The 323,000-nt window shown below is 39.8% G+C and carries 305 protein-coding genes, 7 tRNA genes, 1 other RNA gene and 1 riboswitch; of the genes, 259 read left to right on the top strand and 54 right to left on the bottom strand.

Features of this window, described 5'->3' with window-relative positions:
* Window position 1: 1 nt before the first annotated feature.
* The 24 genes from ACESNQ_RS03915 to rpmH all read left to right on the top strand — a co-directional run bounded on the left by ACESNQ_RS03915 (window position 2) and on the right by rpmH (window position 17,749).
* Window positions 2-74, top strand: a tRNA-Phe gene (locus ACESNQ_RS03915).
* A 15-nt stretch (window positions 75-89) separates the two neighbouring features.
* A tRNA-Tyr gene (locus ACESNQ_RS03910) sits at window positions 90-170 on the top strand.
* Window positions 171-176: 6 nt separating this feature from the next.
* Window positions 177-247, top strand: a tRNA-Trp gene (locus tag ACESNQ_RS03905).
* Window positions 248-259: 12 nt separating this feature from the next.
* A tRNA-His gene (locus tag ACESNQ_RS03900) sits at window positions 260-332 on the top strand.
* Between the two features lie 13 nt (window positions 333-345).
* Window positions 346-417: transfer RNA gene (locus ACESNQ_RS03895), tRNA-Gln, on the top strand.
* A 9-nt stretch (window positions 418-426) separates the two neighbouring features.
* Window positions 427-510, top strand: a tRNA-Leu gene (locus ACESNQ_RS03890).
* 268 nt (window positions 511-778) lie between these two features.
* Window positions 779-1,930, top strand: a complete 1,152-nt coding sequence (gene nagA / locus ACESNQ_RS03885; RefSeq protein ID WP_373075164.1) for an N-acetylglucosamine-6-phosphate deacetylase — start codon at window positions 779-781, stop codon at window positions 1,928-1,930.
* 140 nt (window positions 1,931-2,070) lie between these two features.
* The gene (locus tag ACESNQ_RS03880) at window positions 2,071-3,129 is read left to right on the top strand and encodes a zinc-dependent alcohol dehydrogenase family protein (RefSeq protein ID WP_004251543.1); all 1,059 of its coding nucleotides are present in this window, start codon (window positions 2,071-2,073) and stop codon (window positions 3,127-3,129) included.
* Window positions 3,130-3,265: 136 nt separating this feature from the next.
* Window positions 3,266-3,643 carry a DUF1033 family protein gene (locus tag ACESNQ_RS03875; protein WP_373075161.1) on the top strand — a complete coding sequence of 126 codons (378 nt, stop codon included), beginning with the start codon at window positions 3,266-3,268 and terminating at the stop codon, window positions 3,641-3,643.
* 52 nt (window positions 3,644-3,695) lie between these two features.
* Entirely contained in the window at window positions 3,696-4,637 is a 942-nt protein-coding gene (gene comGA / locus ACESNQ_RS03870) for a competence type IV pilus ATPase ComGA (protein WP_049494535.1), read from the top strand.
* Complete coding sequence (gene comGB, locus ACESNQ_RS03865) at window positions 4,585-5,601, top strand: competence type IV pilus assembly protein ComGB (protein ID WP_373075178.1); 1,017 nt, start codon at window positions 4,585-4,587, stop codon at window positions 5,599-5,601. The genes comGA and comGB overlap by 53 nt, the downstream gene beginning before the upstream one ends.
* Window positions 5,602-5,925 carry a competence type IV pilus major pilin ComGC gene (gene comGC / locus ACESNQ_RS03860; RefSeq protein WP_373075159.1) on the top strand — a complete coding sequence of 108 codons (324 nt, stop codon included), beginning with the start codon at window positions 5,602-5,604 and terminating at the stop codon, window positions 5,923-5,925.
* Window positions 5,888-6,322: a competence type IV pilus minor pilin ComGD gene (comGD, locus tag ACESNQ_RS03855; protein WP_373075157.1), complete on the top strand. Its 435-nt coding sequence runs from the start codon at window positions 5,888-5,890 to the stop codon at window positions 6,320-6,322. Before comGC ends, comGD begins: the two co-directional genes overlap by 38 nt.
* Window positions 6,285-6,587: a competence type IV pilus minor pilin ComGE gene (gene comGE / locus ACESNQ_RS03850; protein ID WP_314944890.1), complete on the top strand. Its 303-nt coding sequence runs from the start codon at window positions 6,285-6,287 to the stop codon at window positions 6,585-6,587. Before comGD ends, comGE begins: the two co-directional genes overlap by 38 nt.
* Window positions 6,550-7,011 carry a competence type IV pilus minor pilin ComGF gene (comGF, locus tag ACESNQ_RS03845; protein WP_314944888.1) on the top strand — a complete coding sequence of 154 codons (462 nt, stop codon included), beginning with the start codon at window positions 6,550-6,552 and terminating at the stop codon, window positions 7,009-7,011. Before comGE ends, comGF begins: the two co-directional genes overlap by 38 nt.
* The gene (comGG, locus tag ACESNQ_RS03840) at window positions 6,989-7,426 is read left to right on the top strand and encodes a competence type IV pilus minor pilin ComGG (protein ID WP_314944886.1); all 438 of its coding nucleotides are present in this window, start codon (window positions 6,989-6,991) and stop codon (window positions 7,424-7,426) included. The genes comGF and comGG overlap by 23 nt, the downstream gene beginning before the upstream one ends.
* A 58-nt stretch (window positions 7,427-7,484) precedes the next feature.
* Window positions 7,485-8,186, top strand: coding sequence for a histidine phosphatase family protein (locus tag ACESNQ_RS03835; protein WP_303407210.1), 702 nt, complete (start codon window positions 7,485-7,487; stop codon window positions 8,184-8,186).
* Window positions 8,187-8,375: 189 nt separating this feature from the next.
* Entirely contained in the window at window positions 8,376-10,082 is a 1,707-nt protein-coding gene (locus ACESNQ_RS03830; RefSeq protein WP_373075153.1) for an ABC transporter ATP-binding protein, read from the top strand.
* 1 nt (window position 10,083) lies between these two features.
* Window positions 10,084-11,850, top strand: a complete 1,767-nt coding sequence (locus tag ACESNQ_RS03825; protein ID WP_373075151.1) for an ABC transporter ATP-binding protein — start codon at window positions 10,084-10,086, stop codon at window positions 11,848-11,850.
* A gap of 135 nt (window positions 11,851-11,985) precedes the next feature.
* Window positions 11,986-12,675: a gamma-glutamyl-gamma-aminobutyrate hydrolase family protein gene (locus ACESNQ_RS03820; RefSeq protein ID WP_004251575.1), complete on the top strand. Its 690-nt coding sequence runs from the start codon at window positions 11,986-11,988 to the stop codon at window positions 12,673-12,675.
* 169 nt (window positions 12,676-12,844) lie between these two features.
* Window positions 12,845-14,194 (top strand): glucose-6-phosphate isomerase, encoded by a 1,350-nt coding sequence (locus tag ACESNQ_RS03815; RefSeq protein ID WP_006155372.1) that lies wholly within the window; start codon window positions 12,845-12,847, stop codon window positions 14,192-14,194.
* 129 nt (window positions 14,195-14,323) lie between these two features.
* A complete protein-coding gene (gene gltX, locus ACESNQ_RS03810) occupies window positions 14,324-15,784 on the top strand; it encodes a glutamate--tRNA ligase (RefSeq protein WP_373075149.1) in 1,461 nt (486 codons plus the stop codon).
* A 471-nt stretch (window positions 15,785-16,255) separates the two neighbouring features.
* Window positions 16,256-17,470: a pyridoxal phosphate-dependent aminotransferase gene (locus tag ACESNQ_RS03805; protein ID WP_373075147.1), complete on the top strand. Its 1,215-nt coding sequence runs from the start codon at window positions 16,256-16,258 to the stop codon at window positions 17,468-17,470.
* A 144-nt stretch (window positions 17,471-17,614) separates the two neighbouring features.
* The gene (gene rpmH, locus ACESNQ_RS03800; RefSeq protein WP_000831905.1) at window positions 17,615-17,749 is read left to right on the top strand and encodes a 50S ribosomal protein L34; all 135 of its coding nucleotides are present in this window, start codon (window positions 17,615-17,617) and stop codon (window positions 17,747-17,749) included.
* A gap of 182 nt (window positions 17,750-17,931) precedes the next feature.
* On the opposite strand, the gene kimA is transcribed toward rpmH, so the two are convergent.
* Window positions 17,932-19,776: a potassium transporter KimA gene (gene kimA / locus ACESNQ_RS03795; protein WP_373075135.1), complete on the bottom strand. Its 1,845-nt coding sequence runs from the start codon at window positions 19,774-19,776 to the stop codon at window positions 17,932-17,934.
* Between the two features lie 155 nt (window positions 19,777-19,931).
* On the opposite strand from kimA, the gene ACESNQ_RS03790 reads away from it, so the two are divergent.
* The 17 genes from ACESNQ_RS03790 to ACESNQ_RS03710 all read left to right on the top strand — a co-directional run bounded on the left by ACESNQ_RS03790 (window position 19,932) and on the right by ACESNQ_RS03710 (window position 35,497).
* Window positions 19,932-20,708, top strand: coding sequence for a TatD family hydrolase (locus ACESNQ_RS03790; RefSeq protein ID WP_373075134.1), 777 nt, complete (start codon window positions 19,932-19,934; stop codon window positions 20,706-20,708).
* The gene (gene rnmV / locus ACESNQ_RS03785) at window positions 20,705-21,268 is read left to right on the top strand and encodes a ribonuclease M5 (RefSeq protein ID WP_373075132.1); all 564 of its coding nucleotides are present in this window, start codon (window positions 20,705-20,707) and stop codon (window positions 21,266-21,268) included. Before ACESNQ_RS03790 ends, rnmV begins: the two co-directional genes overlap by 4 nt.
* Before the next feature lie 133 nt (window positions 21,269-21,401).
* Window positions 21,402-22,829 (top strand): SseB family protein, encoded by a 1,428-nt coding sequence (locus tag ACESNQ_RS03780; RefSeq protein WP_373075130.1) that lies wholly within the window; start codon window positions 21,402-21,404, stop codon window positions 22,827-22,829.
* A 30-nt stretch (window positions 22,830-22,859) separates the two neighbouring features.
* Window positions 22,860-23,732 (top strand): 16S rRNA (adenine(1518)-N(6)/adenine(1519)-N(6))-dimethyltransferase RsmA, encoded by an 873-nt coding sequence (gene rsmA, locus ACESNQ_RS03775; protein ID WP_001216838.1) that lies wholly within the window; start codon window positions 22,860-22,862, stop codon window positions 23,730-23,732.
* A gap of 1 nt (window position 23,733) precedes the next feature.
* Window positions 23,734-24,612, top strand: coding sequence for a ribosome small subunit-dependent GTPase A (gene rsgA, locus ACESNQ_RS03770; RefSeq protein WP_373075176.1), 879 nt, complete (start codon window positions 23,734-23,736; stop codon window positions 24,610-24,612).
* A gap of 10 nt (window positions 24,613-24,622) precedes the next feature.
* On the top strand, window positions 24,623-25,279 hold the full coding sequence (gene rpe / locus ACESNQ_RS03765) for a ribulose-phosphate 3-epimerase (protein WP_049529734.1): 657 nt from the start codon (window positions 24,623-24,625) through the stop codon (window positions 25,277-25,279).
* On the top strand, window positions 25,242-25,904 hold the full coding sequence (locus ACESNQ_RS03760) for a thiamine diphosphokinase (RefSeq protein WP_373075128.1): 663 nt from the start codon (window positions 25,242-25,244) through the stop codon (window positions 25,902-25,904). Before rpe ends, ACESNQ_RS03760 begins: the two co-directional genes overlap by 38 nt.
* Before the next feature lies 1 nt (window position 25,905).
* Entirely contained in the window at window positions 25,906-27,162 is a 1,257-nt protein-coding gene (locus tag ACESNQ_RS03755) for a DNA recombination protein RmuC (RefSeq protein WP_373075126.1), read from the top strand.
* A complete protein-coding gene (locus ACESNQ_RS03750) occupies window positions 27,152-28,093 on the top strand; it encodes a 3'-5' exoribonuclease YhaM family protein (RefSeq protein ID WP_368909431.1) in 942 nt (313 codons plus the stop codon). The genes ACESNQ_RS03755 and ACESNQ_RS03750 overlap by 11 nt, the downstream gene beginning before the upstream one ends.
* 102 nt (window positions 28,094-28,195) lie before the next feature.
* Window positions 28,196-29,020, top strand: a complete 825-nt coding sequence (gene purR / locus ACESNQ_RS03745; RefSeq protein WP_006147832.1) for a pur operon repressor — start codon at window positions 28,196-28,198, stop codon at window positions 29,018-29,020.
* Window positions 29,021-29,092: 72 nt separating this feature from the next.
* Complete coding sequence (locus tag ACESNQ_RS03740; RefSeq protein WP_368909432.1) at window positions 29,093-30,346, top strand: diaminopimelate decarboxylase; 1,254 nt, start codon at window positions 29,093-29,095, stop codon at window positions 30,344-30,346.
* A 132-nt stretch (window positions 30,347-30,478) separates the two neighbouring features.
* Window positions 30,479-31,273, top strand: coding sequence for a pyruvate formate-lyase-activating protein (pflA, locus tag ACESNQ_RS03735; protein ID WP_004251620.1), 795 nt, complete (start codon window positions 30,479-30,481; stop codon window positions 31,271-31,273).
* A 195-nt stretch (window positions 31,274-31,468) separates the two neighbouring features.
* Window positions 31,469-32,179, top strand: a complete 711-nt coding sequence (locus tag ACESNQ_RS03730; protein ID WP_373075122.1) for an ABC transporter ATP-binding protein — start codon at window positions 31,469-31,471, stop codon at window positions 32,177-32,179.
* A 1-nt stretch (window position 32,180) separates the two neighbouring features.
* Entirely contained in the window at window positions 32,181-32,966 is a 786-nt protein-coding gene (locus ACESNQ_RS03725; RefSeq protein WP_373075121.1) for an ABC transporter permease, read from the top strand.
* 1 nt (window position 32,967) lies between these two features.
* On the top strand, window positions 32,968-33,687 hold the full coding sequence (locus ACESNQ_RS03720) for an ABC transporter permease (protein ID WP_373075119.1): 720 nt from the start codon (window positions 32,968-32,970) through the stop codon (window positions 33,685-33,687).
* A gap of 62 nt (window positions 33,688-33,749) precedes the next feature.
* Window positions 33,750-34,436, top strand: a complete 687-nt coding sequence (locus ACESNQ_RS03715; RefSeq protein WP_373075117.1) for a response regulator transcription factor — start codon at window positions 33,750-33,752, stop codon at window positions 34,434-34,436.
* Window positions 34,406-35,497, top strand: a complete 1,092-nt coding sequence (locus ACESNQ_RS03710) for a sensor histidine kinase (protein ID WP_373075116.1) — start codon at window positions 34,406-34,408, stop codon at window positions 35,495-35,497. The genes ACESNQ_RS03715 and ACESNQ_RS03710 overlap by 31 nt, the downstream gene beginning before the upstream one ends.
* Window positions 35,498-35,636: 139 nt before the next feature.
* Here the strand turns inward: ACESNQ_RS03710 and yidC are convergent, their stop codons facing one another.
* Window positions 35,637-36,563, bottom strand: a complete 927-nt coding sequence (yidC, locus tag ACESNQ_RS03705; protein WP_006147834.1) for a membrane protein insertase YidC — start codon at window positions 36,561-36,563, stop codon at window positions 35,637-35,639.
* A 76-nt stretch (window positions 36,564-36,639) separates the two neighbouring features.
* Window positions 36,640-36,918, bottom strand: a complete 279-nt coding sequence (locus ACESNQ_RS03700) for an acylphosphatase (protein WP_001174500.1) — start codon at window positions 36,916-36,918, stop codon at window positions 36,640-36,642.
* Window positions 36,919-36,951: 33 nt separating this feature from the next.
* On the opposite strand from ACESNQ_RS03700, the gene ACESNQ_RS03695 reads away from it, so the two are divergent.
* The 12 genes from ACESNQ_RS03695 to ACESNQ_RS03640 all read left to right on the top strand — a co-directional run bounded on the left by ACESNQ_RS03695 (window position 36,952) and on the right by ACESNQ_RS03640 (window position 46,816).
* The gene (locus ACESNQ_RS03695; protein ID WP_006147835.1) at window positions 36,952-37,692 is read left to right on the top strand and encodes a TrmH family RNA methyltransferase; all 741 of its coding nucleotides are present in this window, start codon (window positions 36,952-36,954) and stop codon (window positions 37,690-37,692) included.
* A gap of 53 nt (window positions 37,693-37,745) precedes the next feature.
* On the top strand, window positions 37,746-38,429 hold the full coding sequence (locus ACESNQ_RS03690; protein ID WP_373075113.1) for a Bax inhibitor-1/YccA family protein: 684 nt from the start codon (window positions 37,746-37,748) through the stop codon (window positions 38,427-38,429).
* Between the two features lie 87 nt (window positions 38,430-38,516).
* Window positions 38,517-39,509, top strand: a complete 993-nt coding sequence (gene asnA, locus ACESNQ_RS03685; protein WP_373075111.1) for an aspartate--ammonia ligase — start codon at window positions 38,517-38,519, stop codon at window positions 39,507-39,509.
* 59 nt (window positions 39,510-39,568) lie between these two features.
* On the top strand, window positions 39,569-40,108 hold the full coding sequence (rsmD, locus tag ACESNQ_RS03680) for a 16S rRNA (guanine(966)-N(2))-methyltransferase RsmD (protein WP_373075109.1): 540 nt from the start codon (window positions 39,569-39,571) through the stop codon (window positions 40,106-40,108).
* Complete coding sequence (gene coaD / locus ACESNQ_RS03675) at window positions 40,098-40,586, top strand: pantetheine-phosphate adenylyltransferase (protein WP_373075107.1); 489 nt, start codon at window positions 40,098-40,100, stop codon at window positions 40,584-40,586. Before rsmD ends, coaD begins: the two co-directional genes overlap by 11 nt.
* The gene (locus tag ACESNQ_RS03670; protein WP_006147840.1) at window positions 40,570-41,607 is read left to right on the top strand and encodes a SepM family pheromone-processing serine protease; all 1,038 of its coding nucleotides are present in this window, start codon (window positions 40,570-40,572) and stop codon (window positions 41,605-41,607) included. Before coaD ends, ACESNQ_RS03670 begins: the two co-directional genes overlap by 17 nt.
* 57 nt (window positions 41,608-41,664) lie before the next feature.
* Window positions 41,665-41,895 (top strand): DUF1146 family protein, encoded by a 231-nt coding sequence (locus ACESNQ_RS03665; RefSeq protein ID WP_373075105.1) that lies wholly within the window; start codon window positions 41,665-41,667, stop codon window positions 41,893-41,895.
* A gap of 72 nt (window positions 41,896-41,967) precedes the next feature.
* Complete coding sequence (locus ACESNQ_RS03660; RefSeq protein WP_373075103.1) at window positions 41,968-43,056, top strand: acyltransferase family protein; 1,089 nt, start codon at window positions 41,968-41,970, stop codon at window positions 43,054-43,056.
* Window positions 43,025-44,311, top strand: a complete 1,287-nt coding sequence (murA, locus tag ACESNQ_RS03655; protein ID WP_373075101.1) for a UDP-N-acetylglucosamine 1-carboxyvinyltransferase — start codon at window positions 43,025-43,027, stop codon at window positions 44,309-44,311. The genes ACESNQ_RS03660 and murA overlap by 32 nt, the downstream gene beginning before the upstream one ends.
* On the top strand, window positions 44,298-44,492 hold the full coding sequence (locus ACESNQ_RS03650) for a DNA-directed RNA polymerase subunit beta (protein WP_052689733.1): 195 nt from the start codon (window positions 44,298-44,300) through the stop codon (window positions 44,490-44,492). Before murA ends, ACESNQ_RS03650 begins: the two co-directional genes overlap by 14 nt.
* A gap of 46 nt (window positions 44,493-44,538) precedes the next feature.
* Entirely contained in the window at window positions 44,539-45,366 is an 828-nt protein-coding gene (locus ACESNQ_RS03645; protein ID WP_373075098.1) for a DNA/RNA non-specific endonuclease, read from the top strand.
* Window positions 45,367-45,484: 118 nt separating this feature from the next.
* A complete protein-coding gene (locus ACESNQ_RS03640) occupies window positions 45,485-46,816 on the top strand; it encodes a hemolysin family protein (RefSeq protein ID WP_373075096.1) in 1,332 nt (443 codons plus the stop codon).
* Window positions 46,817-47,120: 304 nt separating this feature from the next.
* Here the strand turns inward: ACESNQ_RS03640 and ACESNQ_RS03635 are convergent.
* Window positions 47,121-47,191, bottom strand: a tRNA-Cys gene (locus tag ACESNQ_RS03635).
* 178 nt (window positions 47,192-47,369) lie between these two features.
* Between ACESNQ_RS03635 and ACESNQ_RS03630 the strand changes: the two genes are divergently transcribed.
* The 6 genes from ACESNQ_RS03630 (at window position 47,370) to ACESNQ_RS03605 (ending at window position 54,219) form a co-directional block, all read left to right on the top strand.
* A complete protein-coding gene (locus ACESNQ_RS03630; protein ID WP_373075094.1) occupies window positions 47,370-49,364 on the top strand; it encodes a peptide ABC transporter substrate-binding protein in 1,995 nt (664 codons plus the stop codon).
* A 65-nt stretch (window positions 49,365-49,429) separates the two neighbouring features.
* Window positions 49,430-50,926: an ABC transporter permease gene (locus ACESNQ_RS03625; protein WP_373075092.1), complete on the top strand. Its 1,497-nt coding sequence runs from the start codon at window positions 49,430-49,432 to the stop codon at window positions 50,924-50,926.
* A complete protein-coding gene (oppC, locus tag ACESNQ_RS03620; RefSeq protein WP_247912850.1) occupies window positions 50,926-51,852 on the top strand; it encodes an oligopeptide ABC transporter permease OppC in 927 nt (308 codons plus the stop codon). The genes ACESNQ_RS03625 and oppC overlap by 1 nt, the downstream gene beginning before the upstream one ends.
* An 8-nt stretch (window positions 51,853-51,860) precedes the next feature.
* The gene (locus tag ACESNQ_RS03615) at window positions 51,861-52,928 is read left to right on the top strand and encodes an ABC transporter ATP-binding protein (RefSeq protein WP_373075090.1); all 1,068 of its coding nucleotides are present in this window, start codon (window positions 51,861-51,863) and stop codon (window positions 52,926-52,928) included.
* A gap of 10 nt (window positions 52,929-52,938) precedes the next feature.
* The gene (locus ACESNQ_RS03610; protein WP_004251696.1) at window positions 52,939-53,865 is read left to right on the top strand and encodes an ATP-binding cassette domain-containing protein; all 927 of its coding nucleotides are present in this window, start codon (window positions 52,939-52,941) and stop codon (window positions 53,863-53,865) included.
* Between the two features lie 153 nt (window positions 53,866-54,018).
* Window positions 54,019-54,219 carry a mechanosensitive ion channel protein MscL gene (locus ACESNQ_RS03605; RefSeq protein WP_373075087.1) on the top strand — a complete coding sequence of 67 codons (201 nt, stop codon included), beginning with the start codon at window positions 54,019-54,021 and terminating at the stop codon, window positions 54,217-54,219.
* 233 nt (window positions 54,220-54,452) lie between these two features.
* Here the strand turns inward: ACESNQ_RS03605 and ACESNQ_RS03600 are convergent, their stop codons facing one another.
* Complete coding sequence (locus ACESNQ_RS03600) at window positions 54,453-59,738, bottom strand: SIALI-17 repeat-containing surface protein (protein WP_373075085.1); 5,286 nt, start codon at window positions 59,736-59,738, stop codon at window positions 54,453-54,455.
* A 315-nt stretch (window positions 59,739-60,053) separates the two neighbouring features.
* Here ACESNQ_RS03600 and ACESNQ_RS03595 point away from each other — a divergent pair, with 315 nt between their 5' ends.
* The 12 genes from ACESNQ_RS03595 (at window position 60,054) to ACESNQ_RS03540 (ending at window position 67,719) form a co-directional block, all read left to right on the top strand.
* The gene (locus tag ACESNQ_RS03595; RefSeq protein ID WP_004251708.1) at window positions 60,054-60,299 is read left to right on the top strand and encodes a YneF family protein; all 246 of its coding nucleotides are present in this window, start codon (window positions 60,054-60,056) and stop codon (window positions 60,297-60,299) included.
* A 207-nt stretch (window positions 60,300-60,506) separates the two neighbouring features.
* Window positions 60,507-61,301 (top strand): glutamate racemase, encoded by a 795-nt coding sequence (racE, locus tag ACESNQ_RS03590; protein ID WP_373075083.1) that lies wholly within the window; start codon window positions 60,507-60,509, stop codon window positions 61,299-61,301.
* The gene (locus tag ACESNQ_RS03585) at window positions 61,259-62,269 is read left to right on the top strand and encodes a nucleoside-triphosphate diphosphatase (protein ID WP_373075081.1); all 1,011 of its coding nucleotides are present in this window, start codon (window positions 61,259-61,261) and stop codon (window positions 62,267-62,269) included. Before racE ends, ACESNQ_RS03585 begins: the two co-directional genes overlap by 43 nt.
* Window positions 62,245-62,766, top strand: coding sequence for a metallophosphoesterase (locus ACESNQ_RS03580; protein WP_373075079.1), 522 nt, complete (start codon window positions 62,245-62,247; stop codon window positions 62,764-62,766). The genes ACESNQ_RS03585 and ACESNQ_RS03580 overlap by 25 nt, the downstream gene beginning before the upstream one ends.
* The gene (gene cbpB / locus ACESNQ_RS03575) at window positions 62,763-63,224 is read left to right on the top strand and encodes a cyclic-di-AMP-binding protein CbpB (RefSeq protein WP_373075077.1); all 462 of its coding nucleotides are present in this window, start codon (window positions 62,763-62,765) and stop codon (window positions 63,222-63,224) included. Before ACESNQ_RS03580 ends, cbpB begins: the two co-directional genes overlap by 4 nt.
* A complete protein-coding gene (gene xerD, locus ACESNQ_RS03570) occupies window positions 63,221-63,955 on the top strand; it encodes a site-specific tyrosine recombinase XerD (protein ID WP_373075075.1) in 735 nt (244 codons plus the stop codon). The genes cbpB and xerD overlap by 4 nt, the downstream gene beginning before the upstream one ends.
* Window positions 63,955-64,689, top strand: coding sequence for a segregation/condensation protein A (locus ACESNQ_RS03565; protein ID WP_373075073.1), 735 nt, complete (start codon window positions 63,955-63,957; stop codon window positions 64,687-64,689). The genes xerD and ACESNQ_RS03565 overlap by 1 nt, the downstream gene beginning before the upstream one ends.
* Window positions 64,690-64,701: 12 nt before the next feature.
* A complete protein-coding gene (gene scpB, locus ACESNQ_RS03560; protein ID WP_049494492.1) occupies window positions 64,702-65,271 on the top strand; it encodes an SMC-Scp complex subunit ScpB in 570 nt (189 codons plus the stop codon).
* Window positions 65,258-65,983, top strand: coding sequence for a pseudouridine synthase (locus ACESNQ_RS03555; RefSeq protein WP_004251725.1), 726 nt, complete (start codon window positions 65,258-65,260; stop codon window positions 65,981-65,983). Before scpB ends, ACESNQ_RS03555 begins: the two co-directional genes overlap by 14 nt.
* Window positions 65,983-66,219: a membrane protein insertion efficiency factor YidD gene (yidD, locus tag ACESNQ_RS03550; protein WP_373075071.1), complete on the top strand. Its 237-nt coding sequence runs from the start codon at window positions 65,983-65,985 to the stop codon at window positions 66,217-66,219. The genes ACESNQ_RS03555 and yidD overlap by 1 nt, the downstream gene beginning before the upstream one ends.
* A gap of 114 nt (window positions 66,220-66,333) precedes the next feature.
* Window positions 66,334-67,398 (top strand): glutamyl aminopeptidase, encoded by a 1,065-nt coding sequence (pepA, locus tag ACESNQ_RS03545; RefSeq protein WP_314945634.1) that lies wholly within the window; start codon window positions 66,334-66,336, stop codon window positions 67,396-67,398.
* Window positions 67,399-67,422: 24 nt separating this feature from the next.
* A complete protein-coding gene (locus tag ACESNQ_RS03540; RefSeq protein WP_373075068.1) occupies window positions 67,423-67,719 on the top strand; it encodes a bacteriocin immunity family protein in 297 nt (98 codons plus the stop codon).
* 29 nt (window positions 67,720-67,748) lie between these two features.
* On the opposite strand, the gene ACESNQ_RS03535 is transcribed toward ACESNQ_RS03540, so the two are convergent.
* Window positions 67,749-69,380: a Na/Pi cotransporter family protein gene (locus ACESNQ_RS03535; protein ID WP_036751907.1), complete on the bottom strand. Its 1,632-nt coding sequence runs from the start codon at window positions 69,378-69,380 to the stop codon at window positions 67,749-67,751.
* A 299-nt stretch (window positions 69,381-69,679) separates the two neighbouring features.
* Here ACESNQ_RS03535 and ACESNQ_RS03530 point away from each other — a divergent pair, with 299 nt between their 5' ends.
* From ACESNQ_RS03530 to folK, 7 genes are all read left to right on the top strand, one after another.
* Window positions 69,680-74,482 (top strand): endo-beta-N-acetylglucosaminidase, encoded by a 4,803-nt coding sequence (locus ACESNQ_RS03530; RefSeq protein WP_373075066.1) that lies wholly within the window; start codon window positions 69,680-69,682, stop codon window positions 74,480-74,482.
* Between the two features lie 240 nt (window positions 74,483-74,722).
* Window positions 74,723-75,259 (top strand): hypothetical protein, encoded by a 537-nt coding sequence (locus ACESNQ_RS03525; RefSeq protein ID WP_373075064.1) that lies wholly within the window; start codon window positions 74,723-74,725, stop codon window positions 75,257-75,259.
* Window positions 75,260-75,630: 371 nt separating this feature from the next.
* Window positions 75,631-76,830, top strand: coding sequence for a phosphoglycerate kinase (locus ACESNQ_RS03520; protein WP_001096773.1), 1,200 nt, complete (start codon window positions 75,631-75,633; stop codon window positions 76,828-76,830).
* Window positions 76,831-77,127: 297 nt separating this feature from the next.
* Window positions 77,128-78,072 carry a dihydropteroate synthase gene (gene folP, locus ACESNQ_RS03515; protein WP_373075062.1) on the top strand — a complete coding sequence of 315 codons (945 nt, stop codon included), beginning with the start codon at window positions 77,128-77,130 and terminating at the stop codon, window positions 78,070-78,072.
* 1 nt (window position 78,073) lies between these two features.
* Complete coding sequence (locus ACESNQ_RS03510) at window positions 78,074-79,372, top strand: bifunctional folylpolyglutamate synthase/dihydrofolate synthase (protein ID WP_373075060.1); 1,299 nt, start codon at window positions 78,074-78,076, stop codon at window positions 79,370-79,372.
* Window positions 79,373-79,375: 3 nt separating this feature from the next.
* The gene (gene folE / locus ACESNQ_RS03505) at window positions 79,376-79,930 is read left to right on the top strand and encodes a GTP cyclohydrolase I FolE (protein WP_373075058.1); all 555 of its coding nucleotides are present in this window, start codon (window positions 79,376-79,378) and stop codon (window positions 79,928-79,930) included.
* A 39-nt stretch (window positions 79,931-79,969) separates the two neighbouring features.
* Entirely contained in the window at window positions 79,970-80,782 is an 813-nt protein-coding gene (folK, locus tag ACESNQ_RS03500; protein WP_373075056.1) for a 2-amino-4-hydroxy-6-hydroxymethyldihydropteridine diphosphokinase, read from the top strand.
* A 28-nt stretch (window positions 80,783-80,810) separates the two neighbouring features.
* On the opposite strand, the gene ACESNQ_RS03495 is transcribed toward folK, so the two are convergent.
* Window positions 80,811-81,128: a DUF960 domain-containing protein gene (locus ACESNQ_RS03495; protein ID WP_373075054.1), complete on the bottom strand. Its 318-nt coding sequence runs from the start codon at window positions 81,126-81,128 to the stop codon at window positions 80,811-80,813.
* Between the two features lie 204 nt (window positions 81,129-81,332).
* Between ACESNQ_RS03495 and ccpA the strand changes: the two genes are divergently transcribed.
* Window positions 81,333-82,340, top strand: a complete 1,008-nt coding sequence (gene ccpA / locus ACESNQ_RS03490) for a catabolite control protein A (protein WP_373075052.1) — start codon at window positions 81,333-81,335, stop codon at window positions 82,338-82,340.
* Window positions 82,341-82,377: 37 nt separating this feature from the next.
* Here the strand turns inward: ccpA and ACESNQ_RS03485 are convergent, their stop codons facing one another.
* Window positions 82,378-83,340, bottom strand: a complete 963-nt coding sequence (locus ACESNQ_RS03485; RefSeq protein ID WP_373075050.1) for an asparaginase — start codon at window positions 83,338-83,340, stop codon at window positions 82,378-82,380.
* A gap of 65 nt (window positions 83,341-83,405) precedes the next feature.
* Here ACESNQ_RS03485 and ACESNQ_RS03480 point away from each other — a divergent pair, with 65 nt between their 5' ends.
* Window positions 83,406-84,797, top strand: a complete 1,392-nt coding sequence (locus ACESNQ_RS03480; protein ID WP_373075048.1) for a Cof-type HAD-IIB family hydrolase — start codon at window positions 83,406-83,408, stop codon at window positions 84,795-84,797.
* Window positions 84,798-84,829: 32 nt separating this feature from the next.
* Here ACESNQ_RS03480 and ACESNQ_RS03475 read toward each other — a convergent pair whose 3' ends face one another.
* On the bottom strand, window positions 84,830-85,282 hold the full coding sequence (locus tag ACESNQ_RS03475) for a universal stress protein (RefSeq protein ID WP_373075046.1): 453 nt from the start codon (window positions 85,280-85,282) through the stop codon (window positions 84,830-84,832).
* 144 nt (window positions 85,283-85,426) lie between these two features.
* Between ACESNQ_RS03475 and ACESNQ_RS03470 the strand changes: the two genes are divergently transcribed.
* Window positions 85,427-86,266 (top strand): metallophosphoesterase family protein, encoded by an 840-nt coding sequence (locus tag ACESNQ_RS03470; protein WP_373075044.1) that lies wholly within the window; start codon window positions 85,427-85,429, stop codon window positions 86,264-86,266.
* A gap of 70 nt (window positions 86,267-86,336) precedes the next feature.
* A complete protein-coding gene (locus tag ACESNQ_RS03465; RefSeq protein WP_373075042.1) occupies window positions 86,337-86,768 on the top strand; it encodes an Rrf2 family transcriptional regulator in 432 nt (143 codons plus the stop codon).
* Window positions 86,769-86,926: 158 nt separating this feature from the next.
* Here ACESNQ_RS03465 and ACESNQ_RS03460 read toward each other — a convergent pair whose 3' ends face one another.
* Entirely contained in the window at window positions 86,927-90,640 is a 3,714-nt protein-coding gene (locus tag ACESNQ_RS03460; protein ID WP_373075040.1) for a pullulanase, read from the bottom strand.
* 190 nt (window positions 90,641-90,830) lie between these two features.
* Complete coding sequence (locus tag ACESNQ_RS03455; protein ID WP_373075038.1) at window positions 90,831-91,433, bottom strand: class I SAM-dependent methyltransferase; 603 nt, start codon at window positions 91,431-91,433, stop codon at window positions 90,831-90,833.
* Between the two features lie 220 nt (window positions 91,434-91,653).
* On the opposite strand from ACESNQ_RS03455, the gene recJ reads away from it, so the two are divergent.
* The 13 genes from recJ (at window position 91,654) to glnA (ending at window position 107,338) form a co-directional block, all read left to right on the top strand.
* Window positions 91,654-93,873 (top strand): single-stranded-DNA-specific exonuclease RecJ, encoded by a 2,220-nt coding sequence (gene recJ / locus ACESNQ_RS03450; protein WP_373075036.1) that lies wholly within the window; start codon window positions 91,654-91,656, stop codon window positions 93,871-93,873.
* Window positions 93,874-94,080: 207 nt separating this feature from the next.
* Entirely contained in the window at window positions 94,081-94,737 is a 657-nt protein-coding gene (locus ACESNQ_RS03445) for a COG3942 and LysM peptidoglycan-binding domain-containing protein (RefSeq protein WP_373075034.1), read from the top strand.
* A gap of 323 nt (window positions 94,738-95,060) precedes the next feature.
* Window positions 95,061-96,722 (top strand): ribonuclease J, encoded by a 1,662-nt coding sequence (locus ACESNQ_RS03440; RefSeq protein WP_373075032.1) that lies wholly within the window; start codon window positions 95,061-95,063, stop codon window positions 96,720-96,722.
* 69 nt (window positions 96,723-96,791) lie between these two features.
* Window positions 96,792-97,571 (top strand): alpha/beta hydrolase, encoded by a 780-nt coding sequence (locus ACESNQ_RS03435; RefSeq protein ID WP_373075030.1) that lies wholly within the window; start codon window positions 96,792-96,794, stop codon window positions 97,569-97,571.
* Window positions 97,572-97,678: 107 nt separating this feature from the next.
* Window positions 97,679-98,380 (top strand): M57 family metalloprotease, encoded by a 702-nt coding sequence (locus ACESNQ_RS03430; protein WP_373075028.1) that lies wholly within the window; start codon window positions 97,679-97,681, stop codon window positions 98,378-98,380.
* Window positions 98,381-98,449: 69 nt separating this feature from the next.
* On the top strand, window positions 98,450-100,276 hold the full coding sequence (gene uvrC / locus ACESNQ_RS03425) for an excinuclease ABC subunit UvrC (RefSeq protein WP_373075026.1): 1,827 nt from the start codon (window positions 98,450-98,452) through the stop codon (window positions 100,274-100,276).
* Between the two features lie 68 nt (window positions 100,277-100,344).
* Window positions 100,345-101,295 carry a 16S rRNA (cytosine(1402)-N(4))-methyltransferase RsmH gene (gene rsmH, locus ACESNQ_RS03420; protein WP_373075024.1) on the top strand — a complete coding sequence of 317 codons (951 nt, stop codon included), beginning with the start codon at window positions 100,345-100,347 and terminating at the stop codon, window positions 101,293-101,295.
* Window positions 101,296-101,304: 9 nt separating this feature from the next.
* Entirely contained in the window at window positions 101,305-101,622 is a 318-nt protein-coding gene (gene ftsL, locus ACESNQ_RS03415) for a cell division protein FtsL (RefSeq protein WP_373075022.1), read from the top strand.
* Between the two features lie 3 nt (window positions 101,623-101,625).
* Window positions 101,626-103,881 carry a penicillin-binding protein PBP2X gene (gene pbp2x, locus ACESNQ_RS03410; RefSeq protein ID WP_373075020.1) on the top strand — a complete coding sequence of 752 codons (2,256 nt, stop codon included), beginning with the start codon at window positions 101,626-101,628 and terminating at the stop codon, window positions 103,879-103,881.
* A gap of 1 nt (window position 103,882) precedes the next feature.
* Window positions 103,883-104,863, top strand: coding sequence for a phospho-N-acetylmuramoyl-pentapeptide-transferase (mraY, locus tag ACESNQ_RS03405; RefSeq protein WP_373075018.1), 981 nt, complete (start codon window positions 103,883-103,885; stop codon window positions 104,861-104,863).
* 132 nt (window positions 104,864-104,995) lie between these two features.
* On the top strand, window positions 104,996-105,517 hold the full coding sequence (locus ACESNQ_RS03400; RefSeq protein WP_373075174.1) for an FUSC family protein: 522 nt from the start codon (window positions 104,996-104,998) through the stop codon (window positions 105,515-105,517).
* An 82-nt stretch (window positions 105,518-105,599) separates the two neighbouring features.
* On the top strand, window positions 105,600-105,956 hold the full coding sequence (glnR, locus tag ACESNQ_RS03395) for a transcriptional repressor GlnR (RefSeq protein ID WP_000659542.1): 357 nt from the start codon (window positions 105,600-105,602) through the stop codon (window positions 105,954-105,956).
* A 35-nt stretch (window positions 105,957-105,991) separates the two neighbouring features.
* A complete protein-coding gene (gene glnA, locus ACESNQ_RS03390) occupies window positions 105,992-107,338 on the top strand; it encodes a type I glutamate--ammonia ligase (protein ID WP_373075016.1) in 1,347 nt (448 codons plus the stop codon).
* A gap of 73 nt (window positions 107,339-107,411) precedes the next feature.
* Here the strand turns inward: glnA and ACESNQ_RS03385 are convergent, their stop codons facing one another.
* Entirely contained in the window at window positions 107,412-107,564 is a 153-nt protein-coding gene (locus ACESNQ_RS03385; protein ID WP_254724614.1) for a glutamine synthetase, read from the bottom strand.
* Here ACESNQ_RS03385 and ACESNQ_RS03380 point away from each other — a divergent pair.
* Entirely contained in the window at window positions 107,511-107,660 is a 150-nt protein-coding gene (locus ACESNQ_RS03380; RefSeq protein ID WP_080555153.1) for a cell envelope, read from the top strand. The genes ACESNQ_RS03385 and ACESNQ_RS03380 overlap by 54 nt on opposite strands.
* A 452-nt stretch (window positions 107,661-108,112) precedes the next feature.
* A complete protein-coding gene (locus ACESNQ_RS03375) occupies window positions 108,113-109,384 on the top strand; it encodes a restriction endonuclease subunit S (protein ID WP_444465315.1) in 1,272 nt (423 codons plus the stop codon).
* On the opposite strand, the gene ACESNQ_RS03370 is transcribed toward ACESNQ_RS03375, so the two are convergent.
* From ACESNQ_RS03370 to hsdR, 5 genes are all read right to left on the bottom strand, one after another.
* Window positions 109,332-109,877, bottom strand: a complete 546-nt coding sequence (locus ACESNQ_RS03370; protein ID WP_373075015.1) for a restriction endonuclease subunit S — start codon at window positions 109,875-109,877, stop codon at window positions 109,332-109,334. The genes ACESNQ_RS03375 and ACESNQ_RS03370 overlap by 53 nt on opposite strands.
* A gap of 70 nt (window positions 109,878-109,947) precedes the next feature.
* Window positions 109,948-110,745: a tyrosine-type DNA invertase PsrA gene (gene psrA, locus ACESNQ_RS03365; RefSeq protein ID WP_000651177.1), complete on the bottom strand. Its 798-nt coding sequence runs from the start codon at window positions 110,743-110,745 to the stop codon at window positions 109,948-109,950.
* Window positions 110,746-110,801: 56 nt separating this feature from the next.
* On the bottom strand, window positions 110,802-112,064 hold the full coding sequence (locus tag ACESNQ_RS03360) for a restriction endonuclease subunit S (protein WP_444465316.1): 1,263 nt from the start codon (window positions 112,062-112,064) through the stop codon (window positions 110,802-110,804).
* Between the two features lie 269 nt (window positions 112,065-112,333).
* A complete protein-coding gene (locus ACESNQ_RS03355) occupies window positions 112,334-113,797 on the bottom strand; it encodes a class I SAM-dependent DNA methyltransferase (RefSeq protein ID WP_000029046.1) in 1,464 nt (487 codons plus the stop codon).
* Window positions 113,798-113,809: 12 nt separating this feature from the next.
* A complete protein-coding gene (hsdR, locus tag ACESNQ_RS03350) occupies window positions 113,810-116,143 on the bottom strand; it encodes an EcoAI/FtnUII family type I restriction enzme subunit R (protein ID WP_373075004.1) in 2,334 nt (777 codons plus the stop codon).
* A gap of 606 nt (window positions 116,144-116,749) precedes the next feature.
* Between hsdR and ACESNQ_RS03345 the strand changes: the two genes are divergently transcribed.
* The 5 genes from ACESNQ_RS03345 (at window position 116,750) to dnaJ (ending at window position 122,598) form a co-directional block, all read left to right on the top strand.
* Window positions 116,750-117,244, top strand: coding sequence for a DUF2812 domain-containing protein (locus ACESNQ_RS03345; protein WP_373075002.1), 495 nt, complete (start codon window positions 116,750-116,752; stop codon window positions 117,242-117,244).
* A 165-nt stretch (window positions 117,245-117,409) separates the two neighbouring features.
* Window positions 117,410-118,444, top strand: a complete 1,035-nt coding sequence (gene hrcA, locus ACESNQ_RS03340) for a heat-inducible transcriptional repressor HrcA (protein ID WP_373075000.1) — start codon at window positions 117,410-117,412, stop codon at window positions 118,442-118,444.
* Window positions 118,445-118,470: 26 nt separating this feature from the next.
* The gene (grpE, locus tag ACESNQ_RS03335) at window positions 118,471-118,986 is read left to right on the top strand and encodes a nucleotide exchange factor GrpE (protein ID WP_373074998.1); all 516 of its coding nucleotides are present in this window, start codon (window positions 118,471-118,473) and stop codon (window positions 118,984-118,986) included.
* 254 nt (window positions 118,987-119,240) lie between these two features.
* Window positions 119,241-121,067: a molecular chaperone DnaK gene (dnaK, locus tag ACESNQ_RS03330; protein WP_373074996.1), complete on the top strand. Its 1,827-nt coding sequence runs from the start codon at window positions 119,241-119,243 to the stop codon at window positions 121,065-121,067.
* Window positions 121,068-121,461: 394 nt separating this feature from the next.
* On the top strand, window positions 121,462-122,598 hold the full coding sequence (gene dnaJ / locus ACESNQ_RS03325) for a molecular chaperone DnaJ (RefSeq protein WP_373074994.1): 1,137 nt from the start codon (window positions 121,462-121,464) through the stop codon (window positions 122,596-122,598).
* 79 nt (window positions 122,599-122,677) lie between these two features.
* Here the strand turns inward: dnaJ and ACESNQ_RS03320 are convergent, their stop codons facing one another.
* The 3 genes from ACESNQ_RS03320 to ACESNQ_RS03310 all read right to left on the bottom strand — a co-directional run bounded on the left by ACESNQ_RS03320 (window position 122,678) and on the right by ACESNQ_RS03310 (window position 124,121).
* Window positions 122,678-123,331 (bottom strand): hypothetical protein, encoded by a 654-nt coding sequence (locus ACESNQ_RS03320; protein ID WP_373074992.1) that lies wholly within the window; start codon window positions 123,329-123,331, stop codon window positions 122,678-122,680.
* 82 nt (window positions 123,332-123,413) lie between these two features.
* Window positions 123,414-123,701: a hypothetical protein gene (locus tag ACESNQ_RS03315; RefSeq protein ID WP_235083773.1), complete on the bottom strand. Its 288-nt coding sequence runs from the start codon at window positions 123,699-123,701 to the stop codon at window positions 123,414-123,416.
* A 9-nt stretch (window positions 123,702-123,710) separates the two neighbouring features.
* Window positions 123,711-124,121, bottom strand: a complete 411-nt coding sequence (locus ACESNQ_RS03310) for an HIT family protein (protein ID WP_373074990.1) — start codon at window positions 124,119-124,121, stop codon at window positions 123,711-123,713.
* Between the two features lie 67 nt (window positions 124,122-124,188).
* On the opposite strand from ACESNQ_RS03310, the gene ACESNQ_RS03305 reads away from it, so the two are divergent.
* The 21 genes from ACESNQ_RS03305 (at window position 124,189) to groL (ending at window position 140,542) form a co-directional block, all read left to right on the top strand.
* The gene (locus ACESNQ_RS03305; protein ID WP_373074988.1) at window positions 124,189-124,920 is read left to right on the top strand and encodes an ABC transporter ATP-binding protein; all 732 of its coding nucleotides are present in this window, start codon (window positions 124,189-124,191) and stop codon (window positions 124,918-124,920) included.
* Window positions 124,917-125,966, top strand: a complete 1,050-nt coding sequence (locus ACESNQ_RS03300) for an ABC transporter permease (protein ID WP_373074986.1) — start codon at window positions 124,917-124,919, stop codon at window positions 125,964-125,966. The genes ACESNQ_RS03305 and ACESNQ_RS03300 overlap by 4 nt, the downstream gene beginning before the upstream one ends.
* 47 nt (window positions 125,967-126,013) lie before the next feature.
* Entirely contained in the window at window positions 126,014-126,808 is a 795-nt protein-coding gene (ccrZ, locus tag ACESNQ_RS03295; protein WP_024053516.1) for a cell cycle regulator CcrZ, read from the top strand.
* Window positions 126,805-127,440 (top strand): tRNA (guanosine(46)-N7)-methyltransferase TrmB, encoded by a 636-nt coding sequence (gene trmB, locus ACESNQ_RS03290; RefSeq protein ID WP_373074984.1) that lies wholly within the window; start codon window positions 126,805-126,807, stop codon window positions 127,438-127,440. The genes ccrZ and trmB overlap by 4 nt, the downstream gene beginning before the upstream one ends.
* Window positions 127,441-127,566: 126 nt before the next feature.
* Window positions 127,567-128,046: a ribosome maturation factor RimP gene (gene rimP / locus ACESNQ_RS03285; protein WP_004251813.1), complete on the top strand. Its 480-nt coding sequence runs from the start codon at window positions 127,567-127,569 to the stop codon at window positions 128,044-128,046.
* A gap of 42 nt (window positions 128,047-128,088) precedes the next feature.
* Window positions 128,089-129,225 carry a transcription termination factor NusA gene (gene nusA / locus ACESNQ_RS03280; protein WP_006144963.1) on the top strand — a complete coding sequence of 379 codons (1,137 nt, stop codon included), beginning with the start codon at window positions 128,089-128,091 and terminating at the stop codon, window positions 129,223-129,225.
* Between the two features lie 21 nt (window positions 129,226-129,246).
* A complete protein-coding gene (rnpM, locus tag ACESNQ_RS03275) occupies window positions 129,247-129,540 on the top strand; it encodes an RNase P modulator RnpM (RefSeq protein WP_006144965.1) in 294 nt (97 codons plus the stop codon).
* Entirely contained in the window at window positions 129,533-129,832 is a 300-nt protein-coding gene (locus ACESNQ_RS03270; RefSeq protein WP_178895425.1) for a YlxQ-related RNA-binding protein, read from the top strand. The genes rnpM and ACESNQ_RS03270 overlap by 8 nt, the downstream gene beginning before the upstream one ends.
* A gap of 16 nt (window positions 129,833-129,848) precedes the next feature.
* Window positions 129,849-132,590: a translation initiation factor IF-2 gene (gene infB, locus ACESNQ_RS03265; protein ID WP_373074980.1), complete on the top strand. Its 2,742-nt coding sequence runs from the start codon at window positions 129,849-129,851 to the stop codon at window positions 132,588-132,590.
* A gap of 250 nt (window positions 132,591-132,840) precedes the next feature.
* Entirely contained in the window at window positions 132,841-133,191 is a 351-nt protein-coding gene (gene rbfA / locus ACESNQ_RS03260; protein ID WP_373074978.1) for a 30S ribosome-binding factor RbfA, read from the top strand.
* 151 nt (window positions 133,192-133,342) lie between these two features.
* Complete coding sequence (locus ACESNQ_RS03255) at window positions 133,343-134,122, top strand: hypothetical protein (RefSeq protein WP_373074976.1); 780 nt, start codon at window positions 133,343-133,345, stop codon at window positions 134,120-134,122.
* A 101-nt stretch (window positions 134,123-134,223) separates the two neighbouring features.
* A complete protein-coding gene (locus ACESNQ_RS03250; protein WP_000368732.1) occupies window positions 134,224-134,457 on the top strand; it encodes a DUF1858 domain-containing protein in 234 nt (77 codons plus the stop codon).
* The gene (locus ACESNQ_RS03245) at window positions 134,457-135,791 is read left to right on the top strand and encodes a DUF438 domain-containing protein (RefSeq protein WP_373074974.1); all 1,335 of its coding nucleotides are present in this window, start codon (window positions 134,457-134,459) and stop codon (window positions 135,789-135,791) included. Before ACESNQ_RS03250 ends, ACESNQ_RS03245 begins: the two co-directional genes overlap by 1 nt.
* A 9-nt stretch (window positions 135,792-135,800) precedes the next feature.
* Window positions 135,801-136,055, top strand: coding sequence for a DUF1912 family protein (locus ACESNQ_RS03240; RefSeq protein WP_004251830.1), 255 nt, complete (start codon window positions 135,801-135,803; stop codon window positions 136,053-136,055).
* Window positions 136,056-136,130: 75 nt separating this feature from the next.
* Window positions 136,131-136,421: a DUF4651 domain-containing protein gene (locus tag ACESNQ_RS03235; RefSeq protein WP_024053819.1), complete on the top strand. Its 291-nt coding sequence runs from the start codon at window positions 136,131-136,133 to the stop codon at window positions 136,419-136,421.
* Window positions 136,418-136,735, top strand: a complete 318-nt coding sequence (locus tag ACESNQ_RS03230; RefSeq protein ID WP_074324362.1) for a thioredoxin family protein — start codon at window positions 136,418-136,420, stop codon at window positions 136,733-136,735. Before ACESNQ_RS03235 ends, ACESNQ_RS03230 begins: the two co-directional genes overlap by 4 nt.
* A 9-nt stretch (window positions 136,736-136,744) precedes the next feature.
* Entirely contained in the window at window positions 136,745-137,371 is a 627-nt protein-coding gene (gene ytpR / locus ACESNQ_RS03225; protein ID WP_373074971.1) for a YtpR family tRNA-binding protein, read from the top strand.
* 41 nt (window positions 137,372-137,412) lie between these two features.
* Window positions 137,413-137,847 (top strand): SDR family NAD(P)-dependent oxidoreductase, encoded by a 435-nt coding sequence (locus tag ACESNQ_RS03220; protein WP_373074969.1) that lies wholly within the window; start codon window positions 137,413-137,415, stop codon window positions 137,845-137,847.
* A gap of 74 nt (window positions 137,848-137,921) precedes the next feature.
* Window positions 137,922-138,317 carry a single-stranded DNA-binding protein gene (locus tag ACESNQ_RS03215; protein WP_373074967.1) on the top strand — a complete coding sequence of 132 codons (396 nt, stop codon included), beginning with the start codon at window positions 137,922-137,924 and terminating at the stop codon, window positions 138,315-138,317.
* Window positions 138,318-138,622: 305 nt separating this feature from the next.
* Window positions 138,623-138,907: a co-chaperone GroES gene (gene groES, locus ACESNQ_RS03210; RefSeq protein WP_373074965.1), complete on the top strand. Its 285-nt coding sequence runs from the start codon at window positions 138,623-138,625 to the stop codon at window positions 138,905-138,907.
* 15 nt (window positions 138,908-138,922) lie between these two features.
* Window positions 138,923-140,542: a chaperonin GroEL gene (gene groL, locus ACESNQ_RS03205; protein WP_223333653.1), complete on the top strand. Its 1,620-nt coding sequence runs from the start codon at window positions 138,923-138,925 to the stop codon at window positions 140,540-140,542.
* Between the two features lie 93 nt (window positions 140,543-140,635).
* Here the strand turns inward: groL and serS are convergent, their stop codons facing one another.
* The 3 genes from serS to ACESNQ_RS03190 form a co-directional block, all read right to left on the bottom strand.
* On the bottom strand, window positions 140,636-141,910 hold the full coding sequence (gene serS / locus ACESNQ_RS03200) for a serine--tRNA ligase (RefSeq protein WP_373074963.1): 1,275 nt from the start codon (window positions 141,908-141,910) through the stop codon (window positions 140,636-140,638).
* 213 nt (window positions 141,911-142,123) lie between these two features.
* Window positions 142,124-142,495 carry a DUF956 family protein gene (locus ACESNQ_RS03195; RefSeq protein ID WP_004251868.1) on the bottom strand — a complete coding sequence of 124 codons (372 nt, stop codon included), beginning with the start codon at window positions 142,493-142,495 and terminating at the stop codon, window positions 142,124-142,126.
* 2 nt (window positions 142,496-142,497) lie between these two features.
* Window positions 142,498-143,862 (bottom strand): aspartate kinase, encoded by a 1,365-nt coding sequence (locus ACESNQ_RS03190; protein ID WP_373074960.1) that lies wholly within the window; start codon window positions 143,860-143,862, stop codon window positions 142,498-142,500.
* 253 nt (window positions 143,863-144,115) lie between these two features.
* Here ACESNQ_RS03190 and ACESNQ_RS03185 point away from each other — a divergent pair, with 253 nt between their 5' ends.
* From ACESNQ_RS03185 to ACESNQ_RS03120, 14 genes are all read left to right on the top strand, one after another.
* The gene (locus ACESNQ_RS03185) at window positions 144,116-144,901 is read left to right on the top strand and encodes an enoyl-CoA hydratase (protein WP_373074958.1); all 786 of its coding nucleotides are present in this window, start codon (window positions 144,116-144,118) and stop codon (window positions 144,899-144,901) included.
* 90 nt (window positions 144,902-144,991) lie between these two features.
* Window positions 144,992-145,426, top strand: coding sequence for a fatty acid biosynthesis transcriptional regulator FabT (gene fabT, locus ACESNQ_RS03180; protein ID WP_004251873.1), 435 nt, complete (start codon window positions 144,992-144,994; stop codon window positions 145,424-145,426).
* On the top strand, window positions 145,426-146,400 hold the full coding sequence (locus ACESNQ_RS03175; RefSeq protein WP_373074956.1) for a beta-ketoacyl-ACP synthase III: 975 nt from the start codon (window positions 145,426-145,428) through the stop codon (window positions 146,398-146,400). The genes fabT and ACESNQ_RS03175 overlap by 1 nt, the downstream gene beginning before the upstream one ends.
* Before the next feature lie 58 nt (window positions 146,401-146,458).
* Complete coding sequence (locus ACESNQ_RS03170; RefSeq protein WP_000257840.1) at window positions 146,459-146,683, top strand: acyl carrier protein; 225 nt, start codon at window positions 146,459-146,461, stop codon at window positions 146,681-146,683.
* 116 nt (window positions 146,684-146,799) lie between these two features.
* Window positions 146,800-147,774, top strand: a complete 975-nt coding sequence (fabK, locus tag ACESNQ_RS03165) for an enoyl-[acyl-carrier-protein] reductase FabK (RefSeq protein WP_373074953.1) — start codon at window positions 146,800-146,802, stop codon at window positions 147,772-147,774.
* The gene (fabD, locus tag ACESNQ_RS03160; protein WP_373074952.1) at window positions 147,767-148,687 is read left to right on the top strand and encodes an ACP S-malonyltransferase; all 921 of its coding nucleotides are present in this window, start codon (window positions 147,767-147,769) and stop codon (window positions 148,685-148,687) included. Before fabK ends, fabD begins: the two co-directional genes overlap by 8 nt.
* A 32-nt stretch (window positions 148,688-148,719) precedes the next feature.
* Window positions 148,720-149,454, top strand: coding sequence for a 3-oxoacyl-[acyl-carrier-protein] reductase (gene fabG, locus ACESNQ_RS03155; protein ID WP_373074950.1), 735 nt, complete (start codon window positions 148,720-148,722; stop codon window positions 149,452-149,454).
* Window positions 149,455-149,476: 22 nt separating this feature from the next.
* The gene (gene fabF / locus ACESNQ_RS03150) at window positions 149,477-150,712 is read left to right on the top strand and encodes a beta-ketoacyl-ACP synthase II (protein ID WP_373075172.1); all 1,236 of its coding nucleotides are present in this window, start codon (window positions 149,477-149,479) and stop codon (window positions 150,710-150,712) included.
* A 2-nt stretch (window positions 150,713-150,714) separates the two neighbouring features.
* On the top strand, window positions 150,715-151,197 hold the full coding sequence (gene accB, locus ACESNQ_RS03145; protein ID WP_373074948.1) for an acetyl-CoA carboxylase biotin carboxyl carrier protein: 483 nt from the start codon (window positions 150,715-150,717) through the stop codon (window positions 151,195-151,197).
* The gene (gene fabZ / locus ACESNQ_RS03140) at window positions 151,194-151,616 is read left to right on the top strand and encodes a 3-hydroxyacyl-ACP dehydratase FabZ (RefSeq protein WP_000565515.1); all 423 of its coding nucleotides are present in this window, start codon (window positions 151,194-151,196) and stop codon (window positions 151,614-151,616) included. Before accB ends, fabZ begins: the two co-directional genes overlap by 4 nt.
* Before the next feature lie 11 nt (window positions 151,617-151,627).
* Window positions 151,628-152,995, top strand: coding sequence for an acetyl-CoA carboxylase biotin carboxylase subunit (gene accC / locus ACESNQ_RS03135; RefSeq protein ID WP_373074942.1), 1,368 nt, complete (start codon window positions 151,628-151,630; stop codon window positions 152,993-152,995).
* A 185-nt stretch (window positions 152,996-153,180) separates the two neighbouring features.
* A complete protein-coding gene (gene accD, locus ACESNQ_RS03130; RefSeq protein ID WP_254724512.1) occupies window positions 153,181-154,044 on the top strand; it encodes an acetyl-CoA carboxylase, carboxyltransferase subunit beta in 864 nt (287 codons plus the stop codon).
* A complete protein-coding gene (locus ACESNQ_RS03125) occupies window positions 154,044-154,811 on the top strand; it encodes an acetyl-CoA carboxylase carboxyl transferase subunit alpha (protein WP_373074940.1) in 768 nt (255 codons plus the stop codon). Before accD ends, ACESNQ_RS03125 begins: the two co-directional genes overlap by 1 nt.
* Window positions 154,812-154,969: 158 nt before the next feature.
* Window positions 154,970-155,695 (top strand): CPBP family intramembrane glutamic endopeptidase, encoded by a 726-nt coding sequence (locus ACESNQ_RS03120; RefSeq protein WP_373074938.1) that lies wholly within the window; start codon window positions 154,970-154,972, stop codon window positions 155,693-155,695.
* A 56-nt stretch (window positions 155,696-155,751) separates the two neighbouring features.
* Here ACESNQ_RS03120 and nusB read toward each other — a convergent pair whose 3' ends face one another.
* The 8 genes from nusB to gatC form a co-directional block, all read right to left on the bottom strand.
* On the bottom strand, window positions 155,752-156,174 hold the full coding sequence (gene nusB, locus ACESNQ_RS03115; RefSeq protein ID WP_004251901.1) for a transcription antitermination factor NusB: 423 nt from the start codon (window positions 156,172-156,174) through the stop codon (window positions 155,752-155,754).
* Window positions 156,167-156,556 (bottom strand): Asp23/Gls24 family envelope stress response protein, encoded by a 390-nt coding sequence (locus ACESNQ_RS03110; RefSeq protein WP_036756919.1) that lies wholly within the window; start codon window positions 156,554-156,556, stop codon window positions 156,167-156,169. Before ACESNQ_RS03110 ends, nusB begins: the two co-directional genes overlap by 8 nt.
* 21 nt (window positions 156,557-156,577) lie before the next feature.
* Window positions 156,578-157,138 (bottom strand): elongation factor P, encoded by a 561-nt coding sequence (gene efp, locus ACESNQ_RS03105; RefSeq protein WP_004251910.1) that lies wholly within the window; start codon window positions 157,136-157,138, stop codon window positions 156,578-156,580.
* A gap of 80 nt (window positions 157,139-157,218) precedes the next feature.
* Complete coding sequence (locus ACESNQ_RS03100) at window positions 157,219-158,568, bottom strand: SPFH domain-containing protein (protein ID WP_314943540.1); 1,350 nt, start codon at window positions 158,566-158,568, stop codon at window positions 157,219-157,221.
* 9 nt (window positions 158,569-158,577) lie between these two features.
* Window positions 158,578-159,558, bottom strand: a complete 981-nt coding sequence (locus ACESNQ_RS03095) for a zinc-ribbon domain-containing transport protein (protein WP_314943539.1) — start codon at window positions 159,556-159,558, stop codon at window positions 158,578-158,580.
* A gap of 87 nt (window positions 159,559-159,645) precedes the next feature.
* Window positions 159,646-161,088 carry an Asp-tRNA(Asn)/Glu-tRNA(Gln) amidotransferase subunit GatB gene (gatB, locus tag ACESNQ_RS03090; RefSeq protein WP_373074934.1) on the bottom strand — a complete coding sequence of 481 codons (1,443 nt, stop codon included), beginning with the start codon at window positions 161,086-161,088 and terminating at the stop codon, window positions 159,646-159,648.
* A complete protein-coding gene (gatA, locus tag ACESNQ_RS03085) occupies window positions 161,088-162,554 on the bottom strand; it encodes an Asp-tRNA(Asn)/Glu-tRNA(Gln) amidotransferase subunit GatA (protein WP_373074932.1) in 1,467 nt (488 codons plus the stop codon). The genes gatB and gatA overlap by 1 nt, the downstream gene beginning before the upstream one ends.
* Window positions 162,554-162,856, bottom strand: a complete 303-nt coding sequence (gene gatC / locus ACESNQ_RS03080; protein WP_036756926.1) for an Asp-tRNA(Asn)/Glu-tRNA(Gln) amidotransferase subunit GatC — start codon at window positions 162,854-162,856, stop codon at window positions 162,554-162,556. Before gatC ends, gatA begins: the two co-directional genes overlap by 1 nt.
* A 212-nt stretch (window positions 162,857-163,068) precedes the next feature.
* Here gatC and ACESNQ_RS03075 point away from each other — a divergent pair, with 212 nt between their 5' ends.
* The 3 genes from ACESNQ_RS03075 (at window position 163,069) to ACESNQ_RS03065 (ending at window position 166,226) form a co-directional block, all read left to right on the top strand.
* Window positions 163,069-163,743 carry a YwaF family protein gene (locus tag ACESNQ_RS03075; RefSeq protein ID WP_373074930.1) on the top strand — a complete coding sequence of 225 codons (675 nt, stop codon included), beginning with the start codon at window positions 163,069-163,071 and terminating at the stop codon, window positions 163,741-163,743.
* A gap of 34 nt (window positions 163,744-163,777) precedes the next feature.
* Entirely contained in the window at window positions 163,778-164,470 is a 693-nt protein-coding gene (locus ACESNQ_RS03070; protein ID WP_373074928.1) for a YwaF family protein, read from the top strand.
* A 211-nt stretch (window positions 164,471-164,681) separates the two neighbouring features.
* Window positions 164,682-166,226 (top strand): peptide chain release factor 3, encoded by a 1,545-nt coding sequence (locus ACESNQ_RS03065; RefSeq protein ID WP_373074926.1) that lies wholly within the window; start codon window positions 164,682-164,684, stop codon window positions 166,224-166,226.
* A gap of 416 nt (window positions 166,227-166,642) precedes the next feature.
* Here ACESNQ_RS03065 and ACESNQ_RS03060 read toward each other — a convergent pair whose 3' ends face one another.
* The 4 genes from ACESNQ_RS03060 to trkA all read right to left on the bottom strand — a co-directional run bounded on the left by ACESNQ_RS03060 (window position 166,643) and on the right by trkA (window position 170,991).
* The gene (locus tag ACESNQ_RS03060; RefSeq protein WP_373074924.1) at window positions 166,643-167,347 is read right to left on the bottom strand and encodes a CPBP family intramembrane glutamic endopeptidase; all 705 of its coding nucleotides are present in this window, start codon (window positions 167,345-167,347) and stop codon (window positions 166,643-166,645) included.
* 60 nt (window positions 167,348-167,407) lie between these two features.
* Complete coding sequence (locus ACESNQ_RS03055) at window positions 167,408-168,034, bottom strand: hypothetical protein (protein WP_373074922.1); 627 nt, start codon at window positions 168,032-168,034, stop codon at window positions 167,408-167,410.
* 164 nt (window positions 168,035-168,198) lie between these two features.
* A complete protein-coding gene (locus ACESNQ_RS03050) occupies window positions 168,199-169,638 on the bottom strand; it encodes a TrkH family potassium uptake protein (RefSeq protein WP_373074920.1) in 1,440 nt (479 codons plus the stop codon).
* A 3-nt stretch (window positions 169,639-169,641) separates the two neighbouring features.
* Window positions 169,642-170,991 (bottom strand): Trk system potassium transporter TrkA, encoded by a 1,350-nt coding sequence (gene trkA, locus ACESNQ_RS03045; protein ID WP_373074918.1) that lies wholly within the window; start codon window positions 170,989-170,991, stop codon window positions 169,642-169,644.
* Between the two features lie 423 nt (window positions 170,992-171,414).
* Between trkA and ACESNQ_RS03040 the strand changes: the two genes are divergently transcribed.
* The 11 genes from ACESNQ_RS03040 (at window position 171,415) to ACESNQ_RS02990 (ending at window position 181,098) form a co-directional block, all read left to right on the top strand.
* Window positions 171,415-171,918, top strand: a complete 504-nt coding sequence (locus ACESNQ_RS03040) for a tRNA (cytidine(34)-2'-O)-methyltransferase (RefSeq protein WP_373074916.1) — start codon at window positions 171,415-171,417, stop codon at window positions 171,916-171,918.
* Between the two features lie 53 nt (window positions 171,919-171,971).
* A riboswitch (FMN riboswitch) is annotated at window positions 171,972-172,207 on the top strand.
* Window positions 172,208-172,357: 150 nt separating this feature from the next.
* Complete coding sequence (locus tag ACESNQ_RS03035; RefSeq protein ID WP_373074914.1) at window positions 172,358-172,921, top strand: ECF transporter S component; 564 nt, start codon at window positions 172,358-172,360, stop codon at window positions 172,919-172,921.
* Window positions 172,911-173,561, top strand: a complete 651-nt coding sequence (locus ACESNQ_RS03030; RefSeq protein WP_373074912.1) for a phosphatase PAP2 family protein — start codon at window positions 172,911-172,913, stop codon at window positions 173,559-173,561. The genes ACESNQ_RS03035 and ACESNQ_RS03030 overlap by 11 nt, the downstream gene beginning before the upstream one ends.
* Window positions 173,562-173,799: 238 nt before the next feature.
* Window positions 173,800-174,225 carry a 50S ribosomal protein L11 gene (gene rplK, locus ACESNQ_RS03025; protein WP_001085808.1) on the top strand — a complete coding sequence of 142 codons (426 nt, stop codon included), beginning with the start codon at window positions 173,800-173,802 and terminating at the stop codon, window positions 174,223-174,225.
* 96 nt (window positions 174,226-174,321) lie between these two features.
* On the top strand, window positions 174,322-175,011 hold the full coding sequence (gene rplA, locus ACESNQ_RS03020; protein ID WP_045614410.1) for a 50S ribosomal protein L1: 690 nt from the start codon (window positions 174,322-174,324) through the stop codon (window positions 175,009-175,011).
* 204 nt (window positions 175,012-175,215) lie between these two features.
* Window positions 175,216-176,916 carry an acetolactate synthase large subunit gene (locus tag ACESNQ_RS03015; protein ID WP_373074909.1) on the top strand — a complete coding sequence of 567 codons (1,701 nt, stop codon included), beginning with the start codon at window positions 175,216-175,218 and terminating at the stop codon, window positions 176,914-176,916.
* The gene (ilvN, locus tag ACESNQ_RS03010) at window positions 176,909-177,385 is read left to right on the top strand and encodes an acetolactate synthase small subunit (RefSeq protein WP_003010242.1); all 477 of its coding nucleotides are present in this window, start codon (window positions 176,909-176,911) and stop codon (window positions 177,383-177,385) included. The genes ACESNQ_RS03015 and ilvN overlap by 8 nt, the downstream gene beginning before the upstream one ends.
* Before the next feature lie 65 nt (window positions 177,386-177,450).
* Entirely contained in the window at window positions 177,451-178,473 is a 1,023-nt protein-coding gene (gene ilvC / locus ACESNQ_RS03005; RefSeq protein ID WP_373074907.1) for a ketol-acid reductoisomerase, read from the top strand.
* A gap of 74 nt (window positions 178,474-178,547) precedes the next feature.
* A complete protein-coding gene (ilvA, locus tag ACESNQ_RS03000; protein ID WP_373074905.1) occupies window positions 178,548-179,798 on the top strand; it encodes a threonine ammonia-lyase IlvA in 1,251 nt (416 codons plus the stop codon).
* Between the two features lie 82 nt (window positions 179,799-179,880).
* Entirely contained in the window at window positions 179,881-180,777 is an 897-nt protein-coding gene (locus ACESNQ_RS02995; RefSeq protein WP_178895385.1) for an SPFH domain-containing protein, read from the top strand.
* A gap of 105 nt (window positions 180,778-180,882) precedes the next feature.
* Window positions 180,883-181,098 (top strand): capsule biosynthesis transcriptional regulator, encoded by a 216-nt coding sequence (locus tag ACESNQ_RS02990; RefSeq protein WP_004251963.1) that lies wholly within the window; start codon window positions 180,883-180,885, stop codon window positions 181,096-181,098.
* An 84-nt stretch (window positions 181,099-181,182) separates the two neighbouring features.
* Here the strand turns inward: ACESNQ_RS02990 and ACESNQ_RS02985 are convergent, their stop codons facing one another.
* On the bottom strand, window positions 181,183-181,923 hold the full coding sequence (locus ACESNQ_RS02985) for an amino acid ABC transporter ATP-binding protein (RefSeq protein ID WP_373074902.1): 741 nt from the start codon (window positions 181,921-181,923) through the stop codon (window positions 181,183-181,185).
* Window positions 181,923-183,488 (bottom strand): ABC transporter substrate-binding protein/permease, encoded by a 1,566-nt coding sequence (locus tag ACESNQ_RS02980; RefSeq protein ID WP_373074900.1) that lies wholly within the window; start codon window positions 183,486-183,488, stop codon window positions 181,923-181,925. The genes ACESNQ_RS02985 and ACESNQ_RS02980 overlap by 1 nt, the downstream gene beginning before the upstream one ends.
* A gap of 130 nt (window positions 183,489-183,618) precedes the next feature.
* On the opposite strand from ACESNQ_RS02980, the gene ACESNQ_RS02975 reads away from it, so the two are divergent.
* Window positions 183,619-185,511 (top strand): DUF2207 family protein, encoded by a 1,893-nt coding sequence (locus ACESNQ_RS02975; protein WP_373074898.1) that lies wholly within the window; start codon window positions 183,619-183,621, stop codon window positions 185,509-185,511.
* A gap of 61 nt (window positions 185,512-185,572) precedes the next feature.
* Entirely contained in the window at window positions 185,573-186,418 is an 846-nt protein-coding gene (locus ACESNQ_RS02970; protein ID WP_373074896.1) for an undecaprenyl-diphosphate phosphatase, read from the top strand.
* 35 nt (window positions 186,419-186,453) lie between these two features.
* Here ACESNQ_RS02970 and dinB read toward each other — a convergent pair whose 3' ends face one another.
* Window positions 186,454-187,515 carry a DNA polymerase IV gene (gene dinB / locus ACESNQ_RS02965; protein ID WP_373074894.1) on the bottom strand — a complete coding sequence of 354 codons (1,062 nt, stop codon included), beginning with the start codon at window positions 187,513-187,515 and terminating at the stop codon, window positions 186,454-186,456.
* 238 nt (window positions 187,516-187,753) lie between these two features.
* Between dinB and pflB the strand changes: the two genes are divergently transcribed.
* Window positions 187,754-190,069 carry a formate C-acetyltransferase gene (gene pflB, locus ACESNQ_RS02960; protein WP_036756974.1) on the top strand — a complete coding sequence of 772 codons (2,316 nt, stop codon included), beginning with the start codon at window positions 187,754-187,756 and terminating at the stop codon, window positions 190,067-190,069.
* A gap of 404 nt (window positions 190,070-190,473) precedes the next feature.
* On the top strand, window positions 190,474-192,576 hold the full coding sequence (locus ACESNQ_RS02955; RefSeq protein ID WP_373074891.1) for an AAA family ATPase: 2,103 nt from the start codon (window positions 190,474-190,476) through the stop codon (window positions 192,574-192,576).
* A 58-nt stretch (window positions 192,577-192,634) separates the two neighbouring features.
* Here ACESNQ_RS02955 and ACESNQ_RS02950 read toward each other — a convergent pair whose 3' ends face one another.
* Entirely contained in the window at window positions 192,635-193,117 is a 483-nt protein-coding gene (locus ACESNQ_RS02950) for an S-ribosylhomocysteine lyase (protein WP_006151868.1), read from the bottom strand.
* A gap of 126 nt (window positions 193,118-193,243) precedes the next feature.
* Window positions 193,244-195,514 (bottom strand): SEC10/PgrA surface exclusion domain-containing protein, encoded by a 2,271-nt coding sequence (locus ACESNQ_RS02945; RefSeq protein ID WP_373074889.1) that lies wholly within the window; start codon window positions 195,512-195,514, stop codon window positions 193,244-193,246.
* A 305-nt stretch (window positions 195,515-195,819) separates the two neighbouring features.
* On the opposite strand from ACESNQ_RS02945, the gene ACESNQ_RS02940 reads away from it, so the two are divergent.
* Entirely contained in the window at window positions 195,820-197,802 is a 1,983-nt protein-coding gene (locus ACESNQ_RS02940; protein ID WP_373074887.1) for a peptide ABC transporter substrate-binding protein, read from the top strand.
* Between the two features lie 79 nt (window positions 197,803-197,881).
* Here ACESNQ_RS02940 and pbp1a read toward each other — a convergent pair whose 3' ends face one another.
* Both pbp1a and recU read right to left on the bottom strand, forming a co-directional pair.
* The gene (gene pbp1a, locus ACESNQ_RS02935; protein ID WP_373074885.1) at window positions 197,882-200,032 is read right to left on the bottom strand and encodes a penicillin-binding protein PBP1A; all 2,151 of its coding nucleotides are present in this window, start codon (window positions 200,030-200,032) and stop codon (window positions 197,882-197,884) included.
* Window positions 200,029-200,625: a Holliday junction resolvase RecU gene (gene recU / locus ACESNQ_RS02930; protein WP_373074883.1), complete on the bottom strand. Its 597-nt coding sequence runs from the start codon at window positions 200,623-200,625 to the stop codon at window positions 200,029-200,031. Before recU ends, pbp1a begins: the two co-directional genes overlap by 4 nt.
* 67 nt (window positions 200,626-200,692) lie before the next feature.
* Between recU and ACESNQ_RS02925 the strand changes: the two genes are divergently transcribed.
* The 16 genes from ACESNQ_RS02925 (at window position 200,693) to tig (ending at window position 215,792) form a co-directional block, all read left to right on the top strand.
* Window positions 200,693-201,220 carry an SLOG family protein gene (locus tag ACESNQ_RS02925; protein ID WP_373074881.1) on the top strand — a complete coding sequence of 176 codons (528 nt, stop codon included), beginning with the start codon at window positions 200,693-200,695 and terminating at the stop codon, window positions 201,218-201,220.
* Between the two features lie 69 nt (window positions 201,221-201,289).
* Entirely contained in the window at window positions 201,290-201,625 is a 336-nt protein-coding gene (gene gpsB, locus ACESNQ_RS02920; protein WP_302851808.1) for a cell division regulator GpsB, read from the top strand.
* Between the two features lie 18 nt (window positions 201,626-201,643).
* Window positions 201,644-202,025, top strand: an RNA gene (gene rnpB / locus ACESNQ_RS02915) — RNase P RNA component class B.
* An 82-nt stretch (window positions 202,026-202,107) separates the two neighbouring features.
* Window positions 202,108-203,286 carry a THUMP domain-containing class I SAM-dependent RNA methyltransferase gene (locus ACESNQ_RS02910; RefSeq protein WP_373074879.1) on the top strand — a complete coding sequence of 393 codons (1,179 nt, stop codon included), beginning with the start codon at window positions 202,108-202,110 and terminating at the stop codon, window positions 203,284-203,286.
* Window positions 203,279-204,730 carry a cell division site-positioning protein MapZ gene (gene mapZ / locus ACESNQ_RS02905; protein ID WP_373075170.1) on the top strand — a complete coding sequence of 484 codons (1,452 nt, stop codon included), beginning with the start codon at window positions 203,279-203,281 and terminating at the stop codon, window positions 204,728-204,730. The genes ACESNQ_RS02910 and mapZ overlap by 8 nt, the downstream gene beginning before the upstream one ends.
* Window positions 204,731-204,806: 76 nt before the next feature.
* Window positions 204,807-206,231 carry an NADP-dependent phosphogluconate dehydrogenase gene (gnd, locus tag ACESNQ_RS02900; RefSeq protein ID WP_373074877.1) on the top strand — a complete coding sequence of 475 codons (1,425 nt, stop codon included), beginning with the start codon at window positions 204,807-204,809 and terminating at the stop codon, window positions 206,229-206,231.
* 11 nt (window positions 206,232-206,242) lie between these two features.
* Complete coding sequence (locus ACESNQ_RS02895) at window positions 206,243-206,932, top strand: response regulator transcription factor (RefSeq protein WP_045614362.1); 690 nt, start codon at window positions 206,243-206,245, stop codon at window positions 206,930-206,932.
* A gap of 95 nt (window positions 206,933-207,027) precedes the next feature.
* On the top strand, window positions 207,028-208,047 hold the full coding sequence (locus ACESNQ_RS02890; RefSeq protein WP_373074875.1) for a cell wall-binding repeat-containing protein: 1,020 nt from the start codon (window positions 207,028-207,030) through the stop codon (window positions 208,045-208,047).
* A 122-nt stretch (window positions 208,048-208,169) separates the two neighbouring features.
* Window positions 208,170-209,048 carry a mevalonate kinase gene (gene mvk, locus ACESNQ_RS02885; protein ID WP_373074873.1) on the top strand — a complete coding sequence of 293 codons (879 nt, stop codon included), beginning with the start codon at window positions 208,170-208,172 and terminating at the stop codon, window positions 209,046-209,048.
* Complete coding sequence (gene mvaD, locus ACESNQ_RS02880; protein WP_373074871.1) at window positions 209,030-209,983, top strand: diphosphomevalonate decarboxylase; 954 nt, start codon at window positions 209,030-209,032, stop codon at window positions 209,981-209,983. The genes mvk and mvaD overlap by 19 nt, the downstream gene beginning before the upstream one ends.
* Window positions 209,970-210,983: a phosphomevalonate kinase gene (locus ACESNQ_RS02875; RefSeq protein WP_373074869.1), complete on the top strand. Its 1,014-nt coding sequence runs from the start codon at window positions 209,970-209,972 to the stop codon at window positions 210,981-210,983. Before mvaD ends, ACESNQ_RS02875 begins: the two co-directional genes overlap by 14 nt.
* Window positions 210,961-211,962 (top strand): type 2 isopentenyl-diphosphate Delta-isomerase, encoded by a 1,002-nt coding sequence (fni, locus tag ACESNQ_RS02870; RefSeq protein ID WP_373074867.1) that lies wholly within the window; start codon window positions 210,961-210,963, stop codon window positions 211,960-211,962. Before ACESNQ_RS02875 ends, fni begins: the two co-directional genes overlap by 23 nt.
* 98 nt (window positions 211,963-212,060) lie before the next feature.
* Window positions 212,061-212,759 (top strand): cell wall-active antibiotics response protein LiaF, encoded by a 699-nt coding sequence (gene liaF, locus ACESNQ_RS02865; RefSeq protein ID WP_281137748.1) that lies wholly within the window; start codon window positions 212,061-212,063, stop codon window positions 212,757-212,759.
* Window positions 212,756-213,745 carry an envelope stress sensor histidine kinase LiaS gene (locus tag ACESNQ_RS02860; protein WP_373074865.1) on the top strand — a complete coding sequence of 330 codons (990 nt, stop codon included), beginning with the start codon at window positions 212,756-212,758 and terminating at the stop codon, window positions 213,743-213,745. The genes liaF and ACESNQ_RS02860 overlap by 4 nt, the downstream gene beginning before the upstream one ends.
* Before the next feature lie 18 nt (window positions 213,746-213,763).
* Window positions 213,764-214,396 (top strand): response regulator, encoded by a 633-nt coding sequence (locus ACESNQ_RS02855; protein ID WP_373074863.1) that lies wholly within the window; start codon window positions 213,764-213,766, stop codon window positions 214,394-214,396.
* Between the two features lie 112 nt (window positions 214,397-214,508).
* The gene (gene tig / locus ACESNQ_RS02850) at window positions 214,509-215,792 is read left to right on the top strand and encodes a trigger factor (RefSeq protein ID WP_006147987.1); all 1,284 of its coding nucleotides are present in this window, start codon (window positions 214,509-214,511) and stop codon (window positions 215,790-215,792) included.
* Window positions 215,793-215,836: 44 nt separating this feature from the next.
* Here the strand turns inward: tig and recD2 are convergent, their stop codons facing one another.
* From recD2 to rnhC, 3 genes are all read right to left on the bottom strand, one after another.
* Window positions 215,837-218,203 carry an SF1B family DNA helicase RecD2 gene (gene recD2 / locus ACESNQ_RS02845; protein WP_373074860.1) on the bottom strand — a complete coding sequence of 789 codons (2,367 nt, stop codon included), beginning with the start codon at window positions 218,201-218,203 and terminating at the stop codon, window positions 215,837-215,839.
* Between the two features lie 89 nt (window positions 218,204-218,292).
* Window positions 218,293-218,907 carry a signal peptidase I gene (lepB, locus tag ACESNQ_RS02840; protein ID WP_223333567.1) on the bottom strand — a complete coding sequence of 205 codons (615 nt, stop codon included), beginning with the start codon at window positions 218,905-218,907 and terminating at the stop codon, window positions 218,293-218,295.
* Window positions 218,908-218,911: 4 nt separating this feature from the next.
* Complete coding sequence (rnhC, locus tag ACESNQ_RS02835; protein ID WP_373074858.1) at window positions 218,912-219,793, bottom strand: ribonuclease HIII; 882 nt, start codon at window positions 219,791-219,793, stop codon at window positions 218,912-218,914.
* A gap of 86 nt (window positions 219,794-219,879) precedes the next feature.
* On the opposite strand from rnhC, the gene zapA reads away from it, so the two are divergent.
* The 5 genes from zapA (at window position 219,880) to ACESNQ_RS02810 (ending at window position 225,203) form a co-directional block, all read left to right on the top strand.
* Window positions 219,880-220,182 (top strand): cell division protein ZapA, encoded by a 303-nt coding sequence (gene zapA, locus ACESNQ_RS02830; RefSeq protein WP_004252047.1) that lies wholly within the window; start codon window positions 219,880-219,882, stop codon window positions 220,180-220,182.
* A complete protein-coding gene (locus ACESNQ_RS02825; protein ID WP_006151592.1) occupies window positions 220,179-220,727 on the top strand; it encodes a CvpA family protein in 549 nt (182 codons plus the stop codon). Before zapA ends, ACESNQ_RS02825 begins: the two co-directional genes overlap by 4 nt.
* A 109-nt stretch (window positions 220,728-220,836) precedes the next feature.
* Window positions 220,837-223,173 (top strand): endonuclease MutS2, encoded by a 2,337-nt coding sequence (locus tag ACESNQ_RS02820; RefSeq protein WP_373074856.1) that lies wholly within the window; start codon window positions 220,837-220,839, stop codon window positions 223,171-223,173.
* A gap of 197 nt (window positions 223,174-223,370) precedes the next feature.
* Window positions 223,371-224,267, top strand: coding sequence for a TDT family transporter (locus tag ACESNQ_RS02815; RefSeq protein ID WP_373074854.1), 897 nt, complete (start codon window positions 223,371-223,373; stop codon window positions 224,265-224,267).
* Window positions 224,268-224,369: 102 nt separating this feature from the next.
* Complete coding sequence (locus tag ACESNQ_RS02810) at window positions 224,370-225,203, top strand: metallophosphoesterase family protein (protein WP_373074852.1); 834 nt, start codon at window positions 224,370-224,372, stop codon at window positions 225,201-225,203.
* A 63-nt stretch (window positions 225,204-225,266) separates the two neighbouring features.
* Here ACESNQ_RS02810 and ACESNQ_RS02805 read toward each other — a convergent pair whose 3' ends face one another.
* Complete coding sequence (locus ACESNQ_RS02805) at window positions 225,267-226,076, bottom strand: amino acid ABC transporter substrate-binding protein (protein WP_373074850.1); 810 nt, start codon at window positions 226,074-226,076, stop codon at window positions 225,267-225,269.
* A 230-nt stretch (window positions 226,077-226,306) separates the two neighbouring features.
* Between ACESNQ_RS02805 and ACESNQ_RS02800 the strand changes: the two genes are divergently transcribed.
* The 5 genes from ACESNQ_RS02800 to brnQ all read left to right on the top strand — a co-directional run bounded on the left by ACESNQ_RS02800 (window position 226,307) and on the right by brnQ (window position 230,731).
* Window positions 226,307-226,912, top strand: coding sequence for a nitroreductase family protein (locus ACESNQ_RS02800; RefSeq protein WP_373074848.1), 606 nt, complete (start codon window positions 226,307-226,309; stop codon window positions 226,910-226,912).
* Between the two features lie 9 nt (window positions 226,913-226,921).
* Complete coding sequence (gene pepV / locus ACESNQ_RS02795; RefSeq protein ID WP_373074846.1) at window positions 226,922-228,322, top strand: dipeptidase PepV; 1,401 nt, start codon at window positions 226,922-226,924, stop codon at window positions 228,320-228,322.
* 50 nt (window positions 228,323-228,372) lie between these two features.
* On the top strand, window positions 228,373-228,963 hold the full coding sequence (locus tag ACESNQ_RS02790; protein ID WP_373074844.1) for a uracil-DNA glycosylase family protein: 591 nt from the start codon (window positions 228,373-228,375) through the stop codon (window positions 228,961-228,963).
* Complete coding sequence (locus ACESNQ_RS02785; RefSeq protein ID WP_373074842.1) at window positions 228,960-229,241, top strand: rhodanese-like domain-containing protein; 282 nt, start codon at window positions 228,960-228,962, stop codon at window positions 229,239-229,241. The genes ACESNQ_RS02790 and ACESNQ_RS02785 overlap by 4 nt, the downstream gene beginning before the upstream one ends.
* Window positions 229,242-229,405: 164 nt before the next feature.
* On the top strand, window positions 229,406-230,731 hold the full coding sequence (gene brnQ, locus ACESNQ_RS02780; RefSeq protein ID WP_373074840.1) for a branched-chain amino acid transport system II carrier protein: 1,326 nt from the start codon (window positions 229,406-229,408) through the stop codon (window positions 230,729-230,731).
* 37 nt (window positions 230,732-230,768) lie between these two features.
* Here the strand turns inward: brnQ and ACESNQ_RS02775 are convergent, their stop codons facing one another.
* The gene (locus tag ACESNQ_RS02775; protein ID WP_373074838.1) at window positions 230,769-231,305 is read right to left on the bottom strand and encodes a DUF1307 domain-containing protein; all 537 of its coding nucleotides are present in this window, start codon (window positions 231,303-231,305) and stop codon (window positions 230,769-230,771) included.
* Between the two features lie 132 nt (window positions 231,306-231,437).
* Between ACESNQ_RS02775 and ACESNQ_RS02770 the strand changes: the two genes are divergently transcribed.
* The 5 genes from ACESNQ_RS02770 (at window position 231,438) to pheT (ending at window position 237,526) form a co-directional block, all read left to right on the top strand.
* Entirely contained in the window at window positions 231,438-232,475 is a 1,038-nt protein-coding gene (locus ACESNQ_RS02770) for a M42 family metallopeptidase (protein ID WP_373074836.1), read from the top strand.
* Between the two features lies 1 nt (window position 232,476).
* Window positions 232,477-232,947 (top strand): HIT family protein, encoded by a 471-nt coding sequence (locus ACESNQ_RS02765; RefSeq protein ID WP_373075168.1) that lies wholly within the window; start codon window positions 232,477-232,479, stop codon window positions 232,945-232,947.
* A 3-nt stretch (window positions 232,948-232,950) separates the two neighbouring features.
* Complete coding sequence (gene ldcB, locus ACESNQ_RS02760; protein ID WP_373074834.1) at window positions 232,951-233,667, top strand: LD-carboxypeptidase LdcB/DacB; 717 nt, start codon at window positions 232,951-232,953, stop codon at window positions 233,665-233,667.
* Between the two features lie 278 nt (window positions 233,668-233,945).
* Window positions 233,946-234,992: a phenylalanine--tRNA ligase subunit alpha gene (gene pheS / locus ACESNQ_RS02755; protein WP_373074832.1), complete on the top strand. Its 1,047-nt coding sequence runs from the start codon at window positions 233,946-233,948 to the stop codon at window positions 234,990-234,992.
* A 128-nt stretch (window positions 234,993-235,120) separates the two neighbouring features.
* Window positions 235,121-237,526, top strand: coding sequence for a phenylalanine--tRNA ligase subunit beta (gene pheT, locus ACESNQ_RS02750; protein ID WP_373074830.1), 2,406 nt, complete (start codon window positions 235,121-235,123; stop codon window positions 237,524-237,526).
* Window positions 237,527-237,645: 119 nt separating this feature from the next.
* On the opposite strand, the gene ACESNQ_RS02745 is transcribed toward pheT, so the two are convergent.
* Window positions 237,646-238,551, bottom strand: coding sequence for an alpha/beta fold hydrolase (locus ACESNQ_RS02745; RefSeq protein ID WP_373074828.1), 906 nt, complete (start codon window positions 238,549-238,551; stop codon window positions 237,646-237,648).
* Between the two features lie 303 nt (window positions 238,552-238,854).
* Between ACESNQ_RS02745 and ACESNQ_RS02740 the strand changes: the two genes are divergently transcribed.
* The 10 genes from ACESNQ_RS02740 to ACESNQ_RS02695 all read left to right on the top strand — a co-directional run bounded on the left by ACESNQ_RS02740 (window position 238,855) and on the right by ACESNQ_RS02695 (window position 249,064).
* Window positions 238,855-239,748 (top strand): ABC transporter ATP-binding protein, encoded by an 894-nt coding sequence (locus ACESNQ_RS02740; RefSeq protein ID WP_373074826.1) that lies wholly within the window; start codon window positions 238,855-238,857, stop codon window positions 239,746-239,748.
* Window positions 239,745-240,944 (top strand): ABC transporter permease, encoded by a 1,200-nt coding sequence (locus ACESNQ_RS02735; RefSeq protein WP_368909555.1) that lies wholly within the window; start codon window positions 239,745-239,747, stop codon window positions 240,942-240,944. Before ACESNQ_RS02740 ends, ACESNQ_RS02735 begins: the two co-directional genes overlap by 4 nt.
* Before the next feature lie 454 nt (window positions 240,945-241,398).
* Window positions 241,399-241,974: a TetR/AcrR family transcriptional regulator gene (locus ACESNQ_RS02730; protein ID WP_368909633.1), complete on the top strand. Its 576-nt coding sequence runs from the start codon at window positions 241,399-241,401 to the stop codon at window positions 241,972-241,974.
* A complete protein-coding gene (locus ACESNQ_RS02725; protein ID WP_373074824.1) occupies window positions 241,971-242,651 on the top strand; it encodes an ABC transporter ATP-binding protein in 681 nt (226 codons plus the stop codon). The genes ACESNQ_RS02730 and ACESNQ_RS02725 overlap by 4 nt, the downstream gene beginning before the upstream one ends.
* 3 nt (window positions 242,652-242,654) lie before the next feature.
* Window positions 242,655-243,800, top strand: a complete 1,146-nt coding sequence (locus tag ACESNQ_RS02720; RefSeq protein WP_373074822.1) for an FtsX-like permease family protein — start codon at window positions 242,655-242,657, stop codon at window positions 243,798-243,800.
* A gap of 207 nt (window positions 243,801-244,007) precedes the next feature.
* Entirely contained in the window at window positions 244,008-244,142 is a 135-nt protein-coding gene (locus tag ACESNQ_RS02715; protein ID WP_368909560.1) for a dTDP-6-deoxy-D-glucose-3,5-epimerase, read from the top strand.
* Window positions 244,143-244,319: 177 nt separating this feature from the next.
* The gene (gene rpoE / locus ACESNQ_RS02710) at window positions 244,320-244,895 is read left to right on the top strand and encodes a DNA-directed RNA polymerase subunit delta (protein ID WP_368909562.1); all 576 of its coding nucleotides are present in this window, start codon (window positions 244,320-244,322) and stop codon (window positions 244,893-244,895) included.
* Between the two features lie 270 nt (window positions 244,896-245,165).
* Window positions 245,166-246,773 carry a CTP synthase gene (gene pyrG, locus ACESNQ_RS02705; RefSeq protein ID WP_373074820.1) on the top strand — a complete coding sequence of 536 codons (1,608 nt, stop codon included), beginning with the start codon at window positions 245,166-245,168 and terminating at the stop codon, window positions 246,771-246,773.
* Window positions 246,774-246,869: 96 nt separating this feature from the next.
* Window positions 246,870-247,823 carry a class I SAM-dependent methyltransferase gene (locus ACESNQ_RS02700; RefSeq protein ID WP_373074818.1) on the top strand — a complete coding sequence of 318 codons (954 nt, stop codon included), beginning with the start codon at window positions 246,870-246,872 and terminating at the stop codon, window positions 247,821-247,823.
* Between the two features lie 50 nt (window positions 247,824-247,873).
* On the top strand, window positions 247,874-249,064 hold the full coding sequence (locus tag ACESNQ_RS02695) for an acetate kinase (protein ID WP_373074816.1): 1,191 nt from the start codon (window positions 247,874-247,876) through the stop codon (window positions 249,062-249,064).
* A 60-nt stretch (window positions 249,065-249,124) separates the two neighbouring features.
* On the opposite strand, the gene birA is transcribed toward ACESNQ_RS02695, so the two are convergent.
* Entirely contained in the window at window positions 249,125-250,060 is a 936-nt protein-coding gene (gene birA / locus ACESNQ_RS02690; RefSeq protein WP_373074814.1) for a bifunctional biotin--[acetyl-CoA-carboxylase] ligase/biotin operon repressor BirA, read from the bottom strand.
* Window positions 250,061-250,271: 211 nt separating this feature from the next.
* Between birA and ACESNQ_RS02685 the strand changes: the two genes are divergently transcribed.
* Window positions 250,272-251,462: an O-antigen ligase family protein gene (locus ACESNQ_RS02685; protein ID WP_281137768.1), complete on the top strand. Its 1,191-nt coding sequence runs from the start codon at window positions 250,272-250,274 to the stop codon at window positions 251,460-251,462.
* Window positions 251,463-251,504: 42 nt separating this feature from the next.
* Here ACESNQ_RS02685 and ACESNQ_RS02680 read toward each other — a convergent pair whose 3' ends face one another.
* On the bottom strand, window positions 251,505-252,053 hold the full coding sequence (locus ACESNQ_RS02680; RefSeq protein WP_373074811.1) for an NADPH-dependent FMN reductase: 549 nt from the start codon (window positions 252,051-252,053) through the stop codon (window positions 251,505-251,507).
* A 268-nt stretch (window positions 252,054-252,321) separates the two neighbouring features.
* Here ACESNQ_RS02680 and ACESNQ_RS02675 point away from each other — a divergent pair, with 268 nt between their 5' ends.
* From ACESNQ_RS02675 to ACESNQ_RS02645, 7 genes are all read left to right on the top strand, one after another.
* Window positions 252,322-252,810 (top strand): cell wall elongation regulator TseB-like domain-containing protein, encoded by a 489-nt coding sequence (locus ACESNQ_RS02675; RefSeq protein ID WP_223333520.1) that lies wholly within the window; start codon window positions 252,322-252,324, stop codon window positions 252,808-252,810.
* Entirely contained in the window at window positions 252,807-253,985 is a 1,179-nt protein-coding gene (locus ACESNQ_RS02670) for a pyridoxal phosphate-dependent aminotransferase (protein WP_373074809.1), read from the top strand. Before ACESNQ_RS02675 ends, ACESNQ_RS02670 begins: the two co-directional genes overlap by 4 nt.
* Before the next feature lie 149 nt (window positions 253,986-254,134).
* Window positions 254,135-255,478: an asparagine--tRNA ligase gene (gene asnS / locus ACESNQ_RS02665; RefSeq protein ID WP_373074807.1), complete on the top strand. Its 1,344-nt coding sequence runs from the start codon at window positions 254,135-254,137 to the stop codon at window positions 255,476-255,478.
* A 269-nt stretch (window positions 255,479-255,747) separates the two neighbouring features.
* Window positions 255,748-256,947 carry an MFS transporter gene (locus ACESNQ_RS02660; protein ID WP_373074805.1) on the top strand — a complete coding sequence of 400 codons (1,200 nt, stop codon included), beginning with the start codon at window positions 255,748-255,750 and terminating at the stop codon, window positions 256,945-256,947.
* Between the two features lie 67 nt (window positions 256,948-257,014).
* Window positions 257,015-257,782: an epoxyqueuosine reductase QueH gene (locus tag ACESNQ_RS02655; RefSeq protein ID WP_006154672.1), complete on the top strand. Its 768-nt coding sequence runs from the start codon at window positions 257,015-257,017 to the stop codon at window positions 257,780-257,782.
* 295 nt (window positions 257,783-258,077) lie between these two features.
* Window positions 258,078-258,851 (top strand): class I SAM-dependent methyltransferase, encoded by a 774-nt coding sequence (locus ACESNQ_RS02650; protein WP_373074803.1) that lies wholly within the window; start codon window positions 258,078-258,080, stop codon window positions 258,849-258,851.
* Between the two features lie 12 nt (window positions 258,852-258,863).
* Entirely contained in the window at window positions 258,864-259,721 is an 858-nt protein-coding gene (locus tag ACESNQ_RS02645; protein WP_373074801.1) for an Rgg/GadR/MutR family transcriptional regulator, read from the top strand.
* A 323-nt stretch (window positions 259,722-260,044) separates the two neighbouring features.
* Here ACESNQ_RS02645 and ntdP read toward each other — a convergent pair whose 3' ends face one another.
* Together ntdP and recX are read right to left on the bottom strand one after the other, a co-directional pair.
* Entirely contained in the window at window positions 260,045-260,578 is a 534-nt protein-coding gene (gene ntdP, locus ACESNQ_RS02640; RefSeq protein WP_000775325.1) for a nucleoside tri-diphosphate phosphatase, read from the bottom strand.
* An 88-nt stretch (window positions 260,579-260,666) separates the two neighbouring features.
* Entirely contained in the window at window positions 260,667-261,443 is a 777-nt protein-coding gene (gene recX, locus ACESNQ_RS02635) for a recombination regulator RecX (protein WP_373074799.1), read from the bottom strand.
* 37 nt (window positions 261,444-261,480) lie between these two features.
* Between recX and rlmD the strand changes: the two genes are divergently transcribed.
* The 13 genes from rlmD to whiA all read left to right on the top strand — a co-directional run bounded on the left by rlmD (window position 261,481) and on the right by whiA (window position 273,923).
* Window positions 261,481-262,848, top strand: a complete 1,368-nt coding sequence (rlmD, locus tag ACESNQ_RS02630) for a 23S rRNA (uracil(1939)-C(5))-methyltransferase RlmD (RefSeq protein ID WP_373074797.1) — start codon at window positions 261,481-261,483, stop codon at window positions 262,846-262,848.
* Window positions 262,849-262,965: 117 nt separating this feature from the next.
* Entirely contained in the window at window positions 262,966-263,724 is a 759-nt protein-coding gene (tpiA, locus tag ACESNQ_RS02625; RefSeq protein ID WP_049548561.1) for a triose-phosphate isomerase, read from the top strand.
* A 124-nt stretch (window positions 263,725-263,848) separates the two neighbouring features.
* Window positions 263,849-265,585, top strand: a complete 1,737-nt coding sequence (locus ACESNQ_RS02620; RefSeq protein WP_373074795.1) for an ABC transporter ATP-binding protein — start codon at window positions 263,849-263,851, stop codon at window positions 265,583-265,585.
* 10 nt (window positions 265,586-265,595) lie between these two features.
* Window positions 265,596-267,377: an ABC transporter ATP-binding protein gene (locus tag ACESNQ_RS02615; protein ID WP_373074793.1), complete on the top strand. Its 1,782-nt coding sequence runs from the start codon at window positions 265,596-265,598 to the stop codon at window positions 267,375-267,377.
* Window positions 267,378-267,526: 149 nt separating this feature from the next.
* Window positions 267,527-268,045: a Dps family protein gene (locus tag ACESNQ_RS02610; protein ID WP_311522703.1), complete on the top strand. Its 519-nt coding sequence runs from the start codon at window positions 267,527-267,529 to the stop codon at window positions 268,043-268,045.
* 127 nt (window positions 268,046-268,172) lie between these two features.
* Window positions 268,173-268,679, top strand: a complete 507-nt coding sequence (locus ACESNQ_RS02605) for a dihydrofolate reductase (protein ID WP_373074791.1) — start codon at window positions 268,173-268,175, stop codon at window positions 268,677-268,679.
* On the top strand, window positions 268,679-268,849 hold the full coding sequence (locus ACESNQ_RS02600; protein WP_000442253.1) for a hypothetical protein: 171 nt from the start codon (window positions 268,679-268,681) through the stop codon (window positions 268,847-268,849). The genes ACESNQ_RS02605 and ACESNQ_RS02600 overlap by 1 nt, the downstream gene beginning before the upstream one ends.
* Window positions 268,850-268,880: 31 nt before the next feature.
* Window positions 268,881-270,113 carry an ATP-dependent Clp protease ATP-binding subunit ClpX gene (clpX, locus tag ACESNQ_RS02595; RefSeq protein ID WP_006145154.1) on the top strand — a complete coding sequence of 411 codons (1,233 nt, stop codon included), beginning with the start codon at window positions 268,881-268,883 and terminating at the stop codon, window positions 270,111-270,113.
* Between the two features lie 8 nt (window positions 270,114-270,121).
* Entirely contained in the window at window positions 270,122-270,709 is a 588-nt protein-coding gene (gene yihA, locus ACESNQ_RS02590; protein WP_373074788.1) for a ribosome biogenesis GTP-binding protein YihA/YsxC, read from the top strand.
* A gap of 9 nt (window positions 270,710-270,718) precedes the next feature.
* Window positions 270,719-271,099 (top strand): RidA family protein, encoded by a 381-nt coding sequence (locus ACESNQ_RS02585; RefSeq protein WP_001140424.1) that lies wholly within the window; start codon window positions 270,719-270,721, stop codon window positions 271,097-271,099.
* A gap of 51 nt (window positions 271,100-271,150) precedes the next feature.
* Window positions 271,151-272,041 (top strand): RNase adapter RapZ, encoded by an 891-nt coding sequence (gene rapZ, locus ACESNQ_RS02580; RefSeq protein WP_373074785.1) that lies wholly within the window; start codon window positions 271,151-271,153, stop codon window positions 272,039-272,041.
* Entirely contained in the window at window positions 272,038-273,015 is a 978-nt protein-coding gene (locus ACESNQ_RS02575; protein WP_373074783.1) for a YvcK family protein, read from the top strand. The genes rapZ and ACESNQ_RS02575 overlap by 4 nt, the downstream gene beginning before the upstream one ends.
* Window positions 273,012-273,923: a DNA-binding protein WhiA gene (gene whiA, locus ACESNQ_RS02570; RefSeq protein ID WP_373074781.1), complete on the top strand. Its 912-nt coding sequence runs from the start codon at window positions 273,012-273,014 to the stop codon at window positions 273,921-273,923. The genes ACESNQ_RS02575 and whiA overlap by 4 nt, the downstream gene beginning before the upstream one ends.
* Before the next feature lie 32 nt (window positions 273,924-273,955).
* On the opposite strand, the gene ACESNQ_RS02565 is transcribed toward whiA, so the two are convergent.
* A complete protein-coding gene (locus ACESNQ_RS02565; protein ID WP_373074779.1) occupies window positions 273,956-274,924 on the bottom strand; it encodes an NAD(P)/FAD-dependent oxidoreductase in 969 nt (322 codons plus the stop codon).
* Between the two features lie 132 nt (window positions 274,925-275,056).
* On the opposite strand from ACESNQ_RS02565, the gene cdaA reads away from it, so the two are divergent.
* From cdaA to ACESNQ_RS02505, 12 genes are all read left to right on the top strand, one after another.
* Complete coding sequence (gene cdaA, locus ACESNQ_RS02560; protein ID WP_247912694.1) at window positions 275,057-275,914, top strand: diadenylate cyclase CdaA; 858 nt, start codon at window positions 275,057-275,059, stop codon at window positions 275,912-275,914.
* Window positions 275,901-276,680, top strand: a complete 780-nt coding sequence (locus ACESNQ_RS02555) for a CdaR family protein (protein ID WP_006151670.1) — start codon at window positions 275,901-275,903, stop codon at window positions 276,678-276,680. Before cdaA ends, ACESNQ_RS02555 begins: the two co-directional genes overlap by 14 nt.
* A gap of 32 nt (window positions 276,681-276,712) precedes the next feature.
* Window positions 276,713-278,062, top strand: coding sequence for a phosphoglucosamine mutase (glmM, locus tag ACESNQ_RS02550; RefSeq protein ID WP_006151894.1), 1,350 nt, complete (start codon window positions 276,713-276,715; stop codon window positions 278,060-278,062).
* A gap of 66 nt (window positions 278,063-278,128) precedes the next feature.
* The gene (locus tag ACESNQ_RS02545) at window positions 278,129-278,503 is read left to right on the top strand and encodes a DUF1149 family protein (RefSeq protein WP_004252208.1); all 375 of its coding nucleotides are present in this window, start codon (window positions 278,129-278,131) and stop codon (window positions 278,501-278,503) included.
* 4 nt (window positions 278,504-278,507) lie between these two features.
* Window positions 278,508-279,356 (top strand): DegV family protein, encoded by an 849-nt coding sequence (fakB, locus tag ACESNQ_RS02540; RefSeq protein ID WP_036757147.1) that lies wholly within the window; start codon window positions 278,508-278,510, stop codon window positions 279,354-279,356.
* A gap of 263 nt (window positions 279,357-279,619) precedes the next feature.
* On the top strand, window positions 279,620-280,387 hold the full coding sequence (dapB, locus tag ACESNQ_RS02535) for a 4-hydroxy-tetrahydrodipicolinate reductase (protein WP_373074775.1): 768 nt from the start codon (window positions 279,620-279,622) through the stop codon (window positions 280,385-280,387).
* On the top strand, window positions 280,384-281,583 hold the full coding sequence (locus ACESNQ_RS02530) for a CCA tRNA nucleotidyltransferase (RefSeq protein WP_373074773.1): 1,200 nt from the start codon (window positions 280,384-280,386) through the stop codon (window positions 281,581-281,583). Before dapB ends, ACESNQ_RS02530 begins: the two co-directional genes overlap by 4 nt.
* Complete coding sequence (locus ACESNQ_RS02525) at window positions 281,580-283,448, top strand: ABC-F family ATP-binding cassette domain-containing protein (RefSeq protein WP_373074771.1); 1,869 nt, start codon at window positions 281,580-281,582, stop codon at window positions 283,446-283,448. The genes ACESNQ_RS02530 and ACESNQ_RS02525 overlap by 4 nt, the downstream gene beginning before the upstream one ends.
* Window positions 283,448-284,041 carry a hypothetical protein gene (locus tag ACESNQ_RS02520; RefSeq protein ID WP_373074769.1) on the top strand — a complete coding sequence of 198 codons (594 nt, stop codon included), beginning with the start codon at window positions 283,448-283,450 and terminating at the stop codon, window positions 284,039-284,041. Before ACESNQ_RS02525 ends, ACESNQ_RS02520 begins: the two co-directional genes overlap by 1 nt.
* A gap of 139 nt (window positions 284,042-284,180) precedes the next feature.
* On the top strand, window positions 284,181-284,693 hold the full coding sequence (locus ACESNQ_RS02515) for an adenine phosphoribosyltransferase (RefSeq protein WP_006154681.1): 513 nt from the start codon (window positions 284,181-284,183) through the stop codon (window positions 284,691-284,693).
* Between the two features lie 191 nt (window positions 284,694-284,884).
* Complete coding sequence (metA, locus tag ACESNQ_RS02510) at window positions 284,885-285,829, top strand: homoserine O-acetyltransferase MetA (protein WP_373074767.1); 945 nt, start codon at window positions 284,885-284,887, stop codon at window positions 285,827-285,829.
* Between the two features lie 8 nt (window positions 285,830-285,837).
* The gene (locus ACESNQ_RS02505; protein WP_004252223.1) at window positions 285,838-286,512 is read left to right on the top strand and encodes a DnaD domain-containing protein; all 675 of its coding nucleotides are present in this window, start codon (window positions 285,838-285,840) and stop codon (window positions 286,510-286,512) included.
* A 46-nt stretch (window positions 286,513-286,558) separates the two neighbouring features.
* Here the strand turns inward: ACESNQ_RS02505 and ACESNQ_RS02500 are convergent, their stop codons facing one another.
* On the bottom strand, window positions 286,559-288,010 hold the full coding sequence (locus ACESNQ_RS02500) for an alpha-amylase (protein ID WP_373074765.1): 1,452 nt from the start codon (window positions 288,008-288,010) through the stop codon (window positions 286,559-286,561).
* A 260-nt stretch (window positions 288,011-288,270) separates the two neighbouring features.
* On the opposite strand from ACESNQ_RS02500, the gene ACESNQ_RS02495 reads away from it, so the two are divergent.
* The 29 genes from ACESNQ_RS02495 to pabB all read left to right on the top strand — a co-directional run bounded on the left by ACESNQ_RS02495 (window position 288,271) and on the right by pabB (window position 322,876).
* Complete coding sequence (locus ACESNQ_RS02495) at window positions 288,271-289,434, top strand: class I SAM-dependent rRNA methyltransferase (RefSeq protein WP_373074763.1); 1,164 nt, start codon at window positions 288,271-288,273, stop codon at window positions 289,432-289,434.
* Window positions 289,431-290,108, top strand: a complete 678-nt coding sequence (aroD, locus tag ACESNQ_RS02490; RefSeq protein WP_004252228.1) for a type I 3-dehydroquinate dehydratase — start codon at window positions 289,431-289,433, stop codon at window positions 290,106-290,108. The genes ACESNQ_RS02495 and aroD overlap by 4 nt, the downstream gene beginning before the upstream one ends.
* Entirely contained in the window at window positions 290,098-290,952 is an 855-nt protein-coding gene (locus ACESNQ_RS02485) for a shikimate dehydrogenase (RefSeq protein ID WP_373074761.1), read from the top strand. The genes aroD and ACESNQ_RS02485 overlap by 11 nt, the downstream gene beginning before the upstream one ends.
* Window positions 290,953-290,970: 18 nt before the next feature.
* Window positions 290,971-292,038, top strand: coding sequence for a 3-dehydroquinate synthase (aroB, locus tag ACESNQ_RS02480; protein WP_373074759.1), 1,068 nt, complete (start codon window positions 290,971-290,973; stop codon window positions 292,036-292,038).
* 9 nt (window positions 292,039-292,047) lie between these two features.
* Window positions 292,048-293,214, top strand: coding sequence for a chorismate synthase (gene aroC / locus ACESNQ_RS02475; protein ID WP_373074757.1), 1,167 nt, complete (start codon window positions 292,048-292,050; stop codon window positions 293,212-293,214).
* 9 nt (window positions 293,215-293,223) lie between these two features.
* Window positions 293,224-294,327, top strand: a complete 1,104-nt coding sequence (locus ACESNQ_RS02470; RefSeq protein WP_373074755.1) for a prephenate dehydrogenase — start codon at window positions 293,224-293,226, stop codon at window positions 294,325-294,327.
* An 11-nt stretch (window positions 294,328-294,338) separates the two neighbouring features.
* Complete coding sequence (locus ACESNQ_RS02465) at window positions 294,339-294,677, top strand: YlbF/YmcA family competence regulator (RefSeq protein WP_036757185.1); 339 nt, start codon at window positions 294,339-294,341, stop codon at window positions 294,675-294,677.
* A gap of 89 nt (window positions 294,678-294,766) precedes the next feature.
* Window positions 294,767-296,050: a 3-phosphoshikimate 1-carboxyvinyltransferase gene (aroA, locus tag ACESNQ_RS02460; RefSeq protein ID WP_373074752.1), complete on the top strand. Its 1,284-nt coding sequence runs from the start codon at window positions 294,767-294,769 to the stop codon at window positions 296,048-296,050.
* Window positions 296,043-296,519, top strand: coding sequence for a shikimate kinase (locus ACESNQ_RS02455; protein ID WP_373074750.1), 477 nt, complete (start codon window positions 296,043-296,045; stop codon window positions 296,517-296,519). Before aroA ends, ACESNQ_RS02455 begins: the two co-directional genes overlap by 8 nt.
* The gene (gene pheA / locus ACESNQ_RS02450) at window positions 296,516-297,364 is read left to right on the top strand and encodes a prephenate dehydratase (protein ID WP_303404268.1); all 849 of its coding nucleotides are present in this window, start codon (window positions 296,516-296,518) and stop codon (window positions 297,362-297,364) included. The genes ACESNQ_RS02455 and pheA overlap by 4 nt, the downstream gene beginning before the upstream one ends.
* Window positions 297,361-298,689 carry an LCP family protein gene (locus ACESNQ_RS02445; RefSeq protein WP_373074748.1) on the top strand — a complete coding sequence of 443 codons (1,329 nt, stop codon included), beginning with the start codon at window positions 297,361-297,363 and terminating at the stop codon, window positions 298,687-298,689. The genes pheA and ACESNQ_RS02445 overlap by 4 nt, the downstream gene beginning before the upstream one ends.
* 142 nt (window positions 298,690-298,831) lie before the next feature.
* Window positions 298,832-299,668 carry a LicD family protein gene (locus ACESNQ_RS02440; RefSeq protein ID WP_373074746.1) on the top strand — a complete coding sequence of 279 codons (837 nt, stop codon included), beginning with the start codon at window positions 298,832-298,834 and terminating at the stop codon, window positions 299,666-299,668.
* Entirely contained in the window at window positions 299,658-300,761 is a 1,104-nt protein-coding gene (locus ACESNQ_RS02435) for a glycosyltransferase (RefSeq protein ID WP_373074744.1), read from the top strand. Before ACESNQ_RS02440 ends, ACESNQ_RS02435 begins: the two co-directional genes overlap by 11 nt.
* Window position 300,762: 1 nt before the next feature.
* Window positions 300,763-301,749 carry a glycosyltransferase family 2 protein gene (locus tag ACESNQ_RS02430; protein ID WP_373074742.1) on the top strand — a complete coding sequence of 329 codons (987 nt, stop codon included), beginning with the start codon at window positions 300,763-300,765 and terminating at the stop codon, window positions 301,747-301,749.
* 15 nt (window positions 301,750-301,764) lie between these two features.
* Window positions 301,765-303,231, top strand: coding sequence for an O-antigen polysaccharide polymerase Wzy family protein (locus tag ACESNQ_RS02425; RefSeq protein ID WP_373074740.1), 1,467 nt, complete (start codon window positions 301,765-301,767; stop codon window positions 303,229-303,231).
* On the top strand, window positions 303,224-304,261 hold the full coding sequence (gene tarQ / locus ACESNQ_RS02420) for a teichoic acid biosynthesis protein TarQ (protein WP_373074738.1): 1,038 nt from the start codon (window positions 303,224-303,226) through the stop codon (window positions 304,259-304,261). The genes ACESNQ_RS02425 and tarQ overlap by 8 nt, the downstream gene beginning before the upstream one ends.
* Window positions 304,262-304,495: 234 nt before the next feature.
* Window positions 304,496-305,983: an oligosaccharide flippase family protein gene (locus ACESNQ_RS02415; RefSeq protein WP_373074736.1), complete on the top strand. Its 1,488-nt coding sequence runs from the start codon at window positions 304,496-304,498 to the stop codon at window positions 305,981-305,983.
* Between the two features lie 9 nt (window positions 305,984-305,992).
* A complete protein-coding gene (locus ACESNQ_RS02410) occupies window positions 305,993-306,796 on the top strand; it encodes a LicD family protein (RefSeq protein ID WP_223333404.1) in 804 nt (267 codons plus the stop codon).
* Window positions 306,797-307,603, top strand: coding sequence for a LicD family protein (locus tag ACESNQ_RS02405; protein WP_223333402.1), 807 nt, complete (start codon window positions 306,797-306,799; stop codon window positions 307,601-307,603).
* Window positions 307,604-307,674: 71 nt separating this feature from the next.
* The gene (locus ACESNQ_RS02400) at window positions 307,675-310,233 is read left to right on the top strand and encodes an MBL fold metallo-hydrolase (protein WP_373074733.1); all 2,559 of its coding nucleotides are present in this window, start codon (window positions 307,675-307,677) and stop codon (window positions 310,231-310,233) included.
* 265 nt (window positions 310,234-310,498) lie between these two features.
* The gene (gene mecA / locus ACESNQ_RS02395; RefSeq protein ID WP_373074731.1) at window positions 310,499-311,236 is read left to right on the top strand and encodes an adaptor protein MecA; all 738 of its coding nucleotides are present in this window, start codon (window positions 310,499-310,501) and stop codon (window positions 311,234-311,236) included.
* 194 nt (window positions 311,237-311,430) lie between these two features.
* Entirely contained in the window at window positions 311,431-311,994 is a 564-nt protein-coding gene (locus ACESNQ_RS02390) for a TIGR01440 family protein (protein ID WP_373074729.1), read from the top strand.
* A gap of 1 nt (window position 311,995) precedes the next feature.
* Window positions 311,996-317,647, top strand: coding sequence for a ZmpA/ZmpB/ZmpC family metallo-endopeptidase (locus tag ACESNQ_RS02385; protein ID WP_373074727.1), 5,652 nt, complete (start codon window positions 311,996-311,998; stop codon window positions 317,645-317,647).
* Between the two features lie 158 nt (window positions 317,648-317,805).
* Window positions 317,806-318,366, top strand: a complete 561-nt coding sequence (locus tag ACESNQ_RS02380) for a redoxin family protein (protein WP_373075166.1) — start codon at window positions 317,806-317,808, stop codon at window positions 318,364-318,366.
* Window positions 318,367-318,375: 9 nt separating this feature from the next.
* Window positions 318,376-319,491, top strand: coding sequence for a peptide-methionine (R)-S-oxide reductase MsrB (msrB, locus tag ACESNQ_RS02375; RefSeq protein WP_373074725.1), 1,116 nt, complete (start codon window positions 318,376-318,378; stop codon window positions 319,489-319,491).
* A gap of 278 nt (window positions 319,492-319,769) precedes the next feature.
* On the top strand, window positions 319,770-320,261 hold the full coding sequence (locus ACESNQ_RS02370) for a hypothetical protein (protein ID WP_373074723.1): 492 nt from the start codon (window positions 319,770-319,772) through the stop codon (window positions 320,259-320,261).
* Window positions 320,262-320,328: 67 nt separating this feature from the next.
* Window positions 320,329-320,805 (top strand): DUF2975 domain-containing protein, encoded by a 477-nt coding sequence (locus tag ACESNQ_RS02365; RefSeq protein ID WP_373074721.1) that lies wholly within the window; start codon window positions 320,329-320,331, stop codon window positions 320,803-320,805.
* 17 nt (window positions 320,806-320,822) lie between these two features.
* Window positions 320,823-321,026 carry a helix-turn-helix domain-containing protein gene (locus ACESNQ_RS02360; protein ID WP_024054000.1) on the top strand — a complete coding sequence of 68 codons (204 nt, stop codon included), beginning with the start codon at window positions 320,823-320,825 and terminating at the stop codon, window positions 321,024-321,026.
* Window positions 321,027-321,163: 137 nt separating this feature from the next.
* Window positions 321,164-322,876, top strand: a complete 1,713-nt coding sequence (gene pabB, locus ACESNQ_RS02355; RefSeq protein ID WP_373074718.1) for an aminodeoxychorismate synthase component I — start codon at window positions 321,164-321,166, stop codon at window positions 322,874-322,876.
* The last annotated feature ends 124 nt before the right edge of the window (window positions 322,877-323,000 follow it).

Genomic DNA, 323,000 nt, shown 5'->3' with positions numbered 1-323,000 from the left:
TGGCTCGGTAGCTCAGTTGGTAGAGCAATGGATTGAAGCTCCATGTGTCGGCGGTTCGATTCCGTCTCGCGCCATTTCTTATATAATACGGAAGGGTAGCGAAGAGGCTAAACGCGGCGGACTGTAAATCCGCTCCTTCGGGTTCGGGGGTTCGAATCCCTCCCCTTCCATCTTATACGGGCATAGTTTAAAGGTAGAACTAAGGTCTCCAAAACCTTCAGTGTGGGTTCAATTCCTACTGCCCGTGTTAAACGTTATGGCGGGTGTGGTGAAGTGGTTAACACATCAGATTGTGGCTCTGACATTCGGGGGTTCGATTCCCCTCACTCGCCTATTTTATATTATTGGGGTATAGCCAAGCGGTAAGGCAAGGGACTTTGACTCCCTCATGCGTTGGTTCGAATCCAGCTACCCCAGTTACTATTTGCCGGCGTGGCGGAATTGGCAGACGCGCTGGACTCAAAATCCAGTGTCCGCAAGGACGTGCCGGTTCGACCCCGGCCGCCGGTATAGTAATAAAGACAAGGTTTTTGGACCTTGTCTTTTTAATTTCTCTTCCATTTTTTCTTTCAGAGTTACTTAAAATTTCTTATTTTTCCTAAATTTTATTGTAAACCTCAATGTTCAATATTACTTTACTATATATTTACTAAATCTTAATTTATTTCTTTATAAATTTAACTATAATAGGTCTATACCATTTACAAATTACTCAGAAAGGTTTATAATGTTATTGACATAATAAATATTAGAAAAATGAATTACGGAGGTTATCATTATGCCTAAATATATTAAAGCGGATCAATTTTTCTATCCTCATGGTGTGCGCCGTGGTGGTTTTCTTGAACTAGTTGATGGAAAATTTGGTAAGCATGTGGATCAAGTATCTGAGGACGCAGAAATTATTGACTATACTGGTTATAGTATTGCTCCTGGTCTTGTTGATACACATATTCACGGATTTGGTGGGGTTGATGTTATGGATAATAACATCGAAGGTACTCTTCACACAATGAGTGAAGGTCTTCTTAGCACAGGTGTTACTAGTTTCCTACCAACTACTCTAACATCATCATATGAACAATTATTAGCTGTTACTGAAAATATTGGTTCGCGTTATCAAGAGGCTTCTGGAGCTAAAATTCGTGGGATTTACTTTGAAGGTCCATACTTTACTGAGGAATTTAAAGGAGCTCAAAACCCTGCTTACATGAAAGATCCTCGCATGGATGAATTTCGTGCTTGGCAGAAGGCTGCTAATGGTCTTCTAAATAAAATTGCCCTTGCACCTGAACGTGAAGGTGTTGAGGACTTTGTACGTACGGTTACTGGTGAAGGTGTTACTGTTGCTTTAGGTCACTCGAATGCAACTTTTGATCAGGCTAAGAAGGCTGTTGACGCTGGTGCAAGTGTTTGGGTTCATGCTTATAATGGTATGCGTGGGTTAACTCACCGTGAGCTTGGTATGGTTGGTGCTATGTATGAATTGCCACATACTTATGCTGAATTGATATGCGATGGGCATCACGTTGATCCTAAGGCCTGTGACATTCTACTTAAACAAAAAGGCACTGAAAATATTGCTCTTATCACTGACTGTATGACAGCGGGTGGTTTGCAGGATGGTGACTACATGCTAGGAGAATTCCCAGTTGTGGTTGCAAATGGTACTGCACGTCTCAAATCTACTGGGAACTTGGCAGGTTCTATTCTCAAACTTAAAGACGGTTTGAAAAATGTTGTTGAATGGGGTATTGCAAATCCACATGAAGCAGTTATGATGGCCAGTCTCAACCCAGCAAAATCAGTTCATATTGATGACGTTTGTGGACAAATCCGTGAAGGCTACGATGCTGACTTTATCGTTCTTGATAAGGATTTGGAATTGGTGGCAACTTACCTTGATGGTGAAAAACGTTATCAAGCATAATCTCTAAAGTAGAAACTAGTTTAGTTTCTACTTTTTTTAATTTAGTTTGTTAACTTCTTCACATATTACTTGATTTTATTTTTGAAAAGGCTTACAATTATGATATAAACAATACAAATTAAAAAACGGAGGTAAGCTTTATGAAAGCCTATACTTATGTTAAACCAGGACTTGCTTCATTTGTTGATGTTGACAAACCAGTTATTCGCAAGCCAACTGACGCTATTGTGCGTATTGTAAAAACTACTATTTGTGGAACAGATCTTCATATTATTAAAGGAGATGTCCCTGCATGTAAGAGTGGAACTATCCTTGGCCATGAAGGAATCGGGATTGTAGAGGAAGTTGGAGCAGGCGTTTCAAACTTCAAAAAAGGCGATAAGGTTTTGATTTCTTGTGTTTGTGCCTGTGGTAAATGCTACTACTGTAAAAAGGGTATCTATGCCCACTGTGAAGATGAAGGCGGTTGGATTTTTGGACATTTGATCGACGGTATGCAAGCAGAATATCTTCGTGTTCCTCATGCTGATAATACTCTCTATCACACTCCAGCTGATTTGTCTGATGAAGCCTTGGTTATGTTATCTGATATCCTACCAACTGGTTATGAAATTGGTGTCTTAAAAGGGAAAGTAGAGCCTGGTTGTAGTGTGGCTATCGTTGGTTCAGGTCCAGTTGGCTTAGCAGCTCTATTGACTGCTCAATTCTATTCACCTGCTAAATTGATCATGGTAGACCTAGACGATAACCGTTTGGATACTGCAGTTTCTTTCGGTGCTACTCATAAGATTAATTCTTCAGACCCTGAAAAAGCAATTCAAGAAATTTATGATTTAACAGATGGTAGAGGTGTGGATGTTGCTATAGAAGCTGTTGGTATTCCTGAAACGTTTGATCTCTGCCAAAAGATTATCGGTGTAGATGGAACAGTAGCCAACTGTGGTGTGCATGGTAAGCCAGTTCAGTTTGATTTGGATACTCTATGGATTCGTAACATTAACGTAACTACCGGTTTGGTTTCTACCAACACAACTCCTCAGCTTTTGAAAGCTTTAGAAAGTCATAAAATTGAACCAGAAAAATTGGTAACTCATTACTTCAAACTAAGTGAAATTGAAAAAGCCTATGAAGTATTTGGTAAGGCTGCAGATCATCATGCGATTAAGGTTATCATTGAAAACGATATTTCAGAAGGTTAATCGAATTTTGAATCCAGTTATTCTTTTTAGAATAGCTGGATTTTTTGAAAATATTAGATAATTCGTGAAAGCAAGCAAATTTCTTTCATTGTTCTTAAAATTTCGCTATAATATACGATACAAAGGAAATGAAACTATGTATCGAGTTATAGAAATGTACGGGGATTTTGAACCTTGGTGGTTCATAGAAGGATGGGAAGAAGACGTCATTAGTAGTAAGAAATTTGAAAATTACTATGATGCCTTGAAGTATTATAAATCTTGCTGGTTTGAACTGGAAAAGAAAATTCCACTATATAAAAGTCGAGGAGACTTAATGACCATATTTTGGAATCCGGAGGATAAGCGTTGGTGTGGGGAATGTGATGAATTTCTGCAGCAATATCATTCCTTGGCTTTACTGGAAGATGGTCAAGTTATACCAGATGAAAAATTCAGACCGGGTTATGAAAAACAAACTGGTTTAGAAATCCACCGGACGTGTCGCATCAAAAATGATGGAACAACTTTTTAATAAAGTTGTTCTTTTTTTGTATTTTCTTCGAATAATTAACTGAGGAGGGAATATGGTACAAGCACTTGCACAAGAATTGATTAGTCTCGCAAAAAAGGATGGAGCTCAGGATATCTATTTTATTCCCAAGGACAAGGTTTATGAGTTGCATATGCGAATAGGTGATGAAAGGCGTTTGATTAATAGCTATGACTTTGAAAAGTTGGGCGCAGTTATTAGTCATTTTAAATTTATTGCAGGGATGAATGTTGGAGAAAAGCGTCGTAGTCAGCTTGGGTCCTGTGATTATCAGCATGATGGCAAGGTTTCTTCACTACGCTTATCGACGGTAGGAGATTATCGTGGTCATGAAAGTTTAGTTATTCGCCTTTTGCATGATGAAGAACAAGAGTTGCGCTTCTGGTTTCAAGACCTTAAGGAACTAGAAAAGGGATTTAGGCAACGCGGCCTTTATCTATTTGCAGGACCTGTAGGAAGTGGTAAAACTACCTTAATGCATGAATTAGCTAAGTCATTGTTTAAGGGACAACAAGTCATGTCCATTGAGGACCCAGTCGAAATTAAGCAAGAAGAGATGTTGCAATTACAACTCAATGAAGCTATTGGACTGAGCTATGAAAACTTGATAAAACTTTCTTTGCGGCACCGCCCGGATCTTTTAATCATTGGGGAAATTCGAGATAGCGAAACAGCCCGTGCTGTTGTAAGAGCGAGCTTAACGGGAGCTACAGTGTTTTCGACCATACATGCAAAGAGTATTCGTGGGGTCTATGAGCGTCTTTTAGAACTTGGTGTCAGTGAGGATGAACTCGCAGTTGTTTTACAAGGTGTTTGCTACCAGAGACTAATCGGGGGAGGAGGAATTATTGATTTTGCAAACCAAAATTATTCAGAACACCAGGCAGAAAAGTGGAATGAGCACATTGATCAGCTTCTTAAAGATGGACATATCACTGCCCTTCAAGCTGAAACGGAGAAAATTAGCTACCAGTAAGCAGAAGAAAATTATCACTCTCTTTAACAATTTGTTTTCTAGTGGTTTTCACTTGGTAGAAATCATTTCCTTTCTTGATAGAAGTCTTTTGTTGGAGAAGGAATATGTTTCACAGATGCGCCTAGGACTATCGAAAGGAAAATCTTTCTCGGAAATGATGGGGAATTTAGGTTTTTCGAGTGCGATTGTCACTCAACTTTCATTGGCTGAAGTTCATGGAAATCTCCATTTGAGTTTGGGGAAAATTGAAGAATATTTGGATAATCTTGCTAAGGTCAAGAAGAAGTTAATTGAAGTTGCGACCTACCCACTTATTTTGCTAGCTTTTTTACTGTTAATTATGCTAGGATTGCGGAATTATCTCTTGCCCCAACTGGATAGTAGTAACATAGCTACCTTAGTGATTAGTAACCTGCCACAGATTTTTCTCGGACTTATTCTGGCACTAAGTCTTGCATCTTTAACAGGACTGATATTCTACAGAAAATCTAAGAAGATACAAGTCTTTTCTTATCTGGCTAGAATCCCCTTTTTAGGTGTGTTTGTTCAGTACTATCTAACTGCTTATTATGCTCGGGAATGGGGAAATATGATTGGACAAGGTTTAGAGTTGGCACAGATTTTCCAGATGATGCAGGAGCAAGGAGATCCTCTTTTTAAGGAAATTGGATACGATTTAGATCAATCTTTGCAAAATGGGCATGAATTTTCTAAGGTTGTTCAGAACTATCCCTTCTTTAGAAAGGAGTTGGGATTAATCATTGAATATGGAGAGGTTAAATCCAAGTTGGGAAGCGAATTGGAAATATATGCGGAAAAAACCTGGGAATCCTTCTTTACCCGAGTCAATCGGACCATGAACCTTGTTCAACCACTGGTCTTTATTTTTGTAGCCCTGCTAATCGTTTTATTGTATGCAGCTATGTTGCTGCCAATGTATCAAAATATGGAGGTAAATTTTTAGATGAAAAAAATGATGATGAAATTAAAAGAAACGAAGGTAAAAGCTTTTACACTGGTAGAAATGTTGGTGGTGTTGCTTATCATTAGCGTCCTACTTTTGCTTTTTGTGCCAAATCTTACTAAGCAAAAGGATGCAGTCAATGATAAGGGGAAAGCAGCTGTCGTCAAGGTGGTAGAAAGCCAAGCAGAACTCTATAGTCTGGATAAAAATGAAGATGCTAGTCTAGGTAAATTACAGGCAGATGGACGCATTACTGCTGAGCAAGCAAAAGCCTATAAAGAGTATCATGCCAAGCAAAATAAGAGTCAGTCAGTTGCAGATTAGGGCCTTTACCATGCTAGAAAGTTTATTGGTCTTAGGAATAGTCAGCCTGTTAGCCTTGGGCTTGTCGAGTTCAGTTCAGTCGACTTTTGCAGCTGTGGAAGAGCAAATTTTCTTTATGGAGTTTGAGGAACTTTATCGAGAAACCCAGAAGAGAAGTCTGGCTAGTCAGCAGAAGATCAACTTAATGCTAGAAGAGAGAAGTATTGGGAATGGCTATCAGAAATTAGCCATCCCTAAAGGCATTCAATTGCAGTCTAATCAGTCAATTACCTTTGATAAGGCTGGAGGGAATTCGTCTCTAGCTAGCGTGAGATTTCAAACAAGGAAAGAAGTGGTTCGCTACCAACTATATCTAGGGAATGGAAAGATTAAACGTATTCAAGAAGCAAAAAATTAAGGCAGTTATTCTACTGGAGGCAGTGATTTCACTCGCTATTTTTGCCAGTATAGCAACCCTCTTGCTGGGACAGATTCAAGAAAGTAGAAAAAGAGATGTAGAACTTCTAAAACAGGAAGAAGTTTTGCGAGTGGCTCGTATGGCGTTGCAGACTGGACAAAAGCAGTTGACTGTCAATGGCCTTACGGTTCATGTTGTCTCGAATGAGCAAGGTTTGGAGGTATACCATGGAACGGAGAAATTACTGGCGATTCAAGACAAGTAGGGTCAGAGCTTTTACACTTTTAGAATCCTTGGTTGCCCTTATCGTTATTAGTGGTAGCTTGCTTCTTTTTCAATCTATGAGCCGACTCTTGATTTCAGAGGTTCGCTACCAGCAGAGAAGTGAGCAAAAAGAATGGCTTTTATTTGTGGATCAGCTAGAAACAGAGCTGAATCGAGCCCAATTTGAAAAAGTGGAGAATGATAGGCTTTACCTCAAACAGGAAGGCAAACCCATTTCCATGGGTAAATCAAAGTCAAATGATTTCCGGAAAACAGACGCTAGTGGACGTGGTTATCAACCCATGGTCTACGGCCTAAAATCAGCTCGAATTCAAGAAAAAGGGCAGGAGTTGCACTTTCACTTTCAGTTTGAAAAGGGACTAGAGAGGGAATTTATCTATCGTGTTGAAAAAGAAAAAAGTTAGAGCAGGAGTTCTCCTATACGCTGTCACTATTGCTGGAATTTTTAGTCTTTTGTTGCAGTTTTATCTAAATCGGCAAGTAGCACATCATCAGGATTATGCCTTAAATAAAGAAAAACTTCTTGCATTTGCTATGGCTAAGAGAACCTATGAAAAAGCTACTTCTGAAAATGGAGAGCAGTCATTTAATGTAGGGAAGTCAACTTATCGAAATGACGAAAAATTCTTCACAACGACTATTGACACAGGAAAAAATCAGTTTGAATTTCACTTTTCTCCTTTAAAAAAGACCGGTCAAAAGTCTGAGAAAACAGAAAACAAGTCCAAAGAAGGAAATGAGGAGAAAACAGAAGAAGAGAGCAAAAAAGAGACTGCTAGGTCTTCAAAATTAGCACCTTCAAAGAAGGGCACAGAGTAGTTTGGACGAGGTTTTTACCTGAAATCATGCTATAATAGATACATATGGAGGACCAAAAATGGCAAGTGTAAAATTGTATCTAGTGCGTCATGGGAAAACAATGTTTAATACGATTGGGCGTGCTCAAGGCTGGAGTGATACTCCTTTAACAGCTGAAGGTGAGCGAGGTATTCACGAATTGGGAATTGGCTTGCGTGAATCAGGCTTAAAGTTTGAGCGTGCTTACTCGAGTGACTCAGGACGTACCATCCAGACTATGGGAATTATCCTTGAGGAACTAGGTCTGACAGGTCAAATTCCTTATCGTATGGACAAGCGAATCCGTGAGTGGTGCTTTGGTAGCTTTGATGGTGCTTATGATGGAGACCTTTTTATGGGGATTATTCCTCGTATCTTTAATGTCGATCATGTGCATCGTTTGTCCTATGCTGAGCTGGCTGAAGGTCTGGTAGAAGTAGACACAGCAGGTTGGGCTGAAGGATGGGAAAAGCTAAGTGGTCGTATCTGGGAAGGCTTTGAAGCCATTGCCAAGGAAATGGAAGCTAATGGTGGAGGAAATGCTCTCGTTGTCAGTCATGGAATGACAATTGGAACCATTGTTTACCTCATTAACGGCATGCATCCACATGGTCTTGATAACGGAAGTGTGACGATTCTTGAGTACGAAGATGGTCAGTTTTCAGTCAAGATTGTTGGGGACTGTAGCTACCGTGAAATTGGACGAGCTCAATTAGACGAGCAAGATAGTTCAGAACAATAAAATTCAGTACTAAATTTAGAAGAATTTTTAAAGGATTGATAGAATGCTAATGTCGTGCTTGCACAAGCTTCTGAGAGCTGAGTGCTTTGACAATAGCATTCTTTTTTGTTAGAATAGTATCAACATGAAAGCATAAGAAGGGACTGACAGAACTGTCGTCCCCTTTTGTCTATCTTATAAGGGGGAAATATGCTGTTTCAGAAAATAAAAGCCTATAAATGGCAGGCCCTGACTTCCTTGGTCATGACAGGTCTAATGGTAACGAGTTCACTCTTGCAACCACGTTATTTGCAGGAGGTTTTAGAGGCACTGTTAACGGGTGATAATGAAGCTATTTATACTATCGGTTTTTGGTTAATTCTTGTTGCCTTGATTGGTTTGGTTGCAGGTGGGATCAATGTAGTGTTAGCAGCTTACATTGCTCAAGGAGTTTCGTCTGACTTACGTGAAGATGCCTTTCGTAAGATTCAAACTTTTTCATACGCCAATATTGAGAAGTTTAATGCAGGGAACCTCGTTGTGCGTATGACCAACGATATCAACCAGATTCAAAACGTCGTTATGATGACCTTCCAAATCCTCTTTCGACTACCGATTTTATTTATCGGTTCCTTTATTCTAGCAGTTGTCACCCTACCTTCTCTGTGGTGGGTGCTAGTTCTCATGGTCGTTCTGATTGTTGCCATAATGGGTTTTATGATGGGAGTTGTGGGACCGCGCTTTGCAAAATTCCAGACCTTACTAGAGCGTATCAATGCCATTGCTAAAGAAAATTTGCGTGGTGTGCGCGTGGTTAAGTCTTTTGTCCGAGAAAAAGATCAGTTTGCTAAGTTTACGCAGGTATCCGATGAATTACTGAGTGAAAACCTTTATATCGGCTACGCCTTTTCTATCGTTCAACCTGTAATGATGATGATTTCATACGGGGCTGTCTTTCTTTCAATCTGGCTTGTAGCAGGTATGGCAGAGTCAGATCCGTCAGTAGTTGGTTCCATTGCTTCCTTTGTAAACTACCTGAGTCAGATTATCTTTACCATCATCATGGTTGGATTTTTGGGGAATTCAGTCACTCGTGCCATGATTTCCCTTCGTCGTATTCGTGAAATCCTTGATACAGAACCAGCTATGACTTTCGATGATGTGGAAGATGAAGAATTGGAGGGAAGTCTCAGTTTTGAAAATGTGACCTTTACCTATCCAAATGATGAAGAACCTATCCTAAAAGATGTATCCTTCGATATCGCAGCTGGTGAAATGGTTGGGGTTGTCGGAGCAACTGGTGCAGGGAAATCAACCTTGGCTCAGTTGATTCCACGATTATTTGACCCTCAGCAAGGTTCGATCAAGATTGGTGGAAAGGACATTAGGACAGTTAGTGAAGGGACGCTTCGTAAGACAGTTTCTATCGTCCTACAAAGAGCCATCCTCTTTAGTGGAACCATCGCAGATAATCTCAGACAAGGTAAGGGAGATGCGACAGTTTCAGAAATGGAACGCGCAGCTCGCATCGCCCAGGCCAGTGAATTTATTAGTCGTATGGACTTGGCCTTTGAAAGTCCGGTTGAGGAACGTGGGACTAACTTTTCTGGTGGACAAAAACAAAGAATGTCTATTGCGCGTGGGATTGTCAGCAATCCTCGTATCTTGATTTTCGATGATTCAACCTCTGCCCTTGATGCCAAATCGGAACGTTTGGTTCAAGAAGCCCTCAACAAGGATTTGAAGGGGACGACTACGATTATCATCGCACAAAAAATTAGCTCTGTTGTGCATGCTGATAAAATTTTAGTGCTTGACCAAGGTCGCTTGATCGGTCAAGGCAAACATGCTGACTTGGTTGCATCAAACCCAGTTTATCGTGAAATTTACGAAACGCAAAAAGGAAAGGAGGAGTAGGATGAAGACATTTCGATTTTTTTGGAACTATTTTAAAGTTTATAAGATATCCTTTATCGCTGTCATTGCTATGATTATCATTGCAACGATTGCACAAGCCCTCTTTCCAGTATTTGCAGGTCAAACAGTCACAGAACTGGCTAATTTGGTTATAGCTTATCAAAATGGAAATCCTGATATGGTTTGGCAAAGTCTATTAGGACTCCTAATCAATCTTGCTTATATTTTGATTGTGCTAGTGGTGTCGAGTCTTATCTATATGGTTTTGATGAGCCGTATTATTGCCGAATCGACAAATGAGATGCGTAAGGGACTTTTTGGCAAGCTTTCTCGCTTGACTGTTTCCTTCTTTGACCGCCATCAAGATGGTGATATCCTGTCACGTTTTACCAGTGATTTGGATAACATCCTACAGGCTTTCAACGAAAGTTTGGTGTCTGTTATGACCAATATTGCCCTTTATATTGGTTTGTTGATTGTCATGTTCGCAAAAAATGTGACCTTGGCTTTGATTACGATTGCTAGCACTCCGATAGCTGTTATCATGTTGATTGTCATTTTGAAATTGGCAAGAAAATATACCAATCTTCAGCAAAAAGAGGTTGGGAAGCTCAACGCCTACATGGATGAGAGTATTTCAGGTCAAAAAGCCGTTATTGTTCAAGGCATTCAAGATGATGTGATCGCAGGTTTTGTTGAGCAAAACGAGCGTGTCCGTAAAGCAACCTTTAAGGGCAGACTGTTTTCTGGAATTCTCTTTCCTGTCATGAACGGAATGAGCTTGGTCAATACAGCTATTGTTATTTTTGTCGGTTCAGCTGTCTTACTGAATGATAAGAACATCGAGACAGCAACTGCTCTGGGTTTGATTGTCATGTTTACCCAGTTTTCTCAGCAATATTACCAACCCATAATCCAATTGGCAGCTAGTTGGGGAAGTTTGCAACTTGCTTTTACAGGTGCTGACCGCATTCAAGAAATGTTTGATGCCGAAGAAGAAGTTCGCCCCCAAAATGCTCCAGCTTTCACAGAATTACGAGAGGGTGTGGAGATTCGAAACGTAGACTTCTCCTATCTTCCAGGGAAACCAATTCTAAAAGATGTCAGCATTTCAGCTCCAAAAGGGAAGATGATTGCAGTGGTTGGACCAACAGGATCAGGAAAAACGACCATCATGAACTTAATCAATCGTTTTTATGATGTGGATGCAGGAAGTATCAGTTTTGATGGTAGAGATATCCGAGAATTTGATTTGGATAGCTTGCGAAGTAAGGTAGGAATTGTCCTACAGGATTCTGTTTTATTTAGCGGAACCATCCGAGATAATATTCGCTTTGGTGTTCCTGATGCTAGTCAAGAGATGGTAGAAGCAGCTGCTAAGGCTACGCATATCCATGAATATATCGAAAGTCTACCAGATAAGTACGATACTCTGATTAATGATGATCAGAGCGTATTCTCAACCGGTCAAAAGCAGTTGATTTCTATTGCTCGAACCCTGATGGCAGATCCCCAGGTCTTAATTTTGGATGAGGCAACATCAAACGTTGATACTGTAACAGAGAGCAAGATTCAAAATGCCATGGAGGCAATTGTAGCAGGAAGAACGAGTTTTGTGATTGCCCATCGCTTGAAGACCATTCTCAATGCCGATCAGATTATCGTTCTCAAAGATGGTCAAGTCATTGAGCAAGGAAATCACCAGAAATTGCTGAAACTTGGTGGATTCTACGCAGAATTGTATCATAATCAATTTGTCTTTGAATAAAGAGAAGGTTGTCCTAGACTAGGGCAACTTTTTCTGATAAAAGAAACCTATCACAGTCTTTTAAAATACATATTAGACAGGAAGGAGTTGGAGTGATAAGATAGATTTATCAAAGGAAATTGAAAGGAAAACAGTATGGCAAGAACGGTTGTTGGAGTAGCTGCGAATCTATGTCCTGTAGACGCAGAAGGAAAAAATATTCATTCATCAGTCTCTTGTAAATTTGCTGAGAGTATTCGTCAGGTTGGCGGACTTCCTTTGGTCATTCCGGTTGGTGATGAGTCGGTGGTCCATGACTATGTAGAAATGATTGATAAGCTCATCTTGACTGGGGGACAAAATGTTCATCCTCAGTTTTATGGTGAGGAAAAAACAATTGATAGCGACGACTATAACCTAACTCGCGACGAGTTTGAGCTAGCTCTTCTACAAGAAGCTTTGCGTCAGAACAAGCCAATCTTGGCCATTTGCCGTGGCGTTCAGCTTGTCAATGTTGCCTTTGGTGGGACACTCAATCAGGATATTGAAGGTCATTGGCAAGGTCTACCTTTTGGGACTTCACATTCTATTGAGACAGTGGATGGCAGTGTCGTGTCTAAATTATTTGGTAAAGAAAGTCAGGTTAATTCAGTGCATCGTCAGAGCATTAAAGATCTGGCACCCAATTTCCGTGTGACGGCTGTGGATCCACGCGATCAAACTGTTGAAGCAATCGAATCTATCGACGAACACCGTATTATTGGTCTCCAGTGGCATCCAGAATTCTTGGTCAATGAAGAAGATGGCAACTTAGAATTATTTGAGTATTTATTGAATGAATTATAACGACTAGAATCTTGGTCGTTTTTTTATTCATTATTTACGAATCTTTATAGAATCGTGTTTTTACGCAAACGTTTGAATTGTGATAAAAATTGGAAATTTTTAGTATAAAAACTTGAAAAAATTGTTAGTAAGCGTTATGATAGAAAAGAAGAAATTTTGGAGGAATACTATGTCACATATTAAATTTGATTATTCAAAAGTATTAGACAAATTTGTTGCACCACATGAAGTGGAATACATGCAAGCACAAGTTACAGCAGCAGACGAATTGATCCGTAAAGGAACTGGTGCTGGGAGCGACTTCTTGGGTTGGTTGGACCTTCCTGAAAACTACGACCGCGAAGAATTTGACCGCATCTTGAAAGCTGCTGAACAAATCAAAGCAGACAGCGATGTTTTGGTGGTTATCGGTATCGGTGGATCTTACCTTGGAGCGAAAGCTGCCATTGACTTCTTGAACCACCACTTTGCAAACTTGCAAACAAAAGAAGAACGCAAAGCACCACAAATCCTATACGCTGGAAACTCCATCTCATCTACTTACCTTGCTGACTTGGTAGAGTATGTTGCAGATAAAGACTTCTCAGTAAACGTGATTTCTAAATCAGGTACAACAACTGAACCAGCTATTGCTTTCCGTGTCTTCAAAGAACTTTTGGTTAAGAAATACGGACAAGAAGAAGCTAACAAACGTATCTACGCAACAACTGACCGCCAAAAAGGTGCTGTTAAGGTTGAAGCAGATGCTAACGGTTGGGAAACATTTGTTGTTCCAGATGATATCGGTGGACGCTTCTCAGTATTGACAGCAGTTGGATTGCTTCCAATCGCTGCGTCAGGTGCAGACATCAAAGCCCTTATGGAAGGTGCTAACGCAGCTCGTAAAGACTACACTTCAGATAAAATCTCTGAAAACGAAGCTTACCAATATGCAGCTGTTCGTAACATCCTTTACCGTAAAGGTTATGCAACTGAAATCTTGGTAAACTACGAGCCATCACTTCAATACTTCTCAGAATGGTGGAAACAATTGGCTGGTGAGTCAGAAGGGAAAGACCAAAAAGGTATTTACCCAACTTCAGCTAACTTCTCAACAGACTTGCACTCATTGGGTCAATTTATCCAAGAAGGAACTCGTATCATGTTTGAAACAGTTGTCCGTGTTGACAAACCTCGTAAGAACGTAATCATCCCTACTTTGGAAGAAGACCTTGACGGACTTGGCTACCTTCAAGGAAAAGATGTTGACTTTGTAAACAAAAAAGCAACTGACGGTGTTCTTCTTGCCCACACTGACGGTGACGTACCAAACATGTACGTGACTCTTCCTGAGCAAGATGCCTTCACTCTTGGTTACACAATCTACTTCTTCGAATTGGCTATCGCCCTTTCAGGTTACTTGAACGCCATCAATCCATTTGACCAACCAGGTGTTGAAGCCTACAAACGTAACATGTTTGCCCTTCTTGGTAAACCAGGATTTGAAGAATTGAGCAAAGAACTTAACGCTCGTCTATAATTGACTAAAAAGAGTGGTTTTACCACTCTTTTTGTTTTTTCTCGAAAAGAGAAATTGGACTCTGGCGAGACTTGTGATATAATATAGAGAGCGAAAAGGCAGATGCCTAGAGACTTTATAGGAGAAGATATGTCAAAAGATATTCGTGTGCGTTATGCACCAAGTCCAACAGGACTATTACACATCGGTAATGCCCGTACAGCATTGTTTAACTACTTGTATGCACGCCACCATGGTGGAACTTTTATCATCCGTATCGAAGATACGGACCGCAAACGTCATGTCGAAGACGGAGAACGTTCACAGCTTGAAAACCTTCGTTGGTTGGGCATGGACTGGGATGAAAGTCCAGAGACTCATGAAAACTACCGCCAGTCTGAGCGTTTGGAACTCTATCAAAAATATATCGACCAACTCTTGGCTGAAGGAAAAGCCTACAAATCTTACGTGACAGAAGAAGAGTTAGCAGCAGAACGTGAACGTCAAGATGCAGCCGGTGAAACACCTCGTTACATTAACGAATACCTTGGCATGAGCGAAGAAGAAAAAGCAGCTTATATCGCTGAACGTGAAGCGGCAGGCATCATCCCAACGGTTCGTTTGGCTGTTAATGAGTCTGGTATTTACAAGTGGCATGATATGGTCAAAGGTAATATCGAATTTGAAGGTGGCAATATCGGTGGGGACTGGGTTATCCAGAAGAAAGATGGCTACCCAACTTACAACTTTGCCGTTGTCATTGATGACCACGACATGCAAATTTCTCACGTTATCCGTGGAGATGACCACATTGCCAATACACCAAAACAGCTCATGGTCTATGAAGCACTTGGATGGGAAGCACCAGAATTCGGTCACATGACCTTGATTATCAACTCTGAAACTGGTAAGAAGTTATCTAAACGGGATACGAACACCCTTCAATTTATCGAAGATTACCGCAAGAAAGGCTACCTTCCAGAAGCAGTCTTTAACTTCATCGCCCTTCTTGGCTGGAACCCTGGCGGGGAAGACGAAATCTTCTCTCGTCAAGAACTCATCAACCTCTTTGATGAAAACCGTCTCAGCAAGTCTCCAGCAGCCTTCGATCAGAAGAAAATGGACTGGATGAGCAATGAGTACATTAAGAATGCGGATCTTGAGACTATCTTTGAAATGGCCAAACCATTCCTCGAAGCAGCGGGACGTTTGACAGACAAGGCTGAGAAATTGGTGGAGCTCTACAAACCACAAATGAAGTCAGTGGACGAAATTGTTCCATTGACAGACCTTTTCTTCTCAGACTTCCCAGAATTGACAGAAGCTGAGCGAGAAGTCATGGCTGGTGAAACGGTTCCGACTGTACTTGAAGCCTTTAAAGCCAAACTCGAAGCCATGTCAGACGATGAGTTTGTGGTAGAAAATATCTTCCCACAAATCAAAGCAGTTCAAAAGGAAACTGGTATCAAAGGGAAAAATCTCTTCATGCCAATCCGTATCGCCGTTTCAGGTGAAATGCATGGTCCTGAATTGCCAGATACCATCTACTTGCTTGGACGTGAAAAATCCATCCAACACATCGAGAAAATGTTGGCAGAAATTGCAAAATAGCATACAAAAAGAGCTCAAATATTGAGTTCTTTTTATATGTATACTTGTTTGAAAATGCAAATATTTTAGTGTATAATATGAATTGACAGGGCAAGGAAATAAGTTAGTGAGATGGTATTGTTACAACTAGACTCGGCTTAGTCTAACATTATTCCTAATGTTGGTCAGTCTACTTATTTTTTCTTTGCGTTTTGCTGAATAGAAGCAGAAATTCTTTTGTTCATGCAGTTACCATCCCTTACAATGACTTTGTTTTCGATCACCAGAGTTTCTCTACAAAGATTTTGGTCCAATTTGTCCAGCTTTTTAGAGAAGTATATCTACTCTTTCTTCTCCAAAAATAGAAAGAAATCGACTTTGCCCTGTTACCTTGCATTGTGCAAGGTTTTTTTGTGGAATAGTACTGGGAAATTTACGATTTCGTTTTGGAGTGGTATAATATTAACTATCCTGATGAATAGAGGAACTCGAATGAAAGAATTTAACAAATCAATAAAATTAGAGCATGTGGCTTATGATATCCGTGGTCCAGTTTTGGAAGAAGCTATGCGCATGCGCGCAAATGGAGAAAAAATTCTTCGTTTGAATACAGGGAACCCAGCTGAGTTTGGCTTTACAGCTCCAGATGAGGTTATCCACGACTTGATTATGAATGCCCGTGATAGTGAAGGCTATTCAGATTCAAAAGGTATCTTTTCAGCTCGTAAGGCCATCATGCAGTATTGCCAACTAAAGAAATTCCCCAATGTGGATATTGATGATATCTACCTTGGAAATGGGGTTAGTGAGCTAATCGTTATGTCTATGCAAGGTCTCTTGGACAATGGCGATGAAGTCTTGGTTCCTATGCCTGACTATCCACTTTGGACTGCGGCAGTCAGCTTGGCTGGGGGAAATGCCGTTCACTACATCTGTGATGAAGAAGCGGAATGGTATCCAGACCTAGATGATATTAAGTCTAAGATTAGTTCAAATACTAAGGCTATTGTTTTGATCAATCCCAATAACCCAACGGGGGCTCTCTATCCTAAAGAACTCTTACTAGATATCATCGAGATTGCTCGTCAAAATGACTTGATTATCTTTGCGGATGAAATTTACGACCGTATGGTTATGGATGGCAATGTCCATACACCCGTAGCAAGTTTGGCTCCAGACCTTTTCTGTGTCAGCATGAATGGTCTGTCTAAATCTCACCGTATCGCTGGTTTCCGTGTAGGTTGGATGGTCTTGTCTGGACCTAAACATCACGTAAAAGGCTACATTGAAGGTCTCAACATGCTTTCAAACATGCGACTTTGTTCGAATGTGCTTGCTCAACAGGTTGTTCAAACTTCACTAGGTGGTCACCAGTCAGTGGATGAGTTGCTTCTTCCTGGTGGTCGTATCTATGAACAAAGAAACTTTATTTATAATGCTATTCAAGATATCCCTGGCTTATCAGCTGTTAAGCCAAAAGCGGGTCTTTATATCTTTCCTAAAATCGACCGCAATATGTACCGTATTGATGACGATGAACAATTTGTCCTTAATTTCTTGAAACAAGAAAAAGTGCTTTTGGTACATGGACGTGGCTTTAACTGGAAAGAACCAGATCACTTCCGTATCGTTTATCTACCACGTGTTGATGAGTTAGCCCAAATACAGGAAAAGATGACTCGCTTCTTGAAGCAGTATAGTAGATAAGGCTTTCATAGCAAAAAAGCTGGAAACATTTGTCAGAGCTATTGACAAATACGTAAGAATCAGATAGAATAGTAAAGTATGTTTAGTAACTGATCACTTTATAGCCGGCTAAACGAATACAAAATCTATGAGGAGGTATTCATCGTGAAACGTACTTATCAACCAAGTAAACTTCGTCGTGCGCGCAAACACGGATTCCGTAACCGTATGTCAACTAAAAACGGTCGTCGCGTATTGGCAGCTCGTCGTCGTAAAGGACGCAAAGTTTTGGCTGCATAATCCAAACAAATGAAACAAAGAAGTCAGTAGGAACTCGAGCCTACTGATTTTTCTTTTATCTAAAAGATAGAATTTTCTAAAGTTATTGATTGAGAATAGACATTTTAGAAGACGTCTTGAAAAAATCACATATAGAAAAAGCTCAAAATCAGGAGGGGATTTCTCTGATTTTGAGCTTTTCTTTATTCTTTCAAATGATAAGAGTAGCTAGCAACGACGACATCTTCGTGCCATCTGAGAGCATATTTTAATTTAAGGCTCATTTGATTGTGGAGAATATTTTGCCAAGGTTTGTTAGGGATAAATTGGGGTACTAGAACTGTAACCGTGTAGTTCTTTTTCTTGGCTTCTTGAGAGATTTTTCGAACATATCGAACTGTAGGTGTGATAATATCGCGATAGCTGGTATTAATGTTTTTAAGAGTAATATTTGGGAAGTAGTCGGCAAATTCTTGGAGGATTTCTTGGTCTTTTTCCTCAGTTTCCTTGGTGGAAATGTGCATGGCCAAAACTTCATCTCCTATGCTTTGAGCGTAGTTAATCGCTCCGACACTGACTCGAGTAACATTTCCTACTAAGACAAGGACGACATTGCCATCGTAGGTTTTCTTTTGAATTCCTTCATAAAGTCGAAGTTGTTTGGCCACTTTTTGGTAATGACTGTGGATGGACAAAAAGAGGAAGGTTAAGACTAGGATAATTGGGAAGAAGGGCCAGATATCTCCAAGTCTGAAGAAGAGTAGGATAAGGACGATAGCGTAACAAATGATAGCGCCGAGGATGTTAGCAAATGCAGATTTTAAGAAATGAGAGCCTTTTTCTTTTTTCCAGTGGCGAATCATACCTGTTTGAGAAAGTGCAAAGGGGACGAAAACTCCGATAGTATAAAGAGGGATCAAGCGTTCTGTATTTCCGTTGAAAATAAGCAGAAGGATTATAGCACCAAAAGCTAAGGTTAAAATACCGTTTGAGTAACCCAGGCGGTCTCCCTTTTCCATAAAGAGATGGGGCATGTACTTGTTCTTAGCCATATTGTAAGCCAACATTGGAAAGGCAGAAAAACCAGTATTTGCAGCAACGGCTAGGATTAGGGCAGTTGAGAATTGGAAGAGATAATAAACAATCTGACCGAGAGTTGAATCCCCTAAAATCCCTTTAGCCATTTGTGAGAGGATTGTTTCTCCGTGTTGAGGTGTAATCCCCATCCAGTAGTTTAAGAAGGTAATCCCTGCAAATAGAAATCCAAGAATCAGAGACATGATTGTCAATGTTTGAGCTGCGTTTTTTTCTTTGGGGGTCTTGAAAAATGGAACGGCATTTGAGATAGCTTCAACCCCTGTTAGTGAAGCTGAACCGCTGGTGAAGGCTCTTAAAATTAGGACAATTGAGAGACTTGGGACAGTTTGACCAATTGCAGAAGTTGCATGATAACTGAGAGAGTCTGTCAATAGTTGGAAGAAACCAAATAATAAGAGGAAGACCGTACTAAAGATAAAGAGATAGACTGGGATCATCAGAGAGCTTGCGGATTCCTTTAGTCCTCGTAGATTTAAAAGCATGAGCAAACATACTAGAAAAATGGAGATGTGGAGGTTGTAAGGATGGAGGGCAGGAAGTGCAGCAGTGATAGCATCAGCTCCTGCTGCCACTGATACGGCTACTGTTAGCATATAGTCAACAAGCAGACTTCCCCCAGCAATCAAACCTAACTCAGGGGAGAGGTTTTCTCGAGTAACCATATAGGCACCTCCACCTTGAGGGTAGGCATGGATGATTTGTCTATAAGAAATGGTCAGGCTAGCTAATAGTAAGAGGACAAAAATGCCAATAGGGAGACTCCACCAGATAGCAAGCGGAGAAAGGCTGGCCAAGACGAGAACGACCTGTTCAGGTCCATAAGCGATAGAAGATAGGGCATCACTTGAAAGCATTGCGAGTGCCTGTGTTTTTCCAAGTAGTCCTCCTTCGCCTTCAGTTAAGGACTTAAGGGGACGACCAATAAAGGTATATTTTAGTTTTGTAAACATTTTCTTTCCTTTTCTGAAAATTTCAACAAGAGTTATTATACTGCTATGAAAAAAAGTCGTCAAGAAAAAATGAATGATTTCAAAATATTTTTTCCTATAAGGATGAGACTAGTTTTTTTGGTATAATAGAAGGTAGAAAAAACGAGGAAATATAAATGATTTTTGATACTCATACACATTTAAATATAGAAGAATTTTTGGGACGCGAAGAAGAAGAACTTGCCTTAGCGGCTGAAATGGGCGTAACTAGGATGAACATTGTTGGTTTTGACAAACCGACTATTGAGCGTGCTCTTGAACTAGTGGACAAGTATGACCAACTCTATGCGACGATTGGCTGGCATCCGACGGAAGCAGGGACATACACAGAGGAAGTGGAGTCTTACTTGCTAGAAAAACTAAAACATCCAAAAGTTGTTGCCTTGGGCGAGATTGGTTTGGACTACCACTGGATGACGGCATCTAAGGAAGTTCAAGAAAAGGTTTTTCGTCGTCAGATTCAGCTATCTAAGGAACTGGACTTACCTTTTGTAGTTCACACCCGTGATGCGCTAGAAGACACCTATGAGATTATTAAGAGCGAGGGAGTTGGTCCTCGTGGCGGGATTATGCACTCATTCTCAGGTTCTTTGGAGTGGGCTGAGAAGTTTGTGGAGCTTGGTATGACTATTTCCTTTTCTGGAGTGGTGACCTTCAAGAAGGCGACAGATATTCAGGAAGTGGCTAAAGAGTTACCTTTGGATAAGATTTTGGTAGAGACAGATGCACCTTATTTAGCCCCAGTACCCAAGCGTGGGCGTGAAAATAAGACAGCTTACACGCGCTATGTAGTAGACTTTATTGCGGACTTGCGTAGTATGACGACAGAAGAATTGGCAGTAGTGACAAGTACCAATGCAGAAGGCATCTTTGGATTGGAACGTAAATCATGAAAGAGAAAATTTCCCAAGTCATCGTAGTTGAAGGACGCGATGATACGGCCAATCTCAAACGTTATTTTGATGTGGAGACCTATGAGACTCGTGGTTCGGCTATCAATGAACAGGACCTTGAACGAATCCAACGTCTACACCAACGTTATGGGGTGATTATCTTTACGGATCCTGATTTTAACGGGGAACGCATTCGTCGGATGATTATGACGGCCATTCCGACAGTTCAGCACGCCTTTCTCAAACGTGATGAGGCAGTGCCAAAATCTAAGACCAAGGGACGTTCTCTAGGAATTGAGCATGCTAGCTACGAGGACTTGAAGACAGCACTAGAACAAGTAACTGAACAGTTTGAAGTAGAAAGCGACTTTGACATTAGCCGTAGTGACTTGATTCGCCTTGGTTTTCTAGCCGGAGCAGATAGCCGAAAACGCAGAGAATATCTAGGAGAAAGTCTTCGTATCGGTTATTCCAATGGGAAACAACTCCTTAAACGTTTAGAATTATTTGGGATCAGTTTAGCTGAAGTTGAAGAAGCTATGAAATCATATGAGAATTGAGAAACTCCCCCAAAATGTGGAGGGAATGTGATACAATAGAAGTAAGCATATACGGTCTAATCAGGCTTGCTTGCAAGCATTAGAAAAGTGACTCCATAGGAATTGTGCTAAGTGGAGATGATGAGGAAAAGTTATGGGAATCTTTGATTTTTTAAAAAAGACAGAAGCAACAAAAACAACTGAAATAACTGAATCCAATAAGGAAGCAGAAGAGGCGAAAGGCAATGCTTGCGTGGGTGTTCTAGATTTGTTCCCGATGAAGGAAACGAATCAATTATTGATTGTTGGGAGTCTAGAAGGTAGTATCAAGGTTGGAGATCAGTTGCAGTTTTGCAATCCCGACCAAGGAATGGAAAGTCTTGGTACTGTAGAGGTTAAAAAACTTAGCAGTCAAAACAAAGATGCAGATAGTCTAACTGATGAAGTTCTTGCCCATCTAGTGGTTGATATGACTCCTTCTTTGGATAAACTGAAAAAGGGAAGTGTGCTCTTTAGCTCAGGTATTGAGGAAGAGCAAAAATTATCTAGCTACTCAGATGCTCTTTATCGTGCTTTTGTAGCCATCCAAGAGGGTCAGTTAACCAATGAGGATTATTTGACAGCTAGCCTTGACGACAGCGTAGAGATTTTACGTCTCTTTTTATGGAAATGCCGTCAAAATCAGGAAACTGAAAGTGAAGAAAGCTATCAAGCCAACACTCGCAAGTTGGAACGTCTAGCGGAAATCGTTAAGGACAAGTTGTTAGTAGCAGATTCTGTTTATGCAGTATATTCGGAAAAAACGGGCGAACCTTACCTCTTTTCAACTACTTATGACAGAGGTGAGGAAGGTTATCTGTGTACTGATCCCATGATTATGCTTTTGACACCATCTTGGTATCGCCAATTCAAGGAAACTATTGACAGTCGACCAAACTCAGTCGTAAAACTGATTGAAAATACGGAAGATAAAAAAGGGATTGAAAATTTCCTTGGGACAGCTTTTTACTTAAATGGTGCCTTGGGAGCAATCTTTAATTCTAAGGAAGTTAGCATCAGTGCCTCTGCCTTGGTTCAAAAACCAGATTTTTCTGATTTACCAGAAATACAAGTTCCTGTCATGAATCCTGACCTGGTAAGATGGATGCTGTTGATGGGGCAGATGGACCAACCGACTACAGAAGAGCAAGAACTAGTTTATGGGCTTTACTACAAGTTCTTCTCTATGGCTATGCCTAAAGCAAAATTCTTGCTTCCATTAGATGCAGCATCAGGATTCCCAGAGGATAATTCAGAAGGAAATTCCTTTGTTTTGGAAAAAGATGCTAACTTTAATATTCCCGTTAGAGAAGGAAAAGATGGGCGAAACTCTGTTCCAGTATTTACAGATTGGAAACGTCTGCGAATGGTTTTTGATGAAAAGTGGAATGGCATGATTGAAAGCGCTGGTAACATGATTGAATTCTTTGACTATGCCATTAACCCAACGGAATACCATGAAGCGGGCGCCTATGTTAGCCTAACAGCTTTTAGAGACATGCAAAAGCTTAGTGAGGGACAAGAAGGAAGAGCTCAAGATTAGAAAGTTCTTTAATATTAGAAAAGAGAATAAATGAGAATTGCAGATTATAGCGTGACCAAGGCAGTGCTGGAGCGTCACGGTTTTACCTTTAAAAAATCCTTCGGGCAAAATTTCTTGACCGATACCAATATCCTCCAAAAAATTGTGGATACGGCTGAGATTGATGATCAGGTCAATGTCATTGAAATTGGTCCAGGAATTGGTGCCTTGACGGAATTTTTGGCTGAGCGTGCAGCTGAAGTCATGGCCTTTGAGATTGATCACCGTTTGGTGCCAATTTTAGCAGATACCCTGCGTGATTTTGACAATGTGACCGTAGTTAACGAGGACATTCTAAAAGTTGACCTAGCGCAACATATCCAAAATTTTAAAAATCCTGACTTACCAATCAAGGTAGTAGCAAACTTGCCTTACTATATCACAACTCCTATTCTCATGCACTTGATTGAAAGTGGCATTCCTTTTAGTGAATTTGTGGTTATGATGCAAAAGGAAGTGGCGGATCGTATTTCTGCTCAACCAAATACCAAGGCATACGGTAGCTTGTCTATTGCTGTGCAGTATTACATGACGGCCAAGGTTGCCTTTATCGTACCTCGTACGGTCTTTGTGCCAGCGCCAAATGTGGACTCAGCTATCTTGAAAATGGTGCGTCGCCCAGAACCGGCTGTAGCAGTGGAAGACGAGAACTTCTTCTTTAAAGTTTCCAAGGCCAGTTTTACTCATCGTCGTAAGACCTTGTGGAATAATCTGACAGGTTACTTTGGGAAGACCGAGGAAGTCAAGGATAAGTTGACCAAGGCTCTGGACCAGGCAGGCTTATCACCAAGTGTACGTGGTGAAGCTCTTAGCTTGGCAGAATTTGCCAGTCTAGCAGATGCGCTTAAAGGACAAGGACTCTAAGATGCAGGGACAAATCATTAAAGCTTTGGCCGGCTTCTACTATGTAGAGAGTGAAGATCAGGTCTATCAAACACGCGCGCGTGGGAATTTTCGTAAAAAAGGCCATACGCCCTATGTTGGAGATTGGGTAGATTTTTCTGCGGAGGAAAATTCCGAAGGTTATATCCTCAAGATTCACGAACGAAAAAATAGTCTGGTTCGCCCACCCATTGTCAATATTGACCAAGCTGTTGTTATTATGTCCGTTAAAGAACCTGACTTTAATAGCAATTTATTGGATCGCTTCTTAGTACTCATAGAACATAAGGGCATTCATCCTATCGTTTATATTTCTAAAATGGACCTCATGTCAGATCGAGGAGAATTGGATTGTTACGAGCAGACCTATCGTGCTATTGGTTACGACTTTGTGACTAGTAAAGAGGAACTCTTGCCCTTGTTGACGGACAAGGTTACGGTCTTCATGGGGCAGACAGGTGTTGGAAAGTCAACCCTCCTTAATAAAATTGCACCTGACCTCAATCTAGAAACGGGAGAAATTTCTGATAGTTTAGGTCGTGGTCGTCATACCACTCGAGCTGTTAGTTTTTACAATCTCAATGGTGGGAAAATCGCAGATACACCAGGTTTTTCGTCGCTAGATTATGAAGTATCAAGTGCTGAAGAGCTGAACCAGGCCTTTCCAGAGATTGCTAGTGTCAGTCGCGACTGTAAGTTCCGTACTTGTACGCATACTCATGAACCATCTTGTGCAGTGAAACCAGCAGTAGAAGAGGGCATCATTGCAAACTTCCGTTTCGACAACTATCTACAATTCCTCAGTGAGATTGAAAATCGTAGAGAAACCTATAAAAAAGTCAGCAAAAAAATTCCAAAATAAGGAGAAACCTATGTCTCAATACAAGATTGCTCCGTCAATTCTGGCAGCAGATTATGCCAACTTTGAACGTGAAATTAAACGCCTAGAAGCAACTGGGGCAGAATACGCCCATATCGATATCATGGATGGTCACTTTGTACCTCAGATCAGCTTTGGTGCAGGTGTAGTCGAAAGTCTTCGACCTCATAGTAAGATGGTCTTTGACTGCCACTTGATGGTCTCTAACCCAGAACATCATTTAGAGGATTTTGCGCGTGCAGGAGCTGACATCATCAGCATCCATGTTGAAGCGACACCTCACATCCATGGAGCTCTTCAAAAGATTCGCTCTCTTGGTGTCAAACCTTCGGTCGTCATCAATCCTGGTACGCCTGTTGAGGCGATTAAACATGTGCTTCATTTGGTTGACCAAGTATTGGTCATGACGGTTAATCCTGGATTTGGCGGGCAAGCTTTTCTGCCTGAAACCATGGATAAGATTCGTGAGTTAGTTGCCCTTCGTGAGGAAAAAGGCTTGAACTTTGAAATCGAAGTCGATGGTGGTATTGATGACCAAACCATTGCTCAAGCCAAAGAAGCTGGCGCTACAGTTTTTGTAGCGGGATCTTATGTCTTTAAGGGAGATGTCAATGAACGAGTGCAAGCTCTCAGAAATCAACTGGACTAAAGCTGCAGTTTTTGCAGGGGGAGACCGCGGTCACTACCGGACAGATTTTGACTGTTTTGTCGGTGTGGATCGTGGCTCACTCTGGGTATTGGAAGAAGAACTTCCTCTTGCTTTAGCAGTTGGGGATTTTGATTCTGTGACTGTAGAAGAACGTCAGTTGATTCAAAAACGTGCCCAGTACTTTGTCCAAGCTCAGCCAGAGAAGGATGATACCGATCTGGAACTAGCACTGTTAACGATTTTTGAAAAAAATCCTCAGGCTCAGGTGACCATTTTTGGTGCCCTAGGGGGTCGCATCGACCATATGCTGGCTAATGTCTTTCTACCCAGCAATCCCAAATTAGCACCTTACATGCGTCAGATAGAGATTGAGGATGGACAAAATTTGATTAGCTATTGTCCAGAAGGTACCAGTCAACTAGAGCCACGTTCGGACTATGATTATCTTGCTTTTATGCCTGTGAGGGATAGCCAGTTGACTATTCTTGGTGCCAAGTATGAACTGACGGAGGCGAATTTTTTCTTTAAGAAAGTTTATGCTTCTAACGAATATATAGATAGGGAAGTTTCGGTGACTTGCCCAGATGGCTATGTGGTCGTACTGCATAGCAAGGACAGGAGATAGGATGGAGATTATATTACTACTGTTACTAATTGCTAACCTAGCCGGCCTCTTTCTTATTTGGCAAAGGCAGGATAGGCAGGAGAAATACCTGACCAAAAGTTTAGAAGACCAGGCAGATAACCTTTCAGATCAGTTAGATTATAGATTTGAGCAAGCCAGACAGTCTAGTCAACTTGACCAAAAAAATCTTGAAGTGGCTGTTAGCGACCGTTTGCAGGAGGTGCGAATCGAATTGCACCAAGGTCTGACCCAGGTTCGACAGGAGATGAATGAAAACCTCCTCCAAACCAGAGATAAGACTGACCAAAGACTACAGGCCTTGCAGGAGTCAAATGAGCAACGTTTAGAGCAGATGCGCCAAACGGTCGAGGAAAAGTTAGAAAAGACCTTGCAGACACGCTTGCAAGCGTCTTTCGAGACAGTTTCAAAACAACTGGAATCTGTCAATCGCGGCCTTGGAGAAATGCAGACGGTTGCCCGTGATGTCGGCGCTCTTAATAAGGTCTTATCTGGTACAAAAACTCGAGGAATTCTAGGAGAATTACAACTGGGACAGATTATTGAAGATATCATGACACCTGCCCAGTATGAACGAGAATTTGTAACGGTTGAAAACTCTAGTGAACGTGTGGAATACGCCATCAAGTTACCTGGACAAGGTGACCAGGAATATGTCTATCTACCGATTGATTCTAAGTTTCCACTGGCAGATTATTACCGTCTGGAAGAAGCCTATGAAGCAGGTGATAAGGAAGAAATCGAAAATTGTCGCAAATCACTCCAAACAAGCGTTAAGCGTTTTGCCAAAGATATCAAGAACAAGTACATTGCACCACCAAGGACGACCAATTTTGGAGTTTTGTTTGTTCCGACAGAAGGTCTTTACTCAGAAATCGTTAGAAATCCGATTTTCTTTGATGGTTTGAGACGGGAAGAGCAGATTATCGTTGCGGGACCAAGTACCTTGTCAGCCCTTCTCAATTCCCTATCTGTTGGCTTCAAAACTCTAAATATCCAAAAGAGTGCCGACCATATTAGCCAAACTCTAGCCAACGTCAAAACCGAATTTGGCAAGTTTGGTGGTATTCTGGTTAAAGCGCAAAAACACCTCCAACATGCCACTGGTAATATTGATGAATTATTAAACCGACGTACTTCAGCTATCGAGCGAACTCTCCGACATATTGAATTGTCAGAAGGTGAGCCTATGCTTGATTTGCTCCAGTTCCAAGAAGATGAGGAAGAATATGAAGATTAGTCACATGAAAAAAGATGAACTGTTCGAGGGCTTTTACCTGATCAAATCAGCCGATCTGAGACAGACGCGTGCTGGGAAAAATTACCTAGCTTTTACCTTCCAAGATGATAGTGGGGAAATTGAAGGGAAACTTTGGGATGCCCAACCTCATAACGTTGAGGCCTTTACCGCAGGAAAAGTTGTCCACATGCAAGGGCGTCGTGAAGTTTACAACAACACTCCACAGGTAAATCAAATCACCCTTCGCTTACCTCAGCCTGGCGAACCTAATGATCCAGCAGACTTCAAGGTCAAATCGCCAGTGGATGTTAGGGAAATCCGTGAGTATATGGCACAGATGATTTTCAAGATTGAAAATCCCATCTGGCAACGAATCGTTCGGGCCCTCTATACCAAATATGATAAAGAATTTTATTCTTATCCAGCTGCTAAGACCAACCACCATGCCTTTGAAACAGGGCTTGCTTATCATACAGCGACTATGGTTCGTTTAGCAGAGGCAATTGCAGATGTCTACCCACAGCTCAATAAGAGCTTGCTCTACGCTGGAATTATGTTGCATGACCTGGCTAAGGTTATTGAGTTAACAGGTCCGGACCAGACAGAGTATACAGTGAGAGGAAATCTTATCGGGCATATCGCCTTGATTGATAGCGAGATTACCAAAGCAGTTATGGAACTTGGTATCGATGACACTCGAGAAGAAGTGGTGCTTCTGCGCCATGTGATTCTCAGTCACCATGGATTACTCGAGTATGGTAGTCCAGTTCGTCCTCGTGTGATGGAAGCTGAAATTATTCATATGATTGATAATTTGGATGCGAGTATGATGATGATGTCAACAGCTCTGGCTCTTGTTGATGAGGGGGAAATGACCAATAAGGTCTTTGCAATGGACAATCGTTCCTTCTACAAGCCAAAATTAGACTAGAAACTAAAAAAATGAGCTTTATTTAGACGATAAAGTTCGTTTTTTTTGCTTTAGTGTGTTATAATGAGAAAAAGACTAATTAAAAAGAATGGTGAATAACTAATGAAATTAAGAAGAAGTGATCGGATGGTTGTTATTTCCAATTATTTGATTAACAATCCATACAAATTAACCAGTCTCAATACCTTCGCGGAAAAGTATGAATCTGCCAAATCTTCTATTTCAGAAGATATTGTCATTATTAAGCGCGCCTTTGAAGAAATTGAAATCGGCCATATTCAAACGGTGACAGGTGCTGGTGGTGGAGTTATTTTCACACCATCTATCTCTACCCTTGAGTCCAAAACAATCATCCAAGAGCTTCGCGATAAACTTTCAGAGAGCGACCGCATTCTGCCAGGAGGCTACATTTATTTGTCTGATCTCCTTAGTACTCCGGCTATTTTAAAAAATATTGGACGCATTATTGCCAAGAGCTTTATGGACCAAAAGATTGATGCTGTTATGACGGTAGCGACCAAAGGGGTTCCGCTTGCAAATGCAGTAGCAAATGTTCTCAACGTACCTTTTGTCATTGTCCGTCGTGACTTGAAAATCACAGAAGGTTCAACTGTGAGTGTCAACTATGTTTCAGGTTCTAGCGACCGTATTGAAAAAATGTTCCTTTCAAAACGTAGCCTTAAAGCAGGAAGCCGTGTCTTGATTGTTGATGACTTCTTGAAAGGCGGAGGAACGATTAACGGTATGATTAGCCTTTTAACAGAGTTTGATTCTGAGTTAGCTGGTGTAGCTGTCTTTGCTGATAATGCGCAGGAAGACCGTGAACAGCAGTTTGACTACAAATCACTCTTAAAAGTTACCAATATTGATGTGAAGAACCAACAAATTGAAGTTGAAGTTGGGAACATCTTCGAAACAGAAAAATAAGAGAGAATAAGATGCTTAAAGGTTGGAACTTTCGTCCCAGCCTTTCTTTGATAATGAACATGAAGGAGCCCTATGAAGACGCCATTTATTAAACGTGAAGACTTAGAAAAGATTGTTGAAGAGTTTCCAACTCCATTCCATCTCTACGATGAAAAAGGTATTCGCGAGAAAGCACGCGCAGTTAATGAAGCTTTCTCTTGGAATAAAGGCTTTAAAGAATACTTCGCAGTTAAGGCAACCCCAACCCCTGCTATCTTAAAAATCCTACAAGAAGAAGGATGTGGAGTGGATTGTTCTAGTTATGTAGAACTCTTAATGAGTCACAAACTAGGATTTGCCGGTTCCGAAATGATGTTCTCATCGAACAATACTCCGGATAGAGAGTATACTTATGCCCGCAAATTAGGGGCGACGATCAACTTGGATGCCTTTGAAGATATTGAGCATTTAGAACGTGCAGCAGGCATCCCTGAGATTATCTCATGCCGTTACAATCCTGGTGGCTTATTTGAACTAGGAACGGATATTATGGATAATCCTGGTGAAGCTAAGTTCGGGATGACTAAGGAACAGCTCTTTGAAGCTTTTGCTATCTTGAAAGAAAAGGGAGCAAGAACTTTTGGGATTCATTCCTTCCTAGCTTCTAATACTGTGACTCATCTCTATTATCCAGAATTGGCGCGCCAGCTTTTCCAGTTAGCCGTTGAAATCAAGGAAAAATTAGGAATTTCCCTTGATTTTATCAATCTTTCTGGAGGAATCGGGGTCAACTATCGTCCGGACCAGGAGCCAAATGATATTGCTTTAATTGGTGAGGGTGTTCGTCAGGTTTATGAAGAAGTTCTTACGCCAGCAGGTCTTGGTCAAGTTAAGATTTTTACAGAACTAGGACGCTTTATGTTAGCGCCTCATGGAACTCTAGTGACTAAAGTAACCCATAAAAAGAAAACCTACCGAACTTATCTCGGAGTAGATGCATCAGCTGTCAATCTTATGAGACCGGCTATGTATGGAGCTTATCACCACATCACCAATATGATGAATCCTGACGGTCAGACGGAAGTCGTTGATGTTGTTGGCTCTCTTTGTGAAAACAACGACAAGTTTGCAGTTAATCGTGAACTACCTCAAACAGAAATTGGTGATTTGTTAGTCATTCATGATACAGGTGCGCATGGCTTCTCTATGGGCTACCAGTACAATGCCAAACTTCGTTCAGCAGAGGTCCTCTATACAGAGGACGGTAGTGCACGACTAATCCGTAGAGCAGAGCGACCTGAGGACTATTTTGCAACTCTCTATGGATTCGACTTTGACAAGGATTAGAAGAATTTTTGAAAATCATGAAAGTTGAAAGTGAAAAACAGTTTGTTTTCTAAAAAATAGACAAAATCTGTGGTTTTTCTTTTCAGGCATGATATAATAAAGCTATAAAACGGTTTCAAGGAAGGTGACGTGATGTCTGAAGAAACAATTGACTATGGACAAGTGACAGGAATGGTGCATTCGACAGAGAGTTTTGGGGCGGTAGATGGCCCTGGGATTCGTTTTATTGTCTTTTTGCAGGGCTGTCAGATGCGTTGCCAATATTGCCATAACCCTGACACGTGGGCGATGGAAACCAATAAATCTCGTGTACGAACAGTAGATGATGTTCTAGAAGAAGCGCTTCGTTATCGTGGTTTCTGGGGAGACAAGGGAGGCATCACAGTCAGTGGAGGAGAAGCTCTCTTGCAGATTGATTTCCTAATTGCTCTCTTTACAAAAGCAAAAGAAAAAGGTATCCACTGTACCTTGGATACTTGTGCCCTTCCATTCCGTAATAAGCCACGTTATTTAGAGAAATTCAACAAACTCATGGCTGTGACAGACTTGGTTCTTCTTGATATCAAGGAAATCAACGAAGCACAACACAAGATTGTAACCAGTCAAACCAATAAAAATATCTTGGCATGTGCTCAGTACTTGTCAGATATTGGGAAACCTGTTTGGATTCGTCACGTTCTTGTGCCTGGATTGACAGACCGTGATGAAGATTTGATTGAACTTGGGAAGTTCGTAAAAACTCTTAAAAACGTTGATAAGTTTGAAATCCTACCCTACCATACTATGGGAGAATTCAAATGGCGTGAACTTGGGATTCCGTATTCACTCGAAGGGGTTAAACCTCCAACAGCAGATCGTGTCAAAAACGCTAAGGAATTGATGGATACAGAAAGCTATCAAGATTACATGAAACGTGTACATGGATAAAAAGAAGCCTGATGGGAACATCGGGCTTTTAAGTTTACACAAATAAATACAAATAAGATTAAATTAAACAAAATTTTTATGATTTATATGACAATACAGATTTTATAAAGATTTAAAATTCTGAAAAAAATCCGAAAATTATTGGTTAATATATACTTGTTTAAATTGATACAACAAATTGAATAGGAGAATATCATGGAACAAAGTATTACCATTAAAAATCTATGTAAGTCATATGGTCAAACTCAAATTTTAAAAGATATTTCTTTTGAAGCAAAAGCAGGTAGAGTGACTGCTTTCCTGGGTCCAAATGGAGCTGGTAAAAGTTCAACCTTACGTATCTTATTAGGATTAGACAAAGCAACATCTGGTCTTACCAAAATTGGAGATCAAACTTATAAGGAATTAAAATTTCCTCTAAAGACTGTAGGAGCTTCATTTGACAGTGTAGGTGCTCCTGATGATCGGACTGTTTATCAACATTTGAAAATTGTTGCTGCTAGTAATGGGATATCCAGCCAGCGAATTGAGCAAGTCTTGGATATGGTGGATATTAGCCATAAGAAAAAATCTAAAATAGGAAAATTATCATTAGGAGAAGGACAACGCTTGGGAATTGCAACAGCTCTATTAGGGAATCCTCAGTATCTGATATTGGATGAACCGATAAATGGGTTGGATCCAAGAGGAATTCGGTGGTTTAGAGAGTTTATAAAAAAACAAGCTCAAGAAGGGAAGACAGTCTTGCTATCATCTCATATATTATCAGAAGTGGAAGCAGTAACAGATGATGTGGTCATCATAAATAAAGGCAAAGTTCTTATAAAAGGGACTTTACAAGAAGTGATGAAAAATCTTTCTTCACTGGAGGAAGTCTTCTTTAGATTAACAGAGGGAGGAAAGTGACATGGTACTTATTTACTCTCTTCATTCTGAAATCTTGAAATTACTTTATAAGAGAGCTACTCATGTTGTACTATTCTTGATACTAGTATTTCAAACGTTTTTAGCAAATATTGGTGCATCTCAAATTGTTTCAGTTGGTATCCATGCTACCCCAGAGACAACCCCAGAGTTAGTAGAAGCTATTCCCCCTATTGAATTTTTAGGTTTTGATGTTACTTTAGTTGGTGTTTTTTTTATGATTATCTTAGGCTCAATCTACGGAGCTGAAGAGTATAAAGACTCTGCTATTCGCACAAGCCTCCTCTATAATACGAGTCGAAGTACTTTCCTAGTTTCAAAAACATTAGTATGGCTGGTATTTTCTTTTGTCATTTCCTTCCTATCAATATTTCTGACGATTAACATGACACATTATGTTTTAGGACAAGATGGTTTATTGATTTTTTCACTAAATGGGACAGTTTGGTTCTATATGTTTTTGGACAGTATAGCTTGGACCTTGTTGGGGCTTTTAGCCTATATTCTGGCTTTAACATTTAAAAAAGCCCTTGTTCCCCTATTGTTTTTGCTTCCTCAAGTCTACAATTTAGGAACATTCTTAGCCAATCATATATCAATTGCGAAATTTCTTCCAATTTCATTGAGCTATGGACTTATTGCTACATCTCCTCAAATGTTAGAACAGAATAGTTTACAAAATATTTTGCTTTTACTATGTTGGAATTTGTCATTCTTGGCTTTGGCAATTTACCGCGTACTTCAGTCAGATATTGGAGGAGGAGAATGAGTTGAAAGAGCAATTTAAAAGTGAGTATCTCAAGTTTATGATGAATCCTTGGCATTGGTTGATTATAGGCGCTCTATTACTTTGTGTTCCGGCGATGGTTATTTTTTTAAATAGTAAACCAGATCAGTTGACCCTACACTTTGTTTTGGAACAGCTACTGCAAAGTCTCTATTTAGGACAGGCGGGTTTTATTAGTCTAGCTGTCCTATTTATAGGTCAGGAATTTACAGGTTCTAGCCTTCGTACAAGTTTTCTTACATGTCCAAATCGTTTAAAATTTATAATATGTAAATTAGCTATTGTGTTATGTGTGGAAATTGTATTATTGCTAGTTGTAATATCAGTATGTATACTACTTACTCAAGGATATTATAATATCAATCTTTTGAGCAATATTAAAAATGTTCTAACAATCCTATTTCCAGTTTGTATTTCTATTTTAACCTTCTCTCTTTTAAGTGGTATTTTTGTATTTATTTTCCGATCTTTTACCTTAATTTTGGGAATAAGTTTATCCCTTTTATTGGGGTTGGGACAAATGCTACTACAATTCAGTTCTTTTTTTAGAAATTTACCATTACTAGCTAGTATGAACTGTTACTATATCCATCCTTTATCACTTTATTATCCAGTTTGGCAAGGTCTGGGGATACAAATAGTTTGGTTATTAATTGTTTTTCTATTAGCTACACTGATAGTTATAGGAAGAAATGTACGCTAAAGACAGGGACTATCCTGTCTTTTTCTCAGTTAATGATATAATATAATTTAGGAGCGTGAGTTATGGCTTATAAAATTTTAGTGGTAGATGATGATCTTGCTATTCTTCGCCTAATAAAAAGGGTACTAGAGTATGAAAAGTATGAAGTAGTCATACGAAATAAGATAGAAGAGATTGATCTTTGTGATTTTACAGGATTTGACTTGATTTTATTAGATATTATGATGCCTGTTAGTGGTTTAGAAGTCTGTCAGATGATTCGCGAGCAGATATCTGTTCCTATCTGTTTTATAACTGCTAAGGATATGGATGAAGATTTGGTGGCTGGAATCAATGCAGGAGCTGATGATTATATTATGAAGCCCTTTAGTATACCAGAGCTTTTAGCACGTGTTAAAATGCACTTACGTCGTGAAGAACGGACTAAAGGAAATGTTCATCAAATAAAGATTGGGAAGCTTATACTATATACGGATAGTAAGGAACTATTTGTAAACGAAGATAAGATCGCCTTGACAAGGAGGGAATTTGATATAGTGAATCTTTTAGCAAGTAACCCAAGTAAAATATATTCTATAGAGGAAATCTATAATTATTTATATCCACAAAGTTCAGAAGCTCTTCTACGTTCGGTTTCAGAGTACATTTATCAAATTCGTCAAAAGCTGAAACCATATCAGTTAAATCCAATTAAAACCTTGTACGGTGGAGGATATCAATGGGTAGAGTCAAAAGTTTTAGACAATTAATTCGAGAAACCTGTTGGAGAATTATTTGGCAGTTTAGTCTTGGCTTATTAATGGCCTATCTTATTCCCTTAGCTTCTGTATCCATACAAATAATGGAGGATGGGAAACCTCTTAAAAATAATGATGTTCAATCAATTTTTTTCAATGTGTCATCATGGATATATATTTGTGTTTTATTGATTATTCTAATAAGTTATCACATTGGTAAATTGTTGAAAAAACTAAGTTATGAAATGAATTTGATTTATGAAAATAGTATGTGGCTTGAAAGCGAATGTACAGAAAGATTAACAGTTAAGGAATTTCGTGAGACTGGTAATCGCATTATTGTGATGCAAGATCGTATTCGACAGCTATTAGATGATGAGAAGCAACAGAAAGAAGATTTGATGTTTCAGGTTTCAGCAGCTTCTCATGATTTGAAGACCCCTCTAACTATCATCAAAGGGAATGCAGAATTTTTGCACACTTCCACTAAAGATGAGCAGACTAAAGAATGTTTAGCAGATATAGTTCATGCTAGTCAACGCTTACTAGATTATTTTAATCAGTTGATTCATTATTCTAAAACTTACTATGATGATGAAACCGACTGGACGGAGTATTCTTCTTCAGATTTTATCAATGAATTAGAGAAAGAAGTCTCCTTTTTGATAAAAAATCAGATTGAGTTTTCTTTTGAACAAAATTTGAAAGGAACTGAAGTTTATTATATAAATCCATCTCTTCTGATTCGTGCAATACAAAATATTTTAACAAATGCTTTGGAGTATGCAGATAAACAGAATCCTAAAATTAAAATTAGAGTAGAGCAAGAGGGGAAGGAATTGAAAATAGGGATATGGAATAATGGCTCTGAATTTCCAGATGAAGTTTTAACTAATTTTGGGAAGCTCTTTTATCGTATGGATAAAGCTAGATCGGTTAAAGAGCAACATTATGGCATTGGCCTTAGTTTTGTATGTAGAGTTGCAGAATTGCACAAAGGCCGAGTTGAGCTTAGAAATAGAGACGAGGGGGCAGAAGTTTTAATGGCTCTTAATTGTATTAAATCAAAGTGATTTACTTACTAATTTGTTGTCATAGGATTTAAATAGATTAAGATGTGAAAGTGGATAATAAAAACGAATGAAGATAAATAGTTAATGAAAACCATTTATCATTCATTCGTTTTTTAATTATTGGATAATATACGTAGCTTTATCTAGAATGTTGTTTTCCAGAATTGCGTTTTTTGTTTTTCTTTTTATTAGAAGTTGAGATAACTGCTACTGATTCAGGAGTTACATCTTTGCGAGTAGCTGAAGTTTTACTTGCTTTTGGTGGGTTCTTAGCCAGTTCTTCACGTACTTTTTTACGAAGTTTTGGACGAATGATGTAGTTGACGATGAATTGTTGAAGGATCATCATGAAACCACCGACAACCCAGTAAAGCGTAACGCTGGCTGGTGAGAAGATTGAGAACATGACAATCATCATTGGACTCATGTAAATCATCTTCTTGAGTTGTTCTCTTTGAGTCTCGTCTTCAACTCCGTGTAGCGAAAGGAGGGATTGGACATAGTAGAGAATACCCGCGAAGGCGATAAGGATCCAACTTGGAGAACCAAGTGCGATTCCTAAGAAGCTAGCTTCAGAAACACCTTCTGTATGTTGAGCTGCAAAGTAGATTGCTGAGAAGAAAGGCATTTGAATGAGGAGAGGGAAACATCCTACTCCGCCAAACATGCTGATACCGTGCTCTTTTTGAGCAGCAAAGAGAGCTTGTTGGGCTTCCAGTTTTTCTTCTTGTGTTTCTGCTTCCTTGAGACGAGTTTGGTGTGGTTCAAGGACATGTTTGAGGGCATTCATCTTTTCAGAATGAAGCGTTGCCTTCCATGATTGGTAGATACCAAGTGGCAAGATAATCAAGCGGACGATAATGGTTACGATAATAATAGCGACCCCGAAGCCTAGTCCTTTATCAGTGGCGAAGTACTTGATAGCTTCTCCCATCGGGGCACCCAAGAAATCCCAAACGGGACCAGTTGGCAGACCTGTCACTTTGTCAACCTGAACGCAGCCTGTCAAGACTAATAGCATAGCCACTCCCATGATAGAGAGGGCGATTCTTTTAATTGATTTCACTGTTTTAATTCCTTCTTAAAAATGATACCTTTCTATTCTACTGTTTTTTTTGAAAATATACAATAGTTCTAGAGGCCTAATTTGCTACTTTGAAATCTGAATAAGATGGAAAGTTACTCATTTGCACATCTAGGTAGGTTACTTTAGAGAATGGGGTAGGGCCTTTTCGAATCTCTTGGATGAACTTAGCCATGATGGCAGAAGACTCAGCCTGAGCTAGAATTTCAACGGTTCCGTCGTCGTTATTCCAGACACGACCCGTAATGCCACCTAGTTCTAGAGCCAGACTATAGACACCCCAGCGAAAGCCCACTCCCTGGACGCGACCTTGGGCGATCATTTTAACCTTTTGCATACCAAACCTCCTTGATTGTGTTATAATATTTCTATGACTATTATAACCTCTAAAGCCAATTCTGTGGTGAAAAATACCAAGAAATTGCATCAAAAAAAATATCGAAAATCTTCTTATTTAATTGAGGGATGGCATTTGTTTGAAGAGGCTGTTCAGGCTGGTGCAAAGATTGAGAAAATTTTTGCTCTAGTAGAGTATGGAGATAAACTCGTAGATTATCCTCAGACAGTCTTTGTGGCTGAAGAAATCTTGCTTGATTTGGCAGATTCACAAACTCCTCAGGGCATTGTAGCCATTGTTCAAAAGGAAGAAGAGCAGTTGCCGGATTTGAGCCAAGGGAAATATCTTTTCTTGGAAGACGTGCAGGATCCTGGAAATGTTGGCACAATAATCCGAACGGCAGATGCAGCAGGTTTTTCTGGAGTCATCGTTTCAAGCAAGTCAGCAGATATATATAGCTTGAAGACTCTCCGATCCATGCAGGGAAGTCATTTTCATTTGCCGATTTATCGGATGCCTGTTGAAACATTTGTTGAAGAGGCTAAAAAGAATCACTTGCCCATTCTAGCCACCACCTTGTCTCAAAATTCTAAAGATTATCGTGAACTGGATCGGTTAGAGGATTTTGCCTTGGTTATGGGAAATGAAGGGCAGGGCATTAGTCCATTCATGACAGATCAGGCAGACCAACTGGTTCACATCAGCATGAAAGGGCAGGCAGAGAGTCTCAACGTCGCCATCGCGGCAGGGATACTCATGTTTTATTTGAGTTAAAATAGTTTATTTTTGTTATAATCAGTAAAAAGATTTCATAAGGAGAAAAAGATATGAATCAAACAATTATTCAAGAACATTCTGGTTTGAATCAATTTTATGCAAAAGTTTATGCTTTTGTAGGAATTGGGATTGCCTTATCTGCAGTTGTTTCAGCCTTGATGTTAACAACCTTCCAAGACCTTCTCGTACAGTTAATGTTAAATGCACGCATATGGCTAATCGTGACAGGAGTAGTTGAAGTTGCTCTTGTAATTGCAGCCAGTAATATGGCTTATAAAAATAGCCCAGCAGCTCTTCCGATGTTTCTCATCTATTCAGTAGTGAACGGTTTTTCGCTGAGTTTCATCGTATCGCTCTATCTTCCAGGAACAGTTTTGACTGCCTTTATTTCCAGTGCAGCCCTCTTCTTTGTCATGGCTATCATAGGAGTCGTCATCAAAAAGGATTTGAGTGGTATCGGACGTGCTTTGATTGGAGCCTTGGTAGGTCTCATCTTGGCTATGATTGTCAATGTATTTTTAAACAGTGGCCTTTTCGATTACATCATCAGTATTGTCATGGTTCTTGTTTTTGCAGGTTTAATCGCTTGGGATAACCAAAAGATTCGCTATGTTTATGAAGAATCAAATGGTCAAGTTGCTACAGGTTGGGCAATTTCTTTGGCACTTAGCCTCTACCTTGACTTTATCAACCTCTTCCTTAGTTTCTTGCGTATCTTTGGAAGTGACGATTAATACTTTTAGAGCTCAAATGAGCTCTTTTTGCTTTCATTTTTACTGGCAAAAGGGTATAATCTTTTTATTATTCAAAAGGAGGGGCATATGAAAAAAAGTTTTATTCACCAGCAGGAAGAGATTTCATTTGTAAAAAATACCTTTACCCAGTATTTAAAAGATAAGTTAGAAGTAGTAGAAGTACAGGGACCGATCTTGAGTAAGGTTGGGGACGGGATGCAGGATAACCTTTCAGGGATTGAACATCCGGTATCTGTTAAGGTTCTGCAAATTCCAAATGAAACCTATGAAGTGGTGCACTCGCTTGCTAAGTGGAAACGTCACACTCTAGCTCGTTTTGGGTTTGGTGAAGGAGAAGGTCTCTTCGTTCACATGAAGGCTCTTCGCCCAGACGAAGATTCACTAGATGCGACTCACTCGGTTTATGTTGACCAGTGGGACTGGGAAAAAGTTATTCCAAACGGACAGCGCAATCTTGCCTATCTTAAAGAAACGGTAGAAAAGATTTATAAGGCTATTCGTTTGACTGAGTTAGCAGTTGAAGCACGTTACGATATTGAGTCAATCTTGCCTAAGCAAATTACCTTTATCCATACTGAAGAGTTGGTTGAACGCTATCCAGACTTGACACCTAAAGAACGTGAAAATGCTATTTGTAAGGAGTTCGGTGCTGTTTTCTTGATTGGTATTGGTGGAGAATTATCAGATGGAAAACCTCATGACGGACGTGCGCCGGACTATGATGACTGGACAACAGAATCTGAAAATGGCTACAAGGGCTTAAACGGAGATATCCTTGTTTGGAATGATAATTTGGGTGCAGCCTTTGAATTATCTTCAATGGGGATTCGTGTCGATGAAGACACTCTACGTCGACAAGTAGCTATTACAGGAGATGAAGACCGCCTTTCTTTGGAATGGCATAAGGCTCTCTTAAACGGCCTCTTCCCATTGACAATCGGTGGAGGGATTGGACAGTCTCGTATGGCCATGTTCTTACTTCGTAAGAAGCACATCGGTGAAGTTCAAACCAGTGTTTGGCCACAAGAAGTCAGAGATACTTACGAGAATATTCTTTAATCAATCGAACCGAGAGGTTCGATTTTCTTATTTCATCAGAATTTGGTATAATATACGGTATGAAAATCGTATCAGGAATCTACGGAGGGCGTCCGTTAAAGACGCTAGACGGGAAAACAACTAGACCGACATCAGATAAGGTCAGGGGCGCTATTTTTAATATGATTGGTCCCTACTTTGAAGGAGGGCGCGTGCTAGATCTCTATGCTGGTAGTGGGGGGTTATCCATTGAAGCAGTTTCAAGAGGGATGTCGAGCGCTGTCCTAGTTGAGAAGGATCGCCGAGCACAGAATATTGTGGCAGAAAACATTCAGATGACCAAGGAAACCTCTAAATTTCAATTATTGAAAATGGAATCCAGTCGTGCATTAGAACAGATTGATGGTGTCTTTGATCTTATTTTTTTAGATCCTCCCTATGCCAAGGAGCAAATCGTGTCGGATATTGAAAAAATGGCGGAGAGAAATCTTTTTTCAGAAGATGTCATGGTGGTCTGCGAGACCGATAAATCAGTAGAACTTCCAGAAGAAATCGCCTGTTTGGGTATCTGGAAGGAAAAAATATATGGGATTAGTAAGGTGACGGTTTATGTCAGATAAAATTGGGCTATTCACAGGTTCGTTTGATCCAATGACAAATGGGCATATGGATCTCATTGAGCGTGCAAGTAAGCTCTTTGATAAATTGTATGTAGGGATTTTTTATAATCCACACAAAAATGGATTCTTACCGATAGAGAGTCGTTTGAAGACGGTTGAAAAAGCAGTAGCACATCTAGAGAGTGTCCAAGTCATCGCCTCTCATGATGAATTGGTCATTGATGTTGCTAGAAAACTGGGTGTCCATGTTCTTGTTCGTGGTTTGCGTAACGCTGCGGACCTTCAGTATGAAGCCAGTTTTGATTTTTACAATCATCAATTAGCAGGAGAGATTGAGACAGTCTATCTCCATAGCCGCCCAGAGCATGTCTACATCAGCTCTTCAGCTGTGAGAGAACTATTGAAGTTTGATCAAGATATTAGCAAGTATGTACCAAATGTAGTCTTGGAGGAGTTAAAGAATGAAGAAAAAAACTAGATGGCCCATATATTTAATCATCGGGCTCATTATCACTTTTATAGCTTTTACGGTACCACTTCCTTATTACATTGAGGTGCCAGGGACTTCAGAAGATATTCGAAAGGTTTTACAAGTCAATAACCAATCTGACCAAGAAGAAGGTTCTTACCAATTTGTGACGGTAGGAGTTAAACACGCCAGAATGGTGGACTTGGTTTATGCTTGGCTAACACCTTTTACAGATATTCGTAGTGCCAAAGAAATGACAGGTGGTTCTTCAGATGCAGAATTTATGCGAATCAACCAGTTTTACATGGAAACTTCGCAGAACATGGCCAAATATCAAGGTCTGAAGGCGGCGGGCAAGGAGATAGAACTCAAATACCTGGGAGTCTATGTTTTGACTGTGACAGATAACTCGACCTTCAAGGGTATCCTCAATATTGCTGACACTGTAACAGCTGTCAATGATAAGACTTTTGAGAGCTCCAAGGAGATGGTCGACTACGTCAACTCTCAAACGCTAGGTGACAAGGTTAAGGTTACTTATCAAGAAGATGGGAAAGTCAAAACTGCTGAAGGAAAAATCATTACTCTGGAAAATGGGAAAAATGGTATCGGAATCGGTTTGATTGACCGCACAGAAGTGTCAAGTGATGTGCCAATCAAGTTTTCAACGGCTGGCATTGGTGGTCCGAGTGCTGGAATGATGTTTAGTTTATCCATCTATACGCAAATTGCAGATCCAACTCTTCGAAATGGACGTATCATTGCTGGTACAGGAAGTATCGACAGAGATGGAAATGTTGGTGATATTGGTGGAATTGACAAAAAGGTTGTGGCTGCTGCAAAAAAAGGAGCTACTGTATTCTTTGCTCCTAACAATCCAGTAACTGAAGAAGCTAAAAAGGCCAATCCTAATGCTAAAAGCAATTATGACACGGCTGTAGAAGCTGCTGAAATGATTAAAACAGACATGAAGATTGTTCCTGTAAAAACACTTCAGGATGCAATTGATTACTTAAAAAACAACCCATAGAATATAGTGCAAGTCCATAGACTAGCGTAGGGAAAGAGAAGATGGTATAATAGGCAGATGATTCAATTGTTTTTTACCCTCAGTAGTCATATGTTTTTTGTCTACCTAGTTTTTCAACTTTTGAAAGATATAGTCAAATGGGATCAAATTTTGAAGGTGACCAAGGACAATGCGAGGAAGGTACGACTTTTGGTAGTATTGTGTAGTATCGGTTTAGGATATCTAATCAGTTCTTTTTTCCTAAATCTCTACCAATTATGGCAAGAAGCTGTACGTGCACTGCTATAATTTATATGTTTCGAAGATTATAATAAGCAGATGTTTAGGTAGTTAACAAAAACATTGGGAGAATTAAATATAATGGATATTGTAATTTTATTGTTAATAACGCTATTAATTTATTTGTTGCCCCAAAATAAGGAATATCTAAGTGTTGAATCTACATCAGGGCTTAGAGGTTTCCTTGCTTTAGGGATCATATTTCATCATTTATCACCATTGGTTAAAACTGGAGAAGAATTTTCTAATTTTTCATATATGGGGACTTATATAGTTTCTATATTTTTCTTTTTATCTGCTTACGGGTTGTATGTTCAAAATGAAAGTAAGGAAAATTACCTAGATAATTTTTTAGAAAAAAGACTTTCCAAAATTATGGTTCCATTTTTTATTATCTCTTTGATTTATATGTTTGCCAGATTCGTAAACGGTCAATTAATGGATTTAAATTTTTTTATTAATTTATTTAAAAAAGGAAGTACAATTATATATAATGGTTGGTTCGTTGATATTATAATTTTAATGTATGTGTTATTTTACATATCGTTTAAGCTTTTTCAAAATAAGTTCTTATCTATTGTTCTCAATACAATATTTATAATCTGCTATATCTGTTTGGCTATAAAATTAGGCTATAGTTTCTGGTGGTATAATAGTGCTTTGGCCTTCGTCGTTGGTCTGATATGGGCTAAAAATCAAAATAAAATTGATAGATTTTTAGATAGGTATTACTTTATAGCAATTATTTTAGTAACTGTGTTACTCTTTTTCTCACATAAATACAATATTTTGTTGAAGTATGTACATTTAGAAGATAGCTATAGTTATGCACTGGCCGCTAATTTAGATAATATTATTTTTACAATCTATTTTATTATGGTTTTTTTGAAAAAAATAAATTTTTCAAATGTCTATTTAACTTTAATAGGTCGTATATCATTTGAATTATATATGATACATGGATTAGTAATCTCTATTCTAGAAAAAATATTTGTGTCATCCAGAGTAAATGATGTGTTATTTACATTTTTTGTATTGATGATAAGTCTGATTTTGGCTTGGATTATTAACAAATTAGTCAATAGGTTTACTCAAAAAGTAAGTCTATTTATAAAATCAACATTAAAGGAAAATATTTATGGAAAAAATTGTAGTTCGAGGTGGGGATAATCGCCTTGTCGGAAGTGTTACAATTGAGGGCGCGAAAAATGCAGTTTTGCCCCTACTTGCGGCGACAATTTTAGCAAGCGAAGGAAAAACAGTTTTAAAAAATGTTCCTATCCTATCGGATGTCTTTACCATGAACCAAGTAGTTCGTGGATTAAATGCGAAAGTTAATTTTGATCAAGATGCAAACATTGTTGAAGTGGATGCGACAGATGATATCACAGAAGAAGCTCCTTATAAGTATGTCAGCAAGATGCGTGCTTCTATTGTAGTCTTGGGTCCAATCCTAGCTAGAGTTGGTCACGCTAAAGTTTCGATGCCAGGTGGATGTACGATTGGTAGTCGTCCTATTGACCTTCACCTTAAAGGTTTGGAAGCAATGGGGGCTAAGATTACCCAAACAGCTGGCTATATCGAAGCTAAGGCAGAACGCTTGCATGGAGCCCATATCTATATGGACTTTCCTAGTGTTGGAGCAACCCAAAACTTGATGATGGCTGCAACGCTAGCTGATGGCGTAACTGTTATCGAAAATGCTGCGCGTGAACCTGAAATTGTAGACTTGGCTGTTCTCTTGAATAAAATGGGAGCTAAAGTCAAAGGTGCAGGAACAGAGAGCATTACCATCACTGGTGTTGAAAACTTGCATGGTGCAACCCATAACGTTGTTCAAGACCGCATCGAAGCAGGGACATTCATGGTTGCTGCTGCAATGACAGGTGGAGATGTCCTGATTCAAGATGCTATCTGGGAACACAACCGTCCCTTGTTAGCGAAATTACAAGAAATGGGTGTTGAAGTCATCGACGAGGATGAAGGTATCCGCATCCGCTCCCAACGAGATAAACTGAAAGCAGTTCATGTCAAGACCTTACCACATCCAGGATTTCCTACGGACATGCAGGCCCAGTTTACTGCTCTTATGACGGTTGCTAAAGGGGAATCGACTATGGTTGAGACAGTCTTTGAGAATCGTTTCCAACATCTAGAGGAAATGCGCCGCATGGGCTTGCATTCTGAAATTATTCGTGACACAGCTCGTATCGTCGGAGGTCAACCCCTCCAAGGGGCAGAAGTGCTGTCTACGGACCTTCGTGCCAGTGCAGCTTTAATCCTGACAGGTTTAGTAGCTGAAGGTGAGACTGTTGTTGGGAAACTTGTCCATTTAGATAGAGGTTATTATCGTTTCCATGAAAAGTTAGCTCAGTTAGGGGCTAATATTGAACGGGTAAGTGTGGAAGCTGATGAAGATGAATAAAGAAGTATCTTATGTGCTACGTCGATTTCTATTGGTCATTATTGTTTTGCTTCTAGGGGTCTTGGCGCTTGGAATTGGCTTGATGATTGGCTACGGTATCTTAGGCAAAGGTCAAGATCCATGGGCAATTTTAGCGCCAGAAAAGTGGCATGAGTTAATTGCGAAATTTACAGGGAAATAGGCTGGGGGACCAGCCTTTTTCTAAGAACAAAAACTAAGGAGAAAAGATGAATAAGAAAACAAGGCAGGCCCTAATTGGCCTCTTGCTCTTTTTGCTCTTGTCAGCAGGAAGCTACTATATTAAACAAATGCAGTTTTCCAACACTGCACCACAAACACAAGCAAAACAAAAATCACAGTCGTCTGATACTCCAAGTCAAGAACTGGCTGAAAGTGTACTGACCGATTCAGTTAAAAAACAAATTAAGGGTTCTCTTGAATGGAATGAAGCAGGTGCCTTTATCGTCAATGGTAATAAGACAAATTTGGATGCAAAGGTTTCAAGCAAACCCTATGCTGATAACAAGACAAAAACTGTAGGTGGGGAGACGGTTCCAACTGTCGCTAATGCCCTTATGTCAAAAGCGACCAGACAATACAAGGATCGTGAAGAGACTGGGAATGGCTCGACTTCTTGGACGCCAGCAGGCTGGCATCAGGTTAAGAATCTAAAGGGAAGTTACAACCATGCGGTCGATAGAGGGCATTTGTTGGGCTATGCCTTGATCGGTGGATTAGATGGCTTTGATGCTTCTACTAGCAATCCTAAAAATATTGCTGTTCAGACAGCTTGGGCCAACCAAGCACGCGCAGAAGATTCCACGGGACAAAACTACTATGAAAGTTTAGTTCGAAAGGCCTTGGATCAAAATAAGCGGGTGCGGTACCGTGTTACATTGCTCTACGCTACAGAAGAAGATTTGGTACCTTCTGCATCTCAGATTGAAGCTAAATCATCTGATGGTGAATTGGAGTTTAACGTCGTAGTTCCTAACGTTCAAAAGGGAATTCGGTTAGATTACCGAACAGGAGAAGTTACGGTTACAAAAGACTAATAAATAGATAATCCCTTATCGTTTTGATAGGGGATTTACTATAGAAATCGAAAATTAATGTGTAGAAATTGAAAAATATGGTATAATAGTCTCAATTATACTTTTTAGGAGAAGGAAAATGGAAGACCCGAGCAGTCAGGATTTGTTACTGCAGTTTGTATTATTAGTTGTTTTGACCTTTTTAAATGCTTTTTTCTCTGCGACAGAGATGGCTATGGTTTCCCTTAGTCGTTCACGTGTTGAACAAAAGGCAGAAGAAGGAGATAAACGCTATATCCGTTTGCTAAAGGTACTTGAAAATCCCAATCACTTTTTATCAACCATTCAAGTTGGGATTACTTTAATTACGATCTTGTCAGGGGCTAGGTTAGCAGATTCTCTTGGCGAATTGATTGCCTCTTGGATGGGGAATAGCGAGACTGCGTATGCAGTAGCTTCTTTCTTATCACTTGCTTTTTTGACCTATATTTCAATCGTTTTTGGTGAACTTTATCCTAAACGCATTGCTCTAAATCTTAAGGATGCCTTGGCAATCCGAACTGTACCATTTATTATTGCTCTCGGTAAGATTGTGAGTCCCTTTGTTTGGATGCTATCTGCATCAACCAATCTTTTGAGCCGTTTGACGCCGATGACATTTGACGATGCAGACGAAAAAATGACTCGTGATGAGATTGAGTATATGCTCACCAATAGTGAAGAAACCTTGGATGCTGATGAAATTGAAATGTTACAGGGTATTTTCTCACTAGACGAACTTATGGCACGTGAAGTCATGGTTCCTCGAACAGATGCCTTCATGGTAGATATCCAAGATGATACTCAGACCATTATCGAAAGTATCTTAAAACAAAACTTTTCTCGAATTCCTGTTTATGACGGCGATAAGGACAATGTCATTGGTTTGATTCATACCAAGAGTCTCCTTAAAGAAGCCTTTGTCAGTGGGTTTGATAATATCGTCTGGAAGCGAATCTTACAAGATCCACTCTTTGTACCTGAAACCATTTTTGTGGACGATTTGTTAAAAGAACTAAGAAATTCACAAAGACAGATGGCTATTCTACTTGATGAATATGGAGGAATGGCTGGTTTGGTAACACTTGAGGATCTCCTTGAAGAGATTGTTGGTGAGATTGATGATGAAACGGACCGTGCTGAAGTCTATGTTCATACTATCGGCGAGGACACTCATATTGTCCAAGGGACAATGAATTTGAATGATTTCAATGACTATTTTGATGTTGTGCTTGAAAGTGACGATGTAGATACGATAGCTGGATACTATTTGACTGGTGTGGGAACTATTCCAACATCAGAAAAACTCAGTTATGAGTTAGATAGTGGCAACAAGCATATCACCTTGACAAATGATAAGGTAAAAAATGGTCGTGTCACCAAGCTTAAGGTTCAAATTCAAGAACTTGAATCAGAAGAAGAAACTGAATAAAACAAAAGCTTTATCAGAGAAAACTGATAAAGCTTTTTTAGCGTTAAAAAGAAAAGACTCCGTTAGGAGTCTGTGTTTGAATAGAGGTGGAGTATTCTTATTCGCTTGATTTTTGTCTGTTTTGTTTATTTCAATATTATACCACTAGCGGCAACTAGTCTTTTTTGTTTGCTCCAAAAACACCCTCGCCCCAAACTCACCCCAAATAATTTTTAAAGTTATCCTTTTTTATCCGAAAATAAAATTAAAAAAGCCCGCAAAATCGAGCTTTTTTCGGATAAATTCCTATAAGATAGTATAAAAAAGGCGGTAGACGGATTTGAACCGACGATCAAGCTTTTGCAGAGCCGTGCCTTACCACTTGGCTATACCGCCTTAACTTTTATTATTATACCTTGAAAATTGTTTCTCGTCAATAGTTTTCTTTTCTGAAAACATAAGATTCAAATGTTTAAAAAAACATGCGACAAAATATTCTGAAAATTCGTTTACTTTTTACGAAAACTGTGGTATAATCTTCAATATCCACTATTTAAAACGAGGAGTTTAAAAAATGAAAAAAAGTCGGATTCTTGCAGTAGCGGGAGTATCCTTGCTTGCAGTCGGAGTACTTGCTGCATGTTCAAATTCAAATGCAGGTTCAAGCAACACAAAATTAGCATCAGATTATAAATACGTTTATTCAGTTGATCCTGAAACATTGGATTATGTTGTTAACAACGTTGACTCTACTTCTTTTGTTACTACAAATGCGGTAGATGGTTTGCTTGCTAATGATAAATATGGAAACCTTGTACCATCGATTGCTGAATCATGGACAGTTTCACAAGATGGTTTGACTTACACTTATAAGATCCGTAAGGATGCTAAGTGGGTTACTGCTGAAGGAGAAGAATATGCTCCAGTTAAAGCCCAAGACTTTGTGACAGGTTTGAAACACGCGGTAGAAGGCAAATCAAAAGGTTTGTCAGTTATTAGTTCATCAATTAAAGGACTCAACGCTTACATTAATGGTGAAACAAACGACTTTTCAACGGTTGGTGTAAAAGCAGTTGACGACAACACTCTTGAATATACATTGAACCAACCAGAAACTTTCTGGAATGACAAAACAACAAACGGCGTGATGATGCCAATTAACGAAGATTTCCTTAAATCAAAAGGGGAAAGCTTTGGTGCACCTACAGATCCATCTTCTATTTTGTACAATGGACCATTTGTTTTGAAATCAATCACAGCTAAATCATCAATTGAAATGGCTAAGAACGACGCTTATTGGGATAAAGATGCTGTTAAAATTCAAAACATCAAATTTACTTACTGGGATGGGAAAGACCAAGATATCGTTGCTAAAGGATTCTCAGAAGGACAATACAGTAAAGCTCGTATCTATCCTACTAGCTCAACATATGAAAAATATGCTTCCGAGTTCAAAGATAATATCTTCTTTAACGAACCAGGATCAGCTATCGCTACTGTAAGTGTGAACTATGGTCGTACAACTTATAACCATACCTCAAAAACAACAGATAGCCAAAAAGAATCTACAAGAAAAGCTTTGCTAAACAAAGAATTCCGTCAAGCCCTTAACTTTGCGGTAGACCGTAATTCTTACTCAGCTCAGACAAATGGTACAGATGGTGCTGCAGTTGCAATCCGTAATACATTCTCACCATATGATCTTCAAGTTGGAGACAAACAGTTTGGTAAACTTGTAGAAGAAAGTCTTGCGAAGACAAACTCAAGCACATGGTCAAACGTATCGCTTGCTGATTCGCAAAATGGTCTCTACAACGAAGAAAAAGCTAAAGCTGCCTTTGCTAAAGCAAAAGAAAGCTTGAAAGCAGAAGGGGTAGAATTCCCAATTCACTTGGATGCTCTAACAATCCAAGAGTCTACAGCAGTTGTAAACCGTGTTCAATCACTTAAACAGTCTATTGAAAACGTACTTGGAGCTGACAATGTTGTCATCGATCTTCAACAAATGACTCAAGCAGAAGCATTACCACTTTCATTTAGTGCTCCAACAGCTAAAGAACAAGACTGGGATATTCATACCTTGACTGGATGGAATCCTGATTACCAAGATCCATCAACTTTCTTAGACCAGTTCACGATTAAAGGTGGTAATACTCGTTTGATTATGGGTATCGATAAAGATACTGATGCATCAGTTATCCAAAAACTTGGTTTGTCTGACTATGAAAAATTACTTGATGAAGCAAACAAAGAAAATCAAGACGTTCAAAAACGTTATGAAAAATATGCCCTTGCACAAGCTTGGTTAACAGACAACGGTTTGACAATTCCTGTAATGGCAGGTCCGAAAGAAACTGCTGTATCATTTGTATCTAAAGTTATTCCATTTACTTCTTCATACTCAGTTGCGGGTCTTAAAGGAGAAACCTCAGGTTACTTGAAGTACACTGAAGTTGGTGAAAAACCTCTTACAAAAGAAGAATACCAAAAAGCTCGTGAAAAATGGCTCAAAGAAAAAGCTGAATCAAATGAAAAAGCTCAAAAAGAATTAGCGAGCCACGTGAAATAAATAATGCTCATCAGAACTTTCTCTCCAAAAGGAGAAGGTTCTTTTGGGATTTTAAAGGAAATAATATGAAAAAATATGTTTTTATGCGTATCTTGCGGTCGTTAGTTTCTATTTTTTTAGTAACGACCTTGATTTACACAATCATCTATACGATGGTTCCACGGAAGTTGATCTTCAAACAAGATACTAACTACAATAAAATTGCAACAACAGCTGATAAACGTGATAACTATGAAAATACCGTTTTTGAGCGTATGGGTTATATCGAATATTACGATACGAAAGAGTTGCAGGAAAAAGCTAGTAGCATTGACCCTTCTGTAACCGTTGATGCAAACGATACAAATAAAGCTATCTACGAAAAATACATCCAACAAATTGGAAACGGTTGGACTTTGGGTGAGTTTACAGAGAGCGGACAATTCTATGCTACTCGTGAAATCCCTATTTTCGAGCGTGTGTTCAAATTCTATGCAAACTTGCTTGATATTGACCATACAAACAAGATTCAAGACCCAGAAAATCCTAACTTAGAGCGTTATTTGCGTTTTGAAAACGATCCAGCTATCGGATGGTCTTTAGTAGGTTCAGGGACTAAACATAAATACCTCTTGTACTTCAACAGTCAGTTCCCATTTGTTCATCAGAACTTTGTGAACTTGAACCTAGGAGATTCTTACCCAACTTATGCCAATACTCCTGTTCTTCAAGTTATCACACAAGGTCAAGGACAAACCAAGACTTCAGAAGTTCAATTCCCAACAGGTAAGAAAACTTCATCAGTCAACATTTACTCAAGAACCTACAAATCTCCAAGTCAAGCAGATGCACGTGAAGTAGCAAACTATGGTAAGGATGATCCTTATACAGCTACTGAAAGCAATTATCAGTATCCTTCAATGATTGCAAGTTCTGCTATCACAGGTTTGATTGGTCTTGCTATTTCATACACGATTGCAATTCCACTTGGTTCTGCAATGGCTCGTTACAAAAATACATGGATTGATAGTTTCTCTACAGGAGCTTTGACCTTCTTGCTTGCCCTTCCAACCATTGCCTTGGTTTATATCATTCGTTTGATTGGTTCATCTATCGGATTCCCTGATTCATTCCCAATTTTGGGTGCTGGAGATTGGCGTTCTTATGTCCTTCCTGCAGTGATTTTGGGCTTGTTGGGTGCACCTGGTATGGCAATTTGGATTCGTCGTTACATGATTGACTTACAATCTCAAGACTTCGTTCGTTTTGCACGTGCAAAAGGTCTATCTGAGAAAGAAATTTCAAACAAACACATCTTTAAGAACGCTATGGTACCACTCGTTTCAGGTATTCCAGGTTCTATTATTGGTGTTATCGGTGGAGCAACTCTTACAGAAACAGTCTTCGCTTTCCCTGGTATGGGTAAAATGCTGATTGACTCTGTAAAAGCATCAAACAACAATATGGTTGTTGGTCTTGTCTTTATCTTTACATGTATTTCTATCTTCTCATTATTTGTAGGGGATATTTGGATGACCATGATTGACCCACGTATTAAGTTGACAGAGAAAGGAGGCAAATAATGTCTACAATTAGTAATGATAAATTTCAATTTGTAAAACGTGATGATTATGCCTCTGAAGCAATTGATACTCCTGCCTATTCATACTGGCGTTCTGTCTTTAGACAGTTTTTGAAGAAAAAATCAACAGTCATCATGCTCGGTATCTTGATTGCTATCGTTTTGATGAGCTTCATCTACCCAATGTTCTCAGATTTTGATTTTAACGATGTAAGTAAGGTAAATGATTTTAGTGCTCGCTATATCAAACCGAATGCCGAACATTGGTTTGGTACAGATAGTAACGGGAAATCTCTCTTTGATGGTGTCTGGTTTGGAGCTCGTAACTCTATCTTGATTTCTGTAATTGCGACCTTTATCAACCTTGTTATCGGTGTGATTGTAGGTGGAATCTGGGGTATTTCAAAATCAGTAGACCGCATCATGATGGAAGTTTACAACGTTATCAATAACATCCCATCTCTTTTGATTGTCATTGTTTTGACTTACTCTATCGGTGCAGGTTTTTGGAATTTGATTTTTGCCATGAGTGTAACTACATGGATTGGTATTGCTTATTCAATCCGTATTCAAATCATGCGTTATCGTGATTTGGAGTATAACCTTGCTTCTCGTACGCTTGGAACACCAACATTTAAGATTGTAGTGAAAAACATTATGCCTCAGTTGGTATCTGTTATCGTGACGACTTTGACACAAATGCTTCCAGCCTTTATCTCATATGAAGCTTTCCTTTCATTCTTTGGGCTTGGTCTACCAATTACGGTTCCTAGTTTGGGACGATTGATTTCAGATTATTCTCAGAACGTAACGACAAATGCTTACCTCTTCTGGATTCCATTGACAACTTTGGTCTTGGTGTCCTTATCACTATTCATTGTTGGACAAAACCTAGCCGATGCTAGTGATCCACGTACACATAGATAGGAGTAGAAATGACTAATAATAAAAATGTAATTTTATCTGCTCAAGATATTGTCGTGGAATTTGATGTTCGTGACAAAGTTTTGACCGCTATTCGCGGAGTTTCTCTTGAGTTGATTGAAGGAGAAGTTCTTGCCTTGGTTGGAGAATCTGGTTCGGGTAAATCAGTTTTGACAAAAACTTTTACAGGAATGTTAGAAGAAAACGGGCGTATCGCTCAGGGGAGCATCGATTACCGTGGACAAGATCTAACAGCACTTTCGTCTCACAAAGATTGGGAACAAATTCGTGGGGCAAAGATTGCAACTATCTTCCAAGATCCTATGACTAGTCTGGACCCAATCAAAACAATCGGAAGCCAAATTACCGAGGTTATCATTAAACACCAAGGTAAAACAGCTAAAGAAGCAAAAGAAATGGCTATCGACTACATGAATAAGGTTGGTATTCCTGATGCTGAAAAGCGTTTTGAGGAGTATCCATTCCAATATTCTGGAGGGATGCGTCAACGTATCGTTATCGCTATCGCTCTTGCCTGTCGTCCGGATGTGCTTATCTGTGATGAGCCAACAACTGCCCTTGACGTAACTATTCAGGCTCAGATTATTGACTTATTGAAGTCTCTACAAAATGAATACCACTTTACAACAATCTTTATCACACACGACCTTGGTGTGGTAGCAAGTATTGCTGACAAAGTTGCGGTTATGTATGCTGGTGAAATTGTTGAGTATGGTACAGTTGAGGAAATCTTCTACGATCCACGTCACCCATACACATGGAGCCTCTTATCAAGTTTGCCACAGTTGGCTGACGATAAAGGGGAATTGTATTCAATTCCGGGAACACCTCCATCACTTTATACAGAATTGAAGGGAGATGCTTTTGCTCTTCGTTCAGATTACGCAATGAAAATTGATTTCGAAGAAAAAGCACCCCAATTTGCTGTTTCAGATACTCATTGGGCTAAAACATGGTTACTTCATGAGCAAGCACCAAAAGTTGCAAAACCAGCAGTAATTGCAGATTTACATGACAAGATTCGTGAGAGAATGGGTCTTGTTCATCTGGAAAACTAGGAGGAAGGAAATGTCTGAAAAATTAGTAGAAATTAAAGACTTAGAGATTTCCTTCGGTGAAGGAAGCAAAAAGTTTGTAGCTGTTAAAAATGCTAACTTCTTTATCAACAAAGGTGAAACATTCTCACTTGTTGGAGAATCTGGTAGTGGTAAAACAACAATTGGTCGTGCAATTATCGGTTTGAATAATACCAGCAAAGGTGATATCATCTTTGATGGTCAAAAAATTAATGGTAAAAAATCACGTACTCAAGCGTCAGAATTAGTCCGCCGAATCCAAATGATTTTCCAAGACCCTGCTGCTAGTTTGAATGAACGTGCAACAGTTGACTATATTATTTCTGAAGGTCTTTATAACTACCACCTATTTAAGGATGAGGAAGAAAGACAAGAAAAAGTTAAAAAGATTATCAGTGAAGTTGGACTTTTATCTGAGCATTTGACACGTTATCCTCATGAGTTTTCAGGTGGACAACGTCAACGTATCGGGATTGCCCGCGCTTTGGTTATGGAACCTGATTTCGTTATCGCGGATGAGCCAATTTCAGCCTTGGACGTTTCTGTTCGTGCCCAAGTTTTGAACTTGCTCAAGAAATTCCAGAAGGAATTGGGCTTGACCTATCTTTTTATCGCCCACGATTTGTCAGTAGTTCGTTTTATCTCTGATCGTATCGCGGTAATTTATAAGGGTGTCATTGTTGAAGTGGCTGAAACTGAAGAATTGTTTAACAATCCAGTTCATCCATACACACAAGCACTTTTATCAGCTGTGCCGATTCCAGACCCAATCTTGGAACGTAAGAAAGTTTTGAAAGTCTATGATCCAGACCAACATGACTACGAAACTGATAAACCGTCTATGGTTGAAATTCGTCCAGGACATTATGTTTGGGCTAACCAAGCAGAATTGGAACGCTATAAAAAAGATATGAACTAATGAAAAGTTTTATAATCTTCCTAGTATTATTCTAGAAAGGTTATGAAACTTTTTTATTTTGCAGATAAAAAGTTGATAATCTATATAAATTTGATATACTGAATACAATAAGAACTAATCTGTTAGAAATGATATGAACTAGGGGAGAATCACATGGACAACCAACCAAATTTTTTTACAGGAATGGCTAGAACGATTGGGATATGCCTCTGGGCAAAAGGAATGGAAGTTTTAACTGAAAAGAAGGAATCCGAGCCAGAAGTGTTAGAGTTGACTAGATTTATTCTAGCTTTAAAACTAAGTTCTTCCTTACCAGGGATTCTTGGACTTCCTAGAAAGGAAGATAAAAAATGAAATTTATTTGGGATATTTTATTTTATATCCTAGTCAAGCCACTGATTACGATTGTAGAATTCATTTGGTATCACATTTGTTTATTTTTTTATGAACTCCTTTTGAATTTGTTATATTCGATTTTTAACTGGATTTATAACTGGCTTTTTAGTTTATTTTAAAAGACTCTGAAAGAAATCAAAAGGATGAGTAATTTACTCATCCTTTTTCTATTTATCTAAATCTTTATAGATTTATTGGGAACACTCTTTTTTACCTTTAAGCAAGAAGGTTGCAGTTAAAGCTAAACTGAGACTTGCCATAAAGAGGAGAGGACTAGACTCTTCTCCTGTGGCAGGAAGCTGCTTGTCAATTGTAGAATTTTCACCATTGAACTGGTTTTTATTTGCTAATGGACTAGCTTCTTCGATTTGACTTGAGCTTGGTTGTTGGACTTCTGTTTCAGTCTTGTAGACGATAGCATAAGTAGTCAAATCAATGGTGAGAAACTCAAGCATGCCATCACGAATTGTGAAATCTTGTTCTTTCAAGTCTTTTTCTGAACTGAAGCGATAGAATCCTTGGACTTTACCAGAAATTGGTAATCGAACCAGTACAGCACCTTTTGCTTGGATTAGTTGACCATTTTCATTCTTGAGTTGAATGTTGTAGGCATCATATTTCTTGCCCAAGAGTTCCTGCTTGTCTACTTTCTGGATTTCAAGATAACTTGCTTCACCTAGCTCTTTTGCTCCACTGATAACTTGAACTCCGGTAGCCTGGTCTTTTAAGACTTTGAGTTTAAACTCAGGAAGAGAGATGATAGGCGCCGCTTGGTCGCTCGCAGTACCGATAGGGCCAGTGTATTCAGGAATATCCACAATAGGCGCCGCTTGGTCGCTCGCAGTAGCGATAGGCTTAGTATATTCAGGAATATCTACGGTAGGCGCTGCTTGTTCCCCTGCAGTACCGATAGGCTTAGTATATTCAGGGATATCTACAATAGGCGCCGCCTGGTCGCTCGCAGTACCGATAGGCTCAGTGTACTCAGGAATGTCCACGATAGGCGCTTCCTGTTCTCCCGCAGTACCGATAGGGCCAGTGTATTCAGGGATATCTACAATAGGCGCCGCTTGGTCGCTCGCAGTAGCGATAGGCTTAGTATATTCAGGAATATCTACAGTAGGCGCCGCTTGGTCGCTCGCAGTACCGATAGGCTCAGTGTACTCAGGAATATCCACAATAGGCGCTTCCTGTTCTCCCGCAGTACCAATTGGGTCAGTATATTCAGGAATGGTTACTACTGGAGCAGGCTCGTCCCCTTTGCTTGTAACAACTGGATTTTCTACAGGTGCAGTTTTTCCTTTTGGAAAGACTGTTACAATAGTACTGCTTCGTGTTTCTCCTAGGATAGCATAAGCTTCTATTGGATTGCCAGTTTTACGTTCCGTAGTTTCAGGAATGTCGATTTCTACCTTGTTATCCTTTATGCTTAATACAGTTTGCTCGCCAGAAGTGACAAGATGATTTTCATCGACTTTTCTTAGGAGTAGGGGATCTGTAACACCAGGGAATGTCACAGCAACAGCATCCCAGTTACCAGTTGGTAAAGTTAGGGTAACTGTCTTATCTTCTACCTTTATAGGTTCGAGGCTTGGTGTATCTAATGATACTGATGGAGCTTTTAGAATATCGAATGAATCAAGGGAGATTTTCTTTCGACCGTCTGGAGAATCTGGGTCCACTTTCAAAGTTAGGACATGGTCGCCATCTGCTAGATTAGTAAACTCTCCAATCAATGCTCCTTTTTCGGTAGCTCCGGCAGTGTAGAAGTCAAGGCTTGGCATTTCTTTTCCATCGAGAGTCACAAGTGCCTTACCAAGGGCAGATGTTTTCAGTCCATAGATACGGATACCTGTACCAGAGAATGGAATTCTTGCAGTTGCTTCAGGAGCGAGACTATCGTCTGCATTAATATCTGCATATTTCTCTGTAGAAGCATAGAGTTCCGCATCAGTCCAGTCTTTAAATGCTGAACCGTATTGGATACGAGAATCACGATCATCTATCTTCTCAACTGTTTCTCCTTGACCTGGGAAGACCTTGAAGTAGTCTAAGGAAATTTTTGAGTGTTCACTTCCACGTCCTTTATGTTCTCGTTTAACAGTGATGGTCATGAGGTGAGGACCTGAAGAAAGATTTGTATAACGACCGATTAGGACACCCTTTTCAGTAGCTCCAGCCGTATAGAAATCAAGCTCACCAACAGATTTGCCATCAATTGTAACCTCAGCAAGTCCTAATTGAGAAGACTTGAGTCCGTAAATTTCAATACCAGGTCCATTGAAAGGAATGGTTGCTGTTGCATCCTTATCGGAATAATTCCCATTTGAGATATCGGCGTATTTTTCTGTTCCGCCAAATAGTTCTGAGTCAGACCAGTCTCCAAAGGCAGCGCCATACTGAATGCGAGAGTCACGATCGTCCATGAGCTCACTAAAGGCGGAAATTGAAGCAACATCAGAAACAGGTGTTGAACGGTCTCCTAGCATAGCCTTAACGGTATAAGTATAGACATGGCTTGAATTAATAGAACGGTCGATAAAGCGAGTTTGGTTTGTTGTAAATTCACGGACAGTAGAAGTTTGACTAGTTTCATCTCTACTTTCCCGATGGATGACATAATGAGTCGCCCCTTCAACTGTATTGAAGTTGAGTTCAGCAGTCGTTGAATCTTTTCGTTGGGCAGTCAGACGAGTAATACGACCAGGGAAGTTTTCAAAGGTAATGACATCGCCCTTTTGAGTAGCAAGCTGGATGCGATTGTCTTTGATGCGGGTAGCTTGTACTTCCTTACCGCTTACCTTGACAAGGCTAGCTTCGATATTTGGATAGTCTACGACTAAATCTCCACCAACATTAGAAATGAAAGATAGCGTTTCAAGATTCTTTTCTTTCCATTTCATACTGACTTCAAAGTTACCACGAGCTACTAGGCCTGAGACTTGACCATCTTTCCATGCATCTGGAAGGGCTGGTAATGGGGCAATGTAGCCGGTGTGAGATTGAAGGAGCATTTCTGCCATTCCACTGGTTGCACCAAAGTTCCCATCAATTTGGAAAGGAGCGTGCGTATCCCAGAGGTTTTCTAGAGTTGAGGATTTGAGTTGTTCTGCCAGCAAACGATGGGCACGATTTCCATCTAGGAGACGAGCCCAGAGGTTGATTTTATTGGCCTTAGACCAACCGGTACCACCATCTCCACGATGGTTTAGGGTTGCGCGTGCTGCTTCCAGATATTCAGGCTGATCTTTGCCAAATAAGGTTCCTGGGAAGAGCCCAACCAGATGAGAAACGTGACGGTGATGATTTTCAATGCCTTCATTAGTGAATTGAGGACTGTCTTCCTCATACCATTCCTTGATACGGCCATCTTGGTTGATATGAAGTGGTTTGAGCTTGTCAAATTTAGCCTTCACTTCTGTCACCAAATCTTGGTCGACCTTCAGGTGATTGGCTGCCTCCATATAGTCGTGGAATAACTGCCAAACTAGAGATTGGTCAAAGGTATTCCCAATCGTGATAGTTCCATGCTCTGGTGAGTAGGATGGAGAAGAAACCCAACGGTCACTAGATTTGTCGTAGTGCAAGAAGGAATTCCAGAACTTGGCTGTTTCCTTGAGCATTGGATAAATCTTTTCTTTGAGATAAGTTTCATCCTTGGTGAATTTGTAGTAGTCATAGACGTTCTGCATCATCCAAGCATTGGCAGCAGGAGACCAACCCCAGTAATAATTCCAACCTGGAGTTGTCCAGCCAAATGGTGTCGCTTGAGTATGAACCAACCAACCGTTTTCTTGGCCTTCTTTGGATTCGATACCTGCATATTCTTTAGCAGCGATACGACCATAGTAGCGCATGTCATCAATATAATTGACCATTGGCCTAGCAGTTTCTGCAAGATTGTTCATGTAGGCAGGCCAGTAGTTCATCTGAAGGTTGACATTGAGGTGGTAATCTGAGTTCCAAGGTGGATTGTCTACAGCATTCCAGACTCCTTGCAAGTTGGCAGGAAGGGCATCTGTCCGGTCACGAGAAGAACTAATGAGTAGATACCGTCCGTATTGGAAGAAGAGCTCTTCTAGTTTTTGCCCTTTTTCTGGGTTGTAGGTATGCAGAGCTTCTTTTGTAGTTTGGTTAGACTTGTTGCCACCAAGATTTAGTTGAACACGATTGAAGAGACTTTGATAATCCTTGATGTGGTTATTTTTAAGGGTTTCATAATCTTTTGCCTTGGCAGCTTCTACGATAGACTTAACAGTATTTTCTAGGTCAATATCCTTGCGATAATTGGTTTTTGGATTTTGAGCAAAGTTGGTCTTGGCACTGAGTAAAAGGGTCGCATAGCTGGCTCCGGTGACAGTCAAATAGCCATCTTGTGCAGTGACTTGTCCGTCTGTCTTGATTCCAAGATAGGAGGCAAATTTCAGACCATTGTCTTTGACAGTTCCTTTGAGCAAAATACCATTAGAATCAGTCGTAACTGCCCCTTGTTTATAATTCGAATATTCCCAGGAGTAGTCGCCATTCGCAATCAAATCTTCAGTCAAACTATTCCAGAGTGTAAAATCAAGGGTCTTATCCCCTTTTTTACTCAAGTGGGTCACAGTAACATCGTCAGGATAGCTAGAGAAGGTTTCGCGTTTAAAGTTTGTACCGTCTTGGGTATAAGAAGTGGTCGAGATGGCCTCAGAAATATCTAAGCCACGATGATAGTCGGTAACATTCTCCAAGCCTTTCTTTTGGTTGTTAAAGACCATAAAGATATCACCAAAAGATAAGTAACGGCCATACTGAGCATTGTTTGGTCCAACTAGGTTGCGCTCCGCTAATTGTTTTGCTTTTTGGCGGTTTCCTTCTTCTAATGCCTTACGAATTTCTGCTAAGACCTTATAGCGGTCTTGATAGTTCCCCCCATTGTAATCGGTGCTATCCGGTTGCGGTCCACCAGACCAGAGAGTTTTTTCATTGTATTGGATTCTTTCTTCACCGATGAGCCCAAAAACTTTTGCCCCCATTTCTCCATTTCCGACTGGCAGGGCTTGTTTTTCCCAGCCGTCATAAGAAGGAGCAGTTGGTTGGTCGTAATGAAGTTGATAGTTTTCTTGCTTAGTCATAGGAAGTTCTGGTTTTTCACTCTCCTTATTTTCAGAAGATTCAACTACAGCGTTAGTCTCTGATTGATTATGTATTTGAGGTGTTTCCTTTTCAGGTTTTACCTCTTTGTCAGCTAATTCAGTAGAAGTTTGATTTTCTGTGCTTGGTTGATTTTCCTCATCCTCTTGAGTAGGTTCCTCTACTTTTGTATTCACTTGAACCGTAGTCTCACTGACACTTGCTTGATTTTCTTTCACTTCGATGCCATCGGCAGCTACATTCTGTGTCGCTAGAAAAACAGCTCCCAGTAAAACAGAAGCAGTTCCAACGGTCAATTTTCGTATGCTATACTTACAGGATTTTTCCCAATAGCTCTTCTCCATAAAAACTCCTTTCTCAAATCTGTAAGCGCATACATTTTCTTGTAAAAAAAAATAAGCCTTGCAGAAAGATGTTTCCTTTGTTTTGTATAATCTTAATATAGCAAATAAATCGATTCAATGCAAGGTTTTTTAGGAAAAACTGAATTATTTTACCAAATTTTAGTTCTTTTTTTTAATTTTATTGAATTAAAAAAGATTAGAGCTGAGAAAGAATCTGAGTAATGCCCTACCCTTTTGAAAGCGTAAATCAAACTAGTCAGGCGTGGGACTTTATGGTATAATATAGAAGATTCAAAAAGAAACAGGAGAAATATTATGGACCTTATTTTAGCAATTGTCTTGATTGTTTTAGCTTTTCTAGGTGGAGCTCTTGGAGGAATGTACTTGGTGCGCAAGCAAATTGAAAAAGAATTTGCTGATAACCCACGTTTGAATGCAGAAGCAGTTCGTACTCTGTTGAGTGCAAATGGTCAAAAACCAAGCGAAGCTAAGGTACAACAAGTGTACCACCAAATCATTCGCCAACAAAAAGCAGCCCTTGCTAACAATAAAAAGAAATAAATAGGAAAAGTCTGGGATGAAAATTCCAGACTTCTCACTATGTTCAACTGATATTTAAGGATAAGACTTTTTCCTTGCATTCTATTGATATTTGATTATGATTAAGAGGGAGATAGTCTGGAGTTTACCATTCTGTCAGAAATTTCAGCGAGAAATGTAATGATAATGAACTATCAATCAGAAAAATAAGACTAGAAAGAAGACTGTATGGATAATCGACCAATTGGTTTTTTGGATTCGGGCGTTGGAGGCTTGACCGTTGTACGTGAGCTCATGCGCCAGCTTCCTCATGAAGAAATCGTCTATATTGGAGATTCGGCAAGGGCACCTTACGGGCCTCGTCCTGCTGAGCAAATTCATGAATATACTTGGCAGTTGGTCAACTTTCTTTTGACTAAGGATGTCAAGATGATTGTCATCGCTTGTAATACTGCAACAGCAGTTGTTTGGGAAGAAGTCAAGGCTAGGTTGGATATCCCTGTCCTGGGTGTCATCTTACCGGGTGCGTCAGCGGCTATCAAATCCAGCCAAGGTGGTAAAATTGGTGTAATCGGAACACCTATGACTGTATCATCTGACATCTATCGTCAGAAAATCCATGATCTGGATCCGGATTTACAGGTGGAAAGCTTGGCCTGTCCCAAATTTGCTCCCTTGGTTGAGTCTGGTGCCCTTTCAACCAGTGTGACAAAGAAAGTAGTTTATGAAACCCTGCGTCCATTAGTGGGCAAGGTAGACAGCTTGATTCTGGGCTGTACCCACTATCCGCTTCTCAGACCCATTATCCAAAATGTGATGGGCCCGGAAGTGAAACTGATTGATAGTGGAGCAGAGTGTGTACGGGATATTTCTGTATTACTTAATTATTTCGAGATTAATCGTGGCCGCGATGCAGGGCCTCTACAACATCGTTTTTATACGACGGCAAATAGCCATAGTTTTGCTCAGATTGGAGCGGAATGGCTAGAAAAAGAGATTCATGTGGAGCATGTAACATTATGACAAACAAAATTTATGAATACAAGGATGACCAGGACTGGTATGTAAGTGTCTGGGACGTCTACGGTGGAATCTATAGCCTCATAAAAGATCCTCTTGATCTCGATTTTATGGATTTGGCTCGCATTTTCCGTGATGAGGAAAATGGTTTTCCAATCACGATTACGGTAATGCGCTGGTCTTCCAACTTCCGCTTGCTATCTTTTATCGTTGAGATTTTAAATGCAGAAGCCGGTCGAAACTTGGAAGTCATTCAACGCCAAGGTGCCTTGCTCTTAGTTGAAAATGGACAACTCTTGCATGTGGAGTTACCTAAAGAAGGAGTAGATGTTGAAGCCTTCTTTGAAACTAGCAAAGTCAGAGAAACCTTGTTGATAGCGACTCGTAATGAAGGGAAGACCAAGGAATTTCGTGCTATCTTTGACAAACTTGGATATGATGTGGAGAATCTCAATGATTACCCAGATCTGCCTGAAGTTGCTGAAACCGGTATGACCTTTGAAGAAAATGCTCGCCTTAAGGCTGAAACCATCTCAAAATTGACAGGCAAGATGGTTCTAGCAGATGATTCTGGTCTTAAAGTCGATGTCCTCGGTGGATTGCCAGGCGTTTGGTCAGCTCGATTTGCAGGAGTGGGAGCCACTGACCAGGAAAACAATGCTAAACTCTTGCACGAATTAGCCATGGTCTTTGAACTCAAGGACCGTTCGGCACAATTCCACACCACTTTGGTTGTGGCTAGCCCAGGTAAGGAAAGCTTGGTGGTCGAAGCTGATTGGCCAGGCTACATTAACTTTGAACCTAAGGGTGAAAATGGTTTTGGCTATGACCCTCTTTTCCTAGTAGGAGAAACAGGCAAGTCATCAGCTGAATTAACCCTTGAAGAAAAAAATAGTCAATCTCACCGTGCCTTAGCCGTTAAGAAACTTTTGGAGGTATTTCCATCATGGCAAAGCAAACCATCATTGTAATGAGCGACTCCCATGGAGATAGCTTGATTGTAGAAGAAATACGTGTTCGCTATCTTGGAAAAGTTGATGCCATTTTTCACGATGGTGACTCGGAGCTTCGCCCAGATTCACCAATCTGGGAAGGGATTCGGGTAGTTAGAGGAAACATGGATTTCTATTCAGATTATCCAGAACGCTTAGTGACTCAACTGGGTCCTACCAAGATTATCCAGACTCACGGACACTTGTTTGACATTAACTTCAATTTCCAAAAACTAGATTTCTGGGCTCAAGAGGAAGATGCTGATATCTGTCTCTATGGTCACTTGCATGTGCCAAATGCTTGGATGGAAGGGAATACCCTCTTTCTAAATCCAGGTTCTATCAGTCAACCACGTGGAACCGTCAGAGAATGTCTCTACGCTCGTGTGGAAATTGATGACAGCTATTTCAAAGTGGACTTTTTGACACGTAATCATGTGGTTTATCCTGGCTTATCCAAGGAGTTTGCTAGATGATTGCCAAAGAATTTGAACTCTTTTTGCTGGAACAAGAGAAAACCTTTTTGACTTCTGCTGAAAATTTGGCTGTACTCATTGATACTCACAATGCAGATCATGCAATTCTCCTCCTTAGCCAGATGACTTATACACGAGTTCCAGTAGTGACTGCTGAGAAAAAATTTGTTGGGACCATAGGGCTTAGAGATATTTTTGCATATCAAATGGAGCAGGGTTTGAGTCAGGAAGTCATGGCGGATATGGATATTGTTCACATGACAAAGAAGGATGTCGCGGTAGTTAATCCAGACTATACATTGACGGATGTTTTACATAAGCTAGTGGATGAGTCTTTCCTGCCAGTCGTTGATAAGGATGGTATTTTCCAAGGGATTATCACGCGGAAGTCAATTCTCAAGGCTGTCAATGCCCTCCTGCATGATTTTAGTAAGGAATATGAGATTCGAAGCAAATGAGAGAATGGATTTTAACATTTTTAGAAGAAAAGCAAAATCTATCTAGTAATTCTAAACAGTCTTATAAATATGACTTGGAGCAGTTTTTAGATCTTATTGGAGAACGAATTTCTGAGACAAGTTTAAAAATCTACCAAGCCCAGCTATCAAATTTTAAAATTAGTGCCCAAAAGCGTAAAGTTTCTGCTTGCAATCAATTTCTTTACTTTTTATACCAGAAAGGAAAGATTGACACCTTTTATCGTTTAGAATTGCCGAAACAGGCTGAGAAAAAACAAGTTAAGTCAGAGCTTTTAGACTTGAGTTCTTTCTGGCAAGAAAGTACCTATCCAGAAGGGCGTTTAATAGCCTTATTGATAGTTGAATTGGGCCTCTTGCCTAGTGAAATTCTAGCCATAAAAATAAGTGATGTGAATCTAGATTTTCAGGTGTTGAGAATCAATAAAGCCTCTCAGCAAAGAATCTTGAGTCTTCCCACAAAATTACTTGCAGAGTTAGAACCCTTGATGGGACAGACCTACCTCTTTGAAAAAACTGGTAAGCCATACTCTCGTCAATGGGCCTTTCGTCAGTTAGAAGCCTTTCTAAAGGAAAAAGGTTTTGCAGATTTATCGGCTCAAGGATTGAGAGAACAGTTTATACTGAGACAAATTGAAGAGAAGGTTGACTTGTATGAAATCGCCAAAAAATTGGGATTAAAAACAGTTATGACCTTAGAAAAATATAGATAATGGATATTAAATTAAAAGATTTTGAAGGACCTTTGGACTTGCTCTTACACTTGGTTTCAAAGTATCAGATGGATATCTATGATGTACCGATTACAGAAGTTATTGAGCAGTATCTAGCCTACATATCAACCTTACAAGCCATGCGTTTAGAAGTGGCAGGTGAATATATGGTGATGGCTAGCCAACTGATGCTGATCAAAAGTCGTAAGCTCTTGCCAAAGGTTGCGGAAGTGTCTGATTTAGAGGATGACCTAGAGCAAGATCTCCTTTCTCAGATTGAAGAATACCGCAAGTTTAAACTTTTGGGAGAGCAGTTGGAAGTGAAGCACCAAGAACGAGCTCAATATTACTCAAAAGCACCGACAGAGTTGATTTACGAGGATGCAGAACTCGTGCATGATAAGACCACGATTGATCTTTTCTTAGCCTTTTCAACCTTACTGACCAAGAAAAAGGAAGAATTCTCGAAAAATCATACAACTATTTTACGGGATGAGTATAAAATTGAGGATATGATGCTCATCGTTCGGGAAGCCTTGGTAGAAGGGCAACAGCTATGTTTGCAGGATTTGTTTAAAGAAACCAAGGATTTACAAGAGGTCATTACACTCTTTTTGGCGACCCTGGAGTTGGTTAAAACCCAAGAAATTCTCTTGATTCAAAAAGAGAGTTTTGGAGATATCTATCTCATGAAAAAGAATGAGGAAAATCAAGTAGAGCAAAGTCAGGCTTGATAGAGAGGAAGTATGAGTACTTTAGCAAAAATAGAAGCACTCCTGTTTGTGTCGGGTGAAGATGGAATTAGGGCTCGCCAGTTAGCAGAGCTCTTATCGTTACCACCAACAGGAATTCAGCAAAGCTTAGAAAAATTAGCCAAAAAGTATGAGAAAGACCAGGATTCTAGTTTGGCCCTGATTGAGACAGGAGGTGCCTACAGATTGGTAACCAAGCCTCAATTTGCTGATGTTTTGAAGGAATATTCTAAGGCGCCAATCAACCAGAGTCTATCTCGGGCTGCGCTTGAAACTTTGTCCATTATTGCTTATAAGCAACCTATCACACGTATAGAAATCGATGCTATTCGTGGGGTTAATTCGAGTGGAGCTTTGGCAAAGTTACAGGCCTTTGACTTAATACGAGAAGATGGAAAGAAAGAAGTTCTTGGTCGCCCTAATCTCTATGTAACTACGGATTATTTTCTAGATTACATGGGTATTAACCATTTGGAAGAATTGCCTGTGATTGACGAGCTTGAAATTCAAGCACAAGAAAGCCAATTATTTGGTGAAAGGATAGAAGAAGATGAGAATCAATAAATATATTGCCCACGCAGGTGTGGCCAGTAGGAGAAAAGCAGAAGAGTTGATCAAACAAGGCTTGGTGACTGTTAACGGTCAGGTAGTGCGTGAACTAGCGACAACTATCAAGTCTGGTGATAAGGTTGAGGTTGAGGGCCAACCCATCTATAACGAAGAAAAGGTTTACTATCTGCTCAATAAACCACGTGGAGTGATTTCCAGTGTAACAGATGATAAGGGACGTAAGACGGTTGTCGATCTTTTGCCGAATGTTAAAGAGCGTATCTACCCTGTAGGTCGTTTGGACTGGGATACATCAGGTGTCTTGATTTTGACCAATGATGGTGACTTTACTGATGAGATGATTCACCCTCGTAATGAGATTGACAAGGTCTATGTGGCGCGTGTAAAAGGGATTGCTAATAAGGAAAATCTCCGCCCCTTAACTCGTGGTCTTGAGATTGATGGCAAGAAGACTAAGCCGGCCGTCTACGAAATTCTCAAAGTAGATCCTGTTAAAAACCGTTCTGTTGTACAGTTGACCATCCATGAAGGACGTAACCATCAGGTTAAAAAGATGTTTGAAGCTGTGGGTCTCCAAGTGGATAAGTTATCACGGACACGTTTTGGACACCTAGATTTGACGGGTCTTCGTCCAGGAGAATCACGCCGTCTTAACAAAAAAGAAATCAGCCAACTACATACCATGGCTGTAACAACTAATAAATAATGAAAAAAAATTTAATTGCGCCTGTGCGCTTTTACCAACGCTTTATATCCCCTGCATTCCCACCTTCTTGTAGATTTGAGCCTACTTGTTCAAACTACATGATTCAGGCTATTGAAAAGCATGGATTTAAGGGGGTTCTGATGGGATTGGCACGGATTTTACGATGTCATCCTTGGTCTGAAATAGGTAAGGACCCCGTACCAGATCACTTTTCTTTAAAGAGAAATTCAAAATAAAAAGAATCACAGTCGTGATTCTTTTTTGGTGTAGATAGATCTAAAGATTGATGATTTTCACTACCCTTCTCCTATAAAAAGTGGTAAAATGGTTGAAAGAAAGAAGGGATAGAAATGACAACATTATTTTCTAAAATCAAAGAAGTAACAGAACTTTCTGCTATCTCAGGTCATGAAGCACCTGTACGCGCTTATCTTCGTGAGAAGATAACTCCTCACGTGGATGAAGTAGTGACTGATGGCCTAGGTGGTATTTTTGGTATCAAACATTCAGAAGCAGTCGATGCACCTCGTGTTTTGGTAGCATCTCACATGGATGAAGTTGGTTTTATGGTAAGTGAAATCAAACCAGATGGAACCTTCCGAGTAGTTGAAATTGGTGGTTGGAACCCGATGGTTGTCAGCAGCCAACGATTTAAACTCTTTACGCGCCAAGGACGTGAAATTCCAGTCATCTCAGGTTCAGTACCTCCACATTTGACTCGTGGAACAGGTGGGCCAACCATGCCAGCTGTTTCAGATATCGTCTTTGATGGTGGTTTTGCGGATAAGGCTGAGGCTGAAAGTTTTGGTATCCGCCCAGGAGATACCATCGTTCCAGATAGTAGTGCAATCCTAACAGCTAACGAAAAAAACATCATCTCCAAAGCTTGGGATAACCGTTACGGAGTTCTCATGGTTAGCGAGTTGGCAGAAAACTTGTCAGGTCAAAAACTAGGCAATGAACTTTATCTTGGGGCTAATGTCCAAGAAGAAGTCGGACTTCGTGGTGCACATACATCAACAACCAAATTTGATCCAGAAGTATTTCTTGCAGTTGACTGCTCACCAGCTGGTGACGTTTATGGTGGTCAAGGTAAGATTGGTGACGGAACCTTGATTCGTTTTTATGATCCAGGTCACTTGCTTCTCCCAGGCATGAAGGATTTCCTTTTGACAACTGCTGAAGAAGCAGGAATCAAGTACCAATACTACTGTGGAAAAGGTGGAACTGACGCAGGTGCAGCTCATCTGAAAAATGGTGGTGTCCCATCAACAACAATCGGTGTTTGTGCCCGTTATATCCACTCTCACCAAACACTCTATGCTATGGACGATTTCCTTGAAGCACAAGCATTCTTACAAGCCTTGGTTAAAAAATTAGATCGCTCTACTGTAGATTTGATTAAAAACTATTAAACAGAAAAGATGGAGGTGATAGGTATGGAAGAACCAAACCTAGAAACCTTGATACGGGGTCTTTACAATCATGCCCGTCAAAACCTGAGTGAAGATCTAGTGGTTGCACTCCTAGAAACTGCTAAGCAATTGCCCAGCACCAATGAGCGCTTGCTAGCAGTGCGACTTTCAGGGCTAGTCACACTTGAACTACTCAAGAATCCCAAGACCCCAGCGCCAGAGTTAGTCAATCTGGCCCGCTTTATCAAAAGAGAAGAAGCCAAGTACAGAGGTTCTGCTGCATCTGCCTTTATGATTGGAGAACTATTTAAAATGCTTTGATTCGAAAGAATCAAAGCATTTTTTTCGTTTTAAATTTGTTCTGCCAAAACCTTTTCAGCAAGGTTCATAGCGTGGTCAGATACACGGGTGTAGTGTGAAATAATATCAATAAAGTTGACACCTGCTTGGGTAGAACATTCTCCGTTATTAAGACGTTTGATGTGAGTCTTACGAAGGACACGTTCCATGTTGTTGATGTCTTCGTGTCGCTCGATAAGAGCTTGAGCTTTCTCGAGGTCGTTGTTTTCCACACTCTCAAGAGCATCTTTGACGAAATCACTAGTTTTAAGATAAATCTCTGCTAGTTCTTCTAAGGCAGCCTCAGAGAATTGAACATTCTTGCGTTGCAAGTAATCGTTAAGATTGAGCAGGGCTTCTGCGTGGTCTCCGATACGTTCCAAGTCTCGTGAAGAGTCAAGGATATTTGTTAAGACTTCACTCTCTTTTTGGCTCAAAGCTTCACCAGATAAACTAATGAGGTAACGAGTCAATTTTTCATCAATGGTATTGATAGCTTCTTCAGTCTTATGTCCCTTTTCTGCAACTTTTTCATTAGAGTTGATAATATAATCATAAGAGAGGTCAAAGGCTTTCGCAGCATAATTACCTAGGTGTAGAAGTTCTTTTTTAGCATTTCCAAGAGCGATAGATGGAGCTTGTTTGATCAGTTGCTCATCAAGGTAAAGTGGCTCGTATTTGACAACTTCGTCTTCTCCAGGGATAAGTTTGGTTACCATGAAGGCAAGAGCTCCGATGAATGGAAACTGAATGATTGTATTGGTAATGTTGAAGGTTCCGTGGGCGAAGGCAATGGTCATTTCTGGAGCTAGATTTAAGAAGCTCTCAAACCATTGGATTAAGCCTGTAAATGGAACGAGGAAGATAATACAGATAACAGTCCCGATAACGTTAAAGGCCACATGAGCTGCTGCCACACGTTTGGCTGCAATATTAGCACCCAAAGAAGCGATAATAGCAGTGATGGTTGTTCCAATGTTATCTCCAAAGAGAACTGGTAGTGCACCCTGAAGGTCAATCAGATTGCTAGCGTAGAGATTTTGTAGAATCCCGATGGTCGCTGAGGAGGCTTGAATCAGAAGGGTTAAACCTGTTCCGACAAGAACACCCAAGATTGGATTTTTACTAAGTTCTACCATATAGTCTTTAAAGACTTGTAAATCCTTAAGGGGTTCCATAGCGCCACTCATAAGATTGAGGGCAAAGAAGATACCACCGACACCAAAGACAATTCGTCCGATGTTATTGATGGTTCTATTTTTTGTGAAGAAGAGACAGACTGCTCCGAGAAAGAGCATAGGTAATGCGTAGTCTCCCAATTTAAAACCAATGATAAAGGATGTGACGGTTGTTCCAATATTGGCTCCCATAACAATCCCAATAGCCTGACGCAGGGTCAATAGTCCGGCACTAACCAGACCAACTGTAATAACCGTAACACCTGAACTCGATTGAATCAGGGCAGTCATCCCAATTCCAACTAAAATTCCAAAGAAAGGATTGCTAGTATATTTGTCAATGTAATATCGAAGACGATCTCCAGCTGCTTGTTGCAAACCGTCCCCCATGGTTTTGATACTATATAAGAATAGTCCCAGGCCACCTAAAAAGTGAAATGCAATTTCCTGCCAATTAATGGACATTTTATTTTCCCTCCGAAAACTAATCGCGGAATTTCTCCCATTCTATTTTAAAGGATTAAGAGCAATCTAACAAGTAGTAAACACATTTTTTTAGAAAAATATCATGAAAATGTAAAAAAAGTAATTGATTGTCTAATTTATATTATTTATTCACCCCTTTATAGATATTTTAGGATGACTGTTGACTCTACTTATAAATATCGTAAAATAAAAATGAACAGTTCTGCTATTTTGAGGGCAGTTACTTTTTTAAAATAAAAATAAAGCGCTTACTTTTTTTGGAAGTGAAAGGAGAAAAAATGAAGAATCCATTTTTTGAGAAACGTTGTCGCTATAGTATTCGAAAATTATCAGTGGGTGCCTGCTCTTTGATGATTGGTTCGGTTTTATTTGCCAACCAAGCTCTAGCAGAAGAAGTTGCAATCCCAGCGAATGAAACAAGGACTACTGCTGTGGCTACAGAGCAAGCATCGCCTGCCCCATCAGAGCAACCAACTACAGCTTCACCTGAGGTATTAAAGCAGTTGGAAGAGACAGAAAACAAGGTTAGTGAACAACCTATTTCAGAAGAAAAACCAACCTTGGACCAATTGACTGCAGCTGATAAGGAAGTAGCTAGTCCGGTTGCTGAAGCGCCTAAGGCTGAAGAAGCACCTGTAGCTGCAGAAAATAAGGCTGAAGAAACTCCTGTAGCTACAGAAAATAAGGCTGAAGAAGCACCTGTAGCTACAGAAAATAAGGCTGAAGAGAAAGCAACTGTTTCAGATGTTCCTAAGAAAGAAGAAAAAAGTCTTCGACCAAAAGAAATTAAATTTGACACTTGGGAAGATTTGTTGAAATGGGAACCGGGTGCCCGTGAAGACGACGCTATTAATCGTTCTTCAGTTGAATTGGCTAAACGTTACCGTGGGCATGTAGTCAACGAAAAAGCCAATAAAGATGCCAAGGTTGAAGCTCTTGCCAATACCAACTCTAAGGCTAAAGACCACGCTTCTGTAGGTGGTGAAGAGTTTAAAGCCTATGCTTTTGACTACTGGCAATACTTGAATTCAATGGTCTTCTGGGAAGGGCTCGTTCCAACTCCGGACGTGATTGATGCTGGTCACCGTAATGGTGTTCCAGTATTGGGTACTCTTTTCTTTAACTGGTCTAATAGTATTGCAGACCAAGAAAAATTTGCCGAAGCTCTTCAACAAGACGAAGACGGTACTTTCCCTATCGCTCGCAAGTTGGTTGATTTGGCTAAATACTATGGATTTGACGGCTATTTTATCAACCAAGAAACAACAGGAGATATCGTAACGCCTCTCGGTAAGAAAATGCGTGACTTCATGCTCTATACCAAGGAATATGCGGCTCAAGTCAATCATCCAGTGAAATATTCTTGGTACGATGCCATGACTTATGAATACGGCCGTTATCATGCAGATGGTTTGGGTGAATACAATTACCAATTCATGGAAAAAGAAGGCGATAAAGTACCTGCAGATCACTTCTTTGCAAATTTTAACTGGACTAAAGAGAAAAATGATTACTCTGTAACAATGGCGCAATGGCTAGGACGCAGTCAGTATGATGTTTTTGCAGGTTTGGAATTGCAACAAGGTGGTTCTTACAAGACAAAAGTGAAATGGGATGCTCTTTTTGATGAAAAAGGCAAGCTCCGCTTATCACTTGGTCTCTTTGCGCCTGATACTATCACTAGTCTTGGTAAGACTGGAGAAGACTATCACAAGAATGAAAATATCTTCTTTACAGGTTACCAAGGAGATCCAACTGGACAAAAACCAGAAGATAAGGACTGGTACGGAATTGCCAACCTTGTAGCTGACCGTACACCAGCAGTAGGCCGTACCTTTACAACATCCTTTAACACAGGACATGGTAAAAAATGGTTTGTAGACGGCAAAGTTTCTAAGGATTCTGAATGGAACTATCGTTCTGTATCAGGTATCTTGCCTACATGGCGCTGGTGGCAAACTTCATCAGGTGCTAAACTTCAAGCTGATTATGACTTTGAAGATGCCTACAATGGAGGGAATTCACTCAAATTTGCGGGTGATTTAGCTGAAAATACCAACCAAGATGTTCGTCTTTACTCTACAAAACTGGAAGTAACAGATAAAACAAAACTTCGTGTTGCCCATAAAGGTGGTAAGGGAAGCAAGGTCTATGTAGAGTTTGCGACTCAGAAAAACTATACCTATGGTGGCGAGAATGCTCGTAAAGAGCTGACTCTATCTGACGACTGGACAAAAGATGAATTTGATTTGAGTGCCTTGGCAGGTCAGACTATTTACGGCATCAAGCTCACTTTTGAAAATACTGCTGCCCTTAAGGGTTATCAATTTAACTTGGGTGAGTTGACTGTTACAGATAATCAAGAGGCTCCTCAAGTACCAACAGCTCTTAAAGTAGCTAAACAATCTCTGAAAAATGCTCAAGAAGCAGAAGCCATTGTCCAATTTACTGGAAATAAAGATGCTGATTTCTATGAAGTTTATGAGAAGGATGGCGATGCTTGGCGCCTATTGACAGGCTCATCTGCCACTACTATCTACCTACCAAAAGTTAGCCGTTCAGCTAGTGCAACTGGAACTAGTCAAGAGTTGAAGGTTGTCGCAGTTGGTAAGAATGGTCTTCGTTCTGAAGCAGCAACTACAAACTTTGAGTGGGGAATGACTGTCCAAGATACAAGCCTTCCAAGACCACTAGCAGAAAACATCGTTCCAGGAGCGACTGTTATCGGAAGTACCTTCCCAGACACAGAAGGCGGAGAAGGTATCGAAGGAATGTTGAATGGAACTATCACTAGCTTATCTGACAAATGGTCTTCTGCTCAGTTGAGTGGTAGCGTTGATATCCGTTTGACACAACCACGCCGTGTCGTTAGATGGGTCATGGACCATGCCGGTGCTGGTGGAGAATCTGTCAACGATGGTTTGATGAATACTAAGGACTTTGACCTCTACTACAAGGATGAAGCTGGAGAATGGAAACTAGCCAAGGCTGTTCGTGGCAACAGAGCCCATGTTTCAGATATTACCCTTGATAGTCCAATCACTGCGCAAGAATGGCGTTTGCATGTCATCACGTCTGACAATGGAACACCATGGAAAGCCATTCGTATCTACAACTGGAAGATGTATGAAACTCTTGATACGGAGAGTCAAAACATCCCAATGGCTAAAGTTGCAGCGCGTGTTCTGACAGACAATAAGATTCAACTTGGATTCTCAGAAGTTCCTGCTGGAGCAACCCTTACAGTCTATGACAAGGCAGATTCACAAACTCCAATCGCTACTTTAAACACAGTAGTTGGAGGGGATTTAGCAACAGAACCATTGAGTTTTGAAAAACGTCCAAGCCTTCTTTACTATCGTACACAATTGCCAGGGAAAGAAATCAGTAATACTCTTGCTGTGACGATTCCTCAGGATGATAGAAAGATTAAGGCTATCAGTCTAGAAGCAACACCTAAAAAGACGACTTACCAAGATGGCGAGGAATTGAATCTCAAAGGTGGTCTTCTCCGTGTCAAATATGAGGGAGAAGAAGCAGATGAAGTCATCAACCTCAGTCATGCAGGTGTAGTTGTTAACGGCTATGATGCTCACCATCATGGTGAACAAGAGTTAACAGTAACCTATCTTGGTCTTCCAGTTGCAGGAAGCGTCAAGGTTCAAGTGACTGGTGAAGAAGCTGGTCCAAAAGAAGTCGCAGCCCTGTATATTAGTAAACAACCGAAGATTGATTACTTTGTAGGCGATGCTCTTGATTTATCAGAAGGACGCTTCAAGGTCTTGTATGACGATGAAACTGAGACAGAACATAGCTTTACAGACCAAGGAGTCGAAATTACAGGCTATGATCCTCAAAAGACAGGCCGTCAAAAACTTGAGTTGCACTATCAAGGACAAACTGTCGAATTTGATGTTCTAGTATCACCTAAGGCAGCCATTAACGACGAATATCTGAAACAAGAAATCACATCTGCTCAAGGACGCAAAGAAACATTAGCTTATACATTTGCGGATGCAGCAAAACAAGCAGCTCTAGTTGAGAAGCTTGCTGCAGCAAAAGCCATCTTAGAAAACCATAATGCTAGTCAAGAAACAGTCAACCAAGCCTTGAATGACTTGAAACAAGCTGGTGCAGACTTGGATGGTGTACAGCTTTATCAAACAGCTAAGGAAGAGCTTGAAACTCTTCTAGGAAAAGTTCGTGAGAAAAATGCAGACGATCCAATCATCGCTCAAGCAGAAACTCTTATTGGCTCAACAAATCCAAGTCCAGAAGCCTTTGCGGACATGAAAGAAAAGCTGAGCAAGAAACTAGCTCCTGCAGAAGAAAGCCACCATGTGGGTAGCTTAGAAGAAGGTGAAACTGCTCCAACAGTTGAAGCTCTACCTGAGCTAGTGGTTGAAACAGAAACTCAAGCCTTCGAACGCCAAGAACGTCCGTCAGGCGACCTCTTGGTGGGTGAACGTAGAATCGTTCAGGCAGGTGTGGAAGGTCAAACTCGTCGTCTGATTGAAGTAGATACAGAAGGTAACCGCACTCTTCTTAAGACAGAAGTAGTCAAGGAAGCAGTGGCTGAGATTACTGAAGTTGGTACCAAGGTAGAAAGTCGTGTTCAACCGCTAGACGGAGTCAAAGATTTGACTATCAGCAATCCAGCATTGGTGATTGAAGAAGAAAAAGTTGCATACGACCATGAAGAACGAGTAAATCCTAGCCTTCAAGCAGGAGAGCGTCGCTTGGTTCAAGCAGGAGTTGAAGGACTTCGTCGAAATCTTGTAGAAGTTGATACAGAAGGCAACCGCAGCCTTAAGGGAACAGAGCTTATCAAAGAAACTGTTACTGAGATTGTTGAGATTGGGCCAAAAGTGGATGTCCAAGATGACAAACCTCTTGCACCTGCTCCAGTAGCACAAGCAGCTAAGCAGGAACCAGCAAAAGCAGAAGCACAAGCTGAAAAACCTGAAGGAAAACAACTCCCAAGTACAGGTGAAGGAACAGATGCAAATCTTCTGGCTCTTGGATTGGTTGGAGTCCTAGGTGGCTTTGGACTTCTAGCGCAAAAGAAAAAAGAAGATTAAGTTGAACTTCTAAATTACTGTCTGACAAGATAATAGTATTAAAAGGCAAGAGCTATTTTTGGCTCCTGCCTTTTTGCATTCTTAGAATGTTTATGTTAAGATTTTTATTATTTCATAAGAATTGTTGTAGTGAGATATCTGCATGTTTTGCTTTGAAGATTGATTATATATTGAGTTCTAAAAGATATTTATCGATACTCCCATCAAGAATTGGTTTGGGAATAGGAAAGGAAAAAGAAGATGAAATTATTAAAAGTAGTAATTGCTGTAATCATTGTAGTAGTGAGTATTGGCTTAGTAGTATTTATAGGAGCGAGTATGTATGCTGTTACTACGATTAATTTGCTATCTAACTCAGTCTATTATGCACAACGGATGCCTCATAAGGAGGGAACAGAACCCGACTTAGTCATGTTGATTGAAAACATGGGGGAGATTTATACTCCGAAAATTGAAGGTATTCGCTATGATGATGATGGAGCGAATTTTATCGAAAATTCTATTGATTCAAGTGGTCATCCTACCAGTTTTAGTGAGTTTGATGAAGGTTATCACTACAGTGATAAAAACGATGTGTCCTATAAGTTTGATAAGAATTTTGAGCTTGAGTGGGCTCTCGACAAAGATTATAAAAAAATTGATATTGCAACAATTGATGAAACAAAGATAAAAGGAGAGATTCGAGAAACCGTTCAACCGGTACTTGATGTACAGAGTAAACCCCTCATCAATCTTCAGTGGTTGTTTAACATGAAGTATCAGGACAGGTTTAATTAGAGATGCGGATAAGTCTTTAATTTGAAATTAAACTGAACAAAAGTGATTCAACCTTTAGAAACAGGTTAACCTTTCGATGGCATTTTCTATTTCAATATAAAACTTTCAAAATAGATTTTGAAAATTGAGCAGTTTCTGAAGAGCTAGTTAAGAAAAAATAAAGACACAACTCCAGACAATAGCTCTTCCTTTATAAATGAGCAGCATACCATAGATGAAGATAAAAACAGTGATGGATTTCCTTAGAAAGTAAAGATTGAGTTTAATTTACTAGAGAGAGCCGTTTCAGGGAAAAGTTTAAGGTTTTGCTATCTCTTTTATTGATTTTGTGATATAATTAACACGTAAAAAAAAAGAAGGAGTCATATCTAATGGCAAAATTGACTGTTAAAGACGTTGACTTGAAAGGGAAAAAAGTTCTCGTTCGTGTTGACTTCAACGTACCTGTAAAAGATGGCGTGATTACTAACGACAACCGTATCACTGCAGCTCTTCCAACTATCAAGTACATCCTTGAACAAGGTGGACGTGCAATCCTCTTCTCTCACCTTGGACGTGTAAAAGAAGAAGCAGATAAAGAAGGTAAATCACTTGCTCCTGTAGCTGCTGACTTGGCTGCTAAATTGGGTCAAGAAGTTAAATTTATCCCAGGTGTTACTCGTGGTGCTGAATTGGAAGCAGCTGTTAACGCTCTTGAAGATGGACAAGTTCTCTTGGTTGAAAACACTCGTTACGAAGATGTTGACGGCAAGAAAGAATCTAAAAACGATCCTGAACTTGGTAAATACTGGGCATCACTTGGAGATGGTATCTTCGTAAATGATGCATTTGGTACAGCTCACCGTGCACACGCATCTAACGTTGGTATCTCAGCAAACGTTGAAAAAGCTGTTGCTGGTTTCCTTCTTGAAAACGAAATTGCTTACATCCAAGAAGCGGTTGAAGCTCCAGAACGTCCATTCGTAGCCATCCTTGGTGGTTCAAAAGTTTCAGACAAGATCGGTGTTATCGAAAACTTGCTTGAAAAAGCTGATAAAGTTCTTATCGGTGGTGGTATGACTTACACATTCTACAAAGCACAAGGTATCGAAATCGGTAACTCACTTGTAGAAGAAGACAAATTGGATGTCGCTAAAGCTCTTCTTGAAAAAGCAAACGGCAAATTGATCTTGCCAGTTGACTCAAAAGAAGCGAACGCATTTGCTGACTACACTGAAGTGAAAGACACTGAAGGTGAAGCAGTAGACCCAGGATTCCTTGGTTTGGATATCGGTCCTAAATCTATTGCTAAATTTGACGAAGCTTTGACTGGTGCGAAAACAGTTGTATGGAACGGACCAATGGGTGTATTTGAAAACCCTGACTTCCAAGCTGGTACAATCGGTGTGATGGACGCTATCGTGAAACAACCAGGCGTTAAATCAATCATCGGTGGTGGTGACTCAGCTGCTGCAGCGATCAACCTTGGACGTGCAGACAAATTCTCATGGATCTCTACTGGTGGTGGTGCTTCAATGGAACTCCTTGAAGGTAAAGTTCTTCCAGGACTTGCAGCTTTGACTGAAAAATAAGATTATAAAAAAGGAGGCTGGGACAAAGTTCTAGCCTCTCAATTGTCTTTGGATTGTCGAGCAGGACGCAGTGGTTGAGTGGGCTCTACTACGCTGATTTCATCAGCTTTTACAACCCTACTCAACTGTGCGGAGGTGGGACGACGAAATCGAATTCTAACGAATTACCGATTTCTGTCCCACTTTCTTTTTTTGCGCTCTTTTAAAGTTTGAGAGTACCGAGGGATAATTGGACAGAATCCAAAAAAAACAGTAAAATAGAGGAATACCAATCTAAATGAAATTTGAGTGATAATCGTGGAAAAAAGAGACAATCAGACAAAAACAGCTATTTGTGGTATTATCAATGTCACCCCAGATTCTTTTTCTGATGGGGGCCAATTTTTTGCTATTGAAGAAGCCTTAAAACAGGCTCGAAAATTGATAGCTGAAGGTGCTACTATCTTAGATATCGGTGGTGAATCTACTCGACCTGGAAGTAGTTACGTTGAGATAGAAGAGGAAATCCAACGTGTCGTTCCGGTCATTCAGGCTATCCGTCAAGAAAGTGATGTTCTGATTTCGGTCGACACTTGGAAGAGTCAAGTTGCAGAAGCAGCTTTACAGGCTGGAGCCAATATAGTCAATGACATTACAGGCCTCATGGGTGACGAGAAGATGGCAGAGGTGGTTGCCAGAGCTGGAGCTCAGGTAGTCATCATGTTTAATCCAGTCATGGCACGCCCTCAGCACCCTAGTTCACTCATATTTCCTCATTTCGGATTTGGAGAGACTTTTACAAAGGAAGACTTGGCTGAATTTGAACAACTATCAGTTGAAGAATTGATGACAGCTTTCTTTGATCGTGCTCTAGTAAGAACGGAAAAAGCAGGGATTTCGAAAGAAAAGATTATGCTAGATCCTGGGATTGGCTTTGGCTTGACCAAAAAGGAAAATCTGCTACTTCTACGTGACCTTGATAAATTACACGAGATGGGCTATCCTATCTTTTTAGGAGTCTCTCGCAAGCGCTTTGTCATCAATATCCTTGAAGAAAATGGATTTGAAGTCAATCCAGATACTGAAGCTGGCTTCCGCAATCGTGATACGGCTTCAGCTCATGTGACTAGTATCGCCGCTAGACAAGGTGTGGAAGTGGTGCGTGTACACGATGTAGCCAGCCACAAGATGGCAGTTGAAATCGCATCAGCCATCCGTCTGGCAGATGATGCGGAAAATTTAAACTTGAAACAGTATAAATAAGATGAATAAAAACGAAACGAAACAGTGGATAGCTAACTATCGGACAGACCAACCGCATTTTGGTTTGGAAAGGATGGTGAAGCTGTTAGCCCTACGTGGCAATCCCCATCTGAAACTCAAGGTTATCCATATCGGAGGAACCAATGGTAAGGGATCTACTATAGCCTTTTTGAAGAACATGTTGGTAAAGATGGGGCTAAGAGTTGGAGTCTTTAGCTCACCCTATCTGATTCATTATACCGATCAGATTGCCATTAATGAGGAATCTGTCCCAGAAGCAAGATTAGAGACCTTGATGGTAGACTATCGCTCACTACTTGAGGGGGAACATGCTCATGATTTGCAGGGAACGACAGAGTTTGAGATTATCACTGCTATAGCCTATGATTATTTTGCTTCTGAGCAAGTCGATGTGGCCATTATGGAAGTAGGTATGGGCGGACTTTTGGATAGCACCAATGTCTGTCAACCGATTTTAACGGGCATTACGACCATTGGGTTGGACCATGTAGCTCTACTAGGGGATAGCTTGGAAGCTATCGCGGAGCAGAAAGCTGGAATTATCAAACAAGGAGTTCCCCTGGTAACAGGGAATATTGTCCCAGAAGCCTTAGCAGTTATCAACCAAATCGCGAAAGCGAAAGAGGCTCCTAGGTTTGTTTATGAGGAAGATTATCAAGTGAGTCATCAAGGGAGTGTGGGGACGGGAGAAGTCTTTGACTATACAAGCCCGCTTAGACAAGGTCGCTTTCAGACAGGATTGCTGGGTTTGCACCAGATAGAGAATGCTGGGATGGCCATAACCCTGTTAGATACCTATTGTCAAGAGACTGGACGAGAATTACCAGAAAATGACTTGTTAGCTCAAGCCTTAGAAGAAACAAGTTGGCCTGGACGCTTTGAAGTTGTTTCTAGAAGTCCCTTGATGATTTTAGATGGGGCCCACAATCCACATGCAATCAAAGCTTTATTAGCTACCCTGAAAGAACGATTTGCTGATTATCACAAGGAAATACTTTTTACATGTATAAAAACCAAGGCTTTAGAGGATATGTTAGACTTGTTAGGAACTTTGCTAGATACTGAGCTGACATTGACTCACTTTGATGATGGTCGAGCGACAGACGAAGAGGTGCTAAAACAGGCAGCTCATTCTAGAAATCTAAATTACCAAAGTTGGCAGGCATTTCTAGACCAAAGTATGATAGATATTGAAGAGAAAAAAACAGTTAGGATAGTAACGGGCTCCTTGTATTTCTTGAGCCAGGTGAGAGCCTATCTGATGGAGAGGAAAAACTAGAGAATGGATACACAAAAAATTGAGACGGCTGTAAAAATGATTATCGAAGCAGTTGGTGAAGATATCAACCGCGAAGGATTGCAGGAGACACCAGCTCGTGTAGCCCGCATGTATCAAGAGATTTTTTCAGGTCTTGGGCAAACTGCAGAGGAGCATTTGTCAAAATCCTTTGAAATTATCGATGACAATATGGTAGTGGAAAAGGATATCTTTTTCCATACCATGTGTGAACATCACTTCTTGCCATTTTATGGAAAAGCTCATATCGCCTACATTCCAGATGGACGGGTGGCAGGTTTGTCAAAGCTGGCACGTACAGTTGAGGTTTATGCTAAAAAGCCACAGATTCAAGAACGCTTGAATATCGAAGTGGCTGATGCTTTGATGGACTATCTAGGTGCTAAGGGAGCATTTGTTGTGATTGAAGCAGAGCATATGTGTATGAGTATGCGAGGTGTCCGAAAACCAGGAACTGCAACCTTGACAACAGTAGCTCGTGGAGTCTTTGAAACGGATAAAGACCTCCGAGATCAAGCATACCGTTTGATGGGGTTATAAGAAATCTGTTTATGTAGATTTTTCTAGAAAGGACTAGTTATGGATCAATTGCGCATTAAGGAACTGGAAATTTTTGCCTATCATGGTCTTTTCCCGAGTGAGAAGGAACTGGGCCAAAAATTTATCATTGATGCAAGCTTATCCTATGATATGACCAAGGCTGCGACAGAGTTGGAATTGGAGTCTTCCATCCACTACGGAGAACTGTGTCAACAATGGACAGCTTGGTTTCAGGAAACCACTGAGGACTTGATTGAAACAGTAGCCTACAAACTAGTAGAGCTCACTTTTGCAACCTATCCAATAGTTCAAGAAATTGAACTGGAACTAAAAAAACCTTGGGCGCCAGTACATTTGCCATTAGATACTTGCTCAGTGACCATTCGCCGTCGCAAGCAACGAGCCTTTATTGCTCTAGGTAGCAATATGGGGGATAAGACGGCTAATCTCAAGCAAGCGATTGAAAAAATGCGAGCTCGTGGCATCCATGTTCTCAAAGAGTCTAGTATGATTATGACTGAGCCATGGGGCGGAGTCGAGCAAGATAGTTTTGCTAATCAAGTTCTTGAAGTGGAAACTTGGTTGCCGGCGCCAATCTTGTTAAATACTTTGTTAAGTATTGAATCAGAGATGGGTCGGGTTAGAGAAGTGCATTGGGGACCTCGCTTGATTGACTTGGACTTGCTCTTTGTAGAGGACCAAGTTATCTATACAGATGATCTCATCTTGCCACATCCTTATATCGCTGAGCGCCTCTTTGTCCTAGAGTCACTTCAAGAAATAGCACCTCATTTTATCCATCCAGTGCTAGGGCAACCGATACGTCGTTTGTATCAAGAATTGAAAAAATAAGAAAACTCTAGTCAGGAGACTAGAGTTTTTAAAATAGGTCATTTTCTTCAGGGAGGAGAATGGTTTCCTTTCCATCCATATCCATCACAAGTACTTTGGGTGGATACAAAGGATCAAAACTATGATTGAAATCAAAGTCAATCGTTGTAGGCAGATGTTTACTAGAAAAGCGGAAGGTGATAGAGCCTTCGTTATTTAATAGTCGAAATTCCAACTCATCTTCTAATTCAAAAACATGCTTTAAAAAATGATCAATAATGTACCAGATTGAGTCAATCACATCGTCTGGGAGATTGGTTACCACACCAAAGCTAGCACAGCGTCTATGAGAATCCGTAAAAGCCATCCATGCCTCCTACTTAATTTTTTATTATCATACTGCAAACTGGCCTAAAAATCAAGAAAAGTAAACTGATTTACAAAAATATGATTATCGGTGAAATTTTTTCAAAGAAACTTTATATATCCCTTGAAAATGCTTACAATAAATGGTAAACTAGTAATGGTGTAAACATGAAAACAAAATTTTCAACATTAGAAAGGAAACGGTATGAACACAGATGATACAGTAACAATTTATGACGTTGCCCGAGAAGCAGGAGTTTCAATGGCAACAGTCAGTCGTGTAGTCAATGGCAATAAGAATGTCAAAGAGAACACTCGCAAGAAAGTTCTAGAGGTTATTGAACGCCTAGACTATCGTCCAAATGCAGTAGCTCGTGGCTTGGCAAGCAAACGTACAACAACTGTCGGTGTTGTCATTCCAGATATCACAAATACTTATTTCGCTGCTCTGGCAAAAGGAATTGATGATATTGCCGAAATGTACAAATACAACATCGTCCTTGCTAATAGCGATGAAGATGATGAAAAAGAAGTAGCAGTAGTTAATACACTCTTTTCAAAACAAGTCGATGGTATTATCTTTATGGGCTACCATTTGACAGAAAAGATTCGTTCAGAGTTTTCACGCTCACGCACCCCTGTAGTTCTTGCAGGAACAGTGGACGTAGAACACCAGCTTCCAAGTGTTAATATTGACTATAAGAATGCTACTGCGGATGCTGTTCGTCATTTGTTGAAGCGTAACAAGAAGATTGCTTTTGTTAGCGGACCATTGGTAGATGATATTAACGGAAAAATTCGCTTGGTTGGGTACAAAGAAGCTTTGAAAGAAGCAGGAGTCAACTACAGTGAAGGTCTTGTATTTGAGTCTAAATATCGCTATGATGATGGCTATGCCTTGGCAGAACGCTTAGTTTCTTCAAAAGCAACTGCAGCGATTGTGACGGGTGATGAATTGGCAGCTGGTCTCTTGAACGGCTTAGCTGACCATGGAGTTTCAGTACCAGAAGACTTTGAAATCATTACAAGTGATGATTCTCAAATCGCAAGCTATACTCGACCAAATCTGACAACTATCGCACAACCCTTGTATGACCTTGGTGCGATTAGTATGCGTATGTTGACTAAGATTATGCATAAGGAAGAATTGGAGGAACGTGAAGTTCTTCTCCCTCACGGTTTGACAGAACGCAAATCAACTCGCAAAAAGTAATAAAAAACCAGGAATCTAGCTGATTTCCTGGTTTTTCTTATCCTTCCATATATGCCCGGAGCTCATCGTCTTTAAGTCCTGCATTAACTGCAATGAGGAGCTTTAGCCGTGCTTTCTGAGCGTTTAGTTCTTTTACAAAATAAATACCGTCATTTTGTAGGCAGACACCACCGCCTTCGTAGGCATAAACAGGTTCTGCTATCCCATTGAAACAACGAGAAACAAGTGCAATAGGAAGTCCTGATTGACAAAGAGATTTTAATTTTTTAGCTGTTTCCTTTGGTACATTTCCAGCACCAAAAGCCTGAATAATCAATCCATCTAGTTGGTCAACAGGAAGTAAATCGAGAAGTTCATCGGTCATGCCCGCATAAACAGGGATGATAGGAACCAATCCTTGAATGCTCTCAAGGTCAAAACGAACACGAGGTTCTGCCGTCTTGAAGTAGAGAATTTCCTGCTTCATAATGAGCCCGAGTGGTCCATGAGTTGGTGTTTGAAAGGTACTAACGTTAGTAGTATGCGTTTTTGTGACATATTTAGCGGCGTGAATTTCATCGTTCATAACGACCAAGACACCCTTATCTGAAGCCTTGTCATCACTCGCAACTCGTAAGGCACTGAGATAATTGTAGACGCCATCGCTTCCCAGTTCATTGGAGCTTCTCATAGCGCCTGTCAGGACGATGGGTATATGAGGTACTTCCATGGTGTCGAGGAAATAAGCCGTTTCTTCTAGGGTATCTGTCCCATGTGTAATAACAACACCATCATAGGATGATGCCTCTTGTTTAATTTTTTTGTAGAGGGCTAACATGTGCTTAGGCTTGATATGGGGACTAGGTAAATTTAAAAAATCCAAGGAATGGACTTCGACACCTTCTAGAGGATTAGAGATATGGTTCATAGGGTTATCAGCACTAGTCCTTACAGCTCCAGATTCATCTGCCTGCATGGAGATAGTGCCACCAGTATGTAAAACAAGGATTTTCTTAGTCATGATTCACTCACTTTTTCTGAAATGTGGTATAATCATTGTATCATAAAAGAAAGGAATGAGATAGAATGGAAGTCAAAGCTGTGTTTTTTGATATTGATGGAACGCTTGTAAATGACAGTAAGAGTGTTTTGAAGTCCACTAAGGAAGCTATCAAGATTGTGAAAGAACAAGGGGTGCTTGTTGGGGTAGCAACAGGGCGAGGACCTTTTTTTGTTAAGGATTTGATGGATGATTTGGACCTGGATTTTGCAGTGACCTATAATGGCCAATATATCTTTAACAAAGATCGTGTTCTTTTTGCTAGCCCTATTGATAAGAGAAGTCTTAGACAAATCATCTCTTATGCCAAGAAAAATCGAAAAGAGATTGCCATGGGAACGCGACAAGACGTTGTCGGTTCTCGCATTATGTCCTTTGGGCTCAGCCCTCTGTCACAATTAGTTAGTCGTTTTGTACCTAAATTTTTGACTCGTACTGTTAGTCATTCCTTTAATCGTATGGTCAGTAAGGCCCTTCCTCAGAAGGAAGATGATTTGTTGGACTTAATCAATCAACCGATCTATCAAGTGCTCATGTTGATGACGCCTGAGGAGACAAACCATGCTGCTGAAGAATTAAACAATCTGAAGTTCACCAGAAGTAATCCTTTCGCGGCTGACATTATCAATCAAGGAAATTCCAAGTTAGAGGGAATTCGCCGTGTCGGAAAAGAGTATGGTTTTGAACTCAATCAAGTCATGGCCTTTGGAGACTCGGATAATGACTTGGAAATGTTGGCGGGTGTTGGTATGTCTGTTGCCATGGGAAATGGTAGTAGCAGTGTAAAAGAAGTTGCCAAGCATATCACTGCTAGCAACCAAAATGATGGGATTCACAAGGCTTTAGAATATTTTGGAGTTTTGTCTTCTGAAAAAGTCTTTGTCAGTCGCGACTATCATTTCAACAAGGTTAAAACTTTCCATCGTATGATGGACGAGCGAACTCAAGAAGAACCAATAGCTTGGGATTTGCAAGGGGCAACTCATCGCGCTGGCTTTAAGATTGAAGAGTTAGTTGAATTTGTCCGTGCTGCAAGCCATTCTGAAGAGGAATTCAAACAAGCTGTACAAGATTTGCACCAGGCACTTGATAAAGCAGCCGAAAAAGTAAGCAAATCAACACCAGCTGAGAAAAGCCTCGTTGGTCAAGTAGATGCTTTGATTGATACGCTTTACTTTACCTATGGAAGTTTTGTTCTGATGGGGGTAGACCCAGAGAGAATCTTTGAAATTGTCCATCAAGCCAACATGGGTAAAATTTTCCCAGATGGCAAGGCCCATTTTGATCCTGTGACGCATAAAATCTTGAAACCAGATAACTGGAAAGAAAAATACGCCCCAGAACCTGCGATCAAAAAGGAAATTGAACGCCAAATCAAGGCTTATGAACGTCATAAGGAAAGAGAAAATAAACAATAAAAAGGAGCCCATTCGCTCCTTTTTTAGTCTATTTATATAGTTTTATCCTTGTCTCGAACGACGAGAAGGTCAACGCTTGTGTGTCGTAAAATATATTCTGATGAAGATCCGACAAGTAACCGTTCGAAGGCGTTAAGTCCTGTTGCTCCGACCAAAATCAAATCAACATGTTCTTGGTCCGGGATTGTTTTAGCCAAAAGTGTTTTAGGATTTCCCATTTCGATGACAACTTGAATATCTGAGACACCAGCATCTCTTGCACGTTTTTGATATTCTGCCATCAACTCTTGTGCCTCGACTTGTAACTCTTCGTAAACTTCTGCATCGAATGTTGAAATACTTTGAAGAGCACGAGTATCAATGACGTGGGCAATGGTTAATTTAGCCTGGTTACGTAATGCTGACTGGACTCCTTTGATAAAAGCCAAATCAGCTTCTTTAGAACCGTCGACTGCTACCATGATGTTTTCGTAACGTTGTGTCATAGCAAAAACCTCCTCGTTTCTTATCACCTTCATTGTAATCCTTTTCACTAAAAAAGTAAAGTAAAAAATGATAGCAAAAAGAGGCTTTTTGACTTTGGTTTTGAGAGTGTTATAATTAAATGTGAGAAAACAAGAGGGATTGATATGATAAAAATTGCGGTACTTTCAGATATTCATGGCAACACAGGAGCATTGGAAGCAGTTCTCGCAGATGCGGAAAAGGCAGGAGTTGAGGAATATTGGCTTTTGGGAGATATTCTCATGCCTGGGACAGGACGAAAAAATATTCTCAGACGATTAGAGGACTTGCCAATTACGGTTCGAGTTTTGGGGAATTGGGAAGAGAGTTTGTGGCGAGCTACTCATCGAAAATTAGATACGAGTAGGCCCAGTCATCGCTACCTCTTGCGCCAATGCCAGTATATCATGGAAGAAATTAGTCTAGATGAAATTGAAGCTCTACAAGCATTTCCTATGCACAGTCACCGCCAGTTGGGAAATCTGAAGGTAGGGATAAGCCATCATTTGCCGGATAAAAATTGGGGAAGAGAACTGATTCATCTTGGCAAGCAGGAAGATTTTGACCGTTTGGTGACGAATCCTGACTGCGATATTGCCATCTATGGGCATATCCACCAGCAATTTCTACGTTATGGAAGTGGTGGACAACTTATTTTGAATCCTGGTTCGATTGGGCAACCATTCTTTTTATCAGCAAATCTACGTAAGGATTTGCGGGCGCAATATATGATTTTGGATTTTGATGACAAAGGCTTGAAGGATGTAGACTTTCGACGTGTTGATTATGATGTTGAGGCAGAATTGCAGCTGGCTAGAGAGTTACAGTTGCCCTACTATAAAATTTACTATGAAAGTTTAGTCAATGGAATTCACCATACCCATAATCAGGACTTATTGCATGAAATCGCTCAAAATCAAGGGCATGATGTAGAATTGGATGACTGGCTCAGTCGTAACTCTTGACATTACAACTAGAGGAGCTATAATAAATATAAGAGAAGAATGAGCTTTGTTGATAATAAAGGAGGACTGCATGCAAATTTCAAGCCGATTTACCATTGCGACACATATGTTGGTAATCATTGCCCTAAAAGGGAAGGAAAGCAAGGTGACTAGTGATTTTCTCGCTAGTAGTGTTGGAGTCAATCCTGTTATTATCCGAAAAACTTTGTCCCAACTGAAAAAAGCAGCCTTGATTTCCGTCGCGCGTGGAACTGGAGGGGCAGAGATTATCAAAAATCTTGAGGATATCAGTCTCTTGGATATTTACCAAGCAGTTGAATGTCTCGGGAAAACGGGTCAACTCTTTAGTTTTCATGACAATCCGAATCCAAATTGTCCTATTGGAGCAAATATTCATGGGGTTTTGGATCAAAAACTCGATAAGATTCAGATGGCAATGGAGCAGGAGTTGGGTCAAACTAGTCTTGCTCAACTAGTGGCAGATGCAGAAGCAAGGATTTAAAGTTAAGAGGAATTTAGTTCCTCTTTTCTTATAAGGGAATCCTCTGGTAATAAAAGTCTCAATTTTGACTCTCTAATTTAAAAAAGCAAGAATTTTTTAGTTCTTGCTTTTTTGTTGATTATTTATAAAGTGCTGGATTATTGAAGCCTATAGCCCTATTATTTCTCTTTTTTCTTTAGGAAACTTCCCAGTCCAAGAAGGGTAAGGATGCTGAATCCAGCTAGAGCAAGCGGTGATTTGTTTTCAGTTCCTGTGTTTGGAAGGACTTTTTGAGAAAGAGTCTCTGCAACAGTTTCCTGAGTTTCAGGATTTGTAGCTAGGTTTTGGGATTGACTTTGGTCAGCTTCCAAGCTAGAAATATCAAATTCTGGTTTTTCTTCTACAGTTGGAGCGACAATGGCACCGCCTTGTGACAAGCGGAGAACAACAGCAGTGAGAGCGTTCAGTCTCAATCCTTTATCAGTCCATTCAAGACCTTTTGGTTTAGCGATTCCTACTGGTCCTGCTTGGTTTTCATCTGCGAGAACTTCGGCCTTTCTCAAGTGAGCAAAGGCAGTTCCCAAATTAAATTCGCGGGCCTTATCATCCGCATTGACAAAGACAGCGTAGATATCTCCATTTGGAGCGGTGATTTGGTAGCCGATGGCCACGTCTTCTTTTTCAACACCATTTTGGCCTGGGACAGTAATGAGTCGGACGCGCTCTTTGATATCTTGTAGACTCTTGAGTCGGAAGGCATCTGTAGATTGGCGAAGTGCAATCAGTCCTTTCATGTAGTCGCGACTCTTGACATTCTCAGGATATACTTTTTTATCTGTTGCCTTAGTCCAATCAAACTTGTTGACAGCATCGCTAGAGTCATAAGAGTCATGGATGAAGTACGGATAGACAAATGGATTACCGTCTTTATCACGCAACAAGTGAGATTTGTTTGGAACCTTATCCTCTGAAACAGGATTCTTGTAGGCTGGGTCCAAGAATTGTTTGGTACGTCCATACTCCTGACCAGAGTGGATAAACGGAGTTCCTTGAGCTGTCAAGACCATGAGGTTTCCAAGACGCAAACGACGATGTATTTCAGCGTAGTTTTCAGCCTTGCTTGGGTCTTTTTTGATAGACTGAGCAATGATGTCAAAGAGTGTCAAGTTATCGTGGGCTGCGATATACTGAATAACATCTCCTGGGTTGTCCGCCTCAAAGTTGGTTGGTTGAGCAATGAGATTTTTAAAGATGGTATTGATATCACGTTTACCACCTGTGATAAAGGCAGGTTGACCTTCATTTGGATAACCTGACTTAAGGTTGTTACGGATATCATCTGAAAATACAGCAACAGTATCTGTGTGTTTCATCCAATCCTGATCAGCAGGTTTGGTAGGCATGTTCTCGTCACCAGCATAGGTTCTCCAACCTTCACCTAACATGATGAGGTTTGGATTGAGGGCGCGTGCAGCCTTATAAGCTTCTTCGATAGAAGCTGCATCGTGGTCTCCCATCATATCGAAACGGAAACCATCCACTTTGTAGGTATCAACCAGATACTTAATTGAGTCTACCAAGACACGTTTAGACATGTAGTGGGTTGTTCCTAGACGACCACCACCAAAGCTAGTACGTGGAGAACCATCAGCATCCATGAAGTGATAGTAGTTTGGCTCAATATCCTCAAAAATGTCAACATTTGCAGTATGGTTGTAGACCACATCCAAGATGGCACCCATGCCACGTTTGTGGATTTCGTTGATGAGGTTTTTGAATTCTGCGATACGTTTTTCTGGGTCCTTCGGATTGCTTGAGTACATACCAGTCAAGGAGAAGTAGTTTTGAGGGTCATAACCCCAGTTGTAGTTGCTATTGCTTGAAGCATAGGCAGACAGTCGTTCTTGATTCTTCAATTCATTGACATAGTAGTAAGACAAGACAGGAAGGAGTTGGATGTGGGTAACACCTAAATCCTTGAGGTAATCAAGCTTTTCGATAAAGGCTTCAAAGGTACCAAATGGTTTTGTCAAGTCTTTTGCGATGGCAGGATCTGAAGTGAAGTCGCGAACATGCGCCTCGTATATGACAGCATCTTCACGTGATTTGAAGTTGCGAATTTTACCATAGGTCAAGTCTTGCGGACCTAACTTCGCTGGATCGACAAAGGCAGCTTTAGCGACCTTATGAGTGGCATCTGTTTTTGCTAGGTCACTGTTCCAAGCCGCTAATGATTTGGCATAAGGGTCAAGAACGAGGACAGTTTTACCTTGGCGCTCGATCTGGTAGTGGTAGTAATAGCCAGTGTAGTTGCTGATACCGAGACCAGAGTTTGCATCCAGAGTTTGTTTCCAGGTTCCTTTTTCTCCTTTTTCAAGGGCGACAGTTCCAACTACTTTTTCAGGGTCTTTCTTGTCATAGACAACAACGGAAACCTTATCAGCACTTGGAGACCAGAGGGTGAGGTCAACACGCTTGCCATCTTCTTTTAGAGTTGCGCCGAGTGGCCCATCGTAACTGTAGGACTCATCCTTGAGGCGCCAGCTTGAACGTGTGGTAAAGCGGTCTGAATTGTAGCTGACAGTGTACGGGTGTTGGGTGTCAGAGAAGTCGCCGATGTAGGTCACTTTTTTACCTGCCTCATCCACTTCCACGTCTGTGATAGTTACTTTATTCCCTTGGTAATCAGTGATGCTGGAGTGTTTGAGGATATCGTCTTTCTTAGCTCCAACGAGGGTAGAAAAACTGCTTTCGATACGAGATTTAGCCACGTGTTGGGCACCAGTCATGCGGATATCGTGTACATAGTAGGGGTTGGTGTAGATGGTTTCGTCATCATCTTTGAGGAAAATCTGACTGTGATTTTTTAGATCAGTGAATTTATAGTCTTCTTTTCTGATTTTCACATCATCGCCTTTCTTGCTTTCGTCTAGTAATAAAAATCCAAATTCTCTCGCAGCTTCATTGAGTGGGATATCAATGTAACGGCCATATTTTCCAGTTGCGGTAAAGTCAGTACCGTCAGGCCATTCTCCACTGCTTGGTTTTTTGACATCGCCCCAATACCAAAGAGATTTTTTGTCATAGTTGCCATCGGTGCGGTAGTAGTTGACACGGACAGTTCCTGCTGGTTGAGGGCGATAGTTGTAGACTTTATAACTTTCATCTAGCCAAGCTTCATTCATCTTTGGTGAGAGGAGTTCTACTGAACGGTCTCCAGTAAGGTTATCCCCTTTACTATTATTGATGAGGAAGCTGACCTTCTTGGCTTGATCATTTTTGAGTTTGACATCTAGATAATAGCCGTAGTCATCTTTCTTGGCATCCTTAAAGGATTTGGCTCCATTGGGCCAGTTTTCAGACGGCTTTTCAACATCGTCCCAAGTCCAAAGACCTTGAGAATCTTTAGTTTCTTCTGGGAGTTTTTTTACATGGATACGGAAGTGGTTGTCTGCGATGGGTTCTTCAGAAGATGTGTCAGCTTGTGGTTTTTGATCTGAAGTTGGCGTTGAAGTGCTGGCATCTACTTTCTCTTCCTTGCTGTTAGCCTGGCTTGTGCTAGCATCTTCTGTTTTAGGTGTTTCTAGTGCTGTAGTAGTTTCCGCAGCTGGAGCTTCCTTTTTAGAATCAAGGGAATCGTTTGCATTCTTTTGTTCAGAAATAGGCGTTTCCTTTTGAGTTTGACTCGTTTCAGTCTCAGTCTCAGTAGGGGCCTTGGTCACAGCGCTGGTATTTTCCTGAGTTTGCGGAAGGTTTTCATTGGCCGAAATAGTTGGCATTGTAGCAGAAAGCATGACAATGCTGGCACCAATGAGGACAGAACCAGTTCCGTTCTTCAAGGAACGGATACCGTAAATCATTTTTTTCTCGTGCTGAGGAAATATGTTTTTCATCAATAGTCTCCTATAAATTTATTTTTAAATCAGTATAACATGGGGTAAAAAAATGTGCAAGCGTTTTCCTAAAAACTATGCTAATAAAAAACTCTCCTTGATTTTTAAGGAGAGTTTTTTTATAGAAATACTTGAAAAGAAGGCAATGGGAAAGTTTCTCGGCTTATGGAAGAATGGAGTGAGAATTTTTTCAGTTGCTACCCTTAGAAGAGAGACTATTTTTCGCTGATGCGAGAAATAATTGTGAAGGTTTATTAAGGAAAAGATTTTCTGAACTATAAAGTATTTGTATCTGGATGTCTGAGAAACCATGATTTTTTATATTCTCTTCAAGTTCAGAAATGATAAAACCATGTTTTTCTTTATCTGGCTTGGTATAATCGGCGATAAATAATTGTCCACCATGAGTCAAATGTTCCTTAAACATGGCGAGACTGTCATCAAGATTAGGCATATGATGAAGAACACGACTGACGATAATGAGATCGAATGTTTGTTCTAATGGCTTATGCAATAAGTCTTGATGAATCAAGTCTATATTTTCAAGTTTTTGGTTTTTAATCTTGATACGAGCTTGCTCCAGCATTTTATCTGAAATATCAACCAAGGTCACTGAATTTACTTTTTTGGCTAGAGGTAGAGAGATTAGGCCAGTTCCTCCTCCAAAGTCTAGAATTGATTTACTTGATAAATCGTGCATTTGTTTTTCAATATTTTTTCTGATAAGTTCGGCAAGAAATTGATTTTTGGGAGAATCAAACGATTCGGCACGATGATTAAAATGATGTTCCATGTTAATAGTTTAGCATAAAGAGAAAACATTTTGAGATTATAGATATCTCTTGTTCAAAAAAAGTTTAGGGTTTTGACTGCTCTTTGGTTCTTTTTTTTAAATTGATGGGGACAGAAGGTTTTGAGGTTTAGCTTTATTAAGCTGAGAATATAAAGAAGAGAAAAAGTAAAAATCGTGTTATAATAAATGAATAGAATCGTAAGAAAGAGTGGATGAATGTGTGATAATTCCTACTTATAATTGGCAATTTTCTCCGCAGGTTGAGGACGCGGATTTTACAAAGATAGCCAAGAGTGCAGGCTTGAGCTCTGAAGTCGCTTGTTTGTTGTATCAACGAGGGATCAGGGATGAAAGCAGCCTGAAGAAATTTTTAGAACCTTCTTTGGAAGATTTACATGATCCTTATCTCTTACATGATATGGATAAGGCAGTTGAGCGTATTCGCCAGGCTATCGAGCAAGGGGAATTGATTCTGGTCTATGGAGACTATGATGCGGATGGGATGACTTCGGCTTCGATTATCAAGGAGAGTTTGGAACAATTAGGTGCAGAGTGTCTGGTCTATCTCCCGAATCGCTTTACAGATGGTTACGGTCCAAATGCCAGTGTTTACAAATATTTCATCGAGCAACAAGGTGTGTCTCTGATTGTGACGGTGGACAACGGGGTTGCTGGACACGAAGCCATTGATTTAGCTCAGTCTATGGGAGTAGACATCATTGTGACAGACCACCACTCCATGCCAGAAGTTTTACCAGATGCATATGCAATCGTCCATCCTGAACATCCAGAAGCAGATTATCCTTTTAAACATTTAGCTGGTTGTGGAGTTGCTTTTAAACTAGCTTGTGCCCTCTTGGAGGAAGTGCAGGTTGAGTTGCTTGACTTGGTTGCTATTGGAACCATTGCGGATATGGTCAGCTTGACAGATGAAAATCGTATCATGGTTCAGTATGGTCTAGAAGTTTTGCGCAATACTCAACGAATTGGTCTCCAAGAACTCTTTGAAATTGCAGGGATTGCTAGTAGTGATATTACAGAAGAAACAGTTGGTTTTCAGTTGGCGCCACGTTTGAATGCCCTAGGGCGCTTAGATGATCCCAATCCAGCTATTGACTTACTGACTGGATTTGATGATGAAGAGGTGCATGAGATCGCCCTCATGATTCAAGAAAAAAATGAAGAGCGCAAGGAAATCGTTCAGGCTATCTATGAAGAAGCTAAAAGCTTGGTAGACCCTAACAAAAGTGTTCAAGTTTTGGCCAAGGAGGGCTGGAATCCAGGAGTGCTTGGGATTGTAGCTGGTCGCTTGTTGGAAGAATTAGGGCAGACAGTTATTGTTCTGAATATTGAAGACGGTCGTGCTAAGGGAAGTGCGCGGAGTATTGAAGCTGTCGATATTTTTGAAGCCTTGGATCCGCATCGTGCTCTATTTATCGCTTTTGGTGGCCATGCAGGTGCTGCAGGCATGACGCTCGAAGTTGAACAGTTAGAGGCCATGTCAGATATTTTAGAAACCTATGTGAAAGACAAAGGGATAGATGCCAAGGGTAAGAGTAAATTATATCTAGACGAAGAACTAGATTTGGAAAATCTGAGTTTAGAAACGGTTAAGAGTTTCGAACGCTTAGCTCCTTTTGGGATGGACAATCAAAAACCTGTCTTTTATATTCGAGATTTTCAAGTTGAAAATGCTCGTTCTATGGGGGCTGGAGATAGTCATCTCAAGTTAAAAATATCTAAAGGGACCGCAAGCTTTGAAGTAGTAGCTTTTGGACTAGGAGCAAAGGCTACAGAATTTTCTCAGGCCAAGCAGTTGGAATTGGCAGTTACCCTTTCTGTTAATCAATGGAATGGACAAACAACCCTCCAGTTGATGATGGTAGATGCTCGTGTAGACGGTGTTCAACTCTTTAATATTCGTAGTAAGAGTGCTGCTCTGCCAGATGGAGTACCCGTACTTGATTTTTCAAGAGAATTGCCTGATATCTCTAAAAGTCCAGCGGTTGCGGTCAAAAATCTTCCAGAAGACATCACTATTCTTAAAGACATCTTCCAGCAACATGATTTCTCAGCTATTTACTTTAAAAATGATATTGATAAGCCCTACTATTTGACTGGTTATGGTACAAGAGAGCAATTCGCTAAGCTTTATAAGACCATCTACCAGTTCCCAGAATTTGATATTCGTTATAAACTAAAAGACTTATCAACCTATCTTAAAATTGAGCAAATCTTACTGGTTAAGATGATTCAGATTTTTGAAGAACTTGGTTTTGTCACAATTGAGAATGGTGTGATGAGAGTAAATAAAGAAGCGGCCAAGCGGGACATCGCTGAAAGTCAGATTTATCAAAATCTCAAACAAACTGTTAAAGACCAAGAGATGATGGCGCTAGGTACGGTGCAAGAAATTTATGACTTTTTAATGGCGAAATAGAAAGAAGCTGAGATATCTATCTCAGTTTTTTGTTGTATCTTATAATTTTTAAATTATTTGTTCTTTAGAACGTCATGTAGTAAAAGTATACATATTTGTAACATGACTACAACATAACTCTAAAACAACTGACATGTAAATCAGGTATGATTCTCTTATCAACATAAAAATTAAAAATAATCAATAAAATTTTAGGAGAAAATTGTTATGAAAAAAACAGTTGCTAAACTGACTCTTGGTTTGACTTCTACTGCTATTTTAGCGTCAGTAGGTGCTCAAACTGTTAGTGCATCTTCTTACGTAGTTCAAGACGGGGATTCGTTTTTTGGTATTGCTACTGCAAATGGCATGGATCCTTATGAGTTGGCAGCAAATAACGGAAAAAGCATTTTTGATATGATCCACCCAGGGGATGTGCTAGAAGTAAGCGGTCCAGCTCAAGCTACTTATTCATACGGTGCTCCGGCTTCTGAGGCAACTAGTACTTTGAATCCTGCTTCAGATGATGATGTAGTCGTGAATACTCCGACAAACTACGGAAACTCTTATCCTGTTGGTCAGTGTACATGGGGCGTGAAAGAGTTGGCTCCTTGGGCTAGCAACTGGTGGGGAAATGCTAATACTTGGGCGATTTATGCTAGCGCTCAAGGTTATCGTGTAGGAGATGTTCCAGTAGTAGGTGCAATCGCCGTTTGGGATGGTGGAGAATATGGACACGTTGCTTATGTGACAGATGTACAAAGTGAAAATTCTATCCAGGTATTGGAAGCAAACTACAGACGTCAAAAACAAATTGCTAACTATCGTGGTTTCTTTAATCCACATGAATTTTTAGGTAAAGTTACTTACATTTATCCAAACTAAAGATGATTAAAAAGATTTAGAGTTTCTAAATCTTTTTTTATTTGTGAGCAAGTTCCTTATGTCTATCTTTTTTCCGAGTAGCTGTTCTTTAGATAAAGCTCTAAGGTCTATCGGGTTGGTGATTTTGAAAAGAGAAAACAAAGCAAAGTGATTCGGCTATCAGTGGTGAATGTTCTCTAGTTGAAATCCTATCTTCTTTTTGAAAATTAGTAAAAAAATGGTATAATGAGAGGAAAAGATTCGGATAAAAGTAAATTGGACTTTTACAAAAAGAGAGTTGTGAAGACTCTACAAACACGTTATAGTAATACTTCGGAGGGAAAATGACCAATATTAAATTAACAACTTTAGGCGGTGTTCGTGAAAACGGGAAAAACATGTACATCGCAGAAATTAACGATTCAATCTTTGTTTTAGATGCAGGTTTAAAATATCCTGAAAATGAGCAGTTGGGTGTCGATGTCGTTATTCCAAATATGGAATATCTTTTTGAAAATAGCGACCGTATTGCAGGCGTCTTTTTAACGCACGGGCATGCAGATGCGATTGGAGCTCTTCCTTATCTTTTGTCAGAAGTGAAAGTTCCTGTTTTTGGTTCAGAGTTGACAATTGAGCTTGCTAAGCTTTTTGTTAAAGGAAATGATAGTGCTAAAAAATTCGATGATTTCCATGTTATTGATGAAAATACAGAAATCGACTTTGGCGGTACGGAGGTTTCCTTCTTCCGCACAACTCACTCTATCCCAGAGAGTCTGGGTGTCGTTTTGAAAACATCTGAAGGAAGTATCGTTTATACAGGGGACTTCAAATTTGACCAAACGGCTAGCGAATCATATGCGACTGACTTTGGTCGTTTAGCAGAAATCGGTCGCGAAGGAGTTTTAGCCCTTCTAAGCGACTCAGCAAATGCAGACAGTAATATTCAAGTAGCCAGCGAGAGTGAAGTTGGTGATGAAATTACGCAAACCATTTCTGACTGGGATGGCCGTATCATTGTAGCTGCTGTTGCAAGTAACCTTTCTCGTATTCAGCAGGTCTTTGACGCTGCCGCAGATACAGGTCGTCGCGTTGTTTTGACTGGATTTGATATTGAAAATATCGTTCGTACAGCCATTCGCTTGAAAAAATTGTCACTGGCTAACGAAAGTCTCTTGATTAAACCTAAAGATATGTCTCGTTTTGAAGACCACGAGTTAATTATCCTTGAAACCGGTCGTATGGGTGAACCGATTAATGGACTCCGTAAAATGTCAATCGGTCGTCACCGCTATGTTGAAATCAAGGATGGAGACTTGGTTTATATTGTTACAACGCCATCAATCGCTAAAGAAGCTGTGATGGCACGTGTAGAAAACATGGTCTACCAAGCAGGTGGTGTCGTTAAACCGATTACTCAAAGTTTGCGTGTATCAGGGCATGGGAATGCGCGTGATCTTCAATTGATGATCAATCTCTTGCAACCTCAGTATCTCTTCCCAATCCAGGGAGAATACCGTGAGTTGGATGCTCATGCCAAGGCTGCTATGGCAGTTGGTATGCTACCAGAACGCATTTTTATCCCGAAAAAGGGTACAACCATGTCTTACGAACATGGGGATTTTGTTCCGTCTGGTGCAGTTGCTGCAGGTGATGTCTTGATTGATGGTAATGCCATTGGGGATGTTGGGAACGTTGTTCTTCGTGACCGCAAGGTCTTGTCAGAAGATGGTATCTTTATTGTAGCTATCACTGTTAACCGTCGTGAGAAGAAAATCATCGCTAAAGCGCGAGTACATACGCGTGGATTTGTCTATCTCAAGAAGAGTCGTGATATTCTGCGCGAAAGTACAGAGTTAGTGAACCAAACTGTTGAAGATTATCTCCAAGGTGAGGATTTTGACTGGGCAGATCTTAAAGGGAAGGTCCGTGATAATTTGGCCAAATTCCTTTTTGACCAAACCAAGCGTCGTCCAGCCATCCTCCCGGTAGTTATGGAAGCAAAATAAGGATTAAATAGCAAGGAGAGAAAGTCGATTTTCGGCTTTTTCTTATCTCAAACGAATAAGGAGCAAGTTATGGCAGTAATGAAGATTGAGTATTACTCAGAAGTTTTAGATATGGAGTGGGGAGTAAATGTTCTCTACCCTGATGCATCTCGGGTGACAGAACCAGACTCTACAGATATCCCTGTTCTCTATCTCCTTCATGGGATGTCAGGAAATCATAACAGTTGGCTTAAACGGACCAACGTAGAGCGCTTGGTACGAGGAACCAATCTGATTGTTGTCCTGCCAAATACAAGTAATGGCTGGTATACAGATACTCAGTATGGCTATAACTACTATACAGCTCTAGCAGAAGAATTGCCTAAGGTGCTCAAACGCTTCTTCCCTAATATGACAAGTAAGCGAGAAAAAACCTTCATTGCTGGGTTATCAATGGGAGGCTACGGTTCCTTCAAATTGGCACTGTCAACTGACCGTTTCTCGCATGCCGCTAGCTTTTCTGGGGCACTTAGTTTCGAGGAGTTTTCTCCTGAGAGTCAAGATTTAGGGACGCGTGCCTACTGGAGAGGTGTTTTTGGTAAAGTTAATGATTGGGTGAATAGCCCTTACTCGCTTGAAACACTCGCCAAAAAGTCTGATAAGAAAACCAAGCTTTGGGTATGGTGTGGAGAACAAGATTATCTATACTCTGCCAATAATCTAGCAGTTAAAAATCTTAAGAAACTTGGTTTCGATGTGACCTATAGCCATAGTGCAGGAACCCATGAGTGGTATTATTGGGAAAAGCAATTGGAACGTTTTTTAACTACCTTGCCAATCGATTTTGTTTTGGAAGAACGCTTGTCTTAATTTTAGCTTTCTTTTAGTTTGTTTCAGTAAAATAAAGAATCTATCTTTAGAATGGGAGTCCATAACTTAAAGATGGGTTCTTATTTTTTTTAGAAAGGTGGGAAATCATGGGCTGGATTATTCGCGTTTTATATCGATTTTTACTAGGAATTTTGCGCCTGTTTTGGCGTCTTTTATGGACTTTTATCCTCTTGATTCTCATCGTTTTTGGTGTTCTCTGGTATGTGTCAGGGGATTTACCTGCTACTTTAAATCAAGTTAGCAAAGTGGTTCGAGTCGGCCAAGCAGGTTGGGATCAATGGCAAGAAACTGGCAAGTTGCAAGGTTTGTCTCAGACAGATCATCATCAAGATTCAGGAGCAAAATGGTCAAAGGCGCAAGCAACTATCTATATTGATCCTCAAATGGATGCCACTTTCCAAAAGGCCTACCTTGAAGCTATTGCTAACTGGAACCAGACAGGGGCTTTTAACTTTGAGCTTGTAACAGAAGCGGATCAGGCCAATATTTTCGCTACCGAAATGAATGATGGTTCGACAGCTGTAGCAGGTGAGGCGGAGAGTCAGACAAATCTCCTAACCAAACAATTCACTTCTGTAACCGTTCGCTTGAATCATTATTATCTATCCAATCCAAACTATGGCTATACCTATGATCGCATCATACATACAGCAGAGCATGAACTCGGTCATGCGATTGGTTTGGAACACACCAATCAAGTTTCGGTTATGCAACCAGCAGGCTCTTATTATGGAATCCAAGCTCAAGATGTAAAAGAAGTTCAGGAACTATATGAGTCTGGAGAATAATTAATTTTCTAAGGAAACAGGAGCTCTCTGATTTAAGCAATACAGGGGGCTTTTTGCTATAATGGAACTATGAATAACTTGATCAAATCAAAACTGGAGCTCTTGCCGACTAGCCCTGGTTGTTACATTCACAAAGATAAAAACGGCACTATCATTTATGTAGGAAAGGCTAAAAATCTGCGCAATCGGGTGCGGTCCTACTTCCGTGGGAGCCATGATACCAAGACAGAAGCCCTGGTGTCTGAGATTGTGGATTTTGAGTTCATTGTCACGGAGTCTAATATTGAGGCCCTTCTTTTAGAGATTAATCTCATCAAGGAAAACAAGCCTAAGTACAATATTATGCTCAAGGACGACAAGTCCTATCCCTTTATCAAAATCACCAATGAGCGTTATCCTCGACTAATTATCACTCGTCAGGTCAAGAAGGATGGGGGATTATACTTTGGTCCCTATCCGGATGTGGGGGCAGCCAATGAAATCAAACGGCTATTGGATCGGATTTTCCCTTTTCGCAAGTGTACCAATCCTCCTTCCAAAGTTTGTTTTTATTACCATATCGGCCAGTGTATGGCTCATACGGTTTGTCGAAAGGATGAAGCCTATTTTAAAGCTATGTCCCAAGAAGTCTCTGATTTTCTCAAGGGACAAGACGATAAAATCATTGATGACCTCAAGAATAAAATGGCTTTGGCGGCTCAAAGTATGGAGTTTGAGCGTGCGGCGGAATATCGTGATCTAATCCAGGCCATCGGCACTCTGCGGACTAAGCAACGAGTCATGGCTAAAGACCTCCAAAACCGGGATGTCTTTGGTTACTACGTGGATAAGGGTTGGATGTGTGTTCAAGTTTTCTTTGTCCGTCAAGGTAAACTGATTGAACGTGACGTCAATCTCTTCCCTTACTACAATGATCCAGACGAGGATTTCCTGACCTATGTAGGGCAGTTTTACCAGGAGAAATCTCACCTGATACCCAATGAGATCCTGATCTCTCAAGATATTGACGAAGAAGCTATCAAGGCTTTGGTGGATACAAAGGTTCTCAAGCCCCAACGAGGGGAGAAGAAGCAACTGGTTAATCTGGCTATCAAAAACGCTCGTGTTAGTTTAGAGCAGAAGTTTAATCTATTAGAGAAATCAGTTGAAAAGACTCAAGGAGCTATTGAAAATCTTGGGCGACTTCTACAAATTCCAACCCCAGTCCGTATCGAGTCTTTTGACAACTCTAATATTATGGGGACTAGTCCAGTCTCTGCCATGGTTGTTTTTGTTAACGGAAAACCGAGCAAGAAGGATTACCGCAAGTATAAAATCAAGACTGTGGTCGGACCAGATGACTATGCAAGTATGCGAGAGGTTATTCGTAGACGTTATGGACGGGTCCAGCGTGACGGTTTGACACCGCCAGATCTAATCGTCATCGATGGTGGTCAGGGACAGGTCAATATCGCTAAACAGGTCATTCAAGAAGAGTTAGGGTTAGATATTCCGATCGCAGGTCTGCAAAAGAACGACAAGCACCAAACTCATGAATTGCTCTTTGGAGACCCACTTGAGGTGGTAGAGTTGTCTCGCAATTCTCAAGAATTTTTCCTCTTGCAACGCATTCAGGATGAAGTTCACCGTTTTGCTATTACCTTCCACCGTCAACTCCGTTCTAAAAATTCCTTCTCCTCTCAATTGGATGGGATTGAAGGCTTAGGTCCTAAACGCAAGCAGAATTTGATGAAATATTTCAAATCTCTGGCAAAAATCAAAGAAGCCAGTGTGGATGAAATTGTGGAAGTTGGGATACCAAGAGCTGTTGCAGAGGCAGTTCATAGACAGTTAAATCCAGAAGTAGACTCAGCGCTAGCTCAAGTAGCTGAGAAACCTCTTGAATACAAGGAATAAAGTAGCAGTGGAATGTTTTGGCTTTAGTGGGTGCAAGCTAGTCGGATTTGTGGTAAAATAGATAAGATATGACAAAAGAATTTCATCATGTAACGGTCATGCTCCATGAGACCATTGATATGCTAGATGTAAAACCTGATGGTATTTACGTTGATGCGACCTTGGGAGGAGCAGGACACAGCGAGTATTTATTAAGTAAGCTAAGTGAGAAAGGGCATCTCTATGCCTTTGACCAAGATCAGAATGCCATTGATAATGCGCAAAAACGTTTGGCTCCTTACATTGAAAAGGGGATGGTCACCTTCATCAAGGATAATTTCTGTCATTTGAAGGATCGCTTAAATGGCTTAGGTGTGACTGAAATTGATGGAATTTGTTATGATTTAGGTGTGTCAAGCCCGCAGTTGGATCAGCGTGAACGTGGTTTTTCCTATAAGAAGGATGCACCACTGGATATGCGCATGAATCAGGAAGCTAGTTTGACCGCTTATGAAGTCGTTAATCACTACGACTACCATGATTTGGTAAGAATCTTTTTCAAATATGGAGAAGACAAGTTTTCCAAACAGATTGCTCGAAAAATTGAACAGGCGCGTGAACAGAAACCGATTGAGACCACGACGGAATTAGCTGAAATTATCAAATCTGCCAAACCAGCAAAGGAACTCAAGAAAAAAGGTCACCCAGCCAAACAAATTTTCCAAGCTATCCGTATAGAGGTCAATGATGAACTGGGGGCTGCGGATGAATCAATCCAGCAGGCGATTGAACTTCTAGCTCTCAACGGAAGAATATCAGTCATCACATTTCATTCGCTGGAAGATCGCTTGACTAAGCAGTTATTTAAGGAAGCTTCTACAGTTGAAGTTCCTAAAGGACTACCTTTCATCCCAGACGATCTCAAGCCCAAAATGGAATTGGTATCTCGGAAGCCGATTTTACCAAGCAAGGAAGAATTGGAAGCCAATAATCGTTCCCACTCAGCCAAGCTTCGAGTGGCAAGAAAAATTCACAAGTAAGAGGAAATAATGGCAGAAAACAGAGGAACAACGAGCCAATTACTACAAGCTCGTATAAAAAAATTTTCACGTGTTGAAAAGGCCTTTTACCTTTCAATTGCCATCACGGCTCTCGTCTTAGCAATTAGTGTAGTCTATATGCAGACTCAACTTTTGCAGGTTCAGAGTGATTTGACAACAGTCAATTCACAAATTGAGGAAAAAAAGACAGAGTTGGATGATGCTAAACAAGAAGTTAATGAATTGATCCGATCAGAACGTTTGACCGGGATTGCAAATTCTCAAGACTTGCAATTAAATAATGAAAATATCCGATCGGCGGAGTAGTAAATGAAAAACTGGAAAGAAAGAATCATACGCTTTGCCATTAAAAATCGCAAATCTCCAGCAGAAAACCGCAGACTAGTGGGAAAGAATTTGAGCCTTCTGGCCGTCTGTCTCTTTGCTGTTTTTTTGGTTAACTTTGCAGTAATTATTGGTACAGGCTCAAAATTTGGTGTTGACCTAGTTAAGGAAGCAAGCAGGGTCCACCAAACAACTCGAACAGTTCCTGCAAAACGAGGAACTATCTATGACCGCAATGGTACACCAATCGCAGAAGATGCAACATCCTACAACATTTATGCGATTATCGATAAGGAATATAAATCTGCAAATGGGAAAATTCTCTATGTAGAAGAGTCTCAGTATAGCAAAGTTGCAGAAATCTTCCATAAATATCTAGATATGGATGAGTCCTACGTCAAGGAACAACTTTCTCAACCTAATCTTAAGCAAGTTTCCTTCGGTGTAAAGGGAAATGGTATTACCTATGCCAATATGATGTCCATTAAAAAGGATTTGGAAACAGCTAAGGTTGAGGGAGTTGATTTTACAACTAGCCCAAATCGAAGCTATCCTAATGGGAAATTTGCTTCATCTTTCATCGGACTAGCGCAGTTGCATGAAAATGAAGATGGTTCAAAGAGTCTCATTGGGACGTCTGGTGTCGAGAGTTCCTTGAATAGCTTGTTAGCGGGAACAGATGGTATCATTACCTATGAAAAAGACCGTTTAGGGAATATTGTTCCAGGTACGGAACAAGTTACCCGACAGACTGTAAACGGGAAAGACGTCTACACGACCCTATCTAGTCCGTTACAATCTTTCATGGAAAGTCAAATGGATGCCTTCCAAGAAAAAGTTAAGGGAAAATATATGACTGCGACCTTGGTTAGTGCCAAGACGGGAGAGATTCTCGCTACAACTCAAAGACCAACCTTCGATGCTGATACCAAAGAAGGGATTACAGAGGACTTTGTCTGGCGTGATATCCTTTACCAAAGTAACTATGAACCAGGTTCAACCATGAAGGTGATAACTTTAGCTTCGGCAATCGACAATAATACCTTCCCTGGAGGAGAATACTTCAACAGTAGCGAATTGAAGGTGGCTGATGCTACTATCAAGGACTGGGACGTCAACGAAGGTTTGACAAGCGGTGGAATGATGACCTTCTCGCAAGGTTTTGCTCACTCTAGTAACATCGGTATGACTCTCCTTGAGCAAAAGATGGGGGACACTACTTGGCTAGATTACCTCAATCGTTTCAAATTTGGAGTGCCGACTCGTTTTGGTATGAGTGATGAATATGCTGGACAATTGCCTGAAGATAATATCGTTAATATTGCCATGAGTTCCTTTGGTCAAGGTATTTCTGTTACGCAAACGCAGATGCTTCGTGCCTTTACTGCAATAGCTAATGATGGGATTATGTTGGAGCCTAAGTTTATCAGTGCTCTCTATGATCCCAATGATCAAACGGTTCGTAAATCACAAAAAGAAGTCGTGGGAAATCCGGTTTCTAAAGAAGCAGCTAACTTGACTCGAGATCACATGGTTATGGTTGGTACGGATCCTACCTATGGTACGATGTACAACCACAATACAGGTAAGGGAACAGTCAATGTTCCTGGCTATAATGTAGCTTTGAAATCAGGAACTGCTCAGATTGCAGACGAGAAAAATGGAGGTTACCTCCAAGGAGAAACAAACTATATCTTCTCTGTAGTTTCTATGCATCCAGCAGAAAATCCCGATTTCATCCTCTATGTAACAGTTCAACAACCTCAGCATTATTCTGGGATTCAGTTGGGTGAATTCGCTAACCCTATCTTGGAGCGTGCTTCTGCGATGAAAGAATCTCTCAATCTTCAATCAACTGCTAAAAGTCTAGATCAGGTTACAACTACGACTAACTATGCTATGCCTTCTACAAAAGACTATAGCCCTGGAGATTTGGCAGAAGAACTACGACGTAACCTTGTTCAACCAATCGTTATCGGTTCAGGAACGAAAATCAAAGAAAGTTCAGCGGCGGAAGGAACCAATCTAGACGCAAATGAGCAGATTTTACTCCTTTCTGATAAGGTGGAAGAAATGCCTGATTTGTACGGATGGTCCAAGAAAAATGTCGAAACTTTTGCAAAATGGCTGAATATTGAAGTTGAATTTGAAGGTACAGGAGAAACTGTAAAAAAACAAAGTGTTCGTACCAATACAGCTTTAAAGAATATACAGAAAATAAAAATAACTTTAGGAGATTAGAATGCTAGTTTCTATCTTTCCTGGAATCCTTACTTTTGTTCTTACAGTGGTAGGAATTCCAGCTTTTATCCGTTTTTATCGTAAAGCACAGATTACTGGTCAACAGACGCATGAGGATGTTAAACAACACCAGGCAAAAGCTGGGACGCCAACAATGGGAGGAATTGTCTTTCTCATAACAAGTGTTTTAGTTAGTTTAGTTCTTGCACTTTTGACTAATCAACTAACCAACAATGTCGGAATGATCCTCTTTATCCTTGTCTTGTATGGTTTGGTTGGCTTCTTAGATGATTTCCTCAAGGTTTTCCGTAAAATCAACGAAGGACTTAATCCAAAACAAAAACTCTTGCTTCAGTTAGTAGGAGGGGTTATCTTCTATTTCTTTTATGAAAGAGGAGGAGATGTCTTAAATGTATTTGGTTATCCATTGCACTTAGGTGTTCTTTACATTTTCTTTGCCCTCTTCTGGTTAGTTGGTTTTTCAAATGCTGTTAACTTGACTGACGGAATCGATGGCTTGGCAAGTATCTCAGTGGTGATTAGTCTGTCTGCCTATGGAGTCATTGCTTATGTACAAAACCAGTTGGATATCCTCCTAGTGATTCTTGCCATGATTGGTGGTCTCCTTGGTTTCTTTGTCTTTAACCATAAGCCTGCTAAAGTTTTCATGGGAGATGTTGGAAGTCTTGCTCTTGGAGGAATGTTGGCCGCTATTTCTATGGCGCTACACCAAGAATGGACGTTACTCCTGATTGGTATAGTGTATGTTTTTGAAACAACATCTGTCATGATGCAAGTTGCCTACTTTAAGTTGACTGGAGGAAAACGTATCTTCCGGATGACACCAGTTCATCACCATTTTGAGTTGGGTGGCTTTTCTGGTAAAGGCCAAGCCTGGAGTGAGTGGAAGGTCGATTTCTTCTTCTGGGGAGTTGGCTTGCTTGCTAGTCTCGTGGCCTTGGCTTTCATGTATTTATTCTAAAATAGAATATCGAATTGAAAAAGAGAAGGGTTTATTCCCTTCTCTTTTTAGTTCTTATTTTCTTCATTTGACGAATCCTTTTCTCAAAAAAAGTAAAATTATGATAAAATGGAAAAAAAGAAAGATGAAATGATGAGTTATTTTAAAAAGTATAAATTTGATAAAAGCAAGTTCAAGTTGGGGATGCGCACCTTTAAAACAGGAATCGCTGTTTTTTTGGTCCTCATGATTTTTGGTTTTTTTGGATGGAAGGGACTTCAGATTGGAGCTCTTACAGCCGTTTTTAGTTTGAGAGAAGACTTTGATAAGAGTGTCCACTTTGGGACATCGCGTATTTTAGGGAATAGTATCGGTGGTTTTTATGCGCTGATTTTCTTTCTCTTGAACAACTTTTTCCATGGAGCCTTTTGGGTGACTCTCCTTGTTGTTCCGATTTGTACCATGTTAACCATTATGACAAATGTCGCCATGAACAATAAGTCAGGAGTCATCGGAGGAGTTGCAGCCATGCTGATTATTACCCTATCAATTCCGAGTGGAGAGACTATTTTGTACGTTTTTGCTCGAGTTTTTGAGACTTTTATGGGTGTTTTTGTAGCAATTCTAGTAAATTATGATATTGATCGTTTGCGGAGTTTCATACAGAAAAAATAAAATAATGTCACAAGATATAACATTAACAATTGACGATTGATTTTTTTTAGACTATAATAGACAGAAAGAAGAGGAAGTGCACATGAAGGAAAAAGAATTTCGTCGCAATATGGCAGTTTTTCCCATTGGTAGTGTTATGAAGCTGACCGATCTTTCGGCGCGTCAAATTCGTTATTATGAAGATCAGGAGTTGATAAAACCTGATCGCAACGAAGGTAATCGTCGGATGTATTCTTTAAATGATATGGATCGGTTGCTTGAGATTAAGGATTATATCTCTGAAGGTCTGAACATTGCTGCCATCAAGAAAAAATATGCTGAACGTGAGGCGAAAGCTAAAAAACCAGTCAGTCAAACTGAGGTACGTCGGGCCCTTCGGAATGAGGTTCTTCAACAAAGTCGCTTTGCTTCTCAACAATCACCTTTTGGTCGCGGTTAGGCAACCGCTAGTCGTCATATATAAGGAGAAAAACCATGCCAATCACAGCTGCAGATATTCGTCGTGAAGTTAAGGATAAAAATGTAACCTTTATCCGTCTTATGTTTTCAGATATTTTGGGAACAATGAAAAACGTCGAAATTCCTGCTACAGATGAACAACTAGACAAGGTCTTGTCAAACAAGGCTATGTTTGATGGATCTTCTATCGAAGGGTTTGTTCGTATCAATGAATCAGATATGTACTTGTACCCTGACCTGGACACATGGACTGTCTTCCCTTGGGGAGATGAGAACGGTAGTGTAGCAGGATTGATCTGTGATGTCTATACAACAGAAGGAGAGCCATTTGCTGGAGATCCTCGAAGCAACCTTAAACGAGCTCTTCATCACATGGAAAAAGTAGGATTCAAATCTTTCAACCTTGGTCCAGAACCAGAATTCTTCCTATTTAAGCTTGATGAAAATGGAGACCCAACTCTCGAGGTGAATGACAAGGGTGGTTACTTTGATTTGGCGCCTACAGACCTTGCCGATAACACTCGTCGTGAGATTGTGAATGTCTTGACCAAGATGGGATTTGAAGTAGAGGCCAGTCACCACGAAGTTGCCGTAGGTCAACATGAGATTGACTTTAAATACGATGAAGTTCTTCGTGCTTGTGATAAGATTCAAATCTTTAAACTTGTTGTAAAAACAATTGCGCGTAAACATGGCTTGTATGCAACCTTTATGGCTAAGCCAAAATTTGGGATTGCTGGTTCCGGTATGCACTGCAATATGTCCTTGTTCGATGCGGAAGGAAACAATGCCTTCTTTGATCCAAATGATCCAAAAGGAATGCAGTTGTCAGAAACAGCTTATCACTTCCTTGGCGGTTTGATCAAGCACGCCTACAACTACACAGCGATCATGAACCCAACTGTTAACTCATACAAACGTTTGGTTCCAGGATATGAAGCGCCTGTTTACATCGCTTGGGCTGGTCGTAACCGTTCTCCGTTGGTGCGCGTTCCTGCTACTCGTGGAATGGGAACTCGTTTGGAGTTGCGCTCAGTAGACCCAATGGCAAACCCATATATTGCTATGGCTGTCCTTTTGGAAGTTGGTTTGCACGGTATTGAAAACAAAATCGAAGCACCAGCTCCAATCGAAGAAAATATCTATATTATGACTGCAGAAGAGCGTAAAGAAGCTGGCATTACTGACCTTCCATCAACTCTTCACAACGCTTTGAAGGCCATGACAGAAGACGAAGTCGTTAAAGCAGCTCTAGGTGAACACATCTACACTAGCTTCCTTGAAGCCAAACGAATTGAGTGGGCAAGCTATGCAACCTTCGTTTCACAATGGGAAATTGATAACTACTTAGATCTATACTAATAGAGAAGAAAGATTGTCTGAGGGTAAGCAGTCATACAGCAGTCTAAGCAATCGAATACTTATAACCCCTAAATTAGCGATTTCGGTCGCTATTTATTTTTCGAAAATCCTCTTGATTCTTTTGCAAATTAGATCTATCATCAAACGTGTAGAAGAAAATCAAGGAGTCACTATAGAAAAATTCAATTTTGAAAACAATATCGGGAAAGAAAACAAACTGCCTCAAATCGAAATCTACAAGCTTACTAACTTTTGCAAGCTTCAAAATTACACATCTGTAAATATTTTTTTGAAAGATATATTTGAACCTATAGTGAATTGAGACTAGAATAGTACACTGTACCTGCTAAAACATTTCTAGAAATTAATTTAACTTTCCTAATCGATTTGTTCACATCTTATTTCAATCTACTATATTATCCTAATAAATGATGATGGCGATCGTTTTGTTTATGCTTGTCGATTTTTGAATCTTGAACGACCACAAGAATATTTCTGCCGAGGTTGCCAAACGAAAAAATCTGAAAATATTGAATTTTAGGACGAACAACTATAGGCAGAAAAAGTGGAGGTTTTGAATATTCGTTTGGAAGTAAAAAATTAAACTATCTACAATCTCATCAGCAATAAACCTATTTTAACTCCATTATCTATAGGCGTATTTTTACGCCTTTTTATATATTTGAAGCACATAAGAAACATTATGAGAAGTTCGCTGATGGAAGTGTTCAAGAAATTGATGTTCCTTATGATATTCCTGAGAATTGGGAGTGGGTGAGGGTTGGTAATATTTGTACTACAAATATTGGGCTGACTTTTAAACCGAGTGAAGTTCAAGAAACAGGAATACCTATCTATAAGGCTAATAATATTAAAAACGGGAAAATTAGCACACTAGATTTAGCCTTTGTATCTGAAAAAACAATAATAAAGGAAAATGAGTGGCTAAACAAAAATGATATTTTAATGGCTGTTAGAAGTGGTAGTAAGCAGCTTGTCGGAAAGACAGCTATTGTCGGAAATTTAAAGACGAAAACGAGTTTTGGTGCATTTATGTCAGTAATTCGTCCTATATCCGTTTCCTCTACTTTTATGAACTATTTTTTTCAATCAAGTCATTTCAGAAGTCAGCTTGACGATGCAAACACAACTACAATTTTTCAAGTTACTCAAAAAATGTTAAAGGAAACTCTCCTCCCCCTTCCATCCCTCGCCGAACAAAAACGGATTGTTGCTCAAATTGAACGATCCTTGAAAAAGGTTGAAATTTACGCTGAAAGCTACAATCAACTACAAAAGTTAGATAAAGAATTTCCAGATAAACTAAAAAAATCTATTCTTCAATATGCTATGCAAGGAAAATTAGTTGAACAAGACCCAAATGATGAATCAGTCGAAGTTTTACTTGAAAAAATACGAGCAGAAAAACAAAAACTCTTTGAAGAAGGCAAGATTAAAAAGAAAGATTTGGAGATTTCAATTGTTTCCCAAGGAGATGATAACTCTTATTATGAGCAGTTACCGAGAAACTGGATGCTTTCAACTCTAGATAGTGTCTCCAATCTCTATACTGGAAATAGTATTAACGCTACTGAAAAGAAAAAATATTTTTCTGGAGTAGATGGGATTAATTATATTGCAACCAAGGATGTCAATTTTGATAACACTATTAATTATGATAATGGTATTAAAATTCCCGATAACTATTTGTCAAAATTCAAAATTAGCTACTTCAATTCTGTATTGCTGTGCTTAGAAGGTGGCAGTGCTGGACGCAAAATAGGATTGTTGAAACAAGATGTCTGCTTTGGTAATAAGTTGTGTAATTTATCATTTTACTACGGAGAAAATAAATTTCTTTATTATTTTCTTCAAAGTCCACAATTTTTAAGTGATTTCCAAGAAAATAAATCTGGAATAATTGGAGGTGTTAGTAAAAATAACTTGGGGAACATATTGATTCCTGTATTACCTAGGAATGAACAAATGCGTATTACCCAGGAAATTGACTTACTTTTTCAAAAAGTTTCTCAACTTTCTGAGTAATAAGTTCCTGTTCCTCAAAAGGGGCTAACGGAATTGATAGCTCGCTCAGTGCAGTTTTAGGAATATTATATAAAGCTTGACCTGATAGTTTAGTTATTGCTTTCAATTGTTTATAGAATAACGGAGAGGACAAGTTAAATAATAGAAATTTTGAAAGAATCTCTGAACTTTCGAAGGGTGTTAATTGGAAAACAAATCCACCAGCCACAACACCATCATAGTCTTTATCAATTCTTGCAAACTTTCCAATATGTTCTAAAGAGGTTGATACAGGTGTTAATAGCTGATTATGTTTTAAATAAACCTGCTCAGAGGAGATGAATTGTGTATCAATGTAGTAATCATTATCCAAAAGAGAAAATTCTAAAGGCTTAATATTACCACCACGTATAATTCTAACACCTTTATTATTAATGCTTAAATCGCCCTTCTTGTAAGAAAGACCTGTATTTATTGAAAAAATATCTTTTATTTTTATAACAACCCAATTCATAGGTATATTCCCATAATAAGAGCCATAATCACAAAAATAACAGGTAGTCAGTTTGACTACCTGTTATTTTTTACCAATTAACAATTTTATCTACAATATTTTGTTGTTCAGTAGCTGTTTTCCTTAGATAAATTCGAGTAGTTTCTATACTTTCGTGTCCCATCAAATCTGCGAGCAAGGCAATATCGTTATACTTCGCTAAAAAATTCTTAGCAAATAAATGCCTAAAAGAATGAGGGTAAATTACTTTAGGATTCATTTTGTATTTATCAGCATAATTTTTTAACTGTTGAGCAACTCCTCTTGCTGTAATTGGTTCGTTAAATTTATTCAAAAATAAATATCCACTTCGGCGATTTTCTGATTCTAACCAACTAAGACAACTATTTCTTAATTTTTTAGGAATGTACAGTCTACGAATTTTACCACCTTTTGAGTAAATGTCAAAATAACCGATTTCTACATGCTCTACTTTTAGTTTAATAAGTTCACTTACACGAGCCCCAGTTGCACCTAAAAACCAAACGACAAAATGCCATTTTAAAATACCATCTTTTTTCAAACTACGTTTAAGAAAAAGGTAATCAGCATGGCTAATGACATCTTCTAAAAACGGTTTTTGCTGTACTTTAACAAATTTTAATTTCAAATCATCATGACCAATAAAGGCCAGATATTTATTTACTCCTTGTAGTCGCAAATTGACAGTTTTAGGTTTAAAATTGTCTAATAAATATCCCTTGTATTCAAATAAATCTTCCATTTTGAGTTCGTAATTCTCCAAGAAAAATCGAACACCATAAAGGTATGATCGCACAGTATTTTCAGCTAAACCAGCTTTCTTCAAATGTAATTCAAAATCTTTCAACGCAAAACTCCTATCTTATGTTTGATAGAAATTCCACCGCACGTAAAACTATTATACTAAATTAGTGCGTCAATAATGGCGAAAGATTTTTCGATTTTATCAACTATTCTGGATTGTTCAGGAAGGGGTGGGAGAGGGATAAGAATAGAAGCAACTTTATCACTATTCAAGTTTTTCACAACAGCTCCACTAATTAGAGATAAAAATTGAGAATAAACTACATTTGATGAAAGAATATAGAATAGGTAATCTCTATTTAATGAGTTTTCATAGTTCGAAATAGCCAACCATCCATCGTGTATTGCACCATCAACATTCAAAATATAAGGTCTACCAAAACTCATAGAATTAGTTAACAAAAATGTACCTTTTTTTACAAATCTAGTTTTGTTAAGCCCTGATTTTTTGATTTTTTCTTTAACATTATTTATATACTTTTCACCCTTTTCAGTATCACCTATTTTTATCCAATTTATTCCATCTACTTCGGAAGTAAGATAATCTTTGATTGGTCGTGGAGAACCACCTCTAACAATTTCAACCAATGTAGAAAACCTCACCCACTCCCAACTTTTTGGTATTTCATAAGGAACTTCCTCATAATAAGAGTTATCATCTCCTTGGGAAACAATTGAAATCTCCAAATCTTTCTTTTTAATCTTGCCTTCTTCAAAGAGTTTTTGTTTTTCTGCTCGTATTTTTTCAAGTAAAACTTCGACTGATTCATCATTTGGGTCTTGTTCAACTAATTTTCCTTGCATAGCATATTGAAGAATAGATTTTTTTAGTTTATCTGGAAATTCTTTATCTAGCTGTTCTAGTCTATTATAACTTTCAGCATATTCATCTACTTTTTCTAAAGCTGATTCGATTACTTCTACTATTCGTTGTTGTTCGGCTAGCGGAGGGATAGCAATTAACAATAGATTAAAATTATAATCATTGATTGCAGGATAACTTGTTCCAGTAGATTTATTATTAACACGATTGATAAAATTATCTGATAATAAATAATATTTCAAATATGTTTCGTTAAGTAAAGTATCCAAAACAATAAATGCTGTACTAGCTATCAAATACTCTTTAAGTTCTCTAACTACAGCAATATTTTTTAGATATGGTCTAACTGTTGAAAATAAGACACTATTCTGCGAAACTAATTTTCTAGCACGGGAAGGCGCTTGTTCAGGTGAAAGATATTGTAGATTTTTATAGTTGATTATATTCTTTTTTCTATCAATACTAGACGTATCTATATACCTAAAGAATTTCTCTGGCTTATTTTGCCCAAAATTCCAATAAATTGATTTTATCCTCACCCACTTCCAATTCTCAGGAATATCATAAGGAACATCAATTTCTTGAGTGCTTCCATCAGCAAACTTCTCATAATGTTTCCCATCATCACCACGAAATATCTCGGTTTCCTTTTTATCTCGTTTGATTTTTCCTTCACTGATAAGTTTTTCTTTTTCAGCTTTAATTCTCTTTAACAATTCACTTGCAGGTTCGTCATTGGGATTTTGCGGCACTAATTTCCCTTCCATCGCTCTTTGGAGAATGCTTGCTTTAAGTTGTTCTGGTGTCATTATTTGTCCTCCAACAACTGCAAAATATCAGCTAATACATTATCAATCTTATGATTTAAAGTTGCTCTTTCCGCTTGATAATTCTGAATCAACTCAAAGGGATTTAAGATTTCCTCTTCCTCTTTTGGAAAACCACACTGATCTAAATTATAATTCAACTCAGCCAATTCACTAGGTGTAAATGATTTAGATTTGTAGAACTTACCTTCCAGAATCTCTTCACGATTTTCCCACCAGTCACGAACAGGATTGAAGTGTTCTGACTTCATCGGCTTAGTTTTCGAGAAATTTTTATAACCATCTGGCATATCTAAACGATAAAACCAAGTTTCTTCTGTTTTCTTTGTTTTATCAAAGAAAAGAATGTTCGTATGGATTCCTGTATACGGTGCAAAGACACTATGAGGCAACCTAATAATCGTATGCAAGTTGAACTCATCTACCAGTTTTTGTTTCAAGCGAGTTTTTACACCTTCACCAAATAGAAAACCATCAGGTAAAATAACTCCAACACGACCATTTTCTTTCAAACGATACATAATGACAGCCATAAATAAATCAGCCGTTTCAGAACTCCGTAATTCTGCTGGAAAGTTATTTTTTATTGTTTCTAATTCTGACCCTCCAAAAGGTGGATTCATCATAATAATGTCAAATTTTTCATCATCCGTATATTCACGAACATTTTTCTCCAAAGTATTTCCATGAACAATTTTAGGGTCATCAATTTCGTGAAGAAACAGATTTGTAACTGCTAAAAGATGAGGAAATGCTTTCTTTTCAATACCAAAAACAGCTGTATTATATTTTTTGGTATCTTCACTAGTTTTACGTTGACTACTTAAACGGTTCAGAGTCGAAGTCAAGAAGCCTCCTGTTCCGCAAGCAAGGTCTGCCATTGATTCTCCAAGTTTTGGGTCAAGAACTTCGGCGATAAAATCAGTCGCTGCACGTGGCGTATAAAATTCTCCTGAGTTCCCAGCATTTTGAATATCTTTAAGAATTTTTTCGTAAATATCATTAAACGAATGACGATCTTCAGGGCTATTGAAATCAACTTCATCAATAACATTGATGACTTGGCGTAACAAGACGCCATTTTTCATATAGTTGTTCGCATCTTCAAAAGCTGATTTAACAATCGTTTTTCGAATAGGCATATTTGAAGTTATTTCAAGCTCTTTCAACTCTTTGAATAACTTGTTATTGACAAAATCAAGTAATTCATCGCCTGTCAATACCCGTTCCCCATTTTGAGCATGAGCCCAATTCCGCCATTTTAATTCCTCTGGGATAATTGACTCATACTCGTCTTCTTCTAATTCCCAAACCATTTCACGGCTATCATAAATTTTTAAGAATAATAACCAAGACATTTGCTCAATACGTTGAGCATCACCATTAACACCAGCATCGTTTCGAGTGATATCTTGAATTCTTTTTACAAATGATGTAATTGACATACTTTCCTTTCATTAAGCTACTGTAAATAGCTCTTTCTCCAATTCTTTAATTGCTTGTAAATATCGTTTTTTATCTCCAAAATAAGTATTGATGATTTTGAAGGTTCCACCATATATCTGAAATTCTGGAAGTTTTAATGTTTCAATGCTTTCGAGTTCTCCAATACCTTTATCCATGTATTTGTCCAGTAAAATTTCCAAAACAGCACGCGCTTCCTCACTATATTTATATAAATATCCGCTTTGTTTGAGTTTATTGATACGTTCCGTTTTGGTTAATTCTTTTTGACCATAGGCAAGTTTTAGGAGTAAATCAAAATCATCGATTTCTTGTTCTGATATTCCCTCCGACTCTCGAATAGCATCTAGATAAACTCCTTTTTTATAAAGTTCGTCTAAGATAAGCTTCTTTTTATCCGCCGTATGCCAAACTGTGATAAAATCGTTCAAAGTGGCGTAGCTACCTAAGATATTCTTCCGAGTGTAGTCGGTCAGGCTTTCGGTAATCAGTTTCCCGTTTTCGTCCAATACTTGAACAGTAGAATTAAGAATGGTAACCTGCTTATCTGTAACGATATATTTTTCTACTGGGTCACCACCTTCGTTTACAAAACCAGGTGTAGTACCATTGTTTGTTTTTGCGCCCGTTTCCAGAACCTTCACTGGTTCACCATCAAAATCAGGGTCAGCAAACAAATTGGTAACATTTCGAAAATCAATAATCGTAAAAAATTCTTTCCCCTTTTGAGGATAAAGACGTGTGCCACGACCAATAATTTGTTTAAATTCAGTCATGGATTGGATATTAGAGTCTAAAACAATCAAACGACATGTTTTGGCATTAACTCCTGTCGTTAATAATTTAGACGTTGTTACAATAGCGGGAAAATTAGAATTGACATCCATAAAGTTATCCAGTTGAGCTTTTCCTTCAGCGTTGTCACCAGTTACTTGCATGACATAACGATAGTCTTCTTGGACTAAGTCTAGATTCTCTTTTACAAGTGCAGCACGCATTCGTTCGGCATGGTCAATATCAACACAAAAAACAATTGTTTTATCAAATCGTGCATTGTTTTGCTTCATATAATCAGAAACAAACTTGGCAACTCTTTGTGTTCTATCATCAATGACAATGGTTTTGTCAAAATCTTTCCTGCCGTAGTACCTATCTTCTATTAATTGTCCGTTAGAATCAACTTTTCCAGTTTCTGGGCGATAACCATCCACATCCACATCTAAATTAACCCTCATAACACGATATGGAGCCAAAAAACCATCCTCGATTCCCTGTTTTAAACTATAAGTATAGATTGGCTCACCAAAGTATTCTGTATTGGAAGCATTCTTGGTTTCTTTAGGAGTAGCGGTCATCCCAATCTGTGTAGCAGAACTGAAATAATCAATCACCTTACGCCAGTTACTGTCTTCCTTAGCTGAACCACGGTGCGCTTCATCAATTATGATTAAATCAAAGAAGTCTTTGTCAAACTTTTGATAATGTGTTTCAGTTCCATCTTCACCAGTTAGTTGCTGATAAAGCCCTAGATAAATTTCAAAAGAATTTAATTTTTCAGGAGCAGTCAAAAGCTTTGGTGTAATTTTCGTCATTACCTTTTCGAATGGCTTAAAGTCTTCAGCCATCGTTTGGTCCACTAAGATGTTTCTATCCGCTAAGAATAAAACTCGTTTAGCCAAACCAGCTTTTCGAAGGCGATGAATAATTTGAAAAGCCATGAACGTTTTTCCTGTTCCTGTTGCCATCACAAACATTACTCGTTTTTGCCCTCTGGCAACTGTTTCAATAGTACGGTTGATAGCTATTTGCTGATAATAGCGTGGCGTTTTCATTGAGAAGGCGTCTGTATAGTATGGAGTTGAGATAGCTTCTGTAATTTCGTACGTCAATCCTTTTTCCTTCGTCATACGAGAAAATAATTCTTCACGAGTAGGGAATTCGTCTAACTCCAGCTCACGTTCTTCTCTCGTGATACGGTCGTGTTCAATAAAGCCATCACCATTCGAAGAATAAACAAAGGGAACATCTAAAATCTCTCCATATTCAATAGCTTGTTGTAATCCTGCTCGAACGCTGTGTTTATTATCCTTTGCCTCAACAATTGCAATTCGAGTTCCAAATTGATAATACAGTGAATAGTCTGATTTTTTTCCTTCTTTGCGACGAGCCTTATCTCCTCTAACCTCAATTCGACCATCAGTGAAGTACTCTTCGTAAGCGATATGCTCACCATTTTTCCATCCTTTGGATACAATAGCAGGAGTGATGAAATTTGCTTTAATATCCTCCTCACTCATTTCTTTCTTAGACTTTATAAACTCAACCATATTGAACCTCCGCATTCTAAAAATCTACTTCTCCATAAAATAAACTATCAGAACAAATTATAATTCTATTATATCATACTTATAAAAATACTCTGCTAAATTGTTGAAAATAAGTATACAATATACTTTAGCATCCCGTCAGATTATCTCCGCATAACACCGCTATTTTTCGCTGTTTTCGGCAGGCGACTTATTATAATTCTACAAGCACTTTCAGTCGAGCTGGTGAGCTATTTTTCAAAAATAAATAATCACATTTAAACATTTTGAAAGTATAAAATATCTACATCAGCAGTTCAAAAATTAGCGTAAATTTCACCATAATATTTTTGTTTAAATAAAGATTATTTTATGTCAAGCGCATTTTAATAATGCGGATGCTTCCTATTTTGCTTCTCGTTTCAGTGCTACTGCCGGTTTTTTCAAAGTTACTCAGTGGAGGATGTTCTTTCAGTTGGGGAATGTTTTTGATTGTTAGCATAGACTGTACTTTATTGATCGTTTTTGCGATTCAGATTTCTTATATTTTTTGGAGATTGTTTCAAAAGTGGAAAGAATTATCTGATAAATAAAATCAAGCATGTTTTCTAGTTTGGAGGTTAGACAATGAATAGCAAAGTACAATTTCGAATGTTTACCATTTTTGATTTGGATAAGGTAGAAGATTATTTGCATGAGATGCATTTGAAAGGTTGGAAATTTAAATCGAATCGTTTTGGTTTTTTCTATTTTGAACAATGCCGACCAGATTATGTGATTTACCGTGTGTGGAATACTAGCTACCTTAGAAAAAATGAGGTGGATTTACAAAGTATTAAGGATAGAGGATGGGAATTTGTGGAAAATTGTTCTTATTCTGTTTTTCGAAAAGCAACTTGTGATGTAGATTTAAATGATCGATTTTTCATGGATAATCGTCTTAGATGGGATGGTGTGAAAACAGCTACAGTTTCTATCTCTGGCGGTCTAGTTGTTTGTATGAGCCTGTTTCGCGAAAGTCTCTCTCAGTCTTTCTTCATTATTTTTGCCCTATATGCTCTCATGATTACTTATCTAATCTATAGTTTTTACAGACTTAAACGAAAATATCTGCTTGATTGACAATAGTTTCTAGGTCTTTAGACCGATTTTTAGCACTCTTGATAAAAGAGTGCTAATTTTTTTAGTTTTTGTCTTGACATTCTCTTTTAAGGGTGTATAATAGAATTATAAGTTAGCACTCGGATGCACAGAGTGCTAAAAAATCTGACAGAGAGGAGTGACAAGATGGTTACAGAACGTCAGCAGAATATTTTAAATCTGATTGTTGACATCTTTACCAAAACGCACGAACCTGTTGGATCTAAGGCCTTGCAAGAGTCTATCAACTCTAGTAGTGCTACCATTCGAAATGATATGGCAGCTCTAGAAAAGCAAGGTTTGCTTGAAAAAGCCCATACCTCTAGTGGTCGGATGCCGAGCGTAGCTGGTTTTCAGTACTACGTCAAACACTCGCTAGCCTTTGATCGCTTAGCAGAAAATCAAGTATATGAGATAGTCAAGGCCTTTGATCAAGAGTTCTTCAAACTTGAGGATATCCTTCAAGAGGCAACGAAAATCTTGTCAGACTTGAGTGGCTGTACAGTTGTAGCACTGGATGTAGAGCCAAGTAGGCAGAAGCTAACGGCTTTTGATATGGTTGTTCTCGGACAACATACCGCTTTAGCTGTATTTACCCTAGATGAGTCACGAACAGTTACAAGTCAGTTTTTAATTCCAAGAAATTTTTTACAGGAAGATTTAAACAGACTTAAGACCATGATTCAGGAACGTTTCTTAGGGCAAACAGTTCTGGATATTCACTACAAGATTCGGACAGAGATCCCGCAGATTATCCAACGTTACTTTACAACGACGGACAACGTTATGGATCTCGTCGAACATATCTTCAAAGAAATGTTCAATGAAAATATCGTGGTTTCTGGGAAAGTCAATCTTTTGAATTTTGCTAATTTAGCGGCCTATCAATTTTTTGATCAGCCACAAAAAGTAGCTTTGGAAATTCGAGAGAATCTGATTGGCGACCAGATGCAAAGTGTCCGAGTTGCGGATAGCCAAGAATCTTGTCTTGCTGACTTAGCAGTGATTAGCAGTAAGTTCCTGATTCCCTATCGTGGATTTGGAATTCTTGCGATTATAGGTCCGGTAAATCTGGATTATCAACAATTGGTCAATCAACTCAATGTTGTCAATCGAGTTCTAACCATGAAGTTGACGGATTTTTACCGCTATCTCAGCAGTAATCACTATGAAGTGAATTGAGATTGAAATCATTAAAGGAGGCGAAAATGGCCCAAGATATAAAAAATGAAGAAGTAAAAGAAGAGGAAGTTGTTGAATCAGTAGAAGAAACAACTCCTGAGAAGTCTGAATTGGACTTGGCAAATGAACGTGCCGAAGAGTTTGAAAACAAATACCTTCGTGCTCATGCAGAAATGCAAAACATTCAGCGACGTGCCAACGAAGAACGCCAACTCTTGCAACGCTATCGCAGTCAAGATTTGGCGAAAGCAATCTTGCCATCATTGGACAACCTCGAACGTGCCCTTGCTGTTGAAGGCTTGACAGATGATGTGAAGAAGGGTTTGGAAATGGTCCAAGAAAGTTTGGTACATGCTCTGAAAGAAGAAGGAATCGAGGAAATCGCAGCGGACGGGGAATTTGACCATAACTACCACATGGCCATCCAAACCTTGCCTGCTGATGACGAACATCCAGCAGACACCATCGCACAAGTCTTCCAAAAAGGCTACAAACTCCATGACCGTATCTTAAGACCGGCTATGGTAGTCGTGTATAACTAGGCTAGAGAACTTAAAAACCTTGTCCGAAACGACACTAAACTATGAAAGAAAGATAAGAAACGGTTCGGCTTTACCAATAGTGAGCGTAGCGAACCAAAGGCGATACTCTTCGCCGTGGCGGTATTTTCGCAAACTTTGAGACCTGAGGCTCAAAGTTTAGTCAAAGAGATTGACGAAGTCAAGCTCTGACGGCGTCGCCACTTAAGAAGAGTATCAAAAAGAAAAAAGAATATAAAATTTAAGGAGAAAAACACATGTCTAAAATTATCGGTATTGACTTAGGTACAACAAACTCAGCAGTTGCAGTTCTTGAAGGAACTGAAAGCAAAATTATCGCAAACCCAGAAGGAAATCGTACAACTCCATCTGTAGTGTCATTCAAAAACGGTGAAATCATCGTTGGTGACGCTGCAAAACGTCAAGCAGTAACAAATCCAGATACAGTTATCTCTATCAAATCTAAGATGGGTACTTCTGAAAAAGTTTCTGCTAACGGTAAAGAATACACTCCACAAGAAATCTCAGCTATGATTCTTCAATACTTGAAAGGTTACGCTGAAGAATACCTTGGTGAAAAAGTAACTAAAGCAGTTATCACAGTTCCAGCTTACTTCAACGATGCTCAACGTCAAGCAACAAAAGACGCTGGTAAAATTGCTGGTCTTGAAGTAGAACGTATCGTCAACGAACCAACTGCAGCAGCCCTTGCTTACGGTTTGGATAAGACTGACAAAGAAGAAAAAATCTTAGTATTCGACCTTGGTGGTGGTACATTTGACGTATCTATCCTTGAATTAGGTGATGGTGTCTTCGATGTATTGGCAACTGCAGGGGATAACAAACTCGGTGGTGACGACTTTGACCAAAAAATCATCGACCACTTGGTAGCAGAATTCAAGAAAGAAAACGGCATTGACTTGTCAACAGACAAGATGGCTCTTCAACGTTTGAAAGATGCAGCAGAAAAAGCGAAGAAAGACCTTTCTGGTGTGACTTCAACTCAAATCAGCTTGCCATTTATCACTGCTGGTGAGGCTGGACCTCTTCACTTGGAAATGACCTTGACTCGTGCTAAATTCGATGATTTGACTCGTGATCTCGTAGAACGTACAAAAGTTCCAGTTCGTCAAGCCCTTTCAGATGCAGGTTTGAGCTTGTCAGATATTGACGAAGTCATCCTTGTTGGTGGTTCAACTCGTATCCCTGCCGTAGTTGAAGCTGTTAAAGCTGAAACTGGTAAAGAACCAAACAAATCAGTAAACCCTGATGAAGTTGTTGCTATGGGTGCTGCGATCCAAGGTGGTGTGATCACTGGTGATGTGAAAGACGTTGTCCTTCTTGACGTAACACCATTGTCACTTGGTATTGAAACAATGGGTGGAGTCTTTACAAAACTTATCGATCGCAACACTACTATTCCAACATCTAAATCACAAGTCTTCTCAACTGCAGCAGACAACCAACCAGCTGTTGATATCCATGTTCTTCAAGGTGAGCGCCCAATGGCAGCAGATAACAAGACTCTAGGACGCTTCCAATTGACAGATATCCCAGCTGCACCTCGTGGTATCCCACAAATCGAAGTAACATTCGACATCGACAAGAACGGTATCGTATCTGTTAAGGCCAAAGATCTTGGAACTCAAAAAGAACAAACAATTGTTATCCAATCAAACTCAGGTTTGACAGACGAAGAAATCGATCGCATGATGAAAGATGCAGAAGCAAACGCTGAAGCAGATAAGAAACGTAAAGAAGAAGTAGACCTTCGTAACGAAGTAGACCAAGCTATCTTTGCGACTGAAAAGACAATCAAAGAAACTGAAGGCAAAGGCTTCGATGCAGAACGTGATGCTGCACAAGCTGCCCTTGATGATCTTAAGAAAGCTCAAGAAGACAACAACTTGGATGAAATGAAAGCAAAACTTGAAGCATTGAACGAAAAAGCTCAAGGACTTGCGGTTAAACTCTACGAACAAGCCGCAGCAGCACAACAAGCTCAAGCAGGAGCAGAAGGTGCCCAAGCAACAGGAAACGCAGGCGGCGATGACGTCGTAGACGGAGAGTTTACTGAAAAGTAACTCGTTAAGAATGACTGATCACTAAAGTGATTGTCATTCTACGGCAATCGCTATGGCGACTTGCCTAAACGCCTTGCTAGTTCAAAAACAAAGTATAATCGACTTTGTTTTTTGAACGTCGTAAAGATAGGAAGAAATCCAGAGGTTGCAACCCAGCCTCTGTTTTTCGGTAAAATGGGACGATACTAATATTTTAGTTCGTTTCGCAATACTAGAAAGAAAGGAACAAAGGTGTTCGCAACTGAACACGGGTTCCAAAGTTTCTAATTCAATATAAAAGAAAGGAACTGAACCCGACCTAAATTCTCGGAAAAAATATAAATCTGTCTAGGAGCATCGCTCCTGCGTTAGATTTCCTATTTTTCAGTCGAATTTTACGGTCTTGGTATCTTAAATGAACAATACTGAATTTTATGACCGTTTGGGCGTTTCAAAGAATGCATCTCAAGATGAGATCAAGAAAGCCTATCGGAAATTATCTAAAAAATATCACCCAGATATCAACAAAGAACCTGGTGCTGAGGAAAAGTACAAGGAAGTTCAAGAAGCTTATGAGACCTTAAGTGATGAACAGAAACGTGCTGCCTATGACCAATTCGGTGCTGCTGGTGCCAATGGTGGTTTTGGTGGTGCAGGCGGTTTCGGTGGCTTCGATGGTGCAGGTGGTTTTGGCGGTTTTGAAGATATCTTCTCAAGTTTTTTCGGCGGAGGCGGTTCTTCTCGCAATCCAAACGCTCCTCGTCAAGGTGATGACCTCCAGTATCGCGTCAATTTGACTTTTGAAGAAGCCATCTTTGGTACTGAAAAAGAAGTCAAATACAATCGTGAATCAAGCTGTCGTACTTGTAACGGATCAGGTGCTAAGCCGGGTACAAGTCCAGTTACTTGTGGACGCTGTCACGGTTCTGGTGTTATCAATGTCGATACCCAAACACCACTTGGTATGATGCGCCGTCAAGTAACCTGTGATGTCTGTCATGGTCGCGGGAAAGAAATCAAAGATCCATGTACAACTTGTCATGGAACAGGTCATGAAAAACAAGCCCACAGTGTCCATGTAAAAATTCCAGCAGGTGTCGAAACAGGTCAACAAATCCGTTTAGCGGGTCAAGGGGAGGCAGGCTTTAACGGTGGTCCTTATGGAGACTTGTATGTGGTGGTTTCTGTAGAACCGAGCGATAAATTTGAGCGTGAAGGAACAACTATTTTCTACAAGTTAAACATCAATATCGTCCAAGCAACTCTCGGTGATACTGTCGATATCCCAACTGTTCACGGTGATGTTGAATTGGTGATTCCAGAAGGGACTCAAACCGGTAAAAGATTCCGTTTGCGTGGTAAGGGTGCACCGAGTCTTCGTGGCGGTGCTGTCGGGGACCAATACGTGACTGTTAATGTCGTGACTCCAACAGGCTTGAACGAACGTCAAAAAGCAGCCTTGAAAGAATTCGCAGCTGCAGGTGATTTGAAAGTTAATCCAAAGAAAAAAGGCTTCTTTGACCATATTAAGGATGCCTTTGAAGGAGAATAAAACACAAAAAGAGCCATAAGGCTCTTTTTGTGTTGTCTTGAAAAATTTAGCTTCAGAAAATCATTTTCCAGTTAGTCTACTATTTATACTTTTGAGTGAGCAAGCCAGCTTCATCCATTTCCTGGATGAGTTGCTTGAGTTCCGCTTCTTTACTAGGTTTCACGGTGACAGTATCAATATGCTTAATCGCCGAATTATCCTGAATATCTACCAAGGTCAAAGCTTTTTCATAGAATGCGACACCCTTTTTTAGGCTCTCCTGATCCTTCCAATATAGAATTGAGTAATTAGGATTTGGTTTCTTTCCGATTTCTTGTAAATAATTCCTACTTTCCTTCTCTAAAAATTGGGATAAACCATGATTGAACAAGTTATCCCCTACTTTATAGTAAGAAATATCTCCTGTCTGTAGAACATAGACTTTGAGTCGGTTTTTAGTGAGGTTTGGACTTTCTTTAAGGACGGGGTGGCTATTGATAACCTCGTCTGAGAAAGTCACATAAAAATCTAAGCCTCCTCCCTCATATTGATAACTTCCATTTGATTCTACTTTCTCAGGAGGCATGTCAAGGGAGATAAAGATTTGTTTTAAGGCTTCATTTCCTTCTCGGATGTCACTTGGTGAGGCCTTGAAAAGATTGGACAGTATTAGAAATACTAGGGCGACAAGAAGACAGAGGCCACCAGAAATAATTAGGATTACTCGCATCAGAACTTTTAAAAATTGTTTCAATTTTATTCCCTCCCTTTTCTGTTAGGAATTGGTAATCCAAGATGAATTTAAGGGGATATAAGGAAAGTTGGATGCTTTCTTTTTAGTTTTCTTCAGTTTCTCGTAGTTCTTTTATCACAGCAAGTCTTGCTTGGATGTCTTTTTCTAAGACTTTAAATTTGTAAGTGAGGTCTTCTTGGTATTCCTTGATGACTTCTTTTTGTTGATCGATAATTTGTAAGCTATTTTGGATAACATCTAAATCACCTTTGATTGCTTCAACGCGATCAGTTGTATCTAAAACTTCTTCGGTGATAACTTCGCGATTTTTAACGAGGAGGTAAGATCCGACTGCTGATCCAGCAAAAAGTAGTAAATTTGATAGTTTCATAGGAACTCCTTAAGCGTTTTTGATCGTTTCAGCGACTTGGGCAAGTTTGTCAAAGTCAGGTTCATGGGTGACAAAGTCAATTTTTAGGTCATCATCTGCACTATAACGAGGAACGAGGTGGACATGGGTATGAAAAACGGTTTGTCCAGCGACTTCTTCGCAGTTGGCGATGATATTCATGCCTTCAGCTTGAGTAGCCTTCATGACTTTTTGAGCAATGACTGGAATCTTTGCAAAGAGTTGGCTAGCGCTCGTCGCATCCATTTCTAAAAGGTTGCGATAGTGTTCTTTAGGTACGACCAAGGTATGACCAGGTGTTACTTGTGAGATATCAAGGAAGGCAAGAACTTGATCATCTTCGTAAACCTTTGATGCGGGAATCTCCCCTGCGATAATTTTACAAAAAATACAATCTGACATAAAAACCACCTCTAGTGTATTGAATTTTGATATAATATAGCTACATTATACCAGATTTGGAGAAAATATGTTAGAAATTAAAAACCTGACAGGTGGCTATGTTCATGTCCCTGTCTTGAAAGATGTGTCCTTTACAGTCGAGAGTGGACAGTTGGTCGGTTTGATTGGGCTCAATGGTGCAGGAAAATCAACGACCATCAATGAAATTATTGGACTTTTGACACCTTATAGTGGAGAAATAAACATCGACGGACTAACTTTAGGTGCCAATTCTCGAGAATATCGTCAGCAGATTGGTTATATTCCTGAAACTCCTAGTTTGTACGAGGAATTGACTCTCAGAGAGCATATTGAGACAGTTGCTATGGCCTATGGTATCGAGCAAAATCTAGCTTTTGAACGTGTAGAGCCGCTTTTAAAAATGTTCCGTTTGGATCAAAAATTGGATTGGTTCCCGGTTCATTTTTCCAAAGGGATGAAGCAAAAGGTTATGATTATCTGTGCCTTTGTCGTGGATCCTAGTCTCTTTATCGTAGACGAACCTTTCCTTGGTCTTGATCCTTTGGCGATTTCAGATTTGATTCAACTTCTAGAAGCGGAAAAGAAAAAAGGAAAGTCTATCCTTATGAGTACCCACGTTCTTGATTCTGCTGAAAAGATGTGTGACTCTTTTGTCATTCTTCACAAAGGTCAAGTAAGAGCCAAAGGAAATCTCCAACAACTCCGAGAAGCCTTTGATATGCCAGAAGCAAGCCTCAATGATATCTATTTGGCTCTGACCAAAGAGGAGGAGCTATGAAGGACTTGTTTTTAAAACGAAAGCAGGAATTTCGCAAGGAATGCTTGGGCTATCTCCGTTATGTGCTCAATGATCATTTTGTCTTATTTTTGTTGGTGTTGTTAGGATTTTTGGCCTACCAGTACAACCAGTTGCTCCAACACTTTCCTGAGAATCATTTCCCAATCCTAATTTTGATTGGGATGATATCTATTTTACTTTTGCTTTGGGGTGGTATTGCGACCTATCTTGAAGCGCCTGACAAACTATTTCTTTTAGTTGCTGAAGAAGAAGTGAGAGAACACATCCAGAAGCAAAGTCTGATTTCTTTCATCTTTTGGGTCAGTGTACAGACTCTCTTTTTGCTCCTGTTTGCGCCTTTATTCTTAGCCATGGGTCTTGGGTTGCCGATTTTTGGAGTCTATCTCCTTGTCTTGGGGATAGTAAAATATGTGATTTTTCGCCAAAAGTCTAGCAACTTTTTCCTTGGAAATGGACTTGACTGGGATTATGTCATTGCCCAGGAAAGCAAACGTAAGCAGTTCTTGCTTCGATTTTTTGCTCTCTTTACCCAGGTCAAGGGAATTTCAAATAGTGTTAAGCGTCGAGCTTATCTGGACTTTATCCTCAAGGGAGTTCAGAAAGTGCCAGGAAAAATCTGGCAGAATCTTTATCTCCGCTCCTATCTTAGAAATGGAGATTTATTCGCCCTTAGTCTGCGACTCATAATCCTATCTTTGACCGCTCTCATCTTCATTGAGCAATCTTGGATTGCAGTCGCAATTGTAATTTTATTCAATTATCTTTTGTTATTCCAGCTTCTAGCCCTCTATCATGCCTTTGACTATCAATATTTGACGCAATTATTCCCAGTAGGTACGGGGCAAAAAGAGAAAGGCTTGAAGGAAATTTTGAGAGCGATTGGGTTTTTTGTATTAATCTTGGAAAGTCTCATAGGATTGCTTGTTTTTAAGGACAAAATTCTTGTTCTAGCACTTGTGGGAGCAAGTCTTGTCTTGCAATTTCTTTATTTGCCGTATCAACTGAGAAGATTGGTTGACGAATAGCATAAAAATTAGTAGAATAATAAGGAAACTTTATTCGGAGGAAAGAAATGGACTTGGGTGATATTGAGCTAACGCTAACCCCGATATCTGGGAAGAGCGGAAAAGCTTATATGGGAAGTTATCCTGATGGAAAACGTGTTTTTATAAAAATGAATACTTCTCCAATCCTGCCTGGTTTAGCTAGAGAGCAAATTGCACCACAATTGCTCTGGAGTCGTCGTTTACCAGACGGCCGTGATATGTCCGCTCAGGAATGGTTGACAGGAAAAATTTTGACGCCAAGCGATATGAACCGTAAACAAATTATCGATATTTTGACACGTTTACACTGTTCACGTCCCTTAATGACCCAGTTGACACGATTGGGATATGCAATGGAAACACCTTCGGATTTACTTCAGTCATGGGTAAACAAGGCTCCGGATGCTTTAAAAAACAACCAGTATCTACGTATGGTTTTAGGTGATTTGCGTGAGAATCTTCCTGGTTTTAGGGAAGACTATGCAACCATAGTCCATGGGGATGTCCGTCATAGCAACTGGTTTGAGACAGAGAGTGGCTTGATTTATTTAGTAGATTGGGATTCCGTTCGCTTGACTGACCGTATGTTTGATGTGGCCTATCTGCTCTGTCACTATATTCCAGAGTATCAGTGGCAAGAATGGTTAGCTAATTATGGCTATAAGTATAATCAAACTGTCTTGAATAAGTTATATTGGTACGCTCAACTGTCATTTTTGAGCCTCATTACTAAATACTATGAAAATCAAGATTTGGATAATGTAAATCGGGAAATCTATGCTTTGCGTAGCTTCCGAGATAAGTATGGAAAGAAAAAATGAGAGTTAGAAATCGTAAAGGTGCAACAGAACTGCTAGAGGCTAATCCGCAGTACGTTGTTTTAAATCCCACAGAGGCTAAAGGTAAGTGGCGAGATTTGTTTGGCAATGACAATCCAATCCATGTAGAGGTGGGTAGTGGCAAAGGTGCTTTTGTAACAGGAATGGCCAAACAAAATCCGGATATCAACTATATCGGGATTGATATTCAGAAATCTGTATTAAGCTATGCTTTGGACAAGGTGCTAGAAGTTGGAGTTCCAAATATCAAACTTCTATGGGTTGATGGTTCAGAATTGACCAATTATTTTGAAGATGGTGAAATTGACCGCTTGTATTTGAATTTCTCGGATCCATGGCCTAAAAAACGCCATGAGAAGCGTCGTTTGACTTATAAGAGCTTCTTGGATACTTTCAAACGAATCTTACCTGAACACGGTGAAATTCATTTCAAGACAGATAATCGTGGCTTGTTTGAATATAGCTTAGTGAGTTTTTCACAATATGGCATGAAACTCAATGGCGTTTGGCTAGATTTGCATGCTAGTGATTTTGAAGGAAATGTCATGACTGAGTATGAGCAAAAGTTCTCAAGTAAGGGGCAAGTTATCTACCGACTTGAAGCAAAATTTTAAGAAAAAGCTTGAATCCAAGCTATTTGGGTGCTTATGCTTTACATTAGTACATAAAAGTGCTATACTATTAGCAAGAATATAAGAAAGAGAGGCGGGGAGATATCTTCGCCTCTTGCTTATGAGGAGGTGGACGCAATCGCAACGATCGTTGAATTAGTCAGAGAAGTCGTAGAACCTGTTATTGAAGCTCCTTTTGAACTCGTAGATATCGAGTATGGAAAGATTGGCAGTGACATGATTCTTAGTATTTTTGTAGACAAGCCTGAAGGAATCACCTTGAATGATACGGCAGACTTGACTGAAATTATCAGTCCTGTCCTAGATACTATCAAGCCGGATCCCTTCCCAGAACAATATTTCCTTGAAATTACCAGTCCAGGATTGGAGCGTCCTTTGAAAACCAAGGAAGCAGTCGCTGGAGCGGTTGGGAAATACATCCATGTCGGGCTCTATCAAGCCATCGATAAGCAAAAGGTTTTTGAAGGAACCTTGTTGTCCTTTGAAGAGGATGAGTTGACTATGGAATATATGGATAAAACGCGCAAGAAAACAGTCCAAATTCCATATAACTTGGTATCAAAAGCACGTTTAGCAGTAAAATTATAGAAAAGAAAGGATAGCTTTTGAGAATTCAAAAGTAAAAAGAACATGAGTAAAGAAATGCTAGAGGCCTTCCGCATTTTGGAAGAAGACAAGGGAATCAAGAAAGAAGATATCATCGACGCAGTAGTAGAATCACTTCGCTCTGCTTATCGTAGACGCTATGGTCAATCAGACAGCGTAGCTATCGACTTCAACGAAAAAACAGGTGACTTTACAGTCTACACTGTCCGCGAAGTTGTTGATGAAGTATTTGATAGCCGTTTGGAAATCAGTTTGAAAGATGCTCTTGCCATTAATTCAGCCTATGAGCTTGGTGACAAAATCAAATTTGAAGAAGCACCAGGAGAGTTTGGTCGTGTAGCAGCTCAGTCTGCGAAACAAACCATCATGGAAAAAATGCGCAAGCAAACACGTGCTATTACCTACAATACATACAAAGAACATGAACAAGAAATCATGTCAGGTACAGTAGAACGCTTTGACAACCGTTTCATCTATGTCAACCTTGGCAGTATCGAAGCCCAATTGTCAAAACAAGACCAAATTCCTGGAGAAGTTTTTGCTTCTCATGATCGTATCGAAGTCTATGTATACAAAGTTGAAGACAACCCTCGTGGAGTTAACGTCTTTGTTAGCCGTAGCCATCCAGAAATGATTAAACGCTTGATGGAACAAGAAATTCCAGAAGTTTACGACGGAACCGTTGAAATCATGAGCGTAGCCCGTGAAGCAGGTGATCGTACGAAAGTTGCTGTTCGTAGCCACAATCCTAACGTTGATGCTATCGGAACAATCGTTGGACGTGGTGGTGCTAACATCAAGAAAATCACTAGCAAATTCCACCCAGCTCGCTACGATGCTAAGAGCGACCGCATGGTACCTGTAGAAGAAAACATCGACGTTATCGAGTGGGTAGCAGATCCAGCTGAGTTTATCTACAATGCCATTGCTCCTGCAGAAGTTGACCAAGTTATCTTTGATGAAAACGATAGCAAGCGTGCCTTGGTCGTCGTTCCAGATAACAAACTATCTCTTGCAATCGGTCGTCGTGGACAAAACGTTCGCTTGGCAGCTCACTTGACTGGATACCGTATCGATATCAAGTCTGCAAGTGAATTTGAAGCTATGGAAGAAGCAGGTCAAGTTGATTTCGCTGATACAGACGAATTGACAGAAGAATAAAAGCTGCAAGAGGAGGGAAAGATGAAAACAAGAAAAATCCCTTTGCGCAAGTCTGTTGTTTCTAACGAGGTGATCGATAAGCGAGATTTACTTCGTATTGTCAAGAACAAAGAAGGAGAGGTCTTTATCGACCCGACAGGCAAGGCTAATGGCCGTGGCGCTTATATCAAGCTAGACAATGCAGAAGCCCTAGAGGCTAAAAAGAAAAAAGTCTTTAACCGTAGCTTTAACATGGAAGTTGAAGAAAGTTTTTATGACGAGTTGATCGCTTATGTTGATCACAAAGTAAAAAGAAGAGAGTTAGGACTTGAATAAGCAAAAAGTAAGTAATCTCTTGGGACTTGCTCAACGAGCAGGGAAAATTATCTCGGGTGAAGAAATGGTTGTCAAAGCCATTCAGGAACAGAAAGCTAAGCTGGTATTTCTAGCGCATGATGCTGCTCCCAACCTGACCAAGAAGATTCAAGATAAAAGTCACTATTATCAAGTAGAAGTTGTAACCGTGTTTTCAACACTGGAATTAAGCATAGCAGTTGGAAAATCAAGAAAGGTTCTGGCTGTGACAGATGCTGGATTTACAAAGAAAATGAGGTCTCTTATGGAATAGAAGAGGAGGACATGATTTGTCTAAGAAAAGATTGTACGAAATCGCAAAAGAACTTGGAAAAGAAAGTAAGGAAGTTGTAGCGCGTGCAAAAGAGTTGGGCTTGGAGGTGAAGAGCCACTCGTCAAGCGTTGAAGTTGCTGCTGCTGAAAAAATCGTTGCTAGTTTTAAGCCTGCTGCTCCTAAAGCAGAAGCAAAACCTGTAGCACCAAAAGCAAATGAAGCGAAGGTGGAAAGTAAACCAGCTACGCCAGCAACTCCAAAGGAAGAAAAAGTTGTAGCTGCTAGACCACAAAGCCGAAACTTTAAGGCGGAACGTGAAGCGCGTGCCAAAGAGCAAGCAGAGCGACGCAAGCAAAACAAGGGAAACAACCGTGACCAACAACAAAACGGGAACCGTCAAAAAAATGACAACCGTAATGGTGGAAAACCTGGTCAAGGAAACCGCGACAACCGTCGTTTTAATGATCAAGGGAAGAAACCACAAGGTCAAGAAAATCGTGGCAATGATTATCGTCAACAAACTGATAATCGTCCCAAACAAGCTGGTCCACGTATTGATTTCAAGGCTCGTGCAGCAGCCCTGAAGGCAGAACAAAATGCCGAATACGCACGCTCAAGCGAGGAACGTTTCAAACAGTCACAAGCAGCTAAAGAAGCTTTTGCTCAAGCTAATAAACGCAAAGAACCAGAGGAAATCTTTGAAGAAGCTGCTAAGCTAGCTGAACAAACTCAGCAAGTGGTCGAAGTAGCTCCTGTAGTCAAAGAGCCTGTAGTGGATACACGTCGTAAAAAACAAGCCCGACCAGACAAAGATCGTGATGATTACGATCGTGAAGAAGATGGTCCTAGAAAACAACAAAAGAATCGAAGTAGTCAGAATCAAGTGAGAAATCAAAGAAATAGTAACTGGAATAACAATAAGAAAAATAAAAAAGGCAACAAACAAAACAATCGTAATCAGGCTCCAAAACCTATTACAGAACGTAAATTCCATGAATTGCCAACAGAATTTGAATATACAGATGGTATGACTGTTGCGGAAATCGCAAAACGTATCAAACGTGAACCAGCTGAGATTGTTAAGAAACTATTTATGATGGGCGTTATGGCCACTCAAAACCAATCTTTGGATGGGGAAACAATTGAACTCCTCATGGTTGATTACGGAATTGAAGCTAAACAAAAGGTTGAAGTGGACAATGCCGATATCGAACGTTTCTTCGTAGAAGATGATTATCTGAATGAAGACCAACTAGTGGAACGTCCACCAGTTGTAACCATCATGGGACACGTTGACCATGGTAAAACAACCCTTTTGGATACTCTACGTAATTCACGTGTTGCGACAGGAGAAGCTGGTGGTATCACTCAGCATATCGGTGCCTATCAGATTGAGGAAAATGGTAAGAAGATTACCTTCCTTGATACACCAGGACACGCGGCCTTTACTTCCATGCGTGCACGTGGTGCTTCTGTTACCGACATTACTATCCTAGTCGTAGCGGCAGATGACGGGGTTATGCCTCAGACTATCGAAGCCATTAACCACTCAAAAGCGGCTAATGTTCCAATCATCGTTGCCATTAACAAGATTGATAAACCAGGTGCAAACCCAGAGCGCGTTATCGGTGAATTGGCTGAACACGGTGTTATGTCAACAGCTTGGGGTGGAGATTCTGAGTTTGTAGAAATCTCAGCTAAATTCAACCAAAATATCGATGAACTCTTAGAAACTGTCCTTCTTGTAGCTGAAATCCAAGAACTCAAAGCAGATCCAACAGTTCGTGCCATCGGTACTGTTATTGAAGCTCGCTTGGATAAAGGAAAAGGTGCGGTTGCAACCCTCCTTGTACAACAAGGTACTTTGAACGTTCAAGACCCAATCGTTGTCGGAAATACCTTCGGTCGTGTACGTGCCATGACCAATGACCTTGGACGTCGTGTGAAGGTGGCTGGACCATCTACTCCGGTTTCTATCACTGGTTTGAACGAAGCGCCAATGGCGGGTGACCACTTTGCTGTATACGAAGATGAAAAATCTGCTCGTGCAGCTGGTGAAGAACGTGCTAAACGTGCTCTTATGAAGCAACGTCAAGCTACTCAACGTGTCAGCCTAGAAAATCTATTTGACACTCTTAAAGCTGGTGAACTTAAATCTGTTAACGTCATCATCAAAGCCGATGTACAAGGTTCAGTTGAAGCCCTTGCTGCTTCCCTTCAAAAGATTGATGTGGAAGGTGTGAAAGTTACCATCGTCCACTCAGCAGTTGGTGCTATCAACGAATCTGACGTGACTCTTGCTGAAGCTTCAAATGCCTTTATCATTGGTTTCAACGTACGTCCTACACCACAAGCTCGTCAACAAGCAGAAGCAGACGATGTAGAAATCCGTCTCCACAGCATTATCTACAAGGTTATCGAAGAGATGGAAGAAGCTATGAAAGGGATGCTTGATCCAGAATTCGAAGAAAAAGTTATCGGTGAAGCTATCATCCGTGAAACCTTCAAAGTGTCTAAAGTCGGAACAATCGGTGGATTTATGGTTACTAGCGGTAAAGTTACCCGTGACTCTAAAGTCCGTGTTATTCGTGACGGAGTCGTTATTTACGACGGTGAACTTGCAAGCTTGAAACACTATAAAGATGACGTCAAAGAAGTTACAAACGGCCGTGAAGGTGGTCTCATGATTGATGGCTACAATGATATCAAGATGGATGATGTGATTGAGGCCTACATCATGGAAGAAATCAAACGATAAGATTTTTGCTCCTTTCTTAGGTGGTGAGGGACGCAAGCAAACCGATGGTTTCATTGCTTATTTTTGAGCCTGAGGTCTCAAAAATCCCCTGTGATGGGCCTGATAAATCAGTTCCATCACTTTCACTACAGCGAAAGAAGCAGGTGAGTTCAAATTGCACTTTGTTCCAATTTGAACTGAAAATCAGTAAGTTTAAAAATAGCTAGGTCTGCTGGCCTAGCTTTTGGTTCAATAGAGAGGAAGGAATAGCATGGGAAATCATTTCCGTACGGACCGTGTGGGCATGGAAATCAAGCGTGAAGTCAATGAGATTTTACAAAAGAAAGTCCGTGATCCGCGTGTCCAAGGAGTGACCATCACAGATGTTCAGATGCTTGGTGATTTATCAATGGCCAAGGTTTACTACACTATTTTGAGTAACCTTGCCTCAGATAATCAAAAAGCTCAAATTGGGCTTGAAAAAGCAACCGGAACTATCAAACGTGAACTTGGTCGCAATTTGAAATTGTATAAAATTCCAGACTTAACTTTCGTTAAAGACGAATCCATCGAGTATGGAAACAAGATTGACGAGATGCTACGCAATCTGGATAAGAACTAAGAAAGAGGGGCAACCCTCTTTTTTGTTTTAAAAACGAGGACTCTGCTTTACTAAAATCTTATCAAGAAAAAATGAGTTCAGAAAATTTCTTTTCAAGAATAAATGTGATATGATATAGTTCAAAATTGAAAGCAGAAGAGAAAACAACAATATGTCTAAACAAGATTTAGCTTTGCAAGTATTGCAACAAGTCGTGAAACTCCCTGTTGTGAAAGTTGATCGGTCAAAATTTTTAGTAGATAAATTTTCCAAACTATTGGATCCAAATGATATTCCTAGATTATTAGAAGAGGGCCCAACAGCCTTATTGTCTCAAGATGTTTTAGATAAAGTTGCCGATTCTTGTATTAAGGATAATGTTCTATTGGCGAGTGGAACTTCTGTTCTTGCAGGTATACCTGGAGGACTAGCTCTAGCAATCACTATTCCAACAGATGTTGCTCAGTTTTATGCCTTTTCATTAAAATTGGCCCAAGAATTGGGATATATTTATGGTTATGATGATCTTTGGGCTTCACGAAATGAATTGAGTGAAGAAGCTAAAAATACACTCTTACTCTATCTCGGAGTTATGCTTGGAGTCAATAGTGCTGGAGCCCTTCTTCGATCTGGTGGAGTTTCGGTTGCTAAACATGTCATGAAGACAGTTCCTCAGAAGGCTTTGGTTAAGACTTTGTGGTATCCTATTTTAGAAAAAATCCTGAAAATTTTTGGTGTTACCCTTACAAAGGGAGGCTTAGCAAAAGGGATGGGAAAAGTGATTCCTATTCTAGGTGGAGTAATTTCAGGTGGTTTAACCTATACAACTATGAAACCGATGGGTAAAAGTTTGCAAAGAGAATTATCCAAACTAGTCAATTACAGCGAAGTTCAATATCAAAGAGATGTGGAAACTATTCGAAAAGAAGCAGAAATCATCGAAGCAGAGTAATAGGAAGAAACTAGCAGACTTGTACTGCTAGTTTTTTTATCCTAGTCCTTGTGGTATAATAAAAAGAGAAAATCCAGTGTGAGAACAGAATGGAGGTTGTGATGGATAATATTATTGACGTATCTATTCCCGTTGCGGAAGTGGTGGATAAACATCCAGAAGTTTTAGATATTTTAGTTGAGCTTGGTTTTAAACCTCTTGCAAATCCCTTGATGCGAAATACGGTTGGGCGTAAAGTATCGCTTAAACAAGGCTCAAAGCTTGAAGGGACTCCTATGGATAAGATTGTGCGTACACTTGAAGCAAATGGTTACGAAGTGATCGGGTTAGACTAATGACAGATGAACGTATTCATATCCTGCGGGATATTTTATTAGAATTGCATAATGGAGCCTCTCCAGAGTCCGTTCAGGAACGCTTTGATGCGACCTTTACAGGTGTATCTGCTATTGAGATTTCCCTTATGGAGCACGAGTTGATGAACTCTGACTCAGGCGTAACCTTTGAAGATGTCATGGAACTCTGTGATGTGCATGCCAATCTTTTTAAAAATGCTGTTAAGGGCGTCGAAGTTGAGGATACTGAGCATCCTGGTCATCCCGTGCGTGTCTTTAAAGATGAAAATCTAGCTCTCCGTGCTGCCTTGATTCGGGTCCGTAGATTGCTCTCGACTTATGAATCTGTGGACGACGAGGAAATGCTGGCGGAGATGCGTAAGGGTTTGGTGCGTCAGATGGGGCTTGTTGGTCAATTTGATATTCACTACCAGCGCAAGGAAGAGCTCTTCTTTCCTGTCATGGAACGTTATGGCCATGATTCACCTCCCAAAGTTATGTGGGGAGTGGATGATCAGATTAGGGAGCTCTTTCAAACAGCTTTAGTGGCAGCTAAGTCGCTCCCAGAAGTACCGATTTCCGTCGTAAAGGAAGCTTTTGAAACTTTTGCGACAGAGTTTGAAAGTATGATATTTAAGGAAGAATCAATCCTTCTCATGATTCTGCTCGAATCCTTTACCCAGGATGACTGGATTCAGATTGCCGAGGAAAGTGACGCCTATGGATATGCCATTATCCGTCCGTCTGAGAAATGGATTCCAGAACGTCAAAGTTTTGTTGAGGAAAAAAGTGTAGAAGAACCAACTCAGCCAGAAACTGTAGATGGACAAGTTCAGCAAGTGATTGATACACCAGAAGGTCAGTTTACTATCACCTTTACACCAAAGGAAAAGGAAACGGTGCTAGATCGCAATAGTCAGCAGGCTTTTGGCAATGGCTATCTCTCAGTTGAGCAGGCAAATCTTATCCTTAATCATTTGCCGATGGAGATTACCTTTGTTAATAAGGATGATATCTTCCAATATTATAACGATAATACGCCAGCAGATGAGATGATTTTCAAGAGGACACCGTCTCAAGTTGGACGAAATGTCGAACTCTGCCACCCGCCAAAATATTTGGATAAAGTCAAAACGATTATGCAAGGTCTTCGTGAAGGGAAAAAAGACAAGTACGAGATGTGGTTCAAGTCAGAGTCACGAGGCAAGTTTGTCCATATCACTTATGCTGCGGTACACGATGAAGATGGAGAGTTTCAAGGAGTCTTGGAATATGTTCAGAACATCCAACCCTACCGTGAGATTGATACAGACTTTTTCCGTGGATTAGAATAAGGAGAAAAAATGAGTTACGAGCAAGAATTTATGAAGGAATTTGAAGCCTGGGTTAATACTCAGATTATGATCAATGATATGGCTCTTAAGGAAAGTCAAAAGGTCTATGAAGAAGATCAAGATGAGCGCGCTAAAGATGCCATGATTCGCTATGAGAGTCGTTTGGATGCCTACCAGTTCTTACTAGGTAAATTTGAAAACTTCAAGGCAGGCAAGGGATTCCATGATTTACCAGAAGGTTTGTTTGGCGAAAGAAATTATTAATGTTTAGAAATTAGAAAGGGGAGTGGGACTCCCTTTTTCATTGTTCCTTGAGCCTTTTTGTGTTACAATGTTAGCATGAAAACGAAAAATATTATTAAAACAGGTTTAGTCGTGGCAGGGCTTGGAGCACTTGCCTTTGGTGCTAAGAAAGTAGCTGATGATCACAAACTCATGAAGACACAGGAAGAGTTAACTGCTATTGTGCGTGACTATTTCTCAGAAATGGGTGAGATTGGGACTCTCTATGTCCAAGTATACGAAAGTAGCCTAGAACGTCTTGTTGGTGGTGTCATTTTTGAAGATGGTCGTCACTATACATTTGTCTATGAAGATGAAGATCTCATCTACGAGGAGGAAGTCTTATGATTTCTCCTAAGAGTTTAGAAGAATTAGCGGATTTAGTAGAGCAGGATGGCAAGAAGGTTTTCCTTTTTGTTGCGGATTGGTGTGGCGATTGCCGTTATATCTATCCTGCCTTGCCAGAGATTGAAGAGGCAAATCCAGAGTTCACTTTTATACGGGTAGACCGTGATGAGTACATGGAACTTGCTAAACTTTGGGATGTATACGGGATTCCAAGTCTTGTTGTTTTAGACAAGGACAAGGAAATTGGACGTTTTGTCAATCGTGACCGTAAAACCAAGGGTCAAATCAATGACTTTTTAGCAAGTTTGAAATAGGAGAAAAGAATGATTTTTACATACAATAAAAAATATGTCGGCGATGTCCTTATGGTCATCGTGAAAAACAGTGGTGATGCCAAGCTAGATGTTGAGCGTAAAGGTAATGTAGCGCGTGTTTTCCTAAAGGAAACTGGTGAAACTGTCGCATGGAACATTTTTGAAGTTTCTAGCATGTTTGAAATCGCTGAGCACGGGCAAGTCTTTTTAACTGACGACCAAGTAGCTCGTTTGAACCAAGAATTGCAAGAAGAAGGGTTTGCTGAAGAAATCATCAACGACAAGGAACCAAAATTTGTGGTTGGAGAAATTGTAGAAATGGTTGCACATCCAGATAGTGACCACCTCAATATCTGCCAAGTTGCTGTTGGGAATGACAAAACAGTACAAATCGTTGCTGGTGCTCCCAATGCACGTGTTGGTTTGAAAACCATTGTCGCTCTTCCTGGGGCCATGATGCCAAAAGGCAATCTCATTTTCCCAGGCGAACTTCGTGGGGAAAAGAGTTTTGGTATGATGTGTAGTCCTCGTGAACTTGCCTTGCCAAATGCTCCCCAAAAACGTGGTGTCATTGAATTATCAGACGACCAGGTAGTTGGAACACCCTTTGACCCAGCTACACACTGGACTGCTTAATCACTAAAAGTGATTTATAATCTTTGCTTGAGGAAAATAGGATGGCAAAAAATGTAGTCATTACAGGTGCAACATCAGGTATCGGTGAAGCCATTGCGCGTGCATATCTAGAGAAAGGTGAGAATGTTGTACTCACAGGGCGTCGAACAGAAAGACTCCAAGCTCTCCAAGCTGAGTTTGTAGAAGCATTTCCAAATCAAAAAGTCTGGACCTTTCCGTTAGATGTTACAGATATGAGCATGGTAAAGACTGTTTGTTCAGAAATTTTAGAAACTGTAGGTCAGGTTGATATCTTGGTCAATAATGCTGGACTTGCTCTCGGTTTATCGCCTTATCAGGGACTCGAAGCCTTGCAGGCGCAAGATATCGCAGATACTGTAGTTTATGTGACCAGTCAACCACGACGAGTACAAATCACCGACATGACTATCATGGCCAATCAACAAGCAACTGGATTTATGATTCATAGAGATTAATATTATTTAAAAAAAGTTACAAATCTTGTAACTTTTTTTCTTTTCCTTCGAATTGATAAGTAGGAGGATGAAAAATGTATAATAAAGTTATTCTTATTGGAAGAATCGTTGCTACACCAGAATTGCACAAAACCAACAATGACAAGTCAGTGGCTCGTGCGACTATTGCTATTAACCGTCGTTTCAAAGACCAAAATGGGGAACGTGAAGCTGACTTCATTAACATTGTTGTCTGGGGGAAACTTGCTGAAACTTTGGCTAGCTATGCAAGCAAAGGTAGTCTCATTTCTGTAGACGGGGAGCTTCGTACCCGTAAGTTCGAGAAGAATCGTCAGACCAACTATGTGACCGAAGTTCTCGCTACAGGCTTCCAACTTTTAGAAAGTCGTGCCCAACGTGCTATGCGTGAAAATAATGCAGGCCAAGACTTAGCAGATCTTGTTTTGGAAGAGGAGGAACTTCCCTTTTAAAATGATATGAGGCTGGGACAAAAGTCCTAGCCTCTCAATTGTCTTTGGGTTGTCGAGCAAGGCGCAGTGGTTGAGTGGGCTCTACTACGCTGATTTCATCAGCTTTTACAGCCCTACTCAACTGTGCGGAGGTGGGACGACGAAATCGAATTCTAACGAATTACCGATTTCTGTCCCACTCTCTTTTTTATGCTATAAATCAGACTTTTTTCTTGACTATTTTTGACCAAGTGATACAATAGAACTATGGTTTAGCACTCATATACAAAGAGTGCTAATGATGATTGTATTATGGAGGAAGACAAATGTTGAAACCATTAGGTGACCGTGTGGTCTTAAAAATTGAAGAAAAAGAAGCAACTGTTGGGGGATTCGTCCTCGCAAAATCAGCCCAAGAAGAAACGAAAACAGCTACTGTAGTGGCTACTGGACAAGGTGTTCGTACCTTGAGCGGTGAGTTAGTCGCTCCAAGTGTAAAAGCTGGAGATCATGTTTTAGTTGAAGCTCATGCGGGTATTGATGTTAAAGATGGGGATGAAAAATACCTCATCGTGGGTGAATCTAGTATCTTGGCAATTATCGAAGAATAAAAGGAGAAAGTAAGTATGGCAAAAGACATTAAATTTTCATCAGACGCTCGTTCAGCTATGGTTCGTGGCGTTGATATTCTAGCAGATACTGTTAAAGTAACTTTGGGACCTAAAGGTCGTAACGTTGTGCTTGAAAAATCATTTGGTTCTCCATTGATTACCAACGACGGTGTAACAATCGCCAAAGAAATCGAGTTAGAAGACCATTTTGAAAATATGGGTGCCAAATTGGTATCAGAAGTAGCTTCTAAGACGAATGATATTGCTGGTGACGGAACAACTACTGCAACTGTCTTGACTCAGGCTATCGTTCGTGAAGGAATCAAAAACGTAACTGCCGGTGCAAATCCAATTGGTATCCGCCGAGGGATTGAAACAGCAGTTGCTGCAGCAGTAGAAGCTTTGAAGAATACGGCTATCCCTGTTGCTAACAAAGAAGCGATTGCGCAGGTCGCTGCCGTTTCATCTCGTTCTGAAAAAGTTGGTGAATACATTTCTGAAGCCATGGAAAAAGTTGGGAAAGACGGAGTTATCACTATTGAAGAATCACGTGGTATGGAAACCGAGCTTGAAGTGGTAGAAGGAATGCAATTTGACCGTGGTTATCTATCACAGTACATGGTGACAGATAATGAAAAAATGGTCGCAGACCTTGAAAATCCGTACATTTTAATCACTGACAAGAAGATTTCAAATATCCAAGAAATCTTGCCACTTCTAGAAAGTATTCTTCAAAGCAGCCGTCCGCTCTTGATTATTGCAGATGATGTTGATGGTGAAGCTCTGCCAACCCTTGTCTTGAATAAGATTCGTGGGACTTTCAACGTAGTTGCTGTTAAGGCTCCTGGTTTCGGTGATCGTCGTAAAGCTATGCTAGAAGATATCGCCATCTTGACAGGTGGAACTGTTATCACTGAAGACCTTGGTCTTGAGTTAAAAGATGCTACCATAGAAGCTTTAGGGCAAGCAGCTAAAGTGTCTGTAGATAAAGATAGCACAGTCATTGTTGAAGGTGCAGGAAATCCTGAAGCGATTGCTAACCGTGTAGCTGTCATCAAGTCTCAAATCGAAACAACAACTTCAGAATTCGACCGTGAAAAACTCCAAGAACGCTTGGCTAAATTATCAGGTGGAGTAGCAGTTATCAAGGTCGGTGCTGCAACTGAAACTGAATTGAAAGAGATGAAACTCCGTATCGAAGATGCCCTTAACGCTACTCGTGCAGCAGTAGAAGAAGGTATTGTTGCAGGTGGGGGTACTGCCTTAGTGAATGTTATTCCAGCTGTTGAAGATTTAGAATTGACAGGTGATGAAGCAACAGGACGTAGCATTGTTCTTCGTGCCTTGGAAGAACCAGTTCGCCAAATTGCCTACAATGCAGGCTATGAAGGTTCAATCGTTATCGATCGTTTGAAAAATGCAGAAGCTGGTACAGGCTTCAACGCTGCAACAGGTGAATGGGTCAACATGATTGAAGCAGGTATTATCGATCCTGTTAAGGTTAGCCGTTCAGCCCTTCAAAACGCAGCTTCAGTAGCAAGTCTTATCTTGACAACAGAAGCAGTTGTGGCTAACAAACCAGAACCTGTAGCACCAGCTCCAGCTATGGATCCATCAATGATGGGTGGTTACTAGAGAATATAAAAATAACAGGTAGAGATGAAAGATTTTCTACCTATTTTTTTACATGAAATGCAAAAGAGGAAGTTATGCTTCCTCTTGTTTATTTTATGGTTTGATAACTTCAGCTCCACCCATGTATGGACGAAGGACTTCAGGAATAGTAACAGAACCATCTTCGTTTTGATAGTTTTCAAGAATAGCAGCAACGGTACGTCCAACAGCAAGTCCAGAACCGTTCAAGGTGTGAAGGATTTTCACCTTGCCATCGGCTTCATCACGGTAGCGAATTTGGGCACGACGTGCTTGGAAATCTTCTGTATTTGAACAGCTTGAAATTTCACGGTAGGTATTTTGTGCTGGGATCCAAACTTCCAAGTCGTAAGTCTTAGCAGCTGAGAAGCCCATATCTCCTGTAGAAAGAGCCATGACACGGTATGGCAAGTTGAGTTTTTGAAGGATGTTTTCAGCGTTAGCTGTCATCTTTTCTAGTTCTTCGTACGATTCTTCAGGTTTAGCAAATTTCACCATTTCTACCTTGTGGAATTGGTGCAAACGAATCAAGCCACGAGTATCGCGACCAGCAGAGCCAGCTTCAGAACGGAATGATGGACTCATAGCAGTAAAGTAGATTGGCAGTTCCTTACCATCAATGATTTCATCACGGTAGTAGTTAGTCAAAGGTACTTCAGCTGTAGGAATGAGGACATAGTTGGTATCGCTGATCTCAAAAGTATCTTCCTTAAATTTTGGATATTGGCCAGTACCAAACATAGAATCATGGTTAACCATGTAAGGGGTGATGACTTCAGTATAACCTTCCTTACCATGCTCATCTAGCATAAAGTTGTAGATGGCACGTTCTAAGCGAGCTCCGAGGCCTTTATAGAAGAGGAAACGAGCTCCAGTGACTTTTCCACCACGTTCCCAGTCAAGAATACCAAGGTCTTCTCCGAGATCCCAGTGGGCTTTTGGTTCAAAGTCAAACTCACGAGGAGTTCCCCAACGGCGAACTTCTACGTTATCATCTTCGTCTGCTCCAATAGGAACACTATCAGCTGGGATGTTTGGAAGAGTAGTGGTAAATTCTGTCAATTTAGCATCGATTTCAGCTAATTCTGCATCGAGTGCTTTGACTTCGGCAGATAGGGTTTGCATGGCAGCAATCTTATCATCGGCATTTTCCTTGTTGCGCTTAGCTTGAGCAATTTCAGCAGAAACCGTGTTACGCTCTGCCTTGAGGGTTTCAACCTTAACCAAGATGTCACGACGTTTAGCATCGATTTCTTTCATCTCGTTCAAGATAGCAGCATCTACACCACGTGTAGCCAATTTTTCTGCGACAGCATCAAAGTCTGTACGAATACGTTTGATATCTAGCATATAAACTCCTTTATGAAAAAAGCACACCTGACAAAGCGTTGGAGTGGCAGAGCCACGGTTCCATCCAACTTCACAGGTGTGCACTTGATTCTGTATTTGATTTAAAACAACGGTAGAATTTCACCTATCTCTCCTATCTGCTCGCAGCATCCGCAGACTTTCTGGAAGAAGAGGATAACCTACTTATCCGTTTCTATGATTATACTAAACTTTCTATTTTTTTGCAAATAGATTTTTGATTTTACGACCGATGATTTGGAGTAAGGTTGGAAGCTTCACAACCTTTTCATTTCCGATTTTTTCCCGAGCAATTTTAAGAATTTTTCCGGAGTCTTTTGAGGCAAAGAGGAATTTTCCTTGGTCTGTAAAAACTTCAAAATGACGACTAACCTTACGGCCTGAAACATTGGCTCCGATTTGATTAACGCTAGACCATGGGATTTGAATATAATCCTCAATATTGCGATCCGAGTAAAACTCCAAGGCTTGGTCTCCTACCAGAAATTTTCCAACTTTTCCTTGTATAGAGAGGTAAGAAGTTCCAGTAGTTTGTAAGTCAACGACTTTATTGAGAGATTGTGCCATGTTTAGTCTTCCTTATTTTCACCGAAAAATGCTTGGTAGAGAGCCTTAAGGGCCGCTTTTTCTTGGTCTTTGTGGACAACGAACATGATAGAAACTTCACTAGAACCTTGTGACATCATTTGAATGTTGATATTGTTTTCAGATAAGGCACGAGTGGCTGTAGCAGTTACCCCGATATGGCGCTTCATTTTTTCGCCAACAATCATGATGATAGACAGGTCATGTTCGATTTCTGCATGGTCAACTTCAGCTTTTTGAACAAGTTGACGAAGGATTTCTTCTTCTTTAATAGGAGTTAATTCTCGTGAACGTAAAATGATAGATAGGTCATCGATACCAGTTGGCATATGTTCCCAACCAATATTCAGGTCTTCTAGAATTTGAAGTACTTTACGACCAAAACCAACTTCGCGGTTCATGAGGTACTTAGACATATTGATGCTGACAAATCCAGAATCACCAGCAATCCCCACTACTGGGAATTCATCACTGCTGTGTTTCAGAACGATGCGAGTACCTGGATGGTCAGGATTGTTAGTATTTTTGATAACCAAAGGAATTTTTCCGCGGTAGGCCGGAAGGAGAGCTTCGTCATGGAGCACTGAGAATCCTGCATAGGCTAACTCACGCATCTCACGGTAGGTTAATTCTGGAATCGAGTGTGGTTTATGAATAATACCAGGATGGGCAGCAAAAATTCCGTCAACATCAGTAAAGTTCTCATAAAGGTCTGCTTTGACCCCCGCAGCAATGATGGAACCTGTGATATCAGAACCACCACGTGAGAAGGTACAGATTTGATTCTCTTTAGTCACACCGAAGAATCCAGGGATAACGAGAACTTCTGTACCATTATTGAGTTCTTCGATTTTATCATAACTTGAAGGAATGATACGAGCATTTCCGGGTTCGCTTGTTACAACAATACCAGCTTCTCGCGGATGAACATAGCGAGCTTCTAATCCATTTTGGTTAAAGTAAGCTGCAATGAGTTTAGCGTTGTTATTTTCCCCTGCAGCAAGGAAGGTATCGTAAAGAAATTCATTGTTTTCAATTGGAAGGGTAGCGAGAGTTCGGATGCTTTTAGAGATTCGTTCTAAAACAGCTGGTTTAAGTCCTAGTTCGCTAACCATTGAAGCGTAACGATCGATAATCCAATTTTGACTAGCACTGATATCATTTCCTGCTACATAATCACGATAATATTTAATCAAAGCATCCGTAACCTTGGTATCTTTAGCATCGCGCTTTCCTGGTGCAGATACAACTACAAAACGACGTTCAGGGTCACTTTTTACAATGTTTAAAACCTTTTTCAATTGGCTTGCAGAGGCGAGTGAACTTCCTCCAAATTTTACAACCTTCATAAGAACTCCTCAGTTAGTATTTTATACGATTATAGCAGAAAGAAGGGCTTTTTTCAATCTGCAATAGGAAAGGCTACATCTTATTAGAGGTCTGGACATGATTAGCTTAACTTAGTTATTTTTAGTATAGAAAATACCCTTAAAAAATCGGCTGATACACTTTTATACAATTTTTACTTGTATAATTAAAAAGAAAAAGATATACTTTGAAGATAAAATAATTTAATCAGCTTTTTAAATTAAAGGAGTGGCTATGAATCATATTATCTTTCAAATTCAAGACGATTTAGCGGTGATTACTTTAAATCGTCCCGAGGTGGCAAATGGTTTCCATATTCCTATGTGTGAAGAAATTTTAGAAGCACTGGAATTAGCTGAAAAAGACGATTCTGTTTCATTTGTTCTCATCAATGCTGCTGGTAAGGTGTTTTCTGTCGGTGGCGATTTAGTTGAAATGAAACGTGCTGTCGATGAGGATGATATTGATTCCTTAACTCGAATTGCTGAATTGGTCAATACTATTTCTTATAAGATTAAACAGATTCCTAAACCTGTTATCATGGAGGTGGATGGAGCAGTTGCTGGAGCGGCAGCCAATATGGCCTTGGCAGTTGATTTCTGTATCGCATCTGACAAGTCTAAATTTATCCAGGCTTTTGTAGGTGTAGGATTGGCTCCTGACGCGGGTGGCTTATTCTTGCTGACAAGATCGCTCGGCGCAACTAGAGCAACTCAATTAGCTATGACTGGAGAAGCTTTCACCGCTGAAAAGGCAATGGAGGCAGGAGCTCTATATCGTCTATGTACTAGTGAACAATTAGAAAAAACAAGAGAACAATTGTTGAAGAAGTTGAGACGCGGTTCTTCAAATTCCTACGCTGCTATTAAGAAGCTAGTTTGGGAGAGTGAATTCAAACAGTGGCATGAATATGCTCAGCTTGAACTAGAATTGCAAAAATCACTTTCCTATACGGAAGATTTTAAAGAAGGTGTTCGTGCACATTCTGAGAGAAGACGTCCAAAATTTGTCGGGAAATAAAAAATACTTGCACTATTCTTTGAAGTTTGATATACTTTTCTTGTCAAATGTTTTGATTATTAAACTTTTTTGATAAAGGAGGGAAGAGAAATGGACTACCAACAAGTCAATGACTATTTAACATCAATTTTTAACAACGTCCTAGTGATCGAGGAAGTAAGTTTGCGAGGTAGTCGTTTCAAAGACATCTCTATCAAAGAAATGCACACGATTGATGTTATCGGTAAGTATCCAGAAGTGACTCCGAGTCAGGTGTCCAAAGAGTTAATGGTAACTCTAGGGACTGTGACAACGAGCTTAAACAATTTGGAGCGAAAAGGATACATCGAACGTATCCGTTCAGATCAAGATCGTCGTGTAGTACATCTGCATTTGACAAAGAAAGGTCGCCTCGTTCATCGTCTTCATAAACGTTTCCATAAGGCCATGGTCGAAAGAATTATCGAGGGCATGAGTCCTGAAGAGATTGAAGTTATGGGAAAAGGGTTGACTAATCTTTATCACTTTTTGGAGGATTTGAAGTAATGGCTTTTGCAAAAATAAGCCAGGTCGCTCATTATGCTCCAGAGCAGATTATCACTAACGAAGACTTGGCTCAGGTCATGGATACGAGTGATGAATGGATTTCAAGTCGGACAGGAATTAAAGAACGCCATATTTCCAAGACAGAATCAACAGGAGATCTAGCGACAGAGGTTGCAAGACAACTTCTAGAGAAGGCAGGGATTTCTGCTGAAGAGCTAGATTTCATCATTATATCGACGATGACACCTGACTCGATGATGCCCTCAACCGCAGCTCGTGTTCAGGCAAAGATTGGCGCTCATAAGGCTTTTGCCTATGATTTAACAGCTGCTTGTAGTGGATTTGTTTTTGCCCTATCGACTGCAGAAAAGTTCATTTCTTCAGGAACATATCGTAAGGGGCTGGTTATTGGTAGTGAGACCATGTCAAAATCTTTGGATTGGTCTGACCGCTCAACAGCTGTCTTGTTCGGAGATGGAGCTGGTGGTGTACTACTTGAGGCAAGTGACCAAAAACATTTCTTAGCTGAAAGTCTCAATAGCGATGGTTCTCGTGGTGAGTGTCTCACTTATGGACAGACAGGATTGATTTCACCATTTTCGATTCAAGAAGAACCAGATGTTTTCTTGAAAATGGATGGGAGAGCAGTTTTTGACTTTGCAATTCGAGACGTGGCTAAATCTATTAAACAGACCATCGAAAAAAGTCCAATATCAGCAGATGAACTCGATTATCTCTTGCTTCATCAAGCTAATATTCGAATTTTAGATAAGATGGCTAGAAAAATCGGTGTCGATCGTGACAAGCTTCCTGCTAATATGATGAAGTATGGAAATACTAGTGCGGCAAGTATCCCGATTTTACTTTCTGAGTGTGTAGAAGAAGGGCTCATCCATTTGGATGGTAGCCAAAAAGTTCTCTTGTCAGGTTTCGGTGGAGGTTTGACATGGGGCACACTTATTGTTACAATTTAGGTAATCATGTGGTGATCACATTGTTATAAAAAAACTATTTATTTTAAAGGAGTCTATCATGGCAGTATTTGAAAAAGTACAAGAAATTATCGTTGAAGAACTTGGAAAAGATGCATCAGAAGTAACACTTGAATCTACTTTTGATGATTTGGATGCAGATTCATTGGACTTGTTCCAAGTAATCTCAGAAATCGAAGACGCTTTTGATATCCAAATCGAAGCTGAAGACAACTTGAAAACAGTTGGCGACTTGGTTGCTTACGTTGAAGAGCAAACTAAATAATTAGAATAAATGAAGAAGGAGTAGGGGAGACCCGCTCCCTCTTGTTTAGGTAATAGTTTGACCGTCAAATTATAATAAAGTCGAACTATTACGTAAGCAAGACTTATGGAGGCAATATGAAAACACGTATCACTGAATTATTAAATATTAAATATCCTATCTTCCAAGGTGGAATGGCCTGGGTGGCAGATGGCGATTTGGCTGGAGCTGTTTCAAAAGCTGGTGGTCTCGGTATCATTGGTGGAGGAAACGCACCTAAAGAAGTGGTTAAAGCCAACATCGATAAGATTAAATCATTAACAGACAAGCCTTTTGGTGTCAATATCATGCTCTTGTCTCCATTTGTTGAGGATATTGTTGACCTCGTTATTGAAGAAGGGGTTAAGGTGGTCACAACTGGTGCAGGAAACCCAAGTAAATATATGGAGCGATTTCATGAAGCAGGAATCACCGTTATTCCTGTAGTTCCTAGCGTAGCTTTGGCTAAACGTATGGAAAAAATCGGTGCAGATGCTGTCATTTGTGAAGGTATGGAAGCCGGTGGGCACATTGGTAAATTAACAACCATGACCTTGGTTCGTCAAGTTGCGGCGGCTGTTTCAATTCCTGTTATCGCTGCAGGTGGTATTGCAGACGGTGAGGGAGCTGCTGCTGGATTTATGCTTGGTGCGGAAGCTGTGCAAGTAGGAACTCGTTTTGTAGTTGCTAAAGAATCAAATGCTCATCCAAACTACAAAGCTAAGATTTTAAAAGCTCGTGATATTGATACAACTATTTCAGCACAACATTTTGGTCACGCAGTTCGTGCCATCAAAAATCAATTGACTCGTGATTTCGAGCAAGCTGAAAAAGATGCCTTTAAACAAGAAAATCCAGACTTAGAAATCTTTGAACAAATGGGCGCAGGAGCCTTAGCTAAGGCTGTTGTCCATGGTGATGTGGATGGCGGTTCAGTGATGGCTGGTCAGATTGCAGGTCTAGTTTCGAAGGAAGAAACCGTTGAGGAAATACTCAAGGATATCTACTACGGTGCAGCTGAGAAAATACAGGAAGAAGCCGCTCGTTGGGCAGGAGTTACAAGAAATGACTAAAACAGCCTTTTTATTTGCAGGTCAAGGTGCCCAGTACCTAGGGATGGGGCGAGAGCTATATGACCAATATGCTATTGTCAAGGAAACAATTGACCAAGCTAGCCAAGTCTTGGGTTATGACCTTCGTGACTTGATTGATAACGATGAAACGAAACTAAATCAGACTCGTTACACGCAACCAGCTATTCTAGCTACATCCCTTGCTATCTATCGCCTTTTAAAGGAAAAAGGTTACCAACCTGATATGGTGGCAGGTCTGTCTCTTGGTGAATATTCTGCCCTTGTAGCTAGTGGTGCCTTGGATTTTGAAGATGCGGTAGCTCTAGTTGCTAAACGTGGGACTTATATGGAAGAAGCAGCACCAGCAGGATCAGGGAAAATGGTAGCTGTGCTTAATACACCGGTTGAAGTAATTGAAAAAGCTTGTCAAGAAGCCTCTAAACTTGGTGTTGTAACTCCAGCTAACTACAATACGCCGAGTCAAATTGTTATTGGTGGTGAGGTAGTGGCGGTAGATCGTGCGGTTCAACTCTTGCAAGAAGCAGGAGCAAAGCGTTTGATTCCGCTAAATGTTTCTGGACCTTTCCATACAGCTTTATTGAAATCTGCTAGTCAAAAATTGGCTCAAGTCTTAGAAGATGTTGAGTTTAATGACTTTGCTTGTCCACTTGTTGGTAATACAGAAGCAAAAGTCATGGAAAAAGAACGAATTGCAGAACTCTTGACTCGTCAAGTTAAGGAACCTGTTCGTTTTTATGAGAGCATTGCAGTCATGCAAGAAGCGGGAGTCACTCGTTTTATCGAGATTGGCCCTGGAAAAGTCTTGTCAGGATTCGTCAAAAAGATTGATAAAACTGCTCAACTTGCAAATGTTGAAGATCAAGCAAGTTTACAAGCACTCTTAGAAAATTAGACCAAAATAGTAGAAGTTCTGAAAGGAGAAAAATGAAACTAGAACAGAAAAATGTCTTTATTACGGGCTCAAGTCGAGGAATTGGTCTCGCCATTGCTCACAAATTTGCCAGCTTGGGAGCCAACGTTGTCTTGAATAGTCGTGGTGAGATCTCCGAAGAACTTCTAGACGAGTTTAAACCATACGGGGTGAAAGTTATTGCTATTTCTGGTGATGTCTCAGACTTCACAGATGCAAAACGCATGGTGGATCAAGCCATTGAAGAGCTAGGCTCAGTTGACGTCCTAGTGAATAACGCTGGGATTACTCAAGACACTCTCATGCTGAAGATGACAGAAGAAGATTTTGAGAAGGTCTTGAAAGTCAATCTAACGGGAGCCTTCAATATGACGCAAGCAGTCTTGAAGCAGATGATAAAAGCACGTGAAGGGGCCATTATCAATATGTCTAGTGTCGTTGGTTTGATGGGAAATATCGGTCAAGCAAACTACGCTGCATCTAAGGCTGGTTTGATTGGATTTACCAAATCAGTAGCACGTGAGGTGGCCAATCGTAATGTGCGTGTCAATGCCATTGCACCAGGAATGATCGAATCTGATATGACTGCAGTCCTATCTGATAAGGTAAAAGATGCTATGTTGGCACAAATTCCGATGAAACAATTTGGCCAAGCTGAGCAGGTCGCAGAGGTGACAGCCTTTCTTGCAAGCCAAGATTATCTAACGGGACAAGTCATTGCAATTGATGGTGGACTTACCATGCAATAAGAGTTAAAATAGAGGTATGAAAATGAAACTAAATCGTGTAGTAGTAACAGGTTATGGATTAACATCTCCAATTGGGAATACACCAGAAGAATTTTGGAACAGTCTGAAGAACGGAAAGATTGGGATTGGTGAAATCACCAAGTTTGATCACAGTGCTTTTGACGTCCATAATGCAGCAGAGATTAATGATTTTCCTTTTGACAAATATTTTGTAAAAAAAGATACCAATCGTTTCGATGACTATTCTTTGTATGCCTTGTATGCTGCTCAAGAAGCAGTTGACCATGCTAATCTTGACGTAGAAGCGCTTGATAAAGACCGCTTTGGTGTCATTGTTGCATCAGGTATCGGTGGAATCAGAGAAATCGAAGACCAAGTGCTTCGCCTTCACGACAAAGGACCAAAACGTGTAAAACCATTGACACTTCCAAAAGCCTTGCCAAATATGGCAGCAGGAAATGTTGCTATGCGCTTTGGGGCAAATGGTATCTGTAAATCTATCAATACAGCTTGTGCTTCATCAAATGACGCTATCGGAGATGCCTTCCGTTCTATCAAATTTGGTTTCCAAGATATCATGCTGGTTGGTGGCTCAGAATCATCTATTACTCCATTTGCGATTGCTGGTTTCCAAGCCTTAACAGCTCTTTCAACAACAGAAGATCCAACTCGTGCTTCTATTCCATTCGACAAAGATCGTAATGGATTTGTCATGGGTGAAGGATCAGGTATGTTGGTTCTTGAAAGTTTAGAGCATGCGGAAAAACGCGGAGCAACGATCCTAGCCGAAGTTGTTGGTTATGGCAACACTTGTGATGCCTACCATATGACTTCACCACATCCAGAAGGTCAAGGGGCTATTAAAGCTATCAAACTTGCCTTGGAGGAAGCTGAAATCACACCAGACCAAGTAGCTTATGTCAATGCTCACGGGACATCAACTCCTGCTAATGAAAAGGGAGAAAGCGGAGCTATCGTAGCGGTTCTTGGTAAGGAAGTACCTGTATCTTCAACCAAGTCATTTACAGGACACTTGCTCGGTGCAGCAGGGGCAGTTGAAGCCATTGCAACAATTGAAGCAATCCGTAACAACTATGTTCCAATGACAGCTGGAACAACAGAATTGTCAGATTACATCGAAGCAAACGTTATTTATGGACAAGGTGTGGAACGTGAAATTCCTTATGCTATCTCAAATACTTTTGGATTTGGTGGGCATAATGCAGTTCTTGCTTTCAAACGTTGGGAGAATAAGTAAAGATGAATTTAAATGAAATCAAAGACTTGATGGCGCAATTTGACCAGTCAAGCTTGAAAGAATTTTCTTATAAAAATGGAACGGATGAGTTGGTCTTCAGTAAGAATGAAGCGAAACTTGTGGCAGAAACAAGTCCAGCACCTCAACAAGTGGTTTCAGTAGCTGCACCTACAGTTGCACCACAAGCTCCAACTACAGCACCAGTTGTAGAAACTGTTCCAGAATCAAATACTACTGAATCTGTAGCTGAAGGAGACCTTGTAGAAAGTCCACTTGTTGGAGTTGCTTACTTGGCTTCTGGACCAGATAAACCTAATTTTGTTTCAGTTGGTGATACTGTTAAAAAAGGCCAAACCTTGGTCATCATCGAAGCTATGAAGGTCATGAATGAAATTCCAGCACCTAAAGATGGTGTCGTAACAGAAATTCTTGTTGAAAATGAAGAAATGGTTGAGTTCGGGAAAGGCTTGGTACGTATCAAATGATTGATATTCAAGGAATTAAAGAAGCTTTGCCCCACCGCTATCCCATGCTCTTAGTAGATCGTGTTTTGGAAGTCAGTGAAGATACAATCGTTGCCATTAAAAATGTGACGATTAACGAACCTTTCTTCAATGGTCATTTTCCTCAATACCCAGTTATGCCTGGAGTCCTCATTATGGAAGCCTTGGCTCAGACAGCAGGTGTTTTGGAATTGTCTAAACCAGAAAACAAAGGGAAACTCGTTTTCTATGCTGGTATGGACAAAGTGAAATTTAAAAAACAAGTTGTTCCTGGTGATCAGCTTGTCATGACAGCAACTTTTGTCAAACGTCGTGGCACAATCGCCGTAGTAGAAGCGAAGGCAGAAGTAGATGGTAAGCTTGCAGCAAGCGGTACTCTGACCTTTGCTATTGGAAACTAGGGAGGTTTTCCATGTTTCGTAAGATTTTAATTGCCAATCGTGGTGAAATTGCTGTTCGTATTATTCGTGCGGCACGAGAGTTAGGAATTGCAACAGTCGCTGTCTATTCGACTGCTGACAAGGAAGCTCTCCACACGCTTTTGGCTGATGAGGCTATCTGTATCGGCCCTGGGAAGGCTACAGAATCTTATCTGAACATCAATGCCATCCTATCAGCTGCGGTCTTGACTGAAGCTGAAGCTATTCACCCTGGATTTGGTTTTTTAAGTGAAAATTCCAAGTTTGCAACCATGTGTGAAGAAGTCGGTATCAAATTTATCGGACCATCAGCTGGTGTCATGGATGTCATGGGAGATAAAATTAACGCCCGTGCTCAAATGATTAAGGCAAACGTGCCTGTCATTCCAGGATCAGATGGAGAAGTCCATACTGCAGAAGAGGCTCTGGCTATTGCCGAAAAAATTGGTTATCCAGTTATGTTGAAAGCTTCAGCTGGAGGTGGTGGTAAAGGAATTCGTAAGGTTGAAAAAGCAGAAGATCTTGTGTCAGCCTTTGAAACAGCCTCTAGTGAAGCCAAAGCCAACTTTGGTAATGGGGCTATGTACCTAGAGCGTGTGATTTATCCTGCTCGCCACATTGAAGTACAGGTTCTTGCTGACCAAATGGGACATGTTATTCACCTTGGTGAACGTGACTGTTCGCTTCAACGGAATAACCAAAAGGTTTTAGAAGAAAGTCCTTCGATTGCTATCGGGAAAACACTTCGTAATGAAATTGGTGCAGCGGCAGCTCGTGCAGCGGAATCTGTTGGTTACGAGAATGCTGGTACTATTGAATTCCTACTAGATGAAGCAACTGGAAAATTCTACTTTATGGAAATGAATACGCGTGTCCAAGTGGAACACCCGGTAACCGAATTTGTTTCAGGTGTAGATATTGTTAAGGAACAAATCCGTATCGCAGCAGGTCAACCTTTGACCTTGAAACAAGAAGACATTGTTCTAAAAGGACATGCCATTGAGTGTCGCATTAATGCAGAAAACCCAGCCTTTAATTTTGCACCAAGTCCAGGTAAGATTACCAATCTTTATCTACCAAGTGGTGGTGTTGGCTTGCGTGTTGATTCTGCAGTTTATCCAGGTTATACCATTCCGCCATACTATGATAGTATGATTGCTAAAATTATTGTTCATGGTGAAAATCGTTTTGATGCACTTATGAAAATGCAACGAGCTCTTTATGAACTAGAAATTGAAGGGGTTGTCACCAATGCTGATTTCCAACTCGATTTGATTTCAGATCGACGCGTGATTGCAGGAGACTACGATACTTCATTCTTGATGGAAACTTTCTTACCACACTATCAAGAAAAAGAATAATGTAATACTCTTCGATAATCTCTTCAAACCGCGTCAGCTTCGCTTTGGATTATAAATGTGACTGACTTCGTCAGTCTTATCTACAACCTCAAAGCAGTGCTTTGAGCAACCTGCAGCTGGCTTCCTAGTTTGCTCTTTGATTTTCATTGAGTATAAAAATAGTATAAGACTGAAAAGGGGGATGTATGGCTCTATTTAGTAAAAAAGAAAAATATATACGAATTAATCCCAATCGTTCACTTAGAGAAAAGCCCCAAGCTAAGCCTGAGGTTCCAGACGAACTCTTCTCAAAATGTCCAGGTTGTAAACATACCATTTACCAGAAGGATTTGGGAAGTGACCGTATTTGTCCTCACTGTGGCTATACCTTCCGTATTTCAGCTCAAGAGCGTCTTGCTTTAACCATTGATATGGGAAGCTTCCTAGAGATGTTCACAGGAATTGAGACGCAAGATCCATTGGAATTTCCAGGCTACCAGAAAAAATTAGCCTCTATGCGTGAAAAAACAGGTCTTGATGAGGCTGTTGTTACAGGAACTGCTTTGATTAAGGGCGAAAAAGTTGCTCTCGGAATTATGGATTCCAACTTTATCATGGCGTCTATGGGAACAGTAGTTGGTGAAAAAATCACTCGTTTGTTTGAATATGCGACAGCTGAAAAATTACCAGTCGTCTTGTTTACAGCATCTGGTGGAGCACGTATGCAAGAAGGAATCATGAGTTTGATGCAGATGGCTAAAATCTCTGCAGCAGTCAAACGTCATTCCAATGCAGGTCTCTTTTACCTAACAATCCTTACTGATCCAACAACTGGTGGTGTTACAGCTTCCTTTGCTATGGAGGGTGATATCATCTTGGCAGAGCCCCAAAGTTTAGTAGGATTTGCTGGACGCCGTGTCATTGAAAATACCGTAAGGGAAGATTTGCCAGAGGATTTCCAGAAGGCAGAGTTTTTGTTAGAACATGGATTTGTGGATGCGATTGTTAAACGGAGAGAATTGCCAGATATGATTGCTCGATTAGTAAGGTTACATAAGGGGGATTGTTGATGAATATTGCAAAAATCGTCAGAGAAGCACGTGAACAAACCCGCTTAACTGCCTTGGACTTCGCAACAGGAATATTTGATGACTTTGTAGAGCTCCATGGTGATCGCTCTTTCCGAGATGATGGTGCTATTATTGGTGGTATCGGTTGGTTGGGAAACCAAGCAGTAACTGTTGTTGGAATTCAAAAAGGTAAAAGCTTACAGGATAATCTTAACCGTAACTTTGGACAACCTCATCCTGAAGGTTATCGAAAAGCCCTTCGCTTGATGAAGCAGGCTGAAAAATTTGGCCGTCCTGTTGTAACCTTTATCAACACGGCTGGTGCCTATCCTGGTATCGGAGCAGAAGAGCGTGGGCAAGGTGAAGCTATTGCCCGTAACCTCATGGAGATGAGCGACCTCAAGGTGCCAATTATTGCCATTATTATCGGTGAAGGTGGCTCAGGAGGGGCTTTAGCTCTTGCAGTAGCTGACCGTGTTTGGATGTTAGAAAACTCGATCTATGCAGTTCTCAGTCCTGAAGGCTTTGCTTCTATTCTTTGGAAGGATGGCAGTCGCGCCATGGAAGCTGCAGAGTTGATGAAAATTACTTCTTTCGAATTGCTAGAGATGAAAATTGTTGATAAGGTTATCTCTGAGGTAGGTCTATCAAGCAAAGATTTAATCAAGCAAGTCAAAGAACAACTCCGAGCAGAACTTGATGAACTTGGGAAACTTCCATTAGATCAACTCATTGAGGAACGTTACCAACGCTTTAGAAAATACTAAGAAATATAAAAAAGCTAGACTTATACTTAGTTCTAGCTTTTTGGATTCTATAAAATACATTTCAGAATGAAAAATTGACTCTTGTAAAAATATCTGTTAATATAACAAGAGATGCGTGTGCTATAAAAATAAGTCAACAAAGCTTTTTGGGAGTGAATATGAAAAAAATAGGTCATTTGGGAATCTATACATTACTGGTATTCCTATCAATTTATCTACTAGATTTCAGTAGTCTTTATCTGGCTAAGATGTTTGTCTGGGGTATGGATGGCTATTCTATTATTGTAGCAGTAGAGCAACTAGCTCTTTTAGGACTATTTATCTATTGGCTAAAAAAGAAAAAAATGCTCTATATTTTTGAGAAAAGTGGCTCGAAAAGATCCAGATTCTTTTACCTTTTAGTTAGTCTAGTGGCTACTTATTTTGTCCGTCAGTTCTCAAGTGCTTTTTACTTACAGTTTAGTCGCTTCATTAATAATCACTATATTTTTGAAGATCTTCTTTCGGTCCTATCCTTCAGTGGGCAATCTACTATTTTAACGACTTGCTTCTCTTTTGTTTCAGTTGTCATTTTGGGGCCTATATTGGAGGAGATTGTTCATAGAGGCTATTTTATGAATACCTTCTTCCCTAACTCCAAGTATTACTTGGATGTTATCTTATCAGCTCTGATATTTGGGTTCAGTCATTTGGTATTGTCCCATCGTGACCCTATCAGTTTGATGGTTTATAGTTTTTTCGGTCTTTTCTTTGCCCTAGTCTACCGCTGGACAAAGAATTTAAAAATCACCATCCTGTGCCATAGTTTTATTAACTTTCTCATTCATGCAGATTTCATCTGGTTATTTCTTTCTAATTTAATCTATGATCGTCTTTTTAGATAGAAAATTTGAGGTGACAAATAAAAAAGTGTTTGATATCTATCAAACACTTTTTATAGTTAGTTTTCTTCAGTTACAAATTGACTGAGTAGTCCGTTAATGAAACGGGCTGATTTTTGATCTGAAAAGCTTTTTGCAAGTTCAATAGCTTCATTCACAGCTACAAGTTGAGGAGTATCAAAGGAAGTGATTTCGAAAACTCCTAAACGCAATAAATTCTTTTCAACTAAGGTTAAACGTTCAATAGTCCAACCAGACTTTAAATGCTGAGTGATTTGTTTGTCTAGTTCCTCTTTTTGAGCTTGAACACCAGATACAAGATCGATTAGGAAGCTAGGGAGTTTTACCTCGTCGTCTTCTCGATCATGAGTATAAGCGAAGCGACAAGCAGTTTCAATATCAGAACCATATTCAAGACTCATCAGTGCTTGGAAGGCACATTTTCGTAGTTCGCGTCTAGATTCTAATAATGGACTAGTCATTGAGGAAGTCCTCATCAAATAAATCTGTTAATGCTGGTTTTGGTGTTTTATCTGGTGCAATACCAGCAACGTGAATATTCACAGCATTGAGTTCAACATCAGCCATATTACGAACGGCATCTTTTACAGCTTTTTGAATAGCCATTGCAACCTTAGGAACCTTGACACCATACTCAAGATAGAGATAGATATCAGCTATTAGTTCTTCTTCAGATTCTTTTAGATAGACGCCACGACCGAGTGAAAGTTTTGAAAGGGTGTCAGATACTGATTTATTTGAAAAAGAGTGGACACCATCAACTTTAGCTGTAGCAATTGCAATGATTTTTTCAAGTACACGTGGGGCGATAACGATTTCGCCTAATTGTTCTTCAATTCCCATAGAATGACCTCTTTCTAGAGATTAGGCACGAGAAACGTAAGTTCCTTCTGCAGTGTTGATAACGAGTTTTTGTCCTGCTTCGATGAAGTCTGGAACGTTCACGACAAGACCAGTTTCCATTGTAGCTGGTTTACCAGAACCGGTAACAGTTGCACCTTTAATAGATGGTTGAGTTTCAGCAACTGTTAATTCAACAGTTGTAGGTACTGTTACACCGATTACTTCAGTTCCGTAAAATTGAATTTTAACTTCAGAATTTTCAAGGATATAAAGCAATTCATTTTCAACATTTACAACTGGGATTTCGTATTGGTCGTAAGTTTCAGTGTTCATGAAATAAGCTGTATCGTCCATTTTGTACAAGTATTGTGCTGGCACAGTTTCGATAATCGCTTGTTCAAATTTTTCCTCTGGACGGTAGCTAGTTTCAAATGTTGAACCAGTACGGACATCACGCAATTTCATACGCATGATAGTATTTCCTTTACCTGGTTTGTGGTGGCTAGCTTCCAAAACGCGGATCAATTTTCCGTCAGCTGTTTCAAAGGTCATACCAGCCTTTAATTTACTTGCTTCGATCATGTTTTTACCTCTTTAATAAAATAATTTACTCTTTATTGTATCATAAGTCGTAAGATTTCTCAAATATCAGGAAAGTGAGATTAGTTGACAGGAACGATGTTTCCTTCTTCGTCTTTGGTTACCAATACGTACTTGCCATCGACTTCGATGTAGAAGTTTTTATTAGCGGTTTGTTTAGAGTTGGTAGTTTGTTCAGGACTAGTAGATTCTTCTGCAGAATTTGTGACTTCTTGAGTAGTAGTTTCTTGTGCAGGAGTTGTCATTTCTGGATTAGTAGATTCTACTGAGTTAGCGGGTTGTTCAGGGCTAACAGTCTCTAGTGGGCTAGCAGCTTGCTCAGGACTTGCAGTTTGTCCTGGAGTAAATGCTTGGTTTGGATCAGCGGGTTGTACTGGGGGAACGGTTTGATTTGGGCTAACAGGTTGAGCTTGTTGGGTGAGTTGACCACCGAGAGTTTGCCCTAGGTTCATACCCATAAACATGTTCATACCATTGCCATTACCTTCGTTATTGGCTGCAGCAATAAGAGCTTCGTTACGAGCACGACGTTCTTCAATTTCGATGGTATTGTATTTCATAGCAACGAGTTCGCTATCAAGTTTACGAACAAGTTCCAAGCTTTCTTGGTCGTAGCTCAAATCCTCAAGAAGGATATTGGTTGCTTCAATACCGTAAAGACCAGTCCATACCTTATTGACTTCTTGTTTAGCAATTTCATTGAAGGTATCTTGATTAGCATTGAGGCTATAGATATCAACTCGGTACTCATTAGTAAATTTGGCAATTGCGATCGCAATTTTAGGAGAAATATTTTGCCGAAGAGTTCCTTGAGCAATATCTTGGAGTGTAAATGGTTTATGTTCGTCAATTTGTTGACTGATAGAGCTAACGTAGAAAAGTACTGGGTCGGAAATCTTGATATCAAACAAACCATAGAAACGGATATTGAGCAATTGTTGGTAACGTTCACTGAAGTATTCTACAGCGTTTTGTGTACCAAATTTATTCCCCGCAATCGGTTGCATACGGATAAAGATGATTTCTTGTCGAGTAATAACTTGTCCACCAAAAGAGAAGCGGTTTTTGAAGTTTTCCCAAGTACCCTTGATTCCACCTTTTTCAAGGAGCCAAGCGTTATCACCTGCACGCCATTCATGGCTTCCAGCTTCAAGTACATCCCCTAGGAAGGTACCATTATTGACAAGAACAGCAACATATCCTTGAGGGACAATGACAACAGAACCGTCTGTTAATAGTCCTGTATTTTGATTGCTTTGTCTTGAACCACCGTCAGGATCTTTTGTAAGCAATTGTCCCTTGATGGCCATGACGTCTGCAGAGACTTGGTCTGGAAGTACAACGGCTTCCTTGAATTTGCTATCATTAAAACTATTTAGCCCAGCTGAAAGGGCAGCGCGAATAAATCCCATAATTTCCTCCTAATTATAAAGTTCGTCTTCATCCACAACTTCATAGGTGTCAAGAACCCATTGATTTGGACTACGTGTGAGCTCAGCGCCGCAGTATTCACATTGGCTAATAGCTGAGATTTTAAGTGGAGCACCACAGTTTGGACAGTGGTCGCTAACAGCCTCATCTTGAACATTGTTTTCAGTTTGGCTACCATGTTTGCGGATGAAGTTCATTTGATAAACTGTAAATAGATCTTGTTGAGGGTCTCCCTCAATAACCTTACGAGTCTTGTCATCAATGACATAGTCTCTCAAAGTAGATGAAAGGATAACCACTAAAGTATCATTTCCATCTGGATTACTCTTGAAATCTTTGATTCGTACATTATCAACATAAACTCGTTCCAAGACATTTGTTGTTTGTGCCTGAATATGTTCTTCCAGTTGAGCACTGTGTTGAGTATAGAGGCTAGCACTTTCAAGTGAACGCACCAAATTCCAATCTTTTTTAGTCCAAGCTGATTGTAACTGGATGTAGACTTCTCTAACCCATGTAGTGAAGGCATCCGCATCAAAGTTTGGATCGTAGTATCTGAGTCGGTCGATAGCTTGGTTATTATTTTCAACTCTACGATGGCTAATTGGCTCTGGTTCGTAGCTAGTAGTATGTCTTCTATACGGTGTTTCAGATGGAGTGTTCTGATCGTTAAGGTACTTGATGAGCATGAAGAGTAGGAAAGCCCCGACACCAAACATGATAAGAATAGTCATCCCGGTACCTAAAGATCCACCTGAACTTGAGTAACTACCGCCAGAACGATAGCTGCTTCTAGAAGAAGAGCTACCACTTGAACGACTAGAACTACTACTTCGTGAACTACTACTTCGTGAACTGCTACGGCTAGAGCTACCACTTCGAGAATGTCCAACACCTGCATCAATTGATTGCAGGGGTGTCACAAAGAGAAGAAGCAAGCAAGTAGCGATAAGAGTATATAACTTTTTCATATGTCTCCTAACTATGTGAGTACAGAGTGCAAGGCAGCAAGCTAGAATTTTATATCAGCTTGTGACAGTTATATTTAGATTTATTGATTAATCGTTTTTCAACTTCGCCAATTCTTGGGCAAGTAACTTGAGGGCTACTTGTGGGTTGGCTTGGCCTTTGGTTGCCTTCATGAGGAAGCCGGTGAAGGCTTTATCAGCGTTACGTTTTCCTGACTTGAAGTCGGCAACAGCTGCTTCATTATCCGCAAAGACTTGATGAATGATAGGAATCAAGACATCTGGATCTGAGATTTGAACCAAACCGGCTTTTTCCACGTATTCACGAGCGCCACCACCATTTTTAGCTAAGTGAACAAAGACTTTTTTAGCAATCTTAGATGAGATAGTGCCGTCTTCGATGATGGCAATCATTTCAACCAAGTTTTCTGGTGTCAATTCGATTTGTTCCAGTGTCTTACCTTCGGCGTTCAAGAATTGAGCGACTTCACCTTGGAGCCAGTTAGAAACTTGTTTAGCATCACCACCAAGGGAAACTGCTTTCTCAAAGAAGTCAGAAGTGACTTTGTTGGCAGTCAACTGGCTAGCATCGTAGTCTGATAATCCGAGTTGAGAGACATAGCGTGCACGGCGCTCTTTTGGAAACTCTGGCAATTCAGTGCGCATTTCTTCAATCCACTCATCAGAGATTTCAAAGAGTGGTAGGTCTGGCTCTGGGAAGTAGCGGTAGTCTGCAGCCCCTTCCTTGACACGCATGAGAATAGTAGCTTTATTAGCTTCGTCATAACGGCGAGTTTCTTGGCGGATCTGACCACCTGAGCGAAGGATTTCAGCCTGACGTTGGACTTCGTATTCAAGACCCTTACGAACGTTTGAGAAGGAGTTAAGGTTTTTCAACTCTGTCTTGGTACCGAATTTCTCTTGACCATAAGGACGAAGGGAGATGTTAGCATCCACACGCATCGAACCTTCCTCCATCTTAACGTCAGAAATGCCAGCGTATTGGATCACTTCCTTGAGGGCTGTTAGATAAGCATAAGCTTCTTCTGGTGAACGCATGTCTGCTTCAGATACAATCTCAATCAAAGGCACCCCTTGACGGTTGAGGTCAACATAAGAGTAACCATCTGTACCATGGGTGTTTTTACCGGCGTCTTCTTCCAAGTGAGCACGTTCGATACCGATTTTCTTAGTCGTACCGTCTTCTAGCTCCACTTCAATCCATCCATTGTAACCGATTGGTTCATCAAACTGAGAAATTTGGTAGGCTTTAGGATTATCAGGGTAGAAGTAGTTCTTGCGGTCAAAGTGCATCTTCTTGTGGATGTCCATGTTAAGAGCGAGTGCAGCCTTGATACCAGCATCGACAACACCTTTATTGAGAACTGGTAGTACACCTGGGAAAGACCAGTCAATCACGTTAGTGTTGGCGTTTTGGTCATTTCCGAAGTGGGCAGAAGTAGGTGAGAAGATTTTTGAATTGGTGTTGAGCTCTACGTGGACTTCAAGTCCAATGACTGTTTCAAAGTTCATTAGTTATCACCTCCAAAAATCACGGGTTGTTGTTTGTGGTAGTCTGTTGTTGCTTCAAAGGCAGCAGCAGCTTGGTAGATAGTTTCTTCTGAATACTTAGGACCAATCAATTGCAGACCGACAGGTAGACCTTGAACAAATCCAGCAGGAAGCGAAATCCCAGGAAGACCAGCCAAATTGACAGGGATGGTCAAAAGGTCAGCTAAGTACATAGCAACTGGATCATGGTTGAGTGAATCCAAGTCGTAGGCAACGCTAGGAGCAGTTGGTCCCAAAATCAAGTCATAATCCGCAAAGACTTTTTCGAAATCTTGGATGATAAGGGTGCGAACTTGTCCAGCCTTCTTGTAGTAGGCATCGTAGTAACCTGATGAAAGGCTGAAAGTACCTAGCATGATACGACGTTTCACCTCTTCACCGAAACCTTGACTGCGGCTGTTTACATAGATTTCATCAAGGTTAGTCGCATCTTCTGCACGGTAGCCGTAACGAATACCATCAAAGCGTTGCAAGTTTGATGAAGCTTCTGATGAAGCGATGATGTAGTAAACTGCAACCCCGTATTTAGAGTGGGGAAGGCTCACTTCTTCAACGATAGCACCAAGTTTTTCAAAGTGTTTAGCGGCTTTGAGGATGGTCTCCTTAACTTCTGGGTCAATCCCTTCACCAAGATATTCCTTAGGCAAAGCAATTTTCATGCCCTTGATGTCTTGACCGATTTTTGAAGTAAAGTCAGCAATGCGAACAGGGGCAGAAGTAGAGTCTTTAGCATCTTCGCTGGCAATCGCATTTAGCAAGAGGGCATTTTCCTTAACAGTTGGTGCAAAAGGTCCAATTTGGTCTAATGAGCTACCAAAGGCAATGAGACCGAAACGTGAAACTGTTCCGTAGGTTGGCTTGAGACCAACAATCCCGTTAAAGGCAGCAGGTTGGCGGATAGAACCACCAGTATCAGAACCAAGTGATAAACGGACTTGTCCAGAAGCTACAGCTGCAGCAGAACCACTTGATGAACCACCGGGAACCTTGCTGTGGTCCCAAGCATTTTTAGTTGGTCCATAGTATGATGTTTCGCCAGAACCACCCATGGCAAATTCGTCCATGTTGGTTTTTCCGACAACAATCATGCCCTTAGATTTTGCATTAGCAACAGCTGTGGCATCAAAGATAGGTTCGTAGTTATAGAGCATTTTTGAAGCTGCTGTTGTTAAGAGACCATCTGTAGAAATGTTATCCTTAACTGCGAGCGGAATTCCTGAAAGGACATTGTCAGCATCAATACCAGTTTCATCAATAGCTTTAGCCTGAGCAAGAGCTTGGTCCTCAGCGATAGTGACGAAAGCATTGATAGCTGTCTCACGAGATTTGATATCTTCAAGAGTTGCTTGTGTTAGTTCTGTTGCAGAAATTTCCTTAGAGACAAGGAGATTGTGCAACTCTTCAATCGTTTTATTGTTAAAAGTCATTAGGCATCTCCTCCATCATCTAGGATAGCTGGCACCTTGATATAGTAGTTATCTTTTTCAGGTACATTTTTAAACAAGCGGTCACGGTCTGTTCCTTTTTCAGCCACATCAGGTCGGAGAACAGTTTTACGGTCAGCCATCGTTGTAGTAGGTGCAACACCAGTAGTGTCGACTTCACTGAGCAATTCAACCATATCAACAATTTTTGAGAGTGTTGTCGCAAACTCTGCAGTTTCTTCTTCTGAGAATTTTAATTTTGAAAGATTGGCAACGTGAGTTACCTCTTCTTGCGTAATTTTCATCGGATATCCTTTCGTGAAATGATGATTCTTTATCTGTTCTATTTTACCATATTTTCCTATAAATAAGGCAAGCCAAGCTAAAAAGAAATAGAAATTGAAAAATACCTTTTATTTCGATATAATGGTTGAAATTAGAAGAAAGAATAACAGTCGTTTCAAGTTGCTAAAAAGGATGTAGCATTGACTCAACTAGAACACGTTAAGGATGACATATGACGCTTTGGGAGTTGCTTTTTACCAGTAAAAAGACAGTTCCTCCTCATTTGGGAGCCTGGTACTTTTTATTACCTACTTCTTTGGTAATTATAGCTGTTTTATCGATTCGTTTCGCATCATCTAAAGGTTACAGAAACTTTTGGTATTGGGGACAATTGATTCAGTTGCTCATTATCAACGCTTGGTATATTGTTGCACGTCTGCCCCTATCTGAGGCTCTCCCTTTTTACCATAGTCGCATGGCTATGTGGATAATTCTTTTTGCCCCTAATAAGACCTTTTTCAAGCAATATTTTGCCTTAGTGGGAGTTTTTGGTTCTATCATGGCCTTGGTTTACCCAGTCTTTTATCCTTTTCCTTTCCCTCATGTTTCGTCTGTGAACAATGTTTTCGGACATTGGGCCCTCTTGGCTAACTGCTTGATTTATCTTGTTAGATATTATAAAGTTGAAGAAGGAGATACTTGGAAAATATGCCAGATGACTCTTGGAGTTAATGCCATTATCTTTCTTGCCAACCTCTTGACAGGAGGAAATTATGGCTTTATGAGCAAGCCACCTGTGATTGGGGATCATGGTAGTTTGCTTAACTATTTGATAGTGACCAGTTTGATGACAGGTATTCTCATCCTTATCAATCAACTCGTTAAATATAAACATAAGAATAGTTAATATACAACTGAATTCGTTACCTTAAGGAGACTTTATGCATCATTTTATTACAAGAACCCAAACGACGCCACCGCCTATTCCGATTTTTTGGTACGGTGTCATGATAGGCCTTCTTGCCTTGTCTATTTATGCTTCTCTTACTTACTACAAAAACCCCAAATTTGTTCGATTGTTTAAGTGGATTCAAATAGCGCAATTGCTAGCTCTTTATACTTGGTATATAGGTTTTAGCATTCCATTTTCGAACAGCCTGCCTCTTTACCATTGCCGTTTGGCCATGTTCGCGGTTGTTTTCTTACCTGACAAATGGAAAACTAAGCAGTATTTTGCCCTTATGGGAGCCAGCGGCGCAGTATTTGCTTTAGGCTATCCTGTTTTTGACCCCTATGATTTCCCGCATATTACCAGCTTTTCTTTCCTGATTGGCCATTATGCCCTCTTGGTCAATTCTCTGGTTTATCTGATGAATCATTACGATAAAACCTTACTTAAAAAATATCAGATTATCGCCTACACGTTTATTCTCAATCTATTCTTGGTTGGGGTCAATCAAGTAACGGGTGGGAATTACGGGCTTTTGAATACGACGCCGTTTATTCCGTATGCTCCTATTTGGATAAAGTATCTGCTGGTTTCAATCATTCTATCTTCAGCCCTAGTACTCTTTGATATCTTGTTTAAGAAACGCTGGGAAAAGAAAATTTCTCTAGAAACAATTCATTTGTGAAGCGATATCGATATTAAGAGTAATCAATATAAATAATCAATAAAAGAATATAAAAAGCAGGTCAACTATCTTGGTCTGCTTTTCTTTTATAAGCGATTGAAAAACTCTCTAAAATCAGATATAATGGAGTGTTGAAAGGAATCTTAGAGTCCAATGTAACCAAGAGCAATTATCAATCGAAATAATTAAAAAAGTAGAAAGAAAGAGAAATATGACTATTCAAGAAGAAATTAAGAAACGCCGTACCTTTGCCATTATCTCTCACCCGGACGCGGGGAAAACAACCATCACTGAGCAATTGCTCTATTTTGGGGGAGAGATTCGTGAGGCAGGTACTGTAAAAGGGAAGAAAACAGGAAACTTTGCTAAGTCAGACTGGATGGATATCGAGAAACAACGTGGGATTTCGGTAACCTCATCTGTCATGCAGTTTGACTACGATGGGAAACGGGTAAACATCCTAGACACTCCAGGACACGAGGACTTCTCAGAGGATACCTATCGTACCTTGATGGCTGTGGATGCTGCGGTCATGGTAGTCGACTCTGCTAAGGGTATCGAGGCCCAAACCAAGAAATTGTTTGAGGTTGTCAAACACCGCGGTATTCCGGTCTTTACCTTTATGAACAAGCTGGACCGTGATGGACGTGAGCCATTGGACCTCTTGCAAGAATTGGAAGAAGTTCTAGGCATTGCTAGCTACCCGATGAACTGGCCGATCGGGATGGGGAAAGCCTTTGAGGGGCTCTATGATCTCTATAACCAACGCTTGGAACTCTATAAAGGGGATGAGCGTTTTGCTAGCCTAGAAGATGGAGACAAGCTTTTTGCTAGCAACCCATTCTATGAACAAGTAAAAGATGATATCGAACTGTTAAATGAAGCTGGGAATGAGTTTTCAGAGGAAGCTATTCTGGCTGGAGAATTGACACCAGTATTCTTTGGTTCAGCTTTGACGAACTTTGGTGTACAGACTTTCCTTGAAACCTTCCTCCAGTTTGCTCCAGAGCCACATGGTCACAAGAAGACAGATGGAGAGATTGTCGATCCTTATGACAAGGATTTCTCAGGCTTTGTCTTTAAGATCCAAGCCAACATGGACCCTCGTCACCGCGACCGGATCGCCTTTGTGCGGATTGTATCTGGTGAATTTGAACGTGGGATGAGTGTTAATCTCCCTCGCACTGGTAAGGGGGCTAAGCTATCTAATGTCACTCAGTTTATGGCGGAAAGTCGTGAGAATGTCACCAATGCCGTAGCAGGAGACATCATCGGGGTTTATGATACAGGTACCTACCAGGTTGGAGATACGCTAACTGTTGGGAAAAACAAGTTTGAGTTTGAACCACTGCCAACCTTTACACCAGAAATTTTCATGAAGGTTTCGCCTAAGAACGTCATGAAACAAAAATCCTTCCACAAGGGAATGGAACAGTTGGTACAAGAAGGAGCTGTCCAGCTTTATAAGAATTACCAAACAGGTGAGTACATGCTAGGTGCCGTTGGACAACTCCAGTTCGAAGTGTTTAAGCACCGTATGGAAGGGGAGTACAACGCTGAAGTTGTCATGACTCCAATGGGTAAAAAGACAGTCCGTTGGATCAAGCCAGAAGACTTGGATGAACGTATGTCTTCAAGTCGAAACATCTTGGCAAAAGACCGCTTTGACCAACCTGTCTTCCTCTTCGAAAATGACTTTGCCCTCCGCTGGTTTGCGGACAAATATCCAGATGTGGAGTTGGAAGAAAAGATGTAACTCAGCACCAACAATTGGAACTAGAGTTCCTAATTGTTGGACGCTAGTCGCTATTCGGCGAACTAGCTAACTGCCTTACTAACTCATCGGCGAAAAATAATCGTTTTCGCCTCTTCGTGTCGTAACATTTAGGAGTGGTCTAGCTGACTGTCTCACTAACTACGTTTGGCAAATGAAATCGATTTGCCAACTCCGTGTCGTAATCTAATAAACGGTAACTGCTATGGCAGTTTACTTAAACGCTTCACTAGGCAAAATCCACGAATGGTATTGATTCGTGGACTTTTTCGTCGTAATAGTTAGAAAGTAGTCTAGCTACCTGCCTCATTAACTTAGTTTGGAATCACTCAAAGAATAAACAAAAAGACTAGGAAACTATTGAATTCCTAGTCTTTTTTTAGTAGTGGAACTTCTATTTATTGAAAAGCATCTATACCAACAACCTTGATAAGAAATGTAAGGAGGATAAGCAATAGAATGCTGACTCCATTATTCACTAGATGCAGTAAGATAGACATCTCAAGGCGTTTGGTGCGATAAGCAGTCCAAGTTAGTACAGCAGACATCCAGCCATAGATTAAGAAGGAAGGGAGATTATTTGGAATATGCGCTATAGTGAAAAGAAGCCAACCGAAAACATATCCAATTTTTTCGTATCCTTCGAAGAGCTTTTTAGGAATAATACCTCGACAGATAATTTCCTCACAAATAGGTGCCACGATTGCAACCACGAAAATGCTGGAAATTAGAGAACTTTCCGACATAATGCTATTAATAGCCTCTTGATTCGAAGTAGTTGTTTGCTTCAGAAGTTGCAACCAAATCGCACCAATCAGATTTCCTGTGACAATGGCTACATAACTAAGAGCGATTCGAGGGGCGTCATTAATAGTAAAGAGTTTCGATTTTAGGTTTAATAATTTGCTTTTGTGAGCACCATATAAAAAGAGTGTAACAATAGCGGTAGAGACAAGCCCCACTATTAGAGATGACCAGATAGATCCAAGTTGCGTTTTTTGAAGTAGCATTAAAGTCACGATAGGAACTTGCGATAGGGCCATTGCCACAAGAAAGATTCCTAGCCAAATCAATCGTTTACGATAATCTTTAAAAAAATTCATTCGTATATCTCCTAAAAAATTTATTTCATTATAGCATACTTTAGATAGGAATTCTATTAATTACCAGAACATAAGCGTAGATAAAACAAGTAAGATGTTTCGAATTAAATGACTATAAAATGATAAATCTTGTCTTAAGGTTTTAGGAAATAAAAAGTTTAGAAAGCTGACTCCCAAAAGGATATAAAAACTGACAGAAAGTATGGTTAAAGGATTGTGCAGAAAAAATAAACTAAGAAAGATAAGGGTTGTTAGCCTGCCTGTCTTTTTATGAGTTGGTAATTTTCTCCATTTGTTTAACGGCAGAAAGGTAGCAATATCAAGTCCGAAAAGGAAAAAGAAAGAGATGAGTAACAAGTCAACGATTTCTTTTTGTAGTAGAGTGTCAGTGCTTATGCTTTCAAACAAAATAAAACATACTCCAGCAAGGTTAATGATAACCATGCTGCTATACAATAAAAAGAAGGATCGACTACGATTGTGTAGCTGACTATTCACATAATCATGTCCTGAAAGATAGTGGATAAATGTACAGATACCTGCTAAAAACAGTAAGAGAAGTAAAAAGTAAAAGCAGGATTGTTTGAGTGTTAAAGAAATACCAGGCCAAACTAAGCAACTACAGCAGCCTAAGTAGACCAAGGAAATCAATAAAAGAAGTTGGATTGATTTGTTCATTTTTTCCATATAAACCCCCCACGTTTTTTAAAAATTATAACTAAAATGATTCATGAAAAATCATCTTTTTCCCAAGTGTTATTTTTTGACTCTCAACTGTCTTTTAAAAATCTTATCAACAGAAAAAAACATCCCTCATTTTTTGAAGGATGTGCTTTTTGATAATAACATTGCTAACGCTTAGACCAGGTTCGCTTCATAAAGAGTAGGATGATTGGATAAATTTCAAGACGTCCTGCAATCATTGCAAAGGATAGGAGGAGTTTTGAAAATGGACTAAAAATGGAGAAACTTGCAGTTGTTCCGAGAATTGGGCCGATATTGTTAAAGCAACTGAAAACGGCACTCGTAACAATCATTAAATTGTCAGCATCTAAACTGATAATGAAAATTAAGCTGAGTAGAATCATGACGTAAACTACAAAGTACTTGAGAATCTTGTGTTGGGTGTCCTTGTCGACTACCGTTTGATTAACATGGAGAGTTAAAACACGGTGAGGGGATATGGTAGACAAAAATTGATTTTTAGCAATTTTAGCTAGAATAACTCCACGCATCACTTTGAGACCACCAGCAGTAGATCCAGCAGAACCACCAATGGCCATCAGCATCAGTAAAATATATTGTGAAAACAAAGGCCAATTTGTAATGTTGCCGTAACCAAAACCAGTTGTAGTGATGATGTTAGAGACTTGGAAGAAGGCCATCTCAAAACTTTGTGAAACGCCACTATAAAGGTGGAGTGTATTGAGAGTAATTAAGCCGGTAGAAACGACGACAATCAAGAGATAAGCACGAAGCTCCTCATCGAAAAAGAATTCCTTGACTCGACGAAGCATGAGATAGTAGTAGAGGTTGAAGTTGACACCAAACATCAAGACCCCAACACTCGTCAGATAGGTAATGAGAGAACTATTATAGTGGGCGATTCCATCATTGTAAACAGTGAAACCACCAGTCCCAGCAGTTCCCATAGCGATGACAAAACTATCGTAGAGTGGCATACCGGCAAGATAATAAATCACTACAAAGAGGGCGAACATTGCCAGATATAGGATGTAGAGGATTTGTGCTGTATTTTTTAGCTTAGATACCACCTTACCAAATACTGGTCCAGGAACCTCAGCCTTCATAACCTCTAAGTGGCTATTTTTAGCATTGTCCATAATAGCTAGGGCAAAAACTAGTACCCCCATTCCTCCAATGAGGTGGGTAAAGCTCCGCCAAAATAGAAGAGAACGGCTTAAGACAGAAACGTCATTTAAGATAGTTGCTCCCGTAGTAGTGAAGCCGGAACTAGTTTCGAAGAAGGCATCGATAAAATTGGGGATTTGACCTGAAAAGACAAAGGGAAGGGAGCCAAAGAAAGACCAGAGGATCCAACATAGGGCAACAATTAAGACTCCTTCTTTAGCATAGATACGTTGTTTTTTAGGCTTTTTGATGATTCCGAGAAGACCTAGGACAACAAGAATCCCGATGGTAGAGAAAAGAGCTGTAAAAACTTGACTAGATTCTCGATAGTACAGAGCAATACCAACCGGAACTAAAAGTAGCCCAGCTTCAATCAAGAGTAGCTTTGCAAGAAGAAAGCGTACCATACTTCTATTCATAGCTTACCTCTCTAACAAATCGTAAATCTTGGTGATATTTGAAAGCAAAGTGATAACCACTAGCTTATCACCGACCTGGAGGGTATCTTCTCCTGTTGGGAAAATCGTTTTTCCATTGCGGATAATAGCAGCAATCAAGATATCCTTTTTGAGCTTCAATTGAGATAAAGGCTTGCCAGTCATTTTATTGGCTTCCTTGATAAGGAATTGAAGAGTTTCTACCTGTCCATTTGCTAGATGGTGCATAGCTTGAAGATCAGAATATTGCGCATTTACACGACCATGGATAAAGTGCATGATGGTATCAACAGCGATTGTTTTAGGGGTGATGATACTTGAGAAATCTGTTGCGTGGATAATTTCTAATAAGCTAGTGCGGTTTACTTTGGTAATATTTTTCTGAACACCTATGTTATCCAAGAACATAGAGGTAATAATATTCTCTTCATCAACACCTGTAAGAGTTGCAACGGCATCGTAGTTTTGTGCACTTTCTTCTAAGAGGGTGTCCTTAGTTGTTCCATCGCCTTGGACTATATAGAGTTTAGGGAATTTTTCGCTGAAAAAGGCGGCTCTTTCAGGATTGACCTCAATAACTTTTATATCGATACGACTGTCTTTTAGAATACCTAAAAGATAGTAAGCAATTTTTCCAGCACCAATAATGAGCAGACTCTTAACAACTCTGGACTTAATATAGTTGTGGAAGAGCATCATATCGACACGGCTTCCTGTCACGAAGATACGGTCTTTATCCTCTAAAATCATATCTCCGCTAGGAATCATGAGTTTGTGATCGCGTTCGATGGCACAGACGATTACATTGCCAAACTTTTTACGGAAATCAGCAATAGACATCTGACAAATATTACTGTCATTTCGTACCTTGAATTCCATTAAGCTGACTAATCCGCCTGCAAAACGCTCAACAGAAAGAGCATTAGGGAAGTCTATAATATTAGCGATAGCACGAGCTGCTAGGAGTTCTGGGTTGACAATCAGTGAAAATCCAAGAATATTTTTTTCTTTAAAGTAAGGGTTGGAATATTCAGGATTGCGTACACGAACAATGGTTTCCTTTGCTCCCATTTTTTTGGCCAAAACAGCCGAAACCATGTTGACCTCGTCGTATTGAGTCATGGCAATGAAAATATCACAATCTTGAACATTGGCTGCTTCTAACATAGCAAAGTCAGCTCCGTTACCTGCGATTCCCATAATATCAAAACGGCTAGTCAAGTATTTTAGAACAGTTTCGTTCTGTTCAATTAAGACAACATCATGGTTGTCAGCAACCAGTGAACGACAGAGAGCAGAACCGACTTTTCCCCCTCCGACAAGAATAATCTTCATAGTTAGTTAACCTACTTTTTCAATATGTCTCTATCATACCTTTTTTTAGAAAAAAATGCACTCAACAACCGACTGTTTCCTTCTTTAATAAAGGGATTAGGGGAATTCGAATAAATATTTTGCTTTAAACATCATATGTTTATGAAAAAACTTGTTCCGAAAATTCTCAATCTATGTAAATTCTATGATATTGCTTGCTGAAAGTTGAAATTTCAACTTTTGTAAATATGTTTGTAAAAAAATGAAAAAATCAAGTCATTTCTATTGACAATCAGGCTGAAAGTGTTATACTAAAAAAGTAGTTTCGCTGATTTACTTCAAACCTGTTGTGAGGTAAGTTAACGACGCCTTAACCACGCTGTTTGCTGAGCTTGACTCCGGGCAGTGTGGCTATTTTTTTGCACTAGTGAGAGGAAGCAAGGCATGGCCAATCATATTGTATTGTTTGAACCACAAATTCCACAAAATACGGGAAATATTGCACGTACCTGTGCAGCGACGAATGCGCCCCTTCATATTATCAAGCCTATGGGCTTTCCTATTGACGACCGTAAAATGAAGCGAGCTGGGCTAGACTATTGGGACAAACTTGAGATCTATTTTTATGATAGTTTAGATGAATTTATGAAAAAAATGGATGGTCAACTCTACTTGATTTCCAAGTTTGCAGAAAAGGTTTATTCAGATGCAGATTTCACAACAGAAGGGAATCATTATTTTCTCTTTGGTCGCGAAGATAAGGGTTTGCCTGAGGAATTTATGCGTGAACATCCTGAAAAAGCTCTCAGAATTCCTATGAATGATGAACATGTTCGTAGCTTGAATGTTTCCAATACAGTCTGTATGATTGTCTATGAGGCCCTACGTCAACAAAACTTTGCAGGACTTGAACTGGTTCACACCTACGAAACAGATAAGTTGAAATAAACACTGATGAGAGATAAAATGCTTGCGATTGCAAGCTTTTTTTGTTATCATTAAGGGGTCTTCAGGGCTGGGTGTAATTCCCGACCGGCGGTGACTTTTACTAGGAAATGTTCTTTTCCTTTTATACTTTGTTGCCAAGCTTTGCCTAACTAGAAGTTATGCCTACAGCTTGTCGCCTCGTCTAAAAGAAAAAATCTCCATTTCCATACTCTAAAAGAAGTCCGCGAGCGCAAGCTGATGTGGTGAGATTCCACAACCGACAGTATAGTCTGGATGGGAGAAGACGAAAGGATGGCTTTGTCTATTCTGCTTCATTTTATAGTAAATTAGAACCTCCTGTTTAACAGGATTAGGTTGTTTTTTGAGATAGGGTAAGAGGGTAGATAGAGAGAAACTTTCCAACTTCTTCTGATTTTATAGAAAATTGGAGGAACCTGTTATGACAAACACACGTCGACTTTCGACCATTGCAATTTTATCAGCACTTTCATTTGTGTTGATGTACTTTGACTTTCCGCTTCTACCAGCGGCATCCTTTTTAAGGATTGAGTTCAGTATCTTACCAGTTCTTGTAGGTTTGGTAGTCTTGGATTTACCAGCGGCTTTAGGAGTACTATTCCTTCGGTCTCTGTTGAAAATCCTTTTGAACAATCAAGGAGTTAGTACCTACATTGGTTTGCCGATGAATATCGTCGCCTTGGGAGTCTTTGTTCTTGCTTTTGGTTTGATTTGGACAAAAGAACGGACAGCTATTCGTTTTGGGCTAGCTTCATTAGCTGGAACGATTGGTCTTACTTTAGCTATGCTGGTTCTAAACTACGTTTATGCTGTTCCTTTGTACGCAAAATTTGCTAACTTCGATATAGAGAATATTCTAGGACTTAGTAATTACTTGTTGGCAATGGTCTTACCATTTAATTTGATTGAAGGAGTCATCTTTGCCATCTCATTCTGGTTACTATTTGTCCTCTTGAAACCAACTTTAAAACGATATGAAAGATAAACAAACATATTTAACAAAGGGCTCTTTTGCCCTTTTGCTTTTTGTAATTTTAGGTTATATTGTCAAGTTTTATCCTGATATGCTGATTGGCTTTGATCAACCAATCCAGACTGCTATTCGAGGTGACCTACCAGACTTCTTAACGATACTTTTTAGAACAATTACGCATTTGATTGATATCCCAGTCATCATCACTTGGGTTCTCATTGTAGCTTTTATTTTTTATCGTAAGCAATGGAAGCTGGAAAGCTATCTCATGTTGGGGAATCTGACTTTAGCTGGAATCTTAATCGTAACTTTTAAGAATATCTACCAAAGACCACGGCCAGAAATTCTACACTTGGTAGAAGAAAAAGGTTTTTCGTTTCCAAGCGGACATTCTCTGGCAGTAACGATTATGGTTGGAACTTTGATTGTGATTTTCAGCCAAAGGATTAAAGATCAACTTTGGAAAAGAATCGTACAAATCTTACTAGAATTCTACCTATTGAGTGTACTAGTATCCAGAGTCTATCTAGGGGTTCATTATCCGTCAGATGTTCTTGCTAGTCTTTGTGTAGGCCTAGGGGTTCTATTTATCGAATTTCCATTTTATGACAAACTCCGTTTTCAATGGCGTTTTAAAGGAAAGCAGAAGTGATGATAGAAGGCACTCAAGTAGAGTGCTTTTTTTGACGAAAAATGCTACTTCTGATAGTAAATACTTTAAAATTAAATAGATTCTAGATTATTATTTAATTGAAAAAAATCACCAAAAAATGGTTTTACTACTTGAAATTTAGATAGATTAGTGTATAATAGTAGGGTATGTGTAAAACATACTTGTGGGAGGTAAAAATCTCTAAATTACCGCCAAAACCACAAAGGAGGATTTAAAAATGGCTAAAAAAGTCGAAAAACTTGTAAAATTGCAAATCCCTGCTGGTAAAGCTACACCAGCTCCACCGGTTGGACCTGCTCTTGGTCAAGCTGGTATCAACATCATGGGATTCACAAAAGAGTTCAACGCTCGTACAGCTGATCAAGCTGGTATGATCATTCCAGTTGTTATCTCAGTATACGAAGATAAATCATTTACTTTCGTTACTAAAACACCACCAGCTGCTGTTCTTTTGAAAAAAGCTGCAGGTGTTGAAAAAGGATCAGGTACACCTAACAAAACTAAAGTTGCTACAGTTACTCGTGCACAAGTACAAGAAATTGCAGAAACTAAGATGCCAGATTTGAACGCTGCAAACATTGAGTCTGCAATGCGTATGATCGAAGGTACTGCTCGTTCTATGGGATTCACTGTTGTTGACTAATCAATAACTTCCCTATATAACCCGCAAGACTTCATCATTTCGAGAAGTGACGTGGGAGATGAAAATCGATTGAACCACTTACAAGGAGAATAGAAAATGGCTAAAAAAAGCAAACAACTTCGTGCTGCTCTTGAGAAAATCGACAGCACAAAAGCATACAGCGTAGAAGAAGCTGTAGCTCTTGCAAAAGAAACTAACTTTGCAAAATTTGACGCAACTGTAGAAGTTGCTTACAACTTGAACATCGACGTGAAAAAAGCTGACCAACAAATCCGTGGAGCGATGGTATTGCCAAACGGTACTGGTAAAACATCTCGCGTTCTTGTATTTGCACGTGGTGCAAAAGCTGAAGAAGCTAAAGCTGCTGGTGCAGACTTCGTTGGTGAAGACGACCTTGTTGCTAAAATCAACGACGGTTGGTTGGACTTCGACGTAGTTATCGCTACACCTGACATGATGGCTCTTGTTGGACGTCTTGGACGTGTCCTTGGACCACGTAACTTGATGCCAAACCCTAAAACTGGTACTGTAACAATGGATGTTGCTAAAGCAGTTGAAGAGTCTAAAGGTGGTAAAATCACTTACCGTGCTGACCGTGCAGGTATCGTACAAGCTATCATCGGTAAAGTTTCATTTGAAGCTGACAAGTTGGTTGAAAACTTCAAAGCATTCAACGAAACAATCCAAAAAGCTAAACCAGCTACTGCTAAAGGAACTTACGTAACAAGCTTGACAATCACAACTACTCAAGGTGTTGGTATCAAGGTTGACGTTAACTCACTTTAATAAGTATAAAATTTAAAACAAAAAGGTTGAAGGTAGATTTACCTCAACCTTTTTTGTCGTCATAATATAAAATTTTACTAATTTAATTTGATATTAAAAATCGTCTATATAGAAAATTCAGAAAATTGTTTCTTTTGTCTTGAAAATTTTTGAAAAAATGGTATCATAGAAACAAGTCATTTTAAGAGAAGAGAAAGGGGAAGAATGGAGAAAATCACTTTAGAAACTCCTAAGACAGGATCGGATTTAGTTTTAGAAACACTTCGTGACTTAGGCGTTGATACAATTTTTGGTTATCCAGGCGGGGCGGTATTGCCTTTATATGATGCTATTTATAATTTTAAAGGCATTCGTCATATTTTAGGTCGCCATGAACAAGGATGTCTTCATGAAGCTGAAGGTTATGCTAAGTCAACAGGAAAACTTGGTGTTGCAGTCGTCACAAGTGGACCGGGAGCTACAAATGCCATTACGGGTATTGCAGATGCTATGAGCGACAGTGTTCCCCTTTTGGTTTTCACAGGACAAGTGGCAAGAGCGGGAATCGGTAAGGATGCTTTCCAAGAGGCAGATATTGTCGGAATTACCATGCCGATTACCAAGTACAACTACCAGGTTCGAGAAACAGCGGATATTCCACGTGTAATTACAGAGGCTGTGCACATTGCGACTACGGGTCGTCCAGGCCCAGTTGTTATTGACTTACCAAAAGATGTTTCGGCTCTTGAAACGGACTTCGTCTATTCATCAGAAATAGATTTACCAAGTTATCAACCAACTCTTGAGCCTAATGAGATGCAAATCAAGAAAATCTTGAAACAACTCTCTAAGGCTAAAAAACCTGTTTTACTAGCTGGTGGTGGTATTAGTTATGCTGGAGCTGCCGAGGAGTTAAATGAATTTGCAGAGCGTTATCAAATTCCTGTTGTTACCAGTCTTTTGGGACAGGGGACAATTGCAACAAGTCATCCACTATTTTTGGGAATGGGTGGAATGCATGGTTCATTCGCAGCCAATATCGCAATGACTGAGGCTGATTTTATGATTTCTATCGGTTGCCGTTTTGATGACCGTTTAACTGGAAATCCTAAGACATTTGCGAAGAATGCCAAAGTAGCGCATATCGATATCGATCCAGCAGAAATTGGTAAGATTATCGCTGTTGATATCCCAGTTGTTGGAGATGCGAAAAAAGCATTGCAGCAGTTGCTAGCGGAGCCAATCGTCCGCAACAATACTGAAAAATGGATTGAAAAAGTTACCAAAGATAAGAATCGTGTTCGTTCTTATGATAAGAAGGAACGTGTCGTCCAACCACAAGCAGTTATTGAACGTATTGGTGAATTGACTAAGGGTGATGCTATTGTCGTAACTGACGTCGGCCAACACCAAATGTGGACAGCTCAATACTATCCATACCAAAACGAGCGTCAACTCGTAACTTCAGGTGGACTAGGAACCATGGGATTCGGAGTTCCTGCAGCCATTGGAGCAAAAATTGCTAATCCAGATAAGGAGGTCGTGCTCTTTGTCGGTGATGGTGGTTTCCAAATGACCAATCAGGAATTGGCAATCTTGAATATCTACAAGATTCCAATCAAGGTTATCATGCTTAATAACCATTCACTTGGGATGGTTCGTCAATGGCAAGAAGCCTTCTACGATGGTCGAACATCAGAGTCAGTCTTTGATAGCCTTCCTGACTTCCAGTTGATGGCTCAAGCCTATGGAATTAAGAATTATAAATTTGATAATCCTGAAACCTTAGAAAAGGATTTGGAAGTCATCTTGGAAGATGTACCAATGTTTATCGAAGTAGATATTTCTCGTAAAGAGCATGTCTTACCGATGGTACCAGCTGGTAAGAGTAATCATGAGATGTTGGGGGTGAAGTTTAATGCGTAGAATGTTAACAGCCAAACTTCAAAACCGTTCAGGTGTTCTCAATCGCTTTACAGGAGTCTTGTCGAGACGTCAAGTTAATATCGAAAGTATTTCTGTGGGTGCAACGGAAAATCCTAATGTGTCACGGATTACCATTATCATTGATGTTGCATCTCACGATGAAGTGGAGCAAATCATCAAACAACTCAACCGTCAGGTCGACGTTATTCGTGTCCGTGATATCACAGATAAACCGCACTTAGAGCGCGAAGTTATTTTGGTAAAGGTTTCAGCTCCTGCGGAGAAGCGAGCAGAAATTTTAGCTATTATCCAACCTTTCCGTGCAACTGTTGTTGATGTAGCTCCGAGCTCCATTACCGTTCAGATGACTGGGAATGCGGAAAAGAGTGAAGCTTTGATTCGGGTTATTCGACCATACGGTATCAAGAATATCGCTCGTACGGGTGCAACTGGATTTACCCGCGATTAAAAATCCAACCTAAATTTGTTAATCTAGCCTATCAGGCAATAAATAATAGAAAAGAGAGAAAAACTATGGCAGTACAAATGGAATACGAAAAAGATGTTAAAGTAGCAGTGCTTGATGGCAAAAAAATTGCCGTTATTGGATATGGTTCACAAGGACATGCTCACGCTCAAAATTTGCGTGATACAGGACATGATGTGATTATCGGTGTGCGTCCAGGTAAGTCTTTTGACAAAGCAAAAGAAGATGGATTTGATACTTACACAGTAGCTGAAGCTACTAAATTGGCAGATGTTATCATGATTTTGGCTCCAGATGAAATCCAAGCAGACCTTTATGCAGAAGAAGTAGCTCCAAACTTGGAAGCTGGTAATGCACTTGGTTTCGCACATGGATTTAACATTCACTTTGAATTTATCAAAGCTCCAGAAAGTGTTGACGTCTTCATGTGCGCACCTAAAGGACCAGGTCACTTGGTACGTCGTACCTTTGAAGAAGGGTTTGGTGTTCCAGCGCTTTATGCAGTTTATCAAGACGCAACAGGAAATGCTAAAGATATCGCCATGGACTGGGCTAAAGGTGTTGGTTCAGCACGCGTTGGTCTTCTTGAAACAAGCTTTAAAGAAGAAACTGAAGAAGATTTGTTTGGTGAACAAGCAGTTCTTTGTGGTGGGTTAACTGCCTTGATGGAAGCAGGATTTGAAGTCTTGACTGAAGCTGGTTATGCACCAGAATTGGCTTACTTTGAAGTCCTTCACGAAATGAAACTAATCGTTGACTTGATCTACGAAGGTGGATTCAAGAAAATGCGTCAATCAATTTCTAACACTGCCGAGTATGGGGACTATGTTTCAGGTCCACGTGTAATCACTGACCAAGTGAAAGAAAATATGAAGGCTGTTCTTGCCGATATCCAAAATGGTAAGTTTGCAAATGACTTCGTAAACGACTATAAAGCTGGTCGTCCAAAATTAACTGCTTACCGTGAACAAGCAGCTGACCTTGAGATTGAAAAAGTTGGTGTTGAATTACGTAAAGCAATGCCATTTGTCGGCAAAAATGACGATGATGCCTTTAAAATCTATAACTAATATGTAAACAAGAAGGCGAGTTGGTTGGACCAAGCTCGCTTTCACATTTAAAATACTCATTAGAAAGAAATCAAATGTTAAGAGCAAAAGATGTGGTGAAAGCCCATAAAGTTTTGAATGGTGTGGTTGCTGAGACACCACTGGACTATGATCATTACCTATCAGAAAAATACGGTGCTAAGATTTATCTAAAAAAAGAAAATGCCCAACGAGTCCGTTCTTTCAAGATCCGTGGGGCCTACTATGCTATTTCTCAACTCAGTAATGATGAGCGAGAGCGTGGGGTAGTCTGTGCATCGGCGGGGAATCATGCCCAAGGCGTAGCCTACACCTGTAATGAGATGAAAATTCCTGCAACCATTTTTATGCCCATCACAACACCTCAACAAAAGATTGGGCAGGTACGATTCTTTGGGGGAGACTTCGTGACCATTAAATTGGTAGGAGATACCTTTGATGCTTCAGCCAAAGCAGCGCAGGAATATACAATAGCAGAAAATAGTACCTTTATAGATCCTTTTGACGATACCCATGTCCAAGCAGGTCAAGGTACTGTTGCCTATGAGATTTTAGAAGTTGCACGAAAAGAATCCATTGTTTTCGATACTGTCCTAGTACCTGTTGGTGGGGGAGGTTTAATTGCTGGAGTTTCTACCTATATAAAGGAAACGAATCCGGCTATTGAAGTTCTGGGTGTAGAAGCCAACGGAGCTCGTTCCATGAAGGCAGCATTTGAGGCTGGAGGTCCGGTTAAACTCAAAGAAATTGATAAGTTTGCAGACGGGATTGCTGTGCAGAAGGTTGGACAATTGACCTATGAAGCAACCCGTAAAAATGTTGAAACGCTTATCGGAGTGGATGAAGGTTTAATCTCTGAGACCTTGATAGATCTTTACTCTAAACAGGGGATTGTAGCTGAGCCTGCAGGTGCTGCTAGTGTGGCGGCCTTGGAAGTACTGTCAGATTACATTAAAGGAAAGACTATTTGTTGTATCATCTCTGGAGGAAATAACGATATCAACCGTATGCCAGAGATGGAAGAGCGTGCCTTGATTTATGATGGCATCAAGCATTACTTTGTGGTAAACTTCCCACAACGTCCAGGTGCACTTCGCGAGTTTGTAAATGATATTTTAGGACCGAATGACGACATCACACGTTTTGAGTATATTAAACGTGCCAGCAAGGGAACAGGGCCAGTCTTAATCGGTATTGCTCTTGCTAACAAGCATGATTATGCGGGCTTGATTCACCGAATGGAGAAATTTGACCCGTCTTATATTAACTTGAATGGGAATGAAACTCTATATAATATGCTTGTTTAATATCCTATAAAATTTTTATCATATCATTTGCCTAACCTATATACGAGTGCTATAATGTAAGTGAAGAAAGGGGGAGATTCCCATGGTTTTACAAGTTTTACTTGTTCTAGTGATTCTAATGCTTATTGTAGGAGCTGTGTTAGTGAGCTCTGTTTATGTCGTTCGTCAACAGTCTGTTGCAATTATCGAACGATTTGGTAAGTATCAAAAGTTAAGTAATAGTGGTATTCATCTACGGGCACCATTTGGCATTGACAAAATTGCAGCTCGTGTGCAGCTACGCCTTTTACAAAGTGAGATCGTGGTTGAAACCAAAACCCAAGATAACGTTTTTGTGACTATGAATGTCGCAACTCAGTATCGTGTAAATGAGTTAAACGTTACAGACGCTTACTATAAATTGATGAGACCTGAAGCTCAAATCAAATCTTATATTGAAGATGCATTGCGCTCATCTGTTCCTAAGTTAACTTTGGATGAATTGTTTGAGAAAAAAGATGAAATTGCATTAGAAGTTCAAAAACAAGTAGCGGAAGAAATGTCAACGTATGGGTATATTATCGTTAAGACGCTCATTACCAAAGTTGAGCCGGATGCAGAAGTCAAACAATCAATGAACGAAATTAATGCTGCCCAACGTAAGAGAGTGGCAGCTCAAGAATTGGCTGAAGCAGATAAAATTAAGATCGTTACAGCGGCAGAAGCTGAGGCAGAAAAAGATCGCCTCCATGGTGTGGGGATCGCAGAGCAGCGGAAAGCAATTGTTGATGGACTTGCTGATTCTATTAAAGAGTTAAAAGGAGCCAATGTCGAATTAACTGAAGAACAAATTATGTCAATCCTATTAACCAATCAGTATTTGGATACATTGAATAATTTTGCAGATAAACAAGGAAATAATACAATATTCTTGCCAGCAAATCCTAATGGAGTTGAAGATATTCGAACCCATATATTATCAGCTTTGAAAGCTAAATGATTATAATCTTAACGCAATAACTTTATTAATATATGTGTTTCAATTGACAAATACTATAAAAACATTTAGAATGAAGTTGCGTAAAGAAAAAAATAGGAGAATAACATGGCTAAGTCTAACTTTGAAAAAGTAGAAGCAGTTGTTAGCTGGGTTCGTGATAAGAAGATCACAGGGTATCGTATTTCTAAGGAAACGAATGCGCGTGAGATGTCTATCATTGCTTTGGCTCAAGGACGTGCAAAAGTTAAAAACATTTCCTTTGAAACAGCCCTCGGCTTAATTGATTTCTACAATAAAAATCATGAAAAATTTGAAGATTAGTCTTTGGATATAGGCAGGTTCGAAAAGAATCTGCCTTTTCATTTTTTGGAATATAAAAAAAGACTGCAATGGCAGTCTTTTTTCTTATCGAAGATAGCGTTGTAAAAATTCTCTTGTACGTTCTTCTTTGGGATTAGTAAATAGATCTTCTGGTTTGCCTTCTTCTGCAATGACACCTTTATCCATAAAGATGACACGGTGTGATACATCGCGAGCAAATTCCATTTCGTGGGTTACGACGATCATGGTCAAGCCTTCTTGAGCTAAATCTTGCATGATTTTGAGAACTTCACCGACCATTTCAGGGTCAAGGGCTGATGTAGGCTCATCAAAGAGAATGGCATCAGGATTCATAGAAAGTGCACGAGCAATAGCAACACGCTGCTTTTGCCCACCAGAAAGTTGTTTAGGTTTAGCTTGCCAGTAGCGCTCTCCCATTCCAACTTTTTCAAGGTTCTCTTTAGCGACTTTCTCTGCTTCTGAGCGATCACGTTTGAGTACAGTTGTTTGGGCAACGATTGTATTTTCAAGCACGTTTAGGTTTTCAAAGAGGTTAAAGGATTGGAAGACCATACCTAGTTTTTCACGATAGTGAGTGAGATTATACCCTTTTTCAAGTACGTTTTCACCGTGATAAAGGATTTCACCTTCAGTTGGTGTTTCGAGAAGGTTGATAGAACGTAGGAAGGTTGATTTACCACTACCGGAACTACCGATGATAGAAATCACTTCTCCTTTGTGAATAGTGAGAGAGATGTCTTTTAGGACCTCGTTTTGCCCGTAGGATTTTTTGAGGTGTTTGATTTCAAGGATTGGTTGACTCATTATTTCAAATCCTCCGTTTGCATTTGGTTAGCACCTGTCGTGTAGGTATCCATATCCATCCGTTTTTCGATGTAGCGAAGGATACGTGTCACTGTAAAGGTGAGGACAAAGTAGATAACTGCGATAATAGTAAAGGTTTGGAAGTACTGGTAAGTCTGTGTTGCTACTGTATTTCCTGAGAAGTAAAGTTCTACAACAGAGATAACATTCAATACAGAAGTATCCTTGATGTTGATGACGAACTCATTACCAGTAGCAGGTAGGATATTTCGAACTACCTGAGGTAAAACAATCTTACGCATGGTTTGATTATGAGTCATACCAAGAGCAGTAGCTGCTTCAAATTGTCCCTTGTCAACAGCTAGGATACCACCACGAACGATTTCGGTCATGTAGGCACCGGTATTGATAGAAACGATAAAGATAGCAGCGAGAGTACGGTCTAGGTTGATTCCGAAAGCCTGGGCAGTTCCATAGTAGATAACCATAGATTGTACAATCATAGGAGTTCCACGGAAAATTTCGATATAGATATTGAGAATCCAACCAACTATATTTTGAATGACGTAGATAAATTGATTTTCAGATTGAGGCGCAGTGCGGAAAACACCGATAGCAAGACCAATAACGAGACCAACGATAGTACCGATAATGGAAATTAAAAGTGTGATTCCGGCACCTCGCAAGAGTTGTTGCCAGTTTTCACTTAGAATTTTAGCAACTTGGCTAAAGAAATTACTGCTGTTTTCTTCAGTAGTTGTAGCTTGAACAGGTTGTTCTTTAATCATACGATCCATTAGGGCAACTTGTTCATCTTTAGAGATGGTTTCAATACTGGCATTGATTTGGCTGATACGGTCGTCATCTTTACGAAGTCCAATAGCGATAGAGGTATCTTCTTCTCCAGTTTTAAAACCAGGTTCAGGCTGAATCATTTTAAATTTGGCATTTGCTGATTCAGCAGTTAGAGCCTCTGGTCGTTCAGAAACATAGGCATCAATGACACCAGCTTCAAGAGCTTGACGCATTTGGGCGAAATCTCCCATGGCAGTTTCCTTCTGAGCGCCTGAGATTTGTGAAATCAAATCATAAAGGTAAACACCTTGTTGAGAAGTGATTTTTGCTCCGCTAAAGTCCTCAAGAGATTTAGCGTTTGCATAGGCAGAATCTTTTTTGACTAAAAGTACTGGTTCACTGGTATAGTAACTGCTTGAGAAGGCAATTTCTTGCTTACGTTCAGCGGTTGGACTCATACCTGCAATAATCATATCAATCTTTCCAGAAGTAAGGGCTGGAACAAGTCCTTCCCATTTTGTTTTTACAATGAGTGGTTCTTTACCCAGATCTTTAGCGATTTTTTTTGCAATTTGAACATCGTAACCGTTAGCATATTGGTTTGTTCCATCAATCTTGACAGCGCCGTTACTGTCGTCATCTTGAGTCCAGTTAAATGGTGCGTAAGCTGCCTCCATTCCGATGCGTAAATATTCATCGGCTTGGACCTGGCTAACTAGTCCTAGAGTAAGGGCTAAGCTAGCAAGGATAGATAAGCATAATTTTTTCATGTTTTCTCCTATTTCTAGTCTAAAAATGGCTCCCTCTATTGTATCGAAAAAGCGGAACTTTTTCAATCTTAGTAAACCCTTACTTGTAAAAAAATGATATAATGAGAAAAAGGTCAAAAGAGGCTATATTATGAAAAAAAGATGGTTAATAGTACTTATATTTACTTGTCTGATAATTGTTCCAAAATTGGTTTTTGCCGTGGATTTCAGCATTCCATCCTATAAAGGAGAACTGTATATTCATGCAGACAATACAGCAGAATTTAGACAGAAGATAGTTTATCAGTTTGAGGAGGACTTTAAGGGCCAAATCGTGGGACTTGGACGTGCTGGCAAGATGCCTAGCGGATTTTATATTGATCCTCAGCCAAAGGTTGAGGCATCTAAAAATGGTCATAAAATCGAAAATCTTACTAGCGAAGTGACAGAAGAAACGAATGGTTATACTGTTAAAGTCTATAATCCAGGTCAGGAAGGGGACAGGGTCGAAGTGGAACTTACCTGGCAATTGAAAAATCTTCTTTTTTTATATGATGATATCGCTGAATTAAATTGGCAACCCTTAACAGATAGTTCAGAATCTATTGAAAAATTTGAGTTTCATGTGATGGGAGATAATGGGGCCGAAAAACTCTTTTTCCACACAGGGCAACTCTATAGAGAGGGAAGGATTGAACAGAGTGGTCATGACTATACTATTCGTTTAGACAATCTTCCGTCTAAGCGCGGAGTTGAGTTGCATGCCTACTGGCCTCGAACTGATTTTGCTAGCGCTACAGATCAGGGCTTAAAAGGAAATCGTTTAGAAGAGTTTAACAATATAGAAGAGTCGATTGTTAGAGAAAAAGATCAGAGTAAACAACTCGTTACTTGGGTATTTCCTTCAATACTTTCCATCTCCTTGTTATTGAGTATCTGCTTCTATTATATCTATAGAAGAAAAACCACTCCTTCAGTCGAATATGCCAAAAATCATCGTCTCTATGAACCGCCGATGGAATTAGAGCCTATGGTTTTATCAGAGGCTGTCTACTCGACCTCCTTGGAGGAAGTGAGTCCTCTAACCAAAGGAGCAGGTAAATTCACCTTTGACCAACTTATTCAAGCTACCTTGTTAGATGTGATTGACCGTGGGAATGTCTCTATTATTTCAGAGGGAGACGCAGTTGGTTTGAGGCTGGTAAAAGAAGATGGTTTATCAAGCTTTGAAAAAGACTGCCTAAATCTGGCCTTTTCAGGCAAAAAAGAAACAACTCTTTCCAATTTGTTTGCGGATTACAAGGTATCTGATAGTCTTTATCGTAGAGCAAAAGTCTCTGATGAAAAACGGATTCAAGCAAAGGGGCGTCAGCTCAAATCTTCTTTCGAAGAAGCATTGAAAGAGATGCAAGAAGGAGTGAGAAATCGGGTTACCTTCTGGGGGCTCCCAGATTACTATCGTCCTTTAACTGGTGTGGAAAAGGCCTTGCAAGTGGGTATGGGACTTTCTACTATCCTACCTCTATTTATCGGATTTGGTTTGTTCTTGTACAGTTTAGATGTTCATGCTTATTTTTACCTCCCTTTGCCAGTACTTGGTTTTCTAGGTTTAGTTTTGGCTGTTTTCTATTATTGGAAGCTTCGACTAGATAATCGTGATGGTGTTCTAAATGAAGTAGGAGCGGAGGTCTATTATCTTTGGACGAGTTTTGAAAATATGTTACGTGAGATTGCACGACTGAATCAGGCTGAATTGGAAAGTATTGTTGTTTGGAATCGTCTATTAGTGTATGCAACTTTGTTTGGATATGCTGACAAGGTTAGTCATTTGATGAAGGTTCACCAGATCAAAGTTGAAAATCCAGATATCAATCTCTATGTAGCCTATGGCTGGAATAGCATGTTTTACCATTCAACAGCACAAATGAGCCATTATGCCAGTGTCGCAAATACAGCAAGTACCTTTTCTGTATCATCCGGAAGCGGTAGCTCTGGTGGTGGTTTCTCAGGCGGTGGTGGTGGTGGAAGTGTTGGTGCTTTCTAAAGAAAACTCAACACAGCCTTTAAAAGTATGATATAATGGAGGATAGAAAAAGGAGTAATCTATGTATTTTTTTGAAATTTTAAAATCAATCTTTTTTGGTATTGTTGAAGGAATTACGGAATGGTTGCCGATTTCAAGTACTGGTCACTTGATTTTAGCAGAAGAGTTTATCCAGTATAAAGATCAAAATGAAGCCTTCATGTCTATGTTTAACGTAGTCATTCAGCTGGGTGCAATCTTAGCCGTTATGGTTATCTACTTTAACAAGCTTAATCCTTTCAAACCAGGTAAGGATAAAGTTCAAGTTCGTAGAACCTGGCAATTATGGTCCAAAGTTTTTGTTGCGACCCTACCTCTTCTCCTAGTCTTTAAGTTTGATGATTGGTTTGATACTCACTTCCATAATATGGTTTCAGTAGCCATCATGTTGATTGTTTATGGGGTTGCCTTTATCTATCTTGAAAAACGTAACAAAGCGCAAGCGATTGAACCAACAGTTACTGAGTTAGACAAATTACCTTACAAAACAGCATTGTATATCGGTCTTTTCCAAGTCTTGGCCCTTCTACCAGGGACTAGCCGTTCCGGAGCAACTATCGTAGGTGGTTTGTTGAATGGGACTAGTCGTTCAGTGGTAACAGAATTTACCTTCTATCTAGGAATTCCAGTTATGTTTGGAGCTAGTGCTTTGAAGATTTTTAAATTCATCAAAACAGGAGAAGTGTTGAGTTTTGGTCAATTCTTCTTGCTCTTGGTAGCAATGGTAGTGGCTTTTGCAGTCAGCATGGTTGCCATTCGTTTCTTGACCAGCTATGTCAAAAAACACGACTTTACAGTGTTTGGAAAATACCGTATTGTCCTTGGTAGTGTGTTGCTACTTTATAGCTTCGTTCGACTATTTGTATAAGAAAAAAACCTTGAGGGTAGATTCCTTCAAGGTTTTTAAAATCCTGTCACAGTGACTCCTAACAAACGGACACCCTTGTCTTTATCACTCAGTGTTTCGTAGAGTTGGATAATACTTTGAGCAATTTCTTCAGAGTCTTGTGTTTGTTGATTCAGTGTTTTTCGTTTTGTCAAAGTAGAAAAGTCAACATAGCGGATTTTCAATATGACGATCTTACCACTTTTTTCATATCTTTGAAGACTAAGAGCAACTTTTTCCGAAAGGAGAGTTAGCTCTTTTTTAATATCTTCATCTAGCCTTAGAATCTTACTGTAAGTTTTTTCTTTACCAATAGACTTACGGATACGATTTGATTTGACGGGAGAGTTATCTATACCTCGAGCCTTACGATATAGATCAAAGCCGAGTCTACCGAAACGATCAATGAGAGTGATTTCAGAAATCTCTAAAAGGTCAGTACCCGTATATACACCCATTTGATGGAGTTTTTCAACTGTTTTCTTGCCCACACCGTGGAACTTAGCGATATCCATTTGTTTGAGAAAATCTTCAGCTTCATCAGGAAGAATGACTGTCAAACCATGAGGCTTTTGATAGTCACTTGCCATTTTAGCTAAAAATTTATTGTAGGATACACCAGCAGAAGCTGTTAATTGTAATTCATTCCAGATATCCTGCTGAATTAAACGAGCAATTTTAACAGCAGATTTGATACCAAGCTTGTTTTCAGTTACATCTAGATAAGCTTCGTCGATACTCATAGGTTCAATTTTATCCGTATATCGTTTAAAAATAGCTCGAATCTGCTGGCCAACAGTAGTATATTTTTCATAGTTCCCAGAAATAAAAATAGCTTGAGGACAGCGTTCATAAGCCTCTTTGGAACTCATAGCTGAGTGAATGCCGAATGCTCTGGCTTCATAACTACAGGTTGAAACTACACCCCGACCACCTGTTTTCCTAGGGTCGCTACCAATAATAACAGGTTTCCCTTTAAGTTTAGGATTGTCACGAATTTCTACAGCAGCAAAAAAGGCATCCATGTCAATATGGATAATTTTACGGGATAAATCATTCATCAGTGGAAATATCAGCATGAAATGGCCTTTCTTTGGTAGTTTATCTAGTTTTATTATACCTTTTTTCTGAAAAAATAGGAAATAGCTAATTATTTTTCAAAAATATAATACAGTTTGTAGTAAAATAAGAACTGTATTATAAAAGAAAGTGTTGAAAAATAGTGATTTCACTTGTTGAAATCGTTTACTGTGTGTTATACTGAATACATAAATGTAACAGATTACTGTTACTAGAAAGATAAAAGAGGACATTAACATGGTTGTTAAGACAGTTGTTGAAGCACAGGACATTTTTGACAAAGCCTGGGAAGGCTTTAAAGGTGTTGACTGGAAAGAAAAAGCAAGTGTATCACGCTTTGTACAAGCTAACTACACACCTTATGATGGAGATGAAAGCTTCCTTGCAGGACCAACAGAGCGTTCACTTCACATCAAAAAAATCGTAGAAGAAACTAAAGCACACTACGAAGAAACTCGTTTCCCAATGGACACTCGTCCAACTTCTATCGCTGACATCCCTGCAGGATTCATCGACAAAGAAAACGAAGTTATCTTTGGTATCCAAAACGATGAACTCTTCAAATTGAACTTCATGCCAAAAGGTGGTATCCGTATGGCTGAAACTACTTTGAAAGAAAATGGATACGAGCCAGACCCAGCTGTTCACGAAATTTTCACAAAATATGTAACAACTGTTAACGACGGTATCTTCCGTGCTTACACTTCAAACATTCGTCGTGCTCGCCACGCTCACACTGTAACTGGTCTTCCAGATGCATACTCACGTGGACGTATCATCGGTGTTTATGCGCGTCTTGCTCTTTACGGTGCAGACTACTTGATGCAAGAAAAAGTAAACGATTGGAACTCAATCGAAGAAATCGATGAAGAAACAATCCGTCTTCGTGAAGAAATCAACCTTCAATATCAAGCATTGCAACAAGTTGTACGCTTGGGTGATCTTTACGGAGTTGACGTTCGCAAACCAGCGATGAACGTTAAAGAAGCTATCCAATGGGTAAACATTGCCTTCATGGCTGTCTGCCGTGTTATCAACGGTGCAGCTACATCTCTAGGACGTGTGCCAATCGTATTGGATATCTACGCAGAACGTGACCTTGCTCGTGGTACATTTACTGAATCAGAAATCCAAGAATTTGTTGATGATTTCGTTATGAAACTTCGTACAGTTAAATTTGCTCGTACAAAAGCTTATGACCAATTGTACTCAGGTGACCCAACCTTCATCACAACTTCTATGGCTGGTATGGGTAACGACGGTCGTCACCGTGTTACTAAGATGGACTACCGTTTCTTGAATACTCTTGACAATATCGGTAACTCTCCAGAACCAAACTTGACAGTTCTTTGGACTGACAAATTGCCATACAACTTCCGTCGCTACTGTATGCACATGAGCCACAAACACTCTTCAATCCAATACGAAGGTGTTACAACAATGGCTAAAGATGGATACGGTGAAATGAGCTGTATCTCATGTTGTGTGTCTCCACTTGACCCAGAAAACGAAGAACAACGTCACAACATCCAGTACTTCGGTGCTCGCGTTAACGTTCTTAAAGCTCTTCTTACTGGTTTGAACGGTGGTTACGACGATGTTCATAAAGACTATAAAGTATTTGACATCGAACCAATCCGCGACGAAGTTCTTGAATTCGAATCAGTTAAAGCAAACTTTGAAAAATCTCTTGACTGGTTGACTGACACTTACGTAGATGCTTTGAACATCATCCACTACATGACTGATAAGTACAACTACGAAGCTGTTCAAATGGCCTTCTTGCCAACTAAGCAACGTGCTAACATGGGATTCGGTATCTGTGGATTTGCTAACACTGTTGATACATTATCAGCTATCAAGTACGCTACAGTTAAACCAATCCGTGATGAAAATGGCTACATCTACGATTACGAAACAATCGGTGAATACCCACGTTGGGGTGAAGATGACCCACGTTCAAACGAATTGGCAGAATGGTTGATCGAAGCTTACACAACTCGTCTACGTAGCCACAAACTTTACAAAGACGCAGAAGCTACTGTATCACTTTTGACAATCACATCTAACGTTGCTTACTCTAAACAAACTGGTAACTCACCAGTCCACAAAGGTGTATACCTCAACGAAGATGGTTCTGTGAACTTGTCTAAACTTGAATTCTTCTCACCAGGTGCGAACCCATCTAACAAAGCTAAAGGTGGATGGTTGCAAAACTTGAACTCACTTGCTAGCCTTGACTTTGGTTATGCAGCTGATGGTATCTCATTGACAACTCAAGTTTCACCACGTGCTCTTGGTAAAACTCGTGACGAGCAAGTTGATAACTTGGTAACAATCCTTGATGGTTACTTCGAAAACGGTGGACAACACGTTAACTTGAACGTTATGGACTTGAACGATGTTTACGAAAAGATCATGTCAGGTGAAGACGTAATCGTACGTATCTCAGGATACTGTGTAAATACTAAGTACCTCACTCCAGAACAAAAAACTGAATTAACACAACGTGTCTTCCACGAAGTTCTTTCAATGGATGATGCATTGAGCTAAGATTCATAAATAGTAAATCAAAAACCAGTCACTTTGACTGGTTTTTTTGCTATAAAAAAATATTTTAAAAAAGTTGGTCAAAATTGGTCAAATCTCTTGACTATTACTGACCAAAGTGATAAACTAAGAACATAAGGATTAGGAAATCCTTAGAAAACCTTGATTTCAAAGTGATAATACCTTTCAAATTGAAATCAAGTATGGTTAAAACCTAGAAAAGAGGTAAAACCTATGTTTAACATTAGTATTTTTAGAAGTCCAATCGAAAAACCTGTATTGGATAAAGAAAAACCTGAAATTATACGTAGAGTAGCAAATAGCTAGTCTAAATTTTTTAAAACAAAGGTCAGAGAAAGTCAAATTATTTTGACTAAGTAAATTTGAAAACAAACGAGGTATGAAATATGAATAACAACTTTAATAACTTTAACAACATGGATGATTTATTTAACCAATTGATGGGTGGTATGCGTGGATACAGTTCAGAAAACCGTCGTTACTTGATTAACGGCCGTGAAGTAACGCCTGAAGAATTCGCTATTTACCGTCAAACCGGTCAACTTCCAAGCGAAGGAAGTGAACAAGCACAGTACGTTCAAGGTAAAGGTATGAAACAAGATGGGGTTCTTGCAAAACTTGGACGTAACTTAACAGCAGAAGCACGTGAAGGTAAGTTAGATCCGGTTATTGGGCGTAATAAAGAAATCCAAGAAACTTCTGAAATTCTTTCTCGTCGCACAAAGAATAATCCAGTTCTCGTCGGTGATGCTGGTGTTGGTAAAACTGCAGTAGTAGAAGGATTGGCCCAAGCTATCGTGAACGGTGACGTTCCTGCAGCAATCAAGAATAAAGAGATCATTTCTATTGATATTTCTGGACTTGAAGCTGGTACTCAATACCGTGGTAGCTTTGAAGAAAACATTCAAAACTTGGTAAACGAAGTCAAAGAAGCTGGAAATATTATCCTTTTCTTCGACGAAATTCACCAAATTCTTGGTGCTGGTAGCACAGGTGATGGTCAAGGGTCTAAAGGTCTTGCTGATATCTTGAAACCAGCTCTTTCTCGTGGTGAATTGACAGTGATTGGTGCAACTACTCAAGATGAATACCGTAATACCATCTTGAAAAACGCAGCCCTTGCTCGTCGTTTCAACGAAGTGAAGGTTAATGCTCCATCTGCTGAAGATACTTTCAAGATTCTTCAAGGTATTCGAGATCTTTATCAACAACACCACAATGTTATTTTGCCAGATGAAGTCTTGAAAGCTGCCGTTGATTACTCTGTTCAATATATTCCTCAACGTAGCTTGCCGGATAAGGCTATTGACCTTGTGGATGTGACAGCTGCTCACTTGGCAGCACAACACCCAGTTACAGATGTACATGCAGTTGAGCACGAAATTCAAGCGGAAAAAACTAAACAAGAAGAAGCTGCGGCTAAAGAAGATTACGAAGCAGCTCTAAATGCAAAAGTCCGTATCGAAGAGCTTGAAAAGCAAATTGCTAATCATACAGAAGATCACAAGGTTACAGCTACTGTAAATGATGTAGCTGAGTCTGTCGAACGGATGACTGGAATCCCAGTATCACAAATGGGTGCAACCGATATCGAACGATTGAAAGATATGGGTCACCGTTTGCAAACGAAAGTTATTGGTCAAGACAAGGCTGTTGAGGCAGTAGCAAAAGCTATCCGTCGTAACCGTGCTGGTTTTGATGAAGGTAACCGTCCAATCGGTAGCTTCCTTTTTGTAGGTCCTACTGGTGTTGGTAAGACTGAGTTGGCCAAACAATTGGCTCTTGATATGTTCGGAACGAAAGATGCCATCATCCGTTTGGACATGTCAGAATATAGCGATCGTACAGCCGTATCTAAATTGATTGGTACAACTGCAGGTTATGTTGGTTACGATGACAACAACAATACCTTGACAGAACGCGTCCGTCGTAATCCATACTCAATCGTACTTTTGGATGAGATTGAAAAGGCTGACCCTCAAGTCATCACCCTTCTCCTCCAAGTTTTGGATGATGGTCGTTTGACAGATGGTCAAGGTAACACTGTAAACTTCAAGAATACTGTGATTATCGCAACTTCAAACGCAGGCTTTGGTTACGAAGCCAACTTGACAGAAGATGCTGATAAACCAGAACTTATGGATCGTTTGAAACCTTACTTCCGTCCAGAATTTCTTAACCGTTTCAATGCTGTCATCGAATTCTCACACTTGAGCAAAGAAGATCTTTCTAAGATTGTAGACCTTATGTTGGTTGAAGTTAACAAGACGCTTTCTAAGAAAGACATTGACTTGGCAGTGAGCGAAGCTGCTAAAGAATACATGACTGAAGAAGGCTACGATGAAGTCATGGGTGTTCGTCCACTCCGTCGTGTGGTTGAACAACAAATCCGTGACAAAGTCACAGACTTCCACTTGGATAACCTTGATGCTAAACACCTAGAAGCTGACATGGAAGATGGTGTTTTGGTCATTCGTGAAAAAGCCTAAATCAAGATTTTGAAGATAAAAAAAGGAACCAGTTCAAAAGCTGGTTTCTTTTTTATTATTAGATGACATGGCGTTCAAAGGCATCATCAGAGATTCCTTGTTGGAGAATCAATTTAGCCCATTCCTTAGCTGAAAATAGGCTGTGGTCCTTGTAGTTCCCGCAAGATTCAATGGTAGTTCCTGGGACATCCTCCCAAGTTGTGGTTTCAGCGATTTCCTTTAGTGAATCCTTGATGACAGCAGCGATTTCTGCGCTAGTATGACGTCCCCACATAATCATATGGAAACCTGTACGACAACCAAATGGTGAACAATCAATCATGCCATCGATGCGAGTACGGATGAGCTTAGCCAAGAGGTGCTCGATTGTGTGAAGGCCTGCAGTTGGGATTGAGTCCTCATTTGGTTGAACCAAGCGAATATCAAAATTAGAAATGATATCTCCCTTCGGTCCAGTCTCTTCTCCAATCAATCGGACATAAGGAGCTTTTACAATCGTATGGTCTAGTTCAAAACTTTCAACAATAACTTCTTTTGACATGGGTATTCCTTTCAACTTTCTTCTTTCATTATATCATAAAGCTAAGCTATGATACCTTTAGAAACTAATAAAAGCCCCATTCAATTATGAATGGGGGAAATTTAATTACAGACTAACTAGTCGAATTTAGTCTTTTGAACGTTTTATCACTGCGAGACCAAGTAGTGAAAGGAGTCCTAATCCAGCAAGAGAAAGTGATGATTGATTAGAACCAGTATTAGGAAGAACCTTAGTAGGGGCTTGGTAGCTTGAAGCTGGTTTGCTATCTTTCTTAACTGTTGAAGGAGCAATTTTTGTTTTAGCAGTAAGATTCGTCAACTCAGCCTTATTTTTACCATTTTCTAAAATCGGAGATGATGACTTCTCTTTTTCAAGAATAGCAAAGGCTGCTAACAAACCTTCTAATTTTGCTGCTTCAACTTTGTATATTTCTTCTTTTGCGACTAAATCTGCTTTAGCAACTTTAAGAGCTTGTTTAGCTTCTATAAGAAGGGCTGGTGCATTTTTGAGACGAGATAAGTAGTCTTTAGCATCTTGAAGAGCCTTTTTAGCCTCAGCAAGAGAAGCTTCAGCTTTAGCAACTTTAGTTTGGGCTGCCATTGTTTTAGCTTTTAAAAGAGTCAGTTTTTCAGTTGCCTTATCAAGATTAGCTTGTGCTGATTTTTGTGAAGCCTCTTTAGCCTTAAGAGCATCCTTAGCTTGAGTTAGAGCTGCAAGTTTTAGTTTAGTATCTTCGGATAGAGAGTCTTTACTTTGTTTTAGGGCTTTTTGATAAGCTTTTTCTGCATGAGCTACTTGATCCGTAGCTGTTTTAACAACCTGGCGTAGTAGTGGAGCTGCTTCATTTTTATTTTTAGCAATCTTCAAATCACGTTGAGCAGTTTCCAGTTTTGCTTGAGAAGCTGCCAAGTCCTTACGGGATGCATCAGCATCTTTTGAAGCCGTATTTGGATTAATCAAAGCTGGAGTAATCTTAGAATAGTCTTTAATATCATTGTCGTAGTTGTTGAAAAGAAGGATATTTACGCGGTTGATAATACCGTTGTTACTGTAGCTAACTGCTAGAAAGGCTCCTTTTTTATGAATATCCAAGCTACCAACAGTTTTTTGAGCATAGATTGTAGATCTTGAACGATCACCTACGCTATCGCCTAAGTCAAATAGTTGGAATTTAATATTGTTATAAATAGCTTGTTTCAAGTAGTCTACAGAAACTTTTTCTTGGCTTGCTAGGGTTGGAGAGAACCCAAGTTGGTTAAGTCCGGTTGGACGGTAGCCAAACTTATCAAGTCCATGTTTAGTTACAACACTACTTGGAGTTCCAACTGTTGAAGTAATTGGATCCTTAGCTTGGTATTTGTATTTTTCTTCACGGGCAGCTTGAGCAAGAGCTGCAGCATAGTCCATACTGTTTTGGGTCACTGTTACTGGACTAGTTCCTGCTTGTTTACGAATCTGATTGATTAAGTCTTGAGTGTAGAAGTTGAGCTCTAGAATGACATCCTTTGGAATAGAATTAATGTCATAGATGCGTTCAGCATCTTTTTTGCTACTGATATAGTTGTTTGTTGTTTTTAATACACTAGCTTCTTTATAAAGGACTTCTTTAGCTTCATCTGTTAACTGAGAGGAGCTTCCACTTCTTATAGATTTTACAGCTTTGATGTAATTTTGTGATAGGGTAAATGTGTTTTGGACTTGATCCTGTGAAGAAACTTTTTTCTGTTTCTCTTTGATTTCTGCTTGTGCAACCTTGATCTCAGCTTCAGCTTTGTCGATGGCAGACTGGCGTTTTGCATCAGCAACTTCAGCTTGCTTCAATTCTTCTTCGTGGGCAGTCAAACGTTTTTGGGCTTTATCTAACTCTTCTTTAGCTTTTTGAACTTTTTCATCGGCAGGTTTGCTATCAAGTTCTTTTTGAGCCGCTTCGACGGATTTTTTGGCAGTTTCTGTTTCAGATTTGGCAGATTCTAATTTATTTTGTTCTTCTTTAACAAGCTCTTGCTGATCCATTTCAGCTTTCTTGGCTGCCTCAAGAGATGCTTTCTCTTGCTCTACAGTTTTTTTAGCTGGAGCAACTTGTTTTTGGGCATCGGTCACAGATGATTGGGCTTTAGCAATAGTTGCTTCGCTCGTGTCAATAGAATCTTTCTGGGCTTCAGCCAATTTTTCTTCAGCCTTAGCTTTATTGTTAGAAGCTTTATTTAGATTTTCTTTAGCTTTGGCGACAAGTTCAGTTTGTTGTTTAACCGTTTCTTTAGTAACAGAAGCTTTGTTATCTTTAGTAGAAAGTGTTTTGCTTTCTACTGGTGTAGTATCCGCATTTACAGTGCTTACTATTCCTGTACTTGCTAGAAGCGCGGCACCGATAATGAATTGTTTTTGAATTTTTTTCATGAAAATAATTCCTCCTATAATTTATATTATAACTTAAATATAGTTACAATGTCAACCAAATAAGGTTTTGCAGTAGGGTTTTAAATACGCTAAAAATCTACTCTAAATCGAAAAAATTTAGGACAAGCAAGATAGCTAAAATGACTCTCGGATAGGTTAAAAATCATTAGAAAATCTATGCTAACATACATAAAAGTGACAATTAAAAAACATTCAATTCAATAAGTTTTAAAAATTCTGAAAATTGTATTGACACATGGCTGAAAAGGGACTATAATGTATAAAAAGTCAAAAAGGAGTTTATTATGAAATTTTCAAAAGTAATGGCCCTAGCAGGAGTGACTCTGTTAGCGTCAGGTGTTTTGGCAGCTTGTTCAGGTTCAGGATCTAGTGCAAAAGGTGAGAAAACTTTTTCTTACACGTATGAAACCGACCCAGACAACCTCAACTATTTGACAACTGGTAAAGCAGCAACTTCTAATATCACTAGTAACGTCATTGACGGTTTGATGGAAAATGACCGCTACGGAAACTTTGTGCCATCAATGGCAGAAGATTGGTCTGTATCTCAAGATGGTTTGACATACACTTATACAATCCGTAAAGATGCCAAGTGGTACACTTCTGAGGGTGAAGAGTACGCAGTTGTGAAAGCTCAAGACTTTGTAACGGGTCTTAAATATGCAGCTGACAACAAGTCAGAAGCACTTTATCTCGTTCAAGATTCTATTAAGGGTCTGGATGCATATGTGAAAGGTAAAGTTAAAGACTTTTCTGAAGTTGGAATCAAAGCAATTGATGATCAGACTGTTCAATATACTTTGAACAAACCTGAAAGCTTCTGGAACTCTAAAACAACTATGGGTGTTCTTGCACCGGTCAATGAAGAATTCCTTACTTCAAAAGGAAGTGACTTTGCCAAAGCAACAGATCCAAGTAGTATCCTTTATAACGGTCCTTACTTGTTGAAATCATTGGTAGCTAAATCTTCAGTAGAATTTGAAAAGAATCCAAATTATTGGGATAAGGACAATGTTCATATTGATAAAGTAAAACTATCATTCTGGGATGGTCAAGATACAAACAAACCTGCAGAAACCTTTAAGGCTGGTGGTTTCTCAACGGCTCGTCTATTCCCAACAAGTGCAAGTTATCCTGAAACTGAAAAAGAGTTTAAAGACAATATCGTTTATACACCACAAGATTCTTCAACTTACTTAATTGGTACCAATATTGATCGTCAGTCTTATAAATATACTTCTAAGACTACAGATGAGCAAAAAACTTCAACTAAGAAAGCTCTCCTTAACAAAGACTTCCGTCAAGCGATTGCCTTCGGTATTGATAGAACAGCTTATACTTCTCAAATCAATGGAGAAAGTGGAGCAACAAAACTTCTTCGTAACTTGTTCGTACCACCAACATTTGTTCAAGCAGATGGTAAAAACTTTGGTGAGTTAGTTAAGGAAAAATTGGTGACTTATGGTGACGAGTGGAAAGATGTTAACCTAGACGATGCTCAAGACGGTCTTTACAGTCCAGAAAAAGCAAAAGCAGAATTTGCTAAAGCTAAGACAGCTCTCCAAGCAGAAGGTGTTCAATTCCCAATTCACTTGGATATGCCGGTTGACCAAACAAGTACTACAAAAGTACAACGTGTTCAATCATTGAAACAATCACTTGAAGCAACATTAGGAACTGATAACGTAGTCGTTGATATCCAACAACTTCAAAAAGATGAAGTTCAGAATGTCACTTACTTTGCTGAGTCAGCTGCTGGGGAAGATTGGGATCTTTCAGATAACGTTGGTTGGACTCCAGACTTTGCAGACCCATCTACTTACCTTGATATCATCAAACCATCAGTAGGTGAAAATACTAAGACTTACCTAGGATTTGATGCAGGTACAAATAATGCAGCAGCCAAACAAGTTGGTTTGGAAGACTACGAAAAAATGGTTGTTGAAGCCGGAAACGAAAACACTGACGTTTCAAAACGTTATGACAAATATGCTGCAGCCCAAGCTTGGTTGACAGATAGCGCTTTGATCATTCCAACAGCTTCTCAAACTGGACGTCCAATGTTGTCTAAGATGGTACCATTCACACTTCCATTTGCATACTCAGGTAACAAGGGAACAGGTGAGGCACTCTTGTACAAATACCTTGAACTTCAAGATAAACCAGTAACTGCTGAAGAATATCAAAAAGCTCAAGATAAATGGAAGAAAGAAAAAGAAGAATCTAATAAAAAAGCGCAAGAAGATCTTGCAAAACATGTAAAATAAAAGAAAGTGGAGTTAGTGATTAACTCCACTTTCTTTTAATATTAAAAAACCTAGGAAACTGTTCCTAGGTCTTTTTTGCTTATTGTTGCCCTTGAGAGTTTTGATTTTGTTGAGGATTTTGATTTTGTTGAGGGTTTTGATTTGTATTTGGAACAGTTTGGTTTTGTCCATTATTTGGACTAGTAGTTTCAGCTACTGTAGTTTGATTTTCGGTTGTTGTAGTAGGAGCTACTGTAGTAGCTTGTTGGGTTGTTTGAGGGATCCAGTTACTACGAGCGCCGACTTTGAAGACATACTCACCATTACGATACAAGCCCTCAGGCATTGTCCAATCACCTGGGTGATCATCCTCGGAAAGATATTCCATCATTGATCGGTAGATGTTTGCTGCTACTCTAAATCCATCTCCTTCGATTGGAGTGAGGCGATTTGAATAACCTGTCCAAACAGCCATTGAATATTTGCGGGTATATCCTACAAACATTTCATCAGGTGCGACATAATCGTATCTCTTAATGTAATTTTCAATTTCATCATCTGTATAGTTAGATGTACCCGTCTTACCTGCTTGAGGTAACCAAGACATATAAGCACCACGACCCGTTCCGTATGCCAAGACAGTCTTCATCATTTCTGTCATCATATAGGCAGTAGTCTCCTTCATGGCACGTGTTCCAGGATCAGAGAACTCTTTTGAACTTCCGTCACTAAAGACAATCTTGTTGATATACATTGGTTTGCGGTAGATACCACCGTTAGCAAAAGCAGCATAGGCAGCAGCCATTTTCTCACTACTTGCTCCGTACTTTTTGTTTGACTCAGTCGTGTTACTTGAAATAGCGTTGGCATAGTGCATATCCGGATAGTCAATACCGAGTCCATTTAGGAAAGTCTTGGCTTGGTTTAATCCAACCTTTTCAAGTGTTTCAACGGCAGGTACGTTACGCGATTGTTGGATTGCATACTGTAGTGTGATGTTTCCATAGTATGCTTTATCCCAGTTATAAACAGGAATATCTGTTCCAGGATAGTTATAAGGGGCATCTTTTATGATTGCTGCGGTAGAGTCGTAAATTCCGTATTCAAGTGCAGGTGCATAATCTGTGATTGGTTTCATAGTAGAACCCCAGTCACGGTTGGTTTCAACGGCCTGATTGAGTCCGAAGGATACATTGCTTGACTGGTGTCTAGAACCAAGCTGAGCAATAACTTTACCATTTGTAACGTCTACGATAGTAGAAGCTGCCTGAAGTTCATCATCTGGATAATAAACATACTCATCTGTGTTGTATATATCCCAAAGACGCTTTTGAACGTCTTGGTCTACGTTGGTGTAGACGTCCATTCCAGTAGTTAAAAGGTTGTAACCTGTCTCTGTTTCAACTTGTTCAATCACTTCTTTGAGGTAATTATCTAAGTATGGAGGATAGGTGTTGCTTCCTTTCAGACTTTGTAAACCATCAGTGATAGGTGTATTTATAGCCGTTTCATATTGTTCAGCTGTTAGATATCCTTGCTTTTGCATCTCTGATAGGACTAGATTACGACGTTCTGTTGCTTCTTCTGGATGAGAATAAGGATCATATTGGTTAGGGGCTTGTGGCATTCCGGCTAGAAGAGCAAGTTGTGGAATAGATAGGTCTTTTAAATCTTTACCATAGTAATTTTGAGCAGCAGTCTGCATCCCATAGTTACCATTTGACATGTATACTTTATTGATGTAATATGTCAAAATTTCCTGTTTGGTCGCAGTTCTTTCTAACTGAATAGCTAGCCAAGCTTCTTGGGCCTTACGTGAGATTGTTTGGTCTGATGAAGAAGTTGAGAAATATGTTAGCTTAATCAACTGCTGAGTCAAGGTTGAACCACCTTGGAGACCATTGCTACGAAGGTTTCGTAAGAAAGCGCCCATGATACGGATGCTGTCAATTCCTCGGTGGTTAAAGAAGCGGTGATCCTCGATAGAGACAATTGCATTAACCAGTTCAATAGGAATTTCATTGCTTTGAGCATTGACACGGCGCTCTGCTCCTAAGTCAGCAATCAATTCGTTTTTACTGTCGTAAATCTTACTTGAAGTTGTTGCGACCAGTTTGCTTTCAGAAAGTTCTGGCGCTTTAGATACGTAGTAGAAGAAGACACTCGCACCAATCAATATCGAAGCGATAAAGGCTACTAAGAATCCAATTCCTAGATATTTAGCGATGCGCCAAATAAGTTGTTTGTTCATATTGTTTTACCACCTAGTAAATGTTGTTTGACGATATCGAGATAAGGTATTTGAGGAAAGGCTTGTTGTTCAATCACAAAACCGTGCTCTCGAATATAATCAAGCGGCATTGATTTTTTCCCTATATCCTGACGATAAAAACGGATGAGGTCAATTGCCGGTAATAAATACGTTTCCTGATAAGAAGAAAAATGGATTAGGACGAAGCAAATCCCTTTTTGTTCAAGAACCTGTTCCATATGCTGAATCTGATGAGAATGAAAGTTCTTCATCGGAAAAGCTCTTTTTTGTTTTGTTTCCTTAGCTTCGAAATCGATATAAAATCCTTCATAAACACCCGAGTAGTCAGTTGTTGATGCCTGTCTAAAATAGGCTTCGACAATTTTAGCACGACTCCGCTGAGGATAGTCGACTCGTACAATTTGAATCGGGGTTGGCTTTTTATGAATGACTGCCATTCCATGTGAGAGATAGTAGTCGTTCGTAGCGTTAATCATCTTTTCAAAACTCATTCCCCGATTTGCGAAATTTTTAGTTTGAGGTAGGGAAGTTTTGCTTGATTTAGATGAAAGTTTATGTGGATAGTTGACCATAATCCTCCTTATTGGTACAATAACATCACTCTATTATACCACAAAGGTCAACAGAAAGGGTGAAAAAATGCATAAAGCCTTGGTTTTGGGATACTCAGCTTTTGATTTGGGATTATTTAATGAGAAGGATGCTCGTTTAAAAATTATCAAAAAAGCCATTCGAAGAGATTTGGAAAGATTGGCTGAGGAAGGCCTGAAATGGCTAGTGTTTACGGGTTCTCTTGGTTTTGAACATTGGGTTTTAGAAGTCGCCAAGGAAATGAAAGATGATTATGGATTTCAACTAGCGACTATTTTTGACTTTGAGACACATGGCTCGAATTGGAATGAAGCTAATCAGATCAAATTGAGTGATTTTAAACAGGTCGATTTTATCAAGTACGCCTATCCGGCTTATGAGCATAAAGGTCAATTGAGAGATTATCAGACTTTTTTACTTGAAAATACGGATGGAGCCTATCTTTTTTACGATGAAGAAAACGAAACAAAACTGAGATTTTTTTACGAACTGATGAAAAAGAAAGACAACTATATTACAAAAAGATTAACATTTGAGGATTTAAACGAAATAGCCGAAAATTTTTCCGAAAATTGAGGCTTTGACCTTGCTTTTTGTTTGCCTTTTTTTATATAATAATACTAGTAACTGAGAATGGAGAGAGACATGGCAAGTATTATTTTTACAGCAAAGGATATTTTTGAGCAGGATTTCGGAAGAGAAGTACGTGGATACAGTAAAGCAGAGGTAGATGAATTCTTAGATGACGTTATCAAAGATTATGAAACCTATGCAGCGTTGGTTAAATCATTGCGCTTGGAAGTCGCAGAATTGAAAGAACAATTGGCGAACAAACCTCAGGTGGCACCTGTATCTGTAACGTCTGAGCCTGCTGAGCTTGGAAGTACGACTTCTATGACTAACTTTGATATCTTGAAACGCTTGAATCGTCTTGAAAAAGAAGTATTTGGCAAACAAATCGTAGAAAATTCTGATTTCTAAGAATCATACAGTTGTGCAATTTTTGGATAATCGCGTGGAGAGTTTATCTTTTCATGAGGAAAGTCCATGCTAGCACAGGCTGTGATGCCTGTAGTGTTTGTGCTAGGCGAAACCATAAGCCTAGGGACGAGAAATCGTTACGGCGAGTGAATAGACTAAGTTTTCGGATATGTTTTAGTAGCTCTGAAAGTGCCACAGTGACGAAGTCTCTCTGGAAACAGAGAGAGTGGAACGCGGTAAACCCCTCAAGCTAGCAACCCAAATTTTGGTCGGGGCATGGAGTGCGCGGAAACGAACGTAGTACTCTGACTGCTAGTAGCTTCTAGCTGTTAGTGGTAGACAGATGATTATCGAAAGAAGTGGTCCTAGTCACTTCTGGAACAAAACATGGCTTATAGAAAATTGCATATAGGTTGGGGCTGAGAAATTTTCTCAACCTCATTTTTTAAAGGTGAACAAGAGAAAGGTCTTTAAAGACTGACATGAAACAAACATTTAACTTAATAGCGACTGCTGCAGCAGGCTTAGAGGCTGTTGTAGGTCGTGAAGTACGTGCACTTGGCTATGATTGTCAAGTTGAGAATGGTCGCGTTCGCTTTGAAGGAGATGTGAAGGCAATTATTGAAACTAATTTGTGGCTACGAGCTGCAGATAGGATTAAGATTGTTGTTGGGACTTTTCCAGCAAAAACATTTGAAGAACTTTTTCAAGGAGTTTTCGCCTTAGATTGGGAAAACTATTTACCACTTGGAGCGCATTTTCCAATTTCAAAGGCTAAGTGTGTCAAATCAAAACTTCATAATGAACCTAGTGTTCAAGCTATTTCTAAAAAGGCAGTTGTCAAGAAATTGCAGAAACATTATGCTCGACCAGAAGGTGTTCCGCTGATGGAAAATGGTCCAGAGTTTAAAATAGAGGTTTCAATTCTTAAAGATATTGCGACTATCATGATTGACACGACAGGTTCTAGTCTTTTCAAACGTGGTTATCGTACTGAAAAAGGTGGGGCTCCTATTAAAGAGAACATGGCAGCAGCAATTCTGCAATTATCAAACTGGTATCCTGATAAACCACTGATTGATCCGACTTGTGGTTCAGGAACCTTCTGTATTGAGGCAGCTATGATTGCTCGTAATATGGCGCCAGGCTTACGCCGTTCCTTTGCTTTCGAGGATTGGAACTGGGTTAGCGACAGGTTAATTCAGGAAATTCGTACGGAAGCTAGCAAAAAGATTAATCGAGAGATTGAACTAGACATCATGGGCTGTGATATCGATGGCCGCATGGTGGAAATTGCTAAGGCAAATGCTCAGACTGCGGGGGTTTCTAAGGATATCATCTTTAAGCAGATGCGCGTGCAGGATTTGCGAACAGATAAGATTAATGGAGTTATTATTTCAAATCCACCATATGGGGAACGCTTATCAGATGATGCCGGAGTAACCAAGCTCTATGCTGAGATGGGAGACGTATTTGCTCCACTCAAAACCTGGAGTAAATTTATCCTGACTAGTGACGAAGCTTTTGAAAGTAAATATGGTAGTCAGGCAGATAAAAAACGAAAACTCTATAACGGTACTTTGAAAGTTGATTTATATCAATATTTTGGTCAACGAGTGAAAAGACAAGATGTCAAAGTGGAAAGGAATGCAAATGAGTAAGAAAAGACGCGATAGCCATCACAAGGATGAGCAAGAATCTAAATTTGAATTTGAAGAGGCTAAAGATTTAACGGTTGGTCAGGCTATTCGCAAGAACGAAGAGGTTGAAGCAGGTGTGACTCCAGATGATACCATCTTAGATAAATATATCAAGCAACACCGTGAAGAAATCGAAGCAGACAAATTTGAAAATTTACAAACGAAAAAAGAGGAGTCTACTCAAAGCTTGGATGATATGATCCAAGAAGTGATAGAAACTACTGAACAAGAAAATGTGTTAAGTCCGGAAGAGGAAGCGATTGCTCTTGTAGTAGCCACAGATACAACTGAAATCGTTGCCCAAGAATCCGAAGAAGAGGAAACGAAAGTTCTCGAGCAACCTTTTAAGGATGAATTGGAAGCTGTTGAAAAGGCTCAAGTCGATTCTTCTCAAGTGTCAGTAGTTGATGAGAAAAATGAAGAACAACTTCAACCCTTGTCTCGTTCTGCTCAAGCAGATGATAAACCACAAAATAAAAAGAAATGGGCAATTTTGTCAGCTATTATTTTAGGTTTCCTCTTAATTTTTGGAGGTGGTTATTATGTTTATCGTCAGATTACGCGTTCTTCTCAAGAGCTTCAAACGAAGGCGGCAGATTCAGGTTTGGTAAGCAATCAGTCAGTCTATGAACAATTCAATACGCTCTACGACACGTTTTATACTGATGAAAACAAAACAGCTCTTAAAAATAGCCAGTTTAGTCAACTGAATCAATTGAAGGAACTTCTAGATAAACTTGAAGGAGCGAGAGAACATACTCTGGCCAAATCAAAATATGATAGTCTAGAAACTCAAATAAAGGCTATCCAAGAAGTGAACTCTCAATTTGAAACTCCAGCTATTACAGATGGTGTCTTGGATACAAATGCAAAAATCAAAGCGGATGCTAAATTTACAGATATCAAGACTGGTAATACAGAAATTGACAAACTTCTAGATAAAGCAATCAGCCTTGGTAAGAGCCAACTAGCAAGTACAACAACGGCCACAACAACAGCTGCGACAACAGCCGCGAGCCAGGAAGCGTCAAGCCCAACAACAGAAAGCAGTCCATCTACTTCAACAAGTGATACTGCAGCATCTACTAATAGTGGCTTGTCAAGCGAAGGTGTTAATTTGCAAAGAAGCGCTAGCCGAGTACCGTATAATCAATCTGCTGTAAATGATAGTAGTAATCCTGCCTGGACCTTTGCAGATGGTGTTCTTGAACAAATCCTTGAGACATCCCGTGCGCGTGGATATATCACTGGAAACCAATATATCTTAGAACGTGTAAATATTGTGAATGGAAATGGATATTACAATCTTTACAAACCAGATGGAACTTATCTCTTCACTCTAAACTGTAAGACAGGGTACTTTGTTGGGAATGGTTCTGGCCATGCGGATGATTTAGACTACTAGTCAAATTGTTATAAAATTCTTTCTTTTCACAGATAAACATGATAAAATAAAACTTATTAAATAAGAGGAGTGTCACATGACAAAAGCAAACTTTGGTGTTGTTGGTATGGCTGTAATGGGTCGTAACCTTGCCCTTAATATCGAATCTCGTGGCTATACAGTCGCCATTTATAACCGTAGTAAAGAAAAAACAGAAGATGTTGTTGCTTGCCATCCTGAAAAGAACTTCGTGCCAAGCTATGATATCGAAAGCTTCGTAAACTCTATCGAAAAACCACGTCGTATCATGCTTATGGTTCAAGCAGGACCTGGTACAGATGCAACCATCCAAGCCCTTCTTCCACATTTGGACAAAGGTGATATCTTGATCGATGGCGGAAACACTTTCTATAAAGATACTATCCGTCGTAATGAAGAGTTGGCTAACTCAGGTATCAACTTCATCGGTACAGGTGTTTCTGGTGGTGAAAAAGGTGCCCTTGAAGGTCCTTCTATCATGCCTGGGGGACAAAAAGAAGCTTATGACTTGGTAGCAGATGTTCTTGAAGAAATCTCAGCTAAAGCACCAGAAGATGGCAAACCATGTGTGACTTACATCGGTCCTGATGGAGCTGGTCACTATGTGAAAATGGTCCACAACGGTATCGAGTATGGTGACATGCAATTGATTGCAGAAAGCTATGACTTGATGCAACACTTGCTTGGTCTTTCTGCAGAAGATATGGCTGAAATCTTTACTGAGTGGAACAAGGGTGAGTTAGACAGCTACTTGATCGAAATCACTGCGGATATCCTTGGACGCAAAGACGACGAAGGTCAAGATGGTCCAATCGTAGACTACATCTTGGATGCTGCAGGAAACAAGGGAACAGGTAAATGGACTAGCCAATCAGCTCTTGACCTTGGTGTGCCATTGTCACTCATTACTGAGTCAGTATTTGCGCGCTACATTTCAACTTATAAAGAAGAACGTGTACACGCTAGCAAGGTGCTTCCAAAACCAGCTACTTTCAAATTTGAAGGAGACAAGGCTGAGTTGATTGAAAAAATCCGTCAAGCCCTTTACTTCTCAAAAATCATCTCTTACGCACAAGGTTTTGCGCAATTGCGTGTAGCTTCTAAAGAAAACAACTGGAACTTGCCATTTGCGGACATCGCATCTATCTGGCGCGATGGCTGTATCATCCGTTCTCGTTTCTTGCAAAAGATCACAGATGCTTACAACCGTGATGCAGATCTTGCTAACCTTCTTTTGGATGAGTACTTCTTGGATGTAACAGCTAAGTACCAACAATCTGTTCGTGACATTGTAGCTCTTGCTGTTCAAGCAGGTGTACCAGTACCAACCTTCTCAGCTGCCATCACTTACTTTGATAGCTACCGTTCAGCTGACCTTCCAGCGAACTTGATCCAAGCACAACGTGATTACTTTGGTGCCCACACATACCAACGTAAAGACAAAGAAGGAACATTCCACTACTCTTGGTATGACGAAAAATAAGTAGGTCAGCCATGGGGAAACGGATTTTATTACTTGAGAAAGAAAGAAATCTAGCTCATTTTTTAAGTCTGGAACTCCAAAAAGAGCAATACCGAGTTGATCAGGTAGAAGAGGGACAAAAAGCCCTCTCCATGGCTCTTCAGACAGACTATGACTTGATTTTACTGAATGCTCATCTAGGGGATATGACAGCCCAGGATTTTGCAGATAAGTTGAGTCGGACCAAGCCAGCTTCGGTTATCATGGTCTTGGACCATCGAGAAGAATTGCAAGATCAAGTTGAAACAATCCAGCGTTTCGCTGTTTCATATATCTACAAGCCAGTCATTATCGATGATTTGGTGGCTCGTATTGCAGCAATTTTCCGAGGTCGGGACTTTATCGACCAACACTGTAGTCAGATGAAGGTTCCAACATCCTATCGCAATCTGCGTATGGACGTAGAACATCATACCGTCTATCGTGGCGAGGAGATGATTGCCCTGACTCGTCGTGAATATGACCTTTTGGCTACCCTTATGGGAAGCAAGAAGGTTTTAACTCGTGAGCAGTTGCTGGAAAGTGTTTGGAAGTATGAAAGTGCGACCGAAACCAATATCGTGGATGTTTATATCCGTTATCTACGTAGCAAACTTGACGTGAAAGGTCAAAAGAGCTACATTAAAACCGTGCGTGGTGTTGGTTACACCATGCAAGAATAGAAAAGCAGTTGCAGTTATGTAACTGCTTTTTTTGAATTTATTATATATTGACATATAGTCTTGTCTTTGCTATAATCATTTTGGAGGATAAATCGATGAAATTTTTGAAAAAAATGATGCAAATTGGACTAGCAGTATTCTTTTTTGGTCTGTTAGTAACAAGTACAGTATTTGCGGATACTACAGGTGGACAGTTTGTTGATAAGGACAATAGAAAATATTATATAAAAGATGACCATAAAGCAATCTATTGGCATAAAATAGACGGCAAAACCTACTATTTTGGTGATAGAGGAGAAATGGTTGTCGGTTGGCAATACATAGAAATTCCTGGGACAGGTTACCGAGATAATTTATTTGATAATCATGGAGTAAAAGAAATTGGACTCCAACAAAAATGGTTTTACTTTGGTCCGGATGGCGCTCTGCTAGAACAGCAAGAGAAACAAGTCTTAGAGGCAAAATCGTCTGAAAATACAGGAAAAGTATATGGTGAAAAGTACAATCCATCTGCTGAGAAGAGAGCCTATTACTTTGATGATGATTATGCCTTGAAGACAGGTTGGATTTATGAAGATGGTCATTGGTATTATTTAAATAAGCTAGGAAATTCCAACGACGATTCTTCTTATCCACTACCAATTGGTGAAATTGCTAAGGGTTGGACTCAAGATTTCCATGTTACTTTTGGCATTGACAGAAGCAAACCTGCTCCGTGGTACTACCTAGACCCAGAAACTGGCATTATGCAAACGGGTTGGCAATATCTTGGTAACAAGTGGTACTATCTCCGTTCATCAGGTGCTATGGCAACTGGCTGGTATCAAGACGGCTCATCTTGGTATTATCTTGACGCTGAAAATGGGGATATGAAAACAGGTTGGGCTTCTATCAATGGTTATTGGTACTACCTCCGTTCATCAGGAGCTATGGCGACAGGCTGGCTTCAAGACGGCTCAACTTGGTACTACCTCAACGTAAGTGATGGCGATATGAAGACAGGCTGGTTCCAAGTTAATGGGAAATGGTTCTATGCTTATAGTTCAGGTGCCTTGGCTGTGAATACTACTGTAGGTGGCTACTACGTCAACTATAATGGTGAGTGGGTTCAGTAATGAAAACAAGCGATTGTGAAGGAAACAATCGCTTTTTTTGTGAAAATATAATAAAATAGAAAGGAATAAAGTTCTAAAATTTTATCTAGAAACAGACGCTTTTCGTCTGATAGTAGGATTAAATGACAAAAGAAGTTGGTGTCGGTCAGGCACATAGTAAAATTATTTTAATAGGAGAGCATGCAGTGGTTTACGGCTATCCAGCCATCTCTTTGCCTCTTTTAGAGGTTAAAGTGACTTGTCGGGTGGTTCCAGCAGCGACACCATGGCGTCTTTTTGAAGAGGACACCTTGTCCATGGCAGTTTATGCTTCCCTAGAGTATCTGAATATCACAGATGCTTACATCCGTTGCCAAATTGACTCTGCTATTCCAGAAAAACGTGGAATGGGTTCTTCGGCAGCCATTAGCATTGCGGCTATTCGCGCGGTATTTGATTATTTTGAAGCAGAACTACCGCGAGATGTGTTAGAAATTCTGGTCAATCGCGCTGAGATGATTGCCCATATGAATCCTAGTGGATTGGATGCTAAGACCTGCCTTAGTGACCAGCCTATTCGTTTTATCAAGAATGTTGGTTTTGAAGAACTAGCCATGGACTTGTCAGCTTATCTGGTCATTGCAGATACAGGAGTCTATGGACACACTCGTGAAGCTATCCAAGTTGTAGAGAGCAAGGGTAAGGAAGCTTTACCTTTCTTGTATGCACTTGGAGAGTTGACCCAGCAAGCAGAAGAAGCAATAAAGGCAAAAGACGCCGTGAAGCTGGGAGAGATTTTAACAAAAGCACATGGAAATCTAAAAGAAATAGGAGTTAGTAGCCTTGAGGCTGATGCCTTTGTTAATACTGCTCTTCACCATGGAGCTTTAGGTGCTAAGATGAGTGGTGGTGGTCTAGGTGGCTGTATCATAGCCTTAGTAGCCGACTATCGCCAAGCTCAAGCTTTAGCTGAAAGATTAGAAGAGAAAGGAGCTGTTCAGACATGGATCGAAAGCCTGTAACAGTACGTTCCTATGCCAATATTGCTATTATTAAATATTGGGGAAAGAAAGCAGAAAAAGAGATGGTTCCTGCGACTAGCAGTATCTCTCTGACTTTAGAAAATATGTATACGGAGACGACACTTTCTCCTTTACCAGCAGATGCAACCGCTGATGCCTTTTACATCAATGGTCAGTTGCAAAACGAAGCTGAGCATGCCAAGATGAGTAAAATCATTGACCGCTACCGTCCTGAAGGAGCAGGGTTTGTTCGTATCGATACTGAGAACAATATGCCAACAGCGGCAGGCCTTTCTTCAAGTTCCAGTGGTTTATCTGCCTTGGTCAAAGCTTGTAACGCATTTTTCCAACTTGGGCTGAATCGCAGAGAATTGGCCTTGGAAGCTAAGTTTGCATCGGGTTCTTCATCTCGTAGTTTTTATGGCCCCTTGGCAGCCTGGGACAAGGATAGTGGAGAGATTTATCCTGTCGAAACTGACTTGAAACTTGCTATGATTATGTTGGTCTTGGAAGACCAGAAAAAACCAATCTCCAGTCGAGATGGGATGAAGCTCTGTGTGGAGACTTCGACAACTTTTGGTGAGTGGATTCGTCAATCTGAACAAGATTACAAGGATATGTTAGTCTACCTCAAGGAAAATGACTTTAAGAAAGTTGGAGAATTGACAGAGAAGAACGCGTTAGCTATGCATGCTACGACAAAAACTGCAACTCCATCCTTCTCTTATCTGACAGATGCTAGTTATGAGGCTATGGATTTTGTTCGTCAGCTTAGAGAACAAGGAGAATCTTGCTACTTTACCATGGATGCGGGCCCTAATGTCAAGGTTCTTTGCTTGGAAAAGGACTTGGAACATTTATCAGAAATCTTAGGTCAACGCTATCGCTTAATCGTTTCAAAAACAAAGGATTTGAGCCAAGATGACGATTGTTAAAACTTGTGGGAAGCTCTATTGGGCTGGGGAGTATGCCATTTTAGAACCAGGACAGTTGGCGCTAATAAAGGCTATTCCCATCTATATGACGGCTGAGATTAAAGCGTCTAATGTTTATCGACTCTACTCAGATATGTTTTCCTATAGTGTAGACTTGCGACCGGATTCTTCTTATGCCTTGATTCAAGAAACAGTTGCCTTGGTGGAGGAGTATCTAACTGCCCAAGGAGTTGAACTGCAGCCTTTTTCTTTAGACGTTCGTGGGAAAATGGAGCGTGAGGGCAAGAAATTCGGCCTGGGTTCTAGTGGCAGTGTGGTTGTTTTGGTTATCAAGGCCATGCTTGCCTTCTATGAAAGATTAGCTGACAGAGAACTCTTGTTTAAATTGGCGAGTGCTGTACTTCTTAAACGTGGGGACAATGGCTCCATGGGGGACATTGCCTGTATCGTATCAGAAGACCTCGTCCTCTATCAGTCATTTGACCGTGAGAAAGTGGCAGATTGGCTAGAAAAAGAAGACTTGCAGGCTGTATTAACACGTGACTGGGGCTTTTCTATTAGGAGTGTTGAACCGGTCTTGAAATTTGATTTTCTGGTTGGTTGGACCAAGGAAGTGGCTGTATCAAGTCATATGGTCAAGCAAATCAAGGATAATATGAACTCTAGCTTTTTACAGGCTTCAAAAGAAACAGTAGCTAACTTGGTAAAGGCTTTGGAGGTAGGTCAAGAAGAAACCATTATTGACTTGCTGGAACAAGCCAGCCAACTTTTAGAAGGCTTGAGTTCAGAAATTTACACACCTTCGCTCAGACAACTAAAAAATGCCAGCCGAGATTTGAAAGCTGTTGCTAAGAGCAGTGGTGCTGGTGGTGGAGACTGTGGGATAGCACTTAGTTTTGACCAAGATTCGACCACATTACTGAAAAAACGCTGGGCTGATTTAGGAATTGAGCTCTTGTATCAAGAAAGGATGGAACATGACGACAAATCGGAAGGATGAACACATCCGCTATGCCCTTGAACAAAACAGTTCTTATAATAGTTTTGATGAAGTTGAACTGATTCATTCTTCGCTACCCTTATATGACTTAGATGAAATTGATCTTTCGACAGAATTTGCAGGGCGAAAATGGGACTTTCCTTTTTATATCAATGCCATGACGGGTGGAAGCGATAAGGGGAGAGAAATCAATCAAAAATTGGCTCAGGTGGCAGATGCTTGTGGAATTTTATTTGTAACGGGTTCCTACAGCGCTGCTCTTAAGGATCCTTCAGATGACTCTTTTTCAGTCAAAACTAGTTACCCTGACCTCCTTCTTGGAACCAATATTGGCTTAGACAAACCTGTAGAACTAGGATTACAAACAGTCAAAGAGATGACTCCCCTTCTCTTACAAGTTCATGTTAATGTCATGCAGGAATTGCTCATGCCAGAGGGTGAACGTCAATTTAAATTATGGCAGCATAATCTGAAAGATTATGCTGAGCAAATCTCTGTGCCTCTTGTTTTAAAAGAAGTCGGCTTTGGCATGGATGTGAAAACCATTGCTAAGGCTTATGAGATGGGAATACGAACCGTTGATTTGTCTGGTCGTGGGGGAACCAGCTTTGCCTATATCGAAAACCGTCGCGGTGGACAGCGTGATTACCTAAATGACTGGGGTCAATCGACCATGCAAGCTCTTCTGAATGCCCAAGACTGGAAAGATAAGATGGAACTTTTAGTTAGTGGAGGAGTTCGCAATCCACTAGATATCATCAAATGCTTGGTGTTTGGAGCAAAGGCAGTTGGTCTATCACGCACTATGTTAGAGCTGGTTGAAAATTACTCTGTTGATGTCGTTATTTCCATTGTTGAAAGCTGGAAGGAAGACCTACGCTTGATTATGTGTGCCCTTAATTGTAAAAAAATTGAGGATTTGCAAGAGGTCGACTATCTCCTATATGGAAAATTAAAAGAAGCAAAAGACCAAATGTAAAGAAAGAGGTCGGGATTTTAGTCCCGACCTCTTTATCATTCCTCAGACTGATGTGACTTTTGGGATTTGTGATACAATTAAATGGAGAGGACGGATACATGCGAAAATTCCAAATTTTTCTATTTATTGAAGCTTGTTTATTGACAGGAGCTCTGATTATGATGGTATCAGAGCATTTTTCCCGTTTTCTACTGATTTTGCTCTTGTTTTTACTGCTGATTCGCTATTATACTGGAAAACAAGGAAATAACTTTATTTTAGTGGCGGTGAGCATCCTATTTTTCTTTATCATCATGCTCAATCCCTTTGTCATTTTAGCCATCTTTGTGGCCTTGATATACAGCCTGTTCCTGCTTTACCCTATGATGAACCAGGAAAGAGAAGATACCAATCTGGTTTTTGAAGAAGTTGTGACAGTAAAGAGGGAGAAAAATCGCTGGTTTGGGAATCTCCACCATTTTTCAAGTTACCAGACTTGTCGTTTTGATGATATCAATCTCTTTCGCCTTATGGGGAAGGATACCATTCATCTAGAGCACGTGATTTTGAGTAATCATGATAATGTCATCATCTTGAGAAAACTGGTTGGTACGACTAGAATTATCGTACCAGTAGATGTTGAAGTCAGCCTTAGTGTTAATTCTCTGTACGGAGATTTAACCTTTTTTGACCAGCCTAAACGTGCTTTGCGTAATGAGCAATTTCATCAAGAAACCAGAGATTATCTCAAGAGTCCCAAGAGTGTTAAGATTCTTTTGACAACTATGGTTGGAGATGTTGAGGTGGTGAGAGGATGAAAAAGCAACCCTATATTTTAATTGGTCTCACCTCATTTCTCTTTGTTGCTTTTCTCTTTCGAAGCATTTTTAAGATCTTAGATTTGGAATGGACTTCTCTTTTCCAAGATTTAGAAAAGACAGAAAAAGTCCTATTTCTAGCTTTGATGTTTAGTCTTGCTCTAGCCTTTTTATTGGTCTTGTTTTGGACAATGGTTGATGAAATTTCAAGAAGAAGAATACAAGCAAATCTTAAACGTCTGCTAGCAGGTAAAGATATTAAAAGCCTTGGAGATGCTGATTTAGACGCAAGTTTTAGAAACTTATCAGGCAAGCTTGGTTTATTGACAGAAGCCATTCAAAAAGCGGATAATCAAGCCTTGGTCAAGGAAGAAGTGATTATTGAAAAGGAGCGCAAGCGAATCGCGCGTGACTTGCATGATACGGTTAGCCAAGAAATTTTTGCTGCCCATATGATTTTATCAGGACTCAGTCAACAAGCTTCCAGATTAGACAAAGAGAAGATGCAGACACAACTCCAGAGTGTGACAGCTATTTTGGAGACAGCCCAGAGAGATTTGCGTATTCTACTCTTGCATTTACGACCAATCGAACTGGAACAAAAGAGTCTGGTTGAGGGGATTCAGTTGCTACTGAAAGAATTGGAAGAAAAAAGTGAACTCAAAGTCAGCTTTAAATATGAGGTAGACGAATTACCTAAAAAGATTGAGGAACATATCTTCCGTATTGTCCAAGAATTGATTAGTAATACTCTCCGTCATGCCCAAGCTTCTTGTCTAGATGTTTATCTTTATCAAACGGAAACTGAATTACAGTTGAAGGTTGTAGATAATGGTCGCGGTTTTCAGTTAGATGATGTTGATGAACTAAGCTATGGACTACGCAATATCAAAGAACGAGTGGAAGATATGGCAGGGAGCATACAACTATTAACAGCACCCAAGCAGGGTTTGGCAGTGGATATTCGGATCCCCTTGCTTGATTGATTAACAAAAGGAAATAAAATGAAACTATTATTAGTAGATGACCACCAAATGGTGCGTCTTGGTTTAAAAAGTTATTTTGAACTACAAGAATATGTAGAGGTTGTTGGAGAAGCAACTAATGGAGCCGAAGGGATTTCCATGGCCTTGGAGCTTCGTCCGGATGTGATTGTCATGGATATTGTTATGCCTGAAGTCAACGGAATTGACGCAACTCTAGCTATTCTCAAAGAATGGCCGGAGGCTAAAATTTTGATTGTGACTTCTTATCTAGACAATGAAAAAATCATGCCAGTCTTAAATGCTGGGGCTAGGGGTTATATGCTCAAGACATCAAGTGCCGATGAATTGTTCCATGCTGTTCAAAAGGTGGCAGCTGGAGAGCTAGCGATCGAACAAGAGGTGAGTAAGAAAGTAGAATACCACCGCAATCATATGGAACTTCACGAAGAATTAACTGCGCGAGAACGCGATGTCCTTCAACTGATTGCTAAGGGCTATGAAAATCAGCGTATTGCAGATGAGCTCTTTATCTCCCTTAAGACAGTCAAGACCCATGTCTCCAATATCCTAGCCAAACTTGAGGTCAGTGATCGTACCCAGGCAGCTGTTTATGCTTTTCAACATCATCTGGTGGGTTCTGATGAATTTTAGGGGACATAGGATGTAACTGAAGCATGGACGAAAAGCGCATCCATTACTTGAAAAAGTTCGCTACTATGTGGTATAATGGACTGTATTAAAAATTTTAAGGAGAAATGACAGAATGTCTGTATCATTTGAAAACAAAGAAACAAACCGTGGTGTCTTGACTTTCACTATCTCTCAAGACCAAATCAAACCAGAATTGGACCGTGTATTTAACTCAGTAAAGAAAACTCTTAACGTTCCAGGTTTCCGTAAAGGTCACCTTCCACGTCCTATCTTCGACCAAAAATTTGGTGAAGAAGCACTTTACCAAGATGCAATGAACGCACTTTTGCCAGACGCTTATGAAGCAGCTGTTAAAGAAGCTGGACTTGAAGTAGTTGCTCAACCAAAAATTGACGTAACTTCTATGGAAAAAGGTCAAGATTGGGTTATCACTGCTGAAGTTGTTACAAAACCTGAAGTAAAATTGGGTGAATACAAAAACCTTGAAGTATCAGTTGATGTAGATAAAGAAGTAACTGACGCTGATGTTGAAGAGCGTATCGAACGTGAACGCAACAACTTGGCTGAATTGGTGATCAAAGAAGGTGCTGCTGAAAACGGCGACACTGTTGTTATCGACTTTGTTGGTTCTATTGACGGTGTTGAATTTGACGGCGGAAAAGGTGAAAACTTCTCACTTGGACTTGGTTCAGGTCAATTTATCCCTGGATTTGAAGACCAATTGGTTGGACACTCAGCTGGTGAAACTGTTGACGTTATCGTAACATTCCCAGAAGACTACCAAGCAGAAGACCTTGCAGGTAAAGAAGCTAAATTCGTGACAACTATTCACGAAGTAAAAGCTAAAGAAGTTCCAGCTCTTGACGATGAACTTGCAAAAGATATCGACGAAGAAGTTGAAACTCTTGACGAATTGAAAGAAAAATACCGCAAAGAATTAGCTGCTGCTAAAGAAGAAGCTTACACTGATGCCGTTGAAGGAGCAGCAATCGATAAAGCAGTTGAAAACGCTGAAATCGTAGAACTTCCAGAAGAAATGATCCACGAAGAAGTTCACCGCTCAGTAAATGAGTTCCTTGGAAACTTGCAACGTCAAGGTATCAACCCTGACATGTACTTCCAAATCACTGGAACTACTCAAGAAGACCTTCACAAACAATACGAAGCAGAAGCTGAGTCACGCACTAAGACTAACCTTGTTATCGAGGCAGTTGCGAAAGCTGAAGGATTTGACGCTACTGAAGAAGAAATCCAAAAAGAAATCGAGCAATTGGCTGCAGATTACAACATGGAAGTTGCCCAAGTACAAAGCTTGCTTTCAGCAGACATGTTGAAACACGATATCACAATCAAGAAAGCTGTTGAATTGATCACAAGCACTGCAACAGTAAAATAATCTGAAAAGATAAAAAACCACCGGATTGGTGGTTTTTTTGTGCTTTATTTTCCGAAAAACTCATCAAGGTCATCTTGGCTAATCCCAATCATGGCTGGGATACTAGTCCAGTTTTCTTCAGTCAGAATGTAAGGTTGATGAGGGTTAATCTGATTTGTGGGTTCGAGAATAGGCTCGTTTAGTTCCTCAGAGATTTCAGTTAAGTCGCTGAAACGTTCAATCAGATAGGTTTTTCGAGCTGTTCCGATATGTTTAGTTGCATAATCAAAGGCTTGAAGTTCACCGAGTAGGATGAGTTTGCTTTTAGCCCGAGTAATAGCAGTGTAGATGAGATTACGCTCTAGCATGCGCTTGCTAGCACTGGTGATGGGAAGAAACACAACTGGGAATTCACTTCCTTGAGATTTATGGATACTCATGGCGTAGGCAAGACGAATCTTGTACCATTCGTTGCGTGGATAGACGACTTCGTTCCCATCAAAATCAATCATCATTTCATCTTGTTTAGATTCAGTGTATTTAGCAGGAATGAGGTCCGTGATGTAGCCTAGATCTCCGTTAAAAACGTTGACTTCTGCATCGTTAACCAAATGAATGACCTTATCTCCACTACGATACTGAAACTGACTTGCTTCAAAACTAATCTGTCCCTTTTGAAGAGGATTGAGCAGTTCTTGCATGAGTTGATTGATGGCATCGATTCCTGCTGCTCCACGATACATAGGAGCTAGAACTTGGATGTCTCGTGCAGGGATGCCACTTCTGATGGCAGCGTCTAGGATTTTTTCAATGGTAGCTGGGATATGGCCACTAGCGATTTCAAAGTAGGAACGGTCTGCCTTTTTCTGGGTAAAGTCAGCTGGCAAGATGCCTTGTCGAATCTGACTCGCCAAGGTAACGATAGTTGATTCTTCGCTCTGACGGTAAATCCGTTCCAAGCGTGTTTGCGGAATACTTGGAATCTGGAGCAAATCAGCCAGAACTTGACCAGGACTAACAGAAGGTAACTGGTCGCTATCTCCAACGATGAGAATTTTACTAGTAGAGGAGATATTTGAGAAGAGTTGATTGGCTAGCCAAGTATCTACCATAGAGAACTCGTCTACGATGATAAAGTCAGCATCTAGATAATCTTCTAAATGGCTTGTGTCGTCGTCACCAGTCATACCCAAGTGGCGGTGAATCGTTGCACTCGGTAAGCCTGTTAGTTCATTCATGCGACGAGCCGCACGACCAGTTGGAGCAGCAAGGAGAATCGGTAGATTACTTTTCTTTCGAAGGTCCAGTCCTTCTAATAGAGCATAGACGGCAATAATCCCATTGATAACAGTGGTTTTTCCAGTACCAGGTCCGCCGGTCAGGATAAAGATCTTGTTTTGGATAGCATCGCAGATTGCCTGTTTTTGAATGGCATCATATTGGATGTCTAATTCTTCCTCCACAATTGCGATCTGCTCCTGGATGATTTCAGTTTCTTGTTTATCAGTTTCTTCTTTTTCAAGGATTCGAATGAGGTGATTATGAATCCCTTCTTCTGCGAAAAAGAGACTGTTGTCAAAGATTTTGGTGTCAACTTGTTGGACTTTTTCTTCTTCAATGAGATTGGACAATTCTTGAGCTAGTTGACTTGGTTCCAGTTCTACAGGACGTGAGGATTCCAGTAGATTTAGAGTCTTTTCTAATAAGTCTCTAGCTTCAACATAAGTATCCCCACTTTCCATACAAGCGTTTAAAAGGCTATGAATGAGTCCTGCTCGGAAACGTTCAGGTGCCTGGCTTTCAATGCCCAATTCTTGTGCCAATTGGTCAGCGATGGTAAAACCCAAACCCTTGATATCTTCTACCAACTGGTAAGGATAGTTCTCAACGATATCGATAGTTTCCTCTTTGTAGGTATCCTGAATTTGAATAGCTAATTTATTAGGGATTCCGTAGTTGGCAAGCTTGGCCAAGACCATTTCTGTACCGTAGTTGAGACGGAGTGTAGATACAAAGGCCTCACGACTTTTAGAAGACAGCCCTGAGATAGTCTCAAGTTTTTCAGGATGTTCTAGGATTTCATCGATAGTATTTTCCCCATAGAGTTCCACAATCTTTTGGGCAGTTTTGAGACCAATCCCTTTGAAATGACTACTAGAGAAATATTTGACCAATCCCTTACTAGTTGGTTTTGCTCTTTCGTAACGGGAAATCTGCAGTTGTTCTCCGTATTTGGAGTGTTGGACAATCTGCCCCCAGAAAGTGTATTCTTCTCCCTCGATAACATCAGCCATGGTCCCTGTAACAATGATCTCGAAATCATCAAAGTCCTCAGCATTGGTATCCTCTATATCTAAAAGGAGAATACGGTAAAAGTTGCTGACATTTTCAAAAATAATACGTTCAATCGTACCTGTAAAATAGACTTCCATATAATTCCTTTACATTCCTGAATGAAATCTATCATTCAGAATAAAATGAGAAGAGGCTGAGATTTATATTTCTCGGCCTCTTAGTGTTCTTAAAATGTTCCAATACGTTTGAGTGGCCAGAAGCGGAATTTAGCCTCTCCAATAATATCTTTTGCTTTAAAAGTACCAACATGCCGGCTATCACTAGATACCAGACGGTCATCACCAAGTAGGAGGTATTGTCCCTCTGGAACAGTGAAGGTAAAGCTAGTATTGAAGTTAACATCTAAGGTAAAGGCATCAGCTTTTTCAGCAAGACTTCTGAAGTACTCGCCTTTTTTCCCATCCCAGCTATCTCCGGTATAGGTTGATTGGAGTTTATCCTCTTTAAAGCGTTTGAGATAATCTGCTAGGTAAGGCTCATCGGTTTCTTGATTGTTGATGTAGAGCTTATCATTTTCGTAACGGATGGTATCACCTGGCAATCCGATGACTCGCTTCACGATATCTTTATTCCCTTCATCCTCATGAGCGACAACTATATCAAAGCGATCGATAGGGAGATGTTTGACAACGAAGAGAATTTCTCCATCAGCTAGAGTAGGGTCCATAGAGTGTCCTTCTACACGAACATTGCTCCAGAGAAAGAGACGGCTGAGACCTATTAATGCAATAATCAGGAAGAAAATTCCCCACTCTTTTAAAAATATTTTAAAATAATTCATACTTTTACCTTTCTAGAAGTTGCTTAGCTTTTTCAGTGTTTTTAAAATGCAGCTTTGCACAGAAGCCGAGCCCTTTCATTCCATATGCTTGAAGGATTTGGCTAGCTACCTTGTCAGAAGCAGCTCCAGCACCACTTGGAAGTTGATAGCCTAACTCTCGTCCTAAGTTTTCAAGATTTTCTAGGAAGAGATCACGCGCAATGATGGAGCTAACTGCAACAGCCAAGTACTTGCCCTCAGCTTTTTCCTCTAGCGTGACTGGATTAGGAAAATGATTGGCTTCATTTTTTAGATACTTTTCATAATTTTGTGAGCTGGTAAAGGCGTCAATAACAATTTTTTCAGGCTCAACTCCCTTTTGAAGGAGGAGAAAGATTGCTTGATTGTGAAGAGCTACCTTGACAGAAACAGCATTATAGCGTTCCCCAATGACTTCGTTATACTTACTTGGCGAAAGAAGGAGTGCTTGATGTTGAATCTTCTCCTTAAGAAGGGGAGCAATCTGACGAATCTTTTGGTCAGTTAGTGTTTTAGAATCTCCAACCCCGAGTCTTCGTAAAAAGTCATGCTGATCAGGAGTTACAAATGACGCCACTACAGCCAGGCCACCGAAGTAGGAACCATTTCCAACCTCATCTGTTCCAATCAAGGGGAAATTTTGCCCGCTAACTACTTGTGCTTCTTGATAACCAAAAAAGCTAGCATAGCTTTCAGCAGCTTCTCCTTGCAAGAGGACTTTCCCAGATGTATAGACGGAAACACTGGCTTGAGGAAGCTTTAAAAAGTAGCGAATATAGGGATTTTTACTAGGAGTGAGTGCATGTTCATGCTTTTGAACAAAAGCATGAATTTCCTTTTCACTCGGAGTTAATGTGATACTTGCCATAGTCTCTATTGTACCATAAAAGCGCTAGAATTGGTAAAAACTGACAAACTAAGTGAAATTTGGTATAATATCTTGAGGTGAATTTTATGGCAAATTTAAATCGATTCAAGTTTACATTTGGGAAAAAAACATTAACCCTGACAACTGAACATGACAATCTTTTCATGGAGGAGATTGCTAAAGTTGCGACGGAAAAGTATGAAGCAATCAAAGAACAAATGCCTGGAGCTGATGATGAGACAGTAGCAATTCTCTTAGCAGTTAACTGCTTGTCAACACAGCTCAGCCGTGAGATTGAATTTGATGATAAGGAGCAAGAGTTAGAATCGCTCCGTTATAAAGTGGTTGCGGCTAAACAAGAGCAGAGTAAGATTGAGGATTCCCTATGATTTCCATTCTACTCTTATTAATCCTTGCTTGGAGCTTTTATATTGGCTACCGCAGAGGAATTATTTTGCAAGCATATTATCTTGTAGCAACGATTGTCTCTGCTTATTTTGCAAGCAAATATTACCTAGCTTTAGGGCAGAAGTTCAATTTATTAATCCCTTATGCTAATCCGCAGGAAGGACAGGGAACTTTCTTTTTCCCATCCAATCAACTTTTCCATCTAGATAAGGTTTTTTATGCAGGTGTCGGCTTCCTCTTGGCCTTTACGATTTTTTACTGCATCGGCCGTTTACTTGGTCTTTTTCTAAACCTAGTACCAAGTAAGATACTTGATGGTAAATACTATCGTATCGGTGCGGGTGTGCTATCAATCGGTGTGACCTTGTTTGTCCTCCAGATGATGCTAACGATTCTCGCGACTGTGCCATTACAAATTGTTCAAAATTCACTTGAAAATAGCTTTGTAGCTAGACATATCATCCAAAGCATTCCATTCACAACTAATTTTATTAAACAGCTTTGGGTTACTAAAATAATCGGTTAAAAAGGGCGGGAACTATTCCTAGCCTTTTGTTTACAATTTCGAAAAGTAAGAGATTGATTTAAAGAGTTGAAAATAAGAAAAGCCATAACTTTAATACTAAGGAAATAAGATGAATACAAAAATACTAGAAACGTTAGAATTTAACAAGGTCAAGGCTTTATTTGAACCTCATTTTTTGACGGAACAAGGACTAGAACAGTTAAAAGAGCTAGTTCCAACAGATAAAGCTGATAAAATTAGACAGGCCTTTGCAGAAATGAAGGAGATGCAGGAACTCTTTGTTGAGCATCCTCATTTCAGCATTTCGGCAACAAAAGATATTGCGGCTACCTGCAAACGTTTGGAGATGGGTGCTGATCTCAACATTGAGGAATTTCTCCTTCTCAAACGTGTCATATTTGCCAGCAGTGAACTGAAAAACTTCTATGACAATCTTGAAAATGTCCGCTTGGACCACTTGGGAAATTGGTTTGAGAAACTTCACGACTTCCCACATCTGCAGGGCAATCTCCAAGCCATCAATGAAGCTGGATTTATTGAGAATTTTGCTAGTGAAGAACTAGCACGAATCCGCCGTAAAATCCATGATAGCGAGAGCCAAGTTCGTGACGTCTTGCAAGACCTTCTCAAACAAAAGGCTCAGATGTTGACAGAAGGTATCATCGCTAGTAGAAATGGTCGCCAGGTTCTTCCTGTCAAAAACACCTATCGTAATAAGATTGCCGGTGTGGTTCATGATATTTCTGCCAGCGGGAACACTGTCTATATCGAACCGCGTGAAGTAGTCAAGCTGAGTGAGGAAATTGCTAGTCTTCGTGCAGACGAACGCTATGAGATGATGCGTATTCTTCAGGAACTCTCTGAACGAGTAAGACCGCATGCAGCTGAAATCGCAAATGATGCATGGATTATTGGGCATTTGGACTTAATTCGGGCTAAGGTTCGCTTTATCCAAGAGACAGGAGCAGTAGTTCCTCAAGTCTCTGAGGACCAGGAGATTCAACTCCTCCATGTTCGTCATCCCTTGGTGCAAAATGCTGTTGCTAATGATGTACACTTTGGTAAAGATCTAACAGCCATCGTCATCACTGGTCCCAATACGGGTGGTAAGACCATTATGCTCAAAACCTTAGGTTTGACGCAATTGATGGCCCAGTCAGGTTTGCCGATTTTGGCGGATAAGGGAAGTCGTGTGGGGATTTTCGAGGAGGTCTTTGCGGATATCGGAGACGAACAATCCATCGAACAAAGTCTTTCAACCTTCTCTAGTCACATGACCAATATCGTTGATATTCTTGGTAAGGTCAATCAAAACTCGCTCTTGTTACTAGATGAGCTTGGAGCAGGAACAGATCCCCAAGAAGGTGCAGCCCTTGCTATGTCTATCCTAGAAGACTTGCGCTTGCGTCAGGTCAAGACTATGGCAACCACTCACTATCCTGAACTCAAGGCCTACGGGATTGAAACTGCCTATGTTCAAAATGCTAGCATGGAGTTTGATACAGCTAGCCTGCGTCCAACCTATCGCTTTATGCAAGGAGTACCTGGTCGAAGTAACGCCTTTGAGATTGCTAAACGTCTCGGCTTGTCAGATGTTATTGTAGGTGACGCTAGCAAGCAGATTAATCAAGACAATGATGTCAATCGCATTATTGAGCAATTGGAAGAGCAGACGCTTGAAAGCCGTAAACGTCTTGAGAATATTCGTCAAGTCGAGCAAGAAAACCTCAAGATGAACCGTGCGCTTAAAAAACTCTACAACGAGCTCAATCGTGAAAAGGAAACAGAACTCAATAAGGCGCGTGAGCAAGCTGCGGAAATTGTTGACTTAGCTCTGGCAGAAAGTGATGATATTCTTAAAAATCTTCACAGCAAATCTCAACTAAAACCACATGAGATTGTCGAAGCCAAGGCCAAGCTCAAGAAGTTAGCACCTGAAAAAGTTGATCTTTCTAAAAATAAAGTCCTCCAAAAGGCTAAGAAAAAACGAGCTCCAAAAGTTGGGGATGATATCATCGTTTTAAGCTATGGTCAACGAGGTACCTTGACCAATCAACTCAAGGATGGTCGTTGGGAAGCCCAAGTTGGCTTGATTAAGATGACCCTTGAGGAAAGAGAGTTTGACTTGGTTCAGGCTCAGCAAGAAGCACCAGTCAAGAAAAAACAAGTCAACGTTGTCAAACGGGCAGGTGGTAAAGGTCCACAGGCTCGACTAGACCTTCGTGGCAAACGCTATGAGGAAGCTATGGAAGCCTTGGATGCCTTTATCGACCAAGCCCTGCTCAACAACATGGCCCAAGTGGACATCATCCATGGTATCGGTACAGGAGTCATCCGTGAAGGAGTAACCAAATATCTCCAAAGAAACAAGCAAGTCAAGAGCTTTGGCTATGCGCCACAAAATGCAGGTGGTTCTGGAGCGACTATCGTTACCTTTAAAGGCTAACCAAACTATAGAATGAAATGTCAAAAGAGTACCTATCAAGTGATAGGTACTCTTTTGATGAATATATTTTAATTATTATTGTTAGTGAGTATTTTAAAAGGGGACAATCGTTTTATAGCCAAAAAAATTGATGAAGGCTTGTCTAACTGAGCTTTATTTATGCTATACTGATAGTAACGTCATTATCGGAGGTTGGTATGAAAAAACTCCCCTTAGCCTTTTCAGGTTGCTTATTGGGATTGGCTGGAGCAGGAAATCTCATCTTGGATATTTTTCCGCTTTTATCACACATCTTTAGTTTGTCAGGCTTGATTTTATGGTTTTATTTTTTGGTAAGCCACCTCAATAACTGGCATGAAAGTAAGCAGGAATTAAAGAAAGCCCCTGTTTTGTCAGGAATGGCAACCTTTCCCATGGCAGGGATGATTTTATCGACGTATTTATTACGAATCTTACCCCCGAACATGAGCATTGTTGCACAGATTCTCTGGTGGTTTGCTTTTCTTCTAGATGTTTACCTCATCTTATACTTTACAAAGAACTATGCCTTGGTTAAACAAAGGGCCAGTGCAACACCAACTTGGACAGTTCTTTATGTAGGAATAGCAGTAGCGAGCTTGACCTACCCCGTGGTGGGCATTGTTGGGATTGCCTATGGAGCTTGGATTTTTGGTTTTATCTTAACCCTTATCCTTTACCCTCTAATTTATCAAGATTTAAGGAAAAATCCATTACCGCTCGCTTTGCTGGGGCAAGAAGGAATCTATTGTGCTCCATTTTCTCTCCTTTTGGCATCATTAGTGAGAATAGGAGGATACAGTCTTCCTAGTTGGATTTTACTAGTTATGATCCTTGCATCACAGTTTTTCTTTTTCTTTGTCCTTAGTCGCTTGCCAAGGATTTTAAAACAAGGTTTCCAACCAGCCTTCTCAGCCCTAACCTTTCCAACCATCATCACAGCAACTTCATTGAAAATGTCCCAAGGCATTCTGCAGTTTCCGGTCCTCAACCTCGTCGTTTGGTTAGAGATGATCATTTGTTTAACAATCCTCATCTACGTATTAGTAGAGTATATAAGATATTTAAGGAACTAAAAGAACCCCTAGCACTTAGAAGTGAGATGAAGCAAGGTGCAGACCTATAACGGTGTAAGGGATAGCTAGAATAAATAAATACGAATAAAGAGAGTGTGTAAAATGAACCATAAGATTGCAATTTTATCAGACATTCATGGCAACACGACAGCCTTAGCTGGAGTGCTTGAGGACGCTAAAAAATTGGGAGCGACTGAATATTGGCTTCTGGGAGATATTTTTCTTCCTGGACCGGGAGCAAATGACTTGGTGGCTCTTTTGAAAGACCTTCCCATTACAGCATCTGTTCGAGGCAACTGGGATGATTGTGTGTTAGAGGCTTTAGATGGGCAATATGGTTTAGAGGATCCCCAAGAAGTCCAGCTTATGCGATTGACCCAGTATCTGATGGAGCGTCTAAATCCAGAGCATATTGATTGGTTGAGAAATTTACCTATGGTAGCCAAGAAAGAAGTAGAAGGCTTGTGCTTTTCTCTTTCACATAATTTACCTGAGAAAAATTATGGTGGTGATTTGCTGGTTGAAAATGATACCGAAAAATTTGACCAGTTACTTGATGAAACTACTGATGTAGCCGTCTATGGTCATGTTCACAAGCAGTTGCTTCGTTATGGTAGCCAAGGTCAACAAATCATCAATCCAGGTTCGATTGGTATGCCTTATTTTGACTGGGTAAGGCTGAAAAATCACCGAGCCCAGTATGCCTTACTTGAGATTGAAAATGGTGAATTAGTCAATATCCAATTTCGTAAGGTTGCTTATGACTATGAATCAGAGCTAGAATCAGCCAAGACCAAGGGCCTTCCTTTTATCGAAATGTATGAAGAGTTGCGACGTGAGGACAACTATCAAGGCCATAATAGAGATTTGTTAGCCAGCCTCAATGAAAAACATGGTTATATCAAGGATGTCAAAAACTATTTTGATTTTTTGTAAAAGGTGCTTTAACGAACAGATACTAAATAAACGATTGGACTAGCCAATCGTTTTTAATATATCTTATTGTAATTGAGATTTATCTGGTAAGTAAGAACCACCGAGATAAGTTTTGCTGAGTTTTTCAAGGGTTCCATCTTGGTAGAGTTCTTTGAGAACCTTGTCGAATTGTTCTTTAAATTCTTTTTGGTCGCTTGAGAAGATAATGTAGTTATTTGGATTATCATTGCTTTCCAAGTCAATTACATTCAAGTCTAAACCTCGGTCTTGGATAATTTTTTGAACAGAGATTTTGTCAAAGATTAGGAAATCAAATTCACCGTTGGCGAGGTCAGTCAGGCGTTTAGCGACATCCTCACCAGAGTATTGGATGGTGGCAGGATTGTCGGAGTGATTTTGATTCCAGTCCGTAACAACCTTGGCAGTAGAAGTTCCAGTGTCATCCTGGGTTGTTTTACCAGCGATGTCTTGAAGAGAGGTAAGAGCCTTGTCTTTTCTGCTCACGAGAACCAAAGGATTTTTTGCGATTGGTAGGGAGTAGAGATATTTGTCGGCTCTTTCTTTGGTGAAGCTCAAGTTGTTGGCAGCAGCTTGGTAACGACCAGCATCAACTCCAGGGAAGATACTCTCCCAAGCTGTTTTTTGAAATTCAATCTTGTATTGGTCTAGTTTTTCATCGACTGCTTTTAAAACTTCAACATCATATCCAGTCAGGTTTCCATCTTTTTCAAAGTCAAAAGGCGGGATGTCTCCGGCAGTTGCTACGACAATGGTTTTAGGACTAGCAGTGGAAGTAGAAGTACTTTCTTGTTTAGATTGTCCACAGGCAACCAACAAGGGACTAATGGCTAATAATAAGAATAATTTTTTCATGAGAGTCTCCTTTACTTAATGGTATCTAGCTTACCAGACAATTCATCAAATAGCTAATATATATTTTTTATGGACGTGATAGAGAATTATTATAATTTCCAGTTTGAGTCTATAATCTAAAATTCAAAGCAGATAAGAAAAGATAATTTATTCCGCCAATGAAAAATCTCTGCAAGCTCTTTCAGAATGTGGTAAAATGGAAGCAATAGAAATAGAAAAGGAACTTGCTTATGAAATTTCTTGAGTTAAATAAAAAACGTCATGCGACTAAGCATTTTATTGATAAACCTGTTGATCCAAAGGATGTCCGTACAGCTATCGAAATCGCAACCTTGGCACCAAGTGCTCACAACAGTCAGCCTTGGAAGTTTGTTGTGGTTCGTGAGAGAAATGCTGAATTAGCAAAATTGGCTTACGGTGCAAACTTTGAGCAAGTAGCATCTGCCCCTGTAACCATTGCCTTGTTTACAGATACTGACTTAGCTAAACGAGCTCGCAAGATTGCCCGTGTTGGTGGAGCAAAGAACTTCTCAGAAGAACAACTTCAGTACTTTATGAAAAATCTTCCAGCAGAGTTTGCGCGTTACAATGAACAACAAATCAGTGACTACTTAGCTCTTAATGCAGGGCTAGTAGCTATGAACTTGGTTCTTGCTTTGACTGACCAGGGAATCGGTTCAAACATTATCCTTGGTTTTGATAAATCAAAAGTCAACGAGGTCTTGGAAATTGAAGAACGCTTCCGTCCAGAACTTTTGATCACAGTAGGATACACAGACGAGAAGTTGGAACCAAGCTACCGCTTGCCAGTAGATGAAATTATCGAAAAAAGATAGGAAGTAAAAATGACAGTTATTGATTTTACAGCAGAAGTAGAAAAACGTAAAGAAGCCCTCTTGGCTGACTTGTTTAGCCTTTTGGAAATCAACTCAGAACGTGATGACAGTAAGGCAGATGCGGAGCACCCATTTGGACCTGGTCCAGTGAAAGCCTTGGAGAAATTCCTTGAAATCGCAGACCGTGATGGTTACCCAACTAAAAATGTCGACAACTACGCAGGACATTTTGAGTTTGGTGAAGGGGAAGAAGTTCTTGGAATCTTTGCCCATATGGACGTTGTGCCAGCAGGTAGCGGTTGGGATACGGATCCTTACACTCCAACTATCAAAGATGGTCGTCTCTACGCGCGTGGTGCTTCTGATGATAAAGGACCAACTACAGCATGTTACTATGGTTTGAAAATCATCAAAGAATTGGGACTTCCAACTTCTAAAAAAGTTCGCTTTATTGTCGGGACTGATGAAGAATCAGGTTGGGCTGACATGGACTACTACTTTGAACATGTAGGACTAGCAAAACCAGACTTCGGTTTCTCTCCAGATGCTGAATTCCCAATCATCAACGGTGAAAAAGGAAATATCACAGAATATCTCCACTTTGCCGGTGAAAACAAGGGGGCGGCTCGTCTTCACAGTTTCTCAGGTGGTTTGCGTGAAAACATGGTACCTGAGTCAGCAACTGCAGTCGTTTCAGGAGACTTAGCTGACTTGCAAGCGAAACTAGATGCTTTTGTTGCAGAGCACAAGCTTAGAGGAGAAATCCAAGAAGAAAATGGCAAGTACAAGGTTACGATTATCGGTAAATCTGCTCACGGTGCTATGCCTGCTTCAGGTGTCAATGGTGCGACTTACCTTGCTCTCTTCCTCAGCCAGTTTGCTTTTGAAGGACCTGCAAAAGACTTCCTTGACATTGCTGGTAAGATTCTTTTGAATGACCACGAAGGCAAAAACTTGAAAGTGGCTCATGTGGATGAAAAGATGGGTGCCCTTTCTATGAATGCTGGTGTCTTCCGCTTTGATGAAACAAGCGCTGACAATACCATTGCCCTTAACTTCCGTTATCCAAAAGGAACAAGCCCAGAGCAAATCAAGTCAGTTCTTGAAAACTTGCCAGTTGCTTCAGTTAGCCTTTCTGAGCATGGTCACACTCCTCACTATGTGCCAATGGAAGATCCACTCGTTCAAACCTTGTTGAATGTTTATGAAAAACAAACTGGACTTCAAGGTCATGAGCAAGTCATCGGTGGTGGAACATTTGGACGATTGTTAGAGCGTGGTGTAGCCTACGGTGCTATGTTCCCAGATTCTATCGATACCATGCACCAAGCCAACGAATTTATCGCCTTGGATGATCTCTTCCGTGCAGCAGCTATCTACGCTGAAGCTATTTACGAATTGATCAAATAATGCTCTAGAAGTCTGAGATTTAATGCTTAGACTTCTTTTTGGAGGAGAAAATGTCTCAAATCGAAAGAATCAAGCAAGCCATTATGGCAGATCCACAGAATGCCAGTTATACTGAGCAGAGTATCGAGCCACTATTTGCAGCACCAAAAACAGCTCGTATCAATATCATTGGTCAGGCGCCTGGTCTCAAAACCCAAGAAGCAGGGCTCTACTGGAAGGATAAAAGTGGCGACCGCTTGCGAGAGTGGCTGGGTGTGGATGAGGACACCTTTTACAATTCAGGTTACTTTGCAGTCATGCCCATGGATTTCTATTTTCCAGGACATGGGAAATCTGGTGACCTTCCACCTCGTACAGGTTTCGCAGAAAAATGGCATCCAAAACTTTTGAAGGAGTTGCCAGATATTCAATTAACGCTCTTGATTGGACAGTATGCCCAAGCCTACTATCTGCATGAAAAGGTCAGTGGCAAGGTGACAGACCGTGTGCATCGGTTTAAGGATTATTTGCCTGATTATTTCCCTTTGGTGCACCCATCACCACGTAATCAAATCTGGATGAAAAAAAATCCTTGGTTTGAGTCGGAAGTGGTGCCCGATTTGAAAAAAAGAATTAAAACAATTTTAGGAGAAAAAGAATGAAAGAAATTTCCTTCGATGAATTTTACCAGCTTTATCAAAATGAGCAACTTTCTCTAGTGGATGTGAGAGAAGTAGAGGAATTTGAAGCTCTTCATTTAGAAGGTGCTCGTAATTTCCCTCTCAGCCAACTAGCGGATACTTATAAACAACTGGAAAAAGACCAACTTTACTACGTGATTTGTAAATCAGGAATGCGTTCAGCACGCGCTTGTCAATTTTTAGAAGAACAAGGATATGAGGTTATCAATGTCCAAGGTGGCATGGATGCTTTAGAATAAGAAAAACTTCCTTTGAGACCGAAAATAAGAAAGGTTTTAAAGGGATTTTTTTTTGCTCTAAAAATCAGAAAATTGAAAACATTTTAGAATTATTTCAAGATAGCCTTTTCATGCCTTTAAACATGTTATACTAAGAAAGTATTTTAATGTTATAAGGAGAGTTTATGGCTAAAAAAGGTGCTTTAACAGGATTACTTCTGTTTGGAATATTTTTTGGAGCAGGTAACTTGATTTTCCCTCCAACTCTAGGCGCACAGTCTGGAGAAAACTTCCTTCCTGCCATTGCAGGATTTGTATTTTCAGGTGTTGGGATTGCAGTCCTAACCTTGATCATTGGAACCCTTAATCCAAAGGGCTATATTTATGAAATTTCGAAGAAAATTTCTCCATGGTTTGCGACGATTTATCTTGCAGCTTTGTACTTGTCGATTGGTCCATTCTTTGCCATTCCACGTACAGCAACAACATCGTTTGAGGTCGGTATTAGTCCCCTTCTAGCTGAAGCAGATAAGGGTTTAGGTTTGATTGTCTTTACCATTCTCTACTTTGTTGCAGCCTATTTAATCGCCCTGAATCCTTCAAAGATTTTGGATCGTATTGGACGAATCTTGACTCCAGTATTTGCAATTTTGATTGTTATCTTGATTATTCTTGGAGCCTTTAAATACGGAGCAAATGCACCACAAGCAGCGTCAGGTGCTTATCAAACTTCAGCCTTTGGTGCTGGCTTCTTAGAAGGATACAATACACTTGATGCACTTGCTTCTGTTGCCTTCAGTGTTATTGCCGTACAAACCTTGAAACAACTTGGTTTCTCAAGTAAGAAAGAGTACATTTCAACCATTTGGGTAGTTGGAATCGTTGTGGCTCTAGGATTTAGTGCTCTCTATATCGGGTTAGGTTTCCTTGGGAATCACTTCCCAGTAACAGAAGAAGCGATGAAGGGCGGAACTCCTGGAGTTTATATCTTGTCTCAAGCGACCCAAGAAATCTTTGGTTCTACTGCTCAGCTTTTCCTTGCAGCTATGGTAACCGTAACTTGCTTTACAACTACTGTAGGTTTGATTGTATCAACTGCGGAGTTCTTTAACGGACGTTTCCCACAAATCAGCTACAAGGTTTATGCGACTGTCTTTACCTTGATTGGTTTTGCCATTGCAAACCTTGGTTTGAGTGCCATTATCAAGTACTCAGTGCCAGTACTAGTTGTCTTGTATCCAATCACCATTGTGATTGTTATGATTGTGATTGTGAACAAATTTGTACCACTTTCAAAACCAGGGATGCAATTGACTATGGGACTTGTAACTGCTATTGCCATAGCTAGCGTCTTAGGAAGTTCATTTGAAGTGACCTTCCTTGCCAATATTGTGAATGCTCTACCATTTGCTAAGGCTTCATTGCCATGGTTGGTACCAGCGATTATCGGAATTTTACTTTCTCTTGTTCTTCCTAACAAACAAGAAAGTGAAGCTTTTGAGATGGAATAAAAAAACCTTGGCATATGTCAAGGTTTTTCTATTGCTCTTAATTCGTTTTTTCAGTAAAACCGTGCTCTTTCAACATTTTCTTAGAAGCGTTAAAGCTTACACGGTTTCCAATACCAGAATATTCTTCTGGTAAGGCTTTTCTAAGTTCATCTAAGCTTGCAACGGAAAAGTCAACTTCAAGATCTTGAACGACTTTACCATCTTTAATTTCGATTGAAAAAGTTACACCTTTGATACCCTTGTAGCCTTTGTAGGTTTCTTCAATTATACTTTTAACATCTTCTGCAGTATTGTTTAGAGCTTCAGGGTCAGCAACATTATGAGCACTTTGTTTCAAAACTTTATCTCCGTCAACTGTATAGGTCAACGTTGACTTGATACCAGGCTGAGAATCATTTACATAAGTTACAGTTTTTAATTCTGATTTCTTTTCTGTAGTTTCAGCCTCAGTAGTTTTTACCTCACTTGTCTCTGCTTTTGAAGAGTTAGAAGTTGTTGATGATTGTTTAGAACATCCGAACAAGAATGCCAACGGTAAGGCTAAGAGAAGTGTCATTTTGAAATATCTGTTCATATTTTTTCCTTTCATCATAAGAACTTTTTTCATTATACCATAACATACTTTTATTATCAAAGTATGTCAGTTTTTCCTTTTTACACATACTAAAATGGGAAAAGTGATATAATGGTAGCAAGAGGTGAAGAAATGAATCAAACTGTAGAATATATTAAAGAACTAACTGCTATCGCATCGCCAACAGGTTTTACACGTGAGATTACGGATTGTTTAGTTGAGACACTTGAAAAGATAGGCTATCAACCTGTCCGTACCGCTAAAGGTGGTGTTAACGTTACTGTTAAAGGTAAAAATGACGAGCAACAACGTTATGTAACTGCCCATGTGGATACTCTGGGAGCTATCGTTCGCGCTGTTAAACCAGATGGTCGTCTCAAAATGGACCGTATTGGAGGATATCCTTGGAACATGATTGAGGGAGAAAACTGTACAGTTCATGTAGCTAGTACAGGTAAGACTATTTCAGGTACCATTTTGATCCACCAGACTTCTTGTCATGTATACAAGGACGCAGGAACTGTAGAACGTACTCAGGACAATATGGAAGTACGTTTGGATGAAAAAGTAACCAATGAAAAGGAAACACGCGCACTCGGTATCGAAGTTGGAGATTTTATCAGCTTTGATCCACGAACTGTCGTGACAGAGACAGGCTTTATCAAGTCTCGTCATTTAGATGATAAGGTCAGCGCAGCAATTCTCCTAAATCTCCTCAAAGTATACAAAGAAGAAGGGATTGAGCTTCCTGTTACTACGCATTTTGCCTTTTCAGTATTTGAAGAAGTGGGGCATGGTGCTAACTCAAACATCCCTAATCAAGTTGTGGAATATCTGGCAGTAGATATGGGAGCGATGGGAGATGACCAGCAGACAGATGAGTACACAGTCTCTATCTGTGTCAAAGATGCTTCTGGACCGTATCACTACGAGTTCCGCCAACATCTGGTTGCTCTAGCAAAAGAGCAAGACATCCCGTTTAAATTAGACATCTATCCATTTTACGGTTCGGATGCTTCTGCAGCCATGTCAGCTGGAGCAGAAGTCAAGCACGCTCTTCTAGGAGCTGGTATTGAGTCAAGTCACTCATACGAGCGTACTCATGTTGATTCTGTAGTGGCTACTGAGCGTATGGTAGATGCTTATCTCAAGAGTGACTTGGTGGACTAAGATGTGCTTGATTTGTGATCGAATTGAATTGATTAAGGCAGGTGACAATCCCTACTTTGTAAAAGAACTGGAAACAGGCTATGTTGTCATTGGGGATCACCAGTACTTTGAAGGCTACACTCTATTCCTAGCCAAGGAACATGTTACAGAATTACATCATCTACATCCAACTGTCAAACTTCGCTTTTTAGAGGAAATGAGCCTGGTTCAGGAAGCTGTCTCTAAGGCCTTTTCTGCTGAAAAGATGAATGTAGAGTTGTTAGGAAATGGAGATGCTCATGCTCACTGGCATATTTTCCCTAGACGAGAGGGTGATATGAAAGGACACGGTCTTAATGGTCGTGGTCCAGTCTGGTGGGTTCCATGGGAAGAAATGGTCGCTGAAGAATATCAGGTTAAGGGAAGTAAATTAGAGGATTTGATTGCTACCTTATCAGATACTTTGGACCAGATGATGGAAATGAAAGGATAGACCATGAAAAAAAGATACCTTGTCTTGTCAAGCTTATTAGCCTTGACATTAGCGGCTTGTTCACAAGGAAAGCCGGCAACTTCAGAAACTCAGACTTCAACTGGAGAAAAAACCGTCCAAGAAGGAACTGTCGGTAGTAAATCTCAAGAAGCAAGCCAGAAAAAGGCAGAAGTAGTTAATAAAGGAGATTACTATAGCGTTCAAGGGAAGTACGATGAGATTGTTATCGCTAATAAACATTATCCCTTGTCTAAGGACTATAATCCTGGAGAAAATCCTACAGCAAAGGCTGAGTTGTTGAAGCTTATTGCTGCTATGCAGGAAGCAGGTTTCCCAATTAGCGATCATTATAGTGGTTTCAGAAGTTATGAAACTCAAACTCAACTTTATCAGGAGTATGTCAACCAAGACGGAAAGGCAGAGGCTGATCGCTATTCTGCACGACCTGGATATAGTGAACACCAAACAGGTCTTGCTTTCGACCTTATCGGCACAGATGGAGATTTAGTGACAGAAGAAAAAGCTGCCCAATGGCTTTTAGATCATGCTGCAGACTATGGTTTTGTCGTTCGCTATCTCAAAGGTAAGGAAAAAGAAACAGGCTATATGGCTGAAGAATGGCACCTTCGCTACGTCGGAAAAGAAGCCAAGGACATCGCTGCAAGTGGTCTCAGCTTGGAAGAGTATTACGGCTTTGAAGGTGGAGACTATGTTGATTAGTCGCAAAACATCTTGCAAGAATGCTTGAAATTTGATAAAATGAATAATAATTAAATAGGAATCTGCAAGACTAGTATCTCAGGGGAAGTATATCAGGGAGGAGAGCCGTGACTGAAAGCTCTCTATATGAAAACTGGGTGAATTCACTTGCCAATGGATTCAGAAATAAAGGTCTGACTTGTCAGATGAAAACGGATGGTACCGCGTGTCAACGCTCCGAGTGTGGAGTTTTTGGCATGTGGTTTTCTTTTTATCTACGAAAGACTGATGGAGGAATTATGTCAACTATTGAAGAACAATTAAAAGCGCTTCGTGAAGAAACGCTAGCTAGCTTGAAGCAGATTACTGCTGAAAATGAAAAAGAGATGCAAGAATTGCGTGTTTCTGTCCTTGGTAAAAAAGGGTCGCTTACTGAAATCCTCAAAGGGATGAAAGACGTTTCTGCAGAAATGCGTCCTGTTATCGGGAAACACGTCAATGAAGCGCGCGATATCTTGACAGCTGCCTTTGAAGAAACAGCTAAGCTCTTGGAAGAAAAGAAAGTGGAAGCACAACTAGCAAGTGAGAGTATCGATGTGACGCTTCCAGGTCGTCCAGTTGCGACTGGTCACCGTCACGTTCTCACACAAACTAGTGAAGAAATCGAAGACATTTTCATCGGTATGGGTTACCAAGTCGTGGATGGATTTGAAGTGGAGCAAGACTACTACAACTTTGAGCGTATGAACCTTCCAAAAGACCACCCAGCCCGTGATATGCAGGACACTTTCTATATCACAGAAGAAATCTTGCTCCGTACTCACACGTCTCCAGTTCAGGCGCGTGCCATGGATGCCCATGATTTTTCAAAAGGTCCTTTGAAGATGATCTCACCAGGACGTGTATTCCGTCGTGATACAGACGATGCGACCCATAGTCACCAGTTCCACCAAATCGAAGGATTGGTTGTCGGGAAGAATATTTCTATGGCTGACCTTCAAGGAACTCTTCAGTTGATTGTAAAAAAAATGTTTGGTGAAGAGCGCCAAATCCGTTTGCGTCCATCATATTTCCCGTTCACAGAGCCATCTGTTGAGGTCGATGTTTCATGCTTTAAGTGTGGAGGAGACGGCTGTAACGTATGTAAGAAAACGGGTTGGATTGAGATTATGGGTGCCGGTATGGTTCACCCACGAGTCCTTGAGATGAGTGGTATCGATGCAACTGTATACTCTGGTTTTGCCTTTGGTCTTGGTCAAGAGCGTGTAGCCATGCTTCGTTATGGAATCAACGATATTCGTGGCTTCTACCAAGGCGATGTCCGCTTCTCAGAACAGTTTAAATAAGATTGAAACCTAAACACAATCCTACAAGTCGTCCTCATTTTTTATAGTGTAGCAATAGGAACGACTGACTCGAAGAAAAAGAAAGGAATTGAAAAGATCTCGCTGATTGGGATCTTATGCTCAGAATTATGTTAGTATCTTATAAATGGTTAAAAGAATTGGTGGACATTGATGTACCATCAGAGGAGTTGGCTGAAAAAATGTCAACCACAGGGATTGAAGTAGAAGGTGTCGAATCACCAGCTGCTGGTCTCTCAAAAATTGTCGTCGGAGAAGTCTTGTCTTGTGAAGATGTACCAGAAACACACTTGCATGTCTGCCAAGTCAATGTAGGTGAAGAAGAAGCCCGTCAAATCGTCTGTGGAGCACCAAATGTGCGCGCAGGCATCAAGGTCATGGTAGCTCTTCCAGGTGCTCGCATCGCGGACAACTACAAGATCAAAAAAGGGAAAATCCGTGGTTTGGAATCTCTCGGAATGATCTGCTCACTTGGTGAGTTGGGAATTTCTGACTCAGTTGTGCCTAAGGAATTTGCAGATGGGATCCAAATCTTGCCTCAAGATGCTGTTCCAGGGGATGAAGTCTTCTCCTACCTAGACTTGGATGATGAAATCATCGAACTTTCTATCACTCCAAACCGTGCAGACGCTCTTTCTATGCGTGGGGTAGCGTATGAAGTAGCAGCGATTTATGACAAGTCAGTTAACTTTAAAGAATTTGCTCTTTCAGAAACAGACCAAGCTGTAGCCGATGCTCTTTCTGTCAGCATTGATACAGACAAGGCGCCTTACTATGCTGCCCGTATCTTGGACAATGTGACGATTGCACCAAGTCCGCAATGGTTGCAAAACCTCCTCATGAACGAAGGCATCCGTCCGATTAATAATGTCGTCGACGTGACCAACTATATCTTGCTTTACTTTGGTCAACCAATGCATGCCTTTGACTTGGATACCTTTGAAGGGACTGACATCCGTGTGCGTGAAGCTCGTGCTGGTGAAAAATTAGTAACCTTGGACGGGGAAGAGCGTGAGTTGGAAACAAATGACCTCGTGATTACAGTTGCTGACAAAGCAGTAGCCCTTGCAGGTGTCATGGGTGGTCAGGCTACAGAAATCTCTGAAAAGTCTAGTCGTGTAGTCCTTGAAGCTGCTGTCTTCAATGGTAAATCGATCCGTAAGACTAGCGGTCGCCTCAACCTTCGTTCAGAATCTTCTTCTCGCTTTGAGAAAGGCATCAACGTGGCAACTGTCAATGAAGCCCTTGATGCGGCAGCAAGCATGATTGCAGAGTTTGCAGGTGCAACCGTTCGTAAAGGTATTGTTTCAGCAGGCAAGCTTGATACTTCTGATGTAGAAGTTTCTTCAACTCTTGCTGATGTCAACCGTGTCCTCGGTACAGAGCTTTCCTACGCAGATATTGAAGATGTCTTCCGTCGCCTTGGTTTTGGCCTTTCTGGAAATGCAGAAAGCTTTACAGTGAGCGTTCCTCGTCGCCGTTGGGATATCACTATCGAAGCGGATCTTTTTGAAGAAATCGCACGTATCTATGGTTATGACCGCTTGCCAACCAGTCTTCCAAAAGACGATGGGACAGCAGGTGAGTTGACTGCGACTCAAAAATTGCGTCGTCAGGTTCGTACCATTGCTGAAGGGGCTGGATTGACAGAAATCATTACCTACGCTCTTACAACTCCTGAAAAAGCCGTTGAATTTACGATTCAGCCAAGCAACTTAACAGAGCTCATGTGGCCAATGACTGTGGACCGTTCAGTTCTCCGCCAAAATATGGTTTCAGGTATCCTTGATACAGTTGCCTACAACGTAGCACGTAAGAATAAAAACTTGGCTCTTTATGAGATTGGAAAAGTCTTCGAGCAAACTGGTAATCCAAAAGAAGAATTGCCAAATGAAATCAACAGCTTTGCCTTTGCCTTGACAGGTTTAGTCGCTGAAAAAGACTTCCAGACTCCAGCTGTTCCTGTTGACTTCTTCTATGCTAAGGGAATCCTTGAAGCACTCTTTACTCGCTTGGGTCTTGTAGCGACCTATACAGCAACGCAAGAGATTAAGAGTCTTCACCCAGGACGTACAGCCTTGATCTCACTCGGCGACCAAGTTCTTGGTTTCCTTGGGCAAGTGCATCCAGTCACTGCTAAGGCTTATGATATCCCTGAAACTTATGTAGCTGAGCTTAACCTTTCAGCTATTGAGGCAGCCCTTCAACCAGTTAGCCCATTTGTGGAAATTACTAAGTTCCCAGCAGTGAGTCGTGATATTGCTCTTCTTCTCAAAGCAGAAGTGACTCACCAAGATGTAGTTGATGCTATCAAATCTGCGGGCGTGAAACGTTTGACAGACATCAAACTCTTTGACGTCTTCTCAGGTGAAAAACTGGGTATCGGCATGAAGTCGATGGCCTACAGCTTGACCTTCCAAAATCCAGAAGATAGCTTGACCGACGAAGAAGTCGCACGCTACATGGAAAAAATCCAAGCATCACTCGAAGAAAAAGTGAATGCAGAAGTGCGTTAACAGATTAAAATCCATCCCTAGAGATGGATTTTTTAGTACAAAAAATCATCAAGTTTTAACTTGATGATTTAATCAACTTGGTGGGAAAACAACTCCTTTTTAATACTGTTACAAGAAAATCAGACATCGATGTTTTTTGTCATCCAATCAGCTAAGAAGTGGTAAGTATCTTGTCGATTGATCTCGTTTAGAATTTCGTGACGAGCCTCTTCAACTAATCGAAGGCTGACTTTCGAATGTGAAGCCTTTAGGAGTTTTACAAATCTCTCGATACCTTTACCATTTTCGCCCAGAGGGTCTTCTTGTCCTGAAATCACGAGAATTGGGAGTTGGGTTGGAATCTCATCGATCACTTGTTTACTCGCTACTTGGTTAGAAAAGTAAAAAATGGCTTTGTACATGGGAATAGTAGGTATGAATTGACAGAATGGATCCTTCAGATAAGCTTGGTTGGATTCTTCATTTTTTGAGAGCCAATCTACAGATGTTTTCGGATTCTTAATACTTCGATTAAAGCTATCAGTTGATAGATAAGTCAAGAGTTTACTACGGTGTTTATTCCCTTTTATAAGTCGGATGCATTCTGTTAGGATGAGAGCAAACCGAGTTAGAAACTGAGGTTGTTGACCAGTCGCCATGATAATCAAGGCATTGATAGGTGGTTTTCGTTTAGCTACATAATAGCGACACATAAGAGAACCCATAGAATGCCCTAGAAGGACGATTGGAAGTTTTGGATAGCTTTCTTGAATAAAAGAGGTCACTCTTTCAATATCATCGATGAGTTCCTCGGGAGATTCAGGAAAGACTCCGAGTTGACTTGGATTTTGAGCAGTAAAACCATGGCCGAGATGATCATGGCCGATAACAGTAAAACCTTCTTTATTCATGACTAGAGCAAATTCTTCATATCGTTCCACGTACTCTACCATGCCATGTACAAGCTGAAGAACGGCTTTTGGCTGTTCAGCTTCCCAAATGATTAAGTTATTGTTGTTTGGTTCGAGTTTAAGTCTTTTTTTCATATCAAATTCCTTATCTAGAATAATCTGCTATTTATCATAAATATACCACAAAAAAGTACGATAAGCTACAGGATGATGAAGATTACTAGTAACAATTCAGAACATTGTCAACGGATTTATCAAGAGATGAGTACAATATATTTATCACTTAAAAACTGGAGGAATAAGATATTTGGGAAGAGCAAATAAATTCTCAATCCAGTAAATATCTTTATTTAAAACCAAGATTTAAAAATGTACATAAATCCTTGTAATGCCCAAAAAAAGGAGTATAATGAGTGTAGAAACAATAGGAGGTGGATCATGTTAGAAATCCGCAATCTTGAAAAAAGTTTTGGTCCCAAACAAGTCTTGTTTGGTGTTAACTTTCAAGCTCAACCTGGAAGAATTTTAGGTCTAGTTGGGAAAAATGGAGCTGGGAAAACAACGATTTTCCACAGTATGTTGAAATTTTTAGAGTATCAAGGAGAGATCAGTCTGGATGGGCAGGAGATTCGTCAGGAAACCTATGCTCGAATTGGCTATCTGCCTGAGGAACGTAGCCTCATGCCCAAATTGACAGTCCTTGAACAAGTTCGTTACTTGGCGACTCTAAAGGGCATGGATGCTAAGGAAGTCAAGGAAAAACTCCCTCAATGGATGGAGAAATTGGAAGTGAAGGGCAAATTGACCGACAAAATCAAGAGCCTCTCCAAAGGGAATCAGCAGAAAATTCAGTTGATTATCACCCTAATCCATGAGCCTGACTTGATTATCCTGGATGAGCCTTTTAGTGGTTTGGATCCAGTCAATACCGAGTTGCTCAAACAAGTCATCTTGAAAGAGAAAGAGCGCGGTGCAATCATTATCTTTTCTGACCATGTCATGACCAATGTTGAGGAGCTTTGCGATGATATTCTGATGATTCGTGATGGGCGTGTGGTCTTGCATGGACCAGTTCAGGATGTTCGCAATCAATACGGGAAAACACGTCTCTTTGTTTCAAGTGAACGAAGCAAGGAAGAACTGGAAAAACTTCCTCACGTGAAACAGGTGAGTTTGACCAAGCAAGGAAGTTGGAAATTGATCCTCGATGACGAGAGCGCTGGAAGGGAACTCTTCCCAATTCTCACTCAAGGTCAATATATTGCGACCTTTGACCAACAAGCTCCAACAATCGATGAAATCTTTAAACTAGAATCAGGGGTGGAAGTATGAGAAATATGTGGGTTGTAATGAAGGAAACCTATCTTCGACATATCAAGTCGTGGAGTTTCTTCTTTATGGTGATTTCGCCGTTCCTCTTTTTAGCCTTATCTGTAGGAATCGGCTATCTCCAAGGGTCTTCTATGGCCAAGAATAGCAAGATAGCAGTAGTAACAACTGTTCTATCTGTGGAGGAAGGGCTCAAATCGACCAATGGCATTAATTTTGACTATAAGGATGAAGCCAGTGCCCAAGAAGCCATCAAGGATGAAAAAATAAAAGGTTATTTGACCATTGATCAAGAAGGTAGTGTTCTCAAGGCAGTTTATCATGGTGAAACTTCCCTTGAAATAGGCGTCAAACTAGCAGTAACCAATAAGCTAAATGAACTGCAATACCAACTCAATCGTTCGGCAGCCAATTTGTCTCAAGAACAGGAAAAACGCCTGAGTCAAACCGTTGATTTTACTGAGAAAATTGATGAATCTAAGGAAAACAAAAAAATTGTTCAAACCATTGCGGCCGCAGGGCTTGGTTTCTTCCTTTATATGATTTTGATTACTTATGCTAGTGTCACTGCTCAGGAAGTAGCTAGCGAGAAAGGAACTAAAATCATGGAGGTGGTCTTCTCTAGTATCCGAGCTAGTCATTATTTCTACGCTCGCATGCTGGCTCTGCTTCTTGTGATTTTGACTCATATTGGCATTTACGTCGTGGGTGGGCTGGCTGCCATTCTGCTCTTTAAAGATATCCCTATCTTGGCACAATCTGGAATTTTAAATCATCTAGGAGAGGCTTTCTCGCTCAATACCTTATTGTTTGTCTTGGTTAGTCTCTTTATGTACGTTGTTTTGGCAGCCTTCCTAGGCTCTATGGTTTCTCGCCCTGAGGATTCAGGAAAGGCCTTGTCGCCATTGATGATCTTGATTATAGCAGGATTTGTCGGTGTGACCTCTCTAGGTGCTGCTGGGGACAATTTAGTTCTGAAAATTGGTTCCTATATTCCTTTCATCTCGACCTTCTTTATGCCATTTAGAGCTATAAATGGGTATGCAAGTGATTTAGAAGCCTGGATTTCACTTGCCATAACGGTTGTTTTTGCAGTCACTGCAACAGCCTTTATCGGACGCATGTATGCTAGTCTAGTCCTTCAAACAGATGATTTGGGAATCTGGAAAACCTTTAAACGTGCTTTGAGCTATCACTAAAAGAGACACCTTCAGTGAATACTGGAGGTGTTTTTGCTTTACGAATTCATTGCTGTCTAGTCTTCTTTACTTTATAATGAAAGAAGAATGAAAAGGAGGAGAACATGAACTATATGGATGTTGCTGAAAATGAGCATTTGTTAATCATTGTCCTTAGGATAATGCTGATTAGCTAGATGAGTGAAGATGAGGTGGAGGCGACCTTGTCGATTGGCATCAACACCTTGACCTAACGGATATCTATGGCTATGGCTAGTGTGAGGTTCTGCTGGGTAAAGTTTTCAAGCGCCGTTCGAATCTTCGGGACTAGATTTAGTATACCAGACGTCACTTGTATCAGTGGGCTGGTTTTTTTGTTCTATGCTTTACAGATTTTTCTTGACAAGTTTTCTTTGTTATGGTAATCTTTTATGTAACAAGTGTTGCGCAACAAGTGTTGCGTGAAAGGAGTCTCATGCCACCTAAGGTTAAATTTAGTAAAGAGGCTATGATTGGGATAGCTTTACAATTGGTGAGAGAAGAGGGAATAGCTAGTTTAACGGCTCGAGCATTAGCGGAAAAACTGGGAGCCACACCAAGAGTCATTTTTGGGCAATTTGCAAATATGGCTGAGTTACAAGCAGAGGTTATTGTTGCTGCGGAAATGGTAGTGGTGGAGTATATACGAAAGGCTTTAGAAGATGAGAAGCCTTTTCGATCTGTCGGGGTTGCTTATATCCTTTTCGCCTCAAAAGAGCCTCAACTCTTTCAATTGCTTTTCCAAAATCCTAGTAAAGATCCCATTCGTCGCTTTCAAGATTTTCTTCCCATGAAGGATCATAGTTACCAATTGGTTCTGGATTCGATTGTCGCAGACTATTCTTTGACTGTAGAGGAGGCTAGTCGATTGTACCAGCATCTATTTATCTATTCACACGGGATGGCCTCTATGGTTGCTTCTGGTATTTATCAATTCAGCATGGAAGAAGTAATTGGATTACTGATAGAGGTTTGTCAATCGCTCATCAAAGAAATGGTAGGAAAAAAATGATTCAACTAGAAAATATTCACAAAAGTTACGGCCAAACCAAGGTTTTAAAAGGGATTGACTTGCAGATTCAAGACCAGGATAATGTGGTTATCCTCGGCCCTTCTGGATCGGGAAAGTCAACTCTCTTAAACGTGTTATCAGGCTTAGAAAAGGTAGATGAGGGGCATATCCTCATTCAAGGGCAAGATTTATCGCAACTCACGGATGCTCAATTGACAGCCTTTAGACGTGAGAAGATTGCCTTTATTTTTCAGCAGTATTATTTATTACCGAATCTAACGGTTAGACAAAATGTAAAGATGGGGGCAGACCTAGCAAACAATCATGATTTTTTGCAGATCATTGAGGATTTGGGCCTTGGCGATAAGCTAGACAAGTATCCGAGTGAATTGTCGGGTGGGGAACAGCAGAGAGTCTCTATTGCCCGGGCCTTGGCCAAAAAGCCAGAGATTCTTTTCTTAGATGAGCCGACGGGAGCCCTGGATGAAGAAACAGGGCGAAAGATTCTCGACTATATCTGGAAATTGAAGGAAAAGCTGGGCTTTACCCTCATCATGGTGACGCACAACCAAAATATTGCGGATATGGCCAGAACCATCATTCGCGTCAATAGTGGCAAGATTACCCAAGTTGTAACCAACGATCAGCCTCAGACTGCCTATGAGATTGGATGGTAAGCCATGTTTTCAGTAAAAGATATTCGAAAATTAGTTGTCGTCAGTATCATTGGGGCTTGTGCGGTCTTTGTGGCCAATCTCTTCTTGAATTTTTACCTGGATATCGAGCAGTTGGAGATTTCTAAAACCAATCCCATGATGCAGACCTACTATGATGCCCAGGTTTCGCTATCTTGGATGGTGGCCATGGTCAGTGGTGTTGTCTTGTCCTTGACGTCTATCCTTCTCATGTGTTTTTATATCAAACAATTTGTCGATGACCACAAGGAACAATTAGGAATTTTAAAGGCTTTGGGATACAGCAATGGCCAGTTGGCTAAACGATTTTGGGTATTTGGGCTCAGTTTTGGTGCCGGAGCGCTTCTTGGCTATTTAGCTTCTTTTCTTATGATGGAGCATTTTTATGACTTTCGTAATGAGAAGGGGATCTTACCAGAAATCACCATTCATTTTCATTGGCAGCTCTTGCTTGCTTTGGTGATCCTGCCAACGGTATTTTTTATGCTTCTCGCGATTGGCTATGCTAGAAGACAACTACAAACGCCGGCTCTTCGCTTATTGAAAAAGTCCCCAACACCAATCAAGGTCAAAAGGAGAAAGAAGACTCCTATGAGAGAGAAAGACTTCCTAAAAGAGCTGTCTTCAGCGCTGATTTGGGGGAGAAAATCGATCCTGTTTTTTGTAGTCTTTGGTTCTATGTGTTTTGCGGCCATGGTTCAATTGTCCTTTGGCCTCAGGGATTACACAGATGACATCATCCAAACCATGATGATCATGATTGGCTTGATCTTGTCTTTTTCCATTCTCTTTTTGTCATTGGGGATTGTGGTCTCAGAAAGTCGCGAAACCTTGGCTCTTATGAAGGCTTTTGGCTACACCGATCGTGAATGCCAAGGTCATATTCTCGCTCCTTATCGTTTTTGGGCTTATTTAGGATTTGTTCTTGGGACAGCTTATCAATATGGCATCATGGAAATCTTGATTGGTGTGATCAAAGATACGGTTCCTGAAAAGATTGAGCATCACTTTGATGGGAATGTGTGCTTTTGGACCTTGATAGGTTTTGCTTTGATTTATGAAAGCCTCTTTTATCTATCCAACAGAAAACTCCAAAAACAAACCATCAAAGAAGTGCTCTTAGCAGAATAAATAGAAAAGAGAGTGGGACAGAAATCAGTAATTCGTTAGAATTCGATTTCGTCGTCCCACCTCCGCACAGTTGAGTAGGGCTGTAAAAGCTGATGAAATCAGCGTAGTAGAGCCCACTCAACCACTGCGTCTTGCTCGACAATCTAAAGACAATTGAGAGGTTTTTCCGCTATTCTAAGGGAATAAAAGAAATGAAAGAGAGACAGCATGAAACGGAGTTACTGGCAGGACCTAAAGGGGGCCTTTTACTTAATCTGGCGCAACAAATGGTCCTTTATCTCAGTGGGGATTCTTCTGCAGTTTGTGGTTGGTATTGGGGCTGCGGCCTTGTGTCATAAATAAATAAAAAGACCTGTGAGTGTATCTCCCAGGTCTTTTTATTCGCTGAAATATTTCACATTAATTTCTTCTAAACCTTTGACTAATAAAGAAAATTATCGTACAATAAAGAGTACGTGATAAAATGAGACCAGAGTTTATATACTCTGGCGTTAGTAGTAAAAAAAGAGGAGAAACGCTTTGGAATTAGAAGTATTTGCTGGGCAAGAAAAAAGTGAACTATCTATGATTGAGGTGGCTCGTGCCATCTTGGAACAACGTGGTCGCGACCACGAAATGCATTTTAGCGATTTGGTCAATGAAATCCAAAACTATCTTGGTACCTCTAATAGCGATATTCGCGAAGCACTACCTTTGTTCTATACAGAGTTGAACTTTGATGGGAGCTTCATCTCTCTTGGAGATAACAAATGGGGCCTTCGTTCATGGTATGGAGTTGATGAAATTGACGAAGAAATCATTGCTCTTGAAGAAAGTGACGATGAAGAAGTAGCACCTAAGGCTAAGAAAAAACGTGTTAATGCCTTTATGGATGGAGATACGGATGCCATTGATTACAGCGCAGATGATCCAGAAGATGAGGATGCCTACGAAGAAGATCCAGCTCTTTCTTATGATGATGAAAATCCAGACGATGAGAAGAACGAAGTAGAAGCCTACGACGCTGAAATCAACGAAATCGCACCAGACGATCTTGGGGAAGATGTTGAACTCGTTGAAGAAGATGACGAAGATTCTGAGGAAGAAGAAGAATAATACCAAACAACAAGGGAATTCCCTTGTTGTTTTTCTTTTCTGCAGTAGAACTATAAATCTAGCAAAGAATGACATTTGACAAATGTACCAAATTGAGGTAAGATATTGTTCGGGCACCTCTTTTTGAGGTCGGAGCTTCCTAGTTTTTAGGGAGCTATTTTTGTTTTTCCAGGGAAATTATCATACTGGATTGTAGTTGTCGGTGAAGGTCTTGTTTTCTTAGTCCCCCTCTAGGGAACAAGATCTTGAGCAGTTTAGAAAGAGGAATCTATGTCTACGAAATATATTTTTGTAACTGGTGGTGTGGTGTCGTCTATTGGGAAAGGGATCGTTGCGGCGAGCCTAGGACGGCTCTTGAAAAATCGTGGTTTGAAGGTAACCATCCAAAAATTTGACCCTTATATCAATATTGACCCAGGGACCATGAGCCCTTATCAGCACGGGGAAGTTTTTGTAACAGATGATGGGGCTGAGACAGATTTGGACTTGGGTCACTATGAACGTTTTATCGATATCAATCTTAACAAATACTCAAACGTGACAACTGGTAAAATCTACAGCGAAGTTCTTCGCAAGGAACGTCGTGGAGAATACCTTGGAGCAACTGTCCAAGTCATTCCACATATTACAGATGCCTTGAAAGAAAAAATTAAGCGTGCAGCTCTAACGACAGACTCTGATGTCATTATTACAGAGGTTGGTGGAACAGTTGGAGATATCGAGTCCCTTCCATTTTTAGAGGCGCTTCGTCAAATGAAGTCTGATGTCGGCGCAGAAAATGTCATGTATATCCATACAACCTTACTTCCTTACCTCAAGGCGGCTGGAGAAATGAAGACCAAGCCGACTCAACACTCTGTCAAAGAATTGCGTGGTTTGGGAATCCAGCCAAATATGTTGGTCATTCGTACTGAAAAGCCGGCTGGACATGGGATTAAAAATAAACTAGCTCAATTCTGTGATGTGGCACCAGAAGCTGTTATCGAGTCATTGGACGTGGATAATCTTTACCAAATCCCACTTAATCTGCAAGCACAAGGCATGGATCAAATCGTCTGTGACCATTTGAAGATTGATGCACCAGCAGCAGATATGACAGAGTGGTCAGCTATGGTCGACAAGGTCATGAATCTCAAAAAACAAGTCAAAATTGCTCTTGTTGGTAAGTATGTCGAGTTGCAAGATGCCTACATTTCTGTCGTAGAGGCCTTGAAACACTCAGGTTATGCCAATGATACAGAAGTCAAGATTGATTGGATTAATGCTAATGACGTGACAGCTGGCAATGTAGCAGAACTCCTAGCTTATGCTGATGGAATCATCGTTCCAGGTGGTTTTGGTCAACGTGGTACTGAGGGTAAGATTGAAGTGATTCGCTATGCGCGTGAAAATGATGTACCAATGCTAGGAGTATGCTTGGGTATGCAATTGACTTGTATAGAGTTTGCCCGTCATGTTTTGGGACTTGAAGGGGCTAATTCAGCAGAGCTTGATCCTGATACAAAATATCCAATCATCGATATCATGCGTGATCAGATTGATGTTGAGGACATGGGGGGAACCCTTCGTTTGGGACTTTATCCTTCTAAGTTGAAACGTGGTTCTAAGGCAGCGGCAGCTTATCATAACAAAGAAGTGGTCCAACGTCGCCACCGCCACCGTTATGAGTTTAACAATGCCTTCCGTGAACAGTTTGAAGGGGCAGGATTTGTCTTCTCAGGTGTTTCACCAGACAATCGCTTGGTCGAAATTGTTGAAATCCCAGAAAACAAATTCTTTGTGGCTTGTCAGTACCATCCAGAGCTTTCAAGTCGTCCAAATCGTCCAGAAGAACTTTACACTGCTTTTGTAACAGCAGCTGTTGAAAATAGTAAATAGTAGAATAAACCTTTGAGAGTCATCTCAGAGGTTTTTATTTGTTTTCAGTATTATGAAAATCTGGAAAATCAGCTCTGAATTTGGTAAGATAAGATTATGGATTTTGAAAAAATTGAACAAGCATATACCTATTTATTAGAAAATGTCCAAATCATTCAAAACGATTTGGCGACAAGTTTTTATGATGCCTTGATTGAACAAAATGGGATCTATCTGGATGGTCAGACAAATCTGGAAGATGTTAAGAAAAACAATCAAGCCTTAAAACGTTTGGCACTTCGAAAAGAGGAGTGGTTACGGACCTATCAATTTTTGTTAATGAAGGCAGCTCAAACAGAACCTCTTCAAGCCAATCACCAGTTCACACCGGATGCGGTTGGTCACTTGATGATTTTTATCATTGAACAACTTTTCCCTGCTGAAAATGTGAGCTTATTGGAATTGGGTTCTGGGATGGGAATTCTGGGAGCTAGCTTCTTAACGTCCATGAGCAAAAAGATAGATTACCTGGGAATAGAACTTGATGACCTCTTGATTGACATGGCGGCAAGCATGGCGGAAGTAATGAATCTTCAAATGGGCTTTGTCCAAGGAGATGCAGTACGTCCACAAGTATTAAAAGAAAGTGACATCATTGTGAGCGACCTGCCTGTCGGTTACTATCCAGATGATCAGACAGCCTCACGTTATCAAGTAGCGGCTAAGAATGAACATACTTATGCTCATCATTTGTTAATGGAACAATCACTCAAGTATCTCAGAACAGGAGGCTATGCGATTTTTCTAGCTCCAACAGATCTCCTGACAAGTCCTCAGAGTGAATTTTTGAAATCATGGCTGACTGACCAGGCCCAACTAGTGGCAATTATTGCCTTACCAGAGGATCTCTTCGCCCAAGGTGCTCAGTCTAAGAGTATTTTTGTCCTACAAAAGAAGACAGGAGAAGGAGTTGAACCATTTGTTTATCCACTTACCAGTCTTCGTGACCCTGAAATTTTGATGGAATTTAAGGAAAATTTTCAAAAATGGTGTCAAGGGCATGAAATCTAGTGCAAATTTTGGTATAATAGTTGAAAACGCTTAAAAAGGGGAATAAATTTATGACAAAAACCATTGCAATTAACGCTGGAAGCTCTAGCTTGAAATGGCAACTATATCAAATGCCAGAAGAAAAGGTGCTTGCAAAGGGTTTAATTGAGCGAATCGGATTGAAGGATTCTGTTTCAACAGTTAAGTTTGATGGTCGTTCTGAAGAACAAGTTCTTGATATTGAAAACCATACCTTGGCTGTTAAGATTTTACTTGATGACTTGATTCGTTTTAATATTATTAAAACTTATGATGAAATTACTGGTGTCGGACACCGTGTTGTTGCAGGTGGAGAGTACTTCAAAGAGTCTACAGTTGTTGAAGGTGATGTCTTAGAAAAAATTGAAGAACTAGGACTTCTTGCTCCATTGCACAACCCTGCCAATGCAGCTGGGATTCGTGCCTTCAAAGAATTGTTGCCAGATATTACAAGTGTAGCAGTCTTTGATACATCATTCCATACAACAATGCCAGAGAAGGCCTACCGTTATCCATTACCAACTAAGTACTATACAGAAAACAAGGTTCGTAAATATGGAGCACACGGTACAAGTCACCAGTACGTTGCTCAAGAAGCAGCAAAACTTTTGGGACGTCCACTAGAAGAGTTGAAATTGATCACTTGCCATATCGGTAATGGTGCTTCTATCACAGCTGTTAAGGGAGGTCAATCAATCGATACATCAATGGGATTCACTCCACTTGCTGGTGTTATGATGGGAACAAGAACTGGAGATATCGACCCTGCTATCATTCCTTACTTGATGGAACATACAGATGACTTCAAGACTCCAGACGATATTAGTCGTGTTCTAAACCGTGAATCTGGTCTTCAGGCTGTTTCAGGCTTATCAAGTGACATGCGTGATGTTCAGAATGGTGTGAACGAAGGCAATCACGATGCTATTCTTGCCTTTGAAATGTATGTTGACCGTATCCAAAAATACATTGGACAATACTTAGCCGTCCTAAACGGGGCAGATGCTATTATCTTTACTGCTGGTGTTGGTGAAAATGCAACTCTTGTGCGTGAGAAAGTTATTTCAGGTATCTCTTGGTTTGGTTGTGATCTAGACCCAGAGAAAAATGTCTTTGGAGTAACTGGAGACATTTCTACAGATGCTGCGACACTTCGTGTACTTGTTATCCCAACGGATGAAGAACTTGTGATTGCGCGTGATGTTGAGCGTTTGAAAAAATAAATGATAAGAAAAACGACCTTCTCGAAAGAGAGGTCGATTTTTTATGTTGCTAACGAGTGCTTACCAGTTAGTGAGCGAAACTTCGCCACTATTGAGCCAAATTTTCTCACCAGTAGCTAATTGGATCTGTAGTTGACCCTGGTCAGAGATATCACAAGCTTTTCCTGAGATGATTTCTTGATCTTTCTTAAAGGAAATTTCTTTGCCTAAAACAATTGATTGTTTTTTATAGAGGTAAAGCAGCTCATCGGTCTCAGTTTCGTAGAAACATTTCCAGATTTCTGCAATCAGCTCGTTGCGAGTGATTGGGCTATTTTGAGAGAAGAGACTTCCAGCTTTCCCTTGTAGGTTTTTTGGAAAATCAGCGATAGAAAAGTTGATACCAACACCAATAATAACATCTGTGACAAGGCCGGTTTCGACAAAAGTGATGGCTTCGGTTAGAATACCGGCTATTTTTTTCTGATTTAGGTATAAATCATTTACCCATTTGATATCTAAATCAATTAGACAAAGGTTTTTAACAGCCTTATAAATTGCGGCTGCAGTCAGGAGTGTATAAGCTGGTAGATCTAGATAAGAGAGATTGGGCTTGAGGTGGAGAGACATGTAAATCCCACCTTGTTCTGGAGAATAGTAGGGGCGTTGAAATCGACCACGTCCCATAGTTTGGCCTGTTGATAGGTAGAGTGTGTCTCCTTTGGCACCAGCTTCCATGGCCTCCTTGGCATCACTCTGGGTTGATCTGGTGATAGGTTTAAATTGAACTGAGATTGGGCTGTTAGCTTCTATTTCTTGAGGTAAGATTAGGTCACCGTGAAGAAGTTTGTAGCCACGGTTTTTGATGCTGTCAATTTCTAAACCTTCCTGCTGGAGACGTTGGATAGCCTTCCAAACAGAGGTGCGAGAGAGGTTTAATATTTCAGCGATTTTCTCTCCGCTTAAATAATCTGTTTCATGAGCTAAGATTTTGTAAACTTCTTGATAGGATTTCATACTAGGTCCTTTCTGGAACAACTAGATTTATTGTACCATATTTTTAAAAAAGGATGCGCGCTTTGAGAGATATCTTAGCTCGTTATAAAATTTTACCTAGTTTTAGTCAGGATGACATGGACAAAGTGGTTTTCAAATCATTTGAAAAATGGTAAAATGTTTTAATAGTTTATTTATCTGAGCTTTATAGCGCAGAGAGAAAGGATCTGTTGTGAAATCAATAGGTATCATTGAAAAATTGAAAGGCTTATCCAAGCAAGAGCTAGTCTTACTAGCTGTTATTCTAAGTATTTTCTTGCCTTTTTATATTTTCGTTATTATTTTTATCGCCTACTTAATAGGTCTAATATTTACAGGAGAGATGAAGGGGATATTAAAACGATTATCCCACCATTCTATCTTACTTTTATTTATCGGCTATAGTGGTGTTATCTCTCTTTTAGCACAAAATGTGATGGGGATGGTTTCCACTTTAGGAATGTTCCTCTTTGCAATTTTCTTTTACTATTACCAGGCCCATTTAACCCCTAAGTTTTTCAGATTAGTATTGCAATCGCTTATGTCGCTTAGTGTGCTAGCATCAGTTTTTGCAGCTTTAGAGCACTTTCAGATTGTAAAGAAATTTGATTATACTTTCTTATCACCTAAGATGCAGGTCTGGCATCAGAACCGTGCAGAAGTAGCCTTCTTTAATCCTAATTATTATGGGATTATCTGTTGCTTCTGTATTATGATTGGATTTTACCTAATTAGTACGACTAGATTGAGATGGTTGAGAATTTTCTCTCTCATTGCAATCTTTGCAAATTTGTTTGGCTTGAATTTCACCCAAAATAGAACAGCTTTTCCAGCCATTATCTTTGGTGCGATTATTTATCTTTTCACTACCATTAAGAACTGGCGTGCCTTCTGGCTCAGTATCGGAGTCTTTGGTGTTGGTTTAGCCTTTCTCTTCTCGAGTGATTTGGGAGTTCGAATGGGAACGCTCGATTCGTCTATGGAAGAACGAGTGTCGATCTGGAATGCTGGTATGACCTTATTCAAACAAAATCCCTTCTGGGGTGAGGGTCCCCTAACCTATATGCACTCTTATCCTCGTATTTTTGCTCCTTATCACGAACACGCTCATAGTATTTACATTGATACAATATTGAGTTACGGTGTGGTAGGAACGGTATTGTTAGGAATAGCTTCTTCTGGTCCAATTCGAATGTTGATTGATATGAGTCAGGAGCCGAGCAAGCGTCCGATTGTTGGTCTTTATCTTTCATTCTTAACAGTAGTTGCTGTGCATGGAATTTTTGATTTGGCCCTCTTTTGGATTCAATCCTCCTTCATTTTCCTTTTAGTAATGTGTAGTTTACCATTAAAACATAGTATGATTGGAGAATTTGTTGAATAAACTAAAAGATAGTAGAAATGAGATCTTCTACTATCTTTTTTATTATTGAATAGCTTGAAGTAAATCTTCAGCTTGTTGTTTAAGAGAAGCGGCGACGCTATCTTCAAGGACTAATTGACCATCTGCCCAAGCAGAATCATTGACACGAGCTGCGGTAAAATCACCAACAACCTGTGTACGGATGAACGGCAAGAGGTCTTTGTAAATCGCAAAGAGTTGATCGTGTCCAGCGTTAGCTACAGATGATACCGTAACAATTTTATCTTGAAGAGCAGATGCTCCACGAGTGTCAGACAAGTCAATGGCGCGTGAAAGCCAGTCAAGTAAGTTTTTCACAGTCCCTGGAATTGAGAAATTGTAAACTGGAGAGAAAATCCAGATTGCATCTGTGGCTAGAACAGCTTCGCGAGCCGTTGCAACAGCTGGAAGTGTAGGAACTTCAAGGTCTTGGCTAAAGAGAGGAATGGCTGAGTAGTCAAGGTAACTGACCTCGGCTTTGCCAGCAAGTGCCTTTTCAGCTTCTAGTGCCATTTGGTGGTTGAATGAACCTTCACGAAGTGAACCAACGATAAACAATATTTTTTTAGACATAGGGAGTCTCCTTTTAATTTTAATCTTTCAATCAGAACTACTGTGTTGTTATAATATATGTTACAACACGATAAAATCATTTGCAAGGGATATGCTCAGAAAATAAAATCAATAGAATCTAAGTTTTTAATTAAAAATGAAGACTGTAGAAAAGTCTATAAAAACACGGCTTGAAGTTGTGTAATGATATCCTAAAAACGTATTGAAAATCCAGATTCCTCCCCTAACTTCACTTGTAATTCACTAGGATAGATGGTAAAATAGACGAGTGAAAAAGAGACAGAAAAAAGAAAAAAATTCCCTATTATTTCAGTACATCATTGGTATAACTTTGTTAACTCTAGTCATCACTTCTTCCTTTCTCTACTTGGTATGGCTCAGCATGAAGCCTTATCGAACTGCAAAGGTAGAAGGTGAAAGACTCGCTAAGCAGTATGCAAATCTAGAAACGGTTAGCCAGATTGATATCTTCAATGGTTTAGAAAGCTATTATAGTGTTCTTGGCCAAGATAAGAACCAGAAACCTGTTGCTGTCTTAATAGAGAAAAGTAGCAACAATATTTACGTATATCAACTAGAAAATGGTACTTCTCAAGAAAAAGCAGAAGCAGTTGTCAGAGAAAAAGGAGCAACTGAGATCGACAAGATTACCTTCGGACGGTACGCTGAAAAGCCTGTCTGGGAAATCAAGTCCGGAGGAGACTATTATCTGGTAGATTTTGAATCTGGCGCCTTAGTCGAAAAGGAGAAACAATGAAATTATCCAAACGTGTCTTAGAGATTGAAGAAAGTGTTACTCTGGCTAGTGATGCAAGAGCAAAGAAGTTAAAAGCTGAAGGAAAAGACGTTCTTTTCTTGACTTTAGGTCAGCCCGATTTTCATACTCCTGAAAATATTCAAGATGCTGCGGTTGCAGCTATTCGAGATGGTCGCGCGTCTTTCTATACGGTAGCTTCAGGTTTGCCTGAATTGAAAGCAGCGGTTAATACCTATTTTGAACGTTATTATGGTTATTCTGTGGCGGCAAATGAAGTCACTTTTGCTACTGGTGCCAAGTTTTCCCTTTATACTTTCTTTATGGCTGTTATCAACCCTGGAGATGAGGTAATCATTCCTACTCCTTACTGGGTCAGCTATGGGGATCAGGTTAAGATGGCCGAAGGCCTTCCAGTCTTTGTCCAAGCTAAGGAAGACAATCACTTTAAAGTAACTGTGGAGCAATTAGAAGCAGCTCGAACAGATAAGACTAAAGTTTTGGTACTAAACTCACCATCTAATCCTACCGGTATGATATATTCTCGTGAGGAACTCTTAGCCATTGGAAATTGGGCTGTCGAACATGATATTCTCATCCTGGCCGATGATATTTATGGTCGTTTGGTCTATAACGGTAATGAGTTCGTTCCAATCTCTAGTCTGTCAGAAGCTATTCGTAAACAAACCATTGTCATCAATGGAGTGTCTAAGGCCTACGCTATGACAGGATGGCGTGTTGGTTATGCAGTAGGTGATCCAGAAATTATTGCTGCTATGAGCAAATTGACTGGTCAAACAACTTCTAACCTAACTGCTGTTTCACAATACGCAACAATCGAGGCCTTAACTGGTCCACAAGACTCCGTAGAAGCAATGCGTCAGGCTTTCGAGGAACGTCTCAATACCATTTATCCTCTCTTGTGCCAAGTCCCTGGCTTTGAAGTAGTCAAACCGCAAGGAGCTTTCTATCTCTTCCCAAATGTTAAAAAAGCTATGGAGATGAAAGGCTATACAGATGTAACAGCATTTACAACGGCTATTCTTGAGGAAGTTGGTCTGGCCCTGATTACAGGTGCAGGATTTGGAGCACCAGAGAATATCCGTCTCAGCTATGCGACAGACCTAGATACACTCAAAGAAGCTATTCGTCGCTTGCACCTATTTATGGAAAAATAAAACTAAGATCTTCGTCGTCTTGACGGAGATTTTTTTGGATAAAACCTGAGATTTTTCTCTGATAGAATCTAGCTATCAGGCATTATTTGTGGTACAATAGTGGGTAATAATGTCTTTAGACAAGTTAAACAAAAAAAGGAAGATAAAACATGACAAAACGTGTAACAATTATCGAAGTAAAAGACTACGTTGGTCAAGAAGTCACTATTGGTGCTTGGGTTGCTAACAAGTCAGGAAAAGGAAAAATTGCCTTCTTGCAATTGCGCGACGGAACTGCCTTCTTCCAAGGTGTAGCTTTTAAACCAAACTTTATTGAGAAATTTGGTGAAGAAGTAGGTCTTGAAAAATTCGATACCATAAAACGCTTGAGCCAAGAAACGTCTGTCTTTGTAACAGGGATTGTTAAAGAAGACGAGCGCTCAAAATTTGGTTATGAGTTGGATATTACAGACATTGAAGTCATCGGTGAATCTCAAGATTACCCAATCACGCCAAAAGAACACGGAACAGACTTCTTGATGGATAACCGCCACTTGTGGTTGCGTTCACGCAAACAAGTAGCAGTGATGCAAATCCGTAATGCCATCATCTATGCAACTTATGAGTTCTTTGATAAGAATGGCTTTATGAAATTCGATAGCCCAATCCTTTCAGGAAATGCTGCAGAAGATTCTACAGAACTTTTTGAAACAGACTACTTTGGAACACCAGCTTACTTGAGTCAATCTGGTCAGCTTTATCTTGAAGCAGGTGCTATGGCTCTAGGTCGCGTCTTTGACTTTGGTCCAGTATTCCGTGCAGAGAAATCTAAGACTCGCCGTCACTTGACAGAGTTCTGGATGATGGATGCTGAGTACTCATACTTGACACACGATGAGTCACTTGACTTGCAAGAAGCTTATGTAAAAGCATTGCTTCAAGGTGTTCTTGACCGTGCTCCTCAAGCTTTGGAAACATTAGAACGTGATACAGAGCTCTTGAAACGCTACATTGCTGAGCCATTCAAACGCATTACTTACGATGAAGCCATTGATCTTTTGCAAGAGCATGAGAACGACGAAGATGCTGACTACGAACATCTTGAGCATGGAGATGATTTCGGTTCACCACACGAAACTTGGATTTCAAACCACTTTGGTGTACCAACTTTTGTGATCAACTATCCAGCAGCCATCAAGGCCTTCTACATGAAACCAGTTCCTGGGAACCCAGATCGCGTGCTTTGTGCAGACTTGCTTGCACCAGAAGGTTACGGAGAAATCATCGGTGGTTCCATGCGTGAGGAAGACTACGATGCCCTTGTCGCTAAGATGGAATCACTTGGAATGGATCTTACAGAGTACGAATTCTACCTTGACCTTCGTAAATACGGTACAGTCCCACACGGTGGATTTGGTATCGGTATCGAGCGTATGGTAACCTTCGCAGCTGGAACTAAACACATCCGTGAAGCTATTCCATTCCCACGTATGTTGCACCGTATCAAACCTTAATAGCCATAAAAACGCTGTCTGGCGTTTTTATACTCTTCGAAAATCTCTTTAAACTACGTCAGCTTCACCTTGCCGTATATATGTTACTGACTTCGTCAGTTCTATCCACAACCTCAAAACAGTGTTTTGAGCAGCCTGCAGCTAGCTTCCTAGTTTGCTCTTTGATTTTCATTGAGTATTACTTTAAATGAAAGAGGTAGAGAAAATGTAGGCAAATCTCAGTAAGTCTTTTAGAAAAACTCATATTACATATTGAAAGAGAGAAAACGATGTTTAAAAGAACTTACAAACGCAATATTCCACTCCTAGCAGGTCTGGAATTTACATCTTATTTTGGAATTACCAGTTTTTGGATTCTATTTTTCATTCAGAATGGTCTTTCCTTACTTCAAATCGGTCTCTTAGAAAGTATCTTTCATGGGACAAGTCTCTTGTGTGAGATCCCTTCTGGTATGTTGGCTGATCGATTTAGCTACAAGACCAATCTCTATTTGGCTCGTTTGGCCAGTATTGTATCCTCTATCTTGATTTTGTTTGGTCAGGGGAATTTTTGGATTTATGCTCTTGCCATGATGGTCAGTGCTTGGTCCTATAATTTTGACTCGGGAACCAGCACCGCTTTCTTATATGATTCTGCGGTAGAAGCGGGTCAAAAGGACCGATATCTTCAGATTTCTAGCTTTTTGTCTGGTGTGGCAGAAGTCACCCGAACCTTAGGTACAGTTGTCGCAGGCTTCTTTATTCACGGAGCATTAGTTTGGACCTATCTAATTGCTATTGGATTATCTTTTCTTTCTATAATCTTGATTTATTTTATGAAAGAACCAATGGCTAAGAGAGGAAGAAATGAAGTCTCAACCTTTAAAACGATTGTCCTACAAGTTCGAAAAGAATGGCATGAAAAACCAGTACTCTTTTATTGGATGATGACTTATCAGCTAGTCGGAACACTCATGTGCATGTTTTACTTTTACTATCAGCAGAAAATAAGTGACTTAGCAGGATGGCAGGTTTCACTGGTCATGCTGATTGGTAGTGGCTTAAATCTTATAGCAGTTTATGTAGCTAGTCAAATCGGAAAAAAATGGAATAGCAATCGAGTTTTTCCGACTCTTGTTGCACTAACGGGTTTAGCCTTGCTATTGGTGTTTTTTGGAACTCCCTTTGCTTTTCTTCTCGTATATCTTTTAACCGATACACTCTATGCAGTTTATCAACCAATCTATTTTAATGACTTACAAGGTTATTTACCTTCCAGTGTAAGAGCAACTATGCTTAGTATCAATTCTATGCTCTTTAGTTTATCTATGATTGTCATTTTCCCACTGACAGGTTGGTTGATTGATCGTTGGGGTCTTGTTGCTGTCTTTTTAGTTCTAGGCCTTATCTTACTTTTAATTTATCCTATATTAATAATCAGCCTAAAAAGGATGGGTAAGCTATTAAATCAGGACTTGAAAACTGAATAAAGCACGAAACCCTATTTGCCCAAAGAGCCTTCTTGTGATAAAATAACAAGAAGAAAAGGAGAAGAGCATGATTGATGTAGAAGAAATTCTAAGTAAGATGAATCCCAATCAAAAGATCAACTATGACCGTGTCATGCAAAAGATGGTCCAAGTTTGGGAAAAAAATGAAGAAAGACCAACTATTCTCATGCACGTCTGTTGTGCTCCCTGCAGTACCTACACTTTAGAGTACTTGACTAAGTATGCCGATGTGACCATTTATTTTGCTAATTCAAATATCCATCCCAAGGCAGAATATCACAAGCGTGCTTATGTGACTAAGAAGTTTGTCAGTGATTTTAATGAGCGAACTGGCAATAAGGTCCAATACCTAGAAGCACCATACGAACCCAATGAATACCGTAAACTGGTTCGAGGTTTGGAAGAAGAACCGGAAGGTGGCGATCGTTGCAAGGTTTGTTTTGACTATCGTTTGGACAAGACAGCGCAGGTGGCTATGGACTTGGGCTTTGACTACTTTGGCTCAGCCCTAACGATCAGTCCCCATAAGAATTCACAAACCATCAATAGTATCGGGATCGATGTGCAGAAAATCTATACCACTCATTATCTTCCGAGTGACTTTAAGAAAAATCAAGGTTACAAACGTTCTGTAGAGATGTGTGAAGAGTACGATATCTATCGTCAATGTTACTGTGGCTGTGTCTATGCTGCTCAAGCCCAGAATATTGACTTGGTGCAGGTCAAGAAGGATGCAACCGCCTTTATGGTAGATAAGGATATCGAGAAAGATTACTCCCATATCAAGTTCACTGTTACAAAATTAGACATTTAAACGAAAACCTGCCTCAAGGCAGGTTTTTTACTAGGGAAAAGTGATAGCCAGAAATTTATGGATCAATTTTTAAATTCCTAGTCCATGACTCGCGAGCCTTCAATAAACTAGTTGAGACTTAAAACTTGTGGATGAAAAATGAAGTTTTGTTTAAAAGAGCTTTTTGGAATTTAGAAGACCAAAAAATAGTTCAATACTATGGTAAAATTATTCCTTTTTGCATTTATACAACTTATTTAACACTGTGTTTATTCTTGTGATATAATGTCAAATTATAGAGTGGAGGTCATTTAAAATGATTGATAAAGTAATTGAACAATATAAAAGTCATGATAATCTTGATATTCGAGTAGAATTGCATAAGAGGTATTCTAAAAATAAATTGGGATTTAACAATTGGATATTTTCTAACTACCAAAATACTGATGAGGTAACGATTCTAGAATTGGGATGTGGTACAGGAGAACTGTGGAAAAGTAATCTTGATTCAATAGACAAGATGAAGCAATTGATTATAACGGATTTTTCTAATGACATGGTAGAAACTACGAAGTTAGTGATTGGGAATAGAGATAATGTTAACTATGAAAGAATGGATATCCAAAATATTTCTTTTAAAAATGAAACTTTTGATATTGTTATTGCTAATATGCTTCTACATCATGTAAATGACATTGATAAAGCTATCTCTGAAGTGAATAGAGTATTAAAAAAAGGAGGAATTTTTTATTGTGCTACATTTGGTGAAAATGGAGTTGTAGATTATTTGGCAAGCTTATTTAAAGATGTGGTTAATCAAAATTTGGAAAATAAAACTTTTACTTTACAAAACGGGAAGACTTTTTTAAATAGGTATTTCGACACTGTGGAAAAATTAATTTATGATGATGAGCTACAGGTGACAAGTATAGACGATCTAGTTCAATATATTCAATCCTTGAAAGGAATTTCCGAAATAGGTTCACTAGAAGAGGAAATAATTCGTAATAGATTGGAAAGTGAGTTTAATAATGGTATGTTGATTATTCCTAAAGAATATGGTATGTTTATCGCTCGAAAAGAAAGTTAAGGGAACGAAATTGTGAAAAATTACGGAGAAGCTTTTAGATATTTTAGAAAATTAAACGGATATTCTTTAGAGTATGCTGCAGCTGATTCTATATCTAAATCTCAACTTTCTAGATTTGAAAGGGGAGAAAATGAAATTTCTCTTTCAACGTTTTTTGAATTATTATCAAATATCAATGTTTCGATCGAGAATTTTTGTAATTATCTAGAACATTATAAAAGATCGGAGCTTGATGATTTTTTGGTTAATTTATCTCCAAATTTTTATAGTTTGAATACTAAAGGATTGGAGGAAATAAAAAATGAGCAACAAAAACTTTTTGAGAAGAGTGGGGAAAAAATTCATAGAATAAATACAATTATGGTTCAAGGATTATTAAATCAGATAGATTGTAATTATGTAGTTAGTAGAGATGATCTAAATTTAGTATATGACTATTTATTCCAGAAGGAACGATGGGAGTCCTATGAGATAGCGCTGATTGGTAATTTATATCATCTTTTTGAAACAGATTATATCTACAGGGTCGGAAAAGAAATACTAGAGCGTACACATTATTACGAAAAAATCGGTAAGAATAGAAATTTAGTTGTGTCTGCTTGTTTAAATTTTTGGTTCTGTTGCCTTGAAAATTCACATCTAATATATGCAGACTACTTTGAAATGAAATTAAAAAAATTATTAAAAGATGACACAAAAGTCTTTGAGAAATCTACCTTCAAATTTATAGAAGGATATAAAATATATCTGATAGAATCTAAAGAATCAGGAATTAAACAAATGCAAAATGTCATTAAATATTTTGAGTTTATTGAATCTAAAAATATTGCTTTATATTTTCAAAAACGATTAAATGATCTGGTAGATTAAATAGCATTTTCTCTGTTAAGGTATCCTTTTAAAATGTTGTACTAAAAGATTGATGTTATGTAGAAATATAAAAACTAAATAATTTGATACGAAGGTGATCTGAATTCTTTTATAGCAATCATCTTCGTATTTTTGTATTAAACAATATAAGGTTGTTGTAAGCTTACAAGGAACAAAGAAATTAAAAAAGTATTAGTCTATCCATTTATTTTGTATATCTCACGAATTATATCATAATGGATTTATTCCTTTTTGTGTTTACACAGCTTATTTTATACTACCAAAAAACGAGGTCAGGATTTTAATCCTGACCTCTGACAACTTTACCGATTCTTTAGTTCTACGTAGCGTTTGTACCAAATGTTGACATAGGCTTCTGAGAAAGGACCTCGCTCATTGTTAATCCAATCAACAAGAATCTTAACATGCTCTTTCAGAATATAGTCTAGATCAGAAGAATACTTCATTTTTCGCTTGTGTCGTTCATACTCCTCAACGTCCAAGAGGCGTTTTTCACCATCTGTAAAAACTTTAACATCCAAATCATAGTCAATGTATTTTAAAGCTTCTTCATCCAGATAGTAAGGACTTGCCATATTGCAGTAGTAGGAGATACCATTTTCACGAATCATAGCGATAATATTAAACCAATATTTCTTGTGAAAGTAAACAATAGCCGGTTCTCGAGTCACCCAACGACGACCGTCACTTTCGGTAACAAGCGTGTGGTCGTTGACGCCGATAATAGCGTTCTCTGTTGTTTTTAGTACCATGGTGTCTCGCCAAGTACGGTGAAGACTCCCATCATGCTTATAACTTTGAATTGTAATAAAGTCGCCTTCTTTTGGAAGTTTCATAACTAACCAACTTTCTACAATTTATAAGTTTATCGTTTACTATTGTATCACATTTTTGTTTAAAGTTCTTAGTTTTTTCATGAAAAAATTAAAGATATTCTCTGAGAGCGCTGGCTATATCCGAAAAATCATAACCTTTTCTAGCCAAAACTTGGGTCAAACGTTGTTTCAGTTCGTATCCTTCATACTTTCGTGAGTATTTTGGGTATTGCTTATCTAGCTCTTTAAAAATCAGCTCTTGGACAGTTTCTTCATCGACCTGGTTATCTAGTTGGTCAAAGGCAGACTTGGCTTCTGTGTAGGAAAATCCTTTATTGGTTAGGCCTTGGATAATCTTATCCTGTAGAGCACGGGCAGGTAATTTACCCTGGTATTTTTTCAGTAGTTTTTCAGCTGTGCGCTCTGCGACTTCCGTCAGATCAAATCCTTGTAAGACTTCTTGGATAATGGATTTGGCAACACCTTTTTGAGTAATCTTCTGCATCAGCATATAGCTTCCCTTATCTCCTGAAAGCTGATTGGAATTGATGATGGCATAAGCATATTGGCGATCATTAATCCAATTATCATCTTTTAAAGACTGGATAACTCTGGGGATGATTTTCTCATCAATTTCATGTTTGGCAAGATAATCTCGAACTTCTTTTTCAGTACGAGCCTTGAAGGATAAGTGGTAGAGCGCCAAGTTTTTTCCGTAGGAAAATTGTGCAAAGGTCTGAATTTCTGCAAACTCCTCTGGACTAATTTCCTTATCCTTGGTCAACATAAAGCGAACAATGGTATCCTCGGTAATGTAGCAAGTTTTGTCGCTATCAAGCTCTAGCAGATAGAGTCTTTTTTTCTTTTCTAGTTTTGTGATTTTCATGTTTCTATTATAGCGTATTTTGTGATAAGATAGGGATATGAATCTTAAAGTCAAACAAAAAATTCCATTAAAAATCAAGCGTATGGGGATTAACGGGGAAGGAATTGGTTTTTTCCAGAAAACCCTTGTTTTTGTTCCAGGAGCTCTCAAGGGTGAAGATATCTATTGTCAGGTGACTTCTGTTAAGCGTAACTACGTTGAGGCAAAACTGCTTGAGGTCAATAAAAAATCTAAGTTTCGAGTGGTTCCAGACTGTACTATTTACAATGAGTGTGGTGGTTGTCAGATCATGCATCTACATTATGATAAGCAGTTGGAGTTCAAGACAGATCTTCTCCATCAAGCTCTGAAGAAATTTGCCCCTGCTGGCTACGAAAACTTTGAAATCAGACCAACTATTGGCATGCAGAAACCAAAGTATTATCGAGCTAAACTGCAATTTCAAACACGAAAGTTTAAAGGTCAAGTCAAGGCAGGTTTGTATGCTCAGAATTCCCATTATTTGGTCGAGTTAAAGGACTGTCTTGTTCAAGACAAGGAGACACAAGCGATTGCCAATCGCATTGCTGAACTCTTGACTTATCATCAAATTCCGATTACGGATGAACGGAAAATCCTTGGAGTTCGAACCATCATGGTTCGTCGAACACGGAAAACTGGGCAAGTTCAGATTATCATTGTGACCAATCGTCAATTAAATCTGACTCAATTTGTGAAAGATTTAGTCAAGGATTATCCTGAAGTAGTGACTGTCGCAGTCAATACCAATACTGCTAAAACTAGCGAGATTTATGGGGACAAGACTGAGATTATTTGGGGACAGAATAGTATTCGCGAGGGTGTATTAGACTATGAGTTTTCTCTTTCACCTCGAGCTTTTTACCAGCTCAATCCCGAACAGACTGAGATTCTCTACAGTGAAGCTGTGAAAGCATTGGACGTGACTGAGGATGACCATCTGATTGATGCTTATTGTGGTGTTGGGACCATTGGTTTTGCCTTTGCTAAAAAAGTCAAAAGTTTGAGAGGGATGGATATTATTCCAGAAGCCATTGAGGATGCCAAAGAAAATGCTAAGCGCATGGGTTATACCAATACTCATTATGAAGCAGGAACTGCAGAAGAAATTATCCCTCGTTGGTACAAGGAAGGCTATCGTGCCGATGCTTTGATAGTAGACCCGCCGCGTACTGGTTTAGATGATAAGCTCTTGGATACCATCGTCAAATACGCTCCTGAAAAGATGGTTTATGTATCCTGCAATGTATCTACCTTGGCGCGTGATTTAGTCCGTTTGCTAGAGTTTTATGACTTACATTATATCCAGTCCGTTGATATGTTTCCACACACGGCTAGAACAGAAGCAGTGGTCAAATTAACGAGGCGTAAGTCAGCTTCCAAATAGAAAGAACAACTGGAAAGTTTTTGAAAAGAAGACTTCTAGTTACAGAGTAAGATTTGCAAGCTCCCTATATTTATGATAAAATAAGTAGAAAATAAAATGAAAAAAGAGGTATGTGAAATGTCACGTAAACCATTTATCGCTGGTAACTGGAAAATGAACAAAAACCCAGAAGAAGCAAAAGCATTCGTTGAAGCTGTAGCATCAAAACTCCCTTCAGCTGACCTTGTTGAAGCTGGGATTGCTGTACCTGCTCTTGACTTGACAACTGTTCTTGCTGCTGCTAAAGGTTCAAACCTTAAAGTTGCTGCTCAAAACTGCTACTTTGAAAATGCAGGTGCTTTCACAGGTGAAACTAGCCCACAAGTTTTGAAAGAAATCGGTACTGACTACGTTGTTATCGGTCACTCAGAACGCCGTGACTACTTCCACGAAACAGACGAAGACATCAACAAAAAAGCAAAAGCAATCTTTGCTAACGGTATGCTTCCAATCATCTGTTGTGGTGAAAGCCTTGAAACTTACGAAGCTGGTAAAGCAGCAGAATTCGTAGGTGCTCAAGTTTCAGCTGCTCTTGCTGGATTGACTGCAGAACAAGTAGCTTCATCAGTTATCGCTTATGAGCCAATCTGGGCTATCGGTACTGGTAAATCAGCTTCACAAGATGACGCACAAAAAATGTGTAAAGTTGTTCGTGACGTTGTAGCTGCTGACTTCGGTCAAGAAGTAGCTGATAAAGTACGTGTTCAATACGGTGGTTCAGTTAAACCTGAAAACGTTGCTGAATACATGGCTTGTCCAGACGTTGACGGAGCTCTTGTAGGTGGTGCATCACTTGATCCAGAAAGCTTCTTGGCATTGCTTGACTTTGTAAAATAATCCTCAAATATCTGAGACAGACAGTTTCCTCTCTTGAGATTATGACTGCCTGTCTTCTTTTTAGTAAAAAGGCGTGCGTAAGCACGCTCTTTTCTGCATTTTGAATGAAAAAGAAAGGAGAATTATGCTTTATATTTGGTCTTATCTCAAACGTTATCCCAAGTGGCTACTATTAGACTTCCTCGGAGCTATTTTCTTTGTTATTGTCAATCTTGGGCTACCGACTGTACTGGCTCGTATGATTGACCAGGGAATCAACCAAGGTGACCAGGATAAACTCTATTTTTGGGCTATCATCATGTTGATCATAATCGTCTTGGGAACATTTGGGCGGATTGTTCTAGCCTATGCTGCTAGTAAACTAACTACCAATATGGTTAAGGACATGCGAAATGATGTTTATGCTAAATTACAAGAGTATTCTCATCACGAATATGAACAAATTGGTGTGTCTTCACTAGTTACTCGTATTACCAGTGATGCCTTTGTCCTCATGCAGTTTGCGGAACAGACGCTTAAGTTGGGTGTCATCACTCCCATGATGATGCTGTCGAGTATTCTCATGATTTTCTTGACGAGTCCTTCACTAGCCTGGATCGTAGCTTTTTCCGTACCTTTTCTAGCTGTTGTTGTCATTTATGTGGCGGTGAAAACGCGCCCCTTATCTGAAAAACAACAAAAAACACTGGACAAGATTAATCAGTATGTCCGTGAAAATTTGATGGGCTTGCGAGTGATTCGTGCCTTTGCACGTGAAGATTTCCAAGAAAATCGTTTTGAAGAGAAAAATGCAATCTATGCGGACAATTCCAATCGCTTGTTTAAATTAACTGGTTTGACTGAACCACTTTTTGTGCAAATCATTATTGCCATGATTGTAGCTATCGTTTGGTTTGCTTTGGATCCTCTCAAGCAAGGAAGTTTGCAGATTGGGGATTTGGTGGCCTTCATCGAGTATAGTTTCCATGCTCTCTTGTCCTTCCTTTTCTTATCAAACCTCTTTACTATGTATCCACGTACGGCTGTGTCTAGTGAGCGTCTGAAGGAAATCATGGACATGCCTATTTCCATTGATCCAAATGAGGATGGAGTTCAAGAAACAGAAACACATGGTTACTTAGAATTTGATAATGTGACCTTTGCTTATCCTGGGGAAACAGAAAGCCCTGTTTTGCATAATATTTCCTTTACTGCTAAACCGGGAGAAACCATTGCTTTTATCGGTTCAACTGGATCAGGTAAGTCTACTCTGGTTCAATTGATTCCTCGATTCTACGATGTTACTCTAGGAAAAATAAAGGTCGATGGTGTTGATGTCCGAGATTACCGTCTCAAATCACTCCGTCAGAAGATTGGTTTTATTCCACAAAAGGCCTTGCTCTTTACAGGGACTATCGCAGACAATCTCCGTTACGGGAAAGAGGATGCCAGTCATGAGGACTTGCACCAAGCAGCTGATGTGGCCCAAGCCAAAGACTTTATCGAAAGTCGAGAAGAAGGTTTTGCAACGCATCTGGCCGAGGGCGGAAGCAACCTATCAGGTGGTCAGAAACAACGTTTGTCGATTGCCCGAGCAGTCATCAAGGGCCCAGATATCTATATCTTTGATGATTCTTTCTCAGCCTTGGACTACCGTACAGATGCTATCTTACGCCGTCGTCTCAAGGAAGTGACACAAGACGCTACGGTATTGATTGTTGCGCAACGTGTTGGAACTATCATGGATGCTGACCAGATTATCGTCCTTGATAAGGGTGAAATCGTTGGTCGTGGTCGTCATGAAGAATTAATGGAAACCAATGACATTTATCGAGAAATTGCTGAGTCGCAGCTGAAAAATGCGTCTCTAACAGAAGAATAGGAGGTAAAGGATGAAACAACAATCTAGTCTAGCTCGTCTATGGAGCTATTTAAAAGCCTACCGATTCTCTGTTTTCTTCGCAGTCTTCTTGAAAATAGTCAGCGTCATTATGAGTGTTATCGAGCCATTCATATTGGGGCTTGCTATCACTGAGTTAACAAGAAATCTCCTTGCTATGGCAAATGGTGTTGCAGGAGCGGGTATCAATACCAGCTATATCGCAGCAATTCTAGTGTTCTATCTCTTGCGTGGTCTTCTCTATGAGTTGGGTTCTTACTACTCAAACTACTTTATGACCAATGCTGTGCAGTCTATGGTACAGGATTTGCGAAATGAAATGAGTGAAAAAATCAACCGCATCCCTGTGTCTTACTTTGACAAGCACCAGTTTGGAGATTTGTTAGGCCGTTTTACCAGTGATGTAGAGACTGTTTCAAATGCCCTTCAACAATCCTTCTTACAGATTGTTAATGCAGTCTTTACCATTATTTTTGTTATGGGTATGGTCCTCTATCTCAATCTTCAGTTGGCTATCATTGTTATCTTGTCGATTCCAGTGACTTATTTTGGAGCCAAAACAATTCTAAATCGTTCGCAGCCATACTTTAAACAGCAGGCAGCTATATTGGGACGTATGAATGGATTTGTACAGGAAAACTTGACAGGTTTCAATGTTTTAAAACTTTTCGGACGCGAAGAAAACTCTCAAGAGAGATTTGAAAAGATTACGGATGAATTGCAACAGGTTGGCTTTAAGGCTAGCTTTATCTCAGGTTTGATGATGCCTGCCCTTCACATCGTATCTGATTTAACCTACCTGATTGTTGCTGTCTTAGGTGGTTTGCAGGTTATTGCAGGGCGCTTGACGATTGGTAATATGCAAGCTTTCGTTCAGTATGTGTGGCAAGTCAGCCAGCCAATCCAAAATATCACTCAATTAGCTGGCCAAATGCAAAGTGCTAAGTCTTCGCTTGATCGTGTCTTTGAAGTTTTAGATGAACAGGAAGAAGTTCAAACTGCTGAAGTGAAAGAACTAGCGCCATTGACAGGTCAAGTTAGTTTCAAAAATGTCGATTTCCAATATGTGGAAAACAAACCATTAATTCGCAATTTTAACTTAGATGTTGAATCTGGAGAGATGGTAGCCATCGTAGGACCTACTGGAGCAGGGAAAACAACCTTGATTAACCTTCTCATGCGTTTTTACGATGTGACAGCTGGTGCCATTTTAGTGGATGGTCAAGATATTCGTGACCTGTCTCGTCAGGACTATCGTCGACAGTTTGGTATGGTCCTACAGGATGCCTGGCTCTATGAAGGCAGTATCAAGGAAAATCTTCGCTTTGGAAATCTTGAGGCAACAGATGAAGAAATCGTTGAAGCTGCCAAGGCGGCCAATGTTGACCACTTTATCCGAACCCTTCCTGGTGGCTATAACATGGAAATGAACCAAGAGTCAAGTAATATTTCTCTTGGTCAGAAACAACTTTTAACTATCGCGCGTGCTCTCTTGGCTGATCCAAAAATTTTAATCCTTGATGAAGCGACCTCATCAGTCGATACTCGTTTAGAACTCTTGATTCAAAAGGCTATGAAACGTTTGATGAAGGGGAGAACAAGTTTTGTCATTGCCCATCGACTTTCGACTATTCAGGAAGCTGACAAAATTTTGGTGCTGAAAGATGGGCAGATAATCGAACAAGGAAATCATGAAAGTCTCTTAGCTGCAAAAGGTTTCTATTATGACCTTTACCGAAGTCAATTCTCTAGTAAAAACAGAGAAAATAGCTAGGATAAATAGCCACTCATTTTCTTAAATTATCAGTCAATTACAACTTTTTTAATATGGGTTAATTTTCTTGCTTTTGTCTACTAGGTGTAGTATACTGAGGTAGTAATCAATAAATATGGTTACAAAAATAATATTATGAGGTGAGAAAAATGGTAGAATTGAAAAAAGATGCATTAAAAGATGTAACAACATTATCTAAGACAGCTCCTGAAACGCTAGTAAAAACAAAGGAAGTCTTGAATCAAGCTGTGGCTGACTTGTACGTAGCGCATATCGCTCTTCATCAAGTTCACTGGTACATGCGTGGACGTGGTTTTATGGTATGGCATCCTAAGATGGATGAATACATGGATAGCCTTGATGGTTACCTTGATGAAATCAGCGAACGCTTGATCACTCTTGGTGGCAAACCATACTCTACTTTGACAGAATTCCTTCAACACAGTGAAATCGAAGAAGGTGTTGGAGAATTCCGCAACGTAGAAGAAAGTTTGGAACGTGTCCTTGAAATTTATCGTTACCTTATCACTCTTTTCCAAAAAGCATTGGATGTAACAGATGAAGAAGGTGATGATGTAACCAATGATATCTTCGTTGGTGCTAAGGCAGATCTTGAAAAAACAGTCTGGATGCTTGCAGCAGAATTAGGACAAGCACCTGGTTTGTAAGATACTGCATTTTTCTAAAAATCCGTAGAAGTTTTCTACGGATTTTTTCTATTCAGGAGGGCATTCCAAAACAGTCTTTTTTGAAGATTTTTGATAAAATAGAACTATCAATGAAAAGGATGAAAGCATGACAAAAAAAATCGTAGCCATCTGGGCTCAAGATGAAAAGGGTGTAATCGGAAAAGAGGATCGCTTGCCATGGCATTTGCCTGCAGAGTTAAAGCATTTTAAAGAAACAACCTTGAATCATGCCATTTTAATGGGACGTGTAACCTTTGATGGAATGGGACGACGTTTGCTTCCAGGACGTGAGACCTTGATTTTGACACGCAATCCCGAAGAGTCAATTGAGGGGGCTCTGGTTTTCCAAAATGTTGAGGATGTTTTAGACTGGTATCAAAACCAGGATAAAAATCTCTATATCATTGGTGGCAAACAGGTTTTTCAGCTTTTTGAACCTTATCTTGATGAGATTATTGTGACACAAATTCATGCTCAAGTTGAAGGGGATACTTATTTCCCGGAAGATTTTGACTTGACTGTTTTTGAGACTATTGCAAGCAAATCTTATAGCAAAGATGAGAAAAATGCCTATGATTTTACCATCGAATATAGAAAGAGAAAGGAAGTCTAATGGAGCGTAGTATTTTTGGATTTTTTACAGCTCTTTTGTGTGCTGTCTGTTTTGTAGCTGGAACACACGCTTTTCGTAAAAAGCGCTTTGGACTTGCTACTCTACTTTGGCTTAATGCCTTTACAAACTTGGTGAATAGCATTCATGCTTTTTATATGACCTTATTTTAGAGAGAATGAATAATTAGAACGGAAGGGAATCATGCCTACAAATAGGAAAAATGATATGATGGTTTATTGCTCATTTTGTGGCAAAAGCCAAGAAGAAGTTAAAAAAATAATCGCTGGGAACAACGCTTTTATCTGTAATGAGTGTGTGGAGTTAGCCCAGGAAATCATTCGTGAGGAGTTGGCAGAGGAAGTCTTGGCAGACTTGTCTGAGGTGCCAAAACCAATCGAACTCCTAAACATCTTGAACCACTATGTGATTGGTCAAGATCGTGCTAAACGTGCTTTGGCAGTTGCTGTATATAACCACTACAAACGCATCAATTTCCATGACACTCGTGAAGAGTCAGAAGATGTGGATTTGCAAAAATCAAACATTTTGATGATTGGCCCAACAGGTTCAGGGAAGACTTTCCTTGCTCAAACACTTGCTAGAAGTTTGAATGTACCATTTGCCATTGCAGATGCAACAGCTCTTACTGAGGCTGGTTATGTCGGTGAGGACGTTGAAAATATCCTCCTCAAACTCTTGCAAGCAGCTGACTTTAATATCGAACGTGCAGAACGTGGAATTATCTACGTAGACGAAATCGACAAGATTGCTAAGAAGAGCGAGAACGTGTCTATCACACGTGATGTTTCTGGTGAAGGTGTGCAACAAGCCCTCCTCAAGATTATCGAGGGAACTGTAGCTAGCGTACCACCTCAAGGTGGACGCAAACATCCACAACAAGAAATGATTCAAGTGGATACGAAAAATATCCTCTTTATCGTGGGTGGTGCCTTCGATGGAATCGAAGAAATTGTCAAACAGCGTTTGGGTGAAAAAGTGATTGGTTTCGGACAAAATAACAAGGCCATTGACGAAAATAGTTCTTACATGCAAGAAATCATCGCAGAAGATATTCAAAAATTCGGTATTATTCCTGAGTTGATTGGACGCTTGCCTGTCTTTGCAGCCTTGGAGCAGTTGACTGTAGATGATTTGGTTCGCATCTTGAAGGAACCAAGAAATGCCTTGGTTAAACAATACCAGACCTTGCTTTCTTATGATGATGTAGAGCTTGAATTTGACGATGAAGCTCTTCAGGAAATTGCAAATAAAGCTATCGAACGTAAAACGGGTGCGCGTGGTCTTCGCTCAATTATCGAAGAAACCATGCTAGACGTTATGTTTGAAGTTCCAAGTCAAGAAAATGTGAAAACTGTTCGTATCACAAAAGAAGCGGTTGACGGAACGGCTAAGCCAATCCTAGAGACAGCCTAGAGGTGACTATGGAAATCAATACACACAATGCTGAGATTTTGCTGAGTGCAGCCAACAAGTCCCACTATCCAGAGGATGAACTTCCTGAGATTGCTCTTGCAGGTCGCTCAAATGTTGGGAAGTCAAGTTTTATCAACACCATGCTCAATCGTAAAAATCTAGCTCGTACTTCAGGAAAACCAGGAAAAACACAACTACTCAATTTCTTTAACATTGATGATAAGATGCGTTTTGTGGATGTGCCTGGTTATGGTTATGCCCGTGTTTCCAAAAAGGAACGTGAAAAATGGGGTCGTATGATTGAGGAGTACTTGACTACTCGAGAAAATCTTCGAGCGGTTGTTAGTCTCGTTGACCTTCGTCATGACCCGACAGCAGATGATGTGCAGATGTACGAATTTCTTAAGTATTATGAGATTCCTGTCATCATTGTGGCGACTAAGGCAGACAAGATTCCGCGTGGCAAATGGAACAAGCACGAATCAGCTATTAAAAAGAAATTAAACTTTGACCCAAGTGATGATTTTATCCTCTTTTCATCTATGACAAAAGCAGGAATGGACCAGGCTTGGGATGCTATTTTAGAAAAACTGTGAGGAATACATATGGCAAAAACAATTCATACAGATAAAGCTCCAAAGGCAATCGGGCCTTACGTTCAAGGAAAAATCGTTGGCAACCTTTTGTTCGCTAGCGGTCAAGTTCCACTATCTCCTGAAACTGGAGAAATCGTAGGAGAAACGATTCAAGAACAGACAGAACAAGTCTTGAAAAACATTGGAGCTATTTTAGCAGAGGCAGGTACAGATTTTGACCATGTTGTTAAAACAACCTGTTTCTTGAGTGATATGAACGACTTTGTTCCTTTTAATGAGGTTTACCAAACAGCCTTTAATAAGGAGTTTCCAGCTCGTTCAGCTGTGGAAGTAGCTCGTCTTCCTCGCGATGTAAAAGTCGAAATTGAAGTCATCGCAGAGATTGGATAAGCTAGTAGAAGTTTGGTTCTTCCAAACTTCTTTTGATATAAGGAGACTATGATGACAATGAAACAACTTCACCTGGTGATTGTGACAGGGATGAGTGGTGCAGGAAAAACTGTAGCCATTCAGTCCTTTGAAGATTTAGGATATTTTACCATTGATAATATGCCGCCTGCTCTCTTGCCAAAGTTTTTGCAGTTGGTCGAGACCAAGGACGATGACCATAAGTTAGCCCTAGTGGTGGATATGCGTAGCCGTTCTTTCTTCTCAGAGATTCAGGCTGTCTTAGATGAATTGGAAAACCAAGATGATTTGGATTTCAAGATTCTGTTTTTGGATGCAGCTGATAAGGAATTAGTGGCACGCTATAAGGAAACAAGAAGAAGTCACCCACTAGCAGCAGATGGTCGTATCTTGGACGGGATCAAGTTGGAACGCGAACTCTTGGCTCCATTAAAAAATATGAGTCAAAACGTGGTTGACACAACAGAGTTAACTCCTCGTGAACTTCGTAAAACCATTGCAGAGCAATTTTCGGACCAAGAACAAACTCAGTCCTTCCGTATTGAGGTCATGTCTTTTGGATTTAAATACGGAATTCCAATTGATGCTGATTTGGTATTTGATGTTCGCTTTTTACCAAACCCATACTATTTTCCAGAACTTCGTAATCAGACGGGTGAGGACAAGGCGGTTTATGACTATGTTATGAATCATGAGGAATCTGAGGATTTCTACCGACATTTGTTAGCATTGATTGAACCAATTCTACCAGGTTATAAAAAAGAAGGAAAATCTGTTTTAACCATTGCAGTGGGTTGTACAGGTGGTCAACACCGAAGCGTTGCCTTTGCCAAACGATTAGCCAATGATTTGGCGAAACATTGGCCTGTAAATGAAAGCCATCGTGATAAAGACCGAAGAAAGGAAACGGTAAACCGTTCATGAGAAAACCCAAAATTACGGTGATTGGTGGTGGAACCGGGATCCCTGTTATTTTAAATAGTCTACGGGAAAAAGACGTCGAAATTGCAGCCATAGTAACCGTTGCGGATGATGGTGGTTCTTCAGGTGAATTGCGTAAGAATTTTCAACAGTTGACACCTCCAGGGGATTTACGTAATGTCCTTGTAGCCATGTCAGATATGCCAAAATTCTATGAAAAGGTCTTTCAATACCGTTTTTCAGAGGATGCTGGTGCTTTTGCTGGTCATCCATTAGGAAACATTATCATAGCTGGATTATCTGAAATGCAGGGTTCGACCTATAATGCCATGCAATTGCTGAGTAAATTCTTCCATACTACAGGAAAGATTTATCCCTCTAGTGACCATCCTTTGACGCTCCATGCTGTCTTTAAAGATGGATCAGAAGTTGCTGGGGAAAGTCACATTGCAGATCATCCAGGTATGATTGACCATGTCTATGTGACAAACACTCTAGATGATGAAAAACCGCAGGCTAGCCGTCGAGTTGTCAATACTATTCTTGAGAGTGATATGATTGTCTTGGGACCAGGTTCACTCTTTACTTCGATTTTGCCTAATATCGTCATTGAAGAAATCGGTCAGGCACTTCTGGAAACTAAGGCAGAGATTGCCTATGTCTGCAATATTATGACTCAACGTGGAGAAACGGAGCATTTCTCAGATAGTGATCACGTAGCAGTCTTGCATCGTCATTTGGGCCGTCCATTTATCGATACTGTCCTTGTTAACATCGAAAAGGTTCCGAGGGATTATATGGACACCAACCGTTTTGATGAATATCTGGTTCAGGTTGAACATGATTTTGAAGGTTTGCGTAAGCAAGTCCCTCGTGTTATTTCATCCAATTTCTTACGTTTGGAAAATGGTGGTGCCTTCCATGATGGTGATTTAATCGTAGATGAGCTCATGCGGATCATACAGGTGAGAAAATGAGTTTTACAGTAGCAGTAAAAGAAGAAATTCTAAGTCAGCATCACCTGAGTCGTCATGAATTGTCAGCTATTATCAAGATGTCTGGTAGTATTGGTTTATCGAGCTCTGGTTTGACCTTGTCCGTCATTACAGAGAATGCTAAGTTGGCCCGTCATCTCTATGAATCTTTCTTGCACTTTTATGACATCAAGTCTGAGATTCGTCACCACCAGAGAAGTAATCTACGGAAAAATCGTGTCTATACTGTTTTTACGGATGAGCGAGTCCAGGAATTACTGGCAGATTTGCGTTTGGCGGACTCTTTCTTTGGTTTGGAGACTGGGATTGATCCAGATATTTTAGGAGATGAGGAAGCAGGTCGTGCCTATCTTTGTGGTGCATTTTTAGCAAATGGGAGTATTCGGGATCCGGAGTCAGGCAAGTATCAGTTAGAAATAAGTTCTGTTTATCTAGACCATGCCCAAGGGATTGCTTCGCTCTTGCAGCAGTTCTTGCTAGATGCTAAAGTGATCGAACGAAAAAAAGGCGCGGTGACCTATCTTCAGCGAGCGGAAGATATTATGGATTTTCTGATTTTAGTGGGAGCCATGGAAGCGAGAGATACTTTTGAAGGCGTCAAGATTCTCCGAGAAACTCGGAATGATCTCAATCGTGCTAATAATGCAGAGACAGCTAATATCGCTCGTACGGTTTCTGCAAGCATGAAAACTATCAACAATATCAGTAAAATCATTGATACCATAGGTCTAGATAGCCTACCAGTAGATTTGCAGGAAGTAGCACATTTGCGTATCCAACATCCGGACTACTCTATCCAGCAATTGGCTGACAGTTTGTCAAATCCACTCACAAAAAGTGGTGTCAATCATAGATTGCGAAAGATAAATAAAATTGCAGATGAACTTTAAAACCACGAATCAAAGGATTCGTGGTTTTTTTCTTATAAACTTGTTGAGTGTTTTGGTTGTACTTTTTGTTGAGGGTCGATGTAGTTAATGGCATTGTTAACAGCAGTTGGTGCTTCACCAAGACCTGTCGCAATTAGATCAATCTTACCTTCATAGTAGCAACAATCACCAATTGCGTAAATTCCTGACTGGCTTGATTCTTGCTTGCTGTTAACGATAATCTTGTGGCGGTTAAGGTCTAATCCCCAATTTTTAAGATTACCGACAGAAGATTTAAAGCCATAGTTGACAAAGAGGTGGTCCACTTCAATGGTTTCGCTCTCATCGGATTTGACTTTTGTGATTTCAAGCTTGTCAAGAGTTTTTCCATCTCCAAGAAGTTGACTTGGCACAAATGGTGTTTTTATGCTAACAGATGATTCTTGGAGGGCTTGAACACTATGCTCAAGCGCACGGAAGTTGTCTCGACGGTGAACAAGTGTAGTTGGAGCAATCTTTTCAAAAGCTAAGGCCCAGTCCACAGCAGAGTCTCCTCCACCCAGGATGGTTACTTTCTTGCCAGCATACTGTTGAATGTTAGAAACGTGGTAATGGATATTTTCATAACTATCAACACCATCCAATTCAAGTGGACGCGGTTTAAAGGCACCTCCACCCATAGCGATGATGACAGCTATACTACTATGAATACCTTTAGTAGTTGTTATCTTAAAAACATCATTCTCTTTTTCAATGTCAAGAACAGTTTCATTGAGATGTGCTGGTGTATCAAAACCTTTTAGTTGTTCTAAGAGGCGATTCGTTAGTTCTTCACCAGTGAGATTTGGGAAACCTGGGACATCAAGAATTTGTTTTTCAGGATAAAGAATGGCAGGTTGGCCACCTAATTGAGGAAGAGAGTCAATGATTTGTACTTTAGCTTGACGTAAATTTGCATAAAAGGCTGCGAAAAGACCAACTGGGCCACCCCCTATGATGGTAATATCATATAATTCAGACATGGTTTCTCCTTATTTCATTTTTATCATTTTATTCTATCATATTTTCCGCCAATTTAAAATGAGGTAGGGGGGAGAAAATTTCCATTAAAAATGGTATAATGAAGAGAAGCTTTTTTGGAGAGGGGACACAGGATGAATTTTCAGCAATTATCTAATCTTCAATACTGGTCTAGTTTGTTTTCCAGTCCTTGGAGTATTGCGATAAATGTGATTGATATTCTAATCGTCGCTTATATCTTATATCAATTTACAAAATCAATTGCAGGAACCAAGATTATGATTTTGGTTCGAGGCGTTTTAGTTTTTATCTTAGCTCAGATTGCGGCTAATTTTTTGGGCTTGACGACTATTTCCTGGTTGATTAACCAATTGATTACCTATGGAGTTATCGCAGCGGTTGTTATCTTTTCTCCAGAAATTCGGACAGGTTTGGAACGATTAGGTCGAGCTACGGACTTCTTTTCAAATACTCCTATAAGTTCAGAAGAGCAGATGGTACAGGCTTTTGTAAAATCGGTTGAGTATATGAGCCCGCGAAAGATTGGAGCTTTGGTAGCTGTTCAACGTGTGAGAACCTTGCAGGAGTACATCGTTACAGGAATTCCTTTGGATGCTAAGATTTCTGCTGAGTTATTAATTAACATTTTTATCCCTAATACGCCTCTCCATGACGGTGCAGTCATTATCAGTGGAGATCGGATCGCAGTAACTTCTGCCTATTTACCACTGACTGAAAACACAGGTATTTCCAAAGAGTTCGGAACTCGTCACCGTGCAGCCATTGGTTTATCAGAAGTTTCAGATGCCCTTACTTTTGTTGTATCTGAAGAAACTGGAGGTATATCCATCACCTACAATGGTGTCTTCAAACATGATCTAAGTTTGGAAGAATTCGAGGAAGAACTACGTCGTATTCTGATACCTAAGGATGAACAAGAACTAAGCTTAAAAGAACGTCTATTAGGAGGCTGGAATAATGAAAAGAAATAGTCTTTATATCATCTCCTCACTCCTCTTTGCATGTGTCCTGTTTATCTATGCAACATCAATCAATTATCAAAACAATACCAATGCAAGGCAAACTAAAACTGAAACCTATACCAATACAGTAGTCAATGTACCGATTGATATTCAGTATGATAGTGAGCAGTATTTTATCAGTGGTTTCAGTTCAGAAGTAACGGTATTTTTGACGGGTTCGAATCGAGTCACCTTGGCTAGTGAGATGCAGGAAAGCACTCGTAAATTTAAAGTGACTGCTGATTTGACCCAGGCTACAGAAGGAACGATTGAAGTTCCCTTGACCATTGAAAATCTTCCAAGTGGTTTGACAGCTGTAGCAACACCTCAAAAGATCACAGTCAAGGTTGGTAAGAAAGTTACTCGAGATAATGTACCTGTTGTACCTCAAATTGATTCTAGTCAAATTGATGAGAAGATTATAATCGAACGTGTGACTGTTTCTGATGAAAAAGTTTCAGTAACTAGTGATGCGGATACACTATCTAAGATTGATCGGATTGTTGCAGTTTTACCAACGAGTGAACAGATTACAGGGAACTATTCTGGATCAGTTCCTTTGCAAGCTGTTGATAAAAATGGGGCTGTCTTACCAACAGTGATTACACCTTTTGAAACTACTATGAAAGTAACGACCAAAGCTGTAAGAACAACAAGTAGCACAACCACAACAAGTAATACTTCATCTACTGAAAACTCTTCAACGACAGCAGCAGAGACGAAGTCAGAATCTTAAAATAAACATTAAACTAGAAAAGGAATCTTAAAATGGGTAAATATTTTGGAACGGACGGAGTCCGTGGAGAAGCAAACGTAGAATTAACGCCAGAATTGGCCTTTAAATTGGGTCGCTTTGGAGGATATGTCCTCAGTCAACATGCGACAGAAGCGCCTAAGGTTTTTGTTGGACGTGACACTCGTATCTCAGGTCAAATGCTAGAAGCAGCTTTGATTGCAGGCCTCCTTTCAGTCGGAATTCACGTTTATAAGCTTGGAGTTCTTGCAACACCAGCAGTAGCTTATCTTGTCAAAACTGAAGGAGCGAGCGCAGGTGTCATGATTTCAGCTAGCCACAATCCAGCCCTTGATAACGGGATTAAATTCTTTGGTGGCGATGGCTTTAAGCTAGACGATGAAAAAGAAGCAGAAATCGAAGCCTTGCTTGACGCCAGTGAAGATACTCTCCCACGTCCAAGTGCTGAAGGATTAGGTACTGTTGTTGATTACCCAGAAGGATTACGCAAGTATGAAGCCTACCTGGTTTCAACTGGAACAGCTCTTGAAGGGATGAAGGTAGCCTTGGATACTGCTAATGGAGCAGCTTCTACAAGTGCTCGTCAAATTTTTGCAGATTTGGGTGCCCAAATCACTGTCATTGGAGAAAATCCAGATGGTTTGAACATTAACTTGAATGTTGGTTCGACTCACCCAGAAGCCTTGCAAGAACTTGTCAAAGAAAGTCAATCTGCCATTGGTTTAGCCTTTGATGGTGATAGCGACCGTTTGATTGCTGTTGATGAAAATGGTGAAATTGTCGACGGTGATAAGATTATGTATATCATCGGTAAATACCTTTCTGAAAAAGGTCAATTGGCACAAAATACAATTGTAACAACAGTTATGTCCAACCTTGGTTTCCATAAAGCCTTGGATCGTGAAGGCATTAATAAAGCTGTCACTGCTGTTGGAGACCGCTATGTAGTTGAAGAAATGAGAAAATCGGGCTACAATCTCGGTGGAGAACAGTCAGGTCACGTTATCTTGATGGACTACAATACAACTGGTGATGGTCAGTTGTCAGCAGTTCAATTGACTAAGATCATGCAAGAAACAGGTAAGAGCTTATCTCAATTGGCTTCAGAAGTAACAATTTACCCACAAAAATTGGTTAATATCCGTGTGGAAAACACCATGAAAGACAAAGCCATGGAAGTACCAGCTATAAAGGCTATTATCGATAAGATGGAAGAAGAGATGGCAGGTAATGGACGTATTCTCGTTCGCCCAAGTGGAACTGAGCCACTCTTGCGTGTCATGGCTGAAGCACCAACAACTGAAGAAGTAGATTACTATGTGGATACCATTGCTGAAGTTGTGAAAGCAGAAATCGGAATTTAGGAAAGTTAGCAGAAAATAAGAAAATATGTTACAATGTCAAAGTAAATTGTAACCATGGAGAATATGATGAATTTAAAACGTGAACAAGAATTTGTTAGTCAGTATCACTTTGATGCTCGTAACTTTGAATGGGAAAATGAGAACGGAATTCCTGAAACAAAGGTTGATGTGAACTTCCAACTACTTCAACATGACCAAGAGAATCAGGTGACTTCTCTCGTAGTTGTTTTGAGCTTTATGATTGTCTTTGATAAATTTGTTATCAGTGGTACTATTTCTCAAGTCAACCATGTTGAAGGTCGTATCGTAGATCAACCAAGTGACTTTAGTCAAGAAGAAGTTGAGACGCTTGCTCGTCCTTCTTTGGATATGCTAAACCGTTTGACTTATGAAGTGACGGAAATTGCACTAGATTTACCAGGAATTAATTTGGAGTTTTAAAAGAATGAAATTAGCGGTCATAACAGACTCATCTGCTTTTCTACAAGCGGAAACCTTGCGGAAAGAAGATTTATTTATGCTTGATATTCCTGTGAATATCGACGGACAGGAGTATGTTGAAGGTGTAAATCTAACCGCTCAAGAATTTTATGAAAAAATGGCTCGTTCATCTGAACTACCTAAAACAAGTCAACCAAGTATTGCAAAGTTGGATGAAATTTTATCATCATTAAAAGAAAAAGGCTATACTCATGTTTTGGGTCTCTTCCTTTCTTCTGGAATCTCAGGATTTCACCAGAATATCCAGTATATGACGGATGAGTTCGAAGATTTAACCATTGCTTTTCCTGATACTCGCATTACAAGTGCGCCCCTAGGATTTATGGTGGAAAGTGTGTTTCAATGGTCTGATCAGGGAGATGATTTCCAGTCTATACTAGATAAGTTAACCGAACAGATTGAAAATACTTCTGCCTTTATCATGGTAGATGACCTTGATCATCTGGTTAAAGGTGGTCGTTTATCAAATGGCGCAGCTATTTTAGGGAATCTTCTTAGCATTAAACCAATTCTATATTTCAATGACCAAGGTGTTATCGAAGTTTATGAGAAGGTTCGTACAGAGAAGAAAGCAACAAAACGTCTAGTTGAAATTGTCAAAGATGTGACAAGTAACGGAAACTACCAGATTATGGTAATTCATGGGAATGCCTCTCAAAAAGCATCCGATTTACGTCAGCTATTGCTAGATAGTGGAGTAGCTACAGATGTTGAGATTGCAACCTTTGGTAGTGTTATTGGAACCCACCTGGGAGAAGGAAGCATCGCTTTGGCATACACACCAATTGTCTAGATTGTTCTTACAGGCTTTGTATCTTAAAATTGAACACGGACTATCTGCCTCTTGAAAAAAGATGCCAGTCTTGCCTTTTATGGAAAGTCGGCGCCATTCCCTATTTTTCATGGGCAGCTAACGTCCTTTGTATCTTAGCAATTGAACACGCCTGGAACCCTATGTGAAAAAGATAGTTCTTCCAAGGAGAAGAAACTCCTTGATCAGAACTCCTATTTTCACTTTGTGTTCTTACAGGCTTTGTATCTTAGATAGGAGTAAAGATGAGTATTCGAGTGATTATTGCTGGTTTTAAGGGAAGAATGGGACAAGCTGCTTGTCAGATGGTTTTGTCTGATCCTGAACTTGAACTAGTAGCTGTTTTGGATCCTTTTGAGACTGCATCTGAATGGCAAGGAATTCCAGTATTCAATGATAAAAATGACTTAGCAGGCTTTGATGCCCATGTTTGGGTAGACTTTACTACACCAGCTGTCGCCTATGAGAATACACGCTTTGCTCTTGAAAATGGCTTTGCTCCAGTAGTAGGAACGACAGGTTTCACCAGTCAAGAAATCGAAGAATTAAAAGAATTGTCTCGTTCCAAAGGCTTGGGTGGTTTGATTGCTCCTAACTTTGCCTTGGGTGCTGTCTTACTCATGCAATTTGCAGCACAGGCAGCTAAATACTTCCCAAATGTGGAGATTATTGAACTTCACCATGATAAGAAAAAAGATGCTCCAAGTGGGACAGCAATCAAAACAGCTGAGTTGATGGCTGCAGTTCGTGAGTCTATTCAACAAGGTGCTAGCGATGAGGAAGAACTCATTGCTGGTGCTCGTGGTGCTGACTTTGATGGTATGCGTATCCATTCGGTTCGTTTACCAGGTTTGGTAGCCCATCAGGAAGTTATTTTTGGAAATCAAGGAGAAGGATTGACCCTGCGTCATGACTCCTATGATCGTAGCTCCTTCATGACAGGGGTGAATTTGGGAATCAAAGAAGTTGTCAAGCGTCATGAGCTTGTCTATGGATTAGAACACTTACTATGAAATTAACAAAAATGCCTTCTGAATTTCAGAAGGCTTTACCAGTATTAGAAAAAATTAAAGAAGCAGGATTTGAGGCTTATTTTGTGGGTGGCTCTGTTAGGGATGCCCTACTCAATCGTCCCATCCATGATGTGGATATCGCGACTTCATCTTATCCTGAAGAGACTAAGCAGATTTTTCCACGCACAGCTGATATCGGCATTGAGCATGGGACCGTTTTGGTTTTAGATGGAGATGAAGAGTACGAAGTGACGACCTTTCGGACAGAGGATGTCTATGTGGATTATCGTAGACCAAGTTCTGTTTCTTTTGTTCGTTCACTCGAAGAAGATCTCAAACGCCGAGATTTCACAGTCAATGCCTTTGCCTTGGATGAGACAGGGGAAATCGTTGATTTATTTGATGGTCTCAAAGATTTAGAAAATCAAGTCCTGCGAGCTGTCGGTGTAGCTAGTGAACGTTTCAATGAAGATGCGCTACGCATCATGCGTGGCTTTCGTTTCCAAGCTAGTCTTGGTTTTGAACTCGAGCAAGAAACGTTTGAAGCGATGAAGTCCTTAACGCCACTCTTAGATAAAATCTCTGTGGAACGAACCTTTGTCGAGTTTGATAAACTTTTACTGGCTCCCTATTGGCGAGTAGGTTTATCATCTATGATTGAGAGTCAAGCTTATGATTATCTTCCAGATATGGTAGGCAGTCAGGAGAAACTCCAGTCTTTGTTTGATTTAGAAAAAGATTTTACTTTTGAATCTTCTGAGCAAGCTTGGGCAGCACTTTTATGGGTTTTAGAAGTGGAAGATGCTCAACAATTTTTGAAACATTGGAAGACTTCACGCCAATTTGCCAAGCAGGTACAGGATTTGCTGTCTATTTTGGCTCTCCGAGAAGAAGGGGAACTAGGTAAACGTGATTGTTACCGTTTTGATTTGGACTTGCTTCTACAGGCTGAAAATCTTCGTCAGGCTCAAGGAAAAGAAGTCAACCCACAAGCAATCACAGAAACCTACGAGAGCTTGACTATTCATGATAAGAAAGAGATGCAAATTAATGGTGGCATTCTCATCAAGGAATATGGCTATCATCCAGGTCCAGAATTAGGAGCTGTTTTAGAGGAAATTGAGTACTCTATTGTGGATGGTAATCTAGATAATGAAGTGGAAGCCATTCATGCATACTTAAGGGAGAGAAAATGAGTGATTTTATCGTTGAAAAACTAAGCAAATCAGTTGGTGATAAGACCGTTTTTAAGGATATTTCTTTTATCATCCACGACTTAGATCGTATCGGTCTTATCGGTGTCAATGGAACTGGGAAAACGACCCTTCTAGATGTGCTTTCAGGTGTTTCAGGTTTTGATGGCGATATTAGCCCTTTTTCAGCAAAGAGTGATTACAAGATTGGTTATTTGACCCAGAATCCGGAATTTGATGATAGCAAGACTGTCTTAGATACTGTCTTATCAAGTGATTTGAAGGAAATCCAGTTAATACGTGAGTATGAACTGCTCATGCTTAACTATAGTGAGGACAAGCAGGCTCGTTTAGAACGGGTTATGGCGGAGATGGATTCCCTCCAAGCATGGGAAATCGAAAGTCAGGTCAAGACTGTTCTCAGTAAACTAGGCATTCAAGAATTATCAACTCCTGTTGGAGCTTTGTCGGGTGGTCTTCGTAGACGGGTTCAATTGGCGCAAGTGCTTTTAGGAAATCATGATCTCTTGCTTCTTGATGAGCCAACCAACCATCTGGACATTGCGACCATCGAGTGGCTGACACTTTTCTTGAAGAATTCCAAGAAGACCGTCCTCTTCATCACTCACGATCGTTATTTCCTAGATGCTCTTTCTACGCGAATTTTTGAATTGGATAGAGGTGGATTAACAGAGTATCAGGGGAATTACCAAGATTATGTTCGCCTCAAGGCTGAACAGGATGAGCGTGACGCAGCTCTTCTTCACAAAAAGGAACAACTTTACAAACAAGAATTAGCTTGGATGAGACGGCAACCTCAAGCTCGTGCGACCAAGCAACAAGCTCGTATCAATCGATTCCATGACTTGAAAAAGGAAGTTTCAGATACTAGCCTTGAGACAGACTTGAGCATGAATTTTGAAACTAGCCGTATCGGTAAAAAAGTTATCGAGTTTAAGGATGTTTCCTTTGCCTATTACGATAAACCGATTCTGAAACATTTTAATCTTTTGGTACAAGCCAAAGACCGTATCGGAATCGTCGGGGACAATGGTGTTGGGAAATCAACCCTTCTTAACCTTATTGCAGGAAGACTTGAAGCTACTGAAGGACAAGTTATCATCGGTGAAACAGTTCGTATTGCTTATTTCTCTCAACAAATCGAAGGTTTAGATGAAAGTAAGCGGGTTATCAATTACCTGCAGGAAGTTGCAGAAGAGGTTAAGACGAGCGGTGGCTCTACGACATCCATTGCAGAATTACTGGAACAATTTCTTTTCCCACGTTCAACACACGGTACCTTGATTGAGAAGCTGTCAGGTGGAGAGAAGAAGCGTCTGTACCTCCTCAAATTACTCCTTGAAAAACCCAATGTGCTTCTCTTGGATGAACCGACAAATGACCTAGACATTGCGACCTTAACAGTTCTAGAAAATTTCTTACAAGGTTTTGCAGGACCAGTCTTGACAGTTAGTCACGATCGCTATTTCCTTGATAAAGTAGCAACTAAGATTCTTGCTTTTGAAGACGGGACTATCCGTCCTTTCTTTGGACATTACACAGACTACCTAGATGAAAAGGCCTTTGAAGCAGAAGCAGTAACACAAAGTCAAAAAGTTGAGAAGGAAAAAGTCGTCAAAGTCCGTGAAGAGAAGAAACGGATGACCTACCAAGAAAAGCAGGAATGGGCAAGTATTGAAGGTGATATCGAAAACCTGGAAAATCGTATCGCGGCTATTGAAGAAGAAATGCAGGCAAATGGCTCTGATTTTGGAAAACTAGCGACTCTTCAAAAAGAGCTAGATGAGAAAAATGAAGCCTTGCTTGAAAAATATGAACGCTATGAATATTTAAGTGAGTTGATATAATGGAAGAAACGATTATTAAATGGAGTAGTAAGAAAATCGTCTTGAGCCTTATTCTTTATCTACTAGAATTGGCTCTTCTACTTTGGATCTTTTCGTTTTTGCTGAGCTATCCCGAAGAATCACCTATGGGATTGGTGGCTTTCATTCTCTTTATTGGTTTCTTAATCCTCATCGTTGGCTTCATTTTGTATCAACGTTTGCGACTGCTTTTTTCTGATAAAGAGTATTTGAAATTTACGTCTCAAGGATTTTCCTATAAACCATATCCAAAGAAGGACTGGCAGTTTTATTCCTGGGGACAGGTAGAAAAGTTTGCTCTCACGAGAATTAAGGGTAGTAGAAATGCAAGGGATTTTTATATGATTGAGGTTCAGTTTTATGACAAGGAACTTTTAAAATCCAACTTTTTCTGGTATCGTCTTCGAAGTAGATTTACAAGTTCAAAACATTCTAACGTTTTGAAAATCCCAATCTATTTGCTGGATGTTGGCTTACCAAAGAGAGTATTTGAAACCATGTCTTACTATGAGCGAGAGTGGCGCATCGAACAGAATCGTCAACGGAATCAAACTTCTAAAAGCAAAAAGAAGTAAGTACTTCATTCAGCGAATGCTAGCAACAATTGAAGAAAAAATGAGAAGTCTTGTACCAAGTTTCAAGGCTTCTTTCTATTTTGCTTTTCTAGGAATTATGGTATAATAGGGAGTAAAAACTTTAAAAGAAAGAAACGCTATGAACTTAAAAGATTACATTGCAAGTATTGAAAATTATCCACAAGAAGGAATTACTTTCCGTGATATCAGCCCATTGATGGCAGATGGAAATGCCTACAGCTACGCTGTTCGTGAAATTGTTCAATATGCTACTGACAAAAAAATTGATATGATCGTAGGACCAGAAGCACGTGGATTTATTGTTGGATGTCCAGTTGCTTTTGAGTTGGGAATTGGTTTTGCACCTGTTCGTAAACCTGGAAAATTACCACGTGAAGTGATTTCAGCTGACTACGAAAAAGAATATGGTGTTGATACTTTGACCATGCACGCAGATGCTATCAAACCAGGTCAACGTGTTCTTATTGTAGATGACCTCTTGGCAACAGGTGGTACTGTTAAAGCTACAATCGAAATGATTGAGAAATTAGGCGGTGTCGTAGCTGGTTGTGCCTTCTTGATTGAGCTTGACGAGCTAAAAGGTCGTGAGGCAATCGGAGATTACGATTATAAAGTTTTGATGCATTATTAATGAAAAACAGTCCCTAGGGCTGTTTTCTCTTCATCGGATATAAAAATAGGCTATATCTAGTTAGAAAAAAACTATAATTGAAAACTATATCTTCATACAGTATAATAAAGGGAAAGAGAAACGTCAGCATTTTTCCCCGTTGACGATACCATGTTTACTTGAGTCCAATATGATACAGTAAGGAGATTTCTATGCCGATTCGAATTGATAAAAAATTACCAGCAGTTGAGATTTTACGAACGGAAAATATTTTCGTCATGGATGACCAGAGGGCGGCTCATCAGGATATTCGACCACTGAAAATTCTGATTTTAAACTTGATGCCACTGAAAATGGTTACAGAAACTCAGCTTTTACGCCATTTAGCCAATACTCCTTTGCAGTTAGATATTGAATTTTTATATATGGAAAGTCATCAGTCGAAAACAACTCGTTCTGAGCATATGGAGACTTTTTATAAGACCTTCTCGGAAGTCAAAGACGAGTATTTTGATGGCTTGATTATCACAGGAGCACCAGTTGAGCATCTTCCATTTGAGGAGGTTGACTATTGGCAAGAGTTTACCCAAGTTATCGATTGGTCTAAGACTCATGTCTTTTCAACCTTGCATATTTGTTGGGGAGCACAGGCAGGTCTATACTATCGCTATGGCGTAGATAAATACCAGATGGACCAGAAGCTTTCTGGGATTTATCCTCAAGATGTTTTGAAAGAAGGTCATCTCCTATTGAGAGGATTTGATGATTTATATGTATCCCCTCATTCACGCCATACAGAAGTCCACAAAGAAGATATCCTGAATAAAACAAATCTAGAGATTTTAGCATCAGGAAAAGAGGTGGGAATCTCTATCCTTGCAAGTCGAGATTTGAGAGAAGTCTATAGCTTTGGGCATTTAGAGTATGATCGCGATACGCTTGCAAAGGAATATTTTAGAGATCTAGATGCTGGTTTAGATCCACATATACCAGAAAATTATTTCAAAAATGATGACATTCATGAACTCCCATGTATGCGTTGGAGTTCATCTGCAGCTCTCTTCTTTAGTAACTGGGTAAATTATGCAGTTTACCAAGAAACACCGTTTGAGTGGAAGAGTGCGGAAGATGATGTGTCTCATTTTGGATATTTATAAGAGGAATTATGACATATTTAGATGCTTTCAAATCAGGAAACTTAGTGTTACCGAGTGACCTGCTCTTACATTACAATCAACTGTTCTCGTCAAGCGATGATTTCTTGGTTTGGCAATTCTTTTACCTACAGAATACAACGGCTTTAGGTGAATTGTCTCCAAGTCAGATTGCTGAAAAAATCGGCAAAAATGTCACTGAAGTCAATCAGGCTATTTCACGATTGACTGAGAAAGGGTTGCTTCAATACCGAACCATTGAACTGAATGGAGAAATAGAAGTAATCTTCGATGCAACTCTTGCCTTGGAGCGCTTAGACCAACTTTTTGAAAAACAAGCTCCAAACCAGGTGCAATCTGCTCCAAATGATTTAAAGAGCTTGGTAGATACTTTCCAACAGGAGCTAGGTCGTCTATTGAGCCCATTTGAAATTGAAGACTTGGAAAAGAGTTTGAAAGAAGACGGAACTAGTGCGGATTTGATAAAAGAAGCCTTACGAGAAGCTGTTCTAAATGGAAAACCAAATTGGAAATATATCCAAGCTATCCTACGAAACTGGCGTCATGAAGGGATTAGGAGTGTAGCCCAGGTAGAAGCGAAACGTCAGGAGAGAGAAGCAACCAACCCTCAAAATGTTCAGGTTTCATCTGATTTTAAAAATGCCATGGATCTATGGAAAGACTAATATTTAGCAATAAAAAAACTTGCCTATGGCAAGTTTTTTTGTATTCTTAATAAGTAAGTCCCCAAACACTTACAGAACGTTCAGTAACTGGGAAATCACCATATCCTTCAGTATTAATAGTCACTTGGTCTGAATGGTTGCCAAGTAAATCAACAAAAGTATGATCAGCCCATTCTGGACCTACAAACATGGTTTTGTAATTCTCTTGAGCATTTGAGATAAGAATGGCAAGAGGCGATTGGTTGTCAGCTCCAGAACGAACCCAACCGATACAATTAGGGTCATCAAAGTAGTCCGTCTGCTCTCCATAAGCCAAATCTTTTCGGATAGCTAGCAGATGGTCAAGAACTTCTTTAAAATCTTGCTGAGCATATTGACCAGAGATACCGTAGTAGTCTCCATAAAAGACACAAGGGAGACCCTGCTCGCGCAAAAGAATAAGAGTATAGGCTGCTGGTTTAAACCATTCTTCTACAGTAGATTCTAAAGCTTGTCCTCGTTGAGTATCATGGTTTTCGACAAAGGTTACAGCCTTATCTGGTTTGATTTGAACCAGACTATCATTAAAGATGGTACGCAAATCGTAGTCTGCACCAGCCTGGCTTGCTTCAAAGAGATTCATATGGAGGCGGACATCGATAAGGTCAAAGCGTTCTTCAATCTTTTCGAGATAGTCAAGGTTTGCATCCTTATCTGGATTCCAGAATTCTCCAAAAACATAGAAGTCTTGTCCATATTTCTCTTTGATGTCACGAATGAAATTACGCATAAAGAAGGAGTCGATATGCTTGACTGCATCTAAACGAAAACCAGCTACACCAGTCGTTTCCATGAACCAATCAGCCCAATCATAGATATTTTGTATGACTTCTGGATGCTTAAAATCTAAGTCCGCATACATGAGGTAGTCATAGTTACCATTTTCGTTATCGACTAATTCCTCGTGGGCCCAACCCTTATTATCTCCCTGGATAAGGTAAATACCAGACTTCCGTCTTTTGGCATCATAGTCAGTTCCAGTGAAATGGTACCAGTGCCAGTGGAAATCATTGTAGGTGTTTTGTCTTCCATCAAAAGTAAAGTTTGTCCAACCATTGATGGTAAAAGGTTCTCCAAGTTCAATTGTGCGATCTTCTGGGTCGACTTCAATAACCTGGAAGGATTCTAAACGGTCTGCAGCTGCCTTGTGGTTTAAGACGACGTCAGCCATAGGTTGAATCCCATGTGATTTAAGTGTTTGAATGGCTTGAAGATAGTCTTCTTTGAAACCGTATTTGGTACGCACAGTTCCTTTTTGGTCAAATTCACCGAGGTCAAAAAGGTCATAGACACCATAACCGACATCTTTTTCGTTGGTAGCTTTAAAGGCAGGTGGCATCCAGACGTGGCTAATTCCTAGATTTGCAAGGTGCTCAGCATCATCTGTAAGTCGCGTCCAGTGTTGTCCATCGTGGGGAAGGTACCACTCAAAATATTGCATTAGGGTTTGATTTTTCATAGATAGTCCTCATACTTAACAATTTGAGAATCATTTTACCACAAAGCAAGCAAATGCGCAAACGTTTGCGCTACAAAAATAGACCTCAGGATGTGAATGTCTATTTTTACGGTAATAGAATGAAATCTCTCAACACAAATGACCATTCTCATTTAGAAATCATCAAGCAGAAACAAAAAGCTTGGATAGTTCCTATGACATCAATGGAGAAATCACTTTCTACTTTGTGAATTTTCAACAAATTTGATATAATTGTATCTATGAATAAAGTATTCGTCAGTCGGCGTGTCGAAAAAAAGCTCCGCAAAGGTCAGGTTCTTTTGGAAGAAGTTGATTTTCCAGACTTATCTGAAACTGATCAGGAAGTTGAACTTTTCAGCCAAAGCAAAGAATTTTTAGGGAAGGCTTATTTATCTCGTCAAAATAAGGGAATTGGTTGGTTTGTATCTAACCAGAACATTTCTTTTAAACAAACCTTCTTTGAAAGCTTGTTTAAGCAAGCCAAACTAAAACGTTCTTCCTACTATCAAGATGAGTTGACAACTGCCTTTCGTTTGTTTAATCAAGAAGGTGATGGTTTTGGTGGAATGACGCTGGATCTCTATGGAGATTATGTTGTCTTTTCTTGGTATAACTCCTATATTTATAGTCTTCGCCAAGAGATCATAGCAGCCTTCTCTCAGGTATTCCCGGAAGTCTTAGGTGCCTATGAAAAGATTCGCTTTAAAGGTCTAGACTATGAGTCTGCTCATATCTATGGTCAAGAAGCAGCTGAATATTTCACTGTTCTTGAGAATGGAGTCTTGTACCAAGTCTTTATGAATGACGGCCTTATGACAGGGATTTTCTTGGATCAGCATGAAGTTCGTGGGAGCTTAGTTGATGGTTTAGCTATGGGGAAATCCTTACTCAATATGTTTTCCTACACAGCGGCCTTCTCAGTCGCTGCAGCTATGGGGGGAGCTAGTGAAACAACCTCTGTAGACCTAGCCAAACGTTCAAGAGAACTATCAGAAGCTCATTTTCATGCCAACGGTTTGAGTTTAGACAATCATCGACTGCTTGTCATGGATGTCTTTGAATATTTTAAATATGCTAAGAGAAAAGGTTTAAGTTATGACGTGATTGTTCTGGATCCGCCTAGCTTTGCCCGAAATAAAAAACAAACATTCTCTGTAGCTAAGGATTATCATAAGTTGATTTCCCAAAGCCTAGAGATTTTAAACCCAGGTGGAATCATTATTGCTAGTACCAATGCGGCTAATGTTTCCCGTCAAAAATTCACAGAACAAATCGACAAAGGATTTGCAGGTAGAAAGTATCAGGTCCTTCATAAATATGGACTTCCAGCAGACTTTGTCTACAATGAAAAAGATGAAAGTAGTAATTATCTCAAAGTGATTACCATGAAGGTTAGTAAATGAAATTAATTGTTTCTGTCATGCCAAGAAGTATAGAAGAGGCTCAGGCTATTGATGTTATGCGGTATCATGATGCAGATATCATTGAGTGGAGAGCAGACTTCTTACCCAAGGAAGCTATCTTGCAGGTAGCGCCAGCTATTTTTGAAAAATTTGCAGGTCGTGAGCTTGTTTTTACTTTACGTACTCGTGCCGAGGGTGGTCAAATTGAGCTCTCTTCAGAAGAGTATGTTCAAATGATCAAGGAAGTGGCACAGCTTTATCAACCAGATTATATTGATTTTGAATATTTTAGCTACAAGGATGTTTTTGATCAGATGTTGGACTTTCCAAATCTCGTCTTGAGCTACCATAACTTCCAAGAGACACCTGAAAATCTAATGGAAATCTTGTCTGAGTTAACAAGTTTAAATCCTAAAGTTGTAAAAATAGCTGTTATGGCTAATACAGAACAGGATGTGTTGGATTTGATGAACTTTACACGTGGCTTTAAAACACTGAATCCTGAACAAGAATATGTAACGATTTCTATGGGAAAAGTGGGCAAGGTCTCTCGTATTACTTCAGATGTGACTGGTTCTAGTTGGTCTTTTGCAAGTCTAGATGAAGCTAGTGCTCCAGGACAAATTTCACTATCTAGCATGAAAAAAATTAGGGAGCTTCTAAATGAAGATTGATGGCTACACACGTTTAGCAGCTGTAGTCGCAAATCCTATCAAACACTCCATTTCTCCCTTTATTCACAATAGCGCTTTTGAAGCAACCAATACCAATGGTGTTTATCTTGCTTGGGAAGTAGATGCGACTGAACTAGCAGAAACAGTTGCTAATATTCGTCGCTACCAGATGTTTGGAATCAATCTTTCCATGCCTTATAAGGAACAAGTGATTCCTTATCTGGACCAGTTGAGCGCAGAGGCTTGTTTAATTGGTGCAGTTAATACAGTTGTGAATCGAGAAGGAACATTAATTGGATATAACACAGATGGCAAGGGATTCTTTAAGAGCTTGCCTTCTTTTAAAATATCAAGGAAAAGACTGGTTTTGTTAGGAGCAGGCGGTGCAGCCAAGGCAATTTTGGCACAGGCAATCTTGGATGGAGTGAGTCAGATTTCTGTCTTTGTTCGTTCTTCATCCATGGAAAAAACAAGACCTTACTTAGAAAAAATACAGAATGCGACTGGATTTAGAGTAGATTTATTTGCATTAGAGGATGTTCAAAATCTTCAAGACAGCATCACTCAAGCCGACCTCTTGGTCAATGCGACTAGTGTGGGCATGGATGGATCCTCTCAGCCGATCCCGACCAGCATCGTTTTACCAGAGAAGCTCATGGTAGCAGATGTGATTTATCAACCCTTTGAAACACCGTTTTTAAAATGGGCAAGAAACCAGGGAAATCAATCTATCAATGGCCTTGGCATGCTGCTTTACCAAGCTGCTGAAGCTTTTGAGTTATGGACAGGCAAGGAAATGCCAACAGATCAAATCTGGGAATTATTAAAACAAAAGTACCAATAAAGAAAAAGGAGACCTGCTATGAAAATTAGAATAGACCTTCCACACCATCCTTATGATATTCAGATTGAAAAAGGATGCTTGTCTCAAGCAGGAAAATGGTTGCGTGAACTTTGGCAACCACAAAAAATTGTTATCATAACGGATAACCGTGTGGCTTCACTCTATGCAGAAAAGGTTAAATTGAGTTTGGAGGATGCTGGCTTTCAAGTGGCAGTTTTTGACTTTTTAGAGGGCGAAGAAAGAAAAAATCTGACTACAGTTCAAAAAGTCTATGAATTTTTAGTCAAACAGGATATGACTCGTAGTGATGGAATCGTAGCCCTCGGCGGTGGTGTAGTTGGCGATTTGGCTGGTTTTGTGGCTTCAACCTACATGCGAGGAGTTCATTTCGTTCAAATTCCAACTAGTTTGACAGCCCAGGTTGATTCCTCTATCGGTGGAAAAACTGGAGTTAACACCCCTTTTGCCAAGAATATGGTGGGGACTTTTGCCCAGCCAGATGGTGTTTTGATTGACCCAACTGTTCTTGAGACCTTGGGTAAGAGAGAGTTGATTGAAGGTATGGGTGAAGTCATCAAGTATGGCCTGATCGAAGATCCTGAGCTTTGGGACCTATTATCTAAAATGGATGGTTCTGTGGAAAGCATTTTGGAACATTCCGAGAGTTTGATTGAGCATTCTTGCCAGGTCAAGCGCAAGATGGTAGTTGAAGATGAGTTGGATAATGGCATTCGTTTATATCTCAACTTTGGTCACACAATTGGCCATGCCATTGAAGCAACTGCTGGTTACGGAAAAGTCATGCACGGTGAGGCAGTAGCTATGGGAATGGTTCAGCTCTCTAAGGTAGCCGAAGAAAAAGGCCTCATGCCAATGGGAATCACTCAGTCCATCCGAGAGATGTGTCAGAAGTTTGGTCTTCCTGTTGATTATGAAAACTGGGATGTTGACAAGCTTTATCGAGCTTTGACTCATGATAAAAAAGCGCGTGGGAATACCATGAAGTTAGTTTTGGTACCTGAGCTTGGTTCAGCGACCATTCACCCAGTTTCTCTTGAAGAAATGAAAGATTACTTAGTAAAATAAGGAGAATGTATGAGATATTTAACAGCAGGAGAATCACATGGTCCTCGTCTGACAGCAATTATTGAAGGAATTCCAGCAGGGCTGCCTTTGACTGCAGAAGATATCAATGAGGATCTCAAACGTCGCCAAGGTGGTTACGGTCGTGGTGGACGTATGAAGATTGAAAGTGACCAAATTGTCTTTACTTCTGGTGTTCGACACGGGAAGACGACAGGGGCTCCTATCACCATGGATGTCATTAATAAAGACCATCAAAAATGGCTAGATATCATGTCTGCCGAGAATATTGAGGATAAACTTAAAAGCAAACGAAAAATCACTCATCCGCGCCCAGGTCACGCAGATTTAGTTGGCGGGATTAAATACCGCTTTGATGACTTGCGAAATTCTTTGGAACGTTCATCTGCCCGTGAAACGACCATGCGGGTTGCAGTTGGAGCAGTAGCCAAGAGGCTTTTAGCTGAGCTTGATATCGAAATTGCTAACCATGTTGTTGTCTTTGGTGGTAAGGAAATCAATGTTCCAGAAAACTTAACAGTCTCAGAGATTAAGAAACTGACTGCCCAGTCTGAAATTTCTATCGTCAACCAAGAACGTGAGCAGGAGATCAAGGACTATATTGACCAGATTAAGCGAGATGGGGATACCATCGGAGGTGTTGTAGAAACAGTTGTCGGAGGTGTTCCGGTTGGTCTTGGTTCTTATGTCCAATGGGATCGTAAACTAGATGCAAGGCTGGCTCAAGCTGTTGTTTCTATCAATGCCTTTAAGGGTGTGGAGTTTGGTCTTGGTTTTAAAGCAGGCCATCTTAAGGGTAGCCAAGTCATGGATGAAATCCTCTGGTCATCAGAAGATGGCTATACTCGTCGGACTAATAACCTTGGAGGTTTCGAAGGTGGTATGACCAACGGCCAACCGATTATCGTTCGTGGAGTTATGAAGCCAATTCCGACTCTTTATAAGCCGTTGATGAGTGTCGATATTGAAACTCATGAGCCTTATAAAGCAACAGTAGAGAGAAGTGATCCTACTGCTCTTCCAGCAGCAGGTGTCGTTATGGAAGCAGTAGTAGCAACGGTTTTGGCTCAAGAAATCCTTGAGAAATTCTCCTCTGATAATCTAGAAGAATTAAAAGAAGCTGTTGCGAAACATCGGGAGTATACAAAGAATTATTAAGGAGTTCTTATGGCAAAAACCATCTATATCGTAGGACTAGGTTTGATTGGTGCTTCCATGGCACTCGGAATCAAGCGGGATCATCCTGATTATGAAATTTTAGGATACAATCGTAGTCAAGCGTCTAGAGATATTGCCTTGGAGAGAGGAATGATTGACCGAGCGACGGATAATTTTGCTAGTTTTGCTCCACTTGCAGACGTCATCATTATTACTCTGCCAATCAAGCAAACTATTGCCTTTATTAAGGAATTGGCCAACTTGGACTTGAAAGATGGTGTCATTATTTCTGATGCTGGATCGACCAAGTCAGCTATCGTGGCTACAGCTGAGAAGTGTTTTGCTGATAAGTCTGTTCGCTTTGTGGGGGCCCATCCTATGGCAGGAAGTCACAAGACAGGAGCTGCCTCTGCAGATGTTAATCTTTTTGAAAATGCCTATTATATCTTCACGCCATCTAGTCTGACAACTTCGGATACCCTCGAAGAAATGAGAGACTTGCTGTCAGGTCTTCATGCTCGTTTCATTGAAATCGATGCTGAAGAGCATGACCGAGTGACTTCTCAGATTAGCCATTTTCCGCATATCTTAGCATCAGGCTTGATGGAACAAACTGCAAGTTATGCTGAAGAGCATGAAATGGCGCGACGCTTTGCGGCCGGTGGATTTCGAGATATGACTCGGATTGCCGAAAGTGAGCCTGGTATGTGGACTTCTATCCTCTTATCCAATCGGGATACCATTATTGAACGCATCGAGGACTTCAAGGGCCGTTTGGACGAGATTGGACAAGCTATCAGTAAGGGTGATGAAAACCAAATCTGGAACTTTTTCAATCAAGCGCGTGAGCAACGTCAGGCTATGGAAATCCATAAACGTGGTGGTGTAGATAGTTCTTATGACCTTTATGTTGATGTTCCCGATGAGGAAGATGTGATTTTACGCATCTTGGAATTGCTACGTGGAACTTCTTTGGTCAATATCCATATTAATGAGGAAAACCGTGAGGATGTTCACGGGATTCTGCAAATTTCCTTTAAGAATGCTCAGGATTTAAAACGTGCTGAGCAAGTCATTACAGAAAATACTGACTACACAGTCGTTATTAAATAAGGAGGACAATTATGTCAAATATTTATGATAGTGCAAATGCACTAAGTCGTGGACTACGCGAATTGCCTGAATACAAGGCAGTTAAAGAAGCTAGAGATGCCATCCAAGCGGATGCAGAAGCAAGCAAAATTTTTGCAGATTATATTGCTTTTCAACATGAAATCCAAATCATGGCACAAACTGGTCAAATTCCAGATGCTTCTTTCCAAGAAAAAATGGAAAGTTTTGGCAAGCAGATTCAAGGGAACTCTCTCTTGTCTGAATTCTTTGCCAAACAGCAACAACTTTCGATTTACCTTTCTGATATTGAAAAAATTGTTTTTGAACCAATTTCAGAACTTTTAAAATAAGAATTTACCTCATAAAGTCAGGAATTTTTAAGAAATTTCTGACTTTTTATGATAAAATAAGAAAAAGTATTGTCAGTATGAGGGCCGGTATGAAATTAAAAACAAACATTAAGCACTTAAATGGTAGTATTCGAGTACCAGGAGATAAGTCCATCAGTCATCGCTCTATCATTTTTGGAAGCTTGGCTGAGGGTGAAACGAAGGTTTATGATATCTTGCGTGGTGAAGATGTCTTGTCAACCATGCAGGTATTTCGTGACCTCGGCGTAGAGATTGAGGACAAAGACGGTGTTGTTACCATTCAAGGTGTTGGCATGGGTGGATTAAAAGCCCCTCAGAATGCCCTGGATATGGGGAATTCTGGGACATCTATTCGTTTAATTTCAGGTGTCCTTGCTGGTGCAGACTTTGAAGTAGGGATGTTTGGAGATGATAGTCTTTCTAAACGCCCCATGGATCGTGTAACTCTTCCCTTGAAAAAGATGGGAGTTAGCATTTCTGGTCAAACAGAGCGAGACTTGCCACCGTTGCAGTTAAAAGGAACGAAAAACTTAAGACCTATTCAATATGAATTGCCAATTGCCTCTGCCCAAGTCAAGTCAGCCTTGATTTTTGCGGCTTTGCAGGCTCAAGGACAGTCAGTCATTATCGAGAAGGAGTGCACTCGTAATCACACAGAAGATATGCTGCGTCAATTTGGTGGGGAGTTAAGTGTCGATGGTAAGAAAATCACTGTTCAAGGGCCACAGAAACTTAGTGGACAAACGGTTGTCGTACCAGGAGATATTTCTAGTGCAGCATTTTGGTTGGTAGCAGGTTTGATTGTGCCAAATTCTCGAGTGGTACTTAAGAATGTCGGTATTAATGAAACACGTACAGGTATTATCGATGTTATCCGAGCTATGGGCGGGAAATTAGAGATTACTGATATTGATTCAATTGCCAAATCTGCAACCTTGATTGTTGAAACTTCAGAACTAAACGGAACAGAAATTGGCGGAGCCTTGATTCCACGTTTAATTGATGAATTGCCGATTATCGCGCTCCTTGCTACCCAAGCTCAAGGTCAAACAGTTATCAAAGATGCAGAGGAACTCAAGGTCAAAGAAACGGATCGCATTCAAGTTGTTGCAGATGCTTTAAATAGCATGGGAGCAACTATTACTCCTACAGCAGACGGAATGATTATCAAAGGGAAATCTGCCCTCCATGGAGGCAAAGTTAACACCTTTGGAGACCATCGAATCGGCATGATGACAGCCATTGCAGCTCTCTTGGTTGCAAATGGAGAAGTTGAATTGGATCGAGCCGAAGCTATTAATACTAGCTACCCAAGCTTCTTTGATGATTTGGAGACTTTGATTCATGGCTAAGGTTTTACTAGGTTTTATGGGTTCAGGAAAAACTACTATTGCTAGAAAGCTGGATTCTGACTTCGTAGATATGGATGCCTTGCTGGTAGATCGACTGGGGATGCCGATTGCTCGTTTCTTTGAAGAAAAAGGAGAAGCAGCTTTCCGTCAGCTAGAAGAAGAAGTACTGGCTGAACTGCTGAAGACAGATAAAGTTATTTCCACAGGAGGAGGAATAGTCATTTCTCCACGTAATCGTGCCTTGCTCAAACAAAATACAGACAACATTTACCTTAAAGCAGATTTTGAGACACTTTACCAGCGAATTTCAGCTGATAAGGACAATCAACGTCCACTATTTTTAAAGAATAGCAAGGAAGATTTGGCTGTGATTTTTAAAGAAAGACAGGCTTGGTATGAGGAAGTGGCTAGTCAGATTGTAAATGTATCAAGTTTAAACCCAGATGAAATTATAGAGGAACTGAGATGAAAATTGCCTATCTAGGTCCCAAAGGATCTTTTTCGCACCATGTGGTGCAGACGGCTTTTCCTCATGAGGAACTAGAGCCTTTTTCAAATATTACGGACGTTATCAAAGCATATGAACAAGGTTTAGTAGACTATTCAGTAGTGCCAGTTGAAAATTCCATTGAAGGTAGTGTTCATGAGACCTTGGACTATCTTTTTCATCAAGCTCGTATTCAGGCTGTGGCGGAGATTGTGCAGCCAATTCATCAACAGTTGATGGCGGTGCCCGGGCAAGTTAAAATTGAGAAAATTTTTTCTCACCCACAGGCCTTGGCACAGGGGAAGAAATTTATCGATGAGCATTATCCAGATGCTCAACTAGAAGTCACTGCCAGTACAGCCTACGCTGCGCGCTATGTTTCCGAGCATCCAGATCAGCCTTTTGCGGCCATTGCCCCCAAAAGTTCGGCTGGAGAATATGGTTTGGAATTAATTGCTCAAGACATTCAAGAAATGGAAGCCAATTTCACTCGCTTTTGGGTGTTAGGTCCCAAGGCACCGCAAATGCCCTTGAATGCAAATGCTAAGAAAATGAGTCTAGCCTTGACCTTGCCAGATAATCTTCCAGGTGCATTATATAAAGCACTTTCTACTTTTGCTTGGCGTGGGATTGACCTAACTAAGATTGAGAGTCGCCCCCTAAAAACAGCACTAGGTGAGTACTTTTTTATCATTGATGTGGACTATGCTGATAAAGAATTGGTCCATTTTGCTCAAAAAGAATTAGAAACCATTGGGATCCACTATAAAGTACTAGGAGCTTACCCTATCTATACCATACAGGATAAAGGGAAGGAGAAGGAATGACTAGAGAAAATCCTCTGACACACCATGAGAAACTACGTTACGACTATCTATTAAAAAACATCCACTATCTAAATGATAAAGAAAAGAGAGAGTTTGCTTTTTTACAAGCTAAGCTGGATGGTCAACAAGAAGCTCGTTCAGTTGTAGTAGAAGAAGCAGAAAACCAAGACTATACGGAACCTAACACAGGTCTTCCGAGTTATACAAATCGAAGCCGTGCTAGTCGACGTAGTAGTCTCCCTCAACCAAAAGCTAAGATTCCTAAGCAGAAGAAACCAAAGAAACCAAAGAAAAAGAGAGTCTTTCGCTTTAAACGCATACTTGCTTGGTTAGGGATGCTGTTGCTTTGTGCTGCAGTAGGAATGATTTTCATGTTCTTGAAAGGTTTCCAGTCAGCCAATCCGAATGGCTCAAGTGGGTCGAAAGATGCCAAGGCTGCCCAAGTTGAAGTCTTTAATGGACAGGATACAAGAGATGGTGTCAATATTCTTATTTTAGGGACAGATGGCCGTATTGGACAGAATAGTGCAGAAACACGTACAGATTCCATTATGGTTCTAAATGTAAGTGGTAAGGATAAAAAGCTTAAGCTGGTCAGCTTTATGCGAGATAACCTAGTTTATATTGATGGCTATAGTCAAGTCATTAACGGTCAAAAACAATCAGACCATAAGTTAAACTTGGCCTACGAATTGGGGGAACAAGAAGGAAAACAAGGGGCTGAAATGGTACGTAAGGTCCTTAAAGATAACTTTGACCTAGATATCAAATACTATGCCCTTGTCGATTTCCAAGCCTTTGCGACTGCCATTGATACGCTTTTCCCTGACGGTGTGACTATTGATGCCCAATTTTCAACTCTAAATGGAGTTCCAGTTACAGAAGCTACAGTCGGTGATGACTTGCATGCAACAGAAACCGAGTCACCTACACAGACTATTAAAGTCGGAACGCAACAAATGAATGGTTCTACTCTCCTTAACTATGCACGTTTCCGCGATGATGATGAAGGGGACTATGGCCGTACTCGTAGACAGCAACAAGTCATGACGGCTGTCCTACAGCAGATCAAAGATCCTACAAAACTTTTCACAGGTTCAGAAGCACTTGGTAAAGTATTCGCCATGACATCTACAAACCTTCCTTATACCTTCTTATTGACCAACGGATTATCCGTCCTTGAAGGAGGTCAGAACGGTATTGAAAGACTAACAGTCCCGGAACTTGGCGACTGGGTAGATGACTATGATGTCTATGGAGGTCAAGCGCTTCGAGTGGATCAAAAAGCTTACCAGAATAAGCTAGCCCAAATGGGATTCAGATAAAAAATAAAATAAAATCAAAGCTTGAAACGTCTGACTAAATGGGTGTCTCAGGCTTTGATTTTTCACATGGTTAGATGGATTTTTTGGTCATTTTTATGGTATAATGAAATGATGTAATTCTATAGAAGAGGACGAGAAAGAGATGAGTGATTTAAAGGCTATTCAGGCTCGTAGTTTAGAAATGGCTGAATATTTTGTCGCCTTTTGTAAGGAGCATAACTTGCTCTGTTATTTATGTGGCGGAGGTGCTATCGGTGCTTTACGGCATAAGGGTTTCATCCCTTGGGATGATGATTTGGACTTCTTTATGCCCCGCAAGGACTATGAAAAACTAGCAGAGTTATGGCCTCTATATGCGGATGAGCGTTACTTCCTATCAAAGAGTTCTAAAAATTATGTGGACCGTAACCTCTTTATCACCATTCGAGATAAGGAGACGACGTGTATCAAGCCTTATCAACAAGATTTGGATTTACCACACGGCTTGGCTTTGGATGTTCTTCCCTTGGACTACTACCCTAAAAATCCAGCTGAGCGTAAGAAACAAGTCCGTTGGGCGTTGATTTATTCTCTATTTTGTGCACAAACCATTCCAGAAAAGCATGGAGCTCTCATGAAGTGGGGTAGTACCATTTTACTAGGATTAACTCCTAAATCGCTTCGCTATCGTATCTGGAAAAAGGCTGAGAAAGAAATGACCAAGTATGGACCAGCTGAAAGTGATGGCATTACAGAATTATGTTCAGGGCCAGGATACATGAAGAAAAAGTATCCAATTCAGGCCTTTGAAGACAACATCTTCCTACCTTTTGAGGGAACAGAAATGCCTATTCCGGTCGGCTATGATGCTTATCTTAGCACAGCTTTTGGTGACTATATGACACCACCGCCTGCAGACAAGCAAGTACCTCACCACGATGCCATAATAGCAGATATGGATAAGAGCTATACAGAATATATGGGAGAGTATGGTGGATAAGAAGAAAATTCTATTTTTTATGTGGTCTTTCTCCCTAGGAGGCGGTGCCGAAAAAATCCTTTCTACGATTGTTTCAAACTTGGATCCGGAAAAGTATGATATTGATATCCTTGAAATGGAACATTTTGATAAAGGATACGAACCTGTGCCTGAAAATGTGAGAATTTTAAAAGCTTTTCAAGATTATCGTCAACCAAGATGGTTAAGAGCGCTTTTATGGAGATTGAGAATTTGTTTCCCAAGGTTAACAAGACGCTTACTTATAAAAGATCAATATGATGTAGAGGTTTCCTTTACTATTATGAATCCTCCTCTTTTATTTTCTAAACGACAAGAAGTGAAGAAGATTTCTTGGATTCATGGAAGTATTGAAGAATTTTTTACTGATAGTTCGAAGCGTGATTCTCATAGACGACAATTGGATGCTGCTGATAGGATAGTAGGAATTTCAAAGAAAACCAGCAATTCTATCAAAGAAGTTTATCCAGATTACTCACAAAAATTAGTAACAGTCTATAATGGTTACGATTTTGAAAGTATTTTGGAAAAATCAAAAGAAAAGATTGCTATTGAGATAGCTCCTCAGAGTATCTGCACTATTGGCCGCATTGAAGAAAATAAGGGCTCTGACCGAGTAGTAGAAGTTATACGACTTTTGCACCAGCAAGGCAAGAAATACCATCACTACTTTATAGGGGCTGGGGACATGGAAGAGGAGTTGAAAAAACAAGTCAAAGAGTATCAACTTGAGGATTACGTTCATTTTCTTGGGTATCAAAAGAACCCGTATCAGTATCTTTCTAAGATGCAAGTTCTTTTATCCATGTCCAAACAGGAAGGTTTTCCTGGAGTCTATGTTGAAGCCTTGAGTCTGGGTGTCCCCTTTGTGTCTACCAAGGTTGGTGGGGCAGAAGAATTATCTCAGGAAGGGCGATTTGGTAAAATCATTGAAAGCATTCAAGAAGCAGCTCAAGCGATTGATAACTACATGACAGCTGCATCAAGCTTTGATGTCAATGAAGCCAGTCAATTTATTCAGCAATTTACGATTGCTAAACAAATTGAACAAGTAGAAAAACTAATAGAGGAGTAGCATGGAAACTGCATTAATTAGTGTCATTGTTCCAGTCTATAATGTGGCACAATACCTTGAAAAATCAATAGCATCCATTCAGCAACAATCCTATCAAAATCTTGAAATCATTCTCGTTGATGATGGGGCGACAGATGAAAGTGGTCGCTTGTGTGAACAAATTGCTGAACAAGATGAACGAGTTTTGGTTTATCACAAGGAAAATGAAGGCTTGTCTCAAGCTCGAAATGATGGATTGAAGAAAGCCCACGGAGACTATGTTATTTTTATAGATTCGGATGATTATATTCATCCTGAAATGATTGCTAGCTTATATCAACAATTAGTCAAAGAAGATACGGATGTTTCTAGCTGTGGTGTTATGAATGTCTATGCCAATAGTGAGAGTCCGCAAACTGAAAATCAGGATGATTATTTTGTATGTGATACCGAAACATTCCTTAGAGAATATTTAATTGGTGAGAAAATACCTGGTACTATTTGTAACAAACTCATCAAAAAGGAAATTGCAGCACAGTTAACTTTTCCAAAAGGCTTGATTTATGAAGATGCCTACTATCATTTTGAACTCATTAAAGTAGCTAAAAAGTATGTTGTTAATACCAAACCGTACTATTATTATTTCCATCGAGGAGACAGTATTACTACCAAACCATATGCGGAAAAGGACTTAGCCTACATTGATATTTATCAAAGATTTTATACTGAAGTTGTTAAGGAATATCCAAACTTAACAGAAGTAGCTTTCTTTAGACTTGCATATGCACATTTCTTTATCTTGGATAAAATGCTTCTAGATGATAATTTCAAAGGGTTTAAAGACTATCCAAGGATTTGTGGCTATTTAAAAAAACATGCCTTTGCTATTTTCAAAAATACCATTTTTAGAAAAGGAAGACGTATTAGTGCTTTAGCCTTGTCTGTAAATGTAAGATTGTATAGAATACTATTGTTTAAAAATATTGAGCAGTCGAAAAAAATTAATTAGAAAAGGAGGGCTGAGATGGTTGATGGCAAACGAATGTTTCTAACGGTTACGATTCTAAGCTATATCGTAACCATAATAAGCGGAATCACTTATTTGTTTACCAGTAACAACGTAGGACTTCTGACAACTTTGCTTTTGCTCTTAATTAGCAGTCTGCTACTTTGCTGGAATAATATCAAATACTATTTGATTCACTTTATATTCTTTATCACAATTTTTATATTTTTGGTATCCAGACCCACCATTGATTATTTTAGAGATGGAGCGCTAGACACCTATCAACCAATTGCTTATCGATTTGCTTTCCTAGTTGTTATTGTTTCTATCTTAGGATTGACTATAGGTAGCTTTATAGCGAATTATTATCTTGCTCGAAAAAGCAAGGCTCCTGTAAAAGTAGAAAAAACAGTTAATATCAATTATATAAAAAAATTACGTTTTGTTTCATTGAGTGTATTTTTACTCACCTATCCATTTTATTTTCTTAGACTATTTGAGCGCTTGCTATACCGTTTGCAAACTTCTTATTACAATTATTATGCAAATTTTGAAAGCCAATTGCCCTACTTTACCTATATCTTATCGACTTTCACGGTTTATGCCATGTGTGTTTACTTAGCAACCAAACCTAAAAAGTCACATGCGACAATGGTTTTAGTTGCCTATATCGTGGCTAACTTGATTCACTTAGTAATTGGTACTAGAAATCCCTTTATTCTAAGTTTGATTTTTGCCTTTGTTTACTACTTTATGCGTGAACAAACGGAGAAAGGTAAATGGATTGGTTTCAAAGAAAAAATGGCTATTTATCTTGGAACACCTTTTCTCATGCTTGCGATGGGAGCATTAAACTATGTTCGTGATAACGCTCAAGTATCCCATAGTGGAGTTTTTGATTTATTACTCGATTTCATTTATAAACAAGGAACTAGTTTTGGAGTTTTAGCGAGAGGATTCCTGTACAATAGTAGTCTTCCTTATAGAGACTTCCGAAATTTCACTTTTGGTCCGGTTGTTGACTATTTTGCGAGAGGTAGTATCGGAATCATATTTGGTGCCAAACCATTTGAACATACGACAAATAGTATTGAACTAGCGATTGATAGTAATAGTTATGCCCACAATCTGTCCTATCTCGTTCTAAACAAAGAATATCTAAGAGGCCATGGTATTGGAAGTAGTTATATCATGGAATTGTATACTGATTATGGTATGTTGGGACTATTTCTACTAAGTATCTTACTTGGTATGCTCTTTATAGCTATGTTGCAAGTGGCATATCGCTCAAGAACAATCTTATTTGCATTATCTTTGCTAATCTTGAATAATTTATTCTTTATGCCTAGAAGTAGCTTTTCAGAGAGTTTCTTTAATCTTTTTACAATGCAATTCTGGGGAATTGTTCTTATTATCATTTTCGTGGCAAAAATGCTTACAAAAGAAAATCATCACTTAATCAAAAAAGGGGAAATACATGTTTGAACATTATTCTGTAGCTGATTTGTTCGCAAATCTTTATAAAAAACGTAAAGTGAATTTGCTAGCTTTACTAGCCTTATTTGCTCTCATAGCTGTACCATTTACTTTAAAAGCTGTAAAAAATAAAAATACAGTCAAAGATTCTACTAGTTATTCTACTTATATCACCTATAAGATAACTGCTCCAGAAACATCATCAAAAACAATTTTGAATCATCAAGTTGGTGGCTATAGTGACTTCTATGCAAAACTAATTGATGGTAATCTCAATGGCGCCTTTCTTTTCAATGATGTTGATTCTGATAAGATGAAAGAAATTGCAAAAGATTTAGATACTACAGAAACAGCATTGAAGAATTCTGCAAGTGACTATTGGACAAAAAAATTAACGATTAACCCATTGATTGATGATGCAGGTGTAACTGTTAAAATTTTAACTCCAAGTAAGGAAGTGAATGATTTCCTTGAAAGCAAGTTTGATTCATTGATTGACAAATTTAAGTCTATCTATACAGACGTTAAGATTGAAAAACTTGAAACAGTTAACTCTAAAGAATTGACTCCGAATGGAGAAGTTGCTCTTGGCTTTAACTTGAAAAATCTTATCTTACGCTTAGTGATTATTGGTATTCTCTGTGTCATCTTGGTTATCTTGGCAAATGTTCTAGTATATCTTTTCAATCCAACTATTAATCGTGCAGGTGATTTTTCAGTTTATCAAGTAGACTTGGTTTCAACTATTACCACTGTTGAAAATCTTTCTGAACTATTGAGTTACAAGTGTCAAGGTCAACCCCTAGCAATCGTAAGTTCAGATAATCGTATTTTGAATAAATTACAAGCAGAATACAAATTGAATCTTGAAGGAGTTCAGTTTGTCAATTTGAAAAATGTCAAGGATCTTTTAGCATTTGAAAATATTTTATTCGTAGAAGAATATGGTGTCACTCGCTATAAAAAATTTGAAGAAAGTATGCAAGAAGTGAGAAATTTAAATCGTTTAGTTTTAGGTGTGATTTCTTTTGCGCTCTAATGATTTGATATACATAAAGAATTAAAAATCATCCAAAGCAAAGGAGGACTCGAATAGTCCTCCTTTGTCTTTGGGAAAAATTCAGATTTGACAGAATGATGTAGAAAGGACTTCCTAGAGGATTTGGATAAGATTTCGTCAGGGAGGGACAAACATGGCTTGAGGAACAGATTTCCCAGCCAAATAGGTTTTTTAACTAACTTTATGATATAATAAATCAACGAGGTAAATTGAATGAAAAGTATAAAATTAAATGCCCTGGCTTATATGGGTATTCGTGTTTTAAATATTATTTTCCCAATTTTGACGGGTACTTATGTTGCGCGTGTTCTAGATCGAACAGACTATGGTTATTTCAACTCTGTTGATACCATCCTGTCTTTTTTCTTACCCTTTGCAACCTATGGAGTCTATAATTACGGCCTTCGAGCTATTAGTAATGTAAAAGATAATAAGAAGGAATTAAATAAAGTCTTTTCAAGTCTTTTTTATTTGTGTGTAGCTTGTACGATTATTACAAGTGCCGTCTATCTTTTATCATATCCTTTATTCTTTAATAGTAATCCTGTCATCAAAAAGATTTTTTTGGTAATGGGGGTGCAACTTATTGCGCAAATATTCTCAATCGAATGGGTGAATGAAGCGCTTGAGAATTATAGTTTTTTATTTTATAAAACAGCATTCATCCGCATTCTCATGCTGGTATCCATCTTTGTGTTTGTAAAAAATGAACATGATATTGTGATTTATACACTGATTATGAGTCTTTCAACTCTGATCAATTACCTCATTAGTTATTTTTGGATAAAAAGAGACATTAAGTTTGTAAAGGTTTCTTTGGGGGAATTTAAACCTCTCTTTCTTCCTTTGACAGCCATGCTAATCTTTGCAAATGCCAATATGTTATTCACCTTCCTTGATCGACTCTTTTTGGTAAAAACCGGAGTTGATGTAAATGTCAGTTATTATACGATGGCACAACGGATTGTAACGGTTATCGCAGGTGTTGTTACAGGTGCGATTGGAGTCAGTGTTCCTCGCTTGAGCTACTATCTAGGTATTGGAAAAAAAGAAGAGTATGTAAATTTGGTGAATCGAGGAAGTCGCATTTTCAACTTCTTCATCATTCCACTTAGTTTCGGGTTGATGATTTTAGGGCCAAATGCAATCCTTTTGTATGGTAGTGAGAAGTATATTGGTGGTGGCATATTGACATCCCTCTTTGCTTTTCGTACCATTATCCTTGCCCTAGATACTATTTTAGGCTCTCAAATTCTCTTTACAAATGGATTTGAAAAAAGAATTACAGTTTATACCTTATTTGCAGGTGGACTAAACCTAGTTCTTGATAGTCTCCTCTACTTTAATAGCATTATTACACCGGAGTATTATTTGATTACGACGATGTTATCGGAAAGTTTTCTCCTAATACTTTACGTTATCTTTATTCATAAGACCAAGCTCATTAATCTAGGACATATCTTCAAATATACGGTGCGTTATTCTCTTTTCGCACTGACATTTGTCCCAATCTATTTTTTAGTTAATGTTGTTTATCCGGTCAAGATGGTTATCAACCTACCTTTCTTAATCAATATGGTGATCATCATGGCCTTATCAGCTCTTAGCTATATTGCTTTACTCGTTTGGACCAAAGATAGTATCTTTTATGAATTTTTAGGTCATGTCATCTCGCTCAAAAAACGTATTAAAAAATCTTAGGAGGAATAGATGAGAAGATTAAGTATAGAAGAGGCTAAACAAATTGAACTCGATATTTTAGCTTTTATTGACTCGTTTTGTAAAAAGTATGATATTGATTATTTTATCAATTATGGCACCCTGATTGGAGCTATTCGTCACAAGGGTTTTATCCCCTGGGATGATGATATAGACCTCTCTATGACACGTGAAAACTACGAACGTTTTATCCAGTTATTCACTAAAGAACAATCGAAATATAAGATTTTAGCCTTAGAAACTGATGATCGCTATTATAATAATTTTATTAAGGTTGTAGATTCAACAACAAAGATAGTGGATACACGAAATACTAAAACGTATGATTCTGGAATTTTCATTGATATTTTTCCAATGGATTCTTTCAACAATCCTAAAGTTATCGATGTTTGCTATAAGTTGGAAAGTTTTAAATTATTATCCTTTAGTAAGCATAAGAATATTGTTTATGGAGATAGTAAGTTAAAAGACTTGATTCGTTCCTTCTTCTGGTTTATCCTTCGTCCTATTTCTCCACGTTATTTCGCGAGTCAAATTGAACAGCAAATTCAAAAGTATAGGGTAAAAGATGGTAAATATATCGCTTTTATTCCTTCCAAATTTAAGGAAAAAGAAGTCTTTGCCAAAGAAGTATTTGAAGATTTGATTGAAGTTCCTTTTGAACATTTATTGCTTTCAGCACCGAAACAATACGATGCTATTTTGAAGCAGTATTATGGTGAATATATGACTCTCCCACCAAAAGAAAAACAGTTTTATAGTCACGAATTTGAAGCCTATAAATTGGAGGATTAAATGCAGTACTTAGAAAAAAATGAGATTAAAGAAATTCAACTAGGTATTTTGGACTATGTTGATGAAATTTGTAAAAAAAATGACATTCCTTATTTCCTTAGCTATGGAACCATGTTGGGAGCTGTTCGTCATAAGGGAATGATTCCTTGGGATGATGATATCGATATTTCACTGTATAGAAAAGACTATGAGCGTCTATTAAAAGCGATTGAGGAAGACCAACATCCTGTATATCGAGTCCTTTCCTACGATACTTCTTCATGGTATTTCCATAATTTTGCAGCTGTTTTAGATACAACAACAGTTATTGAAGATAACGTAAAATACAAGCGTCATGATACAAGTTTGTTCATTGATGTTTTTCCGATTGATCAATTTTCAGATTTGAGTATCGTTGACAAGAGCTATAAATATGTTGCCTTGCGTCAGCTTGCCTATATCAAAAAAGAACGTGCTGTTCATGGAGATAGCAAATTAAAAGACTTCCTCCGTTTGTGTACATGGTATCCTCTTAGGCTTGTTAATCCGAGATATTTCTATAAGAAAATAGATCAATTAGTTAAAAATAGTGTGACAGAAAATCCTGCTTATGAAGGAGCTGTTGGAGTTGACAAAGAAGGAATGAAAGGTGTTTTTCCAATAGATACTTATAAAGAATTAATTTTAACAGAGTTTGAAGGAAGAATGATGCCAATTCCTAAAAACTATGATGCCTTTCTAACACAGATGTATGGTGATTATATGACTCCGCCATCAAAAGAAATGCAGGAATGGTACAGCCATGGTATAAAAGCTTATCGAAAATAATCATTGCCTAAACTTTTATAAATAGAAAAGTTAACAGAATACTCAATTAAATAAAGAGAAGTATAATTTATATGAATAATTTAAAAATAAACAATCTAGTATTATACAGTTGTTTTCTATATACCTTAGTGATACTAACTTTATCAAAACCTGTTTTTGCTGATACTATTTCTACTGGTGGAGGTAATAAGATTCATTTTATTAATTTGAAATCAAAGTCAGGAAGTGATGCTATTCTCTTAGAAAGCAATGGACATTTTGGTTTAATTGATGTGGGTGAAGACTATGATTTTCCAGATGGAAGTAATCTACTCTATCCAGACCGTTGGGGAATTAGTAGGGAGAATGAAGACACAATAGAGGACAGACTTTTCCGACATTTAAAACAAGTTGGTGTTAAAAAATTAGATTTTGTTTTAGGAACCCATGTTCATAGTGATCATATTGGTACTGCAGATGAAGTTTTAAAACGCTACCCTGTTGACAGATTTTATCTCAAAAAATATTCAGACGAACGTATTACAACACAGTGGAGATTGTGGGATAATCTCTATAACTATGATAATGCAGTGAGAACAGCTCTAGAACGTGGTGTAACTCTTATCCAAGATATTTCTGATAAGGATAGTCATTTTAAATTGGGCAATATGGATATTCAACTATACAATTATAAAAATGAGTATGGTCCTGATGGGAAATTAAAAAGAGTCTATGATGATAACTCTAACTCAATTGTCGCGGTAGTGAATGTAGCAGGCAAGAAAATATATCTAGGTGGAGACTTAGATAATGATCAGGGTGCTGAAGATAGATTAGGTCCTGTAATTGGTAAAGTAGATATGATGAAATGGAATCATCATTTTGATGCTACAATTTCAAACACAGTTAACTTTATTGAAAATCTGTCACCGAGCATAGTTGTTCAAACAAGTGGATCAGATATCAATCGTCAATCAACAACTAATTTGCTCCGAGAAAAAAATATACAAACAATCAAGGCTTATAGTAAGACCAAAGATGCGACAGTATTTGATATTAGCGATAGTGGTTTTTCCAATGTATCAGATTCTTTCCCTGATATTCCCACAGTATCAGAAAAGTGGTATAAGGAAGATGGCTACTGGAAATATCGTCTATCTGATAATCAAATGGCTATCGGATGGAAAAAAATTAATGGGGTCTACTATTTCTTTAATGGACAAGGTCAAATGCAGGCTGATAGATGGCTTCATCTGAAAGATTCTAAAGAAAAAATAGATGGAAACTGGTACTACCTCAAGAAAGATGGAAGCATGCAGGAATCAGGTTGGTTTAAACATGATGGGGCTTGGTACTATATCACATGGTCTGGTGCTAGAACATACAATGAACTAGCTGAAATTGGTGGTCAAAAATATCTCTTTGATAAAGATGGTAAAATGCTGACTGGCTTACAAGTCTTTAATGGTAAGAAGATGCTCTTTGCAAGTAGTGGCGCTCTTCAAACAGAAGGTGGCGCATCTAGTTGGCAAAAGCAAGGTTCAAGCTGGTATTATTATGATGAAGATGGTATTCGAACAGTTGGTAAAAAGAATATCAACGGCACTACCTATTACTTTAATCAAAATGGTATCATGCAAACTGGTTGGGTCTTAATTGAGGGGCATTGGAACTATTTTGCTAGTTCCGGTGCTATGAAAACTGGCTGGGTCAAGGATAAAGATACTTGGTACTACTTAGATAAAGAAGGTGTCATGCTAACAGGCCTTCAAGAGATTAATGGTTCTCGCTATTATCTCAATGCAAGTGGCGCTATGCAGACAGGTTGGAAATGGCTCAATAACCATTATTACTACTTCGTAAGCAGTGGTGCGATGAAGACAGGTTGGCTCAAAGATAAGGACATCTGGTATTATCTAGATAAAGAGGGTGTCATGTTAACAGGCCTTCAAGAGATTGATGGTTCCCGTTATTACCTGAACGCAAGTGGCGCTATGCAGACAGGTTGGAAATGGCTTGATAACCATTATTATTACTTCACAGGAAGTGGTGCCATGAAGACAGGTTGGTTCAAAGATAAAGGTCTTTGGTACTATCTCAATCCAGAGGATGGTATCATGCTAACAGGCCTTCAAGAGATTGATGGTTCCCGTTATTACCTCAATGCAAGTGGCGCTATGCAGACAGGCTGGAAATGGCTTGATAACCATTATTATTACTTCACAGGAAGTGGTGCCATGAAGACTGGTTGGTTCAAAGACAAAGGTCTTTGGTACTATCTAGACAAGGATGGTATCATGCTAACAGGCCTTCAAGAGATAAATGGAGCCAGCTATTATCTCAATGCAAGTGGTGCTATGGAAACTGGTTGGCAACAACTGAATGGTAACTGGTACTATTTCCAAACAAATGGTTCTCTCCTAAGAAATGGAACAAGTCCTGACGGATACAAGCTCAACGCAGATGGAATTTGGACGACTGTTACAACCGAGGTAACAACTCAGGAACAAACAGTGGCAAATAGTCAGGGGCACATTTTCGAAACAACAGAAGTAGAGAGAATTCAACAAACAGAAAGCTCATCTGTAACGTCTGAGGAAAAAAATCAATCTACTGAACCTAAGACACAAGCGAGCCAAGAGAAGAATTAAGTTTCTAAATGAATTTTAATTAAATTTTTCTATAATAAAAACACCTATAAAGCTTAAGCTTTATAGGTGTTTTGTTAACTTCGTTTGATTTTAGCACGAACTAGATTTAGTGCATAGTGAAGTGTTTTATCTTTGATAACAAAGAATTCTAAATCATAATTAGTGTTCTATACTAGATGTCAATGAACATTCCAACGCCATTCTTTTGATAAAATCATTTAAATCTTGTATAATAGATAGAACTGAAAGTATGAGGTTACGAACTATGAAAATGAAACAAATCAGTGATACGACTTTGAAAATCACGATGTCTTTAGAAGATTTGATGGATCGTGGAATGGAAATCGCAGACTTTCTCGTTCCACAAGAAAAAACAGAAGAGTTCTTCTACGCCATTTTGGATGAGTTAGAAATGCCAGACAGTTTCTTGGATACAGGTATGCTTAGCTTCCGAGTGACACCGAAGCCTGATAAGGTCGACGTCTTTGTAACCAAGTCTAAGATTGACCAAAATTTGGATTTTGAGGATTTGGCAGACCTTCCTGATATGGATGAACTAGCAAAAATGTCTCCAGATGAGTTTTTGAAAACATTGGAAAAAACCATGGTAGAGAAAACTAAAGAAGACATTGAAGCTATCCAATCTCTAGAGCAGGTTGAAAAAGAAGAGGAAGCGGCGATTGATGAAATTTCTGAGGTAGATGAAGGGAAAAGAGAACCTTATATCTACTACATCCTACGCTTTGACGACTTAACTAGTTTGGTTTCTTTTGCGAAAACAGTTGATTACCAAATGGAGACTTCAGAACTTTACAAAATGAACGACCAATACTATCTAACAGTTTTGGTTGATGTAGAAGATCATCCAAGTCTTTATCCAGCTTGGTTATTGGCTCGCATGCGTGAGTTTGCAGATGATAGTGATATCAGCCGTTCAGTTCTCCAAGAATACGGTCAAATCATCATCAATCACGATGCCATCCAAGGACTCCAAAAAGTTTGAAGTATTTAAAAAAAGACAGAGAAATAGAATTCTCTGTTTTTTTGTTTTAGATTTGGATTTGATTAGGCTTAGACTATACGATAATTTTTGTAAACTCAATTGAGGTGCTATAGATAAATACTTTCTATCACGTCACTTAGCTTGCTATAATGCTGAAAAAACGGTATGATAGAATGATGTAAGTGAGGTGAACTATGGACCAAGTAAGGATACAAAGAGAGGTAGAGGAAATCCTTGAGGATGTACTAGCTAAAGCTTGTCTGCATGAAGGATCTATCTTCGTTTTAGGGCTTTCTTCTAGTGAAGTGATAGGAGGACATATTGGAAAAGCCTCCAGTCAAGAAATTGGGGAATTAATTGTTCAAAAAATCTTAGAAATCTTGTCAGCCAGAGGAATCCACCTAGCAGTTCAAGGGTGCGAACATGTTAATCGGGCCTTGGTAGTAGAACGAGAGGTTGCAATCAAATACAATCTTGAGATTGTTAGTGTTCTTCCGACACTGAACGCTGGAGGATCAGGTCAATTGGCGGCATTTCGGTATATGAAAGACCCAGTTGAAGTCGAATTTATAAAAGCAGATGCGGGCCTAGATATTGGTGACACTTCTATAGGCATGCATGTCAAACATGTTCAGGTGCCTATTCGACCAATTTTGAAAGAGATTGGTCAAGCTCATGTAACTGCACTTGCAAGTCGTCCCAAACTTATTGGAGGAGCGCGTGCTCAATACCCACAAGATTATATTAGGAAATTGTAAAATGGAAAAGAAACATATTGAAAAGGTTATAAAATATTCTATTAGAAAGTTTTCTGTTGGAGTCGGTTCTGCTGTCATCGGAGCCGTACTTTTCGGTGCTAACAACCTCTTACTTGATCAAGTAGCAGCTAATGAAGTTTGTGAGCCAAATCAGGTACACTATCGTTATTTAGCAGAGCAAGAGCTGACAGAAGCTGAAAAAGGCCTTATTCATAAGGAACTTCCTTCTGATTTAAAACAAGATGATGTTGTTTATCTTGTCTATAGAAAAAAAGAAGTTCATACACAATATCTACCAAATACTGGAAGTAAAGAGCTAGGTCTTGTTGGTCTTGGTTTTGCAACAGCTTCATTAGCTGTACTAGTGTTCTCTAAGAAGCGACCTAATAAGATAGCAGGCATTCTTTTTATTGGCGCACTTGGAGGTAGCTACTTCATTCCTCAGACTATTCAAGCTTTTGAAAATCAAATTCTTTTATCTTATAACCAAACAATTTCTGCTTGTAGTCAAGAAGATTTAGCCAACGGAGTTATTCAAATTGATGGATATGAATATGTTGGTTACTTCAAAGAAGCTGATTTGAAGGTTTCAATACCTGAAAATAATCAAGACAATAACTTGATTACAGATAAAGTGACACAAGAAGCTCGTGAAGGCGAATCACTTGTTCAACCAGAGCTTCCAACCTACAGAGAAGAGACTACAACTACAGTATCACAGGGAGAAACTCAAGGAAGCGAATCTCTCGTTCAACCAGAACCTCCTGTTCATACAAGTGAAGAAACAACAGAGAGCACCCAAGAAGAAGCTCCTATTGGTGAATCCCCTGTCAAACCAGAGTCTCCAGCCCAACCAGAGAATAGTACGGCCAAGGGCACTCAAGAAGAAGGTCATGTAGGCGAATCACCAATCCAACCGGAATTACCAGCCTATACAGGAGAAGTAACAGCCAAGGGCACTCAAGAAGAAGGTCATGTAGGCGAATCACCAATCCAACCTGAACTCCCTGCCTATACAGATGAAGTAACAGCTAAAGGTACTCAGGAAGAGGGACACGAAGGTGAACCTCTCATTCAACCTAGCTTGCCAGAATACACTGTGACAGAGTCAACTGTGACAGAAACAGAAACTGTTACAATTCCATATTCTACAGAATACCTATCGGATCCTAATCGCTATACAGACGAAGAAAGTGTTGTTCAAAAGGGTGAAACTGGTAGTCAACTCATACATCGTGTCTATAAAACTGTAGATGGGGAGAAAGTTGGCGAAGCTATCACCACTAGTACGGAAATTGTTAAAGCTCCTGTAGCTGAAAAAATCAGTCGCGGAACCAAACCAATTGAAGGCCAAACCGAAGAAGTTTCTATTGAAGAAGTTCCTTTTAAAACGATAATGGAACAAGATTCGAGTTTACTCAAGGGAACTGAAACAGTTGCTCAGGTAGGTAAGAATGGTACGAAGAAAATTACCAAAGTTTACAAGACTATCAAGGGTGTGAAAACTGCAGATGCACCTACTGTTTCAGAAGAAGTTCTTGAACAGGCACAAGACCACATTATCAAAAAAGGTACTAAGGAATTAGAAAAACCTACTCTAACATTAACTAAAGTTGATACAGAAGAATTGAATCGAAGTGCAAAAGCAACTTATAGCCTTAAAAAACCAGATGGAGTGACTATCAAGTCTATTCAAGCAGTGTTGAAAAAAGGCGATCAAGTTATTAAGACATTTGCTATTTCAGAGTCTAATCTTGCGACAGCTTTAGCTGATTTAGATTATTACAAGGATTATACACTTGCGACGACTATGGTGTATGATCGTGGTAATGGTGACGAAGAAGAAATTCTTAAGGAAGAGCCACTGAGAATCGACCTTAAAAAAGTTGAAGTCAAAAATATTAAGGAAACAAGCTTAATCAGTGTGGATGACCAAGGTAATGAGACCGATAGTAGTCTCTTGTCCGAGAAACCATCGAATGTTAAGCCTTACTACTTAAAAGTTACGACTTACGATAACAAGGTTACGAAACTAGCTGTTGATAAAATCGAAGAAGTTACTGTAGATGGAAATAAACTATACAAAGTAACTGCTAAGGCACCTGATTTGATTCAACGTACTGCAGAAAATCGTTTCACTGAAGAGTATGTACACTATTTGCCTAAGCCAAAAGCTCATGAAGGTGATGTGTATTACGACTTTAATGAACTTGTAAAAGCTATGCAAGCGAATCCTACTGGTACCTTTAAGCTTGGTAGCAATATGAATGCTAATAATGTACCACCGGCTGGCAAATCTTATGTAACCAATGCCTTTAAAGGTTCATTAGGAAGTACTGATGGTAATAGATTTGCTATTCATAATATCACTAGACCATTATTTGGAAACATTGAAGGTGGTTCTGTTAAGGATCTCTTACTAGAGAATGTCAATATTGATATGCCTGGAGTTGATCGAGTAGCTCCAATCGCAGGTGTTATCAAAAACAATGCAACTATTGAAAATGTCAAAGTAACCGGAAGTGTTGTCGGTAACAATGATGTAGCTGGTATTATCAATAAAATTGATGGTAGTGGAAAAGTAAGTAATGTCGCCTTTATCGGTAAACTTCACGCTGCTGGCAATAGAGGGGGCTATTTAGCTGGTATTCTTGGTGAAAACTGGAAGGGTGTTGTTGAGAAAGCATACGTTGATGCTGAGATCACTGGTAATAAAGCAAAAGCTGCAGGACTAGTCTATTCATCTCAAAATGGTGCTAATAACTACACGGTCGGTACAGAAGGGGTCCTAAGAAATTCAGTTGCTAAAGGTTCTATCGAACTGAAAGAAGCTGTTCAGTCTGGTGGATTGCTGGGTACCAACTGGGCCTTAGGTGCTATTGAAGACAATATCACCATGATGAAAGTCAAAACAGGTGAGATGGTGTTTGGTCACTCGGATATTGATGCTGACGACTACTTCACATATTCAAGAACCAAACGTAATTATAGTGTTGATGACGTGAGTGAAGGTAAAAAATCCTTTAACAACTCCCGTAAAATTCCAAGTATCTCACTGGAAGAAGCCGAGAAGAAAATTGAAGTAATGGGAATCACTGCTGATAAATTTACCAGCAGCAAACCTGTTGAAGACAAGCTTAATAACAGTCTAAACAAAGACGGTCAGTACAAAGCAATTGATAGTTATGACGCGACTCGTGAGATAGCTTACCGTAATATCGCAAAACTTCAACCTTTCTATAATAAAGAGTGGATTGTAGACCAAGGTAATAAATTAGCTGCAGGAAGTCCTCTCTTGACTAAAGAAGTATTGTCTGTAACTGCTATGAAAGGCAATACCTTTGTTACGGAATTAGCTGATGCTGATCATATTATGATCCACTATGCAGATAAGACAAAAGATATCTTTACCATCTCACCTAAAGATTCAAAAGTGAAACAAGTGAAAGAGTATGGTATTGCAGAACTTGGTGAAGTTGTTTATACTCCGAATATGGTTGACAAGGACCGTCGTGATCTCATCAATGCTATTGTTGAAAAATTGAGTCCTGTGGAATTACAATCTGACCCAATCTACACGCACCTTGGTAGAACTGGTCCAAACAAAGTTAATGCTATTAAGAACCTTTATCTTGAAGAAACCTTCAAAGAAGTTAAGGATAATCTTACTAAATTTGTGAAACAGTTAGTTGAAAATGAGGATCATCAATTAAACACAGATGAGGCTGCTAAACGTGCCTTGATCAAGAAGATTGATGACAACAAGGCAGCGGTTCTTCTTGGTTTGTCTTACCTTAACCGTTATTACGGAGTGAAGTTTGATGATTTCAATATCAAGCAACTCATGTTGTTCAAGCCAGACTTCTATGGTAAGAATGTAAGTGTATTAGACTTCTTGATTAAGATTGGTTCTAAAGAAAATAACATTAAAGGTGATAGAACTTTAGAAGCTTATCGCGAAGCTATCGGTGGAGTTATCGGTATCGACGAGTTAAACAGTTTCTTAGACTATAATATGCGTCTATTCACAGAAGACAAAGACCTAAATGATTGGTTTATCAAAGCAACTAAAGATAATGTCTATATCGTGGAACCAAAAACAACAAATCCTGATTTTGCAGATAAGAAACATAGAGCTTACGAAGGCTTAAATAACGATATGCATGGCAAGATGATTTTACCTCTCTTGAACTTAAAAGATGCCCATATGTTCTTGATTTCAACATATAATACCATGGCCTACAGTTCATTTGAAAAATATGGTAAGAATACTGAAGCAGAGCGTAATGCCTTCAAAGATGAAATTGATAAGGTTGCTAAAGGACAACAGAATTATCTAGATTTCTGGTCACGTCTATCATTAGATAAAGTACGTAATCAGCTCTTGAAGAGCAATAATATGGTTCCAACACCTGTACTGGACAACCAGAATTATAAAGGCATTAGTACTGATCGTTATGGCCATACAAACAGTGGTAAAGATGTGGCACCTATCCGTGAATTGTATGGACCTACAGACCGTTACCATGCGACTGATTGGCGTATGGGAGCTGTTGCTCGCGTTTATGCGAATCCATATAAGGATGATTCTGTCTTCTTTATGGTGACGGATATGGTTAGTGATTTTGGGGTATCTGCCTTCACTCACGAAACGACTCACGTAAATGACCGAATGGTTTATCTAGGTGGCTCAAGACACCGTGAAGGAACAGATCTTGAAGCATTTGCTCAAGGAATGTTACAAACCCCGTCAGTATCAAATCCAAATGGTGAATACAAAGCCCTAGGTCTCAACATGGCTTATGAACGTCCAAACGATGGAAATCAATGGTATAACACTAATCCAAATGACCTTAAATCACGTGACGAAATTGATCGTTACATGAAGGGCTATAATGACACTCTCATGCTTCTAGATTATCTTGAAGGAGAAGCTGTCCTCAATAAAACAAATCAAGATTTAAACAATGCTTGGTTCAAGAAAGTAGACAGACAGTACCGAGGAAACAATACAAAGAATCAATTCGATAAGGTTCGACCTTTAAGTGATGAGGAAAAGGCTATTCCTTTACGCACAGTGGATGACTTAATTACGAACAACTTCATGACCAACCGTGGTCCAGGTAATAGAGTTTATAATCCATCTGACTTTGATTCTGCTTATGTGACTGTACCGATGATGACAGGTATCTATGGTGGAAATACCAGTGAAGGTGCTCCTGGAGCTATGTCATTCAAACATAATACTTTTAGAATCTGGGGTTACTATGGCTACGAAAAAGGCTTCTTAAACTATGCTTCTAACATGCTAAAAGCTGAATCTAAAAAAGCTGGTAAAGATACTCTAGGTGATGACTTCATCATTAAGAAGATTTCTGAAGGGAAATTCAACAATCTCGAAGATTGGAAGAAAGCTTACTTCGAAGAAGTAGTGAATAACGCTAAAAAAGGAATTCAGTCTATTGAAATCGATGGTAAAACATACAATAGTTATGAAGACTTGAAACGAGCATTTGCTGAAGCAGTTGATAAAGATAAGACCACTCTAAGTAAGGGCTCTGTCAAATTTGATAACACCGTATCACTTAAAGAAAAACTCTTTAAGAAACTTCTTCAACAAACAGATAGCTTTAAATCTTCTATCTTTAGATAATTAATGGACTCTCATCTGCTAAGCAGGTGAGAGTTTTTTGGTTGCAAGGGTTTTAAGAATTTTCCAAACAGATTTCAAGTATTTTTAGTATAGTAGGTATATAATAGAGCTATAATACAATTTCTATATTCATATGAGGAGTGAGAAAGATGATAAAGATGAAAAAATGGCAAGCAACTGTATTGGTCTGCGCTAGTCTACTCTGTCTGTCAGCTTGTAACAATCAGATGGGGAGCCAGGCTGATAAGCAAAATGAAGACAAACAAGCGCAAGTTAGCTCTCAAACTGCAAAAAAAGGGGAAGAAGTTCCAGACTTTGAACTCACGGGAGTTGATGGTAAAACGTATCACCTATCAGATTACAAAGGCAAAAAAGTCTATCTCAAATTTTGGGCTTCATGGTGTTCTATTTGTCTAGCCAGCCTCCCTGATACCGATGAACTGGCAAAAGAAGCTGGCGATGACTTTGTAATCTTGACAGTTGTTTCTCCTGGTCAAAAAGGGGAACAAGCAGAAGAAGCCTTCAAAAAATGGTATCAAGGCTTGGACTATAAAAATCTCCCTGTCCTTTTAGACCCTTCGGGAAAACTCTTAGCAAGTTACGGAGTCCGTTCTTATCCAACTCAGGCCTTTATTGATAAAGAAGGCAAACTAGTTAAGACCCAGCCAGGCTTTATGGATAAGGCAAGTATTTTAGAAAGTCTGAAAAGCATAGATTAGAGGTTACTCATGAATGATAAATTAAAAATAATCTTATTGATTGGAATCATTATTTTCCTTATCCTAGGAGTTTTATTTCTTTTGGAAAAAAGAAGCGCAAGCTACACTGATACTTCTCAAATTGAGAAGGCAGCTGTTAGCCAAGGTCAAGGTATTAAGAAAAAAACTGTGCCAGATAAAGATGCTGACTTACATGAAATATATCTAGCGGGAGGCTGTTTCTGGGGAGTTGAAGAGTATTTTTCACGAGTAGCTGGTGTGACAGATGCTGTTTCTGGCTATGCGAATGGCAGAGGAGAAACAACCCAGTATGAATTGATCGGCCAAACAGGCCATGCTGAGACTGTTCATGTGACCTACGATGCCAATCAAATTTCTCTAAAAGAGATCTTGCTCCATTATTTCCGCATTATCAATCCAATCAGCAAGAATAAGCAAGGAAATGATGTGGGGACTCAGTACAGAACGGGAGTCTACTATAAGGACGATCAGGACCTAGAAGTCATCAATCAAGTCTTTGAGCAAGTTGCTCAAAAGTATGACCAGCCTCTAGCAGTTGAAAAGGAAGCCTTAAGAAATTTTATCGTGGCTGAGGACTATCACCAAGATTACCTCCAGAAAAATCCAAATGGATACTGCCATATCAATGTCAATCAAGCAGCCTATCCTGTTATTGATGCGAGTAAATATCCAAAACCAAGTAACGATGAATTGAAAAAACTTCTCTCTCCAGAGGAGTATGCTGTGACTCAAAACGGTCAAACAGAACGCGCCTTTTCAAATCGTTACTGGGATAAATTTGAAGCAGGTCTTTATGTAGATGTAGCGACAGGTGAACCTCTTTTTTCTTCGAAAGATAAATTTGAATCGGGTTGTGGTTGGCCAAGCTTTACCCAGCCTATCAGTCCAGATGTTGCGACCTATAAGGAAGACAAATCATATAATATGGTCAGAACAGAAGTCAGAAGTAGAACTGGTGATTCCCATCTGGGACATGTCTTTACAGACGGACCTCAGGACAAGGGGGGACTTCGCTATTGTATTAACAGCCTGTCTATCCGTTTTATTCCAAAGGATCAAATGGAAGAAAAAGGGTACGGTTACTTGTTAGATTATGTTGAGTGAACGTGATATTCTTAAAAAGAGTTTACTAAAAATGTTTTAGATTCATATTTGATTTTTTTAGAAGTGTTGACTTTAATATTTGAAGTCTAATTGCTCTTGAATAAAGTTATTTTTAAATAAAAGAAAAAAATTATCAAAAAACGATAAAAAAGTGTTGCATTTCAAAAAAATTATGCTATACTAGATATATCGATAAACAATAATAAGTTTTCGAGTAGTAACAAAAAGAGCTCATTTGTTGCTAAAACTAAAAATATTTTATAAAAGAGGAAATCATCATGAAAAAAACTACATCAACTAAAATCGTAAACGTTACTAAATCACTTGTTATACTAGGCTCTAATTTCGGAATCTTTACCCTCAGTTTCTTTAGTATCGCATCATTAGTCCTTCTCCTTGGTCAATTTGATATCAGTCAGTTAATGCCTGAAGGTGGGGAGGTAACAAGGTCAGGCTACGAAGCGTGGGGAGGGGTTAATGCCTTTGTTCTAACCTTTGTTGCTGGTAATACACTTCTGACTTATGGACTTATCAAATTAAAACAGTTTGCTAAGGACTTTAAAGAAAGCGATCTTTTTGAAAATACAACCATTTCATTCTTGAAAAAGGGTGCAGTTTTAATGACACTTGTAGGAGCAATCCAAGGTATTACAGAACTTATTCTTAACCCAGCTCATATTATTTTTAACTTCTCGATTGCAGCATTTTTGTTTATTGCTAGCTTAGTGCTTACTTCTATCAAAAATCAATTTTCAGATAAAGTAGCATAAGACATGTACGTAACACTTACTAATATTATATAATATAGTAGAGATTAGAAACGAGGTTTTGAAATTAATGTCTAAGAAAAATTCCTACTTACCATTTGCTTTAGGTTTTATTAATATCCTACTTTTTATCTTGGGAGTGTCTTTAGTTATATCCATCCTTTTAACAATTTTCAATGTAACTGAGATTAGCCTATTTAACCTTGGGACTATTTCTTTAAAACCTGATATGGCGAATACTTCAATACTAGTGAGTGCTTTGTCCTTTATCAATAGCTTTATCATTCTGTTTGTACTATTCTGTGTTAGACAGTTCTTCCAAAATATTATTCATGAACAGATTTTTACAAGTCATAATGTCAAACTTGCTAATCGTATCTCTATTTCTCTCTTTATTGCCTCATTTCTAGGAGATGGTATTTTAACACTCAATGGTTATTCATTTCTGAATGTAACTTTCATGGTTACTGCTCTCGTTGTTTGGACAATTGGTAAAGTCCTTGAAAAAGCAAACGAAATTGCAGAAGAAAATGAGTTTACAATTTAGAGAAAGGAGAATATCACATGATTGTTATTAATCTAGATGTCGAATTAGCAAAGAAAAAAATGCGTTCAGGAGATTTAGCAGAACGTGTAGGTATTACTCCCGCAAATCTTTCAATACTGAAAACAGGTAAGGCCAAAGCTATACGTTTTTCAACGCTAGATGCCATTTGTAAAGAACTTGGGTGCCAACCTGGTGATATATTGGAATATGTGCCAGATTAAAAAGTGGTTCAGCATAAGCTGAACCTTTTTATTTTGTTAAATTATATAAAGAATTCTAAAACATTTCCTGATAATCTGATAATAAATACTGACTAGATAAATTCTAGGGACCTTCTTATTTATGGTATACTTAGGATATGCATAGAAAAACAGTGATTGATTTTAGGGCTTTGGGCGAGAGATACACCTTTACCCAGCCTATCAAAGAGTTAAAAACCAGAGATGTAGCAGAAGTAGCAGACTTGCTAGCTCAAGTGGAAAGCTTCCAAGAGCAGGGCTATTATGTAGTTGGTTATGTTAGTTATGAAGCAGCACCTGCTTTTGAGGAGAAGTTAGAGGTTCACGAGGGTCCCTTGTTAGCAGAGTATCTCCTCTATTTCACTATTCATGATAGTGTAGAAAAATCCAGTATACCTCTGACATATGAGGAGGTGGATTTGCCATCAAACTGGCAGGAAGTAACATCTGCTGAGGACTATGAAAAGGCTATTGCCCAAATTCACCATCATTTAAGACAAGGGGATACCTATCAGGTCAATTATACTGTCCAACTCAAGCAGAATTTAAGTGCTAATCCTTTTGCTATCTACAATCGTATGGTGGTGGAGCAGGAAGCGGGATATAATGCTTACGTAGAGCATGATGATATGGCAGTGATTTCCATGAGTCCAGAACTCTTTTTTGAGCAAAATGGTCGTGAATTGACGACTCGTCCTATGAAGGGCACAACTAAACGTGGTTTGAATAACGATGACGACTTGAAAGAGGCGGCTTGGTTGGAACAGGATCCCAAAAATCGTTCAGAAAACATGATGATAGTGGACCTCTTGCGCAATGACATGAACCGTATTTCTGAGATTGGTAGTGAGCATGTGGAGCGTTTATGCCAAGTTGAGCAGTATTCTACAGTTTGGCAGATGACTTCGACTATCAAGAGTCAGTTACGACCAGATGTTGACCTAGTTGAAATCTTCCGTTCACTCTTTCCATGTGGCTCCATCACAGGAGCTCCCAAGATAGCGACCATGGAAATTATCAAGAACTTGGAACCACAAGCTAGAGGAGTTTACTGTGGAACTGTTGGCCTCTTACTTCCCAATGGACGACGAATTTTCAATGTGGCTATTCGAACCATTCAACTGCATGGAGGGCAAGCCATCTATGGTGTCGGAGGTGGCATCACTTGGGATAGTACTTGGGAGTCAGAATACCGTGAAGTCCAGCAAAAAGCAGCGGTTCTTTACCGAAAACAGCCTCGTTTTCAGCTGATTACGACAGGAAAAATCAGCCAGAAAAAATTGCTCTTTGAAAAGCAACATCTAGAAAGACTGCGAAAGGCTAGTCGTTATTTTGCCTTTCCATTTGACCAAGAAGTTTTAAGACAAAAGTTAGAGAAGGAGTGCCAGGCTTGTGACCTTCATCAAGACTACCGTTTGCGAATCAGTCTCAGCAAGTCTGGAGAGATTGAAATTGAACGACAAGTATTGATACCACTTAGATCTAGCTTCTGTCATGCCAAACTTTGTCAGCAAGAAGCTGATTTGAAGCAGTCCTTTACCTACTTTAAGACGACATACCGACCACATTTGACAGTGGGAGAGCAGGAAATCATTTATCACACTGTTGATGGAAAATTGCTCGAAACCTCTATTGGGAATCTGGTCTTGAAAATGGATGGAAAGCTCTATACACCTCCTAGTCAGCTAGGCCTGTTACCAGGGATTTATCGCCAGCATTTACTTGAAGTCGGGCAGGTAGAAGAGAAGGTCTTGACCGTAGAAGATTTGAAACAAGCAGAAGTTATTTATGCTTGTAATGCTGTTAGGGAATTATATGAGTTAAAAATATAATGGCTATTAGATATTATTTGTGAACATTAAATATTGAATTTGAAATGAAGTTAAGCATTTGATATAATGTAGGCGTCATTAAATTTAAAAATAGGGATAGTTTAAGATGAAATCAAAAAAATAT

The organism is Streptococcus infantis (assembly GCF_964243025.1).
Lineage (GTDB): Bacteria > Bacillota > Bacilli > Lactobacillales > Streptococcaceae > Streptococcus > Streptococcus infantis_N.
This window is presented reverse-complemented; position numbering and strand designations above follow the sequence as displayed.

What these genes read in the sequence shown, in the direction of transcription:
- ACESNQ_RS03565 (WP_373075073.1), top strand. Translation starts at nt 63,955, where the DNA reads ATGGATATTAAATTAAAAGATTTTGAAGGACCTTTGGACTTGCTCTTA.
- ACESNQ_RS03220 (WP_373074969.1), top strand. Translation starts at nt 137,413, where the DNA reads ATGGCAAAAAATGTAGTCATTACAGGTGCAACATCAGGTATCGGTGAA.
- mvk (WP_373074873.1), top strand. Translation starts at nt 208,170, where the DNA reads ATGACAAAAGAAGTTGGTGTCGGTCAGGCACATAGTAAAATTATTTTA.
- ACESNQ_RS03110 (WP_036756919.1), bottom strand. Translation starts at nt 156,556, where the DNA reads ATGGGAATTGAAGAACAATTAGGCGAAATCGTTATCGCCCCACGTGTA.
- pflA (WP_004251620.1), top strand. Translation starts at nt 30,479, where the DNA reads ATGTCTGAAGAAACAATTGACTATGGACAAGTGACAGGAATGGTGCAT.
- brnQ (WP_373074840.1), top strand. Translation starts at nt 229,406, where the DNA reads ATGGCTAAAAAAGGTGCTTTAACAGGATTACTTCTGTTTGGAATATTT.
- ACESNQ_RS02825 (WP_006151592.1), top strand. Translation starts at nt 220,179, where the DNA reads ATGATTTCCATTCTACTCTTATTAATCCTTGCTTGGAGCTTTTATATT.
- ACESNQ_RS02715 (WP_368909560.1), top strand. Translation starts at nt 244,008, where the DNA reads ATGAAACGGAGTTACTGGCAGGACCTAAAGGGGGCCTTTTACTTAATC.
- ACESNQ_RS02770 (WP_373074836.1), top strand. Translation starts at nt 231,438, where the DNA reads ATGAATCAAACTGTAGAATATATTAAAGAACTAACTGCTATCGCATCG.
- ytpR (WP_373074971.1), top strand. Translation starts at nt 136,745, where the DNA reads ATGATTTTTACATACAATAAAAAATATGTCGGCGATGTCCTTATGGTC.
- ACESNQ_RS02985 (WP_373074902.1), bottom strand. Translation starts at nt 181,923, where the DNA reads ATGAGTCAACCAATCCTTGAAATCAAACACCTCAAAAAATCCTACGGG.
- ACESNQ_RS03070 (WP_373074928.1), top strand. Translation starts at nt 163,778, where the DNA reads ATGCATCATTTTATTACAAGAACCCAAACGACGCCACCGCCTATTCCG.
- hrcA (WP_373075000.1), top strand. Translation starts at nt 117,410, where the DNA reads ATGGTTACAGAACGTCAGCAGAATATTTTAAATCTGATTGTTGACATC.
- tpiA (WP_049548561.1), top strand. Translation starts at nt 262,966, where the DNA reads ATGTCACGTAAACCATTTATCGCTGGTAACTGGAAAATGAACAAAAAC.
- ACESNQ_RS03120 (WP_373074938.1), top strand. Translation starts at nt 154,970, where the DNA reads ATGAAAAAAATAGGTCATTTGGGAATCTATACATTACTGGTATTCCTA.
- ACESNQ_RS03760 (WP_373075128.1), top strand. Translation starts at nt 25,242, where the DNA reads ATGAACGAGTGCAAGCTCTCAGAAATCAACTGGACTAAAGCTGCAGTT.
- ACESNQ_RS03535 (WP_036751907.1), bottom strand. Translation starts at nt 69,380, where the DNA reads ATGTCCATTAATTGGCAGGAAATTGCATTTCACTTTTTAGGTGGCCTG.
- pheA (WP_303404268.1), top strand. Translation starts at nt 296,516, where the DNA reads ATGAAAATTGCCTATCTAGGTCCCAAAGGATCTTTTTCGCACCATGTG.
- comGF (WP_314944888.1), top strand. Translation starts at nt 6,550, where the DNA reads ATGGAACGGAGAAATTACTGGCGATTCAAGACAAGTAGGGTCAGAGCT.
- rplA (WP_045614410.1), top strand. Translation starts at nt 174,322, where the DNA reads ATGGCTAAAAAAAGCAAACAACTTCGTGCTGCTCTTGAGAAAATCGAC.
- mecA (WP_373074731.1), top strand. Translation starts at nt 310,499, where the DNA reads ATGAAAATGAAACAAATCAGTGATACGACTTTGAAAATCACGATGTCT.
- ACESNQ_RS02890 (WP_373074875.1), top strand. Translation starts at nt 207,028, where the DNA reads ATGAAATTTTTGAAAAAAATGATGCAAATTGGACTAGCAGTATTCTTT.
- ilvA (WP_373074905.1), top strand. Translation starts at nt 178,548, where the DNA reads ATGTTAAGAGCAAAAGATGTGGTGAAAGCCCATAAAGTTTTGAATGGT.
- ACESNQ_RS02515 (WP_006154681.1), top strand. Translation starts at nt 284,181, where the DNA reads ATGAACTTAAAAGATTACATTGCAAGTATTGAAAATTATCCACAAGAA.
- rnhC (WP_373074858.1), bottom strand. Translation starts at nt 219,793, where the DNA reads ATGGCAAGTATCACATTAACTCCGAGTGAAAAGGAAATTCATGCTTTT.
- ACESNQ_RS03075 (WP_373074930.1), top strand. Translation starts at nt 163,069, where the DNA reads ATGACGCTTTGGGAGTTGCTTTTTACCAGTAAAAAGACAGTTCCTCCT.
- groES (WP_373074965.1), top strand. Translation starts at nt 138,623, where the DNA reads ATGTTGAAACCATTAGGTGACCGTGTGGTCTTAAAAATTGAAGAAAAA.
- ACESNQ_RS02585 (WP_001140424.1), top strand. Translation starts at nt 270,719, where the DNA reads ATGGCAAAAACAATTCATACAGATAAAGCTCCAAAGGCAATCGGGCCT.
- ACESNQ_RS03475 (WP_373075046.1), bottom strand. Translation starts at nt 85,282, where the DNA reads ATGACACAACGTTACGAAAACATCATGGTAGCAGTCGACGGTTCTAAA.
- ACESNQ_RS03520 (WP_001096773.1), top strand. Translation starts at nt 75,631, where the DNA reads ATGGCAAAATTGACTGTTAAAGACGTTGACTTGAAAGGGAAAAAAGTT.
- ACESNQ_RS02670 (WP_373074809.1), top strand. Translation starts at nt 252,807, where the DNA reads ATGAAATTATCCAAACGTGTCTTAGAGATTGAAGAAAGTGTTACTCTG.
- ACESNQ_RS02575 (WP_373074783.1), top strand. Translation starts at nt 272,038, where the DNA reads ATGAGAAAACCCAAAATTACGGTGATTGGTGGTGGAACCGGGATCCCT.
- ACESNQ_RS02800 (WP_373074848.1), top strand. Translation starts at nt 226,307, where the DNA reads ATGAAATTTCTTGAGTTAAATAAAAAACGTCATGCGACTAAGCATTTT.
- ACESNQ_RS03625 (WP_373075092.1), top strand. Translation starts at nt 49,430, where the DNA reads ATGAAAAAATATGTTTTTATGCGTATCTTGCGGTCGTTAGTTTCTATT.
- yihA (WP_373074788.1), top strand. Translation starts at nt 270,122, where the DNA reads ATGGAAATCAATACACACAATGCTGAGATTTTGCTGAGTGCAGCCAAC.
- ACESNQ_RS03470 (WP_373075044.1), top strand. Translation starts at nt 85,427, where the DNA reads ATGATAAAAATTGCGGTACTTTCAGATATTCATGGCAACACAGGAGCA.
- ACESNQ_RS03235 (WP_024053819.1), top strand. Translation starts at nt 136,131, where the DNA reads ATGAAAACGAAAAATATTATTAAAACAGGTTTAGTCGTGGCAGGGCTT.
- ACESNQ_RS02650 (WP_373074803.1), top strand. Translation starts at nt 258,078, where the DNA reads ATGATTGATAAAGTAATTGAACAATATAAAAGTCATGATAATCTTGAT.
- ACESNQ_RS02925 (WP_373074881.1), top strand. Translation starts at nt 200,693, where the DNA reads ATGCATAAAGCCTTGGTTTTGGGATACTCAGCTTTTGATTTGGGATTA.
- ACESNQ_RS03610 (WP_004251696.1), top strand. Translation starts at nt 52,939, where the DNA reads ATGTCTGAAAAATTAGTAGAAATTAAAGACTTAGAGATTTCCTTCGGT.
- ACESNQ_RS03100 (WP_314943540.1), bottom strand. Translation starts at nt 158,568, where the DNA reads ATGGGATTTATTCGCGCTGCCCTTTCAGCTGGGCTAAATAGTTTTAAT.
- rsmA (WP_001216838.1), top strand. Translation starts at nt 22,860, where the DNA reads ATGAGAATTGCAGATTATAGCGTGACCAAGGCAGTGCTGGAGCGTCAC.
- comGE (WP_314944890.1), top strand. Translation starts at nt 6,285, where the DNA reads ATGGAAAGATTAAACGTATTCAAGAAGCAAAAAATTAAGGCAGTTATT.
- ACESNQ_RS03175 (WP_373074956.1), top strand. Translation starts at nt 145,426, where the DNA reads ATGGCTTTTGCAAAAATAAGCCAGGTCGCTCATTATGCTCCAGAGCAG.
- tarQ (WP_373074738.1), top strand. Translation starts at nt 303,224, where the DNA reads ATGTTTGAACATTATTCTGTAGCTGATTTGTTCGCAAATCTTTATAAA.
- purR (WP_006147832.1), top strand. Translation starts at nt 28,196, where the DNA reads ATGAAATTAAGAAGAAGTGATCGGATGGTTGTTATTTCCAATTATTTG.
- ACESNQ_RS03190 (WP_373074960.1), bottom strand. Translation starts at nt 143,862, where the DNA reads ATGAAGGTTGTAAAATTTGGAGGAAGTTCACTCGCCTCTGCAAGCCAA.
- aroB (WP_373074759.1), top strand. Translation starts at nt 290,971, where the DNA reads ATGAAAATTAGAATAGACCTTCCACACCATCCTTATGATATTCAGATT.
- ACESNQ_RS02505 (WP_004252223.1), top strand. Translation starts at nt 285,838, where the DNA reads ATGACATATTTAGATGCTTTCAAATCAGGAAACTTAGTGTTACCGAGT.
- ACESNQ_RS03370 (WP_373075015.1), bottom strand. Translation starts at nt 109,877, where the DNA reads ATGAATTGGGTTGTTATAAAAATAAAAGATATTTTTTCAATAAATACA.
- ACESNQ_RS03305 (WP_373074988.1), top strand. Translation starts at nt 124,189, where the DNA reads ATGTTAGAAATTAAAAACCTGACAGGTGGCTATGTTCATGTCCCTGTC.
- ACESNQ_RS03715 (WP_373075117.1), top strand. Translation starts at nt 33,750, where the DNA reads ATGGCTTATAAAATTTTAGTGGTAGATGATGATCTTGCTATTCTTCGC.
- ntdP (WP_000775325.1), bottom strand. Translation starts at nt 260,578, where the DNA reads ATGAAACTTCCAAAAGAAGGCGACTTTATTACAATTCAAAGTTATAAG.
- ACESNQ_RS02740 (WP_373074826.1), top strand. Translation starts at nt 238,855, where the DNA reads ATGTTAGAAATCCGCAATCTTGAAAAAAGTTTTGGTCCCAAACAAGTC.
- ACESNQ_RS03125 (WP_373074940.1), top strand. Translation starts at nt 154,044, where the DNA reads ATGAATATTGCAAAAATCGTCAGAGAAGCACGTGAACAAACCCGCTTA.
- ACESNQ_RS03040 (WP_373074916.1), top strand. Translation starts at nt 171,415, where the DNA reads ATGGCCAATCATATTGTATTGTTTGAACCACAAATTCCACAAAATACG.
- rsmH (WP_373075024.1), top strand. Translation starts at nt 100,345, where the DNA reads ATGACAAAAGAATTTCATCATGTAACGGTCATGCTCCATGAGACCATT.
- pepV (WP_373074846.1), top strand. Translation starts at nt 226,922, where the DNA reads ATGACAGTTATTGATTTTACAGCAGAAGTAGAAAAACGTAAAGAAGCC.
- ACESNQ_RS03695 (WP_006147835.1), top strand. Translation starts at nt 36,952, where the DNA reads ATGACTATTATAACCTCTAAAGCCAATTCTGTGGTGAAAAATACCAAG.
- ACESNQ_RS02730 (WP_368909633.1), top strand. Translation starts at nt 241,399, where the DNA reads ATGCCACCTAAGGTTAAATTTAGTAAAGAGGCTATGATTGGGATAGCT.
- glnA (WP_373075016.1), top strand. Translation starts at nt 105,992, where the DNA reads ATGCCAATCACAGCTGCAGATATTCGTCGTGAAGTTAAGGATAAAAAT.
- ACESNQ_RS03585 (WP_373075081.1), top strand. Translation starts at nt 61,259, where the DNA reads ATGGCTAGAAAAAGAGATTCATGTGGAGCATGTAACATTATGACAAAC.
- ACESNQ_RS03240 (WP_004251830.1), top strand. Translation starts at nt 135,801, where the DNA reads ATGAGTTACGAGCAAGAATTTATGAAGGAATTTGAAGCCTGGGTTAAT.
- ACESNQ_RS03245 (WP_373074974.1), top strand. Translation starts at nt 134,457, where the DNA reads ATGACAGATGAACGTATTCATATCCTGCGGGATATTTTATTAGAATTG.
- ACESNQ_RS03050 (WP_373074920.1), bottom strand. Translation starts at nt 169,638, where the DNA reads ATGAATAGAAGTATGGTACGCTTTCTTCTTGCAAAGCTACTCTTGATT.
- pepA (WP_314945634.1), top strand. Translation starts at nt 66,334, where the DNA reads ATGACAACATTATTTTCTAAAATCAAAGAAGTAACAGAACTTTCTGCT.
- ACESNQ_RS02440 (WP_373074746.1), top strand. Translation starts at nt 298,832, where the DNA reads ATGAGTGATTTAAAGGCTATTCAGGCTCGTAGTTTAGAAATGGCTGAA.
- cbpB (WP_373075077.1), top strand. Translation starts at nt 62,763, where the DNA reads ATGATTGCCAAAGAATTTGAACTCTTTTTGCTGGAACAAGAGAAAACC.
- ACESNQ_RS02765 (WP_373075168.1), top strand. Translation starts at nt 232,477, where the DNA reads ATGTGCTTGATTTGTGATCGAATTGAATTGATTAAGGCAGGTGACAAT.
- dnaK (WP_373074996.1), top strand. Translation starts at nt 119,241, where the DNA reads ATGTCTAAAATTATCGGTATTGACTTAGGTACAACAAACTCAGCAGTT.
- ACESNQ_RS02520 (WP_373074769.1), top strand. Translation starts at nt 283,448, where the DNA reads ATGGAAGAAACGATTATTAAATGGAGTAGTAAGAAAATCGTCTTGAGC.
- ACESNQ_RS03445 (WP_373075034.1), top strand. Translation starts at nt 94,081, where the DNA reads ATGAAAAAAACAGTTGCTAAACTGACTCTTGGTTTGACTTCTACTGCT.
- ACESNQ_RS03355 (WP_000029046.1), bottom strand. Translation starts at nt 113,797, where the DNA reads ATGTCAATTACATCATTTGTAAAAAGAATTCAAGATATCACTCGAAAC.
- trkA (WP_373074918.1), bottom strand. Translation starts at nt 170,991, where the DNA reads ATGAAGATTATTCTTGTCGGAGGGGGAAAAGTCGGTTCTGCTCTCTGT.
- ACESNQ_RS02485 (WP_373074761.1), top strand. Translation starts at nt 290,098, where the DNA reads ATGAAGATTGATGGCTACACACGTTTAGCAGCTGTAGTCGCAAATCCT.
- ACESNQ_RS02875 (WP_373074869.1), top strand. Translation starts at nt 209,970, where the DNA reads ATGACGATTGTTAAAACTTGTGGGAAGCTCTATTGGGCTGGGGAGTAT.
- ACESNQ_RS02545 (WP_004252208.1), top strand. Translation starts at nt 278,129, where the DNA reads ATGAATTTAAAACGTGAACAAGAATTTGTTAGTCAGTATCACTTTGAT.
- ACESNQ_RS02815 (WP_373074854.1), top strand. Translation starts at nt 223,371, where the DNA reads ATGAAAAAACTCCCCTTAGCCTTTTCAGGTTGCTTATTGGGATTGGCT.
- ACESNQ_RS02365 (WP_373074721.1), top strand. Translation starts at nt 320,329, where the DNA reads ATGTCTAAGAAAAATTCCTACTTACCATTTGCTTTAGGTTTTATTAAT.
- ACESNQ_RS02700 (WP_373074818.1), top strand. Translation starts at nt 246,870, where the DNA reads ATGGATTTTGAAAAAATTGAACAAGCATATACCTATTTATTAGAAAAT.
- ACESNQ_RS03195 (WP_004251868.1), bottom strand. Translation starts at nt 142,495, where the DNA reads ATGGCACAATCTCTCAATAAAGTCGTTGACTTACAAACTACTGGAACT.
- aroA (WP_373074752.1), top strand. Translation starts at nt 294,767, where the DNA reads ATGAAATTAAAAACAAACATTAAGCACTTAAATGGTAGTATTCGAGTA.
- ACESNQ_RS02775 (WP_373074838.1), bottom strand. Translation starts at nt 231,305, where the DNA reads ATGAACAGATATTTCAAAATGACACTTCTCTTAGCCTTACCGTTGGCA.
- kimA (WP_373075135.1), bottom strand. Translation starts at nt 19,776, where the DNA reads ATGTTTACAAAACTAAAATATACCTTTATTGGTCGTCCCCTTAAGTCC.
- ACESNQ_RS02525 (WP_373074771.1), top strand. Translation starts at nt 281,580, where the DNA reads ATGAGTGATTTTATCGTTGAAAAACTAAGCAAATCAGTTGGTGATAAG.
- ACESNQ_RS02855 (WP_373074863.1), top strand. Translation starts at nt 213,764, where the DNA reads ATGAAACTATTATTAGTAGATGACCACCAAATGGTGCGTCTTGGTTTA.
- pflB (WP_036756974.1), top strand. Translation starts at nt 187,754, where the DNA reads ATGGTTGTTAAGACAGTTGTTGAAGCACAGGACATTTTTGACAAAGCC.
- rnpM (WP_006144965.1), top strand. Translation starts at nt 129,247, where the DNA reads ATGAAAACAAGAAAAATCCCTTTGCGCAAGTCTGTTGTTTCTAACGAG.
- coaD (WP_373075107.1), top strand. Translation starts at nt 40,098, where the DNA reads ATGTCAGATAAAATTGGGCTATTCACAGGTTCGTTTGATCCAATGACA.
- ACESNQ_RS02530 (WP_373074773.1), top strand. Translation starts at nt 280,384, where the DNA reads ATGAAATTAACAAAAATGCCTTCTGAATTTCAGAAGGCTTTACCAGTA.
- ACESNQ_RS03875 (WP_373075161.1), top strand. Translation starts at nt 3,266, where the DNA reads ATGTATCGAGTTATAGAAATGTACGGGGATTTTGAACCTTGGTGGTTC.
- yidD (WP_373075071.1), top strand. Translation starts at nt 65,983, where the DNA reads ATGAAAAAAAATTTAATTGCGCCTGTGCGCTTTTACCAACGCTTTATA.
- ACESNQ_RS03435 (WP_373075030.1), top strand. Translation starts at nt 96,792, where the DNA reads ATGGCAGTAATGAAGATTGAGTATTACTCAGAAGTTTTAGATATGGAG.
- ACESNQ_RS03750 (WP_368909431.1), top strand. Translation starts at nt 27,152, where the DNA reads ATGAAGATTAGTCACATGAAAAAAGATGAACTGTTCGAGGGCTTTTAC.
- racE (WP_373075083.1), top strand. Translation starts at nt 60,507, where the DNA reads ATGGATAATCGACCAATTGGTTTTTTGGATTCGGGCGTTGGAGGCTTG.
- grpE (WP_373074998.1), top strand. Translation starts at nt 118,471, where the DNA reads ATGGCCCAAGATATAAAAAATGAAGAAGTAAAAGAAGAGGAAGTTGTT.
- rbfA (WP_373074978.1), top strand. Translation starts at nt 132,841, where the DNA reads ATGGGAAATCATTTCCGTACGGACCGTGTGGGCATGGAAATCAAGCGT.
- nusA (WP_006144963.1), top strand. Translation starts at nt 128,089, where the DNA reads ATGAGTAAAGAAATGCTAGAGGCCTTCCGCATTTTGGAAGAAGACAAG.
- ACESNQ_RS03605 (WP_373075087.1), top strand. Translation starts at nt 54,019, where the DNA reads ATGGACAACCAACCAAATTTTTTTACAGGAATGGCTAGAACGATTGGG.
- ACESNQ_RS02940 (WP_373074887.1), top strand. Translation starts at nt 195,820, where the DNA reads ATGAAATTTTCAAAAGTAATGGCCCTAGCAGGAGTGACTCTGTTAGCG.
- ACESNQ_RS03710 (WP_373075116.1), top strand. Translation starts at nt 34,406, where the DNA reads ATGGGTAGAGTCAAAAGTTTTAGACAATTAATTCGAGAAACCTGTTGG.
- ACESNQ_RS03555 (WP_004251725.1), top strand. Translation starts at nt 65,258, where the DNA reads ATGAGAATCAATAAATATATTGCCCACGCAGGTGTGGCCAGTAGGAGA.
- ACESNQ_RS02680 (WP_373074811.1), bottom strand. Translation starts at nt 252,053, where the DNA reads ATGTCTAAAAAAATATTGTTTATCGTTGGTTCACTTCGTGAAGGTTCA.
- ACESNQ_RS02500 (WP_373074765.1), bottom strand. Translation starts at nt 288,010, where the DNA reads ATGAAAAATCAAACCCTAATGCAATATTTTGAGTGGTACCTTCCCCAC.
- ACESNQ_RS03465 (WP_373075042.1), top strand. Translation starts at nt 86,337, where the DNA reads ATGCAAATTTCAAGCCGATTTACCATTGCGACACATATGTTGGTAATC.
- rsmD (WP_373075109.1), top strand. Translation starts at nt 39,569, where the DNA reads ATGAAAATCGTATCAGGAATCTACGGAGGGCGTCCGTTAAAGACGCTA.
- ACESNQ_RS03400 (WP_373075174.1), top strand. Translation starts at nt 104,996, where the DNA reads ATGAGTTATTTTAAAAAGTATAAATTTGATAAAAGCAAGTTCAAGTTG.
- mvaD (WP_373074871.1), top strand. Translation starts at nt 209,030, where the DNA reads ATGGATCGAAAGCCTGTAACAGTACGTTCCTATGCCAATATTGCTATT.
- ACESNQ_RS02660 (WP_373074805.1), top strand. Translation starts at nt 255,748, where the DNA reads ATGTTTAAAAGAACTTACAAACGCAATATTCCACTCCTAGCAGGTCTG.
- ACESNQ_RS02995 (WP_178895385.1), top strand. Translation starts at nt 179,881, where the DNA reads ATGGTTTTACAAGTTTTACTTGTTCTAGTGATTCTAATGCTTATTGTA.
- folE (WP_373075058.1), top strand. Translation starts at nt 79,376, where the DNA reads ATGGATACACAAAAAATTGAGACGGCTGTAAAAATGATTATCGAAGCA.
- ACESNQ_RS03825 (WP_373075151.1), top strand. Translation starts at nt 10,084, where the DNA reads ATGAAGACATTTCGATTTTTTTGGAACTATTTTAAAGTTTATAAGATA.
- ACESNQ_RS02720 (WP_373074822.1), top strand. Translation starts at nt 242,655, where the DNA reads ATGTTTTCAGTAAAAGATATTCGAAAATTAGTTGTCGTCAGTATCATT.
- ilvC (WP_373074907.1), top strand. Translation starts at nt 177,451, where the DNA reads ATGGCAGTACAAATGGAATACGAAAAAGATGTTAAAGTAGCAGTGCTT.
- ACESNQ_RS03250 (WP_000368732.1), top strand. Translation starts at nt 134,224, where the DNA reads ATGGATAATATTATTGACGTATCTATTCCCGTTGCGGAAGTGGTGGAT.
- ACESNQ_RS02380 (WP_373075166.1), top strand. Translation starts at nt 317,806, where the DNA reads ATGAAAAAATGGCAAGCAACTGTATTGGTCTGCGCTAGTCTACTCTGT.
- comGD (WP_373075157.1), top strand. Translation starts at nt 5,888, where the DNA reads ATGCCAAGCAAAATAAGAGTCAGTCAGTTGCAGATTAGGGCCTTTACC.
- ACESNQ_RS02610 (WP_311522703.1), top strand. Translation starts at nt 267,527, where the DNA reads ATGGTAGAATTGAAAAAAGATGCATTAAAAGATGTAACAACATTATCT.
- ACESNQ_RS03030 (WP_373074912.1), top strand. Translation starts at nt 172,911, where the DNA reads ATGAAAGATAAACAAACATATTTAACAAAGGGCTCTTTTGCCCTTTTG.
- comGA (WP_049494535.1), top strand. Translation starts at nt 3,696, where the DNA reads ATGGTACAAGCACTTGCACAAGAATTGATTAGTCTCGCAAAAAAGGAT.
- ACESNQ_RS02385 (WP_373074727.1), top strand. Translation starts at nt 311,996, where the DNA reads ATGGAAAAGAAACATATTGAAAAGGTTATAAAATATTCTATTAGAAAG.
- ftsL (WP_373075022.1), top strand. Translation starts at nt 101,305, where the DNA reads ATGGCAGAAAACAGAGGAACAACGAGCCAATTACTACAAGCTCGTATA.
- accB (WP_373074948.1), top strand. Translation starts at nt 150,715, where the DNA reads ATGAATTTAAATGAAATCAAAGACTTGATGGCGCAATTTGACCAGTCA.
- ACESNQ_RS02990 (WP_004251963.1), top strand. Translation starts at nt 180,883, where the DNA reads ATGGCTAAGTCTAACTTTGAAAAAGTAGAAGCAGTTGTTAGCTGGGTT.
- serS (WP_373074963.1), bottom strand. Translation starts at nt 141,910, where the DNA reads ATGCTAGATATCAAACGTATTCGTACAGACTTTGATGCTGTCGCAGAA.
- ACESNQ_RS02725 (WP_373074824.1), top strand. Translation starts at nt 241,971, where the DNA reads ATGATTCAACTAGAAAATATTCACAAAAGTTACGGCCAAACCAAGGTT.
- ACESNQ_RS02425 (WP_373074740.1), top strand. Translation starts at nt 301,765, where the DNA reads ATGGTTGATGGCAAACGAATGTTTCTAACGGTTACGATTCTAAGCTAT.
- ACESNQ_RS03805 (WP_373075147.1), top strand. Translation starts at nt 16,256, where the DNA reads ATGAAAGAATTTAACAAATCAATAAAATTAGAGCATGTGGCTTATGAT.
- ACESNQ_RS03630 (WP_373075094.1), top strand. Translation starts at nt 47,370, where the DNA reads ATGAAAAAAAGTCGGATTCTTGCAGTAGCGGGAGTATCCTTGCTTGCA.
- whiA (WP_373074781.1), top strand. Translation starts at nt 273,012, where the DNA reads ATGAGTTTTACAGTAGCAGTAAAAGAAGAAATTCTAAGTCAGCATCAC.
- zapA (WP_004252047.1), top strand. Translation starts at nt 219,880, where the DNA reads ATGGCAAATTTAAATCGATTCAAGTTTACATTTGGGAAAAAAACATTA.
- ACESNQ_RS02790 (WP_373074844.1), top strand. Translation starts at nt 228,373, where the DNA reads ATGTCTCAAATCGAAAGAATCAAGCAAGCCATTATGGCAGATCCACAG.
- ACESNQ_RS03835 (WP_303407210.1), top strand. Translation starts at nt 7,485, where the DNA reads ATGGCAAGTGTAAAATTGTATCTAGTGCGTCATGGGAAAACAATGTTT.
- fakB (WP_036757147.1), top strand. Translation starts at nt 278,508, where the DNA reads ATGAAATTAGCGGTCATAACAGACTCATCTGCTTTTCTACAAGCGGAA.
- ACESNQ_RS03725 (WP_373075121.1), top strand. Translation starts at nt 32,181, where the DNA reads ATGGTACTTATTTACTCTCTTCATTCTGAAATCTTGAAATTACTTTAT.
- ACESNQ_RS03495 (WP_373075054.1), bottom strand. Translation starts at nt 81,128, where the DNA reads ATGGCTTTTACGGATTCTCATAGACGCTGTGCTAGCTTTGGTGTGGTA.
- lepB (WP_223333567.1), bottom strand. Translation starts at nt 218,907, where the DNA reads ATGAATTATTTTAAAATATTTTTAAAAGAGTGGGGAATTTTCTTCCTG.
- ACESNQ_RS03170 (WP_000257840.1), top strand. Translation starts at nt 146,459, where the DNA reads ATGGCAGTATTTGAAAAAGTACAAGAAATTATCGTTGAAGAACTTGGA.
- ACESNQ_RS03580 (WP_373075079.1), top strand. Translation starts at nt 62,245, where the DNA reads ATGGCAAAGCAAACCATCATTGTAATGAGCGACTCCCATGGAGATAGC.
- ACESNQ_RS03665 (WP_373075105.1), top strand. Translation starts at nt 41,665, where the DNA reads ATGATTCAATTGTTTTTTACCCTCAGTAGTCATATGTTTTTTGTCTAC.
- gatA (WP_373074932.1), bottom strand. Translation starts at nt 162,554, where the DNA reads ATGACTTTTAACAATAAAACGATTGAAGAGTTGCACAATCTCCTTGTC.
- ACESNQ_RS02975 (WP_373074898.1), top strand. Translation starts at nt 183,619, where the DNA reads ATGAAAAAAAGATGGTTAATAGTACTTATATTTACTTGTCTGATAATT.
- rapZ (WP_373074785.1), top strand. Translation starts at nt 271,151, where the DNA reads ATGACAATGAAACAACTTCACCTGGTGATTGTGACAGGGATGAGTGGT.
- cdaA (WP_247912694.1), top strand. Translation starts at nt 275,057, where the DNA reads ATGAATTTTCAGCAATTATCTAATCTTCAATACTGGTCTAGTTTGTTT.
- ACESNQ_RS02465 (WP_036757185.1), top strand. Translation starts at nt 294,339, where the DNA reads ATGTCAAATATTTATGATAGTGCAAATGCACTAAGTCGTGGACTACGC.
- asnS (WP_373074807.1), top strand. Translation starts at nt 254,135, where the DNA reads ATGACAAAACGTGTAACAATTATCGAAGTAAAAGACTACGTTGGTCAA.
- ACESNQ_RS02745 (WP_373074828.1), bottom strand. Translation starts at nt 238,551, where the DNA reads ATGAAAAAAAGACTTAAACTCGAACCAAACAACAATAACTTAATCATT.
- recD2 (WP_373074860.1), bottom strand. Translation starts at nt 218,203, where the DNA reads ATGGAAGTCTATTTTACAGGTACGATTGAACGTATTATTTTTGAAAAT.
- ACESNQ_RS02470 (WP_373074755.1), top strand. Translation starts at nt 293,224, where the DNA reads ATGGCAAAAACCATCTATATCGTAGGACTAGGTTTGATTGGTGCTTCC.
- ACESNQ_RS03820 (WP_004251575.1), top strand. Translation starts at nt 11,986, where the DNA reads ATGGCAAGAACGGTTGTTGGAGTAGCTGCGAATCTATGTCCTGTAGAC.
- gnd (WP_373074877.1), top strand. Translation starts at nt 204,807, where the DNA reads ATGACAAAAGCAAACTTTGGTGTTGTTGGTATGGCTGTAATGGGTCGT.
- ACESNQ_RS02695 (WP_373074816.1), top strand. Translation starts at nt 247,874, where the DNA reads ATGACAAAAACCATTGCAATTAACGCTGGAAGCTCTAGCTTGAAATGG.
- mapZ (WP_373075170.1), top strand. Translation starts at nt 203,279, where the DNA reads ATGAGTAAGAAAAGACGCGATAGCCATCACAAGGATGAGCAAGAATCT.
- ACESNQ_RS02655 (WP_006154672.1), top strand. Translation starts at nt 257,015, where the DNA reads ATGATTGATGTAGAAGAAATTCTAAGTAAGATGAATCCCAATCAAAAG.
- fabZ (WP_000565515.1), top strand. Translation starts at nt 151,194, where the DNA reads ATGATTGATATTCAAGGAATTAAAGAAGCTTTGCCCCACCGCTATCCC.
- ACESNQ_RS03315 (WP_235083773.1), bottom strand. Translation starts at nt 123,701, where the DNA reads ATGAAACTATCAAATTTACTACTTTTTGCTGGATCAGCAGTCGGATCT.
- ACESNQ_RS03345 (WP_373075002.1), top strand. Translation starts at nt 116,750, where the DNA reads ATGAATAGCAAAGTACAATTTCGAATGTTTACCATTTTTGATTTGGAT.
- birA (WP_373074814.1), bottom strand. Translation starts at nt 250,060, where the DNA reads ATGAAATCCTATCAAGAAGTTTACAAAATCTTAGCTCATGAAACAGAT.
- gltX (WP_373075149.1), top strand. Translation starts at nt 14,324, where the DNA reads ATGTCAAAAGATATTCGTGTGCGTTATGCACCAAGTCCAACAGGACTA.
- ACESNQ_RS03780 (WP_373075130.1), top strand. Translation starts at nt 21,402, where the DNA reads ATGGGAATCTTTGATTTTTTAAAAAAGACAGAAGCAACAAAAACAACT.
- ACESNQ_RS02455 (WP_373074750.1), top strand. Translation starts at nt 296,043, where the DNA reads ATGGCTAAGGTTTTACTAGGTTTTATGGGTTCAGGAAAAACTACTATT.
- ccpA (WP_373075052.1), top strand. Translation starts at nt 81,333, where the DNA reads ATGAACACAGATGATACAGTAACAATTTATGACGTTGCCCGAGAAGCA.
- ACESNQ_RS02370 (WP_373074723.1), top strand. Translation starts at nt 319,770, where the DNA reads ATGAAAAAAACTACATCAACTAAAATCGTAAACGTTACTAAATCACTT.
- fabF (WP_373075172.1), top strand. Translation starts at nt 149,477, where the DNA reads ATGAAACTAAATCGTGTAGTAGTAACAGGTTATGGATTAACATCTCCA.
- fni (WP_373074867.1), top strand. Translation starts at nt 210,961, where the DNA reads ATGACGACAAATCGGAAGGATGAACACATCCGCTATGCCCTTGAACAA.
- murA (WP_373075101.1), top strand. Translation starts at nt 43,025, where the DNA reads ATGGAAAAAATTGTAGTTCGAGGTGGGGATAATCGCCTTGTCGGAAGT.
- ACESNQ_RS03700 (WP_001174500.1), bottom strand. Translation starts at nt 36,918, where the DNA reads ATGCAAAAGGTTAAAATGATCGCCCAAGGTCGCGTCCAGGGAGTGGGC.
- rplK (WP_001085808.1), top strand. Translation starts at nt 173,800, where the DNA reads ATGGCTAAAAAAGTCGAAAAACTTGTAAAATTGCAAATCCCTGCTGGT.
- ACESNQ_RS02805 (WP_373074850.1), bottom strand. Translation starts at nt 226,076, where the DNA reads ATGAAAAAATTATTCTTATTATTAGCCATTAGTCCCTTGTTGGTTGCC.
- mraY (WP_373075018.1), top strand. Translation starts at nt 103,883, where the DNA reads ATGCTAGTTTCTATCTTTCCTGGAATCCTTACTTTTGTTCTTACAGTG.
- ACESNQ_RS02945 (WP_373074889.1), bottom strand. Translation starts at nt 195,514, where the DNA reads ATGAAAAAAATTCAAAAACAATTCATTATCGGTGCCGCGCTTCTAGCA.
- recU (WP_373074883.1), bottom strand. Translation starts at nt 200,625, where the DNA reads ATGGTCAACTATCCACATAAACTTTCATCTAAATCAAGCAAAACTTCC.
- ACESNQ_RS02735 (WP_368909555.1), top strand. Translation starts at nt 239,745, where the DNA reads ATGAGAAATATGTGGGTTGTAATGAAGGAAACCTATCTTCGACATATC.
- ACESNQ_RS03480 (WP_373075048.1), top strand. Translation starts at nt 83,406, where the DNA reads ATGGAAGTCAAAGCTGTGTTTTTTGATATTGATGGAACGCTTGTAAAT.
- pheS (WP_373074832.1), top strand. Translation starts at nt 233,946, where the DNA reads ATGTCAACTATTGAAGAACAATTAAAAGCGCTTCGTGAAGAAACGCTA.
- tig (WP_006147987.1), top strand. Translation starts at nt 214,509, where the DNA reads ATGTCTGTATCATTTGAAAACAAAGAAACAAACCGTGGTGTCTTGACT.
- aroD (WP_004252228.1), top strand. Translation starts at nt 289,431, where the DNA reads ATGAAATTAATTGTTTCTGTCATGCCAAGAAGTATAGAAGAGGCTCAG.
- fabG (WP_373074950.1), top strand. Translation starts at nt 148,720, where the DNA reads ATGAAACTAGAACAGAAAAATGTCTTTATTACGGGCTCAAGTCGAGGA.
- ACESNQ_RS03670 (WP_006147840.1), top strand. Translation starts at nt 40,570, where the DNA reads ATGAAGAAAAAAACTAGATGGCCCATATATTTAATCATCGGGCTCATT.
- ACESNQ_RS03095 (WP_314943539.1), bottom strand. Translation starts at nt 159,558, where the DNA reads ATGAAAAAGTTATATACTCTTATCGCTACTTGCTTGCTTCTTCTCTTT.
- ACESNQ_RS02620 (WP_373074795.1), top strand. Translation starts at nt 263,849, where the DNA reads ATGCTTTATATTTGGTCTTATCTCAAACGTTATCCCAAGTGGCTACTA.
- ACESNQ_RS03430 (WP_373075028.1), top strand. Translation starts at nt 97,679, where the DNA reads ATGGGCTGGATTATTCGCGTTTTATATCGATTTTTACTAGGAATTTTG.
- ACESNQ_RS02615 (WP_373074793.1), top strand. Translation starts at nt 265,596, where the DNA reads ATGAAACAACAATCTAGTCTAGCTCGTCTATGGAGCTATTTAAAAGCC.
- rnmV (WP_373075132.1), top strand. Translation starts at nt 20,705, where the DNA reads ATGAAAGAGAAAATTTCCCAAGTCATCGTAGTTGAAGGACGCGATGAT.
- ACESNQ_RS03525 (WP_373075064.1), top strand. Translation starts at nt 74,723, where the DNA reads ATGAAATTATTAAAAGTAGTAATTGCTGTAATCATTGTAGTAGTGAGT.
- xerD (WP_373075075.1), top strand. Translation starts at nt 63,221, where the DNA reads ATGAGAGAATGGATTTTAACATTTTTAGAAGAAAAGCAAAATCTATCT.
- ACESNQ_RS02400 (WP_373074733.1), top strand. Translation starts at nt 307,675, where the DNA reads ATGAATAATTTAAAAATAAACAATCTAGTATTATACAGTTGTTTTCTA.
- ACESNQ_RS03440 (WP_373075032.1), top strand. Translation starts at nt 95,061, where the DNA reads ATGACCAATATTAAATTAACAACTTTAGGCGGTGTTCGTGAAAACGGG.
- ACESNQ_RS02600 (WP_000442253.1), top strand. Translation starts at nt 268,679, where the DNA reads ATGGAGCGTAGTATTTTTGGATTTTTTACAGCTCTTTTGTGTGCTGTC.
- ACESNQ_RS02955 (WP_373074891.1), top strand. Translation starts at nt 190,474, where the DNA reads ATGAATAACAACTTTAATAACTTTAACAACATGGATGATTTATTTAAC.
- ACESNQ_RS03310 (WP_373074990.1), bottom strand. Translation starts at nt 124,121, where the DNA reads ATGTCAGATTGTATTTTTTGTAAAATTATCGCAGGGGAGATTCCCGCA.
- glmM (WP_006151894.1), top strand. Translation starts at nt 276,713, where the DNA reads ATGGGTAAATATTTTGGAACGGACGGAGTCCGTGGAGAAGCAAACGTA.
- ldcB (WP_373074834.1), top strand. Translation starts at nt 232,951, where the DNA reads ATGAAAAAAAGATACCTTGTCTTGTCAAGCTTATTAGCCTTGACATTA.
- ACESNQ_RS03230 (WP_074324362.1), top strand. Translation starts at nt 136,418, where the DNA reads ATGATTTCTCCTAAGAGTTTAGAAGAATTAGCGGATTTAGTAGAGCAG.
- asnA (WP_373075111.1), top strand. Translation starts at nt 38,517, where the DNA reads ATGAAAAAAAGTTTTATTCACCAGCAGGAAGAGATTTCATTTGTAAAA.
- ACESNQ_RS02390 (WP_373074729.1), top strand. Translation starts at nt 311,431, where the DNA reads ATGGACCAAGTAAGGATACAAAGAGAGGTAGAGGAAATCCTTGAGGAT.
- ACESNQ_RS03460 (WP_373075040.1), bottom strand. Translation starts at nt 90,640, where the DNA reads ATGAAAAACATATTTCCTCAGCACGAGAAAAAAATGATTTACGGTATC.
- comGB (WP_373075178.1), top strand. Translation starts at nt 4,585, where the DNA reads ATGGACATATCACTGCCCTTCAAGCTGAAACGGAGAAAATTAGCTACC.
- rlmD (WP_373074797.1), top strand. Translation starts at nt 261,481, where the DNA reads ATGAATCTTAAAGTCAAACAAAAAATTCCATTAAAAATCAAGCGTATG.
- efp (WP_004251910.1), bottom strand. Translation starts at nt 157,138, where the DNA reads ATGATCGAAGCAAGTAAATTAAAGGCTGGTATGACCTTTGAAACAGCT.
- gatC (WP_036756926.1), bottom strand. Translation starts at nt 162,856, where the DNA reads ATGAAAATTACGCAAGAAGAGGTAACTCACGTTGCCAATCTTTCAAAA.
- ACESNQ_RS02605 (WP_373074791.1), top strand. Translation starts at nt 268,173, where the DNA reads ATGACAAAAAAAATCGTAGCCATCTGGGCTCAAGATGAAAAGGGTGTA.
- glnR (WP_000659542.1), top strand. Translation starts at nt 105,600, where the DNA reads ATGAAGGAAAAAGAATTTCGTCGCAATATGGCAGTTTTTCCCATTGGT.
- pabB (WP_373074718.1), top strand. Translation starts at nt 321,164, where the DNA reads ATGCATAGAAAAACAGTGATTGATTTTAGGGCTTTGGGCGAGAGATAC.
- nagA (WP_373075164.1), top strand. Translation starts at nt 779, where the DNA reads ATGCCTAAATATATTAAAGCGGATCAATTTTTCTATCCTCATGGTGTG.
- aroC (WP_373074757.1), top strand. Translation starts at nt 292,048, where the DNA reads ATGAGATATTTAACAGCAGGAGAATCACATGGTCCTCGTCTGACAGCA.
- accD (WP_254724512.1), top strand. Translation starts at nt 153,181, where the DNA reads ATGGCTCTATTTAGTAAAAAAGAAAAATATATACGAATTAATCCCAAT.
- ACESNQ_RS02910 (WP_373074879.1), top strand. Translation starts at nt 202,108, where the DNA reads ATGAAACAAACATTTAACTTAATAGCGACTGCTGCAGCAGGCTTAGAG.
- ACESNQ_RS02980 (WP_373074900.1), bottom strand. Translation starts at nt 183,488, where the DNA reads ATGAAAAAATTATGCTTATCTATCCTTGCTAGCTTAGCCCTTACTCTA.
- ACESNQ_RS02970 (WP_373074896.1), top strand. Translation starts at nt 185,573, where the DNA reads ATGTATTTTTTTGAAATTTTAAAATCAATCTTTTTTGGTATTGTTGAA.
- ACESNQ_RS02435 (WP_373074744.1), top strand. Translation starts at nt 299,658, where the DNA reads ATGGTGGATAAGAAGAAAATTCTATTTTTTATGTGGTCTTTCTCCCTA.
- ACESNQ_RS03730 (WP_373075122.1), top strand. Translation starts at nt 31,469, where the DNA reads ATGGAACAAAGTATTACCATTAAAAATCTATGTAAGTCATATGGTCAA.
- scpB (WP_049494492.1), top strand. Translation starts at nt 64,702, where the DNA reads ATGAGTACTTTAGCAAAAATAGAAGCACTCCTGTTTGTGTCGGGTGAA.
- liaF (WP_281137748.1), top strand. Translation starts at nt 212,061, where the DNA reads ATGCGAAAATTCCAAATTTTTCTATTTATTGAAGCTTGTTTATTGACA.
- uvrC (WP_373075026.1), top strand. Translation starts at nt 98,450, where the DNA reads ATGAATAACTTGATCAAATCAAAACTGGAGCTCTTGCCGACTAGCCCT.
- fabK (WP_373074953.1), top strand. Translation starts at nt 146,800, where the DNA reads ATGAAAACACGTATCACTGAATTATTAAATATTAAATATCCTATCTTC.
- comGC (WP_373075159.1), top strand. Translation starts at nt 5,602, where the DNA reads ATGAAAAAAATGATGATGAAATTAAAAGAAACGAAGGTAAAAGCTTTT.
- ACESNQ_RS03790 (WP_373075134.1), top strand. Translation starts at nt 19,932, where the DNA reads ATGATTTTTGATACTCATACACATTTAAATATAGAAGAATTTTTGGGA.
- metA (WP_373074767.1), top strand. Translation starts at nt 284,885, where the DNA reads ATGCCGATTCGAATTGATAAAAAATTACCAGCAGTTGAGATTTTACGA.
- ACESNQ_RS02410 (WP_223333404.1), top strand. Translation starts at nt 305,993, where the DNA reads ATGAGAAGATTAAGTATAGAAGAGGCTAAACAAATTGAACTCGATATT.
- ilvN (WP_003010242.1), top strand. Translation starts at nt 176,909, where the DNA reads ATGCGTAGAATGTTAACAGCCAAACTTCAAAACCGTTCAGGTGTTCTC.
- ACESNQ_RS03185 (WP_373074958.1), top strand. Translation starts at nt 144,116, where the DNA reads ATGAATCATATTATCTTTCAAATTCAAGACGATTTAGCGGTGATTACT.
- hsdR (WP_373075004.1), bottom strand. Translation starts at nt 116,143, where the DNA reads ATGGTTGAGTTTATAAAGTCTAAGAAAGAAATGAGTGAGGAGGATATT.
- ACESNQ_RS02360 (WP_024054000.1), top strand. Translation starts at nt 320,823, where the DNA reads ATGATTGTTATTAATCTAGATGTCGAATTAGCAAAGAAAAAAATGCGT.
- msrB (WP_373074725.1), top strand. Translation starts at nt 318,376, where the DNA reads ATGAATGATAAATTAAAAATAATCTTATTGATTGGAATCATTATTTTC.
- ACESNQ_RS03690 (WP_373075113.1), top strand. Translation starts at nt 37,746, where the DNA reads ATGAATCAAACAATTATTCAAGAACATTCTGGTTTGAATCAATTTTAT.
- fabT (WP_004251873.1), top strand. Translation starts at nt 144,992, where the DNA reads ATGGACTACCAACAAGTCAATGACTATTTAACATCAATTTTTAACAAC.
- ACESNQ_RS02405 (WP_223333402.1), top strand. Translation starts at nt 306,797, where the DNA reads ATGCAGTACTTAGAAAAAAATGAGATTAAAGAAATTCAACTAGGTATT.
- gatB (WP_373074934.1), bottom strand. Translation starts at nt 161,088, where the DNA reads ATGAACTTTGAAACAGTCATTGGACTTGAAGTCCACGTAGAGCTCAAC.
- ACESNQ_RS03660 (WP_373075103.1), top strand. Translation starts at nt 41,968, where the DNA reads ATGGATATTGTAATTTTATTGTTAATAACGCTATTAATTTATTTGTTG.
- clpX (WP_006145154.1), top strand. Translation starts at nt 268,881, where the DNA reads ATGCCTACAAATAGGAAAAATGATATGATGGTTTATTGCTCATTTTGT.
- pbp2x (WP_373075020.1), top strand. Translation starts at nt 101,626, where the DNA reads ATGAAAAACTGGAAAGAAAGAATCATACGCTTTGCCATTAAAAATCGC.
- dnaJ (WP_373074994.1), top strand. Translation starts at nt 121,462, where the DNA reads ATGAACAATACTGAATTTTATGACCGTTTGGGCGTTTCAAAGAATGCA.
- ACESNQ_RS03740 (WP_368909432.1), top strand. Translation starts at nt 29,093, where the DNA reads ATGAAGACGCCATTTATTAAACGTGAAGACTTAGAAAAGATTGTTGAA.
- ACESNQ_RS03455 (WP_373075038.1), bottom strand. Translation starts at nt 91,433, where the DNA reads ATGGAACATCATTTTAATCATCGTGCCGAATCGTTTGATTCTCCCAAA.
- ACESNQ_RS02810 (WP_373074852.1), top strand. Translation starts at nt 224,370, where the DNA reads ATGAACCATAAGATTGCAATTTTATCAGACATTCATGGCAACACGACA.
- ACESNQ_RS03215 (WP_373074967.1), top strand. Translation starts at nt 137,922, where the DNA reads ATGTATAATAAAGTTATTCTTATTGGAAGAATCGTTGCTACACCAGAA.
- ACESNQ_RS03510 (WP_373075060.1), top strand. Translation starts at nt 78,074, where the DNA reads ATGAATAAAAACGAAACGAAACAGTGGATAGCTAACTATCGGACAGAC.
- ACESNQ_RS03055 (WP_373074922.1), bottom strand. Translation starts at nt 168,034, where the DNA reads ATGGAAAAAATGAACAAATCAATCCAACTTCTTTTATTGATTTCCTTG.
- ACESNQ_RS02555 (WP_006151670.1), top strand. Translation starts at nt 275,901, where the DNA reads ATGAAAAGAAATAGTCTTTATATCATCTCCTCACTCCTCTTTGCATGT.
- ACESNQ_RS02895 (WP_045614362.1), top strand. Translation starts at nt 206,243, where the DNA reads ATGGGGAAACGGATTTTATTACTTGAGAAAGAAAGAAATCTAGCTCAT.
- ACESNQ_RS03645 (WP_373075098.1), top strand. Translation starts at nt 44,539, where the DNA reads ATGAATAAGAAAACAAGGCAGGCCCTAATTGGCCTCTTGCTCTTTTTG.
- ACESNQ_RS03065 (WP_373074926.1), top strand. Translation starts at nt 164,682, where the DNA reads ATGACTATTCAAGAAGAAATTAAGAAACGCCGTACCTTTGCCATTATC.
- folK (WP_373075056.1), top strand. Translation starts at nt 79,970, where the DNA reads ATGGATCAATTGCGCATTAAGGAACTGGAAATTTTTGCCTATCATGGT.
- ACESNQ_RS03615 (WP_373075090.1), top strand. Translation starts at nt 51,861, where the DNA reads ATGACTAATAATAAAAATGTAATTTTATCTGCTCAAGATATTGTCGTG.
- dapB (WP_373074775.1), top strand. Translation starts at nt 279,620, where the DNA reads ATGAGTATTCGAGTGATTATTGCTGGTTTTAAGGGAAGAATGGGACAA.
- ACESNQ_RS03880 (WP_004251543.1), top strand. Translation starts at nt 2,071, where the DNA reads ATGAAAGCCTATACTTATGTTAAACCAGGACTTGCTTCATTTGTTGAT.
- ACESNQ_RS03015 (WP_373074909.1), top strand. Translation starts at nt 175,216, where the DNA reads ATGGAGAAAATCACTTTAGAAACTCCTAAGACAGGATCGGATTTAGTT.
- ACESNQ_RS02415 (WP_373074736.1), top strand. Translation starts at nt 304,496, where the DNA reads ATGAAAAGTATAAAATTAAATGCCCTGGCTTATATGGGTATTCGTGTT.
- ACESNQ_RS02565 (WP_373074779.1), bottom strand. Translation starts at nt 274,924, where the DNA reads ATGTCTGAATTATATGATATTACCATCATAGGGGGTGGCCCAGTTGGT.
- oppC (WP_247912850.1), top strand. Translation starts at nt 50,926, where the DNA reads ATGTCTACAATTAGTAATGATAAATTTCAATTTGTAAAACGTGATGAT.
- dinB (WP_373074894.1), bottom strand. Translation starts at nt 187,515, where the DNA reads ATGCTGATATTTCCACTGATGAATGATTTATCCCGTAAAATTATCCAT.
- trmB (WP_373074984.1), top strand. Translation starts at nt 126,805, where the DNA reads ATGAGAGTTAGAAATCGTAAAGGTGCAACAGAACTGCTAGAGGCTAAT.
- pbp1a (WP_373074885.1), bottom strand. Translation starts at nt 200,032, where the DNA reads ATGAACAAACAACTTATTTGGCGCATCGCTAAATATCTAGGAATTGGA.
- ACESNQ_RS02495 (WP_373074763.1), top strand. Translation starts at nt 288,271, where the DNA reads ATGAATAAAGTATTCGTCAGTCGGCGTGTCGAAAAAAAGCTCCGCAAA.
- ACESNQ_RS03540 (WP_373075068.1), top strand. Translation starts at nt 67,423, where the DNA reads ATGGAAGAACCAAACCTAGAAACCTTGATACGGGGTCTTTACAATCAT.
- ACESNQ_RS03485 (WP_373075050.1), bottom strand. Translation starts at nt 83,340, where the DNA reads ATGACTAAGAAAATCCTTGTTTTACATACTGGTGGCACTATCTCCATG.
- recX (WP_373074799.1), bottom strand. Translation starts at nt 261,443, where the DNA reads ATGAAAATCACAAAACTAGAAAAGAAAAAAAGACTCTATCTGCTAGAG.
- ACESNQ_RS02860 (WP_373074865.1), top strand. Translation starts at nt 212,756, where the DNA reads ATGAAAAAGCAACCCTATATTTTAATTGGTCTCACCTCATTTCTCTTT.
- ACESNQ_RS02430 (WP_373074742.1), top strand. Translation starts at nt 300,763, where the DNA reads ATGGAAACTGCATTAATTAGTGTCATTGTTCCAGTCTATAATGTGGCA.
- ACESNQ_RS03255 (WP_373074976.1), top strand. Translation starts at nt 133,343, where the DNA reads ATGTCTAAACAAGATTTAGCTTTGCAAGTATTGCAACAAGTCGTGAAA.
- ccrZ (WP_024053516.1), top strand. Translation starts at nt 126,014, where the DNA reads ATGGACTTGGGTGATATTGAGCTAACGCTAACCCCGATATCTGGGAAG.
- rpe (WP_049529734.1), top strand. Translation starts at nt 24,623, where the DNA reads ATGTCTCAATACAAGATTGCTCCGTCAATTCTGGCAGCAGATTATGCC.
- pyrG (WP_373074820.1), top strand. Translation starts at nt 245,166, where the DNA reads ATGTCTACGAAATATATTTTTGTAACTGGTGGTGTGGTGTCGTCTATT.
- gpsB (WP_302851808.1), top strand. Translation starts at nt 201,290, where the DNA reads ATGGCAAGTATTATTTTTACAGCAAAGGATATTTTTGAGCAGGATTTC.
- ACESNQ_RS02820 (WP_373074856.1), top strand. Translation starts at nt 220,837, where the DNA reads ATGAATACAAAAATACTAGAAACGTTAGAATTTAACAAGGTCAAGGCT.
- fabD (WP_373074952.1), top strand. Translation starts at nt 147,767, where the DNA reads ATGACTAAAACAGCCTTTTTATTTGCAGGTCAAGGTGCCCAGTACCTA.
- ACESNQ_RS02950 (WP_006151868.1), bottom strand. Translation starts at nt 193,117, where the DNA reads ATGTCAAAAGAAGTTATTGTTGAAAGTTTTGAACTAGACCATACGATT.
- ACESNQ_RS03815 (WP_006155372.1), top strand. Translation starts at nt 12,845, where the DNA reads ATGTCACATATTAAATTTGATTATTCAAAAGTATTAGACAAATTTGTT.
- rsgA (WP_373075176.1), top strand. Translation starts at nt 23,734, where the DNA reads ATGCAGGGACAAATCATTAAAGCTTTGGCCGGCTTCTACTATGTAGAG.
- pheT (WP_373074830.1), top strand. Translation starts at nt 235,121, where the DNA reads ATGTTAGTATCTTATAAATGGTTAAAAGAATTGGTGGACATTGATGTA.
- ACESNQ_RS03300 (WP_373074986.1), top strand. Translation starts at nt 124,917, where the DNA reads ATGAAGGACTTGTTTTTAAAACGAAAGCAGGAATTTCGCAAGGAATGC.
- ACESNQ_RS03600 (WP_373075085.1), bottom strand. Translation starts at nt 59,738, where the DNA reads ATGGAGAAGAGCTATTGGGAAAAATCCTGTAAGTATAGCATACGAAAA.
- ACESNQ_RS03830 (WP_373075153.1), top strand. Translation starts at nt 8,376, where the DNA reads ATGCTGTTTCAGAAAATAAAAGCCTATAAATGGCAGGCCCTGACTTCC.
- ACESNQ_RS02785 (WP_373074842.1), top strand. Translation starts at nt 228,960, where the DNA reads ATGAAAGAAATTTCCTTCGATGAATTTTACCAGCTTTATCAAAATGAG.
- ACESNQ_RS03650 (WP_052689733.1), top strand. Translation starts at nt 44,298, where the DNA reads ATGAAGATGAATAAAGAAGTATCTTATGTGCTACGTCGATTTCTATTG.
- groL (WP_223333653.1), top strand. Translation starts at nt 138,923, where the DNA reads ATGGCAAAAGACATTAAATTTTCATCAGACGCTCGTTCAGCTATGGTT.
- nusB (WP_004251901.1), bottom strand. Translation starts at nt 156,174, where the DNA reads ATGACTAGTCCATTATTAGAATCTAGACGCGAACTACGAAAATGTGCC.
- ACESNQ_RS03595 (WP_004251708.1), top strand. Translation starts at nt 60,054, where the DNA reads ATGGACCTTATTTTAGCAATTGTCTTGATTGTTTTAGCTTTTCTAGGT.
- ACESNQ_RS03755 (WP_373075126.1), top strand. Translation starts at nt 25,906, where the DNA reads ATGGAGATTATATTACTACTGTTACTAATTGCTAACCTAGCCGGCCTC.
- accC (WP_373074942.1), top strand. Translation starts at nt 151,628, where the DNA reads ATGTTTCGTAAGATTTTAATTGCCAATCGTGGTGAAATTGCTGTTCGT.
- ACESNQ_RS03640 (WP_373075096.1), top strand. Translation starts at nt 45,485, where the DNA reads ATGGAAGACCCGAGCAGTCAGGATTTGTTACTGCAGTTTGTATTATTA.
- ACESNQ_RS03060 (WP_373074924.1), bottom strand. Translation starts at nt 167,347, where the DNA reads ATGAATTTTTTTAAAGATTATCGTAAACGATTGATTTGGCTAGGAATC.
- ACESNQ_RS03035 (WP_373074914.1), top strand. Translation starts at nt 172,358, where the DNA reads ATGACAAACACACGTCGACTTTCGACCATTGCAATTTTATCAGCACTT.
- ACESNQ_RS03530 (WP_373075066.1), top strand. Translation starts at nt 69,680, where the DNA reads ATGAAGAATCCATTTTTTGAGAAACGTTGTCGCTATAGTATTCGAAAA.
- ACESNQ_RS02445 (WP_373074748.1), top strand. Translation starts at nt 297,361, where the DNA reads ATGACTAGAGAAAATCCTCTGACACACCATGAGAAACTACGTTACGAC.